Source organism: Comamonas terrigena NBRC 13299 (genome assembly GCF_006740045.1).
Taxonomy (GTDB): Bacteria; Pseudomonadota; Gammaproteobacteria; order Burkholderiales; family Burkholderiaceae_C; genus Comamonas; species Comamonas terrigena.
The window spans coordinates 3580927-4042299 of record NZ_AP019749.1; the positions used below are offsets into that span (position 1 = coordinate 3580927).

Sequence of the window (461373 nt, forward strand, 5' to 3'; positions counted from 1 at the left end):
GGCAGCCCCGCAGCGCTGTACCTGCTGTGTGCCATCTCGCTGCTGGCCTGCCTGCTGGGCGTGGGTTGCTGGGCGCTGCTGGGGCGGGTGCTGACCAGCTGGCTGTCCACGCCCCGGCGCCAGCAGGCACTGCACTATGCCCTGGCAGCCCTGCTGGTGGCCAGCGTACTGGGCATGCTGGCATGATGTGCCGGACATGACGGCCCAGCCCCACCAGTTCCACCGCCACCCGGCCCTGCCCTGGGCCGAACTGCGCGTGAGCCGCCAGTCCCCCCACTGCTACCGGCTGCACACGCATATGGAGTATTCGCTGGGCATCGTGGATGCCGGCAGCGCCGTGTTCCAGCACGCCGATGGTGCGCAGCCCATGGCGGCCGGCAGTGTGGTGCTGATCGAGCCCGGCGTCTGGCATGCCTGCAACCCGGCGCAGGTGGCAGCCTGGTCTTACCGCATGCTCTATGTGCAGGCCGACTGGCTGCATGCCCAGCTGGGGGTGGCGGGCCTGCGCTTTGTGCAACGCGCCCGGCACGACGCGGCAACCACAGCGGCGGTGCAGCGGCTGTGCCAAAACTTGCTGGAAGGCGATGCCGCGGCCTGGACGCAGGCACTGACCGCCCTGCTGCGCCAGCCCGCCATCGCCCACCTGCTGGCAGCACCGCCGGCCCTCCCGGCCAGCGATGCGGCGGTGCACCACGCCCTGCAGCGGCTGCACCGCCAGCCGGATGCGACGCCCAGTGTGCAGGATCTGGCCCGGGCCGAAGGCATGAGCGCCTCGCGCTTTATCCGCCACTTCAAGGCCGCCACCGGCGTCACGCCTGGTGCCTACCGCTTGAATCTGCGCCTGAACGGTGCGCGCCGGCTGCTGGCCGAGGGGGCGGCGCTGGCCGATGCGGCCCATGCCATGGGCTTTGCCGACCAGGCCCATCTGCAGCGCGCCTTCAAGGCCCACCATGCGCTGACACCCGGGCGCTATGCCCAGGGCGCCCGGCCCTGAAGCCGGCTGGCGGCGGCGCTAAACCACCGCAGCAGACCCCGGCAATCCGCGAGCCCCACCATCGCCAGGCGCGAACACACCGATACTTGAGGGTTTTGGCACACCCTTTGAACGGAATCGACGCATGGCCGATTTTCAGCAGATCCAGCAACGCGAAACCGGCTTGCAGCAACACCTGACCAGCGCCCAGATGGTGATGATCGCCATCGGCGGCGCCGTGGGCACTGGCCTGTTCATGGGCAGCGCCTTTGCCATCGGCTTTGCCGGGCCGGCGGTGCTGGTCAGCTACGCGATTGGCGCCTTCATTGCCCTGCTGCTGATCGGCTGCCTGGGCGAGATGACAGTGGCCCACCCCACCTCCGGCTCGTTCGGGGCCTACGCCGAGTACTACCTGGGCCCGATGGCGGGCTTTGTGGTGCGCTATGCCTACTGGGCCGCCCTGGTGCTGGCCGTGGGCATGGAGGTGACGGCCGTGGGCATGTACATGGCCTATTGGTTCAAGGAGGTGCCCCAGTGGGTCTGGGTGGGCCTCTTCTCGGCCGTGCTGATCGGCGTGAACCTGCGCAGCGTCAAGGTCTACGGCGCGGTGGAATACGGCTTCTCGGCCATCAAGGTGGCGGCCATCGTGGCCTTTGTGCTGATCGGTGCCTATGTGGTGTTCGGCACGTCCACACCCGGCATCGGCTTGGCCAACTACCAGTTGGGCGGCGGCTTCTGGGCCAAGGGGGCCTGGGGCATGTGGCTGGGGGTGATCGTGGCCATGTTCAGCTACCTGGGCGTGGAAGCCATTGCCGTGGCGGCCGGCGAGGCCCAGCACCCGCAGCAGGCGGTGCAGACCGCGATGAAGACCACGGTGCTGCGCCTGGTGCTGTTCTATCTGCTGACGCTGGCGCTGATGCTAGCCATCGTGCCCTGGACCGATGCCGCCACCCAGACCAGCCCCTTTGTGCGAGTGATGCAGGTGCTGAACATTCCGTTCGCTGCCGGCGTGCTGAACTTTGTGGTGCTGGTGGCCGCGCTGTCGGCCATGAACAGCCAGCTCTACACCACCTCGCGCATGATGTTCAGCCTGGCCCGCGCCCGGCAGGCGGCGCGCGTGTTCGGTGTGACCAATGCCAACGGCGTGCCGGTGGCCGCCATTCTGGTCTCCAGCCTGGGCGCGGCCGTGGCCATGTTCATCAATGCCTTCTGGCCCAAGGAATCGTTCGTCTGGATGATGTCGATTGCCATGTTCGGCGCCATGTTTGCCTGGTTCATGGTGTTTGTCACCCACCTGGCGTTCCGCCGCCGCCGCATGCGCGAAGGCGCACCAGCCATTGCCTTTCGCATGTGGGGCTTTCCGTGGCTGACGCTGCTGGGGGCCGTGCTGATGGGCGCCGTGCTGCTGACCACGGCCTTCACCCCCGCGTTCCGCCTGACGCTGGCCTTTGGTCTGCCCTGGCTGGCGGTGCTGGCCGGTCTGTACCTGCTGCGCCGCAACAAGGGCTGAACGCTGCAGCCCGGCCCAAAACCGACCATACTGCCCAGCCTGCGCCCGCCTCCGGTCGCAGGCTTTTTTGTTTGCTGCCATGACCGCTGACACCCAACGCACCCTGTGGGACATCTCCCCCGCCATCCACGCCGCTGCACCGGTCTTCCCGGGGGACACGCCGTACAGCCAGCAATGGTGCGCCACCATCGGCCCGGGCTGCCCGGTGAATGTCAGCGCCATCACGCTGAGTCCCCATGTGGGTGCCCACGCCGATGCGCCGCTGCACTACGACCCGCAGGGCGCTGCCATCGGTGCGGTCGATCTGGCCCCGTTCCTGGGCCGCTGCCGCGTGATCCACGCCATCGATTGCGGGCCGCTGATCGAATGGCGGCACATCGCGCACGCCATCACGCCCGACCTGCCTGCGCGCGTGCTGGTGCGCACCTACCAGCAGGCCCCTGCCACCTGGGATGGCGCGCTGGCCGCCTATGCACCCGAGACGGTGCAGCGCCTGGCCGACCTCGGCGTGCAGCTGATCGGTATCGACACCGCCAGCATCGACCCGGCCAGCAGCAAGACCCTGGACAGCCACCAGGTCATCCGCCAGCGCAATCTGCGCGTGCTGGAGAACCTGGTGCTCGACGCGGTTCCCGCAGGCGATTACGAGCTGATTGCCCTGCCGCTCAAGCTCACCGAGGCCGATGCCTCCCCGGTGCGCGCCGTGCTGCGCGCCCTGTGACCCGCTGCGGCACATTCCGGCGAAAATCGGCGGTTTGCGCCATGCCCCTGCGCGCAAGCTGCCATCCGAAACGAGACAACTTTCCATGCCCCTGACCCTGCAAGACTGCCGCACCCTGGATGCCAACGATGTGCTGCGCCCGCTGCGCGCGCGCTTTGCCCTGCCCGAAGGGGTGATCTACCTGGACGGCAATTCCCTGGGCGCCCAGCCCAAGGCCGCCGCCGCCTGCGCCGCACGGGTGGTGGAACAGGAATGGGGCCAGGGCCTGATCCGTTCGTGGAACAGCGCCGGCTGGATCGACCTGCCCCGGCGCCTAGGCGACCAGTTTGCCCCCTGGGTCGGCGTCGGCCCGGGCGAGCTGGTGTTCACCGACACCACCTCCATCAATCTGTACAAGGTGCTGACGGCTGCCGCCCGCATCGCCCAGGAAGACGCACCGGAGCGCAAGAAGCTCATCAGCGAACGCAGCAACTTCCCCACCGATCTGTACATCGCCCAGTCGGTCTGCCAGGAATATGGACTGGAGCTGGTGCTGCTGGAGCCCGAAGAGATTGCCGCGGCCCTGCAGCCCGATGTGGCGATTTGCATGCTCACCCATGTCAACTACCGCACCGGCGCCATGCACGCCATGCAGGAGGTCACCGCCGCCGCACACGCCCAGGGGATTCTGTGCATCTGGGACCTGTGCCACAGCGCCGGCGCCGTGCCGGTGGACCTGCACGGCGCCAACGCCGACTTTGCCGTGGGCTGCAGCTACAAATACCTGAACGGCGGCCCCGGTGCGCCGGCCTTTGTCTGGGCCCATCCACGGCTGATCAACCGCTTCTGGCAGCCGCTGTCGGGCTGGTTCGGCCATGCCGCGCCCTTCCAGTTCACACCCGACTACCAGCCGGCCGCCGGCATCGACCGCTATCTGTGCGGCACGCAGTCGGCCCTGTCCCTGAGCGTGCTGCAATGCGGGCTGGATGTGTTCACCGAGGCCGAGCCGTATGGCGGCATGGCCGCGCTGCGCCGCAAGTCGCTGGCGCTGACCGATCTGTTCATGCAGCTGGTCCAGGAACGCTGCCAGGGCCATGGCCTGGGCTTTGCCACCCCCGGTGACCACGCCCTGCGCGGCTCCCAGGTCTGCCTGACCCGCAGCGAAGGCCTGGGGGTCGACGGCAAGGACAGCGGCGCCTACGCCATCGTTCAGGCCCTGATCGCGCGCGGCGTGATCGGCGACTTCCGCAAGGGCGACGGCGGCAAGCACCTGGACATTCTGCGCTTTGGTTTCACCCCGCTGTATGTGGGTTTTGAAGACGTGTGGCACGCCGTGGAGCACCTGCACCAGGTGCTGGAATCGGGGGAATGGCGCCAGCCGCAATTCAACCAGGTGCATGCGGTGACCTGAACCCATGGCCCAACGCATTGCCATCATCGACTTTGAAACCACCGGCATGAGCCCGGCGCACGGCGCGCGGGCTGCCGAGGTGGGGATTGTGCTGATCGAGGGCGGGCGCATCGTGGACCGCTACCAGAGTCTGATGAACACCGGGCAGCGCATGCCCTGGAGCATCACCCAGCTCACCGGCATCACCAACGCCATGCTGCAGGATGCCCCGGCGGCCGACACCGTGATGCGCGAAGCTGCCGCCTTTGTGGGTGACGCCCCCATGGTGGCGCACAACGCCTCGTTCGACAGCAAGTTCTGGGCGGACGAGCTGCAGCGCCTGGGTATCCCTCCGCAACAGCCTTTCGCCTGCACCGTGCTGCTGTCGCGCCGCCTCTACCCCGAAGCGCCCAGCCATTCGCTGGGCCGCATCGTGCGCCACCTGCAACTGCCGCCTGCCGACAAGGCCCACCGCGCGCTGGCCGATGCCGAGATGACCGCCCACCTGCTGCTGCGCATGCAGGCCGATCTGCAGCAGCGCTGGCACATCCCCGATGCCCACCACGCCCTGCTGCAACAGTTGCAGGTCTGTCAGAAGAAACACCTGGCACTGCTGCTGCAGCGGCTGTCGCAGGCACAGACGCAACCGCAGCTGCCCGGCCTGTGAGCGGCCCGGTTGTCCGTCTGCCCTAATACGCCTGGGACGACAGAGAGGCCCACAGGTGCGCCGCCACCAGCGCGCGCCAGGGGGCAAACGGCGCCAGCCAGTCACGCGCCCGGGCCTCGGTGATGCGCTCCACGCCCTGCAGCCGGGCCAGGGCTTTGCGCACGGCCACATCGCCGTGCAGACTGCCATCGGGCCAACCCAGACCGCGCAGCAGCGTGTAGTGCACGGTCCAGGGACCGATGCCGGGCACGGCCAGCAACTGCTGCATGGCCGCATCCACGTCCGCCGCACGCATCGCGCCGGCATCGCTGGCCTGCACCCAGTCTTCCAGCGGCAGCGCCCCGCGGTCCACCTCGGCGGCCAGTGCCAGCAGCGCCCGCGTCTTGGACTGGGAGTAGCCGGCAGCGCGCAGGCCATCCGGCCCCAGTTGCGCCACCTGGGCAGCGTTGGGATAGGTCCACAGCCCGGGCGCTCCCGCATCGCCATGGCCATCCTGCGCCAGCGGCGTGCCTGCGGCGCGGATCAAGCGGCGGCGCAGCGCCACGGCCGCCGCCACACTGATCTGCTGGCCGGTGATGGCCCAGGTCAGCGCCTCCCAGGCCGTGGGGGCCGCCGGGACATGCAGACCCTGCTGGGAACGCAGCAGCGGGCCCAGCAGCGGGTGATCGGCATGGGCGGTTTCCAGCGCCTCGGGCGGATAGGCCAGGCCCAGCATGCGACGCGCGGTGGCCGCCCAGCGGGCCTGGGTGCCGGCATCGGCGTGGTGGTGCGCAGGCAGGTACAAGGTGGCGCGCACCTGCAGCGGGCCGTCCGCGGACGGGGCCACAGACGGGGCTGTGGCCTCCCACACCAGCTCCATCCAGGCCGCCTGGCCTTCCCAGTCCAGCCCTTTGCGCAGGCGCGGCAGGCCGTCGGCCCCCTGCGTGATCTGCTCCGCCAGCTGCTCGGCATCGCGCTGGTGGAAGGACAGCACTTCCTGCAGCCGGTACCCCGCAGGCAGCGGCTGCACATGGTGCAGTGCCGCCGGGATTTTCTGGGCAGATAAGGAAGGCATCTTGTGTGGCAGCCCGGCCCGCAGGCGGCTGCGTTGCTGGAAAAGGTTCAGAACAATCCGGGCAAGGCGACACGCACGTCGTGCCCGGCCTGGGCCGCTTCGCGCAGCAGCAGCGCGCGCTTGCGCTCCACGCCCCAGCGGTAGCCGGAGATGCTGCCATCATTGCGCACCACGCGGTGGCAGGGAATGGCCACCGCCACCGGATTGGCAGCGCAGGCCCCGGCCACGGCGCGGCTGGCTGTGGGTTGACCGATGCGCCGGGCCAGCTCGGTGTAGCTGACGGTGTCGCCCGCCGGAATGGCGCGCAGCGCCTGCCACACGCGCTGCTGGAAGGCCGTACCCTGCACGTCCAGCGGCAGATCCAGCCCCTGCGCCGGCCGCTCCACCAGCGCCGCCACCCGGGCCATGGTGGCTTCAAAAGCAGCATCCCCCCCGACCAGTTCGGCCTGGGGAAAACGGTCCTGCAGCACACGCACCAGGGCCTCGGCATCGTTGCCCAGCTGCACGCAGCACACGCCGCGCTCGGTGGCCGCCACCAGCAGGCTGCCCAGCGAACATTCGCCCACGGCAAAACGGATGGTCTGGCGCGCGCCACCGGCGCGGAAAGCCCCCGGCGCCATGCCCAGCATGCGCGGCGCGTCTTTGTAGAAGCTGCTGCTGGCCGCGTAGCCGCTGCCGTAGAGCGCATCGGTGACCGAGCTGGACTGGCCGGGCTGCAGCGCGGCCTGCACGGCCTGGGTACGGTAGGCCTTGGCATAGGCCTTGGGCGTCAACCCCGTGGCCTGCTTGAACAGCCGGTGCAGCTGCCAGGGGCTGAGCCCCACGCGCTGGGCGAGTGCAGGCAGCGCAGGCGGGACCTCGCCCTCCAGCCAGCGGCAGCAGCGCGCCACCAGGGCAGCGGTGTCGCTGGCAGCAGCGGAAGGGACGGTGGCAGGGCGGATGGCAGACATGGCAACAGGTTTTCCGGGGGATGGCTGCACTCTAAAGCGTGGCGCGCCATCGCGCCTCCACATTCTTGCAGGCTGCGCTTTCGGTTACCCTGCGCGCTGTTTTGCCGATTGCCCACGACTGCGACTGCCCCATGACCACCGAATCCTCCGGCTGCCCGATGCACGGCAGCGGCCGCCCGGCCTCCATCGTCCACGAAGAAAAAGCCCAGCTGGATTTCAGCCGGGACATGAGCTACGGCGACTACCTGCAGCTGGACCAGATCCTCACGGCACAGAAACCGCTGTCGCCCGCCCATGATGAAATGCTGTTCATCGTCCAGCACCAGACCAGCGAGCTGTGGATGAAGCTGATGCTGCACGAGCTGCGGGCCGCCATCGCCGCGCTGGCCAGCCCACAGGCCGACACCCGGCCCGAGGCCTTCAAGATGCTGGCCCGCGTGAGCCGCATCATGGAGCAGCTGGTCAACGCCTGGACCGTGCTCTCGACCATGACGCCGCCGGAATACACGGCCATGCGCCCCTACCTGGCCAATTCCAGCGGCTTTCAAAGCTACCAGTACCGCAGCATCGAGTTTTCGCTGGGCAACAAGAATGCCGCCATGCTGCAGCCCCACGCCCACCGCAGCGATCTGCTGGAACAGGTGCAGGCCGCCTACCAGGCACCTTCGCTGTACGACGTGGCGCTGCAACTGCTGGCACGCGAAGGCCTGGAGGTGCCGGCCGACCGGCTGCAGCGCGACTGGACCCAGCCCTACGAAGCCAGCGAAGGCGTGAAGCAGGCCTGGCTGACCGTCTACCGCAACCCGCAACAGCACTGGGACCTGTACCAGCTGGGCGAAAAGCTGGCCGATATCGAAGACGCCTTCCGTCTGTGGCGTTTTCGCCACCTGACCACAGTGGAACGCGTGATCGGCTTCAAGCGCGGTACGGGCGGTACCGGCGGCGTGAGTTATCTGAAAAAGATGCTGGATGTGGTGCTGTTCCCGGAAATCTGGAGCCTGCGCACCGAGCTGTGAGCCGGGCGGGCCGGTGGCGCCGCGGCGCACGCGGCCTCCCGCCCCCGTTTTTCGCCTGTGCGCGACAGCACGCAGGTGCGGATTTCGCTAGGCTTGCGTCCCAGGAGACTCCCCACCCGTGCCTGCCGATACCGCCTCTAGCGCATCCCCTGCGCCCTCGCCCGCTCCCCGCCCTGCCCCCGACCAGCGCCTGTGGGTGATGCTGGTGTCCCTGCTGTCGGCCTTTGCGCTGAGCCAGGCCTACCGCACCGTCACCGCCATCATCGCCACGGGACTGCAGGCGGATTTCGGCATTTCTTCCCAGTCGCTGGGCGCCTTCGCCGGGCTGTTTGGCCTGTCCTTCGGGGTGGCCCAGCTGCTGATGGGCATCGGCATGGATGTGTACGGCCTGCGCCGCACGGTGCTGCTGTCGTTTCCGCTGGCCGTAGTCGGTGCAGCGCTGTCGGCGCTGGCCCCCAGCTATGGCTGGCTGATGCTGGGACAGTTGCTGATCGGCGTGGGCTGCGCGCCGGTGTTTCTGGCCAGCACGGTGTTCATCTCGCGCCACTTTCCCAGCGAGCGCTTTGCCTTCTTCTCCGGCCTGGGCATGGGCGTGGGAGGCCTGGGCCTGCTGTTCACCGGCACACCGCTGGCCTGGGTGGTGCAGCACTGGGGCTGGCGCACCGGCTTCGGGCTGCTGGCCGTGCTGTCGCTGCTGTCGTGGCTGCTGATTGCCTGGCGCGTGCATGAACCGGTGTCCGCCCACACCACGCAGCAGACGCGCGAAAGCTGGGGCCAGGCCTTCCGCCGCATGGGTGCACTGTTCCAGCTGCCGCACACCGTGGGCATCCTGATTCTGGGCATGAGCTGCTATGCGGCTTTTCTGACCTTGCGCGGGCTGTGGCTGGGGCCCATGCTCATCGGGCGCTACCAGTTCTCTCTGGTGGAAAGCGGCAACGTGGCGTTGCTGGTGTCGCTGATCTCGCTGTTCACCCCGGCCATGTTCGGCCGCATGGACCCAGGGCCGGCCCGCCGCCGCCGCTGGCTGAACAATTTCTCGCTGCTGATGGCGGCGCTGTTTCTGCTGATGGCCTTTTTGCACCACGCCGCCGCCAATGTGGCGCTGATTCTGCTGATGGGGCTGGTGTCGGGCTACAGCATCCTGCAGTACGCGGATGTGCGCTCTTCCTACCCTCCGGAGCTGACCGGTCGCGCACTGTCGCTGTTCACCATGGCCATGTTTCTGGGCGTGGCGCTGATGCAGTGGCTCACCGGCATCGTCGCGGCCTGGGCCGAGGGGCGCGGCATCGAGCCCTACCAGGCGGTCATGTTCAGCATTGCCGCCATGCTGGCTACGGCATCCACGGCCTTCCGTTTTCTGCCCAGCTCGCCGCTGCTGCAGACCAGCAAGGCCTGAGCCGGGGCCGTACACACCGGGCGCCCACGTGCCCTGCAGACAGCGCCTCCGGGCTAGATGGAACGCACTGGTGACGGTTTCCGCACCATCGCCGCAGAGCAGTTCGCGCCCCCACCGTGTGGCGCTGGGGGCGGCGGCTGCGCAGCAGCGGTGTTCCCTGCAGCGGATGGGCTGGTTAGCTGGGTGACGCCTTCCGCTACAGCGTGGTGGCGCTGGAGCCATCCCCGCGGTACAGCCAGGGCAGGTCCATGATGCGTGCGCCCAGCAGCTTGAGTGACAGATCGCGCCCCCAGCGCATGGGCCCGCTGGCGTGGAAGATGCGGCCATTGCGGCGGGAACGGGCCTGGACCCGCGCAGCACGCTGCCAGCGGTTGAGCGCGTAGCGGCGCAGGCGCAAGCGCACATCCAGATCGTCCATGGCCAGGGCACGCTGCAGCTCGGCCGCGTCCTCGATGGCCATGCCAGCCCCCTGGGCCAGATAGGGGCGCATGGGATGGGCGGCGTCGCCCAGCAGGCCCACCAGGCCCTGGGCCATCTGGTCGGCGCTGGACAGCGGATCGCGGTCGGACAGCGGCCACAGCCGCCACTGCGTGCCAGCAGCAGGCACGGCACGGATCAGGTCCTGCAGCGGCGTGCAATAGCGGGCCAGCGCGGCTTCCAGATCGACCGCATTGGCAGCATGGTCCCAGGTTTCCATGTCGGCCGGTGCCGGGCCTTCGATGATGGCCACGATGTTCATCAGCTCGCCACGGCGCAGCGGGTACTGCACCACGTGCATGTGCGGGCCCAGCCAGGTGGTCACGCCGTCGCTGCGCATGGCGGCCGGCAACTGGGCCTGGGGCACCACCGCACGGTAGGCCAGGTGGCCGGTAGGCTGGGCCTTGCCGTCGTTGAGCAACTGGGCGCGCAGCCGGCTCCAGACACCATCGGCCGCGATCAGTGCATCGCCCTCCACGGTCTTGCGGGCGGAGGTGGTGATGGTCACCACCTGGGGGGTCTGCACCACGGACTCCACCGCCTGGCCGGCGTTGATGTGCATCTCCGCCCGCTCCCCCACGGCCTGCAGCAGCAGCCCGTGCAGATCGGCGCGGTGGATGGACAGGTAGTTGGCGCCGTAGCGCTCCACCATGGCAGCGCCCAGCGGCATGCAGGCCAGCTCGGCACCGCTCAGGGCACTGCGCACACGCAATCGGGCAGGAATGGCCGCGACGTCCACCAGAGCACGCTGCAGGCCCCAGGCTTGGAGCCGGCGCACCACATTGGGCCCCAGCTGCACGCCGGCACCGACTTCACTGAACAAAGGCGCGCGCTCGAACAGGCGCACATCCCAACCGGCATGGGAGCTGGCCAGTGCAGCCGCCAAGCCGCCAATACCGCCCCCCGCAATCAAGACCTGTTTTCTCATGGCTGGCTATTGTCCGCCGGACTGGGGCGGTGATTGGTTGGAACTGCGCAGAAATTGATGCAACGCAGTCTGTTGATTCTGTCCCTGAAATCGCCATACGGCGAAACCCTGGCATTACCACTGGCCGAAATGGAATATGTTGTGTCCGCACTTTGCGGGCCTGGCATAAGCCGCTTGCATACCGGACAGGCTTATCCGCAGCAGCGTTCAGCCGCAATACCGCGGCGACGCAGCAGATTCAAGCCACAAAAAACAAAGCCCGCTGAAAGCGGGCTGTTGTCTGCCATAAAGGCTTAGATAGCGAACTTTTCGCGATCCTGGTTTTCAATCCACTTGGGCGCCTTGCCACGGCCGGTCCAGGTCTGGCCGGTTTCGGGATTGCGGTACTTCGGAGCAACTTTGCCACCTTGACCTGCGCCACGGGTGGCTTTGGCAGGCGGAAACACGTCGTCAGCGCTCAGGCCATATTCGGCCACCAGGGCGCGCACCTTGGCAACAGCGTCGCTCAGTTCGCTCTTGCGTGCTTCTTGAATCTTCTGTTCCAGCTGTTCGCGCTGCTGCAGTAGCTCTTTGTAAGAGGTCATGGATTGCATCCTTTCAATAATTGGGAGGATTATAAAAACAAATACGCAATCTGGGTTTTTTTGTGGGTACGCAGTATCCACAAGTGCATATTATAAAAATTCTGTGCAGCCATATTGCAGGAGAAATGTAACACCCGGATTTTCCGAGAAAAGGTACCGACAAAGCGCCTTGCAAGTTCATTTCCGTTACCTGCATATCTTCGCCGCCACCGCAATGCCCTATCCACGGGTATGGGCTGTGGACCGATAATCGCAGCCATATGCCTTGCACCGGGCGACTGCCACGCCTGCCGGCACCCAGGGAATCGATTTTTTCGGAGTTTGCATTGGCCCGTTATTTCATTGGTGACATCCAGGGATGTCACAGCGCCTTCCTGAACCTGCTGCAGCAGGTGGAGTTCTCGCCCAGCCGCGATACCCTGTACCTGCTGGGGGACCTGGTCAACCGGGGTCCCGACTCCGCCGGCGTGCTGCGCCAGTGCATGGCCTGGGGCGACGCCGTACAGCCCGTGCTGGGCAACCACGACCTGCACCTGCTGGCCGCCGCACACGGCATGCGCAAATCATCGCGCCGCGACACGCTGGCCAGCGTGCTGGAGGCGCCCGACCGCGCGGCCCTGCTGGACTGGCTGTGCCAGCAGCCGCTGGCCCGCAGCTGGACCGATGCACAAGGCCGGCAGGTGCTGATGGTGCACGCCGGTGTGCAGCCCAGCTGGACGCTGGAGCAGACACTGGCCCTGTCCGCCGAAGTGCAGCAGGTGCTGACCAGCCCGGCGCTGCCGGACTTTCTGCAGCAGATGTATGGCAACCTGCCCGATCAGTGGAATGAGGCCCTGACCGGCGCCGACCGCCTGCGCGCCATCGTCAACACCCTGACGCGCATCCGCTTTTGCACGCCCGAAGGCCGCATGGACTTTGAGAGCACCGAATCGGCCGCACAGGCTCCCGAAGGCCTGATGCCCTGGTTCACCTGCCCTGCCCGCCAGACGGCGCAGCATGTGGTGGCCTTTGGCCACTGGTCCACGCTGGGCCTGATCAACCAGCCGCAGCTGATGGCACTGGACACCGGCTGTGTCTGGGGCGGGCAGCTGACCGCTGTGCGCGTGGAGAATGATCTGCAGGTGCGCGAGCTGATCCAGATCGACTGCGAACAGGCCCAGCGTCCCGGCTGAGCGGCTGTACAGACCCCACAGACAGCCAGCCACCATGAAAAAAGCCAGCAGGATTGCTGGCTTGGCACAGTGGTGCGAAGGGCTCTGCAGGTGTATCCGCAGAGCGAAGGCGCTGGAGAGGCCTCCAACGCCCTGCGGTATCAGAAACTGCCTGCGGGCTTGAACAGCGCCGCCACCTTGCGCTTGGTACGGATACTGGGGCTGCAGCCCGGCGCCACGGGTGCGGAAGCCGCATCCCAGGCCGCCGGTGCGGCCGTTCCGGCCGGGGCCTCGTAGGGCTTGTCGAAGAAGGGATCGGAAGAGCCGGCGCGCAACGGGCGTGCCATGCCACGGCCCACCGGGCGGTAGCCGGCGGAATGGGCCGAGCCGTAACCGGTATCGCCCTCGTCGTGGCCACGGCGGCTGCGACCATGGTCACGGCTGTGCTCCGACCGGCCTTCGCGGCTGCCGTGGTCGCGCTCGCTGCGGTCGCGGCGCTGGAACGACGGCAGTGGATAGTTCTCCACGTCGATCTTCTTCTTGATGAGCTTCTCGATATCGCTCACCAGCTTGCCGTCCGAATTGGACACCAGGGTCACCGCCAGGCCGGAGGCGCCGGCACGGCCGGTGCGACCGATACGGTGTACATAGTCTTCGGCATTGAACGGCACGTCGTAGTTGAACACGGCCGGCACATCCTTGATGTCCAGACCGCGTGCCGCCACGTCGGTGCACACCAGCAGGTCCACTTCGCCGGCCTTGAAGGCTTCCAGCGCCTTGAGCCGTTCGTCCTGGCTCTTGTCACCGTGCAGGGCGGCGGCGCGCAGACCGTCGCGTTCCAGCGCACGGGTCAGGCGGGCACAGCCCAGCTTGCTGTTGGAAAACACAAAGGCCTGGCGGATGCCGCGGTCCTTGAGCACGGCACAGATGGTGCGGCGCTTGTCGTCGTCGTTGGCGCTGTAGAAACGCTGCTCCACGGTGGAAGCGGTCTCGTTGGGGCGGGCCACTTCGATGGTCACCGGGTCTTGCAGGTAGCTGCCGGCCAGGCGCTTGATCTCGGGCGAGAACGTGGCGGAGAACAGCAAGGTGGTGCGGTTCTTGGGCAGGTGCGACAGGATGCGCTGCAGATCGGGCAGGAAACCGATGTCGAGCATGCGGTCGGCCTCGTCCAGCACCACGTATTCCACCTGGTTGAGCACGGCATTCTTGGCTTCGATGTGGTCCAGCAGGCGGCCGGGGGTGGCCACCAGCACTTCCACGCCCTTCTTCAGCTCCAGGGTCTGGGGCTTCATGTCCATGCCGCCGAACACCACGGTGCTGCGCAGCTTGGTGTGCTTGGCGTACAGCGCGATCTGCTGGGCCACCTGGTCGGCCAGCTCGCGCGTGGGCAGCAACACCAGCGCCCGCACCGGATGGCGCGCAGGCGATGCCGAGCTGTTCTCATGGCGCATCAGCCGCTGCAGCAGGGGCAGCGAAAAAGCCGCTGTCTTGCCGGTGCCGGTCTGGGCTGCACCCATCACATCCTTGCCGGTCAGGACCACGGGGATCGCCTGCGCCTGGATGGGGGTCATCGACTCGTAGCCCATTTCGGCCACAGCGCGTGCCAGAGGCTCCGCCAAGAGGAGAGAGGAAAAAGAACTTGTCATGGATACCGCTATTGTCGCACTGCCCGCATTGACAGCTGTTGGCGCTCTACAAATCCGGACTGCGACAGCGGTCACCCGCCCGGCCCTCTTACGCCGGGAATACCGGGAGGGCGTACGCCCCGTGCAGAATTTGATAGCACAGATGTGGCGCCATGCCAACACCTGCGCCTGCTGCGCCCCAGTTACAGCGATGCCGCCGAGAAGGTGTCGCAGGAATTGACGCTGCCGCTCTTGAGCCCAGTCATGAACCAGCGCTGGCGCTGGGCACTGGTGCCGTGGGTGAAGCTGTCCGGCACCACCTGACCGGTCTGGGCACGCTGCAGCGCGTCGTCACCGATCTTGGCCGCGGCATTCATGGCTTCTTCCACATCGCCCTGCTCCAGGATCTGGCGTGCATTCTGGGCATGGTGGGCCCAGACGCCGGCCAGGCAGTCGGCCTGCAACTCCAGCTTCACGGACAGCCGGTTGTATTCCACCTTGCTGACACGGCCGCGCATCTCGTCGACCTTGCCGCTGATCCCCAGCAGGTTCTGCACGTGGTGACCCACCTCATGGGCGATCACATAGGCCTGGGCAAAGTCACCGGGAGCGCCCAGCTGGTTCTTGAGCTGGTCGTAGAACGACAGATCGATATAGACCTTCTGGTCGCCCGGGCAGTAGAACGGGCCCATGGCCGACTGGCCGGTGCCGCAGGCCGTGCCCACGGCGCCCCGGAACAGCACCAGCTTGGGGTCCCGGTACTGGCTGCCGCCCTGGCGGAAGATGTCGGTCCACACGTCTTCGGTGTCGGCCAGCACGGTCGAGACGAAACGGGCCATGGTGTCATGGGCCGGTGGTGCCTGCGCAGGCGACTGCTGCTGCACGACCTGCCCGCCACCACCTCCGCCGCTGAGCAGGCTCAGAATCGTCAGCGGGTTGACGCCCAGCACCCAGCCGCCCACCAGGGCCACCACAATGGTGCCAATGCCGATGCTGCGGCCACCGAAGATGGGACCTCCCCCACCGCCGCCGTCCGAGCGGCGATCTTCGACGTTGTCCGACTCGCGGTTACCTTCCCACTTCATGGTCTGCTCCTGATGCGCTGTGGGGCGCCATTATGAAGTCGCGCCGGCACGGCTGCTCAGGGTTCGCCGCCTTGCAGCAACACGGCCGCCTGGGCGCCTTCGACCGGGGCGTGCACATGCCACTGGGCATTGCGGCTCATTTCCCGGGACTGGCTCATGTGATCGTCCAGCGTCCCGACAAAGGTCCACAGCAGGAGCGCAATGGTGGCGATGCCCACCCCCACCACCGCCCATTGCCAGCGTGCCGCCGTACGGTGAGCGATTCCTTTTTCCTGACCAGATTCCATATGTACATGCCCACAAAACCATAAGCGCTGGATGCTACGCAGCCACCGCGAGAGTGCGAACTCACTTTAGCGCCAGGCTTTGTAGGAGAACACGCCACACCTTGACACAAGGCCCGGACAGACCACCTAGCCCATCGCAAACGCCCACGGTATAAAGCCACATGCAAGTGATGTCTGTGCCCCCTACCGCCCCCTCTGCCGTGCACGCCATGCAAGGACTGTTCACCCCGCAGGCCACCGAGGCACTGCTGCCCTGGAAAGCCCTGGCTGCCGAACTGGAAGCCGTGCTGCAGGACGGCAGTGTGCAGGTGCCGCCCCGCATTGTGATGCCTTTGCCGCAGGGCGGCAGCCTGTTTTGCATGCCCGCCAGTGATGCGCAGGTGGCAATGACCAAGCTCATCACCTTCACCCCTGGCAATGCTGCAACGGCGCGCCCCACCATCCAGGGCGATGTGACGATTTTTGACATTGCCACCGGCCAGCGCCAGCTGATCATCGACGGGCCCACCGTCACCGCAAGGCGCACCGCTGCCGTGTCGCTGCTGGCCGCCCAGCACCATGCCCCCAACCCCAGCGGTCCGCTGCTCATCATCGGTGCGGGCGTGCAGGGCAAGTCCCATCTGGAGGCCTTTGCGGTCGGCGCCGGCACGCGCGAAGTTTGGGTGGCATCGCGCAGCCTGGACAGCGTGCGCCACCTGCTGGACCATGCCCATGCACTGGGCCTGCAGGCCTATGCCGCCACTGACCTGGCCCAGGCGGCGGCCCACTGCCCCAATATCGTCACCTGCACCAGTGCCCAGGCGGTGGTGCTGCAGCATGCCCCCCGGGCCGACGCCTTCATTGCTGCCGTGGGCGCCTTCACGCCGCAGATGGTGGAGCTGGCCCCCAGCCTGTGCCAGCACATCGCCCGGCAAGGCCTGGTGATCGTCGACACCGCCGAAGCCGTGCACGAAGCCGGCGACCTGCTGCAGGCGGGCCTGGATGTGCAAAGCTTTCCCACATTGGCCCAGAGTCTGGCGCGGCAACGGCCCCGCCCCGCCGGCCCGGTGCTGTTCAAGAGCTGCGGCTGGGGAGGCTGGGACCTGGCTGCGGCACGCCTGGCAGCCCGCATGCACCGCCAGCCATTGCACGCCAACGATGATCCTCCCCTCCAGGAGCCATGACCATGCAAGAGACGGATTGGGCACCTCCGGTCACCACCCCTCCGGCAGGCACGGCACCGCCCGCCGGGCCGTTTGCGCCGCGTTCGCAGCCGCCGGCCCAGCACGCCAAGGCGCCGGCCTCGCGCAAGCGCAGCCTGCGAACGCAGCTGGCCTGGGTGTTTGGCGGTCTGACGGCAGCCCTGGTGCTGATGCTGTCCTTCGCCTTTGGCGAGCTGCTCAAAAGCCGCATGCAGCGGGAAGCCGGCGCGGCCTTGCAGGTGGTGTCCAGCACCGCCGCCAAGCAGCTTTCCGATGCCTTGTTCGACCACAGCCGGCTGGTGCAGGCACTGGCCCACTCCCCCGACCTGTGGCGCAACGGCCTGACCTCCGCCGAGGTGAATGCCCTGTTCGCCCGCATCCGCCTGACCCGCCCCTACTGCGTCTGGGTGGGCGTTGCCGACCCCAAGGGCACGGTGGTGCATGCCACCGGCAACCAGTTGGTGGGCCGCAACATCAGCGACAACACCTGGTTCACCGCCGGGGCTTCCGGCCCTTATGTGTCCGACGTGGTGCCCGCCAAGCTGCTGGCGCCGCTGCTGCCCCCCAGCGCCTCGGGCGAGCCGCTGCGGCTGGTGGATTTCTCGGCCCCCATCCGGGTGGATGGGCAGCTGATCGGCGTGCTGGGCATGCACACCAGCTGGGACTGGGCGCGCGAGATGGTGCAGGAGCTGCTGCCCACCTTCTCGCGCGAGGACCAGATCTCGCTGTTCATCTTCGACCGCCAGGGCAAGCTGATCTTTGCCCCCGGCGGCAAGCTGTCGCCTTTCATCGCCGTCGACCAGACCCTGCCCCTGCGCCCGGAACAGCTGCAGGCGGACCACCGCCAGCCCCGCGTCCAGGCCAGCGTGGTGCGCTGGAACGACCAGAGCGACGATTTTCTGACCGCCGTGGCCCAGTTGCCCGCCCGCAATGCCCCCAGCGACCTGGGCTGGTACGTGGTGGCGCGCCAGCCGGTGGCCAGCGCCTACGCCGACGCCCAGCAGCAGATGCTGTACGTGATGGGAGCCGGTCTGCTGGCCGCCATCACGGCCACCTGGCTGGTGTGGTGGCTGGCCCGCCGCATGGTGCGCGAGCTCAACACCCTGGCCCAGACCGCCCGCCGCATCGACGCCGGGGAACGCCAGGTGCCCATTCCCGAGCTGCAGAGCAACCGCGAAGTCCAGCTGCTGTCACAGTCCTTCAACGCCATGACACAGCGTCTGCTGGCCGCGAACGAATCCATGGAGCATGAGGTGCAAATGCGTACGCAGGAACTGTATGACGCCAACCGCGAGCTGGACCGCCAGGCCAGCACCGACCCCCTGACCGGCCTGCTCAACCGCCGCGGCTTCGATGCCCAGGTGCAGTTTGCGATGGCGCTGGCCCGCCGCAGCGGCCGCCCGCTGTGCCTGGCGACGCTGGATATCGACCATTTCAAGCAGGTCAACGACAACTACGGCCACGAAGTGGGCGATCTGGTGCTCAAAAGCGTGGCCAACCAGCTGCGCAGCCGGCTGCGCGATTCGGACGTGATCGCCCGCTTTGGGGGCGAGGAGTTTGTGGTGCTGCTGCCCGACACCCCGCCCGAAGCCGCCCAGCGCATTGCGCGCGAGATCCTGGCGGCCATCGAACAGCACCAGTGGCCGCTGGTGGGCCGGCTCACATTGAGCGCCGGCATCACTGCGCTGCGCCCCACGCTGCAGAACGGCACCGAAGACAACGACACCGCCTTGCTGCGCCGCAGCGACGATGCGCTCTACCAGTCCAAGAATGCCGGGCGCAACCTGGTGCACTACATCCCCTGATACGGACCCGAGTCACCCCGCTGCACGCACCGCAGCATTCCCCCAAATAAAAAAAGCGCGGAGGTCCGCGCTTTTTTTATGGGAGGGGCAGCAGCCGCTGCGTCAGGCCTTGGGCAGGGTCACGCCATGCTGGCCCTGGTACTTGCCGTTGCGGTCCTTGTAGCTGGTCTCGCACTGCTCGTCGCCCTGGAAGAACAGCACCTGTGCGCAGCCTTCACCGGCATAGATCTTGGCGGGCAACGGCGTGGTGTTGGAGAACTCCAGCGTCACATAGCCTTCCCACTCCGGCTCGAACGGCGTCACGTTGACGATGATGCCGCAGCGCGCATAGGTGCTCTTGCCCAGGCACACCGTCAGCACATCGCGGGGAATGCGGAAATACTCCACCGTACGGGCCAGCGCAAAGCTGTTGGGCGGGATGATGCAATAGTCGCCTTCGAAATCGACAAAGCTCTTTTCGTCGAAGTTCTTGGGGTCCACCACCGTGCTGTGGATGTTGGTGAAGACCTTGAATTCACGCGCGCAGCGGATGTCGTAACCGTAGCTGCTGGTGCCGTAGCTGATGATCTTCTTGCCGTCGACCTGGCGCACTTGGCCGGGCTCGAAGGGCTCGATCATGCCGTGCTGCTCCGCCATGGTGCGGATCCATTTGTCGCTCTTGATGCTCATTGGGAAAATCCTGTTCGCTTGTTTTTTGATAGCGCCATGCGGCTATACAACCAGCGCAATTGCGCTATTTTGCTTGAGAAACAATGGTTTGCTCAATCAGGCGGTCATCACCCAGCACGATCATGGCAAACAGCAGCTCGTCCAGCGTCTCGGCCTGGGCCGTCTTGCGCGCCAGCAGCGGTGTGCAGGCCGGGTTGAGGACCACAAAGTCCGCCTCGCAGCCCGGCTGCAGATTGCCGATCACCCCGCCCAGGCCCAGCGCCTGCGCGGCACCGGCCGTGTGCTGCCACCACAGGGCACCGGGCTTGAGGCTGAAGCCCTGCTTGGCATGGCCTTCGCGCCCCACCACATAGGCCGCCTGCATGGTGCGAAACGGTGAAAAGCTCATGCCGCCGCCCACATCGCTGGCCAGGCCGTAGCGAAAATCCGCCGCATCGGCCTTCTGGTAGTCGAAGTAACCGCTGGACAGGAACAAATTGCTGGTGGGGCTGATGGCCGCCGCCGTGTGCTTTTCGCGCAGCAGCGCGCGGTCTTCGTCGTCCAGCCAGATGCAGTGGGCGTAGACCGCGCGTTCGCGCATCAGGCCGAAGTCGTCGTACACCCCCAGGTAGCTGCGCGCGGCAGGAAAGAGCTCGCGCACCCAACGGATCTCGTCCAGGTTCTCGGACACATGGGACTGGATCCACACATCGCGGTATCGGGCCGCCAGCTCCCCTGCGCCCCGCAGCTGGGCGGGCGTGCTGGTGGGGGCGAAGCGCGGGGTAATGGCATAGCCCAGCCGGTCCACGCCATGCCAGCGCTGGATCAGCGTTTCGGTATCGATCAGCCCCTGCTCGGTATCGTCGCGCACGCCGTCCGGGCTGTGACGGTCCTGCAGCACCTTGCCGGCAATCATGCGCATGCCGCGCTGCTGTGCGGCGGTCATGATGGCATCCACCGAGTTGGGGTGGGAGGTGGCAAACGTCAGCGCCGTGGTCACGCCGTTGCGCAGCAGCTCGTCCAGAAAGAATTCCGCCACGCCGTCGGCATAGGCGCGGTCGTGAAAACGCGCCTCGTGGGGAAAGGTGTAATGTTCCAGCCAGGGCAGCAGACCATCGGCCGGGGCGCCGATCACATCGGTCTGCGGGTAGTGGATGTGCATGTCCACAAAGCCCGGGGCGATCAGCCGGCCGGGCAGATGCTGCACCTGCGCGCCGGCTTGCTGGGTGTACTGCGCCTGCAGTGCCTGCCAGCTGCCGGCAGCCACCACACGTTCCTGCCCCTGGGCATCGGGGGCGGTGGCCAGCAGGCCATCGCTGTCGTACAAGGGGCTGCCGTCGGGGGCAAAGCGGAGCAAGGCGCTGCGGTAGATCTTCATAGGCTGGGAGCTTAACGGGCTCCCGCCGCCCTGTGCAGCGGGTCGCCCATCACCACACCGGAGCCTGTGGTGCACACGCAGCAATCCGTGCAGGTCCCATCAGCCATGCCGACCCTGCTGCGCACGCCGCACACGCTCCGGTTTGGGAGTGGCTCCAAGCATATGCCATGCCTGCTGGCAGGCCGTCACCCCGCGCCCCCTGCGATGGCAGGGCCTGCGGTGCGGGGCAGCAGGGCTCAGCGCGGCAGCTGTCCGACCACGCCTTCGGCCAGCCAGTTCATCTGCAGAATGTCCGCGTCCGGCAGCGTGCTGCCGGCCGGAATGCGCACCTGGCCCAGGTTGTCGCGAATGGGCGCGGCACCGGCGCGGAAGGCATGCAGCTTGCCGTGGGCCATTTCGTCCTGGCGCTGCTGCACTTCCATGCGCACGTCCTTGGGCACGCGCGGACCGAAGCTGTCCACGCGGATCATGCCTTCGCGCACACCGCCCCAGGTGTCCTGGCTTTTCCATTCGCCCTTCTGCAGGGCACGCACGCGGGCCGTGTCGTAGCCGCCCCACTGGTGGGTCACGGCCAGCAACTGGGCCTGGGGCCCGGCCTTGCGCATGTCGCTGTGGAAAGCGATGGCCATCTTGCCGCGCTCCTGGGCGGCGCCCATCACCGCGGTCGATGCCACCTGGAAGGACAGCACATCGGCGCCTTCGTTCATCAGTGCCATGGCGGCTTCACGCTCGCGTGGTGGGTCGAACCAGGCATTGAGCCACACCACCTTGACCTGGGCCTTGGGGTTGACGCTGCGCATGCCCAGCACAAAGGCGTTGATGCCCTGGATCACTTCGGGAATGGGGAAGCCCGCCACAAAGCCAGCCACGCCGGTCTGGCTCAGGCGCGCCGCGGCAATGCCCGACAGATAGCGCCCTTCGTAATAGCGCGCATTGGCCGTGGCCACATTGGCTGCACGCTGGTAGCCGGTGATGGATTCGAACTTCACCTGCGGGAAGTCGCGCGCCACGCGCATCGTGGGCTCCATATAGCCGAAGCTGGTGGTGAAGATGATGTCGTTGCCATTGGCCGCCAGATCGCGGATGACACGCTCGGCATCCGGGCCCTCTGCCACATCGGCCACCACCGTGGTCTGCACCTGGTCGCCCAGTTGGGTCTGCAGCTGGCGGCGGCCAGCGTCGTGCTGGGTGGTCCAGCCGGCATCCAGCACGGGCGTCACATAGACAAAGGCGGCCTTGACCGGGCGTTGCAGCGGCACCGCCTTGGCAGGCGCGCTGGCAGTGGAAGCGGGGTTCGGGGGGGATGCAGCCCAGACAGGGGCCAAACAGCAAGCGGCCGCGAGTGCGGCTGCGAGGTTTTTATACATGGTAGTCCTCTACATGGCCCGGAGTTGAAAACGCCAGCCGGTGGGGCAGTCCAGCGGGCGAAGGCGCGGATTGTAGGCCCAATCGCCCAAGCCTTGCCGCAGCACAGCTATTGCCCGAAGCAGGCGCTTGGCAAGCCCGGTTCACCCCGATGGTGCAATGCACCACTCATGCGTAGCATGGGGCGCATAGACCGCAGCGCACACTGGCCTGCACCGGTGCCGCGCGGCGCCCCGCTGTCATGTCTTCGGAGACGGTTCCATGCCCATGTTTGTCGACACCTCCCCGCCCGGCCAATGCATCTTCTGCAAGCTGGTGGCGGGCGAGATTCCCGCAGCCACCATCTATGAGGACGCGCTGACCATTGCCTTCATGGACATCGGCCAGGTCAACCCTGGCCATGTGCTTGTGGCCACCAAGCGCCACGCGGTCACCTTGCTGGAGCTGACGCCCGCCGAATGCGCCGCCGTGATGCAGACCGCCCAGCGCGTCGCCCAGGCGGCCGAGCAGGCCTTCGGGCCGGACGGCATCACCCTGTTCCAGGCCAATGGCGCGGCCGGAGGGCAGACGGTGTTCCACTTCCACCTGCACATGCTGCCGCGCCATGTGGACGACGGCATGCACCTGACCTGGCCGCGCAAGGAGCCCGGCATGGCCGTGCTGCAGGCCTATGCCGATAAGCTGCGCACGGCCTTGGCGGCGCAGAAGACGAACTGATCACACGGGGGACCGACCGCCCCCGGTCCTGCCGGCAGGCACCCGCAGCGGCGGCTGGGGCCGCCCGCCGCAAGCGCTGCGCAGCGCCTCAGAGGCGGTCAGTTGCGGTTCGCAAAGCGGGCAAAGCAGGCATCGAGCTGCTGCACCCAGGCGGCCTGCTGCTGCGGGCTGGCGAACGTGGCTTCCAGGCTGTTGCGCGCCAGCTGGTAGGCGTGCTCGGCCCCCATGCCGGTGGCGGCAAACAGCTGCACATAGTTGTCGTTGACGTAGCCGCCGAAATAGGCCGGATCGTCGGAGTTGACCATCACCTTCAGCCCCGCATCCAGCATGCGCGGCAGATTGTGCTGGGTCAGGTCATCCACCACGCACAGCTTCAGGTTGGACAGCGGGCACACAGTCAGTGGAATGCCACGTTCGACCAGGTGCTGCATCAGCGCGGCATCTTTTTCGGATTGCACGCCGTGGTCGATACGCTCCACCGCCAGCGCATTGAGCGCGCCCCACACATAGGCGGGCGGCCCTTCTTCACCGGCATGGGCCACCAGCCGCAGACCCAGCTGCTTGGCACGGGCGAACACGCGGGTGAACTTTTCGGGCGGGTGGCCCAGCTCGCTGCTGTCCAGGCCGACGCCGATGAACTGGTCGCGGAACGGCAGGGCCGCTTCCAGCGTGGCAATGGCGTCTTCCTCGCTCAGATGGCGCAGGAAACTGAGGATCAGCTCGGCGCTGATGCCCCATTGCGCATGCGCATCGCGGCAGGCCCGCGTCAGGCCGTGGATGATGGTGCCCATGGCCACGCCACGCTCGGTGTGGGTCTGCGGGTCAAAGAAGATCTCGGCCCGCACCACGTTGTCCTGCACCGCGCGGCGCAGGTAGGCCATGGTCATGTCGTAGAAGTCTTCTTCCTGCAGCAGCACGCTGGCGCCGGCGTAGTAGATGTCCAGAAAGCTCTGCAGATCGGTGAAGGCGTAGGCGGCACGCAGCGCCTCCACGTCGGCATAGGGCAGATCCACGCCATTGCGTTCGGCCAGGGCAAAGATCAGCTCGGGCTCGAGCGAGCCCTCGATGTGGATGTGCAGCTCCGCCTTGGGCATGGCGCGCAGCAACAGGGGCAGACGGGAAGTTTCCACGACGGGCACAGTATGCATTTCAATCCTCTATGGCGCTGCGCGCCGCTCTCAGACTGCGAATATGGCACGCCCAGGCCCAGGTGCAAGAACCGTGCGCAAAAAACCGTACGCCATCGCCGCCTGTACGCCACCGGGCCATGCCCGGGAGCCGCCCTGTATCCTGGCCTTCACTCCCCCGGAATGGCACAGGCCGCGATAGCGGCCCGGGACCTGGTGGAGGTCAGCACACGCCAAAACTGACGCCACTGGCTTTCAGATAGCGGCGGTAGGCGGACGACATGCGGTCGGCAGCCGAATGCAGCTCGGCGCGCGGGTCCAGCGGCAGCGGCTTGGGCAGTTGCGACTCCAGCACCGGCTGGTCCTGCGTGAAGATGGTGTGCTGGAACTGCTGCAACTGGGCGTCGGTGGACTCGAAGTCGGCCACCGCCAGGCGGAACCAGACGCGGCTGGTGTCCGGCGTGACCGGGCAGATGAACAGGCCGATGGCTTCGTGCCAGCCCTGCTTGCTGCTGCCCTCTTCCGGGATCTTGGTCAGCAGCGCGGTGTAGGGTGCCGTCACTTCATAGGTGTATTCCACTTCGGCAGGCTTGGTGGAATGCAGGTTCGACTGGGGCTGCACGGCCTTGCAGCCGGTGGCCTTGACGCCGGTGGGCGTGGGTTCCACCTGGTAAGGCGCCATGGCCGTGGCATCGCGGCTGCCCAGCCAGCCTTCATGCACAAAGCCGAAGTGCGACATGTCCAGGAAGTTCTCGATGATGCGTGGTGCGCTGGCTGCCACGTCGTACGGGCCGCAGTTGAGCTTGCGCAGCTGGTCGTTGGCCTCCGCCTCGAACACCGGCAGTGGCACGTCGGCGCCTTCCGGTGCTTGCAGCTGCACCCAGACCAGGCCATAGGCTTCCTGCACGTTGAAGGACTTGACGCAGTGCTGCGGTGGCGGCGTGAAACCGGGCACCGCCGGCACCTTCACGCACTGACCGTTGTCTGCGAACTGCCAGCCATGGTAGGGGCACTCCAGATTGCCTTCGTTGACCCGGCCCAGCGACAGGCGTGCGCCGCGGTGCGGGCAGCGGTCGACAAAGGCCTGGGCGCGACCGCTGGTGTCGCGCCAGAGCACCAGGTCTTGCTCCAGCAGCCGCACGGCCAGGGGAGCATCAATCACATCGTGGGAGAGGGCAAGCGGGTGCCACTGGCTTTTTTCCATCATGGGGCGCGATCATTCCAAACAAAAAGGCTGCCCGGAGGGCAGCCTTTGCATAACCGAGCAGTATTGACGGGCTTGATACCCGTCATAACGCCAGGCGTATACCGCCTTACTTGGCGCCGGGCACCTTGCCTTCCACGCCCTTGACGTAGAAGTTGACGCCTTGCAGGAAAGCGTCGTCGGCGGCCTTGTCGGCTGCCAGCACTTCCTTGCCGTCGTTGGAGGCGATCGGGCCCTTCCAGATCACGTACGTGCCTTCCTTCAGGCCCTTCTTGACCTCTTCCACCTTGGCCTTGGCTTCGGCAGGCACGTCTTCGGCGATGGACACCAGATCGATGGCGCCTTCCTTCACTCCCCACCAGCTGCTGCCCGTGGCCCAGGTGTTGTTCAGCACATCGTTGACGGCCTTGGAGTAGTAAGGCGCCCAGTTGATGATGGACGAACCCAGGTGGGCCTTGGGACCGTAGGCGGTCATGTCCGAATCCCAGCCGAAGGCACGGATGCCCTTTTCTTCGGCGGTCTTCAGCACGGCAGGCGAATCGGTGTTCTGGAACAGGATGTCGGCGCCGCCGTTGATCAGGCTGGTGGCAGCTTCGGTTTCCTTGGGAGGGCTGAACCATTCATTGACCCAGACCACCTTGGTCTTGACCTTGGGGTTCACGCTCTGCGCGCCCAGCGTGAAGCTGTTGATGTTGCGGATCACTTCGGGGATGGGCACCGAGCCCACGATGCCCAGGGTGTTGGACTTGGTCATCGAGCCGGCGATGATGCCGGCCAGGTAGGCGCCTTCGTAGGTGCGGCTGTCATAGGTGCGCACGTTCTCGGCGGTCTTGTAGCCGGTGGCGTGTTCCCACTTCACGTCCTTGAAGTCGCCGGCCAGCTTCTGGATGCTGTCCATGTAGCCGAAGGTGGTGCCGAAGACCACCTTGTTGCCCTGGGAAGCCAGGTCGCGCAGCACGCGCTCGGCGTCCGGACCTTCGGGCACGCTTTCCACGAAGGAGGTCTGGATCTTGTCGCCAAACTCGGCTTCCAGCTTCTTGCGGGCCTGGTCGTGCGCGAACGTCCAGCCGCCGTCACCCACCGGGCCGACGTAGGCGAAACCGATCTTCAGCGGCTCGGCCTTGGCGGCAGGTGCGGGTTCGGCTGCGGGAGCGGCCGGTGCCGGCTCTTCCTTCTTGCCGCAGCCAGCCAACACGGCCGCTGCCACAGCGGACATGGCCGCCATCTTGAACAAAGAGCGTTTCTTCAGGTCTGTCATGAATATTCCTTCTGGAGGAAAAAAGAGGTGATTTGCGACACGCACGCACAGTGCCCGTGCCGGTCGGCGGGGTGCACTATGTTTGCACAGTTCCGGCGCAGATTCTGCCTGCGATCCATCGCCTTGCCGCACTGTGCCTGTGGCACAACGCTGCAGGCGACGTTCGTCCGGCGGGCATGTTACACATGCAAAAACCGCACCATGGCGCGGTGCCGGGCGGCGGCGACCGCGCACCGCATGCAAAAGGCCTCCCGAAGGAGGCCTGCATCAGGGGCTTGCGGGCCCGTGCTTATTTGCCGCCTGCGCCCGGCACCTTGCCTTCCACGCCATTGACGTAGAAGTTGATGCCACGCAGGAAGCCGTCATCGGCCACCTGGCCGGCGGCCAGCACTTCCTTGCCGGTGTTGTCCTTGATGGGACCGGTCCAGACGGCGAAGCTGCCGTCCCTCATGCCGGCCTTGGCCTTCTCGACCTTGTCCTTGATGTCCTGGGGCACCTGGTCGGCGATCTTCACCAGATCCATGGCGCCTTCCTTGACGCCCCACCAGTAGTTGCCGCCCTGCCAGTTGCCGGCCAGCGTGTCTTCCACCACCTTGGTGTAGTAAGGCGTCCAGTTGATCACGGCCGAGCCCAGGTGGGCCTTGGGCGCGAAGGCGCTCATGTCGCCGTCCTTGCCGAAGGCATAGGCACCGCGCTCTTCGGCGGTCTTGAGCACGGCGGGCGAATTGGTGTTCTGGTACATCACGTCCACACCGCCGTTGAGCAGGCTGGTGGCAGCTTCCGATTCCTTGGGGGGGCTGAACCATTCGTTCACCCATACCACCTTGGCCTTGATCGAGGGATCGATGGCCTGGGCGCCCAGCACAAAGCTGTTGATGTTGCGCACCACTTCGGGGATGGGCACCGAAGCCACCACACCCACGGTCTTGGTCTTGGTCATGGCACCGGCCACCAGACCGGCCAGATAGGCGCCTTCGAAGGTCTTGCTGTCGTACACGGCCACGTTGTCGGCCTGCTTGTAGCCGGTGGCGTGCTCGAACTTCACGTCCTTCAGATCGGCGGCCGCCTTCTGCACGAATTCCTGGTAGCCGAAGCTGGTTGCGAAGACCAGCTTGTTGCCCTGGCCGGCCATGTCACGCATCACGCGCTCGGCGTCGGCCGACTCGGGCACGCTTTCCACCATGGAGGTTTCGATCTTGTCGCCGAACTTCTCCTGAATCGCCTTGCGCGCCAGCTCGTGCTGGAAGGTCCAGCCGCCATCTCCGATGGGGCTGACGTACATGAAACCGACCTTCAGCTTGTCGGCCGCCGGTGCCTGGGCAGCAGGGGCAGCGGCCGGAGCCGGTGCTTCTTCCTTCTTGCCGCAGGCCGTCAGGGCCGCCACGGACACGGCCGACAGGCCGATCATCTTGAGCAAAGTGCGCTTGCGCAGTGCGTTCATGCGAGTGTTCCTCTGGTGGGAGTTCTGTGAAAAAGGGGAATCTGGTCTCAGGAGCCGGGATAGAACGGCTTGCCGAGGGAAGCCGGCATGTTCGCGCGGATCCAGGCCGGATTGCGCGAGATGATAACCAGCACCACGATGGTGGCCAGATAAGGCAGCATGGACAGCAGCTGGCTGGCCACCTGCACGCCCGTGGCCTGCAGGTGGAACTGCAGCATGGTCACGCCGCCGAACAGGTAGGCACCCAGCAGCACGCGGGCCGGCCGCCAGGTGGCGAAGGTGGTCAGCGCCAGGGCAATCCAGCCACGGCCCGCGACCATTCCTTCGACCCACAGCGGGGTATACACCGTGGAGATGTAGGCACCTGCCAGACCGCACAGCGCGCCACCGGCCATCACGGCCGCCAGACGGATGGGACGCACGGCATAGCCGATGGCGTGGGCCGATTCGGGCGATTCGCCCACGGCACGCAGCACCAGCCCGGCGCGCGAGCGGTACAGGAAAGCGATCAGCGCCAGCGCCAGCAGCACGGTGATGTAGACCAGCGGATGCAGCTTGAACAGTGCCGGGCCGATGACCGGGATGTCCGACAGCAGCGGAATGGCGTACTTGGGCAGCTCTGGCAGCTTGGCCTGCACATAGGCCTGGCCGGCAAAGGCCGAGAAGCCGGTGCCGAAAAGGCTCAGCGCCAGACCGGTGGCGTACTGGTTGGTGTTCAACCAGATCACCAGCACCCCGAACAGGCCGGCCAGCAGCGCGCCCGCCGCCATGCCGGCGGCAAAGCCGATCCAGGTGCTGCCGGTGTGCACCACCGCGGCAAAGCCCGCCAGGGCGGCGCACAGCATCATGCCTTCGGCCCCCAGGTTGACGATGCCGGCTTTTTCATTGATCAGCAGACCCAGGGCCGCCAGCGCCAGCACGGTGCCGGCGCTCAGGGTGGAACCCAGTAGCAGTGCGTAAGCGTCCATCACTGGCCTCCTTTTGCTGCGCCCTTGGGAGCGGAGACCCAGCGCAGGCGGTAGGCGATCAGGGTGTCGCATGCCAGCAGCGTGAAAAGCAGCAGACCCTGGAAGACGCCGGTCAAAGACTTGGGCAGGCCCAGACGCGACTGCGCCAGCTCACCACCGATATAGAACATGCTCATGAGAATGGCAGAGAAGATCATGCCCACCGGGTGCAGGCGCCCCACGAAGGCCACGATGATGGCAGCAAAGCCGTAACCGGCCGGCACATAGGGGGTGAGCTGGCCAATGGGGCCCGCCACTTCCAGTGCACCCGCCAGGCCGGCACAGCCGCCCGAGATCAGCAGCGCCGTCCACAGCGCGCGGCGCGAGGAGAAACCGGCGTAGCGCGCCGCCGCCGGGGCCAGACCGCCCACCTGCTGGGCAAAGCCCAGCTTGGTGCGGAACAGGAAGACCCACAGCAGGGCCGAGCCGAGCAAGGCCAGCAGCGTGCCGATGTGCAGGCGCGTGCCTTCGATCAGCTTGGGAATCTGCGTGACCCGCTCGAACATCTTGCTCTGCGGGAAGTTGTAGCCCATGGGGTCCTTCCAGGGACCATAGACCAGATAGCCCAGCACCAGGGTGCCGACATAGACCAACATCAGGCTGACCAGGATCTCGTTGGCGTTGAACTTGTCGCGCAGCAAGGCCACGATGCCCGCCCACACCATGCCGCCGAGCACACCCGCCAGCAGGATCACCGGCACGATCCAGGGACCGGTGGTCTTGTCGGCCAGCAGGGCCACACCACCGGCTGCCACGGCACCGATCACGAACTGCCCTTCAGCGCCGATGTTCCACACATTGGAGCGAAAGCACACGGCCAGGCCCAGTGCGATCAGCAGCAGCGGCGTGGCTTTCATGGCCACCTCGCCCATGGCGTAGGTGGTCTTCAGCGGCTCCCAGAAGAAGGCCTGCAGCCCCTTGACCGGGTCCTTGCCCAGCAGCATGAACAGGACGATGCCGATCAGCACCGTGATGGCCAGCGCCAGCAAGGGCGATCCATAGGTCCACCAGCGCGAAGCCTGGGGACGTTGTTCCAGCTTGATCATGCCTGCCCCCCTGCCCCGGCCTGGCGCTCGCTGCGCGCCAGGTGCTGCTGCACCTCGGCATGCCACAGGCCGCTCATCCATTCGCCAATCTTCTGCACCGAGGCATCGGCCCGGTCCACGGAAGGGCTCAGGCGCCCCTTGGCCACCACATGCAGGCGGTCGCTGATTTCAAACAATTCGTCCAACTCCTCGCTGAGCACCAGCACGGCGCAGCCCGCGTCCCGCAGCGCCAGCATCGCCCCCCGGATCTGCGCTGCCGCGCCCACGTCCACCCCCCAGGTGGGCTGGGAGACGATGAGCAGCCTGGGCTTGGCATCGATCTCGCGGCCCACGATGAATTTCTGCAGATTGCCGCCCGACAGCGACTTGGCCGCGGCATTCGGGCCGCCGGCCTTCACACCGAAACGGCGGATGATGTCGGCCGCATGCGCCTGCAACTGGCCCATGCGCAACCAGCCGCCAGAGCCCACGGCGTCATTGCGGGTCAGCAGCAGGTTGTGCGCCAGTCCCATGGTGGGGACTGCGCCCCGGCCCAGGCGTTCTTCCGGCACGAAATGCAGGCCCAGCGCACGGCGCTGGCGCGGGCCCATGCGGCCTGCGTCCTGGCCCAGCACCTGCACCATGGCCGGCGCGGCGCGGGTGTCTTCGCCGGACAGGGCGTAGAGCAGCTCTTTCTGGCCGTTGCCGGACACGCCGGCAATGCCCACCACTTCACCGGCGCGCACCTGCAGCCCAATGTCGATCAGGTCCACGCCGAACTGGTCGGTCTTACCCAAGCTCAGCCCTTGCACCTTCAGCACCACGTCGCCGGTCTTCGGCGCCTGGCGTTGCAGCGCCGGCGGCTCCGAGCCGATCATCAGGCGCGACAGCGAGGCATTGCTTTCGTTCTGCGGGTTGCACACGCCGGTGACCACCCCGCCGCGCAGCACCGTGCAGGCCGAGCACAGTTCGCGGATTTCGTGCAGCTTGTGGCTGATGTAGAGAATGGAGCAGCCTTCGGATGCCAGTTTTTTCAGCACCACAAACAGCTTTTCCACCGCCTGGGGCGTCAGCACCGAAGTCGGCTCGTCCAGAATCAGCAGGCGCGGGTTGGTCAGCAGGGCGCGGATGATTTCCACGCGCTGCATCTCGCCCACCGACAGGGTGTGGACCGGGCGCAGCGGATCGATGTCCATGCCGTATTCGCTGCCCACTTCGGTGATGCGGCGCGTCACGTCGGCCAGCGGCATGCCCTTGTCCAGGCCCAGCCAGACGTTTTCGGCCACGGTGAGCGTGTCGAACAGGCTGAAATGCTGGAACACCATGGCGATGCCCAGCTGCCGCGCTTCCTGCGGGTTGCGGATGGACACGGGCTTGCCGTCGAAGTGCACCGCACCCTCGTCGGGCTTGACCGTGCCATAGATGATCTTCATCAGCGTGGACTTGCCAGCGCCGTTTTCACCCAGCACAGCATGCACTTCGCCTGGCTGCACCGTCAGCGACACCCCACTGTTGGCCACCACGGCCGGGTATCGTTTGGTAATGCCCACCAGCTGCAAACGCGGTGATGCGACACCGGGCGTGGGGGTTGTATCGGGGGGATTCATGCCGGGATTTTCTCTCAGATTGTTTCTGTCACTGGGATGAATTGGGGTTAACCGCTGACTGCTACTGGGCTATACGCTACTGTTTAGAGAGCATCAAAGCCACGTCTTTCACCGCCTCTCGCAGCCAGATGGCCGCTGCCGAATGGTGGGTGCGCGCATGCCACAGCTGGTAGTACGTCAGTCGTGGTAGGGGCACCGGGCAAGGCAGTATCTGCAGCGGCAGCCGCTGCACAAAGCGTTCACAGAACTGGCGGCCGGTGGTCAGCACCAGCAGGCTGCCGGCCACGATGTCGGGCATCAGGCTGAAATGGGCGCAGCGCGCCGTGATGTTGCGCTGCAGACCCAGCTGTTCGAGCTGCAGATCGATCACGCCCCGCGCGCCCGGGTAGGTGGGCATGGGGGCGATGTGCTCGGCCTCCAGCCAGGCCGACTCGTCCCAGCCCCGGCGCACGGCCGGGTGGCGGTTGCTGACCAGGCACACCACCTCGTCGTCGAACAGGGGGCTCTGGTGCAGCTCCATCGGGGGGGCCGGCCAGTTGCCGATCACCACATCCACCTCGCCCTGGGCCAGCTGGGCCTGGTAGTGCACCTCGTGGCTGAGCGCCATCACCTCCACCGGGCAGCCCGGGGCGTGGGCTTTCAGATAGGCCACCAGCTGGGGCAGGAACAGGGGATCCAGGTAGTCGCTGGCCGCGATGCGGAACGTGCGGCTGGCCTGGGCCGGGTCAAAGCTGCGGGCCTGGGAAAACAGCCCTTCGGCCGCACGCAGGATGGCGGCCGCAGGCTCGATCATGTGCAGCGCCGCATCGGTGGGCTGCATGGCCGCACCGGAGCGCACCAGCAGCGGATCGCCCGCCAGTTCCCGCAGCCGGCGCAGCGCGGTGGACACCGCCGGCTGCGACATGCCCAGGCGCACGGCTGCCCGCGAGACATTGCGCTCCACCAGCACCGTGTGCAGCACACGGATCAGGTGCAGGTCAATCTTGTCAAACAGGGTTTGCTCGCGCATGGAAGCAGAAAAGGCGAAAAGGGAATGGGTTACGGATGTGTAAAAGCTGCTGCGCAGTATGCATGGGCAGCGCAGGCCGGCAGCCCCGGGGAAGTCCCGCCCACGGGCCGCTGCCCCTGGCGGGGAAGTACACCATGCAATTGCAGTGCCAGGCCACCGCGTGGTGGCGGCCTGTGCCGGGTCCTCAGTGCTGCTGCACCGCCTCCCCGGTCATGACGGCCTCGTCCAGCTTGGCCTGCCAGTACGCCAGGCGCGCATTGTGGCGGGCCATGATGGCGGCGTCGATCTCTTCCTTGTGGATGTCGGAGAAGTCTTCCAGCTCCGACACCAGGGCGGCCATGCGCTGCTCCAGCCGCTCCACCTCGTCGGCCAGCAGCTCGGCCTCGGTCTTTTCGGTGCGAAAAGGGTTGGACAGTGCACTCAGGAAACTGTTGCCCTTGTTCTGCTCGATGGCCGTGACCGCCTTCTTGGCCTGTTCATACAGGTTCTGCATGGTCTGGAACTCGGTCATGCGCTCGTTGAAGCGCTCGCTAAGCACCTGCTTGAGGCGGGACTCCGCCTGCAGGTAGTCTTCATGGCGCAGCCGCACCTCCATGCTGCGGGCCTTGTGTTCGGCCCGGGTCAGCGGCCCTTCGATGCGAAACAGGCCGGCAAACACCAGCAGCGCTGCCATGCCATACCACAGCAGCCAGTCCACCGGCACCTGGAAACCGCCCCACACCAGCAGCGCCGTGCCCGCCAGTGCCAAGGTGTAGATGACCTGGCTTTCATAGCGGACCGCGCGCGGCAGCGGAATCGGCGCGAGCTTGACCACCGCATGCATGCGCAGCGGGGTGTTGGCTTCAGGCAGCTTGAGCTTGGCCACTCTCTCCTTCGCTTCCTCCACATCGAATGTGGGCATGGGGGACGTTGCAGCCTCCACAGCAGGAGCGGCGGACCAGAACTTCAGGGCGTTCTTGGCTCGTCGGAAAAAGGAGGGCAGCTTCATGGGGCAGCAGACACGCGCAGACAGGTGATCACACCCAAGTCTACCAAGTGCGGGCGGCCGGCGGTTCGCGTATATCCCCTGCCGCCGCATCCAAAACGGCATAAGGATTGCTTGCATTGCTCCCAAGTTTGAAGCCGCAGCTATCTGTACGCCTGGATGCCGCACATACGTTCTGACATATGCAAGCGCCCTGGCACTGGCGTACCCTGCTTCTCTATGCGGCCTATGCCCACGAGGACCACCAGAAAATGACCACCCGCACCATCCAATTCCTGCGCAGGGGCCAGCCGGTCACCTTGCACGACGTCCCGCCCGACCGCACGCTGCTGGAAGTGCTGCGCGAAGACCTGCACTGCACCGGCACCAAGGAAGGTTGTGGCGAAGGCGACTGCGGTGCCTGCACCGTGGTGCTGGGCGAGCGCATGCAGCAGGCCGGAAAAGACCCGGTGCTGCAGCTGCGCGCCATCAACAGCTGCATCCGCCTGGCGCATTCGGTAGACGGCTTGGCCCTGTGGACGGTGGAAGACCTGGCCCGCGACCCGTTGATCGCCCATGCCGCCGGCCACCCGCTGCACCCGGCGCAAGAGGCCATGGTGCAGTGCCACGGCTCGCAATGCGGCTTTTGCACCCCCGGCTTCGTGATGAGCCTGTTTGGCCTGTACGAGAACCACACGCTGCAAGGCGCCCCGGTGGACCGCACCCAGGCGCAGGAGGCGCTGTCCGGCAATCTGTGCCGCTGCACCGGCTACCGCCCCATCCTGGATGCCGCCCAGCAGATGGGGGATCTGCCCCCGGCGCCGCTGAACCAGTCCGCGGTGCTGCAAAAGCTGGAACAGCTGCAGCGCGAGCGAAAGTCCGTGGACAGTGAGTCCGCCTACCAATCCCCGACCGATCTGCAGGAACTGCTGCGGCTGCGCGCAGACCAGCCGCACGCCCAGGTGGTGGCAGGCTGTACCGACGTGGGCCTGTGGGTGACCAAGCAGCACAAGCGCTTCCCCGCTGTGCTGGACCTGACCCGGGTCACCGCCCTGCGCCAGATCACACGGCAGGACGGCCAGTTGCAGATAGGCGCCGCCGCCACGCTGACCGAGGCCTTTGCCGCCCTGGAGCAGCACTACCCCGAGTTGCACCGCTTTGCGGCCCGCTTTGCCGGCCTGCCGGTGCGCAACAGCGGCACGCTGGGCGGCAATGTGGCCAATGGCTCGCCCATCGGCGACTCCATGCCGCTGCTGATCGCGCTGAACGCCCAGATCGTGCTGGCCAGCGTGCGGGGCGAGCGCCGTCTGCCGCTGGAAAACCTGTACACCGGCTACCGCCAGAACGTGATGGCAGTGGACGAGCTGCTGGTGCGCATTGACGTGCCCCTGCACGCCACCCAGGCCACGGCACAGGCAGGGGACCTGCACCTGCTGCGCGCCTACAAGGTCAGCAAACGCCAGGACGATGACATTTCCGCGGTCTGCCTGGTGCTGCGCGTGGCCGTACAAGGCGGCATCGTCACCGAAGCCACGATCGGCGCCGGCGGGGTGGCCGCCACCCCGGTGCGCGCCACCCAGGCCGAAGCCGCATTGCGCGGCCAGCCCTGGAATGCTGCCACGGCGCAGGCTGCAGCCGTTGCGCTGCAGGCCCAGTTCAGCCCGATTTCCGACATGCGCGCCAGCGGCGCCTACCGCAGCCAGCTGCTGGCCAGCCTGGTGACGCGCTTCTGGAACGAAAGCCAAGGCCACCGCGCCACCACCCTGGAACAGATTGCCGTGGAGGTTCTGCCATGAACGCCCCCCATGAAGCCGCACTGACGGCTGCCACCGCCCAGGCCGTGGGCCAGTCCGCCTTCCACGAAAGTGCCGTCGCCCAGCTCAAGGGCGAAGCCCAGTATGTGGACGATGTGCCCGAAGTGCGCGGTACGCTCTACGCCGCCCCCATCCTCAGCCAGGTCGCCCACGGCCAGCTGCACGGGGTGGATGCCAGCGCCGCCCTGGCCCTGCCCGGGGTGCGCGGCGTGGTGCTGGCCGCCGACATTCCCGGCGACCCCATCCTGGCAGCCTTTGGGCACGACGAGCCCATCTTTGCCCAGGACACGGTGCAGCACATCGGCCAGGTGATCGGCCTGGTCGTGGCCGACAGCGTGATGGCCGCCCGCCGCGCCGCGCGCAAGGTGCAGTGCGACATCACGCCCCTGCCCGCCCTGCTGAATGTGCACGACGCCCACCGGGTCCAAAGCTATGTGCTGCCGCCCGTGCATGTGAAGCGCGGCGATGCGGCGGCCGGTCTGGCCCGTGCCGGCCACCGGCTGCAAGGTACGCTGGAAGTGGGGGGACAGGAACATTTCTACCTGGAAGGCCAGATTGCCTACGCCCTGCCGATGGAGCAGGACCAGTGGTGGATCTACTCCAGCACCCAACACCCGGGCGAGGTGCAGCACTGGGTGGCCCATGCCCTGGACATCGGCAACCACGCCGTCACCGTGCAGTGCCGGCGCATGGGCGGCGGCTTTGGCGGCAAGGAAACCCAGTCCGGCCACCTGGCCGTGTGGGCCACGCTGGCGGCACGCAAGTTCAACGCCCCGGTCAAGCTGCGGCTGGACCGGGACGACGACTTCATGGTGACCGGCAAGCGCCACCCGTTTGCCTACCACTGGGATGTGGGCTTTGACGACACCGGCCGCATCACCGGCCTGCAACTGGAGATGCTGGCAAACTGCGGCTTTTCCGCCGATCTGTCCGGCCCCGTGGCCGACCGCGCCATCTTCCACGCGGACAACGCCTATTTCCTGTCGGACGTGTCCATCAGCTCCTACCGCTGCAAGCTCCATACGCAAAGCCATACGGCATTTCGCGGGTTTGGCGGACCGCAGGGGGTGATCGTCATCGAAACCATCCTCGGCGACATTGCCCGCACCCTGGGCCTGGACGCCCTGGCCGTGCGCCGCCGCAATTACTACGAAGCCGACCCCGCTGCCGGCCGCGATGTGACGCACTACCAGATGCGCGTGGAGGACAACATCCTGCTGCCCATCACGCAGAAGCTGGAACAGTCTGCGAACTACCCGCAGAGGCTAAAGGCGATTGCGGACTGGAATGCCCGCAATGACGTGATCCAGCGCGGCATTGCCATCACCCCGGTCAAGTTCGGCATCAGCTTCACCGCCACGCTGTTCAACCAGGCCGGCGCCCTGGTCCATGTCTACACCGACGGCACGGTGCAGGTGAACCATGGTGGCACCGAAATGGGACAGGGCCTGCACACCAAGGTCGCCCAGATCGTGGCCGACGAGCTGGGGGTGCCGCTGGCCCAGGTCAAGGTGACGGCCAGCGACACCAGCAAGGTGCCCAATGCCAGCGCCACCGCCGCCAGCAGCGGCACCGACCTGAACGGCCGCGCCGCCCAGTACGCCGCACGCAGCGTGCGCGACAACCTGGCCGCCTTTGTGGCCGGGCTGGACCACTGCGGCGCCGGTGCCGTCGGCTTTGTCGGCGGTGTGGTCCGCACGCCCAAGGGCGAGCGCGCCTTCACCGACGTGGTGCAGGCCGCCTATGCCAACCGCATCCAGCTGTGGAGCGATGGCTTCTACCGCACACCCAAGATCCACTACGACAAGACCACGCTGACCGGTCGGCCCTTCTACTACTTTGCCTACGGTGCGGCCTGCACCGAAGTGGCCATCGACACGCTGACCGGCGAATCCAGGGTGCTGGCCATCGATGTGCTGTACGACGCCGGCCGCAGCATCAACCCGGCCATCGACATCGGACAGGTGGAAGGCGGCTTCATCCAGGGCATGGGCTGGCTGACCACCGAGCAGCTGGTGTGGAACGACAAGGGCCTGCTGACCACCCATGCGCCCAGCACCTACAAGATTCCGGCCACCGGCGATGTGCCGGCCCACTTCAAGGTGGAACTATTCGAGGAGCCCAACCACGAGGACAACGTGGGCGGCAGCAAGGCCGTGGGCGAGCCGCCCTTCATGCTGGCCATCAGCGTGTACGAGGCGTTGCGCCACGCCATCGGCAGCCACCATGCCAAGCAGGGCCATGCCCATGCGCCGGTGCAGCTGGAAGCCCCGGCCACGGCAGAGCATGTGCTGAACGCCCTGCAGGCACTCCCCAGCTGATCACCGCCCGATCACTCCATGTGCGCTGCTGGCGCGCACGGGCCGGTGGTCCAGCGCTGGGCTGCGGCGCCCTCACTGCCGGAGGACATCCGGCAGGCGGGCCTGCACTGCCCGCCCCTGGCCGCTGCGCTTGGCCTCACGGCAGGCGGCTTCCGCAGTGCGCAGCAGCTGGTCGGCATCCAGATCGGCGGCATCGGTCCACAGCCAGCCCACGCTCAGCCCCAGCACAAAACGCTGGCCGGCATAGTGGGGGGCCCATTCCTGCACGGCCGCACACAGGCGCCAGGCCAGGGTCTGCACGGCCGCTTCGGTGTCGGCAGCGTGCAGCCACAGCACAAAGGCATCCGCCCCCACCCGCGCCGCCAGGCCGTGGGCGCCCTGCTCGCGCTGCAGCAGCCACGCCACCTGGCGCAGCACCTCATCGCCTGCCGCCCGCCCGGCCGTGGCATTGAGGGCCGTGAAATAGTCCACATCCAGCCACAGCAGCCCCTGGCCCTGCGGCTCGGTGGGCGGCGCCGCACACCAGGACTGCAGCTGCATCTGCAGCGTGTACTGGTTGGGCAGGCCGGTGCCCGCGTCGTGCGCATCCTGCCAGCGTGCCAGCCGGCGCTGCTGGCGTAGCACTTCGGCATCGTCCAGCAGCCACAGATTGCCCAGGGCGGGCAGCTGCATGGCCTGGCCTTGCACCTGCAGCCAGCGCGTGAGGCCGGGCTGGAGCTTCCACGGCACCTCCCCCCGCACATGGCCGAAGCTGGCCAGGCTGCCGGTCGCCCGCGCAATCCACTGCCGCAGCCCCGACTGGTTGTGCAGCAGCTGGTGCAGGTGCACGCCTTGCAGCGATTTGGCGTCGCGCCCCAGCAGCGCCGCCGCACGGCGCGAGACATAGAGCAGCACTTCGCCCTGCTCCCACACCGCGCCGCCGGGCATGGCTTCCAGCAACTGGACCACGGCAGCCTCCAGGCTGCCGGCCTGCTGCTGGCTGCGGTGCAGCTCCTGCTCCAGTGCCTGCCAGTGTTCCCGCAGGTGCGAGGCCTCATCCAGCACCAGCGGTGACAGCCCTTCCGGTACAGCAAGGGGCGGCACCGGTACCACGCTGTCCGGCATGCGCCCGCCGGGCTGGACCGGTGCGGCCAGGGGGCGCAGGGCCTGTGCCTCGGCCCGCCGGCGCGTGCCCTGGCGCAGCAGCCCCACCAGCGGGCGGCTGAGCCACCACAGTGCACCCAGCAAGGCCAGCGCCACGGCCACGGCCGTGGCCACCAGCGCCAGCCACTGCCACGGCGTGAGCCGCTGCAGGCCCAGTAGGCGCGTGGACAGGTCGCGCACCGCCACCACCTGCCAGCGCGGCAGCGGCAGGCCTACCCGCGTGACCATCAGGTGGCCCCACTGCTGGCTGTCGGCATTGGCGGTGCTGCTGGAGGACAAGGCCGCCCATTGTGCGTCGCTCACCCCCAGCGCCGTCTGCACACGCTCGGCGGCCGGCGCGGCCGCAGCGTCCGGGGAAGCCACAGTCTCGGACCGCTGCGGTGGCGCTATCCGGGAATCGGCCAGCAGCAGCCCGTCCTGGTCCACCAGCAGCCAGCGCTGCGTCGGCGCGTCTTCCCCGGGCTGAGGCAGCAGACTGGGCAGGCCCATGCGCACCAGGCCGGCCAGTGCGCCCCGCACGGCACCGCCGGCCTGGCGCAGCGGCACGGTCAGCACCAGGCCCAGCTGGGGCGTGGCGCCTTCGACCGCCGCTTCCACGGTGATGTGGGTGACCTGGGGCTTGCCGTCCGACAGCGTCCGGCGCAGCGCATCGCGCAGCGCACTGCCGCCCGCCGGCGTACCGCCCGAGGGGGCATAGGACACCATGCTGCCGTCGCTGGCCGTCATCACCAGGGTGTCGAAAATGCCGGCATAGCCTGCGTCTTCCCGCAGCAGCAGCTCCAGCAGATAGGGGGTGTCGAGCATGCTGGAATGGATGCCCTGGCCCATGGACTGCAGAACGCGTTGGTAGGACTCGATGCGTACCCCCAGCGTGCGCGCGGTGAAGCCGGCCACCATTTCCTGCTGGCGGCGCTCGTCGCGCAGGGTCTGGGCATCGGAATAATGGGCCAGCAGACCCAGGCACAGCATGCAGGCCAGCAGCAGACTGGCCACCGCCACCAGCCCCCAGGAGCGCACCAGCGGGCCCGGCCACCAGGCCAGAGGCTCGGTCGCTGTCGTACGGCGCATAGTTGGCCAGCGCCAACCGCCGCCAGAAGATGGTGGCAATGTAGACATGGGCGTTCGCTGCAACAGAGCACCCACTATAGGAAAGCCACGGCGCCCCCGATTGCAGGAGGAACCCTTGGTATGCGATCGGTTTACCCTGAGAGGGTCAGACCTCAGCCGCCCGCCACCACCTGCAAGGCCGTGGGATGGGGCAGGTTCAGCACATTGCCGGTGCCGGCAATCAGGCCGTGCTCACGCAGGTGGCGCAGCACGCGCGAGAAGGTCTCGGGTGCAATGCCCAGCTGTGCGGCGATCAGGCGCTTGCGCTGGTGCAAGGTGACGCGCATGGTGCCGTTGTCGGCATGCTGGGCATGGCGCAGCAGCCACTGGGCGCAGCGGGCTTCGGCATCCTGGGCCAGACGGCTGACCGCGGTTTCCGTCTGTTGGCAATAGCCCTGGGCCATGTCCCGCACCAGCGACTGCACCGAGCCGGGCAGCGCCGAGATCCCCTGGCGGAACTCCAGCAACGAAACGCGCCGCAGCCGCACCCGGGAGTCGGCCACCATGTCCACACAGCAGGGTTGTCCGGTCAGCACGAAGGCGGCATCCAGCCAGGCCGGGCCTTCGACCACACCGAGCTGGTGGCGCATCTGTCCCTCATCGCGCACGCCCAGCAGGACCCGGCCGCTGTCGATGTACAGGACCTCATTGGGGTGTTCGTGCCGCTGGCGCAGCAGCTGCCCGGCAGAGACCACCTCGGCCTGGGCGAACGGGTCGAAAGTCGGAATGTGGAACATGGCACGGACTGTGCCGTGGCCGGCTGCTGCGGGTGTTGAGGAAAGTCAAATGATGTGTGCGCCTGCATGGAATGCCGGCCCGGCGGCATTCCATGCCTCTTCCCGCCTGGGCGTCCCGTCCCTGTCCAGCAGGAGCCCGCCACCCTCCGGTGGCCGTTTCCGCCGCCACGCGCCACCCGGTGCGCCGGTGCATGAAAAAACCCGCAGGCCTTGCGGGCTGCGGGTTGGGCAGGTGAGCGAGGTGCTCAGCGGACGGCGGCGCCGCTTTCAAACCACTGCTTGAAGCTGCTGCGCTCCTCGTCGCTCAGAGCGCCCGGATTGCCGAACGGCATTTTGCGCAGCTGCACCACCTGGGTGTAGATCTGCTGGGCGTGGCTCTTGATCTCTTCGGCCGTGTCGAACTTCACGTTCTTCTGCGCGATGGTGTTGACGCTGTGGCAGACCATGCAGTGCTTTTGCATGATGGCGTGCACGTTCTCGTAGCTGCCCACCGGGGCCTGGGGCGCAGCGCTGGCCGCCGGGGCCGGCTCCGCCGCAGCGGGGGCCGCCGCCTGCTCGCCCTGCATCACCACCTGACCGACCGGCGCAATGTTGGCGGCGGCGGGTGCAGGCTGCGGTGCAGGCTTGAGCCAGATGGCGGTGCCGATCAGCACCGCCACGCCCACGGCGGCATACTTCCAGGGATGGGGGTTGCGGCCCAGCTTGTAGCCGTGGCGCATCACGAAGAACTGACGGATGGCCGCGCCGGCGAACATCATCAGAATCAGCACCAGCCAGTTCTGCGGGTGGCTGTGCAGCCAGCCGTAGTGATTGGACAGCATGGCAAACAGCACCGGCAGCGTGAAATAGGTGTTGTGCACGCTGCGCTGCTTGCCGCGCTTGCCGTGGATGGGGTCCACGGGCTTGCCGGCCTTCAGGTCGGCCACCACGGTGCGCTGGCCGGGAATGATCCAGAAGAACACGTTGGCGCTCATCGAGGTGGCAATCATCGCCCCCATCAGCAGGAAGGCCGCCTGGCCGGGGAAGATGTGGCAGGCCAGATAGGCCGCGATGCACACCAGCACCAGCACCAGACCGCCCACGATGGCATCGCCGTTGGGCTTCTGGCCGAAGATGCGGCAGATGCCGTCATACAGCAGCCAGAACACCACCAGGAAGGCCAGCGCCGCCACGATGGCCATGTTGCTGGACATGATGGGGTTGGTCGGGTTCACCAGGTAGATGTTGGCGTTCCACAGATAGGACACCGTCAGCAGCGCAAAGCCCGAAAGCCAGGTGGTGTAGCTTTCCCAGAAGAACCAGTGCAGGTGGTCGGGCAGCTTGGGCGGGGACACCGCAAACTTCACCGGGTGGTAGAAGCCCCCGCCGTGCACGGCCCAGAGTTCGCCGCTGACGCCCTGCTTCTTCAGGTCCTCATCGACCGGCGGCGTCAGGCTGCTGTCGAGGAAGACAAAGTAAAACGAGGAACCGACCCAGGCAATTGCGGTGATGACGTGCAGCCACCGCAGCAGCAGGTTGGCCCAGTCGAGAATGTAGCTTTCCATAGCTCTCAACCCTGGCGGCGTGGGGGCCGCCTTGTGTGATCAACCTGCCCACCACTGCGGAGGCTCTGGGCAGAAGAAATGGTCGCGCACCATGGCAGAACGCCGGAGCACCGCTGCGACCAGTTTTTGTGAACACAAAGTGTATGCAATTTCTGCGCCGCCTTGCGAAAAAACACCGCCGCAGCCCCCCGTGCATACCCTGAATGCAGCACGGCACTGCCGATGCACAGTCCATGCCCGGCCCGCCCGCGCCTCAGCTCGGCTCCAGGGCGCGGGTCTGCATCAGCTGCGCGGCAATCGCCACGGCAATCACTTCGGGCTCCTTGCCGGCGATGCCGGGAATGCCCACCGGGCACTGCACGGCGTCCACGGCCGCGGCATCGAAGCCGCGCTCCAGCAGCCGGCGGCGGAAACTGGCCCATTTGCTGGCACTGCCGATGAGGCCCACAAAAGGCAGGTCGCCCGCCTCGCGCTGGCGTGCCAGGCAGGCGGCAGAGATGTCCCAGTCTTCCACATGGCTGTGGGTGAGAATGACCACCCGGCTGCCAGCGGGCAGGTCGGCCACGGCATCCTGCACCGGGTCGGATTGCACCAGCGTGGTGCAGGCATCGGCCACCGCACTGTCTGGCCACAGACCGGGACGGCTGTCCACCCAGACGATGCTGCAGGGCAGGCGCTGCAGCGCCGCCACCAGCGCCTGGCCCACATGGCCGGCACCGAACACCGCCACCGGCAGGCGCCGGGCCTGGCGCAGCTGCAGCGACGGCAGATCCTGCACCCCGACCACCCGGTACGCCAGGTGCACCACACCCCCACAGCACTGGCCCAGGCTGGGGCCCAGCGCATAGCGCTGCACGCCGTGCGGCTGCCGGCCGGCCAGCACCTGCTGGGCATGGGCCATGGCCTGGTATTCCAGGTGGCCGCCGCCAATGCTGCCCACCAGACCGTGCAGACTGCCCGGCGCCAGTCCGACGGACACGGCCATCCAGGCCCCCACCTCGCGCGGGGCGGAACCCTGCACCTGCTGCACCTGCACCAGGCACACCGGGCCGTGGGCCACTGCGGCCTGCAGCTGTGTCCATGCATCGCGCACCGTCATAGAGAATCTGCCCTTGTCTGCCTGTGTGATGGGAATGCCATGGTGCCAGCGAATCGGCACCGTGTGCGCCATTCGTGCGCCCTGCACCCATGCACATTGCTTGCCAGCAGGGGCTGCGGTTTCAGGATACGCTTGGCACCATGGCTGAACCCTCTTCCTCCAACCCCTCTTCTGCCCGCCCCGGCCGCCACTGGCTGTGGCGCGGCATGGCCGCCGCCGTGACGGCGCTGCTGGCCGCCTGCGGCTCCACCCCACCATCCACGCCTTCGGGCGCGGGGGCCTCCAGCCCTGCGGCGGTGCGCGAATACCGCCAGGACGCGGCCCGGCATATCTATGCCCGCAACCAGCACCGCATCTACCAGGGCAAGCTGCCCCCGATGCTGTATGCGATTGGCGTGCTGGAGGTCGAGCTGGACCGCAATGGCGGCGTGCGCCGCCTGCACTGGCTGCGTGCGCCCACCCATGCGCCCGAGGTGGTGGCCGAGATCGAGCGCACCGTGCGCGCTGCAGCCCCCTTCCCCAACCCCTCCGGCATGCGCGGCAAGCTCAGCTACACCGACACCTGGCTGTGGGACAAGTCCGGGCGCTTCCAGCTGGACACGCTCAGTGAAGGCCAGCGGGGAGAATAATTCCCCGAAGGTGGCATGCCCCCACCCCGGGTGCAGGCCCCCGCGCTGCGCAGCCGCCTCCACGGCGGCCCCGCAGGCTCCGGATCAGGAGCCGCGGTAGGTGGAATAGCTCCAGGGGCTGACCAGCAGCGGTACGTGGTAGTGCTGGTCGGCATGGGCCACACCAAAGTCCAGGCTGACCTGGTTCAGGAAATTGGGCTCGGGCAGCTGCACGCCCCTGGCCTTGAAGTAGCCGGCCACATCGAACGTCAGGCGGTAGGTCCCGACCTGCAGGCTGGCGTTGTCGAACAGCGGCGCATCCGTGCGGCCATCGTGGTTCAGCGTCAGCGTCTTGAGCAAGGTGGCGCTGTCGCCCTGCGTGGCAAACAGCTTGACCTGCATGCCGGCAGCCGGGCCGCCATGCATGGTGTCCAGAACGTGGGTACTCAGGCCCATAGGGATAACTCCTTAAAAGCGGGTGGCAACGCGCCATCTCCTGTCCACCAAAAGTGTATACAATTTTTGCACCAGATCGCATCGAGATGAACCCCATGCAATCCTCTTCCACCAGCACCATTGCCGACGCGCTGACCCGCGCCATCGTCGAACACAAGCTGCTGCCAGGCACCAAGCTGGCCGAGCAGAAGCTGGCCGACCACTTCGGCGTCTCGCGCACGCTGGTGCGCCAGGCTCTGTTCCAGCTGTCGCAAAACCGCCTGGTCACGCTGGAGCCGGCACGCGGCGCCTTTGTGGCCACCCCTTCGGTGGACGAAGCCAAGCAGGTCTTCGCCGTGCGCGCCATGCTGGAGAGCGAGATGACCCGCGCCTTTGTGCAGCAGGTCACGCCCGCCCAGATCCAGTCGCTGCGAGCCCATATCAGCGCCGAGAAAAAAGCCATGGACCGCAACGATGTGGGCCAGCGCACCGAGCTGCTGGGCGACTTTCACGTGGTCATGGCCGAGCTGATGGGCAACCAGGTGCTGGCCCAGCTGCTGGGCGACTTGATCTCGCGCTGCGCGCTGATCACGCTGATGTACCAGAGCACCAGCGCCGCCGAACATTCGCACGAGGAGCATGCCGCCATCGTCGCCGCCCTGGCTGAAAAAGACGAAACCACGGCCGTGCGGCTGATGCAGGAACATCTTTTGCACGTGGAAGCCGGTCTGACCTTTGACCGCGAGCTGCCCACCAGCGACCTGTCGATGGCACTGTCCTCCGTTGCCCTCTGATTGATCCAGGAACCTTCCATGACTTACGACGCCACCACCCCCTATCCTCGCGACCTGGTCGGCTACGGCAGCCACCTGCCCCAGCCCCAGTGGCCCGGCAAGGCGCGCGTGGCCGTGCAGTTCGTGCTGAACTACGAGGAAGGTGGCGAAAACCACGTGCTGCATGGCGACCCGGCCAGCGAGCAGTTTCTGTCCGAGATGTTCAACCCGGCCGCCTACCCGGCGCGCCACATGAGCATGGATGGCATCTACGAATACGGCTCGCGCGCCGGTGTCTGGCGCATCCTGCGCGAATTTGAAAAACGCGGCCTGCCGCTGACCGTGTTCGGCGTGGCCACCGCACTGCAAAAACACCGCGAACTGGCCCAGGCCTTTGCGGATCTGGGCCATGAAGTGGCCTGCCACGGCCTGAAGTGGATCCACTACCAGAACGTTCCCGACGAGGTCGAGCGCGCCCACATGGTGCAGTGCCTGGAGATTTTCGAGGAGCTCTACGGCCACGACGGCGACCACGGCCTGGGCTGGTACACCGGCCGCGACAGCCCCAACAGCCACCGCCTGGTGGCCGACGCCGGCCGCTTCAGCTACGACAGCGACTACTACGGCGACGACCTGCCATTCTGGATGACGGTCGAGAAGACCGATGGTGCCAAGCACAACCAGCTGATCGTGCCCTATACGCTGGACGTGAACGATATGCGCTTTGCCCTGCCCCAGGGCTACTCACACGCCGATCCGTTCTTCCAGTACATGAAAGACAGCTTCGACACCCTGTACGCCGAGGGCGATCCGGCCGGCGAGAACGCACCCAAGATGATGAGCATCGGCATGCACTGCCGCCTGCTCGGCCGCCCCGGCCGCATCACGGCGCTGCAGCGCTTTCTGGACCATGTCCAGAGCCACAGCGACGTCTGGGTGTGCCGCCGCATCGACCTGGCCCGCCACTGGGCGCAGCGCTTTCCCGCGCCCGCCCTGTAAGAGGATCGCAGCCGTCCTGCCGCCCGAACGCCCTGCCCGCGTCGGGCTGCGCACTTTTTTGAAAGAAGCACCATGGCTCTGACACTGGAACAACTCAACACCGCTTCGGTTGCCGAAGCCGTCGCCCTGCTGGACGGGCTGTACGAGCATTCGCCCTGGATTGCCGAAGCCGCCCTGGCTCAGCGCCCCTTCACCTCGCTGGCCCAGCTCAAGCACGCCATGGTGCAGGTGCTGGCACAGGCCGGCGTGCAGCCCCAGCTGGACCTGATCCGCGCCCACCCGGAGCTGGCAGGCAAGGCCATGGTGGCCAAGTCGCTCACCGCCGAATCCACCAACGAGCAGAACAAGGCCGGCCTGACCGCCTGCACGCCCGAAGAGTTTGCACGCATCCAGCAGCTCAATGCCGACTACAACGCGCGTTTCGGCTTCCCCTTCATTCTGGCCGTGCGCGGCCCGCGCGGCCTGGGCCTGAGCAAGGCGGAGATCATCGACACCTTCGCGCGCCGCAGCCTCAATCTCCCCGACTACGAGCGGGCCGAGGCCATCCGCAACATCCACCGCATTGCCGAAATCCGCCTGAACGACAAGTTCGGCTATGAACCCACCGAAGGCAACGATGTCTGGGACTGGCAGGAAAAGCTGGCCCAGCACAGCGAGCCGGGCTACGCCGAAAAAGGCCAGCTCACCGTCACCTACCTCACCGACGCCCACCGGGCCTGCGCCCAGCGCATCAGCCACTGGATGCGCGACTGCGGGTTCGACGAGGTCGAGATCGATGCCGTGGGCAATGTCGTCGGCCGCTACCAGCCGGCCACCCCCGAAGGCAAATACCTGCTCACCGGCAGCCATTACGACACCGTGCGCAACGGCGGCAAGTACGACGGGCGCCTGGGCATCTTTGTGCCCATGGCCTGCGTGCGTGCACTGCACCGCGCCGGCAAGCGCCTGCCCTTCGGTATCGAGGTGGTGGGCTTTGCCGAGGAAGAAGGCCAGCGCTACAAGGCCACCTTCCTGGGCTCTGGCGCCCTGATCGGCGACTTCCAGCCCGCGTGGCTGGACCAGAAGGATGCCGACGGCATCACCATGCGCGAAGCCATGCAGCACGCAGGCCTGTGCATCGACGACATCCCCAAGCTCCGGCGCGATGCAGCCGACTACCTGGGCTTCATCGAGGTACACATCGAGCAAGGCCCGGTGCTCAACGAGCTGGACATTCCGCTGGGCGTGGTCACCTCCATCAACGGCGGCGTGCGCTATGCCTGCGAGATGTATGGCACGGCCAGCCATGCCGGCACCACGCCGATGGACCGCCGCCACGATGCGGCCCTGGGCGTGGCCGAGCTGGGCCTGTACATGGAGCAGCGTGCACTGCAGGACGGCGACAGCGTGGCCACCATCGGCATGCTGCAGGTGCCCAACGGCTCCATCAACGTGATCCCCGGCCGCTGCCAGTTCAGCCTGGACATGCGCGCCCCCACCGACCCACAGCGCGACGCCATGGCCAAGGATGTGCTGGCCAAGCTGGAAGAGATTGCCCGGCGCCGCGGCCTGCAGTACAAGACCGAGCTGGCCATGCAGGCTGCCGCCGCTCCCAGCGCCCCCGAGTGGCAGGCCCGCTGGGAGCAGGCCGTGGCAGCGCTGGGCGTTCCGGTTTTCCGCATGCCCAGCGGCGCCGGCCATGACGCGATGAAGCTGCACGAGATCATGCCCCAGGCCATGCTGTTCACGCGCGGCCTGAACGGCGGCATCAGCCACAACCCGCGCGAATCCACCACCAGCGACGACATGCAACTGGCCGTCGATGCCTTCGGCCATGTGCTGCAGCAACTGGCCTCCGAATAACGCCCACGACCACCGAGACAAGACCATGACCCAAGACCGCCAAGCCACCTACGCCGCCCTGGACGCCTGGATCGACCAGCATTTCGACGAGCAGGTGCAGTTTCTGCAGGCCCTGGTGCAGGTGCCCACCGATACGCCGCCTGGCAACAACGCGCCCCACGCCGAGCGCACGGCCGATCTGATCCAGGCCTTTGGCTTCACCGCCGAAAAACATGTGGTGCCGGCCCAGGAAGTGCAGGACTACGGCATGGAGTCCATCACCAACCTGATCGTGCGCCGTCCCTACGGCAGCGGCGGCAAGACCATTGCGCTGAATGCACACGGCGATGTGGTGCCGCCCGGCGAAGGCTGGAGCAAGGACCCCTACGGCGCCCAGATCGAAGACGGCAAGATGTACGGCCGTGCCACGGCCGTGAGCAAGAGCGACTTCTCCACCTTCACCTTTGCCGTGCGCGCGCTGGAAGCCGTGGCCAGGCCCGCCAAGGGCAATGTGGAGCTGCACTTCACCTACGACGAAGAGTTTGGCGGTGAACTGGGCCCGGGCTGGCTGCTGAAGAAGGGGCTGACCCAGCCCGATCTGATGGTGGCGGCCGGCTTCAGCTATGAGGTGGTGACCGCCCACAACGGTTGCCTGCAGATGGAAGTGACTGTGCACGGCAAGATGGCCCACGCCGCCGTGCCCCACACCGGCGTGGACGCGCTGCAGGCCGCCGTGGCCATCATGCAGGCGCTGTATGCCGAGAACACCAAGTACCAGCATGTGACGTCCCTGGTGCCGGGCATCAAGCACCCTTATCTGAACATCGGCCGCATCGAAGGCGGCACCAACACCAATGTGATCCCCGGCAAGGTGGTGCTCAAGCTCGACCGCCGCATGATTCCGGAGGAAAACCCCGTCGAGGTGGAAGCCAGCATCCGCGCCGTGATCGCACAGGCGGTGGAAGGCTTCAACAGCCAGCGCGGCTACGCCGGTGAAGACGCCGTGCGCGTGGACATCAAGCGCCTGCTGCTGGCCCGCGCCATGACGCCGCTGGCGGGCAACCAGCCACTGGTGGATGCCATCCAGACCCATGGACAGGCGGTGTTCGGCGAGAAGCCCCCGGCCGTGGGCACGCCGCTGTACACCGACGTGCGCCTGTATGTGGAGCGCGGCATTCCCGGCGTGATCTACGGCGCCGGCCCCCGCACGGTGCTGGAAAGCCACGCCAAGCGTTCCGACGAACGCCTGGTGCTGGAAGACCTGCGCCGCGCCACCAAGGTGATTGCCCGCAGCCTGGTGGATCTGCTGGCCTGAGCGGCTCCCTACCCCTTCCACAGAACCCGGCCTTGGCCGGGTTTTTTTGTGGCCCGGCCGGACCTGTCCGGCTCCGGCCTGGCGGTGCATTTCACAGTGCAAAAAATGCTTTTGCACCACAAAAATGCATTGCACCGTTTTTGCCGCAACACGCACCAATCAAGGGCAAATCCCTAGCCAAACCGCCCCAAACCCGGACAAACACGGGGCAGAAACTGGCACGCACTTTGTATACACTTTTTGTATGGATCGCTGTGCGCAATCAACCGTGCACACGGCCCACGCTCCGTACAGATAGACCACAAGGATTCAAGGAAGACCCCATGTCCACGACAGTCCACCCTGTTGACGAAAAACTGCCCTGGGGGCGCGCCAGTGCCCTCGGCCTGCAGCATGTGCTGGTGATGTATGCCGGCGCTGTGGCCGTGCCGCTGATCATCGGCCGCGCACTCAATCTGCCGCCGGAGCAGGTGGCCCACCTGATTTCCGCCGACCTGTTCGTCTGCGGCATCGTCACCCTGATCCAGGCCATGGGCGCCACGCAGTGGTTCGGCATCAAGCTGCCGGTGATGATGGGCGTGACCTTTGCCGCGGTGGGTCCAATGATCTCCATGGCCCAGTCCACCGGAGGCCATGCCGGTGCGGGACTGATCTTCGGCTCGGTCATCGGGGCGGGGGTGATTTCCATCCTGATCGCCCCGGTCATCAGCCGCATGCTGCGCTTTTTCCCGCCGGTGGTGACCGGCACCATCATTGCCGTGATCGGCATCAGCCTGATGCGCGTGGGCATCAACTGGATCTTCGGCAACCCCGTGGGCCCCACCGCCCCCAGCGTGCCCAACCCCGAGCACCTGAAGTGGCTGTCCGAAGCCCAGGCCATGGCCGGCGCACCCGGCACCTCGCTGCCGCCCGTGCCCAAGGGCTTTGCCGTGGTGCCCACCATCCCCAACCCCAAGTACGGCGACCTGACCGGCGTGGGTATTTCCGGCATCGTGCTGCTGACCATCCTGCTGATCGCCCGCTTCGGCAAAGGCTTTCTGGCCAATATCTCGGTGCTGATGGGCATTTTGGTGGGCGGCGTCATCACTGCCGCCATGGGCCTGATGGACTTCCACAAGGTCGGCGAAGCCAAGTGGTTCGATGTGATCCTGCCGTTCGAGATCGCCACGCCCATCTTCGACCCGGTGCTGATCCTGACCATGTCGCTGGTGATGGTGGTGGTGATGATCGAGTCGACCGGCATGTTCCTGGCCCTGGGCGACATGACGGACAAAAAGATCTCGCAGGACGAGCTGACCCGCGGTCTGCGCACCGACGGCCTGGGCACGCTGATTGGCGGCATCTTCAACACCTTCCCCTACACCAGCTTCTCCCAGAACGTGGGGCTGGTGGCGGTGACCGGCGTCAAGAGCCGCTGGGTGTGCGTGGCCGGCGGCGTCATCCTGGTGGTGCTGGGGGTGCTGCCCAAGATGGCGGCCCTGATCGAATCCCTGCCCACCGTGGTGCTGGGAGGCGCGGGCCTGGTGATGTTCGGCATGGTGGCCGCCACCGGCATCCGCATCCTCTCGAACGTGGATTTCCAGGGCAACCGCAACAACGCCATGATCGTGGCGGTGTCCATCGGCGTGGGCATGATTCCCCTGGTGGCCCCGAATTTCCGCCAATGGATGCCGCACGCCATCCATCCACTGATCGAATCCGGTATCCTCCTCGCCTCGCTCTGCGCGGTGCTGCTGAACGTTTTCTTCAACGGCACCAAGGGTGATACCGAAGCCGCCGTCCGGGCCGCACGCCAGGCCGATGCCCACTAAGGCATCCCGCCTGCCTGCAGCCTCTGTCCCGGCTACCGCCGGGCTAGCGCCCCCTGGCCGAATCGTTCCCAGGGGGCTTTGGCATTCTGAAAGCGCTCTGCACCCGATATCCCTTGCCTGATCACGGGGTTCGACTTCCCTCCACGGGAGGCGGCCATCAGGTAAGCTTCCAGACAGCTCCGAGCTTTTTCGTTGAGATTTTTTCTATGACACAAAACCTGTCCACCGCTGAACAAGCCCTGCGCGACGCGGCCCGTGAATACCACCGCAGCCCCAACAAGGGCAAGATTTCCGTCACCCCCACCAAGCCCCTGTCCAACCAGCGCGATCTGTCGCTGGCGTACTCGCCGGGCGTGGCCTACCCCTGCCTGGACATCGAAGCCGACCCCGCACAGGCGGCCGAGTTCACCGCCCGTGGCAATCTGGTGGGCGTGATCACCAACGGCACCGCCGTGCTGGGTCTGGGCGATATCGGCCCGCTGGCCGCCAAGCCGGTGATGGAAGGCAAGGGCTGCCTGTTCAAGAAGTTTGCCGGCGTGGATGTGTTCGACATCGAACTGGCCGAGCGCGATCCGGACAAGCTGATCGACATCATCGCGTCGATGGAGCCCACCCTGGGCGGCATCAACCTGGAAGACATCAAGGCGCCCGAGTGCTTCTACATCGAGCAGGAACTCTCCAAGCGCATGAACATTCCGGTGTTCCACGATGACCAGCACGGCACGGCCATCATCTCCAGCGCCGCCCTGCTCAACGGCCTGGAACTGGTGGGCAAGGAAATCGGCAAGGTCAAGGTTGCCGTCTCCGGCGCCGGCGCGGCCGCCATTGCCTGCGTGAACGTGATGGTGGGCCTGGGCGTGAAGCGCGAGAACGTCTTCATGGTCGACTCCAAGGGCGTGATCTACGAAGGCCGCCCCGGTGGCCTGGACGCCTCCAAGGCCCAGTACGCACAGAAGACCGAAGCCCGTACGCTGGCCGATGTGGTCAACGGTGCCGACGTGTTCCTGGGCTGCTCGGCCCCTGGCGTGCTGACGGCCGACATGGTCAAGACCATGGCCGACAAGCCCATCATCCTGGCCTTGGCCAACCCCGAGCCTGAAATCCGCCCCGAACTGGCCAAGGCCGTTCGCCCGGACTGCATCATGGCCACCGGCCGCTCGGACTACCCCAACCAGGTCAACAACGTCCTGTGCTTCCCCTACATCTTCCGTGGCGCGCTGGACTGCGGCGCCACCAAGATCACCGAAGCCATGAAGCTGGCCTGCGTGCGCGAAATCGCCGCCCTGGCCAAGCAGGACGTGAGCGATGAAGTGGCCGCCGCCTACCAGGGCAAGGAACTGAAGTTCGGCCCCGACTACCTGATTCCCACGCCTTTCGACGTGCGCCTGATTCTGCGCATCGCCCCGGCCGTGGCCCAGGCCGCCGCCGAATCCGGTGTGGCCACCCGCCCCATCGAGGACATCGAGGCCTACCGCGAAAGCCTGACCCGCTTTGTCTACCAGACCAGCATGTTCATGCGCCCGGTGTTTGCCGCGGCCAAGAGCAAGGTCCAGCGCGTGGCCTATGCCGAAGGTGAAGACGAGCGCGTGCTGCGCGCCGTGCAGGTGGCAGTGGACGACAACCTGGCCAAGCCCATCCTGATCGGCCGCCCCGCCGTGATCGAAGCCCGCATTGCCAAGGCCGGCCTGCGCATCCAGCCCGGCGTGGACGTGGAAATCTGCGACCCCGAGGACGATCCCCGCTTCCGCCAGTACTGGGAGGCCTACCACCAGCTGATGGGACGCGACGGCATCACCCTGGAAGGTGCCAAGTCCACCGTGCGCCGCTCCAACACCGTGATCGCCGCACTGATGGTGCACCTGGGCGATGCGGATGCCATGCTGTGCGGCCTGGTCGGCAAGTTCGACAAGCACCTGGCCCACATCGAGGAAGTTCTGGGCCACCAGGCCGGCGCCGACCGCATGGCCACCGTCAACGCACTGATGCTGGACAACCGCACCCTGTTCATCGCGGACACCTACATCAACGAAGACCCGACCGCCGAAGAGCTGGCCCAGATCGCCAAGATGGCCGCCGACGAAGTGGCCCGCTTCGGCCTGCCTCCCAAGGTCGCCTTCCTGTCGCACAGCAACTACGGCTCGTCCACCCGCAAGTCGGCACTGAAGATGCGCGCGGCCCGCAACCTGTTTGCCGCGGCCAACCCCGGCATCGAGTGCGACGGCGAAATGCACGGCGACTCGGCCCTGGACCCCGTGGTGCGCAGCCGCACCGTGCAGGACGCCACCCTCAGCGGCGAAGCCAATGTGCTGATCTGCCCCAACCTGGACGCCGCGAACATTCTGTTCAACGTGCTCAAGACCACGGCAGCCCACGGCACCACCATCGGCCCCATGCTGCTGGGTGGCGCCGCTGCAGCCCATGTGCTGACCCCTTCCAGCACCGTGCGCCGCGTGGTCAACATGACCGCCCTGGCCGCCGCACAGGCCCAGACGCGCAAGGCCTGAGGACCTAAGCCCCAGCCAGCGCATCTGTGCAGTCCCTGGAGGACAGCCACCAAGCCCCCTGCCACCGGCCGGGGGCTTTTTTCATGGGCCGCAGCAGCCGTGCCGTCGGCAGACCGGCGGCAGGCCCCCGCCTCACATTTCGTCGATGGCGGTGCTGGCGGCCCCATCCCGCGCCTGTGCCAGCCCTTCATGGGCTTCGATGGCAAAGCGGTCGCGGCAGTTGACGTAGAAGCTGGCACCGAAGCGGCCCACCGGGAAGAACTCCTGCAGGCGCACCCGCCATTTCTCGGTGTCCACCAGACCGTCGCGCACTGCCAGCCACTGCACGCGGCCGATGAAGACATAGCGGCTCTCCGTCTCCAGCGTCTCGTGCAGCACGCACTCGAAGGCCACCGGGGCCTCGGCAATGCGCGGCGGCTTCACGCTCTGCGATGCCGTGGCGGTCAGCCCGGTGTGCACCAGTTCGCTGTGGTGCGGCGGCAGGCGGTCGCCGCAGCGGTGCATGGCGGCGGCCATGGCTTCGTCGGTGATGTGCACCACGAACTCCTGGTCGCGCAGGATGTTGGTGGCGGTGTCCTTCTGCGCCGCATCCTGCAGCTTGTTCACGCTCAGCATCACCACGGGCGGGTCCTCGCCCATCATGTTGAACATGCTGAAGGGGGCGGCGTTCACGGTGCCATCGGCACCCAGCGTGGTCACCAGCGCAATCGGGCGCGGCACGATCAGGCTGGCCATCAGCTTGTAGCGGGCATAGGTGTCCAGCTGCGCAAAATCAATTTCGGTCATTGGAGTTTCTCTGTGCCGTCACCGGCATCGACAGGGGGAGTAGCAGGCTGCGCTGCATGCGGCGCATGTACGGCCTGTTTTCTTGCAAATGCCATGCCCAGCGCTGGTGCAGGGCCGCGACAGGCCGCCAGGCCAGGAATACCGTCTGTCGCCCGTCGCACCAAGAACTTGCAACCGTGCACCACGGCCACGTGTTGCGCCGCCCGCACGGCACCAGATCCGTGCACACACCCCCACAGAACACGTTCGGCGATTTTGTATACACATGGCACCGATCTTGCACTGAAGGCTGCAGACCCCTTTTGCAACCGATGAAGTGAGGAGCATCCATGCACCAACGTTCTTTCCTGAAAGCCGCCGCAGCTGCTGTGACCCTGGCCTGGGGCGCAGCCCACGCCGCCGACACGCCCATCAAGTTCCAGCTGGACTGGCGCTTTGAAGGCCCGGCCGCTTTCTTCCTGCAGCCGGTGGCCAAGGGCTACTTCAAGGGCCAGGGCCTGGATGTGACGGTGGATGCAGGCAATGGCTCCGGTGGTGCCGTGCAGCGCGTGGCCTCGGGCACCTACGACATGGGCTTTGCCGATCTGGCCTCGGTGATGGAATTCCACGCCAACAACCCCGACGCGCCCAACAAGCCCGTGGCCGTGATGGTGGTCTACAACAACACGCCGTCGTCGGTGATGGCGCTCAAGAAGAGCGGCATCAAGACCCCCGCCGATCTGAAGGGCAAGAAGCTGGGCGCCCCGGTGTTCGACGCCGGTCGCAAGGCCTTCCCCATCTTCGAGAAGGCCAACAAGGTGGGCAATGTGGCCTGGACGGCCATGGACCCTCCGCTGCGCGAAACCATGCTGGTGCGCGGTGATGTGGATGCCATCACCGGCTTCACCTTCACCAGCCTGCTGAATCTGGAAGCGCGCGGCGCCAAGGCCCAGGATGTGGTGGTCATGCCCTACGCCGACTTCGGCGTGAAGCTGTACGGCAACGTGATCATCGCCAGCCCCAAGCTGATCAAGGAAAACCCCGAAGCCATCAAGAAGTTCCTGGCCGGCTTTTCCCAAGGTGCCAAGGACGTGATGGCCCACCCTGCCGAGGCCATCCAGTCGGTCAAGGCCCGTGACGGCATCGCCAATGTGGCGCTGGAAACCCGCCGCCTGCAGCTGGCCATCGACACCGTGGTCAACAGCCCCGACGCACGCAAGGAAGGCTTTGGCCGCCTGGACAACAGCCGCCTGACGCTGATGGCCTCGCAGGTCTCCGACGCCTACGCCACCAAGACCCGCGTGAAGGCCGAAGACGTGTGGAACGGTAGCTTCCTGCCTTCCGCCGCCGTGCTGGACGTGCTGCCCAAGAAGTAAACCACGCCCCCTTGGGCAGACACCACTGCGGTGTCTGCCCAAGGGGCAATGACTCTCCCTCATTGGAATCTGCACCGTGAACAAACGTTCCTTTCTGCGTAGCGCCATGGCCGTTCTGGCCACCACCGCCACCACCTGGGCTGTCGCCGCCAGCCCGGCACTGACCCCGCTCAAGTTCCAGCTGGACTGGCGCTTCGAGGGCCCGGCCGCCCTGTTCGTGCACCCCGAACAGAAAGGCTATTTCAAGGAAACCGGCCTGGATGTGAACGTCGAGGCCGCCAGCGGCGCAGGCGCCATCCAGCGCGTGGCCTCCGGCACCCACGACCTGGGTTTTGCCGACCTGGCCGCGCTGATGGAGTTCCACGCCAACAACCCGGACGCGCCCATCAAGCCCGTGGCCATCATGGTGATCTACAACACCACGCCGGCTTCGGTGATGGCGCTGAAGAAATCCGGCATCACCAAGGCCTCCGACCTGACCGGCAAAAAGCTGGGCGCCCCCATCTTTGATGCCGGCCGCCGCACCTTCCCCATCTTTGCCCAGGCCAATGGGGTGGGCGAGGTGCAGTGGACCACCATGGACCCGCCGCTGCGCGAGACCATGCTGGCGCGCGGCGACCTGGATGCCGTCACCGGCTACACCTTCACCAGCCTGCTGAATCTGGAGACCCGTGGCGTCAAGCGCGAAGACATCGTGGTGCTGCCCTATGCCACCCACGGCGTGCAGCTCTACGGCAATGTGATCATCGCCAGCCCCAAGCTGATCGCCGAAAAGCCCGAGGCCGTGCGCGCCTTCCTGAAAGCCTTTGCCAAGGGCGCCAAGGAAGCCATTGCCAACCCCGAAGCCGCCATCGCCTCGATGAAGGCCAAGGACGGCCTGGTGAACACGGCACTCGAGGTCAAGCGCCTGAAGCTGACGATTGACACCGCCATCGACAGCAAGGGTGCACGCGACGAAGGCTTTGGCCAGTTGCGCAAGGAACGCCTGGCCCAGATGGCCGAGCAGGTCTCCAAGGCCTATGCCACCAAGAACCCGGTGCCCGCCAACGCGGTGTGGAACGGCAGCTTCCTGCCCTCTGCCGCCGAACTGGACGTGCTTCCCAAGCGCTAAACCCGGATGCCGGGCAGCCATGCATGCGCCGCCCGGCACCGACCTTTGAAGTGATTCCTATGACGGCTTCCTCCCAAGACCCCGCCTTTGTTGATTTCCGTGACGTCTGGCTGGCCTACAACGACGAGTTGCTGGCCCAGAACCATTTCGCGGTGGAGGCCATTGACCTGCAAGTGCGCCGTGGCGAGTTCATCGCCATCGTCGGCCCCTCGGGCTGCGGCAAATCGACGTTCATGAAGCTGGCCACCGGCCTGCGCATGCCCAGCATGGGCAAGATCCTGATCGACAGCCAGCCCGTCACCGGCCCGCTAAAGATCTCGGGCATGGCCTTCCAGTCGCCCTCGCTGCTGCCCTGGCGCACCACGGTGGACAACGTGCTGCTGCCGCTGGAGATCGTGGAGCCCCACCGCAGCCAGTTCAAGGCCAAGCGCAAGGAATACGAAGAACGCGCCCGCAACCTGCTGAAGAAAGTGGGCCTGGGCGGCTATGAAGACAAGTTTCCCTGGCAGCTGTCGGGCGGCATGCAGCAGCGCGCCAGCATCTGCCGTGCGCTGATCCATGAACCCAAGATGCTGCTGCTGGACGAGCCTTTCGGTGCGCTGGATGCCTTCACCCGCGAAGAGCTGTGGTGCATTCTGCGCGACCTGCATGCCGAGCAGCAGTTCAACGTGATTCTGGTGACGCATGACCTGCGCGAATCGGTCTTCCTGGCCGACACCGTGTACGTGATGAGCAAGAGCCCCGGCCGCTTTGTGGTGCGCCGCGAGATCGACTTTCCCCGCCCGCGCGACCTGGAGCTGACCTACACCAAGGAATTCACCGACATCGTGCTGGAGCTGCGCGGCCACATCGGCGCGCTGCGCAAAGACGGCGCCGTGATCAACCAATAAGCGCCCAGGACATTGCCATGAACAAACTGAACAACAAACTGCTGGAACGCTGGTCCCCCTGGCTGCTGCTGCTCGCCGTGATCGTGCTGTGGCAGGTGGTCTGCTCGGCCTTCCAGGTGTCGGAATTCATCTTCCCCAGCCCCTGGCTGATCCTGCAGCAATTCCTGGAATTCCACGCCGTGATCGCCGGCCACGCCTGGCGCACCTTCTGGGTGACGATGGCCGGCTTTGGCATCGCCATCGTGGTCGGCGTGCTGCTGGGCTTTCTGATCGGCAGCTCGCGCCTGGCCTACGCCGCCGTCTACCCGCTGATGACCGCCTTCAACGCCCTGCCCAAGGCGGCTTTCGTGCCGATTCTGGTGGTGTGGTTCGGCATCGGCATTGGCCCGGCCATCCTGACGGCGTTCCTGATCAGCTTCTTTCCCATCATGGTCAACATCGCCACCGGCCTGGCCACGCTGGAGCCCGAGCTGGAAGACGTGCTGCGCGTGCTGGGCGCCAAGCGCTGGGATGTGCTGATGAAGGTGGGTCTGCCGCGCTCGCTGCCCTACTTCTACGGCTCGCTCAAGGTCGCCATCACGCTGGCCTTTGTGGGCACCACGGTGTCGGAGATGACGGCGGCCAACGAAGGCATTGGCTACCTGCTGATCTCGGCCGGCTCGTCCATGCAGATGGGCCTGGCATTTGCCGGCCTGCTGGTGGTGGGGGCCATGGCCATGGTGATGTACGAGCTGTTCAGCCTGGTGGAAAAGCGCACCACCGCCTGGGCCCACCGCGGCGCCAACAACCACTGAGTGGTCCCCCGCGCCACGTGCAAAGGCCTGCCCTGGTGGCAGGCCTTTTTGCATGGGCAGGGCCAAAGCCGCATGCCCCACATGGCTGGCTGCCTTGGGCACCCCCGGCACTCTGTACCATGCGCAGCTTGCCCCGCTCTGGATGCCTGCCGTGACTGCCTCTGCCCCCTTTTCCACCGCCCCCGCCGCTCCCACCGCTCCTGTCAAGCTGGTGCGCATCGACCCCAGCGACCTGTCGCAGGCCCGCAGCGGCCAGCCCAGCCGTCCGCTGCGCGGTGACACCACCTACAAGACGCTGGACGTATTCAGCGGCAACGGCGGCAAAGCCAATGCCGGCGTCTGGGAAGCCACGGCCGGGGCCTTCCGCTCCCACATCCAGGGCTATATCGAGTTCTGCCACATCGTCGAAGGCAGCTGCCGCCTGGTGGACCCGGATGGCAGCGTGCACCATTTCCAGGCGGGTGACAGCTTTGTCTTACCCGACGGCTTCAGCGGCCACTGGGAAGTGGACGAACGCGTGAAGAAAGTGTTTGTCACCACCGATGTCGATGCGCCGGCAGCGGCATGAGACCCGTCTGCAGGCGTTGTGCCGGCAGTGTGTTCCGGCGCAGCTAACGCTTTGATTTGCATAGCAGGCACAGCGCATCTGCACTGCGCCGACGGCGCTCACCCCCGGCGATCGCACGGCCGCCGTCCGCCTCCTGTCCCGCCGCCCTTCCTGGCACGTATGTAAGAAGTCGTTTCTGGCATGCGACATGCAATAGCTCTGGTAACCCCGCCTGTGCCCAGGCGGCCTTGTTACCCGCACCCGCCCAGGAGGCGCGCATGCTCGCAGCACCCATGATGGATGACCGCCCCCCCGAAGGACAGCCTCTGTCCGCGACCGATGCCAAATACCTGCGGCAGGCCTTTGTCTGGGCGAATGCGGCCCGCACCCGCGGCAACCGGCCCTTCGGTGCCGTGGTGGTGGCCGCCGATGGGCGCATCCTGGCCGAGGCCTTCAGCAACACCCGCGAGACGGGCGACTGCACCGGCCATGCGGAAATGAATGCCGTGCGCCAGCTGGGCAACCCCCGTGTGGCGCCCGAGCTGCTGGCGGGTGCCACGCTCTATGCGTCGGCCCAGCCCTGCGCCATGTGCGCCGGCGCCATCTGCAACGCCGGTATCGGCCGCGTGGTGTTTGGCCTGGACGATACGCGGCTGCTGCAGATCCGGCCCGACCTGCGCGGCAGCACACTGGACTGCCACACCGTGTTCGACAACGCCACCTATGCCATCACCTGCATCGGCCCGGCCCTGGTCAACGAAGCCCTGGCGGTGTACGAGGACAGCTGGTTCCCGCCCTCCTCCTGATATCCACACCGGCTGGCCCTGCTCTGCTTCGGTGAGCAGTCCAGCCGCCATGGTGCAGCGCTGACGGGCATACGCACCAAGTTGGCACAGTGTCTGCTTGCAGCTTGACCATGCCCTGGCACGCCCACCTCTCCCTCGACTACCACCACCGCACCGGCCGCACGGCCGCGCATTTCACCCACGACGGCCCGCTGCGCGTGCTGCGCAGCCTCTACCCCGAAGGCCCTACCATCTGCCACCATGTGCTGGTCCATCCGCCTGGCGGGCTGGTGGGCGGGGACACCCTGGACATCCAGGTGCACGCCGGAGCCGGTGCCCACGCCCTGGTCACCACCCCGGGCGCCACGCGCTTTTACCGCAGCGAAGGCGAACCGGCACTGCAACGCACGCGCCTGCGGCTGGATGCCGGTGCCCGCCTGGAATGGCTGCCGCTGGAAGCCATTGCCTACAACGGCTGCCTGGCCCGCAACCAGCTGGAACTGGATCTGGCCCCCGGCGCCGAACTGCTGGCCTGGGACATCACGGCCCTGGGTCTGCCCCACGCCGAGGCGCCCTGGCTGCGCGGTGAATTCCTGCAGCACATGGAATGGCCCGGCCGCTGGCTGGAGCGCGGGCTGATCCGCGCCGACGATGGGCCGCTGCTGGATGGCCCGCTGGGCCTGGCCGGCCAGCGCTGCCTGGGCAGCCTGGTGTTTGCCTGCGGCAGCCCCCTGTCCCGTGCCCGCCGGGAACAGGTGCAGGAAGCCACACACGCCTTGCTGGCCAGCCACCCCCAGGGCCCGTGGTGCGGGGTCACCAGCCCCAACGACCATGTGCTGGTGCTGCGCGGCCTGGCCCCGCTGGTGGAGCCGCTGATGCAGCTGTGGCAGCAGGTCTGGGCGCTGTGGCGCCGGCTGCTGTGGGAGCGGGAAGCCCCGCTGCCCCGCATCTGGTCCATGTAGAACGCGAAACGCTTTCCGCGCTGGGTGGTGCCCAGCGCTGCCGCTTACACAGCCGGAAGGCGGCATGGCGCCCATGCCGCACACCGGCCATCAGCGCATGCGGAACACTTCCAGTGTGCGGTGCAGCACACCGGCGTTGCTGCTCATGTGGCCGGCGGAATGGGCTGACACCTCGGACATGCGGGCGTTCTCCTGCGTGACCGCATCCAGCTCGCCAATCGCACGGTCCACCTGCGCAATGCCCAGGGCCTGTTCGCGCGAGGTTTCCACAATTTCCTGCACCAGCTGGCTGACCTGGGCCACCGACTGCACCGCCTGGGAGATGGTGGCACTGGCTTCCTGCATGCGCTCCGCCCCCTGGTGGATGCGGTCGTTGGAGCCGGAGATCAGCCGCTTGATTTCCTTGGCCGCTTCGGCGCTGCGCTGCGCCAGCGTGCGCACCTCGCCGGCCACCACGGCAAAGCCGCGCCCCTGCTCGCCGGCGCGCGCGGCTTCGACCGCCGCATTCAGCGCCAGGATATTGGTCTGGAAGGCAATGCTTTCGATGGTGGTGATGATCTGCCCCATCTGCTGCGACGAATCGCGCAGCTGGTGCACCATGTCCTCCACCTTCTGCATGGCCTGGCCGCCACGTTCCGCCAGCTCGGCGCTCTTGCCGCTTTGCTGCAGCACTTCTTCTGTGGTCTGCTGGGATTGCTCCACGCTGCCAGCCAGCTGCGTCATGGCGGCAGCCGTCTGCTGCAGGCGCTCGGCCTGCAGTTCGGTGCGCTCGGACAGGCTGCGGGCGCTGCCGGACAGATCGCGCGAGAGGTGGCTGAAGCTGTCGATCTCGTGGCGCGCATCGCCCACGATGGCCCGCAGATTGAAATGCACCTGGTGCAGGTGCTCCATCAGCAGCGCCATCGGATGGCGGCCCGGCACCAGCGGCAGCTGGCGGTCCAGCTCGCAACTGGCCAGCTGCTTGGCAAAGCGGTGGGTCAGCGCAAAAGGCTGCGTCAGGGTGCGGTGCAGCCAGCCCAGGCCCAGCGCACTCCACAGCACCATGGCGGCGGCCTGCAGCCCCACCTGCCATGCGGCGGTCCAGCCCAGCACGGCGGGCAGGCAGCCCATCAGCAGCAGCGGCAGGACCACGGCGGCGATGCGCAGCGTGAAGTTGGCGCGCTGCATTTTTCCGAACAGATTGCGCAGCCCCAGCAGGCGCGCATGGCCGGCATGCAGCACCATGTCGGGCTGGCCCTTGGCCCGCTCCTGCGCCAGGCGGGCATAGAGCTGCTCGGCTGCCTGCACCTGTTCGCGCGTGGGCTTGGCCCGCACCGACATATAGCCCACGGGCTTGCCGCCTTGCATGATGGGCGTGACGTGGGCGTGGACCCAGTAGAAGCCGCCATCCTTGCGGCGGTTCTTGACGATGCCCTTCCAGCTCCGGCCGTGGCCGATGGTGGCCCACATATCGCGGAAGGCTTCGGCCGGCATATCAGGGTGGCGCACCAGGCTGTGGGGCTGGCCCATCAGCTCTTCCATGCTGAAGCCGCTGACACGCACGAAGGCGGCATTGCAGTGGGTGATGTTGCCCTGGCTGTCCGTGGTGGACATCAGCAGCTCGTCATCGGGAAACTGGAACTCGTGGAGGGTGACAGGCAGGTTCTGGCGCATGGCAAAGAGAGTGGCGCGGCAAAGCCCGCCGGATGGTGTCAGGGAAAAGAAGAAGGCGAAGCAGCGGGAGGAAAAAAGGAAAGAGAGCTTTCAGGAAGCGCGCTGCATGGGATCTGCAGAAGAGGAATCGGTAACGGAAGGGCTGCACACCGGTGCAGCAGCGCCCCATGCGGGCAGAGCACTCTCACGCCACAGCTGGCGCGAACGCACACCGGCAGCCACTGCCCCTTGCAGCTGCTGCGGGGCCTGGGGCAGGTGATGGCAGCCGGACTGGCGGCGGGCCGAGATCAGCTGCGCGCGGCTGTCATAGCAGCGCCGGCAATGCACGCATTGCGAATCTGCGCCCGGCATGCCCTGCTGCCAGGCACGGTGCAGGTCCAGCGATTTGCCACACAGGCACACAATCCCTCCCGGGTCCGTCATCACCCTGGTACGGTGGCAGAACGCGGGTGCCCTGAAATACTCCATCACACTTCCTCACCCGGCCCCACCGCCGCCAAGGCGAGTGGACGCGCGCTGATCCGCAAAAGTTTCGATTTGTAAATTCTATGGAATTTCCATCTGAATAGAAATTGATGCAAGGCAAGACTGGGGCATTGAAACCGGAATCCAACACCGGTTGCAGTCTGCCCGCCACCGCGGCCACCGCGCTCCCACGGCCCGATGCGCTGGTGCCTGCCTCCGTACTCCCCACGGCGGTGCGCAGTGCGCCCAGCCCGGCTGCGCCCTGCCAGATGCTGGCACCCACGTTCCGCCAGCGCCCACCGAAACTCAGCGAAGCGCTCACTCCGCGGCAGCACCTTTTTTCAAGCGCTTTCATGTTTTTGTCAGAAAAGTGGAAACTCAAGGGTTAACAATTAAGGGATAACCATATAACAACCAAATGAAACTGGCGTTACGGCGCCCGCCCCATTCTGGGGCCCCCCGACAGAGCGGTGCCTGCTGCCCACTGTGGCGACTGACTCCCGGCTGGCGCACTGCCAGCCCCGGTACCAGCCTGCCACGCGGCCTGTGCGGCGCCACCGCGCTTCCAAAAAACGCCCGCCTTTGCGGGCAGAGTGAGAAGGAGTGGACATGTTCCGCCGAACCATCCTGGCCACCACGGTCGCCCTGAGTCTGACTGCCGCCCTGGCCCCCCTGGCCCATGCCAAGGACGCCTGGCCCGTCAAGACCATCACCCTGGTGCAACCCTATGCCCCCGGTGGCACCAGCGACATGCTGGCGCGCATCATCGCCATGGAACTGGAAAAGCGCATCACCGCCAATGTGATCGTGGAAAGCAAGGCCGGCGCCAATGGCAACATCGCCACCGCCTATGTCAGCCGTGCCAAGCCCGATGGCGGCACCTTCCTGGTCGGCTCCAGCAGCCCGGTGGTGATCTCGCCCTCGCTGTACAAGAGCGTGCCCTACCACCCCGAGAAGGACCTGACGCCCATCACCACCATCGCCAAGGCCCCGTTCCTGCTGGTGACCAGCCCCAAGTCGGGAATCCACAACGTGCCGGAACTGATCGCCCAGGCCAAGGCCGGCAAGATCAATTTCGGCTCGGCCGGCGCCGGTTCGCCCCAGCACATGATTGCCGAGATGTTCAACACCGAGGCCAAGATCAAGGTGCCCCATGTGCCCTACAAGGGTTCGGCCCCGCTGGTGGTGGCCGTGATGGCCAACGAGGTGCAGTACGCCATCGACAACCCGGTGCCGCTCAAGCCGCAGATCGACAGCGGCAAGCTCAAGGCCCTGGCCATCACCAGCAAGCACGCCTCGCCCAAGTTCCCCGGCGTCAAGAGCCTGCATGAGCTGGGCTTCACCAACTTCGAGGTGGAACCCTGGTACGGCATGATCGGCTCCAAGGGCCTGCCCAAGGACCTGGCCGAGCGCATGAACAAGTATGTGCAGGACATCCTGGCGCAGGACCACGTCAAGCAGAAGATCTCCGAACTGGGCGCCGACGCGTTTGGCATGTCCACCGGCGAGTTCGCCAAGCTGATCAGCGCGGACATCAAGAAGTGGGGCGCCGCCGTCAAGGCCTCGGGCGCCACGGCGGACTGACCGTCCTCCGTACCCCGGACCGACAAAAACGACCTCCTATGGAGGTCGTTTTTTTCATGGTGCCGCAGGCGCCCGGCCCCAGGGCCTCCGCATCTGACGTTCAGATCGCCACCAGCTTCTGGATGCCTTTTTCCTGCATCTCGCTGCCCGGCCCGCTAGCAATCACCTCGCCGCGCTCCATCACCAGGTAGTGGTCGGCCAGTTCCTCGGCAAAGTCGTAGTACTGCTCGCACAGCAGCACGGCCATGCCACGCTCCTTGGCCAGCATGCGGATCACGCGGCCGATGTCCTTGATGATGCTGGGCTGTATGCCTTCGGTGGGCTCGTCCAGAATCAGCAGCCCCGGCGCAGGTGCCAGCGCACGGGCAATGGCCAGCTGTTGCTGCTGGCCGCCGGACAGGTCACCGCCGCGGCGGTGCAGCATCTGCTGGAGCACCGGGAACAGCGCATACAGATCCTGCGGAATCGGCGTGCGACCGCTCTTGTAGGCCAGGCCCATGCGCAGGTTGTCCTCCACGCTCAGACGGCCAAAGATCTCGCGCCCCTGGGGCACAAAACCGATACCGCTGCGCGCGCGCTCGTACGGCGTCAGGCCCTGGATGGGCTTGCCGTTCCAGCTGATGGTGCCGCTCTTGATCGGCACCAAGCCCATCAGGCTCTTGAGCAGCGTGGTCTTGCCCACGCCGTTGCGGCCCAGCAGCACGGTGATGCTGCCGGGCACGGCCTGCACGCTCACATCGCGCAGGATGTGGGAGCCGCCGTAGTACTGGTGCAGGTTGCGAACTTCAAGCATCGGGTTCCATCCATTTCCGGAGCGTCTGCACGCTCTCCATATTCATAGCAGCGTCTCAGCGCCCCAGGTAGACCTCGATCACGCGCTCATCGGCCTGCACCTGGGCCAGCGTGCCTTCGGCCAGCACGCTGCCGTCGCACAGCACGGTCACTTTTTCGCTGATGGTGGCGATGAACGACATGTCGTGTTCCACCACCATCAGCGAATGCTGGCCCTTGAGGCGCAGGAACAGCTCGGCCGTGCGCGCAGTTTCGTCGTCCGTCATGCCCGCCACCGGTTCATCGAGCAGCAGCAGCTTGGGGTCCTGCATCAGCAGCATGCCGATCTCCAGCCACTGCTTCTGCCCGTGGCTGAGCTCGCCGGCCATGCGGTGCACGCTGCCCGCCAGGTGGATGGTGTGCAGCACCTCGGCCAGGCGGTCGCTCTGCGTGCTGTCGAGCCGGAAGAACATGCTGTGCTTGACCCCCTTGTGGGTCTTGAGCGCCAGCTCCAGGTTCTCGAACACCGTGAGCTGCTCGAAGACCGTGGGTTTCTGGAACTTGCGACCGATGCCCAGCTGGGCGATCTGGGGCTCGTTGTGGCGCAGCAGGTCGATGGTGGAGCCGAAGAACACGGTGCCGCTGTCGGGCCGGGTCTTACCGGTGATGATGTCCATCATCGTGGTCTTGCCCGCGCCATTGGGGCCGATGATGCAGCGCAGCTCGCCCGGGGCGATGTCCAGGTTCAGACCGTTGATGGCCTTGAAGCCGTCAAAGCTGACATGCACGTCCTCCAGGTACAGGATGCGGCCGTGCGTGGTGTCCACCTCACCCGGTGTGGCGATGCGCGAGTAGCCCGCCTTGCGCCCGCCGGATTCCGTGTCCTGCGCCGCCTTGACCGCCACCGCCTGCATGCGGCGCGTGCCTTCTTCCATCAGATCGGGCGTCATGCGCGGCCCTCCTCTTTGCTGCTCTTGCTGCTGTCCACCGGCTTGCGGCGACGCAGCTTGCGCACCAGTCCGGCAATGCCATCGGGCAGGAACAGCGTCACCACAATGAACAGGCCGCCCAGAAAGTACAGCCAGAATTCCGGCGCCACCACCGTGAGCCAGCTCTTGGCACCGTTGACCACGAACGCGCCGGCAATGGGGCCGACCAGGGTGCCGCGTCCGCCCACGGCCGCCCAGATGGCGATCTCGATCGAACTGGCGGCCGACATTTCGCCAGGGTTGATGATGCCCACCTGCGGCACATACAAGGCACCGGCCACGCCGCACATCATGGCGCTGATGACCCAGATGGTGAGCTTGTACTGCAGCGGCGAGTAGCCCGAGAACATCACCCGCGTCTCCGCGTCGCGGATGGCCTGCAGCACCCGGCCGAACTTGCTGCCCACCAGCCAGCGTGCCAGCAGGAAGAAGCCCAGCAAGGTGCAGCCGGTGATGACGAACAGTGCCATGCGCATTTCCTGCGTGGCCAGTGGCATGCCCAGGATGCGCTTGAAGTCGGTGAAGCCGTTGTTGCCGCCAAAGCCGGTTTCGTTGCGGAAGAACAGCAGCATGGCCGCATAGGTCATGGCCTGCGTGATGATGGAGAAATACACGCCCTTGATGCGCGAGCGGAAGGCGAACCAGCCGAACACAAAGGCCAGCACGCCGGGCACGGCCAGCACCAGGATGACCGTGGCCACAAAGCTGTCCGACAGCGCCCAGTGCCAGGGGAATTCCTTCCAGTCCAGGAACACCATGAAGTCGGGCAGGCTGCTCTGGTAGCTGCCGTCGGTGCCGATCTGGCGCATCAGGTACATGCCCATCACATAGCCGCCCAGCGCGAAGAACAGGCCGTGGCCCAGGCTCAGGATGCCGGTATAGCCCCAGATCAGGTCCATGGCCAGCGCGCAGATCGCGTAGCACATGATCTTGCCCAGCAGGCGCACGGCGTAATCCGACAGGTGCAGGGCGCTGCCTTCGGGCACCCACAGGTTGAGCACCGGTGCCAGCGCACACACGGCGATCAGCGCCAGCATGAAGGCCGACCAGCCGGCCTTGCTCAGCAACGGTCTGCGCCCCGGCAGGGACGAGGCCGGCAGCAGCACATTCGTTTTCAAGGAAGATGTCGTCATATCAGTGGTCCTTGGCGGAGCATGGGAGGCCGCCCGCGTTCGGCGCAGACAGCGCGCAGGCGCCGCGCTGCAGCGGGGCGATTGCCCCTTGCGAGGGGAAGCGGCACCAGAGCACAGGGGATGGCTGCATGGTCATTCCGCGCTACGGCCTTTCATGGCGAAGATGCCCTGCGGGCGCTTCTGGATGAAGGCGATGATGAACACCAGCACCGCGATCTTGGCCAGCACCGCACCGGTCCAGCCTTCCAGGAACTTGTTCAGCAGGCCCAGGCCCAGTGCGGCGTAGACGGTGCCAGCCAGCTGGCCCACACCACCAAGCACCACCACCATGAACGAGTCCACGATGTAGCTCTGCCCCAGGTCCGGCCCCACATTGCCCACCTGGCTGAGGGCGCAGCCGGCCAGCCCGGCGATGCCGCTGCCCAGTGCAAACGCCATGGTGTCCACCCGTGCGGTGTTCACCCCCATGCACGAGGCAATCGGGCGGTTCTGCGTGACGCCGCGCACGAACAGGCCCATGCGGGTTCGGGCGATCAGGTAGGCCACGCCGGCCAGCACCGCAAACGCGAACACGATGATGACCAGCCGGTTCCACGGCAGGGTGAGATTGGGCAACACCTGCAGGCCGCCGCTCATCCACACCGGGTTTTCCACAGCCACGTTCTGCGCTCCAAAGGTGGAGCGCACCAGCTGCATCAGCACCAGCGAGATGCCCCAGGTGGCCAGCAAGGTCTCCAGCGGTCGGCCGTACAGAAAGCGCAGCACGCCGCGTTCCATGATGGCGCCCACAAGGGCCGATGCCAGAAAGGCCGCCGGCACGGCGGCCAGCAGATACCAGTCAAAGAATTCGGGGAGGTAACTGCGGAACACGCCCTGCACCAGGTAGGTGGCGTAGGCGCCGATCATCATCAGCTCGCCGTGGGCCATGTTGATCACGCCCATCAGGCCGTAGGTGATGGCCAGGCCCAGCGCCACCAGCAGCAGGATGGTGCCCAGGCTCACGCCGGTGAAGGCCACGCCCAGCCGTTCGCCCCAGGCCAGCTTGTCGGCCACCTCGGCCTGTGCGCGCTGCAGCGCAAGCTGCACCTTCTCATCGGTTTCCTGGGCCTGCCGCTCATTCAGCAGCAGGCGCGTGGCCGGGGTGGCACGCTGCGCCAGCTGGGCCGCAGCCTTGATGCGCTGGGCGGGGTCTTCGCTGCCCAGTTGGGCGGCCGAGCGGGCCAGCTCCAGCTCGGCCTTGACGGCCGCGCTGCGCTCCTGGGCCATGGCCTTGTCCAGCAGCGGCAGGCGGTCGGGGGTGGCGCCTTTGAGCATGGCGCGTGCCGCGTCCAGCCGCGTGGCCTCGTCGCCCACCAGCAGATTCAGGGAGGCCAGCGCACTGCCGATCTCGCGGCGGATGCGGTTGTTGGTGCCCACGTCTTCGGCCCCTTCGGGCACGGGCACGGGCTGGCCGGTGACAGGGTCCACGCCCTGCCCGGCACGCACGATGAGTGCGCGGCCTGCGGCGACCTGGACGTCACCGTCCTGCATGGCCTGCAGAAAATCTGCAGTGCGCTGGCCATCGCCATGGGCCACGGCATCGGCCATGGCGGCCACGCGCGAGGCGTTGTCGCCGTCGGCCATGGCCAGCGCCTGCTCGGCCGTCAGGGCCTGGGCCGGGGCCTGCCACAGCGCGCCGCAGGCCACAGCGGCTGCCAGCAAGGGCCGGATCGTGCGCAAAATTCTGAACAACATAGAAACTCTTGCCTGTCTGGTTGTGACAACGGCCCGTCGCACAGGACGGGCCGTGGAGGAAACCGCACATGTCCGCCGGGGGTGCACACCAGGCACGCACCCCTGCGGCGGCTGCGTTATTTCTTCTCGGGCTCGTCCTTCTTCTTGTCGTTGCCGTCGATGTAGGGGCTCCAGGGCTGGGCCTTGATCGGGCCCTTGGTCTTCCACACCACGTTGAACTGGCCGTCGGCCTTGATCTCACCGATCAGCACGGGCTTGTGCAGGTGGTGGTTCTTGGGGTCCATGGTCAGCGTGAAGCCGCTGGGCGCCTTGAAGGTCTGGCCGGCCATGGCGGCGATCACCTTGTCCGCATCGGTGGACTTGGCTTTCTCGACGGCCTGCTTCCACATGTGGATGCCGACATAGGTGGCTTCCATCGGGTCATTGGTCAACGGCTTGGTGGACTGGCCGGGCAGCTTCTTGGCCTTGGCGTAGGCCGACCACTGCTTGATCCAGGCGTCGTTGGTGGGGTTCTTCACGCTCATGAAGTAGTTCCACGAGGCCAGGTGGCCCACCAGGGGCTTGGGGTCCAGGCCGCGCAGCTCTTCCTCACCCACCGAGAAGGCGACCACGGGCACATCGGTGGCCTTGATGCCAGCGTTGCCCAGCTCCTTGTAGAACGGCACGTTGGAGTCGCCGTTGATGGTGGACACCACCGCCGTCTTGCCGCCGGCAGCGAACTTCTTGATGTCCGCCACGATGGTCTGGTAGTCGCTGTGGCCGAAGGGGGTGTAGGCCTCCATGATGTCCTTGTCGGCCACGCCCTTGGCCTTCAGGAAGGCACGCAGGATCTTGTTGGCCGTACGGGGATAGACATAGTCGGTGCCCAGCAGCACCCAGCGCTTGGCGTTGCCGCCGTCGTCCCCCATCAGGTATTCCACTGCGGGAATGGCCTGCTGGTTGGGCGCTGCGCCGGTGTAGAACACGTTCTTGGAGAGTTCCTCGCCTTCGTACTGCACGGGGTAGAACAGCAGGGAGTTGGTTTCTTCATAGACCGGCAGCACCGACTTGCGGCACACCGAGGTCCAGCAGCCGAAAGTGACCGCCACCTTGTCCTGGCTGACCAGCTGCTTGGCCTTTTCCGCTGCCAGCGGCCAGTTGGAGGCGGTGTCGATCACCACGGGCTCCAGCTTCTTGCCCAGCACGCCACCCTTGGCATTGATGTCCTCGATGGTCATCAGGGCCATGTCTTTCAGCGCGGTTTCCGAAATCGCCATGGTGCCCGACAGCGCGTGCAGCACGCCCACCTTGATGGTGTCGGCGGCCTGGGCGGACAGGGCCGTGAAGCCGATGCCGGCGACCGCTGCTGCAGCGGCCAGGGTCTTGAGGGTGAAACGACGGGGCATGAAGGAACTCCTCTCTTGGATAAGGGGGTGGTGTTGCCTGTGCCAGCGGCCAATGCAATCACCATGACCTGCATGCTAAAAATCCGCCCGGCTGGCGTATATACGCCGGATGGCGTACGCCATGGCCGCCCACCGTACCGTTGCCCGCCTAGCCGCCCTGGCGCAGCCGCCCCAGCGCCGATGCCGCGGCCGCGGTGCGCGTTTCCACCCCCAGCTTGGTGTGGATGCGTTCCAGGTGCTTTTTCACCGTGGCCGGGCTGCTGCCCAGGATGTCGGCAATGTCGCGGTTGATCTTGCCCTGCGCCACCCAGTACAGCACCTCGGCTTCCTTGCCGGTCAGGGCAAAGGCGTCGCGCAGCAGGGTGATGGCGGCGCTGCCGGATTCCTCGCGCATGACCACCAGCAGTTCCCCCGCCTCGCCTTCTTCCATTGGCGGATGCAGGTGCAGCAGCAGGCGTCCGTCGGCACCGCCTTCCGCCGCAGGCTGTACCGGGGTCAGTGCCATGCGCGGCGGCTCGCCGGCGCCGCCGGCCACCACGGCGGCATGCTGGCGTGCCATCCATTCCTGCACGGCCGCAGGCACCACGGGCAGGCCCAGGCCGCCGTAGCGCTGCAGCAGGGTGCGCGCCAGCGGGGTGTGCCACAGCACCCGCCCGTCGCCCACGCGCACCGTCATGCTGGCGTAGCCAAAGGCATCCAGGGCGCTGCGGGCCTGCAGGGCCTGCTGTGTCTGCTGCCGTGCGCGGCGGGCGGTGGCCAGGTGCACGCCCATGCGCGCCAGCACCTCGGCCGGTTTCAGCGGCTTGGTGACATAGTCCACACCACCGGCGGCCAGCGCCGCCACCACATGCTCGGTCTCGGTCAGCCCGGTCATGAAGACCACGGGAATCGGTGCGGTGCGTGCATCCGCCTTCAGCCGGCGGGCCACCTCGAAACCGTCCATGCCCGGCATCATGGCGTCCAGCAGGACGATGTCCGGCTGGGCCTGCAGCGCACGCTGCAGCGCCTGCTCGCCCGACAGGGCCACCAGCACGGTGTAGCCGGCTTCGTCCAGCGCATCGTGCAGCACGGCCAGGTTGTCCGGGACATCGTCCACGATCAGCACCACGTCGTCCTGCGCATTCATGCTGCGGCCCTCCGTTGCAGCGGCGGCTGCCCCAGCAGCTGCGCCATACCTTCCAGATCAAACTGCTGCGCCATGCCGCGCAACTGCGCCCACAGCACCGCATGCTGGGGGTGGGCGGCCTCCAGGGCCTGCAAAGCCTGGCGCACGCCGCGCACATAGCCTAGTTCCACGGCCTGGCGCAGCGCGGACAGGTCCACGTGCATGCCGATTTCCATATCCATGCCCAGCTCCGCAGCCGGCCGGGGCATGGCCGCCGGCGCCCCATCCGTCCGGACCGTTTCCGGTGCCGCAACCGGGGCCGTCTGCGCAAGCGGTGCTTCATCCGCGTACTGCCAGGAAAGCTGCAGCCTGCGGCCCAGCCACAGCAGCAGTTCGCTGTGGCGCACGGGCTTGGTGTGAAAGTCCTGCGGGGTGATGCCCACATCGTTGGGCAGTTCACGGTCGAAGGCATTGGCCGAGACCACGGCGCAGGCCATGGCACTGCCGTGCATGGCACGCAGGCGGCGCAGCGTCTCCCAGCCGTCGATGCCCGGCATGGCCAGGTCCATGAACACGGCATGCGGCACCCAGCCTTCGGCCACCAGGGCCAGCGCCGCATGGCCGCTGGCGGCCAACTGCACGTCCAGCCCCAGCGGGGCCAGCAACTGCAGCAGCACGCCCCGGTCGGCCTCTTCGTTGTCCACCACCAGCACGCGCCGGCGTTCCCCGGCATAGCCCACCGGAACCCGCAACGGCGCCACAGCGACTGCGGCCATGTCGTCGACCGAGGGCAAAAACCAGCTCACCTGGAAGCATGCCCCGGCGCCGGCCCGGCTTTCCACCGTCAGCGCGCCACCCATCAGCTCAGTCAGCATCTTGGCCATGGTCAGGCCCAGGCCGGCGCCGCCCGTGCCCCCCGCACTGCTGCCGCGCGCAAAGGGCTCGAAGATGTGCACCAGTTCGTCCTGTTCCATGCCGGGGCCGGTGTCGATCACGCGCAGCGTGGCCATCTGGCGCGCATAGCGCACCTGCAGCGTCACGCTGCCCTGGGTGGTGAACTTGATGGCATTGCCCAGCAGGTTGATGGCGATCTGGCGCAGGCGCTTTTCATCCGCCCGCACCACCGCCGGAAGGCTGCCTTGGACGTCGTAGTGGAATTCCAGGCCCTTGGCCTGGGCCTGCAGCGCAAACAGGTCGGCCAGGGACTGCATGCCTTCGGCAAAGCGCATGGGCGCGACCTGCAGCGCCAGCTTGCCGGATTCGATGCGGGCGATGTCCAGCGTGCCTTCGATCAGCGACAGCAGGTGTTCACCCCCCCGGCGGATTACCTGCACCGCGTGCTGGCGGTGCGGCGGCACGCTGTTGTCTGCCCCCATCAGCTGTGCATAGCCCAGGATGCTGTTGAGCGGCGTGCGCAGCTCGTGGCTGATGGCGCTGAGGTAACGGCTTTTGGCCTGGTTGGCCTGGTCGGCGGCTTCGCGCGCGGCTTCGGCAATGGCGCGCGCCTCCTCGGCCAGCTTGCGGGCGGCCTGCAGTTCGGCATCGGTCTGCTGGTGCAGGGCGATTTCCCGCACCAGCAGGCCGGTCTGGCGGTTGGATTCTTCCTGCGCCACGCGCCGGCTTTTCTGGGCCAGCACCAGCCACCAGGCCACGATGCCGGCGATCAGCAGCAGGCCCAGATAGGCCTTGAGCAAGGTGGCCCGGACCGAAGCCGCCGCTGCCTGCACCGTGGCGGGCGATGCCGCGCGCTCCAGCGTCTGCAGCTCCTGGTGGTAGAGCAGCCCCAGCACGGCGGCCAGCACCGGGGCGATCACCAGCATCAGCAGCAGGAAGTGACCCAGGCCTTTGTCCAGCAGCTGCCACAGCGGCCGGGGCAGCAGCCAGCGCAGGGCGCTGCGCCACTGCACGGCCAGATGGGCCTGCGGCTTGCAGACATCGCCGCAGCGCGCATCCAGCGTGCAGCACAGCGAGCAGATGTGGCCGCCATAGGCCGGGCAATGCGCCATATCCGGCGCCTCGTAGCTGCGGTCGCACACCGTGCAGCGCAGGGTGGCGGTGGCCGTGGCGGCACCGCCGGCACTGCACTGCGTGCAGCTGGCACAACCCGACTGCGCGCTGCGCGCAATGTAGTAGCGGCCCCGGGTGGCCCAGGCGATCAGCGGTGCGCTGACCAGGGCCACGACCATGGCGATCACGGCCGAGAAGGCCTGCGCCAGCGGACCAAACGCCCCCAGGTGCGCGGCGATCGACAGGCAGGAAGCCAGCGCCATGGCGCCCACCCCCACGGGGTTGATGTCGTACAGGTGGGCGCGCTTGAATTCGATCCCCGGCGGCGACAGGCCCAGCGGCTTGTTGATCACCAGATCGGCCACCACGGCCATGATCCAGGCGATGGCCAGGTTGGAATACAGGCCCAGCACCTCGCCCAGGGCGCGGAAGACGTTCATCTCCATCAGCATGAAGGCGATGAAGGTGTTGAACACCACCCACACCACCCGGCCAGGATGGCTGTGCGTGAGGCGCGAGAAAAAATTGCTCCAGGCCAGCGAACCAGCATAGGCATTGGTCACATTGATCTTGAGCTGGGAGATCACCACAAACAGCGCCGTGGCCGCCACCGCCCAGCTGTAATGGGGAAACACGTTTTCGTAGGCGGCCAGGTACATCTGGTTCGGGTCCACCGCATGCTCGGCCGGTACGGCGTGGGAAATCGCCAGGTAGGCCAGCAGCGCCCCGCCCAGCATCTTGGCCACGCCCAGCACCACCCAGCCCGGGCCGCCCAGCAGCACCCCCGCCCACCAGCGCCCGCGCTGGCCGGGTACGGGCTGGGGCATGAAACGCAGGTAATCGGCCTGTTCGCCCATCTGCGTGATCAGGGCAATGCCCACGGTCAGCGCGGCGCCGAACAGCGGCAGGCTGAAGCCGGCGCCGGCATTGCGCTCGCCGCCGTAGTGCAGCACCTCGCTGAACACCTGGGGCTGCTTGATGGCCACATAGACAAACGGCACCACCAGCATGACCAGCCACAGCGGCTGGGTCCACACCTGCAGCCGGCTGATGATGGACACCCCGTGGGTGACCAGCGGAATCACCAGCAGCGCACACACCAGGTAGCCCCAGGCCGGCGGGATGTCCAGCGCCAGGTCCAGCGCATAGGCCATGACCGCCGCCTCCAGCGCAAAAAAGATGAAGGTGAAGCTGGCGTAGATCAGCGAGGTGATGGTGGAGCCGATATAGCCAAAGCCCGCACCGCGCGTGAGCAGGTCCATGTCCAGCCCGTAGCGCGCGGCATAGATGCTGATGGGCAGGCCGGCCGCAAAGATGATCAGCCCCGTGGCCAGAATGGCCCAGAAGGCATTGGCCCAGCCGTACTGCACCAGCAGCGTGGCCCCCACGGCCTCCAGAATCAGGAACGAGGCCGCACCGAAGGCCGTGTGCGCCACACGTGCATGGGACCATTTGCGAAAGCGCTGCGGGGTGTAGCGCAGCGCGTAGTCTTCCAAGGTCTCGGTCGCCACCCAGGTGTTGTAGTCGCGGCGTACCTTGACCACCTGCTGCGCGGCAGGCGCCGCCACAGCCTGCTCGGCCGCGGCTGCGGGGGGGTTGTCAGCAACAGTGGTCAGCGGGGGACGGGCCATGGAGACCCACGCTTGCAGCTTTCATGCCGCGCCGCACGCACGCCACCACCATGGCGCCCGGCAGGTACGCGACCGCCCGCGCCCACCTCCACCTCAATGGCACCGCTGCGGCACACCCTACCTGGCCATCCCCAACCCATGCATGCACCACAAAAAGGCATGCACCACAAACAGGCAACCCCTTGGCTGCACTATTTTTGTGCGCACAGGCTTCGCCAAAGCGGTGCAGCACTTGGCACAGCGCTTGCATCGCCTGTGGGCATGGAACTCACACCTCGCGAAAAAGACAAGCTGCTCATCTTCACTGCGTCGTTTCTGGCGGAGCGGCGCCGTGCACGGGGACTCAAGCTGAACTACCCCGAATCCGTGGCCCTGATCAGCGCCTATGTGCTGGAAGGCGCACGCGACGGAAAGACGGTGGCCCAGCTGATGAGCGAAGGCCGTACGGTGCTGACCCGCGACGATGTGATGGAAGGCGTGCCGGAGATGATTCCCGACATCCAGATCGAAGCCACCTTCCCCGATGGCACCAAGCTAGTCACGGTGCACGACCCCATCGTCTGAGCGCTGCCACGACCGTTCCCACTGCACCGCACATTGCACCGCCTATTGCGCTACCTCGTGCCCTTTCGCCAGCCGGCTCTCCCCTTCTTGCCCAGACTGCCATGAAAACCAAACACCTCCTCACCACCCTGACCGCAGCAGCGGCTGCCCTGCCCCTGTCCGCCCTGGCCCATGTGGGCGCGGATGGTGGCGGCCACCACAATTTCCTGGACAGCCTAACCCATGCCTTCGCCCACCCGTTCACCGGCGCCGACCACCTGGCCGCGATGCTGGCGGTGGGTGCCTGGAGCGCGCTGACCGTCACCCCCGCCTGGCGCGCGCCGGCGGCGTTTGTCGCGCTGCTGGTGGCCGGTGCATTGGCCGGTTTTGCCGGCCTGTGGGTGCCGGGCGTGGAGCCGATGATTGCCGCTTCCGTGCTGGTGCTGGGCCTGCTGGTGGCCGTGCAGAAGAAGATGCCCTGGGTGCTGGCCGCTGCGCTGGCGGGCGTGTTCGCCTTTTTCCATGGCGCCGCCCATGGCTTTGAGTTGGCGGGCGACACGGGCTGGGCTGCGGTTGGTGCCCTGACCGGCATTGCGCTGGGATCGGGCCTGTTGCATGTCTGCGGCATGGTGCTGGGCAAGGCCGTGATGCAGCGCCACCAGTGGGCGGCCAAGCTCGGCGGCGGGGCCACGGCGGCCCTGGGTGCCTTCATGCTGACCAAGCTGGCATAAACCGGAGGCCCGCATGATCCCCGGAGAACTGCTACTGGACGAGGGCGCCCACCCTCTCAACCCGGGCCGCCGCACCGTGGCCCTGGTGGTGCGCAACGCCAGCGACCGGCCCATCCAGGTCGGATCGCACTACCACTTTGCCGAAACCAATGCGGGACTGTCCTTCGACCGCGACGCCGCACACGGCATGCGCCTGAACATCGCCAGCGGCATGGCCGTGCGCTTCGAGCCGGGCCAGCAACGCACGGTGGAGCTGGTGGACATGGGCGGCGACCGCAAAATCTACGGCTTTCGCGGCCTGGTACAGGGAGACTTGTGATGGCACAGATGGACCGACGCGCCTACGCCGAAACCTTTGGCCCCACCGTGGGCGACCGCGTGCGCCTGGCCGACACCGAGCTGCTGATTGAAGTCGAGAAAGACTTCACGCTGGCCGCGGGCGGCTATGGCGAGGAAGTGAAATTCGGCGGCGGCAAGACCATCCGCGACGGCATGGCGCAAAGCCAGCGCAGCCGTGCGCAGGGCGCCATGGACACGGTGCTGACGAATGCGCTGATCATTGACCACTGGGGCATCGTCAAGGCCGACATCGGCCTGCTGGGTGGCCGCATTGCCGCCATCGGCAAGGCGGGCAACCCGGACACGCAGCCGGGGGTGGACATCATCATCGGCCCGGGAACCGAGATCATCAGCTGCGAAGGGCTGATCGTCACCGCGGGCGGCATCGACACGCACATCCACTTCATCGCACCACAGCAGATCGAAGAGGCGCTGACCAGTGGCGTGACCACCATGATCGGCGGCGGCACGGGCCCGGCCACCGGCACCTTTGCCACCACCTGCACGCCCGGTCCCTGGAACATGGAACGCATGCTGCAGGCCGCCGACGCCTTCCCCATGAACCTGGGCTTTCTGGGCAAGGGCAACGCCAGCCTGCCACAGGGCCTGCACGAGCAGATCAGCGCCGGGGCCATCGGCCTGAAGCTGCACGAAGACTGGGGCAGCACGCCCGCCGCCATCGACAACTGCCTGACCGTGGCCGAGGAAACCGACACGCAGGTGGCCATCCACACCGACACGCTGAACGAGTCCGGCTTTGTGGAAGACACCGTGGCCGCCTTCAAGGGCCGCACCATCCACACCTTCCACACCGAAGGCGCGGGCGGCGGCCATGCGCCCGACATCCTGAAGGTGGTGGGCGAGGCCAATGTGCTGCCCAGCTCCACCAACCCCACACGCCCCTACACCATCAACACGCTGGACGAACACGTCGACATGCTGATGGTCTGCCACCACCTGGATGCGGGCATTGCCGAAGACCTGGCCTTTGCCGAAAGTCGCATCCGCAAGGAGACGATTGCGGCCGAGGACATCCTGCACGACATCGGCGCGATCAGCATGTTCAGCTCCGACAGCCAGGCCATGGGCCGTGTGGGAGAGGTGATCCTGCGCACCTGGCAGACCGCGCACAAGATGAAGCTGCAGCGCGGTGCACTGCCAGGTGATGGCGCGCGCAACGACAACTTCCGCGTCAAGCGCTACATCGCCAAGTACACGATCAATCCCGCCATTGCCCACGGCATCAGCCACGAAGTGGGTAGCATCGAAGTGGGCAAATGGGCAGACATCGTGCTGTGGAAACCCGCTTTCTTTGGGGTCAAACCCGCCTGCATCCTAAAAGGCGGCTTCATTGCCATGGCCGCCATGGGCGACCCCAATGCGTCCATCCCCACGCCGCAACCGGTGCACTACCGGCCCATGTTTGGCAGCTTTGGCGGCGCCATCGCCAGGACCTCGCTCACCTTTGTCTCGCAGGCCGGCCTGGCCGCGGACATTGGCCAGCGCTTCGGCCTGCACAAGACGCTGTCGGCCGTGAAAGGCATTCGCGGCGTGCGCAAGCAGCACATGGTCCACAACGACCTGGCCCCCCACATGGAAGTGGACGCCCAGACCTATGCCGTGCGTGCCAACGGGGACCTGCTGACCTGCGAGCCCGCGCACAGCCTGCCAATGGCGCAGCGCTATTTCCTGTTCTGAGGGCCGCGCATGCCCTGCCTAGCCCTGCGGCTTGCCCGCCCTGAACCACGCCAGCCAGTCACCGGCGGGCACGCGCGGGCAGCGGGCCAGGGCCTGCGGCAGGGCTTCATACACCAGCATGCGGCAGGTCACGACCAGCCCATCCCCCTGCTGCACGGTCTGGGTCAGCAGCCGCTTGCGGTACTGGCCCAGATCCTGCGGCCAGATGTCTTCCAGCTGGTCCAGCTGCTGCTCCAGCGCGGGATGCAGCGGGTAGACCTCGGCCAGCACCGGGCCGCAGCCATCCAGCTGCAGTCCGGGCCACTGGCCCATGTCCCACAAGCTGCCCTGCAGCCAGGTGGTACCCACCTGCGCAATGCCGGGCTGAAAGCGCCGGATGTCATTGCTGCCGCCTTCACGCAGCGTGCCGTACACCGCCACATGGTCTGCACCGCAGCTGTGCCAGGGCGGCATCGCCGCAGGAAAAGGCTGGAAATCGTCTCTTGACATGCATGTCATGCTATCGCTTTCAAAGTCCTTTTTGCACCTGAATTCACCATGTTGACCGCCAACAAACTGCTGCCCCAAGGCCAAGGCCTGTCTGCCCCCCTGCTCAAACGCGCTGCGACCGTGGAGCTGGACTGGGATGTGCGCCAGAAGAGCCGCTTTGCCGCCACCGACAGCCAGGGCCGCGAACTGGCGATCTTTCTTCCGCGCGGCCAGGCCGTGCGCGGCGGCGACGTGCTGGTGGCCGAGGATGGGTCCCTGGTCCGCGTGCTGGCGGCGCCGCAGAAAGTGCTGCACATCACCGCCTGCGCGGTGCACGGATCGCCCTTCGACCTGATGCGCGCCGCGTACCACCTGGGCAACCGCCATGTCCCGATCGAGCTGCAGCCCGACCATCTGAAGATTGAGCCCGACCATGTGCTGGCCGATATGCTGCGCAGCATGCACATGACCGTGGTGGAAGCCGATCTGCCGTTCGAGCCGGAAGGCGGAGCCTACGGCGGCCATGTGACCAATGACGGCCACAGCCACCACCACCATGGCCATGCGCACAGCCACTCCGATGGGCACAGCCATGACCACGGGCACGCCCATGACCACGGCCATGCGCACGATCATGGTCACGGGCATGACCACGGAAAGTGCAACCACGGATGAACTGGCTGTTCCTGATCGCCGCCGGCCTGTGCGAGATCTTCTACGCCGCCGCCATGCCGCGCACCGAAGGTTTCACCCGCCTGGGCCCCAGCCTGTTCTGCGTGGCGTTCATCGCGGCGAGCATGTACCTGCTGTCGCTGGCCACGCGCAGCATTCCCGTGGGTACGGCCTACGCCGTCTGGGTGGGCATTGGCGCCGTGGGCACCGCCGCCTACGGCATGCTGTTTCTGGACGAAGACCGGAGCCTGGCCCGCATGGCCTGTTTCGGCATGATCGTGATGGGCATTGTGGGCCTCAAATTCCTGGGCCTGCGCGGAGAACCAGCATGACCAGCAGCGCTCCCTTGCAGCTTGCACCCAGCAGCTTTCTGCAGCTGATGTGGCTGGCCTCGCCCGCCTTGCCGATCGGTGGCTTTTCCTATTCGGAAGGGCTGGAATCCGCCATCCAGGCGGAGCGGGTCACGAACGAAAGCGAAGCCGCACACTGGCTGGTACAGCAGCTGCACCTGACCCAGTCCCGCGGCGACATGGCGGTGATTGCGCAGGCAGCTGCGGCCTGGCACAGCGATGACCGCGAGCGCATTGCCGCACTCAACCAATGGGTGCGCACCACACGCGAAACCAGCGAGCTGCGGCTGCAGACCGAGCAGATGGGCCGGTCGCTGGTGGACTGGCTGCGCAACCGCCATACCGGTGATGCGGCGCTGCAGCCCGCCATCGCCTGGCTGGGCACGCAGGATGCCAGCTACCCGATTGCGTTCTCGTTTGCGGCGCACTGCACCGGCGCCACGGGCCGCGACGCGCTGCTGGCCTATGCCTTCGGCTGGGCCGAGAACATGGTGCAGACCGCCATCAAGGCCGTGCCGCTGGGCCAGAGCGCAGGCCAGCGCATCCTGGCGCAGCTGACCCAGAACATACCGCAGGCGGTTGACCATGCCCTGGCCCTGCCAGACCATGGGCGGCAAGCCTTTTCCCCCATGCTGGCGATTCTGTCGGCCCAGCATGAACACCTGTATTCACGCCTTTTCAGATCATGACCACCTCTGCACTGCACCACATCCCCCACCGCACCAAGAAACTGCCGCCGCTGCGCGTGGGCATTGGCGGGCCCGTGGGCTCGGGCAAGACCACGATCCTGGAGATGCTCTGCAAGGCCATGCGCGACAAATGGGACCTGGTCGCCATCACCAACGACATCTACACCAAGGAAGACCAGCGCCTGCTGACCATCAGCGGCGCGCTGCCGGCCGAGCGCATCATGGGTGTGGAGACCGGAGGCTGCCCCCACACGGCCATCCGCGAAGACGCGTCCATCAACCTGGAAGCCATTGACCGCATGCTCAAGGACTTCCCCGATGCCGACATCGTCTTCATCGAGTCAGGCGGCGACAACCTAGCCGCGACCTTCAGCCCCGAACTGTCGGATCTGACGATCTATGTGATCGATGTGGCCGCCGGCGAAAAAATCCCGCGCAAGGGCGGCCCCGGCATCACCAAGAGCGATCTGTTCGTCATCAACAAGACCGACCTGGCCCCGCATGTGGGCGCCAACCTGGACATCATGCGCAGCGACACCGTGAAGCAGCGCACAACGCCCAAGGGGCTCAAGCCTTTTGTGATGACCAACCTCAAGACCCTGGACGGGCTGGATGAGGTGGTGCAGTTCATCGAACGCCAGGGCCTGCTGCAGACCGCCTGATTGCGCCGCGCGGCCCCGGAGGCCGCCGCGCTTTGTGTAGAATCGACGCCTTCGGAGGTTTGGGTGAGTGGTTTAAACCAGCAGTCTTGAAAACTGCCGAAGGAGTGATCCTTCCGTGAGTTCGAATCTCACAGCCTCCGCCAGATAGCTAATAAAAAAGCGCCTTTCCGGCGCTTTTTTATTTTGGTCTATATCGCTAAAGATTGCGCTGCGGGCTTCTTGCCTTGTCGCACAGGTTTCTATGCGGATACGTTCACGCTTGCGCAGTGAGAAGTAGCTTTCCGCCATGACATTGGCGTGCCAATTTCACCGCCTGCGCGAGACCGGCCGCCGAGTCGACACAGATCAGCCCGTCAGCCCGTCCCTGTCAGATACCAAGCGAGCGTTGCCGCCAGAACGACGGCTCAGGCATGACCCCCATCCCTGCCTGGGCGTTGTCCAGCATGTGTTCCGAACGGCTGGTCCCTGGAATGACACAAGTGACGGCCGGATTGCTGAGCACAAACTTCAGCAACACCTGCGCCCAGCTGGTGCAGCCGATTTCCTGCGCCCAGTCTGGCAAAGGCCTCTCCCGCAGCCCCCGCAGCAGCCCTCCTCCGCCAAACGGCTGATTGATCAGCACGGCGACGCCCTTGTCCATCGCCAGAGGAAGCAGCGTCTCGGCAGCGCTTTGGTCATCCACCGCATAGTTAATCTGCAGGAAATCCAGTGGCTCGCGCCGGAGCACGGCCTCCACTTCGCGGAATGCGGAGGACGTGTAGTGCGTGATCCCCACATACCGGACCTTGCCCTGCTTTTTCCACTCACGCAGCGTCGCCAAGTGCGTCTGCCAGTCCACCAGGTTGTGCACCTGCATCAGGTCCAGCTTGTTCGTACCCAACAGCGACATGGATGCTTCCATTTGCCGTATTCCAGCCTCGCGCCCGGAAGTCCAGACCTTGGTCGCCAGGAATGCCTTGGTACCGTGGTTCGACTTCGCCAGGAGCTCCCCGGTGGTCTTTTCGGAGCGCCCGTACATGGGCGAGCTGTCCAGAACCGTTCCGCCTGCATCAAAGAGCGCCTCCACCACACCTGGCAGACGCGCATACTCGGCACTGCCTGGGGCATGGCCAAAGCCCTGCCAGGTGCCGCAACCGACCACTGGCAGCAGCTCGCCCGTCGAGGGAATTTTTCGTGTCAGCATCTTTCCTCCCTGGGCCCCAGCTGTCGCGGCCAACGCACCTGGCCCAAGGGCCGCGGAGAGCGCTGCCGCCGCAGTGGCTCGCAGGAGCTGCGCCCGGTTGATGCCTGCAGAACATGGTCCAATAGGTTCGGTCATGTGGCCTCCGAAGTAGTGAGAGATTCCTTGGTGGTGGCGGCATCAGCCCTCTGCCGCATGGTGTCCTGACGCTTTGCGAGCCAGACGCACAGCGCACACCACGTTGCGGCTACAGGCATGGCAACCACAGCCATGCCTCCCAGCCCGACACCGACTGCAGACAGCGCCGAAGACAACCAGCCACTGACCGCATCGCCTCCACGGTACACCAGCGTCTCAATGGCGTTTTTCGCCTTGTATTTCTCTTCGCGGCTGACCACGGTGAACAGTACCTCGCGCGCCGGTCTGGCAATCGCGTAATCCAGCGCGCGCCGCGCTACCTGCACCAAGGCGAGAACCAGGAGCGTCGGCGCCAGCGCGAGCGCGCCAAACGCAACCACCGTCACCACTGGCAGTATGGCCAAGCAGAGCACCAGCCCGAATCGCTTCATCAGGCGTCCGGTGAGGAAGACTTGCAATGCCAGCGTCAGCGACGAGACACTGAAGTCGACTGCCGCGAAATACCGGGTTCTGGAGACGGTATCGGTCAACGACTCGGCAACGATGCGGCCCTGCTCAAAGTACAGAAACGTTGACGCAGCGGTGTGCAGCAGCAGATACGCACATATACCCAACAAATAGGGGGACCTGGCAATCAAGGACAGCCCCGCCCACACCTGGCCGCCCAATGGGCTCGACTGGGGATGTGCTGCCTGAGCGCTGTCGCCGCCTTCCCTGGATGGGGCGGGATATATCCCACGGAAGCAACGCAATGCCACCTCCAGGAGCAAGGCAGCGAGCAAAGCAAGCGCCATGGGGCCAAGCAAGCTCACGGCCGCTGCAGCCAAAGCGGGTCCGACGATGGTGCCAAACGTCCCTCCTGCAGCGATGAATCCGAAGAGCCTGCGGCCCTGCTCACTGCTGAAGCAGTCGTCCAGCACGCTCCAGAAAATGCTGACAACGAACAGGTTGAAGACGCTCACCCACACGAAGAAGGTTCTTCCCAGCCACACGCTGTCCGCATGGAGGGCCATCGCAGCACTGAATGCCAGCAAGGTCACCGCGAAGAGACGGTAGGCGAGCGGTACAAACCGGCGCGGTGACAACTTCGTGACCAGGAAGCCAAACGCTGGCACCAGCAAAAGCATCGTGACGAAGGTGGCGGTGAAAAGCCAGCGCAGCTCTTGCGGCCCACCCACAAGACCCATGGCATCCCGCAGCGGTCTCAGCAGGTAGTAGCCCGACAGCAGGCAGCCGAACCAGGCAAAGCCCAAGAGCACCGCCTTCACTTCATCGGGCTCGACGGCAACCACACGGCGCAAAAGCCGATGCGTGTATGACGCCGCGCCCGGCACGCTACCCAAGGGGGGAATGGCCATGTCAAAGACTGAAGTGAGAAGTGAATCGACCAGATTTTGGTAGCCCGTTCACAGGCCCTGCGTCCATTCCAATCGGAGTTCTGGCAAAGACTTCACCTGGATGAGACCGGACCTAGAACCGAAAGCGGTGCTGCGGCGCTAGGGCAATCACCTGTCGAGATGGAGCAACAGCATTCCCTGCGGCCCACAACGACTCCGTAGTATCCAGGCAAGCCGAGGCGGTGCGCAACGGCCTGCCCCTGCTGGGGCAACGGTTCTTGCTCAACCCCAAGGAGACGGACGTGTCATTTAAGAAGGTGGTGCTGGGCAGCCTGGCCATTCTGGCTGCCGCTGTCGTGGGGTGCTGGTTCAGCCTGGACAAGGAGACGCGGGCGCTGCTGGCCACCGTGCCGACCAACCGCGATGTGCTGTTCTGGACGGTGCCGCAACGCGATGCGGCCTTCCGTGCGCTGGACCGCCTGCCGATACTCGCCAAGGCGAACGTGGTGCCGGCCAGTGGCAGCCCCTCTCCCCTACCTCCAGGGCCACCTCTCCAGCTCCAGAGCGATGTGGATGCCTACATGGCCGGTCAGCGCAGTGCCGCGCTGCTGGTGGTGCACGACGGCAAGCTGCGGCTGGAACGCTATGGCCTGGGCTTTGATGGGCAGGGGCGCTGGACCAGCTTCTCGGTCGCCAAGTCCTTCACCTCCACGCTGGTCGGGGCTGCGGTGAAAGACGGCTTCATCAAGAGCCTGGACGACAAGGTGAGCCTCTATATCCCTGACCTCAAGGGCTCGGCCTACGACGATGTCAGCGTGCGGCAGCTGCTGACCATGACGTCGGGCGTGAAGTGGAACGAAGACTATGCCGACCCCCAGTCGGACGTGGCCAGGTTCAACAACCACCAGCCCGAGGAAGGCGTGGAAGCCTTGGTGAGCTATATGCGCAAGCTGCCACGGGAAGCCCCTGCCGGCTCCCGCTGGCTGTACAGCACCGGCGAAACGAATCTTGTGGGAACGCTGGTGCAGCAGGCCACGCACAAGCCATTGGCCACCTACCTGTCCGAGAAGATCTGGGTGCCGGCAGGCATGGAGCAGCAGGCCACCTGGATCTTGAGCAAGACCGGCAAGGAGATTGGCGGTTGCTGCGTGCAGGCCACGCCGCGCGACTATGCCCGCATGGGCTTGTTCATTCTGAACGGCGCCCAGGTCAACGGCCAGAGCATCGTGCCCGACGGCTGGTGGGCGGAAGCGACCACCAAGCGCACGGAGATCGGTATTCCCGGGCGTGGTTACGGCTACCAATGGTGGACCTATGACGATGGCAGCTATACGGCCCGCGGCATTTTTGGGCAGGGCATCTTTATCGATCCGCAACGCAAGCTGGTGATCGTGTCCAACGCCAATTGGGCCGGCGGTGCGCGCGACCCCCAAGCTACACAAGCACGTGAGAACTTCTACCGCGAGGTGCAGCAGGCCATCGACGACGAGACGGCCAAGCCTTCCTGATCGGGCGGGGACCGTGGGCCAATGGTGCAGCGTGCTTGGCCTTGCACACGCGGCCTTGCCTCACGCGCCAGCCGGCCTCACAACGGTCGCCCCAGGCCAGGATCGCCCCACTGGCGCCAAACCGCCCTGCACACCCAGACAGCAGGCGTGAGCCGATGCATTCAGTGGAACATGCTCTTGCTGCACCCCACGTCAAGACACCCGTAGCCCATTGATTTAAAAAAATACTCTCAAACTTGCACCACAGACAGGCGCGGTGCAGGTCATCGACTTTTTGAAATCACGTCTCCCATGTATTTGTTCAGGTCTCGAAAATCCTGAACGGTCCAGGAATGCGGAGCAATCTTCACTCCGTTCTCCTTCAACGTTCTGGGTATCAGGTCCCCGTTCGGGCGAAGTATGACCGAGGACACGATGACGCCCGGATAACTCTCCAGCCGTTTTTTGAAAGCAGCGGTGGTGAGGTCCGGTGTGGGTGGATTGCTTTTCCTGGCCAATGGCCCCGTGCCCTTGATATCCGCTCCGTGGCACACGGCACATCGCTGTGTGTAGAGGTTTTTTCCATTGGTGTTCTGCGCAAAAGCAGATGGCGGCAGAGCGAACGCCAAGGCTCCGAGCAAGGCGATGCCTAATTCTCTGGCTGTCATTTTTTTCGTTTCGTAGGGCGCAGGCTGGTGGGCGCAAAAGCAGAGGCACACGGGTTCCCCAGCGCGAACAGGATGCGCAGCATGGTACGACCTTCGGCGCCATACGGACCCACACCCGCCACGCGAATCCCGCCAGGCTCCAAACCCAACCAATCCCTCACGGGGTTCCGTTTCGGCCGTACAGGCGATAGCCCGGCCGCAGGCTCAAACGCTCGTAATAATCCTGTACCGCCGGATAGTCAGGGTGCGCCAGCGGTGTTTCAAACCAGCGGTTCACCGACAGGCCGACCGGGATGTCGGCCAGAGAGAACGACTCGCCGCACACATAGGCACCCGTGGCATCCAGCTGCCGGTCCAGGATGGCCATATGCCTGGACCATTCGCTGCAGCCGGTGGCCAGCGCATGGCGGTCCTGGTGCTCCGGGGAATGCCTGACCAGCGACATGAAGGCATAGCTCCAGGATTTGTTCAGGTCCGTCGCCTGCCAGTCCATCCATTGGTCGACCCGCGCCCGCGCCTGTGCTTCGGGCGGATATATCCCGGCGCCGTGGTAGCGGTTCGCCAGATAGCGAATGATGGAGTTCGACTCCCACAGCACAAAATCGCCGTCCTGAATGACCGGCACCATGGCGTTAGGGTTTAGAGCCATGAATGCAGCCGTGTGGGTCGACCGGAAACCCACGCCCCAGTCCTCCCGCTCAAAGGGGATGTCCATTTCGGCACAGGCCCAGAGTACCTTGCGGACATTGATGGACGACGCCTTGCCCAGCACACGCAACATGCCATGCCTTTCTGGTGAGGAGTTTGTAGGAAAGTGACGGTTGCAGCGAGTGTATGCGGCGCCAAATGTCGACGCTGTGCCAGCGTGACGGTGGTGACCGCGCAGAAAGGCTGTATCGTGCGCACAATGCATTCTGGCGCTTGAACCGAACGCGCGGTGCGTGCCTTGCACCGCACCACCTTGGCGCCACAGACCATCCAGGAAGACCCCATGCCGATCCCATCCATTCTGAAAACCACCGTGGCGGCGCTGGCGATCACGGCCAGTGGCGCGCTTTTCGCACAGGGCACACCGATCAATGCCGCCGCGTTTGACGCGCTGATCGCCCAGGGCCCGGTCGCCGATGCAGCGACCATCGCATCGAGCAGCTGGGCCACCAAGATCAAGCAGGCCGGCACGATGCGCTTTGGTGGCACGCAGACGTCGAATCTGTTCTCGCTGCTCAACGAAAAAGATGGAAAGATCCGCGGCTTCGACGCGGGCCTGGCCCAGCTCCTCACGCGCTATATCCTGGGCGATGGCGCCAAGTACCAGTTCACGCAGGTGAATTCGTCGACACGCGAGCAGGTGCTCATCAACGACCAGGTGGACATGGTGTTCGCCACCTACTCCATCACCCCGGCCCGCGCCGAGAAGATCTCGTTTGCCGGCCCGTACTACACCTCGCAGGCCGGGGTGCTGGTCAAGGCGAACAACAAGGCGATCCAGTCGTACAGCGACCTCGCCGGCAAGAAAGTGGCCACGCAGGCCGGCTCCACGGGACCGGCGATCCTGGCCCAGTACGCGCCCAAGGCGGTCGTGCAGGAGTTCCAGACGCACCAGGAAGCCCTGGACGGACTGCGCCAGGGACGGGTGGATGCCTACGTGACCGACTACACGCTGCTGCTCAACGCCCTGAGCCTGGGTGTCAGCAACGCCCGGCTGGCGGGTGCCCCCTTCGGCGCACAGGACCCCTACGGCGTGGGACTGCCCAAGGGCTCGGACGGCGTGGCCTTCGTCAACGCTTTCCTGAAAAAGCTGGAAGCCAATGGCACCTGGGCCAAGCTCTGGACGGTCTCCATCGGACAACGCACCGGCAGCACCGCCGTCCCGACGCCGCCTGCCCACCCCTGAGCGATGGCTGAGGTTTCCAGGCTTCTGACCGAGTACGGGCCTGCCTTCTGGCAGGCTCTTTTGCTGACATGGAAGCTCACGCTCGTGTCGTTCGTGCCCGGGTTCCTGCTGGGCACGGCGGTGGCGGTGCTGCGGCTGCTGCCGGTGCCGCCGCTGCGCTGGGTGCTGACCGGCTATGTCGAGATCTTCCGCAACATCCCCAGCGTGGCGCTGCTGATCTTCATCGTGTTCGCGCTGCCCGACCTGAATGTGGTGATCGACTATGAGCCCAGCGTGATCCTGGCCCTGACGCTGGTGTGCTCGGCCTTCACGGCGGATTACCTGCGCTCGGGCATCAACACCATTCCCGGCAGCCAGATCGAAGCCGCGCTGAGCCTGGGCATGCGACCCCGGCACATCATTGCCGTGGTGGTCTTGCCGCAGGCACTGCGCTCGGTGGTACAGCCGATGACATCGCTGCTGATTGCGCTGATGCTTTCGACCTCGCTGGCGTCGCAGGTGCCGCTTGCAGGCCGGGAGCTCACCTCGCTGGTGTCCAAGATCGCCAACGACTCCGCTGCGGGCATGGCCGCGTTCGCGGTGGCCGCCGCGCTGTATGTGGCGACCGGATTGCTGATCGCCTGGGCAGGCGCCACCTTGGACAAGAAGCTGCGGATACTGCGATGAGCCGCCCTCTGGAAGACATTCTGTTTGCGGCGCCCAGCCCGCGCGCCCGCATCACCACCCGGATGGCAAGCGTCATGGCCGCGGCCATGTTGTTGGCGCTGGCAGTGGCCATTGGCTACCAGTTCCATGACGCAGGGCAGCTGGACGCTCCGTTCTGGGAATTCTTTGCCTGGCCGACGACCTGGACCTTCCTTGCCAAGGGCCTGCTCGGCACGCTGAAATCGTCAGCGATGGCGGCCGCCATTGCGCTGTCCTTCGGGCTGGTGCTGCTGGTGGGGCGCCTGTCGCGCCTGAAGCTGGTGCGCTGGCCCAGCGTTGCGGCCATCGAGTTTTTGCGCGGCACACCGACGCTGCTGCTGATCTATGTGTGCTTTCTGGTGCTGCCAACGCTTGGGATCAAGCTGAGCACCTACTGGATGCTGACCCTGCCCATCGGCCTGAGCACTGCGGCCGTGGTGGCCGAGGTCTACCGCGCGGGCGTGCTGGCAGTCCCCCGCGGCCAGACCGATGCGGCGCGCAGCCTGGGCATGACCGAAGCCCAGGTGTTCTTTCTCATCGTCTTCCCGCAGGCGCTGCGCTACATCGTTCCGGCGCTGGTGGCGCAGCTGGTCATCGTGGTCAAGGACACCACCTTTGGCTACGTGGTGACCTACGGGGAACTGATGCAGAACGCCAAGGTGCTGATTGCCAACTACCACGCGCTGGTGCCTGTGTACCTGGTGGTCGCACTGCTTTACTGCCTGGTCAACTACGCCATCTCCAGGGCCAGCAAACGGCTCAGCAGGCCGATGCACTGACCCTGCGCTGGGCCACTGATGCGTACGAGGCGCTCTGCCGGGCGGCAAGGTGACAGGGTGGCCGCCGAGCTGCCGACGACCACCCACCAACCACCACCACGCTGTTCGGATCCCGGTACACCAGGGCACCGGGCACCCGGGTATCAGTCCATCAAACCGCTGACACGGCCTCCACGGCGGCGCCTTGTGCATGCAGCACGGGAGGCGCGGTGACGATGGAGGTCAGCGCCGGCTCTGCGGGCCGCAGCGCGGCCAGGTCCGGGCGTGGACGGCGCAGTGCCTCCTGGGTGGAGAAGGCCTGTTCCATCGCGTGGGCGGCGCCCAACAGCTCGTGGTCACGGCGAAAGCCGCCCACCACCTGCAGGCCGAAGGGCATGCCGGCATGGTCTGTGCCGCACGGCAGGGAAATGGCCGGGTGCGTGGTCAGCGTGACCACATAGGTCAACGCCAGCCAGCGGTAGTAGTTGGCCTGCTGCTGGCCACCGACCTGGGCGGCGTACAGCTGCGTCCAGGGGAAGGGCGAGACCGGCGTGGTCGGCGACAGAATGAGGTCGTAGTCGGCGAAGGTGTCCTGAAAGCGCTTGAGCAGCCGTGTCTGCTCTGCCTGCGCCCAGGCGGCGTCCAGCAGACTCATGCGGGCGCCCATTTCGTAGTTGGCACGCGGGTTGGGGCCCAGGCTGTCGGGGTCGCGCTCGTAGGCGGCCTGCATGCCGGCGACAAAGGATTCGGCGCGCAGCACATCGAAGCAGCGGTGCACATCGCCCAGGTCCAGCTTGACTTCATCGCAGGCCGCAAACAGGTGGCGCATGGCCGCAATCTTCTGCCGGAACGTGGCGCGGATACCCTCATCCACGTCGCAGGCGCCAAAGTCTTCCGTCCATGCCACGCGCAAGCGGCTGAGGTCGGTGCGCGCAGGGTGCAGGAAAGAAGCGGCATCCAGCGGGTAGCTCAAGGGATCACCGGCATGCACGCCCGCGCTGGCCGCCAGCTGCAGGCAGGCATCTTCCACCGTGCGCCCCATGGGACCGACGACCGACAGCGGCGTCCAGCCCAGCAGCTTGCGCACGCTGGGAACAATGCCCGGCGAGGGGCGGAACCCCACCACGCCGCATTTGGCGGCTGGAATGCGCAGGGAACCGCCGGTATCCGAGCCAGTGCACACCGGCAGCATGTCGCAGGCCAGTGCCGCGGCCGATCCCCCCGACGAGCCGCCGGCGTTGAGGTTGGGGTTGAAGGGATTGCCGGTCGCACCCCAGACATCGTTGCGCGAGTTGGCACCTGCGCCCATCTCCGGCACATTGGTCTTGCCGGCCACGATGGCGCCCGCGCGGCGCAGGCGGGCCACCAGCTCGATGTCCTGGGTCGGCACATGGTCGCGGTAGATGGGCGAGCCCCAGGTGGTGAGCAACCCTTCGGTGGGCTCCAGGTCCTTCACGCCCAGCGGCAGGCCATGCAGCAGCCCCAGCGGATCGCCCGCCATCACGGCCTTTTCGGCGGCATGCGCTTCGCTGCGCGCGCGGTCAAAACAGGTCGCGGTGACGGCGTTGACATAAGGGTTGACGCTGTCGATGCGGGCGATGCAGGCATCGAGCAGTTCAACCGGCGAAACCTGCCGCGCACCAATGAGGCGGCGCAGTTCGACGGCAGACAGTTCGACCAGCGACGGACTGGATGACGGGGCGGTGTGCATGGATGTCTCTCTCATGGATGTAGATATAGATATAGATGCCCCCCCGGCGCGGTCACTGCCGGCAGCGGGGGGCCATGCGGGTGGTATCAATCGGCGGTGATGTGCGCGCTGTCGGCCAGCTTCTTCATCACGGGCATTTCCTGGCGGATCAAGGCGGTGGCTGCGGCACTGTTGGCATAGGCGGGGTCAAAGCCCTGGGCCTTCATCTTTTCCTGCACGTCGGGGGCGGCCGCGACTTCCGCCAGCGTGGATTCCAGCTTGGCCTTCACACTGGCTGGCATGCCTTTGGGGCCAACGATGATCAGCCAGGTGTCCATGTCGATATCCTTGAAGCCGGCCTCGGCGAAGGTCGGCACGTCGGGCAGCAGGGAGGAACGCTTGGCCGTGGTCACGGCAACGGCCTTGATCTTTCCGTTCTTGATCTGCGGTATGGCGGCGGCCACGGTGTCGACCGAGAACGGGATTTGCCCACCGATCAGGTCCGTCATCGCCGGTGCGCTGCCCTTGTAGGGCACATGGGTCATGTCGATCCCGGTTCGGGCCAGCACCAGCTCGCCCGCAAAGTGGGCCGTCGTGCCGCTGCCGAAGGAGCCGAAAGCGTATTTGCCAGGGGACTTCTTGACGTAATCCACGAACTGCTTGACGCCGCTCACCGGCACGGCGCTGTTGGCCAGCACGATCAGCCCGGTACGTGCAGGAATCCCGATGGGATCGAAACTCTTGACCGGGTCGTAAGGCAGGTTGGGGCGGATGGCTGGGTTGACGGTGAAGGTGCTGCCGGAGCTGACCAGCAAGGTGTAGCCGTCGGCCGGGGCCTTGGCCACATACGTGGCACCGATGATGGTGCCCGCGCCCGGGCGGTTGTCGATGATCACAGGCTGGCCCAGTTTTTCACCGAGCTTCTGGCCCAGCAGGCGGCCGATCACATCCGTGGCGCCGCCAGGCGAGAACGGGATGACCAGCGTGACGGGCTTCGATGGGTAGGCATCGGCAGCGAGAGCGGGGGCAGCGGCAACCAGGCTCAACGAGCAAGCCACGGCCAAGCGGGTGAAAGCGGTGATGGATTTCATGGTGAAGCGACAGGTTCGGTGAGGCAAGGGAACGAGGGAAAAACACCAGCGCAGGAACAACGATCCGGATAGCTCCGCAACCACCGTGGCTGCGCTGGACGTGCTGAATACGAGTTCATGCTAAGAGTGCTCAACCGATGCCACAAGCGCAATGTTTAGAATAATTCATTGCCAAAAATAGAATTCATACGTCTAAGAAGGATGGCGCGATGGTGAAAACAGATACCGGAGCAGGAATCGGTCCTGCCACAGCCAACAGCCGGGTGCTGCAGGAAGCGGCGGTGCGCTATTTCCTGGAAGTGGTGCGTACGGGCTCCATCAAGGAGGCGGCCACCCGGTTGAACGTGGCCCCCTCTGCGGTCAGCCGCCAGATTGCGCGGCTGGAAAGCGACCTGGACACCTTGCTGTTCGAGCGCCGCTCGCGCGGCATGGTGCCGAACTCGGCGGGCGAACTGCTGGCCGCCCACGCACGCCGGGTCGAGCAGGACATCGAGCGTGTCACCAGCGAAATCCAGTCGCTGCGCGGCATGCGCACGGGGCAGGTGCGCATCGCCTCGGTTGAAGGCTTTGCCCATGACTTCATTCCCACGCTGATCGCGCAGTTTCAGCGCCGCTACGAAGGCGTTGTGTTCCGGCTGGAAGTCTGCTCGCAGGGCGATGTGGCCCGGCGCGTGCGAGATGGCGAGGTCGACATCGGTATCACCCTCAGCTCGGTTCCCGAGCCGGACATCCGCGTGGAGCTGCGCCACCCCTGCCCCATCATGGCCGTGCTGGGGGAAAAGCATCCGCTGGCCTCACGGCCGCAACTGTCGCTGCGCGAGGTGACGGCCTACCCGCTGGTGCTGCCGCTCAAGAGCAGCACATTGCGGCAGTTGCTCGACATCAGCTGCAGCCGCCAAGGGCTGCGGTACCGCCAGGTGCTGGTGAGCAACCATGCCGACGCGCTGGTCAGCTACGCCGCCGCCAGCGAACTGGGCGTGGCGTTCTATGGCGAGCTGTCGGTCCGCACACGGCGCGGCGGCAACGCCGTGCGGGCCGTGCCGCTGCGCGACCGCGAGATGAACGAGCGTTATCTGGAAGTCCAGACCCTGGCCGGGCGCAATCTGCAGGAAGCCGTGCACGCCTTTGTGCAGTACCTGGTGGCGGCCATCCGCGCCGACGGCGACGAAGGCGGCGGCGATGCGGGCGACATGGACAACGCAGCGGACGGCCGGTTGCCCGGCGCGTGAAAGGCGGTGCACCGGCAGGCGCCGAATTGCTGGATCGGCAATCGACGATTCTGATTTCTGCGCAGCACGGGGGACCTGGCGGGCACTGAGGCCCGCCAGAATGGTGCGCTTCTGCGCCTTTCCAGCGCCTTTCTGCCTTTCGGTTTTTTGCACCCAGGAGTTCCTTCCATGTCCACCATGCCCGCCCTCCCCTTTTCCAAGATCCGCACGGCCGCCGGCCTGGCCTTCCTGTCCGGCGAGATGCCGTTTGCCGCCGATGGGAACATCCCCGAAGGCATCACGGCGCAGACGCACCTGACGCTGGAGCGCATTGCCGCCACGCTGGCCACCGAAGGCCTGTCGCTTGCCGACGTGGTGTCGGTCAACGTCTTCCTCACGCACAAGGAGGACTTCGCCGCATTCAATGCCGCGTACGCCAGCCACTTCGCCGATCCGCTGCCGGTGCGCGCCACCGTCTGCACAGAACTGGTGGCCCCGGCCCGCATCGAGATTGCGGTCGTGGCGACGCTGCGCGGCTGACCGCCCTCTTTCCCCGAACTCTCCCAAACAGGAACACACACCATGGCATCCGAAGTCCTGGTTCTCGGCGCGGGCATGGTCGGCGTCAGCACGGCGCTGGCATTGCAGCAACGCGGGCGCCAGGTCGTGCTGGTGGATCGCCGCCCGCCAGGCCGCGAAACCTCGTACGGCAATGCCGGCTTCATCCAGCGTGAGGCCGTGCAGCCCTACGCCTTTCCACGCAGCTGGCAGGCGCTGTGGCGCGTGGCGACCGGGCAAGGCAATGACGTGCATGTGCACTGGACGGCATTGCCGTCCCTGGCTGGCCGCCTGCTGCGTTATTGGCAGTCCTCGGCCCCTGCGCCGTACGCGAACACCTGCGCCGCCTATGCACGGCTGATCGCACACTGCATTGCCGAACACGAGCCGCTGATGGCCGCCGCGGGTGCGCAGCACCTGGTGCGCAAGGAAGGCTGGCTGCAGTTGTACCGCCAGCCCGCCTTGCTGGAGGCAGCGCTGCGCCATGCCACCCAGGTCGCACAGGCCCATGGACTGAATTGGGCCGCACTGGACGGACCGGCCCTGGTCCAGCTGGAGCCCGGCCTGCGCGAAACGCCGGCGGGCGCCATCCATTGGCGGGATCCCTGGACCATTTCCGATCCGGGAGCGCTGGTGGAACACTATGCCGCACTGTTCGTGCAGCGTGGTGGCCGGATCGCCGAAGGCGACGCCGACAGCCTGCAGCAGACGGGACTGGGCTGGCGCGTTCAGACCCGTGACGGGGCGCTGGAGGCCGAGGCAGCCGTCCTGGCGCTCGGCCCCTGGGCCGAGGCGCACACCCGCCGACTGGGCTACCGGCTGCCGCTTTTCGCCAAGCGGGGATACCACCGCCACTACCAGGGTGGCGGAACGCTGCGCCGGCCTGTGCTCGACACCGACCATGGTGTGGTGCTGGCGCCAATGCAACGCGGTCTGCGCCTGACCACGGGGGCCGAATTTGCCAGCGCCGGCGCACCGGCGACACCGGTGCAGCTGCACGTGGCCGAGCGCGCCGCCGAGCGGCTTCTGGGCCTGGGCCAGCCGGTCGAAGCACAGCCCTGGCTGGGTGCCCGCCCGTGTTCTGCGGACATGCTGCCCGTCATCGGCCCGGCACCCCGCCACCGCGGCCTGTGGTTCCACTTTGGCCATGGCCACCAGGGCTTCACCCTGGGTCCCGCGTCTGCCCGGCTTCTGGCCGAACGCATGTGCGGCCAGACACCGTATGTGGACCCTGCGCCCTACGATCCGTCGCGCTTTGGCTGAACGCCGGCAGGCCTCGCCCCGGGTGCGGCCACCCATAGGGGATGTCCGCACGCCCACGGGGAATCGGCACACACGCCCCCCAAGCATGCCGTAGAGGCGCCCTGAAGGAGGAGGGTTCAGCGGCTCAGACCGCGCGCCGCAATGGGCCAGATGGTTTCGACCACGCCGTTCCGGTAGCCAATCAGGCTGTCGTGCAGGTTGATCGTGGGGTCCACGTGCCCTGGCACCAGCAGCACCAGTTCCCCCAGGGCAGGCAACGCGGACAAGGCCGTGGTTCCGGCTGTGCTGGCCGCCTCTGCGCCCCTCCCGACCGTACAGTGCTCGTCACTGACACCGGTGCAGGCCAGCACGACATCGGGCCGGGCCTGGGCCGCATTCCACACCTGGGGCAGACCGCTTTCCAGGCTCATGGATTTCAGGCCTGCATCCAGCACGGCATGCGTGCCTGCGGCACGGCTCATCACGCGGGTCGCCAGAAACAGGCTGTGCGCGAAAGAGGACACGCCCGCGCCGGAAGGCTGGTTGTGGCTGTAGTCCACATCCATGAAGGCGTAGCTGCCGGCCTGCAGCTCGGTGTAGACGCCGCTGGCGAAGTCGATGTCGGCACTCCCGGTGCCTCCGCCGGTTACAACCGCGCAGGGCAGGCCCTCGCTTTCCAGGCGCGCCCTGGCCTGGCGGATGCGCGCGTTCGCCGCGTCGATGATCTGCTGGCGCTCCCCCGGCAGGCGGACATGCTGCACCGTGCCGTGGTAGGCCTGCAGGCCGCCGAAAGACAGCCGGGGCAGCGACTGGATACGGGCCGCGATACGGGTCATCAACTCCAGATCGGCCACACCGCAGCGGCCATGGCCGATGTCGATCTCGACCAGCACGGTCAGCTCGGCCCCGGCTTCCTGCACGGCAGCCGCCAGCCAGTCGACCTGCTGCAGATCGTCCACACACACGCTCATGCGTGCATGGCGGGCCAGCTGCGCCAGCAGGCGTGCCTTGCCGGGGGAGGCAATCTCGTTGCTGATGTGGATGTCACGCACCCCGGCTTCTATGAATGGAATCGCTTCGGACACCTTCTGGCAGCAGATGCCGACCGCACCGCGTGCGATCTGTGCCAGGGCCACGGCCGGGCATTTGTGCGCCTTGCCATGCGGGCGCAAGGCCATGCCTGCGGCATCGGCGCGGGCCTGCAGCTCGTCGAGGTTGCGCTCGAAGACATCGAGGTCCAGCAGCAACGCCGGCGTGTCGATATCGGAAATCGGTGCGCCGATGGAGGCTGCGGGAGGCACAGTGAAAATGGACATATCAGCGATGGCGATGGCAATGGAGACGGGCAAGAAATGGCAGTGAGGTGCACGCCGCAGGATGCGGCAGAGAATCCTATGCCTGCTGGGCCAGCAGGTCGCGCCCGGCCTCCCAGAACTGCTGGTACTGCGCGGGCGGAACGAACAGCCCGCCAGTGGTCCAGACCACATGCGTGGACTGTGCCAGATGCGCCTGCAGCCCACTCTCCTGCAGATAGCGTTGCCCTTCGGGCGTACCCAGCAGCATCGACGGACCAGCCATGCCGGCGGTTGCCGAGGGCTCCACGCGCAGGCCTTCGGCCTGCTCGAGCTGGTAGACAAAGCGCATGAGCTGCCCATCCTCGACCGTGTAGATACCGCCCAGCACCTCGCGCATGGCAGCGCTGGCCAGGCGCGAGGCCTGCGGCACGGCCAGGCCGTCGGCCTCGGTCCGGTTGTGCAGCCCGTAGTCATACACCGTGGGGTGCGGGCCTTGCGGGCCGTCGGAGCCATCCATCATCTGCACCAGCACGCAGGGCGACTGCACCGGCTCGGCAAAGAAGCAGTGCGCATGGGGGCCCAGAATCTGGCGGATGCCGAAGGCAATGCCCGCCGGAGCCCCGCCCACACCACACGGCAGGTACACGAACAACGGGTGCTGGGCGTCCACCACAATGCCCTGCTCTGCCAGCTGGCGGCGCAAGCCGAAGACGGCGGCCGCATAGCCCAGGAACAGCGAGAGAGAGCGCTCGTCGTCGACAAAATGTGCCAGGGGATCGGTGGCGGCCTGTGCGCGGCCCTGGGCCACGGCCTGGGCGTAGTCGCCCGCATGCTCGACGACCTCGACACCCCGCTGGCGCAAGCGGTCCTTCTTCCAGGCCTTGGCATCGGCCGACATGTGCACGCTCGCCTTGAAGCCCAAGGCCGAGGCGATCACGCCAATGCTCAGCCCCAGGTTGCCGGTGGAGCCCACTGCCACGCTGTGGCGGGCAAACACCTCGCGTGCGCGCTCGCTCAGGAGCGCGACATAGTCTGCCGCGCTGGGCTGGCTGGGCAGCAGGCCGTTGGCAATGGCCACCCGCTCGGCAAATTCCAGCACTTCGTGCAGCCCGCCGCGCGCCTTGATCGACCCGGCCACCGGCAATGCATGGTCCTGCTTGATCAGCACGCGCCCCTGCCCAGGGGCCATGCCCAGCAACGACGCCACCGCGGGCGCGGAGGACAGTGCGGACTCGATCACACCGCCCGACGCAGCCAGTTCGGGAAACAGCTTGGCCAGCAGCGGCGCAAAGCGCTCAAAGCGCGACCGGGCGGCTTCTATATCAGCCAGACTAATGTATTGGCGCTCTGCCGGACTCTCGGAGCCTGTGGTGGCGAGGGCGTGACCGACCTCCTGCGCGGCCACCGCGGTACTGCGCGCCGGGTTGAGCCACAGCAAGGGCAGAGATTGTTTCAAGCGCATCAGGGTGGGGGCGGAGGTGGGCATTGCGTGGCAGTCTTTCACAGGGAAGCGCCCATTCTTGGCCCGCCCCAGACTGGATGCAAGTCACTTATAGTCAAGGCAACCTCAACCATACTAATAATGAGCACCTCCACACGCCTGCTCTCACCGTCGCTGCTGTCCTGGCTGCGCTGCTTTGACGCGGCAGCACGGCATGGCAGCTTCACGCGCGCGGCCGAAGACCTGTGCGTGAGCCAGGGCGCCGTCAGCCAGCAGGTCAAGCAGCTGGAGCAGTGGCTGGGCCGCCCGCTGCTGCTGCGCTCACCGCGCGCGCTGACGCTGACGCCTGAGGGGCGCTTGCTGGGCCGGGTGCTGCGCGAATCGCTGCAATCCATTGAAAACACGCTGGCCGATCTGCGGCAGGAGAGCGAGGGGCAACCGGTGACGATGAGTTGCGCGCCCTCTTTTGCGATGGCCTGGCTCACGCCCCGGCTGGGGACCTTCTTCCAGAAACACCCGCAGATCGATCTGCGCGTACAGGCCGAGTTCCACGCGCTGGACCGCGGGCGCATGCTGCGCGACGGCGTGGACGCAGCGGTGCGCTTTGACCTTGGGAACTATCCCGATCTGCACGCCTGCGAACTGCTCAGCGAATGGCTGGTTCCCGTGGCCAGCCCGGCTTTTCTGGCCGCACACCCGGCACTGGCAACGCCCCAGGGACTGACGGGGACTATGTTGCTGCACGATTTCAGCCCGTGGGAAGGGGCCAGCACCCACGCGGAATGGGCGCATTGGTTCGCGCACATGGGACTGCCCCCCCCGGACTGGACCCTGGGCCGCACCTACAACCTGGCCATGCTGGCGCAAAGTGCGGCCTGCGCCGGGCAGGGCGTAGCGCTTGGCCGTACCGCCCTGGTCATGGACGATGTGGCGGCAGGTCGGCTGGTGCCTTTGTTCGGGTGCCGCGTGCCCGCGCAGGCGTCCTATATGTTTGTGCGCGCACGCCAGCCATCGCGGGTGCTGGATGCCATCGAGCAATGGCTGCTGGCCCAAGCCCAGGCGTTTGAGGAACAGCGGCAAGGCCTGCTCCAGACCCTGGCGCTGCGCAGCACGCAGTCCGCCTGATCTGGCGGACTGCTGCAGCCGTCCCACAAGGTACGCGGCTCCCCTCCAGGCCCATCTCCTGGTCCACGGCACCCGTGGCTGACCGCAACGTCCTGGCTGGCGGCCCACGGTTCTCCGTGGGCGCCCCCCTTTCACCGGGGTTCACCGCATGGCCGGTATCACAGCGCACCAAGACCTGCTGACTCGTGCTGCGCTGACCGGCCCGTGCGTCCAGTCCGCCCGAGGCAGAACGGCGGGCAGTCGACACCCCATGGGCTACCGCCCCTGCACGGCAGCGCCAGCGAGAGCCCCTCCCTGCATTGCCCAACGTCCAACGCCCGCAGCGCCAGCTTCGGGATGTCTGCCCGACCACTCCTAGCCACGCACATGCGCCTGCAAACGACGTATTGGCGGTGGCATGCAGGCGCGGCCATGCCATATGGGTGGACAGCCCTTCAGGGAGCAACGGCTTGGTGGTACCTGCAACGCTGTTTCCAGGGAGACACCGGCCTCTTCCTAGAAATACCAAAAACTCATATCACCAAGATTATTTCTCTTCCTTTTAACAGCGGCAGACCGATAAATTTTTACAAAACAACCAGGAGACAAAAACAATGGATATTGGATTCATCGGCCTTGGCCGGATGGGGTTCGCGCTCGCCCGTTCCCTGCTGAAGCACCAGCAACGCGTGACGGTGTTCGATATCAACACCGGCGCCGCGCAGCAACTGGGGACGGAAGGTGCGGTCGTGGCCCCCGATGTGGCCAGCCTGTGCCGCAGCGTGGATATCGTCTTCACCATGCTGCCCGGGCCCAAGCAGGTCAAGCAGGTGGCGCTGGGCGAGAACGGCATCCTCCAGAACCTGCAACCCGGCGCCATCTACATCGACATGAGCACCATCGATGTGGACACAGTCGATCTGCTGAACGACGCGTTCACCCAGGCGGGCTTTGTCTTTGGTGACGCCCCCGTGGGCCGCCTTGCCATGCATGCCGACCGCGGCGAGTCGCTGTTCATGCTGGGCATCGATGCCCAGCACCTACCCACCGTGGAGCCGGTGCTCTACCAGATGGGCACCACCATCCACCACTGCGGCCATGCCGGCAGCGGCACGCGCACCAAGATCATCAACAACATGATGGTGCTGTGCTACTGCCAGATCAACTCCGAAGCCCTGGTGCTGGCCCGGTCGCTAGGCCTCGATACGGCCAAGACCTTCGACGTGCTGGTCAACACCACCGCCAGCAATGGGCAGCTGAAGGAGAAGTGGCCCAAGAAGGTGCTGGCCGGGGACCTGAGCCCGGGCTTTGACCTGGCGCTGGGCTACAAGGACATCTCGCTCGCCTCCAGCGCCGGAGCGTCCACGCAGGTGGCCCTGCCGGTCTGCGATACCGCCAAGAACGTGTTCCGCATGGCGCTGGCCGCAGGCAAGGCCGGACAGGACACCTCCTGCCTGACCGACTACTGGGCCGAGGTCAACGGGGTGGAAAAGATCCGGCTCTGAACGGCCCCACAACGACTGCGACCAAAAAACTGCAGCGACAACAACGATATCCAGGAGACAAAAAAATGAACTTCACCCGACGCACCGTGCTCGCCACGGCAGCGGCCACAGGCCTTGCTTTCTCCACCCTCGCATCGGCGGCGGGCTACCCGGAAAAACCGGTCACCATCACGGTCGGCTTCTCCGCCGGCGGCCCCACCGACATCGTGGCCCGCATCCTGGCCGAAAGGCTCACCCAGAAGTTCGGCCAGAGCTTCATCATCGACAACAAGGCCGGCGCCAGCGGCGCCGTGGCGGCCAACCAGGTGAAGAAGGCAGCCCCCGACGGCTACACGCTGATGATCGGCAGCAGCAGCACGCTGTCCATCATCCCCTACGTGCAAAAAGGCGTGCAGTTCGACCCGATCAAGGACTTCACCCCCATCGGCCTGGTGGCCAGCTACCCCTACTACCTGACGGTTCCGCCGGACTCCAAGTTCAAGACCTATGACGATCTGGTCCAGTTTGCGCGCCAGAAAGGCAATCAGCTGACCTACGCATCGGCAGGCAATGGCGCCATCAACCACCTGGCGGGCGAATGGTTCAAGAGCGACACCGGCATCAACGCGCTGCACGTGCCCTACAAGGGCGATTCCGCGGCGGTGATCGACCTGGCGGCCGGCCGTGTGGACCTGGCCTTCCTGGCCGGTGTGGTGGCCATTCCGCAGGTGCAGGCCGGCAAGCTACGCATTCTGGCCTCGGCCAGTTCGGCGCCAGAAAAAGGGCTCAAGGGCACGCCGGTGATCGGTCAGGCCAAGCTGCCCGGCTTTGCCGCAGAACCCTGGAACGGCCTGATGGGCCCTGCAGGACTGCCCGCCGATGTCGTCACCAAGCTGAACAGCGCCGTCAACGAAATCATGACCAGCCCGGAGGTCAAGGCCAGGCTGCTGACCCTGGACCAGTACCCGCTCACCGGAACGCCTGCGCAGTTCAAGGACTTCATCCAGAAGCAATCGGCGCACTGGGCGGGCGTGATCAAAAAATCCAACATCACGCTCGACTGATGGGCTGCGAGAACCGACACATGCAATATTCACAGTTCATCCAGGGCAGCTTCGTCGCGGGCGCGTCCACCGAGGTCTTCGAGGTGGTTTCGCCGTCGACCGGCCAGGTGATTGGCAGCTACACCATGGCGTCATCCGACGATGTGGCCCGCGCCATCGACAGTGCGAGCAAGGCCCAGTCCGCGTGGAAGAAAAGCGGCGCCGTCCAGCGCTCCGACCTGCTGCGCAAGATCGCACTGGAGATGCGCGCAGACCGCGAGCGGTTGGCCACGCAGATCACCAGCGAGCTCGGCAAGCCCTACAGCGAAGCGCAGAAGGAAGTCGATGTCGCGGCCGAAATGTTCGAATGGGCCGCCGAAGAAGCCCGCCGCCTGTATGGCCGCGTGATTCCCGCGCGCACCCCCGGCATCCAGCAGATTGCGCAGCTGGAACCGGTGGGCGTGGTCGGCGGCTTTGCGGGCTGGAACGCGCCCGCGATCACCCCGTCGCGCAAGATCAGCGCCGCCCTGGCGGCAGGTTGCGCCATCGTCATCAAACCCTCGGAAGAGACCGCCGGCGTGGCGCTGCTGATTGCCCAGGCCTGCCAGCGCGCCGGCACTCCCGCAGGCCTGGTCAACATGGTGTTCGGCAACCCGGCGCAGATTGCGGACCAGCTCTGCAACGCCCCCGATATCGCCATGATCACCTTCACCGGCGGCACCGAAGTGGGCAAGCAGCTGGGGGCCAAGGCCGCCGCGCAGATGAAGAAGGCCACGCTGGAGCTGGGTGGCCACGCCCCGGTGATCGTCTGGAGCGATGTGGACATCGACAAGGTGGCGGCCGCCACGGTGGCCACCAAGTACCGCAACGCAGGCCAGGTCTGCACCTCGCCCACGCGCTTTCTGGTCCACGCCCGCATCTACGACGCGTTCTGCGCCAGGTTTGTGGAGCATGTCCAGAAACTGCAGGTGCTCGATCCCTTTGATGCCAAGGCGCAGATGGGGCCGCTCAAGAACCAGCGCCGCCGCAGCGCCATTGCCCAGCTGGTGGCGAACGCCATCGAGTCCGGGGCCACGCTGCTGGTCGGCGGCAAGAGCCTGGACCAGCCGGGCTTCTTCTATGCGCCCACGGTGCTGGCCGTGCGCGACAAGCAAGCCGATGTCTCGCGCATCGAACCCTTCGGCCCCGTGGCGCTGCTGATCCCCGTGCAGGATGCGGACGAAGCATTGCACGAGGCCAACAGCCTGCCCTTTGGCCTGGCGGCCTATGCCTTCACCAACGACATGCAGCTGGCACACCGGTTTGCCAACGAGATCGAAAGCGGCGTGGTCTGCATCAACGAGCTGCAGGCCTCGCTGCCCGAGACCCCGTTCGGGGGCTACAAGGACAGCGGCCTGGGCTCCGAAGGCGGCACTGAGGGGCTGCGTGAGTTCCTCAAGGTCAAGTGCGTGCGCCAGGGAGGTCTGGCATGAGCAGCAAACCCATCCTCGGTTTCATCGGCGTGGGCGTGATGGGCATGGGCATGTGCCGCAATCTGGCGCAGAAGTCCGGCTGCACGGTGCTGGCTGCCGACCTCAACGCCGACAACGTGCGTGCGCTGGCCGGCGATGGTGTGATTGCCAGCAGCGTGCAGCAGATCGCCGAAACCGCCAGCATCGTGTTCCTGTCGCTGCCGGCCATCCAGCATGTCGAGGCGGTCTGCAACGGTCCGGACGGACTGGTGGCCAACGCCCGTGCGCTCCAGACCGTTGTCGACATGAGCACCAGCGATGTGGAACGCACGCGCCAGCTGGCCGCCACCTTGGGGGCCGCCGGCATCGACCTGGTGGATGCCCCCGTGGCCCGCAGCCGGGCAGCCGCCAACAACGGCACCTTGCTGATCACCGTGGGCGCCAGCGAATCGCAGTTCGCTGCCGTGAAACCCTATCTCGACTGCATGGGCAGTGACGTGCTGCACTGCGGCCCGACCGGCGCCGGGCAGGTCGTGAAGATCCTCAACAACATGGTGCTGCTCAACACCGTGCACACCCTGGCCGAAGCCTTTGCCATGGCCGACAAGTCGGGGGTCTCCAAGGACCTGCTCGCCCATGCGCTGGGTCTGGGGTCGGCGGCCTCGTTTGCCCTCAATCTCACCGGAGCCAACTACCTGGCCAAGGATGTCTTCCCGGAAAAGATGTTCTCCACGGCCTATGCCCTCAAGGACCTGAAGCTGGCACTGGAGCTGTCCAGCACGGTGCAGCTGGACAACGCCATCACCGCGCTGACCGCGCAGCAGCTGCAGAAATCCATCGACGCGGGCTTCGCCGACCACTACTACCCCGTGATGTACCGCGTGATTGCCGACACGAAAGCCGCACCATGAGCACCACCCCTGTTCCCCTGAATGACTGGCTCGTCCACCGCGGCCGATTCGTCCATGTGACGTTTCTGCTGCAAAGCGGCGAGAAGGAATGGCTGGTCCGCATCCACGAGGGACGCATAGAAAGCATCCAGAGCGGCCCTTTCGTGATGCCACGCTGGACGTTCCGGCTGGCGGCCGATGCCCAGGCCTGGAGCCGGTACTACGCCAGCACGCCCACACCGGGCTTTCACGATCTGATGGCGATGATCAAGTTCAAGCACCTGCGGCTGGAAGGCGACCAGCATCCGTTCATGAGCAATCTCCTGTACTTCAAGGACCTGGTCAAGTCACTCGGAGGGATCGTGCAATGAACCGCCAACACATGGAACCCATCTCGGGCGGCTACGTCCACGTCACCATCCAGGGCCGCAACAACCGCATCTATGTGGAAACGGCGGGCCAGGGCCAGCCCTTGCTGTGCCTGCACACGGCAGGCAGCGACTCGCGCCAATACCGCGGCCTGATGAACTGCCCGGAGATCACCGAACGCTTCCAGGTGATCTGTTTCGATCTGCCCTACCACGGCAAGTCCTCGCCCCCCGAAGGCTGGGAACAGCACGAGTACCAGCTCACCTCGCAGCTTTATGTGGACTCCATCCTCGGCGTGATGGATGCGCTGGACATTCACCGCCCCGTCGCTATGGGGTGCTCCATCGGCGGCCGTGTGGTGCTGCACCTGGCGCTGCAGCACCCGGAGCGGTTCAAGGCCCTGATCGGCCTGCAATCGGGCGCCCATGTCGCGCCCTACTACAACCTGGAATGGCTGCACCGTCCGGATGTGCACGGCGGCGAAGTCTGCGCCGGCATCGTGTCCGGCCTGATCGGCCCGCACGCCAAGGAGGTGGACCGCTGGGAAACCCTGTGGCACTACATGCAAAGCGGGCCCGGGGTGTTCAAGGGCGATCTCCACTTCTACAAGGCCGAAGGCGATCTGCGCGCGCTGGCGGGCCGCATCGACACGGCGCAATGCCCGCTCTATCTGCTGACCGGCGAGTACGACTACTCATGCACGCCCGATGACTCCCGGGCCCTTGCCCAGAGCATTGCCGGGGCGCAGCTGTCGATCATGCCCGGCCTCGGCCATTTCCCGATGAGCGAGGCCCCCGCCGATTTCATCGCCCACCTGATGCCGGTGCTCCGGCAGATTCAACCGTGAAACCCCGCTCCGCCAAGCCAGACAACGCGCCAGACAACGCAGGAGACACACCATGAAGTTCATTCCCCCAACGGCACTCGTTCTTTCCGCCATCGCACTGCTCACCGGCGCAGCCCACGCGCAAGCCGGGGGCGCGAAGATCTCGGACGGCGTGGTCAAGATCGGCGTGCTCACCGACATCAACGGTCCGTTCATGGACAACGTGGGCAAGGGCTCGATTGTTGCCACCGAAATTGCGGTCGAGGAATTCGGCGGCAAGGTGCTGGGCATGCCCATCGAGATCGTGACCGCCGACCACCAGAACAAGGCCGACATCGCCTCGACCAAGACCCGTGAATGGCTGGACCGAGACAAGGTGGATGCGGTGACCGAACTGGGCAACAGCGCCGTGGCCCTGGCCGCAATGAAGATCGCCCAGGAAAAGGGGCGCATGTCCATCGTCACAGGGGCTGGTGCACAGCGCATCAGCAACGAGGACTGCACGCCCAACAATGTGCACTGGGTCTACGACTCGTATGCCTTGGCCAATGTGGGCACCAAATCGCTGGTGAAGAAGGGCTTCAAGACCTGGTACTACGTGACGGCCGACTATGCATTCGGGCACTCGCTGGAAAACGATGGCAGGAAGTTCATCGAAGCCGCGGGGGGCAGCGTGGTGGGCTCGTCACGCTACCCCTTCCCCGGCAACGACTTTGCCTCCTACATCGTCAAGGCCAACGGCAGCAAGGCCAATGCGGTGGCCATTGCCACGGCGGGCCTGGACCTGCAGAACGCCATCAAGCAAGGCCGTGAATTCGGCCTGGGGACCGGCGGCCAGGCGACGGTGGCCATGCTGATGAGCATCATGGACGTGCATGGGCTGGGGCTCAAGAACGCGGGCAATATGATGTTTGCCGAATCCTTCTACTGGGACTACGACGACGAATCGCGCAAGTTCGCCGACAAGTTCATGAAGAAAATGAAGCGCATGCCCACCGCGTTGCAGGCAGGCCAGTATTCGGCGATCCGCACTTACCTGAAGGCGGTCGAGCAAGCCAAAAGCGACGATGTCGCCGACGTCATCAAGGCCATGAAGCGCATGCGCATCCAGGATGCCTTTGCCAAGAACGGCACGCTGCGCGACGACGGCAAGATGGTGCACGACATGCTGCTGGTGAAGGTGAAGATGCCGTCGGAATCCAAGAAGCCCTGGGACTACTACAGCGTACAGGAAACGGTGCCGGGCAAGGAGGCGTTCGAGAGCCTGGACCAGAGCAAATGCCCTCTGGTGAAGAAGTAGGCGGCCAGCAGAATGCAGCCAGACGATCTGCCCCGTTATGAGGTCCTCGCCATCCGGTACGCCAGCGTCGCGCGGGTGCGGCAGAGCAATTTTCTGCACCCCGTCGACGGTGATCCGGATGCCTTGATGCCGCTGGACTTCTTTGTCTGGCTGGTGCGCGGTGGCGACCAGTTGCTGCTGGTGGACACCGGCTTCAGCCAGGTCTCCGCCCTCGCCCGCCAGCGTGCATTTCTGCAGGAGCCGGTCCAGGCGCTCGGCGCACTGGGGATTGCGGCCGACGATATCCGCGATGTCGCGATCACCCATTTGCACTACGACCATGCCGGCAATGTGAACCAGTTCCGCAACGCCCGCATCTGGCTGCAGCAGCGCGAGATGGCCTACGCCACCGGCAGGTGCATGTGCGATGCGAAGCAGAACCACTTCTTCGCACTTGACGATATTTCCGTCGTGCTCAAGCGCCTGTATGCCGGCGATGTCCGGCTGGTCGATGGCATGCACCGGTTTGCGCCCGGCATCGAGTTTCACCGCGTCGGCGGCCACACCGATGGCCTGCAGGTGGTGCGCGTGATGACCGCCAGAGGCTGGGCGGTGCTGGCCTCCGACGCCGCGCATTACTACGAGAACCTGGCAAAGCAGAACCCGTTTCCCGCCATCCACAGCCTGGACGACATGCTGGCCGGCTACGCGCTGATCCGGCAGCTGGCGGACGGCCCGGACCAGATCATCCCTGGGCACGACCCACAGGTCTGCGCCTTGTTCCCGCCCCTGCAGTTGCCAGGTTCATCTATCCACCGCATCGCCTGAGCACCTGGAGCGCCCCGGTCTGGCAGACGCCGCAGCTGTCCCGAGGCGACAGCGCCTGTCACGCTGCAGCCACCGCCTGCTCCGTGTGCAGGAACAGCACATTGTTTTCCAAGTGGATGTGCTGCATCAGGTCTTCCTTGAACTCGCGCAGCCCGCCGTACAGCGCACGCCAGGTGGTGCAGGCGGCACGCGGCGGCGTGATGTGGTCGGTCAGATCCAGCAGCTTCTGCAATTCAGCGCCGTGCTGGTCGTGCTCATGGCGCATCACCGCAATCGGCATCCGGGCCTGGGCGTTGTGCTGGGCCAGCAGCAGCGGGAACAGGATTTTTTCTTCCTTCAGCATATGGCTTTGCAGCGCCTGGAACATGGCTTCCAGATGGGCAGCCAGACCGACCGGGCAATCGTCGCGGTCCCCGTGCACCTGCTCCACGCGGTGGGCCAGGCGGATCAGCTCCGGCAACTGCTGGCGGTGCACTTCATGGTAGCGCTGCAGGATGTGCTCGATCAGCACGTCGCTGTGGCCGGCATCGCAGGCCACAACCGCCGCCGACTCCGCATCGGCCTGTGCGGCCACGGCCGGCAAACGCATCAGCTCGGCTTCGACCACCGCAGGATCGACCTGCCTGGCATGCGCTGCCTGGGCCAGGCTGTGCTTACCGCCGCAGCAGAAATCCAGGTCGTATTTGTGGAACACCGCAGTGGCGCCGGGGATTTGTTTGGCAATGCTGCCGACGGATTGGTGGATGAGAGACATGGCAAACCTTTGAGGTAACAGGTGATGCCTTTGCGCTAGCGCAAACCATGCCTGCATTCACCTCCTTGAGAATCAAGCAGTTAGCGCATCCATGGGTAGGATGCACCCCGCCCCGCCCGGTCACAAATACCCCATCCGGTTGTTTTCACCATGCTCGATTCCCTGGTCCTTTCCGATCTTTCCACCGAATTGCCGCAGGCCGTGCGCCTGCAACGCCTGGTCGAAAGCCTGCAAGCCGAATTTCACTGCGGCGCAGTGGCCTTGCTGCGGCTGGAAGGCGAATGCCTGCGCCCGGTGGCCGCGGCAGGCCTGGTGCAGGAAGCCCTGGGCCGGCGCTTCACCGTCAGCCAGCACCCGCGCCTGGCCACCATCCTGTCCCGCAGCGGCGAACTCACACGCTTTCACCACGACAGCAGCCTGCCCGACCCCTATGACGGCCTGCTCACCGAACGTGCAGGCCAGGCGCTGCCCGTGCACGACTGCATGGGGCTGGGCATTTCCATCGAAGGCTGGCACTGGGGGGTGATCACGCTGGACGCCCTGGACATCGGTACGTTCGACGAGCAGGCCCAAGAACGGCTGCAGGCGCGGGTGCCGCTGATCGAGGCCACGGTGCGCATGGCGCACCTGGAGTCCGAGGTGCGGGCACTGCGCCTGTCGCGCAGCGCCCAGCCTTCCGATGCCACGCCCGCCGCACTGCAGGACATCGTGGGCCAAAGCCCTGCCCTCCTGCGGCTGCAACAGGAACTGGCCGTGGTGGCCGAAACCGATATGCCGGTGCTGCTGCTGGGCGAAACCGGCGTGGGCAAGGAGCTGTTTGCGCGCCGGTTGCACCAGCTGTCACGCCGGCGCCAGCAGCCCATGGTGCATGTGAACTGCGCTGCCTTGCCCGACACCCTGGCCGAGAGCGAGCTCTTCGGCCATGCCCGGGGGGCTTTTTCCGGAGCAGTGGCCGCCCGCGCCGGGCGGTTTGAAAGTGCGGACCAGGGCACCCTGTTTCTGGACGAGGTGGGCGAGCTCACGCTGCCCGTGCAGGCCAAGCTGCTGCGCGCCTTGCAGAACGGAGAGATCCAGCGCCTGGGCGCCGACCAGCCGCGCAAGGTGGATGTGCGCATCATTGCCGCCACCAACCGCGCCCTGAACGAACAGGTGCGCGACGGCGGCTTCCGCGCCGACCTGTTCCACCGCCTGTCGGTCTACCCCCTGCATGTGCCGCCGCTGCGCGAACGCGGCGACGATGTGTTGCTGCTGGCCGGCCGTTTTCTGGAACTCAACCGCAGCCGCCTGGGCCTGCGCAGCCTGCGCCTGACCAGCGATGCCCAGCTTGCGATGCGCCGCTATGCCTGGCCCGGGAATGTGCGTGAGCTGGAGCATGTCATCAGCCGCGCCGCGCTCAAGGCCGTCAGCTACGGGGCACGCCGCACCGACATCGTCAGCCTGGACGCGGCCTCGCTGGACCTGGAGGCCGCGCCGCTGTCGGCACCGGCACTCGCCCCCGGTGCCGCCCTGCCGGGCGCGGCGGCAGGCCAGGTGAGCAGCACCTTCAGCTCCCTGCGCGAGCAGGTGGACCATGTGCAGCGCAACGCGATCGAACAGGCGCTGGGCCAGCACCAGGGCGTGTGGAGCGCCGCCGCCAAGAGCTTGCAGATCGATAGCAGCAATCTGCACAAACTGGCGCGTCGTCTGGGCATAAAAGGCTGATTGCACTCCTTTTATTGGCCCTACGCGGTTTGTGTGGTTGGCCTGCGCCACGCCATTTGGCGCTTGATCCAACGCAAATCGACGTCCTCCGAATCTCCGAAGAATTCCCTTCAACGGCAGCAGATGCGACGTCCAAATTTCTGGGCACCGCAGTCCGATTGCCGGGATTACAAGGAGAAGCGTATGACCTCGACACGTTGCCTGACCCCCGTTGCTTTCGCCATTGCCTTGGCGCTGAATCTGGCCCCCAGCCTCGGCAGTGCACAGGCGGCCCCCACCGCCGCAGCCGCCAAGAAAGCCACCACCGCCCAGGTGCGCAAAGTGGCACTGACGACCAACATCGTCGACGGCAAGATGGTCTATGTGAACGCCAAGGGCCAGGTGAACCCCACCATCGTGGCCGAAGTGGGCGACACGGTGGAGATCGTGCTCCAGAGCGGCGAAGGTGCCGAGCACGATCTGGCCGTCGAAGGCCTGAATGTGGTTTCCAAGAAGGTGAATGCCGACACGGCCCCGGCCACGCTGCGCTTCCAGGTGACCAAGGCCGGCACCTTCAGCTACTACTGCACCATCCCCGGCCACCGCCAGATCGGCATGGAAGGCAAGCTGGAGGTCAAAGGCACCACGGTCGAAGCCGAAAAGGCCGTGCAAAAGAACGCCCCCGGTCCCGAAGCCCTGTACACGCCGGCCGCCGCAATGGCTCCGGCCCTGGCCGGTGCCGTGAGCATTGCCGCCGACCCCAGTGCCGTGCCCCCCGCCGTGAAGGCCGCGGGCCCGCAAAAGCACCAGAAACGCATCGAGACCGTGGAGCTGGTGGGCCAGCTGGATGACGGCACCACCTTCACCTACTGGACGTTCGACAAGCAGGTGCCAGGCCCCATGCTGCGCATGAAGCAAGGCGACACCATGGAGCTGACGCTGGCCAATGCCAAGAGCAGCAAGATGATCCACTCCATCGACCTGCATGCCGTCAACGGCGGCCTGGGCGGCGGCGAACACACCCAGGTGCCGCCCGGCCAGGAAAAGACCATCACCTTCAAGGCACTGAACCCCGGCCTGTACGTGTACCACTGCGCCACGCCGCTGGTGCCCCACCACATCATGGCGGGCATGTACGGCATGATTCTGGTGGAGCCCGAAGGCGGCCTGCCCCAGGTGGACAAGGAGTTCTATGTGATGCAGGGCGAGATGTACACCACCCGTCCCATCGGGGCCAAAACCCACCAGGAAGTGGACTTCGACAAGATGGCCGCGGAACTGCCGCAGTACTACGTGTTCAACGGTGCGGTGGGGGCGCTGACCAAGGAGCACAAGCTCAAGGCCAAGGTGGGAGAGAAGGTGCGCATCTACTTCGGCGTGGGCGGACCCAACAAGATCTCGTCTTTCCACGTGATCGGCGAAGTGTTTGACAAGGTGTATGACGAAGCCTCGCTCACCGCCATCAAGCACAACGTGCAGACCACGGTGGTGCCACCAGGAGGTGCCGCCATCGTCGAGCTGACCCCGCAGGTGCCCGGCAACTACCTGCTGGTGGACCATGCGCTGTCACGCACCGGCAAGGGCCTGGTCGGCATTCTGGAGGTCAGCGGCCAGGCAGAGCCCGGGGTGTACTCCGGCGTCTCGGACCCGAACGCCGCACACGGCCACTGACCGCGCCACGCCGGTGCCCGCGCCGGCGGATCTGCGAATGACGCCCTTGCCCTGCAAGGGCGTTGCGGTTGGGGGCCTTCGGTACTGCCAGACGGAACCCACAGCACGCGCAGAAACGCCGATCGATTGGCCGGCAGAAAAAGCAAAACCCCGACTGCTTGCGCAGTCGGGGTTTGCAGATCTTGGCAGGGGAAGAAGGATTCGAACCTTCGCATGCCGGAATCAAAATCCGGTGCCTTAACCAGCTTGGCGACTCCCCTAGAGAAGCTGCAATTCTAGCAGCATTTTTTGGCGCTCCAGAAAATTCGCGACAAATTCTTTGCAATGTGCGGTCCGGTGGCTACCGCCCCCTGCACTCACGCCTTGGCCGGCGCCTTGCGCAGCACGCTGAAGCAGCCGGCCAGCACCGCGCAGCACCCGGACAGCAGCAGCGCGTACTGCTCGGCCTGGCCGGGCTCACGGTTCCACACCAAGAAGGCCGCCGCCAGCAGCACCGCGCCCAGGCCCTGGCCCACATGGCGGGCGGCGCCCAGCATGCCGCTGGCCGCACCGCTGCGGTGCAGGGGCGCCGACGTGACGATGGTGAAATTGTTCGGCGACTGGAAGAAGGCGAAGCCCATACCGCACAGCGCCATGCGCCACACCACATTCCAGTTCGACGCATCCTGCGGCAGCAGCGCCAGCGCCCACAGCCCCAGGGCAAACAGCGCCATGCCCACGGCGCCCAGGCGGCCCGCCGGCCAGCGGCCGATCATCCGCCCCACCCAGGGCGCGGAGATGGCCAGGGCCAGCGGCCAGGCGCTGATCAGCAGCCCGGCCTGCCCCGTGGGCAAGCCGCGCGCCTCAATCAACAGGAACGGCAGGGCCAGAAATGCCATGGTCTGGGCACAGAACGCCGTGATGGAAGCGCACATGGACAGAGCAAACACCGGGATACGCAGCAGATCCAGCGGAAACATCGGCGCGCTCAGGCGGCGCTGGCGCCGCAGATACCAGGCGCCCACGCCCACCCCCAGCCCCAGCCACAGCGCGGCCGGCCACAGGCTGCCGCCGGGCTGCAGGTGGCTGAGCCGGTCCACACCCAGGAACAGGCTGGCAAACATCACGATGTTCAGCACGCCGTCCAGCCAGGACAGCGGCTGCTGTGCGGCGGCGGCCTGCGGCACCGGTTGCGGCAGCGAGCGTGTGCCCAGCCAGCTGATGGCCAGGGCCAGTGGCAGGTGCAGGGCAAACAGCCAGCGCCAGTCGCCCAGCGAAATCACTGCCGCCGCCACGGCCGGGCCGGCCACAAACGACAGGGCCACCGTCAGGGAATTGAGCGCCATGCCCTTGCCCAGCTGGGCACGCGGGTAGATCAGCCGCACCAGCGAGGCGTTGACGCTCAACACCCCGGCCGCGCCCAGGCCCTGCAGCGCACGCGCCACGATCAGCCAGGGCAGCGAAGGCGCCAGCAGCGCGCCCACACTGGCCAGGCCAAAGATCACCATGCCCCCCCAGGTAGACACGGCGATAGCCCATGCGGTCGCCCAGCGCGGCCAGCGGCAGCAGCAGCACCAGGGAAGCGATCTGGTTGGCATTCACCACCCACAGCGTCTGCGCCGGGTCCACCTGCCATTGGCGCGCCACCTGGGGCAAGGCCATGTTCATCATGGTGCTGTCCATCACGCACAGCACCAGGCCCAACAGGATCACGGCCATGGCGATGTGCCGCTGCGGCAATGGCAGGCCATCGGCCACCACGGGGGCTGTCGCACTGCGGGGAGGAGGGGAAGGGGAAAAATCGTCTTGACGCACTCGCTGCTCTCTCATTCCATACAGGGCGCACCTTACTGCGCCCGCTGTTCCTGTGCAGCTGCCCGCAGGACAGCCACATGCGCAGGCGGGCGACTCACGCCCGCCCGCGCACACTCAACCACATGCTCCAGATGCCGCACAGCACCACGCCGGCCATGCCCAGCAGCGACTGCGCATCGGGCACCTGGCCAAACAGCAGCCAGCCCACGCCCATGGCAAAACCGATCTGGCTGTACAGAAAGGGCGAGATCACCGACGGCGTGGCGTGCGTATAGGCCTGCAGCAGCATCAAATGCCCCACGCCGCTGCACAGCCCCATGGCCGCTACCGCCAGCCACAGCTGCCAGCCTTCCACGGCCTGCCAGAACCAGGGCAGAAACGGCGTGGTCAGCAGCATGGGCAGCCAGGTGGAATACAGCTGCGTGGTGTGCGGCGCGTCCAGCCGCGCCAGGCGGCTGCCCAGCAGCAGGTAACCGGAGCCGCTGACCAGCAGGCCCACCGGCAGCAATGCCTGCCAGCCCAGGGCCTGGTCGCTGCGTTCCGGCCGCACGATGACGATCACGCAGGCTAGGCCCGCCGCCAGCAGCAGCCAGCGCACGGGGCTGACCTTCTCCTGGTACAGCCAGGCCGACGCCACCACCACCAGCAAGGGGCAGGCCGACCAGATCGCCGTGAAGTTGCCCAGCGGCATGCTCTGGATGCAGAAGAAGGCACAGATCGAGGTGGAAATCCCGAACAGGGCGCGGCTGGCCTGAAACCTGGGGTGCGCCGTGCGCAGCGCCGCCAGGCCGTGCCGGGGCAGCACCAAGGCCGTGGTCACCAGCGCCTGCGCCAGAAAGCGCAGCCACAGCACCAGCAGCATGGGCAACATCAGGCCCGCATATTTGGTGGCACTGTCCAGCAGCGCGAACAGCGCACAGGCCGACAGCGTGAGGGCAATGCCCAGCAAGGCCGAACGCGACGCCATACCGGCAGTACCGGCCGAAGCGGGGGCCACGCCCCCGGGCAAGGAGGACATCGGCGTCCACCCTCTTTCACAAATAAAAAGCCGCCCCACCGGCGGTGTGCAGCCCTGTCGCGCGCGGGTCGGAGGCCAGGGGCTCCGGCCGGGCAGTGCTGCACAGGCAGGTCAGGCCGGCGCACCATGCGCACAGGCAACTTGCATTTTAGGAGCAGCATGCCGGCGCGTGGTGTGCCCCGTCCACCCCTCTGATCCCGCGTGTGGCGATGGCATCCTTCGCCGCCGGCCACGGCGCCAAGCCCCCGCCCCTGCAGCCCCGGCCCCATGCTGGGACAATGCGGGCCTGGCCCGGGCACTGCCCTGCCCTCTTTTTTGCCCTTTCTGCCCCATGACCACGCCCGTTCCTGTCCGTGTGCTGTCACTCATCCCGCCGATGACGCAGCTCAACACGCCCTACCCGTCCACCGCCTACCTGACGGGCTTTCTGCGTGGGCGCGGCGTGGATGCGGTGCAGGAAGACCTGGCGCTGGCCCTGGTGCTGCAGCTGCTGTCCAGGGACGGGCTGCAGCAGGTGATCGATCTGGTGCAGGCCCAGTACGACGCCGACCCCGACCGTGCCTTCAGCCCCGCCGTGCAAAGCTTCATGGGCCAGCGCGACCAGTACCTGGCCACCATCAACAAGGTGATTGCCTATCTGCAGGGCAAGGACAGCACGCTCAGCCACCGCATCGTCGGCCGTGGCTGGCTGCCCGAAGGGCCGCGCTTTGCGGCGCTGGAGCACTACCTCGATGACGGCAGCGGCGACCCGCTGGGCTGGGCCTTTGGCGCCCTGGGCCAGGCCGACCGTGCCAAGCACCTGGCCACCCTGTACCTGAACGACCTGGCCGATGTGCTGCGCGACGCGGCCGACGAGCGCTTCGAATTTGTGCGCTATGCCGAATCGCTGGCCGGCAGCCAGCCCACGTTCGAGCCGCTGGCCCAAGCCCTGGCCGCCCCCCAGACCCTGGTGGACGAGACCCTGGCCGAGCTGACGCGCAAGGCCGTCTGGCGCCAGCGGCCCACGGTGGTGCTGCTGTCCGTGCCCTTTCCCGGCTCCGTGTACGCGGCATTTCGCATTGCCCAGACCATCAAGGCCGAGTTTCCCCACATCACCACGGTGCTGGGCGGCGGTTTCGTGAACACTGAGCTGCGCGAGCTGACCGAGCCGCGCGTGTTCGACCACTTCGACTTCGTCACGCTGGACGCGGGCGAGCGCCCGCTGCTGGCCCTGCTGGAGCACCTGCGCGGCGAGCGCGGCCGCTCGCGCCTGGTGCGCACCTATGTGCGCAACGATGCCGGTGCCGTGCAGTACATCAACATGATGGAAGCCGACATCGCCTTTGCCGAAGTGGGCACGCCCACCTGGGACGGCCTGCCCATCCACGACTACCTGTCGCTGCTGGACATGCTCAACCCCATGCACCGGCTGTGGAGCGACGGGCGCTGGAACAAGCTGACGATTGCCCATGGCTGCTACTGGAAGAAGTGCAGCTTCTGCGATGTGAGCCTGGACTACATCGGCCGCTACGAAGGCGCCAGCGCCGTGGAGCTGGCCAACCGCATCGACGCCATCGTGGCCGAGACCGGGCAGACCGGCTTTCACTTTGTGGACGAAGCGGCCCCCCCCAAGGCGCTCAAGGCCCTGGCTACCGAGCTGATCGAGCGCGGCAGCGACATCAGCTGGTGGGGCAATATCCGCTTTGAGAAGACCTTCAGCCCCGAGCTGACGCAGTTGCTGGCCGACAGCGGCTGCATTGCGGTCTCGGGCGGTCTGGAGGTGGCCTCCGACCGGCTGCTGGACCTGATGAAAAAAGGCGTGTCCGTGGAGCAGGTGGCGCGCGTGACCAAGGCCTTCAGCGAGGCCGGGATCCTGGTGCACGCCTACCTGATGTACGGCTTTCCCACGCAGACCGTCCAGGACACGGTGGACGCGCTGGAATATGTGCGCCAGCTGTTCGAGAACGGCTGCATCCAGAGCGGCTTCTTCCACCGCTTTGCCTGCACGGTGCACTCGCCCGTGGGCCTGAACCCGGCGGAATATGGCGTGCAGCTGGTGCCGCTGCCCGAGGTGACGTTTGCCAAGAACGACATCGCCTTCATCGACCCCACCGGCGTGGACCATGATGCCCTGGGCGCGGTGCTGAAGAAAGCCATCTACAACTTCATGCACGGTATCGGCGTGGAAGAGGACGTGCGCAGCTGGTTCCCGTTCAAGGTCCCCAAGCCCACCGTGCCGCGCAACAAGATCGAGAAGGCGTTGCGCACACGCGGCTAGGCGTCGACCAGGCGCCAACTGGGCACATTCCGGCCCCGGATCCCTGGCCACGCCTGGGCGCTGTCCGTTCCACGGAAATCCACCCCCGTGCCCCCTGGCCCGCGGCTGCAGGCTCGTAGGGACACGGGTCGTGCACGGGCGGGGCCGCTCAATGCCCTCCAGCCCCTGGCTCCACCACCCGCGTGGGCTTGGGGGCCAACCAGATCACACAGGCTCCCACCACAAAGCAGATGGCGATGGTGAACATGATCTGGTTGGTGGCCAGCATCACGCTCTGGCTGGTCAGCAGCTGGTCCAGCGCGGACAGGGCCGCATCCGGCGACATGCCCGAGGCCCTGAGCCCCTGCAGCACCTCGCCGCTGCGGTCGGTCAGCCCGACCAGCTCGGCGTGCTGGCGCGTCGTGCCATCTTCCCAGGCGGTGTTCACCAGCGACACCGCAGCGGCGCCCGAGAGCGTGCGCAGAAAGTTCATCAGCCCGGCGGCGTTGTCCATCTCCTGGGGCTCCACGCTGGCCAGCGCCAGCCCGGTGGTGGGGATGAAGAAGAACGGCAGCCCGAAGCCCATGAACATCAGCGGCAGTGCGATGTCCCAGTAGCCCATGTCGGTGGTGGCCACCGTGCGCCAGAAGGTCATCAGACCCAGCCACAGCACGCCGGCAAAGATCAGCCGGCGCGGGTCCACCTTGGCCGACAGGCCGGCCGCCATGGGCGCCACACACAGCGCAAACAGGCCGGTCCACGCCGTGACCATGCCCGAATCGGTCGCCGTGTAGCCCATGAAGCTCTGCAGCCACAGCGGGGTCAGCACATTCGCGGCAAAGAAGGCCGCAAACGTCAGGCTGATGGTCAGCACGCTCATGGTGAAGCCCCGGTGGCGGAACACGCGCAGGTCCACGATGGGATGCTCTTCATGCAGCTCCCAGATCAGAAAGGCCGCAAAGCCCACAGCGGCCACCACAGCCAGCACCACGATGGTGGGCGAGGCGAACCAGTCCAGGTTCTTGCCTTCGTCCAGCATCAGCTGCAATGCGCCCACCCAGACGATCAGCAGGCCCAGGCCCACGGTATCGATGGGGTTGCGGCGCAGCGCCAGCTCGTAGCGCCTGAGCAGGTTCCAGGCCGCAAACGCACAGCCGATGGCCACGGGGATGTTGATCAGAAAGATCCAGTGCCAGCTGTAGTTGTCACAGATCCAGCCGCCCACAATCGGCCCCAGCACCGGCGCAATCAGCGTGGTCATGGACCACAGGCCGATGGCGGCCGGCGCCATGCGCGGCGGAAAGATGCGCAGCAGCAGCGTCTGCGACAGCGGCATCAGCGGGCCGCCGGCAAAGCCTTGCAGGATGCGCGCAAACACCAGAAAGCCCAGCGAATTGGCCAGCCCGCACAGCAGCGACGCCACACCGAACAGACCCATGGCCACGGAGAACACGCGCACCGCGCCAAAGCGCGCCGCCAGCCAGCCGGTCAGGGGCACGCTGATGGCCTCGGCCACGGCGTAGCTGGTGATCACCCAGGTGCCCTGGCTGGTGGTGGCGCCCAGGTTGCCGGCAATGCTGGGCACCGAGACGTTGGCGATCGTCATGTCCAGCACGGCCACAAAGTTGGCAGCGGCCAGCACCAGGGCCGCCAGCCACAGCATGCCGCCGGTGAGCGGCTTGCCGCCGATGGTCAGCGGCGCAAAGTTTGCTTCAGCCATCGGCAGCTCACTGCGCGGCCGTGGTGGACGCCACGCGGGCTGCCGGCTCACCGCCGCTGCGGGTGTCTACCGTCACGTTCATGGACAGGCCCACACGCAGCGGGTGGGCGGCCAGCTCGGTCGGGTCCAGCTGCACGCGCACGGGCAGGCGCTGCACCACCTTGATCCAGTTGCCGGTGGCGTTCTGGGCCGGAATGGCGGCAAACGCCGCCCCCGAGCCCCCGCTCAAGCCGGCCACGGTGCCGTGGTAGACCACCTGGCTGCCGTACAGGTCGGCCTGCAACTCCACGCTCTGGCCCACGCGCACCTTGCCCAGCTGGCCTTCCTTGAAGTTGGCATCCACATACATCTGCTGCACCGGCACCACCGACATCAGCGGCGCCCCCGCCGCCACGCGCTGGCCCAGCTGCACGCTGCGCTTGGCCACCACACCGGTCACCGGCGCCCGCACCGTGGTGCGGTCCAGGTCCACCTGGGCCTGGTCGCGGCGGGCCAGCGCCAGCAGCACTTCGGGGTTGGTCTCGGCGGTCGTGCCTTCGATCAGCGTGGCGTTCACCTGCTTGGCGCCCACGGCGGCTTCGCGGTTGGCTTCGGCCTGGGCTTGCGCCGCCTGGGCCGATGCCAGACGGGCCTTGGCAGCGGCAAAGGCGTTCTGGGCATTGGTCAGCTCGTCGCCCGAGACCGAGCCGCTGTGGGCCAGGGCTTCACGGCGCTGCAGGTCGATGGTGGCGCGGGCCATATCGGCCTGGGCCGCCGTCAGCTGGGCGGCGGCGCTCTTCTGGTCCGCCTCGCGGGCGGCCACCTGCGCCTTCAGGCCACCGTCGTTGGCCACATAGCCTTTGACGCGGCGCACGGCGCGTGCCAGCTCGGCTTCGGCCTGGGCCAGCGCCAGCCGGGCATCCGTGGGGTCGATGCGCACCAGCACCTCCCCCTGCTTCACGGCCTGGGTGTCCTTCACCAGCACCTCCAGCACGGTACCGCCCACGGACGGAGTGACCTGGGCCACCTCCACCGCCGCATAGGCATTGTCGGTGGAGACGAAGTGGGAGGCATGCAGCCACCAGTAGCCACCGCCCGCCACGCTGGCGACCACCACCGCACCGGCCAGACCGGCCAGCAGTTTGTTGCGGCGCTGCTCGCGCACCACGGGATTGGCGCTCACGGAAGAAGCGTTGTCAGTCATAAAAGCTCTCGCAGAATCAATTTGGGAAATTCAGGGAATTCGGGTGCCGCAGGCGCACATCACGCCGGGGGAATGCGGGGGGTGACCCGGGCCGCAGAGGATTGGGCGGTCTGTGGCGACGGGGCTTCCTGCCAGCCACCGCCCAGCGCACGGTGCAGCGCAATGTCCAGCGACAGCGCACGGGCCTGCACATCCACCAGCTGGCGCACGCTGGCCAGCAACTGGTCTTCGGCCGACAGCACATCCAGGTGCGTGGCCAACCCTCCTTCGTAGCGGTTGCGGGCCACGCGGTGGGCTTCGGTGGCGGCGTGCACAGCCTGCTCCATGGCCTGCAGCTGCTGCTGCAGCGCCCGCTGGCTCACGGCGTTGTCCGCCACTTCCTGCAGCGCGTGGTTGAGCGTGTTCCGGTACAGGGCCACCGCCTCGTCGTACTGGGCACGCGCAGCGCCCAGCTCGGAGCGCAGACGGCCGCCGTTGAAAAGCGGCAGGCTGATGGCCGGGCCCACGCTGGCCACGCTGGAGCCACCCTTGGTCAGCATGTCCAGGCCCAGGGACTGCACCCCGATGAAGGCGCTCAGGTTCACGTCCGGGTAGAACTCGGCCTGCTTGGCGGCCACGCGCGACTCCAGGGACTGGGCTTGCAGGCGTGCCGCCACCACATCGGGGCGGCGGCCCAGCAAGCTGGCCGGCAACTGGTCCGGCAAGGCCCATTGCTGCTGCCAGGGCTGCTGCAAGGTGGAAGCCGGGATGGTGATGGCGGCCCCCCGGTCGGGCGCGGCCCCCATCAACGCGGCAATGCGGTGGCGCTGCAGCGCCAGCTGCTCCTGGGCCTGCAGCCATTCGGCCCGGGCTGCCGCCTGCCGAGCGTTGGCGCTGTGCACGCCACCCTGGTTTTCCAGTCCATGGGCAAAACGTTCGGCAAACAGCCGGGCCGTGGTGGTGCGCACCTGCAGCGATTGCGCCAGGGTCTGCTCGGTCACCGTGAGGCGCACCAGATCGGCGTAGGCCGCCGCCACGCTGCTGGCCAGCACCAGACGGGCCTGGGCCGCATCGGCCTGGCGCGCCTGCAGCTCGCCAGAGGCGGCGGCCACGGCGGCACGGTGTCGGCCCCACAGGTCCAGCGACCAGCCCAGGTCCAGCGTGGCGCGACCGACATCGTTCAGACCGCGCGGCACCATGGAAGAAGGGGTCAGGTAGTGGTAGCTGAACTTGTCGCCGCTGGCACTGGCGTTGGCCGACAGCTGTGGCGCCGTGGCCGCCTCGCTCACGCCCAGCAGCGCCTGGGCCTGGCGCACGCGGGCAGCTGCGGCGGCCATGTCGGGTGCGTGCTCCAGTGCTTCGGCGATCAGGCTGTCCAGCTGGCTGTCGCCGTAACGCAGCCACCACCGGTCTTGCGGCCAGGCCACCTGCGGGGCACCGGCCGCCGCCTGCAGCGTCTGCGGGACGGGCTGTTGCAGCACCGCCTTGCCCTGCCAGTCGGGCAGATGGGCGCAGGCGGTCAGCAGCACCGGCAGGCCCAGTGCCAGCCAGGCGGTGCGCACGGGACGGGCTGCCCCAGGCGCACAAGCTTTGCATGTTCTCATGGAATACTTTATTAATGAACTGTACGGTACAGTATAGTTTCTGAACCGCCTCCCATCCAAGCGCTACACTGAAAGACAACACACCAACCCGAGGACATTGCGCGCACATGCGGACGAAAACGGAAGAAAAGCGGCAAGCCATCCTGGATGTGGCTGCAGCCACCTTTGGCGAACTGGGCTTCGAGCGCACCTCCATGTCCGAGATCTGCGCCCGGCTGGGCGGCTCCAAAGCCACCATCTACAACTACTTCCCGTCCAAGGAAGCGCTGTTTGTGGAAGTGATGTTCCAGGCCTCGGAGGCCGACTTTCAGAACACCATGCTGGCCCTGCAGGCCGACAGCCAGGACCTGCCGGCCGCCTTGCGCACCTTTGGCCGGCGCTTTCTGGCCTTGCTTTATGCCCCTGAGGTCACGGCCGTGCGCCGCCTGCTGGTGGCCGAGGGCGAGCGCTCCCAGGTAGGGGCCCGCTGCTACGACCAGGGCCCGCGCCGGGGCCATGCCCTGATCAGCGGCTTTCTGCAGCAGGCCATGGACCGCGGCGCATTGCGCAGCGCCCCGGCCGAGCTGGCCACACGCCATCTGCTGGCCTTGCTGGAGGCCGAGCTGCTGGAGCGCTTCCTGTTCCAGCACCTGCCGCTGCCCGCCCCCGCCGAGCTGGATGCCTGTGCCGACCGGGGGGTCGAGGCCTTTCTGCACCTCTACGCCCCGGCAGCCCCGGCAGGCGCGCAGCGCTAGTCCCTCTTTTCCCCACTGAAGATCGCGCCCCGGGCACCCCACGCGGCCGGATTACCCAGCGCAGGTCTGGCGCAGCACGCCCCGGCCCATGCGGCCACAAAAAAGCCCCTTCGCTGTGCACGAAGGGGCTGGGTCACGTTGCGGGGGCGCGGGACGAGCGGGTGTGGTCAGTGGTCGCGGACCGTATCTCCCGCGCTCGTTGCATCCGCGGCATTCGCCACAGACCCCTGGGCGATCGCCGCCGGAGCGCCATGCTGCCAGTCGGTCGGCAGCACCGCATCCAGCCACTGCATGCGCCAGCACAGTGCCAGCAGCAGGACCACCGCCAGCGCGCCGCCGGTGGCCCAGCGGCCCTTGTGGCCGTCAGCATAGGGGTCTCCCATGCGCAGCGTGGCGGAAGCCGGGCGCTTGGCGGTCTGCGACAGCATGCCCCCCAGGCGCAGGTTGATGTTCATGCGGCCGTTGATGGCCCAGCCGCTGGCGTCCAGGATCGGTCCCAGGCTGCGCTGGCGCAGCTTGAGCCAGGCAATCAGCATGCTGGGGCCGGAAATCGCCAGGATGATGCCCAGCAGCGCCACGGGAATCCACGGGCCCAGTTCGATGAACTTGCCGAAGATGCCCACCATGACGGCGCTGATGGAGCCCAGCGCCACGCCGATGGCCGCCACCGTGCCAACATCGGTCTTGCGCGCGGCAGCCTGCGGCGCAGCAGCAGTTGCCGGCTTGGCCATGTCCACCAGCTTGCCCGCCGTGCTGTCCATCCCCGACGTCACGGTCTCCTGCTTGGCGGCAGCGCGCTTGGCGACCTGCTCTTCGACCACGCGCAGAAACTTCTTGTACGGCGAGAAGAAGGCCTGGCCGATGCTAGTGGGGTTCTCGATGATCTTGGTGATGGTGGCATCCCAGTCCTGGCCCGTACGGTCATAGAACACGCCGTTGCGGCCCACCATCAGATAGTCCACATCCCCGGCGGTGAACGCGGCCACGATGTGGCGCTTGTCCGTGCCCCGGCGGCATTCGCAGTAGGCCAGATAGACCTTGGCCAGCCCGGCCAGCATGGCATGGGCGCCAGGGTCGGCCACGTCCACCGTCAGGTCGCAGCTGCGGCCGTCCAGGAACAGCGTGCCGGCCTGGAAGGCGGCCGCTTCACCGCGGTTGTAGAAGTCGGCGAACGAGACAAAGTTGTTCAGCAGGCGCAGCAGGTCGCGCTGCAGGCGGATCAGCTTTTCCAGTGCAGTGGCCTGTTCGCCATGGCTTTTCTCTTCGGTATCGTGGGCAATCAGGGCTTGCAGCGCAGCTTCTTCACCACTGTCCAGCAAGGCCTGGGCTTCTGCAGCGTCCATGGCGCCCAGCGGGGAGGCTGGAAACGCTGCCAGCCAGGCCTGGCATGGTGCCAGCTGGGTCTTCAGCGCGGCCCACTGCGACGCCGTCAGCACCTGCACATCACCGCCCAGCACCGGCGCCACCGCGTGGGTGCGCAACGCGTGCAGCGCGTCGGCCCAGGCGGGATTCACACCCTCTGCCAGCGGCAGCACACAGTCGGCGCTGATGGGTGCCAGCGGCAGATCGGCAATGGCCTGGGACGCCAGCGACAGCTGCTGCGCCCCCAGCAGGGCATAGCCTTCCACGCTGGGGCTGAGCGGCGCCAGCGCCCGGGCGTCGAAGGCGGCCAGCTGGCAGCGGGCGAAGAAGTCTTCCACCTTGGCCTGGATGGCCGTCAGTGCCTGTGCGGCGGCCACCGCCTGCGCCTGCGATGCCAGCACGCAGTGGTGCTGCCCGGCCTGGGCGTGCCAGGCATGGATGGCACGCACATCGGCAAAAAAGGCATCCAGCTGGGCCCGGCCCATGCCGGGCTCACCATCCACCCCCACGGCGCTGCCATACAGATCCATGATGCGCTGCACCAGGGCCTTGCGGGCATCGTTCTCGGGCAGCTTGACCGGGTTCAGCAGCCCGTCGCCGTTGAAGGCCAGGGCGTTGAGCATGGTCAGGCGCTCCCGCACATCGGCCAGAGTCACCGTGGAGGCGCCTTCGCGCCCCAGCAGGCGCAGGATGCGCAAGGCCTCGGCGTGCAGCGCGGCGCCGGATGCGCCCTCGGTGTCCAGGTTGCTCAGCTGCAGCACGTCGCTGCCGCTGGTCAGCACATCGGGGTGGCGCACCTGGGCCACGGCCCACTGGCAGGCTTCGATCAGTTCGGGCGCGCGGATGCGGCCGTCGTGGTCCTTGTCGATCAAGTCCAGGGTGGCGGGGTCGAATTCGATCCCCCGGGTGGGACAGGCCAAGGCCACCCACAGTTTCTGGTCCAGCGAAGCGATGTTCGCGATATCTTGTCCGGTACGGATGGCCACCTGCTCTACCCCGCCTGCGCGGAAGAACTGCCATGCGTACCCTGTTGCTTGCTGCTGCATGAAAACGGTCTGACGGTACAAAACTGCAGGCTTCTTGGCCTGCCACGGCGCACCGCGCAAAAGCCCGGTCCGCGTGCGAAAGGCGCCAGTGTAGGCGCGCCACATGTTGCCTTGCAGCAAATGGCCTTGGGGCCGTGGCTGACCGCACAGCACGCCCCGTCGCTCTGCAATACATAGCAATTCAGCTACATAGGGCACCAGCCCGCGCCCCTACTGGCTTGGCGGCGCAGTGACCGTCCGCGGGACACCGTACCGCCTGCCGAACGGCAGGCGCCAGCCATGAGGCCTGCGCAACATTTGTTTGCAAACGTATCGCTTTGCACCGAGCATTTTCCATGTCGGTCCGCTGCCGCCCCACCCGGTTTTGCGGACCGTGGCGCCCCCGCAAGCGATGCGGCCATGCCACGCTGCACCAGAGATGCGTGGGAAGCGGCCCCTGCATGACACAATTCGACGCATGTCTTCGGAGCACCACGCACCCCCAGTCCTGTCAGCCGACAACCCGCTGATGCCCCGCCTCTACCAGGCGGCCATCGGCCCGCTGCAGACGGCCTACTATCAGCGACAGTTCGAGCGCTTTGACGCGCTCGGCAAACCCCTGCCCAGCTGGAACTGGGCTGCCGGCTGCTGCACCCTGGGCTGGATGGCCTTGCGCGGTCTGTGGCGCCATGCCGCCGTGTACGCCGGCGTGCTGGTGGCGGTGGTGGCACTGTGGTGGACCCTGGGCCTGAACCAGTTGCTGCCCCGCCCTGCGGCCCTCGCACTGGCCCTGCTGCTGGTGCTGCTGGCCGTGCTGCTGCCCGGCCTGGGCGGCAATGCCCTCTACCACCGCGCGGTGCGCGAGCGCACCATGCAGGCACTGACCCGGTCGCGCACCCTGGGCGAAGCCATGGCCCTGCTGGAAACCCAGGCCCCCACCCCCATCCGCCTGCAATGGGCCACCACCGGCCATGCACTCAGCGCCCTCCTGGTGGCCGGCCTGGTCTGGGGGCTGAGCACCCTGTCCACGCCGGGCCCCGTCCACACTGGCCCCACCCAGCAGGACACCGCCCGTGCCCTGGCGGCCCTGGCCCCCACCCCGACCGCAGACACGCCCCCGGCGCCCCCTGCTGCGGCAGAGACCGCGCCCGCTGCGCCGGACAGCCCCCCTGCATCCGGCTCTGCGGCCGGTAACGCAGCTCCGCTGTCCCCGCTGGAGCAGCCCGGTCAGACTGATGCCGCCGCCCCAGGCGCTCCCGCTGCTGCGGTGGTCCCCTCGGCCCTGGCGGCCTCCAGCGTTGCGGCCGTGACCGCTTCCGCAGCGCCAGCCCCGGCGGCATTGCCCGAGAGCGCCAAGCCGGCGCCGGTGCCCGCAGCACCGGCTTCCGCCAAGACCCCCTCCACGGACAAGGCCGACCACGCCAGCCCCGCCACCCCGAACGAGCGCACCAAGGACAAGGCCGGCAGCAAGACCGACAAGGCCCCCGGCAAAGTGGACAAAGCGAACAAAGCGGACCAGGCCGACAAGCCCGACAGCAAACACGCCGCCGCCGGAAAGACCGTGTTGCAGCCCCGCAAGTACTACCTGAACAGCGGCCTCTACGCCCAGGCAGACAACGCCCAGCGCGTGACCCGCCGTTTGCGTGAAGCCGGCCAGCCGGTCTTCACCCAGTTGCTGGAATCACGCCAGGGCGAGGTCACCCGCATCCGCGTGGGCCCGTTCGACAGCCGCGCCCAGGCCGAGGCCGCAGCCAGCAAGATCCAGGGCATGAAGCTGGAAGCCCAGGTCTTCCGCCACCTGCCCGACTGATTCCGCCATGCCGGCACCGGCGGAGGTGGACACACGGCCGCCTTTCGTGACAATTACTTGCATGTGTAGCCTTCCGCCTACCAAAGGCTGCTGGTATGGTGCATGCTATTGTTTTGAGAGAGGTTGATCTATGCGTACTGTGCTTTGGATGGGTATTCCGCTGGTGGCTGCGCTGACCGGTTGTGCAGGCATGGGTTCGGGTGGCCCTGGTCACGGCAATCCGGGCGCGCCGGCCCAGCCGCTGCAACGCTGTGACGCTGCGGCCGCCCAGTGGGCCGTGGGCAAGACCAACACCGTGCAGCATGTGGAAGAAGCACGCCGCCGCTCCGGCGCGCTGATGGCCCGTGTGCTGCGCCCCGGTCAGGCCACCACGCTGGAATTCAATGCCGAACGCCTGAACCTGCTGGTGGATGCCACCGGCCGATTCACGACGGCCAGCTGCGGCTGAAGCGCACAGCCGATCACAGGCCTGTCTGACAGGCACACCCACCTGTTACCGCAGCCGACCGACCTACAGCCGTAGGTGCAGCCCCACGGCCCGCTGCGGCGCAGACCGGCCCTCGGGTTTTTCCCTGTGACCTAAGGTAGCCCCAGGCACGGAAGCCGTCCGTAGCCACCTGACCGCATGTTCACGAGAGGAATCCCCGTATGAATACCGACCAAGTCAAAGGTGCGCTGAAGGAAGCTGCAGGCAAGGTGCAGCAAAAAGCCGGCGAGCTGATCGACAGCCCCGGACAACAGGCCAAGGGACTGGCCAAGCAGGTGGAAGGCGCCGCCCAGAAGAAAGTGGGCGATGTGAAAGAAGCCGTGGACGATGCGCGCAAGGCATCCAAGTAAGGGCTGACCGCCCCGGCCGCACGGCCGTTACCGCCCACACCGGCCTCTGGCCGGTTTTTTATTGCGGCCGTCGACTGCCGCGGCGGGTGCGCCATGCCCCGTCCTGCACGGCGGCCGCCGCCACAGGCCGCCCCGCAGGCCAGAAGCCCGCCGGCCCGCCCTTCACTCTGGCGCCAGAAACAGCTCCTGCAGGTCGCTCAGGAAGTCGAACCCGCGCTCGGTGGGCGTCACATGGCCGAGGGACTGGGTGATCAGGCCTTTGCGCTCGGCCTCGTCGAGTGCGCTGCGGATGGTGCTGATGGGCAGACCGGTGCGGTCCAGATAGTCCTGCACCGCAAAGCCGCTGCGCAGGCGCAGGGCGTTGAGCATGTATTCGAACGGCAGGTCTTTGCGCCGCACATCGGTGTCGCTGGCCAGTGCATGGCCGGCCAGCGCGGCGTCCATATAGCGCTGCGGGTCCCGGATCTTCACCTGGCGCACGATGCGGTGGGCAAAGCTGAGCTTGCCGTGCGCGCCCGCGCCAATCCCCAGGTAGTCGCCGAACTGCCAGTAGTTGGTGTTGTGGAAACACTGGTGGCCGTCGCGCGCATAGGCGGAGATTTCGTAGCGCTGCATGCCCGCTGCACCGGTCATGGCGGTGATGCGGTCCAGCATGTCGTAGGCGGCATCGTCCTCGGGCACCTGCGGCGGGTACTTGGCGAAGTAGGTGTTGGGCTCGATGGTCAGGTGGTAGATGGAGATGTGCGGCGGCTTGAAGGACAGCGCCGCTTCCAAATCGCGCACCAGATCCAGCTCGGTCTGGCCGGGCAGCGCATACATGATGTCCAGGTTGAAGGTCTCGAAGGCACCCGCCGCCTCCTCCACCGCCGCGCGCGCCTGGTCGCCGCTGTGCACACGGCCGATGGCGCTCAGAAAGCGGTCGTCGAAGCTCTGCACCCCGATCGACAGGCGGCTGATGCCGGCATGGCGAAAGGCCCGGAAGCGGTCTTTCTCGAAGGTACCGGGATTGGCCTCCATGGTGATTTCACAGTCCGGCTCCATGCGCAGGCGCGCACGCAGACCGCTGATCAGCTGGTCGATGGACTCCGGGCTGAACAGGCTGGGCGTGCCGCCGCCAATGAACACGCTGTGCACAGTGCGGCCCCAGATCAGCGGCAGGCTGGCTTCCAGGTCGGCCATCAGCGCATCGATATAGCGCTGTTCGGGGATGTCCCGCACGCCGCCGCCTTCGCGGTGCTCATGCGAGTTGAAGTCGCAGTACGGGCATTTCTTGAGGCACCAGGGCAGGTGGATGTACAGCGACAGCGGTGGCAGCGCCGGCAGGCCCAGCGTGCCGGCGCGCATGTAATGCTGCACATCCTTGGGAGCCTGGCCCAGCGGGGCCTGTGTCTCCAGCGATGCAGCGGGATGGATGGGAATATTCATAAAACTCTCAGCGGTGCACCATGCTCCAGCCTGCGGCCTGCGTGCCAGCAGGCGCCGGCGCAGTGCCTCATGCGGCCAGCCAGCTGTGGCGTAACAGATCCATCATCGCGCGGGTGCTGCGGCCACGGTGGCTGTGGTCATTCTTGAAGGCGGGGTCCATTTCGGCGAAGGTCTTGCCCAATTCGGGAATGACCAGCACCGGGTCAAAACCAAAGCCGTTGCTGCCGCGGCGCTCGGTGGCGATCTCCACGCGCACGCGGCCCACTGCAATCAGCGGCTCTGGATCCTTGGGCGAACGCACACCCACCAGAGTGCTGACCATGGCGGCGCGGCGGTTGGCCTGGCCTTCCAGGTTGTTCAGCAGCGCCGTGACATTGTTGGCATCGCTTTTTTCCATGCCGAACTGGGTGCAGTAGTAGGCCGTGTCCACCCCCGGCAGGCCGCCGAAGGCGTCCACGCACAGGCCGGCATCGTCGGCAATGGCGGGCAAACCGGTCTTCTCTGCAGCGAAACGGGCCTTGGACAGCGCGTTTTCGACAAAGGTGCCAAACGGCTCGGGCGCTTCGCCTTCAAACAGATCGCCTTGGCAGATCAGCTCCACACCCAGGGGTGCGAACATGGATTGCAACTCGGCCAGCTTGCCGCGATTGTTGGAGGCGAGAACGATTTTCATGGTCAGATGGGGCTCTTACGCAGGCACAAAGGGCGTAAACAGCTATTGTTTTTGATAGCGCAGCCACCCGGCATGGGCGGCCATGCCGCCGAGTGTCGCCCAAGCCGCAAGGCCTTGCAGGCCGATCGGGGAGTCTGCAGCCCCAGGGCCCAACCCTGCGCATGGCGACGGGCTGCATGGATTCAGGCCCTAGCCGCCAGGCAGCTTGGGTGCACGCAGGCCGAAGCTCCCGGCCGGGGCCGCCACCCCACCGGGCAGCTCCATGCCCGGCTGCCATTCCACGGCCAGGGCCGTCACATTGTCACTGTGGGCGCCGGCGGCCTGCAGTGCGGCATCCACCAGCGCGGGGACGGCGGCATCCAGCGGCGCGGTGCACAGGCCGTGCAGCAGCGCGGCATCGGGCAGCGCATCCCACAAACCGTCGGAGCACAGCAGCAGCCGGTCGCCCGGCAGCAGACGGTGCGGCCCCTCCAGATCGAACACCGGGCGCTGGGTCGCGCCCAGGCAGGTGAACAACACGTTGCGGTTCTGCACCGCATCGCCGGGCAGCAGGGCCCCGCTGCGGGCCATTTCGGCAAAGGAATGGTCGCGCGTGCGCTGGAGCAGCCGGCCCGCGCGCACCCAGTACAGGCGCGAATCGCCGCAATGCACCCAGCAGACCTGGCCCTGCTGCACCACGGCCGCCACCAGCGTGGTGCGGGGGGTGTCGGACTGGTAGCGCGTTCGCGCATAGCGCAGGATCTGGTGGTGGGCGGACAGCAGCGAGGCTTCCAGAAACCCCTTCACATCGGCCAGCGCGGGCGTGGCCTCGCGCTGGAACCGGGCGGCAATGGACTGCAGCGCCATCTGCGCCGCCACCTCGCCATCGGCGTGCCCGCCCATGCCATCGGCCAGCAGAAACAGCCCGGCTTCACGGGTGTAGCTATAGCCCATGCGGTCTTCGTTGACAGCACGCCCGCCCTGGCGGCTGAGCTGGAAGACCGCGAACTTCATCGCGCCAGTGCCTGCGTGGGGCGGTAACGGGTGGTGGCCGGGCGCGGCGGGTCGGTCAGCAGCGCTTCCAGCTGCAGCCGCACTTTCTCGGCCATCGACAAGGGGGTGTAGCGGCGGCACGCACCATGGCTCAGCGCCTTGTGCAGCGCAAACACCGACTGCGGCCGGGCCAGCGGGTCCATGGCCATGCACCAGCGCACCACATCCAGCAGGTTGTCGGAATAGATACCGCGCAGCCGGCCCAGCGCCATGGGCAGGCGGTCCTTCTTCTGGCGCTGCAGCACATCGCTGGGAGGCAGTCCGGTCATGCAGGCGTAGATGCAGGCCCCCACCCCGTAGAGATCAGTCCACGGTCCCAGGCGGGCATCCCGCAGGTACATCTCGGGCGCAGCAAAGCCCGGGGTGTACATGGGGCGCACAAACGGAGCTTCCTTGTTGATCGCCTCGCGCGCAGCACCGAAGTCGATCATCACGGCCCGGTCGTCGTCGGTGATGAAGAGGTTGGCCGGCTTGATATCGAGGTGCAGCATCCGGTGCTGGTGCACGGCGCGCAGGCCGTGCAGCACCTCGTCGAACAGCGAGCGGATGGTCGATTCGCGCAGCACCTTGCCCTGCCTGCGGGTCCGGGCGGTGATGACAAAGTCCTGCAAGGTGGCCCCCTTGAGGTGGTTCATCACCATGTAGACCGTGTCGTTTTCGCGAAAGAAGTTGAGCACGCTCACCACCGAAGGGTGGGAGATCTGCGCCAGCGCCCGACCTTCCTCGAAGAAGCTTTTCAGGCCCAGGCGGTAGAGCGCGGTGTTTTCCGGCTCCACCTGCGGCACCAGGGCGCCGGGCGCGCGGGTGCTGAGGGCGGCGGGGATGTATTCTTTGATCGCCACTTGCTGACCCATGGCGTCGACCGCCAGGTAGACGACCCCAAAGCCCCCGGCCGCCAAGCGGCCAAGCAGGCGGTATTCCCCGATGAGGGTGTCGGGCGGCAGAGGGGCCGGTTTGGGCCGTGCAGTCGACATTTTGTGCTGGTAAACCTCAAGGTCAGGGCGGAAGCCGGATAATCAGCGAATTCGCAAGCAACCATCGAAAGTCCAATGGCAGTTTACAGCATGACCGGTTACGCCAGCGCCCAGCACGGCAGCAGTGCCGAGGCCGGTGAGGCGTCTTCGCGCAACGTACGGCTGGGGCTGGAAATCCGCTCGGTCAACAGCCGTTTCCTGGACCTGACCTTCCGTCTGCCCGACGAGCTGCGCGCCCAGGAACCCGCGCTGCGCACCCTGCTGACCGCCCGTCTGAAACGCGGCAAGGTCGAAGTGCGCGCCGCCATCGACCAGGATGCCTCCGCCTCCCTGCCCCAGCCTTCGCCCGCGCTGCTGCAGCGCATGGTGTCGCTGCAGGACCAGGTCCAGGCCTGGCTGCCCGACGCCAAGGGCCTGTCCGTGGCCGACGCCCTGCGCCTGTGCGGCCAGGGCCAGAGCAGCGCCGTGGACTGGTCCGAGATTGCCCCTGCGCTGGCCGAACAGGCCGTGGGCGAGCTGATTGCCGCCCGTGAACGCGAAGGCAAGCGCCTGGCCCAGATGCTGCTGGACCGAACCAAGCAGCTGCGCACCCTGGCCGGACAGGCCGGCCCGCTGGTGCCCCAGCTGGTCGAGCAGCAGCGTCAGCGCTTCCTGGAGCGCTGGCAGGAAGCCATGGGCCTGACCGAAGGCCAGGTCACGCCGGAAGCCGCCCAGGACCGCGCCTTGAGCGAAGCCACGGCGTTTGCCATCCGCATCGATGTGGCCGAGGAAATCACCCGCCTGAGCTCCCACCTGGACGAAGTCGACCGCCTGATCAAGAAGGGTGGCGAGATCGGCAAGCGCCTGGACTTCCTGATCCAGGAAATGCACCGCGAAGCCAATACCCTGGGCTCCAAATCCGCCGCGCTGGAGCTGACCCGCATCAGCGTGGACATGAAGGTCCTGATCGAGCAGATGCGCGAGCAGGTCCAGAACATCGAGTGACCACACCACACCACCAGGGCGCGCAAGCGCCCTTTTTGCAAGCCCTCCCCAGGCACCCATAGAACTATGGAAACTCCCGGAAACCTCTTCGTCGTCGCAGCGCCCAGTGGCGCCGGCAAATCCAGCCTCGTCAAGGCCCTGCGCTCCTTCGATGCGCGGGTCTATCCCTCGGTGTCGCACACCACCCGCGCGCCCCGCGGCCAGGAAAAACACGGTCGCGAGTACTACTTCGCCTCCGATGCCGAATTCGACTCCATGGTCGGCAATGACGCCTTCGTCGAATGGGCCAATGTCCACGGCAAGCGCTACGGCACGTCCAAGAAAGGCATCCAGGACCGCCTGGCCAAGGGCGAGGACGTGCTGCTGGAGATCGACTACCAGGGTGCACTGCAGGTGCGTACCGCCTTTCCGCAGGCGATACTGATCTTCATCCTGCCGCCCAGCTGGGAAGAGCTGCGTTCGCGCCTGGAAAACCGGGGCGAGGACGCCCCCGAAGTCATCGAGCTGCGCATGAAGAATGCCGAAGAGGAGATGGCCCAGGTCGGAAAGTTCGACTTCGTTATAATCAACGAATTGTTCGAGAGTGCGCTTTTTGACCTGAAAGCGATCATCCACTCACAGCGCCTCAAATACGCCTCCCAGCTTCGCCTGCGGTCCGACGTCTTCGAGTCGCTCAATCTTTCCTGAATTGAATTCCTTGGAGAACCCCGATGGCACGCATCACCGTTGAAGACTGCCTGGAGCAGATCCCCAACCGCTTCCAGCTCGTGCTGGCCGCGACCTACCGCGCCCGCATGCTCAGCCAAGGCCACACCCCCAAGGTGGAGTGCCAGAACAAGCCCGGCGTGACCGCTCTGCGCGAAATCGCAGAAGGCAAGGTCGGCCTCGAGATGCTGAAGAAAGTGCCGGGTTGATTTGGCACTGCAGCATTTCCGCTAGACAATAGAAGCACCGTATCCCGGTGCTTTTTTATTTCTATCCGCGGAATACTCCGACCGCGATACATTTGAGACATGAACGCGGCCCTACCTACGTCTGATGCTACTGATCCTGCCATTGCCCGCTCCGCACTCCCGGACGGCGGCAAGCGCACTGCTGCGGAGGTCTCGGCTGCCCATTTCGACCAGTTGCTGAGCCAACTGCAGTACCTGGACCCGGCCAGCATTGCCCAGGTCACCGAAGCGTGGCGTTATGCCGACATGGCCCACACCGGCCAGTGGCGCAGCAGCGGCGACCCCTACATCACCCACCCGATTGCCGTCACCGGCATCTGCGCCAACTGGAAGCTCGATGCGCCCGCCCTGATGGCTGCGCTGCTGCACGACTCCATGGAAGACTGCGGCATCACCAAGGACGACCTCACCGAGCGCTTTGGCGAAGCCGTGGCGGAACTGGTCGATGGCCTGACCAAGCTGGACAAGCTGCAGTTCAACACCCGCGAAGAGAACCAGGCCGAGTCCTTCCGCAAGATGCTGCTGGCCATGGCGCGCGATGTGCGCGTGATCCTGATCAAGCTGGCCGACCGCACCCACAACATGCGCACCATGGGCGACATGCCGCGCAGCAAGTGGGGCCGCATCTCGTCGGAGACGCTGGAAATCTACGCTCCCATCGCCCACCGGCTGGGACTGAACCAGACCTACCGCGAGCTGCAGGACCTGGCCTTCCGCCACCTGCATCCCTGGCGCTATGACACGCTGGACAAGGCCATTGCCAAGTCCCGCGCCCGCCGCCGCGATCTGGTCCAGCGGGTGCAGGGGGAAATCGACAGCGCCTTTGCCCGCATGGGCATCCACGCCCGGTTGATGGGGCGTGAAAGCACGCTGTACTCGCTCTACCAGAAGATGATCCGCCACAACCTGACGTTTGCGCAGGTCACGGACATCTATGGTTTTCGCATCGTCGTACCCACGGTCATCGACTGCTACACCGCGCTGGGCGTACTGCACCAGCTCTACAAGCCGGTGCCCAGCAAGTTCAAGGACCATATCGCGATTGCCAAGAACAATGGCTACCAGTCGCTGCACACCACGCTGGTCGGCCCCTCGGGCGTGAGCGTGGAATTCCAGATCCGCACCGAGCAGATGCACATCGTGGCCGAAGCCGGTGTGGCCGCGCACTGGCTGTACAAGGCCCAGGCCGGCGAGGATGCCCACCTGAACACCAAGTGGCTGCAGTCGCTGCTGGACATCCAGAACGAGAACAGCGATGCCACCGAGTTCTGGGACCACGTCAAGGTGGACCTGTTCCCGGACTCCATCTATGTGTTCACGCCGAAGAGCAAGATCCTGGCCATGCCGCGCGGCGCCACCGTGGTCGACTTTGCCTATGCCATCCACAGCAACATCGGCAACCATGTGACGGCCGCCCTGGTCAACGGCGAGTACGTGGCACTGCGCACCGAACTCAAGAGCGGCGATGTGGTGGAAGTCATCACCTCGGACGACGCCACGCCCAACCCGGCCTGGCTGGGCTTTGTCAAGACCGGGCGCGCCCGCTCCAAGATCCGCCACCACCTGAAGAACACCGCCCAGTCCGAATCGGTGGAACTGGGCGAAAAACTGCTGAACCAGTCGCTGCGCCAGGCCGGCATTGCCACCACACCCGATGGCTCCGAAGCCAACCAGGCGCTGTGGGACGAGGTGCTGCGCAAGACCGGCAGCCGCAGCCGGGCGGAGCTGATGGCCGACATCGGCATGGGCCGGCGCATCTCCAGTCTGGTGGCCTCGCACATCCTGGCCCAGCTCTCCAACCATGGCCAGCGCCCCGATGCGCTGCTGCTGACCCAGTCGCGCTTCACCGCCAAGGAGGACAAGCTCAGCCAGGGTACGGTGGTGCTGGACAGCCCCAGCACTGCGTCCATACGCTATGCGCCCTGCTGCCGTCCGGTGCCCGGCGACCCCATCGTGGGCTATCTGGGCCATGGCGACGGCCTGGTGGTGCACCATGCCGGCTGCGCCAATGCCAAGCGCCTGCAGGCCAAGGATGCCGAACGCTTCATCGCCGTGGAATGGGGTGAGGAAAGCCAGCAGCATCTGTTCGAGAGCGGCATTGTCGTCACCATCAAGAACAGCAAGGGAGTGCTGGCCCGGGTGGCGGGCGAGCTGTCGGCGCTGAATGTGGACATCCGCCATGTGGACATGGACGACGAAGCGGCCATGGAAACCACCGACCTGCGCTTCATCATCTCGGTCCACAACCTGGACCAGCTGGACAGCGCGTTGCGCAATCTGCGCCGCATCCCCACCGTGGTGCGCGCCGTGCGCATCTTCCCGCAGGACTAAGCACCGCAGGCTCGGGCACGCCGCATCCTCCGGGGTGCGGCTTTTTCATGCGCCGGGCATGCACATGGGCCACCGTGATTCGTCCCGTGTCCGACAGCGTGCCGACATGCAGAACTGGTACCCTGGCGCATGACCGTTCGGACCGCTCTGCCCGCCCCTGGCCTGCCCCTCCTGTCCTGGCACCGCTGGACCTGTGCCCTGCTGCTGTGCCTGGGCAGTCTGTGGCTCGCAGGTTGCGCCCAGCTGCCCCAGCAGGTGCAGCGCCCCCCCTCCAGCGCGCTGGCACAGCCGGAAGCCACCCCCCTGGGCCAGCTGCTGGCCCGGCAGCGCCAGCAGGCCGGCACGCCCTACCATTCGGCCTTTGTGCTGCTGGGCGGTGCCGAAGCGGCCTACACCAGCCGCCTGGCCCTGGTGCAGGCTGCCCAGAAGACGCTGGACATCCAGTACTACGCCATCCATGCCGATGCCAGCACCGCCCGGCTGCTGGAGGAAGTGGCCCGTGCCGCCGCCCGCGGTGTGCGGGTACGCATGCTGCTGGACGACTTCCACAGCGCCGGCAAGGACGCCCAGGTCATGCGCATGGCCTTTGTCCCCGGCGTGGAAATGCGCATGTTCAACCCGGTAATGGGCGCGCGCAGCTCGCCGCCGCTGCGCGCCCTGAGCACGCTGACCGATTTCAGCCGCGCCCAGCAGCGCATGCACAACAAGCTGTTCCTGGCGGACAACATGGTGGGCATTGCCGGCGGGCGCAACCTGGGTGATGCCTACTTTGACGGATTGGACAGCGACAATTTCATCGACCTGGACATCATGGCAGGCGGCGCCGTGGTGCGCCTGCTCTCGCGCAGCTTTGACACCTACTGGAACGACCCCCGTGCCTACCCGGTGGAATCGCTGCTGAGCCTGAGCGAACTGGATGCCATGCTCAGCCCCGCGCAGCACGCCAGGCTGCAGCACCGCGCCAGCCCGCCCAGCCCGGCCGATGAAGCCCAGGCCTTCACCCAGCAGCAGCTCCTACTGCTGCCGCCCATGGACCTGGCCACCATGGCCTGGATCTGGGCACCCGGCGTGGTGCTGGCCGACCGCCCCACCAAAGTGGCCCTGCCCGATGAAAGCGCGCCGCCCCCGGACGAAGACAGCACCGCGCCGCCGGAGGACGAGGACGACAGCTCCCTGCTGGCCGGCCTGCCTTCGGCCGCCAGCGGCACACGCCCCGCCCTCCCCCGTGCACCCACCGCCAACCAGAAGGCCCTGGGCCGGGTGCTGGCCCCGGTCGATGCCCAGGACAGCGTGGTCGACGGTCTGCTGGCCCTGGTGGACAGAGCCCGCAGCCAGTTGCTGATCGTCTCGCCCTATTTCGTGCCCGGTGCGGACATGAAGGCCGCTTTCCGCCGTGCCGTGCAGCGCGGCGTGCGGGTGCGCATCCTGACCAATTCGCTGGCCTCCAACGATGCCCCGTTGGCCCATGCCGGCTATGCCCGCCACCGCCAGGAATTGCTGGACATGGGCGTGCAGCTGTATGAGCTGCGCAGCGTCCAGCCCGGCAGCCGCAGCACGCTGCGCAGCTCGGCCGGGCAGATCAGCGGCTCCAGCGGCCAGTCGCGCGCCATGCTCCACACCAAGCTGATGGTGATGGACGGGCAATTGACCGTGGTGGGATCGATGAACCTGGACATGCGTTCCCAGCTGCAGAACACCGAAATCGCATTGCTGGTGGCCTCGCGCAAGCTGTCGGCCGAGGCCGCGCGCAACATCGAAGAAAGCCTGGACGAATCGGCCTGGCATGTCACCCTGGAGGACGGCAAGCGCCTGCTGTGGCGTGCACCCAGCGGCAGCGACTGGGGCGACCAGACCAGCGAGCCCGATGCCAGTCTGCCGCTGCGCATGCTGATCCGCCTGATTGGCCCGCTGGCCCCGGACCACCTGCTGTAAGCCCCGCTCCCACGGGCGGCAGCGGTGCAAGTGGAGCTGCCTGCAGCCCTCTTACCGGTCGACGACGTGCGGCAGGCTGGCAGGGTCGCTGAGGGCCCAGTCCACCCCGTGGCGCGCATGCTGCGCGCGGATCCAGTCGCCCACCACCTGCTGGTTGGTCATCACGCGCACGGTCTGGAAAGCCTCTTCGGCCTCGGGGTAGCGGCGGCGCATCAGGTTCAGCCACTGCTTCAGGCGACCGGCGCGCTGGCCGGGGTTCAGGTCACGGCACACCAGGTCCCAGAAACGCTGCAGGCGCGGCAGCATCTGCGCCCAGGACACGACGGGCGGCTGCGCGGAGGGAACGGCATCGGCCTGGGCCACACCGCCGGCCACGGCGGCGCGCAGCGCCCAGGCCAGCCCGGGGTCGGCCACGCTGCCACGCCCCAGCATCAGATCGCTGCAGCCCGATTGTTCGCGGCAGCGCAGCGCATCCTGCACGGTCCAGATCTCGCCGTTGGCAATCACCGGCACCTTGACTGCCTGCTGGATCTGCGGAATCAGCTCCCAGTAGGCCGGCGGGCGGTAGCCGTCCAGCTTGGTGCGGGCATGGACCACGATCTCGCAGGCCCCGCTCTCCGCCATGGCCTGGGCACATTCGCGCATCAGGCCCCGGTCGTGGAAGCCCAGGCGCATCTTGGCCGACACCGGCAGCGCCGCCGGCACGGCATGGCGCACGGCGGTCACCAGCCGGGCAATGGCTTCCGGGTCCTGCAGCATCGAAGCCCCGCCCCCATGGCGGTTCACGGTCTTGGCCGGGCAGCCGAAATTCAGGTCGATGCCCTCGGGGTTCAGGCGGCACAGATTGGCGGCGTTCTCGGCCATGCTAACCGGGTCCGAACCCAGCAGCTGCGCCCGCACTGGCACGCCCGCCAGCGTGCGGCTGCCGTTGAGCAGCTCGGGCATATAGCCCAGGAACACCCGGTCGGGCAGCAGCGAGCCGCTGACGCGGATGAATTCCGACACACAGCGGTCCACGCCGCCCACCTGGGTCAGCACATCGCGCAGCACAAAGTCCAGCAGCCCTTCCATCGGGGCCAGCAACAGTTTCATGGGGTCACCCAGGCGGGTCTGGGCCTGGTCACATATTCAAGTCAAATCGGCAGATGGCGCCCCGCACAGGAGCGCAGGCGGCGGTGCTCTCTGGTGAAGCAACGCCGCTCGGAGACCGCTATTGTCCCCAACCTCCCTGCTGGCTGCAGGGGTCATGGCTTTGTCATGCGGCGGTGCTGCAATCGGGCCATGTCCCACAGCCCTCCTTGTCTGGTGCTGCGCACCCCTCTGGCCGCCCAGGCACTGGCCGGCCGGGCCGCGTTCACGCTGCGCCAGCGATCGGTACTGCTGATGGCCGAAGGCACACCCCGCCCGGTGCTGGAAGCCCTGTTCCACGGCCAGGGCGCGGCCCTGGTGCAGGAACTGCTGGCCGCCGGCTATCTGACCGAGACCCCACCCGCACCCGAAGGCCCAGCGCTGAGTGCCCCGGTGCGTCTGGCCCGTTTGCGCGCCCAGTTGCTGGAGCTGTGCGAGCGCCTGCTGCACGAGCAGGAATGCGATCTGGCACCACAGCTGCGCCAGCTGCTGCTGCAGGCCCCCGATCTGCCCAGCCTGCGTCTGGCCTGCGCGCGCTGGATGCAGACCCTGGTGCGCCAGGGGGGCGCACGCCGTATCCACTGCCTGCGCACCCAGCTGGCGGTGCTGCTGGCACCGCCGCCGATGGCTGAAGGCATGGAGGGGATGGAAAGTGCGGACGAAGCCGCTGCCGGCCTGGGTCTGCCGCCGTCACTGCAGCTTGCGTAGTGACCAGGGCCCTCTCTGGGCACTGGCATCGGCTCTGGACGCTCTGGAGCACGGCTCCTGCAGCCGCCCAGCAGCAAAGGGAGGAGAACGACGGGTAGGCCGCCGTGCATCCGCACGGGCGGCGCTACGGCCTTATTGGGCCACCAGACGCCACAGCGAGGTGACTTCCTGGGCACGGGCGCTGTGCAGCGCATCGTGGGCATCCTGGACCTTGCCATGGTGGGGACGGGTGTCCAGCTTGCCGGCGACGGCAAGACCGGCCTCGGCAATCCAGGTTTCGAGCTGTGCACGGCTGCGCAGGCCCAGATGCTCGGCCAGATCGGACAGGATCAGCCAGCCTTCACCCTGCGGTGCCAGATGGGCGCGCAGACCTTGCAGAAAACCGCGCAGCATGCGGCTGTCGGGGTCGTAGACCGACTGCTCCAGCGTGGTCGTGGCCTTGCCCGGCAGCCAGGGCGGGTTGCAGACGATCAGGCCGGCCTTTCCTTCGGGGAACAGGTCGCAGGTCTGCAGATCCACTTGGTCGCTCAGCCCCATGCGGCGGAAGTTGTCCTTGGCGCAGGAGATGGCGCGGGGCGACAGGTCAGTGGCCACCACGCGCTGCACGCCACGCTGCAGCAGCAGCGCCGACAGCACGCCGGTTCCCACGCCAATGTCGAAAGCCAGGGCTTCGCCGGCTTCCGGCAGCGGGGCTTCGGCCACCAGATCCAGGTACTCGCCCCGCACCGGAGAGAACACACCGTAGTGCGCATGCACACGGACATCGTCCCCCAGCAAGGGCATGGGCACGCCTTTCTTGCGCCACTCGTGCGCGGCGACCACCCCCAGCAATTCCCGCAAGGCCACCACACGCGGGCCCTTGAGGACGGCAGCCGCCCCCCAGGCTTCGTTGAAGGCCAGCCGCCAATCGGGCGCGCGGCGCAGCGAGATGACGTAGTCGGGCTGCACCACCACCAGCAGGCTGTTCAGCACGCGGGCGCGCTGGGCCTGGGACTGGCGGTACAGGTGAAAGGCATGGGGAAAGGTGGGCGCATCGGCCTGGGCTCCGGCCTGGCGCCGCTGGTGCCGGGCCTTGGCAGACTCGGCACGCACCGGCTTGTCCAGACGGCGCTTGAGCGCGTCCAGCAGGTGGCGGGCGTTCTGGAAGTCGCCCTGCCACAGCAGGGAAGTGCCTTCACAGGCCAGGCGATAGGCGGTATCCGCGGGCAGACTGTCGTCCACCACTTGCAGCCGGCGCGGTGCCGGGGCACCGCTTTCGCTGTGCCATGCTGCCTGGAAATCCTTGCCCTGGTGTTGCCATTGCAGCATGGGGTGCACTTTCTGGGCTGAACAGCCCGCAAACGAAGATTTAGCTCAAGGCGCGCTTGAGGCGCACTTCCTCGATCTTGACACCACCGACGACCGCGGTCTTGGCCGTGGTCATCTCGCGCTTGAAGCCGGCGGACTCGTGAAAGCGCAGAGCGCGTTCATTGCGCAGCGGCACCCAGCAGGTGACGTTGGTGCAGCCTTCTTCGACCAGACCGTCACGGGCGGCATCCCACAGGGCCACGCCCACGCCTTGGTCCCAATGGGTCGGGGCCGCGTAGATGGCCCAGATCTCACCGGTGGTCTGGCGCGACTTCTCGTCACGGGAACGGTCAAAACCGACAAAGCCCACGATCTTGTCGCCATCAATGGCAACCTGCACCTGGGGCTCACAATATTCAATGGCCTCGCGCCAATAGGCCTGGCGCTTCTCTACCGACGACATGGCCTTCAATTGGTCGTCTGGCACGATACCTCGGTAAACCTCCTGGGCGGACGAAGTGTGGATCTGTGCGATGGCCTTCGCATCGCGAAGCGTAGCGGGACGGACCTGGTAACTGGACATGGAAAGCGAAACGAAAACAGCAGTTGAAAAACGAAAGGTCGCAATTGTCTGTGAAACGCTCCGCAGACGCACGCCCTAATGTTGTAGCCATTTGCACCAGTACGGCTGTAGAGCCCTTCTTGCCGTGGTATAGCGGATGTGATAGCGCCTGTTTCAGACCCACAGCCCGCTGGCCTGCCATGGGCCTTGCAGCCGCGGAATCACGGAGCGCGCCCCTGAAGACAGCTGCCGGCCCCGCCCTGGGCCGTGCGCTGGCGCCCCGAATCGGCGCAGCGGAACGCCCGCCACACCGCGGCAAGCGCTGCGTGCGTCACACCCATCGGCGCAGCAGGGCCATGATCTTGTCGAAGCGGGCGCCATAGGGCGGGTACAGCCACTGCACGGCAGACCAGCGCCCCTGCAGGCACACCGCCTTCTGGTGCGAAAAGCGCAGGAACCCCTGCTCGCCATGGTAGGCGCCCCAGCCGCTGTCTCCCACACCGCCAAAAGGCAGATTGTCATGGGCCACATGCAGCAGGGTGTCATTCACCGTGACACCGCCGCTCACGGTACGGCGCAGCACGGTGTCGCGCGCCTTTTCGTCCTTGCCGAACCAGTACAGCGCCAGCGGGCGCGGCCCGGCATTGATGGCGGCAATGGCATCGTCCAGCCGGTCATAGGGCACCACGGGCAGGATGGGGCCGAAGATCTCCTCCTGCATCAGCGTCATCGTGGGCTGTACATTCCACACCAGGGTGGGCAGCATCTGGCGCTGTGCGGCATCCCCCCAGCTGGGGGCCGCCGCCTGCTGCCCCAGGGCAGGGTCAATCACCTGCACCTGGGCCCCCAGGCTCTGGGCCTGCTGCAGCAGATTGCGCAGCCGCACCAGGTGGCGCTGGTGGATGATGGAGGCGTAATCCGGGTTGCCCACGATGCGCGGGAACAGCTGCGCCACCGCCTGGCGGTAGGCCTGTTCGAAAGCCGCCTCCTGCCCACGGGGCAGCAGCACGTAGTCGGGCGCAATGCAGGTCTGGCCGGCATTGAGCAGCTTGCCATGGGCCACGCGCAGCGCCGCCTGTGCCATGTCGCAGTCGGAAGCCAGGATGCAGGGCGACTTTCCTCCCAGCTCCAGGGTCGTCGGCGTCAGGTGCACAGCCGCGGCCTGGGCCACGCGCCGGCCCACTGCGGTGGAGCCGGTGAACATCAAATGGTCGAAATGCAGGCCGGCAAACTGGCTGGACAGATAGCTGTCGCCCTGGACCACGCAGAACTCGTCCGGAGCAAAGTACTGCTCGACCGCCGCCGCCAGCTGGGCCGCGGTGTGCGGCGCCAGTTCGCTGGGTTTGAGCATCACGCGGTTGCCCGCAGCCAGCGCGGTGATGGCCGGGCCCAGCGACAGCTGCAGCGGGTAGTTCCAGGGGGAAATGATGCCCACCACGCCCAGCGGCTGGCGCTCGATGCGCGCACGCGCCGGCAGCAGGTGCAGCGGGGTCCAGACGTGGCGGGGGCGCATCCAGCGCTCCAGCCTGCGCAGTGCCTGCTTGAGCTGGGATCGCAGCACCAGCAGGTCGGCAAACTCGGTCAGCTGCGGCGAACGGATGCCAAAGTCGGCCTGCACGGCTGCGGTGAGCACGGGGCCATGCTCGTCCAGCATGCGCTGCACGCGCAGCAAACGCTCCTTGCGCAACATGGCCGGCACTTCCAGGTGCTGGCGACTGGCCAGGTATTGCAGGTCGAAAGCCTGTTGCAGGGGGGAAACTGGGTTCATGCGTGGCCGTGCATCCTGTGAAACCACCGCTTGCCGGTGGGAGTCCCTGTCGCGGCCAGCCATGCTGGCCCTCTCTGTTGCCAAAGCCCACCAGCGCCATGGCACTGGTGGAAGCAACAGAATATCAGCGCACTTCGCGCGGCTGCACGTCGGTGATGTCGCGTGCCGCACTGGCCAGCACGCCACTGCGCTTGCTGTCGGCACCGTCGGTGCTGTCAGCGGCATCATGGGCTGCGCCGCCGGCCGCACCGGCCATGGTGCTGGCCCAGCCGCTGCTGCGGTACATGCCCCAAGAGGTGCCAGGGCGCATCGTGGGCATGACCCAGGGCATCACCGGGCGACCGGTGAGCCGGGCCCACAGCGCACGGGCGCCCCAGGCCAGGGCCAGCAGGCTGGCGACGGCAAGCAGACACAGAAAGAACACCGCACCTGCCGCAAGGAGGAAGATGCGGACAGCCCAGCGGGCTGCCGTGTGTGCGAAATCGTTCAAAACATCACCTTTCATGTGTGCCGGCGGGCCTCAGCTCAGCTGCCCATGGGGACAGCTTGCGTGAACTGGAACACGCCGGGCGCCTGCACCGGATCCACCGCCACTTCGATGACGCTCTTGGGCGGGAACTTGCCCTCGAGCAGCAGCTTGGACAGCGGGTTCTCGATGCGTTGCTGGATGGCCCGCTTGAGCGGACGGGCACCGAAGACCGGGTCAAAGCCCACTTTAGCCAGTTCCGCCAAAGCCTGCTCCGAGACCTGCATTTGCAGCTCCATCTTTTCCAGACGGCCTTCGAGCAGGCGCAGCTGGATCCGGGCAATGGCTTCGATGTTCTTGGCATCCAGTCCGTGGAAGACCACGGTTTCGTCGATGCGGTTCAGGAATTCGGGTCGGAAATTGGTTTTAAGTTCCCCCCACACCGCTTCCTTGATGTCCTCGGCATCCTGGCCGACCATGCTCTGGATCAGCATCGAGCCGATGTTGCTGGTCATCACGATCACCGTGTTCTTGAAGTCCACCGTGCGTCCCTGGCCGTCCGTGAGACGGCCGTCGTCCAGCACCTGCAGCAGCACGTTGAACACGTCGGGGTGGGCTTTCTCCACCTCATCGAGCAGCACCACGCTATAGGGTTTGCGGCGCACGGCTTCCGTCAGGTAGCCGCCCTCCTCATAGCCCACATAGCCGGGGGGCGCGCCGATCAGCCGTGCCACGCTGTGCTTTTCCATGAATTCGCTCATGTCGATGCGAATCAGGTGGTCCTGGCTGTCAAACAGGAAACCTGCCAGCGCCTTGCACAGCTCGGTCTTGCCGACACCGGTGGGGCCCAGGAACAGGAAGCTGCCCAGCGGCCGGTTCGGGTCGGACAGGCCCGAGCGGGAACGGCGGATGGCATTGGACACGGCCGAGATAGCCTCGTCCTGGCCCACCACGCGCTCGTGCAGCTTGGCTTCCATGTGCAACAGTTTGTCTTTTTCGCCCTGCATCATCTTGGCCACCGGGATGCCGGTGGCGCGGCTGACGACTTCGGCAATCTCTTCCGCACCGACCTGGGTGCGCAGCAGACGGTGCTTGGGCGCAGTGCCCACGCCGCCATCGGCCTCGCTGGCCTGGACTTCCTTGAGCTTCTTCTCCAGTTCGGGGAGCTTGCCGTATTGCAGCTCGGCCACTTTGTTGAAGTCGCCCTTGCGCTTGAGCTCGTCGATCTGGATGCGGATCTGGTCCACTTCCTTGCGCAGCTGCTCGGAGCCCTGGGCGCTGGCCTTTTCGCTCTTCCAGACTTCTTCCAGATCGGCGTACTCGCGCTCCAGGCTCTCGAGCTCTTCCTCGATCAAGGCCAGGCGCTTTTGCGACGCCTCGTCCTTTTCCTTCTTCATGGCCTCGCGCTCGATCTTGAGCTGGATCATGCGGCGCTCGAGCTTGTCCATCTCCTCGGGCTTGGAGTCGATTTCGATCTTGATCTTGGCCGCGGCCTCGTCGATCAGGTCGATGGCCTTGTCGGGCAGGAAACGGTCGGTGATGTAACGGTTGCTCAGCTCAGCGGCCGCCACGATCGCGGGGTCGGTGATGTCCACGCCGTGGTGGGCTTCATAGCGCACCTGCAGACCGCGCAGGATGGCGATGGTGTCTTCCACCGAGGGCTCTTCCACCAGCACCTTCTGGAACCGGCGCTCCAGCGCGGCATCCTTTTCGATGTACTTGCGGTATTCGTCCAGCGTGGTGGCGCCGATGCAGTGCAGCTCGCCACGCGCCAACGCGGGCTTGAGCATGTTGCCGGCGTCCATCGCGCCTTCGGCCTTGCCGGCACCCACCATGGTGTGGATTTCGTCGATGAACAGAATGATGCGTCCCTCTTCCTTGGCCACTTCATTCAGCACGGATTTCAGGCGCTCTTCGAACTCGCCGCGGTACTTGGCACCGGCCAGCAGGCCGGCCATGTCCAGCACCAGCACGCGTTTTTCTTTCAGCGTCTCGGGCACTTCGCCTTCGACGATGCGCTGGGCCAGACCTTCCACGATGGCGGTCTTGCCCACGCCGGGCTCGCCGATCAGCACGGGGTTGTTCTTGCTGCGACGCTGCAGCACCTGGATGGCACGGCGGATCTCGTCATCGCGGCCGATCACCGGGTCCAGCTTGCCCAGGCGGGCGCGCTCGGTCAGGTCCAGGGTGTATTTCTTCAGCGCTTCGCGCTGGCCTTCGGCTTCGGGGCTGTCCACCTTCTGTCCGCCGCGCACGGCCTCGATGGCGGTTTCCATGCTCCGGCGGGACAGGCCGTTTTCCTTGGCCAGCCGGGCGGCCTGCACATCGCTGTCGGCCAGCGCCAGCAGGAACAGTTCGCTGGCGATGAACTGGTCGCCGCGCTTGATGGATTCTTTCTCCGTGGCCTGCAGCAGCTTGATCAGGTCGGAATTGGGTTGCACTTCCGCACCGCTGTCGCCGGTGGGCAGCGCCTTGATGGCGTTTTCCACGGCCGTCTGCATGGCGCTGACTTTGGCGCCAGCACGCTCGAGCAGCGCCTTGGGGCCGTCCTGCTGGCGCAGCATGGCTGCCAACAGGTGCAGGGGATCGATGCGGTTGTGGTCGTTGCCGAGTGCCAGGGTTTGGGCATCGGCCAGGGCTTCTTGGAATTTGGTGGTGAGCTTGTCGATACGCATGGTTGCAAAGCTTTCTCAACAGCAAAGTATTAGGACTGCATTTCACGTGGGGACATTTCAGCCGCCTTCAAGGCGCCTGTCCCGCTCGGTCCGGCGAACGCTTGACCTGGATCAAGCTCGCCGCACCTGCGTCCACCCCCACCGGACTGCACTGTGCCGGGCCGGTACGCCATTGTCTGTCAGCCAAAAGAGCGGTCTGCCGGCCCGCCACCCGGTCCAACCTATCTTAGGGGCGAGACCACGCCCCGCCCACGGCTCCCGATGCAGGAACTGCCTGCCTGCATGCATGCACCCTGGGTTTGACGCATTTTCATGCGCCACCACCAGGCAGCATGGGCGGCAACAGCTATCGACCTCGGAGCATGGCCCGCATCCTGCCGGCAGACAGCCCGGCGCCGGCGCGGCCGTCAGGCCCAGCGGGCCAGGGCCTGCTCGTCGCTGACCCGCGCATCCACCCAGCGGGCGCCGTCGGCCGTCTGCTCTTTCTTCCAGAACGGCGCTTCGGACTTGAGGTAGTCCATGATGAACTCGCAGGCCTGAAAAGCCATTCCCCGGTGGGCCGAGGTGACGGCCACCAGCACGATCTGGTCCATGGGCGCGAGCGGCCCGACGCGGTGGATGACCTTGGCCGCATGGATACCGAAGCGCGCCACCGCACGGTCGATGATGGCTTCGATGCTTTTTTCGGTCATGCCCGGGTAGTGCTCCAGCTCCATGGCCGAGACGGCGTCACCTCCATTGCGGTCGCGCACCGTCCCCACAAAGCTGCACACCGCGCCCACGCCCGCATCGCCCGCCCGCAGGGCGGCGACTTCGATCCCCAGGTCGAAGTCCTGGGTCTGGATGACCACGCGCGCAGCAGGCGGGTGCGCGGTCAGGGGTGCGGTGCGGGCAGAGGACATGCCCACGATTGTCGCAGCAGCCCCGGCCCCAATTCCACCCCGGCTGCATGCCCCACCGGCACGCGGTAGCATTGCCGCCCCGGGGCGCTGCTCCGCTGCCCCCCTTGAGTCGACCCGTATGGCCACCGAAACCATCCACACGCTGGAGTACATGCTCTACCCCTCGCCGCGCAATGAGCACCGCATCATCTTTGAGCACCAGAGCTTTGTGCCGCACATGTACACGCTGATCCACCTGCCCGACTACGGCTTCCGCGGCAAGGCCACGCTGTTTTCGGCCCAGCGCAAGAGCGACGGCAAGCAGGGCCAGCTGGTGACCTGCGAGCTGGCCGAGGATCTGGTGCGCTTTGAGCGCCTGTTCGAACCCGATTGAGCCCTGGATTCCGATTGCCATGGACGACACCAGCCAAATCCAGCCCCCCGACAGCTTTGCCGCGCTGTTCCGCAGCCGCGCCGGCGTGCTCAAGACGCCCATCGCCGAAGTGGTGGCCCGCTACGAGTTGTGCGAAGACCTGGCCTGCCACCTGGTGGAGCAGGCGCAGACGCTGTACTACAGCGGCAATTCCAGCGAGGAAGGCGTGCTGCTGGGCTTTCACGCGGGCCTGAGCGACGAAGGCTCGGTGGTCAGCCCTGCCGAGGCCGGCTGGGTGGTGCAGCGCCTGGCCGAGCTGCTGGAATGGCGTGCACCGCAGCTGCCGCCCCCGGTGGCCGCCGCCTGAGCGATCCGGCACGGGCTGCAGCCCGGAGGGCGGCCCAAGGCTGCCCTGGCGCGGCTCACCCTGTTCCCACGGAGGCGCGCAGACGCTGCCACGCCAGCCCCCGCCAGACCGGCGTGCCATAGGCTGCCACCAGATCGTGCCCGGCTGCAGCCCAGCCGGGATCGGCCGGATTCACGCCCAGCGCCTCGATGAAAGGCGCCTGCACAATGAAGCACTGGCGCCGGTAAGGCAGCAAAAAGCCTTCGCCCAGCTGCTGCAGCACGGCCTGTGCCTGCACATAGCTGCTGAACCAGAGGTTCAGCAGCATTCCGGTACGCGGCGCATGCCAGAAGCTGCCCATGTCATCCCCGGGCAAGGCCAGGCCGGACAGCACGCGGCGTGCGTGCTCCCAGTCGGTAAAGCCCTGCCCGCGGGCCACCTCGTGCAAGGCATCGCGCAAGCGCTCCGCACCGGCCAGCCCTTCGCGGCGCGCCCGGTTCAGCCGCACACGGGCACGCACCTTGAGTTCGTCCACCAGGGCCTGCTCCGCCAGCGTGTGCGGCGCCATGTCCCGCATCGTCATCGCATCCCCCGCACCGCAAGGGCCAGTTGCTCCAGCAGCGGCAGGCAGACCGCGACACGGTCGGCCTCCACGCCCGGGGCCTGCAAGGCGCGGGCATAGGCGGCTTCCACCGTCTGTCGCGCCTCCACCAGCAACTGGCGGCCCGCCGGGCGCAGCCGCACCCGTCCGTCCACACGCTCGAGCAGACCGGTCTTCTCCATGGGCAGCACCTGGCGCAGTGTGGGCACCATGGGCTGCAGCAGTGCGCGGGCCAAGGCCGGCAGGGCCAGACCCGGGGTGGCCTCCAGGGCCTGCAGCAGGTGGTAGCCCCCCAGACTCAGCCCATGCCAGTCGCCCAGGCGTTCATCTAGGCGCTGTTGCAGCACGGCATGGGCACGATGCAAGGCAGCTCCAAAGTACAGTGCGGCCGCGCTCATGGCTGGCCTCCAGGGGCGCACGCAGCGGCCTGCAGCTCGCCCTGCCACAGCGCCAGCAAGGCCTGCAGTTCGGCCTCGTAATCAAAATCCGGATCGGCGCGCTCTTTCACACGGTCCAGCACCGCAAAGGAAAACGCCGCTTCGCCATGGCGGGCCCAGGCCTGGGCCAGTGCGGCATCGCGCGCGGTGCCGTGGGCCAGCTCAAACCGCAAGCGGTTGAGCGTGCCATCCACATTGCGGCTGGCGCCCAGGCACAGCAGCCCTGCGGCTTCGCAGCGCACGGCATAAATGCCCAAAGGAGGGAAAATTTGCTTGTAGTCCTGCACCCGCGCGCGCCGCGCCTGGGAGGAAAGCAGAAGAGAAACTGTCATGACAGGGCTCCAGGTTGCATGCACAGCCCCCCGCGCTGGGCCCGTACGGCAACCATGTCTGTCAGAACATGCAATGCGTCAAAACAGGGGTGAGAGCCTCTTGTGCGGGCAGGCGCCCCCTTGGCACCTGGAACGCAGATTGTAGAGCCCCACCGCGAAAGCTGCAGCAGCAGGCGCCGGCTCCCGCGCGCCCTCCCCGCGTGCCTTACTTCGCGCCGGACTCCGCCGCCCAGTCGGCATAGCGGTTCAGAATGCGCTGCACCTGCCCATGGGTCCAGGGGCCGCCCTTGGCGGCGGCAATGCCGCGCTCGTTCAGCACCTCGGCCATCTTCCGGTGGGTCAGGCCCTGGGCCACCAGCTCGGCAAACAGGGCCGCATGCTGCCGGGCAAAGGCATCGGCCGCGCTTTTGCGCTTTTCCACGGTGGCGCGGATGTTGTCGGCACCGGCCTTGCCCAGCTGCACGCCGCGTGCCTTGGCTTCGCTCAGGGCCAGCCGCGTGCGGGCGCTGATGGCGGCGTCCACGTCCTTGGGGGTCTCGCTCATGTGCAAGCTCTCAACCGCCGGTCACCGGCGGGAAGAAAGCCACTTCATCGCCGGCTTTCAGTGGTGCATCGGCGCTGCACATGTCCTGGTTCAAGGCCATGCGCACGGCCTTGCCATGGGCCAGGGCCTGGGCGGCGGCGGGGCCGCGGGCCATCAGTTCGTCGCGCAGCGCGCCCACGGTGGCGGCAGCGGTGTCCAGCGCTTCGCTGCCGCTGCCCATGGCTTCGCGGATGGACGCAAAGTAGCGCACGGTGATATTCATGGAATTGTCCTCAGAACCATTCCGCGAACGGAATGAAGCGCACGCGGTCACCGCGTGCAATCGTGGTCTGCGGCGGGTTGTCCACCACGCCATCGCCCCAGACGGCGCTGGTCAGCACGCCCGAGCTCTGGTTGCGGAAGATCTCCAGCCCGCCCTGGCCGTCGTGGCGCACGCGCAGGAATTCGCGGCGCTTGTCGGCCTTGGGTAGATCGAAATGGGCCACGGCCTCCACCGCGCGGGGTTCCACCTCCTGCATGCCCTGCAGGCGCAGCACAAACGGTCGCACCAGCACCAGAAAGGTCATGAAGCTGGAGACCGGGTTGCCCGGCAGGCCCATGAAGTGGGCACACCCGCCATCGGCACGACCGACCTTGCCATAGGCAAACGGCTTGCCGGGCTTCATGGCGATTTTCCACAGGCCCAGCTCGCCCAGTTGCTCCACGGCGGGCTTCACATGGTCTTCCTCGCCCACGGAGACACCGGCACTGGTCAGGATCAGGTCGCAGTCCTGGGCCGCGGTGTGCAGGGCCTGCACGGTCTGTGCGCGGTCGTCCGGCAGGATGCCGCCGTCCACCACCTCGCAACCCAGGCGCTGCAGCAACGCGCGCAGAAAGTAGCGGTTGCTGTTGTAGATGCTGCCGGGCGGCATGTCCTGCGGCGCCACGGTGCCGGGCAGCACCAGTTCGTCGCCGGTGGAAAACAGGGCCACGCGCGGCCTGCGGGCCACGGGCAGCTGCGCCAGACCGATGCTGGCGGCCAGGCCCAGGGCCGGTGGCGTCAGCCGCGTGCCGGCGGCCAGGATGGTGCCGCCCAGGGCAATGTCCTCGCCCGCACGGCGGATGTGCTGGCCCGGCCTGGGCACCGCCTGGATGCGCACGCTGACACTGCCATCGGCGTTCTCCAGGGCTTCGCAGTCTTCCTGCATCAGCACGCAGTCCGCTCCCGGCGGCACGGGGGCCCCGGTGAAGATGCGCGCGGCCGTGCCGGACAGCAGATCGGTGCCCACGTGGCCGGCAGGAATGCGCTGGCTCACCGGCAGCACCGTGCCGGGCGTGGGCACATCGGCCAGGCGCACGGCGTATCCGTCCATGGCCGAGTTGTCCTGCGGCGGCACCTGCAGGGCGGATACGCAATCCGACCACAGCACCCGGCCGTCGGCACTGAACAGATCGACCGATTCCGGGCCATCCAGGCGCTGGGCCTGGGCCAGCACCGCAGCCAGTGCGTCGTCAAGGGAGGTCAAAGTCGGGGACTGCATGCAGTGCTTCCTTGGGCCGCAGCCCGGTATTCCAAACGGCCGGCATGCGCCAGCATCCAGTCCACGATGGCCGTAGGCTGGTTCAGGTCCAGCAGCGCCACGCCGGCCGGTGGTTGCTGGGGCAAGGCGGCCGGGTCGTCGGTGGCCAGCGCCAGCACCTGCGGGTCCTGCGGAAAGCGCAGCGCACGCGGTTTGCTGCCGGGCTCCGGCTGGCGCCACAGCTCGATCTTGGGCAGGTCGCCCTGCTTGAAGCCTTCCACCAGCACCCAGTCCACGCGCGGGTCCAGCTCGGCCAGCATGGCGTGCACATCCAGATCCCGCGTCTCGCCGAATTCGCGCACCAGGGCCAGGCGCCGGTCGCAGACCAGCAGCACCTCCTGGGCGCCGGCCTGGCGATGGCGCCAGCTGTCCTTGCCGGGGATGTCGATGTCCACATCATGGTGGGCATGCTTGACGCTGGACACCGTCTGCCCACGCGCGCGCAGCTCGGCAATGATGCGTTCCAGCAGCGTGGTCTTGCCGGCGCCGGAGTAGGCGACAAAGCCAATGGCCTTCATGGTGGTGAGTATCGGTTTTGATAGCTACCGGCGCAATATGGGATTGCGCTGGATCGCATTCTGAATCCAGAAGAAAAAAGCACCTGCAGCCAGGCTCCAGGTGCTTTTCAAGCTTAACGCTGCACAGTGTTACTTGCAGTGTTCGGTGATAAAAGCCTTGACCTGGTCCACATCGGCAGCCATCACCACCACGCGCTTGGGCAGGTCTTCGATGCCGTCGAACTTGGCAGGACGGTCGGGCAGACGGCCCAGCGCCTCTTCGATGGTCTCCGCAAACTTGATGGGCAAGGCGGTTTCCAGCACGATCATGGGCTCGGCCCCCAGGTGCTCGCGCGCCACCTTCACGCCGTCGGCGGTGTGGGTGTCGATCATCTGGCCAAAGCGCTCGAAGGTGTCCTTGATCGTAGCCAGGCGGTCGGCATGGGTGCTCTTGCCGCTCTCGAAGCCATACTTGGCCTTGGCGCCCTGGAAGGCCGCATCCGCGCTCAAATCGAACTTGCCGGCCTTGGCCACGCCTTCGGCGAACAGCTGTTTGGTGCGCGCGCCATCGCGGCCGACCAGGTCGAACACAAAGCGCTCGAAGTTGCTGGCCTTGGAGATGTCCATCGAGGGGCTGGAGGTCTCATAGGTGTTGGCCGCGCCACGCACCTGGTAGACGCCGGTACGGAAGAACTCGTCCAGCACATCGTTCTCATTCGTGGCCACCACCAGCTTGGCGATCGGCAGGCCCATCTGGCGTGCCACATGGCCGGCGCAGATGTTGCCGAAGTTGCCGCTGGGCACGGTGAAGCTCACCTGCTCGCTGTTGCTGCGCGTGGCCTGCAGATAGCCCGCGAAGTAGTACACCACCTGGGCCAGCAGACGGGCCCAGTTGATGGAGTTGACGGTGCCGATCTTGTACTTGGCCTTGAAGGCGTGGTCGTTGGAGACCGCCTTGACGATGTCCTGGCAGTCGTCGAACACGCCTTCGATGGCGATGTTGTGGATGTTGGCATCCTGCAGGCTGAACATCTGCGCCTGCTGGAAAGGGCTCATGCGGCCATGGGGGCTGGTCATGAAGACGCGCACGCCCTGCTTGCCGCGCATGGCGTATTCGGCCGCGCTGCCGGTGTCACCGCTGGTGGCGCCCAGAATGTTCAGCTCTTCACCGCGGCGGGCCAGTTCGTACTCGAACAGATTGCCCAGCAGCTGCATGGCCATGTCCTTGAAGGCCAGCGTGGGGCCGTTGGACAGGGCTTCGATGTGCAGCACGCCGTCCAGCTGGCGCACCGGCACGATGGCCTCGGTGCCGAAGACTTCCTTCGTATAGGTCTTGGCGCACAGGGCGCGCAGATCGTCGGCCGGAATGTCGTCGATGTACAGCGACAGAATCTCGAACGCCAGCGCGGCATAGCCCTGGGTGGCCAGCGTGGTGCGCAGCTGGGTCAGCTTGGCATCGTCGATCTGGGGGTACTGCACTGGCAGGTACAGGCCGCCATCGGGAGCCAGGCCTTCCAGCAGGATGTCGCAAAAGCGTTTGCGGTCGGCGTGACCGCGGGTGGACAGATAAAGCATGGTGCTTCCTTGTCAGAGGTCGGTAGCGCCGGGCGCTACCGGAAAACAGGCTGGGCCCGGCCCAGGAGCGCCGGGCCGGGGCGCCCCGCAGCGAAAGCGCCAGCCCCCTGCGGCACAGCCGGCACGGGGGCGGCGGCGCAGCCGCTCACGGGGAGAATCAGTTCAACTCTTCCTTGCGGATGCGGGTGATCGGGGCCAGCACGGTGGGCAGGCCCTGGATTTCGGCCAGCGCCTTGTCCATGTCGCCTTCGCGCGTGTCGTGCGTCAGGATGATCAGATCGGTCTGGGTCGACCCTTCGCCACCCACTTCATCGGCTTCCCGCTGCAGCACGGCATCGATGCTGATGCCGGTGTTGGCCAGCAGCGTGGTGATCTTGGCCAGGACTCCGGCTTCGTCGGCCACGCGGATGCGCAGGTAGTAGCTGGTGACCACATCGGCCATGGGCAGCACCGGCAGTTCGCTGCCGGCGGCGGCCAGCGTGCTGCTCTGGAAGGCCAGGGCCGGCACGCGGTGGGCGGGGTCGGAGCCGTCCATGCGGGCGATGTCCACCAGGTCGGCCACCACGGCGGAAGCCGTGGGCTCGGAGCCCGCGCCCTTGCCGTAGTACAGCGTGGTGCCGACGGCATCGCCGTTCACCACCACGGCGTTCATGGGGCCTTCCACATTGGCGATCAGGCGCTTGGCCGGGATCAGGCTGGGGTGCACGCGCAGCTCGATGCCCTTGTCCGTGCGCTTGGTGATGCCCAGCAGCTTGATGCGGTAGCCCAGTTGCTCGGCGTACTTGATGTCGGCCGAAGACAGCTTGGTGATGCCTTCCACATAGGCCTTGTCGAACTGCACGGGGATGCCGAAGGCAATCGCGCTCATCAGGGTGGCCTTGTGGGCCGCATCCACGCCCTCGATGTCGAAGGTGGGGTCGGCTTCGGCATAGCCCAGGCGTTGCGCCTCCTTCAGCACCACATCGAAGTCCAGGCCCTTGTCACGCATTTCGGACAGGATGAAGTTGGTCGTGCCGTTGATGATGCCCGCCACCCACTGGATGGAGTTGGCGGTCAAGCCTTCGCGCAGCGCCTTGATGATGGGGATGCCACCGGCCACGGCCGCTTCATAGGCCACCATCACGCCCTTTTCGGCCGCCGCCTTGAAGATTTCCGTGCCATGCACGGCCAGCAGCGCCTTGTTGGCGGTGACCACATGCTTGCCGGCCGCAATCGCTTCCAGTACCAGGGCCTTGGCAATGCCGTAGCCACCGATCAGCTCCACCACCACGTCGATGTCGGGGTTGGCGATGATCTCGCGCGCATCGCCCACCACCTTGGCAGCGTCGCCCACCACGGCCTTGGCGCGCGTGGTATCCAAGTCGGCCACCATGGCAATCTCAATGCCACGACCCGCGCGACGGCGGATCTCTTCCTGGTTGCGCTGCAGCACGTTGAAAGTGCCGCTGCCCACGGTGCCAATGCCCAACAGGCCTACTTGGATCGGTTTCATAAGGTCTAACGATTACCAGTCAAAAGGGACTGCAGCGCTTACTGGAACTACGCATACAGCTATAAAAAAATTTATGCCACAGCCTTGCTGGGCTTGCCCGGCTTGACCAGCGCGAGCTTGTCGGTGCCGTGGCGCTGGCGGTACTTGGCCAGGAAGGCAGCCAGGCGGTTGATGGCTTCGCGCAGGTCGGCGTCGTGCGGCAGAAAGACGATGCGGAAATGGTCGGGGTGGGGCCAGTTGAAGCCCGTGCCCTGCACCAGCATGACCTTGGTTTCCTGCAGCGCTTCAAGGAAGAACTCCTGGTCGTCCTGGATGGGATAGACCGCGGGGTCCAGGCGCGGGAACATGTACAGCGCGCCCTGGGGCTTGACGCAGCTCACGCCCGGAATCGCATTGATCAGCTCCCAGGCCAGATCGCGCTGCACGCGCAGGCGGCCGCCCTCCTTCACCAGCGCGTCAATGCCCTGGTGGCCGCCCAGTGCCGTCTGCACGGCCCACTGCCCGGGCACGTTGGCGCACAGGCGCATGTTGGACAACATGTTCAGGCCTTCGATGTAGTCCTTGGCGGGCTTCTTGTCGCCCGAGACCACCATCCAGCCCGCACGGTAGCCGCAGCTGCGGTAGGCCTTGGACAGGGAGTTGAAGGTCAGCGTCAGCACATCGGTGGACAGTCCGGCCAGGGGGGTGTGCACGGCATCGTCGTACAGCACCTTGTCGTAGACCTCGTCGGCAAAGATCACCAGGCCGTGCTCGCGGGCCAGTGCCACGATCTCGAGCAGCAGTTCCTTGGAGTACAGCGCGCCCGTGGGGTTGTTGGGGTTGATGACCACAATGCCCTTGGTGCGCGGCGTGATCTTGGCGCGGATGTCGGCCATGTCGGGCATCCAGCCATTGCTCTCATCGCACATGTAGTGCACCGGCGTGCCGCCCGACAGGCTGGTCGCGGCAGTCCACAGCGGATAGTCGGGGGCCGGCAGCAGCATCTCGTCGCCGTTGTCCAGCAAGGCATTGGTGGCCATGCTGATCAGCTCGGAGGCGCCGTTGCCCAGGTAGATGTCATCCAGCGTGACTCCCTTGATGCCCTGGCGCTGGGTTTCGTGCATCACGGCCTTGCGGGCGGCGAAGATACCTTTGCTGTCCGAATAGCCGGCCGAATTGGGCAGGTTGCGAATCATGTCCTGCTGGACCTCTTCCGGCGCATCGAAGCCGAACACCGCCAGATTGCCGATGTTGAGCTTGATGATCTTCTGGCCGTCTTCCTCCACCTTCTTCGCCGCGTCCATGATCGGCCCGCGGATGTCATAGCAGACGTTGGCTAACTTGGCAGATTTCTGGACGGTCTTCATGGGGAGGATTCCGAAGGGCTGGTTGGCGCCAAGGCGCGCCCGCGCCTCGGTGAAACCTATAATTTGACCACAGTTCCGCGCGTATGCCCCATGCGGGTGCGGAATGTGGCTGCGCCCGTTGGGACGGTGTGGCATCTTGAACGCAGAAGGAGCGCCGACCCATGAAATTCCAGCCCGACAAATCCGACACCCTGACACTCACCGGCCACGGCAGCGGCTGGCTGGCCGTGGACCAGGTGCAGTTCACCAGCAGCATGTTGGTGGGCTCCAACGGCCTGCTGCAGGCCTGGAACTGCACCCGTTTCGAAGACCTGACGGCCGAGCACTTTGCGCTGCTGGCCGAACAGCCGGTGGAGGTGGTGATCTTTGGCAGCGGCGCCAAGCTGCGTTTTGTGCCGCCCGCCTGGCTGGCCCCGCTGACGGCCAAGCGCATCGGCGTGGAAACCATGGGCACTCCGGCTGCCTGCCGTACCTATAACGTTTTGTCACAAGAAGGCCGGCCGGTGCTCGCAGCCCTACTCGTGGAGTAGGCTCCTGAGCGGATTCCCTTTTTGAAGCGAATCAGGGTAAAATCGCAGGTTGCGGTCGGGGGCTTACCGAGTTCAAAGCAGCACACCCATACCCTCGGCTTTTTAACGTCCACATCCGAGAGATAGAAGCGCATGGCGATCGTTGTCAACAAACCCCTTCCTGAATTTGAAGCCAACGCAACCGGTGGGATCAAGGTATCCAACACTTCCCATACGGGCCAGATCCTGATCCTGTATTTCTACCCCAAGGACAATACGCCTGGTTGTACCACGGAAGCAATGCAGTTCCGCGATAAGTACAAGGATTTCGAGAAGGCCGGCGCCGCGGTGTTTGGCGTGTCGCGCGACAACATGAAGTCCCATGATGACTTCAAGGAAAAGCTTGAGCTGCCGTTCGAGCTGATCGCCGACACCGAAGAAAAAATGTGCCACATGTTCGGCGTGGTCAAGAACAAGATCATGTACGGCAAAAAGGTCAAGGGCATCGAGCGCTCCACCTTCCTGGTCGGCCCCGACGGCCTGCTGGTGCAGGAGTGGCGCGGCCTGAAGGTCCCCGGCCACGTGGACGAAGTCCTCAAGGCCGTCAAGGGCCTCAAAGCAGCCATCAAAAAGGCCGCTTGATCCACTGGCATTCCGGCGGCCGATCTGGGCCGCCAGATGTGCATAATGGGCCCATGCGTTTGAGCTGTGTGCCCTGCATTTCTTTCCTCCCTACCAAAGCCGCTTGGGTCAGCGATCCGGCGGCTTTGTGCTTTTCTAGCCCTGAAAACAAGGCCTGAACACCATGCCCCTGCCTCCCGCACCGACTCGCCGCGCCTCCCGGCTCGCCAAGGAAGCCTTTGATGCGCCGCTGCGCACCACAAAGCGTGCGGCAGCCGCCCTCGCAGAAGTGGCCGATGACGACGCCATCCAGCCCGCCGCGCCCATGCAGGCCGCGCCTGCTGCCCCCGCCCGAGCGCGCAAGAGCAGCGCCAAGGCATCCCCTCAGAACCACAACCCCCAGGTCAGCAACGCGACCGCTGCAGCCGCCCAGAGCCTGGCCCGCCAGCGCGCCGCGCTGCTGAGCCCGGCCCCGACCGCACCGGTCACGCCAGCCGCCCCCGCAGCCAAGCCTGTAGCCCCCTCCAGCCCCGTCCGGGCAACCGCCGAACCGGCCGCAGCCCCAGAGGCCAGGCGCGGTACGCGCAAGGCAGCGACCAGCACCGCAACGACCGACACCCCCGCCCGCACCAGCAAGAAGCAGCGCGTGGGCCAGAGCACGCTGTTTGTGCTGGACACCAATGTGCTGCTGCACGACCCCAGCAGCCTGTTCCGCTTCCAGGAACACGACATCTTCCTGCCCATGGTGGTGCTGGAAGAGCTGGATGCCCACAAGAAGGGCATGACCGAAGTGGCCCGCAACGGCCGCCAGGTCAGCCGCACCCTGGATGCCCTGGTCGCCGCACAGGAAAACGCCGACCTGGGCTCCGGCCTGCGCCTGGATGCCACGGGCAACAAGGGCAGCACCGGCCACCTGTACTTCCAGACCGAACCGCTGGACTACCAGCTGCCCACCAGCCTGCCGCAAGGCAAGGCCGACAACCAGATCCTGGGCGTGGTCGAAGCCCTGCGCAGCCACAAGAAAGGCCAGCAGGAAGTGGTGCTGGTGTCCAAGGACATCAATATGCGCGTCAAGGCGCGCGCACTGGGCCTGCCGGCCGAGGACTACCAGAACGACAAGGCCCTGGACGATGGCGATCTGCTGTACTCCGGCGCCCTGGCCCTGCCCGCCGACTTCTGGGACAAGGGCGGCAAGCAGGTGGAAAGCTGGCAGGAAAGCGGCCGCAACTTCTACCGCATCACCGGCAGCTTTGCGCAGCAGCTGATGATCAACCAGTTCGTCTACTACGAAGCCCCGGGCGCGCCCAGCCTGTATGCGCGCGTGGTCGAGATCCGCGACAAGACGGCCGTGCTGGAGACACTCAAGGACTACGGCAGCAGCAAGCACACCGTCTGGGGCGTGAACACCCGCAACCGCGAGCAGAACTTCGCCATGAATCTGCTGATGGACCCTGAGGTGGACTTTGTCACCCTCACCGGCACCGCCGGCACCGGCAAGACGCTGATGGCCCTGGCCGCCGGCCTCACGCAAGTGCTGGACGAGCGCCGCTACACCGAGATCATCATGACCCGCGCCACGGTGAGCGTGGGCGAGGACATCGGCTTCCTGCCCGGCACCGAGGAAGAGAAGATGGGCCCCTGGATGGGCGCCCTGGACGACAATCTGGAGTTCCTGGCCAAGGGCGACGGCGGTAACCCCGGCGAATGGGGCCGCGCGGCCACCAACGAGCTGATCCGCAGCCGTATCAAGATCAAGAGCATGAACTTCATGCGTGGCCGTACCTTCCTGAACAAGTACGTCATCATCGACGAGGCGCAGAACCTGACGCCCAAGCAGATGAAGACCCTGATCACCCGTGCCGGCCCCGGCACCAAGATCATCTGCATGGGCAATCTGGCACAGATCGACACCCCCTACCTGACGGAAGGCTCATCCGGTCTGACGTTTGCCGTGGACCGCTTCAAGGGCTGGCCGCACAGCGGCCACATCCAGCTGGCGCGCGGCGAACGCTCGCGCCTGGCGGATTTTGCCAGCGAGGTGTTGTAAGCCATGGCCATCGGTTGGGTTTCCGCGTTAAAGCTGGTGCCCTGGGGCGATGTCATCCAGGCAGCGCCCCATGTGCTCAAGGCCGCCAAGGGGCTGCTGAACAAGTCACCGGCCGAAGGCGGCGGTGATGCCGCCGTAGCGCCCAGCGCACCGGCCGGCATCGCCCTGCCCGCCCAGAATGCGGGCGAGCTGGCACTGCAGCATGTGGCCCAGCTGGAAGCCCGCGTGGCCCAGCTGGAACAGGCCCAGCACGCCTCCGCCCAGCTGATCGAGCAGATGGCCGAGCAGCAGTCCCAGATCGTGCAGACCGTGGGCCTGCTGCGCACCGGTGCCACCCGCCTGGCCTGGGCCTGCGGCGTGCTTGGCGTGGTGGTGATCGGCCTGCTGATCCAGGTGCTGCGCAGCTAGGCTGCGCATCGGACGGCCGGAACAAAACCCGCCGACCCATATCTATGAATACCCCGCCGTAGTCCACCAGGGGTATGCATAGAAAAAAGCAGGGCTGAACGCTACTGCACCGACTGCAACAAAAAGGCCTTGCCAATCGGCAAGGCCTTTTTTCATGGACAGGGTCCGGGTACGGACGGCTGCGGCCTCAGTAGTCGCTGCTGGTGCTGTAGTCCATGGCCAGGTTTTCGAAGCGGGTCTGGTTCTTCTGGAAGAAGAGCTTCACCGTGCCCGTGGGGCCGTTACGCTGCTTGCCGATGATGACCTCCGCAATGTTCGGCTCCTTGCTGTCCTTGTTGTAGTAGTCGTCGCGGTAGATGAACATGATGATGTCCGCATCCTGCTCGATGGCGCCCGATTCACGCAGGTCGGACATCATGGGGCGCTTGTCGGTGCGCTGCTCCACCGAACGGTTCAGCTGCGACAGCGCAATCACCGGGCATTGCAACTCCTTGGCCAGCATCTTCAGGCCCCGGGAGATTTCCCCCAGCTCGGTGGCGCGGTTGTCGGCACTGCCCGCTCCGGAGCCGCTCATCAGCTGCAAGTAGTCCACCACGATCAGACCCAGCTTGCCGCACTGGCGCGCCAGGCGGCGGGCGTTGGCACGCAGCTCGGACGGGGTCAGACCCGGGGTTTCGTCAATGTGCAGGCTCACCGTGCGCAGGCGCTCGATGGCTTCGGTCAGGCGCGGCCACTCTTCATCGGTCAGCTTGCCGGTGCGCAGATTGCCCTGGTTCACCTTGCCGATAGAGCCCACGATACGCACCGCCAGCTGGGCGGCCCCCATTTCCATGGAGAAGATGGCGACCGGCAGGCCTTCGTTCAGTGCCACATGCTCGGCAATGTTCACCGCGAACGAGGTCTTGCCCATGGAAGGACGCGCCGCCAGCACCACCATGTCGCCGGCCTGCAGACCCGATGTCATACGGTCCAGATCAGCGAAGCCCGTGGGCACGCCGGTCACGTCCATGGGGTTGTCAGCCATCTCCTGCACCTGGTCCAGCAGGTTCACGACCAAGGTGTCCAGCGACTGGAAACCCTGCTTCATGCGCGAGCCTTCTTCGCCAATGGCAAAGATCTTCTGCTCGGCCTCATCCAGCACCCGCTCCACGGGCTTGCCCTGGGGATTGAAGGCGTTGGTGGCAATCTCGTCGCTGGCCGTCACCAGCTTGCGCAGGATGGCGCGCTCGCGCACGATTTCCGCGTAGCGGCGGATGTTGGTGGCACTGGGCACGTACTGGGCCAGCTGGTTCAGATACAGCAGACCGCCGATTTCCTCGGCCTTGCCCATGCCCTGCAGGTGCTCGTACACCGTGATCACGTCCGCCGGCTTGGAGGCGTTGATCATCTTGCCGATGGCTTCAAAGATCAGCTGGTGCTCGTGGCGGTAGAAGTCATTGTCCTTGAGCAGGTCACCCACGCGGTCCCAGGCGTTGTTGTCCAGCAGCAGGCCGCCCAGCACCGAGGATTCGGACTCCAGCGAGTGCGGGGGCACCCGCAGCTGCGCCACCTGCTGGTCCGCCACGCCCGAACCGGCAGGGGCGCCAAAAACATCATCGGTATCCAGGGGGGGCATCACAGAAGACATGGGGTTCCCAAACAATCAAGCCCTTGATCGTAGCGCCATGGCAGCGCCGCGTCACGGAGAGTCATCCCGCGCAGGCGGGTGACAAGGGTCATGCGCACCACACTGCTCGCCCCAGGCGCAGCAGCGTGGCACACCGCAGCAGCCCCATCAGGCGCTGCCTGCGCACAGCAGGCCCGGCATCGCCGGCCCTGGTGCAGGAAGTTTCCAGGCGACCCGGCTGGGCCGCAGAAAACACAAAAGCCGCCCAAAGGCGGCTTTTGGTGACAGATCGAAAAGATCCGCGAAAGCTTAGGCGTGGTCGCCAGCCACTTCCACGCTCACTTCCACGACAACGTCGGTGTGCAGAGCCACTTCCACGGTGGAAGCAGACACGGTCTTGATGGGACCGTTGGGCATGCGCACTTGGGACTTGACCACGTCAAAGCCTTGGGCCTTCAGGGCTTCAGCGATGTCGGCGTTGGTCACGGAACCAAACAGACGGCCATCCACGCCAGCCTTTTGCGACAGCTTCACGGTCGTGCCGTTCAGCTTTTCGCCGGAAGCCTGGGCAGCAGCCAGCTTTTCAGCAGCTGCCTTTTCCAGTTCAGCGCGCTTGGCTTCGAATTCAGCCTTGGCTGCTTCGGTAGCGCGACGAGCGCGGCCAGCGGGGATCAGGAAGTTACGTGCGTAACCGTCCTTGACCTTGACGATTTCACCCAGGTTACCCAGGTTCACAACCTTGTCGAGCAGAATGATTTGCATGGTTCGTGCTCCTTAGATCTTGTGCTGGTCGCTGTACGGCAGCATGGCCAGGAAGCGAGCGCGCTTGATGGCAGTGTTCAGCTGACGTTGGTAGATGGCGCGCGTGCCGGTCAGGCGTGCGGGGATGATCTTGCCGTTTTCGGCGATGAAGTCACGCAGGGTGTCGACATCCTTGTAGTCGATTTCGACCACACCAGCCACGGTGAAGCGGCAGAAGCGCTTGCGCTTGAACAGCAGCGACTGGTTGTTGCGCTTGGGGCGCTTGTCTTTGTTGAATTTCTTGAACGTGGCCATTGCTGGACCTCTTGAAAATTAATTTTGTTGAATGTCTTGGATGTGAAGCACCACAGTCTTGCTGTTGCGCGGCGTGGCCAGAAAGCCCTGGAACTTCCAGCTGCTTCCCAGTGCCTGGCGGGCGAGACGCTCTGCCAGCGCACCGAAGGCCACCGCCTTCACCATCGCCTGAACCTTGCGGGCATTGCCGGCTTCTTGTTGCTGCGACTCGTGTTCGAGGCGCATGTCCAAAGCGGGCAATCCGGCGGGCGTGTAGCGCAGGGGCTGAACCTCGGCGATACAGGCGGTCAAGGCAACGTGGTTTTCCACTCCCAAGGGATCAGTGACTACCGGGCAGCTTAGGCTTGTTCAGCTTGGCTGGCCTTGCGGGCTTCTTCACGCTCGACGGTCTTCATCATCGAAGAAGGAGCCGTATCGGCGTTCTTCTTTTGAACCGTCAGGTGACGCAGCACGGCGTCGTTGAACTTGAAGGCATGCTCCAGCTCAGCCATCACAGCCTGGTCGGCTTCGATGTTCAGGCACAGGTAGTGGGCCTTGGCGAGCTTGTTGATCATGTAGGCCAGCTGACGACGGCCCCAGTCTTCTTCACGGTGCACCTTACCGCCGCCGGCGGCAATCATGCCCTTGTAGCGCTCCAGCATGGCTGGAACTTGTTCGCTTTGATCCGGGTGGATCAACAAAATGATTTCGTAATGACGCATGAAAACTCCCTTTTGGGTTAGGCCCCCCGCTGCGTCCTGAAGCGGTGTGGCAAGGCAAAGCGAGCAATTATAGACTTAGGCGTTTTCCCTGTACAGTGACGGCTGGCAAAAAACCGTCTGCCGCAATGGGGACATTGGTTTTCCGGGGAACTTTCCCTTGAAATCCGGCACACCGCCCCCACGGTAGAAGGTATCTTCACCATTCACTGACCACTGCACCCATGTCCGATCAGAACACCAACACCCTACCGGCCGACGCTTCCCCAGAGGAAATGGAGGCCGCGCTGGCCGCCCATGCCGCCGGCGAAATGGACCGTCTGCAGGCGGAGCTGGCCGAGCTGAAAGCCAAGAGTGCAGAACTGGCTGACCAGTTCCTGCGCGCCAAGGCCGAGGCCGAGAACGCCCGCCGCCGCGCCGAAGAAGAAGTCGCCAAGGCCCGCAAGTTCGGCATCGAAAGCTTTGCCGAAAGCCTGCTGCCTGTGATCGACAGCCTGGACGCGGCCCTGGCCATCCAGAACGCCACCCCCGAGCAACTGCGCGAAGGCTCGGACGCCACGCTGCGCCAGCTGGTCCACGCGCTGGAGCGCAACAAGGTGGTGACCATCAATCCGGAAGCCGGCGCCAAGTTCGACCCGCACCAGCACCAGGCCATCTCCATGGTGCCTGCCGAGCAGGAAGCCAACACCATTGTGAGCGTGCTGCAAAAAGGCTACCTGATTGCCGACCGCGTGCTGCGCCCGGCCCTGGTCACCGTGGCCGCCCCCAAGTAAGCAAAAAGAAGACCCTACTGGCTTGAAGACCGGGAATACATCCCTAGCTACCAACCAGTCCACCAAATATTTCACCAATTCGGAGCCTCAAAAATGGGAAAAATCATCGGTATTGACCTGGGCACGACCAACAGCTGCGTTGCCATCATGGAAGGCAACACCACCAAGGTCATCGAAAACAGCGAAGGTGCCCGCACCACGCCGTCCATCATCGCCTACCAAGAAGACGGCGAAATCCTGGTCGGTGCTTCGGCCAAGCGCCAGGCCGTCACCAACCCCAAGAACACGATCTACGCCGCCAAGCGCCTGATCGGCCGCAAGTTCGACGAGAAGGAAGTGCAAAAGGACATCAACCTGATGCCTTTTGAAATCGTCAAGGCCGACAACGGCGACGCCTGGGTGCAGGTGCGCGACCAGAAGCTGGCCCCGCCCCAGATCTCCGCAGAAGTGCTGCGCAAGATGAAGAAGACCGCCGAGGATTACCTGGGCGAAGCCGTGACCGAAGCCGTGATCACCGTGCCGGCCTACTTCAACGACGCACAACGCCAGGCCACCAAGGACGCAGGCCGCATCGCCGGCCTGGAAGTCAAGCGCATCATCAACGAGCCCACTGCCGCAGCCCTGGCCTTCGGCCTGGACAAGACCGGCAAGGGCGACCGCAAGATCGCCGTGTATGACCTGGGTGGCGGTACGTTCGACGTGTCCATCATCGAAATCGCCGACGTGGACGGCGAAAAGCAGTTCGAAGTGCTGTCGACCAACGGCGACACCTTCCTGGGCGGCGAAGACTTCGACCAGCGCATCATCGACTACATCATTGCCGAGTTCAAGAAGGAACAGGGTGTGGACCTGTCCAAGGACGTGCTGGCCCTGCAGCGCCTGAAGGAAGCAGCCGAAAAGGCCAAGATCGAGCTGTCCAGCTCGGCCGCCACCGACATCAACCTGCCCTACATTACTGCGGACGCTTCGGGTCCCAAGCACCTGAACATCAAGCTGACCCGCGCCAAGCTGGAAAGCCTGGTGGAAGAGCTGATTGAGCGCACCATCGCCCCTTGCCGCACCGCCATCAAGGATGCCGGCATTGCCGTGTCCGACATCGACGACATCATCCTGGTCGGCGGCATGAGCCGCATGCCCAAGGTGCAGGAAAAGGTCAAGGAATTCTTCGGCAAGGAGCCCCGCAAGGACGTGAACCCTGACGAAGCCGTGGCCGTGGGCGCTGCCGTGCAAGGCCAGGTGCTGGGCGGTGAACGTTCCGACGTGCTGCTGCTGGACGTGACCCCGCTGTCCCTGGGTATCGAAACCTTGGGCGGTGTCATGACCAAGATGATCACCAAGAACACCACCATCCCGACCAAGTTCGCCCAGACCTTCTCCACCGCCGACGACAACCAGCCGGCCGTGACCATCAAGGTCTACCAAGGCGAGCGCGAGATGGCTTCGGGCAACAAGCTGCTGGGTGAATTCAACCTGGAAGGCATCCCGCCCGCAGCCCGTGGCGTTCCCCAGATCGAAGTGGCGTTCGACATTGACGCCAACGGCATCTTGAACGTCTCGGCCAAGGACAAGGCGTCCGGCAAGGAAAACAAGATCACCATCAAGGCCAACTCCGGTCTGTCCGAAGACGAGATCCAGCAGATGGTCAAGGATGCGGAACTGAACGCAGCCGAAGACAAGAAGAAGCTGGAAATCATCCAGGCCCGCAACCAGGGTGAAGCCACCATCCACAGCGTCAAGAAGAGCCTGACCGAGCACGGTGACGCACTGGACGCCGGCGAGAAGGAAAAGATCGAAGCCGCCATCAAGGACCTGGAAGAAGCCCTCAAGGGTGACGACAAGGCCGCGATCGACGACAAGACCAACGCCCTGATGACCGCCAGCCAGAAGCTGGGCGAGAAGATGTACGCTGACGCCCAGGCTGCCCAAGCCGCAGCGGCCGGTGCCGCAGGCGCCACCGGTGCCGAATCGGCTGCCGGCGCACAACAGGCTTCCAGCAATGCCAGCGACGACGACATCGTTGACGCCGAAGTCAAGGAAGTCAAAAAGTAATTTGATGCAGTAGAGCGGCCGCACGGCCCGCCTGCCGCCGCGCCGGACCCTGGTTTCAGGGCTTGCGCGGCGTTCCTGTTCTGAAGGACCCCACCACTCATGTCCAAACGCGACTATTACGAGGTTCTGGGCGTTGCCAAGACCGCCTCGGACGATGAAATCAAGAAGGCCTACCGCAAGCTGGCCATGAAGTTCCACCCTGACCGCAACCAGGGAGACCAGGCCAAAGAAGCCGAAGAAAAGTTCAAGGAGGTCAAAGAGGCCTACGAGATGCTTTCCGACGGCCAGAAGCGTGCGGCCTATGACCAGTACGGCCACGCCGGCGTGGACCCCAACCGCGGCATGGGCGGCGGTGCGGAAGGCTTTGGCGGTTTCGCCGAAGCGTTTGGCGACATCTTTGGCGACATGTTCGGCCAGAGCCGTGGCGGCCAGGGTCGCGGCGGACGCCAAGTCTACCGTGGCAACGACCTGAGCTACGGCATGGAAATCACGCTGGAAGAAGCGGCCAAGGGCAAGGACGCCCAGATCCGCATCCCCAGCTGGGAAAGCTGCGACACCTGCCACGGCAGCGGCGCCAAGCCCGGCACCCAGCCCAAGACCTGTACCACCTGCGGTGGCCAGGGCTCGGTGCAGATGCGCCAGGGCTTTTTCAGCGTGCAGCAGACCTGCCCGCACTGCCGCGGCACGGGCAAGATCATTCCCGAGCCCTGCACCAGCTGCCACGGCCAGGGAAAGCTCAAGAAGCAGAAGACGCTGGAAGTCAAGATTCCCGCCGGCATCGACGACGGCATGCGCATCCGCAGCGTCGGCAATGGCGAGCCCGGCACCAATGGCGGCCCGGCAGGCGATCTGTACATCGAGATCCGCATCAAGAAGCACGACATCTTCGAGCGCGACGGTGACGATTTGCACTGCCAGGTGCCGGTGAGCTTCATCACCGCGGCCCTGGGTGGCGAGATCGAGGTGCCCACGCTGCAGGGCAAGGCCGCGATCGACATCCCCGAAGGCACCCAGGCCGGCAAGCAGTTCCGTCTGCGCGGCAAGGGCATCAAGGGCGTGCGCTCCAGCTACCCCGGCGATCTGTACTGCCACATCGTGGTGGAAACCCCCGTCAAGCTGACCGAGCACCAGCGCAAGCTGCTGCGCGAGTTGGAAGACTCGCTCAAGAAAGGCGGCTCGCGCCATTCGCCCAGCGGCAGCAGCTGGACCGACAAGCTCAAGAGCTTCTTCAGCTGATTGCGCCATTGCGTCATGACGCGATTGCGCCATTGCGGCGCACCGCGCGCACCACGGAAAACGCAGCCTTCGGGCTGCGTTTTTTTATGCCCTGAAGCGATTTCCACGCGGTGACACCGGCTGCAGCGCCTCTCCTCCCAGGTGGCAGGCGCGCCACACGCTCCATTTCCTCGGCACCCCTTTGACGGGCTCCCGGGACACGCCGTGGGTACCGTCTACGGGCACTTTAGCCCTGGTAAGGCAGTGCGAAAGTGCCTTGCGCGCGTCCCCATGTCACGCAGCCCTGTGCCTACCGCCTTGATTTCACTGGAAAAAGCAGCGCAGGCCGCCGTCCCCCACGCCCCCACGGCGCTAGCGGCGGATCGCCGTGCCACGCAGCCCGCGCCAACCGCGAAGGCGGCCTGCACCGCCGGCCACGCAAGACATCTCATTTGACGATGACTGAGCGGTGATTTACCATGGAAAATCCCCAACACTTCTCCAAACGAGAAGATAAAACGACTCTCCCCCACCATGAGAAATTCCGAGCGCAGTTTTGCGCGACGCATCGACCTGACATCGCTGCAGCTGTTTGTCGCAGTCTGCGAACTGGGCAGCATCGGCCGTGCGGCCGAGCGCGAATACATTGCCGCCTCCGCCGTCAGCAAACGCCTGTCCGACCTGGAAGCTGCGGTCGACACCGCCCTGCTCTACCGCCACAGCCGTGGCGTCACCCTCACCCCTGCCGGCGAAAGCCTGCTGCACCATGCCCGCAACGTGCTGTACGGGCTGGAGCGCATGCAGGGCGAACTCAGCGAATACGCCGAAGGCGTGCGCGGCCATGTGCGCATGCACGCCAACATCTCGGCCATCGTGCAGTTCCTGCCGGAAGACCTGGGCGCTTTTGCCAAGGAACACAGCCAGATCAAGATCGATCTGCAGGAGCACCTGAGCCCCGACGTGATCAGCGCCGTGGCCGAAGGCACGGCCGACATCGGCATCTGCTCGCTGGCCTCCGGCAGCGACAACGGATTGCAAAGCCGCCCTTACCGCAACGACCGCCTGGTGCTGGTCTGCCCCGACCACCACCCGCTGGCCGAACGTGAAAACGTGGCCTTTGACGAGGTGCTGGACTGGGACGTGGTGGGCCTGCATGGCGGCAGCTCCATCAGTCTGGCCATGCGCGGCGCCGCTGCCCGCGCGGGCCAACCGCTGCACCAGCGCATCCAGGTGACCAGCCTGGATGCCATGTGCCGCATGATCGACAACGGCCTGGGCGTGGGCCTGATTCCGGACCGCGCCTTCGAGCTGATGCACGGCGTGGGCCAGCTGCGCGCCGTGCCGCTGACCGATGCCTGGGCGCAGCGCATGCTCAGCCTGGTCGCCCGCGACTTCGACACCTTGCCGGTGACGGCGCGCCTGCTGGTGGAACACCTGAGCCGGTCCGCCCCGCAAGTGCCACAGGCCTTGCAGGCAACTCCCTAGAATCCACCGATTTCAAAAAACCCAACGACCACGAGAACACCATGGGACGCACCCTCTACGACAAGATTTTTGACGAGCACGTCATTCATACCGAAGAAGACGGCACCTCCATCCTCTACATCGATCGCCACCTGGTGCACGAAGTGACCAGCCCCCAGGCCTTCGAAGGTCTGCGCGTGGCCGGCCGTCCGCTGTGGCGCACCAGCTCGGTGGTGGCCACGGCCGACCACAACACCCCGACCACCGGCTGGGAACGCGGCTACGACGGCATTGAAGACCCGATCAGCAAAGAGCAGATCGTCACCCTGAACAGCAACATCGCTGAATTCGGCGCTGCGGCCTTCTTTCCCTTCATGGACAAGGGCCAGGGCATCGTCCACGTGATGGGCCCCGAGCAAGGCGCCACCCTGCCCGGCATGACCGTGGTCTGCGGCGACAGCCACACCTCCACCCACGGCGCATTCGGCGCACTGGCCCATGGCATCGGCACCTCCGAGGTCGAGCACGTGATGGCCACCCAGACCCTGCTGGCCAAGAAGGCCAAGAACATGCTGGTGCAGGTCAATGGCAAGGTCGCTCCCGGCATCACCGCCAAGGACATCGTGCTGGCCATCATCGGCAAGATCGGCACCGCCGGCGGCACGGGCTACACCATTGAGTTTGCCGGCGAAGCCATCCGCGACCTGAGCGTGGAAGGCCGCATGACCGTCTGCAACATGGCCATCGAAGGCGGCGCCCGCGCCGGTCTGGTGGCGGTGGACGACAAGACCATTGCCTATGTGAAAGGCCGCCCGCTGGCGCCCACCGGCGCCGAATGGGATGCCGCCGTGACCTACTGGAAGACGCTGCACTCCGACGCCGATGCCAAGTTCGACCGCGTGGTGGAACTGCATGGCCCCGACATCGTGCCGCAGGTGACCTGGGGCACCTCGCCCGAGATGGTGCTGGGCATCGACGCCCGCGTGCCCGATCCCGACAAGGAAAAGGATGCCAACAAGCGTGGTGCCATCGAACGCGCGCTCACCTATATGAACCTGGAACCCGGCAAGCCGCTGAACGACATCTTTGTCGACAAGGTGTTCATCGGCTCCTGCACCAACAGCCGCATCGAAGACATGCGCGAAGCGGCAGCCGTAGTGAGGAAGCTGGGCCAGAAAGTGGCCAAGAACATCAAGCTGGCCATGGTTGTGCCCGGCTCGGGCCTGGTCAAGGAACAGGCCGAACGCGAAGGCCTGGACCAGATCTTCAAGGCCGCCGGCTTTGAATGGCGTGAACCCGGCTGTTCCATGTGCCTGGCGATGAATGCCGACCGCCTGGAGCCCGGCGAGCGCTGCGCCTCGACGTCCAACCGCAACTTCGAAGGCCGCCAGGGCGCCGGGGGCCGCACCCACCTGGTCAGCCCGGCCATGGCGGCGGCAGCCGCCATCCACGGCCACTTCGTCGACATCCGCAAGTTCGCCTGATACCACCGACCCCGCGAGCCACACCATGAAGCCTTCTATCTCGATCCTCCTGATTGGCCTGGCCTTCACCCTGGGCGCCTGCAACACCGTCCAGGGCATTGGCCAGGACGTGCAGAAAGCCGGCAACGCCATCGAGCGCGCGGCGCGCTGACCCCCGACACACCGATACCGCCATGCAAAAATTCACCGTGCACAAGGGCCTGGTGGCCCCCATGGACCGCGAGAACGTCGACACCGACGCCATCATCCCCAAGCAGTTCCTCAAGTCGATCAAGAAGACCGGCTTCGGCGTGAACGCTTTTGACGAATGGCGCTACCTGGACCAGCCCGGCCAGCCCGGCGTCCCCGAATCGGCCCGCAAGCCCAACCCCGACTTCGTGCTGAACCAGCCGCGCTACAAGGGCTCCAGCGTCCTGCTGGCACGCGCCAACTTCGGCTGTGGCTCCAGCCGCGAGCACGCCCCCTGGGCGCTGGACCAGTACGGCTTCCGCGCCATCTTGGCTCCCAGCTTTGCCGACATCTTCTTCAACAACTGCTTCAAGAACGGTCTGCTGCCCATCGTGCTGCCGGCGGCCACCATCGATCTGCTGTTCAACGAAGTGGCGGCCTTCCCCGGCTACGAGCTGACCATTGATCTGGAGCGCCAGGTCATCGTGCGTCCCCAGGGCGAGGAAATCCCCTTCGACGTGATCGCCTTCCGCAGGTACTGCCTGCTCAATGGCTTTGACGACATCGGCCTGACCCTGCGCCACGCCGACAAGATCAAGGCGTTCGAAGCCGAGCGCCTGGCGCAAAAGCCCTGGCTGTCCCACCGTCTGGTGCAGGGCTGAGCCCGTTTTCGTCGACCACAATTAAAAAACAGGCGCGCACGCAGGGAGCCCCGGCCTGCGCAGCCACACCATCAGGAAGAGATATGACCCATAAGATCGCCGTACTGCCGGGTGACGGCATTGGACCCGAAATCGTTGCCGAAGCCGTCAAGGTGCTGAACGCGCTGGACCTGGATCTGGAGCTGCAATCCGCCCCCGTCGGTGGCGCGGCCTATGCGGCCCACGGCCACCCCCTGCCCGAAGCCACGCTGAAGCTGGCCATGGAATCCGACGCCGTGCTGTTCGGCGCCGTGGGCGACTGGAAGTACGACACGCTGGAGCGCCATCTGCGCCCCGAGCAGGCCATTCTGGGCCTGCGCAAGCACATGGGCCTGTTTGCCAACTTCCGCCCGGCCATCTGCTACAAGGAACTGACCCACGCCTCGAGCCTGAAGCCCGAGCTGGTGGCAGGCCTGGACATCCTGATCATCCGCGAGCTGACTGGCGACATCTACTTCGGCCAGCCGCGCGGCCGCCGCGTGGCCACCGACGGCCACTTCCCCGGTGCCGAGGAAGCGTTCGACACCATGCGCTACTCCAAGCCCGAGATCGAGCGCATCGCCCATGTGGCGTTCCAGGCCGCCCGCAAGCGCGGCAAGAAGGTCACCAGCGTGGACAAGGCCAATGTGCTGGAAACCTTCCAGTTCTGGAAGGATGTGGTCACCGAAGTGGGCCAGCAGTACCCCGATGTGGCGCTAGACCATATGTACGTGGACAACGCCGCCATGCAGCTGGTCAAGGAACCCAAGCGCTTTGACGTGGTGGTGACCGGCAATATGTTCGGCGACATCCTGTCCGACGAAGCCTCGATGCTGACCGGCTCCATCGGCATGCTGCCCTCCGCCAGCCTGAACGACAAGAAGCAGGGCCTGTACGAACCCAGCCACGGCTCGGCCCCCGACATCGCCGGCAAGGGCATTGCCAACCCGCTGGCCACCATCCTGAGCGCCGCCATGCTGCTGCGCTTCAGCCTGGGCCTGGAAGATGCCGCCCAGAAGATCGAAGCCGCTGTGCAGAAGGTGCTGGCCGACGGTCTGCGCACGCCCGATATCTACAGCGAAGGCACCACCAAGGTCTCCACCCGCGAAATGGGTGACGCCGTGGTCGCCGCACTGCAAGCCTGATAGCAGCCCATGCGCCCGCAGCCACCGCTGCGGGCCTCCAGGCTTTTCTTTCCACCCCGGCCATGCAGGTGGATGGAAAGGCCTTTTCGCTGGCTGCGCCACTGCAGGCAGTGCGCACCAACTGCAATTCGTCAAAAATAAGTAGCTGTTTTCGTCATTTCGACGAATCCATTCTCCACTTTCGCCGTCGCCAAAGGCTGTGCCTTGGCTAGAATGGCAACTCTTATGTGCGCCCACCGCTTCACCGTCTCGCTGAACATCGCCTCTGCCGCCCTGGCTGGCGTGGCTGCGCGCGCACACATCTCCACCACCATTAAGACGATTACAGGCTGACCCAGCCCGGTTCGTCTTGCGCCCTTCATCCGGCCCCGACGAGCCGGGCGACGACAGTCTGCACACACTGTTTTCACCACTGAAAGGGCAATTTCAAATGAGCAAGCAATTGGTAGGTCTGGTCGGCTGGCGCGGCATGGTCGGCTCCGTGCTGATGGACCGCATGCAGGCCGAAGGCGACTTCGCGCTGATCGAGCCAGTGTTCTTCTCCACCTCCAATGCCGGCGGGAAGGCCCCTGCGATGGCCACGGTGCACACCCAGCTCAAGGATGCCAACGACATCGCCGAGCTGTCCAAGTGCGACATCATCATCACCTGCCAGGGCGGTGACTACACCAAGGAAGTCTTCCCCCAGATCCGCGCTGCCGGCTGGAACGGCCACTGGATCGATGCCGCCTCCTCGCTGCGCATGGAAGACAACGCCGTCATCGTGCTGGACCCCGTCAACGACGACCTGATCAAGAGCAAGCTGGCGGCCGGCGGCAAGAACTGGATCGGCGGCAACTGCACCAACTCCATCCTCCTGATGGGCCTGGGCGGTCTGTTCAAGGCCGGTCTGGTGGAATGGGTGTCGTCCATGACCTACCAGGCTGCCTCGGGCGGCGGCGCCAACCACATGCGCGAACTGCTCAAGGGCATGGGCGTGGTGCACGCTGCAGTGGCCGATGAGCTGGCCACGCCGGCTTCCGCCATTCTGGACATCGACCGCAAGGTGGCTGCGACCATCCGCGAAGACGTGCCCACCGAATTCTTCGGCGCCCCGCTGGCTGGCGGCCTGATCCCCTGGATCGACGCCCAGCTGCCCAACGGCCAGTCCAAGGAAGAGTGGAAGGGCCAGGCCGAAGTCAACAAGATCCTTGGCACCGACGCCACCATCCCGGTCGATGGCCTGTGCGTGCGCATCGGCGCCATGCGCTGCCACAGCCTGGCGCTGACCCTGAAGCTGAAGAAGGACCTGCCCCTGGAGGAGATCGAAGCCCTCATCAAGGCCGGCAACCCCTGGGTGAAATTCGTCGCCAACGAACGCGCGCTGACCGTCAAGGAACTGACTCCTGCCGCCACCACCGGCGGCCTGGAAGTGGCCGTGGGCCGCGTGCGCAAGCTGAACATGGGTCCGGAGTACCTGTCGGCCTTCGTGATCGGCGACCAGCTGCTGTGGGGCGCTGCCGAGCCACTGCGCCGCATGCTGCGCATCCTGCTGGCGGCCTGAGGCCCACCGGACACGGACACCAAAGGGGCCTGAGGCCCCTTTTTTGTTGCTGCTCCATTTTTCATAGCACCTGCTACACCGGGCGCAACGACAGAAGGCCTGGCGGCATGTGTCATGGAAACAACGGTCTGCGGCACCTGCATGCACCGCGCGCGGCGCTGCCGCACACTGTACCGGCTGGCCATGGCAAAGCGTCTGTGTCATGTCCCCCGGTGCCCGCACCCTGGATGCATCCCCACCGGGGAGGCCGACAAGACCCACCGATGTGAGGCGATGCCGTGCCTTGGTCATAATCTGGGCCTGGCCCTTGCGGTCCGCTGCCGGCAACGTTGCTGCCCAGGTGGGCCCCAACTGGATGGATCCACGGGAGCCCTTTGCGATCAACGACTGCCGCCCGGCGGCATAACCACACCACACGCACAATGCATCGTTGGAAACTCTCAGCCCTTGCCGCTGCGGCCTTTGCCTCTGCCGCACTGACCCCCACCGACGCTTCGGCTCTGACCCTGGGTCGCATCGCGGTGCAGTCCGCACTCGGCGAACCGCTGCGCGCCGAAATTGACGTGCCCCAGGCCACGGCCGCCGAGCTGGATGCCCTGCAGGCCCGCATCGCCAACCCGGATGTGTTCAAGGCCCATGGCATGGAATACTCGAATTCCGCCCGCCAGGTGCAGGTGGAAGTGGTGCGCCAGCCTGACGGCACGGCCAAGCTCAAGCTCAGCAGCCGCAGCCCGGTGAGCGATCCCTTCATGGACCTGGTGATCGACGCCAACTGGGCAGCGGGCCATCTGGTGCGCAGCTACACCCTGCTGCTGGATCCCGCCCCCACCCCGCAGGCCACGCCAACGTCGGCGCCCACGAACGCCCCGCAGATCAGCGCCAGCCGCCCTGCCCCCGCCCCGGCGTCTGTCACCGGGCGGACCGTCAGCAGCGATGGTGCCGCCCCCGTGGCCGCAGCGCCCGCATCTGCCCCCGCCAAGGCTGCTGCCAGCAGCGGCAGCGTGACCGTGCGGGCCGGTGACACCGCCGGGCAACTGGCCAATGCCCAGCGCCCCGCCGGCGTCTCGCTGGACCAGATGCTGGTGGCCATGCTGCGCGCCAACCCGAATGCCTTCGTCAACGGCAACGTCAACCGCCTGCGTGCCGGCAGCGTGGTGCAGATGCCCAGCAAGGACCAGGCAACCGCCACCACGGCCCAGGAAGCCCGCCAGATCGTGGCGGCCCAGAGCCGTGACTTCAACGAATTCCGCCGCCGCCTCGCCGGCAAGGCCCAGGAAGCCAAGGTGGCCGCCGCCGAGCGCGCCTCTTCCGGCCAGGTGCAGGCCCAGGTGCAGGACAACAGCGCCGCCGCCGCAGCCGCCGACAAGCTGACGCTGAGCAAGGGCGCGCTGAACCAGCACGCGGCCGAGGAAAAGCTGGCCAAGGACAAGCAGGCCAGCGCCCAGGCCGATCGCGTGGGCGAGCTGCAACGCAATCTGTCCGAGCTGCAGAAAGTGGCGTCGGCCTCCGCGCCAGCAGCCCCCGCTGGTGCTGCCAGCGCCGCAGCCGCCCCTGCGGCCGCTGCCACACCCGGCGTGACGCTGCCCGTGGAAGCCCCGGTGGCCGCTGCTGCGACAGCCGACGCCAGCGCAACCACGCCGTCACCCGCCGCGGCAGAGACCCCGTCCGCCGAAGCCTCGGCGGCCCCCCCCGAAGGTACGGCGCCTGACAGCACGGCGCCCGCTGCTACAGAAGCGGCTGCCGCTGCGGCAACGCCCCAGCCCACCGCTGCAGCGGCTCCGGCACCAGTGCCCGCTCCTGCCCCCGGTGCGCTGGACGCGCTGACCGGCGGCAACCCGCTGGTCCTGCCCGCCGCCGGTGGCGTACTGGCCTTGCTGCTGGGCCTGCTGGGCTGGCGCATCGCACAGCGCCGCCGTGCCCCACAGGATGCCGCAGCCGACACGGCTTCCGACAGCCCCGTGCCGCCCGATGCCTTCTTTGCCGACAGCGGCGGCCAACAGGTCGACACCCACCAGGACGCCGCAGCCGACAGCACGGCCCCGGCCGAAGTGCCCAGTCAGCTGGACAGCGACGACACGGTCGATCCGGTGGCCGAAGCCGAGGTCTACTTGGCCTATGGCCGCGATGTGCAGGCCGAGGAAATCCTGCTGGAGGCGCTGCGCACCCAGCCGGAACACCTGGGCGTGCACATGAAGCTGGCCGAAATCCACGCCAAGCGCCAGAACGCCAAGGCCCTGGAAGCCACGGCCCTGGCCGTGCAAGCACTCACCCATGGCGTCGGCCCCAGCTGGGACCGCATTGTGGAACTGGGTCAATCCGTGGACGCCGGCAACCCTCTGTACCAGGAGGCCCCCGCACCCACCGCACCCAGCACCAGCGCCTTTGCCGACGCGCTGGCCAAGAGCCATGCCGCGCCTGCGGCGGCGGTCTCCGCGGCCGCGGCGCAAGCCGCTGGCTCGGCACTGGGCCAGCACCTGCCGCCCGACCTGGATCTGAACCTGGACCTGCCCGGTGCGACCTCCAGCGCCGAAGCAACCGAGGCCGCAGCGCCCGTGGCCGAGCCCGAGCTGTCCGAGCCGGACCTGGCGGCGCTGGAACCCGACTGGGACACGCCGGAAGAACCGGCCGCCCCTGCGCAGGTGGTGGAGCCGCTTGCTGCCGCAACACCCGAGCTCCAGAAACCACCGGAGCTGGAGACGCTGGACTTCACGCTGGACGACGAACCCGCCACCGTGCCCACCCCTGCCGCAGTCTCTGCCGCCGACATCGACCTGGGGCTGAACCTGGGTGATCTGGACCTGGACCTGGGCGATGCCCCGGCCCCGGACACTGCCGCAGCCCCTGCGGTGGCCGATGACCCCCTGTCCACCAAGCTGGACCTGGCCCGCGAATTCCACGCCATCGGCGACAGCGAAGGCGCACGCACCCTGGTCGAGGAAGTGATTGCCGAAGCGTCCGGTGACCTCAAGGAACGTGCCCAAAACCTGCTTGCCGAAATCGATTGATGCTGTTTCTGTGTTTTTCGCCGGCGCATGGCGCTGGACCTGAGGGCCGGCCATGCGCATAGCCCTCGGGGTCTCCTACAACGGCCAGGCCTACAACGGCTGGCAAAGTCAACCGTCCGGCAACACCGTGCAGGACCACCTCGAAGCGGCCCTGGGCCGCTTCACTGCTCAGGAGGTATCCACCATCTGCGCGGGCCGCACCGATGCCGGTGTGCACGGCCTGATGCAGGTGGTGCATTTCGACACCGCGCTGCAGCGTGCGCCCAACTCCTGGGTGCGTGGCACCAACACCTTTCTGCCCAAGGACATCGCCGTGCAGTGGGCCGCCGAGGTCCCGGAGGGCCTGGATGGCTTCCATTCCCGCGCCTGCGCCACGGCCCGCCGCTATGCCTATGTGCTGCTGCAGTCGCCCGTGCGCCCCAGCGTGGACCATGGCCGGGTGGGCTGGATCTTTCAGCCGCTGGACGCCGAACGCATGCGGGCAGCGGCCGCGCTGCTGCTGGGCGAGCACGATTTTTCATCCTTTCGTGCGGCCGGTTGCCAGGCCAAGACCCCCGTCAAGACCCTGCACCGCATCGACATCCGCTACCGCCCGGCCGGACAGGCCCCCATGCGCGACGGGCAGATGGACTGCGGTTACTGGCACTTCGAATTCGAAGGCAATGCCTTCTTGCACCACATGATCCGCAACATCATGGGCTGCCTGCTGTATGTGGGCCAGGGCACCAAGCCGGTGGAATGGGTGCAGCAGGTGCTGGATGCCCGCTCGCGCGAGGTGGCAGCGCCCACGTTTTCGCCCGACGGACTGTATTTTCTCGGTCCCATCTACGATGCACGCTGGGGCCTGCCGACCGACACGCCCCCGTTTGCCTGGCTGCCCTGAGCGGCCGCGCGCTTTTGACGGCTGCTACGCCTGGGATTTGCCATGTCTGTATCTACCCCCCGCACCCGCATCAAGATCTGCGGCCTGACCCGTGAAGCCGATGTGGACGCCGCCGTGCAAGCCGGTGCGGACGCCATCGGCTTTGTGCTCTACGCCCCCAGCCCCCGGGCGGTAACGGTGGCGCGCGCGGCCGAGCTGGCCCGGCGCCTGCCGCCTTTTGTCACACCGGTGCTGCTGTTCGTGAACGAGATCGCTCCCAATGTAATAGCTGCATGCACCCAGATACCGGGCGCCACCGTGCAGTTTCATGGGGATGAATCGCCGGCGGACTGCCTGGCCGCCACCGACGCCGGGCGCCGGCCCTTTCTGCGTGCAGCGCGCATTCCCCTCACCGGGGACACTCTGGGGCTCGACCTCGTAGAATATGCCCAACGATATTCCCAGGCCCAGGCCGTTTTGCTGGACGCCCACGTGGAGGGCTACGGCGGCGGCGGGCAAACATTCAATTGGTCACTGCTTCCACCAAACGTCGCCTCTCACCTCGTTTTGTCTGGTGGACTCACGCCTGCAAACGTGACCGATGGCATCTTGCAAGTACGCCCGCGGGGTCTCTCGCTGGCGGTTGATGTCAGTTCCGGCGTCGAGGCCACAGGGCCTGATGGAAAGCCCCTGAAGGGCATCAAGGACGCCGGAAAAATCCAACGCTTCGTTGCGGCCGTGCGCGCCGCCGACGCCCAACTTGCCTCTTTCACCGATGTTTGAATACTCCTACCCCGATGCACGCGGCCACTTCGGCCCCTACGGCGGCAGCTTTGCCAGCGAAACGCTGACCCATGCCCTCGAAGAGCTGAGCCAGGCCTACGCCAGGTACCAGAACGACCCGGACTTCCTGGCCGAGTTCCGCTACGAGCTGGCCCACTTCGTCGGCCGTCCCTCGCCGGTCTACCATGCAGCCCGCATGTCGCAGGAAATGGGCGGCGCCCAGATCTATCTGAAGCGCGAAGACCTGAACCACACCGGCGCCCACAAGATCAACAATGTGATCGGCCAGGCCATGCTCGCCAAGCGCATGGGCAAGCCGCGCATCATTGCCGAAACCGGTGCCGGTCAGCACGGTGTGGCCACGGCCACCATCTGTGCCCGCTATGGCCTGGAATGCGTGGTCTACATGGGTGCCGAGGACGTGAAGCGCCAAAGCCCCAATGTCTACCGCATGAAGCTGCTGGGCGCCACCGTGGTGCCCGTGGAGTCTGGCTCCAAGACCCTGAAGGACGCGCTGAACGAAGCCATGCGCGACTGGGTGGCCAATGTGGACAACACCTTCTACATCATCGGCACGGTGGCCGGCCCCGCCCCCTACCCGGCCATGGTGCGCGACTTCCAGAGCGTGATCGGCACCGAATGCCTCACGCAGATGCCCGAGCTGCTGAAGCAGCAGCACATTGCGGCCGAGCAACCGGATGCCGTGGTCGCCTGCGTGGGCGGCGGCTCCAATGCCATGGGCATCTTCTACCCCTACATTCCCTTCGAGCACACCAAGCTGATCGGGGTCGAAGCGGCCGGTGAGGGCCTGGAGAGCGGCAAGCACTCCGCCTCGCTGCAAAAAGGCAGCTCCGGCGTGCTGCACGGCAACCGCACCTTCATCCTGCAGAACGAAAACGGCCAGATCACCGAGACGCACAGCATCAGCGCCGGCCTGGACTACCCCGGCGTCGGCCCCGAGCACGCCTGGCTGCAGGAGCTGGGCCGTGCCCAGTACGTGGGCATCACCGACCAGGAAGCGCTGGAAGCTTTCCACTACCTGTGCCGCACCGAAGGCATCATCCCCGCGCTGGAGTCCAGCCACGCCGTGGCCTATGCCATGAAGCTGGCCAAGACCATGCGCGCCGACCAGTCCATTCTGGTCAGCCTGTCCGGCCGGGGTGACAAGGACATCGGCACCGTGGCCGACCTGACCGGCGGCGACTACTACGACCGCCCCAGCATGCGCGGCCACACTGTCAAGGGAGGGCCTGCAGCATGAGCCGCACCGCCACCACATTCGAAAAACTGAAATCCGAAGGCCGCCAGGCGCTGATCCCCTTCATCACTGCCGGCTATCCCTTTGCGGCCATCACCCCGTCGCTGATGCACGGCATGGTGGACGCCGGTGCCGACATCATCGAGCTGGGCGTGCCGTTTTCGGACCCCATGGCCGATGGCCCGGTGATCCAGAAAGCCGGTGACCGCGCCATTGCCAATGGTGTGGGCCTGGCCCAGGTGCTGGCCTATGTAGCCGAATTCCGTCAGAAAGACAGCACCACCCCGGTGGTGCTGATGGGCTATGCCAACCCGGTGGAGCGCTACGACCAGATCCACGGCCAGGACGCCTTCATCAACGATGCGGCAGCCGCCGGCGTGGACGGCGTGCTGGTGGTGGACTATCCGCCCGAGGAATCCGAGGAATTTGCCGCCAAGCTGCAGGCGCGCGGCATGGACCAGATCTTCCTGCTGGCCCCCACCAGCACCGTGGAACGCATGCAGCAGGTGGCACGTATTGCCAGCGGCTATGTGTATTACGTGTCGCTCAAGGGCGTGACCGGCTCCGGCGCGCTGGACACCGACAGCGTGCAGCAGATGCTGTCCGTCATCCGCCAGCACGTGCACATCCCGGTCGGCGTCGGCTTTGGCATCCGCGATGCCCAGACCGCCCAGACCATTTCCCAGTTTTCGGACGCGGTCATCATCGGCAGCAAGATCATTCAGCTGCTCGAAGACCAGCCACACGAAAAAATCATTCCCCTGACCATTGATTTCCTGCGCGGCGTGCGCAAGGCGATGGACGCATAATGCGGCACCGTCACCGCATCCCCTCCGGGAGGATGCGGTGATCCTGCCTGAAAGAAGGAAGACACCATGTCCTGGCTCGAAAAACTCCTGCCTGCCAAAATCCAGCAAACGACCCCCTCGGAACGCCAAACGCAGATTCCCGAAGGCCTGTGGATCAAGTGCCCCAGCTGCGAATCCGTGTTGTACAAGGCCGATCTGGAAAAGAACCAGAACGTCTGCCCGACCTGCGGTCACCACCACCGCATCGGTGCCCGTGCACGCCTGAACCATTTTCTGGACGCCGAAGGCCGCTATGAGATCGGTCAGGAAGTCATTCCCGTTGACGCGCTGAAGTTCCAGGACAGCCGCAAATACCCCCAGCGCCTGAAAGAAGCCCTGGAAAACACGGGTGAGACCGATGCCCTGATCGTCATGGGCGGTGCGGTGAAGGGCATCGAACTGGTCGTGGCCTGCTTCGAGTTCGACTTCATGGGCGGCTCCATGGGCTCCGTGGTGGGCGAGCGCTTTGTGCGCGGTGTCGAGACGGCCATCGAGCAGAAAGTGCCTTTTGTGTGCTTCACCGCCACCGGTGGCGCACGCATGCAGGAAGGCCTGCTGTCCCTGATGCAGATGGCCAAGACCAATGCCGCACTGACCCGCCTGGCCAAGAAGGGCCTACCCTACATCAGCGTGCTGACCGACCCGACCATGGGCGGCGTGTCGGCCGGCTTCGCCTTCGTGGGCGACATCGTGATGGCCGAGCCCAAGGCCCTGATCGGCTTTGCCGGCCCCCGCGTGATCGAAACCACGGTGCGCGTGAAGCTGCCCGAAGGCTTCCAGCGTGCCGAGTTCCTGAAGGAAAAGGGTGCCGTGGACATGATCGTCGACCGCCGCGAACTGCGCCAGACCGTGGCCACCTCGCTGGCCATGCTGCAACGCCTGCCGGCCGATGCCGTGGTGCAAGGCGCCGAGTAAGCCCAGCCCCTCCTCAGCCAGGCAACAAAAAAAGCGGTCCCCGGACCGCTTTTTTCATGGCTGCGCCACAGACCGTGGCGTGCTCCGCCACACAGGGCGGCGGCGCTTACATCATGGCCATGCCTGCCGCCACGCTGCCCAGTACGCTGAACTGCAGGTGGGCCAGCACCATCAGCAGCACCTGCAACACGATCAGCGCCGCCAGCGGTGACAGGTCCACCCCGCCCACCAGCGGGATGATGCGCTGCAACGGGCGCAGCACGGGCTGGCACAGGCGAGCGATCACGCCATAGATGGGCGAATGCGGCGACACCCAGGACAGGATGGCGTAGACGATCAGCAGGCCGATCAGCCCGGTCAGCACCATGCGCGCCAGGCCGAACAGCGCCAGCAGCGGCACCATCACCAGCGAGCCCGCTGCGCCCGCCAGGCCCCACAGCAGCAGATAGTGCACCAGCTGGATCAGGATGGCGCCGATCAGGCTGGACATGTCGTACTTGCCCGTGGGCTTGATGACCTTGCGCAGCGGCATCACCAGCCAGTCGGACAAGGCAAACACCAGCTGCCCCACGGGGTTGGAAAACGGCACGCGCTGGACCTGCATGTACAGGCGCAGCAGGCAGGCGCCCGAAATCAGGCCGGCGGCCACTTCAAGAAGAAAAGACAGGATTTGCTCGATCATGGACGGGTCAGCGCTCCAGTGGTGGGGTGCGACGGCAATCGCAAAACAGTGAATGCTGCAACAGCGGAAACAAGTTGAGACAACCAGCCCCGCTTCCGGGGCTGCATGGGATGATGATAGCGATGGAAAGCTGCTGCCCATGCCAAACCCGCTGACCTTGACCTCGCTGCCGTTGTTTCCGCTGAACACCGTGCTGTTTCCTGGCGGTCAGCTGCCTTTGCGGGTGTTCGAGGTGCGGTACCTGGATATGGTGCGCAAGTGCCACCAGGCGGGCACTCCATTTGGCGTGGTGGCCCTGACCGGTGGCGAAGAGGTGCGCCGCCCGATGCAACCCACCGAATCCTTCCACCCGGTGGGCACCTTGGCCCAGATCCAGCAGCTCGACAGCGTACAGCCCGGTCTGCTGCACATCCTGTGCCAGGGCCATGCCCGCATGCGCCTGGACCGTGCCCACCAGCTGCCCCATGGCCTGTGGGTGGCCGACGTCTCCCTGATTGCCATGGACCTGCGCTGTGGCGTTCCCGAAGACCTGCGCAGCATCAGCCAGGCCCTGTCCCAGGTGCTGCACAAGCTGCACCAGCGCCAGCTGGCCCAGGAAGACCGGGTGCAGGGCCCGTCCGTGGACCTGCCCACCGACCTGCAGCTGGACGACTGCGGCTGGGTCGCCAACCGCTGGTGCGAGCTGCTGCCCATTCCGCTCGCGCTCAAGCAGCAACTGCTGGAGCTGGAAAGCCCGCTGGTGCGGCTGGAACTGGTCGGCGATGTGCTGGAGCGCACTGGCATTGCCTTCTGAGCGGCAGCGCCGTCCGTCACCCCTCTGTCCATTCCCGCGCCCGCGGTCCGCGGGCCGTCCTCTTCCAGCCCCCTGGGCTCACTGCGGTCGTTGCCCCGGCCCACCGCGCGCCAGCTCGCCGCAGCCGCCCTGGCGGTGCGCCATTACCGCACTTACCCACATTCAGAGGCAAAAAAACTAGAATGCAGGGTTTTGGTATTTGCAACAACGGCCTGCGGGCTGCGCACCTCCATGTCTGACACCACCCACACCGCTGCGGCAGAAGTTGCCGCTCCCCAGGACGAAAACAAGCTCATCGCCGAACGCCGCGAAAAACTCAAGGCCCTGCGCGAGCAGGTCAAGGCCCAGGGTGGTGTGGCATTCCCCAATGACTTCAAGCCTGCCGACCGCGCTGCCGACCTGATTGCGGCGCACGCCGGCCAGGAAGCCGAAGCCCTGGACGCCGCTGCCGCCACCGTCAGCGTGGGCGGCCGCATGATGCTCAAGCGCGTGATGGGCAAGGCCAGCTTTGCCACCATCCAGGACGCCACCGGCCGCATCCAGATCTATGTGACCCGCGACGCCGTGGGCGAAGAGGTCTATGCCGACTTCAAGAAGTGGGACCTGGGCGACATCATCGGTGCCGAAGGCGTGCTGATGAAGACCAAGACCGGCGAACTGTCGATCAAGGCCACCCGCATCCGCCTGCTGACCAAGAGCCTGCGCCCCATGCCCGACAAGTTCCACGGCATGGCCGACCAGGAACAGAAGTACCGCCAGCGCTACGTCGACCTGATGATGGACGAAGACGCCCGCAAGCGTTTTGTGGCCCGCAGCAAGGCCGTCTCCGGCATGCGCGACTTCATGGTGCAAAACGGCTTCCTGGAAGTCGAAACCCCCATGCTGCACCCCATCCCTGGTGGTGCCAATGCCAAGCCGTTCATCACCCACCACAACGCGCTCGACCAGGAGATGTACCTGCGCATTGCGCCGGAGCTCTACCTCAAGCGCCTGGTGGTCGGTGGTTTCGAGCGCGTGTTCGAGATCAACCGCAACTTCCGCAACGAAGGCATCTCGGTGCGCCACAACCCCGAGTTCACCATGATGGAGTTCTACGCGGCCTACTGGAACTACCGCGACATCATGGACTACACCGAAGCCCTGGTGCGCGACACCGCCACCAAGGCCGTGGGCACGCTGCAGCTGACCTACGGCGGCAAGCCGGTGGACCTGGCCGCGCCGTTCGAGCGCCTGACCATCCCGGAAGCCATCGTCAAGTACACCGATGCCGGCGAGAACGTGGGCAACCGCGAGTGGCTGACCAATGCCCTGAAGAAGCTGGGCATGAAGGAAGACAAGGACAAGCTGTCCACCCGCTCCCTGGCCAGCCTGCAGGTGCTGTACTTCGAAGAAGTGGTCGAAGAGAAACTGTGGAACCCCACCTTCATCATGGAGCACCCCACCGAGATTTCGCCGCTGGCCCGTGCCAACGACGACCGCCCCGAGGTGACCGAGCGCTTCGAGCTCTACATCACCGGCCGTGAATTCGGCAACGGCTTCTCCGAGCTGAACGACGCCGAAGACCAGGCCGCCCGCTTCAACGCCCAGGTGGATGCCAAGGACGGCGGTGACGACGAAGCCATGTACTTCGACCACGACTTTGTGCGCGCCCTGGAATACGGCATGCCCCCCACCGGCGGCTGCGGCATCGGGATTGACCGTTTCATGATGCTGCTCACAGACAGCGCCAGCATTCGTGACATCATTCTGTTCCCTGCCCTGCGCCGCGAACAGAACGCCGGATAAAACCACGTTCGGCGGCCCGCGATGGCTGCCTTCGTAACCAACCACTACACTGGGCCGCACATCGCGGCCCTTTGTGCGTGGTGGCGCCGCTTTTTTGGAGAGACAGGACTGCCGAATGCATGCATCCCCTGCATTGAATGCCGCAGCGCCCCATCCGGACGCTTCGCCCCCCTTGTCCAACAGCTTCACCGTGCTGGTGGTGGACGATCAGGCCTCGGTGCGCCATTCCCTGATCACCGAACTGCGCCACGCAGGCGTCACCGAGGTGATGGAAGCCGTGGACGCACCGTCTGCCGTGCAGATGTTCAAGATGCGCCGCCCGGACCTGGTGCTGCTGGACATCCGCCTGCCCACGCACGACGGCTACTGGGTCGCCCAGCAGCTGCGCGAGGCCGAAGTGGGCGACTGGACGCCCATCATTTTCCTGTCGGGCCTGGACAACGACCTGGACATCTGGCGCGGCATTGAATCCGGTGGTGACGACTATCTGATCAAGCCCGTCAAGCCCATAGTGCTGATCGCCAAGCTGCGTGCCATGCGGCGCCTGCTGGACATGCGCCGCCGCCTGGTCAGCCTGTCGGCCGAGCTGCACCTGGCCAACCAGCGCCTCAACGAGATGGTGGAGGTCGACTCCCTGACCGGGCTGGTCAACCGCCGCGGCTTCGACCGCATCCTGCACTCCGAGATCGATGCCGCCCGCCGCGAGCAGCAACCGCTGACACTGATGCTGTGCGACCTGGACCATTTCAAGCGCTTCAATGACGCCGCAGGCCATGTGCAGGGCGATGACTGCCTGCGCGCCGTGGGCCGGCTGCTCAAGGAGGTCTGCGTGCGCCCGCGCGACGTGGCCTCGCGCTACGGTGGGGAGGAGTTTGCGATGATTCTGCCCAACACGCCGCGCTCCGGCGCCATGACGTTTGCCCGTGCGCTGGGCAGCATGCTGCGCAGCCGCGCCATCCCCCATCCGGATTCGCCCAACGGCGCCGTGCTGTCGCTGTCCGGCGGCATCACCACCTGCATTCCCGACGAAGGCACCAGCGCCGAGAGCATGGTGATGCGCGCCGACGAAGCGCTGTACGCGGCCAAAGCCCAGGGCCGCGACCGGTTTTTCAGTTTCGAGATGCAGATGGATACCATTGAGCAACGCCGGGTCTGAACCCGGCCTGCGCCACACCGACCAGGGCACCACGGCGGTGCCCTGTTTTTTTGGATAGAAAGTTTTGTTCCCGTGACCCTGCTGCAACGCATGAAGAGCCTCCAGACCCATTTGCCCGCCTGGGTGACGGACTGGCTGGATGTCGTGGTTCCCCTGCTCCAGATGGTGCTGATCATCGTGGTCGCCTGGCTGCTGCACCGCCTGCTCAAACGGCTGATCGTGCGCGCCAGCGACCACTACCAGTTCCCGCACGAGCTGCTGATGCCCATCCACACCGTGGTGCGCTGGCTGATCATCATCAGCGCGCTGCTGCTGGTGCTGGAGCGCCTGGGGGTCTCTGCCAGCGTGCTGTGGACGGCCTTCACCGGCTTTGCGACCGTGGGCGCCGTGGCGTTTTTTGCAGCGTGGAGCGTGCTGTCCAACCTGTTCTGCGCCTTCCTGATCTTCACCGTGGGGCCGTTTCGCGTGGGCGATCACATCGAGCTGCTGGACACGGCCGAAAAGCCCGGCGCCCTGGGCAAGGTGGTGGACATCAACCTGCTCTACACCACGCTGGAAGACGCCACCGCCCCGGTGGCCGGCACGCTGCTGCAGATTCCGAATGCACTGATCTTCCAGCGCGTGGTGCGCCGCTGGCGCGCCGGCACCGAGCTGCCGCCCGAAAAGCTGCAGCACCCGGCCCCGCCGGCCCCCGGTGCATCGGAGCCTGCTCCCGCCCCCAAGAGCGCGACCTTCCCGTAAGCACCGCGCCCTCCAGACAAAAAGCCCTGCTGCATTGCACCAGGGCTTTTTTTGATCCGCAGGGGCGGCATGGACCCGAGCCCGACCGCCTGGTGGCGCCTGCGGCGCGGTATGGGCAGCGCTCAGTACAGCTGGGGCACGATCATGCTTTCCGGCACCGGGTTGCGCAGGTAGTCCGCATGGCGCACGCGCGCGGGCAGCTCCACTTCAGGGCGTGGCACCTCGCTGTAGGGGAACTGCGACAGCAAATGCCGTATGCAGTTCAGCCGCGCCTGCTTCTTGTTGTCGGCCGGCACCACCCACCACGGTGCTTCGGGGATGTGGGTGTGTTCCATCATCACTTCCTTGGCACGGGTGTAGTCCTCCCAGCGGCGGCGGGACTCCAGGTCCATGGGCGAGAGCTTCCACTGCTTGAGCGGGTCGTGGATGCGCCCCAGAAAGCGCAGGTGCTGCTCTTCGTCGGTGATGGAGAACCAGTACTTGATCACGCGGATGCCGGAGCGCGCCAGCATGCGCTCGAACTCGGGCACGGAGCGGAAGAACTCGTCGTACTCCTCGTCCGAACAGAAACCCATCACCCGTTCCACCCCGGCGCGGTTGTACCAGCTGCGGTCAAACAGCACCATCTCCCCGGCGGCCGGCAGGTGGGCGGCATAGCGCTGAAAGTACCACTGCGTGCGTTCGCGGTCGTTCGGGGCCGGCAGCGCCACCACGCGACACACGCGCGGATTCAGGCGCTGGGTGATGCGCTTGATCACGCCGCCCTTGCCGGCGGCATCCCGCCCCTCGAACAGGATCACGGCCTTCTGTTTGGTGGACGCCACCCAGTCCTGCAGTTTGACCAGCTCGGCCTGCAACCGGAACAGCTCCTTGAAATACGCCACGCGCTGGGCATGGCTTTCCGGTGCAACTTCTGCCGCGCCCGGTACGGCGCCGAGCACCCCGGTACGGTCTTCGATTTCCAGCTCCAGCTCTTCGTCCAGGCTGTCCAGCAGGTCGCTCTCGATACGGCGCACCAGCTCTTCACGGTTGTCCCAATTCATCGCACACCTTCTTGCTTTGCCGGTTGTGGCATCTGCCACACAGGCTACGCGCCCCGTGCGACGGTTTGATGACAGCCGCGTTCAGCCCGCCCGTCGGCCGCCACCGGAGGCCGGCATCGCTGTGTTGCTTCATCGTTTTGCGCACAAGCACATCCATTTTTGTTCGTTGGATGTCACGCCGGCGGCTCGCAAGATGCTGTCTATCGCCATCTTCCTGCGATGGATTGCACCGAAAGACCACGCCATGACTTACACCGCTACCGCCGCCGAGACCACCGCCTCCACCGCCGCCGCCCAGCGCCCGCAGCTGCCTGCCGTGCTGCAGCAGGCCCTGGCGCAGGCCCAGGAACAAGGCCTGGCCTACGCCGGCAGCGTGGCCCCGCTCCAAGCCTGGCAGCTGGTGCAGCAAGGCCTGGCCCTGCTGGTGGACGTGCGCAGCGCCGAAGAACGCAAGTTTGTCGGCCAAGTGCCGGGCAGTGCCCATGTGGCCTGGGCCAGCGGCACGGCGCTGACACGCAACCCCCGCTTTGCCCGCGAACTGGCCGCGCTGCACGCCAAACAGCCACAACCGCTGCCTGTGCTGCTGTTGTGTCGCAGCGGCAAACGCTCCGCCCTGGCCGCCCAGGAAGCAGCCAAGGCCGGCCTGCCCCATGTCTTCAATGTCAGCGAAGGCTTTGAGGGCGACCACGACACACAGCAGCAACGCGGCCACTTCAATGGTTGGCGCTTTTACGGCCTGCCCTGGGTCCAGGACTGACCCCTCTCCTCTTTACCGGATTGCGATTGCCACCATGAGCTCTTTCGACATTGCCCCCATCGTCACGCAGCTGCGCCAGGTCCGCGACCATTGGCGAGAACAGCAGAACCGCACGGAATCCGGACACCGCGAATTCCCGTCGCGGGACGCCATTGCCCAGGCCGTGGAAGGCCTCAAAGGCGTGCTCTACCCGCAGCGCCTGGGGCCGTCCGACCTGCGCCACGCCAGCGAAGATTTCTATGTGGGCCACACCCTGAACACGGCGCTGCAGCTGCTGCAGACCCAGGCCCAGATCGAGCTGCACTACCGCCACCGCAGCGCGGGAGTGAGCGTGCCGGATCCCTCCGGCCAGGCGGCCCAGGCCCAGCGCGCAGTCCAGGCCTTTGCCCAGCAGTTGCCCCTGTTGCGCCAGTTGCTGGACATCGATGTGCTGGCGGCCTTCCATGGCGACCCCGCTGCGCGCAGCGTGGACGAGGTGGTGCTGAGCTACCCCGGCGTGCTGGCGCTGATCCACCACCGCATCGCCCACGCCTTCTACCGGCTGGAGCTGCCGCTGCTGGGCCGCATCATGGCCGAGCTGGCCCATGGGCAGACGGGCATCGACATCCACCCCGGCGCACAGATCGGCCCCGGCTTCTTCATCGACCACGGCACCGGTGTCGTGATTGGCGAAACCGCCGTCATCGGCCAGAACGTGCGCATCTACCAGGCCGTGACACTGGGCGCCAAGCGCTTTCCCAAGGATGCCCAGGGCCATCTGCAAAAAGGCTGGGCACGCCACCCCATCGTGGAGGATGACGTGGTGATCTACGCTGGCGCCACCATCCTGGGGCGGGTGACCATTGGCAAAGGCGCGGTCATCGGCGGCAACGTCTGGATCACCGACGACGTGCCCGCCGGCACCCATGTCAGCCAGGCCAGCCTGCGCCAGGCCGAGCAACCGGCGGAGCAGCCGGTGGAGCAGTCCGAAGCTGCGGCGGTGGCGCCCGCCACACCCCCGGTGCTGTCCGCTCCGGCCCCGGAACGCACCGCCCGCGTGGCCGCCTGAACATGCCCGCGCAACACTTGGTCCAGGACTTCGGACTGGCCGTGCGCCAGCTGCGCGAAGGGCATGGCTGGTCGCAGGAGCACCTGGCCGCACAGTCCGATCTGAACCGCTCCTATGTGGGCGAGATCGAGCGCGGCCAGGTGGCGCCCTCGCTGATCACGTTGCACAAACTGGCCCAGGCCCTGCACCTGGGCACAGCCGACCTGCTGGCGCATGCCGAACGCATACGCCTGCAGCGTGAAAGCCAGCGCCAGCACCTGGCGACGCGCTTGGCGGCGATAGCCGGTTGAAGCCCGATCGGCGGCATTGAACACTGGCGAAGACTGTTTTCCCGCATTTCCCACCACCGATTCCACCAGGAGCCTTTTTCCATGACAGCAACCGTCGGCGGTACCACCGCCCTGGGCGACAACGCAGCCCGCCAGCTTGCCAATGCCACCAAGACCGCACCGCAGCTGGCCACGATCACGCCGCGCTGGCTGACCCATCTGCTGCAATGGGTGCCGGTGGAGGCCGGCATCTACCGCGTGAACCAGGTCCAGAACCCGGAGGACATCAAGGTCACCTGCACCGCCAAGCAGCACGAGAACCAGCTGCCGCGCACCTATGTGGACTACGACGCCAAGCCGCGCGAGTACTTCCTGAACGCAGTCTCCACCGTGCTGGATGTGCACACCCGCATCTCCGACCTCTACAGCAGCCCGCACGACCAGATCAAGGAACAGCTGCGCCTGACGATCGAGACCATCAAGGAAAACCAGGAAAGCGAGCTGATCAACAACCCCGACTACGGCCTGCTGTCCCAGGTGAGCGACGAGCAGCGCATCTTCCCGCTGACCGGCGCCCCCACCCCCGATGACCTGGACGAGCTGCTGACCAAGGTCTGGAAGGAGCCCGCCTTCTTCCTGGCCCACCCGCTGACCATTGCCGCCTTCGGCCGTGAAGCCACGCGCCGTGGCACGCCTCCGCCCACTGTCAGCCTGTTCGGCAGCCAGTTCATTACCTGGCGCGGCGTGCCGCTGATCCCTTCGGACAAGGTGCCGGTGGCCGATGGCAAGAGCAAGATCCTGCTGCTGCGCGTGGGCGACCGTCGCCAGGGCGTGGTAGGCCTGTTCCAGCCCGGTCTGCCCGGCGAACAGAGCCCGGGCCTGTCGGTGCGCTTCATGGGCATCAACAACCACGCCATCGCCAGCTACCTGATCTCGCTGTACTGCTCGCTGGCCGTGCTCACCCCCGACGCCGTGGCCGTGCTGGACGACGTGGAAATCAACAAGTACCACGACTACTCGGTGCTGGACACCTACAAGTAAGTCCCGCTCTGCGCTGCGCCGGGGTGGTTGACCATCCCCACGCAGCGCACATCCCCAAAGCACAAGCAGCCCCTTTTCGACATCGCGCACCACAGGAGATGCGGTTTTGAGCACCACCACCGCGCAAGCGCCCACCCCGGCCGCCGCACAAGCCGCCCCGCTGGCGCCCCCGATTCCTTCCACCCCGGCTGCGCCCCTGGACACCGGCGCGCTGGCCCAGCTGGCGACGGCCTTGTTCCGCAGCCTGCCCGGCAGCGCCGCCCCCCAGGGCGCCCAGCCCCCCACCACCTGGGCCCCAGGCGGCTCCCCCCTGGCCAGCCCGGCGGGCCTGGCGCCCAATGTGCCCGGAACGCCCTTCCCGCAAGGACAGATCCCGGGGGCCAATGTGCTGCCCAGCAACCCCGGCACCGTGCTGGCCCTGGGCCACCGCGCCGCAACGGCCCGCCCGCATGCGGCCGCCGGCAACGGCGTGCCCGACCAGGCATTCACCGCCCTGCCCGCCTACGAACCCCGCCTGGCCAGCGCCACCGATGGCGTGCCCCAGGCCGCGGCCGCAGCGGCCTCCACGCAGCGGCCCGCCCCCGTGGACGCTGCGGGCGTTGCGCCGCCGCACGCCCCCCATCCCGGACTGGATGCACTGAGCCAGCAGGCGGTGACCGCACTGGGCAGCCAGGGCACGGCACCGGGTACCCCATTCGTTCCCGCCATCCCCTCCGGCCTGCTGGCAGCGCCCGCTGCGCCTGCGGCCGCGCTGCCCGGCAGCACCGATGCCGCCGCCCCGCAGTTCTACTTTGTGGATGCGGTCGCCCTGCCCAGCGGTTTTGTCACCCCGGCCAAGCCCCATCCCCACGGGCAGGCCGCCAGCACGCCGCTGGCACAGGCCGACCGCCATCCCGGCTTCGATGTGCAGGCCGTGCGCCGCGACTTTCCCATCCTGGCCGAGCGCATCAACGGCAAGCCGCTGGTCTGGCTGGACAACGCCGCCACCACCCACAAGCCGCGCCAGGTGATCGAGCGCATTGCGCACTTCTACGCGCACGAGAACTCCAACATCCACCGCGCCGCCCACACGCTGGCGGCCCGCGCCACGGACGCCTACGAACACGCCCGTGAAGTGGTGCGCCGCTTCATCCACGCGCCCGATGTGAACGAAGTCATCTTCGTGCGCGGCACCACCGAAGCCATCAACCTGGTGGCCAAGGCCTGGGGCGGGCAGAACGTGGGAGCGGGTGATGAAATCATCGTCAGCCACCTGGAGCACCACGCCAACATCGTGCCCTGGCAGCAACTGGCACAGGCCAGGGGTGCCAGGCTGCGCGTGATTCCGGTCGATGACCAGGGGCAGATCCGCCTCGACGAATACGACAAGCTGCTGAACGACCGCACCAAGATCGTCGCCATTGGCCATGTGTCCAATGTGCTGGGCACCATGGTGCCGGTCAAGGAAGTGGTGGCCCGCGCCCGGGCGCGCGGCATCACCACGCTGGTGGATGGTGCCCAGTCCATCGCCCACACGCCGGTCAATGTGCAGGACATCGGGGCGGACTTCTTTGTCTTTTCGGGCCACAAGATCTTTGCCCCCACCGGCATCGGTGCCCTCTGGGGGCGCCGCGCCGTGCTGGAAGCCATGCCGCCCTGGCAGGGCGGCGGCAACATGATTGCCGACGTGAGCTTCGAGAAGACGGTGTTCCAGCCGCTGCCCAATACCTTCGAGGCGGGCACCGGCAACATTGCCGACGCCGTGGGCCTGGGAGCAGCGCTGGAATATGTGGAGCGCATCGGCATCGAGAACATCAGCCGCTACGAGCACGCGCTGGTGGACTACGGCATGCAGCAACTGGCCACGATTGCCGGCCTGCGCCTGATCGGCACCGTGCCCGGCAAGGCCAGCGTGCTGTCGTTCACGCTGGAAGGCTATACGACCGACGAGGTGGGCAAGGCGCTGAATGCCGAAGGCATCGCCGTGCGCACGGGCCACCACTGCGCCCAACCGATTCTGCGCCGCTTCGGCGTGGAAACGGCGGTGCGCCCGTCGCTGGCCTTCTACAACACCTTCGAGGAAATCGACCAGCTGGTCGCCATCGTGCGGCGCCTGGCCAGCCAGCGCCGCTGAAGGCTGCCGGCGTCAAAAAAGCCACGGCGCCTTGCGGTGCCGTGGCTTTTTTTGTGGGGTACTTCAGCGCTGCTCTCCTGCGCCGAAGCGGCCGCTGTCAAGGCCGCTCAGGGCTTGCGCGGCTTGACCTTGCTGGCAGCCAGCTTGGCTGTCACACGGGCCTGCTCCACATCGGCAGCCCGCGCCAGGGCCACGCCCATGCGGCGCTTCACAAAGCTTTCAGGCTTGCCAAACAGGCGCAGATCGGTGCCGGGAATCGCCAGCGCTTCGTCCACGCCGTCGAACACCAGGCCCTGGGCATCCTGGCCGCCGTAGATCACGGCGCTGGCACCGGGGTTGCGCAGGCTGGTGTCCACCGGCAAGCCCAGGATGGCACGGGCATGCAGCTCGAACTCGCTCTGCCACTGGGTGGCCAGCGTGACCAGCCCCGTATCGTGCGGGCGCGGCGAGACTTCGCTGAACCACACCTGCTCGCCCTTGACGAACAGTTCCACGCCGAACAGGCCCAGGCCGCCCAGGTTGTCGGTCACTGCCTTGGCAATCTGCTGCGACTTCGCCTGGGCCATGGCGGACATGGGATGGGGCTGCCAGCTTTCCACATAGTCGCCCGCTTGCTGGATATGGCCGACTGGGTCGCAGAAATGGGTCTGGACCTGGCCATCCGCACCCTTAGCGCGCACCGTCAGCTGGGTGATTTCGTAGTCGAAGTCGATGAAGCCTTCAACGATCACGCGGCCCTTGGCCACGCGGCCGCCGGCCATCGCGTAGTCCCAGGCTTTCTGCACATCGGCGGGGCCGTCGATCTTGCTCTGGCCCTTGCCGGAGCTGCTCATCACCGGCTTGACCACGCAGGGGTAGCCGATCGCGGGCTGACCGTCGCTGCCGTCGATGGCGGCCTGCAGCTCGTCCTGGGAATCGCAGAAGCGGTAGGGACTGGTGGGCAGGCCCAGGGTTTCGGCCGCCAGGCGGCGTATGCCTTCGCGGTCCATGGTCAGGCGCGTGGCGCGCGCCGTGGGAATGACAGTGACCACGCCGGCGGCTTCCAGCTCTTCCAGCATGGGGGTGGCAATGGCTTCGATCTCGGGCACCACCAGATCGGGCTTTTCGGCCTCGATCAAGGCCTTGAGCTGCGCCGGATCGCTCATGGTGATGGTGCGCGCATGGTGGGCCACCTGCTGGCCGGGGGCGTTGTCGTAGCGGTCGACCGCTATGGTCTCCACGCCCAGGCGCTGCAAGGCAATCAGCACTTCCTTGCCCAGCTCGCCGCTGCCCAGCAGCATGACTTTGGTGGCGTGGGGGGTGAGAGGGGTTCCGAGGGTGGTCATAGGCGCTTTCCGTCCAGCCAGCGGGCGTAGCCCGCTATCGTTTTACATGGCGGAAGGCTCCGCCGCACAGGCGGAATCATAGTGGCTGGCGGCCGGCCCTGGCCGCCGAACGGGTTGTGCCCCGCCTGCCCCTGTCGCTCAGTCCACGATGAACAGCTTGGCGCCAGTGGGCGCCGAAGAACGGTGCGCTTCCGCCTGGTCGGCCACCTGGTAGCTCATGCCCGGGCGCAGCACCACGTGGCGGCCATCGTCCAGTTCGGTGTGCAACTCCCCCTCCAGGCACAGCAGGATATGGCCCTTGCTGCACCAGTGGTCGGCCAGGTAGCCCGGCGTGTACTCCACCATGCGCACCCGCAGCGCCCCAAACTGGCGGGTGCGCCACCAGGCCGTGCCCTGTTCGCCCGGATGGGCCGTGGGTTCCACCTGCGACCAGTCGGTGGTGCCAAAGGGGATGTCGTTCATCTGCATGGGAAAGTGCTCCTGGGAAAATGCACAGCCATTCTCTATGCAGGCTGCTGCAGTGGGCCGCAGGGCTTGTGCATGCGCCCCATGTCCGCCGGCGATGGTGCAGACACTGCGGCTCCAGGCCTAGGCATAGACATGGTCGAAGAATTGCCGCTCCAGCTGCACGGCACGCTGGAAATAGCCAGCGGCCTCGGCACGGGCCGCGTCGCTCAGCGCCGGACCGACCCGGTCCAGCTCGCTGCGCAGCCAGGCCACGAAGCCGCGGAAGAAGTCATTGGCGTGCAAGGTGATCCACTCCGCATGCTCGAAGCGCACGGGCAGCGGCAGCTGCTGCTTGGCGGGCTGGTCTGCCCAGTCCAGGTACAGGCCTTCGGCCACGGCCAGCACGGCGATGCAGTTGGCGTAGTTCAGGCTCTGCGCGGCTTCGTGCATCAGTTGCTGGAAGGCCTGGGTCTGGGGCGTGAGCGACGGCGCCAGACGCTCGGGCTCGGGCACACCCAACGCGTCGAAGCTGCGCAGGAAATAGGTGTTCTCGTCGCTGGTGATCATGGCCGCAAACTGCGACAGCGTGACACGCGGCGCAAACCGGTCGGCACTGGCAATGGCAGCGCCCAGCAAGGCCACAAAGCGGTTGATGAACTGGTAGTCCTGCACCAGGTAGCGGCGCAGCACGGCATCGTCCAGCGTGCCAGCAAAGATTTCGTCGACAAAACGGTGCTGTACGCAGGCGTTCCAGTCGCTGATGCTGGACTGGCGCAGTTGTTCGGCAAAGCCGGAAGAAATGGTGCTCATGCTCTCGATAGGGATGCTGACCTGGGTGCGCTGCAACAGCGGCACGCCAGGCGGTGGAGGGTCGTATCGTCAGTGCGCGGTTCAGTGCGTCAATGTGTCAGTGCGGCCTTGCCGCTGCCACGCTGGGGCACTTCGCCACTGGCAAAGTCATAGTCCCCGGACCACACGGCATCGCCCCAGTTCCAGTTGGCGCTGGCCTGCTCCAGGCTCAGCACATGCACGCCGGCCAGGTCCTGCACGCGCTCCTGCAGCCAGGCGATCTGGTCGCTGCGCACAAACACCAGGGTGTTGATGCTCCATTCGGCATCGGTCACGCCCAGGCCCTGCAGCTGCTCCAGCAGCGGGGCGTACCACTTGGCCACGCGTTCATTGAGCTTGTTGACCAGCCCCAGCGGGAATCCGGAGGCCGAGACCTCCACCACATACAGCTGGCGCTTGGTGGGACGCAGCGCCACAAAGGCCGGGCTTTGCCAGCCGGCGGCCACATCGTAGTGGTGGGCCACAAAGGTTTCGCCGTTGGCCGTGAGCAGTTGCATCACGGCTTCTTCATGTCGGTCCATGGCTTGTGTTTCTTGCAAATTCAGCAGCCCCGCACCTTAGCGCGTTTTGGCCGCCCTGCCCGCTGCGCACGGTGTAAAAGCCTGCATCAGCCCGGCGCCGCGGCGCACCGGGCGGACGCTCAGCAGTACTCGCCCAGGCAGATGCCGATATCCCGGGCCATGCGCAGCAGGCCATGGTCCAGTGGCACCTTGCGCTGGGTATTGGCGACCTCGGAAATCGCCACGCTGCCGATAGCTCCATGCTCCAGCGTGACCATGCGGCCGAACTGGCCCTGCAGCACCAGTTGGGCGGCGTGGTGGCCGAACTGGGTGGCCAGCACCCGGTCGAACGGGGTGGGATCGCCACCGCGCTGCACATGGCCCAGCACCGTGGTGCGCACCTCGCTCTGGAGATGCGGCTGCAGGCGTTCGCGCAGCACATGGCCCACGCCGCCCAGGCGCACCGGATCGGGACTGTGGGCAATGTGTTCGCGCACCGTCAGGCTGTGGCCGCTTTCCTTGGCGCCTTCGCCGATGCAGATGATGGTGTAGCGCTGGCGTTGCTCGCGCTCCTGGCAGACATGGATGATGCTCTGCAGGTCGTAGTCGATCTCGGGCAGCAGGATGACGTCGGCCGCGCCGGCAATGCCGGACTCCAGCGCCAGCCAGCCGGCATGGCGCCCCATGGTCTCCACAATCATCACGCGGTGGTGGCTGTTGGCAGTGCTTTCGATGCGGCGCAGGCTTTCGGTCACCGTGGCCACGGCCGTGTCAAAGCCGAAGCTGCGCTCGCAGCGGGCAATGTCGTTGTCGATGGTCTTGGGCACTCCCACGCACTGCAGGCCCACGCGCGACAGACCGTGGGCCAGGCTCATGGTTCCGTCGCCGCCGATGGCCACCACCACGTCCAGGCCCAGCGTCTGGACGTTGCGCCCCACCTGCGCCAGCGTGGCTTCGTCGCGCAGCGGGTTGGCGCTGTTGCTGGTGCCCAGAATGGTACCGCCGATGTGCAGAATGCCCGAGACCTCATCCCAGCTCAGGGGCTTGACGCGCGGCACCTCGCCCATCAGACCTTCAAAGCCGTCGGCAATGCCCAGCACCTCGCACTGGCCATGGTTGATCAGGGACTTGGTGACCGCGCGGATCACTGCATTCAGGCCCGGGCAATCGCCCCCACCGGTCAACACACCAACGCGCATGAAAAGACTCCTTGTTCTGTACCGCACCGGGCGGCGTCATAACCACGCAGCGGTGCAAAACGGAATCATCCCACGCCGGCAGGCGCTTGCGGCATAAAAAAACCCAGCCGGACGCTCTGTCCGGCTGGGTTCGATGGGAGGCATGTCCGGCCCGTGAAGGGCCGGGGTGCGCGCCTTGCGGCTTACTGGGCGCGTTCGGGAGCCGCCGCAGCCTGGGTGTGCTTGCGCACCTTGCTGACGTCGCTCGCGCTGACGTTGGAAGCCTTGTTGCCCCAGCCGTTGCGGATGAAGCTGGCCAGCTGGGCCACTTCTTCGTCGGTCAGGCGATCGGCATAGCCTTGCATGGCCAGGTGCATGGGGCGGCGGCTGGTCGAAGGCACCGACGTACCGTTCAGGATCACCGACACGAACGGGTTGGCGTCCTTGCCCAGCACCATGGCATTGCCTTGCAGCTCGGGGAAGATCTCGGGCGCACCCTTGCCGCTCACAAAGTGGCAGGCTGCGCAGTTGTCGAGATACAGACGGGCGCCCACCGGCATGTCCGGCGATGCAGACGTCAGCAGCGTGGCCGTGGCCTTGCCGGCTTCGTCAGCAGGCAGTGCGGGCATGCTGCGGGGACCGGCAGCGGCCACCTTGGCAGGCACGGCTTCCACCGGCTGGCCGTCCATGCTCTTCAGGAACACCGCCATGGCGTTCAGGTCGGCATCGGTCATGTACTGCATCGAGTGCTCGACCACCAGCGCCATCTCGCCATTGGCCACCGCGTGTGCATTGCGGCCCGTTGCCAGGTAGGCGGCGATCTCTTCGGCCGTCCACTTCTGCACGCGAGCATCCTTGCCGCGCAGTGCAGGTGCCGTCCACTCGTCCACCATGCCGCCGGTCAGGAAGCTGGCATCGCTCAGGCGGGTACCGTCCTGGGCCATGAAGGTCGTGCGCGGGCTGTGGCAGGCGGCGCAGTGGCCTGCACCTTCGACCAGGTACTGGCCGCGGATCTGCTGCTCGTCACCGGCCATGGGCTTGAACTTGGCTTCACCCGACAGGGCCAGCCAGTTCCAGGCACGCAGGCCAAAGCGCATGTTGAACGGAAAGGTCAGGCTGGTGGCCTGCACTTCGTTCTTCACGGGCTTCACTTCGGTCTGGATGTAGTCGTACAGGGCGCGCAGATCGCTTTCCGTCATGAAACGGTAGTTCTCGTACGGCATGGCCGGGTACAGCTGCTGACCGTGGCCACCCACGCCATCGACCATGGCGGCGCGGAACTGGTCCAGTGTCCAGTTACCGATACCGGTTTCCTTGTCGGGCGTGATGTTGGACGACCAGATGGTGCCCAGCGGGCTTTCGATGCCACGGCCACCGGCCATGGACTCGCCGCCATTGGCGGTGTGGCAGGCCATGCAGTCGCCTGCACGCATGACATATTCACCACGGCCGGGCTCGGCCTTCCAGTCGGCGGCCAGGGTTTCGTTGGCCGGGGTGGGCTTGAACGGCGCGTAGGCCAGGGCCAGCGCAGCGACGATACCCAGGACGATCAGTGCAATCAGGATGCTGAGGATTTTTTTCATGGATGACACTCCTCAGACCAACGGACGCGGGTTCTTCAGGTACATGGTACGGATGGCATGCAGCGTCCAGTAAGCCAGACCGCCGACCATGCCGGTGGGGTTGTACTGGGTGTTCTGCACAAAGTTGCCGGCACCGAAGACGAACACGTTGTGCTTGTCCCAGGTCTGGCAGTAGCGGTTGACCACCCCTTCGGTGGGCTTCTCGGACATCACGTGGCCGCCGGTGTTGTGCGTGGTCTGGTAGGGACGCACGTCGAACTTGGCACCGATGTTCTTGAACCCCGACTGCATCAGATCCGGCTTCAGGGCGTTGCCCACCTCCTCGGCCTTGACCTTCTGGTACTGGGTCATCTTGATGTCGTTTTCCTGCCAGTTGAAGGTCATGCGCATCAACGGACGGCCATGCGGATCCTTGTAGGTCGGGTCCAGGTCCAGGTGGTTGTTGCGGTAGGACATGTGCGAACCGTGCGTGCCGATCGACATGGAGTGGCCGTACCACTCGCCAATGCCCTTCTTCCAGCCCGCACCCCAACCCGGCGTGCCCTTGGGCAGCGGCATGGAGCGGATCGGCTGGCCATTCATGGTGCCGACACGCCAGTAGGCGCCGCCGATGAAACCCAGCTTGCCGAAGTCGTTCTGGTTGATGCCGTAGTCATCGATGCACATGCCGTTGGAGCCGTGACCGATGAAGGGGTTGAAGCTTTCGTCCTTGAAGAACAGGGTCACGCCACCATTCATCTGGTAGGCGTAGTTCTTGCCCGTCACACCGGTATTGGTCTTGGGGTCGTAGGGCTTGCCGATGCCGGACACCAGCAGCAGGTGCACGTTGTTCAGCTGGTAGGACGACAGGATCACCAGGTCCGCAGGCTGGAACACTTCTTCCTGCTTGACCGCGTCGAAGTATGTCACGCCGGTGGCGGTCTTGCCGTCGGCCGAGCTTTCCACGCGCAGCACTTCAGAGTGGGTGCGGTATTCGAAGTTGGGCTTGCGCTTGAGGGCGTCCAGCACGGCCGTCTGGGGCGACGACTTGGAGTATTGGTAGCAGCCGAAACGCTCGCAGAAGCCGCAGAAATTGCAAGGCGCCATCTGCATGCCATACGGGTTCACATAGGACGTGGACGCGATGCCGGCCGGTGCCGGGAACGGGTGCAGGCCCATGCTCTTGGCGCAGGCTTCGAACTTGCTGGAATCGTAGGTCGATGGCAGCGCAGGCATGGGGTAGTCCTTGGAGCGCCAGCCTTCGAACGGGTTGCCGCCGGCCTGGATCTGGCCCTTGATGTTGCCTGCCTTGCCGGAGACACCAGCCACTTCGTCAAACTGGGTGAAGAAAGGCTCCAGCTCGTCATAGCTGACGGGGTAGTCCATCAGGTTCATGCCTTCCGGAATGATGGACTCGCCCCAGCGCTCCTTCACATAGGTGCGCAGCTTGATTTCTTCCGCCTGCGGACGCCACAGCAGACCGTTCCAGTGCGTGCCGGCACCGCCCACGCCGTTGGCGGGCAGGAAGGAGCCCATCGAGCGGTAGGGCAAGGCGACTTCGTTGTCGTCGCGGCGCACCGTCACCGTCTGCTGACGGGGGTGCTGCATGTTTTTCAGGCGCACACCGTAGGTGAGTTCATCGATCTGGTTGGGGTACTTGAACTCGGGCACCGTGTTCTGGTCGCCGCCGCGCTCCAGCGCCACGATCTCCAGCCCTTCGGCGGCCAGTTCCATCCCGGCGATGGAGCCGGTCCAGCCCAGGCCAACGATGACCACGTCTTTTTTCTTTTCAATGCGTGCCATGGTTTAAGCCCTTTCGCCCTTGATGGATACCGGTCCCAGTGGGTACTTCTTGTTGTGCTGGTCGACCCATTCCGCGTAGCTGGCACGCGCACCGGGGAAACCGATGTACTTCCAGGCCTGCATGCCATGGTTGCCGCCGTGCACGGGGTCGGCGAAGTAGCCTTCCTTGGTGTTGGCCAGCAGGGTGGCGAAGAAAAAGCTCAGCTCGGGAGCCAGCTTGATCTCCCCCTTTTGCAGGGCGGTCAGGGCTTCGTTCTGCTGCTCGACCGTCAGGCTCTTGAATTCCTTGCCAAAGCGTTCCTGGCACGCTGCGTTGAAGGCAGGGATGGCCTGGCGGTACAGCTGCGCCGGCGTCAGCGGCGATTGCCAGCCGCGATCGGGCGTGGCGGCCGGGTCGTGCGGGCCTTCCATGTACCAGATGTCGGCATTGCCGTAGTAGTCCTTCAGCTGGCGGTCGATGAACACCGGCACATGGGCTTCGATGGCACCTGGGCCGTCCCCTTCCGAGGGGATCAGGCGTGCGGTGGCAGCCAGCACAAAAGCCCACTCCTCTGCGTTGAAGTACACGGGCTGGTACTTGTCCAGCGGTACGGGGGCTTCCTTGGAGTTGGCATGGAACGTCATGGCGACGCCCGTCAGTGCCACACCGGCACCGGATGCCATCAGGAAAGATCGGCGGCTGGGTGGGGAAAAGTTAGACATTTTTCTATTCCTACATCGTGTCAACACCGCGCCACACGCCAGTGTGTGGGAAGTGTTTCGTTGCATCGAACGTGGTTTTTTGGCAATGCAGAAGTTAGATCTACATCACAAAAAATGCACTTTCGAAGGTGCGCGCGCACACATAACTCCCGCTTCTTTGAGCGAGATCATGTTGTTTTAATGCTCCGATACTAGTAGCGCTGGCAAGCATTTGTTTCAGAGGCCACGCACAACTGCAAACCACCAGTGGTTTTTTATTGGAGAAAAATACTGGGGTTTTCCATTAGATATAAGACCCAAGACTTGTGCTTACGTTTTCTCCCTCGGTCACGAGGTCGATCATGACCCCGCACACGCCTGCAAACACGCCTGCCGCCCCTGGGTGGCATGGCAGCTGGCGGTCCCGTTCTACCGGGACGATGGCGGCATCCAAGGCATAAAAAAATCCGCTGCAAACCAGGGTTTGCAGCGGATCGGCGGATACAGGGCCCCTGTCGGGCCGGGTGTTCAGGGCAGCTGGTCCAGCGCCTGCAGATAGGCGGGCTGGCGCATCAAATCGTCCCAGGCCTGGGGCTCGGTGTCCGGCAGCAGCGACACGCGGCGCGATTCGGAATCCACATCCGGCACCCAGCGGCCATCGCGCAGCGCCGCATCCATGCCGTCGAGCAACTGGTCCACGTGCTCGCCAAAGCCCAGGCTCTGATTGCACAGCAGCACCATGTCGCAGCCCGCCTGCAGCGCGGACAGCGCAGCTTCGGTGTAGCTGATCAGCGGGCCACTGCTGCCGTGCAGGCGCCGGGCACCCTCCATGCTCAGGTCGTCGCTGAAGATCGCGCCGTCATAGCGCAGGCGGCTGCGCAGAATGTCCTTGAGCCATTTTTCGCTGAAACCCGCCGGACGCTTGTCCACCTTGGGGTAGATCACGTGGGCGGGCATCACGGCCGTCAGCACGCTGGAAAGCCACGGGTACGGCGCAGCATCTTCGTCCAGAATGGCTTTCAGGCTGCGCGGGTCCACGGGGATATCGACATGCGAATCCGCCTTCACAAAGCCGTGGCCCGGAAAGTGTTTGCCGCAGTTGCCCATGCCGGCCTGCAGCAGGCCGTGCATCAGGCTCCTGGCCAGGGCCGCCACCACACGCGGGTCCCGGTGGAAGCTGCGGTCCCCGATGACCGAGCTTTCGCCATAGTCCAGGTCCAGCACCGGGGTGAAGCTGAAATCCACACCACAGGCGCGCAATTCGCTGCCCAGCACATAGCCGGCCGCGGTGGCGGCATTCAGGGCCCGCATGGCGCCGCTGCCTTCGCGGTGCTTGCTGCCCTTGCCGTCATCCATCCACATTGCACCCAGGGCGCGCATGGGAGGGATGTGGGTGAAACCATCGGTGCGAAAGCGCTGCACGCGGCCGCCTTCGTGGTCCACACAGATCAGCAGGTCCGGCTGCACGGCCTTGATGTCGGCACACAGCTGCACCAGGGCCGCCCGGTCTTCCCAGTTGCGCTTGAACAGAATGATGCCGCCCACCAGCGGGTGGGCCAGGCGTGCGCGGTCCGCGTCGGAGAGCGAGGTGCCGGCGATGTCGATGATCAAAGGAGCGTGCAAGCGCATGGAGATACCTTGGAAACGGGTGAAGGTGTCAGAGACTTCGGTGCAGATCGCGGCCCGCGCTGCTGTTGCGCACGGGCGGCCATCCATTCAGGGCTTTTTTTCGACCACACAGTAGCTGGTGGCGTATTCCGATTCATCGGACATGGAGATGTGGGCCTGCAGGCCCCGGGCCTCGCACCAGGCCTTGAGCGCGCCATGCAGCACCACCGTGGGCTGGCCGCTGGGCAGGTTGGCAATCTCGCAGCTGCGCCAGGTCATGGGCATGACCATGCCCAGGCCGATGGCCTTGCTGAACGCCTCCTTGGCCGAAAAACGCGTGGCCACGTAACGCACGCCGCGGTCCGGCCAGCGCTCGCTGCGCTTTTTCCAGGTCGCGATTTCGGCGTCGCTCAGCACCTTGCGGGCAAAGCGCTCGCCGTGCCGCTCCAGGCTGGCGCGGATGCGGCGGATGTCACAGATATCGGTACCAATGCCGTAGATCATCAAAGAACCCTCCGCACAGTCAATGCCTCGCCACCGAGGCCGCCACACAGACCGCCAGCGCGGCGGCGTGGCCCCTCGTCTTCACGCCCGGTCCGCCATGCCGGCATCGATGGCACGCTGGTAACCACGCACAGTCTCGGCATAGCCCAGCTCCAGCGCATCGGCGATCAGTGCATGGCCGATCGACACCTCCGCCACCCCCGGCACCTGGGCCACAAAGGCCGGCAGGTTGTCACGGTTCAGATCGTGCCCGGCGTTGATGCCCAGGCCCACATCCAGCGCAGCCTGGGCGGCGGCCGCGTAGATGCGCAGCTGCTCGGCATGCTGGGGCGTTCCCCAGGAGGCGGCATAGGGTTCGGTGTACAGCTCCACGCGGTCCGCGCCCACGGCCTGGGCTGCGGCCATCTGCTCGGGCACCGGGTCCATGAACAGGCTCACGCGCACCCCCAGGGCTTTGCATTCGGCAATCAGCGGACGCAGGCGCTCGGCATCCTGCGGAAAGGTCCAGCCATGGTCGCTGGTGAACTGCTCCTCGCTGTCCGGCACGAAGGTGGCCTGATGCGGGCGCACCTGCCGGATGAAGTCCATCAGGTTCTGCGTGGGATTGCCTTCGATATTGAACTCCGCCCGCGGCCAGGCCTGCATTAGCTCGGCCAGTTCGTACACATCCGTGCCGCGAATATGCCGCTCGTCCGGCCGCGGGTGGATGGTGATGCCCTGGGCACCGGCCTCGAGGCACAGCTGTGCCGCACGCGTGACGCTGGGAATGCCGAGGTGGCGCGTGTTGCGCACCAGCGCGACCTTGTTGACGTTGACGGACAGCGCGGTGCGCACGGCACCGGACGAAACGGGAGAAGCGGTCATAGCGATTGAAGATCCAACATCAGCTGGCGGGTGCGCAGCGGGGGGGTTGCCGCAATGGTATTGCAACAGCGCCCGCAGCTGCGGCTTGAGCGGCGCGGCCACGGCTTCGCAGCAGCGTGCCAGGGCGGTCATCGGGTCTTTTTGTTGCAGCGCGGTATTCAGCGCCAGCCACTGCGCTCCGTGGAGGCTGCCACGCGGGCTGGTGGTGGCTTGCAGGCCGGATTCGGCGGCCAGGGCATAGCGGGCCTCGGGTTGCAGCGGCTGCAGAGTCAGGGTTTCGCTGTCCAGCGCAGGCAGCAGACCCAGCTCACGCAGCAGCAGCAGCTCGAACGCGCGCAGTGCGGGCTCCACGGCAGCCTCCCCCTCCCCGGCCTGGCGGCGCGGCGCCGAGGCTGCGGCCAGCAGGCGCACGACTGCGGCATAGGCGTCGAACAGCAGCGCGTACGGGTCTTCGCGGGCCAGCAGACGCAGCAGCAGCTCGTTCAGGTACATGCCGGTCATCAGTCCGTCGCCCATGGGCAGCACATGGCCGCCGGCCCATTCCGCCCCTTTGAGCACATGGATGTCGGCTGCTCCGTCGCCCGACAGCGTCCAGTTCAGCCGCAGCGGCTGCAGCGCCAGCAGCACCGGCCGGAAATTGGAGGTGTGGCGTTTGACCCCCTTGGCCACCAGCGCCACCCGCCCACGGTGGCGGGTGAAGCATTCCAGGATCAGACTGGATTCGCTCCAGTCGTACTGGTGCAGGATGAAGGCAGGTTCTTCGCTAACCCTTTTGGTGGCCATGGTGCGGTGAAAACAAAAGGCCCCGAAGGGCCTTGGAATGAAAGGCTGTCACAGAGCCTCACAGTGTCGCAGAGCGCGCTGTGCAGCGGCCGATGCCGGGCGCAAGCCCTTGGCACGGCGCAACGAAGGCCTCTTGCGGCACCTGGCGCTCACTCGTAACCGAAGGATTTGACGCGGGCCTCGTCGTCAGCCCAGCCGGACTTCACCTTGACCCAGACTTCCAGGAACACCTTGGCGTCGAACTGCTTTTCCAGTTCCTGGCGCGCTTCGGTGCTGATGCGCTTGAGGCGTTCGCCCCCCTGGCCGATCACCATGGCCTTGTGGCCATCGCGCTCCACCACGATGGTGGCGGCCACGCGCATGAAGCGCTTGTGGGTCTTGCTGGGCTCTTCCTCGAACTTGTCGATGACCACCGTCGAGGTATAGGGCAGCTCGTCGCCGGTGAAGCGAAACAGCTTTTCACGCACGGTTTCGGCAGCCAGGAACTTCTCGCTGCGGTCGGTCAGCTCGTTCTGGCTGTAGAACCAGGGCTGCTGCGGCAGGTACTTGGCGCAGATGCCGTACATGCGCTCGATGTCCTTCTTGTTCTTGGCCGACATGGGCACGAACTCTGCGAAGGGGTGGCGCTCCTGCATGCTTTGCAGCCAGGGAGCGATTTCGTGGCGGCGGCCCACGGCATCCAGCTTGTTGGCGATCAGCAGCGTGGGGATGCCGGGCTTGAACAGGCTCAGCACCTTGGCGTCGGCCAGGGTGAAGCTGCCGGCCTCGACCACGAACAGAATCAGGTCCACGTCACCGATGGCCCCCATCACCGTCTTGTTCAGCGATTTGTTCAGTGCGGTCGAGTGCTTGGTCTGGAAACCCGGGGTGTCCACAAAGACGAACTGGGTGTCGTCCTTGGTGTGGATGCCTGTGATGCGGTGGCGCGTGGTCTGTGCCTTGCGCGAGGTGATGGAGATCTTCTGCCCCACCAGCGCGTTCATCAGCGTGGACTTGCCCACGTTGGGCTTGCCGACGATGGCGATCAGGCCACAGCGCTGCTCTTCCACCGGCACTTCGCGCACGGGCTCAGCGGCGCTTTCCTCTTCGCTGCGGATGGGCGTGGCGGCCGCTCCGGGCTTGGCCCCGGACAGCATGGCACTGATGTAGTCCAGGCTGGGATCGTTGATGTCGATCTGGCTCTTGGCGCGATCGGGGCTGGTTTTGCCTGCTGTTTTTTTCTTGGCAGCGTCGGTCATGGATGTTTCGCTTTCAGTTGATCGAGCAAGGCAGCGGCTGCTGCCTGCTCCGCAGCACGGCGCGAAGCGCCTGTGCCGTTGGCATGGAGGTGGAGTTCTGCGATTTCGCAGGCCACCTCGAAGGTTTGCAAATGCGCGGCCCCGGTGATCTCTGCCACTTTGTACTGCGGCAGCTTCATGCGACGGCCCTGCAGCCATTCCTGCAGTGCGGTCTTGGGGTCTTTTTGCACCGCACGCATGTGCGGGTTGATGTCCACCCCCTCATAGAGGTGGTGCACCAGACGTTCGGCCGTGCGGTAGTCGGCGTCCAGATAGACGGCGCCGATCAGCGCTTCCACGGCATCGGCCAGGATGGAGGGGCGCTGCTTGCCGCCCGACTTGGCTTCGCCTTCGCCCAGGCGCAGCAGGCCGGACAGCTCCAGCTTGAGTGCGATCTGGTGCAGCGTGCCTTCCTTGACGAGGTTGGCACGCACGCGGGAGAGATCGCCTTCGGGCAGCGACTGCAGCCTTTGGTACAGCAGTGTGGAGACGGCCAGGCTGAGCACGGAGTCCCCCAGGAACTCCAGGCGTTCGTTGTTGTCCGCCGAGAAGCTGCGGTGCGTCAGCGCACGTTGCAGCAAGGCGGGTTCAGAAAAATTATGTTGCAGACGCTGCTGCAAAGCTAAAAGGCCGGGTAGCACCTAGGAATCTGGTCGTTAAATCGGTGAACAAGGCAGGCGGCGCCTGCCAGCGAAATCTATCGGGAATACAGGCCGTCGGCCAGTGCTTTTTCATGCACCGGGCGGCTGCCACGCGGCACGCTTGCGCGGCGTCATGCCATCGGCGGCGGGGCGGGGTGAAGCCGGGACCCATGCCGTCCGGCACGGGCTATCCCGGGGGTGTCGTCTTGCACAGGGTCTGGTATGTCCAGAAAGACAGAGGACCGATTGTCCGCCAATCGCGAAAGCCGCGACGGCGGTGCCTCCTAAACACCCGCGCTCTGAAGGAAAGCCCGCGTTGGCGGGCGCGGGCTGTGGTGCGCCGGGGGCGGCATGGCGCCCTCCCCCGGTGCCGGCGATCAGTTGAAGGAACCGATGCGCTTGAGGTTGCCGAAATTCATCCAGACAAAGAAGGCCTTGCCGACGATGTTCGCATCCGGCACAAAACCCCAGTAGCGCGAGTCCAGCGAGTTGTCGCGGTTGTCACCCATCACGAAGTAGTGGCCTTCGGGCACTTTGCAGGTCACGCCTTCGACGCTGTAGGTGCAGTTTTCCCGGTACGCGTAGTTGCTGGCGCCCTGGACAAAAGCCGGCACGCCCTGGGTATTGAGCAGGCGGTGCGGCAACAGGCCCAGGGTTTCCTCGTACTGGTTGAAGTAGCGCATGGCGTCTTCATCGAAGAAATCGGGCAGGTCCTTGGTAGGCACTGGCTGGCCATTGATCGTCAGGCGCTTGTTCAGGTAGGCCACGGTGTCACCAGGCACGCCCACCACGCGCTTGATGTAGTCCAGCGAGGGCTGGGGCGGGTAGCGGAACACCATCACATCGCCGCGTTCCGGCGTCTTGCCATCGATGACCTTGGTGTTGAGCACCGGCAGGCGCACACCGTAGGTGAACTTGTTCACCAGGATCAGGTCCCCCACCAGCAGCGTGGGAATCATCGAACCGGAAGGGATCTTGAACGGCTCAAACAGGAAGGAGCGCAGGATGAACACCACGGCGATCACCGGGAACAGACCGGCCGTCCAATCCAGCCACCAGGGCTGGACCAGGGCTTTTTGCTGGCCTTCGGTGGTGTCCAGATCGACCTTGGCAATGCCCATGCGGTCCAGCTCGGCACGGCGTGCCGTGGCGGCATCGGCCAGGGCCTGAGCCGCCTGCTTGCGGCGCGGCCAGAAATACAGGCGCTCCGCCAGCCAGTAGGCACCGGTCACCACGGTGGCCAGGAACATCAGCAGGGCGAAATTGCCTTCGATCGCGCCCGTGTACCAGGCGCCCACATAGCCTACGAAAGCCGCCAGGACGGCGGCTGTGATCCATTGCATGGCTTGCATCAATCCTCCACTTGCAGGATGGCCAGGAAAGCCTCCTGCGGCACTTCCACCGAGCCGATCTGCTTCATGCGCTTCTTACCGGCCTTCTGCTTTTCGAGCAGCTTGCGCTTGCGGGTGATGTCACCGCCGTAGCACTTGGCCAGCACGTTCTTGCGCATGGCCTTGACGGTTTCACGGGCGATGATGTTGGCGCCGATCGCCGCCTGGATCGCCACGTCGAACATCTGGCGGCTGATGATTTCACGCATCTTGGCCACCACGGCACGACCGCGGAAAGTGGCCTGCGAGCGGTGCACGATGATGGACAGCGCATCGACCTTTTCGCCATTGAGCAGGATGTCGACCTTCACCACGTCCGAGGCGCGGTACTCCAGGAACTCGTAGTCCATGGAGGCATAGCCGCGCGAGACCGATTTGAGCTTGTCGAAGAAGTCCAGCACGATTTCGCCCAGCGGCATTTCATAGGTCAGCATGACCTGACGGCCGTGGTAGGCCATGTTCTTCTGCACGCCGCGCTTCTGGTTGGCCAGCGTCATCACCGGGCCGACATAGTCTTGCGGCATGTACAGGTGCACGGTCACGATGGGCTCGCGGATTTCTTCCATGCGGCCCTGATCGGGCATCTTGGAGGGGTTTTCCACCTGGATGACTTCGCCATCGGCCTTGACCACTTCGTACACCACGCTGGGCGCGGTGGTGATCAGGTCCTGATCGAACTCGCGCTCCAGGCGTTCCTGCACGATTTCCATGTGCAGCAGGCCCAGGAAGCCGCAGCGGAAGCCAAAGCCCAGCGCTTGCGAAACTTCGGGTTCGTACTGCAGTGCCGCATCGTTGAGCTGCAGCTTTTCCAGCGCATCGCGCAGCTGGTCGTATTCGCTGGCTTCGGTCGGGTACAGACCCGCAAACACCTGGGGCTTGACTTCCTTGAAGCCGGGCAGCGCCTTCTCGGCAGGGCCCAGATTGTTCGGCAGCTTCTTTTCCAGCGTGACGGTATCGCCCACCTTGGCGGCCTTCAACTCCTTGATGCCGGCAATGATGTAACCCACTTCGCCGGCCTTGAGTGCATCGCGCGGCTGGTTGGCAGGGGTGAACACGCCGATGTTGTTGGCTTCATAGGCTGCGCCTGTGGCCATCATCTTGAAGCGCTCGCCCTTCTTGAGCTGGCCATCGACCACGCGCACCAGCATCACGACGCCCACATAGGGGTCGAACCAGCTGTCCACGATCATGGCGCGCAGCGGTGCATCCGGGTCGCCCTTGGGCGCCGGCACCTTGGCCACAATGGCTTCCAGAATCTCGTCGATGCCCATGCCGGTCTTGGCCGAGCAGGGAATCGCATCGGTCGCGTCGATGCCGATCACGTCCTCGATCTCGGCCTTGGCGTTGTCCGGATCCGCATTGGGCAGATCCATCTTGTTGAGCACGGCAAACACCTCGACCCCCAGGTCGAGTGCGGTGTAGCAGTTGGCCACGGTCTGGGCTTCCACGCCCTGCGACGCATCCACCACCAGCAGACCGCCTTCGCAGGCCGACAGCGAACGCGAGACTTCGTACGAGAAGTCCACGTGGCCGGGCGTGTCGATCAGGTTGAGGTTGTAGACCTTGCCATCCTTGGCCTTGTACTGCAGTGCAGCCGTCTGCGCCTTGATGGTGATGCCACGTTCTTTCTCGATGTCCATCGAGTCCAGCACCTGGGCTTCCATATCGCGCTCGGCCAAGCCGCCACAACGCTGGATCAAGCGGTCGGCCAGCGTGGATTTGCCATGGTCGATGTGCGCAATGATGGAGAAATTACGGATGTGATTCATCAACGAAAAGCGTCTTGGTAACTTAAATGAATGTGGCGCGCACAAGGCAAGAAAAAAGGGCGCGTCGACTCTGACGCGCCCTGAACCAACAATCTTGGGCAACTGCGATGGTTGGGCTGCTGATTGTAGGCAAAAGCCCTCTGCAAAAGCACCGTTTTTGCTGTCTGGCGGCTCAGCGCCAGCGATGCAGCAAAACTAACCACAGCTTATCCACAATTGCGGTTCAGCGGAAATTCGCTGCCGGCAATGCCCGTCAGCTCCTAGCACCGCAGCAAGCACCCGCTCGCGACGGCACCTGTGCGCCGGACTAGGGATTCTACCCAAGCGACCACCTTGCGCTCACGGGCATTCCCAGTCCCCTTAGGGCGGCATGGCAGCCGCCCCCCAGGCACCCACCTCAGCGGGCCGGTCGCACCAGCACGTACTGGGCCCACTCACCGCGGCGCACCAGCATGTTGACGGGCTTGTTCTTGTCGGCCTTGCTCAGCGCCGCCTCGAAGCCCTTGGCGTCGGCCACCTCGGTATTGGCGACGGACAGCACCACATCACCTTCACGCAGACCGGCGCGGGCCGCGGCATCGGCCACGCTGACAATGCGCACGCCGCCCTTGACGTTGAGCTCCTTCTTCTGCGCGGCCGTCAGATCGGCCACCACCAGGCCCAGCGACTTGGCGCTGGCCGTCGCGGCGCTGCTGCTTTCGGCCTTCTTGCGTGCGGCCACGGCCTCGTCGGGCTCCACCTCGGCAATCGTGATGGACAAGTCCTTGCTGCTGCCCCGGCGGAACACGGTGACCGTGCCCTTAACGCCCGGCTTGGTGTTGCCCACCAGGCGCGGCAGGTCGGAGACCTTGTCGATGTCCGTGCCGTTGTACTTGATGATCACGTCCCCGGCCTCCACGCCGGCCTTGGCGGCGGGCGAACCGGCTTCCACCGCCGAGACCAGGGCGCCACGCGGCTTGCCCAGGCCAATGGATTCCGCCACCTCCTTGGTCACCGAGCCGATCTGCACACCGATGCGGCCGCGCGTGACCTTGCCGGTGGAGCGCAGCTGATCGCTCACGCGCACGGCTTCGTCAATCGGAATCGCAAAGCTGATGCCCATGAAGCCGCCGGAGCGCGAATAGATCTGGCTGTTGATGCCCACCACCTCGCCGCGCAGGTTCAGCAGCGGCCCGCCGGAATTGCCGGGGTTGATGGCCACGTCCGTCTGGATGAACGGCAGGTAGTCACCGGTATCGCGCTGCTTGGCCGACACAATGCCGGCCGTCACCGAGTTTTCCAGGCCGAAGGGCGAGCCAATGGCCATCACCCACTCGCCCACCTTCAGGCGGCTCACGTCGCCGATCTTCACGGCGGGCAGGCCCTTGGCGTCGATCTTGACCACGGCCACATCGGTGCGCTTGTCGCTGCCCACGATCTTGGCCTTGAACTCGCGCTTGTCGGTCAGCGTGACGATGACTTCGTCCGCATCTTCGACCACGTGGGCATTGGTCATCACATAGCCGTCGCCGGTCAGGATGAAGCCCGAGCCCACGCCGCTGGGTTGGGATTCGCCATCCCCGTCGCTGCCGCCCGGGCCGGGGCGCTGTGGCTGCTTGGGAATATTGGGCACCGGCAGGCCGAAACGGCGGAAGAACTCCAGCATGTCCTCGTCCATGCCCAGTGCCGATCCGCCGCCATTGCCGCGGGCGGCCACTTTTTCGGTGGTGCGGATGTTGACCACCGAGGGGCCGACATGGTCGACCAGCGCGGTGAAATCCGGCAGACCGCTGACCAGCGGCGCAGCCGCGGGGGCTGCGGCTGCCGACGCTGCGGGCGCCGACGTGGCCGGACTGGGGGCTGCGGCCTGTGCCTGGGCCAGTGGCAGATTCCAAACGGCACCACCGGCTGCGGCGGCCGCGATCAAGGCCGCCACACTCAAGGCTTGCAGGGTTTTGCGTTGCAATGCGGGCATCTTCATCCTTTCCAAGGCGCTCTATCTCGCTATCAGACTGCCTGTTTGGAAAGGCATCCGTGCGATTGGTTCCCCAGCATCATGCACCGAAGCGCCGTGGACGCTGTGGGCCGCATGCACAAAAAAATGAGCGCCTTGGGCGCTCATTTCATGTTCTGTATCGGATTTTCAGTTTGAAAAGCCCTCTGCATCAGCGCAGGAAGCTATCAAAACACAAGCAAACCCCATCTGCCACGGGCAGATCAATGGCGGTTGGCCGCAGGCACCGGTGTGCTGGCGAAGCTGGCATTGCGCAGGAAATCGGCCGGCATCTGCAGCGATGCCTTGCTGCCGAACTGGCGGTGCGCGGCAAGCAGCTCGTCCAGACGCGGGTCGCGCAGAATCACTTCCGAGCCATTGCCGGTGGCCACGGCAATCACCGAGCCATCGGTCTGGGGGACAGACATCATCGGGGCGCCGGGCATGCCCTGTGCCAGCTGCACGCTGGCCTGGCTGGCGGCCGGCGCCTGGGCCAGCTGGCTGCCGGTGCCGGCCGGCACCACCACCAGATTCCAGCCCATGGCGGCCACGGCTGCCACGGAGGCAAAGCCGGCGGCCATCTTCCAGCGGAACACCGAGGCATTGGCCACGGGATCACGCACCAGGCTCTGCACGGCCGAGGTCATGGGCAGCTGGGCCGGTGCCAGCTGCTCCAGCGCGGCGGGTTGCAGCGACAGCGGTGGCTCCTGGGCCAGCTGGGCACGTAGACCGCTCAGCAGATCGTGCTGGCTGTGGTGGGCCAGCTCAGGCGAGCGCAGCACATCGCCCACCAGATGGTAGAGCTGCCAGCTGGCATGGCCTTCGCCTTCTTCGGCCCACGCCACTGCCTGGCTCAGTTCATCGCCATACAGCTCGCCGTCGACCAGCGCCGACAGCAATTCCTTGTTTTTCAGATCGTCCGTCATGGGGTTACCTGCTCACTTGGGCTCGCGCCTGCCATGTGTTCAACACCACCCTCACCACCGCTTGCCCGATTGGCGCTCCAGCAGCGGCTTGACGCGTGCGGAGATGGCCTCGCGGGCTCGGAAGATGCGCGAACGCACGGTTCCGATGGGACAACCCATGACAGTGGCAATTTCTTCGTAGCTCAGCCCTTCGATCTCGCGCAGCGTGACCGCCTGGCGCAAATCCTCGGGCAAAGCATCCATCGCGGCGTTCACGGCAGCTGCAATTTCCTGCGCCGCCAGCACCGTCTCGGGAGTCTCCTCGTTGATTGGTTCGTTTCCGGGCCGAGAAGTTTCATCCTCGTCATCGGAGGTTTGTAACGCGCTCTCGGTGACCACCGGATTGCGCTTCATGTCCAGCAGCGCCTTCTTGGCCGTGTTCACCGCAATCCGGTACAGCCAGGTGTAGAACTGCGCCTCGCCCCGGAACTGGTGCAGGGCCCGGTAGGCGCGCAGAAAGGTTTCCTGGGCAATGTCCTGGACCAGATCGGTGTCGCGCACCATGCGCGCAATCAGGCGCTCGATGCGGCGCTGGTACTTGAGCACCAGCAGCTCATAGGCCCGCTGGTCGCCCGCTACCGTGCGCTCCACCAGTTGCAGATCGGTGTCAGAAGGTGCGGGAGGAGGTGCGACGTGGGGGCTCATGCAGCGGGGGAAAGGTCAGACCGCAGACTCCGTCTGGCGGAACACGGTGGCCGCCGAATATACCGCACGCCGCCAATCCCCCCAACGCCAGGGTACGCTGCGCTGCAGCAGCCAGGCATGCTGCCAGCGGCCGCCCGTACCGCGCCAGGCCAGCAACACAGCGGTTTGCAGATCGATGCGCAGCTCCAGGACCTCCAGCGGCTGGGGCTCCGCTTCCCCCTGGGCCTGCCACCACCAGGCACCGCCATCCCATTGCAGCATCCCGCGTGGTGCGGCACGCCAGGCGTGCAACTGGGCCCCGCCAGCGGCCAGCCACAGTAGGACCGCCGCCCCCCGCACGGCGGCGGGCTGGGGCGCACTGTACCGCCACCAGGCCAGCAGCACGGCACCCGCCAGCAGCCACAGCAGTCCCCCGAGGTAGCCGGGCAGCCGGTGGCGCTCCACGGGGTAGCGCACGGCAGGCGGCAGATGGTGTGCAGAAGGCATGGTGTCGACCATGCCACGGCAGTGCCACAAAAACAAAACCCGCAGAGCCGTTTGATCGGCCTGCGGGTGATGGGCGTTTCAGGAGCGGAGCTCCCGGACGCCAGGGACTGCCAGTGCGGTCAGATGCGCTTGAAGATCAGCGAGCCGTTGGTACCACCAAAGCCGAAGTTGTTCTTCAGGGCCACATCGATCTTGGCATCGCGTGCCACATTGGCGCAGTAGTCCAGATCGCAGCCGGGATCCTGGTTGTCCAGGTTGATGGTCGGCGGGATCTTCTGATCGTGCAGCGCCATCACGGTGAACACGCTTTCCACACCGCCCGCACCGCCCAGCAAGTGGCCGGTCATGGACTTGGTGGAGCTGACCACGGTCTTGAACGCGGCATCGCCCAGCGCTGCCTTGATGGCATTGCTTTCGTTCTGGTCGCCCAGAGGGGTCGAGGTGCCGTGGGCGTTCAGATAGTTGATCTGGTCCGGATTCACACCGGCATTGCGCATGGCGTTCAACATGGCGCGGCGCGGGCCGTCCATATTGGGAGCCGTCATGTGACCGGCATCGGCACTCATGCCGTAGCCGCTCAGCTCTGCGTAGATCTTGGCGCCACGGGCCTTGGCGTGTTCATACTCTTCCAGCACCAGCACGCCAGCGCCCTCACCCAGCACGAAGCCGTCGCGGTCCTTGTCCCAGGGACGAGAAGCTGCGGTGGGGTCGTCATTGCGGGTCGACAGGGCACGCATGGCAGCAAAGCCGCCCACGCCCAGCGGGGACACCGTGGCTTCGGTACCACCGGCCACCACGATGTCGGCGTCGCCGTACTCGATCATGCGCCCGGCTTCGCCGATGCAGTGCAGGCCGGTCGTGCACGCTGTCACCACGGACAGGTTCGGACCCTTGAAGCCAAAGCGCATGGAAACGTGACCAGCCACCATGTTGATGATGGAAGCGGGCACGAAAAATGGGGTGATGCGTCGGGGACCCCGGTTCGAGAGCTCAATCTGAGTGTTCTCGATCAGGGGCAAGCCCCCGATACCGGACCCGAGCACGCAACCGATGCGGGTCGCAAGGTCGTCGGACAGGGCCTCGCCCGTAGGCAGACCCGCATCCTTCACAGCCTGTTCCGCAGCCGCGATGCCATAGTGAATGAAGGTGTCCATGGAGCGCGCATCCTTGGCGCTCATGTAATCCTCCACGTTGAATCCCTTGACCTCACCTGCGATGCGGCACGAAAAATTCGTGGCATCAAACTTGGTGATGTGGCCAATGCCGGACTTGCCGGCCAAAAGATTGGCCCAGGCCTCAGCAACCGTGTTACCCACGGGACTGATGCAACCCAGGCCGGTCACGACAACGCGACGACGGCTCATGCGTTCAAACCTTATTCTTATCGCTCGGTGCGCTCAAAAGGGCTTAGCCCTTTTGGTGGGTGTTGGCGTAGTCGATGGCGTTTTGCACCGTCGTGATCTTTTCAGCGTCTTCATCGGGGATTTCGATGCCGAATTCATCTTCCAGGGCCATCACCAGTTCGACCGTGTCCAGGGAGTCAGCGCCCAGATCAGCCACGAAGGCCTTTTCGCTGGTCACTTGGGACTCTTCAACGCCGAGTTGTTCAGCAATGATTTTTTTGACACGTGCTTCGATATCGCTCATGGTTTCCCTCAGGGGGTTGTGAATGAACCCGCGATTCTAGCCGGTTCAGGGAATCTCCCTTCAGCCGGCTTGCCGTCGCGAGGAAACGGCATAACTTTCGTTATTTACATGTACATGCCGCCATTGACAGCCAATTCCTGGCCTGTCACATAGCCGGCACCGGCAGAGGCCAGATAGGCCACTGCGTTTGCAATGTCGGAAGGCTGGCCCAGCTTGCCCAGAGGGATCTGTGCGGACAAGGCCTTTTGCTGCTCTTCTGGGAGCACTGCAGTCATATCTGTTGCAATGAAGCCGGGGGCCACGCAGTTCACGGTGATACCGCGGCTGCCCAGTTCACGTGCCAGAGCGCGCGTCATGCCAGCCACGCCAGCCTTGGCTGCAGCATAGTTGGCCTGACCGGCATTGCCCATGCCGCCCACCACACTGGTGATGCTGATGATGCGGCCGAAACGCTGCTTCATCATCGGGCGAATAGCCGCGCGGCTGAGTCGGAATACGGCCTTCAGATTGGTGTCGACCACGGCGTCCCAATCGTCATCCTTCATGCGCATGGCCAGGGTGTCGCGGGTGATGCCGGCATTGTTGACCAGCACGTGCAGGCCGCCCTGGTTCTTGGCGATGTCGTCCACCAGCGCGTCCACGCCAGCAGCGTCGTTCACATCCAGCTTCACGCCACGGCCGCCCAGAGGGGCCAGGGCCGCGCTGATGCGGGCAGCGCCGTCGTCCGAGGTGGCGGTTCCGATCACGGTGTAGCCGCGGGCGGCCAGTTCCTGGGCAATGGCAGCGCCAATGCCGCGGGTGGCACCGGTCACCAGGGCCACTTGGCCGGGGGTGGTCGTCTCTGTCATGCGAGCAATTCCTTCACTTCTGCCAGTGTGGCAGGGTCATACAGGGCAACGCCCGTCAATTCCGCATCAATGCGCTTGGTCATGCCGGCCAGCACCTTGCCGGGGCCGCACTCCACCAGGGTGGTGATGCCGCGGGCCTTGATGGCCTGCACGCACTCCACCCAGCGCACCGGGCCGAAAGCCTGGCGGTACAGGGCGTCGCGAATGGCATCGGCGTCCGTTTGCACGGTCACGTCGATGTTGTTGATCACGGGGATCTGGGGGGCTTGCAGTTCCAGCGCAGCCAATGCCAGCTTCAGCTTTTCGGCAGCAGGCTTCATCAGGCTGGAGTGGAACGGTGCCGACACCGGCAGCGGCAGTGCGCGCTTGGCACCTGCGGCCTTGACGGCCACGCTGGCGGCTTCCACGGCAGCCTTGGAGCCGGCGATCACGGTCTGACCGGGATCGTTGAAGTTCACCGCCTCCACCACCTCGGCACCGCCGAGCTGGGCTGTCACTTCGGCGCAGACGGCCTTGACCTTGTCAGCCTCCAGACCCAGCACGGCGGCCATGGCGCCCACGCCCACGGGCACGGCTTCCTGCATGGCCGCGGCGCGCAGGCGCACCAGCGGAGCAGCCTGGCCCAGCGTCAGCACGCCGGACGCCACCAAGGCGGAATACTCGCCCAGGGAATGGCCGGCTACGGCGGCAGGCAGCGCGCCGCCTTCGGCACGCCACACGCGCCAGGCGGCCACGGCGGCCACCAGCATCACGGGCTGGGTGTTGGTCGTCAGGGCCAGCGCTTCCTTGGGGCCGCTGTGGATCAGGGCGCCCACGTCTTCACCCATGGCGTCAGAGGCTTCCTTCAGCGTCTGGGCCACCACCGGGTGGTCGCCCCAGGCGTCCAGCATGCCCACGGACTGCGAGCCCTGGCCGGGAAAGACGAATGCAAATTGCGTCATGTGTTGGTCACTCAAAAGGGGTAAAACAGGCTCTGGTGCGCTCATGGAGCGCACCGAACACTACATTTTCAGGAGTACTGCACCCCAGGTGAAACCGCCGCCCACGCCTTCGAGCAGGACGTTCTGGCCTTTTTGCACCTGACCGTTGCGCACGGCATGGTCCAGGGCCAGCGGAATCGACGCCGCCGAGGTGTTGCCGTGCTCACCCACCGTGACCACCACCTTCTCCATGGGCAGCTTCAGCTTGCGGGCCGTGCTTTGCATGATGCGGATATTGGCCTGGTGCGGGATCAGCCAGTCGATGTCGGCGTCCGTCATGCCGGCCTTGTCCAGCGTGGCACGGGCGGCTTTTTCCAGCACGCCCACGGCCAGCTTGAAGACGGCCTGGCCGTCCATGGTCAGCATGGGCGAACCCAGGACCTCGCCACCCGACACATGGCCGGGCACGCACAAAATGCCCACATGGCTGCCGTCGGCGTGCAGATCGCTGGCCAGGATGCCGGGCTCTTCGGAGGCTTCCACCACCACGGCGCCGGCGCCGTCGCCAAACAGCACGCAGGTGGTGCGGTCGTTGAAATTCAGGATGCGGCTGAACACTTCCGCGCCCACCACCAGCACGCGCCGGGCAGAGCCCGAGCGGATCATGGCGTCGGCCACGGTCAATGCATAGACAAAGCCGCTGCACACGGCCTGTACGTCGAACGCGGGGCAGCCATTGGTGATGCCCAGCTTGTGCTGCAGGATGGCCGCCGTCGAGGGGAACACCATGTCCGGGGTGGACGTGGCGACGATGATCAGATCCAGGTCCTGCGCCGTGATGCCTGCGGCTTCCAGCGCATTGCGGCTGGCTTCCAGCGCCAGATCGCTGCTGCCCACATCGGGAGCGGCAAAGTGGCGGGCATGGATGCCCGTGCGCTCGACGATCCATTCGTCCGAGGTTTCAATACCGCGCTGGGCCAGCTCCGCCGCCAAGTCGTTGTTGGTCAGGCGGCGGGGAGGCAGGTAGCTGCCGGTGCCGGTAATGCGTGCGTAACGTGTCATGCGGAGGCTCACTCAGGGCTGCCCGTGGTTCCAGCGGCTGGCGCAGCAACGGCAGGCACCAGCAAAGGGGCCGCAGTCGCAATCCGGGCCCGGACACGGTCAAGCAGGTTGTTGCGGGCCGCATCATACGCACGATTGAGCGCGTGCTCAAAAGCGATCGCATCGGCCGAGCCATGGCTTTTGAACACCAGGCCACGCAAGCCCAACAGGGCCGCCCCATTGTATCGACGGTGATCCATACGCTTCATCAGCGCAGATAGCACGGGATAGGCCATGATGGCGGCAAATTTCGTGAAGATGTTGCGCTTGAATTCAGACTTCAAGCCACCCACGATCATGCTGGCCACGCCTTCGCTGGCCTTCAGGGCCACATTTCCCACAAAGCCGTCACACACCACGATGTCCACCGGCCCTTTGTAAATGTCGTTACCTTCTACGTTGCCGTAGAAATTCAGGGCCTTGGCCTCGCCGGCCGCACGCAGCAATTCGCCGGCGCGCTTGATGGTTTCATTGCCCTTGATGGCTTCTTCACCAATATTGAGCAAGCCCACCGACGGCTCGCCACCGGAAGCGCTCTCGTTCAATGCGCTCACCAGGGCGGTGCCCATGACGGCAAACTGCAGCAGGTGCTCGGGCGTGCAGTCCACATTGGCACCCAGGTCCAGCACCGTGGTGGCGCCGCCTTTTTCATTGGGCATCTGGGTGGCAATGGCCGGGCGGTCGATGCCTTCCAGGGTCTTGAGCAGGTAGCGCGACACGGCCATCAGCGCACCGGTGTTGCCGGCCGACACGGCCGCCTGGGCGATGCCATCCTTGACCTGCTGGATGGCCACGCGCATCGAAGAATCCTTCTTCTTGCGCAGCGCCACCTCCACCGGGTCGTCCATGCCGACCACTTCGCTGGCACCCACCACCGTGGCACGGGGGTGCGCAAACGACTGCAGACTCTCCGCACGCCCCACCAGCAACAGCTGGGCATCGGAGTGGGAATCCAGAAACTGGCGGCATGCGGCCAGCGTGACACGGGGGCCGTGATCGCCACCCATGCAGTCAACTGCCAAAGTGATCATGAAGGAAAGGTGCGCAGGCCTGAGCGGCAGACCGAAACCGTCACACGCCAGGGCGTGTTCAAAAAACGCAAAAGCCCGTGCTACCAGAAGTAGCGACGGGCCTTGCGGGGGTCCGAGACGCTAGTTTAGGCTTCGGACTTGTTCTTCAGCACCTGACGGCCGCGGTACACGCCGTTGGGGCTGATGTGGTGGCGCAGGTGGGTTTCACCGGTGGTGGCTTCCACTGCGATACCAGGCACATTCAGTGCGTTGTGCGAACGGTGCATGCCGCGCTTGGAAGGAGACTTTTTGTTTTGCTGAACAGCCATGATGGCTCCTGAGTCTGAAAAGGGTTGGTGACATGGCCTGCGTACAGACGCATGCCCTAAAAATACGCGATCAGCCCATTAAAGACACGAGGGGGTTTCGCGCGAAGCCCTAGAGTATAGCGCAAACGTTATCAACAGCGTTATGCAATGAATAACCAGTGTCTTGGGCAGGCCACGCTGCCGATCGAAGATCGCTTCAGCAGCGCAGGCTTCTGAATGGAGAAAACCTCCAGTCAGTCCGGGGCGCCATTCTTGCGCAAGCCTTGCAACACCGCAAACGGGTTGGGCTTTTCCTCGCTGGCCTGCTCGAAGTCGGCGTCGCTGGACTGCATGGGCAGCTCCTGCGGGCAGACCTCGTGGCGCGGCACCAGAGGCAGCGCCATCAGCAGCTCGTCCTCGATCAACGCACGCAGATCGAAGTCGCGGCTCAGCGCCAGCAGATCTTCCTCGGCTTCGTCGTCCAGGGCTTCGGCCGTGGCCTCGTCCGCCACAAAGCGGAAGGAACGGTCCACCTGCAGCGGCATGCGGTCCAGCTGCAGGCAGCGCTGGCAGGTCAGCGGCAGGCCGGCCTCGACCGTCAGGTGCAGCCACAGATGGCTGGCACCGCCGGATTCGGCGCGCAATTCGCCTTCGGCGCGCCAATCCACCTGCAACCCGTCCACCGGGCCTTCGGCGTCCTGGGCCAGTCGTGTATATCGTGACAGCGGATCGCTGCCTGTCAGTGTGGCGCCTGCCTGGGCAAACGCCTTCACATCAAGGTGATCCGGAGAGAAATCCTTGCTCATGGCGGCAGTGTAAGAGAATCCTTGCATGCCTGAATCCACCGCTTCTTCCGCCCCTGTGGCCCGCTCGCTGATCCTGGGCTCCACCTCGCGCTACCGCCGCGAGCTGCTGGAGCGCCTGCAATACCCTTTCACCACCGCCTCGCCCGATGTGGACGAGACGCCCCGCCCCGGCGAAGCCTCGCGCGACCTGTCGCTGCGCCTGGCACTGGCCAAGGCCCATGCCGTGGCCCAGCAGCACCCCGAGGCCGTCGTCATCGGCTCCGACCAGGTGGCTGACCTGAACGACCAGCCCTTGGGCAAACCGCTGACACACGAACGCGCCGTGGCCCAGCTGCGCCAGATGCGCGGCCAGACCGTGCGCTTTTACACTGCCCTGGCTGTGGTCTGCCAGGCCACCGGCATGGTGCACAGCGATATCGCCGAGGTGGGCGTGCGCTTTCGCGATCTGACGGACGCCGAGATCGAACGCTATCTGCTGGCCGAAAAACCGTATGACTGCGCCGGCAGCGCCAAGAGCGAAGGCCTGGGCATCAGCCTGCTGGACGCGATTGACAGCGATGACCCCACCGCGCTGATCGGCCTGCCGCTGATCCGCACCTGCCGCATGCTGCGTGCTGCCGGGCTGGTGCTGCCATGAGCGCCACCACCACCCCGGGGCGCCTGTATCTGGTGCCCGCCCCCCTGGATTTTGGCTGCGACAGCCAGAGCCCGCTGACCGACGTGCTGCCCGAGCTGACGCTGCGCACGGCCGCCCGCCTGACCCACTGGGTGAGCGAAAACGCCAAAAGCTGCCGCGCCTACCTGAAGCGGGTGGACGCCCTGTTCCCCCTGGCGGCCCCGCTGCAGTCCCAGGCGATCCAGGAACTCCCGCGGGAAGCCCATAAAAAAGGCGACCACGGCGGCAAGGGCAGTGCCCAGTTTGACGCCAAGGCCCTGCTGGCACCGGCGCTGGCCGGCCACGACATGGGACTGGTCAGCGAAGCCGGCATGCCAGCCGTGGCCGACCCTGGCAGCTCCATCGTGCGCGCCGCCCACGACCTGGGCATCACCGTGGTGCCGCTGATCGGCCCGGTGTCGCTGCTGCTGAGCCTGGCCGCCAGCGGCCTGAACGGCCAGAACTTTGCCTTTGTGGGCTACCTGCCCCAGGATGCCGCGCCACGCGCCCAGCGCATCAAGGAACTGGAGGGCCTGAGCCAGCGCCTGAACCAGGCCCAGCTGTTCATCGAAACCCCCTACCGCAACCCCGCCCTGTGGCAGGCCTTGCTGCAGAGTCTGCAGCCCGCCACCCGCCTGGTGGTGGCCAGCGGCCTGACGCTGGAGAGCGCCAGCGTGCAGTCCAAAACCGTGCGCGACTGGAAAAAGCTGGACCGCGTGCCCGACAAGCACACCCCGGTGGTGTTTGCCCTGGGGCAATAGGCAATAGGCAATAAGCAATAGGCGGCGCAGCCGCCCCCAGAAACACCAAGCGCCTTCCGCCTGCTGCACAGGAATTTCCAGGCACGATGCCTGGAAACCTTGGCAGACGGCGCTGAAGGCGCTTCTGTATTGAAAGGGGATTGAAGCGGGCTTGGGCTGTCAGCGGATGGCCGGCGCCATGCCGCGCACCGCACTCACCGCACCACCGCCAATGGCGGCGCCAAAGCGCTTGGCCAGACGTTCGGCAATGTTGTCGCGGCGCGTGTAGTCGATCACCTCTTCGGCCTTGACGATCTCGCGCGCCACATAGTCCAGGCTGCCCAGCTTGTCGGCCAGTCCCAGGTCAATGGCTTGCTGGCCGGTCCAGAACAGGCCGCTGAAGGTCTCATCGGTCACCTTCAGGCGGTCACCGCGCCCGCGCTTGACCACGTCGATGAACTGCTGGTGGATCTGGCCCAGCATGGTTTCCGCAAACCCGCGCTGCTTCTCGGTCAGCGGGCTGAAGGGGTCGAGGAAGCCCTTGTTCTCGCCTGCCGTCAGCAGGCGGCGCTCCACACCGACCTTCTGCATCACTTCGGTGAAACCGAAGCCGTCCATCAGCACGCCGATGCTGCCGACGATGCTGGCCTTGTCGACAAAAATCTCATCCGCCGCCGAGGCGATGTAGTAGGCCGCCGAAGCGCAGCTTTCCTCGACCACCGCGTAAATCGGCTTCTGGTGGATGGCCTTGAGGCGCACGATCTCGTCGGTGATCATGCCGGCCTGCACCGGACTGCCGCCCGGCGAGTTGATCAGCAGCACCAGAGCCTGGGCACCCTGGTCCTCCAGCGCGCTGCGCATGGCGGCGATGACGAATTCGGCACTGGCGTCGGCCCCCGAGGCGATTTCACCCTTGATATCCACCACGGCGGTGTGCGGACCGGACACGGCGGCCGTCGACACCTCCTTGGACAGCAGCGCCCACAGCAGTGCCAGCCCCAGAATCAGCCAGGAAAAGCGCCAGAACAGGCGCCAGCGGCGGGCGCTGCGCTGCTCGTTGAGCGAGGCAAAGGCCAGCTTTTCCAGCAGATCGCGCTCCCAGCCCGGTGGCTGGGCCTGGGCTGCCGCAGCGGATGCGGTCGGCATCTCGGGGACGGCAGCGCGCGCCCACAGGTCTTGGCCGGGCAGTGCGGAAGAAGGGTCGGAACCCGGTGTACCGGGCGTCTGCGGTGAACTCATCTCAAAACTCGATAGGTTGCAGGTTGTGGGCAGTATGCCAGTGCACCACCCCGTCGCTCTCGCTCAGTGCGATCGGCACCAGACGGCCCCCGCGGCAGGGCCCACCCGCGCACAGCCCGGTATGGGGTTCATACACCGCGCCATGGGTGGAGCACAGCAGCCATTCGCCACTGTCGTCGAGAAAGCGGTCGGCCTCATGGTCCATTTCCATGGGGATGTGGGCACAGCGGTTCAGATAGCCATAGACCACGCCGTTGTAACGAATCGCAAAACCTCGGCAGGTCTGTCCCGAAAAAACCACATCAAACGACACCCCGCGCCCCCGCTCCTGCAGATCGGTGCTGGCGCACAGGGCAATGGCAGTGTCGGGCGGCAGGGTCATGCCGCCACTATAGGGACAAAGCTGGCATCAGGCGTGGGCCAGCAGCCAGGCGTGCAGATCCGCTACCGTCTGCGCGACATGCAAGGGCCCCAGGGGCGCAAAGCCTTCGCTGCCGTGGGCGCCATAGGCCACCGCCAGGCTGGCACAGCCGGCGTTGCGGGCCATTTCCAGGTCGTGCGTGGTATCGCCAATCATCAGCAGCCGGTCCGGCGCCACCCCGAATTCGGCCATCAGCTCCTGCAGCATCAGGGGGTGGGGCTTGCCGGCCGTTTCATCGGCCGTGCGCGAGCCATCGAACACACCTTTCAGATCCACCGTGGCCAGGGCCTCGTTCAGCCCCCTGCGGCTCTTGCCCGTGGCCACGGCCAGCCAGTGGTGGCGCTCCCGCAGCGCCTGCAGCAGGGGCAGCACACCATCGAACAACGTCACCTGCTCCTGTTGCTGCAGATAGTGGTAGCGGTAGCGGTTGGCCAGCTCCGGGTATTTGTCCTGCGGCACATCGGGCGCCGCATGGGCCAGCGCTGGCATCAGCGCCATCCCGATCACATAGGACGCCTGGGCGTCCGACGGCACCGTCCCCCCCACATCGCGCACCGCAGCCTGGATGCTGCGGGTGATGGCGGCGGTGGAGTCGAACAAGGTGCCATCCCAGTCGAAGGCAATCAGATCAAAGCGGCGGGGCCGCACGGAAGAATCCACAGTGCTCATGCGTGCTTTCAGGCCACAAACTCGGCCAGCTCTTCGGGCAATTCTGCCCGCAACTCGATGCGCTCGTCGGTGGCCGGGTGGTTGAACTGCAGCCGCCAGGCATGCAGGAACATGCGTTTGAGCCCCTGCTTGGGCAGACGGCGATTCAGATCGAAGTCCCCGTATTTCTCATCCCCCACGATGCCGTGGCCTTGCGAGGCCAGGTGCACCCGGATCTGGTGGGTACGACCGGTCTTGATGGTCACTTCCAGCAAGCTCATGGCCGGCAGGCCCTGCAGGCTGCGTGCCTCGAGCTGGCTGCGCACCTTGACCAGGGTCAGCGCCCGCATGGCATCCGGATCGTCGACCGTGGTGGTGCGCACGCGGCGCTCGCCATCCGGCAACAGGTATTTGCGCAGCGGGGTGTCAATCACCTTCTTGTTGCCCGGCCAGCTGCCCGCCACCAGGGCCAGGTAGGTCTTGCCGGTTTCGCGTTCCCGGAACTGGTCTTGCAGCTTGGTCAGCGCCGAGCGCTTCTTGGCCACCAGCAAGATGCCCGAGGTTTCGCGATCCAAGCGGTGCACCAACTCCAAAAACTTGGCCTCCGGCCGGGCCTGGCGCAATTGCTCGATCACGCCAAAACTGACGCCCGAGCCGCCGTGCACGGCCACGCCGGCCGGCTTGTCGATGGCGATCAGGTGCTCGTCTTCCAGCAGGATGGGAAATTCCCGTGCCGGTGCCGGGCGCTCGGCCTTTTCCTGCACCTTGTCGGACACGCGCACCGGTGGCAGCCGCACCACATCCCCCGTCTGCACCCGTGTATCGGCCGCACAACGGCCCTTGTTGATGCGGACCTCGCCGCTGCGAATGATGCGGTAGACATGGGTCTTGGGCACGCCTTTGAGGTGGCGCATCAGGAAGTTGTCCAGACGCTGGCCTGCCGATTCCTCGTCGACCTCGATCAGTCGCACGGCCGCCTGTACTTGCTGTGGGGAACGGTCGGTGGCCGGTTTGCCCTCTATAATGTGTTTCACCTGCGCGACTTATTTATAAGTGGTTGATTTTGATGGAGTTTAGTCCAGCCAGCCATTTCCCCCGTGCAGGAAGGTCGATGCCACAGGTGTCGCGCCCATGATTTCCAGGCTGACAGGCCTGACGGAGTGGCGCACCACCTGGCTGGTTGACGCATTGAAACACTGAACGGAATCTTCACGCTGGTGGTGCTGTTTGGAGCACGGTGCTCTGCACACCACCCGCCGATTAAACGTATAGCGAGCATGTGGGCTTTTCTTTCCTGGCTGGTGAGCATCACGCAACGGCACGTGCCGGTGCGGAGCGTTGCTGCCCCCGTGAAAAGCCGCCCACCGTCTTTTGTCGCCTCTGGCTCGGACCGCACACAGCGGCCGCTGCTGTATGCGCGTCTCGCTCCCTGCCCCCTGCCCTTGCCACCTTTGCTGACCTGATTCGGCACAGTTGCAACCAGGCCTCAGGCGATTCCCTTCCTTTTCGTTTCGGCGCGTCAGTCAGGTATCACGGCTCCAGCAGAGCCTGTCTTTGATTGCAAAAAATCAGGGGCGTCGCGGTGAAGCAGCGTATCGCTGCCACTGCCCGCCCCTCACGAAAAGGAAACGCATCATGAAACGGATGCTGATTAACGCGACGCAGCCTGAAGAACGCCGCCTGGCCATTGTGGACGGCCAGAAACTGCTCGACTACGAGATCGAGATCGAAGGCCGCGAACAGCGCAAGGGCAATATCTACAAGGCCGTTGTCACCCGCGTCGAACCCTCCCTGGAAGCCTGCTTCGTGGACTACGGTGAAGACCGCCACGGCTTCCTGCCCTTCAAGGAAATCTCCAAGCAGTACTTTGCCGAAGGCGTATCGCCCAGCCAGGCCCGCATCAACGATGTGATCCGTGAAGGCCAGGAACTGATCGTCCAGGTCGAAAAGGAAGAGCGCGGCAACAAGGGCGCCGCCCTGACCACCTTCATCTCGCTGGCCGGCCGCTATGTGGTGCTGATGCCCAACAACCCCCGTGGCGGTGGCGTGTCGCGCCGCATCGAGGGCGATGACCGGGCCGAGCTCAAGGAAGCCATGGACCAGCTCGAGTACCCCAAGGGTATGTCGATCATTGCGCGCACCGCCGGCATCGGCCGCACCGCGCCCGAGCTGCAGTGGGACCTGAACTACCTGCTCAAGCTGTGGAGCGCCGTCGACGGCGCCGCCAAGTCGGGCAAGGGCGCTTTCCTGATCTACCAGGAATCCAGCCTGGTGATCCGCGCCATCCGTGACTATTTCAACAATGACATCGGCGACATCCTGATCGACACCGATGACATTTACGAGCAGGCCCAGCAGTTCATGGCCCACGTGATGCCGGAACATGCCGCCCGCGTGAAGCGCTACCGCGACGACGCGCCGCTGTTCAGCCGCTTCCAGATCGAGCACCAGATCGAATCGGCCTACTCGCGCACCGTGCAGCTGCCTTCCGGTGGCGCCATCGTCATCGACCACACCGAAGCACTGGTGTCGGTGGACGTGAACTCGGCCCGCGCCATCAAGGGCGGCGACATCGAAGAAACCGCGACCCGCACCAACCTGGAAGCCGCCGACGAAGTGGCCCGCCAGATGCGACTGCGCGACCTGGGCGGTCTGATCGTGATCGACTTCATCGACATGGAAGAGTCGAAGAACCGCCGCGAAGTGGAAAACCGCCTGCGCGACGCCCTGCGCCAGGACCGTGCCCGCGTCCAGTTCGGCACCATCAGCAAGTTCGGCCTGATGGAAATGAGCCGCCAGCGCCTGAAGCCCGCCCTGAGCGAAGGTGCCCACATCAACTGCCCGCGCTGCAGCGGTTCCGGCCATATCCGCGACACCGAAAGCTCGGCGCTGCAGATTCTGCGCATCATCCAGGAAGAGTCCATGAAGGACAACACGGCCGCCGTGCACTGCCAGGTGCCTGTGGAAGTGGCCTCCTTCCTGCTGAACGAAAAGCGCACCGAAATCACCAAGATCGAGCTCAAGCAACGCGTGTCGGTGATGCTCGTCCCCAACAAGACGCTGGAGACGCCGCACTACAAGCTGGACCGCCTGAAGCACGACGACGCGCGCCTGGAAGACCTGGACTCCAGCTACAAGCTGGCCGATGTGGTGGAAGACCAGACCAAGGTCACCCGCCGCTCGCAAGAGCCCACCAACAAGCAGACCCCCATCATCAAGGGCGTGCTGCCCGATGTGCCGGCACCGGTGGCCGAACCCCGCGCCCCCGCTGCCAGCCGCACCGCAGCCGCAGGCCAGCGCCCGGCTGCTGCCGCGGCAGCGCCAGCGGCCAAGCCCGAAGTGCGCGAGCAAGGCTTCTTCTCCTGGCTCAAGAGCCTGTTCGGTTTTGGCGCTCCGGCAGCCCAACCGGCCACGGAAGCCGCCCCGGCCGCCAAGCCCGAAGGCCAGCGTGAGCCCCGCCGCGACGGTCGCACCGGCGAAGGCCGTGGCCGCCGCAACGAACGCGGTGGCAACCGTGGCGAACGCGGTGAACGCAGCGAAGCCGGTGAAGGCCGTGGCGAGCGCAACGGCAATGGCAACGGCCGCCGCAACGAACGCAACGGCGAAGCCCGTGCCAACCGCCCGCAGGACGGAGAGCGCACCGAGCGCGCACCGCGCCGCGAACGCGGTGAGCGTGCAGAACGTGGCGAACGCCGCGATGCCGAGCAACGCCTGTCGGCCCAGGAAGGTGCTGCGCAGAACCTGGTCGAAGGCGTGAGCCTGGAAGCCGGTGCCGAGCCCGCACGCAGCGAACGCGGCCCCCGCCGCGAACGTGGTGAGCGTGGCGAAGGCCGCCAGCGTGGCGAGCGCGCAGAACGCGGCGAAGGCCGCCGCGAACGCGCCCCGGCTGTGGCCCCTGAAGCCTCTGCCGCCGACGTGCTGGACAACGCTGCCACCGCCGTGCCGCAAGATGGCGAGCCCTCGGCCGCCGCGGTGGGCGAGGACGGCGCACCACGCCAACGCCGCTCGCGTGACCGCTATGGCCGCGACCGCCGTGGCCGTGGCCGCGATGCCGCCGCCGAAGGCGAAGTGAGCGAAGAGGCCGAAGCCGCAGTTGCAGCCCAGCCTCTGACCGAGGAAGCCCCGCAGGTCGAATCCGCCGCCCCCGTGGATGCCGCCGCTGACGACTCCGCTCCGGCCCGCCGCAGCTACTTCGAACGCGCTGCTGCACCTGCTGCTGCGGCCGTCGATGCGGTGGAGAACGTGGCCGAAGCTGCCGCACCGGTCGAGACCGCTGCTGCACCGACCACACCGGCCGCCGCGCCCGTGGTCGCAGCCGCACCCGTGGCGGCTCCGGCACCGGTGGCAGCGCCTGTGGTGGCGGCCGAACCGGCCAGCCGCATGCCCCGCATCGGCCAGTACCAGCTGCCGCTGGATACGCTGCAGCAGATTGCAGCAGCCTCGGGTCTGCAGTGGATCAACTCCGATGCCGACAAGATCGCTGCCGTGCAGGCGGCCATCGCGGCCGAGCCCAAGCCCGTGCACGTTCCGCGCGAGCGGCCGCCGGTGGTGGTGCTCGACGAGGGTCCGCTGATCCTGGTCGAGACCCGCAAAGACCTGGCGGCCATGACGCTGCCGTTTGAACGCGAAGACAGCGCCACCGCTGCCTGATCGCACCGCAAGACAACAGGGGCCCATGTGGCCCCTGTTTGCACTCCAGCCTCCGTTTTGTTTGCCATGCTGTTTTTGCTCTCGCCCGCCAAGTCGCTGGATTACGACACCCCCCTGCCTGACCGGTTGCCGCACACGCTGCCGCAGTTCATCCCCCAGTCCCAGGCGCTGATCGATGTGCTGCGGGAGCTGGCACCACAGGACGTGGCCAGCCTGATGTCCATCAGCGACAAGCTGGCGGCACTGAATGTGGCGCGCTACGCCGCCTGGAGCCCGGAATTCACCGCCGGCAATGCCCGCCAGGCCGTGCTGGCCTTCAATGGCGATGTGTACGAAGGCCTGCAGGCCCAGACCCTGTCCACCCAGGATCTGCAGTGGGCACAGGAGCACCTGTGCATCCTCAGCGGCCTGTATGGCGTGCTGCGCCCGCTGGACTGGATGCAGCCCTACCGCCTGGAAATGGGAACCCGCCTGGCCACCGACCAGGGCCGCAACCTCTACCACTACTGGGGAACGCGCATCGCCGAGCATCTGAACGCGCGCCAGAAGGACGCCAAGACTCCCGTGGTCGTCAACCTGGCATCGCAGGAATATTTCAAGGCGGTGGACCTGGCGCACCTGAAGGCCCGCGTCATCGAATGCGTGTTCGAAGACTTCAAGGGCGGCAAGTACAAGATCATCAGCTTCCATGCCAAGCGCGCACGCGGGCTGATGGCACGCTATGCGATCGAACACCGCCTCACCCGTCCGGCCCAGCTTCAACAGTTCGACGCCGAAGGCTATGCTTATGCACCGGAAGTCTCGCAGCCCGACCGCTGGGTCTTCCGCCGTACCGCCCCTTCTGGAACCTGACCACGGAGAGCCCCTATGCCCGAGCGTGCAGCCCCCACCACCCTGGAAAGCCTGAGCGCCATGGTGCCCGGCTCCACGCCCGATCTGCTGCGCTGGCTGGACCAGCAGCTGCAGGCCGGTCAAAAGGAGGCCACGCTGCTGCAGTCGCTGCGCGACACCGGCTGGTCCGATGCGGTGGCCCGCCAGGCCTTTGCGCAAGTGGTGCGCTGGCGCAGTGCCCCCGCGCCCCAGGCTGCCCCGCCGATTCCGGAGCCCGACCTGCGCCGCAGTCCCACCGACATCGATGTGGGCGACCGTGCCGTGCATGTGCTGATGGCACTGGAGCACCCCCGCATCGTGCTGTTTGGCAACCTGCTCAGTGCAGACGAGTGCGATGCCATCGTGGCCGCGGCGCGCCCCCAGATGGCACGCTCGCGCACCGTGGAGACCCGTACCGGCAGCGAAGAGATCAATGCCGACCGCACCAGCCAGGGCATGTTCTTCGTGCGCGGCCAGACCCCTGAAGTGGCCCGGCTGGAAGCGCGCCTGGCCAGGTTGCTGCAGTGGCCGCTGGAAAACGGGGAGGGCCTGCAGGTGCTGCACTACGGCCCCGGGGCGGAGTACAAGCCCCACCACGACTACTTCGACCCGGCCGAGCCCGGCACGGCCACCATCGTGCGCCGGGGCGGCCAGCGCGTGGGCACGATCGTGATCTACCTGAACGATCCCGAGGAAGGCGGCGGCACCTCCTTCCCCGAAGCCCGGCTGCGCATCCAGCCGCGCAAGGGCAATGCGGTCTTCTTCAGCTATGCCCAGCCCCAAGCCCATACACTGACGCTGCACGGTGGCGATCCGGTGCTGCGTGGCGAGAAATGGATCGCCACCAAGTGGCTGCGCGAGCGCGAGTTCCACTGACCCCGTCGCCACCGAACTGTGAAATTTCCGCTCCGGCGCCTGTCCGGAGCGTATGGACAGCTATTTTTTATGAGCACTCCCGAACAATCCCAATTGGGCAAGCCCTCGGCCTACGCCGACCAGTACGACGCCAGCCTGCTCTTTCCCCTGCCCCGCGCCACCAAGCGCACGGAAATCGGCATCGGCAGCCAGCTGCCCTTCTTTGGCGCCGACCTGTGGACGGGCTATGAGCTGTCCTGGCTGAACCTGCGCGGCAAGCCCCAGGTGGCGCTGGTGCACTTCACCATCCCCTGCGAAACGCCCCACATCATCGAGAGCAAGTCGTTCAAGCTGTACCTGAACAGCTTCAACAACAGCCGTTTTGCCAGTGCCGATGAGGTGCTGGCCCGCCTGCGTGCCGATGTCAGCGAAGCCGTCTGGCGCGGCGCCGCGCACAGCGCCACCGTGGGCGTGCGCCTGGTGCTGCCCGAAGCCTTTGCGACGCAGAAAGTCCAGGAACTGCAAGGCCTGGAGCTGGACCGTCTGGATGTGGAATGCACCGACTACCAGCCCCGCCCCGAGCTGCTGCGCGCCGACACCGAGACCCCTCCCATCAGCGAAACCCTGGTCAGCCACCTGCTCAAGAGCAACTGCCTGGTCACCGGCCAGCCGGACTGGGGCAGCGTGCAGATTGCCTACACCGGCCCGGCCATCGACCAGGAACGGCTGCTGCAGTACATCGTGAGCTTTCGCAACCACAACGAGTTCCATGAGCAGTGCGTGGAACGCATGTTCACCGACATCTGGCGCCAGTGCCAGCCGGTCAAGCTCAGCGTCTATGCACGCTACACACGCCGCGGCGGCCTGGACATCAACCCCTTCCGCACCAGCCACCCCAGCGCCATGCCGGCAGCCCTGCGCACGGCACGCCAGTAAACCCGGGCCGCCACAATGAAAAAGCCCATCTCCTGCCTGGCAGGAGATGGGCTTTTTGCATGCCGGCTGCGCCACGCGGGCGCAGCGGCGTCAGATTCAGTGATTGAGCGCTAGATCTGTGCCGCAGCGGCCGTCTTGATGCGTTTCCAAGGCCAGTCATCGCGCGCCAGGATGTTCTCGGCGTAACGCATGTCTTCCTTGCGCATCCACAGGCCTTCGGGGCCTTCGTAGAGCACCTCGACCTTGGCGTCTATCCACTGCGACCAGCTCACCGTCTGCAGCTCCGGCCCCTTGGCCTTGGACGCCGCGCCCGTGTCGGCGGCAGCCCCATCCACCGTGGGCTCGCCTTCGTACCAGTGCAGGCCCACACCATCCCAGCTTTGCAGCATGGGCAGGTAGGCACGCAATGCCAGGGTGTGCACTTCGTGCATGGCCGGCTGCAACCAGTGCAGCTTCCAGTGGTGGGGTTCGTGTTCGCTGCGCGCCACCAGCTCCAGCACCACCCAGCCTTCACCGCCCGGGTGTGGGCAGGCGCTGGGGCCGGTGCCACACAGCACGGCACCATGGCGCGTCACCGCCACGCCTTCACCGCGCGGCAGATCGGGACTCCACTGGTTGTTGGCTTCCTTGTGCAGGCCGCCAAACCACCACATCACCTCACCCGCCTTCTGCTGGCGCCACACATAGTCGCCGTCGGCACACGGGTGCTGGATCTGTTCCACCTCACGCCAGCCGGGCTGCACATGCCAGTGGCCCAGCGCGTCCGGTGCGGCATCGCGCACCGCATAGCAGGCCTCCCAGCCTGCACGCCCCAGGAAGTTGGCGGTGGGCGGCTGCAGGTGCCAGCGCCACAGACCGGTGCTGGGGTCCGAGCCATTGCTGGCAGCGCAGGCCGCAATGGCCAGCAGCTGCACCCGCGGTGCGGTGTTGCCGCTCGACGACGGCACCGGGCGCAGCCGCGCCACGGGCCAGGGCAGGCTCAGGGTCTGCAGCTGGGCACCATCCCAGATCTGTACGGTATTTTTCTCGCCCCGCAGCGGCGACGCACCATGCTGCAGCAGCACGGCCCAGCGGCCCTGGACCACCACATGTTCCAGCTCCCACAGACCGGACAGGCGGCTTTCGCCCCACTCCAGCTGGTAGGCGGGGGTGGCGCCGGTTTCATCGGCCGCTTCCTTGACCAGGGTCCAGCACAGCGGCTTGCCTGCCACCGGGGCGCTGTAGGCCTGCCACAGCTCGGGCTTGGCCAGATGCCTGCGCCACAGGAACATGGTGCGCGGAATCTTCTGCAGCCGCACACGGCCGTCACGGCTGTGCGTGACACAGCCGTCGACCCCGTCCATGGCACTGTGGATCTGCTGGCCGTCGTGCAGACGCTCCAGTTCGGGGGTGTCGACTTCCATGCGCTGCAGCAGGGTGTCGCCATCCCAGCGCAGCACAGGCACCACGGACTTGGTCACCGAGGCATCGCCCGCCACGGAAATCCCGATGCGCCAGGACTTGCGATCCGCTGGCGCCGGGGCATCCCAGTGCAGCCAGCCATGCTGCGCACTCCAGACAATCAGCGCCGTGTCCGGCATCTGTTCGCTTTCCGCAGCCGACGTGCCGTAGAAGGCGAATGCCTGCCCGTCCTCGCGCCACACCAGTTCGGTGTGCTCATCCACCGCCCAGGGCTGGGGCGTTTCACCGAACAACAGCTTCCAGCGCGGACGCAGCACCGGCTCCAGCGGCCGGCGCTGGGTGCGCAACGATGCCGGCCAGTGGCGCTGCATGGACAGCTTCACCGGCGTTTCGTCCGGCTGGGTCAGGGCCGGTGCCTGCTGTCCGTCTTCCGACGGGACCTGGTCTGCAGGCACCCACAGATCGCGTACCGCCACCAGGGCCTGTGCCGCGCCCTCCACGTTGTCCTTCAGCCATTCATCGAAGGCCGCATCCGTGAACACCTGCTGCCCGTCCTCCATCTGGCGCTGCCGGTTGGCGCTGACCTCGCTCCAGCGCGGCAGGCGCCAGTGCACGCTATCCAGCGCCGAGACTTCGGCGGTGGTGAGATTCCAGCTGCGCAGCGACTTGCGGTCGATCAGGCACGGCGTGCCGCCGCCATAGGCACCGGTGCGGATCCAGCGGCCGTCAAACGAGGTGTGGTAGTCCGACTCCCAGACTTTGGGCAGGTACACCCCATCGCCACACAGCACATCGCCATACACGGGCCCGCCCGCGCCGCGCTCTCCCTGCATGCGGAATTGCACATCCTTGCCGTCCGCGCCCGCATGCCCTCCCATACCGTGCGCCTGCTGGCCCACCGCATTTCTGGAGACGTTCGAACGCCGGCGCCGATACACCATTAGCACCAACAGCGCCAACAGCAGCAACACCAGCACCACAAAGGCCACGACGGCCAGTGAGCTCAGCAGGAGATTCATCCCCCCATGCTACCTAAGACCGCTGACAAAACACCGGCGGCGCGCGCAGATGAGACAGAAAAAAGGCAGCCAAAAGGCTGCCTTTTCGCAACATCCCTCCGGATACCGCGCACCGCATGCGCGGGTACCGCAGGTGTCAGCGCATGGTGAACACATCCACCGAGCGCTCCAGCGTGGTGGCGCTGTGCCGCAGGGAATGCGCGGCGCTGCTGGATTCCTCCACCAAGGCGGCGTTCTGCTGCGTCACGGAATCGAGTTGGGCGACCGCCTCATTCACCTGTGCGATGCCCATCGACTGCTCCCGCGTGGCGATGCTGATCTGGTGGACCATGTCGCTGACCCGTTCGACCGCCTCCACCATGCCATTGATGGTCTGGCCGGCCGCACCCATGCGGGCGTTGCCATCGTTGATGCCATCGACCGTGCGGTGGATCAGCACGCTGATTTCCTTGGCCGCTTCCGCGCTGCGCTGGGCCAGCGCCCGCACCTCGCCCGCCACCACGGCAAAGCCACGGCCCTGCTCGCCCGCCCGCGCCGCTTCCACCGCCGCATTCAAGGCCAGCAGATTGGTCTGGAAGGCAATGCTCTCGATGACACCGATGATCTCGCTCATGCGCGTGGACGAGCCGCGGATATACTCCATGGCCGTGCCCACTTCCAGAATGGCGCTGCCGCTGCGGCGTGCCACGCCCTTGCTGGCATTGCTTTCGCGCTCCATGGACTGGGCCATGTCCGCCGTCTGGGCCACGGTGCCAGCGATCTCCTCCATCGAAGCGGCCGTCTCCTGCAGATTGCTGGACTGCGATTCCGTACGGGCGGCCAGATCCAGGCTGCCGTGCGCGATTTCCTGTGCCGTGTTCGCAAAGCCTTTCACCTCCGCGCGCACATCGCCCACCACCGCCCGCAGATTGATCTGGATCTGCTGCAGGCGCTGCATCAATGCCCCCATGTCACCGGGGAAGCCGTTCTCGTAGGTCGTGGTCAGGTTGCAGCTGGCAATGTCTGCGGCAAAGCGACTGGCCTGCTCCAGGCCACGCACGCAGCGGTCGTAGAAATGCTGGCAGATCCAAGCTCCGCCCAGCACCATGGCGCCTACGCGGCTGGCCCAGGCGCTGACACCCTGCCACCCCAGCATGTCAGGCAGCATGACCACCACGGTGAGCAGCAGCAACATGCTGACCATGCGCACCACGGCACCCACATCCCTTGACCGCTCCCACAGGCCGCGCAGGCCCTTGTGCCGCAACTGGCCGCCGCGCAGACGGAAGCTCTCCTGTCCTTGCGCCGCATCGCTGCGCATCTGCGCATAGAGCGCCTCGGCCGCGGCCACTTCGGCCGCTGCTGGTTTGGTACGGACCGACAGATAGCCTCTGGGCTTGCCCGCCTCCATGATGGGCGTGACATTGGCCCGCACCCAGTAATGGTCCCCGTTCTTGCGCCGGTTCTTGACCAGGGCGGTCCACGGATAGCCATGGGCAATCGTGCGCCACAGATCCTGGAACGCTGCCGCAGGCATGTCGGGATGGCGGATCAGGTTGTGCGGCTGGCCCAGCAGCTCTTCATAGGTGTACCCGCTCACTCGCACGAATGCTGAATTGCAGTGGGTGATCTCCCCCTTGGTGTTGGTGATGGAGACCAGCAGCTCATCCCCGGGGTAGTCGTAGTTGTTCTGGGTAACGGGTAGATTGGTGCGCATGGGCAGTGGGTTCCTCCGGCATGTCCGCGCCTGACGGCGCATGACAAAACCGCTGCAGCTCCTCCCAGAGCTGCAGCGGTTTTTTATTCACACGGGATCATCGCACAAGGAATATGTTTCTGCATCCCGTGCACAAGCAGTTGAACACCCTGCAATTCAATGCATGGCCGGTACGCGCAAGCGTGCAGGCATGCCCACGCCAGGCACCGCGCCCGGCATGCTCGCAGGCGCCACCGGTGCCGCTGCATGCTGCTGTGGCGACGACGCCCCAGACAGACGGAACACATCCAGCGTGCGGCCCAGCACGGCCGCGTTCTCGCTCATTTCACGCGCGGATTTGGCCGACTCGTCCACCATGCGGGCATTGTCCTGCGTGGAACGATCGAGGTCGGTGACCGCATCGTTCACCTGGGAGATGCCCGTGGACTGCTCTCGTGTGGCACCACCGATCTGGCCCATCAGGCCGTTGACATGGGCCACCGACGTGACCACCTCACCGATGGTCTGGCTGGCCTGCAGCATCTGTTCCGCACCCAGCGCAATCTGCGACTTGGACTCCCCGATCAGCCCGCGGATCTCCCCTGCCGCTTCCGCACTGCGCTGCGCCAGCGCGCGCACTTCGGAAGCCACCACCGCAAAGCCGCGCCCCTGCTCCCCGGCACGCGCCGCCTCCACCGCCGCATTCAGCGCCAGGATATTGGTCTGGAACGCAATGCCCTCGATGGTGGTGATGATCTGCCCCATCTTGTGCGAGGAATGCTCGATGCGCTGCACCACCTCCCCCACCTTGGACACTGCCTCACCACCTTGCCGCGCCAAGGATGCGCTCTGTTCGCTGACCTTCATCACCTGCTCGGCCGTCTCGGCAGACTGGCGCACCGTGCTGGACAGCTGTTCCATGGCCGCGGCCGTTTCCTCCAGGCTGCAGGCCTGCTGCTCGGTGCGCGCAGACAGCTGGCTGGCCCCCTGGGCAACGGAGTTGGCAAGGTCCCCGAAGCCATGGATCTCATGCCGCGCATCCCCCACCACGGCCCGCAGATTGATGTGAATCTGGTGCAGCCGCTCCATCAGCAGGGCCATGGGGTGGCGACCGCTGAGCGGCGGCAGATCGTTGGCCAGGTTGCAGCCTGCAATATCGCGCGCCAGGTCATTGGCTTCCTGCACGGCGGCCGTGAGCCGCCGGTGAAAGCGAAACAGCATGGCCGCCGACAGCACGGCCACCACCGCCAGCTGCAGTCCCTGCTGCCACGGAGCCGTCCAGCCCATGAAGCCCGGCAGCATGGCCGCCACCAGCGTGAGCAGCAGCATGGCCGCAGGCGCTGGGTGAAGGAGGCACGCTGCAGCCTGCCCACATAGTCGCGCCAGCCCGTGGGACGCACCTGACCGGCGTGCAGCACAAAGGTTTTGATACCGGCTTCGCGCTCGGCCTGGATCCTGGCGTACAGCGCCTGCGCCGCATGCACCTCCTCGCGCGACGGCTTGGTGCGCACCGACATATAGCCCCGCGGCTTGCCATTCACCACGATGGGCGTGACATGGGCGCGCACCCAGTAGAAATCGCCATTCTTGCGCCGGTTCTTGACCAGACCGCTCCAGTTGCGGCCATTGCCGATCGTGCTCCACATGTCCTTGAACGCTTCGGGCGGCATGTGCGGATGGCGCACCATGTTGTGGGGCTGGCCCATCAGCTCGTCCATGGTGAAACCGCTCACGCGCAGGAAGGCGGTGTTGCAGTGGGTGATCTGGCCTTTGTTGTCCGTGGTAGACATCAGCAGTTCATCACTGGAGAAGTCGTACTCTTTTTCCGTGATTGGCAAATTGGTGCGCATGGTCCCTCTCACTCCTGTACTGGATGGCATGGAGGCTACTACCGGCGCGCTTTTCTGCATTCACCGCTAGGCGTGTGGCAACGCCCTTCTGCACATCAGAACAGGGGCGCGGTAAAGGGATCCGACGGGCGGGACCGATGGCTCGCCACAGGCACTTCGCCGGCATCCCGGGGAGCCCCGTTTTCCCAGGCCACCAGCGCCCCCACGCGCACGCCCAGCAAACGGATGCGCTGCTGCAAGGGCACCCGCTTCAGGCACAGGCCTGCGGCCCGGCGGATGGCCGCGGCATCCTGGGTGAAGTGGTCCAGGCTCATGTCGCGCGTCACGCTGCGGAAGTCGGCATAGCGCAGCTTGATGCCGATGGTCCGTCCCGCATACCCCTTGCGCACCAGGTCCTCGGCGACCCGCTCGCACAGCCGGGTGAAGATGGCGCCCAGCTCCGCTTTGTCCTGCACGGCATGCAGGTCCCGCTCGAAGGTGGTTTCCCGGCTCATGCTGACGGGTTCGCTCTCGGTGACCACCGGCCGCTCATCCTGGCCATGGGCGGCGGCATGCAGCCAGGCCCCATAGGATTTGCCAAAGTGCTGGACCAGAAAAGGGAGCGAGCAGGCCGCCAGATCACCGATGGTGGTAATGCCCAGCGCCTGCAGCCTGGCGTCTGCCTTGGGACCGATGCCATTGATCTTGCGGCAGGCCAGCGGCCAGATCAGCTGCTCCAGATCCTGCGGCTGCACGATGGAGATACCGCGCGGCTTCTGGAATTCGCTGGCCATCTTGGCCAGCAGCTTGTTGGGTGCCACGCCCACCGAGCAGGTCAGCCCGGTTTTGGCATGGATGGCCTGCTGGATGCGCGCCGCCAGCGCACGGCCGCCCTCCTCCTGCCCGCCGGGCACCGCCGTGAAGTCGATGTAGACCTCGTCCACGCCTCGGTCCTCCATCACCGGTGCCAGGGACAGGATCACCTCCTTGAAGCGGCGCGAGTAGGTGCGGTAACGCACAAAATCGATGGGCAGCAGAATGGCCTGCGGGCACAGGCGGGCGGCCTTCATCATGCCCATGGCCGACCCCACACCAAACTGCCGTGCCGGATAGGTGGCGGTGGTGATGACGCCCCGCCCCACATAGCCTGCCAGGCGGGGAAAGGCCTCCAGCGGGATCTGCTCCAGGCCGCCCCAGCGGGCGATCAGTGCAGCTTCGTCCTCGGGTGTGTGGCGGCTGCCGCCGATCACCACCGGCAAGCCCTGCAGCTGCGGGTAGCGCAGCAGTTCCACCGACGCAAAGAACGCGTCCATGTCCAGGTGGGCAATGCGGCGCGGCAGCACGGCGGGTGCTGGCGCGGGGGCTTGATCGGGGGCTGGCGCGTTCACAGCCCCCATTGTGGCGCCTGCAGCGCCGCCGCTGCCCCTCTGTGCTTTACACCCCTTGCAGGCAGATCAGCACCAGCCCCACCAGCATCAGCCCCATGCCGATTTTTTCGTTGCGGTTCAGCGCTTCGCTCAGCAAGCGGCGTGACACCAGGTAGCTGAACACTACCTCGACCATGCCCAGCGTACGCACCGGCCCCGCGCCCTGCATGGCATAGGCGGTGAACCAGGCCAGCGAGGCCGCGGCCCCCATGCTGCCGGCCACCAGGGAAATGCGCCATGCGCGAAAGATAGGTGTCAGGCCCTGTTCGCTGCGCCACTGGATCCAGGCCCCCATGCCCAAGGTCTGCAAGGTCTGTGCAATCAACACCCCCCAGGCACCGGACAGCCAGGGCGATTCCGCCGCCAGCGCCAGCGCGCCGCCCCGGAAAGCCACGGTGGCGATCGCAAAGCAGGCGCCGCACGCCAGACCATAGAGCGCGGACTTGCTCATCCATGCCTGCAGCGACAGCAGCTGTCCGCGCGGCGGCAGCGACAGAATCAGCACGCCCGCCGTGGCCACGGCCATGGCCAGCAGCGCCAGCGGCGTGGGCAGCTCGTGCAGGAACACGGTGGAAAACAGGGCCACCTGCAGCACCTCGGTCTTGGACAGGGTCACCGCCACCGCGAAGTTGCGCTCCTTCATGGCCAGCAGCAGCGCCACGGTGGCGCCCACCTGAAACAAGGCCCCCAGCGCAATCCAGCCCAGGTAGGCCGGACTCAAATCGGGCACCGCCGGCGCCTGCGCCGGCACCAGATACAGCAGCGCCAGCCACAGGCCCGCAAACGGCAGGCCGTACATGAAACGCACCAGGGTGGCAGACAGCGTGCCCAGCTCCTGCGTCAGCGAGCGCTGGGCGGTATTGCGAACGGTTTGCGCCGCAGCGGCGAACAGGGTGATGGGCACCCACAACCAGGTGAGATCGTGCAAGGAGAGGGACATGAAGCAGGGTCAAGGCAAACGGCGCCCGGTGCCACCATGCACCGCCGCCCAGGCGCAGGGCCGGTGCCCGCAAACACTGCGGCACGGCGGCAACGCCCTGGCCGGGAAGGCAACAACACCCTCTCAGGCCACGGGCCACCAGCATACCCAGCCCGGCAGGCGCCCGGCGGCACGATTGGCGACGCCCCTCCCTCCGGGCAGCGATGCAATCGCGCACGGCGACGGGCCTGTGCGCCATGGATGCCGGCGCAGCGGGCAGCCGCCCTGCATGCCGCCCAGGCGGTCTACCACCTGCCCTGCTGTTCGCCCACCACCTCAGGCGCCGTGAAAGACGGCCTCGATGTTGTAGCCATCGGGGTCATGCACAAACGCTGCGTAGTAGTGCGCGTGGTAGTGCGGACGCAGGCCGGGCGGCCCATTGTCGGTGCCGCCAGCCTGCAACGCCGCACGGTGGAAGGCGTCCACCTGTGCGCGGCTGTGCGCCCGGAAAGCGATGTGGCTGCGCGGTGCCATGGGCGTGGCCCGGGTGAGCCAGAAATCACCGCCCGGATCATCCCCCGGCGCCGGCGGCACGGCGCCAAAACCCACGGCATCCGGCAGGGACAGCCGCACGCCATAACCCAGCGGCGCCAGCGCCGCCTTGTAGAACGCCTGGCTGAGCGCCAGGTCCTGCACATGGATACCGGTATGGTCAATCATGGCCCCATGATAGGCGCCCAGGCTGGAAAGGTCTGCCGCGTGGCGCGCCCTCCACACCGGGGTGTGCCGCGCCACGCGCGGGCTGGGCCGCCGCCGTCACAGGTACGGCACAACCTATCTATTTGCGCAGCACCACATCCACACGGCGTGAAGCCGCATTGCTGCCCCCCGTGTCCGTGGTGTCGGCCGGTTTTTCCAGCGCGGTGCGCTCGATGGGCACGCCGGCAGCCACCAGAGCGGTCTGCACGGCTTCAGCCCGGTGCTTCGAGAGTTCGGCGTTCTTGGCCGGGTCGCCCGTAGGATCGTTGAAGCCGGAAATCACCGCCTTGGCGTCCGGATTCCCCTGCAGATAAGCCACCAGGGCCTTGGCCTTGTCGGCAAATTCCGGAGCCACCTCGGTCTTGCCGCTGTCAAAGAACACGCGCAGCATCGGCATGTCCTGCTGCATCCCCTCCAGCACCCCCGCCCCTTCCGGTGCGGTGAAGCTGTCGGTCGCCGGCGGGGTGGCGGCCGGCGCGGGCGCTGGTGCGGGCGCTGGTGCCGTCGGCGCGGGCACGGCAGCGGGCGCGGGCGCTTCGGCGGGCGGCTTGCCCTTGGCGCAGTAGCTGATGCCCAAGATCACCACCAGGGCCGCAATCAGCCATGGCAGCCATTTGCCGACGCCGCCACTGGCGGCTGCCACCGGCGCCGCAGCGCTTGCCGTGGCGGCCGTGGCCGCAGCCCCCACCCGGGCCGCGGCCGCCTGGCCCATGCCAAACAGCGACTGGCCTTCGCGGGCAATGTCAGTGAATTCCGTGGGCAGCACATTCGGCACCGTGCCGCCCGGGGTCATGCGCGAGACCAGCATGGGCAGCAAGGCCGCCACGGCCGTGCTCACCTTGTCGTAGGGCAGGCCCAGGCGCGTGGCCAGCTTGTTCAGCAGACCGTCCCCTGCCCCCAGCACCGTGTCCAGCTGCGAGGCACTGGGCACCTGCGGTGTGGTGGCCGATCCCAGCCAGCTCTGCACCAGGCCGTCCATGCCGGCAGAGCGGAACTTGTCCAGAAAACCCGACAGCCCGCCGGTCGCGGGGTTGGCGATGTAGGCCACCAGCATCTGGATCAGGGGGCGGGCCTGGTCGCCCAGGCCCAGCCGCGCACTGACTTCACGAATCAAGGTATCCAGCATGTCGCACTCCTTTGAATGGGCGGCACCAGCCACCACTGCGGCAGCAAAAGGCCCAGTCTAGGAACATGCACCAGGCTGAGGATGTAGGACACCTCCGCACATCGGAATGCAACTCCATGCGAAATCGCACGCATTTGCCTGCAAAACCCCATGATTTTCAGAAAACCTGCTACTCCCGCGCGCCCGCAGCATGCCCGCGGTATCAGACCTGCGGAAACGGCAGCGGGTAGGTGCCCGGCAGCAGGATGTCCTGGCCGACGCGGTTGATGTCGGTATGGCCGCAGAAGGCCATGGTGGTGTCCAGCTCCTTCTGGATGATCTGCAGCGCACGCGTCACGCCGTCCTGACCGTAGGCACCCAGGCCATAGAGGAAGCTGCGCCCGATCAGCGTGCCCTGCGCACCCAGCGCACGGGCCTTGAGCACGTCCTGACCGCTGCGGATGCCGCTGTCCAGCCACACCTCGATGTCCCGGCCTGCCGCCTGCACGATGGACGGCAGCGCATCGATGGTGGCGGGCGCACCGTCCAGCTGGCGGCCGCCGTGGTTACTGACGATCAGCGCATCGGCACCGGTCTCGGCCGCCAGCCGTGCGTCTTCCGCGTCCATGATGCCCTTCAGGATCAGCTTGCCGCCCCAGCGCTGCCTGATCCATTCGACATCCTTCCAGTTCAGCGTCGGGTCGAACTGGTCGGCCGTCCACGATGCCAGCGAGCCCATGTCGGCCACGCCCTGGACATGGCCGACGATGTTGCCCATGAAACGCCGCCGGGTGCCCAGCATGCCCATGCACCAGCGCGGCTTGGTGGCCAGGTTGATCAGGTTGCGCAGCGTGGGCTTGGGGGGCGTGGACAGACCGTTCTTGATGTCCTTGTGGCGCTGGCCCAGGATCTGCAGATCGAGTGTGACCTGCAGCGCCGAACAGTTGGCCGCCTTGGCGCGTTCGATCAGGCGCTCCATGAAGCCGCGGTCGCGCATCATGTACAGCTGGAACCAGAACGGGTGGCGGCCGGTGTGCTCGGCCACGTCTTCCAGCGAGCAGATGCTCATCGTCGACAGGGTGAAAGGGATGCCAAAGGCCTTGGCCGCCCGGGCGGCCAGGATTTCCCCATCGGCATGCTGCATGCCGGTCAGGCCGGTGGGCGCAATCGCCACCGGCATGGCAACGTCCTGGCCCACCATGGTGCTGCGCGTGCTGCGGCCTTCCATGTTGACGGCCACGCGCTGGCGCAGCTTGATCTTCTGGAAAGCGGCCTCGTTGTCGCGGTAGGTGCCTTGGGTGTACGAGCCGGAGTCGGCATAGTCATAGAACATGCGCGGCACACGGCGTTCGGCGATCACGCGCAGGTCTTCGATACAGGTGATGTGGGCAAGCTGGGTCATGGGCGCATTGTCCCCAGAAAAATCGGTCGACTCCGCCGCTGCGGCACCGCTGCCCCGCACGCCATGCCCGCACGCCCCGTTCCGGGGTCGCTTGCATTCCGCAAATTGGTCACACCAATTATTTCAAATTTACCAGGGTAAACCATGTGATACCGCCCAATATCCAATTTCTAAAATCCAAATCCCGTCAGTCCATGATTTCCGGTAAGACCAATTTGACACCACACCGATGGACCCTCTGTCCCTCGGGGCCCTCTGTATGCGACTCTCAGACCACGTAGCCGAACAACTCTGTGCCCTGGTGCAGCAGCGACAGCTGCAGCCCGGCCAGCGTCTGCCTGCCGAACGGCAACTGGCCGCCGAGCTGGGGGTCTCGCGCGTCGCATTGCGGGAGGCCATACAGCAGCTCTCCAGCCGCGGCATGCTGGAAAGCCGCATGGGTTCGGGCACGTTTGTGCGCGCCCCCGCTGCGCTGTGGAGTGACCGGGCCATCTCCCCGCTGGCACCGCTGCTGCGTGACGACCCGCAGTACCGCTACGACGTACTGGAAGCGCGCCAGATCATCGAGGTCAGCACCGCCTGGCTGGCGGCCCAGCGCGCCACCGACCAGGACCGCGACAACATCCGCCGCTGCTTTGACGCCATGCTGCACCACCAGCAACGCCAGGATGGCGACAACGCCGCCCGGGCCGACACCCAATTTCACCTGGCGATTGCCGAAGCCTCCCACAACGTCGTGGTGGTGCAGGTGATGCGCAGCCTGTTTGACATGGTGCTCAACACCGTGGCCCAGAACCGCCGCGAGATGTTTGTGCACAAGGACCCCAAGGTCCTGGAGCGGCTGACCCAGCAGCACCAGGATCTGATGCAGGCCATCGTCCAGGGCGAGCCCGAACAGGCCAGAGCGGTCATCGGCGAGCATCTGGCCTTTGTCCACGCCAAGCTGGCCGAGGCCGACGCCGAGGAGGCCCGCCAACAGCGGCTGGGACGCTTTTCATCCACACAACACAAGCCTTTCACATGATCATTTCGTCCACCACCGACTACCGCGCAGCCGCGCAGAAGCGCCTGCCACCGTTTCTGTTTCACTACATCGATGGTGGCGCCTACGCGGAAAAGACGCTGGCACGCAATGTCAGCGACCTGACCGATGTGGCCCTGCGCCAGCGCGTGCTCAAGGACATGAGCCAGTTGGACACCAGCATAGAGCTGTTCGGCGAAAAGCTCTCGCTGCCGGTGGTGCTGGCGCCGGTGGGCCTGCTGGGCATGTTCGCCCGCCGTGGCGAGGTGCAGGCCGCCCAGGCGGCCGACCAGAAGGGCATTCCCTTCACCATGTCCACCGTGTCGGTCTGCCCCATCGAGGAAGTGGCGCCCAAGATCCAGCGCCCCATGTGGTTCCAGCTCTATGTGCTCAAGGACCGGGGTTTCATGAAGAATGCGCTGGAGCGCGCGCAGGCAGCCGGCGTGTCGACCCTGGTGTTCACCGTGGACATGCCCGTGCCCGGCGCACGCTACCGCGATGCGCACTCCGGCATGAGCGGCCCCAACGCCGCCATGCGCCGCTACCTGCAGGCTGCCACCCACCCGCACTGGGCGCTGGACGTGGGCCTGCAAGGTCGGCCCCACACGCTGGGCAATATCTCGACCTATCTGGGCAAGAACGTCAGCCTGGAAGACTACATGGGCTATCTGGGGGCGAACTTTGACCCCTCGATCTCCTGGAGCGACCTGGAGTGGATCCGCGACTTCTGGAAGGGCCCCATGGTCATCAAGGGCATCCTCGACCCCGAGGACGCCAAGGATGCCGTGCGCTTTGGAGCCGATGGCATCGTCGTCTCCAACCACGGCGGCCGCCAGCTCGATGGCGTGCTCTCGTCGGCCCGCGCCCTTCCTGCGATTGCCGATGCGGTCAAGGGCCAGATCAAGATCCTGGCCGACTCCGGGGTGCGCAACGGCCTGGACATCGTGCGCATGCTGGCACTGGGCGCCGACTGCACCATGATCGGACGGGCGTTCATCTATGCCCTGGCCGCACAGGGCGGTGCCGGCGTGACCCATCTGCTCCAGCTGCTGGAAAAGGAAATGCGCGTGGCCATGACCCTGACCAGCGTGAAGAACGTGGCCGAGATCACCGGCAACCTGCTGGTGCAGGAGCGCTGAGGCCGCCCGCGCCACCGTCCTGCCGCCCACGCGGCCCTCAGGGCCTGCGCCCGGGTGCAGGCCGCCCCGTCGACCACCCGTGCAGCTATTCGCTCACGGCCCCACAGGGGCCGGGATGATGATGGCCACGCGCCGGTTCTCCCGCCGCGCATCCTGCCCTTGGGCCATGGGCAGGGGCTTGCTGTTGCCCCAACCCCGGGTGCTGATCTGCAAAGGGTCCATGCCGGCACGCACCAGCTGCTCCGCCACCCGCTGTGCACGGCGCTCCGACAGTTGCTGGTTGTACAGCACCGGACCGGTATCGTCGGTATGCCCTTCCACCCGCACGCTCTGGATACCGACGCGCTTGAGATCCTGGGCCAGCTGGTTCACGTAATCGGCCTGCTGGCTGCCAAGCTGGTCGGTGTCCACCGCAAACAACAGCTTGCTCGGCATCATCAGGGCCCAGCTGCCTCCCTGGTCCTCGAATCCGTGGGAGCGCAGCACCTGCACCTGCTCGGGCGACAGCCCCGGCGCGGCCGGCTGCTGCACCGGGCTCTGGCACGCCGCCAGACCTATCGCCAGCCAGCAGGCGGCACTCCACTTCCATAACAAACGTCCCATACTCCCTTCCTCCATTTCCTGTGGTGTTCCACGCGGCTACGCACCGGCGCGGAAGTGCTGTTTGGCGGCATACATGGCGCCGTCGGCGGCGGCCATCAGCGCCTCCATGGTCTGCCCGTCTTCCGGGAACAGCGCCATCCCGATGCTGACCGAGGGCTGGAGCACCACGCCCCCGTCCGCCACCAGCGGAGCCTGCACCGCCTCCTGTATCTTGCGTGCCACCTGCTGCACCGCCTCCCGCGAATGCGGCTCCAGCAGCAGCACCACGAATTCATCGCCCCCCAGCCGGGCCACCAGATCGGCATCCCGCACCTGCCTCTGCGTGCGCTGGGCCACCGCCTTCAGCAGCAGGTCTCCCATGGCATGGCCATGGTTGTCGTTCACCGCCTTGAAGTGGTTCAGGTCCAGAAACAGCAGCGCCAGCCGCCCATGGGTCTGCGCGGCCTGGCGCAATGCCACCATCAGCCGCAGCTCGAAGTACACGCGGTTGAACACGCCCGTCAGCCCATCGTGGTAGGCCTTGTGCTCCAGCACCAGGTTTTCCTGCTGCAGGTGCAGCTGGCGGGCCTCCAGCTCGTCCAGCAAGGCGTTGAAGTGCTCCCCCAGTTCCCGCAGCTCGTCAATGTCCGCCAGCGGTACGCGCTGGCCCATGGCACGCTCGCGGTGCACGGCACGGGCCACCCGCCCCAGCTCCTGCAGCGGCTTGACGATGCTGCGGTGGATACGGCGCGACACGATATGCCCCACCACCACGCTGGCCGCCATGCACACCATCAGCGCCAGGCCGCCCCACAGCAGGAATGCCAGCATGCGCTGGCCGTTGCTGCTGAGCTCGACCCGGCCAATCACCACCCCACTGGCCCGCACCTCCTGCGCTGCCACTTTCAGCCCCAGCACGCGTGCCAGCTGGTGACCGCAGTTGCAGGGCAGCCAGTTGGGTGCCATCCACTGGGCAAAGACATTGCCCCGCGCGTCCCAGACCGTGGCTTCGGCCACGCCTTCGTCGCGCACCATCCGGGCCAGCGATTCCGCGGCATCCAGCTTGTCGCCGAACACCAGGGCCGGCTCCACGTTGTAGACCAGCGAGCGGGCCATCAGCTCCAGGTTGTCCTGGGTGTTGGCGCGCAGTGCCGTCAGCCCGGCCGCCAGCAGCAGCACGCTGGCCACGGCCACGGCCGTCAGGGCAATGCGGGTGTGGGTGCGGCGCAGGGCCTGGCGCAAATGCATCAGCTGCCCTCCTTGCGGCGGGCCAGACCCAGCACCCGGGGATTCACGCGCACGCCACTGCGGGCCATGGAATCCAGGTTCAGCTCGAAGCTGACGCCCTGCGGCGTGATGTCCAGACAGAACATGCCGCCCGTGGCGCAGTCGGCCGCCACCTCGCTGATCGTGAGCAGCGGCTGGCCTGCAGGCCAGGCCGCCATCAGCCGCTGCCACTGGCCGGGGCGCAGAGGGCCGGCATACACCGCATGGCAGGCGTTCAGGGGCTGTGCATCGTCCGGGCTGATGCGCCGGGTCTGCAGCCTGCGCCCGCCCGGCAGTTCCGTGCCAGCCAGCAGCACCTGGGCGTGGGCGGTTTCCCCCACCAGGCACAGCTGCACAGGGGATGGATCACCGGGCCAGCGCGTATAGCCCAGCACCCCCCAGACCGTTTGCGCCACCGCAGCGGACACCGAGGCCGCCGGCACGGTCATGCCCCGGGCATTGCCCTCCTGCGCCCCTGCGGCCACGCCGGTGCAGGCCAGCAGCGCCCCCGCCAGCAGCGGGCGCGCGGCACGCAGACGGCACGGCAAGAAGGGGGCACCCATGGTCAAGTAGGGGAAAGAGGGACAGAAAAGGGATTTGCCCATTCTCCCGTCGGCCCTGCGCCGCCGCGTCGCCACTGCGCCACAAAGCGGCGCCGTTCACATTCTTTGACCCTGAACGCCGGACGAACGGTAGCCTGGCTAGCGCACGCCGGCGCCGCGCACCTCGATCTGCACGCTGTCCAGCACCCGTCCATCCGCCGCCACCAGCTCGATGCGGTGGCGCCCCGGCCAGGGGAACCACTGCGCCTGTGCGCCCTGGCCCAGCGCGCGCCGGTTGGCAGGCACGGTCTCGCCCGCCACGCGCCAGCGCCATTGCGCCGTCTCGCGTGCCTCCCCCGCCCGGGCGCGCAGCTGCACACGCTGGCGGCTGGGCGGAATGTCCGGGTCCAGCGCCAGCACGCTGCCATCCACCGGCTGCAGAATGCGCCCGGCCCCTGCCGCCACCTGGCTGCCTGCGCCGCCCATCTGGAATTCCGCCTGGGCCGTGCCGGGCAGAAACCACTCCTGGCGCGCACTTTCGGGCGGCACGCCCGTCACCGGGTCGGCCCCGTAGCGCACGGCCTGCTGCGCCACCCCCACGGGCGGTTGCGGCGGGCGGCTGGGCTGGCGGGCGTGCAGATGCCCCATCACCTCGGCCCAGACCGGCGCCGCCCCGCTGGCACCGCTGACGCTGTGCATGGACGCGCCGCTGGCATTGCCTACCCACACGCCCACGGTGTAGCGCGCCGACCAGCCCACCACCCAGTTGTCGCGCATGTCCTTGCTGGTACCGGTCTTCACGGCGGTCCAGAAACGCGTGGCCAGCACGCTGTCCAGGCCGAAGGTCATGGCCCGCGCATTGCGGTCGGCCAGCATGTCGCCCACAACAAAGGCGGCACCGGCATCCACGGCGCGCAGCGCTGCCGGCCGTGCGGCACTGCCCCAGGCCACCGGGGTGTAGAGCCCCTGGTTGGCCAGCGCACGGTAGGCATTGGTCAGGTCCAGCAAGGTGACTTCGCTGCTGCCCAAGGCCAGGCTGTAGCCGTAGTAGCCACCGCTTTCCGGCAGGCGCAGGCCCAGGGCCTGCAGCTGTTCGAAAAACGCATCCGGCGTGACCATCACCAGCGTGCGCACCGCCGGCACGTTCAGCGACGCCCCCAGCGCCGTGCGCGCCGAGACCCAGCCCTTGAAGCTGCGGTCGTAGTTCTGCGGGATGTACAGGCCGTTGGCCGTGCGGATCTGTGCAGCGGAATCCTCGATCAACGAAGCTGCCGTCAGGCGCTTTTCCGCTATCGCCTGGGCATAGAGAAACGGCTTGAGCGTGGAGCCGGGCTGGCGCCGCGCCAGCACGCCATCCACTTCCTGGGCCTGGCTCAGGCTGCCGGAAGATCCCACCCAGGCCAGCACCTCGCCGCTGGCATTGTCCAGCACCACCACGGCGCCGTCTTCCACATTGCGGCCGGACAGCTCCAGCAGATGCTGCTTGAGGCTTTGCAGCGCCACCCGCTGCACATCGGCGCGCAGGCTGGTACGCACCGCAGCCGCCTTGCGGCTGTCCGGCACCCGCTGCAGCCACTGGCGTGCAAAGTGGGGCGCCTCGCCTTCGCTGGCCGGCCAGCGCCGCTGCTGCAGGATCTGGCTGACCTGCCATTCCAGCACCTCACAGCGGACCGTCTCGACGGGGTGCTCGCCCTGATCCGGACTTGGGTTCTGGCTGTTTTTCTGGCGTGGACGGCTGGCGGACGACTGTGCCTGCAGCATGTCGCCCCATACCCCGCAGGCACGCTGGGCCACGCGCTGGGCGCTGGCATTGGGCGCGCGCACCAGGGCAGCGGCAATGGCTGCTTCCTGCATGTCCAGCCCGTGCGGGGCCTTGCCGAACAGGCTGCGCGACAACGCATCGATGCCCACGATCTCGCCGCGAAACGGCACCAGATTCAGGTAGGCCTCCAGAATCTGGTCCTTGCGCCAGCTGCGTTCCAGCCGCTGCGCGGCCACGGCCTGGCCCAGCTTCTGGGTCACGCTGCGACCGCCGCCGCTTTGGCGCCAGTCCTCGTCCAGCAGACCGGCAAGCTGCATGGTGATGGTGCTGGCCCCGCGCGTGCGGCTGTTCCACAGATTGCCCCAAGCAGCGGCCGTGACAGCAGCCCAGTCCACACCGCTGTGGGCATAGAAACGCTGGTCTTCACTCAGCACCAGGGCCATGCGCAGTGCGGGAGAGATGTCGGCCAGCGGCGTCCAGTTTCCGCGCCGGGCCGCGCTGTCGGTGCGCAGGCGCTGCAGCGGCTCTCCGTCGCGCGAGAGGATCCAGGTCTCCGACGGGCGAAAGTCCGCGCGCACCTCGGTGTAGCTGGGCAGGGCCCAGGCGTGGCCGGCCAAGCTGCCGGCCAGGCACAGCCAGGCCGTTCGCGCAAGCAGACGCCGGGGCAGAAAGGACAACGACAAAGAAGCACGCACAACAGCTGACACAGACCACATCCACAAAGAATCCAGCCGTGGTTGTAGCAGAGCGGCGGCAGCGCAGCCGCTTCGTTCCCCGCGGACCGCCTGCACCACACCCAGCGGCGCGGCACAAAGCCCGCCGGCCATGCCGGCCTATCCCGGTGTTTGCCTGCACCATGGGCGATGATCGGCGCTTTCGCGCGCCCCCTGCGGCGGTGCGCCTGGCTACCGGAGAAACCACCACATGAGCACACCCTGCTTCACCGATGCTGCCTGGCAGCGCAATCTGCCCTTGTTCAACGCCACGCTGGCCCTGCCCTTCAACCGCGAACTGGCCGCCGGCACCTTGAGCCGCGAGCGCTTTCAGCATTACATGATCCAGGATGCGCACTACCTGGTGGCCTTTGGCCGCAGCCTGGCCGTGGCTGCCGCCAAGGCCGATGATGCCGACGGCGTGGTGCAGTTCGCCAAGGCGGCCGAAGAGGCCGTGGTCGTGGAACGCGCGCTGCATGACGGCTTCATGCGCGAATACGCGGTCAGCGCCGCGCAGTTCGAGGCCACACCGCTGTCCCCGGTCTGCCACCACTATGTGCACTACCTGCAGTCCATGGGCTGGAGCCGCAGCTACCCGGTGGCGCTGGCCGCACTGCTGCCCTGCTTCTGGATCTATGCCGAAGTGGGCCGCGCCATCCTGGCCGAAGCACGGCCGAACAATCCCTACCAGAGCTGGGTCGATACCTACGCCGGTGACGAATTCCACGCCCTGGTGGCCCGTGTGCGTGCCACCATCGACCAGCTGGCCGCCCAGGCCGATGCCCGCACGCTGGAAGCCATGCACCAGGCCTACACCGATGCGGCGCGACTGGAATGGATGTTCTGGGACAGTGCCTACCGCCTGGGTCAGTGGCCCTGCTGACGCAGAAGCCCACGCTGCACAGAAATTTTCAACCGGACTGGCCCTCTGTCCCCTGCCCGGTAGGCTGGCAGCCCGGTGTGCCTTCTCAGGCGCCCGGTGGCATGGTGTTCAGCCCAGCGTGGTGCACACCGGCTGGTGGTCCGAAAACCGGGTGACACTGTCCGTGCGCCAGCCGCGCACGGCCTCACGCAGGCTGTCGCTGACCAGCACAAAATCGCAAGCCCCCGGCTCCGGCCCCCAGGTCCGGTCGAACAGGCGAAACGTGTCAGGCTGCTGGTCGCCCGGGTGCAGCAGCGACCAGCTGTCGTGGAAAGCGGCTTCCCCCGGGGCCGCCGCCGCCACCAGTTGGGCATATTCCGCCTCGTGCGGCTCCAGATTGAAGTCGCCGCACAGCACGGCATGCGGCGTATGCACCGGCGTGGCGTAAGGCGTGGCCGCCCCGGCCGTGCCGGGCAGCGCCGCACACTGTGCCAGGGCCTCGGCATGCAGGCGGCGCAGTGCCTGCACCTGGTCGCGGCGTTGGTGGGCGCTGTGGTATTCCAGGTGCGTGGTCATCACCCGCACCAGGCCCAGCGCAGGGTCGCGCACCGTCACCACCAGGCAGCCGCGCGGCATGCTGACCACGCCGGCTTCGGCCCGCCATGGCAGGCGGTGCTGCGCCACTTCGGCCACCGGCAGGCGCGTGGCCACCAGATTGCCAAAGGCCCGGTACCGACCCTGGGCATCAAAGCCCTCGGTGGTGGCGGCAAAGCACAGCTGCCACCCCGGCAGCAGCGCACGCAGCTGCGCCACCTGGTCGCCCGGCGCACCCTGCAAGCCATCGTGGCCCACCGCCACCTCCTGCAGGCACAGCACGTCCAGAGCGCCGTGGTCGGCTCCCATCGACAGCGCGTGCTGCACGATCCGCTGCGGACTGACCACGCCGTCCAGCCCGCAGCACCATTGCACATTCCACGTCAGGATCTGCATTGCCAAGACTTTCTCAAGCCAGCGGCTTGACCGTGTTGAACCATTGCGCGCCCGCATGGGCCGATGCGGACGGACCTTCGTTGGCATAGCCTAGCGCTTCGTAGTTCGGCACCCGGTCCTGCAGGCAGGTGAGCGTGACGGTTTCGCGCTGTGCGGCGCGGGCCACGGCTTCCAGCTGTGCCAGAAGCCTGCGGCCCAGGCCCAGTCGGCGGCAGGCCGGATCCACCGCCAGCCCCAGCACCGTCTGGTGCCCGCCGGTGGCCGGGTTGGCCCCCAGCTCACGAAACAGACCATCGCGGATATAGCGCTCGTTCACCACCGGGCCGTTGACCAGACCCACCACCCGGCCATCCAGTGCGGCCACCCAGAAACTGTCGGGGATGCATTGCAGGCGCTGCGCAAAGGCGGCAGGGGTGGCCGCCTCCTGCGGCGTGAAGCAGGCGTTTTCGATGGCGATCAACCGGGGCAGATCCGCGGGCGTGGCCTGGCGCAAGACCAGGCCGGATACAGCGTTCTCAGACATGGTCCGATTGTGCGCGCAGCAACCGTCGCCTCACTTGATGCCGGCGCGCATGAAGCTCTGCACAAACTGGCGCTGGAACAGGATGAAGCCCACCAGCAGCGGTGCCGAAGTCATCAGGGTCGCGGCGGTGATGGTGGACCAGTCCACGCCCTGCTCCACGCTGGAGAACACCTGCAGCCCCACCGTCAGCGGGCGCGATTCCACGCTGTTGGTGATGATCAGCGGCCACAGGAAGTTGTTCCAGTGGAAGCTGACCGACACCAGTGCGAAGGCGGTGTAGACCGGCTTGGCCAGGGGCACATAGACGCGCCACAGAATCTGCAGGGTGCTGGCACCTTCCACGCGTGCCGCCTCGTCCAGCTCCTTGGGAATGCCCATGAAGGTCTGGCGCAGCAGGAAGATGGCGAAGGCCGATGCGAAGTACGGCAGGCCGATGGCCAGCAGCGTATCGACCAGGCCCAGCCTGGCCATGGTCTGGTAGTTTTCCACCAGCAGGATGTCCGGCATGATCATCAGCTGCACCAGCACCAGCGCAAACGCAATGTTCTTGCCCCGGAAGTCATAGCGCGCAAAGGCGAACGCCGCCAGGGTGGACAGCACCAGCTGCGCAAGCAGGATGATGGTGACGAGCAGCGTGGTGTTCAGAAAATAGCGTGCAAACGGAGCAGCCTCCCAGGCGTGGCGGAAGTTCTGCAGGGTCCACGGCGCTGTCAGATCGAAGCGGGTGGCGTATTCGCTGGGGTGGAAAGCCGTCCACACCGCATAGGCCAGCGGCAGGATCCAGCACAGGGCCAGCAGCCAGGCGGCCAGCGTGTCGAACCAGGTGTGGCGGTAGATCACCGCAGGTGCGTGGGTGCGGTTCATTTGTAGTGCACCTTCTTGTCCAGCACAAAGAACTGGAACAGCGCCACGCCGGCCAGCACCACGACCAGCACCACCGTGATGGCGGCCGCATAGGCCGTATCCCAGAATTTGAAGCCCACCTCGTACAGGTGGTACAGCAGCAAGGTGGTGGCGTTGTCCGGCCCGCCGCGGGTGAGGATGAACACATGGTCCACCAGGCGGAAGGCGTTGATGACGGCGTTGACCAGCACGAACAGGGTGGTGGGCATCAGCAGCGGCCACTGCACGCGGCGGAAGAAATACCAGCGCGAGGCACCTTCGATGGCCGCCGCTTCCTCGAGGCTGGGATTCAGCGTCTGCAGCGCCGCCAGATAGAAGATCATGAAGAAGCCGGCTTCCTTCCACACGGCCACCAGGGTGATGGCGCCCAGTGCGGTCGAGGGACTGCCCAGCCAGTTGTGCGACGGCAGCCCCAGGGCGCCCGTCACCTGCTCCAGCAGGCCGTACTGCGGCGTGTAGAAGAACAGCCAGATGTTGGCCACAGCAATCATGGGCAGCACCGTGGGCGTGAAATAGGCCATGCGGATGAAGGTGCGGCCCGTAATGCGTTCGTTGACCCACACCGCCATCAGCAGCGCCAGGCCGATTGATGCCGGAATGGTGGCCGCCGCAAACCACAGGTTGTTGCGCACGGCCTGCCAGAACACCGGGTCATCCACCATGGTCTCGTAGTTCTCCAGCCCCACCCACACCGCCGCGCGCACGCCCTTGGGGGTGGAATAGAAGCTGTCGATCAAGGTGGCCACGGCCGGCCAGTGGGTGAACGTGACCAGCAACACCAGCGCAGGCAGCAGCAGCAACCAGGCATGGATGCTGCGCTGACCGGACCCGGCGATGGAAGAAGAAGCACTCATTCCCGAAATTTCTCTGTTTGCAATCCCGCATCACCACCACGCCGGGTGGCAGTGCCTGTCCGAAGACATGGCGCCCGGCTGGGCTGCCGCAGTGCGGCCGACCATCCGGGCCAAGGCATCCCAGGCCTTGTCAGGCCTGGCGGTGACACCGCTTACTTGTACGAACGCAGAATGCGATCGGCTTCCTTCTGCGCATCCTTCATGGCCTGTGCCGAAGTCTTGGTGCCGTTCAGCGCCGCCTGCACCGCATCGTTGAGCACCTTGGTCACACGCTGGTTGTCGTGGGTGGAGAACTCCGCCACCGACACCGGCAGCTGGTCACGTGCCACCAGGGCCTGGGGGAAATCCTGGCCGTATTTCTTCAGCGTGGGGGTGTCGTACGCGGCCGCCGAGACAGCCACATAGCCGCTGTCCATGCTCCACTGGGCCGCACGCTCGGGCTGGGTCACCCACTTGGCGAACTCGAACGCCGCCTGCTGCTGCTCCTTGGGCGCCTTCTTGAAGATGTAGAAGTTGCCGCCCCCGGTGGGCGAGCCCTTGCGCACATTGCCCGCGATCTGGCCCACGCCAAAGTCGAACTTGGCATTGGCCTTCAGATTGGTCAGATTGCCGGTGGTGGTGACGATGATGGCGGCCTTCTTTTCCATGAAATCCTTGGGGGTGGTGCCCCACTCCACCACACCCTTGGGGTGCACGCCGTCCTTGGTCAGGTTGACCCAGAAGTCCAGCGCCTCGATCACCTTGGGGTGGTCGAACGTGACCTTGGTGCCGCCCTCATTGGCCAGCAGCACGCCATTGGGCGTGGTCAGCGTCTGCAACATCCAGTAGGCAAAGCCGGTCGACGGAATCTGGATGCCGTACTGCGTGACATTGCCGTTGGCATCTTTCTTGGTCAGCTTCTTGGCCGCTTCGCTCAGTTCCTTCCAGGTTGCGGGGGCCTTGCTCGGGTCGAGGCCGGCTTCCTTGAACGCTTCCTTGTTGTAGTACATCACCACGGTGGAGCGCTGGAACGGCACCCCCCAGGTCTTGCCTCCGGTCTGGCTGTTGGCCATGAATGCGGGGTAGAAGCCCTTGAGCCAGGCCTTGTCGGCATCGGTCTTCACAAAGTCGTCGATGGGGGCGATGGCGTCTTCGTCGATCAGCGTGAACATGTCGGTGGACAGCAGCACCGAGGTGGCCGGCGCCTTGCCCGACTTGTTGGCTGTCAGCGCCTTGACGATGGTCTCCTGGTAGGTGCCCGCGTAGATGGGCGTGACCTTGTACTGCGGGTGGGCCTTGTTGAAGTCGGCGGCGTAACCGTCGATCACCTTGGTGATGGGGCCGCCCACGGCCACAGGGTAGTAGAACGGCACTTCCAGCGGGTCGGCGGCCTGGGCGGTGGGCGCACTCAGGCCCAGCATGGCGGCCGTGGTGGCCAGAATGGATTTCAAAAAGGTGCTGCGTTGCATGGAAACTCCTGCTGCGCCAAAGCGCGATTCAAACGTGAGGAAGGGAGAGTGGAAACCGACGTCAACCGCAGGCGATGCGCTGGCCCTGGGCGTCAAAGAAATGCATGTCCTGGGGCTGCCAGGCCAGGTGTGCGGCAGCGCCCACCGCAGCCTGCTGGTGGCCGGGGGCACGCACCATAATCGGTTCGCTGCCAATCGCGCAGCGCAGCACCACATCGGCGCCCAGGTATTCCTGGCCGGTCACGCCGGCCGGCACCCCGGCGGCATCGGTGCAATGCACCGCCTCGGGCCGCAGGCCCAGCCAGGCGGCGCCCGCCGGAGCGGGCAGGCGCACCTCGCTGCCGGCGATGGCACCGTCCTGCAGCTGGAGCAGGTTCATCGCCGGCGTGCCGATGAAGCGCGCCGCAAACGTGGTCGCTGGCTGTGCATACAGGGTGCGCGGTGCCGCGCACTGCTCCACCTTGCCCTGGTGCAGCAACACCACCTGGTCGGCCATGCTCATGGCTTCGGCCTGGTCGTGTGTCACGTACACCACCGTCAGGCCCAGGCGCTGCTGCAGCTCGCGCAGCTCCGCGCGCATTTCCTGGCGCAGCTGGGCGTCCAGGTTGGACAGCGGTTCGTCCATCAGACACACATGGGCCTGGGCCACCAGGGCGCGGCCCAGCGCCACGCGCTGCTGCTGACCGCCCGAGAGCTGACCCGGCTTGCGGTCCAGCAGCTGCGACAGCCCCAGCAGGTCGGCCGCCTCTTTCAAACGCTGGTCGGCCTCGGCCTTGGGCACCTTGCGCACCGACAGGCCGAAGCCGATGTTCTCCGCCACGCTCAGGTGCGGAAACAGCGCATAGTTCTGGAACACCATGGCGATGCCGCGGGCGGCTGGCGGCAGATCGGTCACGTCCTTGCCGCCAATCTTCACCCGCCCGGAGGTGGCGGACTCCAGGCCCGCAATGATGCGCAAGGTGGTGGATTTGCCGCAGCCCGAAGGGCCGAGCAGCACACAGAACGATCCCGCAGGAATCTGCAGATCCATCGCCCGCAGCGCCGTGGTGTCTCCCCACGATTTGGCGATGGCTTCCAGTTGAATGGTTGACATGCACCCAGTCTAGAAACGACTTGTGTCAACGTCATGACGGGATAAACCCCCTGTTGTCGATGGCTGGCATGACAGCGTCATGACACCCCGACACCGCCTGCGCCATTGGGCGGCCTCCCCGGGCACGGCACAGGGGTATGCCTAGGAAGGCAAAGCGCCTCGGCATATGCGCCGGCGCATCCTGTTGCTGCGGCCGCCCGTCACGGCCGCGGCATGCAGGCTCAGTCCGGACGGATGGGCGTCTTGGCGTCCTTGCCCACCACCGTGGTCCAGGGCTTGATCACATGGCGGGCCACCAGGCCGTTCACGTAGTAGGGATCGCCCTGCACAAAGGCCTCGATGGGGGCCGCGCTGTCGCAGTCGAAGACAAACACCGCGCTGTCCGGCGGATCGCCGGCGGCACCGGCCAGCAGCAGCTCGCCCCGCTCCTGTGCCTGCCAGGCCTTGGCAATGTGCGCATTGCGGTAGGTGCCACGGCGCTCCAGGTAGTCAGCGGTGTATTCGTAGGTCAGCAGGTAGTGCATGGAAAGTCTCCTCCAGAAGTGCAGGCAGGCCACGCCAGCCAGGTGGCCCGATAAAAAAGCGCCGCACCCGAAAAATCGCAGTGCGGCGCCGGCCGGTTGATTGTCCACGCAGCGGGCATCTGCCGACACCTGCTGCGCAGACTGCGTGCTCAGGGCTTGCCCTGAAGCACCTGCATGCTGGCGTTGGGCGCTTCGCCAAACACCTCCGGGGCATACAGCGCCTCGGCCCGGGTGGGCGGCAGGGCGAAGGTGCCCGCGTTGTTCAGGCGCATGGTGTACTCCACCACCGACTTGCCCTTGGGCAGGTAGGCGTAGTAGGCACGGAAGGCGTTGTGCGCCCGTTCCTCGTACGCCGGCCATGCCCCTTCCGGCGCCTTCTGGTCCCGCACCGCCACTTCGGAGTCACGGCCCAGGCCGCTGCCCAGGATCGTGGCCCCGCCGGGGATGGGGTCGCTCAGCGCCACCCAGGTCATGTCGGCGCCGGCGTCGACCTCCAGCCGCACCCGCAGCACATCGCCGCGCTGGTACTTGCCAGCGGCAACGCCTTCGGCCTGCTGCACCGGGGTGATGGTCTTGCGCACCGCATAGCCGGCATTGAAGGCCTCCTTGCGCGGCACCGCAGCCAGCGACTGCAGCGTGACCCAGGGCTTGCCTGCACCGTGGTGGGTGATGCGCAGCTCGCCCGAACGGCGCTCGCCCCAGGGCATGTAGATGCGCTGCGGCGTCTGCGGGTCTTGCTGCACCGCACCAGCCAGTGCGGCCGTCAGGGACTCCAGCGCTGCGCCATCCTGCGCGCCGGCTTCCCCCTTGGACAGGGGCTTCACATCCTTCCAGTCGACATTCACCGACTGCGCGCCCAGCACCGTGGTGGTGGTGCCGGCCACGGGCGTGTTCTCGAACTTGCGCGAAAACTGGCGCAGCGCCAGCCCGCCCCAGACGTTGGCCGTGGTGGTGGACCAGGCGCCGCCCTTCTGCCGCGCCAGAAGACCGGCCACCATGCGTGGCACTTCCGAAGCCCAGCTGGCATCGCCCATGGTGGCCAGCAGCAGGCGGGCCGCATTGCTGTCCGTATCCTGCATCAGCCACCACCAGCGGTCCTGGTCCTCGGTGCTGAAGGCCAGCTGGCTGCCGTGGTAACTCAGGCGGTTGCGCAGCTGCTGCTGCGCCTCGGCCAGGCGCTCCTCACGCTGGGGCACATCCGGCATTTTCTGCAGCACCGTGATCCAGTCGATCAGCGAGTGCGTGGGCCACTGCACAGGGGTGATGTCGATGCTGCCCAGCATGCGCGCCTGGGCCTTGCCGCCGCGCGCCAGCGCGGCGATGGCGGCCAGCTTGCGCTCCTGCAGATCCTGGCGCGGGCTCCAGAACTTGCGTTGCAGGCGGCCTTCCACAAAGGCGATCAGGCCGGATTCCATCTGCGCCCGCTGCGCCGGTGGAATGGCGAACGCCGGGTCCAGCTCGGCCGCCACGCTGGCCACGGCCAGCAGGTGGGCCGTCAAGGTGTCACTGCCCTGGGCGCGCTGACCATCCTGCACCGGGAAGTACAGGGCCAGTCCGTCACCGTCCAGGTAGGTGGGCAGGCTGTCCATGGTGCTGCGCCACAGATCGGCATTCTTCAGGCCGATGGCACGGCTGCTGGTCTGCTCCAGGCAGCTATACGGGTAGCGTTCCCACCAGGCGCGCACGCCGGGCAGGCCATCCGGTCCGCCCGCCAGCTGCGCACTGAAGTCCAGGCGCATGCCGCCGCGGCCCGGCACGGCATTGGCCGGCAGGCTGACCTGCTGGCTCCACGGGCCGTCCAACTGCTGCAGCACCGATTGCTGCACCGCCAGCGGCACGGCAGCTTCCACGCGCTGGCTGATCTTGAGCGTATCGCTGGCGCCGCTGGTCTTGTCCTTGGCCGCCACCTCCCACATCAGCTGCTGGGTACGGGTCTGGCCCAGTGCGGCCGGCACGGTCACGTCCCAGGCCACTTCGCGCGAGGCGCCGGCCGGAATCTCCACCGTCTGGGGCTTGAGATCCAGCCAGGTGGCGCGCGGCGACAGTTCCACCTGCATCGCCGCCTTGGTGGTGTTGCGCAGCGTGAGCTGGGCGCGGAACTGGTCGCCTTCGCGCACCAGCGGCGGCAGGCCGCTGACGATCTGCAGATCCTGCGTGGTGCGGATGGAGGCTTCGCCCGTGCCGAACCACTGCACGCCGTCATCGGCCACCGCAGCAATGCGGAAGGCCGTGAGCGCATCGTTGAGCGGCACATTCACCGTGGCCTTGCCCTGGGCGTCCAGCACCACGCGCGGGTTCCACAGCAGCAGCGTGTCCAGCAGCTCGCGGGTGGGTGCACGCCCACCGCCGCCGCCGGCCGGCACGGCCTTGCGGCCATAGTGGCGCCGGCCGATGATTTCCATCTGCGCCGTCGCTGTCTGCACGCCCCAGCTGCGGCGTTGCCACAGCGCATCGCGCAGCTGCCAGCTGGTGTTGGGCATCAGCTCCAGCAGCGCCTGGTCCACCGCGGCCAGTGCCACCTCGGCACCGGCGGCCGGCTTGCCATCGGGCTGGCGGACTTCGATGGTCACGCGGGCCGTGTCGCGGATGCGGTAGCTGGATTTTTCCGGCGTCACCGTCACCTGCAGCGTCTGCCCCTTCTGGCCCACCTGCAGCTCGGCCATGCCCAGCCGGTATGCCGGCTTGGACAGGTCCACCAGTGCCGTGGGCGCCGCGTACTGCTTGCCGTCATGCCAGAAGGCCTGCCACCAGGCGCGGGGCGACTTGTAACCCCAGGTGAAGAAGCTGTACCACGGCACCTCCACCAAGCGGCCGCGCAGCGCCATCACGCTGACATACACGTTCGGGCCCCATTCCTTTTGCACTGGCACATCCACCGTCGGGTTGTCGCCGCGCAGTTCCACCACGCGGGCGTCCAGAATGCCTTCGCGCTCCACCGTCACCAGGGCCGTGGCATGGCGGAATGGCATGCGCACCTGCAGGCGGGCGGTTTCACCCGGCTCGTAGCTGCGTTTTTCCGGCAGCAGGTCCATGCGGTCGTGGTCCTGGCCACCAAACCACAGCTCGCCCTGGCGCGTGATCCACACACTGGTGGCGGCCTGCACGGGATGGCCCTTGTCGTCCTTGGCGGTGGCAATCAGCTCCACCTGGCCGGATTGCTCCAGCTTGGTGTTGCACAGCAGCAGGCCGCGGCTGTCGCTGGTGCCGCTGCAGACCTCGCCCAGGTCCTTGCTGCTTTCCTGGTTGTCGTAGGTGTAAAAGCCCCCCACCATGCGCTTGCGCGCCGAAGTGGTGGTGTGCAGCATGGCCTTGACCGACAGTGCCACGCCCGCCTTGGGCTGGCCGTCCAGCCCCAGCGCCAGCGCCTGGAACCGCACCTGCTGGCCGGCTGCGGCCCAGCCTTCGGCACGCACGCCAGTCGCCACAGCCGAGGGCCAGAGCGTGTGAGTGCTGCGCAGGGTCTGGATTTCTCCGCTGGGGTCGGCATAGGTGGCTTCCAGCACCAGGTCCTGCGGCTGCTCGGAGGGCGGCAGCGCGTCGATCACCACCTGACCCTGGCCCTTGGCGTCCAGCTTCAGGGCGGCACGGTCCAGCACGATGCGGTTGCTCTCGCGCGGCGCCTCATCGTCCAGCCCTTCGCCCTGCTCGCTGCGCTGCGACTGCGGCGGACCAAAGCTGTAATCGTCCCAGCCCTTGAAGCTGGTCGAACGCGAACGCACCATGGCTGTCACCTGCACCGGCAGGTTGGCTGCGGCGCCGCCGTTCACATAATCCAGGCGCACGGCCACCGCCAGCTTGCCCGGGCGCACCAGTGGCCCCTTGTCCACCGGGGCCACCTGGCCTTGCAGCACCGGCAGGCGGAAGGCTTCCACGCGGAAGCTGCCGGACTGCAGGCTGCGGCCCCCCGGCAGGCGCAGTTCCACGTCGTACTGGCCCAGCTTGGCGGCGCGCGGCACGGCAAAGCTGGCTTCCGCACTCTTGCCCCCGGTCGCCGTAGTGCGCCACTGCAGCGCCTGCTGGAACTGCTGGCCGCTGCCAATGTGGGTGATGATGGCTTCCTGCGGCCACTGCTGCGGCAGGCCCAGGCCGGTCAGCGTCTGCTGGCGCAGGAAATGCTTCATGGACACGGTTTCACCGGCGCGCACCAGCATGCGGTCCATCACCGTGTGGGCCACAAGCTGGCTTTCGCCAGACCAGGCCACGGGCACATTGAAGCGCCAGGGCTCGATCCCCTTTTGCCAGTCGCTCCAGGTGAAAGCCATATCGGCCACGCCGGCCTGCGTGGCGCGGGCGCTCACAAAATAGGAGCCACTGTTGCGACCCGTGCGGCAGCGCGGCGCTTCACCGGCCAGTTCCGGCAGGCGCAGCACGCCCTGGGCATCGGTTTCCCCCTGGGTCACCGGCTTGCCTGCGCAATCCGACACCTGCACCTGGGCCCCGGCCACCGGCTTGCCCTTGTCCAGCGAGGTCACCCAGACCATGGAGCCTTCGTGCCCCAGCTTGAAGTGCACCGCCAGGTTGGTGACCAGTGCGGCGGTGCGCACATACATCTTGCGCTGCGCACCATAGCGCTCATCCAGCAAGGCCGCGCCCAGGCGGGGCGAAGCGATTTCCACCACATGGAAACCCGGCTGCAGCGGAATGCCCACCACCTCGAACGGGCGCGGGTCGTCCTTGCTGCCGGCAGGCAGCTGCATCTGCTGCACGCCGTCCCGCCCCTGCAGCAGCGACAGCTGGCGCGTGGCCACATAGTTCTGGTTGTCCGGGTCGATCACCGGCGGCAGGGTCTTCACGTCCTTGCGGGCCTCGGTACGGGACACGCTGTTCTCGTGGTAGTTCTGCACCTTGTCGAGCCAGCGGATGATGTCGGCATCGCTTTGCAGCTGCAGGGTGCTGACCTGGGAATTGGCGCTGGCCTCCACCTTGCGCAGGGTCACCGGCAGCAGCGCCGGCCCGTCCGGACCTTCGGCAAAGCGCTCGACAATGCCGAACGGCGCCGCGGCGAACTTGGCCAGCGGCGGGGTGTCGCCGGTCTTGATCGCCAGCGGGAACATGGCCGCGTTGCGCAGCGGCCGGCCGGCATCGTCCTTCAGGTCCTTGGGCAGTTCCAGCTGGTAGCCGGTCAGGGGCTTGAGACCCCCTTCAAAGCGCAGCTCACGCACGTCGCCGCTGCCCTCGTCCAGCACGGGCTTGAGGTTGTCGCCACCGCCCACCAGGCGGATCTCCTGCGCCTTGCTGCGCGGCACGGGAGCGCTGAACTGCAGGTAGACCGGGCGGATCGGCAGGCAGCCGGCCTGTGCGTTTTCGCGCTCGCAGCGCATTTCGGCCGCAAAGGCCTCGCGCACCGTGAAGTCAAAACGTTTTTCCTCCCGGTTGGCCACGCCTTGCGGGCCGGCGACGCCCTTGCCATACACCAGTTGCACGGCGGTGCCGGCCGTCAGGCGCCGGTTGCAGGCCAGCACGGCGAACTGGTCCGGTGATTTTTTCAGCAGCTCCTGGTCCCAGACCTGGGTCTTGAGCACCGCGTCGCGCTCCTTGCCGCCGATCCAGCGCACCGGAATGCGTTCGCCCACGCCTTCGGCCTGGCAATAGACATGCTCCTGCAGGCTTTGCTGGGTGGCCGGGCCGCTGAGCTGCAGCAGGAAGAACTGTTCCTCATCGATGGCCACCCAGCCACGCGGCCAGATGTGGCGCACAAAAGGCCCTGCCGTTTCGAACTGGTAGCGCTTGGTGCTGGTCAGCGTGGCGCCGGACACCGCCTTGAAGGCTTTTTTCGGTGTCACCGTGCAACGGGTGCCGGGGGGCAGCGGGCTGTTCCACTGCCAGACCCACTCACGGGCATTGTTCCAGCGACCGCTGCCGCCGGGCAGCTGCTCGGGTGCGCAGCTGAAGTCCACCGGTGCCGGCCCCTCGGCCGAGCCCAGTGCCACGGCGTCGGCATCCAGCCGCACCACCAGTTGGCGAATCTCTGCCACCTGCCCTTGGGGGGTGACGTTCTGTATGTCCAATGCCCATGTCTGCCCGGCCCCCAACAAGGCGGCTGCGGCAGCCCATTTGTGCATGCGCTTCATGCGGTCTCCTCTTGCGAAGCAACGAGGGTACCAAAGGGCTGCAACTTCCCCCAGGGCGTGCAGCAGCCGTTTCAAGCTGAAACAAATCGGACAAAACGCACATGGCAGGCGCCATCCGGCAGGCAGCGCGCTGGCGTGTCCTGCTTTCCGTCCAGGGAATGGCCCACGGCGGCCACCCGGCACCGGTGCGCCACAGGCACCACGAGCTGGCGCTTACTGCGGCTGAAAGCCGCTCTTGCGGATGATGGCCTTCCAGGCGGCGGTATAGGCCTGCTCACGGCGCTGCAGCTGCTGCGGGTTCATGGGCTCCACCGTCAGCCCCAGCTGTTCGAGCTGGCTGCGGATCTGCGGACGCGCTACCACCTGGGCCAGCGCCTGGGCAAAACGTTGTGTAAACGCTGCGGACGTGCCCTTGGGTGCATAGAAACCGTAGTAGGGCATGTCCTCGAAGCCCGCCAGACCCAGCTCGCCCAAGGTGGGCACCTGGGGAAACGCCTTTTGCCGGTGTGCCCCCAGCACGGCCAGCACGTGCAGCTTGCCGCTCTTGTGGTACTCGACAAAATCCTGCACCGAGCCAATGCCGGCTTCGATCTGCCGGCCCAGCAGATCGCCGATCATCGGTGCGCTGCCCTTGTAGGGCGCCGCCACCAGATCCAGCTGGTAGTGCCTGGCCAGCAGTTGCACCAGAAACTCCGGGGTCGATGCCGGCGCCGGAATCCCCACCGCACTGCGCCCCTGGGCAGCATTGCGCACCCAGTCCACATACTCGGCCAGGCTGTGTGCCGGGTGCTGGCCGGACACGGCCAGGCAGTTCACGAACGAGGCAAAACCGCCGACCGGCACAAAGTCCTGTGCCGGATCAAAGCCCGGCTGGCGCACCACCTGCGGCAGGATGGAGATGGTGTGGTCGTGCGTCAGAAACACCGTCGTGCCATCGGGCTGGGCCGCCTTGAGCTGCTGGGCGGCAATCTGCCCGCCCGCGCCGGGGCGGTTGTCCACGATCACGGGCACCGCCAGCAGCTCCGACAGCGGCTCCTGCAGCAGGCGCGCAATCACGTCGCTGCCGCCGCCCGGCGGAAAACCCACCAGAATGCGCAGTGGCCGGCCGCCCTTGGCCCAGACCCCGCCGGACCCGCTGGCTGCAGCCAGAACCGCGGCCTGTGCAGCGGAGTGGACCAGGAATCGGCGGCGGGAAGAGAGGGTCACAACTTGCTCCGAAGGCAGAAAAAAGAAGAAGCCATACACGGCCATCTGCGAGCGTATCGGTCGGATGCCCGAAAAAAATCCAGAGACACCCTGTTTTGCGATGCCACGCATCATTAATCGCGAAACCATCCTTCTGCCCCTGCGCCGATCCCATAAAAAAAGGGACGCCCAAGGCGTCCCTTTTTAATGTGCGCAGACAGGGGTCTTGCCGACCTACCTCCCTGCGCCTAGCGCCCCGGCCTCTCAGGCCAGGCGTGCGCGGTGCTTGACCAGCTGTGCACGCACCTGGGCAGGTGCCGTGCCGCCCAGCGTGTTGCGGGCGTTGAGCGAGCCTTCCAGGCTCAGCGCCTCGAACACATCGGCTTCGATGTGCGGGTTGAAGGCCTGGAGTTCGATCAAGGGCAGCTCGGTCAGGTCCACCCCCTTCATGGAAGCCAGCTTCACCGCATGGGCCACGGTTTCGTGGGCATCGCGGAAAGGCAGGCCCTTCTTGACCAGGTAATCAGCCAGGTCGGTGGCAGTGGCATAGCCCTTCAGGGCGGCAGCACGCATGTTCTCGGCATTCACGGTGATGCCGCCTTCCTTCTTGCCGGAGGCGGGGTTGACCTGGCCGCCAATCATTTCAGCAAAGATGCGCAGCGTGTCCTTCAGCGTATCAACGGTGTCGAACAGCGGCTCCTTGTCTTCCTGATTGTCCTTGTTGTAGGCCAGGGGCTGGCCCTTCATCAGGGTGATCAGGCCCATCAGGTGACCGACCACACGGCCGGTCTTGCCGCGTGCCAGCTCGGGCACGTCGGGGTTCTTCTTCTGGGGCATGATCGACGAGCCGGTGGTGAAGCGGTCGGCAATCTTGATGAAACCGAAGTTCTGGCTCATCCAGATGATCAGTTCTTCGGACAGACGGCTCACGTGCACCATGCACAGGCTGGCGGCGGCGGTGAACTCGATGGCGAAGTCGCGGTCGCTCACGCCGTCCAGCGAATTCTGCGACACGCCTTCCATGCCCAGCGTGCGGGCCACGCGCTCGCGGTCCAGCGGGTAGGTGGTGCCGGCCAGCGCGGCCGAGCCCAGGGGCAGCACGTTCACGCGCTTGCGCACGTCCAGCATGCGTTCGGCGTCGCGCTTGAACATTTCCACATAGGCCAGCATGTGGTGACCAAAGCTCACCGGCTGGGCCACCTGCAGGTGGGTGAAGCCGGGCAGGATTACTTCCACGTTCTGCTCGGCCACTTCCACCAGCGACAGCTGCAGCTCCTTGAGCAGGCCTTCGATCAGATCGATCTCGTCGCGCAGCCACAGGCGCACATCGGTGGCCACCTGGTCGTTGCGGCTGCGGCCGGTGTGCAGGCGCTTGCCGGCATCACCCACCAGGGCCGTCAGGCGCGCTTCGATGTTCAGGTGCACGTCTTCCAGGTCCAGCTTCCAGTCGAACTGACCGGCTTCGATCTCCGACTTGATCTGGGCCATGCCCTTCTGGATGGCAGCGTAGTCGTCCTGACCGATGACACCCTGCGCAGCCAGCATTTCCGCGTGCGCCAGGCTGCCGGTGATGTCGGCCTTCCACATGCGCTTGTCAAAGAAAACGCTGGAGGTATAGCGCTTGACCAGGTCGCTCATGGGCTCGGAAAACAGGGCAGACCACGCCTGCGCCTTGGTGTCGAGTTGGTTGTGGGAGGGCTGCGCGGTGGTGTTGGAGGACATAGGCGAGGACAGATTTTCCGGAAGTTCAGGACACCCGGAAATCCGGGTGCCGCGTGTGCAAGATACGCAAATTTTATCGAGCCCGGCGGCTCCCCCGGTTTCTGCGGCCTGCGGTGACCCCACGTTGCACCGCGACACCGGCTCCGCGCTGGCGTCTGGCGCCTCTGCCGCGGAGGTGGTCCGACTGCCGTGGGGACAGCCAGAGCACCGATGCCATGGGCACCTGCTGCGCCCCGGCCCACGGAGTCTGACCCCGCGACCCGCATCAGGGTTTTCACTGGCTTTGCGGGCAGAAAACGCCGCAAAGTGTCGGGAACGGCCCGTAAATGAAGCAGAAACGTGACAGTCACAACAAAACTCTTCAGTCACGGGTGCATCTTGCAAGTTACCAATACACTTTGTTTCACCCCTGTTAAACGGAGGGAGGTTGCGTAGGGTCAAGGCACGCCCCACGCGAATGTGCAAACGCGTTTTGGTACTACGGCATGACATTCAGGCGAATTTCCATGCCTGAAGTGAAGAGTCCGTCTGTCGTCACGCTGCCAGTACCTGATGTATCCGCCATATTGAGATAAGGGAGAAGGAGCTATGCACGTACTGATCGTTGATGATGAACTCTTGGCCCGTAACCGCCTGCGCGTTCTGTTGAGTGATTGCGAGGATCCCTCGGCACCGTTCCTGGTATCGGAAGCTGCCACCGCCGCCCAGGCGCTGGATGTGTTGCACCGCACCAAGGACCACCATCCCGTCGACATGATCTTCCTGGACGTGCAGATGCCCGGCCAGGACGGTCTGCGCTTTGCACAGACGCTCCGCTCCCTGCCCCGGCCGCCGGCGGTGGTATTCATCTCGGCCCACGCCATGTACGCCGCCAATGCGTTCGAAGTGGAAGCCGTGGACTACCTGACCAAGCCGGTGCGCCCGGACCGCCTGCAGCAGGCCGTGGCCAAGGTGCGCCGCCTGTATGCGCTGGAGCAGAAGGCACCGGCCACCATGTCCATGGGCAGCGCCGCCGCCCTGCTGATCCGTGACCGCGGCCGCACCGAACGTGTGCCGCTGCACCAGGTGATCTATCTGAAGGCCGAGCAGAAGTACGTCACCGTGCGCACGGCCACCCGCAGCTACATCCTGGACAACTCGCTGACCGAGCTGGAAGGCCGCTATCCGCTGCAGTTCGTGCGCATCCACCGCAACGCCCTGGTCACCCGTGAACAGATGCGCAGCCTGGAAAAGCACTACACCGAAGACGATGGCGAAGGCTGGGCGCTGCGCATGCATGCCGTGCCCGAGTTGCTGATGGTCTCGCGCCGCCAGCTGTCTGCCGTGCGGGCCATCATGAACCAGCCGCACATCCAGGTGCAGCCGGAAATGGCCTGATCCGCGCCCGCTGGCGCATCTGCATCAGCCAACGCTGGCACCGCAAGGTGGCCAGCGTTTTTTTATGGCGTGCCCCGTGCAGATGGACCTGCTTGCCTGCCGGGTGCTCAGTGTCCGCCGTGGGCCAGGTGGCTGACCACCGTGACCAGCACGATGCCCACCGCCAGCCAGACCACCTGGGCCAGCGTTTCCCGGGCGGACAGCTGTTTTTGCAGCTGCGGAATCAGGTCCGACAGCGCCACATAGACAAAGCTGCTGGACGCGATGGTCAGGAAGAACGGCAGCCAGGCTTCCAGCTGCCCCACCAGAAAGTAGCCCACCAGACCGCCAAAGGCCGTCACGGCACCGGCCAGCGACACCTTGAGCACGGCGGCATTGCGGTTGCTGTTCAGACGCATCACCACCAGATCGCCCATGTGGTGCGGCACCTCGTGGGCCAGCACCGACACCGCGGCAATCACACCCAGCCGCATATCAGCCAGGAACGCCGAGGCAATCAGGATGCCGTCGCCAAAGCAGTGCACGCTGTCACCGGTCAGCAGCGACCAGCCTCCGCCACTGCGGTGGCTGCGCGCGTGACCATGGGCCGACGGGTGGGCATGGCCGTGGTGCGCGTGGTCGTGATGGGCATGGTCCTCCCCCTGCGCCAGCGGCGCATGGTGGTGCTCATGGCCGTGGTGCCACAACTCGGCCTTGGTCAGCAGAAAGAAGAACACCACCCCCACCAGCAGGGTCAGAAACAGGTCTTTGGCCCCGGCTTCGCTTTCGAAAGCTTCGGGCAGCAGGTGCATGAAGGCCGTAGCCAGCAGGGCACCGGCAGCCAGGCTGAGCATGCCCTGCTGGGCATTGCCGCGGCCCAGACCGGCCCTCAACAGCAGGTCGGCCACCCAGACACTGCCAATGCCGGCGGCCAATGTGGCCAGAAGAATTGCGACCAAGGTCATAGCTTTTTGCGCTTTGTGAACGGGTTGGAGCACCCGAAATGGCGGGTATTTTTATAGGTTGGCATGCGCGCTACGGGGTGCCTGCTGGAATGCGCCGTACCACGCACCCACAGACACCGATGGCTGTGCGACAAGGGCCAAAAGCTTACACCTACTGACTTTTTCGCGCCGAAAGCGGTGGCCGCACCACCCCCTGGCCGGGGGTTTTGCCGCAGCGGTGGCCCCTCCATCCCCCACGGCCAGGCGACAGGACTGCCACGGCGAGCGGCAGGTGGGCGCCGCCCGCCGGTGTGCTTGCTTACACCCCGTGGCTGTGCAGCCACTGCAGCAGACGCTGCCAGCCATCCCGGGCGGCGGCCTCGCGGTAGCTGGCGCGGTAGTCCGCATGGAAGGCATGCGGGGCATCCGGGAACAGCACAAATTCCGACTTTTTGGCTGCCGCACTGCCCTGGGCCAGGGCCTCCTGCATCTTGGCCACGCTGGCCACGGGAATTCCGGTGTCCTGCCCGCCGTACAGACCCAGCACCGGCGCCTTCAGCTGACCGGCCAGGGCCAGCGGGTGGGCGGGCGTCATGGCCGAAGCCTGGCCTTCCAGCCGGCCGTACCAGGCCACGCCGGCCTTGACCTTGCCGCTGGCCGCGTACAGCCAGGTGATGCGTCCGCCCCAGCAAAAGCCGGTGATGGCCGCTTTCTGCGTGTTGCCGCCGGCCTTGGCCGCCCAGGCCAGCGTAGCATCCAGATCGCCCAGCACCTGGGCATCGGGCACCTTGCTGACCAGCTCGGCCTGCAGCTTGCTGATCTCGGTGTAGTCACTGGCTTTGCCCTGGCGGGCATAGAACTCGGGCGCGATCGCCAGATAGCCGGCCTTGGCCAGGCGGCGGCACACATCCTGGATATAGGCGTGCACGCCGAAGATTTCCTGCACCACCAGCACCACAGGCGGGTGCTTCTTGCCTTTGGGTCTGGCCTGGTAGGCCGGCAGGTCAAAGCCCTGCGAAGGAATGGTCACCCAGCCCTCCTCCAGCCCATCGCCCGGCGTGGTGATGGCCGTCTGCGCCATGATGGGCGCCGCAGCTGCAGCGTAGCCCAGGCCCAGCACGGCCTGCAAGGCGGTGCGGCGGCTGGCGCCGTGTTCGGTGGACTTGCCGGGCAGCAAGGCGCCGACATCGTTGTGTGCATCGCGAAAATCCATGGGCAGGCTCCTGGTGAACAGTCGATCAAGGGGGAACAACGAGAAACGCAGTCTAGCGCCAGATGCAGGCGGTCACGCCGCCGCCAACCGGCGGCGGCGATCCGCGGCTAGGCCAGCCAGCGTAGCAGGGCGGCCGCCAACGCACCCAGCACCACCACCAGCAGAAAAGGCGCACGCAGCCACAGTGCGACGGCAGCCACCGCCAGCGCTGCCAGCCGCGCATCCAGCACCAGGGCCGTACCTGCGGCGAAGGTGTTCATCACCGTCAGCGCCGCCAGCAGCGCCACCGTCATGCAGGCCGCGACCTGTGTCATCCGGGGGTTCTGCAACCAGCGCGCAGGCACGGCGTAACCGGCCAGCTTGGTGGCAAAGGCCACGGCACAGGCCCCCAGAATCCAGCCCCACAGGCCGATATCGATCGTCCCGGCGCTCATGCGGCCTCCTGCACACAGTCGGCATCCGCCGTGGCGGCACGGCTGCGCCACCAGCCCCAGATGGTGCCCACCACGGCTGCCAGCAGAATCGGCAGGCCCGGCGGCAACAGCGGTACGGCCAAGGCCGTGACCACACCGCACAGCACGGCCAGCGCCACCGGTTCACGCTGCTGCAGCCTGGGCCACAGCAGGCCCAGGAAGGCAGCCACGGCCGCACCATCCAGACCCCACTGGCGCGGGTCGCCCAGGGCATCGCCCAGCCAGGCCCCCAGCAGGGTGAAGCCGCTCCACAGCAGGTACACGCCCAGGCCGGCCGTCCAGAAGCCCCGGCGCTGCTCGGCTGCGTCCAGCTGGGCAATCGCCGTGGCGGCGGATTCGTCAATGGTCATCTGCGCCCCCAGCCAGCGGCGCCAACCCTGCAAGCCCAGCAGGCGGTTCATCTGCATGCCGTAGACGGCATTGCGCAGACCCAGCAGACTGGCGGCCCCCAGGGCGGCAGCCCCGGTGCCGCCACCGGCGATCACGCCAATGAATGCGAACTGCGAGCCCCCGGTGAACATCAGCGCGCTCAGGGCCATGGCCTGCCAGACATGCAGCCCGGACGCGACGGCCAACGCACCAAAGGAAATGCCGTACAGCCCGGTGGCCACGGAAATCGACAGGCCCATGCGCACGGCAGGGGTCAGACCGCGCTGCGGCGCAGCGCAGGCAGAGGAATCAGGAGACATCGGACAAATCGCTCATTGCGCACGCCGCGGCGGCATGCAGTGCCATGGGACCATGCAAAGGGGCGGCATGGATACCCGCACCACCCCGGCCCGCAAGCCTCCATGGTAAGCCCCCGGCCCGGCGCGCCGGCAGGACCGGGCCGCCGGAAGGCCACGCAGGCGACAGGCCAGATCCGGCCAGCCTGTGCTCCGCACCCTCAGGATGTCAGGGGATCCGGCTGTTCAGCTCCCGCAACGGATCGGCCGAGCGTTCCAGCCAGTTCCGCAGGGATTCACTCTGCACCTGGGCGCGGCGCACAAAATTCTGGGACTCGCTCGGGCTCATGCGCACCGGCTGCTGCTGCTGCGCGGCAATCAGTGCCTGGGTATCGGGGCGCAGCAAAATGGCATACAGCGCCTTACCCACCGCCTCTCTGCGCTCCTCCGGCATGGACTCCGAGGCAAACCAGGCCATCCAGCCCAGCGGCAGGGGCGGCAGTTGCCATTGGGCAAACGTGGCGGCCGCCAGCGGTGTCGGCGCGCCCACCTGCGCCAGTACCTGTACCCCCGCATAACCGCTACGCTCCCGCTCCTGCGGGTTGCCCAGGTACTGGGAGCTGTCGCCACAGCGGTCCAGCACCAGATCCACCTTGCCCGCGGCCAGTGCCTGGACCGTCTGGCGTGCCGTGCCATAGGTGCTGGCCTGCCAAGTCAGACCAGTCTTGCGGCTCATGGCCTGCATCCACAGCTCGGGGAAACCGAAATTGAAGGGAAGGCCCAGGCGCACCGGCCGGCCCATGGTGCGCAGCCAGGCCTGCAAGGCGGCGAAGTCCGGAAGGTGGCGCGCTTCGGGCGCCATCAGGCACCAGGAACCCTGCAGCACGATCTGCAGCGGCACCCAGACACGGGCCGCCGGCAGCGCTTCCAGCCGCCCCAGCCACAGCTGCGACATCAGCACCAGGGTGCGCTCGGGTGGGCCCGAACGGGCCGCCCAGACAATCGCATCCATCCCTCCGGCATTGCTGGGACGGTGCAGCGTGGCTTTTTCACCCAGGTAATGCGGCATCCAGCGCACAAAGTGCTGCGCCACCACATTGCCCACTGGGGTGTGCTCCATGGGTTGCACCAGCAACAGCGGCGACGATTCCGCCATGCCCGCCTGGCTGGCAAGCGCCGCGAAAAGCCCGGCTAGCAGCCGGTTGCGCAAGCCCCGACGGCCTGGTCGGCGGGCGTGACGGAACATATACGTTGTAGAGCTTGGGTACTGCATGGCATAGAGTCCCTGCTGAATAATCTGATAGCAGATGATCCTGCAAGGGGACGCAGAGCGCCATAGCCATTGGTCCTTGTCCCACAAGCTCTACAAGCACTTGTCTTACAAGCAAGTGCCCACCCTCCAAACCCGTACACCCTCCTGCGCACGAATGCCAGCAGGCCTTTTCCCTCTGTGCGCATGCAGTGGGGGACGGACGGCGGGTGGCGCCTTTGATCGGAAAGTGCTCAGTGCGCCTTTTCCCAGTTCGGCCCAAAACCGATCTCTGCCAGCAGCGGCACGGCCAGGTCGGCCACCCCCGCCATCAGTACCGGGATTTCCGCCCGGACCCAGTCTTTTTCCGACGCGGGCAGCTCGAACACCAGTTCATCGTGCACCTGCATGATGACCTTGACCTCGGGCTTTTCGGCATCCAACTTGGCTTGCACAGCCACCATGGCCTTTTTGATCAGGTCCGCCGCCGTGCCCTGCATGGGCGCGTTGATGGCAGCGCGCTCGGCCGCTTTCTTGCGCGGGCCGTTGCCGCCATTGATCTCGGGCAGCACCAGGCGGCGTCCGAACACAGTCTCCACATAGCCCTGGGCATGGGCCAGCTCCACGGTCTGGTCCATGTAGCGCTTCACGCCGGGGTAGCGCTGGAAGTATTTGTCGATGTAGGCCGCGGCGGCCTTGGTCTCGATGCCCAGGTTCTTGGCCAGGCCAAAGCTGCTCATGCCGTAGATCAGGCCGAAATTGATGACCTTGGCGTAGCGGCGCTGCTCGCTGCTGACGGCATCGACGCTGACGCCAAACACCTCGGCCGCCGTGGCACGGTGCACGTCCAGACCGTCCCGGAAGGCATTGAGCAGGGCTTCATCCCCGGAGAGGTGGGCCATGATGCGCAACTCGATCTGCGAATAGTCGGCACTGGCAATCAGCTTGCCCTCGGGCGCGACAAAGGCTTCGCGCACCCTGCGGCCTTCCGGTGTGCGCACCGGAATGTTCTGCAGATTCGGGTCATTGCTGGACAGGCGCCCCGTCACCGCCACCGCCTGGGCGTAGTGCGTGTGCACCCGGCCATCGCTGGGCAAGGCCATCTGGGCAAGCTTGTCGGTGTAGGTGCCCTTGAGCTTGGACAGGCTGCGGTGCTCCAGCAGCTTGGCAGGCAGCGGGTAGTCCTCGGCCAGCTTTTCCAGCACTTCCTCATCGGTGCTGCGCGCACCGGTGGCGGTCTTCTTGACCACCGGCATGCCCAGCTTGTCGAAGAAGATCTCGCCCAGTTGCTTGGGCGATGACAGGTTGAAAGGCTGGCCTGCGATCTCGTACGCATCTTCCTCCAGCTTGAGGATGCGCGCCCCCAGATCGTTGCTCTGCCGCGCCAGCTCGCCAGCGTCGATGCGCACGCCATTGCGCTCGATGCGGAACAGCGCCTCGCTGGTCTGTATTTCCAATTCATAGATGTGCAGCAGGCCGGCATGGGCCTGGATGCGCGGCCACAGCACGCCATGCACATCCAGCGTCTGGTCGGAATCTTCGCAGCTGTACGCCGCCGCCTTGTCCACACTCACCTGGGCAAACGGGATCTGGTTCTTGCCCTTGCCGCACAGGTCTTCGTAGCTGATGCCGGTGCGGTTCACATGGCGCAGTGCCAGGCTGGTCAGGTTGTGGGGACGGTCGGCCTCCAGCACATAGGACTGCAGCATGGTGTCGTGCGCGTAGCCGCGCACGGTGATGCCATGGTTGGCAAACACATGCTGGTCGTATTTGACATGCTGACCCAGCTTCTTCTTCGAGGCATCTTCCAGCCAGGGCTTGAGCTTGGCCAGCACCAGCGCCATATCGAGCTGCTCGGGCACATCCATGCCTTCGTGGCGCAGCGGAATGTAGGCCGCTTCGCCCACGGCCACGCTGAAGCTGATACCCACAATCTGGGCGACCATTTCATCCAGTGAATCGGTCTCGGTGTCCAGTGCCGCCAACTCGGCCGCCTGGAGCTTGGCCAGCCAGTGGTCCAGCGCGTCCTCGGTCAGGATGGTGGTATAGACCACATCTCGCTGCTGGGCTTCGACCGCGATTTCGGTGGTGGCGGCGTCATCCGCATCGAACAGACCGCCTTGCGGGGATGCGGGAGCGGACTTCTTGGTAGCTGTGGCTTCCGCCGCCACCGCACCCAGCGCGCGCACCAGACCCTTGAAACCGTATTTTTCGTAGAAAGGCGCCAGACCGGCGTTATCGGGCTCGCCCAGGGTGATGCTGTCCAGCTGCGGCAGGCCGGCCACATGCCCGGAAAGGTCGCAATCGGTCTTCATGGTCACCAGTTGGCGGCTCAGCGCCAACTGGCCGCTGGCGATGGCATCGCGCAGGTTCTGGCCGGCCACGCCCTTGATCGCCGCCGCATTGGCGATCAGATTGTCCAGCGAGCCATACTCTTCCAGCCACTTGGCCGCAGTCTTGGGGCCCACCTTGGTCACGCCGGGCACGTTGTCCACGGTGTCGCCCACCAGGGCCTGGTAGTCGATCATCTGGGCGGGCGGCACGCCGAACTCGGCCGTCACGCCGGCGATGTCGCGCTTTTTGCCGTTCATGGTGTCGATGATGGTCACATGCTCGTTCACCAGCTGGCTCAGGTCCTTGTCGCCGCTGGAGACGATCACATTGATGCCCTGTGCCGCCGCTGTCTGCGCCAGGGTGGCAATCACGTCATCCGCCTCCACGCCGGGCACGGCCACCACCTTCCAGCCCAGCAGCTGCACCACCTCGTGGATGGGCTCGATCTGGCTGCGCAAATCGTCGGGCATCGGCGAGCGCGTGGCCTTGTACTGGTCGTACATGGCGTCGCGGAAGGTAGGACCACTGGTGTCGAACACGCAGACGGCGTAGTCGGCCTGCACATCCTTGCGCAGCGCCTGCATCATGTTGACCATGCCGCGGATGGCACCCGTGGCCGGGCTGGCCGGGTCGCCGGGAACGGCCCGCAGGTCGGGCATGGCATGGTAGGCGCGGTAGAGGTAGCTGGAACCGTCCACCAGCACCAATGTCTTGGAATTGCTCATACCCAAGATTGTGCACGCGCCACTACAATCTCCCTATGCGCGCACCTATCCTCTTTTCCATCGCCGTTCTGGCCTCCGCTGTGGCGTGGGCACAGCCTTCCAGCGAGGCCGCACCCGCTGCGGCCCCTGCGCCTGCGGGCCAGCCCCAGCAGGACAACAGCGCCGCTCCGTCGCGCCAGAACCAGCGCATCGAGCGCATTCGCGAAGAAGATGCCGGCAGCCGGGTGGACGAGTTGCGCGTGGGCGGTCAGACGCAAAGCATCAATGTGCAGCCCAAGGTCGGCAATATGCCGTCCTATGAGGTCAAGCCCGGCAATGCCGCACGCGACGGCGTGAACCAGAACGGCAACGACGGCACCAATGGCCGCCGTGTCTGGAACCTCAAGTTCTGAGCGCCCGGGCCTTGCGGCCCATTGCCTCTGCGCCGGCACCGGCCTCTTCGGAGTGCGTGTCGGCGTTGTTCGTTTTCACCCCCCTGTTTTTTTGAGCGTCCTGAGCGATGGCCGTTTTTACCGAAGTCTCCGACAAAGAGGCGCGCGACCTGCTGCGCCGTGTCCCTCTGGGCAACCTGACCGAACTGCGCGGCATTCAGGGCGGCATCGAGAACACCAACTACTTCCTGACAACCGATCAAGGAGAGTGGGTGCTTACTTTGTTTGAACGCCTGACCTTCGAGCAACTGCCGTTCTACCTGTATCTGATGAAGCACCTGGCGCTGGCCGGCATCCCCGTGCCGGCCCCCCAGGCCGACGCCAAGAGCGGCGACATCCTGCACAAGGTCTGCGGCAAGCCTGCCGCCGTGGTGCAGAAGCTGCGCGGCAAGAGCCAGCTGCAGCCCCAGGCCGTGCACTGCGCCGCCGTGGGCGACATGCTGGCCCGCATGCACCTGGCCGGCCGTGACTACGCCCGCGAGCAACCCAATCTGCGCAGCCTGCCCTGGTGGAACGAGACCGTGCCCGTGGTGCTGCCCTATCTGGAACAGGATGCCGCCGACCTGCTGCGCAGCGAACTGGCGTTCCAGAACCATGTGGCCGCCAGCCCCAGCCACGCCGCCCTGCCGCGCGGTCCCATCCACGCCGACCTGTTCCGCGACAACGTGATGTTCGACGGCGAGGAACTGACCGGCTTTTTCGACTTCTACTTTGCCGGCGTGGACACCTGGTTGTTCGACCTGGCCGTGTGCCTGAACGACTGGTGCATCGACCACGCCAGCGGCGCCCACGACGCGGCCCGGGCCCAGGCCATGCTGGACGCCTACCAGGCCGTGCGCCCGCTTGAAGCGGCCGAACGCGAGCTGCTCAACCCCATGCTGCGCGCCGGTGCGCTGCGCTTCTGGGTCTCGCGCCTGTGGGACTTCTATCTGCCGCGTGAGGCCGCGCTGCTGCAGCCCCACGACCCCACCCACTTCGAGCGCGTGCTGCGCCAGCGCGTGGCCCATCCGCTGACCGCCATCGAGCGCCCGGTCGCCCTGGCCTGACACCGCCGCCCGCCATCCGGCCCGTCCCGCCGGGGGCTTTGGGCGGCTGGGGTACAGTCCTGTGTTCAGGTCCCCTCCCGCGCGCCGCGGGTTGCCGCTGTGTCGGCCTCCTGCCCGCGCCCGTCCGGCCCTTTCACTTCCCGGTCATGAAACTCAATATCGTTCCCGCCCGCACCGGTGCCCAATGGGTCCGCCAGGGCATACAGACTTTCTGGCGCCACCCGATGGCGCTGTCGGCCCTGTTCTTCCTGTGCATGGCCGCCATGTCGCTGATCTCCCTGTTCCCGCTGGTCGGGCCGGCGCTGGCGCTGGCGCTGCTGCCCACGGCGTCGCTGGTGATGATGGTGGGCGCCGCCGAGACCCTGCAGGGCCGCATGCCCACGCCGGCACTGCTGCTGGTTGCCTTCCGCACCGGTCGCCAGCGCATGCACGCCATGGCGCTGCTGGGGGCCTTCTATGCCGTGGGCTTTCTGCTGGTGATGGGCGTGTCCGCCCTGATCGACGGCGGCCAGTTCGCCCAGGTGTACCTGGGCACCACCCCCATGACGCCCGAGCTGGCCCAGGAAGCCGATTTCCAGGCCGCCATGTGGTTCTCCCTGCTGCTGTACCTGCCGCTGTCGCTGCTGTTCTGGCATGCGCCCGGTCTGGTGCACTGGCACAACATCCCGCCCGCCAAGGCGCTGTTCTTCAGCTTCATCGCCTGCTGGCGCAATCTGACCGCGTTTGCCGTGTTCTTTCTGTCGTGGATGGGCGTGTTCATTGCCACCGGCCTGGTGCTGGCGCTGGTGACCGCCCTGCTGTCGGCCCTGGTGGGCGATATCGCGGCCGGACTGATGATCGGCGCGGCCATGATGCTGGCCGCCATGTTCTTCAGCTCGGTGGTGTTCACCTTCCGCGACTGCTTCTCGGCTCCGGACGGCCACGATGAACTGGAAGAGGACGGCGGCGTCACCTACACCCCGCACGACACCGGCCCCACGCCGTGATGCCGCGCCACTGCCCCAGGCAGTGGCCTCCCCCGCAAAGGACAAAGGGACGCCACGGCGTCCCTTTTTGCATGCGGCATGCCTGGACCACACGGCAACGGTTTCGGCACCGGTTTCAGTGCCGTGTGCCCGATTCCCGTGCCAGCAGCTGCGCCAGCTGACGGCGGTCGTCCAGGGTGGAGAAGAGCACCGCAAACCCGATGCCCAGCGCCGCCCCCAGGATGGTGTCCATCACCCGCTCCACCGGCATGCCGGCCACGGCGGCGGCGGGTGCCGCCAGGTGGGTCATCAGCAGCGCCGACGGCGTGACCGCGATCTGGCCCAGCGCATAGTTGAAGCCGATGACGACCTCGGTGACGAACTGGAACAGCACGATGCAGGCCAGCACCGTGCCAAAGCCGGGGTTCTGCGCCAGGATCAGCCACGCCACCACCGCCCCCACCACCGTGCCCGCCATGCGCTGCAGCGCCCGGTTCATGGTGATATGCAGGTGTGCGCCCTGCATCACCGCCACAGCGCCGATGGCCGCCCACGCCGGATGCGGCATGCCCGCCAGATAGGCCACCCAGGCGGACAGCCCGGCGGCCACGGTGATGCGCAGCGCCACCAGCAGCTCCAGCCGCAGCGGGGGTGGCACCGGCGGCGGCAGTTCCAGGTGGGGCAGTGCATCCTTGCGCAGCCAGTCGGTGGCCCGGCAGGTCGCACATGCCACGGCACCGCCCGCCAGCGCGGCCAGGGTGCGGGCGGCCACGGTCAGTCCATCGGGCGCCGGGACCAGCGCCGCACCGGTGGCAAAGACAATGATCACCGCCCCCGGCCCGCCCAGCACCCAGTGGCTGACGACCAGGGTGGCGGCCCCGGCCACCAGCGCCATCACCCCCAGCATCGTGGCCGGCCCGGCCCCGGCCAGCGTGGCCAGCGAGGGGATCAGCACGCCCAGCGCCATCAGCCCGGCACAGAGGGTGACGATGCGCATGCGCAGCCGCAGCAGTGCAAAACGGCCAAACAGCGCCGACAGGGCACCCAGCGCGGCAAAGCCCACCAGGTGCGGCCAGGGGGAGACATGCACCAGCAGCACCGCCAGCAGCACGGACAGGGCCGCCTGCATGCCCGCCACGGTGGCAATGCGCAGCGAAGGCTGGCTGGTCAGCGCCACGCTGTCGCGCCACTGCGCACGCTCCAGCAACTGCAGCCCGGTGTCGCTGCGCGGCACCTGCGGTGCGGCGGAGGGGGGAGGGGTGGGGTCCGGTGGGGTGTGCATGCAAGACCTCTCTGCGGCCAAACCAGGAGGTTCATCACACCCGATACCCGGCGGGTGCGGCTGTCAGACAGTGGCGCAAGCGCGGCCCGTTGGGGCCCACTGGGCCAGACCGCACAGCCGCCCTCCCGGGCGGCCTCGGCAGTTCAGCGGCGCAGGACCCTCACTCCACGATGGTCAGCTTGGCAATCGCCAGCGCCAGCCACTTGGTGCCGTGGCGCGGGAAATTGATCTGGGCACGGGCATCGTCACCCGTGCCTTCCACGGCCAACACCTTGCCTTCGCCGAACTTGGCGTGGAACACGGTGATGCCCTTGGTGATGCCATGGCCCGGCACCGTCTTTTGCGGCGGCACGACGGGATTGGCAAACACCTCGGACGACCGGGTGCCCGACGCAGCACGGAACCCATTGCCATAGGCAGAACCGCCACCGAACTTGGGCGTGAACGTGCCAAAGCCTGGCTGCTTGGCGGTCAGCCATTTGAGGTTGGCCTCGGGCAGCTCATCCAGAAAGCGGCTGGGCAGGTTGAAGCGCGTCTGCCCGTGCAGCATGCGGCTTTGCGAATGGCTCAGGTACAGGCGCTTGCGGGCGCGGGTGATGGCCACATACATCAGGCGGCGCTCTTCCTCCAGCCCGCCCTTGTCGCTGGCGGCGTTCTCGTGCGGGAACAGGCCTTCTTCCAGCCCGCCGATGAAGACCACATCGAATTCCAGCCCCTTGCTGGCGTGCACCGTCATCAGCTGTACGGCCTCCTGGCCGGCCTGGGCCTGGTTGTCCCCGGCCTCCAGTGCCGCGTGCACCAGAAATGCGGCCAGCGGCGACAGGGTTTCGCCGGTTTCGGCGTCGGTGCCGCCCAGCGGCACGTCCAGCATGGGCAGCCCGGGGTTCAGGCCCTGGCTGGCCGGGCTTTGCGTCAGCGCGGCGTCGGCGCGGCTGTGCTCGTCGATGGGCAGGGCGATCGCATCCTTGCCGAAACCTTCCTGGGTCACAAAGCTCTCGGCCGCGTTCACCAGCTCCTTCAAGTTCTCGATGCGGTCCTGGCCTTCCTTCTCGTTCAGGTAGAAGTCGATCAGACCGCTGGCTTCCAGCATGCGCTCGATGGTCTGGCGCAGGCTCTTGCCCTGGGTTTCTTCGCGCAGCACGTCGATCTTGGCCACGAATCCCTGCAGCTTGGTGCCGGCCGCACCGCCCACGGCGGTGACCGCGTCGCTGAGCGAGCAGCCCGCCGCGCGCGCCGTTTCCTGCAGCGTCTCGACCGAGCGCGCGCCAATGCCGCGGGCCGGGAAGTTCACCACCCGCATGAAGCTGGTGTCATCGTGCGGGTTCTCCAGCAGGCGCAGATAGGCCAGTGCGTGCTTGATTTCGGCACGCTCGAAGAAGCGCAGGCCGCCGTACACCCGGTAGGGCACGCCGGCATTGAACAGCTTGGACTCGATCACCCGGCTTTGCGCATTGCTGCGGTAGAGCACGGCAATCTCCTGGCGCGGCACACCGTCCTGCCGCACCAGATTGCGGATTTCCTCCACCATCCAGCTGGCTTCATCCAGGTCGGTAGGGGCCTCATACACCCGCACCGGTTCGCCCGCGCCCTGGTTGGTGCGCAGGTTCTTGCCCAGGCGCTGGCTGTTGTGGCTGATCAGCGCGTTGGCGCAGTCCAGGATGTTGCTGAACGAGCGGTAGTTCTGCTCCAGCTTGATCTGGTGCTGCACGTCGAACTCGCGCACAAAGTCGGTCATATTGCCCACGCGCGCACCACGGAAGGCGTAGATGCTCTGGTCGTCATCGCCCACGGCCAGCACACTGGAGCTCGATTGCAGGCGACCGCCCACCATCTCACCGGCCAGCTGCTTGAGCCAGGCGTACTGCAGCTTGTTGGTGTCCTGGAACTCGTCCACCAGGATGAAGCGAAAACGCCGCTGGTAGTGCTGGCGCAGCGCCGCATCGTCGCGCAGCAGCTCGAAGCTGCGCAGCATCAGCTCGCCGAAATCGACCACGCCTTCACGCTGACACTGGTCCTCGTACAGCTGATAGAGCTCCACTTTCTTCTTGGTGTCGGGGTCGGACGCCACCACATCCTTGGGGCGCATGCCTTCTTCCTTGCAGCCGGCAATGAACCAGCCCAGTTGCTTGGGCGGAAAGCGCTCCTCGTCCACCTGGTACTGCTTGCACAGGCGCTTGATGGCCGAGAGCTGGTCCTGCGTGTCCAGAATCTGGAAGGTCGCGGGCAGGCCGGCCGCCACATGGTGGGCGCGCAGCAGGCGGTTGCACAGGCCGTGGAAGGTGCCGATCCACATGCCGCGCACGTTGTAGGGCAACATGGCCGACAGGCGGGCCACCATTTCCTTGGCCGCCTTGTTGGTGAAGGTGACCGCCAGAATGCCGCCGGGCGTGACCTGGCCGCTTTGCAGCAGCCAGGCAATGCGCGTGGTCAGCACCCGCGTCTTGCCGGAGCCGGCGCCGGCCAGGATCAGCGCATGGCCGGCCGGCAGCGTGACGGCAGCGAGCTGCTCGTCGTTTAGGTTGTCCAGCAAAGAGGATGGGCGGTGAGCGGGTGCGGAAGATTCTTCGGCACCGTCGAGCAGATCGAGCGGAAACATGCCGCCATTGTAGAAAGCGCGCCCTGCCCTGCGCCGCTGCCCGGGGATGCGGGGCCCCGCACAGGGGACGGCATGGCCCGCAGACCGGTATATGGTTTTGCATATACCCACCATTGCAGTGCGGCCGGCTGCCGCGCCGGAGCAGGCCGTATAGAATCAATCACCGGGCCCAAGTTACTTGTGGTCCGGTTTTTTGTGCCTGTGCAACTGCAGGTCTGGTGCCCCCGTGCGGGATGCACCCGCAAAGCCGGTCTCCAAGCCAAGCGCCCCATCGCAATGCGAAATCGTTCGCTGCGACCTCTTTAGGAGCTTGGAATCTCATGGAAATCTTCGACTACGACAACATCCTGCTGCTGCCGCGCAAGTGCCGCGTGGAAAGCCGCTCCGAATGCGACGCCAGCGTGGAGCTGGGTGGCCGTACCTTCCGCCTGCCGGTGGTGCCCGCCAACATGAAAACGGTGTTGGACGAGAAGATCTGCAAGTTTTTGGCGCAGCACGGCTACTTTTACGTGATGCACCGCTTTGACATCGACAACGTGGCATTCACCAAGGCCATGCAGTCGCAGGGCCTGTACGCCTCGATCTCGCTGGGTGTCAAGCAGGCCGATTACGACGTGGTGGACCGCTTCGTGGCCGATGACATCTGCCCCGAGTACATCACCATTGACATCGCCCACGGCCATGCCGACAGCGTGAAGAACATGATCCAGTACCTGAAGGCCAAGATCCCTGCGGCCTTTGTGATTGCCGGCAACGTGGCCACGCCCGAAGCCGTGATCGACCTGGAGGCCTGGGGCGCCGACGCCACCAAGGTGGGCGTGGGCCCGGGCAAGGTGTGCATCACCAAGCTCAAAACCGGCTTTGGCACGGGCGGCTGGCAGCTGTCGGCGCTGAAGTGGTGTGCCCGCGTGGCCACCAAGCCCATCATTGCCGACGGCGGCATCCGCAGCCATGGCGACATCGCCAAGAGCATCCGCTTTGGCGCCACCATGGTGATGATCGGTTCGCTGTTTGCCGGCCACGAAGAATCGCCCGGCAAGACCGTGGAGGTGGACGGCGAGCTGTTCAAGGAATACTACGGTTCGGCCAGCGACTTCAACAAGGGCGAGTACAAGCACGTCGAAGGCAAGCGCATTCTGGAGCCCATCAAGGGCCCGCTGCGCAGCACGCTGATCGAGATGGAACAGGACGTGCAGTCCTCCATCAGCTATGCCGGCGGCACCAAGCTGATGGACATCCGCAAGGTCAACTACGTGATCCTGGGCGGCGACAACGCCGGCGAACACCTGCTGATGTAATGAGGTAAGCCCCGACATCCTGCTGCGCGCTCCCGGACGCAGGCAGGCGCAGCCGGCCCGGCGCCGGCTGCAAACTCTTACAATTGAACCGCCGAAGCTGCCTGCGCCCGAAAGCGTTGGAGTTCACGCCACAAACAGCGTGTGTTCCTACTCTGACGAGCACAGGCAGCTTCTTTTTTGATAGCTTAAAAAGCAAAGCTGTTTTGCCGCCAACAGCATACGGGTGCAAGCCATCTGCAAGCTCCGGGCCGCTACACATCGGCATGATCCGCATACACCACACACAACAGCGGACAGCTCGGGAGACACAGCCTTGACCACCCCCATTCCCCCACCTTTGCGCATTGCCGTACTGGGCACCGGCTTGATGGGCGCGCCCATGGCCCGCCGCCTGTGTGAGGCCGGCCACCAGGTGCAGGTCTGGAACCGCACCCGAGCCAAGGCCGAGGCACTGCAAGCCTTTGGCGCCACGGTGCACGATACGCCCCGCTCCGCAGCGGCGCACAGCGACATCGTGATCAGCCTGCTGGAAAACGGCACAGTGGTGGGCGAGGTGCTGTTCGGCATGGGCGGCGCAGGCGCCGTGCACGGCATGCACGAGGGCAGCCTGTTCATCGACATGGCATCCATCCAGCCGCGCGAGGCACGCGACCATGCGTCGCGCCTGGCCGAACGCGGCCTGCGCCATCTGGACGCCCCGGTCTCCGGCGGCACCGTGGGCGCCGACAACGGCACCCTGGCCATCATGGCCGGCGGCCGGGCCGAAGACTTTGCGGCCGCCCTGCCCGTGTTCGCCGCTCTGGGCCGTGCCACCCATGTCGGCCCGCACGGCACTGGTCAGCTCACCAAGCTGGCCAACCAGATGATTGTGGGCATCACCATCGGCGCGGTGGCCGAGGCCCTGCTGCTGTGCGCCAAGGGCGGTGCCGACATGGCCAAGGTGCGCGAAGCCATCTCCGGCGGATTCGCCGACAGCCGCATCCTGCAACTGCACGGCCAGCGCATGGTGGAACGCGACTTTGCCCCGCACGGCAAGATGAGCGTGCAGCTCAAGGACCTGCGCAACGCCCTGGCCACGGCGGGCGAGATCGGCTTCGATGCTCCGATCACCGAACTCTTTGCCAAGCTCTACGCCGACGGCGTGGAGCACGGCCTGGGCGGGCTGGACCACAGCGGCCTGTTCGTGGAGCTGGCCAGCCGCAACGCGCTGCAGTGAAGTTTTTGCGTTTTTTTGCACTGCCTGGCTGCGCACTCAAAAAAAGTGGAGCATAATAGAGGGCTCAGGTTGCAACGCAATCCGAGAAAAGTGGGCTCTTAGCTCAGCTGGTAGAGCAGCGGACTCTTAATCCGTTGGTCGAGTGTTCGAATCACTCAGGGCCCACCACTTTTTTCAGTCGGTCTGAAATTGTTTTTCAGATTGGCGACTTTCGGTTCACACCGAAAGGGCTCTTAGCTCAGCTGGTAGAGCAGCGGACTCTTAATCCGTTGGTCGAGTGTTCGAATCACTCAGGGCCCACCATCTCCAAAGCCTGCCTTGGCTCCCAAGGCATGCTTTTTCCATTCTTCTATCGCTACTTTTGCACAGATAGAAACAATCATTCCCGTCACACGATGTAAATACTGGTGCTTTTTTCAGCATGCGGGCTAAGCTCGAACGCGTCCCATCTCGCCCTTTTTCGGAATGACGATGTTGCGCTGCAAGAAAAAAAACCTGCTTCGGACTTCCCCGTTTTCCCAGCGCCACATGCTGACGCTTGCCCTGCTGGCAACCGGCATGCTGCCCTCACAGCCTGCGCTGTGGGCCCAGGAGCGCCCCACCGCGGTCAGCCCCCCCGGCACCACGCTGGCCGAGCTGCCCGGCCGCCAGATTGATCTGAGCTTTGCCCGCATGGGTGCCACCGGCGGCATCAACCTGCGCGGCACCGAAGGACAAACCACGCTGGACTTCAGCCTGCGGGGCGACGAGGTGGTGGAAAGCGCCGATCTGCGCCTGGACTACACCTTCTCTCCCGCGCTGCTGGCCGACCTGTCCCACCTCAAGGTCTACCTCAACGACGAACTGGTCCAGACCCTGGTCCTGCCCAAGGAAAACCTGGGCAAGCCGCAGCACATCCGCATCCCCATCGATCCGCGCTTTTTTGCGGACTACAACAAGCTGCGCCTGCAGTTCATCGGCCACTACACCATGGAATGCGAGCTGCCCTCGCACTCCAGCCTGTGGGCCAATCTCAGCGACGAAAGCCGCCTGACGCTGCAGCTGCGCCAGCTGCAGTTGCCCAACGATCTGGCCCACCTGCCCCTGCCCTTCTTTGACCAACGCGACAACCGCAAGCTGCAGACCCAGTTTGTCTATGCCGCTGGCGCAGATGCCACCACCCTCAAGGCGGCAGGCATTGTCGCGGCCTGGCTGGGCAAGCAGGCCGGCTACCGGGGCACCTCGTTCACGGCACAGATCGACCAGTTGCCGGCCGGCCACGGCATCGTGTTCGCCACCAATGCCCAGCGCCCACCCGCATTGCGCCATCTGCCAGCGGTCAACGTGCCCACGCTGCAGCTGGTGGACCACCCCGGCGTGCCTTCGGCCAAGCTGCTGCTGGTGCTGGGCAAGGACAGCGCCCAGCTGGAAACCGCCGCGCAGGCGCTGGCCGTCGGCCGCGCCGCCTTCAGCGGTGATATCGTGACGGTCAAGACGCTGGAGCTGCCCGCCCTGCGCAAGCCCTACGATGCCCCGAACTGGATCGCCACCGACCGGCCGGTGCGCATTGCCGAGCTGGCCCGCGATCCCGGGCAGCTGCAGCTGCGCGGCTATGCGCTCAACGATGCGGTGAACCTCAGCCTGCAGCTGCCGCCCGATCTGTTCACCTGGAATGGCAGCACCATCCCGGTGGACCTGCGCTACCGCTACACCCCCAACCAGGTCTCGCAACACGGCATGGTGAGCGTGCTGTTCAACGAACAGTTTGTGCACTCCTGGCCGCTGGAGCGGGCCACCAGCAAGACTTCCCCTTCGGCCATCCTCAGCCAGGTGAGCAGATGGTCCGGTGATGCCCTGGTGCAGCGCCACTTCCAGCTGCCTGCCGAACTGCTGCGCAACCAGAACAGCTTCCACGTCGGTGTGCAAATCCCCGCACCGGACATGGGTCGCTGCACCTCCATCACCCAGCAGGAAATGCGTGCGGCCATCGACCCCGACTCCACGCTCAACATCTCGAAGCTGCACCACTACATCGCCATGCCTGACTTGCAGGCTTTTGCGCGCGGGGGCTTCCCGTTCAGCAAGTTCGCCGACCTGCAGGAAACGGCGGTGCTGATCCCGGACCAGCCCACGCCGGAAGCCATTTCCACCTACCTGACGGCCATTGGCCAGCTGTCGGCCGCCACCGGCTACCCTGGCACCCGCTTCACCTTGCTGCCTTACAGCCAGGCCGACAAAGCCGGGGACCGCGATCTGCTGCTGGTCGCCGATGGCGCCGCCAACCCCTTGCTCGACCACTGGCACAAGGCCCTGCCCGCCTTGGTGGAAGCCGGCGCGCAGTCGCTGCGCCCGACCGAGCGCGTGCTGGACACCATTGCCGACCTGATGCGCCTGGACACCAACACCTGGCGCCCCCAGCACGGCGGAGAGGCAACATTGCAGGGCTCCGGCCCGCTGGCAGCCGTTGCCGGGTTTGAATCTCCGTTGCAAAGCGGCCGCAGCGTGGTGGCCTTGATGGCCAACCAGCCTCAGGCCCTGGAGCTGGTGCGCGACGGCTTGAGCGCAGTGGACACGCTGCAGCGCATGCGCGGCGACCTGACCCTGCTGCGTGGCAACGCGGCAGAGAGCTTCCGGGTGCAGGATGTGTACTACGTGGGCCAGCTGCCGTGGTGGACCGCGCTGTGGTACCGGCTGCACGCGCATCCGGTGCTGCTGGCCGTGCTGGGCATCGTGACCGGCCTGCTGTTCACCTTCATGGTCTACGCCAGCCTGCGCCTGCTGGCCCGCCGCCGGCTGGAACAAGCGGATGCATAAGCCCTCCCACAGCCTGTTGCACCGCCGGCACTGGCTGCAATGGGTGGGAGCCAGTGCCGCACTGTCCGCCGTGCCCGGGAGCCAGGCCGCCAGCTCCACGGCCGTGGAGGCCAGCTGGCCGCGCTTTGCGCAGCAGTTCATGCAGGCCGATGGACGGGTGGTCTCGGACGACGGCAAGCTGTCACTCACCTATTCCGAAGGCCAGAGCTATGCGCTGTTCTTTGCCCTGGTGGCCAACGACCGCCGCCGCTTCGACACCCTGCTGCACTGGACCCGCGACAACCTCAGCCAGGGCGATCTGGGCCAGCATCTGCCGGCCTGGCTGTGGGGTCGGCAGGACGACGGCGCCTGGGGCGTGATCGACAGCAATTCCGCATCCGATGCCGACCTGTGGATTGCCTACACCCTGCTGCAGGCCGGGCGCCTGTGGCGCTACCGACCCTACACCGCCCAGGGCCGCACGCTGGCAGCGCTGATCTGGCAAAAGGAAGTGGCCCAACTGCCCGGGCTGGGCCCCAGCCTGCTGCCGGGAGCGCAAGGGTTTGTGCAGCAGCCGGGCCAACGCTGGCGGCTCAACCCCAGCTACCTGCCGCTGCAGGTCCTGCAGGCACTGGCCCTGGAGATGCAGGAACCAGGCTGGCAGCAACTGGCCGATGCCTCGCTGGACCTGCTGGTGCGCAGCGCCCCGGCAGGCATCTCGCCGGACTGGACGCTGTACGACAGCCAGCTGGGCTTTCTGACCGACGAGACCGACACAGAGGCCCAGGGCCGTGGCGGCTACAACGCCATCCGCACCTACCTGTGGGCCGGCATGCTGCATCCGCAGGCACCGGGGCGCGCACAGTTGCTGCGGACCCTGGCACCGATGGCAGCCATCGTCGAGCGTGACCAGGCCCCGCCCGAATACATCCACCCGCGCACGCTGGAAATCAGCGGCCCCGGCCCGTCCGGCTTCAGTGCCGCCATGATGCCCTTTCTGCAGGCCCAGGGCGCCAGCCGCGCCCTCGATGCCCAGCGCCAGCGGTTGCAGGCACAGCCGCTGCGGCCCACGGCCTATTACGAACAATGCCTGGCACTGTTCGGCCAGGGCTGGATGCGCAAGGACTATGCCTTCACCCCCCAGGGACAGTTGCAACTGCCTTGGTACAAGGCTTAGGGGCGCCATGCAACGCCGTCCCACCTCCCCCTGGTACTGGGCTGCAGCGATCGGCGTCTGGGCCTGCGCTGCCATCCCCGCCGCCCCCGCGCAGACCCGTTCCGCCGGCGATCTCACGGCCGAAGCGGAGATCATCCGCAGCGCGCAGCTGTGGATCAGCAAGCACCGCACCGACCTGGCCCGCCAGCACATCGAAAAGCTGCTGCTGGTGCACCCCGATTCGGCCTGGGGCCACGCCACCCTCGGCGATATTGCGCTGCGCGAAGGCAAGGCCGACGAAGCCCGGGCCCAGCTGGAGCTGCTGCGCCGGCAATTCCCCCAGCACCCGGCCACCAAGGAGTTGAGCCTGCTTTCACGCCTGATGGGGCCGGACAGCCAGAAGCTGGCCACCATGCGGCTGATGGCCCAGGCCGGCCGCCTGCAGGAGGCCGCCACGCTGGCGCGCTCGCTGTTCCCGGACGGCCCTCCTACCTCGGGCTCGATGGCGCTGGAGTACTACCAGATCGTCAGCAGCGTCGCACCGGAAGACGACACCGCACTGGACCGCGCACTGCAGCAGCAATACACCCAGACCGGCGATGTGCGCTACCGCATCCTGGCCCTGCAACGCCAGCTGCGGCACGGCTCGACCACGCCGGCCCTGCTCAATGAAATGGCCCGCTTGGCGGACCAGCCCGGCACCGACGAACAGGCCGTTCGCAGCCTGTGGAGCTGGGCCATCGACAAACTGCCCTGGAACGCCACCCCCGCCGCAGCCCAGGCCTATCTGCAGCGCTACCCGCAGGACACGGCCATGCAGCAACACCTGGCCAAGGCCCATGCCGCCCTTGGCGGCAGCACCGGTGGCACGGTTGCCCCTGCCAGCCCAGGTGGTGCAGTCAGGGCAGAAGCCAACGCCGCACCGCCCGCGCCGCCGCCGCCTTCCCCCACCCAGCTGGCACTTCGCACGGCCGACCGCGCGCTGGACCGCAAGGATTTGCCGGCAGCCGACGCCGCGTACCGCCGCGCCTTGCAACTGTCGCCGCGCAATGCCGAAGCACTGGGCGGGCTGGGCATCGTCGCCATGCGGCAAAGCCAGCATGCCGAGGCCGCCGAATTCTTTGCCCAGGCCCTGGCCGTCGAACCCGTGGCCAAGTGGCGCGGGCTGCGCGACACCGCCCGCTTCTGGGCGCTGCTGGCCCGCGGCAATGAGGCATTGGATGCCGGTGACACCGCCACCGCCGCGCAGATGGCCGAGCAGGCCCTGGCGCTTCAGCCCACCAACCCCGAGGCCCTGGGCCTCCAGGCCAACACCCTGCAAGCCCGCGGCCAGCCCCAACAGGCCGAACAGGCCTGGCTGGCGCTGCGGCAAGCCCACCCCGACCACATGCCTGCGGTACGCGCCCTGGTGGGCATGTACCTGGAGCAAAACCGCAGCCGTGATGCCGAGCAATTGCTGGCCCAGCTCCCCCCGGCCACGGCGGCCGAGGCGGCCGGCCTGCGCGCCGATCTGCTGCAGGCACAGGCCGAAGCCGCCCTGGCCCAGAACCAGCCCGTGCAGGCCATGGAGCTGCTGGAGACGGCCTTGCCACTGGCACCCGACAACGCCTGGCTGCGCCACCGGCTGGCACGCACCTATCTGCAGCAGAAACAGCCCGCCCTGGCCAACGCTGTGATGGCCGATGGCGTGGCCCTCGCCCCCACGGATCCCGACATGCGCCAGGCCCGCGCCCTGATCTGGCTGGCCCAGGACCAACCGGATGCGGCCCTGGAAGACATGCAGGCCATTGCGCCGGCGCAGCGTTCACCTTCGCAGACCCTGTTGCTGCAGGAAGCCCGGCGGCAGGTGCTGATCGCCCAGGCCCTGGCCCAGGCCGATGCCGGGCAGCGCCAGGCACTGCTGGCCCAGGCGGAAAACCTGATCGACCAGGACCCCGATGCCATACGCCAGGTGGCCAATGCCTGGTTCGACATTGGCCAGCCCGAACAGGCCGTGGCCCTGTGGGAGCGCCAGCGCACCCACCTGCCCGCCACGCCGGCGCTGGACCTGGCCTACGCCCAGGCACTGGACCGCGCCCGTGCCGACACCCGCCTGACCGCCATCCTGCCAGGTCTGCTGGACCGCAGCGATTGGGCCCCCGAAGACAATGCCAGCCTGCTGGAACTGCAGTCCGGCCTGGAAGAGCGCCGCATTGCCGACCTGCACGGCCAGGGCCGGATCACCGCCGCCAGGGCTCTGGCGCGCGACGTGCCGCTGCGCGAAGGCCCGGGCATCACCCCGGCGCACACCGCTGCCGCCCGTGCACGCCTGCACATGGCCGCCCTGGACAGCGCCGCCGCCCTGCCGCTGCTGCAGCAGGCGGTGGCGGCCGATCCGCAGAACTTCGATCTGCAGGTGGACACGGGCAATGCCTGGGTCCTGGCCGGCGACAGTCACCAGGCCTTGCCCCATGCCGAAGCCGCACAGGCCATGGCCCCCCAGCAGGCCGCCTGGCGCAAGCTGGCGCTGGTACGGCTGTGGCAGCGCATGGGCCGCATGGACGAAGCCCAGGCCGTGCTGGACACCGTGGCCCGCGACCCGCAGGCCGACCGCACCGAGCTGCTGCTGCATGGTGCCCGCCTGCAGCGGGCACAGCGCCATTACGCCCAAGCCTCCCAGCTGTTCGGCCAGGCACTGGACGGCATGGCATCCGCCTCGGCCGCAGAACGCCTGAATGTGGAGACGCAGCGCCAGCAGATCGAATCCCGCAGACAGGCCTGGGTGGAAAGCGGGCTGACACGGCTGCACAAATCCGGCACCGATGGCATCTCCACCCTCAACGGCTGGGAATGGGCCAATGTGGCCTGGATCCCCCGGGGCTACGAAGGGCCCCAGTTCGTGCATGTGGACCGGGTGAGCCTGAACGCCGGTCGCCTGGCCAATTTCGACCCTGCCTTCTTCAACAGCGGCGACATCGACGACCTGCCCGACGTGGCCCGTTTCGGCCAGTTGGGGGCCTCGGCCGTGCGTGCCCAGGACAGCCAGCAGGGCGGCGACTTTCTGCAGCGCTATGCCCAGAGTGGCTGGCGCACCCAGTCCGCGCGCGGCTACAACATCGGTACCGGGCATGACGGCGATGATTTCGGCTGGGACCTGGGCCTGACGGGCATCGGCATGCCGGTGACGAATGTGGTGGGGGGACTGCGCTGGAGCCTGCCCACCGCCACCGACACCAGCTGGACCCTGCGCCTGGAGCGCCGTCCGGTCACGGGCAGCCTGCTGTCCTATGCCGGCGCGCGCGATCCGGTGACCGGCCAGACCTGGGGCGGCGTGGTGCTCAACACCGCCAGTGCCCGGATTGCGGGCGAAACGGACACCGGCTGGGACCTGTCGGCACAGGCCAGCTGGGGCCTGTATACCGGCAAGAACGTGGCCAGCAACCAGCGCATGCAGGTCCGCACCACGGCGGGCACCGATGTCTGGCGCACCCCGTTCCAGCGCGTGTACGCCGGCGCCACCCTGACCGCCACGGCCCACACCCGCGACCTGTCCGAATACTCCTGGGGCCATGGCGGCTACTACAGCCCCAAGCGCAGCCTGTCCCTGGCATTCCCGGTGGAATGGACCGGCCGCGAAGGCGCCTGGACCTGGCGCGTCAAGGCCTCGGTCAGCCTGTCGCAAACGGCATCCAGCACCTCGCCCCTGTACCCGCGCCCGGTCCAGATCCCGCCCGCATGGCAGGCCCTGGCCTCCGACCTGGGCTACCGCAGCGCCGGCGGCTCCGGCACCGGCTGGTCGTTCGCGGCCACGCTGGAGCGGCAGGTCACGCCCAATCTGGCCCTGGGTGGACATCTGTCGCTGGACCGATCGGATTACTACGCACCCACCAATGTGATGCTGTATGCGCGTTACTACTTCGACCCCGTGCGCACGCCCCTGGTCAACTACCCGCGGCCGGTGACACCGTATTCACAGTTCTGAGCCATGCCTGCATCCGCCCCTTCTTCCAGCAACACCCTGTCGGCGCGCATCGGCCGTCTGCTGACCTGGCGGCGCCTGCCCGGCGGCCCGCGTGCGCCGGCGCCCAAACGCCCGCCCGCCACACTGGCCGTGGAGGGTCTGCCCGAGCGCATCGCCGCCCTGCCCACCCGGATGAACACGGCCATCACCGGCCCGGACGATGCCCATTTCCACCGCTGGCAGCAGCAGCTGCTGCGCTCCCTGCTGGCCAGTGCGCGCGGCGTGTTTGTGGTGGCCGACATGCCCCAGGCCATGGACCGGTTGCTGGCCCCTGCCGATCTGCAGGAGGCCTTGCACCAGGGGCGCATCCAGCCCTGGATACTGCCGCTGGAGGCACAGGCCCACATCGCCCAACGCCGGCTGGCCGATCTGCTGTCCGAGCTGCACACCGCCGGACTGCGGCCACACCATGCCCTGCTGTGCACCAATGCGGCAGGCTTGCTGCAGCGCACCCGCCTGGTCCACCTGGAACGCATGAGCGGGCAATGGGTGCATTGGGCCCGCCAGCGCCACCGGGCATCGGTCTGGTGCTTCACCGTGGAAGTGGGTCAGCCTCACATCCGCTCCATCATCAGCGCCCTGGCCCGCAGCTTTCTGTATGCCGCGCACCTGGAAGTGCATGCCACCGAACCCGGCCTGGTGCTGGAGCGCTGGGACAGCCCGCAGGGCGCGCTGTTCAACACCCGCTATGGGCTGGAGCCTGGGCCCGACGGCCTGCTGCGTGCCAATGGCAGCATCGTGCGCGGCTCGGCCGCACGCCTGGCACAGGCACCGGATGCCGAGGTGGTCTATGCCACGCAAGCCTGTCTGAACGAGCTGCGCGCGCTCCCGCAGCACTGGAATGCCGTGGACAACTGGCAGGCGGCGGAAAGCGCCGTGCAGTCCGCGATCGGCGCCACGGTGCTGCTGGATGCCGGCACGCCCGAGCAGTTTGAAGCCCTGGCGACCCTGGTCCACCGCCTGCGCAGCACGCACCCGCCCACCCTGAAAATTGCCGTGCGGGAAACCAGTGCCAAGCTGCGCTCACACCACGAGCGGGCCTTGTTGCAGCTGGGTGCCAACGAGGTGTTCTACGCCGAGATGCGCATGGCCCGCGTGGTGCGCCATGTGCAGAAAATGCGCGACCAGGTCTATATGCGCGACCTGCCGGCGGACTGGAAAGCCATCCTGGCCGATTTCCTGCCCGTGCCCGAACAGGGTTACCAACCACCCGCGCGCTTCATCGAGCTGGTGCGCGACATGCTCGAGCGCGCACAGCGCCAGGATCTGAACCATGCCATGGTGCAGCTGCATCTGCTGCCGCATGTCTCGCACAGCATGGCCCTCAAGGCCTATTGCGGCACCCGCTCCGGGGATCTGCTGACCGCCGACGCGCACAGCCTGTGGCTGTTTCTCTACACCTGCCGGGAGGTGGACCTGAACCCCACCATCGAGCGGCTGTTCTCCACCCCCACCACCAACCTCTTCAGCAGCCAGACCACCCACAGCCAGCTGCCCGGCATTGCCCAGCAGCTGCGGCTGCTGATGGAAGAGAATGAACAGCACCCCCTGCCGGATTACAGCCAGATGCTCGGCGCGGCGCGTGCGATGCCTGCCGCTGCGGGCGCGCTCCCTCCGGTACGGGCTGCCCTCGTCCCCCTGGTCGCCGTCCCGCCGCTGCCAGCGGTCGCTGCGTCTCCGGAGCCGGCGCCCGCGCCCACCCTGATCTGGCAGCCCCACCCACTCGGCAGACAGCCGACTTCGGAGGAGCGTGCACCATGAGCTTCTGGGTTTTCCTGCTGTGGATGGCCTTGGGGATCGTTTTGGCGGTCCTTCTGGCCCGGTACATTCCCCTGCGCCGGCCGGCGCGCGCCCGGCTCAAGCTCCGGCACCAGCGCCTGCGCTACCTGCAACCCTATGCGCCCACACCACCTCCGGCGCCCGCCGCTTCCGAGAAAGGGCCTGCATGCGACTGATTGCACTGACGGCCGCTGCCGGCGGCGCGGGCTGCACCACGGTCGCGGCCCATGTGGCACTGATGCTGCAGACCATGGGCCACGCCTGCCTGGCGCTGGAGCTGCATCCACGCAACCAGCTGGGGGTGCACCTGGGACTGCCCTACCCGGTGCAAAGCGGCTGGGCGGCGCCTGCCGCGCAAGGCCGGTGGTGGGGGGATTGCGCCGTCGCCGCAGCCAACGGCCTGCTGTTCCTGCCCTATGGCCCCAGCAACATGGCACAGCAGCTGCAGCTGTCACAGCAGTGGCTGGACCAGCCCCAGTGGCTGCACACCCAGCTGCAGGGCCTGGCACTGCCGGCGGACACCCTGGTCATTGCCGACGTGGGCCGGCCCACCTCTGCACTGGCCTGGCAGGCGCTGGCCATCGCCGATGCGGTGCTGTGCTGCACCACGCCGGCGCTGGACAGCGTGCATGCGCTGGCGCCATTGCATGCGGGCCTGCCCGCGGCGGCCGGGCCCGACCGGTTCCGCATCCTGACCAGCCGCATCGACGCCCGGCGCCTCAGCCACCAGCGCGGCATTGCCTTGCTGCACGCCCACTGGAAGGCGCATCTGCTGGACGACGTGGTCCATGAAGACGAAGCCGTGCCGGAAAGCTGGGCCGAAGGCAGCCCGGTGCAGCTGCATGCACCCCACGCCCTGTCCTCCCATGACCTGCAGGGGGTGGCACACAGCCTGCACCTGTGGCTGACGGCCCCACCACCGGGGGCGCCCGCATGAGCCGGGGACAGCACACCCTGGCGTGGCTGGCCAACCAGCTGCGCGTCGACCAGCCCGCCCAGCTGGGGTCCTGGGTGTGGCGCCTGTTTGTCTACCGCTCCGCCGCCACGCCCTGGCAACCGGTCACGGCAGGTGAAGTGCCCGACCCTCTGCAATGGCTGGCGCGGCACCTGGATGTCCCGCGCAACGCCAGCCTCTGGCAATGGCTGCTGCGCCTGGTGGTCCGCCCCGGCCCGGCCCCGGGCACCCTGACACCGGCCATGCGCGCCATCAGCTGGGTGCTGCATGCCGTCGGCTGGCTGCTGCACCGGACCCTGGCCACGGTCTGGCACCTCCTGGCCTGGCCCATGAACCAGATGCTGCGGCTGCTGGGCGCCCTGGGCCGGCGTGTAAACCGATGGCAGCTGGGCCCGCAGGCCGAACAGCTGGTCGCCCCGGTGCTGCAGCGCAAAGGCATGCCCCAGCTCGTGCTGGCCCTGGGGGGCGCCATCATCCTGCTGGTCATCACCACCCCCATGAATGGCTACGGCCAGTTCATCTTTCTGGTCCTGGCATGGATGCTGTCCATCGTGCTGCGCCAGATCCAGGGGCGATTTGCCGCACTGGCCCTGGCCACCATCAGCCTGGTCGCCATGGGCCGCTATGCCTGGTGGCGGCTGAGCCACACCCTGACCTTCGATACCTGGCTGGAAGCCATGCTGGGCTACGGCCTGCTGGCGGCCGAGGCCTACACCTGGCTGGTCGTCGTGCTGGGCTTCATCCAGACCGCCTGGCCCTTGCACCGCCGGCCTGCCCCGCTGGTAGGCGAACCGGATGCCTGGCCCACGGTGGATGTCTTCATCCCCACCTACAACGAACCGCTGGAAGTGGTGCGGCCCACCGTGCTGGCCGCGCTGGCCCTGGACTGGCCGGCCGACAAGCTGCGTGTCTACATCCTGGACGACGGCAAGCGCGAGGAGGTACGCACCTTTGCCGAAGAGTTCGGCGTGGACTACATCACCCGCCCGGACAACCTTCACGCCAAGGCCGGCAACCTCAACCACGCGCTCGCCATGACGCACGGGGATCTGGTGGCCATCTTCGACTGCGACCACATCCCGGTGAACAGCTTCCTGCGCACCGCCGTGGGCTGGTTCCAGCGCGACCCGCAGTGCGCCATGCTGCAGACGCCACACCATTTCTTCTCACCCGACCCGTTCGAACGCAACCTCGGCACCTTCCGCCGCGTCCCCAACGAAGGGGCCCTGTTCTACGGGCTGATCCAGGATGGCAACGACTTCTGGAACGCCACCTTCTTCTGCGGCTCCTGCGCCGTGCTGCGGCGCGGCCCGCTGATGGAGGTGGGAGGGATTGCCGTGGAAACCGTCACCGAAGACGCCCACACCGCCCTCAAGCTGCACCGGCGTGGCTACCGCACCGCCTATATCCGCGACATCCAGGCCGCCGGTCTGGCCACCGAAAGCCTGTCCGCCCACATCGGCCAGCGCATCCGCTGGGCACGCGGCATGGCCCAGATCTTCCGGGTAGACAACCCTTTCCTGGGCAAGGGCCTGGATCTCTGGCAGCGCATCTGCTACGGCAATGCCATGCTGCACTTCTTCTTCGGGCTGCCGCGGCTGGTCTTCCTGACCGCTCCCATGGCCTACCTGTTCTTCGGGCTGCACATCATCTCCACCTCGTCGATGCTGCTGCTGCTCTACCTGATTCCCTACATCGTGCAGGCCACCATCGCCAACGCCCACATCCAGGGCCCGTACCGCCACACCTTCTGGGCCGAGGTCTACGAGACCGTGCTGGCCTGGTACATCACCCTGCCCACCACGGTGGCGCTGATCGCGCCCAAGCTGGGCAAGTTCAACGTCACCGCCAAGGGCGGCCTGGTGGAAGAGGCCTATTTCGACAGCCATATCTCGCGCCCCTATGTGCTGCTGGTGCTGCTCAACCTGTCCGCCCTGCTGTTCGGGCTGTGGCACCTGTTCTTCTCCGAGCAGCGCGATACCGTGGCCCTGCTGCTGAACCTGGTGTGGACGCTCTACAGCGTCTTCATGCTGGGCGCGGCCATGGGGGTGGCTGGCGAAACCCGCCAGGTGCGGCGCATGCACCGTGTGGCCACCGAGCTGCAGACCGTGCTGTACCTGCCCTCCGGCCACACCCTGCCCGCGCAGTGCCATGACTTCTCGCTCAGCGGACTGGGACTGCGGCTGGCACCGGGCCAGGCCATCAGCGCCGGCATGCACATCGACGTGGGCCTGTGGTCTGAGGGACAGGAGCACACCTTCCCGGCCCAGGTCACCTCGCACAACAGCGAGGGCATCATGGGCCTGCAGTTTGGGGACATGACGCACCAGCAGCAGATCGCGCTGGTGCAATGCACCTTCGCCCGCGCCGAAGCCTGGAAAGGCTGGAGCAACACCTATGAAGCCAACAACAGTGCCCACACGCTGCGCGACATGCTGCAGATGAGCGGCAAGGGTTACCGCGTGCTGCTGGCGTACCTGCTTGGCCAGTTGCGCGGCCTGTGGAAGGCGCCCACTCCAGTCCCCACCCCGTTGCCTGCGCCTGCGCACACGCCGCTGAACTACGCCAGCTACCAGGCGGCACAGGTGCATGCGCCATGAAGAACCGCGTGCTGTCCCCCTCTCTCCCTTCCAACCGCCACCCGGTTGCCGGCAGCCTGGGCTGCGGCGGGTGTTTCGCTACCGCGCCGCAGGCGCGTACAGCGCAGGTATTGCCATGAGCTTCTGGGCGTTTTACTTCCTGGCCAAGACGGCCCTGCATTTCACCGGCCACCTGCACATGCAGTGGCTGCCCAATCTGTTGCTGGCCATCTGGGTCTTCTGGCCCGTGCGCAAGCCGCACTGGCTGCGGCTGCGCACCCTGGCCGGCATCGTCTGCGCCGTGCTGCTGCTGTACGCCGAAAGCGGCCTGCCCAGCCTGGAGCGGGCCTTTTCACAGGCCCACCTGCTGGCCGGCTTCAGCACCCGCTACACGCTGGAGCTGATCGGCCGGCTGGTGAGCTGGCAGCTGCTGCTGGGACTGGCCGCCGCCCTGGCGGTGTATGTCCTGCTGTCCGCACGCATCCGCTTTGCCACATTTGCCATCCTGGGCATCCTGGGAGTGGGCCTGCAAGCCGCCTGGCAAACCACCCAGCAGCCGCGCAACGGCATGGCAGCCGCCGCCGCATCGGTGCCCATGGGCACGGGCGGCCCCGCCGGCAACACCACGCTGACCCCCGACAGCATGCTGACCGCCTTTTTCGACCGGGAGCAGCAGCGCAAGGTGGTGCTGCAGCATCCCGCCAGCGCATTCGATGTGGTGGTGCTGCATGTCTGCTCGCTGGCCTGGGACGACATGACCCATGTGGGACTGGCCGAGCACCCCTTCATGACCCAGGCGCAGATGGTGTTCAGCCAGTTCAACAGCGCCTCCAGCTACAGCGGCCCGGCATCGCTGCGCCTGCTGCACGGCATGTGCGGCCAGGCCACGCACGAAGGGCTGTACCAGGGTCTGGACCGCAGCTGCTATGTGTTCCCGGCCCTGGAAGGCGTGGGCTACCAGGCCCATGGCCTGCTGAACCACGACGGCGTCTACGACAACTTCGCCAAGGAACTCGAAGAGCGCGGCGGTCTGGGGGGCAAGCTGCAGTCCAACCAGGGTGCCCCTGCGGCCTACCGCAGCTTTGACAACAGCACCATCTTCAGCGACTACGGCACCCTCCACCAGTGGCTGGAAAAACGCAAGGCCCTGGACAGCCAGGCCCCGGTGGCGCTGTACTACAACTCCATCACCCTGCATGACGGTGTGCACGCGCCGGATGCCAGCGCCAGCAACAGCATCGCCACCTACAAACCCCGGCTGCAGCAACTGCTGGACGACTTTGCCCGCTTCACCCAGGAGCTCAAGGCCAGCGGTCGCCCCACGGTGCTGATCATGCTGCCCGAACACGGCGCCAATCTGCGCGGCGACAGCATGCAGATTCCCGGCATGCGCGAGATCCCCACGCCACGCATCACGCTGGTGCCCACCCTGGTGTACCTGCTCAACACGCCCACGCCGCCCGAACCCCAGGTGCGCGTGGACAAGCCGGTGAGCTATGTGGACCTGTTCACCCTGCTCAACGGCATGTTCCAGAATTCGCCTTTCCAGGCGGGGTCCCCTTCATTGGAAGCGCGCAGCCAGGCCATGGCCGGCACCGATTTCGTGACCGACAACGAAACCGTGACCATGCTGCGCATGCCGGATCAGCGCTACTGGATGCGCTCCAAGGACTCCACCACCTGGGTGCCGTACCAGCCCTGAACGGCACTGCCGCCGGGCGCACCGTGCCGTGGCCTGCCGCATGCCGCCCGGCAGCGGGGCTGTCGCCGCCCCGGCTGCCAGCGGCGGCCATTGCTGGCACACTGCGGGACTGTTCTCCCCTGTGACACTTCCCATGCACCCCCATGCCGATACCCTGTGGCGTGGTCCGCGCTGGACCCTTGCCGTGCTGCTGGCCGTGCTGGGCATGCTCGGCCCCTTCGCCATCGACACCTACCTGCCCGCGTTCTCGGGCATTGCGCGGGCGCTGGACGCCACGCCGCTGCAGATGCAGCAAACGCTGTCGGCCTATCTGTTCGGCTTTGCCTTCATGAACCTGTTCCACGGGGCCCTGGCCGACAGCTTTGGCCGCCGCCCGGTGATCCTGGGCGGTCTGGCGGTGTTCACCCTGGCATCGGCCGGCTGCGCGCTGTCGCAGGATATCGGCCAGCTGGTGTTCTTCCGCGCGCTGCAAGGCCTGTCCACCGGCGCAGGGGTGGTGGTCTCGCGCGCCATCGTGCGCGACATCTTCCCGCCCACCGAGGCCCAGCGGGTGATGAGCCAGATCACCATCTTCTTCGGCGTGGCCCCGGCCATCGCCCCCATCATGGGTGGCTGGCTGTTTGTGCACCTGGGCTGGGCCAGCATCTTCTGGCTGCTGACAGGCATCGGCGTGGTGCTGCTGGCCGTCAACTGGCGGCAGCTGCCCGAATCGCTGCATGCCAGCCAGCGCCAGCCCTTTGACGTGCGCCACCTGATGCGCGGCTATGGCGAGCTGTGCACCGATCCGCGTTTTCTGCTGCTGGCCCTGGCCAGCGGCGTGCCGTTCAACGGCTTTTTTCTCTACGTGCTGTCGGCCCCGGCGTTTCTGGGCGACCACCTGGGCCTGGGCCCCACGCAGTTCTTCTGGCTGTTCCTGCTGACCATTGCCGGCATCATGGGCGGCGCCTGGGTCAGCGGCCGGCTCGCCGGACGCATTGCGCCCAAGCGGCAGATCCGCCACGGTCTGCTGATCATGACCGTGGTCTCCATCGCCAATGTGGTGGCCAATCTGCTGCTGCCGGCCCATGTCGGCTGGGCGCTGCTGCCGGTGGGCATCTACGCGTTCGGCTGGTCGCTGATGGTGCCGGTGGTCACGCTGCTGGTGCTGGATCTGTACCCGCTGCGCCGGGGACTGGCGTCCTCGCTGCAGGCCGTGGTGGGGTCGACCGCCAACGGCCTGGTGGCCGGCGTGCTGGCTCCGCTGGTCATGCATTCCACCGCGGCCCTGGCCCTGGGTTCGGCCGCGCTGATGGCCATCGGCCTGCTGTCGTGGATCTATCTGCACCACCGCTGGCCGGAGATCGGCCGCACGGCCGCGTGAAGCACCCGTCCTAGTCGAACGCCAGCTCGCCCACCATGGGCTGGCCGGCTTCCAGCACCAGGCCGGCCCCCTGCAGCACGATGGCATTCATGCCGAAGGTGATGGCGCCGTCCATGCGCGCATCTGCACGGTAGGCCGCCAGCGCGGTGCTCACGTCCAGGCTGCTTGCGGCGGTAGCGGGGTCGATGTCCGGAATCGGGCAGCGCGTGCAGGGCTTGACCGGGCGCAGCGTGACCACGCCGCCCGCGGTGCGGATGTGCAGCTGGGCCAGATGGTCTTCCTCATGGGCCTCCAGCCCGTCCAGCACCAGGTTGGCGCGAAAGCGCAGCAGGTCCACATGCGGACCACCGGCAGACTGCACGCGTTCGGCCAGCTCGGAGCCTGCCGCGGTGGTGGTCACCAGCAGCGGGTAGCCATCGGCAAAAAAGGTACTGGCGGCCACATCGCCCGTCCATTTGCGGCTGCACGGGCGCTGGCGGCTGCGGTCAAAGCGCACCAGACGGCAGTCCGTGCCCAGGAAGGCACTCAGCCACCCTGCCACCGCATCGCCCTGGTCGTGGCCGGTCACGCGGTCGTCCCACACCTCCACCTGCTGCAGGGCGGCCTCGGCCGGCGGCTGCACCACATGGCGCACCTGGCCGGGGGCCTGCAGCGCCAGCACTTCGCCGCCATCCAGCAGCTCGGGCTGGATCAGCACCATGCGCGGGTGGCTGCGCTGGGTCAGAAACACGCCCTCCGGATCGACCACCATCCATTCCCGGTCCTGGGCCAGCCCGGTGGCGTCCAGCCGCACCGCGGGCACTTGCACCCCGGCGCAGGATTTGACCGGGTACACCCACAGCTGGGCAATGCGGCCCTGCACATCGGCCGAAGTCTCCACCGCATCCCATGATGCTGCTGCCATTTTTTCGTCTCCTTCTGATCTGACCCCGGTCTGCCCGGTCCCGCGGGTGATTGGAACATGGCAGCACGCCAGCGGGGGCCAGCGCCGCCCTCCTACAATGCAGGCCATGGCGCAATCCTTTGACGTATGTATCCGTGGGGCCGGCATTGTGGGCCGCACCCTGGCCCTGTTGCTGGCGCGCGAGCGGCTGCGTGTCGCCCTGGTTGCCACCCCGCCTGCCCCTGACGCAGCGCGCGATGTGCGTGCCTATGCGCTCAACACCAGTTCCAGGCAGCTGCTGGCCTCGCTGCGGGTCTGGCCCGACCCCGTCCACGCCACCGCACTGCGCCACATGGAAGTGTTCGGCGATGAAGGCGGCAGCGTGCATTTCGATGCCGGCGCCCAGTCGGTCGATGCCCTGGGCTGGATCGTCGATGTGCCGGCGCTGGAAAACCGCCTGGTCGAAGCCGTGCGCTACCAGCCGCTGGTCGAAGTGGTCGAGCGCCCGGTGGACGCCCCGCTGACCGCCATCTGCGAGGGCCGTGCCAGCAGCACACGCAGCGAATTCGGCGTGGAGTTTGACGTCACCCCCTACCCCCAGCACGCCCTGGCCACGCGCCTGGTCTGCGAAAAGCCGCACGGCCAGGTGGCCCGCCAGTGGTTCAGCGCCGACGGCATCCTGGCCTTGCTGCCGCTGGACGGGCCCGAAGGCCACACCGTGGCCGTGGTCTGGTCCACCGCTCCCGAAGCCGCCCAGCAATGGAAAGATGCGGCGCCCACCGATTTCACCACCCGGCTGCAGGAGCTGAGCCAGCACGCCCTGGGCACGCTGGAGCTGCAAGGCCCGCGCCTGACCTGGCCGCTGCAGCAGGCCGTGGCCCGCCGCTGGAGCGGTGTGCAGCCCGGCAACCCGGCCGCCAGCTGGGTGCTGGCCGGCGACGCCGCCCACAATGTGCACCCGCTGGCCGGCCAGGGCCTGAACCTGGGCCTGGCCGATGTGCAGGCCCTGGCGCGCATCCTGCAGGAGCGCGATGCCTGGCGCAGCACCGGCGACAGCAAGCTGCTGCGCCGCTACGAGCGCGAACGCAAGGCCGGCCTGGCCCCGATGGGACTGGCCATGGACGGGCTGCAGCAGCTGTTCAGCCGGCCCGAAGCGCCGCTGCAGGCGCTGCGCAACTGGGGCATGCAGGCGTTCGAGCGCAGCGGCCCGCTCAAGGACTGGATGGCCCGCCAGGCCATGGGCCTGTGACCCTGGAGGGCACCTCCCGGCGCTGACCGGGGAACCTTTGCCGCCCAGGCCACCCCAACCCTTTGTTTTTGCCTCTTATTGCACGGTTGTATTCATGAAGCTGATTCCCTCTGCCCTGCTTGTCGCCGCAGCCCTCACCCTGGGCCTGGGCGCCCATGCCCAGGACGCCAATCTGAAAAAGACCCTGGCCGAGCGCATTCCGCAGCTGGACAAGATCGACGAGATCCGCCCCACGCCCATGCAGGGCCTGTACGAGGTGCGCATCGGTACCGACCTGTTCTACACCGATGCCAAGGGCAACTACCTGATCCAGGGCGAGCTGATCGACACCAAGGCCCGCCGCAACCTGACCGAAGACCGCATCACCAAGCTGACCGAGGTGCAGTTCAAAGATCTGCCGCTGCAGGACGCCTTCACCGTCGTGCGGGGCAAGGGCGAGCGCAAGCTGGCCGTGTTCGAAGACCCGAACTGCGGCTACTGCAAGCGTTTCGAGCGCGACATGCAGAAGGTGGACAACGTCACCATCTACATGTTCCTCTACCCCATCCTGAGCCCGGACTCGGCCGAGAAATCGCGCAACATCTGGTGCTCCAAGGACAAGGTTACCGCCTGGCACGACATGATGCTGCGCGACAAGGCACCGGCCGCCGCCAGCTGCGATGTGACGGCCCTGCAGCGCAACCTGGCCCTGGGCAAGAAACACAAGATCACCGGCACCCCCACGCTGATCTTTGAAGACAACAGCCGCGTGCCCGGAGCCATCCCGGCTTCCGAGGTGGAAAAACACCTCGCCGCCGCCAAACGCTAAGCCCCTGGGGCCTGCCGCCGTGCAGGCCCTGTTCTTTTTTGCGGCGCGGCCGCCAGGCACGCCGCCCTCTCTCTCGCCGACGCCGCCATGTCCACATCCCTCCCCAAAAATACCGCCCCATCGGACCCCAAGCTGTCGGCAGCGGCAGCGCACGCCGTGTCCACCGAGGCCCTGGAGCCGCCCCATGCCCCGCTGCAGTACCGGGTGGAAGCCCTGGACCTGCACGCCCACCTGTTTGCCGTGCGCCTGCGCATTGCCGCGCCCCAGGCCGGCCAGCAGCTGTCGCTGCCGGTGTGGATTCCGGGCAGCTACCTGGTGCGCGAATTCGCCAAGAACCTGCAAGGGCTGAAGGCGACCCAGGGCCGCAAGGCCATTTCCGTGCAGCAGCTGGACAAGCACCGCTGGCAGCTCGACTGCAAGGCCGGCCAGCCGGTGGAGCTGCACTGGCAGGTCTGCGCCTATGACACCTCGGTGCGCACCGCCTGGCTCGACAGCCGGCGCGGCTTTTTCAACGGCACCAGCCTGCTGCTGCGTGTGCATGGCCAGGAGCGCACCCCGCATGCATTGGAAATCGCCCGCTCTGCCGCCACCCCGGCCGACTGGCTGCTGGCCACGGGCCTGACACCCCATGCGGTGGACGCCCAGGGCTTTGGCCACTATCTGGCGGCCGACTATGACGAGCTGGTGGACTGCCCGGTGGAACTGGGCGCCTTCTGGCAGGGCCGCTTCACCGCCTGTGGCGTGCCCCACCGCTTTGTGGTGGCCGGCGCCCCGGCCAGCTTTGACGGCGACAAGCTGCTGCGCGACACCCAGACCATCTGCGAAGAGGAAATCCGTTTCTGGCATGGCAAGGGCAAGAAGCCGCCGCACCGCAGCTACGTGTTCATGCTCAATGCCACGGACGACAACTACGGCGGGCTGGAACACCGCAACTCCACCGCGCTGATCTGCGGCCGGCGCGACCTCCCGCGCAGCGCCAGCGCCCTGGGCGAAGGCGGCAAGCAACCCGAGGGCTACACCACACTGCTGGGCCTGATCAGCCACGAGTACTTCCACACCTGGAACGTCAAGCGCCTGCGCCCGGCCGAATTTGCCCGCTACGACTACAACGCCGAGAACTACACCCAGCTGCTGTGGTTCTTCGAAGGCTTCACCAGCTACTACGACGACCTGCTGCTGCGCCGTGCCGGCCTGATCGACAACGCCCAGTACCTGGCCCTGCTGACCAAGACCATCAACCAGGTGCAGCAGACGCCCGGTCGCCAGGTGCAGAGCGTGGCGCAGTCCAGCTGGGACGCCTGGGTCAAGTACTACCGCCAGGACGAGAACACCGCCAACGCCACCGTCAGCTACTACACCAAGGGCTCGCTGGTGGCCCTGTGCCTGGACCTGGCACTGCGCCGCGAAGGTCCGGTCACGCTGGACCAGGTGATGCGCGGCCTGTGGACCCGCTGCCACGGCGGCCCGATGGCCGAGGCCGATGTGCTGGCCGTGCTGCAGGAGCTGACGGGCCGCAGCTGGGAAACCGAAATCGCCCAGTGGGTGCACGGCACCGGCGAGCTGCCGCTGGCCGAACTGCTGGCCGCCCACGGCGTGCTGCTGCAGGCCGACCGCCCGGCCCTGGCCCAGCAACTGGGCCTGCGCGTGCAGGACAAGCGCAGCGTGCTGATCAAGACCGTGCTGCGCGGCGGCCTGGCCGAACAGGCGGGCCTGATGGCCGGCGACGAATGGCTGGGCGTGGAGCGCGCAGGCGGCGACGGCTGGCGCCTGAGCAAGCTGCAGGACCTGCCGCTCTACACCCGCCCGGGCGAGGTGGTGACGGCCCTGGTCGCCCGCGACCACCAGCTGCTGCGCCTGTCGCTGCAATTGCCGGCTGCGGCCAAGGCGGCCGCCCGGCCGGCGCTCAAGCGCTCGGGCAAATCGCCGGCAGCGCCCGACACGGAAACGCCGGCCAACATCAAGCTGGGCATGCAGGATGCCGCCGTGGCCGCCAAATGGCTGGCGGCACAGTGAAGCGCTGCCTGCCCGCCAGCGCCGCTGTTTCAGGGTCTGGCCGTAGGTGACTGTACGGACGGGCGGCTTGGGTATAGTTTCTCCATCCACCCGTCCTATAAACATACCTACGGAGATAGCCCCTTGGCCTACGAAACCATCGAAGTCCGCGTCGAAGCGGACAAAGTCGGCGTCATCACCCTGAACCGCCCCAAGCAGCTCAACGCCCTGAACGACCAGCTGATGAACGAGCTGGGCGAGGCGCTGAAGGCCTTCGAGGCGGACGAAAAGATCGGCTGCATGGTCATCACCGGCAGCGAGAAAGCCTTTGCGGCCGGCGCCGACATCAGCGCCATGGCCAAGTACAGCTTTGCCGATGCCTACCGCGGTGACTTCATCACCCGCAACTGGGAAACCATCCGCAGCATCCGCAAGCCCGTGATCGCCGCCGTCAGCGGCTTTGCCCTGGGCGGTGGCTGCGAGCTGGCGATGATGTGCGACTTCATCATCGCCGCCGACAACGCCAAGTTCGGCCAGCCCGAAATCAAGCTGGGCGTGATCCCCGGCGCCGGCGGTACGCAGCGCCTGCCCCGCGCCATCAGCAAGAGCAAGGCCATGGACATGTGCCTGACGGCCCGCATGATGGACGCCGCCGAGGCCGAGCGCAGCGGTCTGGTCAGCCGCGTGGTGCCGCTGGACAAGCTGATGGAAGAAACGCTGGCCGCAGCCATCACCATCAGCGGCTTCTCGCAGATCACAGTGATGGCCGCCAAGGAAGCCGTGAACCGCGCCTATGAAGGCCAGCTCTCCGACGGCCTGATGTTCGAGCGCCGCCTGTTCCATTCCCTGTTTGCCACCCAGGACCAGAAGGAAGGCATGGACGCTTTCCTGAACAAGCGCCCGGCGAACTTTACCAACCAATAAAAGCTGGTATATAATTTCTGTCTGTCGGTCGTATAGCTCAGTTGGTTAGAGCGCAGCATTCATAATGCTGATGTCGTAGGTTCAAGTCCCACTACGACCACCAGAATCCCTGAAACCCGCAATGCGCAAGCCTTGCGGGTTTTTCTTTGCCTGCACGCTGTGCGGTGCTTTGCCGCCCCTGCGCCGTGGCGGGGCGCAGCCCCGGCAAGGGCATGGCGCTGCAGACCGGGCTGCTGCGCAGCGACCGGACACAAAAAATTGCCCACTTTCGTGCGGGGCCACCTTTTTTCCCCCTAGAATCGCGCCCTGTCGGTCGTATAGCTCAGTTGGTTAGAGCGCAGCATTCATAATGCTGATGTCGTAGGTTCAAGTCCCACTACGACCACCAGGACACCCAAAACCCGCAGTGCGCAAGCCCTGCGGGTTTTTTCTTGCGTGTGCGGCCTAGCCGCCCCTGCCATACACAGTAGCCATCCGCACGCCGTCATCCAGGCAAGCGCCCCAGCACCAGTACAGCAAGTTCGAAACCGCTATCTACACCGGCTGCCGTTTGTCAGCAATGGACTACAGCCCTGGCTTTTGCAGCACCTGCGGCCGATCCGGTCTACGGCACCGGCCTGCAAGCCGGTGGTTACCGACTGGACCACAAGACGTTACAAGTCGGGTGACCGGCTTATCTCGGCGGATGGTGTTGGCGATGACTGCCGGCTCCCGACACACACCGTAGCGCTGCCCAGAAAAACAATAAATACCTTCATTTTCAACAACTTGCAATACCAACCCATGCATGCAACGGGACGCCATTTGGTGGATTTCGCAAAGCTACATAAAGAGCGCATCCGCTGGATTGACGTCTTTTTGTAACATTTATCCACGTATCGATGTGCGCTACGAGCCGGTACAGTCTGTCCCTGTCAATGCCATGAAGATGGCCGCCATGTCAGATAAATTCCTACACGCAAGGTGAGGGAACCAGACTCCGCGCACCGACGCACCCTGACTTCAGTTCCCCCATTGGGTTCTTCACAATCCATTCCATCAGATCGACAACAGCGCAAGACCGCAGCGATCTGAAAGACCAATCACTTTTGACTGGACTCCAAAGGAAAGGAACACCCAATGAACAACGACCAACTGCTCGCCGAGATCCGTGAAGCCAACCTCACCTACCTGATGCTGGCGCAAACCCTGATCCGCCAAGACAAGGCAGAAGCCGTGTTCCGTCTGGGCCTTAATGAAGACGCCTGCGACATCCTGGGTGCCCTCTCCGCCGCACAAGTTCTGAAGCTCGCCTCCCGCAACACCTTGCTGTGCAGCTTCCGTGTGGACGACGAACTGGTCTGGAGCCTGCTGACCAACCACAGCAGCAACAAGATCGGCAACGAAGCCACCAACACGCTGCACGCCAACATCCTGATGGCCAGCCGCGTCTCCGAAGTGCTGTAAGGCACACGCTGATTGCCCCACGCAACCACACACGGAGAAACCACCATGGCCACCACCACCAAGAGCGTGCTGAACGAGTCCAAGCAGATCGAACGCGCTGCCATGCTGATCGGCATGGGCGCCCGCATGCAGGTGCTCGAGTCCGAAACCACGCTGTCGTATGAGCGCCTGATCCGCCTCTACAAGGAAATCGCAGGCAAGTCGCCGTCCAAAGGCCAGCTGCCGTTTTCCACCGACTGGTTCCTGACCTGGCAAGAAAACATCCACAGCTCGCTGTTCCTGAACATCTACGAATACCTGTCCAAGGGTGTGGAGCTGGATGCAGTGGAGCAACTGACCAAGGCCTACCGCCTCTACAGCGAACAGATCGAAGCCGCCGGCCTGGATCTGATGCTGTCCTTCACCCGCGCCTGGCGCCTGGTGAAGTTCGTGGACGCCAATATGCTGACCCGCACCAAGTGCTCCAAGTGCTCCGGCATGTTTGTGACCGAACCCTATGAAAACGCACGCCACTACGAATGTGGCCTGTGCAACCCGCCGGCCCGTGCCGGCAAGAGCAAGAGCGCAGGTGCGCTGATGCTCCACTGATTCACCCGTTCCCCTTTGGAAAACTCAACGCTTTCCGATTCATACCGCCCCGTCGCAAGACCGGGCGGTTTTTTTATGGGCGCCTGAAATAAAGGCGACGGGCGCACCGCATCTCCTACAGCGTGCTTCGCAGCGCCCGCTGCTCGTATCCGGCACAAGCGCTGGCACCGCCAAGGCGGCAGATAACGTCACATCCAGGTCCACCGCACGCCCCAGCGCCCTGTGGCTCGATCGCCAGCCCAGCCGCCAGAACTCGGTCTGGTCATCCGCCGCAGCACGGCGGCACAGACCGCCGGCCCCCACCAAGCGGGCATGAAAAAGGCGCCTGTTGCAGGCGCCTGGTACACACACCGCGCTGCCATGCAGACAGCGCAGGCAGCCAAGAAGGCTCAGAACGGCAGCTTGGGCATGCCACCGCCACCCATCATGCCCTTCATGGCTTTCATGCCACCCATCTTCTTCATCATCTTCATCAAGCCGCCGCCCTTCATCTTCTTCATCATGGTCTGCATCTGCTCGAACTCCTTAAGCAGGCGGTTCACTTCCTGCACCTGCACGCCTGCGCCGTCGGCAATGCGCTTCTTGCGGGTGGCCTTGATGATTTCGGGTTTCTTGCGCTCCCTGGCGGTCATGGAGCAGATGATGCCTTCCTTGCGCTTGATTTCGCGCTCGGCCTTGTCCATGTCCACGGCGCCGGCCTTGGCGGTCAGCTCGGAAGGCAGCTTGTCCATCAGCGTGGACAGACCGCCCATCTGCTTCATCTGCTGGATCTGGGCCAGAAAGTCGTTCAGGTCAAACCCGTCGCCACTCTTGACCTTTTCGGCCAGCTTCTGCGCGGCCTCCATGTCCACGCCCTTGGTGACCTGCTCCACCAGGGCCACGATATCCCCCATGCCCAGCACGCGCTGGGCGTGGCGGTCGGCATCGAACACTTCCAGGCCGTCGATCTTTTCGGACACACCGGCAAACTTGATGGGCGCACCGGTGATCTGGCGCACCGACAGGGCCGCACCACCGCGCGAGTCACCATCCAGCTTGGTCAGCACGATACCGGTCAGCGGCAGCGCTTCCTTGAAGGCCTTGGCGGTGTTGATCGCATCCTGGCCCTGCATGGCATCGACCACGAACAGGGTTTCGACCGGCTTCAAGGTGGCATGCAGGTCCTTGATTTCGGCCATCAACAGCTCGTCAATGGCCAGGCGACCGGCCGTGTCCACCAGCAGCACGTCGAAGAAATGCTTCTTGGCGTAGTCCAGCGCAGCCACGGCAATGTCGTGCGGCTTCTGGTCGGGCGTGGAGGGGAACCATTCGGCACCGGCCTGGGCGGTGACGGTCTTGAGCTGTTCGATGGCCGCAGGGCGGTACACGTCACCCGAGACCGTCAGCACCTTCTTCTTGCGCTTTTCGATCAGGTGCTTGGCCAGCTTGGCGGTGGTCGTGGTTTTACCGGCACCTTGCAGGCCGGCCATCAGGATGATGGCCGGCGGCTGGGCATTCAGGTTGATGTCGGCCACGCCCTCGCCCATGGTGGCGGAGAGTTCGGCATTCACGATGCCCACCAGGGCCTGACCGGGCTTCAGACTGCCCAGCACCTCCTGGCCCAGCGCCTTTTCCTTGACCCGGGCGATGAAGTCGCGCACCACGGGCAGGGCCACGTCGGCTTCCAGCAGGGCCATGCGCACTTCGCGCAGCATGTCCTGCACATTGGATTCGGTGATGCGGGCCTGGCCCCGCATCTCCTTGACGAGTCGCGAGAGTTTGTCGGTGAGTGCGGATGCCATAGCTGTCTGTTCCGGGGAAGAGTGGGTCGTGCTGCTGCCAAGGCAGGCTGGGTGCCTGCGCAGCAGGGCCGGGGAAATATCGGTTGCCGCAGGTCCAACCAGCGACAAAGGAGGTGGACGCGCGTGCGCCCCCGGGCGTAAGTGCCAATTTTACATGCCCCACCCCTGCGCTGCCGCACACAGGGGAACGCCGCAGCCGCCCGGGGCGGCATGGCGCCTGCCCGGAAGCCCATGGGCGCCGGCGCCCCGCCCCCGCCCGGCGGACAAACTGTGGTTTTCTGCGGCGCTTGGCCGCATTTCTGATGCTGACTTGCGCCCGCACAGCGGCGCAGCAGCTACGCCGACGGCTATCATCCAGATATGGTTCCGACCCCTTCTTCCTTGCCTGGCTGGGGCATGTCCATGGCCGCCATCCTGGCCTATGCCGTGCCCGCGCTGGGCATACGCCACCTCACGCCTGCCAAGGCCCGGCTGGCCCTGCGTTGCGCCTGGGTGCTGCACGGCCTGGCGCTGGTCTTCACCCTGCTGAACAGCCCGCCCCATTTTGGCTTTGCCCCGGCGCTGTCCATCACAGCCTGGCTGATGCTGACGGTGTACGCCGTGGAGCAGCAGCTCTTTCCCCAGATGCGGGCCCGCTGGGTGCTGGCCGCACTGGGCGCCGTCACGGTGGCCCTGGCCCTGGTGTTCCCGGGCCACCCGCTGCATGTCCAGGCCTCGGCCTGGTTGCCGCTGCACCTGGCGCTGGGCATTGCCTGCTATGGGCTGTTTGCCGCCGCCGTGGTGCACGGCGCACTGATGAGCCAGGCCGAGCAGCGCATGCGCACCGGCGCCGAATCCGACAGCGGCATGCCGCTGCTGCTGCTGGAGCGGCTGACCTTCCGCTTTGTGACGGCCGGCTTCATCCTGCTGACGGCCACGCTGCTGGCCGGCTGGCTGTTTGGTGAACAGCTCTACGGCCACGCCTGGCGCTGGGGCCACAAGGAAATCTTTTCCCTGCTGAGCTGGCTGGTGTTTGCCGTGCTGCTGGTGGGCCGCGGCCGCTTTGGCTGGCGCGGCAACCATGCGGTGCGCATGATCTATGCCGGCGCGCTGCTGCTGCTGCTGGGCTATGTGGGTTCGCGCTTCGTGCTGGAAGTGGTGCTGGGGCGCTTGCAATGAAATACCTGCTGGTGATCGCCGTGGTGGCGGTGTTCTATCTGTATTGGAAGAAGCAGCGCCAGTCGCTGCGCCCCCCGGCGCCACCGTCCCAGCCCACGCTCGCGCCGCCCCAGCCCATGGTGGCCTGCGCCCACTGCGGCCTGCACCTGCCGCAGCGCGATGCCCTGAGCGATGCACAGCAGCAGTCCTACTGCTGCGAGGCGCACCGCAAGCTCGGCCCCCGCCCCTGAACCGGCGGACACCAGGGCCCAGGCCTGACGGCAGCAAGGGCCCCGCCACCGCCAGGCAGCAGCACTCCGCCCGGGTCTGCGGCGGCAGCAAATGCGCTATCGTGTGAACCGTTTGCAGACTCCCCTGGCGCCCGAAGCGGCAGACCCTTCTTCCCATGGACTTTGACCCGCCTGAGTGGCGTGACGGCTGGCTGTCCGGCGTGCGCCACCTGCCTTCGCCCAATTTCGGCCCCCGCCCTGCCCAGGCGCAGATCGATCTGCTGGTGGTGCATTCCATCAGCCTGCCGCCAGGCCAGTTTGGCACCGGCTGCGTACAGCAGCTGTTCACCAACCAGCTGGACTGGGACGCCCACCCCTACTTCCAGGGCATCCGCGGGCTGGAGGTGTCCTCGCATTTCTTCATCGAGCGCACAGGCCAAATCTGGCAGTTTGTCAGTGCCGACGCGCGCGCCTGGCATGCCGGCCAGTCCAGCTGGCGCGGGCGCGGCAACTGCAATGACGACTCCATCGGCATCGAGCTCGAAGGCCTGGAAGGCCTGGGCTTTGAAGACGCCCAGTACACCAGCCTGCTGCAGCTGAGCGAAGCCATTGGCCAGCATTACCCGCTGCAGCATATCGCCGGCCACGAGCACATTGCCCCCGGCCGCAAGCAGGACCCCGGCCCCGGTTTTGACTGGCCGCGCCTGCAGCACCCCTTGCAGGCCCGCCACCCGGATTGGCAGTTTCCACCGGCCTAGCCCCCTGCGTGCGTTCCACGCCGCCAGCAAGGTCATTGCGCTGTGCCCATGCCGCGCACCGCCCGCCACGGCGCCTTCTCCTTCTGCTTGGTGCGTACCCACACCCATGCCACGGCGCACCGTGACGGCATGGGTAGGCAGACTTTCGCCCCCATGCGCTGCGTCAATCCCCATTGACCACAGGCTGCAGCCAAAACGCGACGCCCGGGCGGCAGACACGCCCCCGGACCACCGGTGCACACAATGCCGGTGCGCCATTGCCCGGCGCCATGGCCTGCCACCCCGCATGGCTTGCGGACTTTCCCCGGCAAAGCACCAGCGGGCGGGCGCTGCCAGCGTGTCAAGCCCCTGGCGCCACAGATTTTTTCCCGCTTCCGGCTTGGCAGCACAGGCCTGCGCAGTACACTACCCCTAGTGCTCGGCAATCGATCGAACACTACATCTAGTGTGCAACATCTTGTTGCAACTACCGCATTCAGACGCAGGGCCCCACAGCCGTCGGCCCCGCCATCCCAATCAAGAGGAACCCATGCAAGACGCACCGAATACCCTGTCTGCCGACCAGCCCACGACCACCCAGGTAGCGCTGGAGACCTACCAGGTGATCCGCCGCAGTGGCGATGTCGTGCCTTTTGCTCCGCAGAAAATCGCCACCGCCGCCACCAAGGCCTTCCTGGCCGTGCGCGGCGCCCAGGGCGCTGCGTCCGCCAGCGTGCGCGAAACCGTCGACAGCCTGACCCACGCCGTGATCCGCGCCCTGGTGCGTTCGCGTCCGGGCGGCGGCACCTTCCACATTGAAGACATCCAGGACCATGTGGAACTGGGTCTGATGCGTGGCGGTCACCAGGATGTGGCCCGCGCCTATGTGCTGTACCGCGAAGCCCGCAACCAGGAACGCGCCGCCGCCAAGAAGAAGGCCGAGGAAGAAGCCGCAGCCGCTGCAGCCCCCAAGCCCACGCTGCACGTGACCGACAACGGCCAGCGCCAGCCGCTGGACCAGGAACGCCTGCAGGCCCTGTTTGAAGCCGCCTGCCGCAACCTGAACCCCGATATCTCCGCCGCGCCCATCCTGAGCGAGACGCTGCGCAATCTCTACGACGGCGTGCCGCTGGCCGAGGTCTACAAGGCCGCCATCCTGGCCGCCCGCACCCTGATCGAGACCGATCCCGACTACACCTATGTCACCGCCCGCCTGCTGCTGCACACCATCGTGCGCGAAGTCATGGGCCGCGATGTGCAGCCGGCCGACATGGACGCAGCCTATGCCGACTACTTCCCCGGATTCATCCAGAAGGGCGTGGACAACGAGCTGCTCAACCCCGAGCTGCTGAAGTTCGACCTGCCTCGCCTGGGCAAGGCACTGAAGGCCGAGCGCGACCAGCAATTCGACTACCTGGGTCTGCAAACGCTGTACGACCGCTACTTCCTGCACGTGCGCAAGACGCGCATCGAACTGCCGCAGAGCTTCTTCATGCGTGTGGCCATGGGCCTGGCGCTGCAGGAGTCCGACCGCGATGCCCGCGCCATCGAGTTCTACGAACTGCTGAGCTCGTTCGACTTCATGTCTTCCACGCCCACGCTGTTCAACAGCGGCACGCTGCGTTCGCAGCTGTCGAGCTGCTACCTGACCACTGTGTCCGACGACCTGGGGGGCATCTACGACGCCATCAAGGAAAACGCGCTGCTGTCCAAGTTTGCCGGCGGCCTGGGCAACGACTGGACCAATGTGCGCGCCCTGGGCGCCCGCATCAAGGGCACGAACGGCGAATCGCAAGGCGTGGTGCCTTTCCTGAAGGTGGTCAACGACACGGCTGTGGCGGTGAACCAGGGCGGCAAGCGCAAGGGCGCTGTCTGCGCCTACCTGGAAACCTGGCACCTGGACATCGAAGAATTCCTGGAACTGCGCAAGAACACCGGCGATGACCGCCGCCGCACCCACGACATGAACACGGCGAACTGGATTCCCGACCTGTTCATGAAGCGCGTGGTGGAAAACGGCGAATGGACCCTGTTCTCGCCTTCCGACGTGCCCGAGCTGCACGATCTGTTCGGCCAGGCTTTCGAGAAGGCCTACACCGCCTACGAAGCCAAGACCCAGACCGGCGAAATCACGCTGTTCAAGCGCGTGCCCGCCGTGGATGTGTGGCGCAAGATGCTGTCCATGCTGTTCGAGACCGGCCACCCCTGGATCACGTTCAAGGACCCTTGCAACATCCGCTCGCCCCAGCAGCATGTGGGCGTGGTGCACTCCTCCAACCTGTGCACGGAAATCACGCTGAACACCAGCGACAGCGAAACCGCCGTCTGCAACCTGGGCTCCGTGAATCTGGCACGCCACATCACCAACGGCGCCATCGACCACGCCAAGCTGCGCAAGACCATCACCACGGCCATGCGCATGCTGGACAACGTGATCGACATCAACTACTACGCCGTGGACAAGGCCCGCGACTCCAACATGCGCCACCGCCCGGTGGGCATGGGCATCATGGCCTTCCAGGATGCGCTGTATGAAATGCGCACCCCCTACGCCAGCCAGGCTGCCGTGGAGTTTGCCGACGCCGCCATGGAAGCGGTCTGCTACTACGCCTACTGGGCATCGACCGAGCTGGCCAAGGAGCGCGGCACCTACTCCAGCTACCAGGGCTCGCTGTGGTCGCAGGGCATCCTGCCGCTGGATTCGCTGAACCTGCTGGAAAAGGAACGCGGCGGTTATGTGGACGTGGACCGCACCGTGCGTCTGGACTGGGAAGCGCTGCGCGCCAAGATCCAGGCCGACGGCATGCGCAACTCCAACTGCGTGGCCATTGCGCCCACGGCCACCATCTCCAACATCGTGGGGGTGGACGCCTCCATCGAGCCCTCGTTCGGCAACCTGTCGGTCAAGTCCAACCTGTCCGGCGAATTCACCGTCATCAACCAGTTCCTGGTGCGTGACCTGAAGAAGCTGGGCCTGTGGGACGAAGTGATGGTCATGGACCTGAAGCACTTTGACGGTTCGCTGCGCCCCATCGAGCGCGTGCCGCACGACCTCAAGCAGCTGTACGCCACCGCCTTCGAAGTGGAACCGCATTGGCTGGTGGAGGCTGCCAGCCGCCGCCAGAAGTGGATCGACCAGGCCCAGAGCCTGAACATCTACATGGCGGGTGCATCCGGCAAGAAGCTGCACGACACCTACCTGCTGGCCTGGCAGCGTGGTCTGAAGACCACCTACTACCTGCGCACCATCAGCGCCACCCACGTGGAGAAGTCCACGGTCCAAAGCCGTGTGCTGAATGCCGTGTCGGCCAACGCTCCCGCCGCCATGGCCTCCATGAGCGCGCTGGAAAAAGCCGCAGCCGCCGCCCGCGCCCAGCAGGCACCGGCCACGGACATCAAGTTCTGCGCGATCGACGACCCCGGCTGCGAGGCCTGCCAGTAACGGCAGATGCCTCCCGGTGCACAGGGCGCCCAGCGTTCGGTGCACCCCCGCTTTGACGCCAGACGCCAGACGCCAGAGCGGGCGAGGCCCTCGGGGGCTGCATGCCCCCGGCGACGGCGAAATGCAACGCGCCCATGTGCCGCCTGCCGCCGCACTTGTGACATCGATGAATCGAAAAAGCTGGATGGCAATGAACGCACCCAGCTGCTCCCTCCAAGGAATACACCATGCTGAGTTTTGACGACGACACCCTTGCCCCTTCCGCCAGCAGCGCGGAAAGCGGCGCATCCACCAACACCCACAAGCGTGTGAACGCGGCCGACAAGCGCATCATCAACGCCAAGACCGACGTCAACCAGCTGGTGCCCTTCAAGTACAAGTGGGCCTGGGAAAAGTACCTGGCCACCTGCGCCAACCACTGGATGCCGCAGGAAGTGAACATGACGCGCGACATCGCGCTGTGGAAGAGCCCCAATGGCCTGACCGAAGACGAGCGCCGCATCGTCAAACGCAATCTGGGCTTCTTTGTGACCGCCGATTCGTTGGCGGCCAACAACATTGTGCTGGGCACCTACCGCCACATCACCGCACCGGAATGCCGCCAGTTCCTGCTGCGCCAGGCCTTCGAGGAAGCCATCCACACCCACGCCTACCAGTACATCGTGGAGTCGCTAGGTCTGGACGAAGGCGAGATCTTCAATGCGTACAACGAGGTCGAGTCCATCCGCAACAAGGACGAGTTTCTGATCCCCTTCATCGAAGCGATCATGGACCCGAACTTCCACACCGGCACACCGGAAACCGACCAGACCCTGCTCAAGAGCCTGATCGTGTTTGCCTGCCTGATGGAAGGTCTATTCTTCTACGTGGGCTTCACGCAGATCCTGGCGCTGGGCCGCCAGAACAAGATGGTGGGCGCTGCCGAGCAGTACCAGTACATCCTGCGCGATGAATCCATGCACTGCAATTTCGGCATCGACCTGATCAACCAGTTGAAGCTGGAGAACCCGCACCTGTGGACCCCTGCATTCAAGGAAGAGATCAACGAGCTGTTCCGCAAGGCCGTCGAGCTCGAATACCAATATGCCGAAGACACCATGCCACGCGGTGTGCTGGGCATGAATGCATCGATGTTCAAGGGCTATCTGCGCTACATCGCCAATCGCCGCGCCACACAAATCGGTTTGGAAGAGCTGTTCCCGGGTGAAGAAAATCCGTTCCCCTGGATGAGTGAAATGATCGATTTGAAGAAGGAACGTAACTTCTTTGAGACACGAGTCATCGAATATCAGTCCGGAGGTGCACTTTCTTGGGATTAATACCTCCTCAAGTGCTACAAGAAAATTCATAATGCGCCCCATGCCATCAACTGCTTTTGCGAATTTGGTGGCATGGGGCGCTTTTATGCGTGTTGCGTTGAATCCCTCCACGGCGCACAGGATCACGCCCTGCGTTCCAATCGCAAACAGCGCTTTGTATAAACCAACGAAGGAGAAGATGATGGCAACTGCAAAGAAAACCGCAGCGAAAAAGGCTGCCACCACCGGCAGCGAAAGCACCAAGAAAACTGCCGTCAAGGCAGAAGTGAAGAAGACCGCCGCCAAGGCCGCAGCCCCCAAGGCCGCTGCCAAGAAGGCCACCACCGCCAAGGCTGCTGCTCCCAAGAAGGCTGCTGCACCTGCTGCCAAGAAGGCTGCCGCTCCCAAGGCTGCTGCACCTAAGGCCGCAGCTCCCAAGAAGGCCGCTGCACCTGCTGCCAAGAAGGCTGCCGCTCCCAAGGCTGCTGCGCCGAAGAAGGCTGCTGCTCCTGCTGCTGCCAAGAAGGCCGCTGCTCCCAAGGCCGCCGCCAAGAAGGCCACCACCGCCAAGGCTGCTGCGCCCAAGAAGGCTGCTGCTCCTGCTGCCAAGAAGGCCGCCGCTCCCAAGGCTGCAGCTCCCAAGGCCGCCGCCAAGAAGGCCGCCGCTCCTAAGGCTGCTGCGCCCAAGAAGGCTGCTGCTCCTGCTGCCAAGAAGGCCGCCGCTCCTAAGGCTGCAGCTCCCAAGGCCGCCGCCAAGAAGGCCACCACCGCCAAGGCCGCTGCACCCAAGAAGGCTGCTGCGCCTGCTGCCGCCAAGAAGGCCGCTGCACCTGCTGCCAAGAAGGCTGCCGCGCCTGCTGCCGCCAAGAAGGCTGCTCCTGCCAAGAAGGCCGCTGCACCTGCTGCCAAGAAGGCCGCTGCACCTGCTGCCAAGAAGGCCGCTGCACCTGCTGCCGCCAAGAAGGCTGCGGCGCCTGCTGCCGCCAAGAAGGCCGCTGCACCTGCTGCTGCCAAGAAGGCTGCCCCTGCCAAGAAGGCCGCTCCTGCCAAGAAGGCTGCTGCTGCGCCTGCCGTGGCTGCTGCGCCTGTGGCACAGACAGCGCTGGCACCCCAGGCTGCCTGGCCCTTCCCTACCGGCGGCAAGCCCTGAAGCATTGGCCGTTGCGGCCATCGCCCATGAAAAAAGCCCGCAGATGCGGGCTTTTTTCATGGGGTCAGCGCTGGGGCATCAGGCCGCCAGCAGGCTGTCACGCAGCTGCTCCAGGGTGTAGTTTTGCGGGCCACGGTGTGCCACCTTGACTGCGCCCACCTGGTTGCCCAGCTCGGCACATTGCGCCAGCGACCAGCCTTGCTCCAGACCGTACAGCAAGGCAGCGCGCCAGGCATCGCCACATCCTGTGGGGTCCACCACGGCAGCGGGGGTGACCGCAGGCACCAGGGTGCGCACGCCCTGTTCCCACACTTCACAGCCTTCCGCCCCCAAGGTCACCACCAGGCCGCGCACCTTTTGCGACAGGGCCTCCAGCGACAGCCCGGTGCGGTCGCACAGCATCTTGCCTTCGTAGTCGTTGACGGTAACCCAGGACGCCTGGTCGATGAACTGCAGCAGCTCTTGCCCGTTGAACATGGGCAGGCCCTGGCCGGGATCAAACACAAAAGGAATGCCGGCCTGGGCCAGCTGTGCCGCATGCTGCAGCATGGCATCACGGCCGTCGGGCGAGATGATGGCGATCCGGGCACCGCATTCCGCGGTGATCACGTTCTGATGGGCCAGCGACATGGCACCGGGGTGGAAGGCCGCGATCTGGTTGTTGTCACGGTCGGTCATGATCATGCACTGGGCCGTGTGCGTATCCTGCACCTGGCCCACATGGCGGGTGTCGATGCCCTGCGCCTGCATGCGTGCCAGGTAGTCCGCGCCATCGCTGCCGACCATGGCCATGGGCAAGGGCTGACCACCCAGCTGCTGCAGCGCATAGGCGATGTTGCCGGCGCAGCCACCGAAGTCACGGCGCAGCGAAGGCACCAGGAAAGACACATTCAGGATGTGCAGCTGCTCCGGCATGATCTGGTCTGCAAAGCGACCTTCGAAGGTCATGATGTTGTCAAAGGCCAGGGATCCGCAAATCAATGCAGGCATGGGAAATCCTTGAAAGAAAAAAATCAGGGGTAAAACAGCAGCACGCGGTAGCCGGACACCTGCAGGTTCAAACCTTCGGTGGTCACCGGCACCGTGCCGCTCCACTCGGCACCGGCCTTGAGTTCTGGCGGTGCGCCCAGCTCCTTGGCCTGGATCACCTTGCGGGCGATGGCTTGGTCCTGGGCATCGGTCAGCGTCAACTCCACGGCCGGCATGCCCACGGGCGTGCCGGCGCGGTTCTGTATGCTCAGACTCAGCTGGTAGGCACGCTCGCGCTCGCCCTTGGCAAACGTGGAGCCCGACACCACCATGGCGCCAATCTGCTGGCGCGGCCCCAGCTTGCACTGCAGGGCCGTGCACATGAACTCCAGTGCCGGCCGCAGGCTGGGTTGCCAGGCCGCCAGTGCGTTGCGCTCATGCAAGGCCACTTGCAGGACCAGCGCCACCGGCAGCACCACGACGCTCGCGCCCATGGCGACCCGCACCACGGGCTTTTGCCACCAGGCCTTGCGCCGTGCATCGCGCACAAAACCCGGCTCCAGTGAAGAGTCCAGCACCAGCGGATCGTCATCGTCCACCGGTTCGGCAAACGGAAATGCCGGTGCTGCCGCGGAGGCGATTGCGGCTTCGGACTGCGCCAGCTTCTGTGCCGCAGATTCAATGGCATCCACCGGCGGCATTGCAGCTCCGGCATCCGCGGGCTCCGCAGCATGGGGCACCACCTCGGCCGCCTCCGCCGCCTCTGCCGGCAGCACCGGTGTGGATGCGTCCACCCTATCCGCCGCTTCCTGCACAGAATTCGGCCCCTCGGGCTCGGCATCCGAGCGCCCGTCCTGTGCCGGTGCTGCACCTTGCAGGCCATAGCGGTCGGCAGCGGCCCACGCGTCAGTCAAGGCCTCCGCGGATGCCGAGGGCTCCTGCCTTGCCACCTCAGCCGGTGCCGCCGCGCTGGCATTCCATACGGGGTCTGTGCGCCCCGACGCCGGCGCTGCAGGCGCGACCGATGGCGGCTGCAGCGCCGGCTCGGGATCTGAAAAATGGCCCGGCTCCACCGCTGCATGCGATGGACGCAGCGGCTGCGCCACCTCAGGCTCTGGCTCTTCATGCGCTGCCGGAGGTTCCGGCAGGTCGGGATCGTCCGACCATTGCGGCGCCGGCAGCTCATAACCCGGAGCGGGTGGCACGACCGGCGCAGGCACGGGCATGTCGGGCGCTGGAAGCGATGGCTCCTCGCCCTCAGGCTCGGTCACCACCTCCTCGGCAACGGGTGCCACAGGCATGGCTTGCACGGCTGGCACGGCAGACGCACCGGCCACACCGGTGTGCGCCACAGCGTCCGGGACGGCAGGGGCTGCCGGCACGGGCTCCGGCGCCGCCGCAGGCTCCACGGCAACCACCGCATCCAGGTGGTCGCGCGCGTCGAACACCTCCTGGCACTGACCGCAGCGCACCCAGCCATCGGAAATGCGCAACTGGTCTGCCACCACGCGAAAACGCGTGCTGCAGGAAGGACAGGTGGTGATCTGGCTCATGGCGCACCGATTGTAGAAGCAGGCCGCCCGCCCGCCACACCCGCAACCCGCGGGGGGCAGACAGTCACAGCCCAAAAGAAGCTGTGCGTGCGGCTCAGGCCTTGCGGGCCGTCATCAGAATCCAGCCGTCTTCGCTGTCGCTCACATCCAGCTGCACATAGGGTGCATAGGCCTGCTTCAGCTCATCCGCCTGGCGCTCCAGGATACCGGCCAGCACCAGATGGCCACCGGCCTGCACATGGTTGCACAGCAGCGGCGCCAGCATCCGCAGCGGCGTCGCCAGGATGTTGGCCAACACCGTCTGGTACTGGCCCTGGGCCTTGTCGGGCAGGCCGGCGTTCAGCTGCACCGCATTGGCCTGGGCATTGAGCTCGCAGGAGACCACGGCATCGGGATCGATGTCCACCGCATCAATCGCTGGCGCGCCGAACTTGGCCGCACCGATGGCCAGAATGCCGGAGCCGCAGCCATAGTCCAGCGTACGGCCCAGGCTGCCTGCCGGCTGCGTGGCAATCCAGCGCAGGCACATGCGGGTGGTGGGGTGGGTGCCGGTACCGAAGGCCAGGCCCGGATCCAGGCGGATGCTGACCTTGGCGGCTTCGGGCATCTCGTGCCAGGTGGGCACGATCCAGAACTCGGGGGTGATGTCCACTGGCTGGAACTGCGACTGCGTCAGCCGCACCCAGTCCTGGGCTTCCACTTCCTGGATGCCCAGGACCTGGCAGCCGCCAAAGAAATCCTGCAGCACCAGCAGGTCCTGCGCCTGCCGGGCGGCGGCTTCATCGGGGAACAAGGCCACGATGCGGCTGCGGTTCCAGCCATCCTTGGGGGGTGGCATGCCAGGCTCGCCGAACAGCGCCTGTTCCGCTTCGGTCTGGGCGTCCATGTCCTCCACAGACACGCTCAGGGCATCCAGCGCATCGAGCGCGTCGCTCACATCTTCCACCCGGTCTTCCGGGCACATCAGGCTCAGCTCATGCATAAGGCAACTCCTTGGGCTGAAAAACGAAATGCTGGCCCCCGTTGCCAAGGGCCAGCATGCTGGTCATCTACCGTGGTGGATCAGCGCTTTTTGCGGTGTTCCAGCCATTGCTCCAGGTAATGGATGTTGGTGCCGCCTTCCATGAACTTGGCGTCCACCATCAGGTCCTGGTGCAGGGGCACATTGGTCTTGATGCCTTCGACCACCACTTCCGACAGCGCCGTGCGCATGCGGGCCAGGGCCTGCTCGCGGGTGTCACCGTACACGATCAGCTTGCCGATCATGGAGTCGTAGTTGGGCGGCACGAAGTAGTTGTTGTACACGTGCGAGTCCACACGCACGCCAGGACCGCCAGGCATGTGCCACATGGTGACACGGCCGGGCGAAGGCATGAAGTTGTACGGATCTTCGGCGTTGATGCGGCACTCGATGGCGTGACCGCGCATCTGCGTGTTGATCTGGCGCTGGGTGAAGGGCAGCTTGTCGCCGGCCGCCACCATGATCTGGGTGCGCACGATGTCCACGCCGGTGATCGATTCGGTCACCGGGTGCTCCACCTGGACGCGGGTGTTCATTTCAATGAAGTAGAACTCGCCGTTCTCGTACAGGAACTCGAACGTGCCCGCACCGCGGTAGCCGATCTTCTTGCAGGCAGCCACGCAGCGCTCGCCGATCTTCTCGATCAGGCGGCGGGGGATACCGGGGGCCGGAGCCTCCTCGATCACCTTCTGGTGGCGGCGCTGCATGGAGCAGTCGCGCTCGCCCAGGTACACCGCGTTCTTGTGCTGGTCGCACAGCACCTGGATTTCGATGTGGCGTGGATTCTGGAGGTACTTCTCCATGTAAACCGCAGGATTGCCGAAGGCAGCACCGGCTTCGGCCTTGGTCATCTGCACGGCATTGACCAGGGCGGCTTCGGTGTGCACCACGCGCATGCCGCGGCCACCACCGCCACCAGCGGCCTTGATGATCACCGGGTAGCCGATGGCCTTGGCGATGCGGCGGATCTGGGCCGGGTCTTCGGGCAGTTCGCCGTCCGATCCGGGCACGCAGGGCACGCCCGCCTTGATCATGGCTTGCTTGGCCGAAACCTTGTCACCCATGATGCGGATGGAATCGGCCGTGGGGCCGATGAAGGCGAAACCGCTTTGCTCGACACGTTCGGCAAAGTCGGCGTTCTCGCTCAGGAAGCCATAACCGGGGTGGATGGCTTCGGCATCGGTCACCTCGGCAGCCGAGATGATGGCCGGCATATTGAGGTAGCTCAGAGGCGACGGGCCCGGGCCAATGCACACGGCTTCGTCGGCCAGCTTGACGTACTTGGCTTCGCGGTCGGCTTCCGAGTAGACCATCACGGCCTTGATGCCCATTTCGCGGCAAGCACGCTGGATGCGCAGGGCAATTTCACCCCGGTTGGCAACCAAAATTTTCTTAAACATGGAGGTCCTCGTTGTTCCTCGCCCTGTCAGGGCGAACCGTGGAATCCGCAGGGCAGCGGCACAGTCCGCTGACCCTGTGGGCCCTGGCAGATCACTCGATCACGAACAGCGGTTGTCCGTATTCCACGGCTTGGCCGTTGTCGGCCAGGATGCGGGTCACGGTGCCGGACTTGTCGGCTTCGATCTCGTTGAGGATCTTCATGGCCTCAATGATGCACAGCGTGTCGCCTTCCTTGACCTGGGCACCCACGTCGACAAACGCCTTGGCGCCTGGGCTGGCGGAACGGTAGAACGTGCCCACCATGGGGGACTTCACTTGATGGCCCACCACAGGTGCGGGCAATTCAGCGACCGCAGCGGCGGCAGCGGGTGCGGCAGCAGCAGGTGCCGCAGCGGCGGGAGCGGCTTGCACCGGTGCAGCCACAAACTGCTGCACCACGGCGCCACCGCCCTTGACGATACGGACTTTGCCTTCGGCTTCGGTGATTTCCAGCTCCGACACATTCGATTCGGACACCAGATCAATCAGGGTTTTGAGTTTTCGCAGATCCATGGAAGCTCCAACGGCTAAAACTAAGTAGGGCGCGAATTTACCCTAATTTCGCCCTTCTCCGCACATTGGGCTGCATTTTTAGCGAACACCAACATGGTAAAGCTTCGCATTTCTGCACTCGCTTGCGCCAAATCAGCTATAGGGACTGTGCCCACTGCTGCAGATCGGCGCTGCTCAACTCGCCTATTTTACGTTGCTTCACATTTCCTCTTGTATCGAACAAGATAGAGAAAGGTAGCCCCCCTGTGACATTGCCCAGGGTCCGCGTCAGCGTGCTGCCGCCCGCCCCGGCCATGGCCACCGGAAATGCCAGCGGCTGGCGCGCCAGGAATTTCTGCACCGGCGCCGCCTGGTCCACGGCCAGACCCAGCAACTGCACCTGCGGCTGCTCCTGCGCAAAGCGGGACAGCAGCGGCAGCTCCCGCACACAGGGCGGACACCAGGTGGCCCAGAAATTCACCAGCAAAGGCTTGCCGGCAAACTGCTGCAGCGCCAGCGGTGCGCCCTCTGGCGTTTGCAGCTGCAAGGCCCAGAAGGCCTGCTCCGCCGCGGCATTGGGCGAAGGCGCTGCACTGCTGCGCCACCAGGCCCAGCCAGCGCCGGCCACGGCAGCGCCGCCCGCCACGCCGGCCACCAGCCAGCGGCGGCGCCCGGTCTGCACGGTCTCTTGCGGGGTATGGGGTGCGGGGCTCATGCGGCGGCCTCCGCATCCAGCAGCGCACGCAGCGCGGTCACCTCGCCCCGCGCGGTGCGGCCCTGCCCATCGGGCTTGAGCGCGCCGCGCAGATCGTCGAAGTCGTAGACCATCAGGTGCACCCCGACGGCTTCATTCAGGGGCTTGCAGAAGCTGCTGATGCTCAGGGCATCCACGGTCTCGCCATGGAAGCCCGTGACCTGGGTCACGTCGTACTGCACGTTGTGGTCGATGAGCGCGATTTCGGCCGACTTGGGGTCATCGCAGAACATCTGGATATAGATGTCCGACAGCCGGGTGGCCGTGCCGCGCCATACCGCTCCGGCCAGATAGGGGCGAAACGGCGCCATCCGCTCCATCCACACCACGGCCAGCTCGCGCAGCGCGCGCAGCTCCTGGGGCTGGGTATCGGCGCAGAACAGCTCGATATATTCCCGCACCGCGGCTTCAACCCGGTCGTTGTCCGGCAAGGGGGTGCGCTGCGGCAAGCCCAGCTGGCGCACGGCACGGCGCTTGGCAGGGCCCCACTCCAGACCCTCTTCCACCACCAGGCGGGCAGCGGTCTGGGCGATTTCATCGGCAATGGACGGTACAGACATGGACCCATTGTGGCCCAGTCCGGGATACCCCTGCACCAGCGGCCAGGAGCACGTCGCATGCGCCCCCGCCTGCGCATGCGCCCTTGCCGGCCTCGGCCCTGTCGGCGCTGTTGGTGTACCCCGCTGCGCCCCGCAGCATGCCCGCATGAGGCGACTTGCCAAAAATGTCTGCCACTGCAAAATTGGTAGCAACCGCTTGCATTCCATGCGCGGTGACCGCCGCCGCGGCATGGCCGGCCCCGTAGAATTGGGCACATGCATATTCACATCCTGGGGATTTGCGGCACCTTCATGGGCGGGGTGGCTGCATTGGCACGCGAGGCGGGCCATAAAGTGACCGGTTGCGACGCGGGCGTGTACCCGCCGATGAGCGACCAGTTGCGTGCCCTGGGCATCGAGCTGATTGAAGGCTACGGCGTGGAGCAACTGGCGCTGAAGCCCGATGTGTTCGTCGTGGGCAACGTCGTCAGCCGCGCACGCCTGGCCGACGGTTCGCCCAAATTCCCGCTGATGGAAGCCATCCTGGATGCCGGCCTGCCCTATACCAGCGGCCCGCAATGGCTGTCCGAGCATGTGCTGCAAGGCCGCCATGTGCTGGCCGTGGCCGGCACACACGGCAAGACCACCACCACGTCGATGCTGGCCTGGATCCTGGAATGCGCCGGCCTCACGCCCGGCTTTCTGGTCGGCGGCGTGCCGCTGGACTTTGGCCTCAGCGCCCGCCTGGGCCAGTTGGCCGCCGGCCAGGAGCGCCCGCTGTTCGTGATCGAGGCGGATGAATACGACACCGCCTTCTTCGACAAGCGCAGCAAGTTTGTGCACTACCGCCCGCGCACGGCCGTGCTGAACAACCTGGAATTCGACCACGCCGACATCTTTGACGATCTGGGCGCGATCGAGCGCCAGTTCCACCACCTGGTGCGCACCGTTCCGGCCACGGGACGCATTGTGAGCAACGGCCTGGAAGAATCGCTGACACGGGTGCTGAACCAGGGCTGCTGGAGCGAGGTGACGCATTTCGGCAGCGCCGTATCGGAATTCAGCGCCGAAGGCCCGGCCCACGCCTTTGAGGTGTTGCAGCGCGGCCGCTCGGTGGCCCGCGTGGAATGGCAGCTGACTGGCGTACACAACCAGCTCAATGCGCTGGCGGCCATTGCCGCCGCCGAACATGTGGGCGTGTCGCCCCAGGTGGCGGCCGAAGCCCTGGGGCGCTTTCACAACGTCAAGCGCCGCATGGAACTGCGCGGCACGGTGCAGGGCATTGCCGTCTACGACGACTTTGCCCACCACCCCACGGCCATCCGCACCACGCTGGAAGGCCTGCGCAAACGCCTGGGCCAGAGCCCGCGCATCCTGGCCGTGTTCGAGCCGCGCAGCAACACCATGAAGCTGGGCACCATGAAATCCCAGCTGCCCTGGGCGCTGAAAGAGGCCGATCTGGTGTTCTGCCATACCGCCGGACTGGACTGGGATGTCTCCGGCGCCCTGGCCCCCCTGGGCGAAGCGGCCCGCAGCAGCAACGACCTGCCCACCCTGGTGAACATGATCGTGGAAGCCGCGCAGCCGGGCGACCATATCGTCTGCATGAGCAATGGCGGCTTTGGCGGCATCCACGCCAAGCTGCTGCACGCCCTGGCCCCGGCAGCCTGACCCGCCACCGGACGGGCACATTCTTCCACCCGGCGCTGCGTCCACTGGCCGCAGCGCTTTTTTACGTGTGGCGCCCGTTGGCGCCCATTCAGGGCTGCGCGCGGGCCGGGACAATGCCCGCCATCTCGGCCTGCATGGCCACGCGGTGCAGCAGCTGGTGGGAAGACAGACGGGCCGAATCGATCACGTAGTGCGCAATCTCGGCATACAGGGCATCCCGCGCCTCGAACAGCTCGCGCAGCCGCAGGGCCGGGTCGTCCACCTGCAGCAGGGGCCGGGTCTTGTCGTTGCGCAGGCGCTGGTACAGCTCTTCGGGCGAGGCCTTCAGATAGAACACATGGCAGTGCTGGTGCAGCACCTGGCGGTTGGCCTCGCGCAGCACCGCGCCACCGCCAGTGGCCAGAATCCGGGCCTGGCCATTGTCGGCACACAGCTGCGCAATCACCGCCTGCTCCAGATCGCGGAATGCCGCCTCGCCGTGGGCCGCAAAGAAGTCGCGCACCGGGCCGCCCGTGCGCGCTTCGATTTCATGGTCGGAGTCGATGAAGGGAATCCCCCAGCGCTTGGACAGATGCCGTCCCACGGTTGATTTTCCCGAGCCGGGCAGGCCGACCAATGCCACGATCTTGCTGTTGGATTCCATCTCTTCCTAGCTTCCTAGCGTTCAAGCACCACCTCAGCGCCAGACGCCATTTTCCGTCAAGCTGCGCGGCACCATGCACACGCGGCCTGACGCGGTGTCGTTTCCAAGGTCGGGCAACTGCCACAACCTGTTTCAGCCTGGCTTAAAGCACGCTTCCTATAATGCCTACCCACTTCTGCGTGGAGCGACATGCCTACTTCCTCTCCGAACAACGAGAAGACCACCTCCAACGCCTCCCCCAAGTCCCCACGAAAAATGCACTGGCTTCCCAAGTCGCTGCTGTGGCTCTTGGGCGTGATGGCAGCGGGCTTCGTGGCCATTCTGCTGACTGTTGCCGTGGCTCTGGCCATGGCCTATCCCAACCTGCCAGACGTTTCCGAACTGGCCGACTACCGGCCCAAGCTGCCCCTGCGCGTCTACTCGACCGAGGGTGCCTTGCTGGGTGAATTTGGCGAAGAGCGGCGCACACTCACGCCCATCGCCGACATCCCCAAGGTGATGGTCGACGCCGTGCTGGCCATTGAAGACACCCGCTTTTTCGAGCACGGTGGCGTGGACTACAAGGGCATGCTGCGTGCGGCCCTGGCCAACCTCGGCCGGGTCAAGAGCCAGGGTGCGTCCACCATCACCATGCAGGTGGCGCGCAATGTGTACCTCTCTTCCGAGAAGACCTACACCCGCAAGATCTACGAAATCCTGCTGACCTTCAAGCTGGAACACCTGCTCTCCAAGGAACAGATCCTGGAGATCTACATGAACCAGATCTACCTGGGCAACCGCGCCTACGGTTTTGCCGCCGCCAGCGAAGCCTATTTCGGCAAGCCGCTGAAGGACATCACCGTGGCCGAAGCGGCCATGCTGGCAGGCCTGCCCAAGGCACCATCGGCCTACAACCCGATCAGCAACCCCAAGCGCGCCCATATCCGCCAGCAGTACATCATCGACCGCATGCAGGACAACGGCTTCATCACGGCGCAGCAGGCCGAGCAGGCCCGCGCCGAGCCGCTGCAGCTGAAGAATTCGAGTGCCGCCAACACCCGCGTGCACGCCGAATATGTGGCTGAAATGGTGCGCCAGCTGGTGTTTGCCCAGTATGGCAATGACGCCTACACGCGCGGCCTGAACGTCTACACCACACTCAATGCCGGTGAACAGGAAGCCGCGTACAACGCGCTGCGCCAGGGTCTGATGGACTATGAGCGCCGCCAGCGCTACCGAGGTCCGGAGAAGTTCGTCGCCCTGCCGGCCGATGCACAGGCCCAGGAAGATGTGATCGACGACGCGCTGGCATCGCACCCGGACAACGGCGACCTGCTGGCCGCCGTGGTGCTGGAAGCCTCGGCCCGCAAGATCGTGGCCCAGCGCCCGGATGGCGAGAAGCTCCAGATCACGGGCGATGGCCTCAAACCCGTGCAATCCGGACTGAGTGACAAGGCGCCGCCCAATATCAAGCTGCGCCCTGGCGCCGTGATCCGCGTGGCCAAGACCAAGGGCGGCTGGGAAGCCACACAGCTGCCCGAGGTGGAAGGCGCGTTTGTGGCGCTGACCCCGCAGACCGGCGCCATCCGCGCCCTGGTGGGTGGTTTTGACTTCGACAAGAACAAGTTCAACCACGTCACCCAGGCCTGGCGCCAGCCGGGCTCCAGCTTCAAGCCGTTCATCTACTCGGCCGCGCTGGAAAAAGGCTTCACGCCCGCCACCATGATCAACGATGCCCCGCTGTTCTTCAGCGCGGGTGTCACCGGTGGTCAGCCCTGGGAGCCCAAGAACTACGACAGCCGCTACGACGGGCCCATGACCATGCGCACGGGCCTGAACAAGTCCAAGAACATGATCTCCATCCGTCTGCTGCAGGCCGTCGGCCCCAAGCAGGGCCAGGAGTGGATCACCCGCTTCGGGTTTGATGCCGCCAAGCATCCGGCCTACCTGACCATGGCCCTGGGCGCCGGCTCGGTGACGCCGATGCAGCTGGCGGCCGCCTACGCCGTGTTTGCCAACGGCGGACACCGCGTCAATCCCTGGCTGATCGCCAAGATCACCGACTACAAGGGCCGCGTGCTGTCGGAATACACGGCGCCTCCGCTGGAGCAACTGCCCCAGGCCATCGAGCCGCGCAACGCCTTCATCATGAGCAGCCTGCTGCAGGATGTGGCCCGCGTGGGCACGGCGGCCAAGGCCCAAGCCACCCTCAAGCGCCCGGACCTGTATGGCAAGACCGGTACCACCAACGATGCGATGGATGCCTGGTTCGCCGGCTACCAGCCCACGCTGGCAGCCGTCACCTGGATCGGCTATGACACCCCGCGCAACCTGGGCTCCCGCGAAACCGGCGGCGGCCTGAGCCTGCCAGTGTGGATCAACTTCATGCAGCACGCGCTCAAGGGCGTTCCCGTGGCCGAAATGCCCGTGCCGCCTGGCGTGGTCAATGTCGGCGGTGAATGGTTCTACGAGGAATACGCGCGCAACGCCGGCGTCAGCAGCCTGGGCATGGACGATGCTGCAGCGGAAGGCGCCACCACCGCGCCGCCGCCCGAGGAACGCAGCCGCATTCTGGACCTGTTCCGCAACTGATCGGGCCCCAGGCACAAAAAAACCGCATGCACCACGCATGCGGTTTTTTTATGTCCCACGGACGCTGGGCACCAGACCCAGGCCTTGCACCGGGGCCCCGAGTGCCAAGGCCAGGGGCCTCGGTCAGCCCTGGGCGGTGAATGACAGCGCCAGCCCCGACTGCTCGGAGGCGTAGGTGCTCAAACGTTCAAAGAACTCACCCGCCCCCTTGGTGTCCTGCCACTGCTCCCCATCCAGGCGAAAATGGAAGCCGCCGGCCTTGGCCGCCAACCACACTTCGTGCAGTGGCTTTTGCAGATTGATGATGATCTGGCTGCGGTTGGGGAACACCAATGTCACCATCCCGCCTACGCGCTGGGCGTCGACATCGGCATCGGAGGTGTCGTTGATGCGGTCTGCAGACTGCTCGACCGCCAGCAACAGCTGTTCCGCACGGTCCAAGAATTCAAGGTCGGTCATTACAATTCGCACATGTTGAGAGCTTCCCAAATTCTAATCAGGACTTTTGTCCTTGCCGCCAGTACGGCAGCCCTGTGGGGCTGCGGCCAGCGTGGCCCGCTGTATCTGCCGACCGATCCGGCCGCCGCGCAGCGTGCCACCCTGCCCGAAACCCTGAATCCGATGGCAGACACCCCCGGCAAACCTGCCGGCCAATGATGCCCGGCGGCTGGGAGAGCGCCAACGCCTCCCGGCAATGTCGCCAGAAGCCATTCCCAACGACATCCAGGCGCTGATGGAGGTGCCAGCCCCATGGCATCCCCAGAATTGGTGGTACGGGTTCGCTTTTGAGGCACATCAACCGGCACGCCAGGGGGGCGGCATACATTGCCCTCCCCTGTTCCTGACCGGAGTTTCCCCATGGCTGTCGAGCTTTACCGCGATCCCCAGCATGTCTGCCTGATGTTCACCGACCTGGTGGAAGAAGACGGCCAGGCCGTGCAGTCCAACCAGTTCCTGGTGATCGACCATGGTGTGGGCGCCCTCATCGACCCGGGTGGCAACCTAGCGTTTCACGGGCTGTTTGCCAGCATGGCGCCCCACTTCCCGCCGCCGCGGCTGTCGTACCTGCTGGCCTCGCATGCCGATCCGGACATCATCGCCTCGCTGGACCAGTGGCTGACCAGCACCCGTGCCATGCTGGTCATCTCGCGCATCTGGGAACGCTTTGCCCCGCATTTCACCAAGGTGGGGCAGACCCAGGACCGCATCATTGCCGTGCCGGACGAAGGCGCCCGCCTGCCGCTGGGCCGCAGCACGCTGTGGCTGGTGCCAGCGCATTTTCTGCATGCAGAGGGCAATTTCCACTTCTACGACCCGGTCAGCCGCATCCTGTTCACCGGGGATCTGGGCGCCTCCATGGTCTCGGGCACACAGGCCAGCCAGCCCGTGCGCGAACTGGCCCCGCATCTGCCCCACATGGAAGCCTTTCACCGCCGCTACATGGTGTCCAACAAGATCCTGCGCCTGTGGACCGCCATGGCCCGCCAGCTGGACGTGGACATGCTGGTGCCGCAGCATGGCGCGCCCATCCAGGGCGCCCAGGCGATTGCGGACTTCTATGCGTGGCTGGACGGCCTGGCCTGCGGCATCGACCTGATGGATGCCAGTGCCTACCAGTTGCCGCGCGACCGCATCGATCTGACGACCCGCCGCACCATGCCCCCGACCCCTGCGCCAGCGCCTTCGCTGGCCCGCAGCGACCAGACCACGCCCTGAGCGCCCGCCCGGCTATCGGGCTGCCGGCTTGCGCCGCGCCCACATCCGCCAACCCAGCAGCACCGCCAGCAAGCCGCCATACACCGCCACTTCCGCCGTGTCGTTCTTGCCGGTCCTCATCCAGTAGAAATGCAGCAAGGCCAGCAGCCCCGCGCCATACACGATGCGGTGCACACGCTGCCAGCGCACGCCCCCCATCCAGCGCAGCACTACACGCGGTGATGTCAGCGCCAGCACCAGCAACAGCACGAAGGTGAGCATGCCCACCAGAATGAAGGGGCGCTCCAGCACATCCGCCACGATATCGCCCCACACCCAGCCCTGGTCCAGCCAGGCGTAGCACGCCAGGTGCAGCACCGCGTAGAAAAAGGCGAACAGCCCCAGCAGGCGGCGCAGGCGCGCCAAGGCATTCAGACGCAGCCACTGCCGCAGCGGCGTCACCGCCAAGGCCAGCCACAGCGCGCGCAAGGCCCAGTCGCCGGTGCCACGGATCAGGGCCTCCGCCGGGTTGGCACCCAGACTGTCGGCCAGCACGCCCCATACCAGCCAGGCCAGTGGCAGCAGCCACAGCCCCCAGACCACCGGCTTGGCCGCGCGCGACAGCAGCGCCCGCTGCAGCGCCCGCTGCAGCGCAGCGTGCCAGCCCGACTCGCCCCCGGACACTGCAGTGCGTGCCATCAGAAATTGCTTTTCAGGTCCATGCCGGCGTACAGGCCGGCCACCTGGTCGCCATAGCCGTTGAACAGCAGGGTCTTGCGCTTGGGTGCCAGCAAGCCGCCGTCCCCGATGCGCCGTTCGGTGGCCTGGCTCCAGCGCGGATGCGGCACCTCGGGGTTCACATTGGAGTAGAAACCGTATTCGTTGCGCGCGGCCTTGTTCCAGGCCGTGGCGGGCATGGCCTCCACAAGGCGGATCTTGACGATGCTCTTGGCGCTTTTGAAGCCGTACTTCCACGGTACCACCAGCCGCACCGGCGCGCCGTTCTGCTTGGGCAGCACTTCGCCGTACATGCCAAAGGCCAGCAGCGTCAGCGGGTGCAGCGCCTCGTCCAGACGCAGGCCTTCGGTGTAAGGCCAGTCCAGCACGCGCGAGCGCAGGCCGCGCATGTGCTCGGCATCGGCCAACGTGACGAACTGCACATACCTGGCACTGCCCAGCGGCTCCACCTTGCGGATCAGCGCCGCCAGCGAGTAACCCACCCAGGGGATGACCATGCTCCAGCCTTCCACGCAGCGCAGGCGGTAGATGCGCTCCTCCATGGGGCTGAGCTTGAGCAGGTCCTCCAGCGCCCAGGTGCCCGGCTTGTGCACCAGCCCTTCCACCTGCACGCTCCACGGACGGACAGGCAACGCATCGGCATAGCGGGCCGGGTCGTCCTTGCCGGTCCCGAATTCATAGAAGTTGTTGTAGCTGCTGGCGTCCCGGTAGGACGTGATCTTGTCCATGGTTGCCGCGCCTGCCACCGATGATGTGGCGCCCGGCAAGGCCGTCAGCTTGCCACCGCCCGGGCTGGCTGCCGCCAGGGCATCGCGCCCGGCCCAGCCGGCCAGGGCGGCGCCAGCCGCGCCACTGGCGGCCCACTGCAGCCAGGCACGGCGCTGAGCATAGACAGCCGGCGCAGTGATCTCGCTGGCCGCAGGCGCAGGGAAAGCGGGAGAAACAGGGAAAGCCGTGCGTGTGCGGGAGGTGTTCATGGTCGCGCTCCGAAAACTGTGCAGAGGTACAGCGTCAGGGTGAGATCATGCACCCGCACGCCAGTTCCCTGAAGCCCCTTGCAGCCCACCAGCGGCGACAGCGCGCTGCCGTGCGCCCCATGCAAAACGGAGTGCCTGGTTCGCTGACCGTGGGTTCTTCAGGCCGTCTCCGGTCTGAAATCCGCCGCGTCCGCGCACCAGGCACTCCGCATTTTTTCTGCAGTGGGCCACCACGGCCCGTGATTTACAGCTCGCCGTAGCTGTGCAAGCCGCTCAGGAACATGTTCACCCCCAGGAAGGCAAAGGTGGTGACGGCCAGACCCACCAGGGCCCACCAGGCCGACACCGTGCCGCGCAGGCCCTTCATCAGGCGCATGTGCAGCCAGGCTGCGTAGTTCAGCCACACGATCAGCGCCCAGGTCTCCTTGGGGTCCCAGCTCCAGTAGCCGCCCCAGGCCTCGGCCGCCCACAGCGCGCCCAGCACCGTGGCGATGGTGAAGAAGGCAAAGCCCACGGCGATGGACTTGTACATCACATCGTCCAGGATCTCGAAGGCCGGCAGGCGTGCGGCAATGGGCTTGCGGGCCGCCAGGATGGCGCCCACGATCAGTGCCGAGATGCCGAAATAGACCAGCCAGTAGCTGCTGCCCGTGGCCTGGCTCTGGCGGAAGGCCAGCGGCTCGAAGCACAGGGCCACACCCAGCAGCCACAGCGGCGCCAGCTTGTACCACTTGGTCTCCTCGGCCTGCTGCTTGATCAGGTAGGCGAACGAGACCATGGCGGCCAGCGCGAACGTGCCGTAGCCGATGAAATTGGCCGGCACGTGCAGCTTCATCCACCAGCTCTTGAGGGCCGGCACCAGCGGCTGGATTTCATGCGCCTCGCGCACCACGGTGTACCACAGCAGAAAGCCCACGGCAGCACTGACCACCAGCATCACAAAGCCGCCCAGGGCGCGGGTGTTGTACTGCTGTTCGTAGTACAGGTAGAACACCGTGGTCATCCAGATGAACATCACGAACACTTCGTACAGATTGCTCACCGGGATATGGCCGATGTCCGGGCCCAGCAGATAGCTTTCGTACCAGCGCACCATGGTACCCACCAGGGCCATGGTCACGGCCACCCAGGCAATGCGCGAGCCCAGCATGCCCATGGTGTCGCGCTCGCCCTTGGCAAACAGGCCGATCCAGTAAAACACCGTGGCGATGAAGCACAGCACGCACATCCACAGGATCGCGGACTGGCTGGAGAGGAAGTACTTGAGGCCGAACACGGCATCCGCACGGTCGATGTGCGCCACCCCGTCGGCGCCCTGGTAGAGCCAGATCCCCAGCAATGCCAGCGCGGCCACCACCACCATCAGCTTCTGCAGCGGACGCCAGAACCAGCCCAGCCAGACGGCACAGGGAATGGTGCCGATCAGGATCGCCTTTTCATAGACATCCATGAACGCGCCATAGCGCTGGAAGGCAAACAGCCCGCCAGCCAAGGCCAGCACGGCAAAAACCCAGTCCATCCAGTTGCGCTTGGCCAGAAAGCCTTCGTTCAAGGAGATGGTCGTGGTCGTGGGGGTTGCGGTATTCATACTGATCGCTCCGTAGCGTTTGCAGTGGCAGCGGGTGCTGCTATTAATTTCTCAGCCAGTTGGGCGAACTCGCGGTCGGTGTCCATGGTCTTGCGGTTCGTCGACAGGGCCATCGTGGCCTGGCTGCCCTGACCTGCCGGCGCCACCCACACCCACAGGCGGCGGTCACGCACGTAGAGCATGGCAAAAACGCCCAGAATCAGGAAGAAGCAGCCCAGGTAGACGATGTTCTTTCCGGGGGCCCGTGCCACCTGGAACACGCTGGCCTGCACCTGCTTGAAGTCTTCCAGCATGAAGGCCATGGGCGCCGGGTAGAACTGTGCATCGCTGAGCGAGAACACCGCCTGCGTCATGAAGGACAGCGTCTGCTCGCCCGGCTCCAGCGGCTTGAGGCCGGCTTTTTCGCGCGACAGCTGCGCCAGGTCAAACAACACGCCGTTCAGGATACGGATCAGCACCTCGCTGGCGCGGTCGCGCTCGGACTCCGGCACGCTGGCTTCCATGAACTGCGAGATGGCCTGCAGGCCGCCATTGGGCTTGCCGTCCGCTGCGGGCGTACCGGCAAACAGGGTCACCGCACGCAGGGCCGACTGGGCCAGCGCATCGCGCAGGTCCGCGCGGTCCGATGCCACCGCCTGGCGGGCATAGCGCTGCACCGCCTCCTTCAGCATCGCAGGGTCTTGCAGGGCGGCGCGCAGGCGCATGAAGCCGTCCATGCTGCCCTGGTCATCGGCCGGCACCCGCAGGAAGCGGAACGGCTCGGCCGGCGTTTCCCGCACGCCCAGCAGGAACACCGGCACGCCTTCGCCCATGTCCACGGGCAGCATGTAGTTCTGGTATTCACGGGCCTGGCCCGAAGCATCGCGCAGCTTGTAGCCGATGCTGGGGCCCACGTTGCGCAGCTCCTTTTCGGTGGCCGTCTTGTGGCCTGCGCCCAGGCGCGACTCGATGGAGCTGCGCAAATCCACCTTGCGCACATCCACGGCGGCGTCGCCGGCCTTCTTGCGGGCGGCAAAATTCTCCACGTTGATGGTGCGCAGCTCGGTGAACTCCAGCGCCATCTGCTTGGCCGCGCCCACCTGCTCCAGCTGGGTGCTGCTGCCGATGATGCCTTCCACGCCGAAAGGCTTGGAGCCGGCCACAAACGGCACGCTGCGCAGCTTCACGCTGGAGCCGCCATCGTCAAAGCTGGACTGGTAGATCTCGATGCCCTTGTAGCTGGCCGGGTGGTTCACCTCGATGCGCTTTTCCAGCTGTTCGCCCGTTTCCCGGTCGTGGATGACCACCTCGCTGGCAAACAGCTTGGGCATGCCGGTGGAGTAGTACTCCACGATGAATTTCTTGAGCTCCACCGCAAACGGCAGCTCCTGCAGCAGCACGCCATCGGACTGGCTCAGGATGGCAGTGCCGGCCTGTGTGCCTTCGGCCACCATCAAATTGCCGCGGAACGTGGGATTGTTCAGCGACAGGCGGTGCTGGGCGGGCACATCGGAAATGCGGCCTGCACCGGTGTAAGGCGTCTTGCCGCCAAACCACATCTGGGCGCGCACCACCATGTCGCCATCCAGCAGACCGCCCAGGCAGATCAGCACGATGGCGCTGTGCGCCGCGATGTAGCCGATCTTGTTGGCGGCTCCAGCCTTGGCCGCCAGCATGTAACCCTTGCCATCGGCGGTGTCGCGCTCCTGCAGTTTCACCTTCCAGCCACCGCGCGCCAGCATGCCGCCAATGCGCTGGGCCGCCGCATCGGCCGACTCGGTCAGCATGTTCTGGGCCTTGTGGTGAAAAGCCTGCAGGCTTTTCTCGCGGATGTTTTCCTTGTAGTTGCGCAGGTCGGCCAGGTACTTGGGCACATGGCGCATCAGGCACAGTGTGGTGCTGGTCACCAGAAAAGCCAGAATCAGCAGAAACCACCAGGCGCTGTAGACCGCATTGAGCTTGATGGCCAGGAACAACTCGGCCCAGAACGGACCAAACTGGTTGACGTAGTTGACCAGCGGCTCGTGCTGCTTGAGCACGGTGCCGATCACCGAGGCAATACAAATAATGGTCAGCAGCGCAATGGCAAAGCGCATCGATGCCAACAACTCCATGAACGACCGCAGGACATGCGAGCGTTGGTCGGAGCGGGCGCTGGGAGAGGATTCAGACATGGGGAGCACACAACACGGCGCGTAAGCAAAACAGGCGGGGCCATCCCTTGTGTGGATGGACCCGCCTGTTTGGGTTTATTTTTGGGCGGCTAGTTCCCTGCATGCACGACACCTTGGTGTGCCATGCAGCCTGGCTTCAGCGCAGGCCGGCAATATAGTCGGCCACCGCCTTGATTTCGCGATCATTCATCTTAGCAGCGACGTCCTTCATCTGCGGGCTGTTCTTGCGAACACCATCCCGGAAGGATTGGAGTTGCTTGACGGTGTAGTCCGCATGCTGACCCGACAGGCGCGGGTACTGCACCGGAATGCCGGCGCCATTGGGGCTGTGGCAACCCACGCAGGCCGCCACCTTGCGGTCGGCAATGCCGCCGCGGTAGATGCGCTCGCCCAGGGTGACCAGCTCCTTGTCGGTGGCGAAGCCGGGCTTGGCGGGCTGCTTGGCCAGCCAGGCCGCAATGTTCTGCATGTCGCCATCGGACAGCGTGCTGGCAAAGCCCTTCATAACCGGGTCAGCGCGCTTGTCGTTCTTGAACTCCTGCAGCTGCTTGACCAAATACTCTGGATGCTGGTGTGCCAATTTAGGATTAGCGACAATAGACGAATTGCCATCCGCGCCGTGACAGGCAGCACAGACGGCAGTAAAGCTAGCCTCTCCCTTGGCCAGATCGGGCTTAGCGGAAGTTTCACCGGCCGCAAAGGCCGAAAGAGCGGGTGCTGCCAATGCGGCAGCCGTCAGCAACGAGGCAAGCAGCTTCATAAGATCGAGGGTCTGGTTATATATGCGCGAAACCTCTGGATTCTACAATGAGGCCCTTTCGCATAGATATACCCCATGACCAACATCAATCCCGCTTTTGCTGCGGGTCAAGAAACTGCGTTGATTGATCCCAAACTGGCCATGGGCTGGATGCATACGGCACGGTTTTTGACAACCGCCGCCCAACTCCACCAATTGCCCGAAATTACCGTCCCCGAAATTGCCTTCGTGGGCCGTTCCAACGCGGGCAAATCTACGTCCATCAACACTTTGACGCAGCAAAAGCAATTGGCTTTCGCGTCCAAGAAACCGGGCCGCACCCAGCACATCAACCTGTTTTCCCTGGGGAAACAGGGCGTCACCGACGCCGTGCTGGCCGATTTGCCCGGTTATGGCTATGCCGCAGTGTCCCGCTCGGACAAGCAGCGCTGGCAGCAGGTGATGCTGAACTACCTGATTCAGCGCGAAAGCCTGACCGCCGTGGTGCTGCTGTGCGATCCCCGCCTGGGCCTGACCGAACTGGACGAAGCCCTGCTGGACGCCCTGCGCCCGCGCGTGGCCCAGGGCCTGAAGTTCCTGGTGCTGCTGACCAAGGCCGACAAGCTGACCCGCGCCGAGCAGGCCAAGGTGCTGTCCATCACCAAGCTCAATGCCGGTGGTGGCGAGGTGCGCCTGTTCTCGGCCCTCAAGAGGCAGGGCGTGGACGATGTGGCCCAGCTGCTCTGGCATTGGTGCCACCCCGAAGGTCTGGCGCCCGCCACACCGGCCCACGCAGCAGACGCCCCGGCGGCGGACAGCGCCAGCCCGCGCAATACCGCATAGACGCCGCCCCGCACTTTGGGGAATATGGCGCCAACTCACGGAGGTGCCATGATCGAAACCATCCGCCATCACCTGCCCCAGGGCATCACGCTGGACTGCAGGGCCTGCGGAGCCCCTGGAAAACCCCTGTTGCTGTTTGTGCACGGCTTTCCAGAAGGGGCCTTCATCTGGGATGGCGTGATGACGCCATTTTCCGACCGGTGGCGCTGCGTGGCGCCCGACCTGCGCGGCTACGGCCACTCCAGCCAGCCGGCCGACGTGGCGGCCTACCGCCCCAAAGCCCTTATGCAGGACCTGGTGGAGCTGATCGCGCGCGAAAGCCCGGGCCAGCCAGCCGCCTGCGTGATCGCCCATGACTGGGGGGGTGCACTGGCCTGGAACCTGGCCATCCAGCACCCGCAACTGCTGGAGCAGTTGCTGATCATCAACGCCCCCCACCCCGGCACATTCTTGCGCGAGCTGCAGCACAACCCGGCCCAGCAGGCGGCCAGCCAGTACATGCATTTTCTGCGTCGCCCCGATGCGGCCGACAAGCTGCTGGCCGATGGCGCACGGCGGCTGTGGGACTTCTTTCGCACACCGGCCGGCACCCTGCCCGACTGGCTGACACCCGAGCTGCAGGCCTGTTACCTGGCGCACTGGCAACAGTCACTGGCCACGGCCTGCCACTACTACAGCGCAAGCCCTCTGGTGCCGCCGCGGGAGGCGGACCACAGCATCCTGCAGCTCCAGCTGCCCGACAGCCTGCTGAGCACCCCCGTGCCCACCCAGGTGCTGTGGGGCATGGACGATGTGGCGCTGCGGCCCGAGCTGCTGAACGGTCTGGAGCAGTGGGTGCCCCACCTGACGGTGGCGCCCGTGCCCGGTGCCAGCCACTGGCTGGTGCACGAGCAGCCCGCGGTGGTGATCCGCAGCCTGCACCAGCTGCTGCTGTCCGCGCTCACCCACCGCACGGCGCCCGCACCGACCCAGAGTGCATCGACAGCCGATCTGCCTTTGGATTACTGAATCAGTGAATCACTGAATCACCGGTACAGCGAAGGCTGGCCTTCGGGCCGCGTCTTGAAGCGCTTGTGCACCCAGTAGTACTGGGCCGGCATGGTGCGGATGGCGGCTTCCAGCTCGCGGTTCATGCGGGCGGTGTCGGCCACATGGTCATCGGTGGGAAAGTCCTCCCAGGCGGGGGTGAGCTCGGCCACATAGCCCTCGGGCGTCATGCGGTTGTACAGCGCCACCACCTTGGCCTTGCCCAGCCGGGCAAAGCGCGACAGCGAGGGAATGGTCGCCACTTCGGGCACGGCAAAGAACGGCACAAAGACCGAATCGTTGCGGCCATAGTCCATGTCCGGCAGCAGGTACAGCAGACCTCCCTTGCGCAGGCACTGGATGATGGGCTTCACGCCATCGGCGCGGTTGAGCATCTTCACATTGCCAAAACGCTGGCGGCCAGTCATGAACCAGTCGTCCAGCACCGGGTTGGGGTTGGTGGCGAAGATGGAGGTGAATTCGCGCGTGGTGTTCAAGGGCAGCGCCAGACCGCCGGCATCCATGCTGTAGAAATGGGGGGCAAACACGATGGTCGGCGTATCACCCTCCAGCTCGTGCGTGGCCCCCACCAGCTTGACCCGGCTGCGCACCAGCGCCTCGGAGCCGAACCACAGCCAGCTGCGATCCAGAAAGGTCTGGCAGAACACCACAAAACTTTCCCTGGCCCAGGCCTTGCGCTGGGCTTCGGGCACCTCCGGAAAGCACAGCTCGAAATTGCGCAGCGCCACCTTGCGGCGCGGGCGCGCCAGCAGAAACAGCAGATGACCCAGTCCACGCCCCATGCCGCGCAGCACCGGCAGCGGCAGTGTGGCCAGGACATGCATCAGGCCGATACCCAGCTTGCTCCAGTTCATGCGTCGGCTTTCTGCGCGGCCGCTTCAGCCACGGCTTCCTTGCGTGGCAGCTTGTAGCGGCCATAGCCCCACAGATACTGCTGCGGGCATTGGCGGATGGTGTGCTCCATGGCCTGGTTGATCTGCACCACGGCAGCCTCCAGCTCGTCAGACAGTGGCACCGGCATTTCCTCAAAATACAATTCGAACCCCCGCCCCCAGGACAGGCGCTCGCAGCGCGCCAGCACCACGGTGGCGCCGGTCTGCAGCGCCAGGCGCGCAGCCAGCGTCATGGTGTAGGCCTCTTTGCCGAAGAACGGCGCCCACTGCCCCTGGCCGTCCGGAGGCACCTGGTCGGGCAACAGGCCCACGGCCTCGCCCTTGCGCAGGGCCTTGATCATCTGGCGCACCCCCGACAGATTGGTGGGCACCGCCTGGATGCCGGCGCGGTTGCGCGCCGTCAGCATCAGCTCGGCCAGCCAAGCCTGCTTGGCCGGACGGTAGAGGATGGTGATGGGCCCATGCTCCCCCGACCAGCGCTGCGCGGCGGCCTGCACCGACAGCTCGAAGCAGCCCAGATGCGGCGTCAGATACAGAATACCCTTGCCGCGCGCCCAGGCCTGCTCCACCACCTCGGCCCCATGGATGGTGTTGACCTGGGTGATGCGCACCCACAGGCGCGGGGACTCGAACACCATGCGACCGGCATGCCCCACCGCCGCGGCCACCTCCCCGAAGCGGTAGCCCGCCTGCGCAGTGTTGGCCAGGAAGCGGCGCCGGTAGGTGGGCGACAGCAGCCATGCCAGCCAGCCCATGGCAGCACCCACGGCATGCAGCAGGCCCAATGGCAACGCGGAAAAAATTCGAAACAGGGAAAGCATTAGAATAGGGGCTGTCGCCGAGTTAACAGAGCAACTTGCAGGGCGACGTAAAACAAAACTGCTAAAGCGTTCGCCCGACTCCTTTGGCCGAGCAACGCAATCGGCTAGAACAGGAGTTTATTCAATGGCGAACGATTTTCTTTTTACCTCCGAATCCGTCTCGGAAGGCCATCCCGACAAGGTTGCGGACCAGATTTCCGATGCGATTCTGGACGCCATTTTCACCCAAGACCCCTACAGCCGCGTGGCGGCAGAGACACTGACCAACACCGGTCTGGTGGTATTGGCCGGTGAAATCACCACCGGCGCCAACGTGGACTACATCCAGGTGGCCCGCGACACCATCAAGCGCATCGGCTACGACAACACCGACTACGGCATCGACTACAAGGGCTGCGCCGTGCTGGTGGCCTATGACAAGCAAAGCCAGGACATCGCCCAGGGCGTGGACAAGGCCAGCGACGACGAACTGAACATCGGCGCCGGCGACCAGGGCCTGATGTTCGGCTACGCCTGCGATGAAACGCCCGAGCTGATGCCCGCCCCCATCTACTACGCCCACCGCCTGATGGAACGCCAGGCCCAGCTGCGCAAGGATGGCCGCCTGCCTTTCCTGCGCCCCGACGCCAAGAGCCAGGTGACCATGCGCTATGTGGACGGCAAGCCCCACAGCATCGACACCGTGGTGCTGTCCACCCAGCACAGCCCCGACCAGTCGGAAACCGCGACCAAGATGAAGGCATCGTTCACCGAAGCCATCATCGAAGAGATCATCAAGCCCGTGCTGCCCAACGAATGGCTGCAGAACACCAAGTACCTGATCAACCCCACGGGCCGTTTCGTCATCGGCGGCCCGCAAGGTGACTGCGGTCTGACCGGCCGCAAGATCATTGTGGACACCTACGGTGGTGCCTGCCCCCACGGCGGCGGCGCTTTCTCGGGCAAGGACCCGTCCAAGGTGGACCGCTCGGCAGCCTACGCCGCCCGCTATGTGGCCAAGAACGTGGTCGCCGCCGGTCTGGCACGCCAGTGCCAGGTGCAGGTGGCCTACGCCATCGGCGTAGCCCGCCCGATGAACATCACCGTGTACACCGAAGGCACGGGCGTGATCCCCGACGACCAGATCTCCAAGCTGGTGGCCGAGCACTTCGACCTGCGCCCCAAGGGCATCATCCAGATGCTGGACCTGCTGCGCCCCATCTACAGCAAGACCGCGGCTTACGGCCACTTCGGCCGCGAAGAGCCGGAATTCACCTGGGAACGTACCGACAAGGCGGCCGCACTGCGCGCCGCTGCCGGCCTGAAGTAATTCTTCGGTACCGCTCCCTCCCAAGCCAGGCTCTGCCTGGCTTTTTTCATGCCCGGCCCGGCCATGCCCCGCCGTGTCTGGGGCGCCGCCATTGTCGTCCTTGGCCTACCCGGATTGCAGCCCTGCCCTGCACGCGGCCACCCCCGAATCGGCCTACCCTGGGGCCATCGTCAACAACCTAGGAGGTGCGCACATGCTGAAGTGGGCCATCATCTTTGCCATCATCTCGCTGGTCGCCGGGGTCTTGGGCTTTACCGGCGTGGCCTCCGGCGCCGCCGGAATCGCCAAGATCCTGTTCTATATCTTCATCGTGGTCGCCGTCATCTTTGTGGTGCTGGCGTTGCTGGGGATCGGCGCCGTCGCCTAGCAGCCCTCCCACTCTCCACCCGGCCTGCCTTGCGCAGGCTTTTTCACGACCGGCAAGCGCTGCTACAGCCCGCGCACGCTCAGCGCCAGCGCCTGCTGGAACGGCGCACGCACCCGGTACAGCTGGGCCGGACGGTGGGCGCCACCGCTGCGCATGGCACCGGGCACGGCTTCCAGCAGCTGCATTTCATCCATCTTGCGGCGAAAGCTGACCTTGTTCAGCGGCTCGCCCAGGATGCTTTCATAGACCTGCTGGAGCTGGGGCAAGGTGAATGTCTCGCCGCACAGGTGCACAGGCAGCGAGGAGTACTGGCTTTTGTTGCGCACCCGCGCCAGCGCGGCCGCCACGATGGCATGGTGGTCGAACGGCAGCTGGCCCAGGGCCGCCACCGGCACCCGTTTCACCCCGTCATGCGGCGGCAGCTGTGCACTGGACACCAGGGCGCAATAGGCAATGGCCACCGACCAGCCACGCGGATCGCGCGCCGGGCCGCTGAACGTGGCCAGCTGTTCCAGATAGGCACCCGCAATGCCCACCTTGTCCCGCAGCACCCGCACGGCGCTGTCCTGGGCATCGGCGTCTTCCTGGGCATGTATATAGCCACCCGGCAAGGCCCAGACACCTTCAAACGGCGGCTGGCTGCGGCGCACCAGCACCACGTGCAGCGCATCGTCCTGCAGCGTCAGCACCACCGTGTCCACGCTGACCAGTACCTGCGGATATGGCGCCTCTGTTTGATTCATCGTGATACCAAGTCCTTTTTTACACCACAGTATGCCTGCGAGCCATCCAATTCCTATTGACAACTTGCAGCACTGTACCCAAACCTGCGTTCAATCACTTAGTTGCAAAGTTGATTTAACAGGTTTACACTGACCGCAACGAGGAGAGACACCATGGCATCCACGACCCAGTTGCTGGTCATCGACCCCCAAAACGATTTCTGCGATCTGCCTGCGACCTGGTGGCCGGCCGCGCTGCCGGGCAGGCCCGCCACCACCGGCCCTGCGCTGCCGGTGGCCGGGGCCCATGCCGATATGCAGCGCCTGGCCGGCTGGATCGACCGCCACGCTGCGCGGCTGGACGGCATCACCATCACGCTGGACTCGCACCAGGCCTACGACGTGGCCCACCCCGCGTTCTGGCAGCAGCGCGATGGCAGCGCCGTGGCCCCGTTCACCCCCATCACCGCTGCCCAGGTGCGCTCCGGCGACTTCACGCCGCACGACGCCGCCGCGCTTCCCCGCGTGCTGCGCTACCTGGACGCGCTGGAAGCCGAAGGCCGCTACACCCTGATGGTCTGGCCGCTGCACTGCGAGATCGGCAGCTGGGGCCATGGCGTGCATGCCGATGTGCTGCAGGCCTGCCGCCACTGGCAGGCCGTGCAGCAGCGCGCCGTGCACCATGTGTTCAAGGGCATGAACCCATGGTCCGAGCACTACAGCGCCATCCGCGCCGAAGTGCCCGATCCGCAAGACCCTGGCACCAGCCTGAACCGCACCCTGCTCACCCACCTGGCCGCCTTCGACACCGTGGTGATCGCCGGCGAAGCCAGCAGCCACTGCGTGCGCGCCACTGTCGAGCACATCGTGCAGCACAGCGGTATGGCCCCCGACCGCCTGGTACTGCTGACCGACTGCATGAGCCCGGTGACCGGCTTCGAGGCCGCGCACGATGGCCTGGTGCAGCAGATGCGCGACTTGGGTGTACGCTGCACCAGCAGCACTGCATTCGGTTTATAAGAAATTAGGCTCAGGAGCCGCCTGCATCAACGGCAGAAGCTCCTATTTTTGAAGAGACAACGGCATGACGCCCATCATCACCAGCCTGCTCGACACGGACTTGTACAAGTTCACCATGTGGCAGGCCATGCTGCACCGCAACCCCCAGACCACCGCCGAGTACCGCTTTGCCTGCCGCAATGCCACGGCCTTTCCGCTGGCCGAACTGGAAGCCGAGGTGCGCGCCGAAATCGACCACCTCTGCGATCTGCGCTTCACCAAGGACGAGCTGGATTACGTGGGCAGCCTGCGCTACATCAAGAGCGACTTCATCGACTACCTGCGCCTGTTCCAGTACCAGCGGGACTTCATCACCGTCAAAGGCCAGACCGACGGCAGCCTGGCCATCGAAGCCCATGGCCCCCAGGTGCATGTGATGGGCTTCGAGATTCCGGTGCTGTGCATCGTCAACGAGCTGTATTTCCGCCGCCTGCAGCAGCCCGGCACGCTGGAGGAAGGGCGCCGCCGCCTGCAGGCCAAGATCGACCAGATGCGTGCCTTGAAGGGCGGCCCCACGCTGGCCCACCCGTTCGAGGTATCGGACTTCGGCCTGCGCCGGCGCTTTTCCGGCACCTGGCAGCGCGAAGTGGTCAGCACCCTGGCACGCGAGGTGCCGCAGTGGTTCAAGGGCACGTCCAGCGTGCTGCTGGCGCGCGATCTGGACATCTCGCCCATCGGTACCATGGCCCATGAATACATGCAGAGCTACCAGTCGCAAGGGGTGCGCCTGCGCGATTTCCAGAAGGCCGCGCTGGAAGACTGGGTGCAGGAATACCGGGGCGACCTGGGGATTGCGCTGACCGACACCGTGGGCATGGATGCTTTCCTGGAAGACTTCGACCTGTACTTTGCCAAGCTGTTCGATGGTCTGCGCCACGACTCGGGCGATCCCTTCGAGTGGGGCGAGAAAGCCCTGCGCCACTACCGCAAGCTGCGCATCAACACCCACAGCAAGCGCCTGGTGTTCTCCGACGGGCTGGACCTGGACAAGGCGCTGGCCCTGTGGCGTCACTTCGCCCCGCACATCCAGCTGGGCTTTGGCATCGGCACCAACCTCACCAATGACGTGGGCCTGCAGCCCCTGAACATCGTGATGAAGCTCACCCGCGCCAACGGCCAGCCGGTGGCCAAGATCTCCGACACGCCGGGCAAGACGCTGTGCGAAGACGAGACCTACCTCGCCTACCTGCGCCAGGTGTTCCACATCCCTGCTGCGGCCTGAACGCCGGCCACCGACACTGCCCCTGCACCGAATCCCAGCTTTCAAGGAGTCCTCCATGCTGCGCATCACCCTGGCCCAACTGAACATGACGGTGGGCGACGTCTCCGGCAATCTGCGCAAAATGGAAACAGCCGCACGCCAAGCCCACGAGGCCCAGGCAGACCTGGTGGTGTTTTCCGAGCTGTCGCTGTGCGGCTACTACCCCGAGGACATGCTGGACGAGCCGGCCTTCCTGGCCCGCTGCGCGCGCGGCCTGCAGGAACTGCTGGCCGCCACGCGCCAGTGGCCCGGACTGTGCTGGGTGGTGGGAGCCCCCACGCCCGCCCACGGCCCGGGCAAGCGCCTGCACAACAGCCTGCTGGTGCTGCAGGACGGCCAGGTCAAGCTGCAGTACGACAAGCAGCTGCTGCCCACCTACAACATCTTTGACGAGCGCCGCCATTTCGAGCCCGGGCGCGATGTGGCCAAGGTACTGCGCGTGGGCGATGCCCAGGTGGGCTTTCTGATCTGCGAAGACGGCTGGAACGACAGCGGCAGCGACTATGCCGTGAACCCGTTCGAACGCATGGCCGACGCCGCCCCCGACGTGGTGGTCAGCATCAATGCCAGCCCCTCCAACGTGGGCCGGCGCGAACAGCGCCACCAGGTGTTCAGTGCCGCCGCGCGCCGCCACGGCCTGCCCATCGTCTATGTCAACCAGGTGGGCGGACATGACCAGATCGTGTTCGACGGTGCCTCGTTTGCCATCGAGCCCGCCAGCGGCGTGGTGTTCGAGGCCGAGCGCTTTGCCGAGCACATCACCACGCTGCAACTGCACCGCGGCTGTTTCTCCCTGGGCAATGGCACGCCCACCCGGCCCGTGCCCGCGCAAGGCCTGTCCACCATGGCCTTCTACCGCGCACAGACCCGGCTGGGCCTGCGTGACTATGCCCGGCGCTGCGGTTTTCGCAAGGTGGTGGTGGGCAGCAGCGGCGGCATCGACAGCGCGCTGACCCTGGCCCTGGCCGCCGAGGCGCTGGGACCGGAGAACGTGACCGCCATCACCATGCCCAGCCGGATTTCCAGCAGCGGATCGGTGGACGATTCGGTCGCCCTGTGCCGCAATCTGGGCGTGGAACTGATCCACCACCCCATTGCAGCCCAGGTCGATGCATTTGCCCAGCAGTTCCAGGCCAGCTTTGGCGAACCGCTGGGCGGCCTGACGCTGGAGAATCTGCAGGCCCGCGTGCGCGGCACGGTGCTGATGGAGTACTCCAACTGCTATGGCCACCTGCTGCTGACCACCGGCAACAAGTCCGAGCTGTCGGTGGGCTACTGCACGCTGTATGGCGACACCAACGGCGGCCTGGGCCTGCTGGGCGACCTGTACAAGACCGAGGTGTTTGCGCTGGCACGCCACATCAACGAAACCCATGGCCGCGAGGTGATTCCGCAGACCATCATCGACAAGCCGCCATCGGCCGAACTGGCACCGGGGCAGACCGACCAGGACAACCTTCCGCCCTACACGCTGCTGGACGCCATCCTCAAGCTGCTGATCGAAGGCAACGGCCTGTCTGCCGCCGAGCATCTGGCGGCGCAGGAGACCGTGAACATGCTGCGGGCCACCCCCGAGGGCAAGGCCATGGTCGAGAAAGTCCGCCACCTGCTGCACCGCAGCGAATACAAGCGCCACCAGACCCCCCCGGTCATCCGCCTGCGCCAGCGTGCGTTCGGCAGCGGCCGGCAGATGCCGATTGCAGCCAGCTATGACTGGAGCGAATGACGGCCGCCCTGCCCTGCCTGCCGCGCCGGAGTGGGGAGAAAGCCCCATTCCGGTCTGCGCAGGCATCTATCAAAATTGCAGCAGCCCGTGCGCCAGCAGACTGCAACTGCACCGAAAATAGCGCCCAACCGAGACCGCCTGTGCGGCCACCCCCCGTTGTGGTGGGCGTGACCGCACCGCCCCTGGAGACCCTGCCATGACGACCGCACCAAAAGCTGCTCCCCACACCGCCGTGCTGATCGGGCGCTTCCAGCCTTTTCACAACGGCCACCTGGCCTTGCTGCAACAGGCACTGGCGCGCGCCGAGCAGGTGGTGGTGGTGCTGGGCAGCGCCGGCCAGGCTCGCAGCCCCAAAAACCCATTCACCTGGCAGGAGCGCGCGGCGCTGATCCTCGCGTCCCTGCCCAACGCCGACCAGGCCCGCGTGCGCTGCCTGCCCATGCGCGACTTCTACGACGAGCCCCGCTGGGTGGCCGCCGTGCGCGCCGGCGTACAGGCACTGGTGCCACCGGGGGGCCGCATTGCGCTGGTGGGCCATTTCAAGGACGTCAGCAGCGACTACCTGGCACGCTTTCCCGGTTGGGAGCTGGCCAGCCTGCCGCGCCAGGGCGACTTTGACGCCACCCCCGTGCGCGATGCCTACCTGGGCACGCCCACCGCCGAACTGGCCGCCCTGTGGCCCGCACTGGAGACGCAGGTGCCGCCCGCCGTGCTGCGCTTTCTGCAGGAATGGGCGCGCACGCCGCAGTACGCGGAAATCCAGCAGGAATGGCAGATGATCCGGGGCTACCAGGCCGCCTGGTCCAACGCGCCCTACCCGCCGGTGTTTGTGACGGTCGACGGCTTTGTGCGCTGCAACGAACACCTGCTGCTGGTGCAGCGCGGCCATCGCCCCGGCAAAGGCCTGTGGGCCCTGCCCGGCGGTTTTGTGGAGCCGCGCGATACGCTGTGGCAATCCTGCCTGCGCGAGCTGCAGGAGGAAACCCTGTTCCCGCTGAGCGAGACCCAGCTGCGCGAGCGGCTGCAGGGTGTGGAAGTGTTCGACCACCCGGACCGCAGCCTGCGCGGGCGCACCATCACCCACGTGCATGCGCTGGACCTGGGCGACGCCCCGGGCGCCGCTCTGCCCGCCGTCACCGGCGGCGACGATGCGGCCCTGGCCCGCTGGGTGCCCATCCAGGACCTGCCGTCCATGGAGTCCCAGTTCTTCGAAGACCACTTCCATGTGGTGCGCCGCTGCATGGAGCGCTTTGCCGGCTGGGAGATGCCGGTGCAGCCGCTGCACGCTTGAAGCGCGGGCGATCCAGCCCGCCCCAGGGCCAACCGGCCCTAAAACCCCATTCAATTTCATAGCTGCGTGCACAGATACCATCTGCGCACGCAGCTATTTCTTTCCTCTTTTTTTCATGTCACAACTGAACATCCGCCCGGCCACCATCGCTGATACCGACACCATCCTGCGCTTCATCCGCGAGCTGGCCATCTACGAAAAAGCCGAGCACGAGGTGCAGTCCACCCCGGCACACATCCACCGCACGCTGTTTGCGGCGCAGCCTACAGCCCATGGCCTGATCTGCGAGCTGGACGGCGCCCCCATCGGCTTTGCCATCTACTTCTTCAACTATTCCACCTGGCAGGGCCAGCATGGGCTGTATCTGGAAGACCTGTATGTCACGCCCCAGCAACGCGGCGTGGGCGCTGGCAAGGCCTTGCTACAGCACCTGGCCCGCATCGCCCTGGACAAGGATTGCGGCCGTTTCGAGTGGAGCGTGCTGGACTGGAACGCCCCGTCCATTGCGTTCTACGACAGCCTGGGCGCCAAGCCCCAGAGCGAATGGATTCGCTACCGCATGACGGGCGAAGCCCTGCAGCAGCTGGCCCACGGCCCGCAAGCCCCGGCACTCTGATCCCTCCGGGGCGCCAGACAGCGGACCGGCAGGGCCGTCAGAACGATATGGCCATGCCCGGCACATCCACACGGATCAGCGGGCGCTGCAGCACCGCAGCGGCCGCACGGCCGAAGGTCTCGCGCCAGACGGCATCGCCCTGCAGTTGCCGCTGACCGGCACGGGCCACCACCAGCACCTTGTCTGCCAGCAGCACCTTGCCGCTGGGACGCAGCGGTTCGCACTCCAGTGCGGTGAACTGCTCGTCCAGCCAGCGGCGGCCGTCTTCGTTCGCCATCGCTGGCACATGGGTCAGGTCGATACGGAGCTCCTGCCCCGCAGCCAGGTTGATGATGACTTCGTGCTGCATAGTGCGCCTTTCGTTCTCACAAATCGGGGATGATGGACGCTGCTGCGCCCGCCATGGCCTCAGCCCGGTACCGGCCCGAACCAGCGCCAGACGGTCGGAACACGGCCCGGAGGGCATCTGCGCAGTGTCCATGAAAAAAGGAGCCGCCTGGATGGGCAACTCCTTGTTTTCAGGGCAATCACTGATGGAAATCAGCGTAGCACAGGCGGTTGAAGCTCTGTTTTTCAGAGCAAAAGTCGCCCCCGCTACATTCAGGCGGCCACCAGGGCCTGCTCGGCTTCCGCCAGCACGCTGCGGCGGGCTTGCACGGCGTCGGCCAGCACCTGCAGCGTGGACAGGGTGTCGTCCCAACCGATGCAGGCATCGGTGATGCTCTGGCCGTAGGCCAGGCCGCAGGCGTCGTCCTTGCCCGGGGTGAACTTCTGGGCGCCGGCCACCAGATGGCTTTCCAGCATCACGCCGAAGATCTGGTTCGAACCGCCACGCATCTGGTCGGCAATGTCGGCGGCCACATCCTTCTGGCGCTCGTGCTGCTTGGAACTGTTGGCATGGCTACAGTCCACCATCAGCGTGGCCGGCAGGCCGGCCTTTTCCAGGTCGGCACAGGCGGCGGACACATGGGCAGCATCGTAGTTCGGGGTCTTGCCGCCGCGCAGGATGACGTGGCAGTCCGGGTTGCCCGAGGTGTTGACGATAGCCACCTGGCCGTTCTTGTGCACCGACAGGAAGTGGTGGCCACGGCTGGCGGACTGGATGGCGTCGGTGGCAATGCGGATATTGCCGTCGGTGCCGTTCTTGAAGCCGATGGGCGCCGAGATGCCCGAGGCCAGCTCCCGGTGCACCTGGCTTTCGGTGGTGCGGGCTCCGATGGCGCCCCAGCTGATCAGGTCGCCGATGTACTGGGGCGAGATCACGTCCAGGAACTCGCTGGCCGCCGGCACGCCCAGGCGGTTGATGTCGATCAGCAGCTGGCGCGCAATGCGCAGGCCTTCGTCGATGCGGTAGCTGCCATCCAGGTAGGGGTCGTTGATCAGGCCCTTCCAGCCCACGGTGGTGCGGGGCTTTTCGAAGTACACGCGCATCACCACTTCCAGGCGGTCCTTGTACTGCTCGCGCACCACGGCCAGGCGGCGGGCGTATTCCAGTGCGGCGGCGGGATCGTGGATGGAACAGGGGCCCACAATGACCAGCAAGCGGTCATCCTGGTTGCGCATGATGCGCTGGATGCTGTTGCGGGTGCCACTCACCAGGGTTTCCACGGCCGTGCCGTCGATGGGGAAGAAGCGGATCAGGTGCTCGGGAGGGGGCAACACGGTAATGTCCTCAATGCGTTCGTCGTCGGTCTGGCCAGTCTTTTCAGTCTTTTGCACAGAGCGATACCAAGCGTCGCCGGAGGAGGTGTGGTGAGCGTTCATGTCAGCCTCGTGGTCCTGTTGGATGTGTGGAAAGTGAAGGGGTGAAAAAAAACCGCCGGGCTTTTCAGCTTCGGCGGTTTTTTGGGAGGTGTTCGTGTGTGCGAGCGCTTGCCTCTCATCCGCCTGGGACCGAGAACCAAAAGTAAAAATAGAAAGCGCTGCGTACTTGCATAGCGGTTGAATGTAGCACCGCTCATGCGGCAGCGCAACACCCGCCTCATCCACCAACGCAGGAAAATTCCGAAAAACCCAATAAAAAACGCCACACCGTTTGCACAGCGCAGCGTTTTGCATGATCTACACAGGAATCCTGCAAAATTTCAATAATTAAGCGGTACCACCCACCGTCAGTCCGTCAATGCGCATGGTCGGCTGGCCCACACCCACTGGCACGCTCTGGCCTTCCTTGCCGCAGGTGCCCACGCCGCTGTCCAGGCGCATGTCGTTGCCGATCAGGCTGACCTTCTTCATGCACTCGGGACCGTTGCCCACCAAGGTGGCGCCCTTGACGGGGTACTGGATCTTGCCGTTTTCCACCCAGTACGCCTGGCTGGCCGAGAACACGAACTTGCCGCTGGTGATGTCCACCTGGCCGCCCCCGAAGTTGGTGGCGTACAGGCCCTTCTTGATGGAAGCGACGATTTCCTGCGGATCCTTGTCGCCACCCAGCATGTAGGTGTTGGTCATGCGCGGCATGGGCAGGTGGGCATAGCTTTCGCGGCGGCCGTTGCCGGTGGGCTTGACGCCCATCAGGCGGGCGTTCATGGCGTCCTGCATATAGCCCTTCAGGATGCCGTCCTCGATCAGCACATTGGCCTGTGAAGGGCAGCCTTCATCGTCCACGTTCAGCGAACCGCGGCGGTCGGTCAGCGTGCCGTCGTCCAGGATGGTGACGCCCTTGGCGGCCACGCGCTGGCCGATGCGGCCGCTGAAGGCACTGGAACCCTTGCGGTTGAAGTCGCCTTCCAGGCCATGGCCTACGGCCTCGTGCAGCAGCACACCCGGCCAGCCCGAGCCCAGCACCACGGTCATCATGCCGGCCGGTGCGGGGCGCGATTCGAGGTTGACCAGGGCCTGGTCCACGGCTTCGTCCACGTACTGGGCGATCTGTTCGTCGCTGAAGTACGCCAGGCCGAAGCGACCGCCACCGCCAGACGACCCCACCTCGCGGCGGCCGCTCTTCTCGGCAATCACCGTCACGGACAGACGCACCAGCGGGCGCACATCGGCGGCCAGCGTGCCATCGGCACGGGCCACCATGACCACGTCGTACTCGCTGGCCAGACCGGCCATCACCTGCACGATGCGCGGGTCCTTGGCACGGGCCAGTGTTTCGACCTTGCCCAGCAGCTCCACCTTGGCGGTGCTGTCCATGGATGCGATCGGGTCCAGACCGGCGTACAGCGTACGGCTGGGCGCGATCTTGGCCTTGGGAATGCGCACCTTGCGGCTTTGTGTGGCCGAGGAAATGGCGCGCACGGCCCGCGCTGCGTCCAGCAGCGAGGCTTCGGAAATATCGTCGGAGTACGCGAAAGCGGTTTTCTCACCGCTGACCGCACGCACGCCCACGCCCTGGTCGATGGAGAAGGAGCCGGTCTTGACGATGCCCTCTTCCAGGCTCCAGCCTTCCGCGCGGGTGTACTGGAAATAGAGGTCGGCGTCGTCCACCTGGTGGGCGCGGATCTCGGCCAGCGCAGCGCCGAGGTGGCGCTCGTCCAGCCCAAAAGGTTCAAGCAGCAGTTGCCGGGCCGTGGCCAGGCGCTCGATGGTGGGTTCGCGGGAGATCATGGCAAGCATTGTAGGCAAGCCACCATGCCCCCGCCCCGCAACAGGCCGCTGGGCGCCGTGCGGCACCCGGTCTGCGCGAACCAGCGCTGTCAGGCGGTCTGGTCGTCCAGCGCCGCTTCGGGCGCATTGGCCTGCACCGAGGCAATGCCGGCATCGCGCGCCGACTCGCTGGAATACATCTGGCTCTGGCCGATCACCTGGCCGTTGGTGGCCTTGAGGGTGAAATACGGCGATCCGTCCTTGGCCTGCAGCTTGTCAAAGCGCGCCACATCGGCCGCGTTCTTGCGCACCGAGGCAATGCCGTTGCTGGCACTGGCCTTGGCCTCATAGACCTCGCTGGTCAGGATGACCTGGCCGTTGCCGGCCAGCAGGTTGAAGCTGAACTTGCCGTTCGAGGTCTTTTTCAGGGCGAATTTGGCGGCCATGGGCATTGCTCCTCACAACTGGACATGAAAAAACCGCCGTGCGAACTTCCCACCAGAGAAATCCGACACGGCGGCCTACCAGTTGTACTCCAGCCCATCGCGGCAGGCAAGAGCCTGTCACCGGTCCTGGCAATCCTTCACAAACGCGAGCCGACTTCCTTGGGCACGTTGCGCTGGTGGCGGGCCACCGACATCAGCACCCCCAGCGCCAGCCCCAGCGTGACCATGGCCGTGCCGCCATAGCTGACGAACGGCAGCGGCACCCCCACCACCGGCAGGATGCCGCTGACCATGCCCATGTTCACAAAGGCGTAGGTGAAGAAGATCATGGCCACGGCCGCGCCCATCAGGCGCGCGAACAGCGTGTTGGCGTGCATGGAAATCGCCAGGCCGCGCCACACCAGCAGCAGGAAACCGATGATCAGCAGGCTGTTGCCCAGCAGCCCGAACTCTTCGGAGAAGGCCGCAAAGATGAAGTCGGTGGTGCGTTCAGGAATGAATTCCAGGTGGGTCTGTGTGCCGGCCATAAAGCCCTTGCCCCAGACGCCGCCGGAGCCGATGGCGATCATGCCCTGGATGATGTGGAACCCCTTGCCCAGCGGATCGCGCGTGGGATCGAGCAGCGTGCACACACGGGTGCGCTGGTAATCGTGCAGAAAGTACCAGCTCACGCCATCGGCGCACAGCGTGGGTTCGTTCCAGATGATCAGCGCAATGCCCACCACGCCCAGCACCACCGGCGGCACGATCAGCTTCCAGGACAGCCCGGCAAAAAAGATCACCGCCAGCCCTGCGGCCATCACCAGCAGCGAGGTGCCCAGGTCCGGTTGCTTCATGATCAGGCCCACGGGCACCAGCAGCAGCACGAAGGCGATCACAAAGTCCATGGCCCGGCGCTGGCCCTCGCGCATCTGGAACCACCAGGCCAGCATCAGCGGCGTGGCGATCTTCAGCAGCTCGGAAGGCTGGATGACCACCCCCACATTCACCCAACGGGTGGCCCCCTTCTTGGTGATGCCGAACAGCAGCACGGCCACCAGCAAGGCGACGCCCAGCGTATACAGCGGCACGGCCAGCAGCATCAGCCGCTGCGGCGGCACCTGGGCCACCACGAACAGCAGGCCGGCGGCCAGCAGCATGTTGCGGCCATGGTCCACAAAGCGCGTGCCATGGTCATAGCCGGCGGAATACATGGCCAGCAGACCGATACACGCCAGCAAACCCACGCACATCAGCAACGGATAGTCGAAGTTGCGAAACAGCGGCACAAAGCGCTGCAGCAGGGAAGGTTTGTCGATTTCGGCGGCCATAAGCCCGCCATTATCGCGGGGCGGCTGCGCCCTGCACCGGCCAGGGGGCACCCTGGCTGTCATCCCTCCCTGCGGCCCAGCGGCTACCATGCAGGGATGGCGACCACCACCCATCTGCTGTACCTGCACGGCTTTCGCTCCTCCCCGCAATCGGCCAAGGCCCAGGCCATGGCGGCACATGTGCACCACCACCACCCGGACGTGCACTGGTGGTGCCCGCAGCTGCCGCCGTCCCCCCGGGAGGCCATGGAACTGGTGGCCGACGGCGTGCGCGACTGGCCGGCAGACCAGATGGCGGTGATCGGCTCCTCGCTGGGCGGCTTCTATGCCAGCTGGGTGGCTCACCTCAAGGGCTGCCCCAGCGTGCTGATCAACCCGGCCGCCTACCCCGACCGCGACCTGGAGCGCTATATCGGCGAGCACAGCAGCTGGCACGACCCGGAGACCCGCTTTTTCTTCCGCCCCGAATACATTCCCGAGCTGCAGGCCCTGGGCCTGCACGGCAAGGCTCCGGCCGGGCGGGAGCTGGGCCTATTTGCCAAGGGCGACGAGCTGCTGGACTGGCGTGAGATGCTGGCCCGCTACCCGCTGGCCGAGCACATCCTCATCGAAGGCAGCGACCATGCGCTGAGCGGTTTCGAGGCCTATATCCCCGACATCTGCGACTTTCTGCAACTGGCCTGAACACGCAGCCCGTCATCCCCCGTGGTGCCACTGCGACGAAAGGGCAAAGCCGGCATGGGAAAATACCGGTCATGCACGCATTGTTTGAAGACGCCGGCAAATTCCTGGCTGGCCGTATCCTGTCCGAGGCCGAGTCCTCCTCCCAAATCGAGCTTGGCACCGGCAAACGGGTCAAGGTCAAGGCTGCCAACATCCTGCTGAAGTTCGAAAAGCCCGAGCCGGCAGCACTGATGGCCGAGGCCGAAGCCATTGCCGTCACCGTGGAGCTGGACCTGGCCTGGGAATTCGCCCCCGAAGAAGAGTTCGGCTTTGCCGACATTGCGCGCGACTATTTCTCCGACAACGCGCCGCTGGCCCAGCAGGCCGGCATGCTGTTCGCGCTGTATGGCGCCCCCCACTACTTCCGCCGCGCCGGCAAGGGCCGCTTCAAGAAGGCGCCGGCCGAAATCCTGCAGCAGGCCCTGGCCGCCATCGAGAAGAAAAAGCTGCTCCAGGCCCAGATCGACGGCTGGGCGCAGGAACTGGTGGCTGGCACCTGCCCGCAGCCGATCCGCGAGCAGCTCTACAAGATCCTGTTCCGCCCCGACAAGAACGCCCCCGAATACAAGGCCGTGGTCGAGGCCAGCCGCAATGCCCAGAAAGCACCGCTGGACCTGCTGCAGACGGCCGGCGCCATCGACTCGGCCTACCAGTTCCACTGGCAGCGCTTTCTGTTCGACAACTTCCCCAAGGGCACGGGCTTCCCGGCCATCACCGCCCCCCAGCCGCCGGCCGATCTGCCGCTGGCCGATGTGCAGGCCTATTCCATCGACGATTCGATGACCACCGAAATCGACGATGCCCTGTCCGTCCAGGGTCTGGGCAGCGGCAAGGTCACGCTGGGCATCCACATTGCCGCGCCGGGTCTGGCCATCCAGCCCGGCTCCGAGCTGGACAAGCTGGGCCGCAACCGCCTGTCCACGGTCTACATGCCCGGCTACAAGATCACCATGCTGCCGGACGAGGTGGTGCGCATCTACACGCTGGACGAAGGCCGTGCCAACCCCGCCGTGTCGCTGTATGTGACCTATGACGAAACCACGTTCGAGGTGCTGGCCAAGGAAACCAGGCTGGAACGCGTGCCGGTGGTGACCAATTTCCGCCACGACAAGCTGGACCACATCGTCACCGAGGAATGGCTGAGCGACAGCAGCCTCGAGGTCGAGAACACCCCCGCCAACCTGCTGGCCGTGCGCGACCAGCTGTCCTTTCTGCACAAGCTGGCGCGCCACCTCAAGGCCGAGCGCGAAGTGGTGCGCGGCAAGCCCGAGAACTTCTCGCGCCCCGACTACACCTTCCGCCTGGAAGGCAATGGCGACGGCGAGCCCAACGGCAGCGAAAAGGTCAGCATCACCGTGCGCAAGCGCGGTGCCGCGCTGGACCTGATCGTGGCCGAGGCCGCCATCGTCGCCAACAGCAGCTGGGGCCTGATGCTGGCCGAGCACGGCGTGCCCGGCATCTACCGCAGCCAGGCCAGCCTGGCCCCGGGCGTGAAGGTGCGCATGTCCACCAAGGCCCTGCCCCACGCCGGCATCGGCGTGAAAGCCTATTCCTGGGCCACCTCGCCGCTGCGCCGCTACACCGACCTGGTGAACCAGTGGCAGATCATTGCCTGCGCCCGCCACGGCGCCACGGCCGCACTGGCTGCACCGTTCAAGCCCAAGGATGCCGAGCTGTTCGGCATCATCAGCAGCTTTGATGGCGCCTACAGTGCCTACAACGGCTACCAGGCCGGCATGGAACGCTTCTGGACGCTGAAGTACCTGGAACAGAACGGCATCACCGAACTGGAAGCCGCAGTCATCAAGGACAACGGCCCCGCCGGGATGCTGGTGCGCGCCGACACGCTGCCCCTGGTGATCTCGGTGCTGGGCGCGCAAAACCTGCCGCGTGGCGCCCGCATCCGCGTGAAGCTGGGCGAGATCGACGAGATCACGCTGGACATCCACGGCACGGTGCTGGAGCGCCTGGACGACCCGGATGACACCAGCGACGACGCACCGGTGGACGAGGTGTCGGAAGAAGACGACAACGTGGCCGGCCCGATCGCCATTGCCGTGGATGTAAACGACAGCGAAGGCGCCAGCGCCGATAATCCCGCTCCGTGACCCTGCCTGCCGCCCTCCGCTCCCTGTCCCCCCTGTCGATTGCACTGGGGGTCTCGGTGGCCGTCCACGCGGTGCTGCTGAGCGTACGCTTTGTGGCGCCCGAGCAGTTCAACCGCGTGTTCCAGGACACCCCGCTGGAGGTGATTCTGGTCAACGCCCACACCCAGGAACGGCCGGAAAAAGCCCAGGCCATTGCCCAGGCGGCGCTGGCCGGAGGCGGCGATGCGGCCCAGGGCCGGGCCACCAGCCCCATGCCCTACTCGGCCATCACGGCCATTGGCGATGATTTCGAGAACCGCCAGCGCGAGATCGACGCCATGCAGGAGCAGCAGAGCGTGCTGCTGACCCAGCTGCGCAAGCAACTGGCCACGCTGCCGCAGCAGGACCCGACCCCACAGGCGTCCAGCAAGCAGGCGGCGCAGGAACAGGAACGCCGCCAGCAGTTGGTCAAGCTGCTGGCCGAAATCGAAAAGCGGATCAACGAAGAAAACGCCCGCCCCAAGAAACGCTACATCAGCCCCGCCACGCGCGAGGAGGTCTACGCGGTCTACTACGACGCGCTGCGCCGCAAGGTGGAAGACAAGGGCACCGAGAATTTCCCCGAGCAGGCCGGCAAGAAACTCTATGGCGAGCTGACCATGATCCTGACCGTCAACCACGACGGCAAGGTGCTGGCCACCGAAGTGGTGCAGGGCTCGGGCAACCGCCAGCTCGACACCCGTGCCGAGGCCATTGCCCGCGCCGCCGGCCCCTACGGCCACTTTGGCCCGGCCATGCGCGCCAAGGCCGACCAGATCGCCGTGGTGTCCCGCTTCAAGTTCACCCGCGACCAGACGCTGCAGACCGATGTCCGGTGAGCGGCAGACCACCCCGCTGCGCGGCGAACCCCAGCCGTTTCGCCGCCGCCCCATGCCTGCCCGGACACTGCGGCCCTGCCCTGTTTTCCGGATTTCACGCTGCCCGTTGGCCAGCGCCCACACATGACTGCTGCTCCTGACTCCTACTGCGTAATGGGCAACCCCGTGGCCCACAGCCGCTCGCCCTGGATCCACGCCCGCTTCGCCGCGCTGACCGACCAGGCGCTGCAGTACGACCGCTGCCTGGCGCCGCTGGACGGCTTTGCCACGGCACTGGCGGGCTTCGCCGCCGCCGGCGGCCAGGGCTGCAACATCACCGTGCCTTTCAAGCTGGAAGCCGCCCAGGCGGCCGCCCGGCAGAGCCCGCGCGTGGCGCTGGCCGGCGCGGCCAACACCCTGGCCCGGCAGAGCGATGGCAGCTGGTATGCCGACAACACCGACGGCCTGGGCCTGGTGGCCGACATCACCCGCAATGCCGGCGTGGCACTGGCCGGCAAGGACATTCTACTGATCGGCGCCGGTGGCGCCGCGGCCGGCGTGCTCGGCCCGCTGCTGGAGCAGTCGCCCCGCCGCATCGTGGTCTGCAACCGCACGGCGGCCAAGGCCGAAGCGCTGGTCGCCCAGCATGCGGAACTGGCAGCACGCCAGAACGTGGTGCTGCAGGCACAAGCGCAGCAGGCGCTGGACGGTGACTTTGACGTGGTCATCAATGGCACGGCCGCCAGCCTGCAGGGTGCGGGCGTTCCCGTGCCGGCCACGGTGCTGCGTCCCGGTAGCCTGGCCTACGACATGATGTACGGCCCCGCCGCCGCCGCGTTCCTGGACTGGGCCGCGCTGCACGGCGCCACGGGCCGCGACGGCCTGGGCATGCTGGTGGAACAGGCCGCGGAATCCTTCGCGCTGTGGCGCGGTGTGCGCCCGCCTTCGGCCCTGGTGCTGGCCGAACTGCGCGCCCTGCTGGCCACCGAAGCCGCCCACTGAGCCAGGGCCGACGGAGTCTGCGCATGAAGGCATTCGAACGTTGGCTGGGTCTGGTGCTGCTGGCGGCAGTGGGACTGCAGCTGTTCTTTGTGCTGCGCATCGGGTTGATGGTGGTGGTGGCGCCCGAATCCACCACCTTCCAGCGCTCGGAAATGTGGCAGCAGTGGAAAGATGGTGCCGAGCGTCCCTGGCAGCAGCGCTGGGTGGACTATGCCCAGATCTCGGACCACCTCAAGCGCGCCGTGCTGACCTCGGAAGACGACCAGTTCGTGGAACACGGCGGCGTGCGCTGGGACGCCATCGAACGCGCCATGGAGCGCAATGCCAAGGAAGAACACCGCGCGGCGCGCAAGCAGTCCACCCGGCCTGCGCGCCTGTTTGGCGGCTCCACCATCACCCAGCAGCTGGCCAAGAACCTGCTGCTGTCCGGCGAGCGCAATATGCTGCGCAAAGGCCAGGAGCTGGTGCTGGCCCATCTGCTGGAACTGCTGCTGAGCAAGCAGCGCATTCTGGAGATCTACCTCAACAGCGTGGAATGGGGCAACGGCATCTTTGGCGCCGAGGCCGCAGCCCGGCATTACTTCGGCAAGAGCGCCGCCGGGCTGACCCCGGCCGAAGCCGCCCGCCTGGCGGTGATGCTGCCCAACCCGCGCCACTTCGAGGCCAACCCGCGCTCGCCCTACCTGAACCAGCGCAGCAGCGCCATCCAGCGCCGCATGGCGGCCACGCCGCTACCGTAAAGGCGCCATCCCGTCCATCTCGCCGTACAGGAACAGCAGCTGCAGCGCGGTCAGCGTTTCCTCATGCAGGCGCTTCAGCGCCGCATCGCGGGCCGGCACGATGATGGCGTGGCCGCGCGCATCCAGTGCGAACGGACTGCCCAGCAGCTCCGCCATGTCGATGGTGTAGTAGGACCGGTCGCCATAGGGGCGCTTGCCGTCGATGAAGGGCATGGGCCACAGCGGCTCGGCCTCGGTGCTTTCGGCCAGCACCGCGTCCAGGCTGGGCCCCGTCAGCTCCTGCCAGATGGCGCCGCGCAGCAGCGTCAGATGTTCTGCACGCAGCTGGAACTGGCCCTGCTGCACCCCGGGCAGCTGCGCCTGCAACTCGGCAGGCACCGCATAGCGCCCCGGCGCCAGGCGGGCCCGCTCCACAAAGGGGTACACCCAGCGCGCCACCTCCACCAGCCTCCGCATGGCCAGCGCCGCATCGTCGGTCGCCAGCAACTGCTGCGCCAGCTGCACGCTGGACGCACTGGAATCTGCCCCCCGCAGCGGCTGCCGCGGGTCCACGCCCGGCGCCCCGGACTCCACCGGCAGCCACCAGACCCGCAAGCCGCGTACCAGGGCCAGGTGCTCCGGCGTGAAAGGCGGCAGGGCTTCGGTGCTGAAGACCTGCTGCACGACGTCCGCTTGGCGCTCAGCGGGCGTGGTGGCCAGCACCGCGATGCGCCAGCCCAGGAACAGCAGCACGGCGGCACCCAGCCCCCACACTCCGCGCCACAAGGCGCGCAACAGACGTCGATGGACAGGCAGGGACATGGGCACACACAGCGGGCAAACAGGCAGGACGCGCAGTGTATCCCGGGCATGGGGCACAATCGCCGGGCGGCGCGGTGTGCGCCGACTCCTCTTTGTTTACAGCACTTTTTCATGCGCATTCTCGGTATCGACCCCGGCCTGCAAACCACCGGCTTCGGCGTGGTGGACCGCGAAGGCCAGCAACTGCGCTATGTGGCCTGCGGCACCATCCGCACCACGCGCACGCCCGGGGTGGAACTGGGCGATCTGCCGGCGCGGCTGAAAATCCTGTACGAAGGCATTGGAGAGGTCATCACCCGCTACCAGCCGGCCACCGCGTCCGTCGAAATCGTCTTCGTCAACGTCAACCCCCAGTCCACGCTGCTGCTGGGGCAGGCCCGGGGGGCAGCCATTGCGGCACTGGTGATGCACGGGCTGCCGGTGGCCGAATACACGGCGCTGCAGATGAAGAAAGCCATCACCGGCCACGGCCGAGCAGCCAAGGACCAGGTGCAGGAGATGGTCAAACGCATGCTCCAGCTACCCGGTCTGCCCGGCCCCGATGCGGCCGATGCACTGGGCCTGGCCATCACCCATGCCCATGCCGGCCATGTGATGGACCGGCTGGCCCAGGAGACCACCTTGCAGCGCCGCCAGCATGCGCTGTACAAAGGCGGACGCACCTACTGACTGCCGCCCCACCTGCAGCACCTTTAGTTCCGCTGGCGGCATGCCACCATGCAAAAAGGCACCCCGCAGGGTGCCTTTGTTGCTGACGGGCGCCGGGACTCAGTAGCGCACGCCGCTCAGGATCAGCTGGGTGATCACGCCCGTGGCAATCGCCACCAGCATGTAGTCGCCGCCGTACTGCACCCAGTGGTAGCCGCGGGGCGGCGCACTCAGGTGGTGGCCGCGCCAGTCCTGCACCACATACTGCGGTCCCCGGTACTGCGGGGGCACGCGGTAGCCCTTGACCCAGCGGTGGTCCGGGCCGGCGCCCCGGCGGAAATCGCGGTCGTCACGGCGGTCATCTCTCCGGTCGTCGCGGCGGTGGTCACGGTCCCAGTCGCGGCGGTCATTGCGGCGGTCATCGTGCTTGTAATGGCCATTGCCCTGGGAATGCGAAGGCGGACCGCGGCGGTCGTCATTGCGGTGGGGCTGGGCTTGAGCCACAGCCGACATCCCCATGCCAAGAGCCAGGGCGGCTGCCAGTGCAGACATTTTTTTCATCGGACACTCCTTTCCTGGGGTGAGAAGGGCCAGCACAAGAACCGGCATGTGCACCATCATGCACCGATTGCAGCGGAGCGGGAATGCTGCAGCGCCGGTTTTACCGCAGCTTTGCGGCGAGGTGACAGTGCTTTGCAAACCGTAAATTGCGTGACAGAAAGCCTGTGGAGCGCAGCATGCACGGCCCGAACCCGCCGCTGCACGGCCCCACGGAACCACGCCGTCAGACGATGCGCCCGAAGATCAGCACCGCAAAAAAGGCCAGCGCAGCCACCACGGTCCACTTCAGCACCAGCAGCCCCCAGCGCTTGTACCGCGCCTGCCCGGTTCCCAGGTAGAACACAAAGCACAGGGCCGAGCCCAGCAGCAGCACAGAGGCCAGCCAGCGAAAGATCAGCATCTGCAGCCGCCCGGAACCGGCTTACCAGGCCTGGGCGAGCTGGGCAAAGCCCGCCGGCGCCTTGCGGTCGCTGTCAAAGCTGACCACTTCCCAGGCCGACGGGTCGGCCATCAGCGCGCGCAGCAGCTGGTTGTTCATGCCGTGGCCCGAACGGAACGCGCTGTAGGCCGCCAGCAGCGGCTTGCCCACGGCGTACAGATCGCCCATGGCGTCCAGTATCTTGTGCTTGGCGAACTCGTCGTCATAGCGCAGGCCGTCGCTGTTCAGGACCTTGTAGTCGTCCATGACGATGGCATTGTCCAGCCCGCCACCCAGCGCCAGGCCGTTGTTGCGCAGCATTTCCACATCCTTGGTGAAACCGAAGGTGCGGGCCCGGGCGATGTCGCGCGGGTAGTTGCCGGCGCCCAGGTCGAACTCCACCGACTGGCCGGTGGAATCCACGGCCGGGTGGGCGAAGTCGATGTCAAAGCGCAGCTTGAAGCCATGGTAGGGCTCGAAGCGGGCCCATTTCAGGTTGGCCCCCTCGCCTTCGCGCACTTCCACCGGCTTGGTCACCCGGATGAAGCGGCGGGGTGCATTCTGGGTTTCGATGCCCGCGCTTTGCAGCAGAAACACGAAGGACGACGAAGACCCATCCAGGATGGGCACTTCCTCGGCCGTGATGTCGATATAGAGGTTGTCTATGCCCAGGCCGCACAGGGCGGACATCAGGTGCTCGATGGTGTGCACCTTGGCACTGCCCGTGGCAATGGTGGTGGCCATGCGCGTATCGGCCACCGACATGGCATTGACGGGAATGTCCACCGGCTCTGGCAAATCCACACGCCGGAAGACGATGCCGGTATCGGGCTGCGCCGGGCGCAAGGTCATTTCGACCCGCTGGCCGCTGTGCAGACCCATGCCCACGGCACGGGTGATGGTCTTGAGGGTGCGTTGCTGAAGCATGGTGCCAATTTTACCGATCTGCGGCATTTTCCTGCCGGGCACGGTCATGGGAAATCCCAATAGCTGCGATTGCTGCAGTGCCATTGCCGGGCAAAAAAATGGGCCCGAGCGCTTGCGCGCTGCGGGCCTGCTGGTGGTTTTACGGGAAACCGTCAGTCAGCCTGCTTGCGCAGGAAGGCCGGGATCTCCAGATCGTCCATGCCGCCGGAGGACAGAGCATCCACACGGGCTGCGGCCTGGGTACGGTTGGTACGCCACACGCTGGGCACGTTCATGCCGCCGTAGTCGGCCTGGCCCACTGCACCGATGGAAGGAGCGGCGCCGGAGACTGCGGCACCCATGGAGGCCGTCGGCATCGCGTACATGCCGTCGGTACCGGTGCGCAGACCGCCCTGCACCACCGACATCGGCTGGCGGCGGGCGTTCTGGCGGGCCAGACCGGTGGCCACCACGGTCACGCGGATGTCGTCACCCAGCGAGTCGTCGTAGGCCGCGCCGTAGATCACGTGCGCATCGGGCGAAGCGTAGGCGTTGATGGTGGACATGGCCAGACGCGACTCCGACAGCTTCAGGCTGCCCTTGGCGGCGGTCACCAGCACCAGCACACCGCGGGCGCCCGACAGGTCGATGCCTTCCAGCAGCGGGCAGGCCACAGCCTGTTCGGCCGCGATGCGGGCGCGGTCCGGACCGGATGCGCGGGCCGTGCCCATCATGGCCTTGCCGGGCTCGCCCATCACGGTGCGCACGTCTTCAAAGTCGACGTTCACATGGCCGTACTCGTTGATGATTTCGGCAATGCCGCCCACCGCGTTCTTCAGCACATCGTTGGCGTGGGCGAAGGCTTCGTCCTGGGAGATATCGTCACCCAGCACTTCCAGGAGCTTTTCGTTCAGCACCACGATCAGCGAGTCGACGTTGGCTTCCAGCTCGGACAGGCCACCATCGGCGTTGGACATGCGGCGGCTGCCTTCCCAGTCGAAGGGCTTGGTCACCACGCCCACCGTCAGGATGCCCATTTCCTTGGCCACACGGGCAATCACCGGTGCAGCGCCGGTGCCGGTGCCGCCGCCCATGCCGGCCGTGATGAACAGCATGTGGGCGCCATCGATGGCAGCGCGGATGTCTTCGACCGCCACTTCAGCGGCATCACGGCCCTTGTCGGGCTTGCTGCCGGCACCCAGACCGCTTTGGCCCAGCTGGATGGTGCGATGTGCATTGCTACGGATCAGTGCCTGGGCGTCCGTGTTGGCGCAGACAAACTCCACACCCTGCACATTGCAGGCAATCATGTGCTCCACGGCATTGCTGCCACCGCCGCCCACGCCGATCACCTTGATTCGTGTGCCCTGGTTGAATTCTTCGGCTTCGATCATTTCGATGGTCATGTTGGTGCTCCTGAAATTTCTACGTAATTGGTCACTGCTGCTGTCGTTTTGGCTGTTCTTCGGTATCGCTGATAGCGAAAATCCGTGGGAGGCCCCGTGATGCGCAAACGTCGAGAGCACATAGTTAGAAGTTTCCCACAATGAAGTCTTTGAATCGCCCAAAAGCGGTCTTCACAGACCCACTCTTTTGTGCCACCTTGAAACCGCGCATACGCGCCATGCGAGCCTCCTCTAACAATCCCATCACCGTGGCCGAGCGCGGTTGCGCCACCATGTCGGCCAAGGCGCTGGCGTACTGAGGTACTCCGCGGCGCACGGGTTTGAGGAAAATGTCTTCGCCCAGCTCCACCATGCCGGGCATCACGGCGCTGCCGCCTGTGAGCACGATCCCGGAGGACAGGACTTCTTCGTAACCGGACTCGCGGATGACCTGGTGCACCAGCGAGAAGATTTCTTCCACACGCGGCTCGATCACGCCGGCCAGCGCCTGCTTGCTGATCATGCGGGGGCTGCGATCGCCCAGGCCCGGCACTTCGACCTGGCTGTCCGGGTCGGCCAGCATCTGCTTGGCGTAGCCGCTTTCGACCTTGATGTCTTCCGCGTCCTTGGTGGGGGTGCGCAGCGCCATGGCGATGTCGCTGGTGATCAGGTCACCGGCGATCGGGATCACGGCCGTGTGGCGGATCGCACCGCCGGTGAAGATGGCGACATCGGTGGTGCCGGCGCCGATGTCCACCAGGGCCACGCCCAGTTCGCGTTCGTCATCGGTCAGCACGGCCTGGCTGGCGGCCAGCGGGTTCAGCAGCAGCTGTTCCACTTCCAGGCCGCAGCGGCGCACGCACTTGATGATGTTCTCGGCTGCGCTCTGCGCGCCGGTCACGATGTGCACCTTGGCTTCCAGGCGGATGCCGCTCATGCCGATCGGCTCTTTCACATCCTGGCCGTCGATCACGAATTCCTGCGGCTCCACCAGCAGCAGACGCTGGTCGGACGAGATGCTGACGGCCTTGGCAGTCTCGATCACGCGGGCCACATCGGCCTGGGTGACTTCCTTGTCCTTGATGGCCACCATGCCGCTCTGGTTCAGGCCGCGGATATGGCTGCCGGTGATGCCGGTGTGCACGCGCTGGATCTTGCAGTCGGCCATCAGCTCGGCTTCCTTCAGCGCCTGCTGGATGCTTTGCACCGTGGCGTCGATGTTCACCACCACACCGCGCTTGAGGCCGTTGCTGGGTGCCACACCCAGCCCCGCCAGCTTGAGTTCTCCGCCAGGCATGACTTCGGCGACAACGGCCATGACCTTGGCGGTACCAATGTCCAGTCCCACGACCACGTCTTTGTATTCTCTTGCCATATCAGTTCCTGCCCTCGGTTGTTCGGGTTTTCTTCTTTTCTCTCGCTGCGGCATCCCGGCTCAGCTGCAAGGCCCGTTCGCGCGACACGGTGGTCACGCCCTTGAGGCGCAGCGCATAGCCATCGGGATAGCGCAAATCTGCATATTCCAGTGCATCGGCACGGCGTTGGTACTGGCCGGTGACCTGGCCCAGCGTGCGCACGAAACGCTGGGCACGCTGCAGCACCTGTTCGGGGGAGCCATTGCCCAGCTCGATCACGGCATCGTTGTCCAGGCGCGCCACCCAGCTGCCGCGGTCACGCAGCGTCAGGGCGTCCACTTCCACCTGCAGCGGCTCGAAGGCCGGCTCCAGTGCGTAGAACATGGCCAGCACCTGGGGCGCCGAGCCTTCCGGGCCCTGCAGACGGGGCAGGCCTTCGCGCTCCACCTCACCCACATTGGCCTCGAACACCTCGCCCATGGCATTGACCATGGAAGTGCCGTTCTCCGGCCCCCAGTACGCCTGGGCCACATGCTCCTTCAGGATCACGCGCAGGCTGTTGGGGAACTCGCGCCGCACTTCGGCGGTGCGCACCCAGGGCACCAGCTCGAACGCCTTGCGTGCGCCGGCCAGGTCCACGGTAAAGAAATTGCCGGTCAGGCTGGGGGCCACATTGGCCCGCAGCGTCACCGCGTTGTTGTGCACCAGCTCGCCTTCGACCACGATGCGCGCGATCGAGAACGCCGGATGGCGCACTGCCCACCAGCCCAGCACCGCCACCAGCAGGACGGCACAGCCCGCGAACAGGACCGACGCGGTCGCGTTCATCAGGCGGACGTCCAGGGGCAGTGCGTGGCGCATCAGGCAATCCCTTCCACGGCGTGTGCGTCGCCATCCAGCGAGGCCGTCGCCAGAATGCGCAGGCACAGCGCTTCGTACGAGATGCCCTTGGCCCGTGCGGCCATGGGCACCAGCGAATGGCCGGTCATGCCCGGCGAGGTGTTGATTTCCAGCAGGAAGGGCTTGCGGTCGCTGGCGCGGATCATGATGTCGGCACGCGCCCAGCCGCGGCAGCCCAGCGTGCGGAATGCCTGCTCGACGATGCGCTGGATCTCGGCCTCTTCCTCGGCCGGCAGGCCGCTCGGGCAGTGGTACTGCGTGACGTCGGTGAAGTACTTGTTCTGGTAGTCGTAGTTGCCGTCCGGCGCGACGATGCGGATCACGGGCAGGGCCTGTGCGCCCCGGCCTTCACCCAGCACGGCGCAGGTGGTTTCGTCCCCGGAGATGAACTGCTCGCACAGCACTTCTTCGTCGTACTTGGCAGCCAGGGCATAGGCCGCTTCGCACTGGCTGGCGTCCTCCACCTTGGTCAGCCCCATGCTGGAGCCGTCGCGTGCCGGCTTGACGATCATGGGCGCACCCAGCGCCGCGAATGCCGCGCGGGTCTGGTCCGCGCTGGCCACCATGCGCCAATCCGGTGTGGGCAGGCCTTCGAAGCGCCAGATGCGCTTGGTCATGACCTTGTCCATGGCCATGCTGGAGGCCATCACGCCCGGGCCGGTATAGGGAATGCGCAGCAATTCCAGCGCACCCTGCACCGTGCCGTCCTCGCCGTGGCGGCCATGCAAGGCGATGAAGCAGCGGGCAAAACCCTCTTTCTTCAGCTCACCGATATCGCGTTCCGCAGGGTCAAACGCATGGGCATCCACCCCCTGCGAACGCAGGGCCTGCAGCACACCGCTGCCGGACATCAGCGAGACTTCGCGCTCGGACGAGCTGCCGCCCATCAAGACGGCGACCTTGCCCAGTGCCTGGACATCCATATCTTGTGCGTGCGTACTCACTGCGCACCTCCCGTTTGCCCAGACCGCTCACTCTTCGATAGCATTTCGACCAATTTCCCCGGGACGGCGCCAATCGAGCCCGCCCCCATGCACAGCACCACATCGCCAGACCGAGCATTGTCCGCAATTGCCTGGGGCATATCAGCGATTTGCTCAACAAAAATTGGTTCCACCCGGCCTGCCACGCGCAATGCACGGGTCAGGGAACGGCCATCGGCCGCCACGATGGGCGCTTCACCGGCGGCATACACCTCGGACAGCAGCACGCTGTCGGCATGGCCGATGACCTGCACGAAATCTTCAAAGCAGTCGCGCGTGCGGGTGTAGCGGTGCGGCTGGAAGGCCAGCACCAGGCGCTGGCCCGGGAAGGCGCCACGGGCGGCGGCCAGCGTGGCCGCCATTTCCACCGGATGGTGGCCGTAGTCGTCGATCACCGTGAACACGCCGCCCTGGGCTGCAGGCAATTCGCCGTAGCGCTGGAAGCGACGGCCCACGCCCTTGAAACCTTCCAGAGCGCGCAGCAATGCGGCGTCGGGAATTTCCAGTTCCATGGCCACAGCCACGGCAGACAGCGCGTTGAGCACGTTGTGCTCGCCCGGCAGGCTCAGCACCACCTCCAGGTCCGGCATGGGCTGGCCATTGCTGCGGCGCACGGTGAAATGCATCTGACCGGCCACGGCGCGCACATTGACGGCCCGCACCTGGGCATCCTCGGCAAAGCCGTAGGTGGTCACCGGACGGGCCAGCTGCGGCAGGATCTCGCGCACGGCCGGGCTGTCCACGCACAGGATGGCGCGGCCATAGAAAGGCATGCGGTGCAGGAAATCCACAAACGCCTGCTTGAGCTTGCCGAAGTCATGGCCGTAGGTTTCCATGTGGTCGGCATCGATGTTCGTGACCACGGCCATCACCGGCAGCAGGTTCAGGAACGACGCATCGGACTCGTCGGCCTCCACCACGATGTAGTCGCCATGGCCCAGCTTGGCATTGGCGCCGGCGCTGTTGAGCTTGCCGCCGATCACGAACGTGGGATCCAGGCCGGCTTCGGCCAGCACGCTGGTCACCAGGCTGGTGGTGGTGGTCTTGCCATGGGCTCCGGCAATGGCGATGCCCTGCTTGAAGCGCATCAGCTCCGCCAGCATCAGCGCACGCGGCACGACGGGAATCTTCTTCTCGCGGGCCGCCACCACCTCGGGGTTGCTGCCCTGCACCGCCGTGGAGGTGACCACCACATCGGCGTGACCGATATGTTCGGCCGCATGGCCCACAAAGGTGTGGATGCCCAGCGACTGCAGGCGCTGCAGCACGGCCGAGCTGGACAGGTCCGAGCCCGAGACGCGGTAGCCCAGGTTGTGCAGCACCTCGGCGATGCCGCTCATGCCGGCACCGCCGATGCCGACGAAATGGATGTTCTGGATGGCGTGCTTCATGCGGACAACTCCTCGCATGCCGCCACGACCTCGTGGGTAGCCTGAATCTTTTGCATTTTCTTAGCGTCTCTCGCCCGTTCAAGCAGCGTAGAACGCTCCGTATTCTGTAGCATTTCTGCCAATTTTTCAGCCGTCAGCGCCTTTTGCGGAATCAGCCAGCCACCGCCCTGCTCCACCAGGAAGCGGGCATTGGCGGTCTGGTGGTCATCCACCGCATGGGGGAAAGGCACGAACACCGCTGCCGCACCGACAGCGGCGATTTCGGTCACGGTGCTGGCACCGGCACGGCAGACAATCACATCGGCATCGGCAAAGGCCTGGGCCGTGTCATCAATGAAGGGGGTCAGCTCCGCCTGCACGCCGGCGGCGGCATAGTTGGCCCGCAGTTCGTCGATCTGCTTGGCGCCGCTCTGGTGCAGCACGCTGGGGCGCTGCGCCGCCGGAATCAACGCCAGCGCCTGGGGCACGATGTCGTTCAGCGCCTTGGCGCCCAGGCTGCCGCCGACCACCAGCAGTTTGAGCGGGCCGCTGCGCCCGGCAAAGCGGGCCTCGGGCTCGGGCTGGCGCACAAAGGCTTCGCGCAGTGGATTGCCCACCCAGCGGCCCTTGGCAAACACGTTCGGGAACGCCGTGAACACCCGGTCGGCCACGCTGGCCAGCACCTTGTTGGCGGTCCCTGCCACCGAGTTCTGTTCGTGCAGTACCAGCTTCTTGCCGGCCAGCACGCCCATCATCCCGCCGGGGAAGGTGATGTAGCCGCCAAAGCCCACCAGCACATCGGGCTGGACGCGGCGCACCACGCGCCATGCCTGCCAGAAGGCCTTGAGCAGGCGCAGCGGCAGCAGGGCCAGCGTCACCAGCCCCTTGCCACGCACGCCGCCGAATTCAATCGTTTCCAGGGCAAAGCCCTGGGGCGGAACCAGACGGGATTCCATGCTGCCGGGCGCACCCAGCCAGTGCACGCGCCAGCCGCGCTCCCGCAAAGCCTGCGCCACGGCCAGACCCGGGAAGATATGTCCTCCCGTTCCGCCCGCCATGACCAGTGCCACTTTCTCTGTCATTTCACTGCTCCCCTGCCCGATGGCATGAGGACCTTGTTCTCGTAATCAATGCGCAGCACCACCGCGATGGCAATCAGGTTCATCAGCACAGCCGATCCGCCGAAGCTCATCAGCGGCAGCGTCAGCCCCTTGGTGGGCAGCGCGCCCAGGTTCACGCCCATGTTGATGAAGGCCTGGAAGCCAATCCAGATGGCCACACCCTGCGCCACCAGACCGGAAAACACCCGGTCCAGCGCAATCGCCTGGCGGCCGATTTCCATGATCCGGCGCGTCAGCCAGACAAAGGCCACAATCAGCACCAGCAGGCCGACCAGACCGAACTCTTCGCCGATCACCGACAGCAGAAAGTCGGTGTGCGCTTCCGGCAGCCAGTGCAGCTTTTCCACGCTGCGGCCCAGACCCACGCCGAACAGCTCGCCCCGGCCGATGGCGATCAGCGCATGCGACAGCTGGTAGCCCTTGCCCAGCGCGTGCTTCATGTCCCAGGGGTCGAGGTAGGCAAAGATGCGCTCGCGCCGCCAGTCGGAGAAGGCGATCATGATGACGAAGGCACCGATGACCAGCGCCGCCATCAGGAAGAACATGCGCGCGTTCACACCGCCCAGGAACAGGATGCCCATGGAGATCACCACGATCACCATGAACGCCCCCATGTCCGGCTCGGCCAGCAGCAGCACGCCGCAGACGAACACGGCCGCCGCCATGGGCAGCACCGCGCGGAAGAAGCGCTCCTTCATCTCCATGCGGCGCACCATGTAGTCGGCCGCATAGACCAGCACCGCAAACTTGGCCAGCTCGGAAGGCTGGAAGTTCATGATGCCCAGCGAAATCCAGCGCCGCGCCCCGTTCACCACCACGCCCACATGCGGCACCAGCACGGCCACCAGCAGCAGGATGGAGAGGATGAACAGCTTGCGCGCCATGCGCTCCCAGGTCTTCATCGAGATCTGGAAGGCCAGCAGCGCACCGACAAAACCGACGCCCAGCGCAATCACATGGCGCAGCACGAAGTGGTAGGGCTCGATCTTGCCGAAACGGGGGTTGTCCGGCATGGCGATCGAGGCCGAATACACCATCACCACGCCCCAGGTCAGCAAGGCGATGACCACCCACACCAGCGCCTGGTCCAGACCCAGCATCTGCACCGGCCGTGCCGGCGTGGCACGGTATTCCGTGCCGCCCACGCGCACCGGCAGCACATCCACCGGCTTGTCGGACGTACCGCCAAACCAGTTGGATACGCGTTGGAGCACGCTGGACATGTCCATCATTCGGCTCCTTCCAGCTCGTGGCCGGCATCGCGGGCCAGCTGGCGCACGGACTCGACGAACACCTCGGCACGGTGGGCATAGTCACGGAACATGTCCATGCTGGCGCACGCGGGCGACATCAGCACGGCATCGCCGGCCTGCGCCTGGGCCGTGGCCTGGCGCACGGCGGCCTCCATGCTGTCGGCATCCGACAGCGGCACCCCTTCGCCGGCCAGCGCCGCACGGATCTGCGGCGCATCGCGGCCGATCAGCACCACGGCACGCACATAGCGCGACACCGGCGCTGCCAGCGGCGAAAAATCCTGGCCTTTGCCCAGACCGCCCAGAATCAGCACGATGCGGCGGTCGGCCCCCAGGCCGGTCAGCGCTGCCACCGTGGCACCCACATTGGTGCCCTTGCTGTCGTCGAAATACTCGATACCGCCCACCATGCCGATGGGCTGGACGCGGTGGGGCTCTCCCCGGTATTCCCGCAGGCCATAGAGCATCGGGGCCAGCGCGCAGCCTGCGCCCTGGGCCAAGGCCAGCGCAGCCAGCGCGTTGGTGGCGTTGTGGCGGCCACGGATACGCAGCGCATCGGCCGGCAGCAGGCGCTGGATAAACAAATCATCCTGCAGATCGCGCGAGCGGCGACCGACTTCGTCGGATTCCATGGCCCGCACCAGCCAGGCCATGCCGCCCACCACTTCGATACCGAAGTCCCCGGGGCTGCGCGGCATGTCGGCGCCGAACGTGACATGGGCGCGCAGCTGCGGCTTTTGCAGCTTGACCTTGACCGGTGGCGGCAGCATGTCCATCACCGTGCGGTCTTCGCGGTTGAGCACCATCAGTGCCTTGTCGCCGAAGATGCGCGCCTTGGCAGCTGCATAGGCAGGCATGCCACCATGCCAGTCCAGATGGTCCTGGGTGATGTTCAGCACCGTGGCCGCCGTGGGCTCGAAGCCCTGCACCCCGTCGAGCTGGAAGCTGGACAACTCCAGCACCCAGGCCTGCGGCAGGTCCTGCGCATCGATACGTGCCGACAGCGTGTCCAGCAGCGAAGGGCCGATGTTGCCGGCCACACCCACCGTCAGGCCGGCATGCTCCAGCAACTGGCCGGTCAACGAGGTGACGGTGGTCTTGCCGTTGGTGCCGGTGATGGCCAGCACCTTGGGCGCATAGCCATGGGCCTGGGCCAGGCCCTTCAGCGCCATGGCAAACAGATCCAGCTCGCCGCCCACCGGCAGACCGATGGCGCGCGCAGCGTCAAAGACTGCGGCCACGGTCTCGGGGCTCAGGCCCGGGGAACGGTAGACCGCGGTCAGGTTCTGGCCGTCCACCAAAGCGGCCGTGAAGTCACCGGCCACAAAGCGCACGCCGGGCAGCTCGGTCTGCAGGGTGGGCAGATGGGGCGGGGCTGCACGCGTGTCGGCCACCGTCACCTCGGCACCGGCACGTATGCACCAGCGCGCCATGGCGATGCCCGAAATCCCCAGCCCCAGCACCAGCACGCGCTGGCCCTGCAGGTGCTGCGTCTGGCCCTGCGGCCACAGCGCCGGCACCGGGGGCAGCTCCACCACGGGCTCCTGCTCGGCGGCGGCCTGCACTGCCGTGACCTCGCTGTCGGCCGCATCGGAGATGCTCGGGTCGGCAAAGATCTGGGCCACGAAGGCCGCCGCATCCTTGGCGGCGCTCAGCGTGGAAATATCCGGCACCGGCTCCACCGCGGGCGGCGCAGCGGGCACTTCGACCGTATCCAGCGCGGGGGCAATGTCCTCCGCAGCACTGGTGTCGGCATCGGCGGCAGCGCGCTCTGACACGGCTTCGGAGCCTGCCACATCAACTACAGCGTCAACGCCCAATGTATCTGTGTCCGCCGGATTCACCGGCACGGGCAGGCGCTCCCCTTCCAGCGCCTCGGGCGTGGGAGGGGTGACGGGTGGCTGGAGGTCGTGGTCTGCCATGGCTGTCACCTCAGCTTCAGCGTGGACAGGCCGATCAGGCACAGCAGCATGGTGATGATCCAGAAACGGATCACCACCTGCGTCTCTTTCCAGCCACTCTTTTCGAAGTGGTGGTGCAAGGGGGCCATCTTCAGCAGACGGCGGCCTTCGCCATAGCGCTTCTTGGTGTACTTGAAGTACGTCACCTGCAGCATCACCGACACGGCCTCGGCCACGAAGATGCCGCCCATGATGGCCAGCACGATTTCCTGGCGCACGATCACCGCAATGGTGCCCAGGGCTGCGCCCAGGGCCAGCGCCCCCACATCGCCCATGAAGATCTGGGCCGGGTGGGCGTTGAACCACAGAAAGGCCAGACCCGCACCCGCCATGGCGCCGCAGAAGATCATCAGCTCGCCGGTACCGGGAATGCTGGGGAAATGCAGGTACTTGGCATAGCTGGCATTGCCGGTCACATAGGCAAAAATGCCCAGCGCCGTGCCCACCATGATCACCGGCATGATGGCTAGGCCATCCAGGCCGTCGGTGAGGTTGACCGCATTGCTGGCGCCCACGATGACCAGATAGGTCATCACCACAAAGCCCAGCACGCCCAGCGGATAGCTGATTTCCTTGAAGAAAGGCACTTGCAGACCGGCCTTGGGCGGCAGGTCCAGCGAGAAGCCGGACTGCACCCAGGTGATGAACAGCTCCAGCACGCGGCCGTTGGAATTCTCGGAAATGCTGAACACCAGGTACAGCGCGGCCACCAGACCGATGACCGACTGCCAGAAGTACTTTTCGCCCGAACGCATGCCTTCGGGATCCTTGTTGACCACCTTGCGCCAGTCATCCACCCAGCCGATGGCACCAAAGCCCAAGGTCACCAGCAGCACGATCCAGACAAAGCGGTTCGACAGATCGAACCACAGCAGGGTGGAGACCGAAATCGCAAACAGGATCAGCACACCCCCCATGGTGGGCGTGCCGTTCTTGACCAGATGGGTCTGCATGGCATAGCCACGCACCGGCTGGCCCACCTTCAGGGCCGTGAGCATGCGGATGGCCTTGGGGCCGATCCACAGGCCGATCAGCAGCGCCGTCAGCGCCGCCATCACCGCACGGAACGTGATGTACTGCACCACGCGCAAAAACGTCAGGTCCGGAAACAGATCCTGCAACCACTGGGCGAGTATCAGCAGCATGCTGCGCCCCCTTCCTGGGCAGACTCCAGCGCCTGCACCACCTCTTCCATCTTCATGCTTCGCGAACCCTTGACCAGCACGCTGCCCGCCTGGGGCAGCAATGCCAGGACTGCTTCATTCAATGCAGCCTTGTCTGAAAAATGACGGCCCGTGTCACCACAGGCCTGCACGGCGTGCTGCATCAGCGCACCGTATGCCAACACATGCTCGATCCCGGCCGCATGCGCAGCCGCACCGATCTCGGCATGGAACTGCGGGCCTTGCGTACCCACTTCGCCCATGTCACCCAGCACCAGCACACGCGGCGCCGGCAATTCGGCCAGTACCGCAATCGCGGCCTGCATCGAATCGGGGTTGGCATTGTAGGTATCGTCCACCAAAGCCACGCTGCGGCCATGGACCTGCAAGGCGGCCGAACGCGAGCGTCCCTTCACCGGGCGGAAGGCATTCAGCCCTTCCCCGATGGCCTGTAGAGGCACCCCCGCAGCCAGTGCACAGGCCGCAGCGGCCTGGGCATTGCGCACGTTGTGGCGCCCGGCAATGTGCAGCTGGCAAGCCACGGCACCTGCCGGCGTCTGCAACTGGACCTGCCATGCGCCACCTTGCCACTGCGCGGTGGTGCAGCGCACATCGGCGCCTTCGCCACCGAAGGTCAGCTGACGGCGGTTCCCCGCCAGCGCGCGCCACAGCGCGGTGAATTCTTCGTCCGCAGGGAACACCGCCACGCCATCAGCCGGCAGGAAGGCAAACACGCTGCCGTTCTCTTCGGCCACCGCCTGCACGGTGTGCATGAATTCCTGGTGCTCGCGCTGGGCGTTGTTCACCAAGGCCACGGTGGGCTGGGCAATGCGCGCCAGCTCGGCAATCTCGCCGGGGTGGTTCATGCCCAGCTCCACCACGCCCAGGCGGTGCTGCGCCTGCAGACGCAGCAGGGTCAGCGGCACGCCGATGGCGTTGTTGAAGTTGCCCTGCGTGGCAAAAGCCGCCTCACCGGCGGCGGCACGCAGGATGCTGGCCACCATCTGGGTGACCGTGGTCTTGCCGTTGCTGCCCGTGATGGCCACCAGCGGCAGACCGAACTGCGCCCGCCAGCCGGCCGCAATGTCGCCCAGCGCCAGGGTGCTGTCGGCCACTTCGATACCGGCCAGCCCGGCGGCCTCCAGACCACGGTGGGCCACGGCGGCCACGGTGCCGGCAGCCCGGGCCTGTGGCAGAAAATCGTTGGCGTCCATGCGCTCGCCTTTGAGCGCCACAAACAGGTCACCGGCCTGCAGCTGGCGCGTGTCGGTGCACACGCGCTGCAGGGGCGTGGCGCCATCGCCCACCAGCCGCGCTGCGGGCTGGGAGCGCTGGATCCACACCAGTGCCTGTTGCAATGTCATCATCACTTTGCTTGTCCTTCGCGGGCCGCCAGCGCACGCTGCGCCTCGGCCATGTCCGAGAACGGGCGCTTGACGCCCATCACTTCCTGGTAATCCTCATGGCCCTTGCCGGCCAGCAGCACCACGTCCTGGGGCGCCGCCTGGGCAATGGCCTGGGCAATGGCCGCGGCCCGGTCCACCTGGATCAGGGCACCGGGCTGCATGCCCGCCACAATCTGCTGCACGATGGCCTCGGGCACTTCGCCGCGCGGGTTGTCGCTGGTCACCAGCACCTGGTCGGCCCGGCGCTGGGCGGCCTGCCCCATCAACGGGCGCTTGCTGGCATCCCGGTTGCCGCCGCAGCCGAACACGCACCACAGCCGGCCACCACGCTCCTGCGCCACCGGCTGCAAGGCCGTCAAGGCCTGCTCCAGTGCATCGGGGGTGTGGGCATAGTCCACCGCCACCAGCGGCTGACCAGGCTGGGCAATCTGCTGCATGCGGCCGGGCACCGGCTCCAGGTGCGCACAGGCCTGCACGGCCTGCGCCAGCGGCATGCCCAGGCTGCGCAAGGTGGCGATCACGCCCAGCAGGTTGCTGATGTTGTAGTGGCCCACCACCCGGGTCTGCAGCGGCACTGCGGCATCGCCTTCGACCACGGTGAAGCGCAGCCCTTCGCGGCCGTGGCCTATGTCCCGCGCCCACAGGCGTGCGGGCTGGCGGATGGACAGCGTCCAGACCTCCAGGCCCTCTTGTGTCTGCAGCTGCTGCGCCAGGGTGGCGCCATGGGCATCGTCGATATTGACCACGGCGGTCTGCAAGCCGTTCCAGCGGAACAGGCGGGTCTTGGCAGCCCAGTAGGCCTCCATGCTGCCGTGGTAGTCCAGGTGGTCCTGGGTGAAATTGGTGAAGACCGCGCAGCGGATGCGTGTGCCATCCAAGCGGTGCTCTTCGATGCCGATGGATGACGCCTCGATCGCACAGGCGGCCAGCCCCTGGTCCACATAACCGCGGAACGCCTCTTGCAGGCAGACCGGGTCGGGGGTGGTCATGCCGGTGCTGACCAGCGCCGGCGGCACGCCAATGCCCAGCGTGCCGACCAGGGCGCAGCCGGTGCGCTGGTGCATCGGCCAGGCCGAGAGTGCATGGGCCAGCCACCAGGCGGTGGAAGTCTTGCCATTGGTGCCGGTCACGGCCAGCACGGTCAGCGCGTCCGAGGGACGGTCAAACCACAGGTCGGCGATGTCACCCGTGGCCGCCTTCAGACCGGAAAAGGCCGCGACCGCATCTCCTCGCAGGTCAAAGGCGTCGGCGCCCTCCAGCTCCACCAGGCAGGCTGCAGCGCCGCGTTCCAGGGCCGATGCCACATAGGCCCGACCATCGGTCACGCCGCCGGGCCAGGCGATGAACCCGTCACCGGGCTGCACCTGGCGGCTGTCGGTGCGCAAGGCCCCGGTCACGCGGCTGCGCAGCCAGCGCACGGCATCCTGCGGTGTGGCGAGTGTGTGCAGCGTGCTCACAGCGACTCCTCCACCGGGTTGGCCACAATCTGGGGCTGCACGGCCATATCGGGGTGCACGCCCATCAAACGCAGCGTCTGCTGCACCACATCGCTGAATACCGGGGCCGCCACCGTGCCACCGTAGTAGGTGCCATTCATGGGCTCGTCCACCATCACGGAAACAATCACACGCGGGCTCTCGATCGGCGCCATACCGGCAAACCAGGCGCGGTACTTGCCCGCGGCATAGCCCTTGCCTTCCTGCTTGCGCGCCGTACCCGACTTGCCGCCCACCGAATAGCCCACGGTCTGGGCACGCTGACCGGTGCCCCCGGGACCGGCGGCCAGCGCCAGCATCTTGCGCACGGAACTGGCCGTGCGCTCCGAAAAAATAGGAACGCCCACAGGGGGGCGATCGATCTTGAGCATGCTGGCCGGTATCACCTTGCCGTCATTCGAGAACACCGTATAGGCCCGGGTGATCTGCAGCAGACTGGCCGAAAGCCCGTAGCCGTAGGACATGGTGGCCTGCTCCACAGGCCGCCAGGTCTTGTACGGTCGCAAGCGCCCGCTCTGGGCGCCCGGGAAGGAAATCTGGGGCTTCTGGCCGAAGCCCAGGGCCGAATAGGTTTCCCACATTTCCTGCGCCGTGAGCTGCTGGGAAATCTTGGTCGTGCCCACGTTGCTGGACTTCTGGATCACCCCCTCCACCGTCAGCACCCCATAGTTGTGGGTGTCGGAGATGGTCGAGCCGGTCACGTTGATGCGACCGGGCGTGGTGTCCACGATGGTGCTGGGCTTGAACTTGCCGCTCTGCAGCGCCACGCCCACGGTGATGGGCTTCATGGTCGAGCCCGGCTCGAACACGTCGGTGATGGCGCGGTTGCGCAGCTGCTCGCCAGTCAGGCGCTTGCGGTTGCCCGGGTCGTAGCTGGGGTAGTTGGCCAGCGCCAGCAGCTCACCGGTCTTGGCATCCATCACCACCACCGTGCCGGCCTTGGCCTTGTGGGCGATGACCTGGTCACGCAGCTTCTGGTAGGCGTAGAACTGGATCTTGCTGTCGATGGACAGCTGGATCTCCCGACCGTCCATGGGCGGAATTTCCTCTCCCAGGCCTTCGACCACGCGGCCGAAACGGTCCTTGATCACCCGGCGCGAACCCGGCTTGCCCGCCAGATCCTTGTCGAAAGCCAGCTCCATGCCTTCCTGGCCATGGTCTTCCACATTGGTAAAGCCCACGATGTGGGCTGCCGACTCGCCTTCGGGGTATTCGCGCTTGTATTCCTTGGTCTGGTAGATGCCCTTGATCCCCAGTGCCTTGATCTGCTGGCCGACTTCCCAGTCCAGCTGGCGCTTGAGCCAGACAAAGCTCTTGTCGTTGTCCAGCTTGCTCTTGATGGCCGCCAGCGGCATGTCCATCAGCCGGGCCAGCTGGGGCAGCTTGGCGCGCACTTCGGCGCTGTCCAGCTCTATATCTTCGGGAATGGCCCAGATGCTGGCCGCCGGCACGCTGGACGCCAAGATCAGACCATTGCGGTCCAGAATGCGGCCGCGGTTGGCCGGCAACTCCAGCGTGCGCGCGTAACGCACCTCACCCTGGCGCTGGAAAAATTCGTTGCCGAACACCTGCACATAGGCAGCACGCACGCCCAGGCCGGTGAAGCCCAGCACCATCAAGCCCATGATGAACTTGCTGCGCCACTTGGGCGTCTTGCTCGCCAGCAGCGGGCTGGAGGTGTAGGTGACGCTGCGGTGCACGCTCATTGCGCACCTCCGGCAGCCGCCTTGTCTTCCACATACTGGGTGATGGCCGGTGTGGCACTCTGCATGCTCTGCGCCACCGCCAGGCGCTCGATGCGCAGCGGCGTGGCCTGGGCACGCTTTTCCACCTGCAGGCGCTGGTACTCGGTCATCAGCTCGCGCGCGTCATGCTGCGCCCGTTCACGCTCGGTGAACAGGCGGCGCGCCTCGTACTGCGTGTGCACCAGAAACAGTGCACTCGCCACCACGGCCGCCAGCAGGAGGATATTCAGGCGCAGCATGCTTCCTCCCGCTGCCAGGCAGCCAGGTGGATGGAAGCAGTGCGCAGCGGCCAGATCATGCAGGCACCTCGGTGCGCTCGGCCACGCGCATCACGGCGCTGCGTGAACGCGGATTGCCCTCGATTTCCTGTGCGCTGGGCTTGATGCGTTCCAGCGCCTTCAGGCGCATGGGCTGGGGCGCGGCAAACGGCGCCCTGCGGTCATACACCTCTTTGGAATGCTGGGCGATGAACTGCTTGACGATGCGGTCTTCCAGCGAGTGGAAGCTGATCACAGCCAGGCGACCGCCCGGCTGCAGCACCTTCAACGCGGCGGCCAGCGCCTGCTGCAGCTCTTCGAGCTCGGCATTGATGAAAATCCGAAAAGCCTGAAAGGTCCGCGTGGCAGGGTTCTGGCCTGCCTCCCGTGTGCGGACCGCACCAGCCACGATGCTGGCCAGCTCGGCAGTGGTGGTGAGAGGGCCTTTTTCTGTGCGCCGAGCAACAATCGCCTTTGCAATGGGCCCAGCAAACCGTTCTTCGCCATAGTCACGTATCACCTCCGCGATCTGGTGCACCTCCGCATCGGCCAGCCAGTCGGCCACGCTCTGGCCACGGGTGGTGTCCATGCGCATGTCCAGAGGGCCGTCGAAACGGAAGCTGAAACCCCGCTCGGGGCTGTCGATCTGGGGCGAACTCACGCCCAGGTCCATCAGCACGCCGGCACAGCTGCCTGCGGGCAATTCGTCCAGATGGCGGAAGCCTTCGTGGCGGATGGAAAAACGCGGGTCCGTGATGCGTGCCGCCTCGGCAATCGCTTCCGGGTCTTTATCGAAAGCGACCAGGCGGCCATCCGGCCCCAGTCGCTGCAAAATCTTGCGGGAATGGCCGCCACGGCCAAAAGTCGCATCCACCCACTGACCGGCGGGCGAAGGCCCGGCCGCACCCAGCAGGGCGTCCACGGCTTCGTCCAACAGGACGGTGATGTGTTGGAGGGGCTGGTTCAACGCTCGCCCTTTTCAAAAAGCAAAATCCTGGAAAACGTTCGGCATGTCGGCCTGCATGGCCTCTGCCTCCTGTGCTTCGTAAGTGGCGCGGTCCCACAGCTCGAAGTGGTTGCCCATGCCCAGCAACACCACCTCTTTGCTCAGGCCCACGGCCTGGCGCAGCTCGGGTGCCACCAGCACGCGGCCGGTGCCATCCATGTCCACATCCTGGGCATTGCCCAGAAAGATGCGCTTCCACCACTGCGCGGACATGGGCAGCTCTGCGATGCGTTCGCGGAACTTCAGCCATTCAGGACGGGGAAACAACATGAGGCAGCCGTGGGGATGCTTGGTGATGGTGATCTGGCCTTCGGCCATGGCCAGGAGGGCGTCACGATGCCGGGTCGGCACTGAAAGCCGCCCCTTCGCATCCAGACTCAGCGAAGACGCCCCTTGAAACACGGTTGTTGACCCCGGCTAGGTTGAACCTTGCGACCTCTGCGCCTGGGCTGCAGAGGCAACTTTCACCACTTAATTGCACTTTTTTGCACTGTAGCAGCAAATCCGGTTCTTGCCTCGACGCCTGTCACAAACATTTGCAATGAAATCAACAACTTAGGGTGAAGATTTCTATAGCAGATACACAAAAGTCCTTTGTCTACAAGAACTTAGGCGGTAGTGCACAGACAAAGCTTGAGCTCGGGAATTAATTGCATTTCGCAAACAAAACGCCCCTGCCGTCGCGAGGACCGCAGGGGGCGTGGCGTGCAATCGGGGTCAGATCACAAGATGAAGCGCGACAAATCCTCGTCCTGGCTGAGCATCTGGAGCCGCTCATCGACGTAGGCGGCGTCGATGGTGATGGTCTGGCCCGCCAGCTTGGCGGCGTCAAAGCTCACCTCGTCCAGCAGACGTTCCATGACCGTGGACAGGCGGCGGGCCCCGATGTTCTCGGTGCGCTCGTTCACCTGGAAGGCCGTGTGGGCCAGGCGGGTGATGCCTTCGGGGGTGAACGTCAGTGTCACCCCCTCAGTGGCCAGCAGCGCCTGGTACTGCTTGACCAGCGAGGCATGGGTCTGCGTGAGGATGGCTTCGAAGTCCTGCACCGACAGCGACGCCAGCTCCACCCGGATGGGAAAGCGCCCCTGCAGCTCCGGAATCAGATCGCTGGGTTTGGACAGGTGGAAGGCGCCCGAGGCGATGAACAGAATATGGTCGGTCTTGACCATGCCGTACTTGGTAGACACCGTAGTGCCTTCCACCAGCGGCAGCAGATCGCGCTGCACGCCCTGGCGCGACACGTCGGAGCCGCTGGTTTCCTGGCGCGTGGCCACCTTGTCGATCTCGTCGATGAAGACAATGCCGTTCTGTTCGGCGTTGGCAATGGCGCGGGTCTTGATGTCGTCCTCATTGACCAGCTTGGCCGCTTCCTCGTCGGTCAGCAGCTTCAAGGCCTCCTGGATGGGCAGCTTGCGCGTCTTGCGTTTTTCCTGGCCCATCTGGCTGAACATGCCGCGCAGCTGCTCGGTCATCTCCTCCATGCCCTGGGGGCCCATGATTTCCAGCGCCGGACGGGCTTCGGCCAGATCGATCTCGATCTCCTTGTCGTCCAGCTCGCCCTGGCGCAGCTTCTTGCGGAACACCTGGCGCGTGGCATTGTCGGCCGGCACGGCATCGTGCGTGCGGGCCTGGGGCAGCAGCACATCCAGGATGCGTTCTTCGGCAGCATCTTCGGCGCGCACGCGCAACTTCTTGATCTCGGCTTCGCGCGTCTGCTTGACGGCGATTTCAGCCAGATCGCGGATGATGGCATCCACGTCCTTGCCCACATAGCCGACTTCGGTGAACTTGGTGGCTTCCACCTTGATGAAAGGCGCATCGGCCAGCTTGGCCAGGCGGCGCGCGATCTCGGTCTTGCCCACGCCGGTGGGGCCGATCATCAGGATGTTCTTGGGCGTGATTTCCTGGCGCAGCCCATCGGGCACCTGCTGGCGGCGCCAGCGGTTGCGCAGCGCAATGGCCACGGCGCGCTTGGCGCCGGGCTGGCCGACGATGTGGTGGTCCAGCTCGGAGACGATTTCCTGCGGGGTCATGGACGACATGGCTTTAAGACTCAAATGGGCGTCCTGTGCGGCGAGCGCGAGCACAGGGCGCTATCAAAACAATGGAGAAACCGGTTTACAGCGTCTCGATGGTGTGGTGCATATTGGTGTAGATGCACAGCTCGCCGGCGATCTCCAGCGACTTCTTGACCACCTCTTCGGCCGACAGCTCGGTGTGGTTCAACAGCGCCTTGGCGGCCGAATGGGCATAGGCCCCGCCGGAACCGATGGCCACGATGCCCTGCTCGGGCTCCAGCACATCGCCGTTGCCGGTGATGATCAGGGACGCCGAGGCATCGGCCACGGCCAGCATGGCCTCCAGGCGACGCAGCACACGGTCGGTGCGCCAGTCCTTGGTCAGCTCGATGGCCGCGCGCGTCAGGTGGCCCTGGTGCTTTTCCAGCTTGGCCTCGAACCGCTCGAACAGCGTGAAGGCATCGGCCGTGGCGCCGGCAAAGCCGGCCAGCACCTTGCCGTGGTAGAGCTTGCGCACCTTGCGGGCCGTGCCCTTGACAACGATGTTGCCCAGCGTGACCTGGCCGTCGCCGCCGATGGCGACCTGGATGCCGTCCGGCGTTTCGCGCCGCACGCTGAGGATGGTGGTGCCGTGATACTGTTCCATAGCTTCCATATATCGAGGCGATTGAGCCGCTTGCAAGAGGCCGGAGCACAGTTTTTTTGGCCTGGGCAAGGCACGCGTTCCAGCCTCCCGCCACCGGCGACACGCCGCCCCCTCAGGGCGCGCGCAGCTGCAGCTTGGCGTGGGCCTCGATGCCGATCACCTGCAGGAACACCGCCACCAGATGGTGCAGCTGGGTGAAGCGCAGCTGGTGACCCAGGACCTGCATCTCGGCCGCCCAGTTCAGCACCATGCCGGCAGCCACAAAGTCCAGGCGGATCAGGCGCTCGCAGGAAATCTCCAGCGGCGTGCCCAAGCGCGCACGGGCCTGCAAGGCCTGCAGCCAGGGGGTGGCATCCCCTTCGATCACTCCTGCCAGCCCGTCCCGCGCGGTGGGCTGAAGCCCTGCCGCCATGTCCAGGGACGCCATGCCCAGCTGCTGCGGCATGGAGAACCACACCGGCGCCGCATGGCCGAAATAGCTCGCCCAGTCCAGCGCCAGCGGCTCGAACCCTTCTTCATCGCCAATGGCACGGTACAGGTCCAGCACCACCTGCCAGATGCCTGCCACCGCCCGGCGGTCCACCGGCGCATGGTCCAGGCCCTGCACCAGCAGCTCCAGCAGGCGCGCATTGGCACCATCCAGATCGCCATGGGCAAACAGGATGGCGGCTTCTTCAATATCGGGCGTGATGGCAAAGCCCGCACCGTCCGCGGTGCCGACCGGCACGGGGGGCACCCGGCTTTCCTCGCCCAGCGTGGGAATCGCCTGCCACTGGGCCGCCGTCATGCCGGGCGGCCGGCCCGGTGCCGGGCTGGACGCCGCAGCGCGGGCGTCTGCAACCGGAGGCACGGCGTCGGTCACCGGCGCGGAGCCATCGGCAGTGCGCAGCCATTGCTGCGCCATCTGCGCTTCGATGGCATCGATTTTTCGCAAGGTGGTGGTGCCGTGGTCTTCGGCGTCCAGCGCCGAAGGCAAAAACGCCGAAGCCGGCATGCGTGCCGGGGGGCCGCCGCGGCCGCTTTGGCTGCGCAGCTGCCGCAGCTCGGCAAATTCCTGGGCACGGATGGCGTCGTCGCGGCGCTTGCGCTCCACCATCTGGTGCAGGGCCTCTTTGCCAGACCCTTCATCGCTGGCAGCCAGGTCGGCAGGCTCCTGCGCGGAGGAGCCCGTGACCTTCTGCAGCATCTTGGAGAGAAAACCGCCTGTCTTGCCTGATTCCTGGTTCATGGTGTCCTGCAACGGTGGGCGGTGGATCCGGGGAGGATCAGTCTCCAAACATCTTTTGCTTCAGCTCGCGGCGCTGCTGGGCTTCCAGCGACAGCGTGGCCGTGGGACGGGCCAGCAGACGGCCAACGCCGATGGGCTCGCCGGTTTCGTCGCAGTAACCGTAGTCGCCGGCGTCGATGCGGGCGATGGACTGTTCGATCTTCTTCAGCAGCTTGCGCTCGCGGTCGCGGGTGCGCAGTTCCAGGGCGTGTTCTTCCTCAATGGTGGCACGATCGGCGGGATCGGGCACCACCACGGTGTCTTCGCGCAGGTTTTCAGCCGTCTCGCCCGCGTTGTTGTGCATGTCCTGCTTGAGTTGCACCAGCTTGTGGCGGAAGAACGCCATCTGCTTGTCGTTCATGTACTCCTCGTCGGGCATGGCAATAACTTCGGCATCGCTCAGCTCTTCGGCAGACTTGGTCTTCCAGTTGTTGGCCAGCTTGGGGTCACGCTTGAGCACGGCGGCTGTGGGGGCAGAGATAGTGGAAGGCATGGCTTTCGTGCTTGTGGGCTTGGCAGCCGTAGAAGCGGCTGCCAGAGGCTGGGTTGAGGCGCTGCGCGCAGGGCTGCGCGCAGGGGAAACGGCGGGGGCTGCCGCAGCCTTGGGCTGTGCGGCCACCTTCTTGGCAGCGGCCTTGACAGGCGTCTTCACGGCTGCGGCTTTGGGGGCCGCAGGTGCAGCCACTTTGGGTGTGGCTTTCTTCTTGCTGGTCTCGGCTGTCACGTCCTGTCTCCTCACAGTATGACCGTCCCAGTCTGTCTTCCCCGTGGGCAGACCGACCGGGTTCTCTTTAGGGGCGGGATTGTAGCCATCTCCAACAATACCTAACGCAAAGTTGCGGATATCACACAACCAGCTTTGGTAAGACCATGTAAATCGCCCGCCCTCTCCCGCATGGCTGCGAGAGGTGGCGGGCGATTCTGCGCCGGTGCGGCAGCAGCCCCGCGGCCGGCCAGAGGCCCGGCCGCGACCGGCGGCAAACCACAAAGCAGGGTTTATGCCAGGCTTTGTTCCAGGCCTTGCTTGAAGATATCCTGCGGCAGGTCAATGCCGATGAACACCATGCGGCTTTCACGCGCCTCACCGGCTTCCCACTCCGGACCCAGGTCACTGCCCATCAGCTGGTGCACACCCTGGAAGATCACCTTGCGCTCGGTGCCCTTCATGTTCAGCACCCCTTTGTAGCGCAGCATGCGCGGGCCGTAGATGTTGACGATGGCGCCCAGGAAGTCCTCCAGCTTGGCCGGGTCGAACGGACGGCTGGCACGGTAGACGAAGCTCTTCACATCGTCGTCATGGTGGTGGTGGTGCGGGTGCTTGCACTCCGCGCCATGGGCATGGTCATGGTCGCAGTGCTTGCCGTGTTCGTGGTGGTGGGCATGGCCGTGATCGTGGTCATGTTCGCACTTGCCGTGATCGTGGTCGCAGTGGCTGTGGTCGTGCTCGTCGGCCTTGAGGAAATCGGGATCGATGTCCAGCTTGGCGTTCAGATTGAAGCCGCGCAGGTCAAACACTTCGGACAGCGGCACGTCGCCGAAATGCACGGCCTGGATGGGCGCGCGCGGGTTCATGTGCTTGAGGCGGTGGACCAGTGCCTCCTTGTCGGCGGCGCTGACCAGGTCGGTCTTGGTCAGGAAGATCTGGTCGGCAAAGCCCACCTGGCGGCGTGCTTCCTGGCGGTCGTCCAGCTGCTGGTTGGCGTGCTTGGCATCCACCAGGGTGATGATGGAGTCGATCAGATAGCTTTCGGCGATCTCGTCGTCCATGAAGAAGGTCTGCGCCACCGGGCCGGGGTCGGCCAGGCCGGTGGTCTCGATCACGATGCGGTCGAACTCCACCAGCCCCTTGCGGCGCTTGGCGGCCAGCAGTTGCAGGGCTTCGCGCAGGTCTTCGCGGATGGTGCAGCAGATGCAGCCATTGCTCATCTGCAGGATCTGTTCCTTGGATTCGGTCTTCAGAATGTCGGTGTCGATGTTCTCTTCGCCGAATTCGTTTTCGATCACGGCGATCTTCATGCCGTGGGATTCGCTGAGCACGCGCTTGAGCAAGGTGGTCTTGCCCGAGCCCAGGAAGCCGGTGAGGATGCTGACGGGAATCAGTGCCATGGTGGTATGCCTTGTAATCTGGCGCGGCAGCCGCACCGGGCCGCCGCGAAACGGAGAAAAACAGCAATCAGCTGGAGGCGCTGCCCGAAAATTCCAGGGCGCGCAACAACAGTCAGTGTAGCCAGCCGGTCAAGTGCCCTGCGCCCATGGGGGCGTCCACCTTGCGGGTGCTATCGCTCGCCCCACAGCGCTGCGCCGCCACAGGCAGCTATCAAATCAGGAAGCCACGGCGACGGTGGGCAGGGGCCATCGTCCTCTGCCACACTCACTCCTTGCGCTTGGCGCGTGGGTGGGCCAGCTCGTAGGCCTGGGCCAGGTGCTGGAAATCCAGCCGGGTATAAACCTGGGTGGTGGCGATGTTGGCATGGCCCAGCAGCTCCTGCACGGCCCGCAGGTCGCCGCTGCTTTGCAGCATGTGGCTGGCAAAGGAATGGCGCAGCACATGCGGGTGCACCGGCTGCGCCAGGCCCGCCTGCTGGCCGCGCTGGCGCAGCCGCGCCCAGGCGGTCTGGGCCGACATGCGCCCACCCCGTGCGCCCACGAACAGCGCGGGCTCTGCCCAATCGGGCTCGAAGGGCTCGGCACGGCGGCGCAGCCAGCGCTGCAAGGCCGCCAGCGCATGCTTGCCCACCGGCACGGTGCGGCGCTTGCCGCCCTTGCCCAGCACGTGGGCTTCGGCCGCCTCCCAGTCGATCCAGCCGCTTTGCGCCGCATCGCCGGGCTGCAGATTCAGACCCACCAGCTCGCCCACGCGCAGGCCGCTGCTGTAAAGCAGCTCGGTCATGGCAGCGTCGCGCGCCTCGGTCCAGGGATCGGCATCGTCGTTGCGGAAACCGGCCAGCTGCACCGCATCGTCCACCCCCAGAGCCTTGGGCAGGGGCTTGGCCTGTTTGGGCGCCCGCACGCCCTGCACCGGGTTGTGCGGCACCAGCCCCTGCTGCGCCGCCCAGTGAAAGAAGCCGCGCCAGCCCGAGAGAATCAGCGCAATCCCCCGCCCGCTGCGCCCCTGGCCGTGCATCTGGGCCACAAAGCGGCGTATCTGCACCGGCTGCAGCTGCAGCAGCGGGGTCTGTACGGTCTGAGCCAGCGTGCTCAGGCGCTCCAGATCCAAGGTGTACAGGGCCAGCGTGCGGGCCGACAGGCGCTTTTCCACCCGCACATGCTCCAGGTACTGGCCCGCCACGGCGTCCAGCACCGGGTGCGCCATGGCAGGCTGGCCGGCGCGGGGACGCCCTGCGGTAAGCCGACCGGTGGCCGCCATGGTGGTGCCCGTCAGTTGCCGGGGGTGATGCGCAGGCGGCCCAGGGCCGCGCTGGCATGTTCGGCAATGCGCGCCAGAAACTCGGTACCCATGGTGGCATCGAAACGCAGCGGATCGGGCGAGCCCAGCACCAGCAGGCCGAAGGCCGGGGCCGCACTGTCGTTCGGGCCTTCGCGCAGCGTCAGCAGCGCCAGCGACTGCACTTCGCTGGGCTTGGACAGCCAGCTGGTGGGCTCGAAGCCCAGGTTGGGACCGCAGAACGGCATGGTCAGCGAGGTGGCGAAGGACTTGGCATCGTCGCTCACGCCCATGGTGTACATGCCGCCCTGGTAGGGGCCGGCCACATCCCACACGCGCACCGCCACCTGGGGCACCTCGAATTCGCGCTGGATGCCTTCGCTGACCGTGTGCGGCAGCTGGCGTGGGTCCTGGACCTTGGCCAGTGCACAGCTCCAGCGGTGGATCTTGTGGGCAATGCTGGCGTTGTCGCTGCTGTTGCGCACCATTTCCATGATGCGCTGCTCCATGCCCTTGATCTTGTCGCGCAGCATCTCGGCCTGGCGTTCCTGCAGGCTGACGGCACGTCCGCCGTGGCCGCTGCTCAGCTGCACGGTCGACAACAGCTCGGCGTGGCGTTCAAAGAATTCGGGGTGCTGCCGCAGGTAGTCGGCAATGCTGTCGTCATTCATGGTGGAGACGTTGGAAGTCATAAAGCGTCAGGAATCTCGATCTGGCCTTCGAACACCGTGGTGGCCGGGCCGGTCATGAACACATGGTCTTGCGCGCCGCCCTCCCAGGCGATCGTCAGCAAGCCCCCCCGGGTTTGTACATCGACACGCGCATCCAGCAAACCCTGCTGAATGCCGGCGACCACGGCCGCGCAGGCGCCGGTGCCGCAGGCCAGGGTCTCGCCCGAGCCACGTTCATAGACGCGCAGCTTGGTCTGCGCGCGGTTTTGCACCTGCAGAAAGCCCGCGTTCACGCGTTGCGGAAAACGCACATGGCGCTCCACCTGCGGGCCCACCACCGCCACGGGGAACTGGTCGACATCGTCCACCAGCTGCACCGCGTGCGGATTGCCCATGGAGACCACCACCACCTCGACCTGGGCGGGCGCCGGTGCCGCCAGCGCCAGCGGCCAGACCTGGGCCCGGTGGCGCGTGGCCGCCGCCAGCCCGCTGGCGTCGAAGGGCACGCGCGGGGCATCCAGCACCGGCAGGCCCATGTCCACGGTGACGCGGCCATCCGGTGTGAGCTGGGGCGCGATCACCCCGCTGAGCGTCTGCACGCGGATGGTGGTCTTGTCGGTCAGGCCCTTGTCATACACAAAGCGGGCAAAGCAGCGCGAGCCGTTGCCGCACTGCTCCACCTCACCGCCGTCGGCGTTGTGGATCACGTATTCAAAATCCACGCCGTCGGCGGGCGAAGGGCGCACCGTCAGGATCTGGTCGGCGCCCACGCCGAAATGGCGGTCCGCCAGAAAGCGGTACTGCGCCGCCGTCAGGCCCAGGCGGCCTTGCGTCTCGTCGAGCACGACAAAGTCGTTGCCCGCGCCCTGCATCTTGGTGAAGCGAATGTGCATGGTGTGGCAGAGGGTGGATCAGGCCCTGTCAGGCCTTGGCAGCGGCCAGCTTGGCCAGTGCGCGGTCGACGAACGGCAGGCGGTCCTGGCCCCAGAAACGCTCGCCGTTCAGGATGAAGGTGGGGGCGCCAAACACGCCCAGGGCCACGGCTTCCTCGCTGTTGGCCTGGTACTGGGCCTGCACCTCGGCCGAGGTTTCCAGCGCATGCAGGGCAGCACCGTCATAGCCGGCTTCGTTGGCCACGGCAATGCGCACCGCCGCGTCGGAGGTCTTGCGCTCTTCGGCCCACAGGGCACGCAGCAGCGCATGCGACAACGGGAAGGCATCCAGGCCCTGCAGCTGGGCGGCAATCACCATCCAGCCCGGGGTCTTGTTCCAGTTCACGTCGTCGGCCACACCCTGGGGATAGTGGGCAGGCACCAGGTTCAGCGGCAGGCCCAGGTAGTCGCTCCAGCGTGCCAGCTCCAGCGCGTGGTAGGTCTTGCGGGGCTCGGGACGGGTCTTGAGCGGAATGCCGCCGGTCTGCGGCACCACCAGCTGGAAGTCATAAGGCTTGAGCACCAGCTTGACGCCGTGGCGGCGCACGATGTCCTGCAGTTGGGGGCCTCCGAGATAGGCCCAGGGAGAAGAAAGGCTATAGAAACAGTCAAGTTGGGTCATCCTTGGATTATCTTCCTACCTGTGACGAACGAAAGCCTTTCCCCCTCCTCTTCCGCCGAACTTCCTGCGGTTCCCCTCCAAACCCTGTCCAGTCCCCGCAACCAGCCCGCGCTCGAGGCCCTCGCCGCCGAGGCCCGCCGCGACCTGGAGCGCCTGAACTACCCTGCCCCCAACTGGGTGCAGGGCACGGCCGCCGCCGATGACCCCACCCTGGACGTGCTGGTGGTGGGCGCCGGCATGTGCGGCCAGACCGCGGGCTTTGCCCTGTTGCGCGAAGGCGTGCGCAAAATCCGCGTGATCGATGCCGCCGCCCGGGGCGACGAAGGCCCCTGGGCCACCTACGCCCGCATGCTGACGCTACGCAGCCCCAAGCAGCTGATCGGCCCCGACCTGGGCGTGCCCAGCCTCACCTTCCGCGCCTGGTACGAAGCCCAGCACGGCACCGGTGACATCTCGCCTTTCGATGCCGCCACCCCCGGATGGGCAGGGCTGCACAAGATCGGCCGCGTGGACTGGCGTGACTACCTGCTGTGGGTGCGCGACACCGCCGGGGTACAGGTGGAAAACGGCGTGCGCCTGCTGGAAGTCGGCGATGCCGACGGTGTGCTGACCGCCCGCCTGCAAGGCCCCCAGGGCGTGGAGACGGTGCGCACCCGCAAGATCATCCTGGCGCTGGGCCGCGATGGCAGCGGCGCCCCGCGCTGGCCGGATTTCCCCTCGCTGTCCATGCAGGACCCGCTGGCCGCCGGCCGCGTGTTCCACACCATGGATGCCATCGACTTCGACGCCCTGCGCGGCCGGCACATCGCCGTGCTGGGCGCCGGTGCCTCGGCTTTTGACAATGCCGCCTGCGCGCTGGAAGCCGGCGCCGCCGTCAGCCAGTTCGCCCGCCGCGCCGTGCTGCCGCAGATCAACAAGAGCAAGGCTGCCTCCTTTCCCGGCTTTTTGCGCGGTTACTCGGCACTGGACGATGCGCGCAAATGGCGCTTTTACACCTACATCTTCGACGAACAGGTGCCTCCGCCCTGGGAAACCGTGCGCCGCTGCGACGCCCACGACAGCTTCACGCTGCGCCTGGGCTGCGGCTGGAAGGATGTGCAGCCCCTGGCCGACGGCGTGGCCGTGACGCTGGCCGATGGCAGCGTGCAGCGCTTTGACGCCGTCATCCTGGGCACCGGCTTTGATGTGGACCTGCTGGACCGCCCCGAGCTGGCCCGCTACACCCCGCACATCGACACCTGGGGCCGCCATGTGTCCCCCGCCATGGCCGCCGCCCAGCCTGAACCGGCCCGCTTCCCCTATCTGGCGGCCAACTTCGCGCTCCAGAGCGCCGACGGCGACAAGGCCGAGGCCCTGTCGCGCCTGCACCTGTTCAACTGGGGCGCCACCATGAGCCATGCGGCCCTAGGCAGCGACATTCCCGGCCTGGGCATCGGCGCCACCCGCCTGGCGCAGGCCCTGGTGAGTGATCTGTTCGTGCAGGACGCCGATCTGCACTGGCAGAAGCTGCTGGAACACGACGAACCCGAGCTGATCGCCACCCGCTGGTACCAGCCCGCGCCCGGCGCCAGCACCGACTCGCCCACCTGAACGGCGGCGCATCCGATGGAACAAAAAAAGACCGGCCCAGGCCGGTCTTTTTGCATGTTGCACCACACGATGGCGGCGCAGCTGCGCCGTCACATGCTGATCTTGCTGATCTTGCTGCCGTTGACGGACACGCCGGCTTCCAGACCGGTGTTGTTCAGCACATAGCTGCTGACCGGCGCGTTGGCCGTGGTGGTGTCGATGCCGCCATTGGCACCGGCCTTGCCCACGGCCACATTGGCATCGGCCCCCACGGACCAGCCATCGCTGTTCAGGAACTTGTTGTAGGCATCCTGCGAGCTGAAGACGTAGATGACCGCCTTGGATGCCCCGCCCGCCTGCCAGCCGATCGACGCTGCCGTCGTGCTGTAGTAGCCGCGCGTGGTGCCGTTGGCACGCAGCACGCACTTGCCGTGCTCGGCACCGATCACAAAGCTGCCGCCGATCACCGCCGGGCACACCAGCACGCCGCGCGACTTGGCCACCAGCTCGCGGGTGCCGGGCATGGCCTCATACAGCCGGTTCAGTGCGGCGGTGGACTGGGATTCCAGCTGTTCCTTGGTCTGTGGCGCGCTGCCCTTGCCCTGGGTCTGACCGGTGGAACTGCAACCTGCGATGCCCAGCGCAGCGGCAACCGCTGCGGCAGCCAGCCAGGTGGAACGGTGGGAAATTGCGACCATGTGGTACCTCCTCAGTAAGAAACGTCCGAAGAAAAAAGGGGCTGGAGCCCATCCTGCAACCCTGCGGGTGACAGGACGATGACTGTGCCCTTCCGCGTACACGAAAGCGCTGTGGTCCGTGTCGGTGCTGTCCATGCTAGGCGTGCCGCGCCGGTTTGTGCAACGTTGCATACGCTTTGCGAAAACAGCCTACACGGCAGATGGCATCTGCCTGTACACCGTAGCCGCTTTGCGCCGACAGCACCAGCGTGTTGCCCCGCAGCGCCGCCGGGCTGCATTACCATTCCCCCAGCTTTTTTGACGACAGGTGCCCATGAACAATCTGCTGCGTGTTTTCCACCACCCCCAGGCGGCCATGGTGCTGCTGCGTATCACCCTGGCTGTGCTGATGCTGTTCCACGGCTGGGCCAAGATCAGCAAGGGGGTGGGCGGCATCGAATCGCTGGTGATGAAGGCCGGCCTGCCTGGCTGGGTGGCGTACGGCGTCTACCTGGGCGAAGTGGTGGCGCCGCTGCTGATGCTGGTGGGCCTGTGGGTGGTACCCGCCGCCATCGTGATGGCCATCAGCATGCTGTTTGCGCTGTTTCTGGTGCACACCGGGCAGTTCCTGGGGCTGCACCCCACGGGCGGCTGGGCGCTGGAGCTGCAGGCCTTCTATCTGGTCTGCGCCATCGTGGTGGCCATGGGCTACAGCAAGGGCAAATAGGCGTCTGGCGCTTTGACACCTGGGCGCCCGCCCCGGCGCCTGCAAAGGGCAACAAAAAAGCGACAGGCCTGCCTGTCGCTTTGTGCAGGGCGGCGGCGCCGCTTACTGGATGGTGATCTTGGCCGCCTTCACGATCTCGGCCGACTTCAGGCGGTTTTCGTGCACGGTCTTGCGGAACTGCTCGGGCGTCTCGAAGCGCAGGCTGTTGCCGCTGTCTTCCAGGCGCTTCTTGATCTCGGGCTGGTGCAGCACCTGCTGGATGGCCGCGTTCAGCTTGTTGACGATGGGCGCCGGCGTGCCCTTGGGGGCCCACAGGCCGAACCAGATGGCACTGTCAAAACCCTTGGTGCCGGGCAGACCGCTGGCGGCCACGGGCGGCACTTCCGGCACGGCCGCAATCGGCTTGGCGGTGGTGGCGGCCAGCAGCTTGAGCTTGCCGCTCTTGTAGTGCGGCAGCACGGTCTGCACCTGGTTCATGATGCAGCAGGTCTCGCCGCGCAGCACCGAGGTGATGGCTTCCGGACCGCCCTTGTAGGGCACATGCACCATGTCCAGGCCCAGGCGCCAGTTCAGCTCGGCAAACGCCATGTGCGTGCCGGTGCCATTGCCCGTCGAGGCAAAGTTGTACTTGCCGGGGTTGGCTTTGACTTCCTTGACGAACTCGGCCAGCGAATTCACCTTGATCACATCCGGGTTGATGGTCAGCACATTCGACACATCGACCACCGGGGCCACGGCCTCGAAGTCCTTCTCCACGTCAAACGGCAGCTTGGGGTAGAGGGCGGCATTGGTGCCGTGGGTGGCCGCCGTGCCGAACACCAGGGTGTAACCGTCCGGCTTGGCGCGGGCCACATACTCGCTGGCGATGTTGCCGGCCGCCCCGGGCTTGTAGTCGATGATCACGGTCTGGCCGATCAGCTTGGACAGCGGCTCCTGGATCAGGCGCGCCACCACATCCACGCCGGAGCCGGCGTTGAAGGTCATGATGATGGTCACCGGCTGGTGGCTGGGCCAGTCACCCTGCGCCAGCACGGCGGGGGCGGAAGTGGTCAGGGCAGCGGCGGCAAAGGCGCCCAGCAGGGTGCGGCGGTGAAAAACGGTCATGGGTGATGGCCTCAGCAAGCGGATCGGGTCTGATCTGGATCAATGACAGCCATGGTAGCCGTCCTTTCATAAGATTCCGGCATGTGTTTATATGCATGGCTGCAGGTGACAGACGTGCACGCCGCACCGCCCCAATAATGTGGCCATGCCCCGCGACCACCTGCTCCTCCACCCCCAGCGCGTCCCCGTCACGCCGCTGGACGCGTCCACCCTGCTGCTGCTGCGCGACCTGCCGGACGGCGGCTGTGAAGTGCTGATGACCCGCCGCTCCGAGCGCGCCAGCTTCGCGCCGGGCATGTATGTCTTTCCCGGCGGCGGTATCGAGGCCCAGGACGCACAGGCCGGCGACGATGTAGTGCGCAGCCGCGACGGGCTGGACGCCACCGGCCGCACGGCCGCCACCGCGGCATTGCGCGAAACCTTCGAGGAAATGGGCCTGCTGCTGGCCGTGCATGCCGATGGCAGCCCCGCCACCCAGGCCGATGTGGATGCGCTGGACCGCCATGCCCCGCTGTGGCCCCAGTTGCGCGCGCGCGGCCTGCGGCTGGACGTGGCCCAGCTGTGGCAGATCGGCCACTTCACCGCCGACCGCAACCTGCCCAAGCGCTTTGCCGTGCCCTTTTTTGTGGCCCGCATGCCGTCCGGCCAGACACCGGAGCCCGACAACCGCGAGCAGTTCGAGCCCGTCTGGGTGCAGCCGGCCCGGGCGCTGGAGCGCTTCCAGGCCCGGCAGATGCCCATGATCTTCCCCACCATCCGCACCCTGACGCGGCTGGCCCAGCTGGGCAGCACCGAAGGCGTGCTGGCGGCCGTGGTCAACGGTCCGCTGTGGAAGCATTCGCCCCGCACCGGCCTGCAAAGCGGCAAGGAAGCGCGTTTTACCGAGGACGAAGCCCCCTACGGCGAGCTGGCCATGGTCTGCCCCGACGGCCAATGCCTGCACCCGCTCGACTGGCAGAGCGAACACCCCGTACCGCTGCGCAAGAACCTGCTGCGTCTGACGGCCCCCAACGCCAGCGTGATGACCGGTCCCGGCACCAACAGCTATCTGGTGGGGGAGGCGGCCACGGGCTTCATCGCCATCGACCCCGGTCCGGCCGATGCCGCCCACATCCAGCGCCTGTACGACGCCGCGGGCGGCGATATCCGCGCCATCGTCTGCACCCATTCCCATGCCGACCATGCCCCCGGGGCCTTTGTGCTGCAGCAGCTGTGCCAGGACCGGGGCGTCCCCCGCCCCCAGATCCACGGCCTGCCGTCCGCCCCCACGGCCTCGGCATCTGCCCGGTTCACCCCGGATCTGGCACTGCAGGATGGAGAGCGTCTGGTGCTGTCTGCCCCGCCGCCGCCAGGCCAGGACCTCCCCGTCACCCACACCCTGCGCGCCGTGTTCACGCCCGGCCACGCCGCCAACCATGTCTGCCTGGTGCTGGAAGAGGACGAGCTGCTGTTCAGCGGCGACCACATCCTGAACGGCAGCACGCCCATCGTGAACCCGCCGGACGGCAATATGGACGCCTACCTGCGCTCGCTGGACACGCTGGATGCCATCTGTGCGCAGGAAGAGATCGACTTCATCCTGCCCGCCCACGGCTATGTGCTGGGCGCCGCGCGCGCGGTGATCGCCCGCCTGAGAAACCACCGCCTGGCACGCGAGGCCAAGGTGCTGGCCGCCATGCAGGCCCTGCCCGGCGGCAGCATACAGGACTGGGTGCAGCACGCCTACGCCGACACCCCCCAGCCGCTGTGGAAGCTCGCAGAACGCAGCCTGCTGGCCCATGTGGAGCGCATCCAGGCGCTGGGGCTGGCACCGGCTGCCTGACGCTGGCACCTCACCGGATCCGCACACAGCAACCCCGCTTTTTGGCCGTCGCAGATACCGCGAGGCCCACAGGCCATCGCGGGCCTCGTAGACTGCGCGCTTATGTCACCGACTGAACACCCCGAAGCACAGGACGAAGGCGTCCGCCTGTCCAAACGCCTGGCCGCCCAGCTGGGCTGCTCGCGCGCCGAAGCCGAGCTTTACATTGAAAGCGGCGCCGTGCAGGTGGACGGCATCACCGTCCAGACCCCTGCCACCCGCGTGCGGCCGCAGCAAGCCGTCAGCGTCAAGGAAGGCGCCAAACCCGAAGGCGCGCCCCCCGTCACCTTGCTGCTGCACAAGCCCGCCGGCTACACCGTGCGCAACCCCCAGGGCGCACGCGGCCACACCCGTGGCAAGGTGGGCAATGCCTACGATCTGCTGGTGCCCGAGAACCTGGCCGATGTGGACACGCCAGCGCCCATCCTGGTGCTACAAAAGCATTTCAAGAACCTGGAATGCCTGCTGCCCATTCCGGTGCCCGCCAGCGGCCTGATGGTGTTCACCCAGGACCACCGCGTGGCGCGCAAGCTGCAGGAAGAAGCGCTGTACCTGGAGCAGGAATGCATTGTCGAAGTGCGCGGCACCATCGATGAAGGCGGCCTGGAGCGCCTGTGCGACGGCACCTCCATCGACGGCAAGCGCCTGCCCCGCATCAAGGTCAGCTGGCAGAACGAAACCCATCTGCGCTTTGCGCTCAAAGGCATCTTTCCCGAAGAGATTGCCGAGATGTGCGAATGCGTGGGCCTGGAAGTGATCGGCATGAAGCGCCAGCGCATCGGCCGCATCTCGGTGGCCAAGCTGCCCGAGGGACAGTGGCGCTACGCCATGCCCTGGGAGCGGTTCTAACCCCCCGTTGCGGCGCGGCGTCCCGCCGGGCGAGGCCCCCGCCCGCACCACCGGCGCGCCCCCAGCCTGCGGCGGCGGCCGCACCCGCCGCCCGGCCATGGCGCAGTGCGGTGAATCGCCCACCGGCGGGCCCCTGCGCCGCGGCCCGCCATCTGGCAAATTCTTTTCAGCACCGCCACGGCCCGCACGTGCAAATGCATAGCTGCGGATGCACGCACAGCCTTCCCTCCAATGAGAAACACCTGGAAGCTAGGATGGCTGGTGTGCGTATCGATCCGGAAAGTTGAAAAATTCTTTTCAGCTTGCGCGCCACCCTCGGCACCTACGGCATCCACGGAAACAAAAACCGCGCTCCCAGTGGCTGGAAGCGCGGTTTTTGTGTGGAATCTAAAAGTGTGAAGTTCGCCTGTAAGCCGGATTCTGTGCACAACGGTTGCCCGCTGCGTGACCGCCATTACTCTGGGCTGGGGGTCGCCCCACCAGCTCGATGCTACCTACCCGCACACTCCGGGGGCCCCGTCAACGTGTGCCTACTTGGTATTGCTGCGCGTAGAGATTGCCCGTTTCACCCTGGATGGTCTGCCTTGCGGCACTCCTGCCAGACTCGTCTCTGTTGCTCTGATCCTCACCTCACGGTGGACAGCCGTTAGCTGCTACGCCGCCCTATGCAGTCCGGACGTTCCTCCAGTGCGGCCTTTCGGCACCAGCACCAGCGGCGGTCCAGCGAACTTCACAGCGCGCATTATCGCCGGTCTGGCGCCCGTCTGCCGGCAGGCCCGGGCACAACCCTGCGCTACAACAGGTTCAGGATGCTGTAGCCCATCAGCAGCAGCAGGCAGATCACGGCCACCAGCATGGTCCAGGGGCCCCAACGCTGATCACGGTAGGAAAAGCCGACCATCAACAGCACGCAGCATGCGCCCAGCAGCAGCATGGTGTGATTGAACGTGAGCAACAAGGGGAACCTCCTTTGCATGAAGACACCGGCCCATTGTTTCGCGCCACAGGCGTTTGCGGGCCACCGATCACCCGGCGCTTGATGTGCATCAAGTGCAAGCTGCAGTTTCTGCGCGGCGCACGGCTTTGGCAGCCCGGACAAGCCCGTAGCCAGGGGAGCACCACAGGCTGCCGCCGACCCCTTCTGCAGGGCATATTCATATTCCGTCCAGGCGGAACAAGTGCGCCACAATGGCCGTTCCCGAATTCCACCCACCTGCTGGAGAGACCATGAAATTCGACAACGTTCTGCAAACCATCGGCAACACGCCTGCCATCCGCATCAACCGCCTCTACGGTGCAGGCGCCAATGTCTGGATCAAGTCCGAGCGTGGCAACCCGGGTGGCTCCATCAAGGACCGCATTGCGCTGTCCATGGTGGAGGATGCGGAGAAGTCCGGCGCGCTGAAGCCCGGCGGCGTGATCATCGAGCCGACCAGCGGCAACACCGGCGTGGGCCTGGCCCTGGTGGCCGCCGTCAAGGGCTACAAGCTGGTCCTGGTGATGCCCGAGAGCATGTCCATCGAACGCCGCCGCCTGATGCTGGCCTATGGCGCCACGTTCGACCTGACACCCAAGGAAAAGGGCATGAAGGGCGCCATCGCCCGCGCGCAGGAACTGGCCGCACAGACGCCCGGTGCCTGGATTCCCCAGCAGTTCGAAAACCCCGCCAACGTGGCGGTGCACGAAGCCACCACCGCCCAGGAAGTGCTCAAGGACTTCCCCGAAGGCATTGACGTGCTGATCACCGGCGTGGGCACGGGCGGTCACCTGACCGGCGTGGCCCGGGTGCTCAAGGCCAAGTTCCCCAATCTGAAGGTGTTTGCCGTCGAGCCTGCGGCTTCGCCCGTGATCTCCGGCGGCCAGCCTGCGCCCCACCCCATCCAGGGCATCGGCGCCGGCTTTGTGCCCAAGAACCTGGACACCAGCCTGCTGGACGGTGTGATCCAGGTGGATGCCGAACCCGCCCGCGAATACGCCCGCCGCGTGGCGCGCGAAGAAGGTCTGCTGGTCGGCATCTCCTCGGGTGCCACGCTGGCCGCGATCGCACAGAAGCTGCCTGAGCTGCCCGCAGGCGCCAAGGTGCTGGGCTTTGCCTACGACACCGGCGAGCGCTATCTGTCGGTGGAAGGCTTCCTGCCCACCGCCTGAGCGCCGGCCACGCCGCCCCAGACAACCGCCTGAGCGCTTCCGCCAGGCGGTTTTTTGTTGCCACCCCATGGGCACCACCGGTGCAGCACCCCGCCTGCGCGCGCAACTAGGGTTCCCGCCAAGCCGGTGCCTGCCATCCGCGCCCAGAATCGGGCGCCATGCTCTCACCCAGCCAAATCATTGTTCTGGCCCTCCCGGTGTTCCTCGCATTGATGGCCCTGGAATGGGCCATCGGCCGCCGGCGCGGACGCAACACCTACGCACTGGCCGATGCCATCACCTCGCTGAACCTGGGCGTGCTGAGCCAGACCAGCGCGGTCTTCACCAAGCTGCTGACGCTGGGCATCTACACCGCCGTGGCCCACCACGCGGCCCTGTGGCGCCATGACGCCTTCTGGTTCAGCCTGCCCGGCTGGCTGCTGGCCCTGCTGCTCTACGACTTCTGCTATTACTGGCTGCACCGCATGGGGCACGAAGTTGCCGTGCTGTGGGCGGCCCATGTGGTGCACCACCAGAGCCAGGACTACAACCTGTCCACCGCGCTGCGCCAGACCAGCTCCGGCGCGCTGCTGGCCTGGATCTTCTACCTGCCGATGGCGCTGCTGGGCGTGCCGCCGCTGGTCTTTGCCGTGGTCGGCCTGATCGATCTGCTCTACCAGTTCTGGGTCCACACCGAGCAGGTGCGCCGCCTGGGCTGGTTTGACCGCTGGTTCTGCTCCCCCAGCAACCACCGCGTGCACCACGCCGTCAACGACGCCTATGTGGACAAGAACTACGGCGGCATCCTGATCGTGTGGGACCGGCTGTTCGGCACATTCAAGGAAGAAGACCCACACGACCCCTGCGTCTACGGCACCCGCGGCCTGCTCAACAGCTGGGACCCGCTGTGGGCCAATGCCGCCGTCTACCGCCAGCTGGTGCACGACAGCTGGCAGGCACGCCGCTGGAGCGACAAGGCCAGGGTCTGGCTGATGCCCCCCGGCTGGCAGCCGGCCGATGTGGCACAGCGCTTCCCCAAACCGGCGTTCGACCTGGCGGCACACCGCCAGCGGTTCGCCCCGCCCATGGGCCGCGCGCTGCGCCTGTTTGCGGTGCTGGACTTTGCGGCCCTGGTGGGGGGCGCCGTCGCTTTTCTCTGGCAGGCCGACCAGGCCCCGCTGTCACGCAACCTCTGGGGCTTTGGCGTGCTGCTGGCCGGGCAGTGGACACTGGGCGCCGCCATGCAAAGCCGCATGCACTGGGGCCTGGCGCTGGCCCTGCAGGCAGCGGCAGCGGGTCTGGCCGCCCTGGCACTGGGCTAGCGCCATGCCAGGGCCGTGGGTTCAGGCCGTGGTCCAGGGCGAGCCATCCGCCGCCAGCTTCTCGCCCTTGCGGGCTGTGACCAGGCCATAGCATTCCGGATGGCGGTGCAGATCGAAGTCGAACGTGGTGCGCTTGTACACGGCGCAGAAATCCAGGTCGGCGCGGCCCAGCACCACTTCGTCGTCCTTGGTCGTGCAGCGCGCCACCACCTCGCCGCTGGGCGCCACCAGCAGGCTGCCGGCAATGCTGTCCACGCCCTCCTCCACGCCGCCCTTGGCCACGCTGGCCACCCAGCAACCGTTCTGGTAGGCCCCGGCCTGCACCGCCAGCTGGTTGTGGAACAGCGAGAGGTCATCATGCTGCGGCGCCGGCGCGTTGTGCACGGGCGTGTTGTAGCCGATGAAGATCATCTCCGCGCCCTGCAGCGCCATCACGCGGTAGCTCTCGGCCCAGCGGCGGTCGTTGCACAGCGCCATGCCCATGGTGCCGCCAAAGGCCTGGTACACATCGAAGGACTTGCCCGGCGTGAAATAGCGTTTTTCCAAATGTTGGAACTGGCGCCAGGGTTCGTGCTCGAAGTGACCCGGCACATGGATCTTGCGGTACTTGCCGACGATGCTGCCGGTCTTGTCCACCAGAATGGCCGTGTTGTACTGCATCAGCCGGCCGGCTTCCTCGGCCAGCTCGGCGTAGCCCAGGTAAAAGCCGATGCCCAGCGCCTTGGACAGCTCGAACAGCGGCAGCACCTCGGCATTGGGCATGCTGCGCTCGTAGTAGCTGTGCAGCTCGGCCTGGTCCTCGATGTACCAGCGCGGGAAGAAGGTGGTCAGCGCCAGCTCGGGGTAGACGATCACATCGGCCCCCAGGCTTTTGGCCTCGTGCATCATGGCGCACAGGCGCTGCACCACGCTGGCGCGGGAGTCGGCTTTCTGCACCGGGCCCAGCTGGCCCAGGGCAACGTTGACGATACGGGTCATTTCACATTCGCTTTCTATGGGGTGGACACGGCCCGGGCCGCTGCACGGCGCCCAGGCGGTCCGTTGCATTCACATGCGGTTCGCGCGCTCCAGCAGCACCTGCAGCAGCACATTCGCGCCCTGCTCCAGCTGCACGGCATCGGTGTGCTCGCGCACGTTGTGCGACAGGCCTGCGGCCGAAGGCACAAACACCATGGCCGTGGGGCAGACGCGGGCCAGCATCTGCGCGTCATGGCCCGCACCGCTGGGCATGCGCAAGGTGCTCAGACCCAGTGCGCCGGCGTGCTGCTCCACGCTGCGCACCAGCGCGGCATCGAAGGCCACGGGGGCAAAGTCCGCCAGCTGCCGGTGTGCAAAGCGCACCCCGTTCTCGGCCGCGATCTGCCGTGCAAAGGCCAGCACCTCGGCCTGGGCCTGCAGCAGCTTCGCGCCATCGGTGTTGCGCAGATCGACCGTCATCACCGCCTGCGCTGCAATCACATTGATCAGATTGGGTTTGAGCTGCAGGGCCCCCACGGTGCCCAGCTGCCGTCCGCCGTAGCGCGCCACCAGTTCGGCCACGCAGGCGGCGGTGCGCATGGCACACATGCCTGCGTCATGGCGCAAGGCCATGGGCGTGGTGCCGGCATGGTTGCTGGTGCCGTCAAAGGTGAACTCCATCCAGCAGATGCCTTGCACGCCTTCGACCACGCCGATCTCCACCCCTTGCTGCTCCAGCACGGGGCCTTGCTCGATGTGCAGCTCCACAAAGCTGTCCACCTGCGGCGCTCCCACAGGCGCCCCACCGGCATAGCCGATGCGCTGCAGCTCGGCGCCCACGGTGGCGCCGTTGTCCACGGCCCGGACTGCCAGCGCCTCCTCCAGCGGCATGCCGCCCACCATCACCAGACTGCCCATCATGTCGGGCTGAAAGCGTGCGCCTTCCTCGTTGGTGAAAAACGCCACCTGCAGGGGCCTGCGCGTGCGCAGCCCTGCGTCACATAAGGTGGCCACCACCTCCAGCCCCGCCATCACGCCGTAGTTGCCGTCATACAGGCCGCCGGTGCGCACGGTGTCGATATGGCTGCCAGTCATCACCGGCGGCAGGTCTTCGGTGCCGGCATAGGTTGCGACCACATTGCCGATGGCATCGACCTGCACCCGCATGCCCAGTGCCTGCATCTGTGCCACGGTCCAGTCACGGCCGGCCCGGTCGGCGTCCCCCAGGGCCAGGCGGTTGGTCCCGCCGCCCTCTAGCGCACCGAACTGGCCCAGCGCCTTCAGCCGCTGCAGCAGCCGCGCGCCATTGATGCGCAGGGTGTCCATCGCACTCATACGACCACCTTGTCGGCACGCTCAGCCACGGCTTGCGCAGTTTCGCCCACCAGCTCGGCATACAGCACCGGATCGGTCGCCGCCTCGCTGCCGAAGAACAGGATGCGGCTGCCTGCGTTCAGGCCCAGCAGGGCGCGTGCGGTGTCGCTCTGGCTGGCCGCCAGGGCCGCCGCCACACCGGCCACGGCCGACTCGCCGGCGACGATCACCGGATCGGCCTCCAGCGGATGGGCCAGCAGGCGCATGGCCTGCACCGCCGCGCTGTCGGAAATCACGCAGAACGCATCCGTGCCCTTTTCCAGGATTTCCCAGGCCAGGTGCGAAACCTCGCCGCAGGCCAAGCCCGCCATCAGCGTGTCGATATCGCCCGTCACCGCAGTCAGTGCGCCCGCCTTGGCGCTCTGCGCCAGGCAGTCGGCCTTGTCGGGCTCCACCACCACATAAAAAGGGCGGTCGCCCCCATCGCGTTCCCAGAAATAGCCGCAGACTGCTGCCGCCAGACCGCCCACCCCCGCCTGCACAAATATGTGCGTGGGGCGCTCCTGCAATTGCGCAGCGGCCTCTTCCACCATCAGCTGGTAGCCCTGCATCACATCGCGCGGCACATCCATATAGCCGGGGTAGGAGGTGTCGGAGATCACGAACCGGCCGTGCATCTGCGCATCGGCATCGGCCTGGCGCACGGCATCGTCGTAATTGCCGCTGGTGCGCACCACCTGCGCACCGTACTGTGCAATGGCCTCCTTGCGGCCTTCGCTCACCGTGGCGTGGATGTAGATCACGCACTGGCAGCCGAAGCGCTGCGCGCCCCAGGCCACGGAACGGCCATGGTTGCCATCGGTGGCACAGGTCACGGTGATGTTCTGGCACAGCGCACGCATTTCCGGGCGCAGCAGATCCTGGGTGCCAAGCGCACGGCCGAGCTTGCGCCCCAGCTCGCGGCACAGCAGACGGGCCACCGCATAGGCGCCGCCCAGCGCCTTGAAACTGCCCAGGCCAAAGCGGCCGCCTTCATCCTTGTAGTGCACGCTGGCCACGCCCAGTGCGCGGGCCAGCGCAGGCAGGCTGTGCAGGGGCGTGGGGGCATAGCCTTGCCATTGCGACAGCTCGCGCTGCGCCAGGGCCAGCGCATCGGCCCCCAGGATGTCGGTGCGACGCGCACCATACGGCGTCATGCGGTTGGCGGCAGGGTTGGCAAAGCAATCCACGGTCAGGGCCGGGAGGGAAGCAGAAGTCATAGGGGCTTTCAACATCAGGGACAGAGAGAGGGGGAGAAGACACATCACGCCCGCCAGCGGCGGGTCACAACTGGGGTTCCAGGTCATCCAGCGCCACATGCAGGCGCTCGATGCGTTCCAGCCGCTCCTGGGTAGGAACGCGCTGCTGCTGGGCCAGGGCGCTGGCCAGAAAGTTCACCAGGCTGACGGCACACACATAGGAATCGAACAGGCCCTGCGGGCTACTGGCGCCACAGCGCAGCACCACCTGGGCCTGCATGGCCAGGGCGGACACCGGCGCATCGGTCAGCACCAGCGTCTGGGCCCCCACGGCCTGCGCCGCAGCCAGCAGGCGCGGCAGGCGCGTGCTGCGGCGGCGAAAGTCCACGGCCAGCAGCACATCCTTTTCCGAGGCACTGGCCAGCAGATCCGCTTCGCGCCCGGCCACATCGTTGAGGCTGCCGACCTCGCCCCGCACCTGGGCCAGCAGCGACTGGGCATAGAACGCGGTCAGGTGGCTGTGGCGGTAGCCCACCACCCAGACCTTGCGCGCCCTGACCAGCATGGCAATCGCCGCTTCCAGCTGCGCCTCGGGGATGGACTCCGCCCAGGCATTCAGCAGGCTGGCATCGGCCTGCAGATGGGACTGGAACTGCTGCGCCAGGCTGCGCTTGCGGCGTGGCTGCTCCATGCGCGCCAGGGGCGACTGCTGCAGCTGCGCCGCCCGCAGGGCCTGGCGGAATTCGTCATACCCGGCATAACCCAGGCTGCGGAAAAAGCGCGCTGCGCTGGACTTGGACGTGCCAGCCAGTCCGGCCAGTTCCGTGGCCGAATAGCCCAGCAGCTCCCGCTGTCGGGTGAGCACCATATCGGCCAGCTTGCGTTCGGCCGAGGACAGCTGGGCATAGACATGGCGGATGCGGGCATCCAGCGTGCTGGGATTGAGCGAATCGTGCATGGAATGGAACCTTGTCTCCAATTTGGGGAGCGCGCACCACCATGGGGCGCGGCTTGCACCGTGCATGAAACGAACGTGCCAAAAATATGAAACAAGGGCACAAAAGTTTCAAAAACACCGTCCCTGCTTGCAAAACCGATGCCTGCTTTGGCGCTCTGTAGAAAAAGCCATCGGCAGTCCCCCAGGTCGGCACGTACACCCGGGGTGCGGACACCGTCCGGCACCGCCCCGGCACCGCAAACAGAAACCCGCGTTTCAAGCTGGCACGGTAAATGCTCAAGCAGTGCACCCGCAACTTTTTTGCTTCCCGGAGTGCACCCATGTCCTTGAGCCGCCGCACCTTCACCGCCACCACACTGGCCGCCATCGCCCTCTCCGTTTCTGCCGGCGCCATGGCGCAAGAGGACAAGTCGCTGCAGCGCGTGCTCGACAAGAAGTCGATCGCCCTGGGCATTCCCACCGATTACCCTCCCTACGGCTTCATGGGCCCGGACTTCAAGCCCACCGGCGTGGACGTGGCCACGGCCCAGCTGATTGCAGACAAGCTGGGCGTCAAAGCCGAATTCGTGCCCCTGAGCACCCCCAACCGCATTCCCTACCTGCAAGCCAACAAGATCGACCTGATCGTCTCGGCTCTGGGCAAGAACGAAGAGCGCGCCAAGGTGATCGACTTCACCACCTCGTACGCCCCCTTCTTCCAGGCTGTCTTCGGCCCCAAGGACATCGCCGTCAAGAGCTTTGACGACCTGGGCGGCAAGACCCTGGCCGTGACGCGCGGCACCATCCAGGACGAGGCCCTGCTGCACCTCGCCCCCAAGACGCTGAAGATCCAGCGCTTTGAAGACGACAACGCCACCATGGCCGCTTTCATGACGCAGCAAACCCAGTTCGTGGCCGTGGGCGCGGCCGTCGCCGGCGCCGCACTGGCCAAGAACCCCAAGGTCCAGGCCGAATACAAGCTGCTGATCAAGGACTCGCCCAACTACATCGGCGTGCGCAAGGGCGAGACCGCGCTGCTGAACAAGGTCAATGACATCCTGCGCACCGCCAAGCAGGACGGCACGCTGAACTCCTACTCCAAGAAGTGGCTGGGCCGCGACATGGGCAATCTGCCGGACTGACCACCGGTGGACCTTCGGGACGGACCCACGGGTCCCTCCCGCCTGGTGCGCCCGCGCCGCCAGGACCTGACTTTGGATATTGCACAGAATCGAGAACGGGGCCACGCCCATGGAAATGAACTTCGCAACGGTGCTGGGCCAATGGCCCATGCTCCTTCAGGGCCTGTGGCTCACCGTGCTGCTGACGGCCTTTGCCGTGCCACTGGGTGTGCTGCTGGGCATCGCCTGCGCCTGGATGCGCCTGCACGCCGGCCTGGCGGTACGCAACCTGGTCGCCTCCTATGTGGAGGTGTTCCGCAACACCCCTTTCATCATCCAGCTGTTCTTCCTGTTCTTCGGCCTGCCCTCGCTGGGCCTGCGCATGTCGCCCGAGGTGGCCAGCGTGCTGGCCATGACGCTGAACCTGGGAGCCTACGCCTGTGAGCAGATCCGTGCCGGCATCGAAGCCACGCCGCGCGGCCAGATCGAAGCCGCCCAGTGCCTGGCGCTGAACCGCATGCAGATCTTCACCCGCGTGGTGCTGCCTCCCGCACTGAGCCGTGTCTGGCCGGCCCTGACCGGGCAGATCATCATCGTGATGCTGGGATCGGCAGTGTGCAGCCAGATCTCGACCGAGGAAATCTCCTACGCCGCCAACCTGATCTCCAGCCGCACCTTCCGCAGCCTGGAGTCGTACATCGTGGTCACCCTGGTCTACCTGGGCCTGGCCGTGCTGCTGCGCCAGTTCCTGAACTGGTTCGGCCCCCGTTGTGTCTTTGGCCGCCATCGCTGATTTCGGAGTGTTTCCCCATGGTTGAATTCACGTACTGGGACATTGCCCGCCAGTTGCTGCTGGCTCTGCGCTGGACAGTGGGCCTGTCTCTCATCGCTTTTGTCTGCGGCGGCCTGCTGGGCCTGGGCCTGCTGGTGCTGCGCCTGTCCAAGCTGCCCGGTGCCGTGCGCGCCGTGTCGCTCTATGTGCAGCTGTTCCAGGGCACGCCCCTGCTGATGCAGCTGTTTCTCACCTACTTCGGCATGGCGCTGATCGGCATCGAGACCTCGGCGCTGATGGCGGCCGCCGTGTGCCTGACGCTGTATTCCGCCGCCTATCTGTGCGACATCTGGCGCGGCTGCGTGGAGGCCGTGCCCCACGGCCAATGGGAGGCTTCGTCCTGCCTGGCCATGAGCTTCACCGAACAACTGCGCCACGTGATCCTGCCCCAGGCCATGCGCCTGGGCATTGCCCCCACCGCCGGCTTTGGCGTGCAGATCATCAAGGCCACCGCGCTGACCAGCGTGATCGGCTTTGTGGAAGTGACCAAGGCCGGGCAGCTGATTGCCAACGCAACGTTCGAGCCCTTCCTGGTCTACGGCTGCGTGGCCGCGCTGTACTTCGTGCTGTGCTTCCCGCTGTCGCTGTGGAGCCAGCGCATGGAAAAACGCCTGCGTCCCCGCACCTGATGGCACGCCTCCCCCTGTTTCCCCTGACGACTTCTGGATTGCGCACATGAACGCCCCTGCATCCTCTCCTTCCACCTTCCCCCTGGTCGACATCCGCGGCCTGCGCAAGCGCTACGGCAGCAACGAAGTGCTCAAGGGCGTGGACCTGCAGATCAACCGCAGCGAAGTGGTGTCCATCATCGGCAAGAGCGGCTCCGGCAAGAGCACGCTGCTGCGCTGCATCAACGGCCTGGAAACCTTTCAGGAAGGCCAGCTGCTGGTGCATGGCCAGCCGCTGCAGGCCGACAACGCCCAATCCCTGCGCGAGCTGCGCAAGAACGTGGGCATGATCTTCCAGAGCTTCAACCTGTTCCCCCACCTGAGCGTGGGCCGCAATGTGATGCTGGCCCCCTCGCTGGTGATGCGCCAGCCGCAGGACACCGCCCGCGCGAATGCCGAACGCCTGCTGGATCGCGTCGGTCTGGCCGAGAAGTTCGACGCCATGCCGGACCAGCTCTCCGGCGGTCAGCAGCAGCGCGTGGCCATTGCCCGCGCCCTGGCCATGGACCCGGAAATCCTGCTGTGCGACGAAGTCACCTCGGCCTTGGACCCGGAGCTGGTGGCCGAAGTGCTGGGCGTGGTAGAAAGCCTGGCCGAACAGGGCATGACGCTGATCATGGTCACGCACGAAATGAGCTTTGCCCGCAAGGTCAGCGACAAAGTGGTCTTCATGCACCAGGGCAAGGTGCACGAAGTCGGGGCACCGGAGCAGATTTTCGGTGCGCCGCAAACGCCGGAGCTGCGCCAGTTCCTGGGCATGGTCACAGCCTAAAGGCCCAAGGGCTGCACGGCCCAGCGCACCCTACAGGCGCCGGCCACCAGGCGGTGCCGGCATTCGCCAGCCTCCGCCAGGCATGTCCTGCCCCCGCGGCCCCGGACCGGGCACTGGGGTCTTCCCCCCGGTTACTGGGGGCATGCACCTTTCCATTGGTAGTCCTGCGCCAGGTGCATGGAACGGGGGCCAAACTGCAGCTGGCTGCGCACTTCCAGGCGGTCCGGCGCCGGGCGCCGGAACTCCATCACCGCCGGCACCAGCTCACGTCCGTCCTGCGGGCACCGCAGCTCCAGCACACCCAGCGCGTCGGTGTTGCTCGTCAGCTGGATGGTGCAGCGCTGCTCAGACTGCACTGTGGTCACCAGCTCCTGCAGACCACGGGCCAGGCCCTCGGCCGACAGACAGCCCAGCTGCGGCGGCGTCGCCTTTTCCGCGTGGTCGACACGGCTGGTCAGCTCCCACTGCCCGCCGGGAATGGTTTTCAGCACTTCGATGTCCTGAACCGTTGGGCCTTGCGCGGCCTGCACAGCCCCTGCCAACAGGCACATGGCCAGCCATGCGCTCCCGCTCTTCATCCGTTTGCAATATGCTTTCAATCTCTACCTGCTTTCGCTTGAATCGGCGGCCCCTGTAGCTCGCAGCAGCCCGGGCAAAGTATAGGCAGCGATCGCACCCGCCACGGGATACTGGCGCCGGCAGAGGTGGAGCCAATCTCCCCGCCACCGCACGGGCATCACCCGGGCCTTTTCCACCGGGTGGCCGCCCCACTACCATGGGCAGTACAAGGAGAGCTCGATCTTGTTCGGTTTATTTGAAAAACAGGTGCCGCCCTATCCGGCAACAGAACCCCCGGTGCCTCCCAAAGGCTTCTTTGCCTTTATCTGGGCCTGCACCCAGGGCATGCGCGGCTGGATTGCGCTGCTGACCTTCACCTCGGCCCTGCTGTCGGTGTACGAGGCACTGCTGTTCGCCATCATGGGCCATGTGGTCGATTGGCTGGGCACGGTCTCGCCCGCCAACTTCTGGGAACAGCAGCGCGGTACGGTGCTGGGCATTACGGCCATCCTGCTGGGCAGCGTGGCGCTGCTCGCCCTGCACACCCAGGTCATGCACCAGGTGCTGGCCATCAACTTTCCGATGCGGCTGCGCTGGGTCTTCCACAAGCTGATGCTGGGGCAGAGCATGTCGTTCTATGCGGACGAATTTGCCGGCCGCATCACCACCAAGATCATGCAGACCGCGCTGTCGGTGCGCGAAGTGGTGTTCATGGTGGTCGATGTGCTGGTCGGGGTCGGCGTCTACATGATCGGTATCCTGATCCTGGCAGCCAGCTTCGAATGGCGGCTGATGATTCCCTTCGCCATCTGGTTTGCCGCCTACATCGCCGCCTGTTTCTACTTTGTGCCGCGCCTGGGGCAGATCGGCAAGAAGCAGGCCGATGCGCGCTCGATGATGACCGGCCGCGTGACCGATGCCTATACCAACATCGCCACCGTCAAGCTGTTCGCCCACACGCGCCGCGAGGCCGAGTACGCGCGCAACGCCATGGAGGCCTTCAAGGCCACGGGCTATGCGCAGATGCGCCTGGTCAGCCAGTTCGAGATCACCAACCACCTGATGATTGCCCTGCTGCTGCTGGGCAGCGGCGGCACCGCCCTCTACCTGTGGACCCAGGGCCATGCCAGCGCCGGCGTGGTGGCAGCGGTGATTGCCATGGCGCTGCGCCTGATGGGCTATTCGCACTGGGTGATGTGGCAGATGACCGGCCTGTTCGAAAACGTGGGCACCATCCAGGACGGCATCACCACCCTGACCAAGCCCCGCTCCATCGTCGATGCGCCCAATGCCCAGCCGCTGCAGGTCACGCAGGGGGCCATTGCCTTTGAAGGCGTGGATTTCAGCTACAAGGACGGCGGCAAGAAAGTCATCGACCAGCTGAATCTGCAGATCCGCCCGGGCGAACGCATCGGTCTGATCGGCCGCTCGGGCGCCGGCAAGTCCACGCTGGTCAATCTGCTGCTGCGCTTTCACGAGCCGCAAAGCGGCCGCATCACCATCGACGGCCAGGACATCCGCAACGTCACGCAGGACAGCCTGCGCGGCGCCATCGGCATGGTCACGCAGGACACCTCGCTGCTGCACCGCTCCATGCGCGACAACATCCTCTACGGCCGGCCCGATGCCTCCGAGGCCGAGATGCGCGCCGCTGCCGACAAGGCCGAGGCCTCGGACTTCATCGCCACGCTGACCGACCTCAAAGGCCGCAGCGGCTATGACGCCCAGGTGGGCGAGCGCGGCGTCAAGCTCTCGGGTGGCCAGCGCCAGCGCGTGGCGATTGCCCGGGTGATGCTGAAGAACGCGCCCATCCTGCTGCTGGACGAAGCCACCAGCGCACTGGACAGCGAGGTGGAAGCCGCCATCCAGCACAGCCTGGATGGCCTGATGCACGGCAAGACGGTGATTGCCATTGCCCACCGCCTCTCGACCATTGCCGCCATGGACCGGCTGATCGTGATGAACGAAGGCCATATCGTCGAAGAAGGCACGCACCAGCAGCTGCTGGCCAAGGGCGGCATCTACGCCAAGCTGTGGGCCCACCAGAGCGGGGGCTTCCTGGCCGAGCCGGAGGACCCGGAGGACTGAGCCGAACCGCAGCCGCCAGCGCATCCCGCGGGCCGTTGCGGCATGCAGCGCGCCATCCGCTTCTCGCGCCTGCGATGTCTGATGCGCCTGCTGCCCGGATGCAAGCACACGGGTGCGCCTGCGAGAGGCGCACCATGAAAGCGGAAATCCATGAAAAAACGGGTGCCTGGGCACCCGTTTTGCGTAGGTCCTGCCCATTCACCGGGCGCAGTCCCCATCTTCAGTAGCGTTGACCGTAGCCACCGCCGGGCGGTGGGCCCGAGGGCCGGCCATCGCGGTCCCAGCGGCCGTCGCCGTCGCGGTCACCTCGGTGGTCATAACGGCCATCGCCACGACCGCCGTCCCTGCCATGGTCGTGCGGCGGAGGCAGTATGCAGCCCGTGAGGGCCGCCGCAGCCACCGCGGCGCCAGCCATTGCCAGCCAACGGGATGTACGCATGGGTTCGTCCTTTCCTGCAAGTGGTGATGGCACCAGCATGCCACCGCTTTGCACGCCGCTGTCCATCACGCAGGTAAAGACTGTAAGCAGCCTGCGCAGGCAGGCAGCGGGGACCGCACCGGAGCCGCGGGATGTGCCTGGGCTCCGGGTAGCGGTCAGCACCAGCCTCAGTCGTTCAGGCCCATGCTCTGCACCAAAGCCTTTTCACCCGCAAACGTGGTGCGTGCGAACTCGGTGTAGGTCTTGGCATCACGGTAATCGGTGCGGATGCCGTAGTTCTTGACGACGCGCTGGAAGTCGGGGTCCTGCAGCGCTGCCTTCACGGCCGCATCCAACTTCTCCACGATGGGCTGGGGCAGCCCCTTGGGACCGCCCACGCCCAGCGGAGACGGCACGACCACGTCATAGCCCTGCTCCTTGAAGGTCGGCAGATTGGGGAAGGCGGGCGAGCGCTGCTCGGACGCAATCGCCAGCGGACGGACCTTGCCCGATTCGATGAAGGTCATGATGCTGTTGGTGGACACCGAGGACTTGATGTGACCGGCCAGCAGCGCGTTCACGTTCTCGGCATCGCCCTTGAACGGCACATGCACAAATTCCGTGCCCACGGCCTTGCCCAGCAGCACCATGGCCACCTGGTTGCCGGAATACTTGCCGGGCGTGCCGTAATCGATGGCGCCGGGGTTCTTCTTGGCGTAGTCCACCAGATCCTTCAGCGTCTTGTGCGGCGCCGTCGCGGACACGCCCAGAATGAAGTCATAGGTGGCAAACGAGGCGATATAGGTCACATCGCGGATCGGGTCGTACGGCGTTTTCTGCAGGTACGGCTGGCGGAAGATGCCCACCGGGGTCAAGGTCAGCTTGTAGCCGTCGGGCTTGGTCTTGAGCATTTCCACCACGCCCATGGAACCGCCGGCACCGGGACGGTTTTCCACGATCACGCTCTGCTTGAGCAGCTTGCCCATGCTATTGGCCAGGGCACGCGCCAGCACGTCGGTGGTCCCGCCGGCCGCGTAGGGCACCAGCAGGGTGATGGGTTGGTTCGGGTAGTTGGCCTGGGCCTGGGCACCGGTAGCCCACAAAGCGGCCACGGCACAGGCCACGGCACCCCACGTACGACGCTGCATTCAAGTCTCCTCTTGCTCTTGCTTGCTCGAAAGAGCTTGCAATGTAGGTGCGTACTCCGGGGCAACCTTTACGGGAAACCCACATCAAGGGTTTACCCTTTATTCATCCATTCCCTGAGGCCCGATCCCAGCAATGGCGCGGCTTGTCGACCCGTTCCAGCAGCAGCGCAGCGCCTTCGATTGTCCAACACTTGTCATTTAGGCGACAAATCACAGGTTCATTTGCCGCCGCTTCGCGGGCTGCAGGATGGTCTTGCGCGTCACTCACCGCCGCCCCAAAGGCCTGACCCCGCCATCCGGTTCTGCAGAAAACGCACAGACCAGACCAGACCAGACCAGACCAAGTCAGGTCAGGTCAACTCCACAGCCGCTGGCAGATGCAAAAAAGCCCGCCCTCCTTGCGGAGGGCGGGCCTGTGTGTCACGGGGCCGCAGCCCCGGCCGCTGCCTACTTCTTGGGCAGTGCGTAGGCGATCACATAGTCGCCCTTGTCGGTGGTCATGCGGGCACCACCGGCAGACACCACCACAAACTGGCGACCCGATTCGGGCGACAGATAGGTCATGGGCGTGGCCTGGGCCCCCACGGGCAGACGGCCCTTCCAGACCTCCTTGCCGCTCTGGTTGTCAAAGGCGCGCAGGTAGTAGTCCTGGGTCCCGGCATAGAAGGTCAGGCCGCCTGCCGTGGCGAACGGACCGGACAGCGAAGGCATGCCCACCGGCACCGGCAGGCCAAAGCGCACGCCCTGGAGCTTGCTGTCTTCCACCGTACCCAGCGGCACCTGCCAGGCAATCGACTTGGTGTTCAGGTCGATGGCCGTCAGATTGCCCCAGGAAGGCTGGTGGCAGGGCAGACCCAGGAAGGAGTTGAACGCACCACGGATGGACTGGAAGGGCGTACCTTCCTGCACGTGGGTGGCCCACGAGGCATTGGTGATGTCGTTCTTCTTCAGCGACTCCAGCTTTTCCTGGGCGCCTTCCTGCGGGTGCAGGAAGCCGATCTGCGGCATGACCATGTCATTGACGATGAGCATGTTGGTACGCGGATCGTAGGCGTGACCACCCCAGTTGAAGCCACCGTAGTAGCCGGGGTAGATCAGCGTCATCTGGTCGGTCAGCTTGGTGTACGGGCCGTCATATTTCAATTGCTTGAACTTGATGCGGCAGTACAGCTGGTCGAACATGGTGGCGCCCCACATGTCCTTTTCGGTCAGTGTGTTCTTGGCCAGCTGCGGCATGCCCACGGACCAGGGCTGGGTGGGCGATGGTGCAGCATCGCCTTCCATCACGCCCTGGGGCGCGGGCTTTTCTTCCACATCCGCCAGCGGCTTGCCGTTGGTGCGGTCCAGCAGGAACAGCTGGTGGGTCTTGGTGGCCAGCACCAGGCCCGGGGTGTTGCCCCCCTTGCCATCGGGCACGTCCACCAGGGTGGGAGGCGTGCCGTTGTCATAGTCCCAGGTGTCCATGTGCAGGGCCTGGAAGTGCCATGCTTCGCGGCCGGTGTCGGCCTTCAGTGCCACCACGGACGTGGAGTACTGGTTCATCTCGGGTGTGCGGTGCGCGCCCCAGAAGTCGGGCGTGGCATTGCCCAGCGGCAGGTAGATCAGGCCCAGCTTGGCGTCATAGGCGCCATGCGACCAGAAGTTGGGAGTGCCCTTGGTGTAGGTCTGCCCTTCGGGAGGCAGCTTGGTGATCGCAGGGTTGCCCAGATCCCAGGCCCATTCCAGCGCGCCATCCTTCAGGCTGTAGGCACGCACCACGCCGGAAGGTTGCTCGGTCTTCTTGCCGTCCCAGACCCAGCCGCCGATGACCACGCGGTCACCCGCCACCAGCGGCTGCGACGTGGGCATGTAATAGAAGTCCTGGTACTGGCCCATGCCCACGCTCAGGTCGGTATAGCCCTTGCCCGTGTCACCGAAGCCATCGCAGACTTCACCGGTCTTGGCATCCAGCGCCCACAGGCGTGCATCCTTGTCGGTGGTGATGATGCGTGCGCTGCACTTGGCAGGCGCCGGTGCGGCGGGCGCGCTGTCGCTGCCTTGTGCAGCAGGGGCGGCCGATGCCACCGCGGGCACTTCGTAGTAGGCCACGCCACGGCAGCGGCTCCACCACTTGTTCTCACGCGTCTTGGGGTCGAACACCCACTTTTCTTCGCCGGTTTCGGCGTTCAGCGCGATGACCTTGTTCTGCGGCGTGCACAGGTAGACCGAGTCACCGACCTGGATGGGGGTGTTCTGGTCTTCGTTGCCACCACCGGTTTTCGCGCCGGTGCGGTAGGTCCAGGCCACTTCCAGTCCCTTGACGTTGTCGGCCGTCAGCTGGTCAAACGGTGCAAAGCGGTTGCTGTGGTCGTCGCGGCCATAGTGCGTCCAGCGGTTGTCCGGGCTGGCGGCATCGCTCACCACGGCCACTTGCTTGACGATGTCCACACCCTTCTTGGCCGTGTTCTCCACGGTGTTGTGGGGGGTGAAGATCGAGGCAGCCCCCGCCAGCACCACCACGGCCTGCACGGCTGCGGCAGGCAGGGCAATGGCCTGTGCCGGCGAGCGCAGCGAACGCAGCGCCAGCGCGGCAAACAGGCCCAGCACCAGCACCGGCGCCAGACGCGGCACCAGCCCCCAGAATGCGGTGCCGACTTCTGCCAGCGCCCAGATGGCGGTGGCAATGACCACCACCAGATACAGCAGGGCACCCAGCGGCTTGCCGCGCACCAGCAGCACGCCGGACACCACGGAGGCCACCCCGGCGATCAGGTAATACCAAGACCCACCCAGCGTGACCAGCTGGATCCCGCCAATCAGCAGCGCCAGACCCACCAGCGCCAGGACAACGCCCAACACGCGCGGCCATACGGGCACGCGGTTCGGCACATCAGCTTGTGACATGTTGATTCCTATGTTTCATTCAATCGATACCAGAATGATTCTAGGAAGCCCGACCGTTTTCTGCAGAGGGTTGCAGCGCCTGTAGGCAGCAGGCTGCAAAACAAAATATTACCTACAGGTATCTAGAAAATAAAATCCTGCAAATGCAATACAAGCATTTGAATTCAAATGTATTTTTTATTTTCAGAAAGCACTGAAAATACAGCAATCTGCATAAAACCTTCTCTTTATTGCGTATTTGGACCGCACCTTCACGCCCCCACGCAGGTGCCCCAAGCACCATCTGGCGCATCCCGAGCGACCGACCAGTTATTCCCAAAAAGAATGTCATATCCAACGACATTCCTGCCAACAGCCGGCCTGGCAAGCTGCCAACGACCAGCCTCGCAGCACCGCCCCAGGCAATCGCTACCATGGCGTGTTCGGCGGCACTAGCTGCGCCGCCCCTGTCACGTCTTCCATTCCTTTTCGCATGCGACTGCTTCACACCTCCGACTGGCACCTGGGCCAGCACTTCATGGGCCAAAGCCGCCAGGCCGAGCACAGTGCGCTGGTGGATTGGCTGCTGGTCCAGGTGGAGGCGCATGCGGTGGACGCGGTGGTGATTGCGGGCGACATCTTCGACACCGGCGCACCACCCAGCTATGCGCGCGAGCTGTACAACCAGCTCATCGCCCGCCTGCACCGGGCCGGCGTGGCCCTGCTGCTGCTGGGCGGCAACCACGACTCCGTCAGCGTGCTGGGTGAAAGCCAGGACCTGCTGGCCTACCTGGGTACCCGGGTGATTGCCGCTGTGGGTGAGGTGTCCGGGCATGTGGTCACATTGCCGCTGCGCAGCCAGCCGGCAGAGCCCGGCTGCATCGTCTGCGCCCTGCCCTTCATCCGCCCGCGTGACGTGGTGCACAGCCAGGCGGGGCAAAGCGCCCAGGACAAACAGCAGGCACTGCAAACGGCCATCCAGACCACCTATCAGCAGGTATACGAGGCCGCCGTGGCACGGCAGACGGCGCTGCAGCAATCGCTGGGACGCAAGCTGCCCATCGTGGCCACCGGCCACCTGACCACCGTGGGCGCCAGCAGCAGCGAATCGGTGCGCGAAATCTATGTGGGATCGCTGGAAGCCTTCCCCACCACCGCCTTCCCGGCGGCCGACTACATTGCGCTGGGCCATATCCACCAGCCGCAGAAAGTCGGCGGACTGGAACACATCCGCTATTGCGGCTCACCCATCGCCCTGGGCTTTGACGAGGCACGCCAGACCAAGCAGGTGCTGCTGGTCGATCTGCATGAAGCCGGCCTGCAGGCCGTCACCCCCCTGCCGGTGCCGGTGTTCCAGCCCCTGGCATCGGTGCGCGGCACCCTGGCGGAATTGCCCAACGCCCTGCAGGCCCTTGCTGCCAGCGCCACCCCGGAGCGCCCGGTCTGGCTGGAAGTCACCATCGAGGAAGACGACTACCTGACCGATCTGGCGCCCCGGGTACAGGCGCTGCTGGAAGGCTTGCCCGTGCAGCTGCTGCGCATCAAGCGCCAGCGCGGCACCGCCGCGGCCCAGCTCACGGCCGACGCCAGCGAATCGCTGGATGAACTCAGCCCGCAGGAAGTCTTTGCCCGCCGCCTGGCGCAGGAAACGCTGGAGCCTCCGCTGCAGCAGGCGCTGACCGCACGCTACCGCCAAGTGGTGGAGCGCCTCACGAATGCGGCAGGAGATGCAGCAGAAGAGGCCCCAGGAGGTGCGGCATGAAGATCCTCAAGCTGCGCCTCAAGAACCTGAACTCGCTGCAGGGTGAGTGGAAGATCGACTTCACCGCCGCACCGTTTGCCGACAACAGCCTGTTCGCCATCACCGGCGCCACAGGCGCAGGCAAGTCCACGCTGCTGGATGCCATCTGCCTGGCGCTGTACCACCAGACCCCGCGCCTGGCCACCATCAGCGCCGGCAGCAACGACCTGATGACGCGCCACACCGCCGACTGCCTGGCCGAAGTGGAATTCGAAGTCCAGGGCACCGTCTACCGCGCCTTCTGGAGCCAGCGCCGCGCCCGCGACAAAGCCCAGGGTGCGTTGCAGGCCCCCAAGGTGGAACTGGCCAGGGTCGCAGACGGTCACATCCTCAGCAGCCAGAGCGGCGACAAGCTGCGGCAGATTGCACAGCTCACCGGTCTGGACTTTGCGCGCTTCACCAAGTCCATGCTCCTTGCCCAGGGCGGCTTTGCGGCCTTTTTGCAGGCCACGGCCAATGAGCGCGCCGAATTGCTGGAAGAGCTGACCGGCACCGAAATCTACGGCCAGATCTCGCAGGCCGTGTTTGAACACGCCCGCGACGCACGCCAGCAGCTGGACAAGGCCCAGGCCCAGGTCGATGGCATGCAGCTGCTCTCCAGCGAGGCACGCGCCCAGCTGCAGCAGGACAGCGACCGCCTGCAAGGCGATCTGGCCCAGGTGCAGAGCGATCACAGCGCCACCCTGGCCCTGCAACGCTGGCACCAGCAAACGGCACAGGCCGCGCACGATGCCGAGCAAAGCGGCCAGGCACACACCGCCGCCCAGCAGGCCCTGGATGCCGCCGCCCCGCAGCTGCAACGCTTGCAGCACCATGCCCCCGCCCAGGCCCTGCAGCCGCTTCACCAGCGCTGGCAGCATGCCCAGGCCCTGCTGCAGGGCAGTGCCGCCCAGCTGCAGCAACTGCAGTCCGCGCAGGACAGCTCCCGGCTGCGACAGCTGCAGCTGCACCACCAGGCGCATGTGCTGGCCGACCGCGCAGCCCAGTCCGCACAGCACGCACTGCAATCGCTGCAGGCGCAAGAAGCTGCCCTGCAGCACTGGCGCACGGAACACGCGCGTTTTGCGCAGCTGGGTGAACGGCTCAGCGGCTGGCAACAGCAGCTGGAACAGCAGCGCCACGTACAGCAGCAACATGCCGCGCAACAGCTGGAACTGCGCCAAGCCACCACCCGGTGCACCCAGCTGCAGCAAGACACGACGGCACAGCACGGAGAAGTGGCCGCAGCCGAGCTGGCACACCAGCAGGCCAGCGCGGCTGCGGCACAGGCGCAGCAAGCCCAGGCGCAGCGCCTGGCACCGCACGGCGGCAGCCTGCCCCCGTTGCGTGCCCAGTGGCAAGCGGCGCAGCAGTTGCAACATGCCTGGCAGCAGCTGGAAGCCCACGCGGCCCAGCGCCGCCAATGGGCCCTGCAGCAAGCCCGGACCGAAGAGGCGCTGCAGACCAGCACCGACCAGACCGCACAGCAGACGCAGGCGCTGGCCCAGCTGCGCGCCCAATACAAGCAGCAAAAAGAGCGGGTGGCCGACAAGCAGAAGCTGCTGGAACAGGAGCAGCGCATCCAAAGCCTGGAAGCCCACCGCCATGCACTGCAACCCGGAGAGGCCTGCCCGCTGTGCGGTGCCATCGAACACCCGGCCATTGCGGCCTACGCAGCGCTGGACCTTTCGGCCACCCAGACCGCCCTGCAACAGGCCCGCGCCACGCTGGATACATTGCAGGCAGAGGGCGAACAGCAGGCCAGCGCCCATGCCGCCCACCAGGCCCGGCATGCCGCGCTGCAGGCGCAGCGCGATGAACTGGCAGCCCGTATCCCCGGCTGGGAGGCGCAATGGACGGCACTGTGCGCCGGCCTGCAGCAGTCCCCCGCCGCCAACGCCTGGCAACAGCCCGAGGCGCTGGCCGATGCCCGCACCCACGCCGCGGCGCAACTGGAGGCGCTGTCCCATGCCTTGCAAGCCGCCGAAGCAGGCGAGCACGCGCTGCAGTCCGCCAAAGATGCCAGCCAGCAGGCCTTGCAAGGGCTGCAAGCCGCACAGCACCGGCTGGACAGCCTGCAGCAGGCCCAACGCGACGCAGCGGCCCAGCAGCAGCGCAGCACCCAGGCGGCCCAGGCCCTGGAAACAGAGGCCGCCACGCTTGTCCAGGCCTTGCGCACCGCCGTCGAAGCTGCAGGCTACCCCTTGCCGCCCGATAGCGACCACCCGGCCTGGCTGCAGGCCCGCCAGGCGGAATGGCAGACCTGGCAAAGCCAGCACAGCCAATGGCAGGACACGGTGCGCCAGCGCGATCTGCAGCAGCACCTGTGCGCCAGCGCCCAGCAGGACGCCGCGCTGTGGCAGGGCCGCTGGCAGCAGTTGCAGCCATCCCTGGCCGCTCCCGCACCGGCGGCCACCGCCCTGCCCGGCGACCTGGCCGACTGCGTGCTGGCCCTGGAGCAGCAGCACCAGCAACGGGCCACGCTGGAAGGCCAGATCCGCCAGTTGCAGACCACGCTGGCCCAGCAAGGCGACGACGCCGCGCAGGCCACATCGGACTGGACGCAGGCCCTGGCAGCCAGCCCGTTTGCCGATGCAGCGGCCTATGCCCAGGCCCTGCTGCCCGCCGCCGAGGTGGAGCGCCTGGCCGCCCTGCAGCAGCAACTGCACACCGGGCTGCAACGTGCCACCACGCTGCATGCCGAGGCGCTGCAACGCCACCAGCAACTGCGCAGCCAGGCACTGACCGATACCGCGCCCGACGCCCTGGCCGCGCAATTACAGGCGCTGGAAGCGCAGCGCACTGCCCTCAGTGAACAGATGGGAGCCACCCGCGCCCGGCTGGATGACGATGCCCGGCGCCACCAGGGCCAGCAGGCCTTGCTGCAGCAGATGACGGCGCTGACCGAAGACAGCGACCTGTGGCAACGCCTGGACGGGCTGATCGGTTCGGCCAGGGGCGACAAGTTCCGCAAATTCGCCCAGGGGCTGACGCTGGACCACCTGCTGCACCTCGCCAACCGGCACCTCACCCGACTGCATGGCCGCTACCTGCTGCGCCGCAAGCCCACGGGCGAGCTGGAACTGGACATCGTGGACAGCTGGCAAGGCGACGCGGCGCGCGATACGCGCACGCTCTCGGGCGGCGAGGCCTTCCTGGTCAGCCTGGCGCTGGCACTGGCGCTGTCCGATCTGGTCAGCCACAAGACCTCGATCGACTCGCTGTTCCTGGACGAAGGCTTTGGCACGCTGGACGGCGACACGCTGGAAGTGGCGCTGACCGCCCTGGACGCGCTGAACGCCAGCGGCAAGATGATCGGCATCATCAGCCACGTCGAAGCACTGAAGGAACGCATCCCCGCCCAGATCCGGGTGGAAAAAGGCGGCGGCGTGGGCCATTCGCGGCTGGTGATCTAGGCCCGGCGGCGCGGGGACTGCACTGTGCGCCGCCCTTCCCTCCCGATCGGCCCACAGGCCGTGGAAGCCGGCTGCACCTGCGGTGTATGTGGCGCCTGCATGGAACGCTATGAAAAACCGCGCTGCCACCGCTCCGTTCCCGAGCCTGCTCCAAGGCCACCCCGCCCGCGCACGCTGCATCGGCGTGCTTTACCGTACCATCCAGGCCCTTGCTTGATAGGTACAAGCCATGATCCGGATCGCAGAACTCAAACTCCCCCTCTCGGCAGTGGAATACCACCCCGAGAACCACACCGAATACCAGCCCATCGCCAAGCTGACCGCCCTGGCGGCCGAGCGTCTGGGCATTCCCGCCAGCGCCATTGCCCGGCTGCATGTGCACAAACGCAGTTTTGACGCCCGCAAGAGCGCGCTGCTGGCGGTCTATATCGCCGACATCACCCTGGCCGATCCGGCGCAGGAAGCCGCCCTGCTGGCCCGGTTTGCCGACCAGTCCCATGTGACCCCCACGCCGGACATGGCGTGGAAGCCCGTGGGCGCAGCCCCTGCCACGCTGGCCGACAGTGAACGCCCGGTGGTGGTGGGTTTTGGCCCTTGCGGCATTTTTGCCGCCCTGGTGCTGGCACAGATGGGATTCCGCCCCATCGTGCTGGAACGCGGCAAGGAAGTGCGCGAGCGCACCAAGGACACCTGGCGCCTGTGGCGCCAGCGCGAGCTGACTCCCGAGTCCAATGTGCAGTTTGGTGAAGGCGGCGCCGGCACCTTCTCCGACGGCAAGCTCTACAGCCAGATCAAGGACCCGCGCCACCTGGGCCGCAAGGTGATGACCGAGTTTGTGCAGCACGGCGCACCGGAAGAAATCCTCTACGCCGCCCACCCCCACATCGGCACCTTCAAGCTGGTCAAGGTGGTGGAAGGCATCCGCGAGGAAATCATCCGCCTGGGCGGCGAGATCCGCTTTGAGCAGCGCGTGACCGATGTGCAGATCGACGGCGAAGGCGCACAACGCCAGTTGACGGCCCTGCAGGTGCTGAACCAGGCCACGGGCGAAAGCTATGCCCTGCCCACACAGCACGCCGTGATGGCCCTGGGCCACAGCTCACGCGACACCTTTGCCATGTTCTACGAGCGCGGGGTGGCCATGGAAGCCAAGCCGTTCTCGATCGGCTTTCGCATCGAACATCCGCAAAGCATCATCGACCAGGCCCGCTGGGGCAAGGATGCCGGCCACCCCCTGCTGGGCGCGGCCGACTACAAGCTGGTGCACCACGCGGCCAACGGCCGTGCGGTCTACAGCTTCTGCATGTGCCCGGGCGGCACCGTGGTGGCGGCCACCAGCGAACCCGAGCGCGTGGTCACCAACGGCATGAGCCAGTACTCGCGTGCCGAGCGCAATGCCAACGCCGGCATGGTCTGCGCCATCAACCCGGAAGACTTCCCGCGCGATGCCAAAAGCTTTGCCTGGGCCTTTGACGGCAAGACCTATGGCGTGGAAGATCTGGCGGAAGGCCAGTTCCACCCGCTGTCCGGCATCGTCTTCCAGCGCCAACTGGAGTCCAAGGCCTTCCTGCTGGGAGGACGCAACTACAGCGCCCCCGGTCAGCTGGTGGGTGACTTTGTGGCCGGCACCGAATCCAGGGAATTCGGCAGCGTGGAGCCCTCCTACAAGCCCGGCATCCACCTGACCAATCTGCACCATGCCCTGCCGGCCTACGCCATCGAAGCCATGCGCGAAGCCCTGCCCGCCTTCGGCAAGAAGATCCGCGGCTACGACATGCCCGATGCGGTGCTGACCGGCGTGGAAACGCGCACCTCCTCGCCGGTGAAGATCGGCCGCGGCGCCGATTTCCAGAGCGAAAACACGCGCGGCCTGTACCCGGCCGGTGAAGGCGCCAGCTACGCCGGCGGCATTCTGTCGGCCGGCGTGGACGGCGTGAAGGTAGGCGAGGCCGTGGCCTGCGCCATGCTGGGGCTGGAGCTGCCTTCGTCCGGCATCCGCAGTTCGGGCGGCGCGGCGTAACTCCATTGAACGCCCCCTGCCGTGTGGTGCGCTGCCTCTCTCAAGGGGATGGGGACCACGGAGCAGGGAGGCCCTTTCTCGCGGCCTCTGAATAGGGGCCGCACCGGTTGCGCTGGCCGGTGACTGCGCGCAGTACCATGGATTTCTGCCTATGAACACCCACCTCACCGTTGCTTCCCGCACCCCGCTGCTGATCGCCATCGCGGCCATGGTGGTGGTCGTGCTGTCCTCCAACATCCTGGTGCAGTACGCCATCAACGACTGGCTGACCTGGGGCGCCATCACCTACCCGTTTGCCTTTCTGGTCAGCGAACTGGTCAACCGCGGCTTTGGCCCGGTGCAGGCACGGCGCGTGGCCTGGGTGGGTTTTGCCGTGGCCGTGGCCGCCTCCCTGGTCCTGGCACCGCCGCGCATTGCGATGGCCTCGGGCCTGGCGTTCGCCTGCTCGCAGATGCTGGACATCACCGTGTTTGACCGCCTGCGCCACAGCCGCTGGTGGCGCGCGCCGCTGATTGCCACCGTGCTGGCCGCCTGCCTGGATACCGCCATTTTCTGGAGCGTGGGCTTTGCCGGGGAAGAACTGCCCTGGGTCACCTGGGCACTGGGCGATCTGGGCGTGAAGCTGGTGCTGGGGGTGTGCCTGCTGCTGCCTTTCCGCTTACTGATGGGCAAAGTGGTGGCAACGCGCTAAGCCTGCAGGGATTCACACATTCAGCACGGAATGCAGCGACAGGAAAGTTAGCTGCATCCATTGGAAATGCCAGACATCCTGCGTCCGGAATTCCCGCTTATTTCAGATAGAAATCCTTGAAGAAATTCTGCTGATTCTCGGGGATTTGCTTGATGCCGCCGCCCACATGCCGGCCAGGGGGCAAGCGAAACGCTTTCGGAAAATCCTTGCCATCCGGGAACGCGTAGTAGCTGTCATGAACCAGCACATCCTGCTTGATGAGCGGCCAGACCACTTCCATCAAAAATACCTGATCGAAAAGTGGATTGTTCCCATATTTTCCACTCTCCAGCAATATCTCCTGGATATTGGGGAGCACCCCGGCCACCCCTCCCCACATGCCTGCCAATATCAGCTCCACATGGTAGGGATGGTCGCGCATGATATGGAACTTCTTGTCCGAATACAGCCATTCCTGCACCGCAACGACTTCCTGCACATTGACCCGTGAATCGGTGTCCCGGCACAGAAAATACTCCACGCCCGGATCATCCATCACCAAAAACCGCCACATGGAGCGGAATTTCTTCAGGCGTTCATCCTCGATCATCACCACCTGGGCATCCAGCTTTCTCAAGGCGTCCAGCGCCTGGGGCGGCACCGATGCATCGCAATAGAATCTGGCGGTCCAGCCGTCATACATATGCGGTATCAGTTGTGCATTGATCAATGCACCCGTGACGTAGACCGGATCATCCCCCCACAAGGAAAAAGCGATGATATTGCTTTTCTTTTTTTTAAAGTCGAACAGCGGATGCCTGCTTTTGACCGATAAATCAGCATAGGCAGAGCTCTTGAATTTATCTACTGCAATACGGTCTTTCAGCGCCAGGCACAAATAGCCCTGCTTCACCGCCTCGTCTTCTTTCCCAGCCAGCCACAGCGTGGACACCAGCACATTCCGATAATAAAAATTATCTTCCTGGATGCGCACCGCTTCCAGAATGGCATCCGCAGCTTCCTGGTAGCGCTTCATGTCTTTCAGGCACAAGCCAAGGCCATACCAGGCCTTGTGATTCAAAGCATCTTGGGCGACCGCTTCTCTATATTCTGCTTCGGACAACCGGTTCTGACTCATTCCGAATCATTCATAAAATTTTTGACCGCGTGGCTTTTTTCTGCTGAATACCTCAGCCCCATGCGATTTTCACCGATACGGGTTCTGCGACCAAGCGCCGCGGCTTCATGCCTTGCCCCACCCGCTCCTGCCAAGCAGAAAAGACCAGGCCATCAAGGCTGCGCACACAAAAAAAGAGCTGCCCGTGCCCGTAGGCGCAAGCAGCTCTGGTGGTCACAGCGCCCGTGCACCTTGCAGCACACGGGCGCCGGCCCGTGGCTTTACAGATCCACGTGCAGCTTGCCCTGGCTGATCAGGTCCTGCACCAGTTTGGCCTGGTCGGTGGTGTCGTAGTTCTGACCTTCCAGCACGATCTTCTGGTTGGCGCCTTCGCTGCCCAGATGGCCCGTGGTCGAGATGTTCAGCACCGTGGTCGACTTGCCGTTCACCGTTTCGGTGGAGGCGCCCAGGTAATCGCTGAGGTTGGACTTGTTCTCGCCCTGCAGCAGATCGCTCAGGTCCAGCACATCCTTGCCGTTGCCGAAGTCCTGGACGGTATCCACCGCCGGCGCTTTGGCCGTGCCTTCGTCGCCCTTCAGCCATACAAAGGTATCGTCGCCATCACCGCCCAGCAGCGTATCGTTGCCCTTGCCGCCATACAGGTGGTCGTCGCCCTTGCCGCCCTCCAGCTTGTCGTTACCGGCACCGCCAAACAGCAGGTCATCGTCGTCGGAACCCAGCAGTGTGTCCGCTGCGTCGGCACCGGCCAACACGCTGGAGGCGTCATGGCCATCGGCCGTGGCCGATGCATCGTGTGCATCCGCAGACTGCGCATGCGCCGTCAGCGTGAAGTCGGCATCCTTGGCCCCCGTGATGGTCAGCTGCGCATGCACAGACTGGCCGTTGTCCGCCAGCACGCCGTCAATATGGACCTTGCCATCGACCACCGCGACTTCCACGCCGTTGTAGACCACCTTGGCCCCGGCAGGAATGCCTTCCAGGGTCAGATGCTGCGACAGCACTTCACCGCTGCCATCCACATCCGCCAAGGTGGCGGTGATGGTCACGATGTACTCGGCTGCATCGGCGGTGGCGGGCACCGTGGTCAGCTTGCTCACATCCGTGTGGCCCGGGGTGTTCACCACCAGCTGGCCGCCAGCGAAGACACCTTCCACCTTGTTCATGCCCTGGCCCACTTGCTTGCCAGTGCTGGTGGAGATGTTCAGGCTTTCCAGCACATTGACCTGGGTGCTGGCATTATTGGCCGTCGGCGTATTGATCTTGGCGCCCGAAGCGGCGTCCCCAATCAGGATCGCGTAGTCCGGCGCCGTAGAGCCCTTGGCTCCGGTGTTGCCCGTGAAGTTGTTGAACGCACGCCAGGAGCCGTACTCGCCATCCGAGACATTGCCATTGCCCGACCAGGTACCGCTGCTGCTGTGCAGCAGGAACAGGTCGGTCTTGTTGGCAGCGGCCGAGTTGGTGTTGGCCTGGCCATTGGTGTCGTAGCCAATGCGGATCAGGTTTTCGCCGTACTGGGCCTCGCTGAACGCACCGTTCTTGTAAACGAGGATGTCGTTCTTGCCATCGCCGTTGGAGTCAAAGTCGTTGATCGGATTCTTGCCCGTGCCATCGACCCCTCTGGTGGAATACGTACCCCAGACCCGCACGTTGAAGCCCACGGCCACCACGTTGCCGGCAGCATCCAAGTTGAAGCCATTGCCACTGGGGTCCTTGGCACCGCCGTTGACGGCCGTCGTGCCTTCCAGCGGATCCTTGGCGGCATTGTGCGCAGTGATCTCCAGCTGCACCTCGGGCGCATTGACCACCGGGTCCGGGTCGCCGGGCACCTCAGGTACTTCCGGAACCACCACGGCAGGGACTGCCACGGTCAGGTCATCCGATGCGCTGTCGCTACCGTACTTGCCCGAGGCCGACACATCCGCCGTCAGGTCCAGCGCAGGGCTGCCATGCGGCACGTCCAGCGTGATCTTCACATCTGCCAGGCTCACGCCGTTCGGGTTGTGCAAGGTCAGCACGCCATCGTGCAAGGAGTAGTCCGTGCCTTCAACCAGGGTCTTGCCGTTGTGTTCGATCGACACCACCTTGGCATCGCCCAGGCCGCGCACCTCCACATCGGACATTGCATCGCCCGCATCGCCTTGCGTCAGCAGGGCATCCAGGTCCAGCGTCACCTGATCGGTCAGGTGCTGCTCAAACCCAGGCATCCCGCCATCAATGGTCTGGCCGTCGCCAAAGACAATGCCGGCAAAACGATCCAGGGTCAGCGACAAGGTGTCTGGCGATGACTTGTCCTTGATCGTGCCTTTCCAGCTTCCGCCTTGATAGACCAGGCCCGACAGGTCGTACTGGTCCAGCGGCTTGGGCAGCACCAGGATGTCCACCGGCTTCTGGTTGGCCTGGTCCCAGGTGCCCACCACATTGGTCGTCCCCTTCACCGTGGTGTGGTTGTAGCCCACCTGGTTGATGACCACCGCATGGGACTGGGTGCCTACACCCATGTCGTAGGTCACGGCAGTCACCGTTGTCTTGCCCATGCCGTCCACGACCACGCCACCGTCACCCACGGTGATGGAGGAGTCGCCCTTGGTATAAGTGACTTCCGTGTGGCGCGCCTCTTCTGCCAGCGAGATGCTCACATCCGGAGGATCCCCTGCGGGATTGGTCGGCTCGGTTGGCTTGTGCCCGTTCGACACATTGAATCCGCCATCGAACGGATCTCCATCCCCATCCGTGCCCTTCACGTTGACATCGAAGTCCACGTTGACATCCTTGGGCATGGACTGCCACTCCGCACCTTCCACCGTGAACTTGGGTGCATCTTTGCCGTTGGTAGGACCGGAGACCTCCAAGACCACGTCCTTGATGCCGCCGGTGATGCCCAGGGCTTCGGCCGAAATCACCCAGGAGTTGCCCGTCAACGCTACCTCATAGGCCGTGCCATTGACCCAGATGGTGGTGTACTTGCCGGGGTCGCCGCCATTGTTGCGGTCGATGGTGATGGTGAACTCGCTCACCGCATCCTTGAATGCGAAGTCCAGCTTTTCACCCGATTGCACATGGTTGTTGGCCACACCGATGCCCTGGCCGCTGACATTGACAGAGGCGGACCCGTTCTTGTCGGACGCCGTGATCGTCAGCCCCGAGCCTTCCGGCTGGAAACCATTCTTGTAATTGCCAGGCTTCAAATCACCTTGGTCCAACCCGCCTGGTTCGGTTTGCGACAGCTGCGCCAGTTGCTTGACGGTATACGAACCGTCCTGTGCCAGCGTGATCTGGAAGATTTCCTTGCCCGCCGCGTCGAAGACAGACGCACTCCCGCCATCGCTGGAGGACTTGTAGGTCCAGCCGCTGGGCAGGTTGGCGATGTCGGCAATCTTCAGCGTGAACCCGTCGCTGTCTGCGCCCTTGGAGAAAGTCATCTCCCCGGAGAATTCGCCGACCGCATTGCCGGTCTGAATATCTTCGCTGCCGAAGAATTCGGGCACATCGTCCTCAACCGTCACAGCGATATTGCTGGACTCAGACGCGCCAGTGGTGCTGGTCACCGAGACATCCAACTCCAGATCCAGCGCGGTGTCTTCCCCCTTGGACGGATCGTGCGACACCGCATCGGTAAGGCGGTATTCGTACTCCACTTCGTAGCCAGTGGCTGTCTTGGTGAAAGCGGTAATGGTCAACTCGCCACCGGGCGCTGATACCTTGGTGCCTGCCACGATATCGTCCACATCAATCGATGTGCCCGCAATCGTGATCGACACAATGCCTTTGTTCGAGGTAATGCTGAACGATCCGGATGCGACAGCGTTGCCCGCGGCCAAGTCAGCCTCCGCCACCGTGACCTTCCCACCCGTGATGGCCAGGACTTCCGGCTTTTCGGGGGGCGCCTCGGTCGGGGCTTCGGTTGGAGCTTCCGTAGGTGCTTCCGTAGGGGCCTCTGTAGGCGCTTCTGTTGGAGCCTCAGTCGGAGCTTCTGTTGGGGCCTCAGTTGGAGCTTCCGTCGGGGCTTCGGTTGGGGCCTCAGTCGGTGCTTCGGTCGGAGCCTCAGTCGGGGCTTCCGTTGGCACTTCCGTCGGAGCCTCTGTTGGGGCCTCAGTTGGAGCTTCCGTCGGGGCTTCGGTTGGGGCCTCAGTCGGTGCTTCCGTAGGCGACTCAGTAGGCGCTTCGGTCGGAGCCTCAGTTGGGGCCTCGGTTGGGGCTTCTGTCGGGGCCTCTGTTGGAGCTTCCGTGGGCGCTTCCGTCGGAGCCTCTGTTGGGGCTTCGGTCGGAGCCTCAGTCGGCGCTTCCGTTGGAGCCTCGGTCGGGGCTTCCGTCGGGGCTTCGGTAGGCGCCTCTGTTGGCACTTCAGTCGGAGCTTCCGTAGGCGCCTCTGTCGGTGCTTCCGTAGGTGCTTCTGTCGGAGCCTCAGTCGGCGCTTCCGTTGGAGCCTCGGTTGGGGCTTCTGTAGGTGCTTCCGTGGGAGCCTCAGTCGGGGCTTCTGTAGGAGCCTCGGTCGGGGCTTCCGTCGGGGCTTCGGTAGGTGCCTCCGTGGGCGCCTCTGTTGGCACTTCAGTCGGAGCTTCCGTAGGCGCCTCGGTCGGGGCTTCCGTCGGGGCTTCGGTAGGTGCCTCCGTGGGCGCCTCTGTTGGCACTTCAGTCGGAGCTTCCGTAGGCGCCTCTGTCGGTGCTTCCGTCGGTGCTTCTGTCGGAGCCTCAGTCGGCGCTTCCGTTGGAGCCTCGGTTGGGGCTTCTGTAGGTGCTTCCGTGGGAGCCTCAGTCGGGGCTTCTGTAGGAGCCTCGGTCGGGGCTTCGGTAGGTGCCTCCGTGGGCGCCTCTGTTGGCACTTCAGTCGGAGCTTCCGTAGGAGCTTCGGTCGGGGCCTCGGTAGGCGCTTCCGTAGGCGCCTCCGTCGGGGCCTCCGTTGGAGCTTCGGTAGGTGCTTCCGTCGGAGCCTCAGTAGGAGCCTCGGTTGGGGCTTCTGTCGGGGCCTCGGTAGGCGCTTCCGTGGGTGCCTCGGTTGGAGCTTCGGTAGGCGCCTCAGTCGGTGCTTCCGTCGGGGCCTCGGTAGGGGCTTCAGTCGGGGCTTCGGTAGGCGCCTCAGTCGGAGCCTCCGTAGGCGCCTCGGTCGCTGCAACCGCAGCCACGGCGGTTCCGCCACCAATGCGGTCAAACTGCACTGCAGGGGCACCACGTGGGTAGACCAAGGCCAGCGGCGATGTCACTTCCACCACATCGGCCAGACGGATAAAGGTGCTGCCGGTACCACCACCGCCGCTCAGCGTGGCCGCGGTGGGATCGAGTTCAGCCAAAGGATCCTGGCCGTCATTGATGGCGGCAATCAGGTTGTCCAGCAACGGGTCTGCAACCGCAGGCACGGCGGCTTCCGCGGCGGTCACGTCTTCAAATACTTCGGGCGCCAGGGCCACATCCTGGTTTTCGCCCAGCGTCAGAGGGGGCTGGCCGTCTGCCTGCAACTGCACGGTGCTGCCGGAAGCAGTCACCACCTGTGCATCGGCGGGGATGCGCATGCCTTCACGCAGGGGGGTCAGATTTCCATCCGCATCGCGGACCCACGCTTGCCCGGTGAGTTGGGCAACCAGAACAGTTGTCGTAGCCAAGTGCAGCCTCTTTCAGTAAGCAGTGCCCAGATGTCGATGCGGGGGGCCATCGCTCCAGGCTGTTTGTGCATACATCGTAAGAGATTGCCTACAAGGCGACCATTGGCCGCCACGCCAGTTCCCGCCCTCTTTTCACCAAGAGGCCACTTATATGTATCTCGAGCGCAACGGAAAAGACACTTCCTCTTGAGCGACCTCAACAACCCATCCGCAACGCCGCTGATGCGGTGGCACACCGCGCGACGGGCACTGGTTGTGATGTGCCGCCAGCTATTGCCAACCGCTGCCAACCATTGCCACGCGGGGTCAACAAGCCGCCCCCTTCAGAGCAGATAGCCATTGCACGCGGACAAGACGGGCTTTGCGCCGCCCCCGAATTTCCATAAAAAATAGCCGCTCATGAAGGCACAGCCTACACAAGCAGCTATTCTTTTTAAGCACCCACCGCATCTTCCGCACGGGACGGCAGGTGCGGCACAGGGCCTCTGCAGCGGATCTATGAGATCGATGAGATCTATGCCACCGGCACATGCACCCCCTGCGCCTGCAGCGCCTGGGCGGTCTCCGCATCCACGCTGCCCGCCAGATAGACCTCTACCTGCAGCGCCTGGGCCGTGGCCACCATGGCCTGCAGCAGATGCTGGCTGCCGGGGCTGGTGGTGGCCTGCTGGGCAAAGTCGCTGCCCAGCTTGACATAGGCCAGCGGCAGCAGATGCAGGCGTGCCAGGGCCATGGGCTCGTGTTCCAACCGGCGCAGGCCTACGTGCACACCCAGCGCTGCAGCAGCGCTGGCCAGGGCTTCCACCTCTTCCGCATAGGCCACCAGACCGTGAGCGTCCAGTTCCACCCACAGGCGCTGGCGCACATCCGCTGCCTGCTCCCACAGCGCACGCAGCTGCGGCAGGAAGCTGTCATCCGACAAGGAAGGCAGCGATACCTTCACCACCAGTTGGGCGCCTGCATGCTGCTGCAGCCACTGCAGTCCCAGCTGCATGGCACGTACGTCGAACGTGGCCGACATGCCCAGGCGCACGGCCACGGGCAGGAACAGCGCGCCCTGCAGCAATGCGCCATCGGCTTCCTGCAGCGTAAGCGAGGCTTCGTGGCGCTGCACGGCGGCGCTGGCAGCGGCATAGTTCTGTGCAGCCACCTGCAGGCTCAAGCGCTCTTCGGCCAGAGCCTGCACCAGCGTCTGCTGCCACTGGCGTTCGCTCACGGTGTTGCGCGGTGCGGCGTCGGTCAGGTATTCCACCTCTTCCTGGCCCACGCTCTCGCTGCGGCGCAGCCCCTGGTCCAGGCGGGACAGCAGTTCGCTCACGGTCACGCCGCTGTCGTAGTCGGTCAGCGCATAGGCCCAGCGGCACCATTGGCCCGGGCCAATCGGTTGGCGCAGCGCCTGCAGGTCATGCTTAATCTGCTGCACCACATGCATGGCAGCAGGCCCTTCCATGCCCGGCATCAGCACAATGAAGTCCGACCCGTTGAGGCGCGCCAGCAGCGTGCCGGCAGGCCCCTCGGCGGCCAAACGCAGGCCCACGCGCTCGGCCATGGCGGCCAGCCACGCGTCTGCGGGGGCGCGGGTCATATAGGTGTTGAGCGCCTGCAGATCGCGCTGGCGGAACAGCAGCACATGGCCGCCCACGGGCAGCGCCTGGCCGTCTGCCCCCACATCGCCTTGCAGCACACGGCGCAGTTCGTTCATGAAGTACTTGCGGTTGGGCAGCATCGTGACCTGGTCGCGGTTGAGCTCCACTTCCAGGGACTCGATGCGCTGCGTCTGCTCCTGCGCCGTGGCGCGCACACGCTCGCGGGTGTCGCTGATGGCGTGCACCACGTCGGTCAGCTCTGCCACCTTGCTGCGCAGCGGCGCCACCGCGCCTGGCGCGGTAGCGCCCGATGCCGTCGCCCCGATGGCCATCACCTGGGCAGAGATTTCCTCGCGCAGCACGCGGCTGAACCAGCTCAGCAAGCCCACCACCGACAGCGCCCACAGACCGCCTGCCACCAGCACCAACAACCCCATGCGGATGCTGCTGCTCCACAGTGCATCGCGCGCAAAAGTGTTGTCCACCGTGACCGACAGATTGCCCACCTGCTTCCAGCCGTCGCTGATGGCGCGCTGTGCCACCGGCACGCGCAGCGGCAGCAGGCGCGCAAACCAGGGCGGGGCCACCCCGTTGCCCGGGGTGTCCGGGTGGCTGCGCTCAAACAGCGTCTGGCCTTCGGTGCCCGTCAGGCTGATGGCGCGGAACTGCCCGCTGTCGAACAAGGCCATCATCAGCAGCTCGCGCGTGACCTCGTCCTGGTTGGCCGGCTGCGACAGCGACAGGGCGAGCGCGGACACCGCGTTCTCGCTTTGCGACTGCAACTGCCCATCCAGGTACTGGCGCGCGGCATGGATGCTCAGCGCCAAGGTGCCCGACAAAATGATCAAGATGGCCACGCTCACCGTGAGCAACAGACGTTTCAACAATGACATGCAAACCTCACCTTCATCCCTCTACCCTTGTTCTCTGCGGTAGTGACCGCCGGCCCCACTGACTCCACGGACCCCACCTACCTCGCCTATTCCACCTACTCCACCAGTCCGGCCTATCCCGTGCGTGACGGGCTCACGGCACAATGCCTTCCTGCTGCATGCGCCCCATCAAGCCTTTCCAGCGGCTGATGCGTTCCACCGAAGCGGGCTGCGCCCCGGTGACATAAATGCCCTGGGCGTTGAAACTGAACACAGGCGTCAGATCCTTGCGCTGGCTGGCAGGCAGAATGGTGCCCAGCAGGTTGTCCAGTACCAGGGGCTCGGACTGCGGCGTTTCGTAATAGCCCAGCACCATGTGGGCAATGCTTTGCGTGCTGCCCATGCCGCCCACCCGGGCGCGCACATAGATGAAACGCAGCTTTTCCACCGGCATGCCCAGGCGCACCAGTGAAAAGTACTTGCCAATCACATAGTCCTCACAATCGCCCGCGCGCTTGCCCAGGGTTTCCAGCGGGGTGGCCCAGTATTCGGCCTCGCCCCAGATCTGCTGGTCTTCGCCGCCCACAACGCTCTGATTCCAGAAATCGTTCACCGCCTGCAACTGCCCCTGCACGCTGCGCCCAGCCGACCTCTCCAGCATGGCCAGCCAGGCATCCAGCCGCTGCACGCTGCCCTCGCCAAAGCGGGACTGAATGCTCTGGCGCATCTGCTGTACATGGAACTCCAGCGCCTGCACATCCGGCGCGCGCCAGGCGCCCACCGACAGCACCGCCGCCACTGCCACCGTGCGCAATGCCCACAGCGCCGCACGGCGCACTGGCAAAAGACGGGGCACACACAGGGGCATGAAAAAAGTCCAGGCAGATTCCCGGGCGGGAGCAATCAGACAAACAAACAAGCACAGCCTGCCACGCAGCAGGCCCATGGCTGCAGTGCACCGTAAAAAACTGAAGTGTGCAAATGCTTCACCGCTCGCCCCCAGGGCACATGCCGGTGCCCGCACATTATCCCAGTGCCTCCGTCAACCACCAGCCCGCCTGTGCCAACAAAAAAAGAGCGCATGCAGCCATGCCCATGCGCGCTCTTGTTCTGCATTCAGCACCTGGCAGCGCCAGAGAAGGACGATGTCCTTCTCTGGCATCCGTCGTCGTCAGTGGTTGCCCCCCCACCTGCAGCTTCCCTTGGTCGATCAGGCTCTTGATCAGCGCATTCTGGTCTGCCGCCGTATCTGCAGCATTCCATTGCACACCTTCTAGCGTGATCTTCTGGTCGAAGTTGGTCAGCGTGTCGTTCAGGACACCGCTGCTGGACACCTTGAGCACCGTGTTGCTTCCTTCAACATCAATGTGCAGGAACTTGCTGAGATCCGCCGTCGCACTGTCCTCGCCCTGCAACAGATCGCTCAGATCCAGCTTGTCCTTGCCATGGCCAAAGTCCAGCACCACATCCTTGGCGGGCGCGGCGGCCGATCCCTGGTCCCCGGCATTCCACTTGAAGGTGTCGTTGCCTGCACCGCCCAGCAAGATGTCGTCGCCCGGAGAGCCAAGCAAGGTGTCATCTCCGCCAGTGCCCTTGTGCGTTTCCACCACGGCATCCGCTCCGGTCAACAACAGTCCGCTGCTCTTGAGGGCGCTTGCCAAGCCCGCAGTATTCGTCCCCATGAGTGATGTCAGGCTCGCCAGGGTGTAGTTGTCAAACACAATGGTTTGCACCACATCCCCTCCCACAGAACCCACCAGCAAGGCGGCTTTCCCGCCCACGTCGGCAAAGGTAAGCAGATTGCCCGGCACATCGCTCAAATCAATGACATCGCCGGTGTAAGTCGTCAACGAACCCACCTGGGTCGTCACGATATCACCTGTGGTATCGCTGCCCGTGGAAGTCGCTGCAGTAATGTTCAGAGCATGGTCCGCCGAAGTGATACTGAACGTATTGTTCGCCGTGTCGTAGCTCACGATGTAACCGTCGGCTTCCAACTTAGTCCGCAAGTCGTTTGCCGCCGAATCAAAGCGCGTGTTGCTGGCCGAAGCGGAACTCCCCGTAGTATTCCCGGTATTGACTCCCGTATAAGTCTTCCCGTTGATCGTGATCTTGATGTTCTCGTTGCTGTTGTTATCAAACCCGGTAATGGAATCATTGAAATCGACGGTGTATTTCCACGGTGTCCCCGTAACTTTGGTCACCTCAAAATCCATCACACGGTCCACACCACCATCCAGATCGGCCAGCGACCATTGGAAGGTGTCGGCTCCCGCTCCACCGATCAACAGATCATCGCCTGTCCCGCCCACCAGCAGGTCTTTGCCCGTTCCGCCGTAGAGCTTGTCGTTTCCGCTTCCGCCATACAGTTTGTCGTCACCAGCTTGACCAAAAATGGTGTCATTGCCTGCACCACCGTACAAGGTGTCACTACCGCCCACCGTGCCCTCTTGGGCATAGGTCGGGTTAGCCGAGGTGAGATTGGCGTAAATGTCATTCAGTCGGTCTGCTTCCGTGGCGTTCGGATGCGCTGCCAAGTATGCTGCCCAGCCTTTGTCTGCCGCTGTGGAGTAGATGCTGTCACCCAGAATGACATCGTTGCCCGCACCCCCGTGGATGGTGTCGTTGCCCACGGCATTGATACCGCCGCTGGAGCCCACCAATTGGCCGATCACCGTCGACAACTGCGCACCATTCGACACGCTGTCTGCTCCATTCCCGATAGCACCTTCCAACTGCGACAGGAAATTCACCGTGCTGCTGTTGACATCAATGCCCACGGCGTCAATGGAGAAGCCCTTTCCAATGATCTTATTGACTTCGCTGTCTGAGTCTGCTTTGTTCGGGTCAGAAGAAGTGAATGTCCCTAAAACATGCGCCATGGCATTTGCTTCGCCATTGTTCGTTCCGAAGTAATTGATACCCTTTCCACTGTTGTCCTGCGCATAGGTTGGATCACCATCAGTGATAAACACCAGCTTGTTAACACTGGCACCACTCAATGGCGGCGCATTGGTTCCCGTGCCTGAGGTCGAATTGATCCACTTATATGCCGTATCCAACCCGGCTTCGTAATTGGTGTACTCGTATGCACCGCCTTTATATGCAGGCACATTATTCACCGCAGCAATTGCATCATCCAACGCTTTCTGGCTATCAACGCCGTTACTTGTAAGCAGGAAGGAGCCCAGGTCTTTGGAACTGGTTCCGAACGTCACCAGATGCACCATCACATCTTTGGCTCCTGAAGCTGCCAGGTCCTTCAGCGCTTGAACCACGGCAGCCTTCATGGTGGCAAGTCGGGTACTACCATCCATCGACATGCTGCTGGAAGCATCAAGCACCAACACGATATTGGCCGTTGCCCCCGGAACCAGCGTATCCCCACCCATATCGCCGATCACCACATCGTTGGCATCGCCTCCTTGCAGATTACCGTTGCCATTGGGATCGACAATCAGCTTCGGAGCATCGTTGTTCTGACCATTGATGGTGATGATGATGGTCGCCGTTGACGTGGAGCCATCCTTGTCCGTCACTTGGTAAGTGAAGGTATCGGTCAGCGTATCCCCTGCGGCCATCTGCTTGACGTCAGGATTGCTGTTGTTCAACTGGTAGCTATAGCCACCATTGGGATTCAACGTGATCGTGCCGTATTGGCCTTGGCCACTGCTGATCAATGTGGTGCTGTGTTCGGCCTTGGTGCCATCACCCAGGGTGTCGTTATCCAGCACATTCCCCGTCGCTGGCTGCGTGGCGCCTTCATTGATCTCACCTGTATCTTTGACCGCCAGAGGATCCTTGGGTACCACAGGCGTGTCAATGATCGCCGTATCCAGCGTGTTCAATGCCTCGTAATCTCCACCTTCGTGGTCTATCACGCTGTATTCAGCGCTTGAACCGCCTACATTGGTGTTGGCAAAGCTCACGGTACCACTTGTGGCGTTTGCCTCGATCGTGATTTCTTGCCCATTGTTCAGCTTCAAAATCAGCTGCGTTTTAGGAGCATGGTCGACGGTCGCAGTAATGGTGATCAACCCGCCAACTAGTACAGTCGAATCGCTCAGTGTCACCGTCGTGGTGTCGATGCTGTCACCAATCACCACCGGTGTGCTTTCGTTGACCACGTCCAGGTATTCAAAGTTGCCGCCTTCCTCTACGGCCTTGAAGTCCGTGGCCACCAGGTTCGCATCGGGTTCCTTCAAGACGTCCGAGTTCGGGTAACCAGCCAGCGGAACGGCATCACCCGTCAGACCCGAGCCCCAGCCCAGCGTCACCGTTCCCTTCGTGGCGCCTGCGGCCACCGTGACGTTCACGGTCTGGCCGTTTACCTGGAAGCTGAAGTTCTGCGCACCTTGCGTGGCGTTGTCCAGCGTCACCGTGTAGGTGATCGAGCCGTTGTCTTCATTGCCTGCACCTTCGCTGGTCAGCGTGGCAGTGGTGGTGTCGATGCTGTCACCAATCACCACCGGTGTGCTTTCGTTGACCACGTCCAGGTATTCAAAGTTGCCGCCTTCCTCTACGGCCTTGAAGTCCGTGGCCACCAGGCTCGCATCGGGTTCCTTCAAGACGTCCGAGTTCGGGTAACCAGCCAGCGGAACGGCATCACCCGTCAGACCCGAGCCCCAGCCCAGCGTCACCGTTCCCTTCGTGGCGCCTGCGGCCACCGTGACGTTCACGGTCTGGCCGTTTACCTGGAAGCTGAAGTTCTGCGCACCTTGCGTGGCGTTGTCCAGCGTCACCGTGTAGGTGATCGAGCCGTTGTCTTCATTGCCTGCACCTTCGCTGGTCAGCGTGGCAGTGGTGGTGTCGATGCTGTCACCAATCACCACCGGTGTGCTTTCGTTGACCACGTCCAGGTATTCAAAGTTGCCGCCTTCCTCTACGGCCTTGAAGTCCGTGGCCACCAGGCTCGCATCGGGTTCCTTCAAGACGTCCGAGTTCGGGTAACCAGCCAGCGGAACGGCATCACCCGTCAGACCCGAGCCCCAGCCCAGCGTCACCGTTCCCTTCGTGGCGCCTGCGGCCACCGTGACGTTCACGGTCTGGCCGTTTACCTGGAAGCTGAAGTTCTGCGCACCTTGCGTGGCGTTGTCCAGCGTCACCGTGTAGGTGATCGAGCCGTTGTCTTCATTGCCTGCACCTTCGCTGGTCAGCGTGGCAGTGGTGGTGTCGATGCTGTCACCAATCACCACCGGTGTGCTTTCGTTGACCACGTCCAGGTATTCAAAGTTGCCGCCTTCCTCTACGGCCTTGAAGTCCGTGGCCACCAGGCTCGCATCGGGTTCCTTCAAGACGTCCGAGTTCGGGTAACCAGCCAGCGGAACGGCATCACCCGTCAGACCCGAGCCCCAGCCCAGCGTCACCGTTCCCTTCGTGGCGCCTGCGGCCACCGTGACGTTCACGGTCTGGCCGTTTACCTGGAAGCTGAAGTTCTGCGCACCTTGCGTGGCGTTGTCCAGCGTCACCGTGTAGGTGATCGAGCCGTTGTCTTCATTGCCTGCACCTTCGCTGGTCAGCGTGGCAGTGGTGGTGTCGATGCTGTCACCAATCACCACCGGTGTGCTTTCGTTGACCACGTCCAGGTATTCAAAGTTGCCGCCTTCCTCTACGGCCTTGAAGTCCGTGGCCACCAGGCTCGCATCGGGTTCCTTCAAGACGTCCGAGTTCGGGTAACCAGCCAGCGGAACGGCATCACCCGTCAGACCCGAGCCCCAGCCCAGCGTCACCGTTCCCTTCGTGGCGCCTGCGGCCACCGTGACGTTCACGGTCTGGCCGTTTACCTGGAAGCTGAAGTTCTGCGCACCTTGCGTGGCGTTGTCCAGCGTCACCGTGTAGGTGATCGAGCCGTTGTCTTCATTGCCTGCACCTTCGCTGGTCAGCGTGGCAGTGGTGGTGTCGATGCTGTCACCAATCACCACCGGTGTGCTTTCGTTGACCACGTCCAGGTATTCAAAGTTGCCGCCTTCCTCTACGGCCTTGAAGTCCGTGGCCACCAGGCTCGCATCGGGTTCCTTCAAGACGTCCGAGTTCGGGTAACCAGCCAGCGGAACGGCATCACCCGTCAGACCCGAGCCCCAGCCCAGCGTCACCGTTCCCTTCGTGGCGCCTGCGGCCACCGTGACGTTCACGGTCTGGCCGTTTACCTGGAAGCTGAAGTTCTGCGCACCTTGCGTGGCGTTGTCCAGCGTCACCGTGTAGGTGATCGAGCCGTTGTCTTCATTGCCTGCACCTTCGCTGGTCAGCGTGGCAGTGGTGGTGTCGATGCTGTCACCAATCACCACCGGTGTGCTTTCGTTGACCACGTCCAGGTATTCAAAGTTGCCGCCTTCCTCTACGGCCTTGAAGTCCGTGGCCACCAGGCTCGCATCGGGTTCCTTCAAGACGTCCGAGTTCGGGTAACCAGCCAGCGGAACGGCATCACCCGTCAGACCCGAGCCCCAGCCCAGCGTCACCGTTCCCTTCGTGGCGCCTGCGGCCACCGTGACGTTCACGGTCTGGCCGTTTACCTGGAAGCTGAAGTTCTGCGCACCTTGCGTGGCGTTGTCCAGCGTCACCGTGTAGGTGATCGAGCCGTTGTCTTCATTGCCTGCACCTTCGCTGGTCAGCGTGGCAGTGGTGGTGTCGATGCTGTCACCAATCACCACCGGTGTGCTTTCGTTGACCACGTCCAGGTATTCAAAGTTGCCGCCTTCCTCTACGGCCTTGAAGTCCGTGGCCACCAGGCTCGCATCGGGTTCCTTCAAGACGTCCGAGTTCGGGTAACCAGCCAGCGGAACGGCATCACCCGTCAGACCCGAGCCCCAGCCCAGCGTCACCGTTCCCTTCGTGGCGCCTGCGGCCACCGTGACGTTCACGGTCTGGCCGTTTACCTGGAAGCTGAAGTTCTGCGCACCTTGCGTGGCGTTGTCCAGCGTCACCGTGTAGGTGATCGAGCCGTTGTCTTCATTGCCTGCACCTTCGCTGGTCAGCGTGGCAGTGGTGGTGTCGATGCTGTCACCAATCACCACCGGTGTGCTTTCGTTGACCACGTCCAGGTATTCAAAGTTGCCGCCTTCCTCTACGGCCTTGAAGTCCGTGGCCACCAGGCTCGCATCGGGTTCCTTCAAGACGTCCGAGTTCGGGTAACCAGCCAGCGGAACGGCATCACCCGTCAGACCCGAGCCCCAGCCCAGCGTCACCGTTCCCTTCGTGGCGCCTGCGGCCACCGTGACGTTCACGGTCTGGCCGTTTACCTGGAAGCTGAAGTTCTGCGCACCTTGCGTGGCGTTGTCCAGCGTCACCGTGTAGGTGATCGAGCCGTTGTCTTCATTGCCTGCACCTTCGCTGGTCAGCGTGGCAGTGGTGGTGTCGATGCTGTCACCAATCACCACCGGTGTGCTTTCGTTGACCACGTCCAGGTATTCAAAGTTGCCGCCTTCCTCTACGGCCTTGAAGTCCGTGGCCACCAGGCTCGCATCGGGTTCCTTCAAGACGTCCGAGTTCGGGTAACCAGCCAGCGGAACGGCATCACCCGTCAGACCCGAGCCCCAGCCCAGCGTCACCGTTCCCTTCGTGGCGCCTGCGGCCACCGTGACGTTCACGGTCTGGCCGTTTACCTGGAAGCTGAAGTTCTGCGCACCTTGCGTGGCGTTGTCCAGCGTCACCGTGTAGGTGATCGAGCCCGCATCCTCGTTGCCCTCTCCTGCGCTGGTCAGCGTGGCGGTCGTGGTGTTGATGCTGTCACCGATCACCACCGGTGTGCTGCTGTTGACCACGTCCAGGTCTTCAAAATTGCCACCGCTGCCATCGGCCGCAAAGCCGTCGACAGTCAAGCTGACGTTGTCTTCCTTGAAGACGTCCGAGTCGGGGTAGCCCTCCAGTGCCACCGTGCCCGGTGGCAGTTCGGTGCCCCAGCCCACGGTGACCGTACCGGTGGCTGCACCGGCAGCCACGGTGATGGTCACTTCCTGGCCATTGCTCAGCGTGAGCTTGAAGTCCTGCGCACCTTGCGTGGCATTGTTCAGCGTCACCGTGTAGGTGATCGAGCCGGCATCTTCGTTGCCCTCTCCTGCGCTGGTCAGCGTGGCCACAGTCTGGTCACCATCGTCCACCACATCCGTGCTGGCTGGGCTGCCGGTGTCAATACTGGTGTAGCCGCCGCCCGTTGTGCCGCCTACCTCGAACGTCAAGGTATCCGTGCCCTGCAGGTACGCTTCATCAGGACGGGTGGAAATCTCCACGCTCCCGGTGGTGGACCCCACAGGAATGATGATGATTTGGCCGGTAGTGAGCGTGATGACCAGGTCAGAGCCCACGGGCGGGTTGTTGACCGTGGCAGTCACCACGATCAGGTTGCCTTCAATCACCTGCGCCGCTGCGCTCAAGGTGATCTGCCCGGCATAGGTGGCAGGCTCAGTGGGTGCCGCTGTATCCGCAGCGGCTGCCTGCACCGCTGCAGCGCCGCTGGTACGGTCCTGCACCTCTTCCGAAGTGCCGCGGGGGTAGGCCAGCGCCAGCGGGGATGTGACTTCCACCACACTGGACAGGCGCGTGAAGCTGCTGCCAGCACCACCACCACCCGCCAGCACTGCGGCGGTGGGTTCCAGATCTGCCAACGGATCCTGCCCCTGGTTGATGGCCGCAATCAGGCCATCGACCTGCGCATCAGCGGCAGCGGGCACGGCCGCTTCGGCCGCGGGAACATCCTCGAACACATCCTTGTTCAAAGCCACGTTCTGGTTCTCACCCACGGTCATGGGCGGCTGACCATCGGCTTGCAGCTGGACCGTACTGCCGGAGGCGGTCACGAGCTGTGCATCCACCGGGATGCGCATGCCTGTGCGCAAGGGGGTAAGGTTGCCATCCGCATCGCGGATCCATGCTTGACCAGTCAGCTGCGTAACGAGAACGGTGGTGGTTGCCATGATTTGTCTCTCTGAGTGAATGCGTGAGAAGCCCTGTGCCTATGACCTTCATGAGGCATCTGGGAGGCATGGTAGGAAGCCACCTGCTTCGTTGCTATTGGCGGCGGCGCCAGTGATTGGCTGCGCCGCCAAACGGTCGTTCTGAACGGATTTGATACGGCCCATGAACGCAAAAGGCCTGCCGAAACGGCAGGCCTTTTGCTTCTGGGCGCAGGTGTCCCTGCGCCCTTCAAGACATCAAATTACATAGCAATCTATGCTTACCCAAGCTGCGTACACCGCACTCTTACTGCAACCCGATGTACAGCTCACGCAGGCGTTTTCTTGCCAATGCCGTGCACTTTCAGGGCCAGCATCAGGCGGTCGCTCACCTGCAGCTTTTCAAAAATGGCCGACAAGTGGGCACGCACGGTCCGCTCGCTGATGGACAAACGGTCGGCAATTTCCGCATTGCTGTCCCCCATGGCCGCAAAGCGTGCCACCTCCTGTTCGCGCTGGGACAGTGCATCGGCCCACTGCACCCCGGGTTCAGGCAGACGGGTGCCCACATCCTGCAGCAAGCGCTGCAGCAAGGAACGACCCAGCCAGATATTGCCGGTGGCAATGCTCTGCAAGATGCTGCCCAGCGTTGCCGGGGTGGAATAGGCATGCGCATAACCGCTGGCACCGGCCCCTAGCACCTGTCGGCCTACGTCATCACTGGGACGGCTGCTCAGCACCAGCAGCTTCACCTCGCCCAGCAGGCTGCTCCAGCGCGCATCGCCCCATTGCGGCAGCTGCGGCAGGCTTGCATCCAGAATGGCCAGATGCCGGCCTTGCTGTTTCCAGCGCTCCAGATCCGCCAAGCTGGTGCCGCGTGCAGGCAGCCACTGCGGGCCTGCCACCTGCTGCCAGTGCTGCCACAGCGCAGCATCTTGTGTGAGCATCAAAACGGGCAGTGCATACATTCCAATTCCCCCCAGATCATTTCTTCGTTTTAGGTGAGCTAGCGTTCGGTCAAGGCATTCGACTTGGCACGCAGGATGGGCTTGAGCAGGTACTGCATCAGCGTGCGCTGGCCGGTGAGGATGTGCACCTCGGCCTGCATGCCGGGGATGATGGGGCGCGAATCGTCACCCACATGGGCGCGCTCGGTACGCACCTTGCCGATGTAGAAGGAGTTGCCCTTCTCGTCGGTGATGGTGTTGGCACCGATCTGCTCCACCAGACCGCTCAAGCCGCCGTAGATGGCAAAGTCGTAGGCAGTGAACTTGACTTCGGCCTTTTGCCCGAAGTGCAGAAAGCCAATGTCTCGCGGGTTGATCTGCACCTCCAGCAGCAAGGTGTCATCCGTAGGCACGATGTCCAGGATGTCCTTGCCAGGCTGCACCACACCGCCCACGGTATTGGCCATCAGCGTGTTGACTGTGCCGCGCACGGGGGAGCGAACCTCGGCCAGCTTCACACGATCTTGCAGCGCCAGTTGGCCCTGCTCCAGGGAGCTGAGCTTGGCGCGGGCGTCCGACAGCTCCACACGCGCCTGGTTGCGCACATTGAGCTCGGCTTCTTGAATCTTCTTCTCCGCTTCCTGAATGGCTGCACGGATGCGGTCGCTTTGGGCGCCGGCCGCCTTGGCCTCACCGCAGAAACGGGCCACGTCACGTTGCAGGCGCAACAGGTCCACTTCCGACACGGCACCGCTCTTGAGCAGCGGCTTGGTCACCGCCAGTTCTTCCGATGTCAGGCTGCAGCTGGACGATGCCTGGTCACGGTTGGCCAGGGTTTCACGCAGCTCCTGCTGGCGTTGGCGCAGCTGGTCGCGGGCGATGTTGATGGTGGTGTTGAATTCCTGCGTGCGGCTTTCCCAGACCCGGCGTTCCATTTCCGCCAGCTTGGGGGCTGCCGTCATGACTTCCTCCGGCATCTGCATCACCTCGCCCGAAGCCAGGGCTTCCAGGCGTGCCGCCTTGGCTTTCAGCGACAGCACTTCGGCCTTGTTCTCCCCCAGCGAAGCGCTGTAGCGCGTGGGGTCGATGCGCAGCAGCACCTGGCCTTCTTCCACATGCTGGCCGGGGCGCACCAGAATTTCTTCCACCACCCCGCCGTCCAGGCTTTGCACCACCTGCACCTGGCGCGAAGGAACCACCTTGCCCTGGCCGCGCACCACCTCGTCGATATGCCCCAGGCAGGCCCAGACCAGCAGGACCAGCACCACCACCAGCGATGCCCAGACCAATAGGCGCGAGCCCTTGGCTTGCTGCTGGCCGGTGGCCCATTGCGCATCGGCCGCAAAGTCGGCCGCGTTGTGCTGGCTGACAGCTTCGCTGCCATCCATCAGCCATTGAATGCCGCGGCGCAGACGGCTTGCGATCTTGTCTTTGATATTCACAGTCATGCCCGCCCTGCCACGCTTCCGATACGACCTTGCTTGAGGGCCTGAACCACCTGGTCCTTGGGACCATCGGCCACAATCTTTCCGCCATCCACCACGATCAGGCGGTCCACCAGTTCCAGCAATGCGGTGCGGTGTGTCACCAGCAGCATGCTCTTGCCCTTGCCGGCCTCCATCAGGCGGCGGCGCAACATGGCTTCGCTCTGGTTGTCCAGGTTGCTGCTGGGTTCGTCCAGCAACAGCACTGCCGGGTCATGGATCATGGCGCGCGCCACCGCAATGGATTGGCGCTGGCCGCCCGACAAGGACTCGCCGCGCTCACCGATGGGCATGTCGTAGCCATCGGGGTGCTGGTCGGCAAATTCGTTCACACCGGCCAGGTGGGCGGCGCGCAGCATGTCGTCTTCGCTGGCAAACGGCGCACCGATCAGCAGGTTGTGCTTGAGGCTGCCGTAGAACAGCATGGGGTCCTGGGGCACGTGGCCGATGGCGCGGCGCAGGTCGCTGGGGTCGATCTGGCGCACGTCCACCCCATCCACCAGCACCGCACCTTCGGTCGGCTGGTACAGGCCCAGCACCAGCTTTTCGAGGGTGCTCTTGCCCGATCCAATGCGGCCGATGATGCCCACACGCTCACCGGCAGCCACTTTCAGCGACAGATTGCTGAGCACCGGCTGCTTGCTGCCGGGGTAGGAGAAGCTGACGTTGCGGAACTCGATCGCCCCCTGCAGGTTCGGGCGGCTGACATATTCCTTGTCCTGCGAGCGCTCCACCGGCATCTTCATGTAGTTGTCGATGGAGTTCAGCGAGGTGCGCGCGTTCTGGTACTGCATCATCAGCCCTGCCACCTGCCCCAGCGGCGCCAGGCAGCGCCCTGCAATCATGGAGGCTGCGATGATGCCACCCATGGAAAGCGATGCGTCCTGCACCAGATAGACACCGATCACCACCACTGCCACAGACACCATCTGCTGCATGGTCTGCACAAAGTTCACCGTGGCCGAGGAGATCAGCTTGATCTTGCCGCCCATGTAGGCCAGATATTCGGTGGAGCTCTCCCACAGGCGCTGCACGCTGCCCTGGGCGTTCAGGGTCTTGACGGCTTCCAGATTGGTCAGCGACTCCACCAGCACCGCATTGCGCTGCGAAGCCGCCTGGAAGGTCTTGATGGTCATGGCTTCCATGCGTGCCTGGGCGGCAAACGACACGGCCAGCACGGCGGCAATCGCCACCACCGGCGGAATCAGCATCCACGGCGAGATCCAGGCCAGCACGGCCAGGAACAGCAGCACAAACGGCAGATCGACCAGCGTGGTCAGGCTGGCCGAGGCAATGAAGTCGCGCACCGATTCAAACGAGCGCAGGTTCGACGCAAACGAGCCCACCGAAGCGGGCCGCGCCTCCATGCGCAGGTCCAGCACCCGTTCCATGATCTGGGCGGACAGCTTGACGTCCACACGCTTGCTGGCGGTATCCACCACATAGGAACGCAAGGTGCTCAGCGCAAAGTTGAACAGCAGCACCAGGCCGATGCCGATCGCCAGCACCCACAGGGTTTCAAACGCATTGTTGGGTACGACCCGGTCGTACACATTCATGGAGAACATGGGCATGGCCAATGCAAACACATTGATCAGCACTGCGGCCACCAGCGCATCACGGTACAGGCGCCAGTTCTCCCAGATCACGGCCCAGAACCAGTGGCTGCTGCGCGCCTCCGTTCCGGCCTGGATGGAACGCTTTTCCAGCCGGAACTGCGGACGCACAAAGCACATCACGCCGGCGTACTGGGCCTGCAACACCTCCCGCTCCACCAGCACCGCGCCTTCAGACTCCGGGTACTGCATTAGCAACCGCCCATCGGCCTGCACCTGCAGCAGCAGGGCCGCGCGGTCACCTTTCAGCAATACGATGGCCGGCAGCAGCTCCGCCGGCAGATGGTCCAGGTGGCGGCGCACCACACGAGCCGTGCAGTGTGCACGCTGTGCTGCCCGTGCCAGCAATGATGGCGTCAGGCGCTGGTTCACCAAAGGCAAGCCGCTGCTCAAGGCCTGCGCAGTCAGTGGATTGCCATGGATGCGCGTGATTTCGACCAGGCAGGCCAGCAAGGGATCGTCATGCACCGTATGGGGTGCCGGCATGCCCTGGAGCGTCACCGAGGGGCCCGGTGACCGCACCGCATCGGCATCCATCTTTCCGGCAGCGGCCAGTATGGCCTGGGCTTCGGATTGGGCTCCGGATTGGGTGTGTGCATCCGCTTGCGGACGCACGGCCTCGGAGGCCACGGTATCTTTTTCTTGAAGCGACATGGATATCTCAGATCAACTCATCGTCGTCATTGATCAGGCTGTGCGTATCGCGCATGCGCTGACGGGCAGCCTTGCGGCGTTCCAATTTTTCCAGGGCCTGGGGGGGGCAGATCGGTCAGGCGCAAAGTCCCGTTGCGCAGCAATGCATCAATCAAGTCTTCCAGCACGCGGATGAAACCGTCGTCCAGATCGCTCATCGCCTGCTTGCCACGTCCCGCAGAATCTTCCGGTGGCTGGTGTGGATGGTCCATGTCTCTTACAGGGACCGGCATCACGCCGGTCCCGTTTCGTTGCAAAGGTTGCCCCGTACTACTTGGTTTTCAGCACAGGGGGCTTGTCCCCGTCACCATACGCTACGACAGGAGCCAGATTGGTAGTGTCAGGCAATGGAGTCATGCAAGCTTGCAGTAGATCATCCGGCAGCACCAGGGACTGCTGCTCTTCAGGCAGATCCCCTGCATGCGGCTGTGCCAGACCCAGCGTGGTCAGCAGCTTGTTCGACAGCGCCAGCCACTGGTACTCCTGCTTCTTCAGGTCGTACTGCGCGTTGAGCAGCGAACGGCGTGCATCGAACAGCTCGTTCTCGGTATCCAGCAAGTCCAGCAGCGAGCGCTGGCCAATCTGGAACTGCTGCTGATAGGCCACTTTCACCTTGCTGGTGGACAGCTCGTGCTCACGCAGGAAAGGCAGTTGCTGGCGCAGACGCACGATGTTGTTCCACGACACCGACAGCTCCTGCTGGATGTTGCGGCAGGTGTAATCCGCCACATCGCGCGCCGCATAGCCCTGGGCAATCGTCTGGCGCACGCGCGCCTCATCGGCACCGCCGCGGTACAGGTTGTAGGTCATCAGCACCTGCACATTGGCGGTCTGCATGTCGCGGTAGATGCCGTCCGGCTGGGTGCGGTCGCGCCCCACGCCAGCGCGCAGTTCCACCAGCGGAGCGCGCGAGCCCTTGGCCGATTTCTCACCCGCCTGGGCGGCCTGCACCAGCGCCTGCTTGGACAGCAGGCTGGGGTTGCCGCGCAGGGATTCGACAAAATTCTGCGTCGTACCGGCATTGGGCAGCTGTGCCGTGATATCCGGCACCGGATCCAGATCGGCCACTGGATATTCCCCGATCACACGGCGGTAGCGCTGCGTCACATCGTTGAGGTTGTTGCTCTCGGTCATCAGATTGGTCTGCGCCAATGCCAGACGGCCATTGGCCTGCTCCAGGTCGACGCCACGGCCCACACCGGACTGCTGACGTTCGCGCAACTGGCTCAGCGTGCCTTCGTGCATGCTGTAGTTCTCGCGCGCCATGCTGCGCATTTCGCGGTAGCGCTGCACATCCAGATAGGCGGCCACCGCCTCGTTGGCCAGGTTGTTGCTGGTCGCCATCAGTTCGTAATAGCCCGACAGCTTTTCATAGCCCCACTGGCGGATGTTGTTGGTGGTGATGCCACCATCAAAAATCAGCTGGCGCAGATCCAGGTTCCAGCCCGGACGGTTCCAGTCATAGTTGGACTGGCCAGGCATGTGGCTGCGCCACTCCTTGCCCACCCAACCCTGGGCCGTCACCTGGGGACGCCAGCCGCCACGGGCGATGTTTTGACCTTCCAGCGAAGAAACAAAATCCTGATAGCGCGCGCGCACCTCGGGGTGCGTGGTCACGGCTTTTTCCACGGCTTTGGGCAATTGCAGCACATTGCTGTTGCTGGCGGTTTGCGCCGCGGCACCCCAGGCCAGCGTGGCTGCGCCCATGGTGATGATGAGTTGTGCGATGGGTTTACGTTGCATATTCAAATCTCCTCGTGTTGCTGTACTCACGCCCTCTCCTGCGTGATGGCTAGTCCTGTGGGCACTAGCTCCTCCCGGAACGAGACACTGCGCTCTGGGCGCAAACAGAATCAGTCTCTGGGTGGCGTTTGCTGGAAGCGGTCTGATGCCGCACGCTACCCCCCTGACGACCGTCTGATGAAGCCGGGCCTCTTGCCCGTGCACACGACCGCCTTTCGGCAGCCAATGCGAAGACAGCAAGCTCTGAGCCCGCCGCTGTCGCCCGCGCATGTCTTGCATGCTTAAGTGACACAACCATGGTGGGAGGTTCCCCCTCGGCAAGGCGGAGCTACCGGTTTCCGGCCGGTATTCTTGAAGCATGACCTTGCGTCCTGACGGACCGTCTTCCATTTATGCGAATGGAAAATCGCGGCGAAATTGATCGGTCCTGAAAAAATTATAGTAATCACCTATTACAAAGGAAACAAGATTTACACAGATTGACAATCAATAAAAGGTACTTTCCGACGAAAGCGCATGCACACTTCGACTGTCGGCTTTTGGCTGACATAGCGCACAGCGGGCGATGCTGGTTTGCGCCAGCACAGAGTTCACCGCTTGTGCGCCAAAACAACATGGCCTCGGGATTCCCGGCACAAAAAAAGGAGCCCCAAGGCTCCTTTTTTTGTTGGCGTGTCAGCGCTGCTTACAGCGTGGAAACCATCTCCGGCACGGCCTGGAACAGGTCGGCTTCCAGCCCGTAGTCGGCCACCGAGAAGATCGGTGCTTCCGGGTCCTTGTTGATCGCCACGATCACCTTGGAGTCCTTCATGCCTGCCAAGTGCTGGATCGCACCCGAGATGCCAGCAGCGATGTACAGCTGCGGTGCCACGATCTTGCCGGTCTGGCCCACCTGCAGGTCGTTGGGGGCGTAGCCCGCGTCCACTGCCGCGCGCGAAGCGCCGATGGCCGCGCCCAGCTTGTCCGCCAGCGGGGTCATCACTTCGTTGAACTTCTCGGCCGAGCCCAGGGCGCGACCACCGGAGACGATGATCTTGGCGGCCGTCAGTTCGGGGCGGTCGTTCTTGGTCACTTCACGGCCCACGAAGCTGCTCTTGCCCGAGTCTGCCACGGCGGCCACGGTTTCCACGGCCGCAGCGCCGCCGGTGGCAGCCGCTGCATCAAAGCCGGTGCCGCGCACGGTGATCACCTTCACGGCGTCGGCCGACTGCACGGTGGCCACGGCGTTGCCGGCGTAGATGGGACGCTCGAAAGTGTCGGCGCTGTCCACCTTGGTGATGTCGCTGATCTGGCCCACGTCCAGCTTGGCGGCCACGCGGGGGGCCACGTTCTTGCCCGAGGCTGTGGCCGGGAACAGGATGTGGCTGTAGTTGCCGGCGATCGCCAGCACCTGGGCGGCCAGGTTTTCGGCCAGGCCGTCCTTGAGGCTGGCGCCGTCGGCGTGGATCACCTTGGACACGCCGGCGATCTGGGCCGCGGCAGCAGCCGCAGCACCGGCGTTGTCACCGGCCACCAGCACGTGCACATCGCCCCCGCAGGCCTTGGCGGCCGTCACGGTGTTCAGCGTTGCGCCCTTGATCGAAGCGTTGTCGTGTTCTGCAATAACGAGTGCGGTCATTTCTATGATCTCCTTGTGCTGCCTGTCTTAGATGACCTTGGCTTCGTTCTTGAGCTTGTCCACCAGAGCGGCCACGTCCGGCACCTTCACGCCGGCACCGCGCTTGGCAGGCTCGGCCACCTTCAGCGTCTTGATGCGGGGCGCCACGTCCACGCCCAGCTCTTCGGGCTTGAGAACATCCAGCTGCTTTTTCTTGGCCTTCATGATGTTGGGCAGCGTCACGTAGCGCGGCTCGTTCAGGCGCAGGTCGGTGGTGATGATGGCCGGGGTGGTCAGGGCCACGGTTTCCAGGCCGCCGTCCACTTCACGCGTGACGTTGACCTTGTCGCCCACGACTTCGACCTTGGAGGCGAAGGTCGCCTGGGGCAGGTCGGCCAGGGCCGCCAGCATCTGGCCGGTCTGGTTGTTGTCGCCGTCAATGGCCTGCTTGCCCAGGATCACCAGGCCGGGTTGTTCCTTGTCCACCAGGGCTTTGAGCAGCTTGGCGATCGCCAGCGGCTGCAGCTCGGCATCGGTCTCCACCAGGATGCCGCGGTCGGCACCGATGGCCATGGCCGTGCGCAGCGTCTCCTGGCACTGGGCCACGCCGCACGAGACCGCGATCACTTCCGTGACCACGCCTTTTTCCTTCAGGCGCACGGCTTCTTCCACCGCAATCTCGTCAAACGGGTTCATGCTCATCTTGACGTTGGCGATGTCCACGCCCGTGCCGTCCGACTTCACGCGGACCTTCACGTTGTAGTCCACCACCCGCTTGACTGGGACCAGTACCTTCATGGCTTTGCTCTTTCCACAAATAAGTGATTGAAATGGATGCCAGCACTTATACAGCAAGCACTGACAGCTATGAATTCAGGAATTCAGAAATCTGCCTTCCAGATGTACGAATTCCGCTCTTGAATACTGCAACTGCAGCATGGCATGCACGGTCACAGTTCGCCGAAGCCCTTTTCCACTCAGTCGAGGCGGGCTTCCGCCAGCTCGATCAGGTTTTTCCACACCGGCATTTCGCGGGCATAGGCCTTGGCAAACTCCTCCGGGCTGCTGAACATGGGCAAAAAGCCTGCTCCGGCAATGCGTTCCTGCACCTTCGGGTCCTTGGCGGACTCCCGCACCTGGGCATAAATCTGGTCCACGATGTCCTTGGGCGTGCCTGCCGGTGCCGCCATGGCCACCCAGCCGGCAATGGCGTAGGCCTCATCGGTCACGCCCTGCTCGTGGATCGTGGGCAGGTTGGGCAGCACGGTCATGCGCTGGCGGCCCGTCACGCCGATGGCCTTGAGGCGGCCGGAATCGATGAAGGCCTTGGTGTTCTGCGCGCTGGAGAAGCACAGCTGGAGCTGGCCGCCAATCAGCTCCTGGATCATCGGCGCTTCGCCCTTGTAGGCCACATGGGTCATCTCGGCACCGGTGGTCTTGCTCATGTAGGCACCACCCAGGTGGGCGTACGAACCCACGCCCCAGGAACCATAGGACACCTTGCCCTTGTTGGCCTTGACCCAGGCCAGCAGCTCCTTCATGTTGTTGGCCGGCACCGAAGGGTGCACCACCAGCGTGACCGGCGCCGACGCGATCTGCGACAGCATCAGCAGGTCCTTCTGCGGGTTGTAGGCCATCTTGGTGTAGAGAAACTGGTTGATCATCAGCGAGGTGCTGAGCGACAAGGCCAGCGTGTAGCCGTCCGCGGCCGCCTTGGCCACCTGGTCCGTGCCCAGCATGCCGGCTGCGCCGCCCTTGTTCTCGACCAGGATGGGCTGGCCCATGCGCTTGGACATGGACTCCCCCAGCACGCGGGCCACGATGTCGGTCGCACCACCGGGGTTGAAAGGCACGATGAAGCGCACAGGCTTGCTCGGATAGGCGGTCTTGGCCCAGGCTGCGTGGGGCAACAAGCTGCTGCCTGCCAGGGCGGCCATGCCTTGCAAGGCGGTGCGGCGGTTGAAATTCGGGGTACCCATGTCGTTGTCTCCTTCTGCAGTCGGTATGGGGGAAGTGAAAGCGCTTCCCGGGCCATCGAGCTGTGGCCCTTGCGGGAATCGCGGTCCTGGCCGCCGTGGGGCGGCCTTCATTCAGGCCTGTGGCAGGGTCAGCACGCCCTTGGCTTGCAGGGCCTGCAGTTCTGCTTCGGGCAGCTGCAGCAGTTGCTGCAGCACTTCCCGCGTGCCTTCGCCCAGCGTGGGGGGCGCATTGCGAATGGGCAGGCGCTGGCCGTCCAGGCGGTACGGGGGCGCAAACACCCAGGTCTGGCCCGCCACGGGGTGGGGCATTTGCTGGAAGACTCCGGCTTGCTTCGTGCGTTCGCTGGTCAGGGCGTCGTACAGACCGGCCACGCGGCCGCTGGGGATGCCGCAGGCGGCCATGCGCTCCAGCAGCACCTCGCGCTCGAACCCGGCAATGATGGCCATCATGATGGGCAGCAGTTCCAGGCGGTTCTTGGCACGCTCCACATTGGTGGCAAAACGCGGGTTCTCGACAATGTCGGGGCGCATCACCACCTGGCGGCAGAACTTGTCGAACTGGCTGTTGTTTCCCACCGCAATGATCAGCGGGCCGTCCGCGGCCTCGAACATGCCATAGGGCACGATGGACGGATGGGCATTGCCGTAGCGCTGGGTGTCGTGGCCCAGCAGCATGGCATCCAGGGCGTAGTAGCCGTTGATACCCAGGCCGCAGTCGTAGAGCGACAGCTCCACCTGGCGGCCACGGCCTGTGCGTTCACGGCGGAACAGGGCTGCCAGCACCGCCTGCGCGGCGTACATGCCGGTCATCAGATCGACCACGGCCACCCCGAACTTCAGCGGCGGAGTGCCCGCTTCGCCGTTGATGGCCATCAGGCCGGCTTCGGCCTGGATCACCAGGTCGTAGCCCGGGCGCTTGGCTTCGGGGGTGCTACTGTTGTAGCCGGCCACGCTGCAGTAGATCAGATCGGGCTTGATGGCCTTGAGCTGTTCGTAACCGATACCCAGTTTTTCGGCGCCGCCGTGCTTGAAGTTGTGGATCACCACGTCAAACTGCGGCAGCAGGTCATGGACCAGTTGCACACCTTCCGGGGTCTGCAGATCCAGGGTGATGGACCGCTTGTTGCGGTTCATGCTGTTGTAGTAGGTGGTCTCGGTCTTGCCGATGCGCATGCCCCAGTCGCGCGTATCGTCACCGCGACCGGGGTGTTCCACCTTGATCACTTCCGCGCCGAAGTCGGCCAGCACCTGTCCGCACAACGGGCCGGCAAACACACGCGAAAGGTCCAGCACGCGCACGCCTTCCAGCGGGAAATCCATCTCTTGGTCCTGGGCCTGCGCCATCTTTTCTGTCATTGCTCTGTCTCCTTGGATCTGCGCGCGCTCAGTGCTGCTGGCGGCGCAGCTTCACAAAATCGGGGCTGCGTTTTTCCAGGAAAGCGCCAATGCCTTCGCGGGATTCGTCGGTCTCCTGGGCGCGCACCATGTACTGGGCTTCCAGCTCCAGCTGCTGCTCCAGCGTGTTCCGGGGAGCCTGGCGACACAGGTCCTTGATGCGGGCCATGGCCTGGTCGGGGCCGGAGGCAATCTGCTGGGCCAGTTGCACGGCCTGCTCCAGTGCCGCACCCGGCTCGGTCAGACGGTTCACCGGGCCCAGCTGGGCCAGGCGTTCACCGCTGATGCGCTCGCCCGTCAGGCACAGCTCGGTCAGCACCTGGCGCGAGACGAACTCGGCCAGGAACGCTGTGGCGCCGCCATCCGGTGTCAGCCCCACCTTCACATAGGCCACGGAAAACACGCTGTTGCGGGCCGCCACCAGCATGTCGCAGGCCAGCGCCAGCGACAGTCCGGCACCGGCTGCCGCGCCTTCCACGGCCGCGATCACCGGCTTGGGGCAGTCACGCACGGCGCGGATCAGGTCGTGCAGGCCTTCCAGCTTGGCACGGCGTTCCTCCATTGGCAGCTCACGGCGCTTGGCCAGTTGGCGCAAATCGCCGCCGGCACAGAAATGACCGCCCTCGCCCGTCAGCACCACGGCACCCACGGTGGGATCGGTGGCTGCAGCCGTCAGCGCGGTGGCCACCGCGGCATAAAACTCCGGCGACAGCGCATTGCGCGCCGCCACGTTGTTGTTGGAGAGGATCAGTACCTCGCCCTCACGGCGGGTCAGCAGCGGTTCACTCATGTTCTTGTCTCCGTGTGCAATGAAAGCAGGCGCACCGCCCGGCCTGCACACCGGGGGGTGCACGGCAGGGCTGTGGCGCGGAAAAGCCGGCTTATAAGCGCAGGCCTCAGGCCTGCTGGCTCAGCGCCATGAAGCGCTCCAGATGGTGGTCTTCGTCGCCGAACTGGTGGTCCAGCAGCACCAGGCGCTTGGCATAGTGGGCCAGCGGCAGTTCCCAGGTCATACCGATGCCGCCATGCATCTGGATGCTTTCCTCGGCCACCAGCGCGCCCACATAGCCGGCGGTGTACTTGGCTGCCGCCAGCACTTTCTCACGGGCCACGCCTTCGGCGTTGTCGATGGCATCCGCAGCATTGATGACTGCCGAGCGCATCTGTTCCACTTCCAGCAGCAGATCGGCCATGCGGTGCTGCAGTGCCTGGAAGGTGCCAATCGCCACGCCGAACTGCTTGCGGGTCTGCAGGTATTCCAGCGTGCTTTGCTTGGCCACGTCCATGGCGCCCAGCGCTTCGGCCGCCAGCGCCAGCAGCGCATAGCCTTGAATGCGTTCCAGCACGGCATGGCCCTGGCCTTCGGCGCCCAGCAGCGCGTCGGCATCCAGCTGCACGTTGGTGAACGTCAGCTCGGCCGCACGGCCGCCTTCAAAGCGGCTGTAGCCACGCTTGGCGATGCCGGCGGCATTGCCGTCCACCAGGAACAGGCTGATGCCAGCCGTGTCGAACTGGCCGCCGGCTGTGCGGGCCGACACCAGCAGCAGATCGGCCTTTTCGCCGAACGCCACCACGGCCTTGGCGCCGTTCAGCGTCCAGCCCGTGGCCGACTTGGCGGCGGTGGCCGCCACATTGCTCAGCTCGTAGTGGCTGCCCGGCTCTTCGTGTGCCAGGGTGGCAATCAGGCCGCCGGCAACGATGTCTTCCAGCTTGGCCTTTTGCGCCTGCGTACCGGCAGCGATCAGGGCCTGGCCGACCAGCAGCGCGCCCAGCAGGGGCTCGGCCACCAGGCCGCGGCCCAGGGCTTCAAACACCACGCTGATGTCAAAGCCAGCGCCGCCAAAGCCGCCTTCGCTCTCGGGGAACAGTGCACCAATGGCGCCCAGTTCGGCGAATTGCGCATACAGCGCAGGGCTGTGGCCTTCGTCACCATAGGCCAGCTGGTTGCGGTGCTCGATGCCGTACTGCTCGGAGACAAAGCGGTTCAGGGTGTCCGCCAGCATGCGGCGGTCTTCGGTGTGTGCGAAGTTCATGTCCGTATTCCTTCTCTGATTTCTCTGTCTGCAATCAGAGACCCAGAATCATCTTGGAGATGATGTTCTTCTGGATTTCGTTGGAGCCGCCAAAGATCGACAGCTTGCGGTAGTTGAAGTAGTTGGCAGCGGCCGTGGCGGCTTCGTCCGGGCCGATCGGGGCCTCGGCATAGCCTTCGTACTGGGCTGCGTCGATATAAGGCACAGCGTACGGACCCATGGCACGGCGGATCAGCGACAGGATTTCCTGGCGGATTTCCGTGCCGCGGATCTTCAGCATCGAGCTTTCCGCACCCGGCACGCCGCCCCCGGCCACTGCAGCGATCACGCGCAGGTTGGTGGTCTTCATGTTCTCCAGGTCGATCTCGACCTTGGCCATGCGGGCTGCGAACAGCGGATCCAGGTTCAGCGGCTTGCCGTTCTTGTACACCTTGGCGGCAATCACCTGCAGCTTGGCCAGGGCCGAGATGCAGAAGCCCACGCCGGCAATGCCGGTGCGCTCATAGGTCAGCAGGTACTTGGCGTAGGTCCAGCCCTTGTTTTCTTCGCCCACCAGGTTTTCCACCGGCACCTTCACATCGGTGAAGAAGACTTCATTGACCTCGTGGTCGCCATCCAGCGTGCGGATGGGGCGCAGTTCCACGCCTGGCGAGTTCATGTCGATCAGCAGGAAGCTGATGCCGGCCTGCGCCTTCACTTCGCGGTTGGTGCGCACCAGGCAGAAGATCATGTTGGCGTGCTGGCCCTGGGTGGTCCAGGTCTTCTGGCCATTGACGATGTAGTGGTCACCGTCGCGCACGGCCGTGGTCTTGACCGATGCCAGGTCCGAACCCGCACCGGGTTCGGAATAGCCCTGGCACCACCAGTCTTCCCCGCTCAGGATGCGGGGCAGCCAGTAGTTCTTGTGCGCTTCGCTGCCGTACTTGATCAGCACCGGCCCCAGCATGTTCACGCCGAACGGCACGATGCGGGGGCCGCCAGCCAGGGCGCACTCGGTATCGAAGATGAATTTTTCCACCGCACCCCAACCCGGACCGCCATGCTCCTTGGGCCAGTGGTTGGCATACCAACCGCGCTCATTCAGGATGGCATGCCATTGCGCCTGGTCTTCCTTGGTCAGGCGTTGACCGGCCTTGACCTTCTTGGCGATGTTGGCAGGCAGCTTTTCCTTCAGAAAGGTCTGCACTTCGGCGCGGAACGCCTCTTCTTGGGGGGTGAATTGGAGATCCATCTCGATTCCTCGGCAAAACTAGATCAGAAAATTTCGAAAAGACCGGCCGCGCCCATGCCGCCGGCGATGCACATGGTCACCACGCCGTACTTGGCCTTGCGACGCTGGCCTTCCAGCAGGATGTGGCCGGCCAGACGGGCACCGGTCATGCCGAACGGGTGGCCGATGGAGATGGCGCCGCCATTGACGTTCAGGCGTTCCAGCGGAATGCCCAGCTGGCGTTGGCAATACAGGGCCTGCGATGCAAAGGCTTCGTTCAGCTCCCACAGGTCGATGTCTTCCACCTTCAGCCCATGGCGCTGCAGCAGCTTGGGCACGGCAAACACCGGGCCGATGCCCATTTCATCGGGCTCGCAGCCGGCCACGGCCATGCCGCGGAAAGCACCCAGGGGTTGCAGGCCCAGGCGCTCGGCCTGCTTGGCTTCCATGAGCACGCAGGCGCTGGAGCCATCCGACAGCTGCGAGGCATTGCCTGCGGTCACAAAGTTGCCTGCGCCCTTCACGGGTTCCAGCTTGGCCAGGCCTTCGAGCGTGGTGCCGGGGCGGTTGCAGTTGTCCTTGGTCGCCACCACATCGCGGTAGGTGACTTCGCCCGTGTCCTTGTTCTTCTCGGCCATGCGCGCGGCGCAGGCGATGATTTCATTGGCGAACAGGCCCTTTTCCTGCGCGGCCGCCGTGCGCTGCTGGCTCAGCAGCGAGAAGGCGTCCTGGTCTTCGCGGCTGATGCCATAGCGCTTGGCCACCACATCGGCGGTGTCGATCATGGCCATGAACAGCTCGGGCTTGCGCTCCACCAGCCAGGGATCCAGGTCGGCAGGTGTCCCCAGGGCGCGGGCACCCGAGATGCTTTCCACACCGCCGGCGATCATGGCATCCACCCCTTCGGCCACGATGCGGCCGGCCGCAATGGCGATGGACTGCAGGCCCGAAGCACAGAAACGCGTGACCGTGGTGCCACCGATGGACAGCGGCAGTTCCGCGCGCAGCACGGTCTGGCGGCCCAGGTTCTTGCCCTGCATGCCTTCGGGATTGCCGCAGCCCAGGATCAGGTCCTCGATCATGGCGGGATCGATGCCGGCACGCTCCACGGCGGCCTTGACCGAGTAGGCGGCCAGCTGGGGCGCCGGGGTGACGTTGAACTCACCACGGTGGGACTTGGCCAACGGAGTGCGGGCAGTGGAAACGATGACGGCTTCGCGCATGGTGTTTGTCTCTCTGTGCTTATAGGTTTGAATCGCTGCCTGTGTCCCTGGGGCCCGAATTTCGGATCTTTTGATCTGAAATCCTTGCCTTCAAAGGCCAGGCAGCTCCGTTTTTTGCAGATTGGAGTCGCAGCCCTCCACACCGGCGCTGCCAAGGCAGCAGCCGGTGGGAGACTGCCAGCGGCTCTGCGAACCGCTGGAGGGGGGAGAAACCGGGGGGCTTGCGGCAGCGTGCACTGACGCAAGCCCGGTAACGCTCAGACGGCCTTGTTCAGGCTGTCGAAGTTCTTGCCTTCGGCCACCAGCTTTTGCAACAGCGCGGCGGGCTTCCAGAACAGCGCGTCTTCCTTGGCAAACTCGTTGATGTCGGCCAGCACCTTGTCCAGGCCCACCATGTCGGCGTACTTCATCGGGCCACCGCGGAAGCGCGGGAAGCCGTAGCCGGACAGGAAGGTCACGTCCACGTCCAGGGGGCGCAGGGCAATGCCCTCTTCCACCACCTTGGCGCCTTCATTGACCATGGCAGCCATGTAGCGGCGCATGATTTCGTCGGCGCTGAACTGGCGCGGCGTCACGCCCTTCTTGGCGCGTTCCTTGTCCACAATGGCCAGCACTTCGGGATCGGCCTGGCCCACGCGGGCACCTTGCGGGTACAGGTAGAAGCCGCGTCCGGTCTTCTGACCGAACCAGCCGTTCTCACAGATACGGTCTGCCACTTCCACGTAGCGGGCCTTGGGGTCGCGCGTGGCAGCACGGCGCTTGCGCGTGGCCCAGCCGATGTCGCCACCGGCCAGGTCGGTCACCTGGAAGGGACCCATGGGGTAGCCAAAGCCGCGCACGGCTTCGTCGATCTCGTACGGCGAAGCGCCGTCTTCCATGATGTAGTCGGCCGCCTGCTTGTACACGGCCAGGATGCGGTTGCCGATGAAGCCATCGCAGACGCCGGCGCGCACCGGCACCTTCTTCATCTTCTTGGCCAGCTCGAAAGCCGTGGTCACCACATCGGGGGCCACCTTGGCGGGCACCACGATCTCCAGCAGCTTCATGATGTTGGCCGGGCTGAAGAAGTGCAGGCCGATCACGTCTTGCGGACGGCTGGTGGCGTCAGCAATGGCATCGATGTCCAGGTAAGAGGTGTTGGTAGCCAGCACGGCGCCGGGCTTGCAGACGCGATCCAGCTCCTTGAACACGGCCTTCTTGACTTCCAGGTCCTCGAACACGGCTTCAATCACCAGGTCCACGTCGGCAATCTCATCGTAGCTGGTCGAAGGGGTGTAGCGCGCCATGATGGCAGCCTTGGCCTCTTCGGTCATGCGGCCCTTGGCGATCAGGCCGTTGTAGACCTTTTCCACATTGGCCTGGCCACGGGCGATGGAGTCGGCATCGCGCTCGATCATGGTCACGGTGAGACCGGCGTCCAGCGCGGACACGGTGATGCCGGCGCCCATGGTGCCGCCGCCGATGATGGCGATCTTGGCAAAGTGGCGCGGTGCAGCAGCCTTGGCTTCGGGGATCTTGGCGGTTTCACGCTCGGCAAAGAAAGCGTGCACCAGACCGGCACGCTGCGGGCTGTTCAGGCATTCGGTGAACAGGGCGCGTTCCTTGGCCAGACCTTCGTCAAACGGCAGGTTCACGGCGGCCTGCACGCATTCGATGATCTTCAGCGGCGAGAACAGGCCACGCGCCTTCTTGGCGGTGTCCAGCGCCAGCATCTGCAGGTCGGCCAGGGCCATGGCCTTGTCGGTGATTTCGATGTCGCGGGTGCGGCGCACGGCCGCCTTGGCGGCCAGCAGCTCGTTGGCATACGCCAGACCGGTCGCCTGGGGGTCTTCGCCCTCGACCAGCTTGTCCACCAGACCGGCCGCCAGACCGGCCTTGGCCGACAGGTGCTTGCCGCTGAGCATCAGCTCGGTGGCAGCCTTCACACCCATCAGGCGCGGAGCGCGCTGGGTGCCGCCAGCGCCGGGCAGCAGGCCCAGGCTGACTTCAGGCAGCCCCAGTTTGGCGGCGGGCAGTGCCACGCGATAGTGGGCCGACATGGCCACTTCCAGGCCGCCGCCCAGGGCTGCGCCATGGATGGCCGCGACCACGATCTTGTTCGAGGCTTCGATGCGGTTGCACACCTCGGGCAGCGACGGCGGCACGGGCGGCTTGCCGAATTCACGGATATCCGCGCCGGCGATGAAGGCCTTGCCTTCACCCACGATCAGCACCGCCTGCACGGCGGCATCGGCATCCGCCTGTTCCACCGCCGCCAGCAGACCGGCGCGCACGGCCTGGCCCAGGGCATTGACAGGAGGATTGTGGATGCTGACCACCAGCACCGCACCTTCGCGGCGGGTCTGGACGGCGGGGATGAGGACTTCAGCGTTCATGGCACAGGTCTCCAATATTTTTCGATAACAGGAGCCGGCATTCTTTCCGCGACAAAGCTTCTTTACAATCCCCTGAATTATTGACAGACCGTCAAAAGTTATTTGACAATCATCCTTGAGCAATGCCGTCCTGCGCCGGCGCGGGCCAGACCTGCGTATACCTGGGCACAGCCGGGGATGCCCCGCAACGCATAGCCCCGACCGCACACCACACCTCCATGGACCTCAATGCCCTGACCCTGCTGGTGGAGATCATCGACAGCGGCAACCTGAGCCAGGCTGCCCGCAAGCTGAAGATGACCCGCGCCAACGTCAGCTACCACCTGACCCAGCTGGAAAAAGGCCTGGGCGTGCAGCTGGTCAAACGCACCACGCGGCGGGTGGAGCCCACCGAAGTGGGTCTGCGCCTGTACGAGCATGGCCGCAACATCCGCAACGAACTGGCCGCGGCCCAGGAAACCATCACCAGCCTGGGCGAGGAACTGCAGGGGCGCGTGGGCATCAGCGTGCCCAGCGGCTACGGGCAGATCGTCATGAGCGACTGGCTGATCGAATTCAAGCGCCTGTATCCCGGCATCGTGCTGGACGTGCTGTTCGAAAACCGGGCCGACAACCTGCGCGATGAGGTGGACATCGCCATCCGCGTGATCCAGGATCCCCCGCTGTCGGTGGTGGCACGCAGCCTGGGCAATGTGCGCTATGTGGCCTGTGCATCGCTGGACTATGCCGCCCAGCACGGCCTGCCACAGACCTTGCTGGAGCTGCGCAATGCGCCACTGATCACCGCCGGGGTGATGGGCCGCCAGTTGCGCCTGTCGGCCTATCAGGGGCTGGAGCGCCAGGAAGTGGTGCTGGAGCCCACACTGATTTCCGAGCACTTTCCGTTTCTGCGCCAGGGCATTCTGGCCGGACTGGGCGTGGGCCTGGTGCCCGACTATGTGGTGCAGGATGCCGTGGCCAGCGGCGAGGTGTTGACCACGCTGCAGGAATACCGGCTGAGCATCTTCGGCACCCACCTGTATCTGCTGTACCTGCCCAACCGCCACCAGACCCGGGCGGTGCGCACCTGCATCGATTTCCTGCTGGAAAAGGCCCGCAGCCGGGGCGACACCAGCGCCAGCTGAAGCACCAAACAGCATGAAAAAAAGGAGCGCCTTCGGCACTCCTTTTTGGCCTCCGCAGAAGGAGGGTGAGGGTCAATGGCGACCGTAGCCACGGCCGTAGCCACGCGGCCCCGGCCCCCAGCCATGACCGCGAGGGCCCCAGTAACCGGGCCGCCAGTCATAGCGCGATCCGCCCCACAGCCAGATCCCCGGCGTCCAGACATAGGCGGCACTGGGTGCCACCGGCACCACCTCATAGCGTGCCGGTGGCGGCGAGCCATAGGTGGTGTAGCCGTAACCGGCATCCACCGGCGCCACCACGCAGCCGCCCAGCAACGCGACGCTGCCCAGCAATGCCGCTCCCAGCGAACGGCGCAGGGTGTGATTCAACAAGGTGGTCATGGCCACTCCTTCCATACAGTGCCTGCAGGGCTGCAGGCGGAAACTCTCGGCAGCGGGACTCAATCCCGGTCGCGGTCCGGTCCATGGCGGCGATTTTCAGAACGCTCCCTGTCCGTGCGCCCGCCCGGTCCCGGCCGGGGTCCTGGTGCAGGTGACGCCGCCTGGGGCGGCTGTGGGCGCGCACCTGGGGGCGGAGCCGGTTGTTCTGGACGCGGGCGATCGGGGCGCCCTCCCCATTCCGGTCGCGGCCCCGGAGCCGGGCCCGCTCCAGGCCCCGGACGAGGCGGTTGAATCTGCGGCCGCTCCGGCGGACGCGGCGGTGGCTGAAAACCCGGCCGCGATGGCGACGGCACGCCCCATCCCGGTCGTTCCGGCCGCGGAGGAGGCGGCGGCGG

General features: G+C 65.8%; 388 protein-coding genes, 6 tRNA genes, 1 other RNA gene and 5 pseudogenes (2 of these 400 cut by a window edge). 173 read left to right on the forward strand and 227 right to left on the reverse strand.

Translation table 11 applies throughout. From position 1 onward, the window contains the following. The 6 genes from CT3_RS16305 to CT3_RS16330 all read left to right on the forward strand — a co-directional run. Positions 1 to 186: the 3' portion of a LysE family translocator gene (locus CT3_RS16305; RefSeq protein ID WP_066537357.1), read on the forward strand. 435 nt of this gene lie to the left of the window's left edge; the window shows 186 of its 621 coding nt (coding positions 436–621); its start codon lies off the left edge, out of view; the stop codon is at positions 184 to 186. Positions 187 to 196: 10 nt separating this feature from the next. Then, positions 197 to 994: an AraC family transcriptional regulator gene (locus tag CT3_RS16310; RefSeq protein WP_066536568.1), complete on the forward strand. Its 798-nt coding sequence runs from the start codon at positions 197 to 199 to the stop codon at positions 992 to 994. Positions 995 to 1118: 124 nt separating this feature from the next. Continuing rightward, the gene (locus CT3_RS16315; RefSeq protein ID WP_066536571.1) at positions 1119 to 2483 is read left to right on the forward strand and encodes an amino acid permease; all 1365 of its coding nucleotides are present in this window, start codon (positions 1119 to 1121) and stop codon (positions 2481 to 2483) included. Between the two features lie 79 nt (positions 2484 to 2562). Next, positions 2563 to 3204 (forward strand): arylformamidase, encoded by a 642-nt coding sequence (gene kynB / locus CT3_RS16320; RefSeq protein ID WP_066537366.1) that lies wholly within the window; start codon positions 2563 to 2565, stop codon positions 3202 to 3204. Between the two features lie 85 nt (positions 3205 to 3289). Further along, positions 3290 to 4594, forward strand: coding sequence for a kynureninase (kynU, locus tag CT3_RS16325; RefSeq protein WP_066536574.1), 1305 nt, complete (start codon positions 3290 to 3292; stop codon positions 4592 to 4594). Between the two features lie 4 nt (positions 4595 to 4598). Then, positions 4599 to 5240: a 3'-5' exonuclease gene (locus CT3_RS16330; protein WP_066536577.1), complete on the forward strand. Its 642-nt coding sequence runs from the start codon at positions 4599 to 4601 to the stop codon at positions 5238 to 5240. A 22-nt stretch (positions 5241 to 5262) separates the two neighbouring features. On the opposite strand, the gene CT3_RS16335 is transcribed toward CT3_RS16330, so the two are convergent. Both CT3_RS16335 and CT3_RS16340 read right to left on the reverse strand, forming a co-directional pair. Further along, complete coding sequence (locus tag CT3_RS16335) at positions 5263 to 6294, reverse strand: DNA-3-methyladenine glycosylase 2 (protein WP_066536579.1); 1032 nt, start codon at positions 6292 to 6294, stop codon at positions 5263 to 5265. A gap of 47 nt (positions 6295 to 6341) precedes the next feature. Continuing rightward, entirely contained in the window at positions 6342 to 7244 is a 903-nt protein-coding gene (locus tag CT3_RS16340) for a methylated-DNA--[protein]-cysteine S-methyltransferase (RefSeq protein WP_066536582.1), read from the reverse strand. A gap of 131 nt (positions 7245 to 7375) precedes the next feature. Between CT3_RS16340 and kynA the strand changes: the two genes are divergently transcribed. Both kynA and CT3_RS16350 read left to right on the forward strand, forming a co-directional pair. Then, positions 7376 to 8260, forward strand: coding sequence for a tryptophan 2,3-dioxygenase (kynA, locus tag CT3_RS16345; RefSeq protein WP_066536592.1), 885 nt, complete (start codon positions 7376 to 7378; stop codon positions 8258 to 8260). A 199-nt stretch (positions 8261 to 8459) separates the two neighbouring features. Continuing rightward, on the forward strand, positions 8460 to 9656 hold the full coding sequence (locus CT3_RS16350) for an MFS transporter (protein ID WP_098066244.1): 1197 nt from the start codon (positions 8460 to 8462) through the stop codon (positions 9654 to 9656). A gap of 196 nt (positions 9657 to 9852) precedes the next feature. Here CT3_RS16350 and CT3_RS16355 read toward each other — a convergent pair whose 3' ends face one another. Together CT3_RS16355 and CT3_RS16360 are read right to left on the reverse strand one after the other, a co-directional pair. Further along, positions 9853 to 11061: an FAD-dependent monooxygenase gene (locus tag CT3_RS16355; protein ID WP_066536597.1), complete on the reverse strand. Its 1209-nt coding sequence runs from the start codon at positions 11059 to 11061 to the stop codon at positions 9853 to 9855. A 293-nt stretch (positions 11062 to 11354) separates the two neighbouring features. Then, positions 11355 to 11645, reverse strand: coding sequence for an H-NS histone family protein (locus CT3_RS16360; RefSeq protein ID WP_066537369.1), 291 nt, complete (start codon positions 11643 to 11645; stop codon positions 11355 to 11357). A 326-nt stretch (positions 11646 to 11971) separates the two neighbouring features. Here CT3_RS16360 and CT3_RS16365 point away from each other — a divergent pair, with 326 nt between their 5' ends. Beyond that, positions 11972 to 12817 carry a symmetrical bis(5'-nucleosyl)-tetraphosphatase gene (locus CT3_RS16365; protein ID WP_066536599.1) on the forward strand — a complete coding sequence of 282 codons (846 nt, stop codon included), beginning with the start codon at positions 11972 to 11974 and terminating at the stop codon, positions 12815 to 12817. Positions 12818 to 12957: 140 nt separating this feature from the next. Here CT3_RS16365 and CT3_RS16370 read toward each other — a convergent pair whose 3' ends face one another. From CT3_RS16370 to CT3_RS16380, 3 genes are all read right to left on the reverse strand, one after another. Continuing rightward, positions 12958 to 14442, reverse strand: a complete 1485-nt coding sequence (locus CT3_RS16370) for a DEAD/DEAH box helicase (protein WP_066536602.1) — start codon at positions 14440 to 14442, stop codon at positions 12958 to 12960. A gap of 182 nt (positions 14443 to 14624) precedes the next feature. Continuing rightward, a complete protein-coding gene (gene ypfJ, locus CT3_RS16375; protein WP_066536605.1) occupies positions 14625 to 15506 on the reverse strand; it encodes a KPN_02809 family neutral zinc metallopeptidase in 882 nt (293 codons plus the stop codon). A 56-nt stretch (positions 15507 to 15562) separates the two neighbouring features. After that, complete coding sequence (locus CT3_RS16380) at positions 15563 to 15793, reverse strand: hypothetical protein (RefSeq protein ID WP_115594628.1); 231 nt, start codon at positions 15791 to 15793, stop codon at positions 15563 to 15565. 170 nt (positions 15794 to 15963) lie between these two features. Between CT3_RS16380 and CT3_RS16385 the strand changes: the two genes are divergently transcribed. Both CT3_RS16385 and CT3_RS16390 read left to right on the forward strand, forming a co-directional pair. Continuing rightward, positions 15964 to 16956 carry a delta(1)-pyrroline-2-carboxylate reductase family protein gene (locus tag CT3_RS16385; RefSeq protein WP_370510785.1) on the forward strand — a complete coding sequence of 331 codons (993 nt, stop codon included), beginning with the start codon at positions 15964 to 15966 and terminating at the stop codon, positions 16954 to 16956. A gap of 2 nt (positions 16957 to 16958) precedes the next feature. Further along, on the forward strand, positions 16959 to 18779 hold the full coding sequence (locus tag CT3_RS16390) for a sensor domain-containing diguanylate cyclase (protein WP_083520448.1): 1821 nt from the start codon (positions 16959 to 16961) through the stop codon (positions 18777 to 18779). 102 nt (positions 18780 to 18881) lie between these two features. On the opposite strand, the gene dcd is transcribed toward CT3_RS16390, so the two are convergent. The 3 genes from dcd to CT3_RS16405 form a co-directional block, all read right to left on the reverse strand. After that, entirely contained in the window at positions 18882 to 19448 is a 567-nt protein-coding gene (gene dcd, locus CT3_RS16395; protein ID WP_066536613.1) for a dCTP deaminase, read from the reverse strand. Positions 19449 to 19512: 64 nt separating this feature from the next. Beyond that, positions 19513 to 20805 carry a guanine deaminase gene (gene guaD / locus CT3_RS16400; protein WP_066536616.1) on the reverse strand — a complete coding sequence of 431 codons (1293 nt, stop codon included), beginning with the start codon at positions 20803 to 20805 and terminating at the stop codon, positions 19513 to 19515. A gap of 236 nt (positions 20806 to 21041) precedes the next feature. After that, positions 21042 to 22172: a BMP family ABC transporter substrate-binding protein gene (locus tag CT3_RS16405; protein WP_066536619.1), complete on the reverse strand. Its 1131-nt coding sequence runs from the start codon at positions 22170 to 22172 to the stop codon at positions 21042 to 21044. Positions 22173 to 22431: 259 nt separating this feature from the next. Between CT3_RS16405 and CT3_RS16410 the strand changes: the two genes are divergently transcribed. Then, the gene (locus CT3_RS16410; protein ID WP_066536622.1) at positions 22432 to 22887 is read left to right on the forward strand and encodes an HIT family protein; all 456 of its coding nucleotides are present in this window, start codon (positions 22432 to 22434) and stop codon (positions 22885 to 22887) included. 98 nt (positions 22888 to 22985) lie between these two features. On the opposite strand, the gene CT3_RS16415 is transcribed toward CT3_RS16410, so the two are convergent. The 9 genes from CT3_RS16415 to CT3_RS16455 all read right to left on the reverse strand — a co-directional run bounded on the left by CT3_RS16415 (position 22986) and on the right by CT3_RS16455 (position 33553). Beyond that, on the reverse strand, positions 22986 to 24035 hold the full coding sequence (locus tag CT3_RS16415; RefSeq protein ID WP_066536625.1) for an adenosine deaminase: 1050 nt from the start codon (positions 24033 to 24035) through the stop codon (positions 22986 to 22988). Positions 24036 to 24237: 202 nt separating this feature from the next. Further along, positions 24238 to 25221 carry an aromatic ring-hydroxylating dioxygenase subunit alpha gene (locus tag CT3_RS16420; RefSeq protein WP_066536628.1) on the reverse strand — a complete coding sequence of 328 codons (984 nt, stop codon included), beginning with the start codon at positions 25219 to 25221 and terminating at the stop codon, positions 24238 to 24240. A gap of 106 nt (positions 25222 to 25327) precedes the next feature. Further along, positions 25328 to 26476: a BMP family ABC transporter substrate-binding protein gene (locus tag CT3_RS16425; protein ID WP_066536631.1), complete on the reverse strand. Its 1149-nt coding sequence runs from the start codon at positions 26474 to 26476 to the stop codon at positions 25328 to 25330. 289 nt (positions 26477 to 26765) lie between these two features. After that, positions 26766 to 27917, reverse strand: coding sequence for a BMP family ABC transporter substrate-binding protein (locus CT3_RS16430; protein WP_066536644.1), 1152 nt, complete (start codon positions 27915 to 27917; stop codon positions 26766 to 26768). Between the two features lie 47 nt (positions 27918 to 27964). Further along, complete coding sequence (locus CT3_RS16435) at positions 27965 to 28885, reverse strand: ABC transporter permease (protein WP_066536647.1); 921 nt, start codon at positions 28883 to 28885, stop codon at positions 27965 to 27967. Then, positions 28885 to 29970 carry an ABC transporter permease gene (locus CT3_RS16440; protein WP_066536651.1) on the reverse strand — a complete coding sequence of 362 codons (1086 nt, stop codon included), beginning with the start codon at positions 29968 to 29970 and terminating at the stop codon, positions 28885 to 28887. Before CT3_RS16440 ends, CT3_RS16435 begins: the two co-directional genes overlap by 1 nt. Further along, positions 29967 to 31556 (reverse strand): ABC transporter ATP-binding protein, encoded by a 1590-nt coding sequence (locus CT3_RS16445; protein WP_066536659.1) that lies wholly within the window; start codon positions 31554 to 31556, stop codon positions 29967 to 29969. The genes CT3_RS16440 and CT3_RS16445 overlap by 4 nt, the downstream gene beginning before the upstream one ends. Positions 31557 to 31632: 76 nt before the next feature. Further along, on the reverse strand, positions 31633 to 32565 hold the full coding sequence (locus tag CT3_RS16450; protein WP_066536662.1) for a LysR family transcriptional regulator: 933 nt from the start codon (positions 32563 to 32565) through the stop codon (positions 31633 to 31635). Between the two features lie 184 nt (positions 32566 to 32749). Beyond that, on the reverse strand, positions 32750 to 33553 hold the full coding sequence (locus CT3_RS16455) for a hypothetical protein (RefSeq protein WP_127446258.1): 804 nt from the start codon (positions 33551 to 33553) through the stop codon (positions 32750 to 32752). A 248-nt stretch (positions 33554 to 33801) separates the two neighbouring features. Here CT3_RS16455 and xdhA point away from each other — a divergent pair, with 248 nt between their 5' ends. Together xdhA and xdhB are read left to right on the forward strand one after the other, a co-directional pair. After that, complete coding sequence (gene xdhA / locus CT3_RS16460; protein WP_066537375.1) at positions 33802 to 35325, forward strand: xanthine dehydrogenase small subunit; 1524 nt, start codon at positions 33802 to 33804, stop codon at positions 35323 to 35325. After that, positions 35322 to 37664, forward strand: coding sequence for a xanthine dehydrogenase molybdopterin binding subunit (gene xdhB / locus CT3_RS16465; RefSeq protein ID WP_066536668.1), 2343 nt, complete (start codon positions 35322 to 35324; stop codon positions 37662 to 37664). The genes xdhA and xdhB overlap by 4 nt, the downstream gene beginning before the upstream one ends. Before the next feature lie 72 nt (positions 37665 to 37736). On the opposite strand, the gene CT3_RS16470 is transcribed toward xdhB, so the two are convergent. The 4 genes from CT3_RS16470 to xdhC all read right to left on the reverse strand — a co-directional run bounded on the left by CT3_RS16470 (position 37737) and on the right by xdhC (position 43294). Continuing rightward, complete coding sequence (locus CT3_RS16470; RefSeq protein WP_066536671.1) at positions 37737 to 39875, reverse strand: sensor domain-containing diguanylate cyclase; 2139 nt, start codon at positions 39873 to 39875, stop codon at positions 37737 to 37739. 152 nt (positions 39876 to 40027) lie between these two features. After that, a complete protein-coding gene (locus tag CT3_RS16475) occupies positions 40028 to 40651 on the reverse strand; it encodes a Crp/Fnr family transcriptional regulator (RefSeq protein ID WP_066536675.1) in 624 nt (207 codons plus the stop codon). Between the two features lie 245 nt (positions 40652 to 40896). Beyond that, on the reverse strand, positions 40897 to 42195 hold the full coding sequence (locus tag CT3_RS16480; RefSeq protein WP_066536677.1) for a urate hydroxylase PuuD: 1299 nt from the start codon (positions 42193 to 42195) through the stop codon (positions 40897 to 40899). 253 nt (positions 42196 to 42448) lie between these two features. After that, a complete protein-coding gene (xdhC, locus tag CT3_RS16485; protein WP_066536679.1) occupies positions 42449 to 43294 on the reverse strand; it encodes a xanthine dehydrogenase accessory protein XdhC in 846 nt (281 codons plus the stop codon). A 140-nt stretch (positions 43295 to 43434) separates the two neighbouring features. Here xdhC and CT3_RS16490 point away from each other — a divergent pair, with 140 nt between their 5' ends. Further along, positions 43435 to 43923 carry a hypothetical protein gene (locus CT3_RS16490; protein ID WP_066537377.1) on the forward strand — a complete coding sequence of 163 codons (489 nt, stop codon included), beginning with the start codon at positions 43435 to 43437 and terminating at the stop codon, positions 43921 to 43923. Positions 43924 to 44007: 84 nt separating this feature from the next. Here CT3_RS16490 and uraH read toward each other — a convergent pair whose 3' ends face one another. Continuing rightward, positions 44008 to 44358 (reverse strand): hydroxyisourate hydrolase, encoded by a 351-nt coding sequence (uraH, locus tag CT3_RS16495; protein ID WP_066536681.1) that lies wholly within the window; start codon positions 44356 to 44358, stop codon positions 44008 to 44010. A gap of 95 nt (positions 44359 to 44453) precedes the next feature. Between uraH and CT3_RS16500 the strand changes: the two genes are divergently transcribed. The 6 genes from CT3_RS16500 (at position 44454) to CT3_RS16525 (ending at position 53560) form a co-directional block, all read left to right on the forward strand. Then, positions 44454 to 45131, forward strand: a complete 678-nt coding sequence (locus tag CT3_RS16500) for a GntR family transcriptional regulator (RefSeq protein ID WP_066537380.1) — start codon at positions 44454 to 44456, stop codon at positions 45129 to 45131. 18 nt (positions 45132 to 45149) lie between these two features. Continuing rightward, positions 45150 to 46109 carry an allantoinase PuuE gene (gene puuE, locus CT3_RS16505; protein ID WP_066537382.1) on the forward strand — a complete coding sequence of 320 codons (960 nt, stop codon included), beginning with the start codon at positions 45150 to 45152 and terminating at the stop codon, positions 46107 to 46109. A 72-nt stretch (positions 46110 to 46181) separates the two neighbouring features. Beyond that, a complete protein-coding gene (uraD, locus tag CT3_RS16510; protein WP_066536690.1) occupies positions 46182 to 47951 on the forward strand; it encodes a 2-oxo-4-hydroxy-4-carboxy-5-ureidoimidazoline decarboxylase in 1770 nt (589 codons plus the stop codon). 25 nt (positions 47952 to 47976) lie between these two features. Beyond that, a complete protein-coding gene (locus tag CT3_RS16515) occupies positions 47977 to 49245 on the forward strand; it encodes a M20 family metallopeptidase (RefSeq protein ID WP_066537384.1) in 1269 nt (422 codons plus the stop codon). Positions 49246 to 49568: 323 nt separating this feature from the next. Then, complete coding sequence (locus CT3_RS16520) at positions 49569 to 51056, forward strand: nucleobase:cation symporter-2 family protein (protein WP_066536692.1); 1488 nt, start codon at positions 49569 to 49571, stop codon at positions 51054 to 51056. 206 nt (positions 51057 to 51262) lie between these two features. Further along, positions 51263 to 53560, forward strand: a complete 2298-nt coding sequence (locus tag CT3_RS16525; RefSeq protein WP_066536694.1) for an NADP-dependent malic enzyme — start codon at positions 51263 to 51265, stop codon at positions 53558 to 53560. Between the two features lie 132 nt (positions 53561 to 53692). On the opposite strand, the gene CT3_RS16530 is transcribed toward CT3_RS16525, so the two are convergent. After that, the gene (locus CT3_RS16530) at positions 53693 to 54346 is read right to left on the reverse strand and encodes a flavin reductase family protein (protein WP_066536696.1); all 654 of its coding nucleotides are present in this window, start codon (positions 54344 to 54346) and stop codon (positions 53693 to 53695) included. A 329-nt stretch (positions 54347 to 54675) separates the two neighbouring features. Between CT3_RS16530 and CT3_RS16535 the strand changes: the two genes are divergently transcribed. From CT3_RS16535 to CT3_RS16565, 7 genes are all read left to right on the forward strand, one after another. Next, the gene (locus CT3_RS16535; protein ID WP_066536699.1) at positions 54676 to 55701 is read left to right on the forward strand and encodes an ABC transporter substrate-binding protein; all 1026 of its coding nucleotides are present in this window, start codon (positions 54676 to 54678) and stop codon (positions 55699 to 55701) included. 76 nt (positions 55702 to 55777) lie between these two features. Then, complete coding sequence (locus CT3_RS16540) at positions 55778 to 56812, forward strand: ABC transporter substrate-binding protein (protein ID WP_066536701.1); 1035 nt, start codon at positions 55778 to 55780, stop codon at positions 56810 to 56812. Positions 56813 to 56871: 59 nt separating this feature from the next. After that, positions 56872 to 57702 carry an ABC transporter ATP-binding protein gene (locus CT3_RS16545; protein WP_066536706.1) on the forward strand — a complete coding sequence of 277 codons (831 nt, stop codon included), beginning with the start codon at positions 56872 to 56874 and terminating at the stop codon, positions 57700 to 57702. A gap of 17 nt (positions 57703 to 57719) precedes the next feature. After that, positions 57720 to 58496, forward strand: coding sequence for an ABC transporter permease (locus CT3_RS16550; protein ID WP_172591775.1), 777 nt, complete (start codon positions 57720 to 57722; stop codon positions 58494 to 58496). Between the two features lie 151 nt (positions 58497 to 58647). Further along, positions 58648 to 59064 (forward strand): cupin domain-containing protein, encoded by a 417-nt coding sequence (locus CT3_RS16555; protein ID WP_066537390.1) that lies wholly within the window; start codon positions 58648 to 58650, stop codon positions 59062 to 59064. 257 nt (positions 59065 to 59321) lie between these two features. Beyond that, positions 59322 to 59849 (forward strand): nucleoside deaminase, encoded by a 528-nt coding sequence (locus CT3_RS16560; protein ID WP_225608723.1) that lies wholly within the window; start codon positions 59322 to 59324, stop codon positions 59847 to 59849. A 110-nt stretch (positions 59850 to 59959) separates the two neighbouring features. Further along, positions 59960 to 60790, forward strand: a complete 831-nt coding sequence (locus CT3_RS16565; RefSeq protein ID WP_066536722.1) for an urease accessory protein UreD — start codon at positions 59960 to 59962, stop codon at positions 60788 to 60790. Between the two features lie 90 nt (positions 60791 to 60880). Here the strand turns inward: CT3_RS16565 and CT3_RS16570 are convergent, their stop codons facing one another. After that, entirely contained in the window at positions 60881 to 62443 is a 1563-nt protein-coding gene (locus CT3_RS16570; protein ID WP_066536728.1) for a methyl-accepting chemotaxis protein, read from the reverse strand. 1074 nt (positions 62444 to 63517) lie between these two features. Between CT3_RS16570 and CT3_RS16575 the strand changes: the two genes are divergently transcribed. Beyond that, positions 63518 to 64492, forward strand: a complete 975-nt coding sequence (locus CT3_RS16575; RefSeq protein ID WP_066536734.1) for a Bug family tripartite tricarboxylate transporter substrate binding protein — start codon at positions 63518 to 63520, stop codon at positions 64490 to 64492. Positions 64493 to 64592: 100 nt separating this feature from the next. Here the strand turns inward: CT3_RS16575 and urtE are convergent, their stop codons facing one another. From urtE to CT3_RS16610, 7 genes are all read right to left on the reverse strand, one after another. Further along, positions 64593 to 65285, reverse strand: a complete 693-nt coding sequence (gene urtE / locus CT3_RS16580) for an urea ABC transporter ATP-binding subunit UrtE (RefSeq protein WP_066536735.1) — start codon at positions 65283 to 65285, stop codon at positions 64593 to 64595. 55 nt (positions 65286 to 65340) lie between these two features. Continuing rightward, positions 65341 to 66213: an urea ABC transporter ATP-binding protein UrtD gene (gene urtD / locus CT3_RS16585; protein ID WP_066536741.1), complete on the reverse strand. Its 873-nt coding sequence runs from the start codon at positions 66211 to 66213 to the stop codon at positions 65341 to 65343. Further along, entirely contained in the window at positions 66210 to 67385 is a 1176-nt protein-coding gene (urtC, locus tag CT3_RS16590) for an urea ABC transporter permease subunit UrtC (protein WP_066536754.1), read from the reverse strand. The genes urtD and urtC overlap by 4 nt, the downstream gene beginning before the upstream one ends. 132 nt (positions 67386 to 67517) lie before the next feature. Then, a complete protein-coding gene (gene urtB / locus CT3_RS16595) occupies positions 67518 to 69119 on the reverse strand; it encodes an urea ABC transporter permease subunit UrtB (protein ID WP_066536756.1) in 1602 nt (533 codons plus the stop codon). Between the two features lie 116 nt (positions 69120 to 69235). Next, positions 69236 to 70504 carry an urea ABC transporter substrate-binding protein gene (gene urtA / locus CT3_RS16600; protein WP_066536757.1) on the reverse strand — a complete coding sequence of 423 codons (1269 nt, stop codon included), beginning with the start codon at positions 70502 to 70504 and terminating at the stop codon, positions 69236 to 69238. A 148-nt stretch (positions 70505 to 70652) separates the two neighbouring features. Next, entirely contained in the window at positions 70653 to 71630 is a 978-nt protein-coding gene (locus CT3_RS16605) for a response regulator transcription factor (protein WP_066536760.1), read from the reverse strand. Then, the gene (locus CT3_RS16610; RefSeq protein WP_066536767.1) at positions 71627 to 75247 is read right to left on the reverse strand and encodes a hybrid sensor histidine kinase/response regulator; all 3621 of its coding nucleotides are present in this window, start codon (positions 75245 to 75247) and stop codon (positions 71627 to 71629) included. Before CT3_RS16610 ends, CT3_RS16605 begins: the two co-directional genes overlap by 4 nt. 261 nt (positions 75248 to 75508) lie before the next feature. On the opposite strand from CT3_RS16610, the gene CT3_RS16615 reads away from it, so the two are divergent. The 4 genes from CT3_RS16615 to ureC all read left to right on the forward strand — a co-directional run bounded on the left by CT3_RS16615 (position 75509) and on the right by ureC (position 78558). Continuing rightward, the gene (locus tag CT3_RS16615; RefSeq protein ID WP_066536769.1) at positions 75509 to 75811 is read left to right on the forward strand and encodes an urease subunit gamma; all 303 of its coding nucleotides are present in this window, start codon (positions 75509 to 75511) and stop codon (positions 75809 to 75811) included. Between the two features lie 101 nt (positions 75812 to 75912). After that, positions 75913 to 76521 carry a HupE/UreJ family protein gene (locus CT3_RS16620; protein ID WP_066536773.1) on the forward strand — a complete coding sequence of 203 codons (609 nt, stop codon included), beginning with the start codon at positions 75913 to 75915 and terminating at the stop codon, positions 76519 to 76521. A gap of 13 nt (positions 76522 to 76534) precedes the next feature. Further along, the gene (locus CT3_RS16625; RefSeq protein WP_066536775.1) at positions 76535 to 76840 is read left to right on the forward strand and encodes an urease subunit beta; all 306 of its coding nucleotides are present in this window, start codon (positions 76535 to 76537) and stop codon (positions 76838 to 76840) included. Then, positions 76840 to 78558 carry an urease subunit alpha gene (gene ureC, locus CT3_RS16630; RefSeq protein ID WP_066536784.1) on the forward strand — a complete coding sequence of 573 codons (1719 nt, stop codon included), beginning with the start codon at positions 76840 to 76842 and terminating at the stop codon, positions 78556 to 78558. The genes CT3_RS16625 and ureC overlap by 1 nt, the downstream gene beginning before the upstream one ends. An 18-nt stretch (positions 78559 to 78576) precedes the next feature. Here the strand turns inward: ureC and CT3_RS16635 are convergent, their stop codons facing one another. Continuing rightward, the gene (locus CT3_RS16635) at positions 78577 to 79047 is read right to left on the reverse strand and encodes a gamma-glutamylcyclotransferase family protein (RefSeq protein WP_225608722.1); all 471 of its coding nucleotides are present in this window, start codon (positions 79045 to 79047) and stop codon (positions 78577 to 78579) included. Between the two features lie 48 nt (positions 79048 to 79095). On the opposite strand from CT3_RS16635, the gene ureE reads away from it, so the two are divergent. The 5 genes from ureE to CT3_RS16660 all read left to right on the forward strand — a co-directional run bounded on the left by ureE (position 79096) and on the right by CT3_RS16660 (position 81542). Further along, positions 79096 to 79701 carry an urease accessory protein UreE gene (gene ureE / locus CT3_RS16640; protein ID WP_066536787.1) on the forward strand — a complete coding sequence of 202 codons (606 nt, stop codon included), beginning with the start codon at positions 79096 to 79098 and terminating at the stop codon, positions 79699 to 79701. Further along, positions 79698 to 80030 (forward strand): DMT family transporter, encoded by a 333-nt coding sequence (locus tag CT3_RS16645; protein WP_066536798.1) that lies wholly within the window; start codon positions 79698 to 79700, stop codon positions 80028 to 80030. Before ureE ends, CT3_RS16645 begins: the two co-directional genes overlap by 4 nt. Further along, complete coding sequence (locus CT3_RS16650; RefSeq protein WP_066536804.1) at positions 80027 to 80737, forward strand: urease accessory protein UreF; 711 nt, start codon at positions 80027 to 80029, stop codon at positions 80735 to 80737. The genes CT3_RS16645 and CT3_RS16650 overlap by 4 nt, the downstream gene beginning before the upstream one ends. Next, positions 80734 to 81399 (forward strand): urease accessory protein UreG, encoded by a 666-nt coding sequence (gene ureG, locus CT3_RS16655; RefSeq protein WP_066536813.1) that lies wholly within the window; start codon positions 80734 to 80736, stop codon positions 81397 to 81399. Before CT3_RS16650 ends, ureG begins: the two co-directional genes overlap by 4 nt. A gap of 53 nt (positions 81400 to 81452) precedes the next feature. After that, a tRNA-Ser gene (locus CT3_RS16660) sits at positions 81453 to 81542 on the forward strand. Positions 81543 to 81766: 224 nt separating this feature from the next. Here the strand turns inward: CT3_RS16660 and CT3_RS16665 are convergent. Together CT3_RS16665 and CT3_RS16670 are read right to left on the reverse strand one after the other, a co-directional pair. After that, positions 81767 to 82684: an aldo/keto reductase gene (locus CT3_RS16665; RefSeq protein ID WP_172591841.1), complete on the reverse strand. Its 918-nt coding sequence runs from the start codon at positions 82682 to 82684 to the stop codon at positions 81767 to 81769. A 29-nt stretch (positions 82685 to 82713) separates the two neighbouring features. Then, the gene (locus CT3_RS16670; protein WP_083520436.1) at positions 82714 to 84075 is read right to left on the reverse strand and encodes an NTP/NDP exchange transporter; all 1362 of its coding nucleotides are present in this window, start codon (positions 84073 to 84075) and stop codon (positions 82714 to 82716) included. Positions 84076 to 84356: 281 nt separating this feature from the next. Here CT3_RS16670 and CT3_RS16675 point away from each other — a divergent pair, with 281 nt between their 5' ends. Beyond that, positions 84357 to 85562, forward strand: coding sequence for a serine hydrolase domain-containing protein (locus tag CT3_RS16675; protein WP_066537406.1), 1206 nt, complete (start codon positions 84357 to 84359; stop codon positions 85560 to 85562). Positions 85563 to 85825: 263 nt separating this feature from the next. Here CT3_RS16675 and CT3_RS16680 read toward each other — a convergent pair whose 3' ends face one another. Continuing rightward, entirely contained in the window at positions 85826 to 86209 is a 384-nt protein-coding gene (locus CT3_RS16680; protein ID WP_083520437.1) for a c-type cytochrome, read from the reverse strand. A 157-nt stretch (positions 86210 to 86366) separates the two neighbouring features. Continuing rightward, positions 86367 to 86990, reverse strand: a complete 624-nt coding sequence (locus CT3_RS16685; RefSeq protein WP_066536827.1) for a glutathione S-transferase family protein — start codon at positions 86988 to 86990, stop codon at positions 86367 to 86369. 210 nt (positions 86991 to 87200) lie between these two features. Between CT3_RS16685 and CT3_RS16690 the strand changes: the two genes are divergently transcribed. The 3 genes from CT3_RS16690 to CT3_RS16700 are packed head-to-tail and all read left to right on the forward strand — an operon-like array spanning position 87201 to position 89566. After that, on the forward strand, positions 87201 to 88103 hold the full coding sequence (locus tag CT3_RS16690) for a glutamate ABC transporter substrate-binding protein (RefSeq protein ID WP_066537409.1): 903 nt from the start codon (positions 87201 to 87203) through the stop codon (positions 88101 to 88103). 3 nt (positions 88104 to 88106) lie between these two features. Continuing rightward, positions 88107 to 88769, forward strand: coding sequence for an amino acid ABC transporter permease (locus CT3_RS16695; RefSeq protein ID WP_066536829.1), 663 nt, complete (start codon positions 88107 to 88109; stop codon positions 88767 to 88769). Further along, positions 88766 to 89566 carry an amino acid ABC transporter permease gene (locus CT3_RS16700; protein ID WP_066536833.1) on the forward strand — a complete coding sequence of 267 codons (801 nt, stop codon included), beginning with the start codon at positions 88766 to 88768 and terminating at the stop codon, positions 89564 to 89566. The genes CT3_RS16695 and CT3_RS16700 overlap by 4 nt, the downstream gene beginning before the upstream one ends. 151 nt (positions 89567 to 89717) lie before the next feature. Here CT3_RS16700 and CT3_RS16705 read toward each other — a convergent pair whose 3' ends face one another. Together CT3_RS16705 and CT3_RS16710 are read right to left on the reverse strand one after the other, a co-directional pair. Beyond that, positions 89718 to 91256, reverse strand: a complete 1539-nt coding sequence (locus CT3_RS16705; RefSeq protein WP_066536844.1) for an amidase — start codon at positions 91254 to 91256, stop codon at positions 89718 to 89720. An 86-nt stretch (positions 91257 to 91342) separates the two neighbouring features. Next, positions 91343 to 92326: a Bug family tripartite tricarboxylate transporter substrate binding protein gene (locus tag CT3_RS16710; RefSeq protein WP_066536847.1), complete on the reverse strand. Its 984-nt coding sequence runs from the start codon at positions 92324 to 92326 to the stop codon at positions 91343 to 91345. Between the two features lie 209 nt (positions 92327 to 92535). Between CT3_RS16710 and CT3_RS16715 the strand changes: the two genes are divergently transcribed. The 3 genes from CT3_RS16715 to CT3_RS16725 all read left to right on the forward strand — a co-directional run bounded on the left by CT3_RS16715 (position 92536) and on the right by CT3_RS16725 (position 95355). Beyond that, a complete protein-coding gene (locus tag CT3_RS16715; protein WP_083520438.1) occupies positions 92536 to 93555 on the forward strand; it encodes a LysR family transcriptional regulator in 1020 nt (339 codons plus the stop codon). 168 nt (positions 93556 to 93723) lie between these two features. After that, the gene (locus CT3_RS16720; RefSeq protein ID WP_066536848.1) at positions 93724 to 94074 is read left to right on the forward strand and encodes a RidA family protein; all 351 of its coding nucleotides are present in this window, start codon (positions 93724 to 93726) and stop codon (positions 94072 to 94074) included. A 42-nt stretch (positions 94075 to 94116) separates the two neighbouring features. Then, positions 94117 to 95355, forward strand: coding sequence for an NAD(P)/FAD-dependent oxidoreductase (locus tag CT3_RS16725; protein WP_066536850.1), 1239 nt, complete (start codon positions 94117 to 94119; stop codon positions 95353 to 95355). Between the two features lie 116 nt (positions 95356 to 95471). Here CT3_RS16725 and CT3_RS16730 read toward each other — a convergent pair whose 3' ends face one another. Both CT3_RS16730 and dsdA read right to left on the reverse strand, forming a co-directional pair. After that, the gene (locus CT3_RS16730; RefSeq protein ID WP_066537418.1) at positions 95472 to 96650 is read right to left on the reverse strand and encodes a DSD1 family PLP-dependent enzyme; all 1179 of its coding nucleotides are present in this window, start codon (positions 96648 to 96650) and stop codon (positions 95472 to 95474) included. 76 nt (positions 96651 to 96726) lie between these two features. Beyond that, entirely contained in the window at positions 96727 to 98115 is a 1389-nt protein-coding gene (gene dsdA, locus CT3_RS16735) for a D-serine ammonia-lyase (protein WP_066536854.1), read from the reverse strand. Positions 98116 to 98211: 96 nt separating this feature from the next. Between dsdA and CT3_RS16740 the strand changes: the two genes are divergently transcribed. The 9 genes from CT3_RS16740 (at position 98212) to CT3_RS16780 (ending at position 107344) form a co-directional block, all read left to right on the forward strand. After that, positions 98212 to 99195, forward strand: coding sequence for a LysR substrate-binding domain-containing protein (locus tag CT3_RS16740; RefSeq protein WP_066536860.1), 984 nt, complete (start codon positions 98212 to 98214; stop codon positions 99193 to 99195). A gap of 593 nt (positions 99196 to 99788) precedes the next feature. After that, positions 99789 to 100679: an NAD(P)-dependent oxidoreductase gene (locus tag CT3_RS21545; protein ID WP_066536866.1), complete on the forward strand. Its 891-nt coding sequence runs from the start codon at positions 99789 to 99791 to the stop codon at positions 100677 to 100679. A gap of 65 nt (positions 100680 to 100744) precedes the next feature. Further along, on the forward strand, positions 100745 to 101722 hold the full coding sequence (locus CT3_RS16750) for a Bug family tripartite tricarboxylate transporter substrate binding protein (protein ID WP_066536868.1): 978 nt from the start codon (positions 100745 to 100747) through the stop codon (positions 101720 to 101722). Positions 101723 to 101742: 20 nt separating this feature from the next. Then, complete coding sequence (locus CT3_RS16755; RefSeq protein WP_066536870.1) at positions 101743 to 103173, forward strand: NAD-dependent succinate-semialdehyde dehydrogenase; 1431 nt, start codon at positions 101743 to 101745, stop codon at positions 103171 to 103173. Beyond that, complete coding sequence (locus tag CT3_RS16760; RefSeq protein WP_066536872.1) at positions 103170 to 104063, forward strand: NAD(P)-dependent oxidoreductase; 894 nt, start codon at positions 103170 to 103172, stop codon at positions 104061 to 104063. Before CT3_RS16755 ends, CT3_RS16760 begins: the two co-directional genes overlap by 4 nt. Further along, positions 104060 to 104413, forward strand: a complete 354-nt coding sequence (locus CT3_RS16765; RefSeq protein WP_066536875.1) for a hypothetical protein — start codon at positions 104060 to 104062, stop codon at positions 104411 to 104413. The genes CT3_RS16760 and CT3_RS16765 overlap by 4 nt, the downstream gene beginning before the upstream one ends. Then, on the forward strand, positions 104410 to 105258 hold the full coding sequence (locus tag CT3_RS16770) for an alpha/beta fold hydrolase (protein WP_066536877.1): 849 nt from the start codon (positions 104410 to 104412) through the stop codon (positions 105256 to 105258). The genes CT3_RS16765 and CT3_RS16770 overlap by 4 nt, the downstream gene beginning before the upstream one ends. A gap of 52 nt (positions 105259 to 105310) precedes the next feature. After that, positions 105311 to 106537: an ABC transporter substrate-binding protein gene (locus CT3_RS16775; protein WP_066536880.1), complete on the forward strand. Its 1227-nt coding sequence runs from the start codon at positions 105311 to 105313 to the stop codon at positions 106535 to 106537. 12 nt (positions 106538 to 106549) lie between these two features. Then, entirely contained in the window at positions 106550 to 107344 is a 795-nt protein-coding gene (locus CT3_RS16780) for an N-acyl homoserine lactonase family protein (RefSeq protein WP_066536883.1), read from the forward strand. Positions 107345 to 107402: 58 nt separating this feature from the next. Here CT3_RS16780 and ytfE read toward each other — a convergent pair whose 3' ends face one another. Continuing rightward, positions 107403 to 108098, reverse strand: a complete 696-nt coding sequence (ytfE, locus tag CT3_RS16785) for an iron-sulfur cluster repair protein YtfE (RefSeq protein WP_066536887.1) — start codon at positions 108096 to 108098, stop codon at positions 107403 to 107405. Between the two features lie 150 nt (positions 108099 to 108248). Between ytfE and norR the strand changes: the two genes are divergently transcribed. After that, positions 108249 to 109799 carry a nitric oxide reductase transcriptional regulator NorR gene (gene norR, locus CT3_RS16790; protein WP_066536889.1) on the forward strand — a complete coding sequence of 517 codons (1551 nt, stop codon included), beginning with the start codon at positions 108249 to 108251 and terminating at the stop codon, positions 109797 to 109799. 183 nt (positions 109800 to 109982) lie between these two features. Next, a complete protein-coding gene (gene nirK, locus CT3_RS16795; protein WP_066536892.1) occupies positions 109983 to 111449 on the forward strand; it encodes a copper-containing nitrite reductase in 1467 nt (488 codons plus the stop codon). 183 nt (positions 111450 to 111632) lie between these two features. Here the strand turns inward: nirK and CT3_RS16800 are convergent. From CT3_RS16800 to CT3_RS16810, 3 genes and pseudogenes are all read right to left on the reverse strand, one after another. Continuing rightward, positions 111633 to 111709, reverse strand: a tRNA-Gln gene (locus CT3_RS16800). 96 nt (positions 111710 to 111805) lie between these two features. Further along, positions 111806 to 113147: pseudogene (locus CT3_RS16805) on the reverse strand (MFS transporter). A gap of 190 nt (positions 113148 to 113337) precedes the next feature. Further along, complete coding sequence (locus tag CT3_RS16810) at positions 113338 to 114261, reverse strand: DMT family transporter (protein WP_066536895.1); 924 nt, start codon at positions 114259 to 114261, stop codon at positions 113338 to 113340. Between the two features lie 376 nt (positions 114262 to 114637). Between CT3_RS16810 and CT3_RS16815 the strand changes: the two genes are divergently transcribed. Beyond that, entirely contained in the window at positions 114638 to 116518 is a 1881-nt protein-coding gene (locus tag CT3_RS16815; RefSeq protein WP_066536898.1) for a B12-binding domain-containing radical SAM protein, read from the forward strand. A 148-nt stretch (positions 116519 to 116666) separates the two neighbouring features. Here CT3_RS16815 and CT3_RS16820 read toward each other — a convergent pair whose 3' ends face one another. From CT3_RS16820 to CT3_RS16830, 3 genes are read right to left on the reverse strand one after another with little or no spacing between them, the layout of a single operon-like run. Beyond that, positions 116667 to 118217, reverse strand: coding sequence for a DHA2 family efflux MFS transporter permease subunit (locus CT3_RS16820; protein WP_066536900.1), 1551 nt, complete (start codon positions 118215 to 118217; stop codon positions 116667 to 116669). Between the two features lie 7 nt (positions 118218 to 118224). Next, entirely contained in the window at positions 118225 to 119400 is a 1176-nt protein-coding gene (locus CT3_RS16825; protein WP_066536902.1) for an HlyD family secretion protein, read from the reverse strand. Positions 119401 to 119459: 59 nt separating this feature from the next. Then, positions 119460 to 120983, reverse strand: a complete 1524-nt coding sequence (locus CT3_RS16830) for an efflux transporter outer membrane subunit (RefSeq protein WP_066536903.1) — start codon at positions 120981 to 120983, stop codon at positions 119460 to 119462. A gap of 107 nt (positions 120984 to 121090) precedes the next feature. Between CT3_RS16830 and CT3_RS16835 the strand changes: the two genes are divergently transcribed. Beyond that, complete coding sequence (locus CT3_RS16835; RefSeq protein WP_066536904.1) at positions 121091 to 121717, forward strand: TetR/AcrR family transcriptional regulator; 627 nt, start codon at positions 121091 to 121093, stop codon at positions 121715 to 121717. A gap of 167 nt (positions 121718 to 121884) precedes the next feature. Here CT3_RS16835 and CT3_RS16840 read toward each other — a convergent pair whose 3' ends face one another. Next, positions 121885 to 124125 carry a hypothetical protein gene (locus tag CT3_RS16840; protein ID WP_066536905.1) on the reverse strand — a complete coding sequence of 747 codons (2241 nt, stop codon included), beginning with the start codon at positions 124123 to 124125 and terminating at the stop codon, positions 121885 to 121887. A gap of 457 nt (positions 124126 to 124582) precedes the next feature. On the opposite strand from CT3_RS16840, the gene CT3_RS16845 reads away from it, so the two are divergent. The 3 genes from CT3_RS16845 to CT3_RS16855 all read left to right on the forward strand — a co-directional run bounded on the left by CT3_RS16845 (position 124583) and on the right by CT3_RS16855 (position 126751). After that, the gene (locus CT3_RS16845) at positions 124583 to 125914 is read left to right on the forward strand and encodes an SPOR domain-containing protein (protein WP_066536907.1); all 1332 of its coding nucleotides are present in this window, start codon (positions 124583 to 124585) and stop codon (positions 125912 to 125914) included. A 130-nt stretch (positions 125915 to 126044) separates the two neighbouring features. Continuing rightward, complete coding sequence (locus CT3_RS16850; protein WP_066536909.1) at positions 126045 to 126362, forward strand: I78 family peptidase inhibitor; 318 nt, start codon at positions 126045 to 126047, stop codon at positions 126360 to 126362. 200 nt (positions 126363 to 126562) lie between these two features. Then, positions 126563 to 126751 carry a CsbD family protein gene (locus CT3_RS16855; RefSeq protein WP_066536912.1) on the forward strand — a complete coding sequence of 63 codons (189 nt, stop codon included), beginning with the start codon at positions 126563 to 126565 and terminating at the stop codon, positions 126749 to 126751. Between the two features lie 162 nt (positions 126752 to 126913). Here the strand turns inward: CT3_RS16855 and hemW are convergent, their stop codons facing one another. From hemW to CT3_RS16875, 4 genes are all read right to left on the reverse strand, one after another. Next, positions 126914 to 128176, reverse strand: coding sequence for a radical SAM family heme chaperone HemW (hemW, locus tag CT3_RS16860; RefSeq protein WP_066536914.1), 1263 nt, complete (start codon positions 128174 to 128176; stop codon positions 126914 to 126916). 67 nt (positions 128177 to 128243) lie between these two features. Then, positions 128244 to 128849 carry an RdgB/HAM1 family non-canonical purine NTP pyrophosphatase gene (gene rdgB / locus CT3_RS16865; RefSeq protein WP_066536921.1) on the reverse strand — a complete coding sequence of 202 codons (606 nt, stop codon included), beginning with the start codon at positions 128847 to 128849 and terminating at the stop codon, positions 128244 to 128246. A gap of 189 nt (positions 128850 to 129038) precedes the next feature. Next, positions 129039 to 129842 (reverse strand): PP2C family protein-serine/threonine phosphatase, encoded by an 804-nt coding sequence (locus tag CT3_RS16870; protein WP_066536931.1) that lies wholly within the window; start codon positions 129840 to 129842, stop codon positions 129039 to 129041. Further along, a complete protein-coding gene (locus CT3_RS16875; RefSeq protein WP_066536933.1) occupies positions 129839 to 130855 on the reverse strand; it encodes a serine/threonine protein kinase in 1017 nt (338 codons plus the stop codon). Before CT3_RS16875 ends, CT3_RS16870 begins: the two co-directional genes overlap by 4 nt. 90 nt (positions 130856 to 130945) lie before the next feature. Between CT3_RS16875 and CT3_RS16880 the strand changes: the two genes are divergently transcribed. The 5 genes from CT3_RS16880 to CT3_RS16900 all read left to right on the forward strand — a co-directional run bounded on the left by CT3_RS16880 (position 130946) and on the right by CT3_RS16900 (position 137055). Further along, entirely contained in the window at positions 130946 to 131839 is an 894-nt protein-coding gene (locus CT3_RS16880; RefSeq protein ID WP_066536935.1) for a YicC/YloC family endoribonuclease, read from the forward strand. 66 nt (positions 131840 to 131905) lie between these two features. Next, on the forward strand, positions 131906 to 132526 hold the full coding sequence (gene gmk, locus CT3_RS16885; RefSeq protein ID WP_066536937.1) for a guanylate kinase: 621 nt from the start codon (positions 131906 to 131908) through the stop codon (positions 132524 to 132526). A gap of 23 nt (positions 132527 to 132549) precedes the next feature. After that, complete coding sequence (gene rpoZ, locus CT3_RS16890) at positions 132550 to 132753, forward strand: DNA-directed RNA polymerase subunit omega (protein ID WP_042417268.1); 204 nt, start codon at positions 132550 to 132552, stop codon at positions 132751 to 132753. Positions 132754 to 132852: 99 nt separating this feature from the next. Then, on the forward strand, positions 132853 to 135123 hold the full coding sequence (locus CT3_RS16895; RefSeq protein WP_066536946.1) for a RelA/SpoT family protein: 2271 nt from the start codon (positions 132853 to 132855) through the stop codon (positions 135121 to 135123). Positions 135124 to 135252: 129 nt separating this feature from the next. Beyond that, positions 135253 to 137055 (forward strand): phospholipase D family protein, encoded by a 1803-nt coding sequence (locus CT3_RS16900; RefSeq protein ID WP_066536951.1) that lies wholly within the window; start codon positions 135253 to 135255, stop codon positions 137053 to 137055. A 51-nt stretch (positions 137056 to 137106) separates the two neighbouring features. Here the strand turns inward: CT3_RS16900 and CT3_RS16905 are convergent, their stop codons facing one another. Beyond that, positions 137107 to 138147, reverse strand: coding sequence for a tRNA dihydrouridine synthase (locus CT3_RS16905; protein WP_066536956.1), 1041 nt, complete (start codon positions 138145 to 138147; stop codon positions 137107 to 137109). 189 nt (positions 138148 to 138336) lie between these two features. On the opposite strand from CT3_RS16905, the gene CT3_RS16910 reads away from it, so the two are divergent. Next, a complete protein-coding gene (locus CT3_RS16910; RefSeq protein WP_098066250.1) occupies positions 138337 to 138891 on the forward strand; it encodes a hypothetical protein in 555 nt (184 codons plus the stop codon). Between the two features lie 132 nt (positions 138892 to 139023). Here CT3_RS16910 and CT3_RS16915 read toward each other — a convergent pair whose 3' ends face one another. The 6 genes from CT3_RS16915 to moaE form a co-directional block, all read right to left on the reverse strand. Beyond that, positions 139024 to 140199, reverse strand: a complete 1176-nt coding sequence (locus CT3_RS16915) for a methyltransferase (RefSeq protein ID WP_066536960.1) — start codon at positions 140197 to 140199, stop codon at positions 139024 to 139026. A gap of 40 nt (positions 140200 to 140239) precedes the next feature. Further along, positions 140240 to 140761: a GNAT family N-acetyltransferase gene (locus CT3_RS16920; RefSeq protein ID WP_066536963.1), complete on the reverse strand. Its 522-nt coding sequence runs from the start codon at positions 140759 to 140761 to the stop codon at positions 140240 to 140242. A 310-nt stretch (positions 140762 to 141071) separates the two neighbouring features. Next, entirely contained in the window at positions 141072 to 142508 is a 1437-nt protein-coding gene (locus CT3_RS16925) for a coniferyl aldehyde dehydrogenase (RefSeq protein ID WP_066536965.1), read from the reverse strand. Positions 142509 to 142632: 124 nt separating this feature from the next. Next, the gene (locus tag CT3_RS16930) at positions 142633 to 142998 is read right to left on the reverse strand and encodes a hypothetical protein (protein WP_066536966.1); all 366 of its coding nucleotides are present in this window, start codon (positions 142996 to 142998) and stop codon (positions 142633 to 142635) included. 35 nt (positions 142999 to 143033) lie between these two features. After that, a complete protein-coding gene (gene clpB, locus CT3_RS16935; protein WP_066536967.1) occupies positions 143034 to 145649 on the reverse strand; it encodes an ATP-dependent chaperone ClpB in 2616 nt (871 codons plus the stop codon). A gap of 407 nt (positions 145650 to 146056) precedes the next feature. After that, on the reverse strand, positions 146057 to 146551 hold the full coding sequence (moaE, locus tag CT3_RS16940; protein WP_066536968.1) for a molybdopterin synthase catalytic subunit MoaE: 495 nt from the start codon (positions 146549 to 146551) through the stop codon (positions 146057 to 146059). 118 nt (positions 146552 to 146669) lie between these two features. Here moaE and CT3_RS16945 point away from each other — a divergent pair, with 118 nt between their 5' ends. Both CT3_RS16945 and CT3_RS16950 read left to right on the forward strand, forming a co-directional pair. Next, complete coding sequence (locus CT3_RS16945; protein WP_066536971.1) at positions 146670 to 146924, forward strand: hypothetical protein; 255 nt, start codon at positions 146670 to 146672, stop codon at positions 146922 to 146924. 19 nt (positions 146925 to 146943) lie between these two features. Next, entirely contained in the window at positions 146944 to 147270 is a 327-nt protein-coding gene (locus tag CT3_RS16950) for a hypothetical protein (protein WP_066536974.1), read from the forward strand. A gap of 55 nt (positions 147271 to 147325) precedes the next feature. On the opposite strand, the gene CT3_RS16955 is transcribed toward CT3_RS16950, so the two are convergent. The 10 genes from CT3_RS16955 to CT3_RS17000 form a co-directional block, all read right to left on the reverse strand. Beyond that, entirely contained in the window at positions 147326 to 147832 is a 507-nt protein-coding gene (locus tag CT3_RS16955) for a hypothetical protein (protein ID WP_225608719.1), read from the reverse strand. Continuing rightward, positions 147829 to 148248 (reverse strand): hypothetical protein, encoded by a 420-nt coding sequence (locus CT3_RS16960; protein WP_066536977.1) that lies wholly within the window; start codon positions 148246 to 148248, stop codon positions 147829 to 147831. Before CT3_RS16960 ends, CT3_RS16955 begins: the two co-directional genes overlap by 4 nt. Beyond that, a complete protein-coding gene (locus CT3_RS16965) occupies positions 148245 to 148619 on the reverse strand; it encodes a GIY-YIG nuclease family protein (RefSeq protein ID WP_066536979.1) in 375 nt (124 codons plus the stop codon). Before CT3_RS16965 ends, CT3_RS16960 begins: the two co-directional genes overlap by 4 nt. Positions 148620 to 148824: 205 nt before the next feature. Beyond that, entirely contained in the window at positions 148825 to 149163 is a 339-nt protein-coding gene (locus CT3_RS16970) for a recombinase family protein (protein ID WP_066536981.1), read from the reverse strand. 10 nt (positions 149164 to 149173) lie between these two features. Then, positions 149174 to 149425, reverse strand: coding sequence for a molybdopterin converting factor subunit 1 (gene moaD / locus CT3_RS16975; protein ID WP_066536983.1), 252 nt, complete (start codon positions 149423 to 149425; stop codon positions 149174 to 149176). Between the two features lie 10 nt (positions 149426 to 149435). Next, positions 149436 to 150683, reverse strand: coding sequence for a molybdopterin molybdotransferase MoeA (locus tag CT3_RS16980; RefSeq protein WP_066536985.1), 1248 nt, complete (start codon positions 150681 to 150683; stop codon positions 149436 to 149438). After that, a complete protein-coding gene (gene mobB, locus CT3_RS16985) occupies positions 150665 to 151240 on the reverse strand; it encodes a molybdopterin-guanine dinucleotide biosynthesis protein B (RefSeq protein ID WP_066536986.1) in 576 nt (191 codons plus the stop codon). The genes CT3_RS16980 and mobB overlap by 19 nt, the downstream gene beginning before the upstream one ends. A 129-nt stretch (positions 151241 to 151369) precedes the next feature. Next, complete coding sequence (gene thrC / locus CT3_RS16990; RefSeq protein WP_066536987.1) at positions 151370 to 152794, reverse strand: threonine synthase; 1425 nt, start codon at positions 152792 to 152794, stop codon at positions 151370 to 151372. Between the two features lie 157 nt (positions 152795 to 152951). Further along, positions 152952 to 154286 carry a homoserine dehydrogenase gene (locus tag CT3_RS16995; protein ID WP_066536988.1) on the reverse strand — a complete coding sequence of 445 codons (1335 nt, stop codon included), beginning with the start codon at positions 154284 to 154286 and terminating at the stop codon, positions 152952 to 152954. Between the two features lie 71 nt (positions 154287 to 154357). Then, on the reverse strand, positions 154358 to 155632 hold the full coding sequence (locus tag CT3_RS17000) for a pyridoxal phosphate-dependent aminotransferase (RefSeq protein ID WP_066536989.1): 1275 nt from the start codon (positions 155630 to 155632) through the stop codon (positions 154358 to 154360). 161 nt (positions 155633 to 155793) lie between these two features. Here CT3_RS17000 and CT3_RS17005 point away from each other — a divergent pair, with 161 nt between their 5' ends. From CT3_RS17005 to CT3_RS17020, 4 genes are all read left to right on the forward strand, one after another. Next, positions 155794 to 156162, forward strand: a complete 369-nt coding sequence (locus tag CT3_RS17005; RefSeq protein WP_066536991.1) for an Mth938-like domain-containing protein — start codon at positions 155794 to 155796, stop codon at positions 156160 to 156162. 132 nt (positions 156163 to 156294) lie between these two features. Next, positions 156295 to 156783, forward strand: a complete 489-nt coding sequence (locus CT3_RS17010; RefSeq protein ID WP_066536993.1) for a peroxiredoxin — start codon at positions 156295 to 156297, stop codon at positions 156781 to 156783. A 163-nt stretch (positions 156784 to 156946) separates the two neighbouring features. Beyond that, positions 156947 to 158809 (forward strand): PhoH family protein, encoded by a 1863-nt coding sequence (locus CT3_RS17015; RefSeq protein WP_066536994.1) that lies wholly within the window; start codon positions 156947 to 156949, stop codon positions 158807 to 158809. 3 nt (positions 158810 to 158812) lie between these two features. Beyond that, complete coding sequence (locus CT3_RS17020; RefSeq protein WP_066536995.1) at positions 158813 to 159217, forward strand: hypothetical protein; 405 nt, start codon at positions 158813 to 158815, stop codon at positions 159215 to 159217. Between the two features lie 187 nt (positions 159218 to 159404). Here the strand turns inward: CT3_RS17020 and dnaB are convergent, their stop codons facing one another. The 5 genes from dnaB to rpsF form a co-directional block, all read right to left on the reverse strand. Then, a complete protein-coding gene (dnaB, locus tag CT3_RS17025; RefSeq protein ID WP_066536996.1) occupies positions 159405 to 160844 on the reverse strand; it encodes a replicative DNA helicase in 1440 nt (479 codons plus the stop codon). A gap of 288 nt (positions 160845 to 161132) precedes the next feature. Beyond that, the gene (gene rplI, locus CT3_RS17030; protein ID WP_066536997.1) at positions 161133 to 161585 is read right to left on the reverse strand and encodes a 50S ribosomal protein L9; all 453 of its coding nucleotides are present in this window, start codon (positions 161583 to 161585) and stop codon (positions 161133 to 161135) included. A 12-nt stretch (positions 161586 to 161597) separates the two neighbouring features. Continuing rightward, on the reverse strand, positions 161598 to 161879 hold the full coding sequence (gene rpsR, locus CT3_RS17035) for a 30S ribosomal protein S18 (protein WP_066536999.1): 282 nt from the start codon (positions 161877 to 161879) through the stop codon (positions 161598 to 161600). 18 nt (positions 161880 to 161897) lie between these two features. Continuing rightward, positions 161898 to 162188, reverse strand: a complete 291-nt coding sequence (priB, locus tag CT3_RS17040) for a primosomal replication protein N (protein WP_066537001.1) — start codon at positions 162186 to 162188, stop codon at positions 161898 to 161900. Between the two features lie 29 nt (positions 162189 to 162217). After that, a complete protein-coding gene (rpsF, locus tag CT3_RS17045; RefSeq protein ID WP_066537003.1) occupies positions 162218 to 162580 on the reverse strand; it encodes a 30S ribosomal protein S6 in 363 nt (120 codons plus the stop codon). 221 nt (positions 162581 to 162801) lie between these two features. On the opposite strand from rpsF, the gene grpE reads away from it, so the two are divergent. The 15 genes from grpE (at position 162802) to accD (ending at position 180769) form a co-directional block, all read left to right on the forward strand. Beyond that, the gene (gene grpE, locus CT3_RS17050) at positions 162802 to 163350 is read left to right on the forward strand and encodes a nucleotide exchange factor GrpE (RefSeq protein ID WP_066537004.1); all 549 of its coding nucleotides are present in this window, start codon (positions 162802 to 162804) and stop codon (positions 163348 to 163350) included. A 93-nt stretch (positions 163351 to 163443) separates the two neighbouring features. Beyond that, positions 163444 to 165399 (forward strand): molecular chaperone DnaK, encoded by a 1956-nt coding sequence (gene dnaK, locus CT3_RS17055; RefSeq protein WP_066537005.1) that lies wholly within the window; start codon positions 163444 to 163446, stop codon positions 165397 to 165399. A gap of 99 nt (positions 165400 to 165498) precedes the next feature. Further along, positions 165499 to 166635, forward strand: coding sequence for a molecular chaperone DnaJ (gene dnaJ, locus CT3_RS17060; protein WP_066537006.1), 1137 nt, complete (start codon positions 165499 to 165501; stop codon positions 166633 to 166635). 513 nt (positions 166636 to 167148) lie between these two features. Next, positions 167149 to 168099, forward strand: coding sequence for a LysR family transcriptional regulator (locus tag CT3_RS17065; RefSeq protein WP_066537015.1), 951 nt, complete (start codon positions 167149 to 167151; stop codon positions 168097 to 168099). A gap of 41 nt (positions 168100 to 168140) precedes the next feature. Next, positions 168141 to 169562, forward strand: coding sequence for a 3-isopropylmalate dehydratase large subunit (gene leuC / locus CT3_RS17070; RefSeq protein ID WP_066537018.1), 1422 nt, complete (start codon positions 168141 to 168143; stop codon positions 169560 to 169562). Between the two features lie 25 nt (positions 169563 to 169587). After that, positions 169588 to 169713 carry an entericidin A/B family lipoprotein gene (locus CT3_RS17075; RefSeq protein WP_066537020.1) on the forward strand — a complete coding sequence of 42 codons (126 nt, stop codon included), beginning with the start codon at positions 169588 to 169590 and terminating at the stop codon, positions 169711 to 169713. Positions 169714 to 169735: 22 nt separating this feature from the next. Continuing rightward, positions 169736 to 170392 (forward strand): 3-isopropylmalate dehydratase small subunit, encoded by a 657-nt coding sequence (gene leuD / locus CT3_RS17080; protein WP_066537023.1) that lies wholly within the window; start codon positions 169736 to 169738, stop codon positions 170390 to 170392. An 83-nt stretch (positions 170393 to 170475) separates the two neighbouring features. Continuing rightward, on the forward strand, positions 170476 to 171555 hold the full coding sequence (gene leuB / locus CT3_RS17085) for a 3-isopropylmalate dehydrogenase (RefSeq protein ID WP_066537024.1): 1080 nt from the start codon (positions 170476 to 170478) through the stop codon (positions 171553 to 171555). A 430-nt stretch (positions 171556 to 171985) separates the two neighbouring features. Then, positions 171986 to 173098 carry an aspartate-semialdehyde dehydrogenase gene (asd, locus tag CT3_RS17090; RefSeq protein WP_066537026.1) on the forward strand — a complete coding sequence of 371 codons (1113 nt, stop codon included), beginning with the start codon at positions 171986 to 171988 and terminating at the stop codon, positions 173096 to 173098. Positions 173099 to 173520: 422 nt separating this feature from the next. Then, on the forward strand, positions 173521 to 176103 hold the full coding sequence (locus tag CT3_RS17095) for a motility hub landmark protein FimV (RefSeq protein ID WP_066537029.1): 2583 nt from the start codon (positions 173521 to 173523) through the stop codon (positions 176101 to 176103). A 52-nt stretch (positions 176104 to 176155) separates the two neighbouring features. After that, entirely contained in the window at positions 176156 to 176986 is an 831-nt protein-coding gene (truA, locus tag CT3_RS17100) for a tRNA pseudouridine(38-40) synthase TruA (RefSeq protein WP_066537041.1), read from the forward strand. Positions 176987 to 177028: 42 nt separating this feature from the next. Continuing rightward, positions 177029 to 177748, forward strand: a complete 720-nt coding sequence (locus CT3_RS17105) for a phosphoribosylanthranilate isomerase (protein ID WP_066537043.1) — start codon at positions 177029 to 177031, stop codon at positions 177746 to 177748. Next, positions 177741 to 179009, forward strand: a complete 1269-nt coding sequence (trpB, locus tag CT3_RS17110) for a tryptophan synthase subunit beta (RefSeq protein ID WP_066537045.1) — start codon at positions 177741 to 177743, stop codon at positions 179007 to 179009. Before CT3_RS17105 ends, trpB begins: the two co-directional genes overlap by 8 nt. Continuing rightward, positions 179006 to 179815: a tryptophan synthase subunit alpha gene (gene trpA / locus CT3_RS17115; RefSeq protein ID WP_066537047.1), complete on the forward strand. Its 810-nt coding sequence runs from the start codon at positions 179006 to 179008 to the stop codon at positions 179813 to 179815. The genes trpB and trpA overlap by 4 nt, the downstream gene beginning before the upstream one ends. A gap of 66 nt (positions 179816 to 179881) precedes the next feature. Next, a complete protein-coding gene (accD, locus tag CT3_RS17120; RefSeq protein WP_066537056.1) occupies positions 179882 to 180769 on the forward strand; it encodes an acetyl-CoA carboxylase, carboxyltransferase subunit beta in 888 nt (295 codons plus the stop codon). A 106-nt stretch (positions 180770 to 180875) separates the two neighbouring features. Here the strand turns inward: accD and CT3_RS17125 are convergent, their stop codons facing one another. After that, complete coding sequence (locus CT3_RS17125) at positions 180876 to 181451, reverse strand: YggT family protein (protein WP_066537058.1); 576 nt, start codon at positions 181449 to 181451, stop codon at positions 180876 to 180878. A 139-nt stretch (positions 181452 to 181590) separates the two neighbouring features. Here CT3_RS17125 and CT3_RS17130 point away from each other — a divergent pair, with 139 nt between their 5' ends. The 4 genes from CT3_RS17130 to CT3_RS17145 all read left to right on the forward strand — a co-directional run bounded on the left by CT3_RS17130 (position 181591) and on the right by CT3_RS17145 (position 185926). Further along, complete coding sequence (locus CT3_RS17130) at positions 181591 to 182244, forward strand: LON peptidase substrate-binding domain-containing protein (RefSeq protein WP_066537060.1); 654 nt, start codon at positions 181591 to 181593, stop codon at positions 182242 to 182244. Between the two features lie 231 nt (positions 182245 to 182475). Beyond that, entirely contained in the window at positions 182476 to 184029 is a 1554-nt protein-coding gene (lysS, locus tag CT3_RS17135) for a lysine--tRNA ligase (RefSeq protein ID WP_066537062.1), read from the forward strand. Positions 184030 to 184144: 115 nt separating this feature from the next. Beyond that, positions 184145 to 185185: a diguanylate cyclase domain-containing protein gene (locus CT3_RS17140; protein ID WP_066537072.1), complete on the forward strand. Its 1041-nt coding sequence runs from the start codon at positions 184145 to 184147 to the stop codon at positions 185183 to 185185. Positions 185186 to 185275: 90 nt separating this feature from the next. Further along, entirely contained in the window at positions 185276 to 185926 is a 651-nt protein-coding gene (locus CT3_RS17145; RefSeq protein WP_066537419.1) for a mechanosensitive ion channel family protein, read from the forward strand. Positions 185927 to 186048: 122 nt separating this feature from the next. Here CT3_RS17145 and ppk2 read toward each other — a convergent pair whose 3' ends face one another. Next, on the reverse strand, positions 186049 to 186969 hold the full coding sequence (ppk2, locus tag CT3_RS17150) for a polyphosphate kinase 2 (protein ID WP_066537073.1): 921 nt from the start codon (positions 186967 to 186969) through the stop codon (positions 186049 to 186051). Between the two features lie 244 nt (positions 186970 to 187213). On the opposite strand from ppk2, the gene CT3_RS17155 reads away from it, so the two are divergent. The 5 genes from CT3_RS17155 to CT3_RS17175 all read left to right on the forward strand — a co-directional run bounded on the left by CT3_RS17155 (position 187214) and on the right by CT3_RS17175 (position 192197). Beyond that, positions 187214 to 187726 carry a rhodanese-like domain-containing protein gene (locus CT3_RS17155; RefSeq protein WP_083520451.1) on the forward strand — a complete coding sequence of 171 codons (513 nt, stop codon included), beginning with the start codon at positions 187214 to 187216 and terminating at the stop codon, positions 187724 to 187726. Between the two features lie 34 nt (positions 187727 to 187760). Beyond that, positions 187761 to 188774: a serine O-acetyltransferase EpsC gene (epsC, locus tag CT3_RS17160; RefSeq protein WP_083520440.1), complete on the forward strand. Its 1014-nt coding sequence runs from the start codon at positions 187761 to 187763 to the stop codon at positions 188772 to 188774. 2 nt (positions 188775 to 188776) lie between these two features. Further along, positions 188777 to 189064: a helix-turn-helix domain-containing protein gene (locus CT3_RS17165; protein ID WP_066537075.1), complete on the forward strand. Its 288-nt coding sequence runs from the start codon at positions 188777 to 188779 to the stop codon at positions 189062 to 189064. 81 nt (positions 189065 to 189145) lie between these two features. Continuing rightward, complete coding sequence (locus tag CT3_RS17170; protein ID WP_066537077.1) at positions 189146 to 190084, forward strand: family 2A encapsulin nanocompartment shell protein; 939 nt, start codon at positions 189146 to 189148, stop codon at positions 190082 to 190084. A 106-nt stretch (positions 190085 to 190190) separates the two neighbouring features. Beyond that, complete coding sequence (locus CT3_RS17175) at positions 190191 to 192197, forward strand: family 2A encapsulin nanocompartment cargo protein cysteine desulfurase (RefSeq protein WP_370510784.1); 2007 nt, start codon at positions 190191 to 190193, stop codon at positions 192195 to 192197. A 107-nt stretch (positions 192198 to 192304) separates the two neighbouring features. On the opposite strand, the gene purT is transcribed toward CT3_RS17175, so the two are convergent. The 28 genes and pseudogenes from purT to CT3_RS17315 all read right to left on the reverse strand — a co-directional run bounded on the left by purT (position 192305) and on the right by CT3_RS17315 (position 220087). Beyond that, complete coding sequence (gene purT / locus CT3_RS17180) at positions 192305 to 193522, reverse strand: formate-dependent phosphoribosylglycinamide formyltransferase (RefSeq protein WP_066537079.1); 1218 nt, start codon at positions 193520 to 193522, stop codon at positions 192305 to 192307. A gap of 138 nt (positions 193523 to 193660) precedes the next feature. Beyond that, entirely contained in the window at positions 193661 to 193990 is a 330-nt protein-coding gene (locus tag CT3_RS17185) for a DHCW motif cupin fold protein (protein WP_066537081.1), read from the reverse strand. Positions 193991 to 194110: 120 nt separating this feature from the next. Beyond that, entirely contained in the window at positions 194111 to 194779 is a 669-nt protein-coding gene (locus tag CT3_RS17190; RefSeq protein ID WP_066537444.1) for a TenA family protein, read from the reverse strand. Positions 194780 to 194868: 89 nt separating this feature from the next. Beyond that, a complete protein-coding gene (locus CT3_RS17195) occupies positions 194869 to 195339 on the reverse strand; it encodes a hypothetical protein (protein WP_066537082.1) in 471 nt (156 codons plus the stop codon). Positions 195340 to 195458: 119 nt separating this feature from the next. Further along, a complete protein-coding gene (locus CT3_RS17200) occupies positions 195459 to 196517 on the reverse strand; it encodes a 6-phosphofructokinase (protein WP_066537084.1) in 1059 nt (352 codons plus the stop codon). Positions 196518 to 196699: 182 nt separating this feature from the next. Then, a complete protein-coding gene (locus tag CT3_RS17205; RefSeq protein WP_066537086.1) occupies positions 196700 to 198079 on the reverse strand; it encodes a c-type cytochrome in 1380 nt (459 codons plus the stop codon). Positions 198080 to 198091: 12 nt separating this feature from the next. Continuing rightward, positions 198092 to 199861 (reverse strand): GMC family oxidoreductase, encoded by a 1770-nt coding sequence (locus CT3_RS17210; protein ID WP_066537088.1) that lies wholly within the window; start codon positions 199859 to 199861, stop codon positions 198092 to 198094. A gap of 3 nt (positions 199862 to 199864) precedes the next feature. Beyond that, the gene (locus CT3_RS17215; protein WP_066537090.1) at positions 199865 to 200563 is read right to left on the reverse strand and encodes a gluconate 2-dehydrogenase subunit 3 family protein; all 699 of its coding nucleotides are present in this window, start codon (positions 200561 to 200563) and stop codon (positions 199865 to 199867) included. A 507-nt stretch (positions 200564 to 201070) separates the two neighbouring features. Next, positions 201071 to 202171, reverse strand: a complete 1101-nt coding sequence (gene nagZ, locus CT3_RS17220) for a beta-N-acetylhexosaminidase (RefSeq protein ID WP_066537100.1) — start codon at positions 202169 to 202171, stop codon at positions 201071 to 201073. 87 nt (positions 202172 to 202258) lie between these two features. Next, complete coding sequence (gene acpS, locus CT3_RS17225) at positions 202259 to 202654, reverse strand: holo-ACP synthase (RefSeq protein WP_066537103.1); 396 nt, start codon at positions 202652 to 202654, stop codon at positions 202259 to 202261. Between the two features lie 81 nt (positions 202655 to 202735). Then, positions 202736 to 203518, reverse strand: coding sequence for a pyridoxine 5'-phosphate synthase (locus CT3_RS17230; protein WP_066537447.1), 783 nt, complete (start codon positions 203516 to 203518; stop codon positions 202736 to 202738). After that, positions 203515 to 204301, reverse strand: a pseudogene (gene recO, locus CT3_RS17235) (DNA repair protein RecO). Before recO ends, CT3_RS17230 begins: the two are co-directional and overlap by 4 nt. 149 nt (positions 204302 to 204450) lie before the next feature. Continuing rightward, entirely contained in the window at positions 204451 to 205539 is a 1089-nt protein-coding gene (gene era / locus CT3_RS17240) for a GTPase Era (protein ID WP_225608717.1), read from the reverse strand. Further along, a complete protein-coding gene (gene rnc / locus CT3_RS17245) occupies positions 205536 to 206219 on the reverse strand; it encodes a ribonuclease III (RefSeq protein WP_066537113.1) in 684 nt (227 codons plus the stop codon). Before rnc ends, era begins: the two co-directional genes overlap by 4 nt. Before the next feature lie 377 nt (positions 206220 to 206596). Beyond that, a complete protein-coding gene (gene lepB / locus CT3_RS17250) occupies positions 206597 to 207571 on the reverse strand; it encodes a signal peptidase I (protein ID WP_066537116.1) in 975 nt (324 codons plus the stop codon). Then, complete coding sequence (gene lepA, locus CT3_RS17255; RefSeq protein WP_066537125.1) at positions 207571 to 209379, reverse strand: translation elongation factor 4; 1809 nt, start codon at positions 209377 to 209379, stop codon at positions 207571 to 207573. Before lepA ends, lepB begins: the two co-directional genes overlap by 1 nt. A 397-nt stretch (positions 209380 to 209776) precedes the next feature. After that, a complete protein-coding gene (locus tag CT3_RS17260; RefSeq protein ID WP_225608715.1) occupies positions 209777 to 211333 on the reverse strand; it encodes a DegQ family serine endoprotease in 1557 nt (518 codons plus the stop codon). A gap of 242 nt (positions 211334 to 211575) precedes the next feature. Beyond that, positions 211576 to 212277, reverse strand: coding sequence for a sigma-E factor negative regulatory protein (locus CT3_RS17265; RefSeq protein WP_066537131.1), 702 nt, complete (start codon positions 212275 to 212277; stop codon positions 211576 to 211578). 51 nt (positions 212278 to 212328) lie between these two features. After that, the gene (gene rpoE, locus CT3_RS17270) at positions 212329 to 212961 is read right to left on the reverse strand and encodes an RNA polymerase sigma factor RpoE (protein ID WP_066537142.1); all 633 of its coding nucleotides are present in this window, start codon (positions 212959 to 212961) and stop codon (positions 212329 to 212331) included. A gap of 15 nt (positions 212962 to 212976) precedes the next feature. After that, positions 212977 to 213447, reverse strand: a complete 471-nt coding sequence (locus CT3_RS17275; RefSeq protein WP_127446260.1) for a hypothetical protein — start codon at positions 213445 to 213447, stop codon at positions 212977 to 212979. 119 nt (positions 213448 to 213566) lie between these two features. Then, positions 213567 to 214811, reverse strand: coding sequence for a beta-ketoacyl-ACP synthase II (gene fabF, locus CT3_RS17280; protein ID WP_066537146.1), 1245 nt, complete (start codon positions 214809 to 214811; stop codon positions 213567 to 213569). A 43-nt stretch (positions 214812 to 214854) separates the two neighbouring features. Beyond that, positions 214855 to 215094 (reverse strand): acyl carrier protein, encoded by a 240-nt coding sequence (gene acpP, locus CT3_RS17285; RefSeq protein ID WP_066537147.1) that lies wholly within the window; start codon positions 215092 to 215094, stop codon positions 214855 to 214857. A gap of 104 nt (positions 215095 to 215198) precedes the next feature. Next, positions 215199 to 215942, reverse strand: coding sequence for a 3-oxoacyl-ACP reductase FabG (gene fabG / locus CT3_RS17290; protein WP_066537156.1), 744 nt, complete (start codon positions 215940 to 215942; stop codon positions 215199 to 215201). Next, positions 215939 to 216883, reverse strand: a complete 945-nt coding sequence (fabD, locus tag CT3_RS17295) for an ACP S-malonyltransferase (protein WP_066537159.1) — start codon at positions 216881 to 216883, stop codon at positions 215939 to 215941. The genes fabG and fabD overlap by 4 nt, the downstream gene beginning before the upstream one ends. 60 nt (positions 216884 to 216943) lie before the next feature. Beyond that, positions 216944 to 217924 (reverse strand): beta-ketoacyl-ACP synthase III, encoded by a 981-nt coding sequence (locus tag CT3_RS17300; RefSeq protein ID WP_066537162.1) that lies wholly within the window; start codon positions 217922 to 217924, stop codon positions 216944 to 216946. An 8-nt stretch (positions 217925 to 217932) separates the two neighbouring features. Further along, positions 217933 to 218994: a phosphate acyltransferase PlsX gene (plsX, locus tag CT3_RS17305; RefSeq protein WP_066537165.1), complete on the reverse strand. Its 1062-nt coding sequence runs from the start codon at positions 218992 to 218994 to the stop codon at positions 217933 to 217935. A 125-nt stretch (positions 218995 to 219119) separates the two neighbouring features. Further along, on the reverse strand, positions 219120 to 219302 hold the full coding sequence (gene rpmF / locus CT3_RS17310; protein WP_003058062.1) for a 50S ribosomal protein L32: 183 nt from the start codon (positions 219300 to 219302) through the stop codon (positions 219120 to 219122). Positions 219303 to 219535: 233 nt separating this feature from the next. Continuing rightward, on the reverse strand, positions 219536 to 220087 hold the full coding sequence (locus CT3_RS17315; RefSeq protein ID WP_066537168.1) for a YceD family protein: 552 nt from the start codon (positions 220085 to 220087) through the stop codon (positions 219536 to 219538). 25 nt (positions 220088 to 220112) lie between these two features. Between CT3_RS17315 and CT3_RS17320 the strand changes: the two genes are divergently transcribed. Both CT3_RS17320 and CT3_RS17325 read left to right on the forward strand, forming a co-directional pair. Then, a complete protein-coding gene (locus CT3_RS17320) occupies positions 220113 to 220724 on the forward strand; it encodes a Maf family protein (RefSeq protein ID WP_066537170.1) in 612 nt (203 codons plus the stop codon). Next, positions 220721 to 221503 (forward strand): SAM-dependent methyltransferase, encoded by a 783-nt coding sequence (locus tag CT3_RS17325; protein WP_066537172.1) that lies wholly within the window; start codon positions 220721 to 220723, stop codon positions 221501 to 221503. Before CT3_RS17320 ends, CT3_RS17325 begins: the two co-directional genes overlap by 4 nt. Before the next feature lie 159 nt (positions 221504 to 221662). Here CT3_RS17325 and CT3_RS17330 read toward each other — a convergent pair whose 3' ends face one another. From CT3_RS17330 to CT3_RS17345, 4 genes are read right to left on the reverse strand one after another with little or no spacing between them, the layout of a single operon-like run. Continuing rightward, a complete protein-coding gene (locus CT3_RS17330; protein WP_066537174.1) occupies positions 221663 to 222721 on the reverse strand; it encodes a S49 family peptidase in 1059 nt (352 codons plus the stop codon). A 1-nt stretch (position 222722) separates the two neighbouring features. Next, positions 222723 to 223103, reverse strand: a complete 381-nt coding sequence (locus CT3_RS17335; protein ID WP_066537177.1) for a Rieske (2Fe-2S) protein — start codon at positions 223101 to 223103, stop codon at positions 222723 to 222725. Positions 223104 to 223130: 27 nt separating this feature from the next. After that, the gene (locus CT3_RS17340; RefSeq protein ID WP_066537180.1) at positions 223131 to 223811 is read right to left on the reverse strand and encodes an HAD family hydrolase; all 681 of its coding nucleotides are present in this window, start codon (positions 223809 to 223811) and stop codon (positions 223131 to 223133) included. Between the two features lie 8 nt (positions 223812 to 223819). Next, complete coding sequence (locus CT3_RS17345; RefSeq protein WP_066537183.1) at positions 223820 to 224824, reverse strand: RluA family pseudouridine synthase; 1005 nt, start codon at positions 224822 to 224824, stop codon at positions 223820 to 223822. Between the two features lie 601 nt (positions 224825 to 225425). Between CT3_RS17345 and CT3_RS17350 the strand changes: the two genes are divergently transcribed. From CT3_RS17350 to queF, 4 genes are all read left to right on the forward strand, one after another. Next, entirely contained in the window at positions 225426 to 228440 is a 3015-nt protein-coding gene (locus CT3_RS17350; protein ID WP_066537186.1) for an Rne/Rng family ribonuclease, read from the forward strand. A gap of 66 nt (positions 228441 to 228506) precedes the next feature. Further along, positions 228507 to 229292, forward strand: a complete 786-nt coding sequence (gene yaaA, locus CT3_RS17355; RefSeq protein WP_066537461.1) for a peroxide stress protein YaaA — start codon at positions 228507 to 228509, stop codon at positions 229290 to 229292. A 15-nt stretch (positions 229293 to 229307) separates the two neighbouring features. Continuing rightward, entirely contained in the window at positions 229308 to 230186 is an 879-nt protein-coding gene (locus CT3_RS17360; protein ID WP_066537189.1) for a 2OG-Fe(II) oxygenase, read from the forward strand. A 69-nt stretch (positions 230187 to 230255) separates the two neighbouring features. Next, positions 230256 to 231101 carry an NADPH-dependent 7-cyano-7-deazaguanine reductase QueF gene (queF, locus tag CT3_RS17365; RefSeq protein ID WP_066537190.1) on the forward strand — a complete coding sequence of 282 codons (846 nt, stop codon included), beginning with the start codon at positions 230256 to 230258 and terminating at the stop codon, positions 231099 to 231101. Between the two features lie 110 nt (positions 231102 to 231211). Here the strand turns inward: queF and CT3_RS17370 are convergent, their stop codons facing one another. The 4 genes from CT3_RS17370 to CT3_RS21605 form a co-directional block, all read right to left on the reverse strand. Then, a complete protein-coding gene (locus CT3_RS17370; RefSeq protein WP_066537191.1) occupies positions 231212 to 233521 on the reverse strand; it encodes a hypothetical protein in 2310 nt (769 codons plus the stop codon). 136 nt (positions 233522 to 233657) lie between these two features. Beyond that, positions 233658 to 235217: a methyl-accepting chemotaxis protein gene (locus CT3_RS17375; RefSeq protein WP_066537192.1), complete on the reverse strand. Its 1560-nt coding sequence runs from the start codon at positions 235215 to 235217 to the stop codon at positions 233658 to 233660. A 156-nt stretch (positions 235218 to 235373) separates the two neighbouring features. Next, positions 235374 to 236297, reverse strand: coding sequence for a methyl-accepting chemotaxis protein (locus CT3_RS21600; RefSeq protein ID WP_370685241.1), 924 nt, complete (start codon positions 236295 to 236297; stop codon positions 235374 to 235376). Then, positions 236285 to 236929, reverse strand: coding sequence for a PAS domain-containing protein (locus CT3_RS21605; RefSeq protein ID WP_428042583.1), 645 nt, complete (start codon positions 236927 to 236929; stop codon positions 236285 to 236287). Before CT3_RS21605 ends, CT3_RS21600 begins: the two co-directional genes overlap by 13 nt. Here CT3_RS21605 and CT3_RS21485 point away from each other — a divergent pair. Beyond that, entirely contained in the window at positions 236841 to 237116 is a 276-nt protein-coding gene (locus CT3_RS21485) for a hypothetical protein (protein ID WP_282597786.1), read from the forward strand. The two genes, CT3_RS21605 and CT3_RS21485, sit on opposite strands and share 89 nt — an antisense overlap. A 25-nt stretch (positions 237117 to 237141) precedes the next feature. Here CT3_RS21485 and dinB read toward each other — a convergent pair whose 3' ends face one another. The 5 genes from dinB to CT3_RS17405 form a co-directional block, all read right to left on the reverse strand. Then, positions 237142 to 238422, reverse strand: coding sequence for a DNA polymerase IV (gene dinB / locus CT3_RS17385; RefSeq protein ID WP_066537195.1), 1281 nt, complete (start codon positions 238420 to 238422; stop codon positions 237142 to 237144). Between the two features lie 37 nt (positions 238423 to 238459). After that, entirely contained in the window at positions 238460 to 239392 is a 933-nt protein-coding gene (locus CT3_RS17390; protein WP_066537197.1) for a DMT family transporter, read from the reverse strand. Between the two features lie 315 nt (positions 239393 to 239707). Further along, the gene (locus CT3_RS17395; protein ID WP_066537199.1) at positions 239708 to 240091 is read right to left on the reverse strand and encodes a VOC family protein; all 384 of its coding nucleotides are present in this window, start codon (positions 240089 to 240091) and stop codon (positions 239708 to 239710) included. 118 nt (positions 240092 to 240209) lie between these two features. After that, entirely contained in the window at positions 240210 to 241256 is a 1047-nt protein-coding gene (locus CT3_RS17400; RefSeq protein ID WP_066537205.1) for an OmpA family protein, read from the reverse strand. A gap of 202 nt (positions 241257 to 241458) precedes the next feature. After that, positions 241459 to 242637, reverse strand: a complete 1179-nt coding sequence (locus CT3_RS17405; RefSeq protein ID WP_066537464.1) for an alpha-hydroxy acid oxidase — start codon at positions 242635 to 242637, stop codon at positions 241459 to 241461. Positions 242638 to 242896: 259 nt separating this feature from the next. Here CT3_RS17405 and lldR point away from each other — a divergent pair, with 259 nt between their 5' ends. Further along, positions 242897 to 243661 carry a transcriptional regulator LldR gene (lldR, locus tag CT3_RS17410; protein ID WP_066537208.1) on the forward strand — a complete coding sequence of 255 codons (765 nt, stop codon included), beginning with the start codon at positions 242897 to 242899 and terminating at the stop codon, positions 243659 to 243661. Beyond that, positions 243658 to 244797, forward strand: a complete 1140-nt coding sequence (gene lldD / locus CT3_RS17415; RefSeq protein ID WP_066537215.1) for an FMN-dependent L-lactate dehydrogenase LldD — start codon at positions 243658 to 243660, stop codon at positions 244795 to 244797. Before lldR ends, lldD begins: the two co-directional genes overlap by 4 nt. Positions 244798 to 244890: 93 nt before the next feature. Here the strand turns inward: lldD and yfiB are convergent, their stop codons facing one another. The 4 genes from yfiB to pbpC form a co-directional block, all read right to left on the reverse strand. Then, entirely contained in the window at positions 244891 to 245400 is a 510-nt protein-coding gene (yfiB, locus tag CT3_RS17420) for an outer membrane lipoprotein YfiB (RefSeq protein WP_172591773.1), read from the reverse strand. A gap of 36 nt (positions 245401 to 245436) precedes the next feature. Continuing rightward, positions 245437 to 246627: a diguanylate cyclase DgcN/YfiN gene (gene dgcN, locus CT3_RS17425; protein ID WP_066537221.1), complete on the reverse strand. Its 1191-nt coding sequence runs from the start codon at positions 246625 to 246627 to the stop codon at positions 245437 to 245439. Then, complete coding sequence (gene yfiR / locus CT3_RS17430) at positions 246627 to 247208, reverse strand: regulatory sequestration protein YfiR (RefSeq protein WP_083520441.1); 582 nt, start codon at positions 247206 to 247208, stop codon at positions 246627 to 246629. Before yfiR ends, dgcN begins: the two co-directional genes overlap by 1 nt. Positions 247209 to 247346: 138 nt before the next feature. After that, positions 247347 to 249665 (reverse strand): penicillin-binding protein 1C, encoded by a 2319-nt coding sequence (pbpC, locus tag CT3_RS17435; RefSeq protein WP_172591772.1) that lies wholly within the window; start codon positions 249663 to 249665, stop codon positions 247347 to 247349. A gap of 208 nt (positions 249666 to 249873) precedes the next feature. Here pbpC and tenA point away from each other — a divergent pair, with 208 nt between their 5' ends. Continuing rightward, entirely contained in the window at positions 249874 to 250545 is a 672-nt protein-coding gene (gene tenA / locus CT3_RS17440) for a thiaminase II (protein ID WP_066537224.1), read from the forward strand. A gap of 108 nt (positions 250546 to 250653) precedes the next feature. On the opposite strand, the gene CT3_RS17445 is transcribed toward tenA, so the two are convergent. From CT3_RS17445 to argH, 10 genes are all read right to left on the reverse strand, one after another. Beyond that, complete coding sequence (locus tag CT3_RS17445) at positions 250654 to 251514, reverse strand: endonuclease/exonuclease/phosphatase family protein (RefSeq protein ID WP_066537227.1); 861 nt, start codon at positions 251512 to 251514, stop codon at positions 250654 to 250656. A 13-nt stretch (positions 251515 to 251527) separates the two neighbouring features. Beyond that, positions 251528 to 252037, reverse strand: coding sequence for a GNAT family N-acetyltransferase (locus CT3_RS17450; RefSeq protein WP_066537230.1), 510 nt, complete (start codon positions 252035 to 252037; stop codon positions 251528 to 251530). A gap of 30 nt (positions 252038 to 252067) precedes the next feature. Then, positions 252068 to 252901, reverse strand: a complete 834-nt coding sequence (locus CT3_RS17455; RefSeq protein WP_066537233.1) for a carbohydrate ABC transporter permease — start codon at positions 252899 to 252901, stop codon at positions 252068 to 252070. Then, positions 252898 to 253794 (reverse strand): carbohydrate ABC transporter permease, encoded by an 897-nt coding sequence (locus tag CT3_RS17460; protein WP_066537235.1) that lies wholly within the window; start codon positions 253792 to 253794, stop codon positions 252898 to 252900. The genes CT3_RS17455 and CT3_RS17460 overlap by 4 nt, the downstream gene beginning before the upstream one ends. A 152-nt stretch (positions 253795 to 253946) precedes the next feature. Beyond that, positions 253947 to 255242: an ABC transporter substrate-binding protein gene (locus tag CT3_RS17465; protein WP_066537238.1), complete on the reverse strand. Its 1296-nt coding sequence runs from the start codon at positions 255240 to 255242 to the stop codon at positions 253947 to 253949. A 61-nt stretch (positions 255243 to 255303) separates the two neighbouring features. Next, entirely contained in the window at positions 255304 to 256335 is a 1032-nt protein-coding gene (locus CT3_RS17470) for an ABC transporter ATP-binding protein (protein ID WP_066537247.1), read from the reverse strand. A gap of 221 nt (positions 256336 to 256556) precedes the next feature. Beyond that, positions 256557 to 256859: a YciI-like protein gene (locus CT3_RS17475; protein WP_066537251.1), complete on the reverse strand. Its 303-nt coding sequence runs from the start codon at positions 256857 to 256859 to the stop codon at positions 256557 to 256559. 149 nt (positions 256860 to 257008) lie between these two features. Continuing rightward, a complete protein-coding gene (locus tag CT3_RS17480; RefSeq protein ID WP_066537478.1) occupies positions 257009 to 262921 on the reverse strand; it encodes an alpha-2-macroglobulin family protein in 5913 nt (1970 codons plus the stop codon). A gap of 222 nt (positions 262922 to 263143) precedes the next feature. Then, the gene (locus CT3_RS17485) at positions 263144 to 264181 is read right to left on the reverse strand and encodes a Bug family tripartite tricarboxylate transporter substrate binding protein (RefSeq protein ID WP_066537255.1); all 1038 of its coding nucleotides are present in this window, start codon (positions 264179 to 264181) and stop codon (positions 263144 to 263146) included. 198 nt (positions 264182 to 264379) lie between these two features. Further along, positions 264380 to 265837 carry an argininosuccinate lyase gene (gene argH, locus CT3_RS17490; protein WP_066537259.1) on the reverse strand — a complete coding sequence of 486 codons (1458 nt, stop codon included), beginning with the start codon at positions 265835 to 265837 and terminating at the stop codon, positions 264380 to 264382. A gap of 588 nt (positions 265838 to 266425) precedes the next feature. On the opposite strand from argH, the gene CT3_RS17495 reads away from it, so the two are divergent. Then, entirely contained in the window at positions 266426 to 267214 is a 789-nt protein-coding gene (locus CT3_RS17495; RefSeq protein WP_066537262.1) for a LytR/AlgR family response regulator transcription factor, read from the forward strand. Positions 267215 to 267321: 107 nt separating this feature from the next. Here the strand turns inward: CT3_RS17495 and CT3_RS17500 are convergent, their stop codons facing one another. The 6 genes from CT3_RS17500 to polA all read right to left on the reverse strand — a co-directional run bounded on the left by CT3_RS17500 (position 267322) and on the right by polA (position 274796). Next, a complete protein-coding gene (locus CT3_RS17500; RefSeq protein ID WP_066537265.1) occupies positions 267322 to 268158 on the reverse strand; it encodes a ZIP family metal transporter in 837 nt (278 codons plus the stop codon). A gap of 298 nt (positions 268159 to 268456) precedes the next feature. Further along, on the reverse strand, positions 268457 to 269350 hold the full coding sequence (locus tag CT3_RS17505; RefSeq protein WP_066537268.1) for a dienelactone hydrolase family protein: 894 nt from the start codon (positions 269348 to 269350) through the stop codon (positions 268457 to 268459). Between the two features lie 107 nt (positions 269351 to 269457). Then, entirely contained in the window at positions 269458 to 269784 is a 327-nt protein-coding gene (locus CT3_RS17510; RefSeq protein WP_227657920.1) for an AzlD domain-containing protein, read from the reverse strand. Continuing rightward, the gene (locus tag CT3_RS17515; RefSeq protein WP_083520442.1) at positions 269781 to 270512 is read right to left on the reverse strand and encodes an AzlC family ABC transporter permease; all 732 of its coding nucleotides are present in this window, start codon (positions 270510 to 270512) and stop codon (positions 269781 to 269783) included. The genes CT3_RS17510 and CT3_RS17515 overlap by 4 nt, the downstream gene beginning before the upstream one ends. A gap of 205 nt (positions 270513 to 270717) precedes the next feature. Further along, complete coding sequence (locus CT3_RS17520) at positions 270718 to 271608, reverse strand: type 2 periplasmic-binding domain-containing protein (protein ID WP_127446261.1); 891 nt, start codon at positions 271606 to 271608, stop codon at positions 270718 to 270720. A gap of 383 nt (positions 271609 to 271991) precedes the next feature. Next, complete coding sequence (polA, locus tag CT3_RS17525) at positions 271992 to 274796, reverse strand: DNA polymerase I (RefSeq protein ID WP_066537273.1); 2805 nt, start codon at positions 274794 to 274796, stop codon at positions 271992 to 271994. Between the two features lie 35 nt (positions 274797 to 274831). Between polA and CT3_RS17530 the strand changes: the two genes are divergently transcribed. The 3 genes from CT3_RS17530 to CT3_RS17540 all read left to right on the forward strand — a co-directional run bounded on the left by CT3_RS17530 (position 274832) and on the right by CT3_RS17540 (position 277259). Next, positions 274832 to 275188, forward strand: coding sequence for a hypothetical protein (locus tag CT3_RS17530; protein ID WP_066537275.1), 357 nt, complete (start codon positions 274832 to 274834; stop codon positions 275186 to 275188). Between the two features lie 107 nt (positions 275189 to 275295). Further along, a complete protein-coding gene (locus tag CT3_RS17535) occupies positions 275296 to 276273 on the forward strand; it encodes a homoserine kinase (RefSeq protein ID WP_066537277.1) in 978 nt (325 codons plus the stop codon). A gap of 146 nt (positions 276274 to 276419) precedes the next feature. Next, on the forward strand, positions 276420 to 277259 hold the full coding sequence (locus CT3_RS17540; protein ID WP_066537279.1) for a BPSS1780 family membrane protein: 840 nt from the start codon (positions 276420 to 276422) through the stop codon (positions 277257 to 277259). 115 nt (positions 277260 to 277374) lie between these two features. On the opposite strand, the gene CT3_RS17545 is transcribed toward CT3_RS17540, so the two are convergent. Both CT3_RS17545 and CT3_RS17550 read right to left on the reverse strand, forming a co-directional pair. Further along, the gene (locus CT3_RS17545; protein WP_083520443.1) at positions 277375 to 278520 is read right to left on the reverse strand and encodes an FUSC family protein; all 1146 of its coding nucleotides are present in this window, start codon (positions 278518 to 278520) and stop codon (positions 277375 to 277377) included. Between the two features lie 160 nt (positions 278521 to 278680). After that, positions 278681 to 281116, reverse strand: coding sequence for a UvrD-helicase domain-containing protein (locus CT3_RS17550; RefSeq protein WP_066537281.1), 2436 nt, complete (start codon positions 281114 to 281116; stop codon positions 278681 to 278683). A 320-nt stretch (positions 281117 to 281436) separates the two neighbouring features. On the opposite strand from CT3_RS17550, the gene CT3_RS17555 reads away from it, so the two are divergent. The 13 genes from CT3_RS17555 to CT3_RS17615 all read left to right on the forward strand — a co-directional run bounded on the left by CT3_RS17555 (position 281437) and on the right by CT3_RS17615 (position 299933). Continuing rightward, complete coding sequence (locus CT3_RS17555; RefSeq protein ID WP_066537287.1) at positions 281437 to 282414, forward strand: GMP reductase; 978 nt, start codon at positions 281437 to 281439, stop codon at positions 282412 to 282414. Between the two features lie 367 nt (positions 282415 to 282781). Further along, complete coding sequence (locus CT3_RS17560; protein WP_066537492.1) at positions 282782 to 283630, forward strand: NAD(P)-dependent oxidoreductase; 849 nt, start codon at positions 282782 to 282784, stop codon at positions 283628 to 283630. 92 nt (positions 283631 to 283722) lie between these two features. Then, a tRNA-Lys gene (locus CT3_RS17565) sits at positions 283723 to 283798 on the forward strand. Between the two features lie 59 nt (positions 283799 to 283857). Continuing rightward, a tRNA-Lys gene (locus CT3_RS17570) sits at positions 283858 to 283933 on the forward strand. A 225-nt stretch (positions 283934 to 284158) separates the two neighbouring features. Continuing rightward, positions 284159 to 286423 (forward strand): cellulose biosynthesis cyclic di-GMP-binding regulatory protein BcsB, encoded by a 2265-nt coding sequence (bcsB, locus tag CT3_RS17575; protein ID WP_066537499.1) that lies wholly within the window; start codon positions 284159 to 284161, stop codon positions 286421 to 286423. Continuing rightward, positions 286416 to 287579 carry a cellulose synthase complex periplasmic endoglucanase BcsZ gene (bcsZ, locus tag CT3_RS17580; RefSeq protein WP_066537503.1) on the forward strand — a complete coding sequence of 388 codons (1164 nt, stop codon included), beginning with the start codon at positions 286416 to 286418 and terminating at the stop codon, positions 287577 to 287579. The genes bcsB and bcsZ overlap by 8 nt, the downstream gene beginning before the upstream one ends. Positions 287580 to 287586: 7 nt before the next feature. Further along, the gene (locus CT3_RS17585; RefSeq protein WP_066537513.1) at positions 287587 to 291519 is read left to right on the forward strand and encodes a cellulose synthase subunit BcsC-related outer membrane protein; all 3933 of its coding nucleotides are present in this window, start codon (positions 287587 to 287589) and stop codon (positions 291517 to 291519) included. A 3-nt stretch (positions 291520 to 291522) separates the two neighbouring features. Next, positions 291523 to 293319, forward strand: a complete 1797-nt coding sequence (locus CT3_RS17590) for a BcsE family c-di-GMP-binding protein (protein ID WP_066537520.1) — start codon at positions 291523 to 291525, stop codon at positions 293317 to 293319. Then, entirely contained in the window at positions 293316 to 293513 is a 198-nt protein-coding gene (locus CT3_RS17595) for a hypothetical protein (protein WP_066537522.1), read from the forward strand. Before CT3_RS17590 ends, CT3_RS17595 begins: the two co-directional genes overlap by 4 nt. Then, positions 293504 to 294274, forward strand: coding sequence for a cellulose biosynthesis protein BcsQ (bcsQ, locus tag CT3_RS17600; protein ID WP_066537525.1), 771 nt, complete (start codon positions 293504 to 293506; stop codon positions 294272 to 294274). Before CT3_RS17595 ends, bcsQ begins: the two co-directional genes overlap by 10 nt. Beyond that, positions 294238 to 296892 (forward strand): UDP-forming cellulose synthase catalytic subunit, encoded by a 2655-nt coding sequence (bcsA, locus tag CT3_RS17605; RefSeq protein ID WP_227657921.1) that lies wholly within the window; start codon positions 294238 to 294240, stop codon positions 296890 to 296892. Before bcsQ ends, bcsA begins: the two co-directional genes overlap by 37 nt. A 115-nt stretch (positions 296893 to 297007) precedes the next feature. Then, entirely contained in the window at positions 297008 to 298573 is a 1566-nt protein-coding gene (bcsG, locus tag CT3_RS17610; protein WP_066537549.1) for a cellulose biosynthesis protein BcsG, read from the forward strand. Between the two features lie 133 nt (positions 298574 to 298706). Continuing rightward, positions 298707 to 299933 (forward strand): multidrug effflux MFS transporter, encoded by a 1227-nt coding sequence (locus tag CT3_RS17615; RefSeq protein WP_066537550.1) that lies wholly within the window; start codon positions 298707 to 298709, stop codon positions 299931 to 299933. A gap of 10 nt (positions 299934 to 299943) precedes the next feature. Here CT3_RS17615 and CT3_RS17620 read toward each other — a convergent pair whose 3' ends face one another. Beyond that, a complete protein-coding gene (locus tag CT3_RS17620; protein ID WP_066537552.1) occupies positions 299944 to 300837 on the reverse strand; it encodes an MOSC domain-containing protein in 894 nt (297 codons plus the stop codon). Positions 300838 to 300943: 106 nt separating this feature from the next. Between CT3_RS17620 and CT3_RS17625 the strand changes: the two genes are divergently transcribed. The 8 genes from CT3_RS17625 (at position 300944) to flhC (ending at position 307823) form a co-directional block, all read left to right on the forward strand. Next, positions 300944 to 302065: an FAD-dependent monooxygenase gene (locus CT3_RS17625; protein WP_172591771.1), complete on the forward strand. Its 1122-nt coding sequence runs from the start codon at positions 300944 to 300946 to the stop codon at positions 302063 to 302065. A 94-nt stretch (positions 302066 to 302159) separates the two neighbouring features. Further along, positions 302160 to 302873, forward strand: coding sequence for a DsbC family protein (locus tag CT3_RS17630; RefSeq protein ID WP_066537559.1), 714 nt, complete (start codon positions 302160 to 302162; stop codon positions 302871 to 302873). 87 nt (positions 302874 to 302960) lie between these two features. Beyond that, entirely contained in the window at positions 302961 to 304886 is a 1926-nt protein-coding gene (locus CT3_RS17635) for a M61 family metallopeptidase (protein ID WP_083520457.1), read from the forward strand. A gap of 123 nt (positions 304887 to 305009) precedes the next feature. Beyond that, on the forward strand, positions 305010 to 305789 hold the full coding sequence (locus CT3_RS17640; protein ID WP_066537561.1) for an enoyl-CoA hydratase: 780 nt from the start codon (positions 305010 to 305012) through the stop codon (positions 305787 to 305789). A 26-nt stretch (positions 305790 to 305815) separates the two neighbouring features. Next, positions 305816 to 305892 (forward strand) — tRNA-Met (locus CT3_RS17645). 208 nt (positions 305893 to 306100) lie between these two features. Next, a tRNA-Met gene (locus CT3_RS17650) sits at positions 306101 to 306177 on the forward strand. 731 nt (positions 306178 to 306908) lie between these two features. Beyond that, complete coding sequence (gene flhD, locus CT3_RS17655; RefSeq protein ID WP_066537563.1) at positions 306909 to 307235, forward strand: flagellar transcriptional regulator FlhD; 327 nt, start codon at positions 306909 to 306911, stop codon at positions 307233 to 307235. A 45-nt stretch (positions 307236 to 307280) separates the two neighbouring features. Beyond that, positions 307281 to 307823: a flagellar transcriptional regulator FlhC gene (gene flhC / locus CT3_RS17660; protein ID WP_066537566.1), complete on the forward strand. Its 543-nt coding sequence runs from the start codon at positions 307281 to 307283 to the stop codon at positions 307821 to 307823. 389 nt (positions 307824 to 308212) lie between these two features. Here flhC and ffh read toward each other — a convergent pair whose 3' ends face one another. Further along, a complete protein-coding gene (ffh, locus tag CT3_RS17665; protein WP_066537576.1) occupies positions 308213 to 309604 on the reverse strand; it encodes a signal recognition particle protein in 1392 nt (463 codons plus the stop codon). Positions 309605 to 309964: 360 nt separating this feature from the next. Between ffh and CT3_RS17670 the strand changes: the two genes are divergently transcribed. The 6 genes from CT3_RS17670 to CT3_RS17695 all read left to right on the forward strand — a co-directional run bounded on the left by CT3_RS17670 (position 309965) and on the right by CT3_RS17695 (position 317598). Then, positions 309965 to 310762 (forward strand): cytochrome C assembly family protein, encoded by a 798-nt coding sequence (locus tag CT3_RS17670; RefSeq protein ID WP_066537577.1) that lies wholly within the window; start codon positions 309965 to 309967, stop codon positions 310760 to 310762. Then, the gene (locus CT3_RS17675) at positions 310759 to 310992 is read left to right on the forward strand and encodes a PP0621 family protein (RefSeq protein ID WP_066537582.1); all 234 of its coding nucleotides are present in this window, start codon (positions 310759 to 310761) and stop codon (positions 310990 to 310992) included. The genes CT3_RS17670 and CT3_RS17675 overlap by 4 nt, the downstream gene beginning before the upstream one ends. A 155-nt stretch (positions 310993 to 311147) precedes the next feature. Beyond that, positions 311148 to 311729, forward strand: coding sequence for a 1,6-anhydro-N-acetylmuramyl-L-alanine amidase AmpD (ampD, locus tag CT3_RS17680; RefSeq protein WP_066537594.1), 582 nt, complete (start codon positions 311148 to 311150; stop codon positions 311727 to 311729). Between the two features lie 529 nt (positions 311730 to 312258). Continuing rightward, complete coding sequence (locus CT3_RS17685; protein ID WP_066537600.1) at positions 312259 to 315150, forward strand: ribonucleoside-diphosphate reductase subunit alpha; 2892 nt, start codon at positions 312259 to 312261, stop codon at positions 315148 to 315150. Between the two features lie 227 nt (positions 315151 to 315377). Next, complete coding sequence (locus CT3_RS17690; RefSeq protein WP_066537613.1) at positions 315378 to 316469, forward strand: ribonucleotide-diphosphate reductase subunit beta; 1092 nt, start codon at positions 315378 to 315380, stop codon at positions 316467 to 316469. Positions 316470 to 316650: 181 nt separating this feature from the next. Further along, entirely contained in the window at positions 316651 to 317598 is a 948-nt protein-coding gene (locus tag CT3_RS17695; RefSeq protein WP_098066438.1) for a hypothetical protein, read from the forward strand. A 78-nt stretch (positions 317599 to 317676) separates the two neighbouring features. On the opposite strand, the gene CT3_RS17700 is transcribed toward CT3_RS17695, so the two are convergent. The 7 genes from CT3_RS17700 to CT3_RS17730 all read right to left on the reverse strand — a co-directional run bounded on the left by CT3_RS17700 (position 317677) and on the right by CT3_RS17730 (position 324387). Further along, positions 317677 to 318588, reverse strand: coding sequence for a carbohydrate kinase family protein (locus CT3_RS17700; RefSeq protein WP_066537629.1), 912 nt, complete (start codon positions 318586 to 318588; stop codon positions 317677 to 317679). Between the two features lie 23 nt (positions 318589 to 318611). Next, complete coding sequence (locus CT3_RS17705) at positions 318612 to 320120, reverse strand: zinc-ribbon and DUF3426 domain-containing protein (protein ID WP_066537638.1); 1509 nt, start codon at positions 320118 to 320120, stop codon at positions 318612 to 318614. A gap of 94 nt (positions 320121 to 320214) precedes the next feature. Continuing rightward, entirely contained in the window at positions 320215 to 321102 is an 888-nt protein-coding gene (prmA, locus tag CT3_RS17710; protein WP_066537643.1) for a 50S ribosomal protein L11 methyltransferase, read from the reverse strand. Positions 321103 to 321182: 80 nt separating this feature from the next. Then, positions 321183 to 322541: an acetyl-CoA carboxylase biotin carboxylase subunit gene (gene accC / locus CT3_RS17715; RefSeq protein WP_066537652.1), complete on the reverse strand. Its 1359-nt coding sequence runs from the start codon at positions 322539 to 322541 to the stop codon at positions 321183 to 321185. A 91-nt stretch (positions 322542 to 322632) separates the two neighbouring features. Further along, positions 322633 to 323094 (reverse strand): acetyl-CoA carboxylase biotin carboxyl carrier protein, encoded by a 462-nt coding sequence (gene accB / locus CT3_RS17720; RefSeq protein WP_066537660.1) that lies wholly within the window; start codon positions 323092 to 323094, stop codon positions 322633 to 322635. Between the two features lie 136 nt (positions 323095 to 323230). Next, positions 323231 to 323788, reverse strand: coding sequence for a TlpA family protein disulfide reductase (locus tag CT3_RS17725; protein WP_066537670.1), 558 nt, complete (start codon positions 323786 to 323788; stop codon positions 323231 to 323233). Beyond that, positions 323785 to 324387 (reverse strand): hypothetical protein, encoded by a 603-nt coding sequence (locus CT3_RS17730; protein WP_066537673.1) that lies wholly within the window; start codon positions 324385 to 324387, stop codon positions 323785 to 323787. Before CT3_RS17730 ends, CT3_RS17725 begins: the two co-directional genes overlap by 4 nt. Before the next feature lie 255 nt (positions 324388 to 324642). On the opposite strand from CT3_RS17730, the gene mpl reads away from it, so the two are divergent. Then, positions 324643 to 326037: a UDP-N-acetylmuramate:L-alanyl-gamma-D-glutamyl-meso-diaminopimelate ligase gene (gene mpl / locus CT3_RS17735; RefSeq protein ID WP_066537675.1), complete on the forward strand. Its 1395-nt coding sequence runs from the start codon at positions 324643 to 324645 to the stop codon at positions 326035 to 326037. Between the two features lie 88 nt (positions 326038 to 326125). Here mpl and CT3_RS17740 read toward each other — a convergent pair whose 3' ends face one another. Next, positions 326126 to 326680, reverse strand: coding sequence for a shikimate kinase (locus tag CT3_RS17740; RefSeq protein WP_066537677.1), 555 nt, complete (start codon positions 326678 to 326680; stop codon positions 326126 to 326128). A gap of 255 nt (positions 326681 to 326935) precedes the next feature. Here CT3_RS17740 and CT3_RS17745 point away from each other — a divergent pair, with 255 nt between their 5' ends. Next, positions 326936 to 329251, forward strand: coding sequence for a penicillin-binding protein 1A (locus CT3_RS17745; protein WP_066537678.1), 2316 nt, complete (start codon positions 326936 to 326938; stop codon positions 329249 to 329251). A 123-nt stretch (positions 329252 to 329374) separates the two neighbouring features. Here the strand turns inward: CT3_RS17745 and cyaY are convergent, their stop codons facing one another. After that, positions 329375 to 329710, reverse strand: a complete 336-nt coding sequence (gene cyaY, locus CT3_RS17750) for an iron donor protein CyaY (protein WP_066537680.1) — start codon at positions 329708 to 329710, stop codon at positions 329375 to 329377. Between the two features lie 12 nt (positions 329711 to 329722). Between cyaY and lptM the strand changes: the two genes are divergently transcribed. Together lptM and CT3_RS17760 are read left to right on the forward strand one after the other, a co-directional pair. Next, the gene (lptM, locus tag CT3_RS17755; RefSeq protein WP_083520458.1) at positions 329723 to 329908 is read left to right on the forward strand and encodes an LPS translocon maturation chaperone LptM; all 186 of its coding nucleotides are present in this window, start codon (positions 329723 to 329725) and stop codon (positions 329906 to 329908) included. A gap of 201 nt (positions 329909 to 330109) precedes the next feature. Then, positions 330110 to 330967: an oxygen-binding di-iron domain-containing protein gene (locus CT3_RS17760; protein ID WP_066537682.1), complete on the forward strand. Its 858-nt coding sequence runs from the start codon at positions 330110 to 330112 to the stop codon at positions 330965 to 330967. Positions 330968 to 330979: 12 nt separating this feature from the next. Here CT3_RS17760 and CT3_RS17765 read toward each other — a convergent pair whose 3' ends face one another. The 5 genes from CT3_RS17765 to CT3_RS17785 form a co-directional block, all read right to left on the reverse strand. Beyond that, positions 330980 to 331645, reverse strand: coding sequence for a protein-methionine-sulfoxide reductase heme-binding subunit MsrQ (locus tag CT3_RS17765; RefSeq protein ID WP_066537685.1), 666 nt, complete (start codon positions 331643 to 331645; stop codon positions 330980 to 330982). Next, the gene (msrP, locus tag CT3_RS17770) at positions 331645 to 332661 is read right to left on the reverse strand and encodes a protein-methionine-sulfoxide reductase catalytic subunit MsrP (protein WP_066537687.1); all 1017 of its coding nucleotides are present in this window, start codon (positions 332659 to 332661) and stop codon (positions 331645 to 331647) included. The genes CT3_RS17765 and msrP overlap by 1 nt, the downstream gene beginning before the upstream one ends. Positions 332662 to 332905: 244 nt before the next feature. Continuing rightward, a complete protein-coding gene (ccsB, locus tag CT3_RS17775) occupies positions 332906 to 334249 on the reverse strand; it encodes a c-type cytochrome biogenesis protein CcsB (protein ID WP_066537688.1) in 1344 nt (447 codons plus the stop codon). After that, on the reverse strand, positions 334246 to 336402 hold the full coding sequence (locus tag CT3_RS17780) for a cytochrome c biogenesis protein ResB (RefSeq protein ID WP_066537690.1): 2157 nt from the start codon (positions 336400 to 336402) through the stop codon (positions 334246 to 334248). The genes ccsB and CT3_RS17780 overlap by 4 nt, the downstream gene beginning before the upstream one ends. Before the next feature lie 136 nt (positions 336403 to 336538). Next, positions 336539 to 337162: a c-type cytochrome gene (locus tag CT3_RS17785; protein ID WP_066537692.1), complete on the reverse strand. Its 624-nt coding sequence runs from the start codon at positions 337160 to 337162 to the stop codon at positions 336539 to 336541. Between the two features lie 75 nt (positions 337163 to 337237). Between CT3_RS17785 and yihA the strand changes: the two genes are divergently transcribed. Together yihA and CT3_RS17795 are read left to right on the forward strand one after the other, a co-directional pair. Further along, complete coding sequence (gene yihA, locus CT3_RS17790; RefSeq protein ID WP_066537698.1) at positions 337238 to 337984, forward strand: ribosome biogenesis GTP-binding protein YihA/YsxC; 747 nt, start codon at positions 337238 to 337240, stop codon at positions 337982 to 337984. 48 nt (positions 337985 to 338032) lie between these two features. Beyond that, positions 338033 to 338992 carry an alpha/beta fold hydrolase gene (locus CT3_RS17795; protein WP_083520459.1) on the forward strand — a complete coding sequence of 320 codons (960 nt, stop codon included), beginning with the start codon at positions 338033 to 338035 and terminating at the stop codon, positions 338990 to 338992. A gap of 17 nt (positions 338993 to 339009) precedes the next feature. Here CT3_RS17795 and CT3_RS17800 read toward each other — a convergent pair whose 3' ends face one another. Further along, on the reverse strand, positions 339010 to 339885 hold the full coding sequence (locus CT3_RS17800) for a lysophospholipid acyltransferase family protein (protein WP_066537701.1): 876 nt from the start codon (positions 339883 to 339885) through the stop codon (positions 339010 to 339012). Next, complete coding sequence (locus CT3_RS17805) at positions 339882 to 340745, reverse strand: lysophospholipid acyltransferase family protein (protein WP_066537704.1); 864 nt, start codon at positions 340743 to 340745, stop codon at positions 339882 to 339884. The genes CT3_RS17800 and CT3_RS17805 overlap by 4 nt, the downstream gene beginning before the upstream one ends. A 124-nt stretch (positions 340746 to 340869) precedes the next feature. Here CT3_RS17805 and metK point away from each other — a divergent pair, with 124 nt between their 5' ends. Together metK and CT3_RS17815 are read left to right on the forward strand one after the other, a co-directional pair. Continuing rightward, positions 340870 to 342054, forward strand: a complete 1185-nt coding sequence (gene metK / locus CT3_RS17810; protein WP_066537706.1) for a methionine adenosyltransferase — start codon at positions 340870 to 340872, stop codon at positions 342052 to 342054. Between the two features lie 193 nt (positions 342055 to 342247). Next, positions 342248 to 342421 (forward strand): DUF1328 domain-containing protein, encoded by a 174-nt coding sequence (locus tag CT3_RS17815; RefSeq protein ID WP_083520464.1) that lies wholly within the window; start codon positions 342248 to 342250, stop codon positions 342419 to 342421. A gap of 62 nt (positions 342422 to 342483) precedes the next feature. On the opposite strand, the gene CT3_RS17820 is transcribed toward CT3_RS17815, so the two are convergent. Continuing rightward, positions 342484 to 343164 (reverse strand): NUDIX hydrolase, encoded by a 681-nt coding sequence (locus CT3_RS17820; protein ID WP_066537710.1) that lies wholly within the window; start codon positions 343162 to 343164, stop codon positions 342484 to 342486. A 153-nt stretch (positions 343165 to 343317) separates the two neighbouring features. Between CT3_RS17820 and CT3_RS17825 the strand changes: the two genes are divergently transcribed. From CT3_RS17825 to CT3_RS17845, 5 genes are all read left to right on the forward strand, one after another. Then, positions 343318 to 344163 carry a cysteine hydrolase family protein gene (locus tag CT3_RS17825; RefSeq protein WP_066537716.1) on the forward strand — a complete coding sequence of 282 codons (846 nt, stop codon included), beginning with the start codon at positions 343318 to 343320 and terminating at the stop codon, positions 344161 to 344163. Between the two features lie 64 nt (positions 344164 to 344227). Continuing rightward, positions 344228 to 345424, forward strand: coding sequence for a nicotinate phosphoribosyltransferase (gene pncB / locus CT3_RS17830; protein WP_066537717.1), 1197 nt, complete (start codon positions 344228 to 344230; stop codon positions 345422 to 345424). 55 nt (positions 345425 to 345479) lie between these two features. After that, positions 345480 to 347189 carry an NAD+ synthase gene (locus tag CT3_RS17835; protein ID WP_066537719.1) on the forward strand — a complete coding sequence of 570 codons (1710 nt, stop codon included), beginning with the start codon at positions 345480 to 345482 and terminating at the stop codon, positions 347187 to 347189. A 196-nt stretch (positions 347190 to 347385) separates the two neighbouring features. Next, positions 347386 to 348480 carry a bifunctional nicotinamide-nucleotide adenylyltransferase/Nudix hydroxylase gene (locus CT3_RS17840; protein WP_066537722.1) on the forward strand — a complete coding sequence of 365 codons (1095 nt, stop codon included), beginning with the start codon at positions 347386 to 347388 and terminating at the stop codon, positions 348478 to 348480. Between the two features lie 115 nt (positions 348481 to 348595). Continuing rightward, positions 348596 to 349096 carry a GNAT family N-acetyltransferase gene (locus CT3_RS17845; protein WP_066537732.1) on the forward strand — a complete coding sequence of 167 codons (501 nt, stop codon included), beginning with the start codon at positions 348596 to 348598 and terminating at the stop codon, positions 349094 to 349096. Positions 349097 to 349133: 37 nt separating this feature from the next. Here the strand turns inward: CT3_RS17845 and CT3_RS17850 are convergent, their stop codons facing one another. The 5 genes from CT3_RS17850 to rodA form a co-directional block, all read right to left on the reverse strand. Beyond that, positions 349134 to 349445 (reverse strand): hypothetical protein, encoded by a 312-nt coding sequence (locus CT3_RS17850; RefSeq protein WP_066537735.1) that lies wholly within the window; start codon positions 349443 to 349445, stop codon positions 349134 to 349136. Positions 349446 to 349696: 251 nt separating this feature from the next. After that, positions 349697 to 350860 (reverse strand): 3-deoxy-7-phosphoheptulonate synthase, encoded by a 1164-nt coding sequence (locus CT3_RS17855; RefSeq protein ID WP_066537738.1) that lies wholly within the window; start codon positions 350858 to 350860, stop codon positions 349697 to 349699. A 327-nt stretch (positions 350861 to 351187) separates the two neighbouring features. After that, positions 351188 to 352648, reverse strand: coding sequence for a metalloprotease TldD (gene tldD / locus CT3_RS17860; protein ID WP_066537833.1), 1461 nt, complete (start codon positions 352646 to 352648; stop codon positions 351188 to 351190). A gap of 89 nt (positions 352649 to 352737) precedes the next feature. Then, entirely contained in the window at positions 352738 to 353073 is a 336-nt protein-coding gene (locus CT3_RS17865; RefSeq protein ID WP_066537844.1) for a YegP family protein, read from the reverse strand. A 137-nt stretch (positions 353074 to 353210) separates the two neighbouring features. After that, positions 353211 to 354383, reverse strand: coding sequence for a rod shape-determining protein RodA (gene rodA / locus CT3_RS17870; protein WP_066537740.1), 1173 nt, complete (start codon positions 354381 to 354383; stop codon positions 353211 to 353213). Between the two features lie 96 nt (positions 354384 to 354479). Here rodA and CT3_RS17875 point away from each other — a divergent pair, with 96 nt between their 5' ends. From CT3_RS17875 to mtgA, 5 genes are all read left to right on the forward strand, one after another. Further along, complete coding sequence (locus CT3_RS17875) at positions 354480 to 355067, forward strand: YqiA/YcfP family alpha/beta fold hydrolase (protein WP_066537742.1); 588 nt, start codon at positions 354480 to 354482, stop codon at positions 355065 to 355067. A gap of 71 nt (positions 355068 to 355138) precedes the next feature. Beyond that, the gene (locus tag CT3_RS17880) at positions 355139 to 357214 is read left to right on the forward strand and encodes a ribonuclease catalytic domain-containing protein (protein WP_066537744.1); all 2076 of its coding nucleotides are present in this window, start codon (positions 355139 to 355141) and stop codon (positions 357212 to 357214) included. Then, entirely contained in the window at positions 357211 to 358071 is an 861-nt protein-coding gene (locus CT3_RS17885) for an energy transducer TonB (RefSeq protein WP_066537747.1), read from the forward strand. The genes CT3_RS17880 and CT3_RS17885 overlap by 4 nt, the downstream gene beginning before the upstream one ends. A 123-nt stretch (positions 358072 to 358194) precedes the next feature. Continuing rightward, entirely contained in the window at positions 358195 to 359052 is an 858-nt protein-coding gene (aroE, locus tag CT3_RS17890; RefSeq protein WP_066537750.1) for a shikimate dehydrogenase, read from the forward strand. Positions 359053 to 359075: 23 nt separating this feature from the next. Further along, entirely contained in the window at positions 359076 to 359792 is a 717-nt protein-coding gene (mtgA, locus tag CT3_RS17895; protein ID WP_066537752.1) for a monofunctional biosynthetic peptidoglycan transglycosylase, read from the forward strand. Here mtgA and CT3_RS17900 read toward each other — a convergent pair. Continuing rightward, positions 359784 to 360593, reverse strand: a complete 810-nt coding sequence (locus CT3_RS17900) for a hypothetical protein (protein WP_227657922.1) — start codon at positions 360591 to 360593, stop codon at positions 359784 to 359786. The two genes, mtgA and CT3_RS17900, sit on opposite strands and share 9 nt — an antisense overlap. Positions 360594 to 360704: 111 nt before the next feature. Here CT3_RS17900 and ruvC point away from each other — a divergent pair, with 111 nt between their 5' ends. Further along, positions 360705 to 361262 (forward strand): crossover junction endodeoxyribonuclease RuvC, encoded by a 558-nt coding sequence (gene ruvC, locus CT3_RS17905; RefSeq protein WP_066537759.1) that lies wholly within the window; start codon positions 360705 to 360707, stop codon positions 361260 to 361262. A gap of 99 nt (positions 361263 to 361361) precedes the next feature. On the opposite strand, the gene CT3_RS17910 is transcribed toward ruvC, so the two are convergent. From CT3_RS17910 to CT3_RS18035, 27 genes are all read right to left on the reverse strand, one after another. Beyond that, positions 361362 to 361802, reverse strand: a complete 441-nt coding sequence (locus CT3_RS17910; protein WP_066537761.1) for an RcnB family protein — start codon at positions 361800 to 361802, stop codon at positions 361362 to 361364. 223 nt (positions 361803 to 362025) lie between these two features. Further along, positions 362026 to 362202: a hypothetical protein gene (locus CT3_RS21490; RefSeq protein ID WP_172591770.1), complete on the reverse strand. Its 177-nt coding sequence runs from the start codon at positions 362200 to 362202 to the stop codon at positions 362026 to 362028. A gap of 21 nt (positions 362203 to 362223) precedes the next feature. Next, a complete protein-coding gene (gene lpxC / locus CT3_RS17915) occupies positions 362224 to 363147 on the reverse strand; it encodes a UDP-3-O-acyl-N-acetylglucosamine deacetylase (protein WP_066537848.1) in 924 nt (307 codons plus the stop codon). A 152-nt stretch (positions 363148 to 363299) separates the two neighbouring features. Next, the gene (gene ftsZ, locus CT3_RS17920; protein ID WP_066537762.1) at positions 363300 to 364532 is read right to left on the reverse strand and encodes a cell division protein FtsZ; all 1233 of its coding nucleotides are present in this window, start codon (positions 364530 to 364532) and stop codon (positions 363300 to 363302) included. Positions 364533 to 364656: 124 nt separating this feature from the next. Next, positions 364657 to 365886 carry a cell division protein FtsA gene (gene ftsA, locus CT3_RS17925; RefSeq protein WP_066537764.1) on the reverse strand — a complete coding sequence of 410 codons (1230 nt, stop codon included), beginning with the start codon at positions 365884 to 365886 and terminating at the stop codon, positions 364657 to 364659. Position 365887: 1 nt separating this feature from the next. Continuing rightward, positions 365888 to 366727 carry a cell division protein FtsQ/DivIB gene (locus CT3_RS17930; protein ID WP_066537766.1) on the reverse strand — a complete coding sequence of 280 codons (840 nt, stop codon included), beginning with the start codon at positions 366725 to 366727 and terminating at the stop codon, positions 365888 to 365890. Then, a complete protein-coding gene (locus tag CT3_RS17935; RefSeq protein WP_098066265.1) occupies positions 366727 to 367689 on the reverse strand; it encodes a D-alanine--D-alanine ligase in 963 nt (320 codons plus the stop codon). Before CT3_RS17935 ends, CT3_RS17930 begins: the two co-directional genes overlap by 1 nt. A gap of 17 nt (positions 367690 to 367706) precedes the next feature. Further along, the gene (gene murC, locus CT3_RS17940) at positions 367707 to 369140 is read right to left on the reverse strand and encodes a UDP-N-acetylmuramate--L-alanine ligase (RefSeq protein ID WP_066537770.1); all 1434 of its coding nucleotides are present in this window, start codon (positions 369138 to 369140) and stop codon (positions 367707 to 367709) included. Next, positions 369137 to 370201 (reverse strand): undecaprenyldiphospho-muramoylpentapeptide beta-N-acetylglucosaminyltransferase, encoded by a 1065-nt coding sequence (gene murG / locus CT3_RS17945; protein ID WP_172591769.1) that lies wholly within the window; start codon positions 370199 to 370201, stop codon positions 369137 to 369139. The genes murC and murG overlap by 4 nt, the downstream gene beginning before the upstream one ends. Further along, positions 370198 to 371463, reverse strand: a complete 1266-nt coding sequence (gene ftsW / locus CT3_RS17950; RefSeq protein ID WP_066537851.1) for a putative lipid II flippase FtsW — start codon at positions 371461 to 371463, stop codon at positions 370198 to 370200. Before ftsW ends, murG begins: the two co-directional genes overlap by 4 nt. Positions 371464 to 371468: 5 nt before the next feature. Next, positions 371469 to 373415: a UDP-N-acetylmuramoyl-L-alanine--D-glutamate ligase gene (gene murD, locus CT3_RS17955; RefSeq protein WP_083520461.1), complete on the reverse strand. Its 1947-nt coding sequence runs from the start codon at positions 373413 to 373415 to the stop codon at positions 371469 to 371471. A gap of 5 nt (positions 373416 to 373420) precedes the next feature. Beyond that, positions 373421 to 374599 carry a phospho-N-acetylmuramoyl-pentapeptide-transferase gene (mraY, locus tag CT3_RS17960; protein ID WP_066537782.1) on the reverse strand — a complete coding sequence of 393 codons (1179 nt, stop codon included), beginning with the start codon at positions 374597 to 374599 and terminating at the stop codon, positions 373421 to 373423. Then, positions 374590 to 375984: a UDP-N-acetylmuramoyl-tripeptide--D-alanyl-D-alanine ligase gene (locus tag CT3_RS17965; RefSeq protein ID WP_066537785.1), complete on the reverse strand. Its 1395-nt coding sequence runs from the start codon at positions 375982 to 375984 to the stop codon at positions 374590 to 374592. The genes mraY and CT3_RS17965 overlap by 10 nt, the downstream gene beginning before the upstream one ends. After that, complete coding sequence (locus tag CT3_RS17970) at positions 375984 to 377480, reverse strand: UDP-N-acetylmuramoyl-L-alanyl-D-glutamate--2,6-diaminopimelate ligase (protein WP_066537788.1); 1497 nt, start codon at positions 377478 to 377480, stop codon at positions 375984 to 375986. The genes CT3_RS17965 and CT3_RS17970 overlap by 1 nt, the downstream gene beginning before the upstream one ends. Beyond that, complete coding sequence (locus CT3_RS17975) at positions 377477 to 379219, reverse strand: peptidoglycan D,D-transpeptidase FtsI family protein (protein ID WP_066537859.1); 1743 nt, start codon at positions 379217 to 379219, stop codon at positions 377477 to 377479. Before CT3_RS17975 ends, CT3_RS17970 begins: the two co-directional genes overlap by 4 nt. A gap of 2 nt (positions 379220 to 379221) precedes the next feature. Further along, positions 379222 to 379503, reverse strand: a complete 282-nt coding sequence (ftsL, locus tag CT3_RS17980) for a cell division protein FtsL (RefSeq protein WP_066537791.1) — start codon at positions 379501 to 379503, stop codon at positions 379222 to 379224. Positions 379504 to 379558: 55 nt separating this feature from the next. Next, positions 379559 to 380488 (reverse strand): 16S rRNA (cytosine(1402)-N(4))-methyltransferase RsmH, encoded by a 930-nt coding sequence (gene rsmH, locus CT3_RS17985; protein ID WP_066537793.1) that lies wholly within the window; start codon positions 380486 to 380488, stop codon positions 379559 to 379561. Between the two features lie 12 nt (positions 380489 to 380500). Beyond that, positions 380501 to 380929, reverse strand: coding sequence for a division/cell wall cluster transcriptional repressor MraZ (gene mraZ, locus CT3_RS17990; protein WP_066537794.1), 429 nt, complete (start codon positions 380927 to 380929; stop codon positions 380501 to 380503). Positions 380930 to 381249: 320 nt separating this feature from the next. Continuing rightward, positions 381250 to 382569, reverse strand: a complete 1320-nt coding sequence (gene hslU / locus CT3_RS17995; protein ID WP_066537796.1) for an ATP-dependent protease ATPase subunit HslU — start codon at positions 382567 to 382569, stop codon at positions 381250 to 381252. Between the two features lie 76 nt (positions 382570 to 382645). Beyond that, complete coding sequence (hslV, locus tag CT3_RS18000; protein ID WP_066537798.1) at positions 382646 to 383191, reverse strand: ATP-dependent protease subunit HslV; 546 nt, start codon at positions 383189 to 383191, stop codon at positions 382646 to 382648. A gap of 112 nt (positions 383192 to 383303) precedes the next feature. Further along, entirely contained in the window at positions 383304 to 384419 is a 1116-nt protein-coding gene (locus CT3_RS18005; RefSeq protein WP_127446262.1) for an STAS domain-containing protein, read from the reverse strand. Positions 384420 to 384456: 37 nt separating this feature from the next. After that, complete coding sequence (dksA, locus tag CT3_RS18010) at positions 384457 to 385182, reverse strand: RNA polymerase-binding protein DksA (RefSeq protein WP_083520462.1); 726 nt, start codon at positions 385180 to 385182, stop codon at positions 384457 to 384459. A 272-nt stretch (positions 385183 to 385454) separates the two neighbouring features. Then, entirely contained in the window at positions 385455 to 386564 is a 1110-nt protein-coding gene (locus CT3_RS18015; protein ID WP_066537805.1) for a CobW family GTP-binding protein, read from the reverse strand. A 265-nt stretch (positions 386565 to 386829) separates the two neighbouring features. After that, on the reverse strand, positions 386830 to 387771 hold the full coding sequence (locus CT3_RS18020) for a tyrosine recombinase XerC (protein WP_066537808.1): 942 nt from the start codon (positions 387769 to 387771) through the stop codon (positions 386830 to 386832). A 65-nt stretch (positions 387772 to 387836) separates the two neighbouring features. Then, positions 387837 to 388535, reverse strand: a complete 699-nt coding sequence (locus CT3_RS18025; RefSeq protein ID WP_066537810.1) for a DUF484 family protein — start codon at positions 388533 to 388535, stop codon at positions 387837 to 387839. After that, the gene (gene dapF, locus CT3_RS18030) at positions 388532 to 389407 is read right to left on the reverse strand and encodes a diaminopimelate epimerase (RefSeq protein ID WP_066537812.1); all 876 of its coding nucleotides are present in this window, start codon (positions 389405 to 389407) and stop codon (positions 388532 to 388534) included. Before dapF ends, CT3_RS18025 begins: the two co-directional genes overlap by 4 nt. A gap of 28 nt (positions 389408 to 389435) precedes the next feature. Further along, positions 389436 to 390068 carry a 2-hydroxychromene-2-carboxylate isomerase gene (locus tag CT3_RS18035; RefSeq protein WP_066537814.1) on the reverse strand — a complete coding sequence of 211 codons (633 nt, stop codon included), beginning with the start codon at positions 390066 to 390068 and terminating at the stop codon, positions 389436 to 389438. Between the two features lie 21 nt (positions 390069 to 390089). Between CT3_RS18035 and CT3_RS18040 the strand changes: the two genes are divergently transcribed. Continuing rightward, a complete protein-coding gene (locus CT3_RS18040) occupies positions 390090 to 391658 on the forward strand; it encodes an FAD/NAD(P)-binding protein (RefSeq protein ID WP_066537821.1) in 1569 nt (522 codons plus the stop codon). 89 nt (positions 391659 to 391747) lie between these two features. Here CT3_RS18040 and CT3_RS18045 read toward each other — a convergent pair whose 3' ends face one another. Next, a complete protein-coding gene (locus tag CT3_RS18045) occupies positions 391748 to 392335 on the reverse strand; it encodes a BPSL1445 family SYLF domain-containing lipoprotein (RefSeq protein ID WP_066537824.1) in 588 nt (195 codons plus the stop codon). A gap of 313 nt (positions 392336 to 392648) precedes the next feature. Between CT3_RS18045 and CT3_RS18050 the strand changes: the two genes are divergently transcribed. Continuing rightward, entirely contained in the window at positions 392649 to 393041 is a 393-nt protein-coding gene (locus tag CT3_RS18050) for a DoxX family protein (protein WP_066537825.1), read from the forward strand. A 102-nt stretch (positions 393042 to 393143) separates the two neighbouring features. On the opposite strand, the gene CT3_RS18055 is transcribed toward CT3_RS18050, so the two are convergent. Next, positions 393144 to 394145, reverse strand: a complete 1002-nt coding sequence (locus CT3_RS18055; protein ID WP_066537826.1) for a Bug family tripartite tricarboxylate transporter substrate binding protein — start codon at positions 394143 to 394145, stop codon at positions 393144 to 393146. A 145-nt stretch (positions 394146 to 394290) separates the two neighbouring features. Between CT3_RS18055 and CT3_RS18060 the strand changes: the two genes are divergently transcribed. Both CT3_RS18060 and CT3_RS18065 read left to right on the forward strand, forming a co-directional pair. Then, positions 394291 to 395967, forward strand: a complete 1677-nt coding sequence (locus CT3_RS18060; RefSeq protein ID WP_066537827.1) for an MBL fold metallo-hydrolase — start codon at positions 394291 to 394293, stop codon at positions 395965 to 395967. 102 nt (positions 395968 to 396069) lie between these two features. Continuing rightward, the gene (locus CT3_RS18065; protein ID WP_066537830.1) at positions 396070 to 396855 is read left to right on the forward strand and encodes an RNA pseudouridine synthase; all 786 of its coding nucleotides are present in this window, start codon (positions 396070 to 396072) and stop codon (positions 396853 to 396855) included. A 393-nt stretch (positions 396856 to 397248) separates the two neighbouring features. On the opposite strand, the gene rnpB is transcribed toward CT3_RS18065, so the two are convergent. Then, positions 397249 to 397587: RNase P RNA component class A (gene rnpB / locus CT3_RS18070), an RNA gene on the reverse strand. A gap of 61 nt (positions 397588 to 397648) precedes the next feature. Beyond that, a complete protein-coding gene (locus CT3_RS18075) occupies positions 397649 to 397813 on the reverse strand; it encodes a hypothetical protein (protein WP_225608711.1) in 165 nt (54 codons plus the stop codon). 269 nt (positions 397814 to 398082) lie between these two features. Here CT3_RS18075 and cysK point away from each other — a divergent pair, with 269 nt between their 5' ends. After that, on the forward strand, positions 398083 to 399003 hold the full coding sequence (gene cysK, locus CT3_RS18080; RefSeq protein ID WP_066542020.1) for a cysteine synthase A: 921 nt from the start codon (positions 398083 to 398085) through the stop codon (positions 399001 to 399003). A 158-nt stretch (positions 399004 to 399161) separates the two neighbouring features. Continuing rightward, positions 399162 to 400301 (forward strand): annotated as a pseudogene (locus tag CT3_RS18085) (sterol desaturase family protein); the annotation flags it as partial. A gap of 24 nt (positions 400302 to 400325) precedes the next feature. On the opposite strand, the gene CT3_RS18090 reads toward CT3_RS18085, so the two are convergent. From CT3_RS18090 to CT3_RS18105, 4 genes are all read right to left on the reverse strand, one after another. Further along, a complete protein-coding gene (locus tag CT3_RS18090) occupies positions 400326 to 401282 on the reverse strand; it encodes an N-carbamoyl-D-amino-acid hydrolase (RefSeq protein ID WP_066542024.1) in 957 nt (318 codons plus the stop codon). Between the two features lie 69 nt (positions 401283 to 401351). Next, positions 401352 to 402596 (reverse strand): Zn-dependent hydrolase, encoded by a 1245-nt coding sequence (locus tag CT3_RS18095; RefSeq protein WP_066542018.1) that lies wholly within the window; start codon positions 402594 to 402596, stop codon positions 401352 to 401354. After that, entirely contained in the window at positions 402593 to 403834 is a 1242-nt protein-coding gene (locus CT3_RS18100; protein ID WP_066542016.1) for a diaminopropionate ammonia-lyase, read from the reverse strand. The genes CT3_RS18095 and CT3_RS18100 overlap by 4 nt, the downstream gene beginning before the upstream one ends. A 64-nt stretch (positions 403835 to 403898) precedes the next feature. Further along, positions 403899 to 404771 (reverse strand): MurR/RpiR family transcriptional regulator, encoded by an 873-nt coding sequence (locus CT3_RS18105; RefSeq protein WP_066542014.1) that lies wholly within the window; start codon positions 404769 to 404771, stop codon positions 403899 to 403901. A gap of 320 nt (positions 404772 to 405091) precedes the next feature. On the opposite strand from CT3_RS18105, the gene CT3_RS18110 reads away from it, so the two are divergent. From CT3_RS18110 to CT3_RS18125, 4 genes are all read left to right on the forward strand, one after another. Further along, on the forward strand, positions 405092 to 405892 hold the full coding sequence (locus CT3_RS18110) for a transporter substrate-binding domain-containing protein (RefSeq protein ID WP_066542022.1): 801 nt from the start codon (positions 405092 to 405094) through the stop codon (positions 405890 to 405892). Between the two features lie 109 nt (positions 405893 to 406001). Next, entirely contained in the window at positions 406002 to 406664 is a 663-nt protein-coding gene (locus CT3_RS18115; RefSeq protein ID WP_066542013.1) for an amino acid ABC transporter permease, read from the forward strand. Between the two features lie 17 nt (positions 406665 to 406681). Next, complete coding sequence (locus tag CT3_RS18120) at positions 406682 to 407332, forward strand: amino acid ABC transporter permease (RefSeq protein ID WP_066542012.1); 651 nt, start codon at positions 406682 to 406684, stop codon at positions 407330 to 407332. A 46-nt stretch (positions 407333 to 407378) separates the two neighbouring features. After that, complete coding sequence (locus CT3_RS18125) at positions 407379 to 408143, forward strand: amino acid ABC transporter ATP-binding protein (protein ID WP_066542011.1); 765 nt, start codon at positions 407379 to 407381, stop codon at positions 408141 to 408143. A gap of 131 nt (positions 408144 to 408274) precedes the next feature. On the opposite strand, the gene CT3_RS18130 is transcribed toward CT3_RS18125, so the two are convergent. Continuing rightward, positions 408275 to 408634, reverse strand: coding sequence for a DUF3617 domain-containing protein (locus CT3_RS18130; RefSeq protein WP_127446263.1), 360 nt, complete (start codon positions 408632 to 408634; stop codon positions 408275 to 408277). Positions 408635 to 408944: 310 nt separating this feature from the next. Between CT3_RS18130 and CT3_RS18135 the strand changes: the two genes are divergently transcribed. Beyond that, positions 408945 to 410789, forward strand: a complete 1845-nt coding sequence (locus tag CT3_RS18135) for an ABC transporter ATP-binding protein (RefSeq protein ID WP_066542007.1) — start codon at positions 408945 to 408947, stop codon at positions 410787 to 410789. 220 nt (positions 410790 to 411009) lie between these two features. On the opposite strand, the gene CT3_RS18140 is transcribed toward CT3_RS18135, so the two are convergent. From CT3_RS18140 to CT3_RS18150, 3 genes are all read right to left on the reverse strand, one after another. Further along, positions 411010 to 411228 carry a hypothetical protein gene (locus tag CT3_RS18140; protein WP_177833920.1) on the reverse strand — a complete coding sequence of 73 codons (219 nt, stop codon included), beginning with the start codon at positions 411226 to 411228 and terminating at the stop codon, positions 411010 to 411012. Between the two features lie 167 nt (positions 411229 to 411395). Then, positions 411396 to 412355, reverse strand: a complete 960-nt coding sequence (locus tag CT3_RS18145) for a Bug family tripartite tricarboxylate transporter substrate binding protein (RefSeq protein WP_066542006.1) — start codon at positions 412353 to 412355, stop codon at positions 411396 to 411398. Positions 412356 to 412802: 447 nt separating this feature from the next. Beyond that, positions 412803 to 415238, reverse strand: a complete 2436-nt coding sequence (locus tag CT3_RS18150) for a membrane-bound PQQ-dependent dehydrogenase, glucose/quinate/shikimate family (protein ID WP_066542005.1) — start codon at positions 415236 to 415238, stop codon at positions 412803 to 412805. A 472-nt stretch (positions 415239 to 415710) separates the two neighbouring features. On the opposite strand from CT3_RS18150, the gene sbcD reads away from it, so the two are divergent. The 4 genes from sbcD to CT3_RS18170 all read left to right on the forward strand — a co-directional run bounded on the left by sbcD (position 415711) and on the right by CT3_RS18170 (position 423124). Next, positions 415711 to 416979: an exonuclease subunit SbcD gene (sbcD, locus tag CT3_RS18155; RefSeq protein ID WP_066542004.1), complete on the forward strand. Its 1269-nt coding sequence runs from the start codon at positions 415711 to 415713 to the stop codon at positions 416977 to 416979. After that, positions 416976 to 420413 (forward strand): AAA family ATPase, encoded by a 3438-nt coding sequence (locus CT3_RS18160; RefSeq protein ID WP_066542003.1) that lies wholly within the window; start codon positions 416976 to 416978, stop codon positions 420411 to 420413. The genes sbcD and CT3_RS18160 overlap by 4 nt, the downstream gene beginning before the upstream one ends. 229 nt (positions 420414 to 420642) lie before the next feature. Then, positions 420643 to 422433, forward strand: coding sequence for an NAD(P)/FAD-dependent oxidoreductase (locus tag CT3_RS18165; RefSeq protein WP_066542002.1), 1791 nt, complete (start codon positions 420643 to 420645; stop codon positions 422431 to 422433). 151 nt (positions 422434 to 422584) lie between these two features. After that, positions 422585 to 423124 (forward strand): VUT family protein, encoded by a 540-nt coding sequence (locus CT3_RS18170; RefSeq protein WP_066542001.1) that lies wholly within the window; start codon positions 422585 to 422587, stop codon positions 423122 to 423124. 97 nt (positions 423125 to 423221) lie between these two features. On the opposite strand, the gene CT3_RS18175 is transcribed toward CT3_RS18170, so the two are convergent. The 20 genes and pseudogenes from CT3_RS18175 to CT3_RS18275 all read right to left on the reverse strand — a co-directional run bounded on the left by CT3_RS18175 (position 423222) and on the right by CT3_RS18275 (position 459473). Next, on the reverse strand, positions 423222 to 424241 hold the full coding sequence (locus tag CT3_RS18175) for a tetratricopeptide repeat protein (RefSeq protein ID WP_127446264.1): 1020 nt from the start codon (positions 424239 to 424241) through the stop codon (positions 423222 to 423224). Positions 424242 to 424501: 260 nt separating this feature from the next. Continuing rightward, the gene (locus CT3_RS18180; protein WP_127446265.1) at positions 424502 to 427999 is read right to left on the reverse strand and encodes a calcium-binding protein; all 3498 of its coding nucleotides are present in this window, start codon (positions 427997 to 427999) and stop codon (positions 424502 to 424504) included. Positions 428000 to 429469: 1470 nt separating this feature from the next. Further along, positions 429470 to 429835: pseudogene (locus tag CT3_RS21610) on the reverse strand (retention module-containing protein); the annotation flags it as partial. A 514-nt stretch (positions 429836 to 430349) separates the two neighbouring features. Continuing rightward, on the reverse strand, positions 430350 to 432314 hold the full coding sequence (locus CT3_RS18195; RefSeq protein WP_083520669.1) for a bifunctional diguanylate cyclase/phosphodiesterase: 1965 nt from the start codon (positions 432312 to 432314) through the stop codon (positions 430350 to 430352). 133 nt (positions 432315 to 432447) lie between these two features. Then, the gene (locus CT3_RS18200) at positions 432448 to 433161 is read right to left on the reverse strand and encodes a transglutaminase-like cysteine peptidase (RefSeq protein ID WP_083520670.1); all 714 of its coding nucleotides are present in this window, start codon (positions 433159 to 433161) and stop codon (positions 432448 to 432450) included. Between the two features lie 157 nt (positions 433162 to 433318). Beyond that, positions 433319 to 441199, reverse strand: coding sequence for a retention module-containing protein (locus CT3_RS18205; RefSeq protein ID WP_098066271.1), 7881 nt, complete (start codon positions 441197 to 441199; stop codon positions 433319 to 433321). A 308-nt stretch (positions 441200 to 441507) separates the two neighbouring features. Next, positions 441508 to 442146 carry a response regulator transcription factor gene (locus CT3_RS18210; RefSeq protein ID WP_066541992.1) on the reverse strand — a complete coding sequence of 213 codons (639 nt, stop codon included), beginning with the start codon at positions 442144 to 442146 and terminating at the stop codon, positions 441508 to 441510. A 38-nt stretch (positions 442147 to 442184) separates the two neighbouring features. After that, positions 442185 to 443573 (reverse strand): HlyD family type I secretion periplasmic adaptor subunit, encoded by a 1389-nt coding sequence (locus tag CT3_RS18215; RefSeq protein WP_066541990.1) that lies wholly within the window; start codon positions 443571 to 443573, stop codon positions 442185 to 442187. Continuing rightward, on the reverse strand, positions 443570 to 445711 hold the full coding sequence (locus CT3_RS18220; protein WP_066541996.1) for a type I secretion system permease/ATPase: 2142 nt from the start codon (positions 445709 to 445711) through the stop codon (positions 443570 to 443572). The genes CT3_RS18215 and CT3_RS18220 overlap by 4 nt, the downstream gene beginning before the upstream one ends. A 175-nt stretch (positions 445712 to 445886) precedes the next feature. Further along, positions 445887 to 446130, reverse strand: a pseudogene (locus CT3_RS18225) (hypothetical protein). A gap of 58 nt (positions 446131 to 446188) precedes the next feature. Further along, positions 446189 to 447661, reverse strand: coding sequence for a TolC family outer membrane protein (locus tag CT3_RS18230; protein WP_066541988.1), 1473 nt, complete (start codon positions 447659 to 447661; stop codon positions 446189 to 446191). Positions 447662 to 448346: 685 nt separating this feature from the next. Further along, on the reverse strand, positions 448347 to 449279 hold the full coding sequence (locus tag CT3_RS18235; protein WP_098066274.1) for an electron transfer flavoprotein subunit alpha/FixB family protein: 933 nt from the start codon (positions 449277 to 449279) through the stop codon (positions 448347 to 448349). A gap of 27 nt (positions 449280 to 449306) precedes the next feature. Then, positions 449307 to 450056 (reverse strand): electron transfer flavoprotein subunit beta/FixA family protein, encoded by a 750-nt coding sequence (locus CT3_RS18240; RefSeq protein ID WP_098066232.1) that lies wholly within the window; start codon positions 450054 to 450056, stop codon positions 449307 to 449309. 179 nt (positions 450057 to 450235) lie between these two features. Then, entirely contained in the window at positions 450236 to 451237 is a 1002-nt protein-coding gene (locus CT3_RS18245; protein ID WP_066540886.1) for a Bug family tripartite tricarboxylate transporter substrate binding protein, read from the reverse strand. Between the two features lie 111 nt (positions 451238 to 451348). Next, positions 451349 to 452593, reverse strand: a complete 1245-nt coding sequence (locus tag CT3_RS18250; RefSeq protein WP_370510782.1) for a CaiB/BaiF CoA transferase family protein — start codon at positions 452591 to 452593, stop codon at positions 451349 to 451351. A 28-nt stretch (positions 452594 to 452621) separates the two neighbouring features. After that, entirely contained in the window at positions 452622 to 453422 is an 801-nt protein-coding gene (locus CT3_RS18255) for an oxepin-CoA hydrolase, alternative type (RefSeq protein ID WP_066540887.1), read from the reverse strand. A gap of 106 nt (positions 453423 to 453528) precedes the next feature. Beyond that, a complete protein-coding gene (locus tag CT3_RS18260) occupies positions 453529 to 454665 on the reverse strand; it encodes an acyl-CoA dehydrogenase family protein (RefSeq protein ID WP_066540892.1) in 1137 nt (378 codons plus the stop codon). A 34-nt stretch (positions 454666 to 454699) separates the two neighbouring features. Next, on the reverse strand, positions 454700 to 455896 hold the full coding sequence (locus CT3_RS18265) for an acyl-CoA dehydrogenase family protein (RefSeq protein ID WP_066540894.1): 1197 nt from the start codon (positions 455894 to 455896) through the stop codon (positions 454700 to 454702). A gap of 23 nt (positions 455897 to 455919) precedes the next feature. Beyond that, entirely contained in the window at positions 455920 to 457098 is a 1179-nt protein-coding gene (locus tag CT3_RS18270; RefSeq protein ID WP_066540896.1) for an acetyl-CoA C-acyltransferase, read from the reverse strand. Positions 457099 to 457355: 257 nt separating this feature from the next. Then, positions 457356 to 459473 carry a 3-hydroxyacyl-CoA dehydrogenase NAD-binding domain-containing protein gene (locus CT3_RS18275; RefSeq protein WP_066540898.1) on the reverse strand — a complete coding sequence of 706 codons (2118 nt, stop codon included), beginning with the start codon at positions 459471 to 459473 and terminating at the stop codon, positions 457356 to 457358. A gap of 218 nt (positions 459474 to 459691) precedes the next feature. On the opposite strand from CT3_RS18275, the gene CT3_RS18280 reads away from it, so the two are divergent. After that, on the forward strand, positions 459692 to 460597 hold the full coding sequence (locus CT3_RS18280) for a LysR family transcriptional regulator (RefSeq protein ID WP_066541511.1): 906 nt from the start codon (positions 459692 to 459694) through the stop codon (positions 460595 to 460597). 72 nt (positions 460598 to 460669) lie between these two features. Here the strand turns inward: CT3_RS18280 and CT3_RS18285 are convergent, their stop codons facing one another. Both CT3_RS18285 and CT3_RS21615 read right to left on the reverse strand, forming a co-directional pair. Next, positions 460670 to 460978, reverse strand: coding sequence for a YXWGXW repeat-containing protein (locus tag CT3_RS18285; RefSeq protein WP_066541512.1), 309 nt, complete (start codon positions 460976 to 460978; stop codon positions 460670 to 460672). Between the two features lie 59 nt (positions 460979 to 461037). Continuing rightward, positions 461038 to 461373, reverse strand: the end of a protein-coding gene (locus CT3_RS21615) for a YXWGXW repeat-containing protein (RefSeq protein ID WP_083520597.1). The gene runs 444 nt beyond the window's last position; 336 of the gene's 780 nt are visible here — the last part of the coding sequence; its start codon lies off the right edge, out of view; it ends in the stop codon at positions 461038 to 461040.

What these genes read in the sequence shown, in the direction of transcription:
- CT3_RS16310 (WP_066536568.1), top strand. Translation starts at nt 197, where the DNA reads ATGACGGCCCAGCCCCACCAGTTCCACCGCCACCCGGCCCTGCCCTGG.
- CT3_RS16315 (WP_066536571.1), top strand. Translation starts at nt 1,119, where the DNA reads ATGGCCGATTTTCAGCAGATCCAGCAACGCGAAACCGGCTTGCAGCAA.
- kynB (WP_066537366.1), top strand. Translation starts at nt 2,563, where the DNA reads ATGACCGCTGACACCCAACGCACCCTGTGGGACATCTCCCCCGCCATC.
- kynU (WP_066536574.1), top strand. Translation starts at nt 3,290, where the DNA reads ATGCCCCTGACCCTGCAAGACTGCCGCACCCTGGATGCCAACGATGTG.
- CT3_RS16330 (WP_066536577.1), top strand. Translation starts at nt 4,599, where the DNA reads ATGGCCCAACGCATTGCCATCATCGACTTTGAAACCACCGGCATGAGC.
- CT3_RS16335 (WP_066536579.1), bottom strand. Translation starts at nt 6,294, where the DNA reads ATGCCTTCCTTATCTGCCCAGAAAATCCCGGCGGCACTGCACCATGTG.
- CT3_RS16340 (WP_066536582.1), bottom strand. Translation starts at nt 7,244, where the DNA reads ATGTCTGCCATCCGCCCTGCCACCGTCCCTTCCGCTGCTGCCAGCGAC.
- kynA (WP_066536592.1), top strand. Translation starts at nt 7,376, where the DNA reads ATGACCACCGAATCCTCCGGCTGCCCGATGCACGGCAGCGGCCGCCCG.
- CT3_RS16350 (WP_098066244.1), top strand. Translation starts at nt 8,460, where the DNA reads ATGCTGGTGTCCCTGCTGTCGGCCTTTGCGCTGAGCCAGGCCTACCGC.
- CT3_RS16355 (WP_066536597.1), bottom strand. Translation starts at nt 11,061, where the DNA reads ATGAGAAAACAGGTCTTGATTGCGGGGGGCGGTATTGGCGGCTTGGCG.
- CT3_RS16360 (WP_066537369.1), bottom strand. Translation starts at nt 11,645, where the DNA reads ATGACCTCTTACAAAGAGCTACTGCAGCAGCGCGAACAGCTGGAACAG.
- CT3_RS16370 (WP_066536602.1), bottom strand. Translation starts at nt 14,442, where the DNA reads ATGACAAGTTCTTTTTCCTCTCTCCTCTTGGCGGAGCCTCTGGCACGC.
- ypfJ (WP_066536605.1), bottom strand. Translation starts at nt 15,506, where the DNA reads ATGAAGTGGGAAGGTAACCGCGAGTCGGACAACGTCGAAGATCGCCGC.
- CT3_RS16380 (WP_115594628.1), bottom strand. Translation starts at nt 15,793, where the DNA reads ATGGAATCTGGTCAGGAAAAAGGAATCGCTCACCGTACGGCGGCACGC.
- CT3_RS16385 (WP_370510785.1), top strand. Translation starts at nt 15,964, where the DNA reads ATGTCTGTGCCCCCTACCGCCCCCTCTGCCGTGCACGCCATGCAAGGA.
- CT3_RS16390 (WP_083520448.1), top strand. Translation starts at nt 16,959, where the DNA reads ATGCAAGAGACGGATTGGGCACCTCCGGTCACCACCCCTCCGGCAGGC.
- dcd (WP_066536613.1), bottom strand. Translation starts at nt 19,448, where the DNA reads ATGAGCATCAAGAGCGACAAATGGATCCGCACCATGGCGGAGCAGCAC.
- guaD (WP_066536616.1), bottom strand. Translation starts at nt 20,805, where the DNA reads ATGAAGATCTACCGCAGCGCCTTGCTCCGCTTTGCCCCCGACGGCAGC.
- CT3_RS16405 (WP_066536619.1), bottom strand. Translation starts at nt 22,172, where the DNA reads ATGTATAAAAACCTCGCAGCCGCACTCGCGGCCGCTTGCTGTTTGGCC.
- CT3_RS16410 (WP_066536622.1), top strand. Translation starts at nt 22,432, where the DNA reads ATGCCCATGTTTGTCGACACCTCCCCGCCCGGCCAATGCATCTTCTGC.
- CT3_RS16415 (WP_066536625.1), bottom strand. Translation starts at nt 24,035, where the DNA reads ATGCATACTGTGCCCGTCGTGGAAACTTCCCGTCTGCCCCTGTTGCTG.
- CT3_RS16420 (WP_066536628.1), bottom strand. Translation starts at nt 25,221, where the DNA reads ATGATGGAAAAAAGCCAGTGGCACCCGCTTGCCCTCTCCCACGATGTG.
- CT3_RS16425 (WP_066536631.1), bottom strand. Translation starts at nt 26,476, where the DNA reads ATGACAGACCTGAAGAAACGCTCTTTGTTCAAGATGGCGGCCATGTCC.
- CT3_RS16430 (WP_066536644.1), bottom strand. Translation starts at nt 27,917, where the DNA reads ATGAACGCACTGCGCAAGCGCACTTTGCTCAAGATGATCGGCCTGTCG.
- CT3_RS16435 (WP_066536647.1), bottom strand. Translation starts at nt 28,885, where the DNA reads ATGGACGCTTACGCACTGCTACTGGGTTCCACCCTGAGCGCCGGCACC.
- CT3_RS16440 (WP_066536651.1), bottom strand. Translation starts at nt 29,970, where the DNA reads ATGATCAAGCTGGAACAACGTCCCCAGGCTTCGCGCTGGTGGACCTAT.
- CT3_RS16445 (WP_066536659.1), bottom strand. Translation starts at nt 31,556, where the DNA reads ATGAATCCCCCCGATACAACCCCCACGCCCGGTGTCGCATCACCGCGT.
- CT3_RS16450 (WP_066536662.1), bottom strand. Translation starts at nt 32,565, where the DNA reads ATGCGCGAGCAAACCCTGTTTGACAAGATTGACCTGCACCTGATCCGT.
- CT3_RS16455 (WP_127446258.1), bottom strand. Translation starts at nt 33,553, where the DNA reads ATGAAGCTGCCCTCCTTTTTCCGACGAGCCAAGAACGCCCTGAAGTTC.
- xdhA (WP_066537375.1), top strand. Translation starts at nt 33,802, where the DNA reads ATGACCACCCGCACCATCCAATTCCTGCGCAGGGGCCAGCCGGTCACC.
- xdhB (WP_066536668.1), top strand. Translation starts at nt 35,322, where the DNA reads ATGAACGCCCCCCATGAAGCCGCACTGACGGCTGCCACCGCCCAGGCC.
- CT3_RS16470 (WP_066536671.1), bottom strand. Translation starts at nt 39,875, where the DNA reads ATGCGCCGTACGACAGCGACCGAGCCTCTGGCCTGGTGGCCGGGCCCG.
- CT3_RS16475 (WP_066536675.1), bottom strand. Translation starts at nt 40,651, where the DNA reads ATGTTCCACATTCCGACTTTCGACCCGTTCGCCCAGGCCGAGGTGGTC.
- CT3_RS16480 (WP_066536677.1), bottom strand. Translation starts at nt 42,195, where the DNA reads ATGGAAAGCTACATTCTCGACTGGGCCAACCTGCTGCTGCGGTGGCTG.
- xdhC (WP_066536679.1), bottom strand. Translation starts at nt 43,294, where the DNA reads ATGACGGTGCGCGATGCATGGACACAGCTGCAGGCCGCAGTGGCCCAC.
- CT3_RS16490 (WP_066537377.1), top strand. Translation starts at nt 43,435, where the DNA reads ATGGCTGAACCCTCTTCCTCCAACCCCTCTTCTGCCCGCCCCGGCCGC.
- uraH (WP_066536681.1), bottom strand. Translation starts at nt 44,358, where the DNA reads ATGGGCCTGAGTACCCACGTTCTGGACACCATGCATGGCGGCCCGGCT.
- CT3_RS16500 (WP_066537380.1), top strand. Translation starts at nt 44,454, where the DNA reads ATGCAATCCTCTTCCACCAGCACCATTGCCGACGCGCTGACCCGCGCC.
- puuE (WP_066537382.1), top strand. Translation starts at nt 45,150, where the DNA reads ATGACTTACGACGCCACCACCCCCTATCCTCGCGACCTGGTCGGCTAC.
- uraD (WP_066536690.1), top strand. Translation starts at nt 46,182, where the DNA reads ATGGCTCTGACACTGGAACAACTCAACACCGCTTCGGTTGCCGAAGCC.
- CT3_RS16515 (WP_066537384.1), top strand. Translation starts at nt 47,977, where the DNA reads ATGACCCAAGACCGCCAAGCCACCTACGCCGCCCTGGACGCCTGGATC.
- CT3_RS16520 (WP_066536692.1), top strand. Translation starts at nt 49,569, where the DNA reads ATGTCCACGACAGTCCACCCTGTTGACGAAAAACTGCCCTGGGGGCGC.
- CT3_RS16525 (WP_066536694.1), top strand. Translation starts at nt 51,263, where the DNA reads ATGACACAAAACCTGTCCACCGCTGAACAAGCCCTGCGCGACGCGGCC.
- CT3_RS16530 (WP_066536696.1), bottom strand. Translation starts at nt 54,346, where the DNA reads ATGACCGAAATTGATTTTGCGCAGCTGGACACCTATGCCCGCTACAAG.
- CT3_RS16535 (WP_066536699.1), top strand. Translation starts at nt 54,676, where the DNA reads ATGCACCAACGTTCTTTCCTGAAAGCCGCCGCAGCTGCTGTGACCCTG.
- CT3_RS16545 (WP_066536706.1), top strand. Translation starts at nt 56,872, where the DNA reads ATGACGGCTTCCTCCCAAGACCCCGCCTTTGTTGATTTCCGTGACGTC.
- CT3_RS16550 (WP_172591775.1), top strand. Translation starts at nt 57,720, where the DNA reads ATGAACAAACTGAACAACAAACTGCTGGAACGCTGGTCCCCCTGGCTG.
- CT3_RS16560 (WP_225608723.1), top strand. Translation starts at nt 59,322, where the DNA reads ATGCTCGCAGCACCCATGATGGATGACCGCCCCCCCGAAGGACAGCCT.
- CT3_RS16565 (WP_066536722.1), top strand. Translation starts at nt 59,960, where the DNA reads ATGCCCTGGCACGCCCACCTCTCCCTCGACTACCACCACCGCACCGGC.
- CT3_RS16570 (WP_066536728.1), bottom strand. Translation starts at nt 62,443, where the DNA reads ATGCGCCAGAACCTGCCTGTCACCCTCCACGAGTTCCAGTTTCCCGAT.
- CT3_RS16575 (WP_066536734.1), top strand. Translation starts at nt 63,518, where the DNA reads ATGTTCCGCCGAACCATCCTGGCCACCACGGTCGCCCTGAGTCTGACT.
- urtE (WP_066536735.1), bottom strand. Translation starts at nt 65,285, where the DNA reads ATGCTTGAAGTTCGCAACCTGCACCAGTACTACGGCGGCTCCCACATC.
- urtD (WP_066536741.1), bottom strand. Translation starts at nt 66,213, where the DNA reads ATGACGCCCGATCTGATGGAAGAAGGCACGCGCCGCATGCAGGCGGTG.
- urtC (WP_066536754.1), bottom strand. Translation starts at nt 67,385, where the DNA reads ATGACGACATCTTCCTTGAAAACGAATGTGCTGCTGCCGGCCTCGTCC.
- urtB (WP_066536756.1), bottom strand. Translation starts at nt 69,119, where the DNA reads ATGTTGTTCAGAATTTTGCGCACGATCCGGCCCTTGCTGGCAGCCGCT.
- urtA (WP_066536757.1), bottom strand. Translation starts at nt 70,504, where the DNA reads ATGCCCCGTCGTTTCACCCTCAAGACCCTGGCCGCTGCAGCAGCGGTC.
- CT3_RS16605 (WP_066536760.1), bottom strand. Translation starts at nt 71,630, where the DNA reads ATGAATGCGCAGGACGACGTGGTGCTGATCGTGGACGATGTCCCGGAC.
- CT3_RS16610 (WP_066536767.1), bottom strand. Translation starts at nt 75,247, where the DNA reads ATGGCCCGTCCCCCGCTGACCACTGTTGCTGACAACCCCCCCGCAGCC.
- CT3_RS16615 (WP_066536769.1), top strand. Translation starts at nt 75,509, where the DNA reads ATGGAACTCACACCTCGCGAAAAAGACAAGCTGCTCATCTTCACTGCG.
- CT3_RS16620 (WP_066536773.1), top strand. Translation starts at nt 75,913, where the DNA reads ATGAAAACCAAACACCTCCTCACCACCCTGACCGCAGCAGCGGCTGCC.
- CT3_RS16625 (WP_066536775.1), top strand. Translation starts at nt 76,535, where the DNA reads ATGATCCCCGGAGAACTGCTACTGGACGAGGGCGCCCACCCTCTCAAC.
- ureC (WP_066536784.1), top strand. Translation starts at nt 76,840, where the DNA reads ATGGCACAGATGGACCGACGCGCCTACGCCGAAACCTTTGGCCCCACC.
- CT3_RS16635 (WP_225608722.1), bottom strand. Translation starts at nt 79,047, where the DNA reads ATGTCAAGAGACGATTTCCAGCCTTTTCCTGCGGCGATGCCGCCCTGG.
- ureE (WP_066536787.1), top strand. Translation starts at nt 79,096, where the DNA reads ATGTTGACCGCCAACAAACTGCTGCCCCAAGGCCAAGGCCTGTCTGCC.
- CT3_RS16645 (WP_066536798.1), top strand. Translation starts at nt 79,698, where the DNA reads ATGAACTGGCTGTTCCTGATCGCCGCCGGCCTGTGCGAGATCTTCTAC.
- CT3_RS16650 (WP_066536804.1), top strand. Translation starts at nt 80,027, where the DNA reads ATGACCAGCAGCGCTCCCTTGCAGCTTGCACCCAGCAGCTTTCTGCAG.
- ureG (WP_066536813.1), top strand. Translation starts at nt 80,734, where the DNA reads ATGACCACCTCTGCACTGCACCACATCCCCCACCGCACCAAGAAACTG.
- CT3_RS16670 (WP_083520436.1), bottom strand. Translation starts at nt 84,075, where the DNA reads ATGGCCATTCCCCCCTTGGGTAGCGTGCCGGGCGCGGCGTCATACACG.
- CT3_RS16680 (WP_083520437.1), bottom strand. Translation starts at nt 86,209, where the DNA reads ATGACAGCCAGAGAATTAGGCATCGCCTTGCTCGGAGCCTTGGCGTTC.
- CT3_RS16685 (WP_066536827.1), bottom strand. Translation starts at nt 86,990, where the DNA reads ATGTTGCGTGTGCTGGGCAAGGCGTCGTCCATCAATGTCCGCAAGGTA.
- CT3_RS16690 (WP_066537409.1), top strand. Translation starts at nt 87,201, where the DNA reads ATGCCGATCCCATCCATTCTGAAAACCACCGTGGCGGCGCTGGCGATC.
- CT3_RS16695 (WP_066536829.1), top strand. Translation starts at nt 88,107, where the DNA reads ATGGCTGAGGTTTCCAGGCTTCTGACCGAGTACGGGCCTGCCTTCTGG.
- CT3_RS16700 (WP_066536833.1), top strand. Translation starts at nt 88,766, where the DNA reads ATGAGCCGCCCTCTGGAAGACATTCTGTTTGCGGCGCCCAGCCCGCGC.
- CT3_RS16705 (WP_066536844.1), bottom strand. Translation starts at nt 91,256, where the DNA reads ATGCACACCGCCCCGTCATCCAGTCCGTCGCTGGTCGAACTGTCTGCC.
- CT3_RS16710 (WP_066536847.1), bottom strand. Translation starts at nt 92,326, where the DNA reads ATGAAATCCATCACCGCTTTCACCCGCTTGGCCGTGGCTTGCTCGTTG.
- CT3_RS16715 (WP_083520438.1), top strand. Translation starts at nt 92,536, where the DNA reads ATGGTGAAAACAGATACCGGAGCAGGAATCGGTCCTGCCACAGCCAAC.
- CT3_RS16720 (WP_066536848.1), top strand. Translation starts at nt 93,724, where the DNA reads ATGTCCACCATGCCCGCCCTCCCCTTTTCCAAGATCCGCACGGCCGCC.
- CT3_RS16725 (WP_066536850.1), top strand. Translation starts at nt 94,117, where the DNA reads ATGGCATCCGAAGTCCTGGTTCTCGGCGCGGGCATGGTCGGCGTCAGC.
- CT3_RS16730 (WP_066537418.1), bottom strand. Translation starts at nt 96,650, where the DNA reads ATGTCCATTTTCACTGTGCCTCCCGCAGCCTCCATCGGCGCACCGATT.
- dsdA (WP_066536854.1), bottom strand. Translation starts at nt 98,115, where the DNA reads ATGCCCACCTCCGCCCCCACCCTGATGCGCTTGAAACAATCTCTGCCC.
- CT3_RS16740 (WP_066536860.1), top strand. Translation starts at nt 98,212, where the DNA reads ATGAGCACCTCCACACGCCTGCTCTCACCGTCGCTGCTGTCCTGGCTG.
- CT3_RS21545 (WP_066536866.1), top strand. Translation starts at nt 99,789, where the DNA reads ATGGATATTGGATTCATCGGCCTTGGCCGGATGGGGTTCGCGCTCGCC.
- CT3_RS16750 (WP_066536868.1), top strand. Translation starts at nt 100,745, where the DNA reads ATGAACTTCACCCGACGCACCGTGCTCGCCACGGCAGCGGCCACAGGC.
- CT3_RS16755 (WP_066536870.1), top strand. Translation starts at nt 101,743, where the DNA reads ATGCAATATTCACAGTTCATCCAGGGCAGCTTCGTCGCGGGCGCGTCC.
- CT3_RS16760 (WP_066536872.1), top strand. Translation starts at nt 103,170, where the DNA reads ATGAGCAGCAAACCCATCCTCGGTTTCATCGGCGTGGGCGTGATGGGC.
- CT3_RS16765 (WP_066536875.1), top strand. Translation starts at nt 104,060, where the DNA reads ATGAGCACCACCCCTGTTCCCCTGAATGACTGGCTCGTCCACCGCGGC.
- CT3_RS16770 (WP_066536877.1), top strand. Translation starts at nt 104,410, where the DNA reads ATGAACCGCCAACACATGGAACCCATCTCGGGCGGCTACGTCCACGTC.
- CT3_RS16775 (WP_066536880.1), top strand. Translation starts at nt 105,311, where the DNA reads ATGAAGTTCATTCCCCCAACGGCACTCGTTCTTTCCGCCATCGCACTG.
- CT3_RS16780 (WP_066536883.1), top strand. Translation starts at nt 106,550, where the DNA reads ATGCAGCCAGACGATCTGCCCCGTTATGAGGTCCTCGCCATCCGGTAC.
- ytfE (WP_066536887.1), bottom strand. Translation starts at nt 108,098, where the DNA reads ATGTCTCTCATCCACCAATCCGTCGGCAGCATTGCCAAACAAATCCCC.
- norR (WP_066536889.1), top strand. Translation starts at nt 108,249, where the DNA reads ATGCTCGATTCCCTGGTCCTTTCCGATCTTTCCACCGAATTGCCGCAG.
- nirK (WP_066536892.1), top strand. Translation starts at nt 109,983, where the DNA reads ATGACCTCGACACGTTGCCTGACCCCCGTTGCTTTCGCCATTGCCTTG.
- CT3_RS16810 (WP_066536895.1), bottom strand. Translation starts at nt 114,261, where the DNA reads ATGTCCTCCTTGCCCGGGGGCGTGGCCCCCGCTTCGGCCGGTACTGCC.
- CT3_RS16815 (WP_066536898.1), top strand. Translation starts at nt 114,638, where the DNA reads ATGACGCAGCTCAACACGCCCTACCCGTCCACCGCCTACCTGACGGGC.
- CT3_RS16820 (WP_066536900.1), bottom strand. Translation starts at nt 118,217, where the DNA reads ATGGCTGAAGCAAACTTTGCGCCGCTGACCATCGGCGGCAAGCCGCTC.
- CT3_RS16825 (WP_066536902.1), bottom strand. Translation starts at nt 119,400, where the DNA reads ATGACTGACAACGCTTCTTCCGTGAGCGCCAATCCCGTGGTGCGCGAG.
- CT3_RS16830 (WP_066536903.1), bottom strand. Translation starts at nt 120,983, where the DNA reads ATGAGAACATGCAAAGCTTGTGCGCCTGGGGCAGCCCGTCCCGTGCGC.
- CT3_RS16835 (WP_066536904.1), top strand. Translation starts at nt 121,091, where the DNA reads ATGCGGACGAAAACGGAAGAAAAGCGGCAAGCCATCCTGGATGTGGCT.
- CT3_RS16840 (WP_066536905.1), bottom strand. Translation starts at nt 124,125, where the DNA reads ATGCAGCAGCAAGCAACAGGGTACGCATGGCAGTTCTTCCGCGCAGGC.
- CT3_RS16845 (WP_066536907.1), top strand. Translation starts at nt 124,583, where the DNA reads ATGTCTTCGGAGCACCACGCACCCCCAGTCCTGTCAGCCGACAACCCG.
- CT3_RS16850 (WP_066536909.1), top strand. Translation starts at nt 126,045, where the DNA reads ATGCGTACTGTGCTTTGGATGGGTATTCCGCTGGTGGCTGCGCTGACC.
- CT3_RS16855 (WP_066536912.1), top strand. Translation starts at nt 126,563, where the DNA reads ATGAATACCGACCAAGTCAAAGGTGCGCTGAAGGAAGCTGCAGGCAAG.
- hemW (WP_066536914.1), bottom strand. Translation starts at nt 128,176, where the DNA reads ATGAATATTCCCATCCATCCCGCTGCATCGCTGGAGACACAGGCCCCG.
- rdgB (WP_066536921.1), bottom strand. Translation starts at nt 128,849, where the DNA reads ATGAAAATCGTTCTCGCCTCCAACAATCGCGGCAAGCTGGCCGAGTTG.
- CT3_RS16870 (WP_066536931.1), bottom strand. Translation starts at nt 129,842, where the DNA reads ATGAAGTTCGCGGTCTTCCAGCTCAGCCGCCAGGGCGGGCGTGCTGTC.
- CT3_RS16875 (WP_066536933.1), bottom strand. Translation starts at nt 130,855, where the DNA reads ATGTCGACTGCACGGCCCAAACCGGCCCCTCTGCCGCCCGACACCCTC.
- CT3_RS16880 (WP_066536935.1), top strand. Translation starts at nt 130,946, where the DNA reads ATGACCGGTTACGCCAGCGCCCAGCACGGCAGCAGTGCCGAGGCCGGT.
- gmk (WP_066536937.1), top strand. Translation starts at nt 131,906, where the DNA reads ATGGAAACTCCCGGAAACCTCTTCGTCGTCGCAGCGCCCAGTGGCGCC.
- rpoZ (WP_042417268.1), top strand. Translation starts at nt 132,550, where the DNA reads ATGGCACGCATCACCGTTGAAGACTGCCTGGAGCAGATCCCCAACCGC.
- CT3_RS16895 (WP_066536946.1), top strand. Translation starts at nt 132,853, where the DNA reads ATGAACGCGGCCCTACCTACGTCTGATGCTACTGATCCTGCCATTGCC.
- CT3_RS16900 (WP_066536951.1), top strand. Translation starts at nt 135,253, where the DNA reads ATGACCGTTCGGACCGCTCTGCCCGCCCCTGGCCTGCCCCTCCTGTCC.
- CT3_RS16905 (WP_066536956.1), bottom strand. Translation starts at nt 138,147, where the DNA reads ATGAAACTGTTGCTGGCCCCGATGGAAGGGCTGCTGGACTTTGTGCTG.
- CT3_RS16910 (WP_098066250.1), top strand. Translation starts at nt 138,337, where the DNA reads ATGTCCCACAGCCCTCCTTGTCTGGTGCTGCGCACCCCTCTGGCCGCC.
- CT3_RS16915 (WP_066536960.1), bottom strand. Translation starts at nt 140,199, where the DNA reads ATGCTGCAATGGCAACACCAGGGCAAGGATTTCCAGGCAGCATGGCAC.
- CT3_RS16920 (WP_066536963.1), bottom strand. Translation starts at nt 140,761, where the DNA reads ATGTCCAGTTACCAGGTCCGTCCCGCTACGCTTCGCGATGCGAAGGCC.
- CT3_RS16925 (WP_066536965.1), bottom strand. Translation starts at nt 142,508, where the DNA reads ATGAACCCAGTTTCCCCCCTGCAACAGGCTTTCGACCTGCAATACCTG.
- clpB (WP_066536967.1), bottom strand. Translation starts at nt 145,649, where the DNA reads ATGCGTATCGACAAGCTCACCACCAAATTCCAAGAAGCCCTGGCCGAT.
- moaE (WP_066536968.1), bottom strand. Translation starts at nt 146,551, where the DNA reads ATGTCCTCTGCCCGCACCGCACCCCTGACCGCGCACCCGCCTGCTGCG.
- CT3_RS16945 (WP_066536971.1), top strand. Translation starts at nt 146,670, where the DNA reads ATGGCCACCGAAACCATCCACACGCTGGAGTACATGCTCTACCCCTCG.
- CT3_RS16950 (WP_066536974.1), top strand. Translation starts at nt 146,944, where the DNA reads ATGGACGACACCAGCCAAATCCAGCCCCCCGACAGCTTTGCCGCGCTG.
- CT3_RS16955 (WP_225608719.1), bottom strand. Translation starts at nt 147,832, where the DNA reads ATGACGATGCGGGACATGGCGCCGCACACGCTGGCGGAGCAGGCCCTG.
- CT3_RS16960 (WP_066536977.1), bottom strand. Translation starts at nt 148,248, where the DNA reads ATGAGCGCGGCCGCACTGTACTTTGGAGCTGCCTTGCATCGTGCCCAT.
- CT3_RS16965 (WP_066536979.1), bottom strand. Translation starts at nt 148,619, where the DNA reads ATGACAGTTTCTCTTCTGCTTTCCTCCCAGGCGCGGCGCGCGCGGGTG.
- CT3_RS16970 (WP_066536981.1), bottom strand. Translation starts at nt 149,163, where the DNA reads ATGAGCGAGACCCCCAAGGACGTGGACGCCGCCATCAGCGCCCGCACG.
- moaD (WP_066536983.1), bottom strand. Translation starts at nt 149,425, where the DNA reads ATGAATATCACCGTGCGCTACTTTGCGTCCATCCGCGAAGCCATGGGC.
- CT3_RS16980 (WP_066536985.1), bottom strand. Translation starts at nt 150,683, where the DNA reads ATGCAGTCCCCGACTTTGACCTCCCTTGACGACGCACTGGCTGCGGTG.
- mobB (WP_066536986.1), bottom strand. Translation starts at nt 151,240, where the DNA reads ATGAAGGCCATTGGCTTTGTCGCCTACTCCGGCGCCGGCAAGACCACG.
- thrC (WP_066536987.1), bottom strand. Translation starts at nt 152,794, where the DNA reads ATGCTTTATCTGTCCACCCGCGGTCACGCCGACCGCAAACGCTTTTGC.
- CT3_RS16995 (WP_066536988.1), bottom strand. Translation starts at nt 154,286, where the DNA reads ATGAAACCGATCCAAGTAGGCCTGTTGGGCATTGGCACCGTGGGCAGC.
- CT3_RS17000 (WP_066536989.1), bottom strand. Translation starts at nt 155,632, where the DNA reads ATGAAGACCGTCCAGAAATCTGCCAAGTTAGCCAACGTCTGCTATGAC.
- CT3_RS17005 (WP_066536991.1), top strand. Translation starts at nt 155,794, where the DNA reads ATGAAATTCCAGCCCGACAAATCCGACACCCTGACACTCACCGGCCAC.
- CT3_RS17010 (WP_066536993.1), top strand. Translation starts at nt 156,295, where the DNA reads ATGGCGATCGTTGTCAACAAACCCCTTCCTGAATTTGAAGCCAACGCA.
- CT3_RS17015 (WP_066536994.1), top strand. Translation starts at nt 156,947, where the DNA reads ATGCCCCTGCCTCCCGCACCGACTCGCCGCGCCTCCCGGCTCGCCAAG.
- CT3_RS17020 (WP_066536995.1), top strand. Translation starts at nt 158,813, where the DNA reads ATGGCCATCGGTTGGGTTTCCGCGTTAAAGCTGGTGCCCTGGGGCGAT.
- dnaB (WP_066536996.1), bottom strand. Translation starts at nt 160,844, where the DNA reads ATGTCTTCTGTGATGCCCCCCCTGGATACCGATGATGTTTTTGGCGCC.
- rplI (WP_066536997.1), bottom strand. Translation starts at nt 161,585, where the DNA reads ATGCAAATCATTCTGCTCGACAAGGTTGTGAACCTGGGTAACCTGGGT.
- rpsR (WP_066536999.1), bottom strand. Translation starts at nt 161,879, where the DNA reads ATGGCCACGTTCAAGAAATTCAACAAAGACAAGCGCCCCAAGCGCAAC.
- rpsF (WP_066537003.1), bottom strand. Translation starts at nt 162,580, where the DNA reads ATGCGTCATTACGAAATCATTTTGTTGATCCACCCGGATCAAAGCGAA.
- grpE (WP_066537004.1), top strand. Translation starts at nt 162,802, where the DNA reads ATGTCCGATCAGAACACCAACACCCTACCGGCCGACGCTTCCCCAGAG.
- dnaK (WP_066537005.1), top strand. Translation starts at nt 163,444, where the DNA reads ATGGGAAAAATCATCGGTATTGACCTGGGCACGACCAACAGCTGCGTT.
- dnaJ (WP_066537006.1), top strand. Translation starts at nt 165,499, where the DNA reads ATGTCCAAACGCGACTATTACGAGGTTCTGGGCGTTGCCAAGACCGCC.
- CT3_RS17065 (WP_066537015.1), top strand. Translation starts at nt 167,149, where the DNA reads ATGAGAAATTCCGAGCGCAGTTTTGCGCGACGCATCGACCTGACATCG.
- leuC (WP_066537018.1), top strand. Translation starts at nt 168,141, where the DNA reads ATGGGACGCACCCTCTACGACAAGATTTTTGACGAGCACGTCATTCAT.
- CT3_RS17075 (WP_066537020.1), top strand. Translation starts at nt 169,588, where the DNA reads ATGAAGCCTTCTATCTCGATCCTCCTGATTGGCCTGGCCTTCACCCTG.
- leuD (WP_066537023.1), top strand. Translation starts at nt 169,736, where the DNA reads ATGCAAAAATTCACCGTGCACAAGGGCCTGGTGGCCCCCATGGACCGC.
- leuB (WP_066537024.1), top strand. Translation starts at nt 170,476, where the DNA reads ATGACCCATAAGATCGCCGTACTGCCGGGTGACGGCATTGGACCCGAA.
- asd (WP_066537026.1), top strand. Translation starts at nt 171,986, where the DNA reads ATGAGCAAGCAATTGGTAGGTCTGGTCGGCTGGCGCGGCATGGTCGGC.
- CT3_RS17095 (WP_066537029.1), top strand. Translation starts at nt 173,521, where the DNA reads ATGCATCGTTGGAAACTCTCAGCCCTTGCCGCTGCGGCCTTTGCCTCT.
- truA (WP_066537041.1), top strand. Translation starts at nt 176,156, where the DNA reads ATGCGCATAGCCCTCGGGGTCTCCTACAACGGCCAGGCCTACAACGGC.
- CT3_RS17105 (WP_066537043.1), top strand. Translation starts at nt 177,029, where the DNA reads ATGTCTGTATCTACCCCCCGCACCCGCATCAAGATCTGCGGCCTGACC.
- trpB (WP_066537045.1), top strand. Translation starts at nt 177,741, where the DNA reads ATGTTTGAATACTCCTACCCCGATGCACGCGGCCACTTCGGCCCCTAC.
- trpA (WP_066537047.1), top strand. Translation starts at nt 179,006, where the DNA reads ATGAGCCGCACCGCCACCACATTCGAAAAACTGAAATCCGAAGGCCGC.
- accD (WP_066537056.1), top strand. Translation starts at nt 179,882, where the DNA reads ATGTCCTGGCTCGAAAAACTCCTGCCTGCCAAAATCCAGCAAACGACC.
- CT3_RS17125 (WP_066537058.1), bottom strand. Translation starts at nt 181,451, where the DNA reads ATGATCGAGCAAATCCTGTCTTTTCTTCTTGAAGTGGCCGCCGGCCTG.
- CT3_RS17130 (WP_066537060.1), top strand. Translation starts at nt 181,591, where the DNA reads ATGCCAAACCCGCTGACCTTGACCTCGCTGCCGTTGTTTCCGCTGAAC.
- lysS (WP_066537062.1), top strand. Translation starts at nt 182,476, where the DNA reads ATGTCTGACACCACCCACACCGCTGCGGCAGAAGTTGCCGCTCCCCAG.
- CT3_RS17140 (WP_066537072.1), top strand. Translation starts at nt 184,145, where the DNA reads ATGCATGCATCCCCTGCATTGAATGCCGCAGCGCCCCATCCGGACGCT.
- CT3_RS17145 (WP_066537419.1), top strand. Translation starts at nt 185,276, where the DNA reads ATGAAGAGCCTCCAGACCCATTTGCCCGCCTGGGTGACGGACTGGCTG.
- ppk2 (WP_066537073.1), bottom strand. Translation starts at nt 186,969, where the DNA reads ATGAATTGGGACAACCGTGAAGAGCTGGTGCGCCGTATCGAGAGCGAC.
- CT3_RS17155 (WP_083520451.1), top strand. Translation starts at nt 187,214, where the DNA reads ATGACTTACACCGCTACCGCCGCCGAGACCACCGCCTCCACCGCCGCC.
- epsC (WP_083520440.1), top strand. Translation starts at nt 187,761, where the DNA reads ATGAGCTCTTTCGACATTGCCCCCATCGTCACGCAGCTGCGCCAGGTC.
- CT3_RS17165 (WP_066537075.1), top strand. Translation starts at nt 188,777, where the DNA reads ATGCCCGCGCAACACTTGGTCCAGGACTTCGGACTGGCCGTGCGCCAG.
- CT3_RS17170 (WP_066537077.1), top strand. Translation starts at nt 189,146, where the DNA reads ATGACAGCAACCGTCGGCGGTACCACCGCCCTGGGCGACAACGCAGCC.
- purT (WP_066537079.1), bottom strand. Translation starts at nt 193,522, where the DNA reads ATGACCACCCTCGGAACCCCTCTCACCCCCCACGCCACCAAAGTCATG.
- CT3_RS17185 (WP_066537081.1), bottom strand. Translation starts at nt 193,990, where the DNA reads ATGCAGATGAACGACATCCCCTTTGGCACCACCGACTGGTCGCAGGTG.
- CT3_RS17190 (WP_066537444.1), bottom strand. Translation starts at nt 194,779, where the DNA reads ATGAGCACCATTTCTTCCGGCTTTGCCGAACAACTGCGCCAGTCCAGC.
- CT3_RS17195 (WP_066537082.1), bottom strand. Translation starts at nt 195,339, where the DNA reads ATGGACCGACATGAAGAAGCCGTGATGCAACTGCTCACGGCCAACGGC.
- CT3_RS17200 (WP_066537084.1), bottom strand. Translation starts at nt 196,517, where the DNA reads ATGCGCGTTGGTGTGTTGACCGGTGGGGGCGATTGCCCGGGCCTGAAT.
- CT3_RS17205 (WP_066537086.1), bottom strand. Translation starts at nt 198,079, where the DNA reads ATGAAAAAAATCCTCAGCATCCTGATTGCACTGATCGTCCTGGGTATC.
- CT3_RS17210 (WP_066537088.1), bottom strand. Translation starts at nt 199,861, where the DNA reads ATGGCACGCATTGAAAAGAAAAAAGACGTGGTCATCGTTGGCCTGGGC.
- CT3_RS17215 (WP_066537090.1), bottom strand. Translation starts at nt 200,563, where the DNA reads ATGTCTAACTTTTCCCCACCCAGCCGCCGATCTTTCCTGATGGCATCC.
- nagZ (WP_066537100.1), bottom strand. Translation starts at nt 202,171, where the DNA reads ATGCGCTTGCACGCTCCTTTGATCATCGACATCGCCGGCACCTCGCTC.
- acpS (WP_066537103.1), bottom strand. Translation starts at nt 202,654, where the DNA reads ATGATCTACGGCATTGGTACCGATATCTGTGACATCCGCCGCATCCGC.
- CT3_RS17230 (WP_066537447.1), bottom strand. Translation starts at nt 203,518, where the DNA reads ATGACCGCTTCTCCCGTTTCGTCCGGTGCCGTGCGCACCGCGCTGTCC.
- era (WP_225608717.1), bottom strand. Translation starts at nt 205,539, where the DNA reads ATGACCGACGCTGCCAAGAAAAAAACAGCAGGCAAAACCAGCCCCGAT.
- lepB (WP_066537116.1), bottom strand. Translation starts at nt 207,571, where the DNA reads ATGCAAGCCATGCAATGGATCACAGCCGCCGTCCTGGCGGCTTTCGTA.
- lepA (WP_066537125.1), bottom strand. Translation starts at nt 209,379, where the DNA reads ATGAATCACATCCGTAATTTCTCCATCATTGCGCACATCGACCATGGC.
- CT3_RS17260 (WP_225608715.1), bottom strand. Translation starts at nt 211,333, where the DNA reads ATGCCCGCATTGCAACGCAAAACCCTGCAAGCCTTGAGTGTGGCGGCC.
- CT3_RS17265 (WP_066537131.1), bottom strand. Translation starts at nt 212,277, where the DNA reads ATGACGGACGATCTGAAAAACAAGGAATTGCTGTCGGCGCTGGTCGAC.
- rpoE (WP_066537142.1), bottom strand. Translation starts at nt 212,961, where the DNA reads ATGAGCCCCCACGTCGCACCTCCTCCCGCACCTTCTGACACCGATCTG.
- CT3_RS17275 (WP_127446260.1), bottom strand. Translation starts at nt 213,447, where the DNA reads ATGCCTTCTGCACACCATCTGCCGCCTGCCGTGCGCTACCCCGTGGAG.
- fabF (WP_066537146.1), bottom strand. Translation starts at nt 214,811, where the DNA reads ATGAGCCGTCGTCGCGTTGTCGTGACCGGCCTGGGTTGCATCAGTCCC.
- acpP (WP_066537147.1), bottom strand. Translation starts at nt 215,094, where the DNA reads ATGAGCGATATCGAAGCACGTGTCAAAAAAATCATTGCTGAACAACTC.
- fabG (WP_066537156.1), bottom strand. Translation starts at nt 215,942, where the DNA reads ATGACAGAGACGACCACCCCCGGCCAAGTGGCCCTGGTGACCGGTGCC.
- fabD (WP_066537159.1), bottom strand. Translation starts at nt 216,883, where the DNA reads ATGACGCAATTTGCATTCGTCTTTCCCGGCCAGGGCTCGCAGTCCGTG.
- CT3_RS17300 (WP_066537162.1), bottom strand. Translation starts at nt 217,924, where the DNA reads ATGACACGTTACGCACGCATTACCGGCACCGGCAGCTACCTGCCTCCC.
- plsX (WP_066537165.1), bottom strand. Translation starts at nt 218,994, where the DNA reads ATGATCACTTTGGCAGTTGACTGCATGGGTGGCGATCACGGCCCCCGT.
- rpmF (WP_003058062.1), bottom strand. Translation starts at nt 219,302, where the DNA reads ATGGCTGTTCAGCAAAACAAAAAGTCTCCTTCCAAGCGCGGCATGCAC.
- CT3_RS17315 (WP_066537168.1), bottom strand. Translation starts at nt 220,087, where the DNA reads ATGAGCAAGGATTTCTCTCCGGATCACCTTGATGTGAAGGCGTTTGCC.
- CT3_RS17320 (WP_066537170.1), top strand. Translation starts at nt 220,113, where the DNA reads ATGCCTGAATCCACCGCTTCTTCCGCCCCTGTGGCCCGCTCGCTGATC.
- CT3_RS17325 (WP_066537172.1), top strand. Translation starts at nt 220,721, where the DNA reads ATGAGCGCCACCACCACCCCGGGGCGCCTGTATCTGGTGCCCGCCCCC.
- CT3_RS17330 (WP_066537174.1), bottom strand. Translation starts at nt 222,721, where the DNA reads ATGAGTTCACCGCAGACGCCCGGTACACCGGGTTCCGACCCTTCTTCC.
- CT3_RS17335 (WP_066537177.1), bottom strand. Translation starts at nt 223,103, where the DNA reads ATGACCCTGCCGCCCGACACTGCCATTGCCCTGTGCGCCAGCACCGAT.
- CT3_RS17340 (WP_066537180.1), bottom strand. Translation starts at nt 223,811, where the DNA reads ATGAGCACTGTGGATTCTTCCGTGCGGCCCCGCCGCTTTGATCTGATT.
- CT3_RS17350 (WP_066537186.1), top strand. Translation starts at nt 225,426, where the DNA reads ATGAAACGGATGCTGATTAACGCGACGCAGCCTGAAGAACGCCGCCTG.
- yaaA (WP_066537461.1), top strand. Translation starts at nt 228,507, where the DNA reads ATGCTGTTTTTGCTCTCGCCCGCCAAGTCGCTGGATTACGACACCCCC.
- CT3_RS17360 (WP_066537189.1), top strand. Translation starts at nt 229,308, where the DNA reads ATGCCCGAGCGTGCAGCCCCCACCACCCTGGAAAGCCTGAGCGCCATG.
- queF (WP_066537190.1), top strand. Translation starts at nt 230,256, where the DNA reads ATGAGCACTCCCGAACAATCCCAATTGGGCAAGCCCTCGGCCTACGCC.
- CT3_RS17370 (WP_066537191.1), bottom strand. Translation starts at nt 233,521, where the DNA reads ATGAATCTCCTGCTGAGCTCACTGGCCGTCGTGGCCTTTGTGGTGCTG.
- CT3_RS17375 (WP_066537192.1), bottom strand. Translation starts at nt 235,217, where the DNA reads ATGCGCACCAATCTACCCGTTACCCAGAACAACTACGACTACCCCGGG.
- CT3_RS21600 (WP_370685241.1), bottom strand. Translation starts at nt 236,297, where the DNA reads ATGGCCCTGCTGATGGAGCGGCTGCACCAGATTCACATCAATCTGCGG.
- CT3_RS21485 (WP_282597786.1), top strand. Translation starts at nt 236,841, where the DNA reads ATGTCCTTGAACGCTTCGGGCGGCATGTGCGGATGGCGCACCATGTTG.
- dinB (WP_066537195.1), bottom strand. Translation starts at nt 238,422, where the DNA reads ATGGGGGCTGTGAACGCGCCAGCCCCCGATCAAGCCCCCGCGCCAGCA.
- CT3_RS17390 (WP_066537197.1), bottom strand. Translation starts at nt 239,392, where the DNA reads ATGTCCCTCTCCTTGCACGATCTCACCTGGTTGTGGGTGCCCATCACC.
- CT3_RS17395 (WP_066537199.1), bottom strand. Translation starts at nt 240,091, where the DNA reads ATGATTGACCATACCGGTATCCATGTGCAGGACCTGGCGCTCAGCCAG.
- CT3_RS17400 (WP_066537205.1), bottom strand. Translation starts at nt 241,256, where the DNA reads ATGCTGGATACCTTGATTCGTGAAGTCAGTGCGCGGCTGGGCCTGGGC.
- CT3_RS17405 (WP_066537464.1), bottom strand. Translation starts at nt 242,637, where the DNA reads ATGACCCAGCTTGCCCACATCACCTGTATCGAAGACCTGCGCGTGATC.
- lldR (WP_066537208.1), top strand. Translation starts at nt 242,897, where the DNA reads ATGCGACTCTCAGACCACGTAGCCGAACAACTCTGTGCCCTGGTGCAG.
- lldD (WP_066537215.1), top strand. Translation starts at nt 243,658, where the DNA reads ATGATCATTTCGTCCACCACCGACTACCGCGCAGCCGCGCAGAAGCGC.
- yfiB (WP_172591773.1), bottom strand. Translation starts at nt 245,400, where the DNA reads ATGGGACGTTTGTTATGGAAGTGGAGTGCCGCCTGCTGGCTGGCGATA.
- dgcN (WP_066537221.1), bottom strand. Translation starts at nt 246,627, where the DNA reads ATGCATTTGCGCCAGGCCCTGCGCCGCACCCACACCCGCATTGCCCTG.
- yfiR (WP_083520441.1), bottom strand. Translation starts at nt 247,208, where the DNA reads ATGGGTGCCCCCTTCTTGCCGTGCCGTCTGCGTGCCGCGCGCCCGCTG.
- pbpC (WP_172591772.1), bottom strand. Translation starts at nt 249,665, where the DNA reads ATGTGGTCTGTGTCAGCTGTTGTGCGTGCTTCTTTGTCGTTGTCCTTT.
- tenA (WP_066537224.1), top strand. Translation starts at nt 249,874, where the DNA reads ATGAGCACACCCTGCTTCACCGATGCTGCCTGGCAGCGCAATCTGCCC.
- CT3_RS17445 (WP_066537227.1), bottom strand. Translation starts at nt 251,514, where the DNA reads ATGCAGATCCTGACGTGGAATGTGCAATGGTGCTGCGGGCTGGACGGC.
- CT3_RS17450 (WP_066537230.1), bottom strand. Translation starts at nt 252,037, where the DNA reads ATGTCTGAGAACGCTGTATCCGGCCTGGTCTTGCGCCAGGCCACGCCC.
- CT3_RS17455 (WP_066537233.1), bottom strand. Translation starts at nt 252,901, where the DNA reads ATGAACCGCACCCACGCACCTGCGGTGATCTACCGCCACACCTGGTTC.
- CT3_RS17460 (WP_066537235.1), bottom strand. Translation starts at nt 253,794, where the DNA reads ATGAGTGCTTCTTCTTCCATCGCCGGGTCCGGTCAGCGCAGCATCCAT.
- CT3_RS17465 (WP_066537238.1), bottom strand. Translation starts at nt 255,242, where the DNA reads ATGCAACGCAGCACCTTTTTGAAATCCATTCTGGCCACCACGGCCGCC.
- CT3_RS17470 (WP_066537247.1), bottom strand. Translation starts at nt 256,335, where the DNA reads ATGTCAACCATTCAACTGGAAGCCATCGCCAAATCGTGGGGAGACACC.
- CT3_RS17475 (WP_066537251.1), bottom strand. Translation starts at nt 256,859, where the DNA reads ATGCACTACCTGCTGACCTACGAATACACCGCTGACTACCTGGAGCGC.
- CT3_RS17480 (WP_066537478.1), bottom strand. Translation starts at nt 262,921, where the DNA reads ATGCACAAATGGGCTGCCGCAGCCGCCTTGTTGGGGGCCGGGCAGACA.
- CT3_RS17485 (WP_066537255.1), bottom strand. Translation starts at nt 264,181, where the DNA reads ATGGCCGTGTATGGCTTCTTCTTTTTTCTGCCTTCGGAGCAAGTTGTG.
- argH (WP_066537259.1), bottom strand. Translation starts at nt 265,837, where the DNA reads ATGTCCTCCAACACCACCGCGCAGCCCTCCCACAACCAACTCGACACC.
- CT3_RS17495 (WP_066537262.1), top strand. Translation starts at nt 266,426, where the DNA reads ATGCACGTACTGATCGTTGATGATGAACTCTTGGCCCGTAACCGCCTG.
- CT3_RS17500 (WP_066537265.1), bottom strand. Translation starts at nt 268,158, where the DNA reads ATGACCTTGGTCGCAATTCTTCTGGCCACATTGGCCGCCGGCATTGGC.
- CT3_RS17505 (WP_066537268.1), bottom strand. Translation starts at nt 269,350, where the DNA reads ATGGATTTTCGCGATGCACACAACGATGTCGGCGCCTTGCTGCCCGGC.
- CT3_RS17510 (WP_227657920.1), bottom strand. Translation starts at nt 269,784, where the DNA reads ATGAGCGCCGGGACGATCGATATCGGCCTGTGGGGCTGGATTCTGGGG.
- CT3_RS17515 (WP_083520442.1), bottom strand. Translation starts at nt 270,512, where the DNA reads ATGTCTCCTGATTCCTCTGCCTGCGCTGCGCCGCAGCGCGGTCTGACC.
- CT3_RS17520 (WP_127446261.1), bottom strand. Translation starts at nt 271,608, where the DNA reads ATGGAGCACACCCCAGTGGGCAATGTGGTGGCGCAGCACTTTGTGCGC.
- polA (WP_066537273.1), bottom strand. Translation starts at nt 274,796, where the DNA reads ATGAGCAATTCCAAGACATTGGTGCTGGTGGACGGTTCCAGCTACCTC.
- CT3_RS17530 (WP_066537275.1), top strand. Translation starts at nt 274,832, where the DNA reads ATGCGCGCACCTATCCTCTTTTCCATCGCCGTTCTGGCCTCCGCTGTG.
- CT3_RS17535 (WP_066537277.1), top strand. Translation starts at nt 275,296, where the DNA reads ATGGCCGTTTTTACCGAAGTCTCCGACAAAGAGGCGCGCGACCTGCTG.
- CT3_RS17540 (WP_066537279.1), top strand. Translation starts at nt 276,420, where the DNA reads ATGAAACTCAATATCGTTCCCGCCCGCACCGGTGCCCAATGGGTCCGC.
- CT3_RS17545 (WP_083520443.1), bottom strand. Translation starts at nt 278,520, where the DNA reads ATGCACACCCCACCGGACCCCACCCCTCCCCCCTCCGCCGCACCGCAG.
- CT3_RS17550 (WP_066537281.1), bottom strand. Translation starts at nt 281,116, where the DNA reads ATGTTTCCGCTCGATCTGCTCGACGGTGCCGAAGAATCTTCCGCACCC.
- CT3_RS17555 (WP_066537287.1), top strand. Translation starts at nt 281,437, where the DNA reads ATGGAAATCTTCGACTACGACAACATCCTGCTGCTGCCGCGCAAGTGC.
- CT3_RS17560 (WP_066537492.1), top strand. Translation starts at nt 282,782, where the DNA reads ATGGGCGCGCCCATGGCCCGCCGCCTGTGTGAGGCCGGCCACCAGGTG.
- bcsB (WP_066537499.1), top strand. Translation starts at nt 284,159, where the DNA reads ATGCTGACGCTTGCCCTGCTGGCAACCGGCATGCTGCCCTCACAGCCT.
- bcsZ (WP_066537503.1), top strand. Translation starts at nt 286,416, where the DNA reads ATGCATAAGCCCTCCCACAGCCTGTTGCACCGCCGGCACTGGCTGCAA.
- CT3_RS17585 (WP_066537513.1), top strand. Translation starts at nt 287,587, where the DNA reads ATGCAACGCCGTCCCACCTCCCCCTGGTACTGGGCTGCAGCGATCGGC.
- CT3_RS17590 (WP_066537520.1), top strand. Translation starts at nt 291,523, where the DNA reads ATGCCTGCATCCGCCCCTTCTTCCAGCAACACCCTGTCGGCGCGCATC.
- CT3_RS17595 (WP_066537522.1), top strand. Translation starts at nt 293,316, where the DNA reads ATGAGCTTCTGGGTTTTCCTGCTGTGGATGGCCTTGGGGATCGTTTTG.
- bcsQ (WP_066537525.1), top strand. Translation starts at nt 293,504, where the DNA reads ATGCGACTGATTGCACTGACGGCCGCTGCCGGCGGCGCGGGCTGCACC.
- bcsG (WP_066537549.1), top strand. Translation starts at nt 297,008, where the DNA reads ATGAGCTTCTGGGCGTTTTACTTCCTGGCCAAGACGGCCCTGCATTTC.
- CT3_RS17615 (WP_066537550.1), top strand. Translation starts at nt 298,707, where the DNA reads ATGCACCCCCATGCCGATACCCTGTGGCGTGGTCCGCGCTGGACCCTT.
- CT3_RS17620 (WP_066537552.1), bottom strand. Translation starts at nt 300,837, where the DNA reads ATGGCAGCAGCATCATGGGATGCGGTGGAGACTTCGGCCGATGTGCAG.
- CT3_RS17625 (WP_172591771.1), top strand. Translation starts at nt 300,944, where the DNA reads ATGGCGCAATCCTTTGACGTATGTATCCGTGGGGCCGGCATTGTGGGC.
- CT3_RS17630 (WP_066537559.1), top strand. Translation starts at nt 302,160, where the DNA reads ATGAAGCTGATTCCCTCTGCCCTGCTTGTCGCCGCAGCCCTCACCCTG.
- CT3_RS17635 (WP_083520457.1), top strand. Translation starts at nt 302,961, where the DNA reads ATGTCCACATCCCTCCCCAAAAATACCGCCCCATCGGACCCCAAGCTG.
- flhD (WP_066537563.1), top strand. Translation starts at nt 306,909, where the DNA reads ATGAACAACGACCAACTGCTCGCCGAGATCCGTGAAGCCAACCTCACC.
- flhC (WP_066537566.1), top strand. Translation starts at nt 307,281, where the DNA reads ATGGCCACCACCACCAAGAGCGTGCTGAACGAGTCCAAGCAGATCGAA.
- ffh (WP_066537576.1), bottom strand. Translation starts at nt 309,604, where the DNA reads ATGGCATCCGCACTCACCGACAAACTCTCGCGACTCGTCAAGGAGATG.
- CT3_RS17670 (WP_066537577.1), top strand. Translation starts at nt 309,965, where the DNA reads ATGGTTCCGACCCCTTCTTCCTTGCCTGGCTGGGGCATGTCCATGGCC.
- CT3_RS17675 (WP_066537582.1), top strand. Translation starts at nt 310,759, where the DNA reads ATGAAATACCTGCTGGTGATCGCCGTGGTGGCGGTGTTCTATCTGTAT.
- ampD (WP_066537594.1), top strand. Translation starts at nt 311,148, where the DNA reads ATGGACTTTGACCCGCCTGAGTGGCGTGACGGCTGGCTGTCCGGCGTG.
- CT3_RS17685 (WP_066537600.1), top strand. Translation starts at nt 312,259, where the DNA reads ATGCAAGACGCACCGAATACCCTGTCTGCCGACCAGCCCACGACCACC.
- CT3_RS17690 (WP_066537613.1), top strand. Translation starts at nt 315,378, where the DNA reads ATGCTGAGTTTTGACGACGACACCCTTGCCCCTTCCGCCAGCAGCGCG.
- CT3_RS17695 (WP_098066438.1), top strand. Translation starts at nt 316,651, where the DNA reads ATGGCAACTGCAAAGAAAACCGCAGCGAAAAAGGCTGCCACCACCGGC.
- CT3_RS17700 (WP_066537629.1), bottom strand. Translation starts at nt 318,588, where the DNA reads ATGCCTGCATTGATTTGCGGATCCCTGGCCTTTGACAACATCATGACC.
- CT3_RS17705 (WP_066537638.1), bottom strand. Translation starts at nt 320,120, where the DNA reads ATGAGCCAGATCACCACCTGTCCTTCCTGCAGCACGCGTTTTCGCGTG.
- prmA (WP_066537643.1), bottom strand. Translation starts at nt 321,102, where the DNA reads ATGCATGAGCTGAGCCTGATGTGCCCGGAAGACCGGGTGGAAGATGTG.
- accC (WP_066537652.1), bottom strand. Translation starts at nt 322,541, where the DNA reads ATGTTTAAGAAAATTTTGGTTGCCAACCGGGGTGAAATTGCCCTGCGC.
- accB (WP_066537660.1), bottom strand. Translation starts at nt 323,094, where the DNA reads ATGGATCTGCGAAAACTCAAAACCCTGATTGATCTGGTGTCCGAATCG.
- CT3_RS17725 (WP_066537670.1), bottom strand. Translation starts at nt 323,788, where the DNA reads ATGAGCCCCGCACCCCATACCCCGCAAGAGACCGTGCAGACCGGGCGC.
- CT3_RS17730 (WP_066537673.1), bottom strand. Translation starts at nt 324,387, where the DNA reads ATGTCTGTACCGTCCATTGCCGATGAAATCGCCCAGACCGCTGCCCGC.
- mpl (WP_066537675.1), top strand. Translation starts at nt 324,643, where the DNA reads ATGCATATTCACATCCTGGGGATTTGCGGCACCTTCATGGGCGGGGTG.
- CT3_RS17740 (WP_066537677.1), bottom strand. Translation starts at nt 326,680, where the DNA reads ATGGAATCCAACAGCAAGATCGTGGCATTGGTCGGCCTGCCCGGCTCG.
- CT3_RS17745 (WP_066537678.1), top strand. Translation starts at nt 326,936, where the DNA reads ATGCACTGGCTTCCCAAGTCGCTGCTGTGGCTCTTGGGCGTGATGGCA.
- cyaY (WP_066537680.1), bottom strand. Translation starts at nt 329,710, where the DNA reads ATGACCGACCTTGAATTCTTGGACCGTGCGGAACAGCTGTTGCTGGCG.
- lptM (WP_083520458.1), top strand. Translation starts at nt 329,723, where the DNA reads ATGTTGAGAGCTTCCCAAATTCTAATCAGGACTTTTGTCCTTGCCGCC.
- CT3_RS17760 (WP_066537682.1), top strand. Translation starts at nt 330,110, where the DNA reads ATGGCTGTCGAGCTTTACCGCGATCCCCAGCATGTCTGCCTGATGTTC.
- CT3_RS17765 (WP_066537685.1), bottom strand. Translation starts at nt 331,645, where the DNA reads ATGGCACGCACTGCAGTGTCCGGGGGCGAGTCGGGCTGGCACGCTGCG.
- msrP (WP_066537687.1), bottom strand. Translation starts at nt 332,661, where the DNA reads ATGAACACCTCCCGCACACGCACGGCTTTCCCTGTTTCTCCCGCTTTC.
- ccsB (WP_066537688.1), bottom strand. Translation starts at nt 334,249, where the DNA reads ATGAATACCGCAACCCCCACGACCACGACCATCTCCTTGAACGAAGGC.
- CT3_RS17780 (WP_066537690.1), bottom strand. Translation starts at nt 336,402, where the DNA reads ATGTCTGAATCCTCTCCCAGCGCCCGCTCCGACCAACGCTCGCATGTC.
- CT3_RS17785 (WP_066537692.1), bottom strand. Translation starts at nt 337,162, where the DNA reads ATGAAGCTGCTTGCCTCGTTGCTGACGGCTGCCGCATTGGCAGCACCC.
- yihA (WP_066537698.1), top strand. Translation starts at nt 337,238, where the DNA reads ATGACCAACATCAATCCCGCTTTTGCTGCGGGTCAAGAAACTGCGTTG.
- CT3_RS17795 (WP_083520459.1), top strand. Translation starts at nt 338,033, where the DNA reads ATGATCGAAACCATCCGCCATCACCTGCCCCAGGGCATCACGCTGGAC.
- CT3_RS17800 (WP_066537701.1), bottom strand. Translation starts at nt 339,885, where the DNA reads ATGAACTGGAGCAAGCTGGGTATCGGCCTGATGCATGTCCTGGCCACA.
- CT3_RS17805 (WP_066537704.1), bottom strand. Translation starts at nt 340,745, where the DNA reads ATGCTTTCCCTGTTTCGAATTTTTTCCGCGTTGCCATTGGGCCTGCTG.
- metK (WP_066537706.1), top strand. Translation starts at nt 340,870, where the DNA reads ATGGCGAACGATTTTCTTTTTACCTCCGAATCCGTCTCGGAAGGCCAT.
- CT3_RS17815 (WP_083520464.1), top strand. Translation starts at nt 342,248, where the DNA reads ATGCTGAAGTGGGCCATCATCTTTGCCATCATCTCGCTGGTCGCCGGG.
- CT3_RS17820 (WP_066537710.1), bottom strand. Translation starts at nt 343,164, where the DNA reads ATGAATCAAACAGAGGCGCCATATCCGCAGGTACTGGTCAGCGTGGAC.
- CT3_RS17825 (WP_066537716.1), top strand. Translation starts at nt 343,318, where the DNA reads ATGGCATCCACGACCCAGTTGCTGGTCATCGACCCCCAAAACGATTTC.
- pncB (WP_066537717.1), top strand. Translation starts at nt 344,228, where the DNA reads ATGACGCCCATCATCACCAGCCTGCTCGACACGGACTTGTACAAGTTC.
- CT3_RS17835 (WP_066537719.1), top strand. Translation starts at nt 345,480, where the DNA reads ATGCTGCGCATCACCCTGGCCCAACTGAACATGACGGTGGGCGACGTC.
- CT3_RS17840 (WP_066537722.1), top strand. Translation starts at nt 347,386, where the DNA reads ATGACGACCGCACCAAAAGCTGCTCCCCACACCGCCGTGCTGATCGGG.
- CT3_RS17845 (WP_066537732.1), top strand. Translation starts at nt 348,596, where the DNA reads ATGTCACAACTGAACATCCGCCCGGCCACCATCGCTGATACCGACACC.
- CT3_RS17850 (WP_066537735.1), bottom strand. Translation starts at nt 349,445, where the DNA reads ATGCAGCACGAAGTCATCATCAACCTGGCTGCGGGGCAGGAGCTCCGT.
- CT3_RS17855 (WP_066537738.1), bottom strand. Translation starts at nt 350,860, where the DNA reads ATGAACGCTCACCACACCTCCTCCGGCGACGCTTGGTATCGCTCTGTG.
- tldD (WP_066537833.1), bottom strand. Translation starts at nt 352,648, where the DNA reads ATGATCTCCCGCGAACCCACCATCGAGCGCCTGGCCACGGCCCGGCAA.
- CT3_RS17865 (WP_066537844.1), bottom strand. Translation starts at nt 353,073, where the DNA reads ATGGCCGCCAAATTCGCCCTGAAAAAGACCTCGAACGGCAAGTTCAGC.
- rodA (WP_066537740.1), bottom strand. Translation starts at nt 354,383, where the DNA reads ATGGCCGCCGAAATCGACAAACCTTCCCTGCTGCAGCGCTTTGTGCCG.
- CT3_RS17875 (WP_066537742.1), top strand. Translation starts at nt 354,480, where the DNA reads ATGGCGACCACCACCCATCTGCTGTACCTGCACGGCTTTCGCTCCTCC.
- CT3_RS17880 (WP_066537744.1), top strand. Translation starts at nt 355,139, where the DNA reads ATGCACGCATTGTTTGAAGACGCCGGCAAATTCCTGGCTGGCCGTATC.
- aroE (WP_066537750.1), top strand. Translation starts at nt 358,195, where the DNA reads ATGACTGCTGCTCCTGACTCCTACTGCGTAATGGGCAACCCCGTGGCC.
- mtgA (WP_066537752.1), top strand. Translation starts at nt 359,076, where the DNA reads ATGAAGGCATTCGAACGTTGGCTGGGTCTGGTGCTGCTGGCGGCAGTG.
- CT3_RS17900 (WP_227657922.1), bottom strand. Translation starts at nt 360,593, where the DNA reads ATGTCCCTGCCTGTCCATCGACGTCTGTTGCGCGCCTTGTGGCGCGGA.
- ruvC (WP_066537759.1), top strand. Translation starts at nt 360,705, where the DNA reads ATGCGCATTCTCGGTATCGACCCCGGCCTGCAAACCACCGGCTTCGGC.
- CT3_RS17910 (WP_066537761.1), bottom strand. Translation starts at nt 361,802, where the DNA reads ATGAAAAAAATGTCTGCACTGGCAGCCGCCCTGGCTCTTGGCATGGGG.
- CT3_RS21490 (WP_172591770.1), bottom strand. Translation starts at nt 362,202, where the DNA reads ATGCTGATCTTTCGCTGGCTGGCCTCTGTGCTGCTGCTGGGCTCGGCC.
- lpxC (WP_066537848.1), bottom strand. Translation starts at nt 363,147, where the DNA reads ATGCTTCAGCAACGCACCCTCAAGACCATCACCCGTGCCGTGGGCATG.
- ftsZ (WP_066537762.1), bottom strand. Translation starts at nt 364,532, where the DNA reads ATGACCATCGAAATGATCGAAGCCGAAGAATTCAACCAGGGCACACGA.
- ftsA (WP_066537764.1), bottom strand. Translation starts at nt 365,886, where the DNA reads ATGGCAAGAGAATACAAAGACGTGGTCGTGGGACTGGACATTGGTACC.
- CT3_RS17930 (WP_066537766.1), bottom strand. Translation starts at nt 366,727, where the DNA reads ATGCGCCACGCACTGCCCCTGGACGTCCGCCTGATGAACGCGACCGCG.
- CT3_RS17935 (WP_098066265.1), bottom strand. Translation starts at nt 367,689, where the DNA reads ATGGATGTCCAGGCACTGGGCAAGGTCGCCGTCTTGATGGGCGGCAGC.
- murC (WP_066537770.1), bottom strand. Translation starts at nt 369,140, where the DNA reads ATGAAGCACGCCATCCAGAACATCCATTTCGTCGGCATCGGCGGTGCC.
- murG (WP_172591769.1), bottom strand. Translation starts at nt 370,201, where the DNA reads ATGACAGAGAAAGTGGCACTGGTCATGGCGGGCGGAACGGGAGGACAT.
- ftsW (WP_066537851.1), bottom strand. Translation starts at nt 371,463, where the DNA reads ATGTCCAGCGTGCTCCAACGCGTATCCAACTGGTTTGGCGGTACGTCC.
- murD (WP_083520461.1), bottom strand. Translation starts at nt 373,415, where the DNA reads ATGGCAGACCACGACCTCCAGCCACCCGTCACCCCTCCCACGCCCGAG.
- mraY (WP_066537782.1), bottom strand. Translation starts at nt 374,599, where the DNA reads ATGCTGCTGATACTCGCCCAGTGGTTGCAGGATCTGTTTCCGGACCTG.
- CT3_RS17965 (WP_066537785.1), bottom strand. Translation starts at nt 375,984, where the DNA reads ATGATGACATTGCAACAGGCACTGGTGTGGATCCAGCGCTCCCAGCCC.
- ftsL (WP_066537791.1), bottom strand. Translation starts at nt 379,503, where the DNA reads ATGCTGCGCCTGAATATCCTCCTGCTGGCGGCCGTGGTGGCGAGTGCA.
- hslU (WP_066537796.1), bottom strand. Translation starts at nt 382,569, where the DNA reads ATGTCGTCCATGACCCCGCAGGAAATCGTCTCCGAGCTGGACCACCAC.
- hslV (WP_066537798.1), bottom strand. Translation starts at nt 383,191, where the DNA reads ATGGAACAGTATCACGGCACCACCATCCTCAGCGTGCGGCGCGAAACG.
- CT3_RS18005 (WP_127446262.1), bottom strand. Translation starts at nt 384,419, where the DNA reads ATGAACCAGGAATCAGGCAAGACAGGCGGTTTTCTCTCCAAGATGCTG.
- CT3_RS18015 (WP_066537805.1), bottom strand. Translation starts at nt 386,564, where the DNA reads ATGGCACTGATTCCCGTCAGCATCCTCACCGGCTTCCTGGGCTCGGGC.
- CT3_RS18020 (WP_066537808.1), bottom strand. Translation starts at nt 387,771, where the DNA reads ATGGCGCACCCGGTGCTGGACGCCGTGGCGGGCCAGTACCTGGAGCAT.
- CT3_RS18025 (WP_066537810.1), bottom strand. Translation starts at nt 388,535, where the DNA reads ATGACTTCCAACGTCTCCACCATGAATGACGACAGCATTGCCGACTAC.
- dapF (WP_066537812.1), bottom strand. Translation starts at nt 389,407, where the DNA reads ATGCACATTCGCTTCACCAAGATGCAGGGCGCGGGCAACGACTTTGTC.
- CT3_RS18035 (WP_066537814.1), bottom strand. Translation starts at nt 390,068, where the DNA reads ATGACCCAACTTGACTGTTTCTATAGCCTTTCTTCTCCCTGGGCCTAT.
- CT3_RS18045 (WP_066537824.1), bottom strand. Translation starts at nt 392,335, where the DNA reads ATGGTCGCAATTTCCCACCGTTCCACCTGGCTGGCTGCCGCAGCGGTT.
- CT3_RS18050 (WP_066537825.1), top strand. Translation starts at nt 392,649, where the DNA reads ATGAACAATCTGCTGCGTGTTTTCCACCACCCCCAGGCGGCCATGGTG.
- CT3_RS18055 (WP_066537826.1), bottom strand. Translation starts at nt 394,145, where the DNA reads ATGACCGTTTTTCACCGCCGCACCCTGCTGGGCGCCTTTGCCGCCGCT.
- CT3_RS18060 (WP_066537827.1), top strand. Translation starts at nt 394,291, where the DNA reads ATGCCCCGCGACCACCTGCTCCTCCACCCCCAGCGCGTCCCCGTCACG.
- CT3_RS18065 (WP_066537830.1), top strand. Translation starts at nt 396,070, where the DNA reads ATGTCACCGACTGAACACCCCGAAGCACAGGACGAAGGCGTCCGCCTG.
- cysK (WP_066542020.1), top strand. Translation starts at nt 398,083, where the DNA reads ATGAAATTCGACAACGTTCTGCAAACCATCGGCAACACGCCTGCCATC.
- CT3_RS18090 (WP_066542024.1), bottom strand. Translation starts at nt 401,282, where the DNA reads ATGACCCGTATCGTCAACGTTGCCCTGGGCCAGCTGGGCCCGGTGCAG.
- CT3_RS18095 (WP_066542018.1), bottom strand. Translation starts at nt 402,596, where the DNA reads ATGAGTGCGATGGACACCCTGCGCATCAATGGCGCGCGGCTGCTGCAG.
- CT3_RS18100 (WP_066542016.1), bottom strand. Translation starts at nt 403,834, where the DNA reads ATGACTTCTGCTTCCCTCCCGGCCCTGACCGTGGATTGCTTTGCCAAC.
- CT3_RS18105 (WP_066542014.1), bottom strand. Translation starts at nt 404,771, where the DNA reads ATGCACGATTCGCTCAATCCCAGCACGCTGGATGCCCGCATCCGCCAT.
- CT3_RS18110 (WP_066542022.1), top strand. Translation starts at nt 405,092, where the DNA reads ATGTCCTTGAGCCGCCGCACCTTCACCGCCACCACACTGGCCGCCATC.
- CT3_RS18115 (WP_066542013.1), top strand. Translation starts at nt 406,002, where the DNA reads ATGGAAATGAACTTCGCAACGGTGCTGGGCCAATGGCCCATGCTCCTT.
- CT3_RS18120 (WP_066542012.1), top strand. Translation starts at nt 406,682, where the DNA reads ATGGTTGAATTCACGTACTGGGACATTGCCCGCCAGTTGCTGCTGGCT.
- CT3_RS18125 (WP_066542011.1), top strand. Translation starts at nt 407,379, where the DNA reads ATGAACGCCCCTGCATCCTCTCCTTCCACCTTCCCCCTGGTCGACATC.
- CT3_RS18140 (WP_177833920.1), bottom strand. Translation starts at nt 411,228, where the DNA reads ATGCGTACATCCCGTTGGCTGGCAATGGCTGGCGCCGCGGTGGCTGCG.
- CT3_RS18145 (WP_066542006.1), bottom strand. Translation starts at nt 412,355, where the DNA reads ATGCAGCGTCGTACGTGGGGTGCCGTGGCCTGTGCCGTGGCCGCTTTG.
- CT3_RS18150 (WP_066542005.1), bottom strand. Translation starts at nt 415,238, where the DNA reads ATGTCACAAGCTGATGTGCCGAACCGCGTGCCCGTATGGCCGCGCGTG.
- sbcD (WP_066542004.1), top strand. Translation starts at nt 415,711, where the DNA reads ATGCGACTGCTTCACACCTCCGACTGGCACCTGGGCCAGCACTTCATG.
- CT3_RS18160 (WP_066542003.1), top strand. Translation starts at nt 416,976, where the DNA reads ATGAAGATCCTCAAGCTGCGCCTCAAGAACCTGAACTCGCTGCAGGGT.
- CT3_RS18165 (WP_066542002.1), top strand. Translation starts at nt 420,643, where the DNA reads ATGATCCGGATCGCAGAACTCAAACTCCCCCTCTCGGCAGTGGAATAC.
- CT3_RS18170 (WP_066542001.1), top strand. Translation starts at nt 422,585, where the DNA reads ATGAACACCCACCTCACCGTTGCTTCCCGCACCCCGCTGCTGATCGCC.
- CT3_RS18175 (WP_127446264.1), bottom strand. Translation starts at nt 424,241, where the DNA reads ATGAGTCAGAACCGGTTGTCCGAAGCAGAATATAGAGAAGCGGTCGCC.
- CT3_RS18195 (WP_083520669.1), bottom strand. Translation starts at nt 432,314, where the DNA reads ATGTCATTGTTGAAACGTCTGTTGCTCACGGTGAGCGTGGCCATCTTG.
- CT3_RS18200 (WP_083520670.1), bottom strand. Translation starts at nt 433,161, where the DNA reads ATGCCCCTGTGTGTGCCCCGTCTTTTGCCAGTGCGCCGTGCGGCGCTG.
- CT3_RS18205 (WP_098066271.1), bottom strand. Translation starts at nt 441,199, where the DNA reads ATGGCAACCACCACCGTTCTCGTTACGCAGCTGACTGGTCAAGCATGG.
- CT3_RS18210 (WP_066541992.1), bottom strand. Translation starts at nt 442,146, where the DNA reads ATGTATGCACTGCCCGTTTTGATGCTCACACAAGATGCTGCGCTGTGG.
- CT3_RS18215 (WP_066541990.1), bottom strand. Translation starts at nt 443,573, where the DNA reads ATGACTGTGAATATCAAAGACAAGATCGCAAGCCGTCTGCGCCGCGGC.
- CT3_RS18220 (WP_066541996.1), bottom strand. Translation starts at nt 445,711, where the DNA reads ATGCCGGCACCCCATACGGTGCATGACGATCCCTTGCTGGCCTGCCTG.
- CT3_RS18230 (WP_066541988.1), bottom strand. Translation starts at nt 447,661, where the DNA reads ATGCAACGTAAACCCATCGCACAACTCATCATCACCATGGGCGCAGCC.
- CT3_RS18235 (WP_098066274.1), bottom strand. Translation starts at nt 449,279, where the DNA reads ATGACCGCACTCGTTATTGCAGAACACGACAACGCTTCGATCAAGGGC.
- CT3_RS18240 (WP_098066232.1), bottom strand. Translation starts at nt 450,056, where the DNA reads ATGAAGGTACTGGTCCCAGTCAAGCGGGTGGTGGACTACAACGTGAAG.
- CT3_RS18245 (WP_066540886.1), bottom strand. Translation starts at nt 451,237, where the DNA reads ATGGGTACCCCGAATTTCAACCGCCGCACCGCCTTGCAAGGCATGGCC.
- CT3_RS18250 (WP_370510782.1), bottom strand. Translation starts at nt 452,593, where the DNA reads ATGACAGAAAAGATGGCGCAGGCCCAGGACCAAGAGATGGATTTCCCG.
- CT3_RS18255 (WP_066540887.1), bottom strand. Translation starts at nt 453,422, where the DNA reads ATGAGTGAACCGCTGCTGACCCGCCGTGAGGGCGAGGTACTGATCCTC.
- CT3_RS18260 (WP_066540892.1), bottom strand. Translation starts at nt 454,665, where the DNA reads ATGAACTTCGCACACACCGAAGACCGCCGCATGCTGGCGGACACCCTG.
- CT3_RS18265 (WP_066540894.1), bottom strand. Translation starts at nt 455,896, where the DNA reads ATGGATCTCCAATTCACCCCCCAAGAAGAGGCGTTCCGCGCCGAAGTG.
- CT3_RS18270 (WP_066540896.1), bottom strand. Translation starts at nt 457,098, where the DNA reads ATGCGCGAAGCCGTCATCGTTTCCACTGCCCGCACTCCGTTGGCCAAG.
- CT3_RS18275 (WP_066540898.1), bottom strand. Translation starts at nt 459,473, where the DNA reads ATGAACGCTGAAGTCCTCATCCCCGCCGTCCAGACCCGCCGCGAAGGT.
- CT3_RS18280 (WP_066541511.1), top strand. Translation starts at nt 459,692, where the DNA reads ATGGACCTCAATGCCCTGACCCTGCTGGTGGAGATCATCGACAGCGGC.
- CT3_RS18285 (WP_066541512.1), bottom strand. Translation starts at nt 460,978, where the DNA reads ATGACCACCTTGTTGAATCACACCCTGCGCCGTTCGCTGGGAGCGGCA.